Consider the following 461,373-nt stretch of genomic DNA (forward strand, 5'->3'; position numbering starts at 1 on the left):
TTATTTTCTATTCTGCTGTAATTACTACGCTCAAGATTCATTCTAGCAGCCATATCAATCTGTTTGATACCCTTTTGCCCTCTAATAGTCTTGATATTTTTTGTTATATCCATAACATGCTGATTTACAATGACAAAATAAGCCAACATGCGTGATAATGAAAAACGCAAATGTGTTGCACTTTAAAAAATAGTGTGATAAATATTGCACATTTATTTTCTGTATGCCATTATTGCAGCATCAAAAACGCAAATGCAATAAAATATGCACACACAAACACCAATCAGCCGCGCCGTCGAAGGCTTTGAAAAGCGTATAGGACTGTCCATTAAGTTCGATGGACGCTTCTATAACCGCACAGGTATCAACCAAAAACGCTGGGGTATGCTAATGGCTGGAAAGCTAAAGCCAAACTCCGATGAACTGAGAAATATCTCAGAAGTATTTCAAGTGCCAGTTGTTGACTTAATCTAACCCTTGACCCGTATCACTCGGTACGGGTTTACTATTAATCCCTTTTCTATGGCCTACCAGACCACTACAAAACAGCAACGAATCAAACCCTTTCGGGTAATCTGTTGGAGACGCAAACAAGCAGAAAACGCACAAGGGCTTGCACCTGTCATGTTTGAAATCAAATTCAATGGACAGACAAAAACCGTTCATTCCGGTATCTACTGCAAAGCGGATGAACTGATTACAAAGGAGTTTGCCGTATTAGGTAACAATCCGGCTACTCAGCTACTACAAAGCATGAAATCTGACTTTGAGAAAGCATTCTCGAAAGTAAGCCTGTCAGGTGAAATGATTGACTTAGGCCGTATTTCTGATATGGTCATGAAGCAAGCAGGCTACGTTGATAAAACCCCGCTCTTTCGTGAAGTCCTTGAACAACTTGTAACCCGCTATCGAGAGCAGACGGGCAAGATCACGACGAAAGGAACGCTCAAAGCCATTATTACGGCTCAGTATCGTTTGCATGACTATCTACGGGATTCGGGCAAATGGAACATTCGATTAGCTGAAATAAAGCCTGTATTCGTCAGCGACGTAATAACCTACATGCAGAGCAAGAAAGGTTATTCTAAGAACTACGCTAATAAAGTTATTCGGGTGGCTATGCAGGTTTTAAACCATGCCGAAGACGCGGAATGGATACCCCGTAACCCACTCCGAAACGTTCGCTTGAAGCATGAGCGGGTAAACATTGTCTATCTGGATGAGAAGGAAATAGAGCAGCTTAAAACGTATCATTTGCATAATGATACATTTGATTTAGTCCGTGATGGATTCCTCTTTCAAGTTTACACGGGACTCGCCTATACGGACATGACAAATGCTCTCATTGAGAATTTGACTACCATAGACGGTATGCCCTGTTTACGGGTTAAACGGGAAAAGACTAATACCCCTTGTTTGATACCACTATTGCCGCCAGCCCTGGCATTGATTGAGAAGTACAAAGATTGGCCGTTTTGCAAGCATTACGGTAGGCTAATACCCACAATAACAAACCAGAAAATGAATAATTATCTCAAGGAGATAGCTGGGATTTGTGGAATCAGTAAGCATTTGACCACGCACGTTGGCCGCAAATCGGCGGCTACATTTCTGGTCAATAACGGTGTTTCACCCGTCGTGATTCAATCCATTTTAGGTCATTCCTCATTCACTACTACCGCAAACCATTACGCCGTGACGATGGAGCAAACGATAGTACGAGAAATGAATGACTTAGCTAAACGTAAGTTCCCCACAATGAAAACATAAGGCTAAAAGAAAAGCCCGCTTACTATTACCAGTAGTAAGCGGGCTTGAATCGCAGTCACGGCATGACAACAATTCTAATCATTTTTTCTATGGCAAAGATAGACCAAAAAAAGTATGCTCCAAGTGAGCAGATACCAATTATTACCCGCATACAAGACTATCTATCAGAGCGGTATGCTTTTCGCCTTGATATTGTGGCCAACGTGCTACAGTATAAATCAGTTAGTTCGACTTGTTTCCGGGAAATGAATGAAAGCAACCTTCTCAAAGAGTTATATGAGATGGGTTTTAATCGGTTTAAAGATCAATTAAAAGCCTTATTAAAGTCTGATTTCATTCCTGAATACGACCCCTTCAAAGCCTATTTTGAGGGTTTACCTAGTTGGGATGAAACCCAGCCTGATTATATCGCTGAATTGCTTTCTTACGTCAAGGTAAAGGATGCCGACTGGTTTGCGATCATGTTCAAAAAAATGCTTGTTCGTAGCGTAGCCTGTGCAATCGGGGTAGCTAAGTTTAATAAGCAGTGCTTTGTTTTATACGGGCCGCAAGACGACGGTAAAACGTCATTTCTTCGTTTCCTCTGTCCGCCTGCTCTAAAGGATTATTACAAAGAGAACATTGATTTTGAGAATAAGGACGGGCGTATTGCTCTGGGTGAAAACTTTCTTATTAATCTTGATGAATTGTCTTCCCTGTCAAAATCAGATACCAACAAATTTAAAGCGTATTTGACAGAAGAGCGGGTAAAGGTTCGGCGGCCCTATGCCGAACGGGAAACGATCATAATTAGGCGAGCAAGCTTTTTGGGTAGTACTAACCAAAACGAGTTCCTGACAGATGTAACAGGAAACGTCCGTTGGCTAGTCTTTGAAACGAATAGCATAAACCATGACAAAGGAGGGCCAAAAGGATATTCGGCTAATGTTGATATAAACAATGTTTGGGCGCAAGCTTATTCGTTGTTAAAAAGCGGTTTTCAATATCAGTTAACTCGCGAAGAACTAGCCCGATCTGAAGGCAATAACCGCCAGCATCAGCGCACTACGGCTGAGATTGATTTGATTAACCATTATTTCCAACCAGCGGATAAAACAACGCCTAAAGCTGAATTTTTGACCGCTACGGAAATAGCACGCCGATTAACTATTCTAATTGAAGGAAAAGTGAGGGTAAATGATAATAACGTCGGTAAAGCCCTAACGCTATTAGGTTATCAGCAACTATCCGTCCGTCGTGCAACGGGTGCGTTTCCTGTCAAAGGCTATTGGGTAGTACAGGTACTTGCAGACACTAAATTCCAATAACTTTTGAACTAACCCTACTACATTACTACAAGTCATTATTTATTGATATAAGTATCTGATAATAAATGGCTTGTTGAGAAGTAGGGTTAGTTTTTGAATTCCCTACTACAAACTCCTTCCTTACTACAAATTTCTACTACTGCCTACTACAATCGCATAGACTACTACAAATAAAGGGACTGATTAACAGCGGGATAGGGCAATTGTAGTAGCGTAGTAACGTAGTAGGAGATTTTTCCAAAAGATTGACCGCTAAAAGAAAAGGACATGAAAAGCCCTGAAATCATCAAACAGGTTTTACAGATACCTATTACTAATTATTTGGCTAGTATTGGCATTACACCCGTAAATCAAGCAGGTCAACAGTTGTTTTATTGCTCTCCAAAAACAAACGAGAAAACCCCGTCTTTTGCCGTTAACCCGGTTAAGAACGTTTTTTATGATTGGAGTGGAGAAGGCAAAGGAGATATTCTTTCGTTGGTTCAATATCTCAATGGTTGTACGTTTTTAGAGGCCGTTCAGGTACTCGAAAACTACCAGCTAAACCCGCCCGAAATATCCTTTTCTTTTAGCGGTCAATCTTCTGTTTGCGACAGCACAGGCGTTGAAATTACCAACGTCAAACCCCTACAGCATCAGGCATTGATTCAGTATGTAGAAAAACGGGGTATATCCATGAAAATAGCTTCTCGCTATCTCAGAGAAGTTCACTATGAAACGAAAGGAAAGAGATACTTTGCCGCAGGCTTTCCAAACGATTCAGGTGGTTATGAGTTACGCAATCCCTATTTCAAAGGCTCCCTATCTCCCAAGGGCATTACGACGTATACAGTCAATAGTTCAAAATCTGTTTTACTGTTTGAAGGTTTCTTCGATTTCCTTTCAGCTTTGGAGTATTATAAACAACCTGTAATACCCGCTTCTGTTATCGTTCTAAACTCAATAACGAATCTACCTAAGATTTTACCAGAGCTTCAACGGTTTGGCAAGGTGAGCGCCTTTCTGGATACCGATGAACCGGGCCGAAAAGCATTAGCTAAAATCAAGTCGTCAGCAATCAATGTCGTTGACTTCTCAAAGACCTATAATGGCTTCAAAGACTTCAATGAGTATATGACTATGAACAGGACTTTTTGAGGACTTTATATAGGACTAGTGGCAGGACTTTTGAGGACTAGTCATATATAGCGTTTAGGCTTTTGGGTGGCTTTAAGGAGGCTTTAGGCAGGCTTTCGGGGAATTTGGGGTAGGCTTTTGGGTGGCTTTAAGGAGGCTTTCGGGTAGTTTTCAGATTTAAAACTTATACAAATAAGCCTTCGGCTATATTGGCTTTTATTATTAGCCTATCTTCCCTCGGTAAAAGCCATCGTTCTTGCCAGTATGCAAGTAATGATTCTTGTGTATACTCTATGTAAATGGGCTCTTCTGCTTTCATTGTTAAGAATTCACGCCAATTAATTGCCAAAGGGGCAATATAATATGCTCTTTTCCAACCAATTGATAAAATGTCTTCGTGATTTAAACCAATATTTTGCAAGCCAATGCGTAATACTCTAAGCTTCCAACTTGAACCTTGTCCATAGCCATGAGTCTCGAAATAATCTTTGGGGATAAATTCTCTTATTAATTCCCAAGTATTGCTAGTTATAATATGTGAATAGCTTTTTCCTTTAGTGTATCCTATGTAATTCCAATTTAATAATTTATTGTAAATGGAAGATTTTTGAAATGCTCCATATGTATCAATAAATACTAAATCTGGCTTTTTAATTTTTCCTGATATAATCGTTTTTTTATTACTATATTTTTCCTTGAAGGTTTCTCTAACTATAGGCATCATTGTGCATAAAGCTATCAATTTTGACCCAAGTAAATGATTATATGGTGGGACTGCCCCCAATACATAAGCAGTTAAGCAGCTATATAATCTTTCTAATCTTTGTTCTCTATTCCATCCTATGTAATTATCTCTCAGGTTAGAACTTATTAAGGGGTCACATAGACCAAAAATACCAATAATTTTATTGTTCTGTTTGTCAAGAACAATAAACCTTATTCTTCTACCGTAACCAGCACTAACGGGAACAGACCAAAAGGTAAGAGCATAAGACCATAATTTACTTGTAAAATTTCCTTCTTTTACTTCTATTAAAATGGGCTCGATTTTCTGAGGATTTATTTCACTAATTTTAGCAATATATTGTTTTATATTTAAATCAAATGTTTTATTTTTTCCGTTATTTAATAAAGCTAATTTTTTTTGCGTTTCTCTCGAATTATGCGCATTAAATTTTTTAAAATTCTCATCCCATGAAATTCCCAATGAAGATAGATTTGACAATATTTCATTCCGTATTTTGTATTTTTTTATTCCATTTAATAGTTCAAGTAAATTTCGAGAGAGCGGCTCAATCATTAGTACGAATATTGATTATAGTTTTTATTTTTTATTAAATGCTTTATAAAGCATTTGAGCCCCAAAAGTCACACAAATAAATGTAATCAAAATTAACAAAGATAAGATCCAATTATTAATATCTTTTATTGAAATTGTCCTAGCTAAATATGTCATCAGGCTTACTCCTGAGGCGACAAGTAACGAATAAAAACCAAATAAGAGTGTTTTGTAATATACTCTCTCAATTTTCACTCTTATAAAAAAATCATAAGCCTCTGTTGATGAATTATTATTTAATAGAAATTTTAAAGAAGTAAAGAGAGACTGAACGCTCAATGACTGAGTAGTAATGAGAAAATTTTGATCATCTTTAACTGCTCCTACAGCATATTTTTTATTTATATCAACTTCAATGTGATTTTTATTAGATTCTATTTCAAGTAAAACTTTATCTGCATCCTTAGATTCGCTTGTTTTGTTTTCCTCATAAACATCGAAAAAGGATATTTTTAATTGGTAAGTTGACTCATCTGACAGAGTAAAATAGTTATTGTTGTCTTTTGAGTCAAATATTGGACTTATAGTTTCATTTTTTTTGTTTTCAATTGATATATTTAAGAATAATTGATTGGGGAAAGAACTTTTTATTGCTGAAACCCTCTCATGCCATTGTTTATTTTTAATATCATTTATATTTAAATCAGACAAAAACTTATGTGGGGGCTTATTGATAGGGTTTTCTTTTTCAATAGAGCATTCTACAAACTCACCAAGTTGTAAATAATAATGAACAAGTCCTGTTTTATCGGATGTAGTACATTTTACAACTTTAGCCTTTCTAATTGATTTATGCTCAATTTGACGTTCTTCTTCCGCCTGTGCAAGATGATTATTTACACTAAAGAAAATTATCCCTTCTTGATTATGAGTATTTTCAATGCCTTTTTCATCTAAGTTAATCCATTGTTTGTCATATCTGAAATGCACTACATAACCTACAGGTAAGCTCATTACCTCAAATATATCTTCTTTATAAAGATGTCTTGAATCGGAGCTAAAGAAGGCTAACATGAGCTTTTTCGATATTAATTATTAAACTGTTTAATTTAAAAAGTACTGGTTCAAATTTCTCCATCATAACATATTCATGGTGGATGTAATAAAAAGTACTCAATCCACTTCACTCAAACTCTTATAACAACTTACAAAACACAGTCGCACAAGATAATGTAAGTTATTCTGTAAATCAAAAAAGCCTTAGTACGAACTGTACTAAGGCTTTTTTTTCTTTTCGTGGGAGTTGACGGGTTCGAACCGCCGACCCTCTGCTTGTAAGGCAGATGCTCTGAACCAGCTGAGCTAAACTCCCTTTGTTTCCCTTGCGTTGTTCCGTTTGGGAGTGCAAATATAAGCGGCTAAATGAGCTTTATGCAAGCCTTTGCTCCAAAAAAAATGAAAAAATTTGCAAGTGGCTGATAGCCAATGCGCAGTTTATTCAAAATTCAGATACAAGGTTACCGAATGGGTGGTCAGTTTTTTGATCCCAATGCCAGCTGCGTTGTTGCTGGGCTGCAACAGATTAACAAGCCCATGAGAGAAACGCAATTCAGGTGCAAATTTGAAAAACTCAAAAAATTGCTCCAACCCGACGCCATATTCAACGGCAAAGTCGATGGTGCCCGTACTCAGCTTGCTGGCCCCCTGAAGTTCCTTCCGACGCACATTACTCTCGATGCTGAATGTTCCACCAGCCAGTAAGTACATGCGTGTGTTGTTCCGGCGTTCAGATTTGTATTTGAGTAATAAAGGAAAGTCGATCCATGTCGATTCGCGCGTTTCGGTTTTTGAGGTGCCGCCTGGATAATCATACTGCACTTCGCGACTAAATAACGATACGGATGGCGTCAGCCGCAAATCGAACCGGTCGTTCAGATAGGCGTTGACCGACAGACCAACCCGGAACGCGGGCTTATTAGGCGAATAAATCCGGTAAGCCGAATCGGCAGAAAGGAACGTAGGGCTGTAGCTAACACTGAACCGGGTGACCGGTGCCGCAAAGAAAAAACCGTAATGTATGGTCTTGTCGTCGTAGCGTTCGAGGTGCTTTCGTACGTATTTATAGCTTGTCTGGGCCCGTGTCTCGGTATAAAAAAGACAACTAAGCAATACAATAAAACCAAGATGCGCCGATAATCGGGCAATAGCGTTTAGCATGGGTTGGCCTGGATAGGCTATGGCAGTTTGTGGCCTATGTAGATCGATGCAACGCCGAACGTGAGCGGTATCCATTTAGTGTTTGTAAAGCCGGCTGCTTCATAAATACGCAGAAAGTCGGGACCATCGGGAAACGCCTGCACCGATTCAGGCAGGTAGGTATAGGCCGAGGAGTCCTTGCTTACTACGCGCCCGATGAGCGGCAGAATGGTTCGGGAATAAAAACTGTAAAACTGTTTAAACGGAAACTGGCGCGGGTTCGAAAACTCCAGCACCACGCAAACACCACCAGGGCGAGTAACGCGGTACATATCGGTCAAGCCTTTTAACAGGGTTTCGAAGTTGCGCACACCAAATGCAACGATGACAGCGTCGAAATCATTGTCTGGCAGGGGCAATCCTTCTGAATCGCCCAGGCGCATTTCAATAATCTGATCGACGCCCCGCTTTTTCATCTTCTCGCGCCCAACGGATAACATGCCCTCCGAAATATCCATACCAACGATTTTCTCGGGCTTGAGGGCTAGTGCCTCCAACGCGAAGTCGCCGGTGCCGGTAGCGATGTCGAGAATGCGTTTAGGGGGCTTGGTGGCTGCCTTGCGGAGTTCACGAATGGCCCGTTTGCGCCAGAGAATATCAATGCCACCGCTTAGGACGTGATTTAACAAATCATATTTGGGCGAAATACTATCGAACATCTCCGCGACCTGTTCGCGTTTGGAGGTGTCTTTATCTTTATAAGGAACAACGGACATTTTTCAATGAGCGAATGAGTGAGCGAGTGAAAGAGCGGTTGGCGCACCAGCGATTTATTGGCTCAGTAGTTTTCACTCTTTAATATAATACAAAGGTAATGCCATAACGGTACGTTTCAGGTGAAAGTTTGTTAGTTCGGTGGGCAATGTGTAGTTTCGACTCAATGCTATTCTCTCATCTACAACTTGATTCGCTATGCCCTCTTTCTTTTTTTTAACCTTACTGGCGCTGAGTTCATTAGTGATTAGTAAGCCTGCTGAAGAAGACCCAATCACGAAAAAAGCTCAAAAAATTCACCAGCGCGTACTCACGCTCGATACCCATGCCGATGCGCCCATTATGATGCAGAAGCCGGGTTTTGATGTGGGTACCTCGCACGATACCAAACGGGATCAGTCGCAGATTGACTTTCCACGGATGAAGAAGGGTGGCATGGACGCTATGTTCTTTGCCGTCTATACCTCCCAAGGCCCCCGGACCGATTCGGGCCATGCCGAGGCCAAACGGAACGCCCTCAATCAATTCGATCTGATTCACCAGGCGCTGAAAAAATACCCCGATCAGGCCGAACTAGCGACCTCACCAGCCGATGCGTATCGGATTCAGAAGTTGGGTAAGCGGGCCGTTTTTATCGGTATGGAAAATGGCTATCCAGTTGGCAAAGATTTGTCGATGCTGAAAACATACTACGACCTTGGCTGCCGATACATCACCCTGACCCACTTTGCCAATAACCTCATCGGCGATTCATCGACCGACCCGGATGGCCCGATCTATGGTGGCTTGAGCGAATTTGGGAAACAGGTCGTATCGGAAATGAACCGTCTTGGTATCCTGATCGACGTGTCGCACGTGGCAGATAGTACGTTCTACGATGCATTGGCCCTCTCAAAAGCCCCCGTTATTGCCTCGCATTCCAATTGCCGCGCCATCTGCGATTTTCCGCGGAACATGACTGATGATATGATTAAGGCCATTGCCGCTAAAGGTGGTGTGGTGCAGGTGAATTTTGTGAGCGATTATCTCAAAAAACCATCTGCTGAGCACCGGGCGGCCAAAACCAAAATCAGGATGGCGGGCGTAGGTAAAGTACTCTCGGCAGATATGAAAGCACGTCTGGAGGCCCAGAGCGATTCGGTAGCCAAAGCGTACGCGTCGGAGCGGGCCAGTTTATCAGATATTGTGGATCACATTGATCATATTGTTAAACTGACGAGCATCGACCACGTAGGTATTGGTTCCGACTTCGATGGGGGCGGGGGCGTAAATGGTCTCGAAGACGTGAGCGAAATTGAGAACCTGACCGCCGAACTCGTTCGTCGGAAATACTCGGAAGCCGACATTGCCAAGATCTGGGGTGGTAATCTGCTACGGGTGCTGGGGCAGGCGAAGGTAGGGAATTAGTGGAATCGTGAAATAAGTGCAGTGGTTCATTTAGCGGAGCTGTTCCCTACTTCACTAATTTATTGACTCAACTAATTAACTACTCCACCAATAACCATGTCTCCCGAAGCTGTTTTTAGCCTGGCTAGTACGCTTGTTCTGCCACAGTGGTTGCTGATGATTTTTGCCCCGCGCTGGTTCGTGACGAAGTGGCTGATGAACTCATACCTGATTCCGGTATGTCTGGCTATCATCTACATTATTTATTTGTTTAGTGGCGGGCCGGTCGATTTTGCTGCTTTTGGTACGTTGGCGGGTGTTAAAGGGTTGTTTTCGAATGGGGGCGATGGCGTTATGCTGGCCGGATGGGTACATTACCTCGCCTTCGATTTAGTCGCTGGAACCGTTGTTGTGCGCGATTCGCAGGAGAAAGGCATCTCGCACTGGTTCATTGTGATTCCCTTGTGTTTCTGTTTTATGCTCGGGCCCATTGGCTTGCTCTTGTACTGGCTCATTCGGGTAATTCGTACACGGCAACTATCTGTATAGAATCCATCATTATGACAGCTGTCTTCTCTACGCTTCAGGTACGAAATATCATTCTGTATCAGCTAGGCTGGTGTTGCATGGCGGGGATGCTCGTTTGCGCCGTGCTGGCTCTCAGCACACAGACCCAGGTGCTGGGCATCAATGCGTATCTAAAACCTATGAAGTTTTTTGCTTCTACGGTTATTCTCTGCTGGACAATGGCCTGGTATCTTGCAGAGCTCCCCCAAAAAGGAAGTGTGCGCGTCTACTCCTGGATGTTCGTTATCGTTTTTGTTGTTGAATTGGGCATTATTATCTGGCAGGCCAGCCGAGGTAAGTTATCGCATTTTAATATTTCCACCCCAATAGATGGTCTTTTGTTTAGCCTGATGGGTGTGGCCATTACGGTATTTACTGGCTGGACAGCATACATCGGCTTCCTCTTTTTTCGGCTCGATACGACAACTAGTAGCCCAGCCTATTTGTGGGGTATCCGACTGGGCATTCTCCTCTTTGTCGTTTTTGCGTTCGAAGGATTTATGATGGCGGGCCGTCTGGCACACACGGTTGGCGCGCCTGATGGTGGGCCGGGTTTACCTGTACTCAATTGGAGTACCCGCTTTGGCGACCTACGAGTTGCCCACTTTTTTGGAATGCATGCCTTGCAGTTAATTCCCCTATTTAGCTATTACATTGCCCGGCAACCGATCCATGTTATCATCTTATCTGTTTTCTATTTTCTTTTGGTAACGTTCTTACTGATGCAGGCCTTAGCCAGTAAACCCTTACTGTCTACCCTGGGCAACTGACGGTAAAAAATCGACCTGCTCATCTTTACAGGGTAAAGGCCAATTCAGCGGCCTGTCAACGTCATACTCGATAACCTTGTTTCTCCGATGAACCGTACCGATTTCTTGAAAACGTCTGCTCTGGCTGGGGCTACACTCATCACCGATCCAATTCAAGTTAGAGCATTCATTACTCGCCAACCGGCCAAGAAGTATCGCACGGCATTGGTAGGAACGGGCTGGTGGGGCGGTAATATCCTCCTAAATGCGGTGCAGGCTGGCGAGTCGAAAATCGTTGCGCTCTGCGATGTGGATACGCGGCAGCTTCAAAAAACCAGCGATGCCCTAAGCAAACTAACGTCCGATAAACCCAAGCTTTACCGCGACTACCGCGAAATGCTGGCCACCGAAAAGCCAGAAATTGTCATTGTAGCCACCCCCGATCACTGGCACCCGCTTATTGCTATTGCGGCCATGCAGGCAGGAGCGCACGTATATGTAGAGAAACCAATCAGCCATACTATTAATGAAGGGAAGGCAATGGTGAAAACTGCCCGACAAACCGGGAAGATCTGCCAGGTAGGTATGCACCGGCGAGTGTCGCCCCACAATGTGTCGGGCCGGGAGTTTATACAATCCGGGAAGGTTGGGAAGATTGGTATGGCGCGGGCATTTGTGCATTATGCTGGTGGCGCCGGTCAGCCTACGCCCGATGGGGAAGCACCTAAAGAAATGGATTGGAACATGTGGTGTGGTCCTGCTCCACTGCGAGCCTACAATCCGGCTATGCACCCCCGGAGCTGGCGTAATTTTTTAGACTATGCCAATGGTACACTCGGCGATTGGGGTATTCACTGGATGGATCAGATTTTATGGGTAACGGAGCAAAATCACCCACGAAAAGTATACTCGACTGGTGGCCGGGCCATCAAGAAAGATAGTACCGATGCTCCCGACCATCAGGTGGCAACCTTCGAATTCGACGACTTTACGGCCGTTTGGGAGCACCGGACATTTGGTGGCAACATGGCTGAGAAAACACATCCACAGCAGGCCGTAGGCGTTTATTTCTACGGAACGGAAGGAACGTTCCACATGGGCTGGATGGACGGCTGGACGTTCTACCCATCAGATCCTAAAAAACCAGTCGTTCATCAGGACCCTCAACTGGATAAACCCGATGATCAGAATATCGCCTTACTCTGGGCCAATTTCCTAAGTAGCATCAAATCCAACAAACTGCCCGTTTGCGACATCGAAATTGGACAGCGATCAACAAACATGGCGCTGCTTGGTATGCTGTCGCTGAAACTTGGCCGTAGTGTTGAGTGGGATGGTACGCAGATTCCAAATGATCCTGAAGCCAATAAGCTCCTGAGTCGGGCGTACCGGGGTGAATGGCAGTATCCGGTTTAATACGGGCTTAGCTATCTTTGTACGCATCATTTGACAGTACCCAAACACAATCCCGTCAGCCTCGGCACATTGGATAAGATCTTGTCAGATGTTGCTGCTCATTTTGGTATAAGCCGCGAACAGGTAGTCAAACGTTTGTTTCGATGAAGGAGCGAACGGCACCTATACCAGGAAAGTGTGATCGGACATTCGACCTATTTACACTAACTCCAGCATGTAGCCCTTCCAGGCTGTTTTTTGCTCTGACTGTATATGGAAATCAATTCCCTGGTGAACCTCAGTTTGCTCTTCGGGGAGTTTGTGATGTCGTTTCCAATACGCATTTATGTACGCAATGGCGCTGGTAAACAGGCGTTGTGTATAAGCGGTCTTTTCATCGGTAGTCATAGTCCAGGCGTTATCAGAGCCGACTATATGGATTTTCTGACGTATCAGGGAGTCATGCGTTTTATAGTAAAACAACACATCGGTCCCGTTTTTATCGGAGTTAGTGGGTACTGCAGTCGTAAAGGTGAGTATAGGCATTAGACGCTACGGAACGTTGGGTATGCCGGCAAGGTAGGTGTTTATTCGACAATTTCCGCCTGGTATCAGCGCCAGGCAAGCCCGTAAATACCCAAGCCCGGCCATTTCGTGGCTGGGCTTTTTTGTTTGCCACCTATAATCAGGATAATGGCAAATCAAGAATTGAGCGTAGCGCGCTCAGCCGTAGTAGATAAGTCGGCCGATCAGGCGTTAATACGCTAACTCAAATAAATCTTCATCCGAAGTTGCTTCCGTTTGTCCCTGTTCTAGATTATCCAGAACAATTCGGGCAAAAGCCACTTTATCTGATTTTCGGTACTTATTGGGAGTCAACCTGCCCGAAGGCGCTTTAAAGTCTTGACTCACCTGTTGGCACATTGCCCACAACTTCGGATTCATTCTGATTTTGTATTGCCGAATCGGTGTGTCCTCGGCAAACCAAAGATCGATGACGTTCTTTATCGATAACTTTACTATAGCACCCATACTGTATGTATTGGTAAAAAAGGACAAATGTTTAATTATTTAATGATTAAATTAAATAATTAATGAAAATATAATGCAAAACTCGCGCCAAGCCCTAATTTCCTCTCTCTATTAGTAAGCGGTACAACCTTGATTTTGTTGTGTTTATGACAATTTCTATCCCCTCTGACTTTGCATTTTATTGTTGGTAACCAAAAAAAATATAGGTGTTAGTAAACGAGAACGCGATGCCAGTAGATACTGACATCGCGTTCTCGTTTACGTTTTATGGAATTACTTGTCAAGGTTACATTAGGCAATACTACAATCAGCACCCAGGCAGCTAATTATACGCATTGGTCCAAATGCCAGGCTTTTCGAAGATGACGAACTGTTTGTCCTAGTAAATCCAGCGTGATGGGTTTAGTCAGGAATTCATTAGCGCCTAGTTCATACGCATACAATCGATCCGTTGCTTCACTGGAGGTTGTTAGAATTACGATTGGAGTGTGCGCATACCGCGAGCTATGGCGTAATACCTGCAAGGCTTCAAATCCGTTGAGCCGAGGCATGTTCAAGTCCAGGATAATTAAACACGGCTCCGATTTTAGTTGTGCCAAGTCCTCTAATAGGGCCAGCCCATCCACCGCAAAGACCAATTGACATTCAGGACTGTGCTGGGCAAAGGCGTATTGTAATAGTAGGCGGTCATCTTCATCATCATCAGCAATAAAGACAGCGTGAGCCGGGTACGAATCCATTAGCTAGTTGTTACGGAGAATGCGAATATACAACAATCAACCGACTACTGCCAGCGTCAAGACAGGTCGATCAGTTTTATGGACTTAAACAATTGCTGGCTTATAGGTGTCTATACTTATTGCTTACAATCAGTTCAATAATGATAGATACACCTACACCCTGGATTGCGCTACTGGATGATGATGAAGACGATTTTATGTTTTGGCAATACGGATTTGACAATTGGGCCAAGACAATATCCCTAAAATGGTTTGTGTCTGCCGAATCATTTCTTGGGGAGGCCGCCAAGGCTGCCAATAGGCCAACCGCTATCGTTTTGGATGGGGTTGTCCCTACTGACGATCAGGAAGCCTGGTTAACAACTTTTCTGGGCCATGTGTGTTGCCAGAACATTCCTGTATTTATGTTGTCAGGCCAGTTCAATCAAGAGCAACAGCAACGTTTTCTGGCGCTAGGGGCCAGTGGCTATCTAGTGAAGCCAACCTCGTTCCAGGAACTTCAGGATATAATTCTGAAGGTAGTTGATAAGCAGGGGCCGCCAGTAGCCAGTCTCTGAGTGAATCCCAGTTTGATCGTAAAGCGATAAACTATCCACTCTGTGAGGCCGGTAAGCTGATAGGCATTTGGTGCGACTAATAGTAGCTTTGCTGGCTATAAACAGCAATGCCGCTTCATGAAGCGGCATTGTGAATAAGAGAGGGCCAGTTATTGGTTAGCTTAGCAAATGAGGTTTCGATTTATAGGTTTCCCATAAAAATTCACCGAACAGGGTATTAGCCCAGGCAAACCATTTGCGGGTGAAGTTTGCTGCATCGTTTTTATGGAAGGATTCATGCATAAAACCGGTGCCTGCATGGCAATTTTTTAGCAACGTAATGCACTCCCTTATCTCCTTTTCACTGGTACTGGTTAAGCCTCGGATAATAATACCTAACGGCCATATCATATCAATGCCCGCGTGTGGACCACCTATGCCTTCGCCAGCCTTGCCTTTAAAAAAGAAGGGGTTGTTTAACGATAGCAACATCTTCCGCGTAGTTTGATAAACAGGATCATTTACTGGCATAGCATCCAGATACGGTAGGGCTAACAGACTGGGTACATTGGCGTCGTCCATCAAATTATAACTCCCATACCCGTTCACTTCATAGGCATATATCTTACCGTAGTCGCTGTGGTTAATAATGGCATGCCGCTTTAAAGCCGTTTCTACTTCAAGTGCAAGCGCATTGAGCTCGTTGACAGTAGCTTTATCACTGGCTATCTTGTCAATCATTTTTGCCGCTTGCCGAAGGCTTGTTACCGCAAAGAAATTGGATGGGACCAAAAACGAATAGACTGTGGCATCGTCACTTGGCCGGAAAGAGGAGCAGATCAATCCAACTGGTTTTACTGGGTATCCGTACCCATTCATGGGCACCCCATCTGTAGCCCAGGATGTTTTACGCTGAAAATGGTACGGGCCGTTATTTTGCTTACGCTGCTGCTCTTTAAACGTTTTAAGCGTAAGCCCTATCGCCTGTTTCCATTGAGCGTCAAAGGGAGTGGTATCGCCCGTCAACTGCCAGTACCGATGAGCCAGCCGAATGGGGTAACACAAGGAATCTATCTCCCATTTACGCTCATGCAACCCCGGTTTCATATCGGTTTCATCGGTTTTCCACTCACCCGTTTTGGTTGGGTCATCGTAAAAGGCATTGGCGTATGGATCCCGTAAAATGCAGGCTGTCTGCCGGTTTATTACGCCCGCAATGAGGTGCTGTAAGTCCTTATCCTTTTTGATGAAATTCAGATACGGCCACACCTGTGCGGTGCTATCCCGAAGCCACATGGCATCAATGTCGCCGGTAATAACGTAGGTATCAGGCTTGCTCCCTTTCGTATACGTGACGGTGGTATCCAGAGTATTGGGAAAGCAGTTGCCAAAAAGCCAGCCTAGTTCTTTATCCTTCACGGCCGACTGAAACTCAAGGATCGTATCCTCTATAACCTTACTGCTGAACTTCCGCTGGTCTGGCGCAACGCGTACAACTGGAAGAGCAGGGTTGCCAAAGGTGGGTAGCTTGCTGAGCAGTAAGCCTGTACTTAGCACGGCTGATTTTTTTATAAAGGTACTTCTGTTCATAAACACGATTGCATTACTAAATGACACGGGTCTAACTCATTCAAAAGTATGTCAAAAAAGACCATTTCTAACCGAATTTTTGTAATCGAAGCCGCAAATTCCTACTTCATTTGCCACTAGCACGGAGTAGATTAGCCCGCAAACTGCCTACTAGGTCTGTATGGACTTGATACGCCTAAACCTTACTATGAAACTCAGCTCACAACTAGTAATCATTTTTCTGCTCGTCAGTTCATGGGTGGGCGCACAATCACAAAGCGATCGGTATAAATTGCCCGGAAAAGGCTTGAAACAGCACGATTTTTTATATGCTGGTGAGTGGGACATTCGCAAACCGACTGCACAATCTATGTTCCTTATACGGGGTGGGAAAGTGGTTTGGCAGTACTCTGTACCCATGCGTACGGCCACCGGAGCTGTTCAGGAATTCGACGATGCAACGCTGCTGTCCAATGGGAATATTGTTTATGCCTGCATGTCGGGAGCCGGGGTTATAACGCCTGAGAAAAACATTATCTGGCAATATGTATGCGCACCAGGTACTGAAACCCATTCTTGCCAGCCAATTGGCAAGGATAGTGTTCTGATGGTATTGAATGGTACGGTTGGTAAGGTGATGATTTTTAATACAGCTACCAATAAGTTGCTGAAAGAGTTGGTTATTCCAACGAAAGGTACCGGTTCACATTATCAATTTCGCCATGTGCGTATGACACCCGGCAAAAAGACTATCATGGTAGGTCTTCTGACCGAAAAGAAGGTGGTTGAGCTTGATTGGGATGGCAAAGAGGTCTGGTCGGTTAATGCTTCTTCAGCCTGGTCTGCTATTCGGCTTCATAACGGAAATACCCTGATTTCTGGCGATGGCGAGGGGTACACTCGCGAAGTGAATCCAAAGGGAGAAACTGTGTGGGAATTTACCAGGGCCGATGCCCCTTTTAAAGTGGGCAATACACAAACCGCTAATCGCCTGGCCAACGGAAATACGGTGATATGTAGCTGGATTGCAGGCAATAACAATACCGCAGAATGGGCCGGCACAGTTCAGGTTTTTGAAGTTACACCTGCTAAACAGATTGTCTGGGCGCTGTCGTCCTGGGAAAATCCGGATTTAGGTCCTGCTACGTCCATTCAATTACTGGACGAGCCCGGAAACCCGGACACAGGCGAGCAGCAACGATAATAACCGCGGCTTGGGATGACGCGCTTTAACGCCCTAAATTAGGGGCAATTTACTTATTCGTCGGCTACTCTTTTACCCTTCATGCACCGTATTCTTGTCGCAAGCCTTCACCGGGCTACCCATGTTATCAATCTATTAATGAACTACCTGCGTTCTGTTCGGGAAAAGCAATTTGAACGAAAACTAAAGCGTACGGTTGGGTTTAGCTTTACATCGGATTGGGCTAGCCACAATTATGTCAATTGGGAAAAGTGGTTTACTGGTTATGGGCATCAGCCAAATCTTCGGGTACTGGAAATCGGTAGCTTTGAAGGTCGTTCAACAGTTTGGTTTCTGGAAAATGTGTTGACGCACCCCAGTGCACAACTTGTTTGTGTTGACCCTATGCCCTGGCCAGTTAACCCGCCCCGCCCCCGGTTCATGCATAATATTCAGTTAACGGGCAAAGCCCAACAGGTGACCCTTATTCAGGAGCGCTCTGAAATTGCCCTCACCAAATTACCGCCTGCCAGTTTCGACATTATTTACATTGACGGGGCTCACGATGCTATCAACGTACTTGCTGATGGTATGTACAGTTGGGAATTACTCAAGGTTGGGGGGCTTATGCTGTTTGATGATTATCTGTGGGAACCGGATAAGCCTGAATACCATCGTTGCCAGCGGGCAATCGATTTACTGCTCAAACAGTTTGGCACCCGAAAAACACTGTTGCACCTGGATTACCAGGCTTTACTTCGAAAAGACGCCGATTAATGAGGCCTCAAGCCAAACTCATACCAATTCAACCCCGGCACCATTGAACTCGAACAGCGAATCGAGAATATTAACCGCAGGAACGCTAGGTGTATGGTGCTGAAGGGCTACGACAACGGCTCTGGCGTGGGCGTTCCCATTGCAACTTACGCATCGGCGGCCACCATGTATGAAGTCGGATTCAATCATTTTTTTTGACAGAAAACGCCGGAATACGGGGGATTTAGTTGCCATACAGCCTCATGCATCGCCGTATGCGCGGGCGTTTCTGGACGGCCGACGATCCGAAGAGAATCCACTGAATTTTCGCCGAGAGTTGCGGCCCGGAGGAGGCTTGCCATCGTATCCGTATCCTCGTTGTAGGCCGTGGTTCTGGCAGATTCCCTGTACATCAATGGCACTCACCGGCATGAGTGCCATTTACCAGGCTCGGTTCAGTAAATGCCTGATAAACCCGAGGAGACAAGTCCCGAAATTCAGTGCCTAAAACAACGTCGGGCAACGTTAGGCGGAAGCCTTCCGGCGCGTGAAGAAAACTGTTCGGCAATCATAACGCCTGAGCGGCATTCTTTGAAGAGTTTAAGTTGGGAACAGATGGACGAGCCGTGTCGACCACGATGGTATTAGTGAAAATTACTACCAAACTCCTCAAAGAACCGCTGGTTGGCAAATACATTCGGTCAATAAGCGGGTGTTGTTCAACGAGGTTAAAACGTTTGCCAATGCAAAAATCCAGCAGCTCACTAACGGAAAGCCTAGGCAACTGCGCCCCCGCTACCAGATTTTGGGAAATTTGGCCCGATTCGTCGGCAGGAAATGACGGGTACTGCCATTCGGCCAGTCGAAATATGGTGGTTTCAGCCAGTACCTTCCTCTTGTTACTGTAGTAAGCTTAGAAAGCCTTTAGACGCATAATAGGCTCATAGCTGGGATTAAATCAGTTGGGGATCGGGTAAACAAACCAGCGATCAGTCATTGCGCTTGCCCGCTGTTTATTGCCCATATCCTGATCAAGTACACTGATGGCACAACCCGCAGTGTGTATGGAGGTAAAGGTTACAAGGCTACCAAAGAACAACCCGGCTGAATGAATGCGGGTTTTAATGACGGCCGCTGGCAAACACCTTTAGTTGTGAAAGGCAGAGGATTTATCCCTATTCCCTCAAAGTAGCTTGACTTGCTAGGTTATTTGACTTTTCTGGCGATTATTGTCTGGAAAAGCGTCAGGAGAACCTATTCTTTTACTCAATCATACCAACCAGTGTATATGCAAGCGGATAAGCGTATTAAACGGAGAGACTTTTTAACCTATACAACTGGCATATTGGCAGGATTGCCTACCTTTAATATACTAGGCCAACCGAGCAGTTCTGATGTGCCTGCCGCTGGCTTTACCTTGCCGCTGGGCGTTTGTACCTCCTACGATAAAGCGGGTTTGTTGAAAAGGCTGGGGTATTCGTTTGTCGAGGAAAGCGTAGGCCGTTTTTTGATTCCTGATGAAGGAGGGGATGCCCAGTTTGAGAAGAACCGGTTGGCCCTTGCCGAAGAAACGTTTCCAGTGCGGTCATACATCTATTTTTTTCCGGGCAAGCTTAAGTCTGTAGGGCCAGACCTGCACCATGAGGCTATTTTGGCGCGGGCTGAGGTAGCGTTGAAACGGGCAAAAGAGTGCGGATCGAAAAATATCGTATTTGGCAGTGGGGGCTCTCGTGCTATTCCCGATGGGTTTGACCGGGCTACTGCCAAAGCGCAGCACATTGCCCTATGCCAGAAGATGGCCCCCCTTGCTGAAAAATATGGTGTCACCCTGGCAGTAGAGCCGCTTAACCGGAGCGAAACGAATTTTATCAATAGCCTGGCAGAGGGAGTAGAGATCATTCAGGCGGTTAATAACCCCTGGTTTAAACTTCAGTGCGACATTTACCATATGCTCAAAGACAACGAGAGCCCGGATGAGATTGTCAAGTATGGCCAGTACATAACCCACTGCCACATTGCCGAAAAACAAAAGCGGACAGCGCCCGGTGTAATGGGCGATGATTTCAGGCCCTATTTCCGCGCATTAAAAAAAATAAAGTATACCGGAGGCTTGTCGTTGGAGTGCGTCTGGACCGATTTTGACAGTGAAATTACACGAGGCATAGACGTCGTTAAAAAACAACTTAACGACGTTTGAGATGTCTTATATTCAGAACATTTTTTTCGGTGTAACCCTACGGAAAACGACTCAGCGGCCATTGACTAAAACTTCAGATTCTGGACCCGTACCGCATTTAGAATCGCCAGCATCGCTACACCCACATCGGCAAAAACGGCCTCCCACATCGTGGCCAGTCCGCCCGCTCCCAGTACCAGCACAATGCCTTTGACCACTAAGGATAAGGTAATGTTTTGCCAGACAATCCGGCGGGTAGCCCGGCCAATTGCTACGGACATGGCAATTTTGGCCGGTTCGTCATTCTGAATAATGACATCAGCCGTCTCAATGGTCGCGTCGGAACCGAGCCCTCCCATTGCTATTCCCACATCGGCCAGCGCTACTACGGGGGCATCGTTGACCCCATCGCCAACGAAGGCCAGTTTTGATTTCGGATTAACTGACAAATCCGCTTTGAGACGCTCGACCTGCGTCACTTTATCTTCGGGCAGTAAATCACCGTGCCATTCGTCCACACCGACTTGTTTAGCCACGGCTTCGACCACCGCCGACTTATCACCCGAGAGCATAACGGTATAGATACCATCTGCTTTTAGTCGTTTTACCGCTTCAGCCGCATCGGGCTTTACCTCATCGGCAATGGTGAAGTAACCCGAAAACTGGCCGTCCAGAGCCGCCATGACGATCGTGTAGGGTATCTGAGTCAACGCGTCATCAAACGAAACACTGAATTTCTGGAGCAGTTTGGCATTCCCTGCCAGCATCTCTTTCCCATCAACCCGACCTTTCAGGCCATGACCGGGAATTTCCTCTACGCCTTCGACTGAAATCGATTCATACCCTTTTTCCCCATCATGGACACGGCCGTTGTTGGCACGGGCATACGCCAGGAGTGCGGTGGCCACCGGATGGGTCGATTTACTTTCCAGGGCGGCAGTCAGCTGTGCTAGTTTATTGGCATCGATACCAACAGGTTTCACTTCCTGAACCGCAAAGACCCCTTTCGTTAACGTCCCGGTTTTATCCATCACAACGGTTTTGAGCTGGGTCACCAGATCCAAAAACACCGAGCCTTTAAACAAAATACCCTGCTTTGACCCCGCGCCTATGCCGCCAAAATACCCAAGCGGAATAGAGATGACCAGAGCACATGGGCAACCGATCACTAAGAAGACCAGCCCCCGATAAAGCCAGTCCCGAAACTGATAGTCAGCCACGAAAAAATAGGGCACCAGGGTAATTAGCAAAGCCAATCCGCAGATGGCAGGCGTATAGATCTTCGCAAATCGGGCAATGAATTCCTGCGTCTGCGCCTTACGACCCGTTGCCTGTTGTACGAGTTTAAGAATGCGGGACAGCTTGGAATCCTGGTAAGGCGTTGTTACATCCATTTCGACCAGCGATTGCCGGTTGATCATCCCCGCCAGCACCGATTCGCCTTTTGCAATTGTCCGGGGCACACTTTCGCCCGTCAGGGCTGCGGTGTCGAACGTGCCGCTTTCCGAACGCATTGTACCATCCAGACCCACTTTTTCGCCCGGCTTCACCTGCACCACAGCACCAACAGCAACGGTAGCGGCCTTCACCGTCTGGGGCTTTCCGTTTTGCATGACCGTAACTTCATCAGGACGAACATCGAGCAAGGCTTTGATGGACCGACGCGCCCGAAGGACGGCCGCATCCTGAAACAATTCACCGATGGTATAAAATAGCATCACCGCTACGCCCTCGGGATACTCCCGAATGCCAAAGGCCCCCAGTGTAGCCACGCCCATCAAAAAGAATTCCGTGAACACATTGCCACTCACGATCCCTTTCCAGGCCCGTTTCAACACCGGCCAGCCGACTGGAAGGTAAGCGGCTATATACCCGATAAGGCGGACGGGGTCTTTGAACCAATCTGCGTATTTGTCCAGCACGATACCCATCAGTAGCCCCACCAGACTGATGATGACGGGGGCATAGGTGCGTAACGTTTGTACGGGACCTGTTTTTCCTGGAGCAACGTCTGCAGCTGGAGTCGTCCCTTCTTCTAGTAGATCGACGTCGTCTTCGTGGTCATGGTCATGCCCGTCGTGCCGGTGCCGCTCCGGCGTACCGGCCGGACCGTTATGTTCATCTGCCATGTGTCTAGAGTTCAATAAAAAAAGTGAGAATGCCGAGACCAATCAAAATGCTCCCGGTAATGCGTTTTTCATAATGGTCGAGCCAGTGCCAATTTACACGGGCTAATCCCTGGTAGGAGAGGGCTGTCAACGCTACCATACAGGTAATTGTAACAAACGTGTACACGACAGCCAGCGTGGAGATGGCCCGCCAGCCAAGTGTACCGGCTGAGAAGAAGAATGTTTCAATTTCCAGGCAGGGCGAGAAGAGCATGGCCACCGATAAACTGGTGATAATGGTCGTTTTTGACCGTCCCTTTAATCCCTTTGGCACATGCTCATGTGGCGCATTGGCGTCGTGCATGGCAAAGTAGATCAGCCCCATAAAGATCAATAACAGGGAGGCAATCAGGCGGGTCTGTTCTTCCAATCGTTCAGATACTTTAACCCCAATCGCTCCGATCAGCACGCCTAAGACCACGGTGCTAAGCGTATGGAAAAAGCCACTCAGGGCCACCACCCCCAGCGTTTCCCGTTCAGACCAGCTTTCAGCGCGGCCAATCAGCACTACCGGCAGCCAGTGGTTAGGAATAGCCGCATGAACCGATCCGAGTAAAACGCTGCCGATTATTAAGTTCCAAAGCATCTGTTCGGGTTTATAGGCGCTCCTGCCTGCCTTATCAGACGGAAACAAATTGCCTCCAGTACTCGCCGAGAGGCTATCAAAGATACGATCCGATTCCGGGAGCTGTGCAACCATATGAATGTTAACCCAAATGCTACGCATAAGTTACGGACTACTCTTCTTCTGTAAACAGATTGAGGAAATAAGCCTTTGGTATGGTACTTTCTAAAACTGTCCACTAGTTGGGAAACGCCCTATCTTGCTTTTGAGCTTGTTTTACACCCGGTTAGCGTATAATTTTAGTCACCTTCATGTTAAAAATCACTTCACTAGACAAATGAAACTACTTATGGTGTTCTGGATTGCTATCCTGATCAATCTATCGGGATATGCCCAGGCAAAATTTCCTGCCGGTACCGAATCCGATTACGCAATCAAAAACTTCAAATTTGAAACCGGCGACGTTCTTCCCCAGCTCACTATTCATTACACAACCCTGGGGCAGCCGGTAAAAGACGCAACTGGAACGGTGACCAATGCCCTCTTAATTATGCATGGCACAACCGGCAATGGCCGTGGGTTTCTGAACGGTTTGTTTGCCGGGAATTTATTTGGCCCCGGCCAACTGCTGGATGCTACCAAATACTATATCATACTGCCCGATGCGGTAGGGCATGGTAAGTCGAGCAAGCCAAGCAATGGATTACACATGAAGTTCCCGCAATACACCTATGATGATATGGTTGCTGCCAATTATCAATTGCTCACCGAGCATTTAGGCGTCAATCATCTTCGCCTGATTTTAGGTACCTCGATGGGAGCCATGCAGGCCTGGGTGTGGGGCTATACGTACCCTGATTTTATGGATGCTCTGATGCCGCTGGCGAGCCTTCCCGTAGAAATTGCGGGCCGAAATCGGATGATCCGCAAAATGGCCATCGATCTGATCAAACTGGACCCGGACTGGAAACAGGGGGAGTATATGGCACAGCCGAAGGTAGGCTTAACGGGTGCCATATCGTCCCTGATTGTTATGACGAGCAGTCCGCTTCAAATGCAAAAAGGGTCACCTACCAAATCAAAGGCCGATTCTTCACTGGCGGTTCTGGAACAACGGTATTTTACTACCCTGGATGCGAATGATTTCATTTATCAGTTTGATGCCTCCCGAGATTATAACCCCGCTCCTTATCTGTCAAAAATAAAAGCGCCCGTATTTGCCATTAACTCCGCCGATGACCAGGTCAATCCGCCTGAACTCCAGCTCATGGAAAAGCACATCGGAAGCGTGAAACGGGGTCGCTACATTCTGCTTCCTATATCGGACAAAACAACCGGACATGGCACCCATTCCAACCCGACCATCTGGGGCGGTTATCTTCAGGAATTATTGGCGCTGACGGCTAACGAATAAGACATGCACACCCTTTTGCCTTTTCTGCTCGCCATGATAGCCGCCATCGTGCTGCTGAATATGTGGGCCAACAAACTAAAAATTGCGTATCCGATTCTGCTGGTTGTGGCTGGGTTGCTCGTTAGTTTTATTCCGGGACTGCCACAGGTACGAATCAATCCCGATCTTATCTTTTTTATTTTCCTGCCCCCACTCTTGTTTGAGGCTTCCTGGACGATCTCCTTCAAGGAGATGAAAAAATGGTGGCGTATCATTGGTAGTTTTGCCTTTCTGGTCGTGTTTTTTACCGCCTTGTCGGTCGCGGTAGTGGCTACCCAGTTCATTCCAGGCTTTACCATTGCGCTAGGTTTTTTATTGGGAGGAATCATCTCCCCGCCCGATGCGGTAAGTACAGGAGCCATCACCAAATTTGTCAAAATCCCCAAAGCTACGTCGGCTATTCTGGAAGGAGAAAGCCTGCTCAACGATGCATCCTCGCTAATCATTTTCCGGTTCGCCCTGATCGCTGTGGGTACCGGTCAGTTCATCTGGCAGCAGGCGGCTCTGAGTTTTGTCTGGATGGTGCTGGGGGGGGCGGGTATTGGCTTGCTGCTGGCCTGGATTTTTGTTCAGGCGCATAAACGCCTGCCTCTTGAGGCCCAATCAGCGATAGCCCTGACGCTCATTGAGCCCTATTTTATGTATTGGGTAGCCGAGCAGCTTCATTGCTCGGGCGTGCTGGCGGTAGTGAGTGGTGGCTTGTTTATGTCGACCAGGCGGCTGGTTTTTCTAAACAGTGCCAGCCGTATTCAGAGCTTTAGTGTTTGGGAAAGTTTTGTGTTCATCTTAAATGGTATTGTCTTTCTGATCATTGGTCTGGAGCTTCCCGAAATTGTGGAAGGGCTGCGCGCTAAAGGTATTCCGCTGGGAACCGCCATTGGCTATGGGGTATTGGCAACAGGGGTGTTAATTGCTGCCCGAATCATCAGTTCGTATGCGGCCTTACTGGCTACGTTTATCTTTCGCCCTGGCGTAATTCCTCGTGCCCGATCCAATAGACGGCGTTGGCTGATGCCCCTGCTGCTGGGTTGGACAGGTATGCGGGGTGTGGTGTCGCTGGCTGCGGCTTTAGCGATACCGATTACCTTAGAGAATGGTGTAGATTTTCCACAGAGGAACCTCATTCTGTTTATTACGTTTGTTGTGATCCTGCTTACTCTGCTGGTACAGGGACTTACGCTCCCTTATTTAATAGCAAGGTCGAAGTTGTTTGAGGGCATAATCGAAGAGGAGTCCGAAGAATTGACCAGGCAAAAAATGAAGCAGGGCTTGAAACAACACGTCTACCAGTTTCTGAAAAACAACTATGAAAGCGAGCTGACGGGCTACGCTGGCATGGAGAAATTCATCAAGCAATGGGAAGAGCGGGCCAAAGCCACCGACGATAGCTGGATGACCGAAAAGACAAAACTAATTTTTGTGGAAGTGCTGGAAAGCCAACGCCAATACCTAACCGAGCTCAATAAAGATCCGAAGATTGACGAAGATATTATCCGTCAACAGTTATATCAAATCGATCTGGAAGAAGAACGGTTGAAGATTATTTAATTCTCACAAAAAAATGGTGATTGCACAATTCAGCATTTTTTTGTGAGAATTTGACATCACGACAGACATCCCGTATCGGAGCGAAAAGCCAATCAAACACGTTAGGACCGTAAACGTACGCTATCAGCTAAATAAAGGTGGTTAAAAGATAGTCTTCGTTCGTGTCCAACGCTTACTCGCTTTCCTCCTGACTAGCCCGTTCCACCGTTTCTACAAACTCCTCCGTAGAAACGGTATGTATGTACGGATCGTCGACGTCTTCCTCCGAATCAGGTATATTCTCTGGATTAGCTAAACTCATGGAGCCGGAGTTAAAAGTCATAAGACAAGGGTGAAGGACTTGAACCGCTAGGCCTTACCAAATCAACTCGATTTACGGAAGTCCTATACTTTTCCAGTTATAGAACGAATATACGAGTCTGTAAATAGAAATGGTTTTTTGTTGTTAACTAACTGGTTGAGGAGCTGTTTTTGACAATTGCCAGGGTTCGTTGATCCGGTATGCCGTTAAAATACTTACCTAAGACCGCTTGAAAAACAGGATCTGTCTGATCCAGGAGGCTAAAAAGGGTCATACTGGAGTGTAATTTCAAATCGTCTGGATTGCCCAGAATTTGATTGGCCGATTTTCCCTCAATCTGAAGCATTGCGTTGGCTATTTCAACCAAACGGTTTCCTAGTATTGGATGCTCTAAGTAGTCGCGGGCTTCCTGAATGTCGTTAATGGCGTAGAATCGGGCGGTTTCACTAACGCCTAATCCGGCAATCTGGGGGAAAATATACCACATCCAGTGGGTCTGCTTTCGCCCGTTCCTGATTTCGGCTAAGGCTCTGGAATAGTTGGTATCCTGAGCGTCTAAAAAGCGCTTTAGGGAATGATCTGTTTTCATTGACGTTTGAGTCGGGAAACAAAGTAGCCTTCGTCCGAACATCCTCTTAACTGGCGAACGTGGCTAGTTGTTAGCTATCCCCTTCACTAATGAAGGGACATTCACTGGTTTAAGGTAGTTAAGAACCTTTCTGGATAGCGTGTCCCTGACACGACTCCGGCGGGCAGGATTGCTTCAATGGTTTGTAAGTCTTCCCCGGTGAGTTGCACGTTTTCGGATGCCATGTTTTCTTCTAGGTGATTGATGCGTTTGGAGCCGGGGATGGTAATTAGATCGTCGCCCTGGGCCAGCACCCACGCAATTGCTAACTGGGCTGGCGTACACCCTTTTTCGGCGGCCAGCGTTCTGACCTTTTCGACCAGCTCAAGATTTTTGTAAAAGTTCTCACCCTGGTAGCGTGGCATGTGTATACGGCTGTCTTTGAGATCGTCGGGCGTTCTGATTTCTCCGCTTAGAAAACCCCGGCTTAGCGGGGCATAGGCCACCAGACCGATACCCAATTCGCGAATGGTGGGAAGGACTTCCGCTTCGATATCGCGAGTCCAGAGTGAGTACTCTATCTGTAGTGCAGTGATAGGATGCACACCAGCCGCCTTGCGGATAGAAGCTGCGGATGCTTCAGAGAGACCAATGTAACGAATCACACCTTTTTCTACCAGATCATCCAGGGCACCAACCGTGTCTTCAATAGGCACATTGGCATCTACCCGTGCAGGGGTATATAGATCAATGTAATCCGTTTTAAGGCGTTGGAGACTGTAAAAAACAGCGTTGCGAAGGTAATCAGGACGGCCAGTTACCGAACCTGGACCCATGGATTTGTTAGGCCCGGCAGTAACCAACTGACCGGTTTTTACCGAGAGGAAGGCTTGATTACGTTTGCCTTTGATAGCCTGAGCAATTAGCTCTTCATTGTGGCCTGTACGGTAGTAATCGGCAGTATCTAAAAAGTTGTGTCCGAGTTCAAGAGCTCGTTCAATAGTGGCGATGGATTCTGTATCGTCGGATTGTCCGTAGGCACCCGACATGCCCATACAGCCTAAACCAATTGCCGATACCAGGGGCCCATTTGTTCCTAGTTTTCTGTTCATCATTTGTGTATTCAGTAGGAGAGCAAAGGTCTGGGGAACCGCAGAAAAGGAGCCGGATAAATCGTATTAGTTCCCGGACAAATCCTGAATGAAGGTGGCAATTGTTTGGCCAGTTACTTTTTTAAACAAACGTGAGAAGTAGTCAGGATCGTTGAAACCCAGGTCGTAGGCTAGCTCCTTGATAGAGCTTTCAGCATAGTAGAGACGACGTTTTGCTTCCAGTATGAGCCGGTTGGTGATGAATTCTTTAGGAGAAAGGCCGGAGTAGTGTTTAACTATGGAGTATAAACTGTTGGTGTTGAGGGCGAGTTTTTTTGCAATTTCATGGACGGTGGTATGATCGGTGAGGTTGTTTTCTACAAACAGTTTGAAACGAATGTACTGGGAAAGTTTGTCGTCTGCTGGACTTTTGGCCGTGGAAAAATAAGCGGTATTGATTTCGGTCAACAGGCTATTGAGGTGGGCCAGAATAAGCTCAGGATCGGTATCCACCGCGCTTAATAAGTCGAGCAGTATGTCAAAGATAGAGTTGAGCCGGGCAGCAGCCGATGACGTGAATTGTATTTTTTGATTGTTGAATGGATTAATGAGGAAGGGATACTGTTTGGGCAATAGAGCAAGACAATTTTCATCAAAACCCAGCTTGAAATAATCGGTGCCTTTATTGGTTACCGGGAGTCGGTGGATTTGGTGAGGCAGGATGAATAAGAGCTCGTTGTTATTTATATCGAATTGCTGGAGATCAACGCCATGCTGAGTGCGGCCTTCCCGCATAAAAAGGAAAAAGTAGTATGGTTTTCGTTGGGTAAGGCCGTATTGATCCGCGATTTCGGGAGGAAGATGGCCGAATGTAGGCGAGATAAGCCGGATAGAGAGCTTGTGGTTTTGTTTATAGAGATTAAAAAACGATTCGCTGGCTTGCATAGGGTAAAACTAGCGAAAATAGTAGCTGAGGATCGAGGAGCGATGAAGTCCGAATAACTCTTTTATGGCTTTAAAGGCCTTGAGCTGGCTTTGTGCGGTACACACTAAGGCAATTATGGGCCAAGCCAAGTTGTGTGCCGATATTGGGATATTTATCCAGAATGATGATAAAACGTGCAGGAGCAGGATTGTCGGGTTATTCGAACCTTCCAGTTTTTAGGTTGTTCTACTACTCGTTTGACACTTTTCCTGGTCGATTACTAGTTGTAGGGTTGGACTAAGAAGTGGCAGCTAACTCTCAAAATGTAGTACTATTAATTGAAAAAGCCGCTTACCATTTCTGCTAAGCGGCTGATTATCAATGTGGGCCAGGTAGGGCTCGAACCTACGACTTACTGATTATGAGTCAGGCACTCTAACCAACTGAGTTACAAGCCCGTTGCTGATTGATTGCTCAGATTCAGCGATGCAAATTTACGGATTTTTTTGACAGAATGGCAGAATTGACCGGATTTTTGGTCTATTATCTCATCAATTCATACCCATAATCCGGCTGTAATCCTATCTGAACTATCTTTGCTTGATGGCAACGCCGAACAAGAAGAAGATCCTGAATGACCCTGTTTATGGGTTTATTACCATACCAACTGAGTTGCTCTTCGATTTAGTCGAGCATCCCTACTTTCAGCGACTCCGTCGGATTAAGCAACTGGGTTTGTCGGAATACGTTTATCCAGGGGCGCTGCATACACGCTTTCACCATGCGCTGGGTGCTATGCACCTGATGGGGCAGGCAATGAGTACCCTCCAAAGCAAAGGTCATGCAATTACCAGCGAGGAATGCGAAGCGGCACAGATTGCTATTCTGTTGCATGACGTTGGGCATGGGCCATTTTCGCATGTATTGGAATGCTGTTTACTGGATAACGTGCCACACGAACAGATATCGCTGATGCTCATGCATGACCTTAATCGGCAATTTGGAGGAGCATTGTCGCTGGCTATCCAAATGTTTGAGGGAACGTACAAAAGGCCGTTTTTCCATCAGCTCATTTCGAGCCAGTTAGATATGGATCGGATGGATTACCTCAACCGCGACGGGTACTATACGGGGGTAGCTGAAGGGGCCATTGGAGCCGAGCGTATTATTAAAATGCTGGATTTGGTCGACGATCAGTTAGTTGTGGAGGCTAAAGGCATTCTGAGTGTCGAAAATTTCCTGAACGCCAGACGACTGATGTACTGGCAGGTTTATTTGCACAAGACCTCAATTTGCTGCGAGTCGATGCTGATTCAGATTTTGCGACGGGCACGCTTTCTAAGCCGTCAGGCGAGTGGCGAGCCAGTCTTTGCTTCCGATGCGTTCCGGATGTTTCTATGCGAGAGTATATCACTAACTGATTTTCAGACAAACCATATTTATCTTGATGCCTTCACCAAATTAGATGATTTCGACATTTGGACCTGTATTAAGGAGGGCGCTTCGCACTCGGACCCGGTGTTGTCCATGCTTTGCCAGATGTTACTTGATCGGAAGTTATTTAAAATCATGCTGTCGACGGAGCCGTTCGCGGGTGAGTTGTTAACCCAGCTCGAAAGTCAATTGCGACAGACAGGAATGCCCGATGACTGGCTTTCGTATTTTCTGGTGGAAGGCCAGGCAACAAATGCGGCTTACCTCCCCTCAGGCGATCGTATTGCTATTAAATTAAAATCAGGGAAAGTGATTGACATTGCCGATGCATCGGATCTGTCAAATATCCAGGTACTCACCAATATTGTTCGTCGATATTACGTTTGCTGGGCAAGGAATTTGGTTTTTAGTAAAGGAGTAAAGTAGGTGGAGTGAGTGAAGTAAGTGAAATGGGTGGAGTATATTAAGGGAGTAGCGTACATATTCTGGGGTTGACTCACTCAACCAACTCCACTTATTTCTCCAACTCCATTCACTCTACCTACTTCACTTGCAGAACAAATTGCGGAAAAGTGCAATTTGTTAGCTACCTTAGCGGCCTTATTTCCCGCTAATAATGGGTGTTTTGCGACGGCAGTCATAAAATATATGAAGTTTACAGTTAAGCAGATCGCTACACTGCTTGGGGGCGAAGTTGCCGGAAACGATGCGCTGACAATCACCGGATTAGCTAAAATTGAAGAGGGAAAGCCAGGCGATATATCGTTTCTGTCTAACCTCAAATATGAATCACATCTGTACACCACTCAGGTATCAGCTGTGATTGTTGATCGGTCGTTTGAACCTAAAAAGCCGGTTTCGCCTGCATTGATATTTGTAGAAAATTCCTACTCCGCTTTTACGCAACTGCTGGAAGAATACCATAAGCAATTAATTTTTGCCCGAGTTGGTATTGAACAACCATCGTATATCGGCGACGGTAGTCAGGTGGGTGAGCAGATTTATCGGGGTGCGTTTTCCTATATTGGCCGTAACTGCCAGATTGGAGAGAGTGTAAAAATATACCCTCACGCTTACATTGGCAACAATGTTCGTATTGGTGATAATACCATTATTCATCCGGGCGTGCGGATTCTGGATAACTGTATTATCGGCCAATACTGTGTTATCCACCCTAATGCGGTGATCGGTAGCGAAGGGTTTGGGTTTGCTCCACAGTCAGACGGTACCTACAAAACAATTCCGCAGTTGGGTAATGTTATTCTGGAAGATTATGTAAACATTGGCTCTGGAACTACAGTGGATTGTGCCACTATGGGTTCAACGATTATCCGGCGAGGAGCTAAACTGGATAATCTGATCCAGATTGGTCATAATGTTGAGATTGGTAAAAACACCGTTATTGCTGCTCAAACGGGCATATCAGGCTCTACCAAACTGGGTGATAATTGTGTTATTGCCGGTCAGGTTGGATTTGCCGGTCACCTCAGCATTGCCAATGGTACAAAAGTTGGCGCGCAGTCGGGAGTAGGGAAAAGTATTGACGAGGAGGGTACAGCCATTAATAGTTCGCCCGCTTTTGGTTTGAAAGAAAGTATGCGGTCATTGGCTGTGTTTCGGCGTTTACCAGAGCTGGATCAACGGATAACAAAGTTGGAGAAGAAAAACGAAAAATAGTTTACGGTTTACGATTTACGGTTTACGGTTGGCTGACGCGCCAGTTCTTCCCGCGTTAGCCAACCGTAAACTGAAAACTGAAAACTGTAAATCGCGCCGGCGATCCGGTGAAAACGAATGAATACCAAACAACAGACCATTCAGAAAGCCATTTCGGTATCGGGGGTAGGTCTCCATACGGGCGTTCAGGCAACGATGACGTTTTTGCCAGCGCCAACGAATCACGGATATAAATTCCAGCGAGTCGACCTGCCGGGGCAACCCATTGTGGATGCCGATGTAGACAACGTTGTGGATCTCTCCCGGGGAACAACCATTGAGCAAAGTGGTGCCCGGATTCATACGGTTGAACACACACTGGCCGCACTGGTTGGTTTGCAGTTAGACAACGTCCTGATTCAGTTAGATGGCCCTGAGCCTCCAATTATGGATGGTTCATCTATTCAGTTTATCGATGCCCTGCGCGATGCCGGTATTGAGGAACAGAATGCCACCCGGAATTACTTCGAGGTGAGCGAATACGTTCACTATCGCCTTCCTGAAAAAGATATCGAACTGGCTGCGTTGCCCTTGAACGATTACCGGATAACGGTGATGGTTGATTACAACTCGCGGGTTATTAGTAGTCAACACGCATATCTGAACGACATTAGTCAGTTTCCTGAACAGATCGCTAACTGTCGGACGTTCGTATTTCTGCATGAGCTGGAAGCGCTGTATAAGCAGAACCTCATTAAAGGGGGAGACCTTACCAATGCTATCGTTATTGTAGATCGCGATGTGCAGGATGGAGAGCTGGATTATCTGGCCGATTTGCTTCACAAGCCCAAGGTGAGTGTGAACAAACAGGAGGGTATTCTGAACAATATCAAGCTGCATTACCCAAATGAGATGGCCCGCCATAAACTGCTTGACGTAGTAGGTGATCTGGCGTTGATTGGTCGGCCTATCAAGGCGCAAATCCTGGCTGCCCGGCCTGGGCACGCGGCTAACGTAGCCTTTGCCAAAAAGATTAAGAAACTCATTCAAAAAAATGCGGCCAATCAGGTGCCGCAGTACGACCCGATGCAACCACCGGTACTGGATATAAATCGGATCTCGCAGTTACTGCCTCACCGCTATCCGTTTCAAATGATTGATAAAATCATTGCCCTGGACGAAAATAGCGTGGTGGGTATCAAGAATGTGACCATGAATGAGCCGTTTTTTCCGGGGCATTTCCCTGGCAATCCGGTTATGCCAGGTGTCATGCAGCTTGAAGCTATGGCACAAACGGGTGGAATTCTGGTACTTAGCACCGTGCCCGACCCTGAAAACTATTGGCCATTTTTGGTAGGCATTGAGAATTGCCGATTCCGGCGCAACGTTTTGCCTGGCGATACCGTAATATTTAGATGTGAGTTTACCTCCCCTATGAAGCGCGGTATCGTTAAAATGCAGGGCCGCGGCTACGTTGCGAACCAACTGGTATGCGAAGCTGATATGATTGCCAGTCTGGTTAAAAAGAAATAGTCACTAATGGGCATTTCTGTCATTCAGTTGCCATTCATCGTAGCAATAAATGACTATTAATGACTACTAATGACCATCAATGACGAAATTATAATGATTCAACCATTAGCCTATATTCACCCTGAAGCGAAAATTGCGCAGAATGTGGTGATCGAACCGTTTGCCATTATTCACAAAGACGTTGAGATTGCCGAAGGGTCATGGATTGGTTCGCATGCGGTTATTAATGAGGGTGCCCGCATTGGCCGAAACTGTAAGATTTATCCGGGTGCCGTTATTTCATCGACTCCGCAGGATTTAAAATTCAATAACGAATATACCCGGACGTATATCGGCGATAATACGACGATTCGTGAATATGCGACCATCAGCCGAGGTACGGAAGAACATTGGAAAACCGAAATCGGGTCGAACTGCCTGATTATGGCCTACGCCCACGTGGCCCACGATTGCCGAATCGGTAATCATTGCATCATTACCAACAATGTGCAAATGGCTGGTCACGTTCACATGGGTAACTGGGCTATTATTGGTGGATCAAGTTCGGTGCTTCAGTTCACGCGTATCGGTGCTCATGTCATGATTTCCGGTGGTTCATTAGTGCGTAAAGATGTGCCCCCCTTTACAAAAGCCGCCCGCGAACCTCTTTCCTATACGGGTATTAACTCGATTGGATTACGTCGGCGGGGATACGATAACGATAAGATCAATCAGATTCAGGAGATCTACCGCTATATCTACATGCGCGGTTTGAACAATGCCGATGCCCTAACACAAATTGAACTGGAATTACCACCGTCCGATGAACGGGACGAAATTGTCAATTTCATTCGCTCGTCGGAGCGTGGTATTATGAAAGGTCCGACTTCTCACGGAGAGCGGGAATAAAGGTGATGAAGGTTAATGGATAATGCATAATGGCTAATGAACAATGCCTACCTCGTGTAACATTATTCATTGGCCATTGTGCATTAGCCATTAATAGTTATCCATTTATGAACATAGTTGCTGAGCAGTTAGGCAAGAAATATCGGAAGGAGTGGATTTTTCGGCGCGTTAACCTGACGCTCACCGCCGGAACGAGTTATACGTTCGTAGGGCCGAATGGGAGCGGCAAGTCTACGCTCCTGCAACTACTGGCTGGGAGTTTACCTATTACAGAAGGCAAATTAACCTATCAACAACAGGGCGTTACTGTTGACCCCGATAACTGGTTCCGTCAGATCAGTATAGCCGCTCCGTACCTGGAACTGGTTGAGGAGTTAACGTTAAACGAATTGCTCACGTTTCACCAAACTTTTAAGCCATTTAAAGCGGGGTTAACGGCTAGCCTGATTGCCGATCAGCTTCTATTGACCCACGCCCGGCACAAAGAAATCAAGTACTTTTCGTCGGGAATGAAGCAGCGGGTTAAACTCGGTCTGGCGTTTTTTTCTGATTCTCCCATTGTCATCCTCGATGAACCTACATCCAATCTCGACCGACAAGGAACGGACTGGTATCAGGAGCAAATACAACAACTGATCAGTCCCTCTAATCAATCTCCCCAACTGCTGCTCATCGGCTCCAACCAACCCGAAGAATACGATTTCTGTTCCAACGTGATTGACATCACGCAATGGAAATGAACCAGCAATTATCCTTCTGCCCGCAATACGTCTAATGGCGGTCTTGTCAGCACTTCACGACTGTTGAATACGCCAATTAGAACGGTCAATGCGGTAACCACAAGTAGAACAACGAGCAAGGGGATGGCGTCTGGTCGATAGGGAACTTCGAACACAAATTGGGCTAATGTCCAAGTGCCAACAATTGACAGTAAAATACCCGACAAGGCTGATAATAGACCCAGCAAGCCATATTCGACAACGGTAATGCTCAAAATCTGCTCCCGGCTGGCCCCCAATGTTCGGAGTAGAACGCTTTCGCGCAGGCGCTGGTATTTACTGATAACAACCGAACTGGCCAGTACTAACAGGCCCGTCAGGATACTGAATAGGGCCATAAACTGGATCACAAACGAAATTTGCGCCAGGATTTCATCAACCGTTTTCAGGATCAAGCCAAGGTCGATTGCCGATACGTTTGGAAACCGACTGACCAGACCCCGCTGCAGTACAGCCGAGGTTTTGTTATCCGGTACCCGCGTCATCAGCACATGGAACTGCGGAGCCTGTTCCAACACCCCCGATGGAAAAACGACCAGAAAATTGGTCTGAACCCGGTTCCATTCCACCTCGCGCGTGCCGCCCACAATGGTTTGAATAGGGGCACCCTGGACATTAAAGTTGAGCGTGTCGCCGAGTTTGAGGTGCATCCGATCAAAGAAGTCTTTTTCCATGGATACGTAAACGTTGCCATCGGCCTGATATGGCGCTTTTCCGGATGTCAGCTTCTCCGAGGAAATTAGTGAATCACGGTAGGTAACCCGGTATTCACGGGTAAATGCCCACTTCGGCGTTTTTTGAGCGGTATCTTTCCGAATAACCTCGCCGGTTTTTCCATTGATGTCTGACAGGCGCATTGTTACAATGGGTGCTTCCTGTAAAATAGGTAGTTTTTGCCCGGTCACTAACGCACGTACGCCCTTAATTTGCTCATTCTGAATATCGAACAAGACCATATTGGGCTGCTTGCCACTCCCCGACAACTCAACCCGACCCAATAGTAAGCCCTGAGTGAGATAGAGGGTTGCAATCAGAAATGCCCCCAGACCTATAGACGTTACCAGGATCAACGTTTGATTATTAGGCCGATAGAGGTTCGCTAAACTCTGCCGCCATACGTAACTCCACGACGTTGGGAAGAACCGGCGCACCAGCCAGATTAGCGCTAAACCAAGGGCCGTCAGAATACCAAAGGCTACAGTCAGCCCGGCTGTAAAGCCAATGGCCAGCATTAGATTTCGCGTTTGTAAATAGGCAAACCCAACAATGAAACCGAGAACAAGTAAATAAACCAGCCATCGCAATGGGTCCCGACCACTTAGATCATCTTCGTAAGAGCTACGCAGTGTTCGTAATGGCGAAACATTCCGAATGGCTAATAAGGGCAGCAACGAGAACAGGACTGAAATCAGCAGACCTGTGCCAATACCTCCCAGAATGGCCGACCCCGATAAGGCTGTTTCGACCGTGATCGGGAGGAAATTGCCAAACACGCGAGGCAATACTAATTGGACCACAGACCCGACCAGAGCACCAATCGTAGCACCAATCAAACCCATGAGGGCGGTTTGAAGTAAATAGATCAGGAATGCCTGCCGCCCACTGGCGCCGAGCGTTCGCAGGATGGCTACCGACGTTACCTTTTCTTTCACATACAACTGCACGGCGCTGGCTACACCCACACACCCGAGTAACAAGGCAACAAAGGCGACCAGACTCAGATATTTTGTGAGGTCGGCAAAAGAGCGTCCAGTTTGTTTTTTGCGTCCGTCGACGGTATCGTAATTAACGCCTTCCTTATCCAGACGGGCCGAAATCGTTTTTATGAATTTCTCAACATCCGTTCCCGGCGTAAACTGGTAGTAGTATTTGTACGCTACCCGGCTGCCTCGCTGCAGCAGACCTGTATTAACCAGAAATTGGTTCGGGACAAAGACGGTGGGCGCTACCGTAGCAGCAATGGCGGCCTGCCCCGGTGTTTTGGTAACGCGTCCCGCAATCAGGAACGACAGGTTGCCTACTTTTATAGAGTCGCCGGGTTGAGCGCCTAGCTGTACCAAAAGTCCATCGTCAACTAAGGCAACGCGGCTGGCGGCTTGTCGGAAGGTTTGAATAGCGGACGTGGGTTGTACCTCCCAGGTTCCGTAATACGGAAAATTACCCTGCAATCCTTTCACCTGCGCCAGGCGGACACCCCCGGTTTTAGGGATGGATACCAGTGAGGCAAACGAAACCTCATAGGCTCGGTCGCGGCCGGTTGTTTTGAGTAACTGCTGTGTTTTAGGCGAAGGAGCACGCGACCACGAGAGAGTGAGGTCGGCTCCCAGAAGCTCGCGAGCCTGATCGTCGATGCTACGAGCGAGGTTATCACCAAACGAATTGATAGCAACCAATGCTGCAATGCCGAGCACAATGGCCGACATAAACAGAAGTAGGCGTTGACGACTCCGGCGACTATCGCGCCAAGCCATTCGGAAGAGCCAGGACATGCTTAAAGAGTGAAAGAGTGAATGTGCGAAAGAGTGAAAAGCGAAATGGAGAGTAATCACTCTTTCACTCTTTCACTCTTTCGCCCTTTCGCTCTTTGGTGTCTGAGATAACCGTACCACCCTTAATGCGAATAATGCGCTGGGTGCGGGCAGCTAATTCCATATCGTGGGTTACGAGAACGAGGGTAGTGCCCGCTTCTCGGTTGAGTTCAAAAAGCAGGTCCACAACCGTTGCGCTGGTATCAGCATCGAGGTTACCGGTTGGTTCATCGGCGAAGAGCAGTTTAGGGCGGTTAGCAAAAGCCCGCGCCAGCGAAACACGTTGCTGTTCACCCCCCGAAAGCTGGGTAGGGTAGTGGTGTCCGCGCTGACCTAATCCCACGCGCTCAAGCAGGGCCTGTGCAGCTTTAGCGGCTCCTTTTTCGCCCCGAAGCTCCAGTGGTACCATCACGTTTTCGAGTGCAGTAAGGGTAGGAAGCAACTGGAAGTTCTGGAAGATAAACCCAACATGCTGGTTTCGAATGGCCGCACGCTGGTCTTCATTGAGTGTATCCAGCCGGATATCGTTCAGATAGACACTGCCCGACGAAGCCCGGTCCAGACCCGCGCATAATCCCAGCAGGGTAGTCTTGCCACTGCCCGATGGTCCCACAATGGAGAAGGTATCGCCCGGTTCCAGGGTGAAGTTCACGCTATGCAGCACGGTTAGGTCGCGGCCCCCGCTTGAATAGGTTTTGGTGAGATTTTCGACGCGCAGAATACTCATGGAAAAATCGTTTTAACGCAAAGACGCAAGGGAAGGTAAGGTTCGCAAATTATTCTTAGCGTACTTTGCGTTCTTTGCGTTTAAGTTATCTAACCGATGCAAAACCAATGAAGTTCTGCCAGAATCGCCAAACGTTCTATTCTGTGATAAGCGGCCTATTGATGCTCCTAACGGTCTGGGGGTGTGGCTCATCCGATACGAAAACAAATTCATCCACTACCAATGCCCCGGCAACCCAACCGGATTCTAAATCAGCCACCGCATCTAAAAAACAAATCGTGCTGTTTTACGGCAATAGCCTGACGGCAGGCTACGGTGTGGAACCATCGCAGGCTTTTCCAGCCCTGGTAGGGCAGAAAATCGACTCCGCTGGATTGAACTATACCGTTGTCAATGCTGGCCTGAGTGGCGAAACGACAGCCGGTGGAAAAAGCCGGATTAGTTGGGTGATGCGCCAACCCGTTGCGGTATTTGTGTTGGAACTGGGCGGTAATGATGGCCTTCGGGGACTTCCGCTGGCTGCTACCCGGCAAAATCTGCAAGCCATTATAGATACGGTTCGACTGAAAAGCCCGCAGGCTACTATCGTGCTGGCCGGTATGCAGATTCCACCCAATATGGGGACGTCCTACACCAAAGAGTTTCGGGGATTATTCAAGGAGTTAGCAGATAAAAACAGAGCTGTTCTGATTCCGTTCCTGCTCGAAAACGTGGGCGGTATTCCTAAACTAAATCAGCCTGACGGCATCCACCCAACCCCCGCCGGGCATAAAATCGTAGCCAATACCGTGTGGGAAGTGCTGAGGCCTATTCTGAAATGAGTTTAAACACAGAGACACGGGGAACACAGAGAAAAGCAAAAAGCTCTGTGTTCCCCGTGTCTCTGTGTTTAAACTCAAAATGGATAGCCTACCCCAATATTGAATACCAGATTCTCTTTTCGCCATTGCTTGCTGCCAAAGGCCATTTTATCCACAATCCACTCACTGCCGTCGGTCTTGTAAGGTTTACGTAAGGGGGTTGCCAGATCGAGCCGGATCAGGAAATAGGATAGGTCGATACGGATACCGACGCCGGTACCAATGGCAATCTGTTTCAGGAAGTCGCTCGAAAATTTGGCTTCCGGCCCAAACGTATCGACGTCTGAATACGACCAGACGTTACCCGCATCAACGAAGATAGCGCCCTCAATAAATTTATTGAATTTCGCTCGAATTTCGGTGTTGGCTTCAAGCTTAACGTCGCCACCACCATCCTGAAACAAAGGCACATTCCGAATCGTATCGCGGGTGAACAAACCGGGGCCAATGGCGCGCGGACGGAATGCCCGAATACTATTGCTACCCCCAACAAAATACTGCTTGGTAAATGGTAATGACCTGCCTTGCGAATTGCCATAGGTGAAGCCAACCCCAGCAAACAGGCGGTTAGCCCAGGTTATGCTGGGTGCCAGTCGCCGATAATACCGCATATCGGCATCAATCCGAAAATACTGCGCATACGGCACGCCAAAAATGCCATTCCGGTCATCTGTCTCCAAGGGTTTGCGGAAAATTAAGCTGGCTAGATTACCTGCGATTTCAGCATTACCCGTAAAGCGGAAGGTGTTAGGTGAATTCGACCGGGCTGGTGAATTGTAACTAAACGTGTACAGGCTACTCAGAATAAGCTGATCGGATTTAAAAACAGTATTGGTGTATTGTCGCTTGACAATATCAGCTACTGCCGTGTCTGTTAAAATTTCATAGACCCGGTCAGTAACCTGGTTCAGCGGCACATACACGTAGTTGATATTGAATGGCTGAAAGACGTGTTCAACCTGCTGATTCTGTCGCCAGGCATACCCAAATGTTGTTTGCGCTGAATTGATTCGGTACAACCCGCCCCGCAGGATGGTTTGATAGCCGATCGTCGCGTTGGTTTTGGGCAATGCCTGCCGCTGGTCATATCGGAACCGGAAGGGAGCTACCAGCCGTGGGAAACTTAAGATCGCGTCGGTTCCGAAGCGGTAATTCGTTACGCCTTCGCCAACATCACCCACTTGAAATTCAATCCCTGCATTCGCATTAATGGTCAATAATTCCGCCCGTTTAAGGGCGTTGCGGTTGCGCCAGCTTACCACCACCTGCGTACCATTGAAGTTGTTGGAGCGAGAGGTACCATCTAATTCGACCCGCATGGATTTTTCGGGGTAGGGTGTCAGGTAGTAGCGTACATCCAGCACGGCGGAGTCGCCCTGTTGATCGGGTTCGAAGCGGTTACGAACAAACTTGAACGCGCCCACATTGATGAATCGGGAGAGCGTAAGATCCTGCATTCGGCTACTGTAGCGTTTACCCGGCAGTACCGTTACAATGTCGCGGAATAGTTTCGGATTGAACCGGCGTGTAGAATCGACAACCTGAAACTGATCTTCTGTTTCGTAGGCCTTTCGTTGATTCGTATCGTTTCGGGCCGTAGAGAGCGTGTAATTCGGGAAAATAAACACATTTCGAATCGAATACGGTATGCTGGCCGCATCGGGTATTTCGGGTTTGATTGCAAAAATGAGTTTCGTACGGTGAGCTACCGAATCATTATCGGCCAGTACGGCTATATAATCGGGCAGGAAGTAATAGAAGCCGCGCTGCTTGATGGATTGGCTGATTCGTTCCCGTTCTAATTTGATATTATCGAATAAGTATGGATCACCTTTCTTGATAACTGTTCGTCGTAATGAAGCACGAAGTGCCTTACGGACGGGAGTTGAGTCGACCAGAAATGCTACGGAGTCAATATAAAAGCGGGGTTTTACGTCAACATCATAAACGCCCCTCGCTTTGTAGCCCTCTTCCTTTAGCTTCCCCGTTGCATCCGATCCAAAATAGCCAGAATTCTGTAACGTAGCCTTGAAAATAGGGATGTTAGATGTGAGGGCCTTCGCACTGGCGAATACGGGTTCTTCGCCAAATTTCTTTCGAAACCAGGCCCGAAACCCATTCTTTTTGGGTTCGCCAAATAGATAGTATAAGCCAACTTTGTAGGGGTAACCAAAGAGCTGTTTAACTGGGCGAGGCCGACCTAATTCTGTTAGTTGCGTTTGTATTGATTTCTGATCGCTGGCCGAAATAGTTGAATCCGCATGGATAACTACGTCTGTACCCATGTACAAGCGTTCGTTAGCAGGCAGGTGTTTGGCAATGTTACAGGCGTTGAGTAAGCAGACGATCAGGCAGAGGGCAAGAGGCAGGGGGCGCGGAGCAAAGAGTAGAGTCGTTTTTCTGCCCTTTTGTAGCGAGGCAGAAGACGAGGTAAGCAAAGAAAAATGGCTTTTTAACAAATTCTTCATAACGGATCAATTCGCTGAGGGAGTACCGGGCGACCGGCGTAAAATGTCTGCCAGTGTGTTATAATCCACGGTAATAATAAACCCAACTCCTGTTTCAATAATGTATCCATCCAGTACTGCCTGATAGTCATTGCGCCGGTATGCTCTAAGCACATATCGACCGTCGCGCGTAACGTTGTAGTTAGCAGATACGTTGTCGAATACCTGGTTCTGACTGGGTGTGGCTGCGCTGGCCGAATTGTCCAGAATGAAGTTTTTGCCTACCGAAACCGTGACCCTGCCAGATAGAAAACTCCGGGATAGGCCCACGTTCAAGTCGGTACGGCTGCCGTTGGTGGTACCACCCGTATTGGCGCTACCTGCCTGCGACAAGAGATTAAAGTCTACATCAAACCCTTTTAGCACATTCGATGCCAGCCGCCCTAACTGATCAGACAGGAGTTTACTAACACTACCAAGGGCTATATTTTTCGCCTGGGTATCCAGCCCGCCATTGTCCGAACCCGAGAAGAAATCCGATGTGTTTTCGGGTAGGAAGCGGTTGAGAATCAAGAGTGCGAATACCTGTTTGTTGATTTGTGACTGATCCTGACGTAAGGTTTTTAACTTCGCTTCAATGTTGTTACCCAGTTCACTATTGGATGCATCTGAATTATTTTCGACTTCTGGCAAACGAATATCAAAGTCTAGTTTCGGAGCGGCTAAGTTGTTGCTTATACCTAAAGCTACTTCGAATGGCAGTTTGCGTTTAAGGCCTGCTGCGTCCGTGGTTGTCATCTCGCTACCGACTAAATCGCCGGGGGGGACCGAAACTTTGTAGATGGCGGTCATATTGATATCGGCTTTGAGGGGATCGCCCGTGAAGTTGATATAACCGCCCTTCTGGATCTCAAACTGCCGTTTCAATACCTGATAGGTCAGTGAATAAGAACCCTCAGTCACTTCGTAGCGGCCCAATACGGTCACCTGACCAGAGGCATTGACCCCCACATTAAGCTGTGCATTACCCCGTACCCGCAGGTTATCGCCATTAAGCTCATCCACGACGATGGTTAACTCCGATTTCTCATCCGCTTCGAGGTCGAGGGAAATCGTCGAATTGGTGAGTTGATCGAAGGCGAGTCTGGGTGTTTTTAAACTGTCTGGTTTCGGTTTGTATAGATACTTGGTCAGTACCAGTGAGTCCTTGTGATTGATAAACGTAACGATCTTGTTAGACTCATCCGCATTTAATGACTGGTCGGGCAGGACCATCGATATTTTGCTATCCTCATCAAGTCGAATGGTACCATTGACCGAAGGACTGCTTCCTGTTCCTTTGATCCGTAGATCCGAGGTAATCGAGGCCTGTCCGTAGGCATAGTCATTGTCTTTCCGAGCGGCATTCAACACCTGAAAATGATCCGCCCGAACGCGTAGATTATAGGCTACATCTGGTAAGTTTTTAAGAACAACGGTTCCATCAGTTGTGAGGATACGGCCCTTTTCATCTCGTAACTTAAATGAATTCAGCGTAATCGTCTGGCCCGAGAATGCGAGTTTCTCCTGATCAATATGGTAGGTTGCATTCAGTTGCTTGATGTTAAACGCCACCGAGTCGAAGGCCACGCTACCGTCCATGACGGGATTGTCAATCGCGCCCGCTACCGTGAAATCACCAACAAGCTGACCCTTTGCCTGGCGCAGTTCACCAAAGCTGAAGGCTTCAATGGTGCGGGCATCTAATCGGTTCAACTTAATAGCCAGATCAAGCGCTTGTTTGGCGTTCTCTGGGTTATAAAAACCTGTTACGGTTGCGTCATTGTAAGGTCCTGACAGGGCTGTGTTGACGTTGATTCGGCCATCCGAGCTATTATTAAAGCGGGCGGTTAGGTTACCGATAGGCTTACTCATCACCTTCAGGCTATCCACATAGATCGACCCGATGAAGGCGAGACTACTTGTCGTACTCATGTAATCGCGCACAACAATGGTACCGTTCAGTTGTCCGCTGGCCAGAGTCGTATCCTGATTGGCCAATCGTGCCAGATTAGCCAGCTCAATGGATCGGGCCGTTACCCGAATGGGTGCGTTGCCATACTGTTCTGTATTGTTTATTTCAAGTGATTGCTGACCTGTTGCAATGCGTATATTATTGATCAGTACGCCATCTTTACCATATTGGGCGAAGCCAGCAGTATCAGTTTGCCAGCGTTCGTAATTGGTAAGCAATCCATTGGGGGCAAATTTGAAGCGGTAGCTAGAGTCAACAACACTCAATGTGCCCGCAAGACCATGAAGATCCTGATTGATGGAGTCTTTATTGACAATGGCAAATCGGAACTGGTTATTGGCGGCTACCCCATTTAGATCCGTTTGCCGGATGTTCATGCCGTTATATAACACCCCATCAATTTGCCCATCAACTTTCAATTGATTGTTAGCTCCTCTCAGCGCAAATGTGCTCCCTTTTAACGTCGTAGTGTCGTACACAACAACACCTGTGCGCAAGGTAGCCGATAGGGTTGTATCGCGACTATTGTCCAGATAAGCGTCAAACCGGACGGTATCCAGACGGGTTAAATCAGGGACAAAGGCCTGAAATAATGGATTCTGATACGCTTTTAGCGATAGTGTAAAGGCGTGTGGTGGCGGAATTCTCTTGTAGGCCAACGAAGGCAAAGCGATATACTGACTGATTTCACCCGCAATGATGTCGTAGAGTTGTGCGTAATTAAACTGCCCGTTCAGTTTGAGCTGAGCACCTGGCAATCGGGCAACTACGTTTTTTGTGTTCCCATTCGCGGCTAATCGGGCGTAGAGCGAATCAATGGGATAGCTCTTCCCATTCAGACTCAACACGGCGTCACTCGCCGAAACGGTGCCGACGGGTTTGGCCGGATCGGTAGAAGCCATGTCGAGGATAATCTTTCCTTTGAGTGAGAGCGGGTCTTTATACAGTTTTAGTTTTTGCAGGTTTAATTCCTGAATAACCGTTTCGCCAACCACACTCGGAAATTCGCCTTTCAATCCGACTTTCGTATCAATCGTTAGGTTCGCATTGGGATCGTTAAGGGCACCGGTTAGGTTCAGTAACCCATTGGCTAATCGACCTTTTGCATCCAGATTCTGGTACGTATAGCCGTTCAAATCGGCTGATTGTATGGCTAGATCAAAATTAGTTGTCAGCGTTTTTACGTCGATACCGCGCCCATCAACGGTGGCCCGGCCGGTTATTTTACCAATGGTACCCGTTTGCTTGAGCCACTTGCCCGCATCGAACTCATTGAGCTTAAGCGTTCCTTTATAGGTTTGATTTTTACCCGAAACAAAGCCCGCCAATCGTCCATCGAAATCTGCTGTACCCCATTCGGTATTTACTTTCGTATTTAAAATAAGGTCATTCAACTGACCATTAATTTTTCCGGTCAGTTTTATAGAAGGTGGTAACGCAATGGATGAGGGAATGGACCCTTTGGGAGCCAGCTTGTTAATATCGGCCAGGCTGGTGGTTGCTTCCTGCACCGTCATGGCTACACCTAAATGGTCAGGATCGGTTACATTTGTCAGCTTACCACTGGCCCGGACTCTCGTGCCGGAGAGCATGGTCAGTTCAACACGCGGCAGATTCAGCGCAGCCAGTGTACCCACGACCTGAGCGTTGGCTTTGAACACGCCCCCTTTGTTCCCTGCAAAGGGGGGCGTATCGGCTAACGAAGGTGCCAGTTGAAGCACGTCATCTACCGATAGGCGACTGTCGCGAAGATTTACCCGAACGTTCACTCGCTTGGCAAAACGCGGGTTGCTCAACTGAGCGAGCGAATCGTAACGGAGTACCAACTGATCCCGAAGGAGGGTGGTTGGGGTTTGAATATAGAGCTTAGTCAGCGTAGTAGTCGTATCTGTGTAGAGCAGATTTCCGTCAAGTTGCTGAAGTACAAAGCCACTGGTTGCCCGGAAACGACCATTGCGGAGCTGTCCGCTAATGCGTTGGCCACGCTTGCCTAAATCCTGATAAACCAGAAAGCGCCCGTCGATACCCAGATTTCGTAAATCGAGGTGCCCATAATCCAGTCCCTGTTTCTGCCGAGGTGCTGTTTCGTCATCGTACCGAATGCGGTTGTTAGCAAACCGAACATTGGTGACTTTTGCTTGCCATCCTGGGGAAGCGGAAGTCGTAGCTGTTGGAGCCGTAACGGTTGGCTTTTTAGTCGGCTTAGTTAAAATGGCAGCAACATCTGCATTGGTAAGATTGAGGGATTTGATACCAATTTTTTCGCCCTCCAAGTATAAATAATCCGACTCCATGGCCAATTGCTCGGCACTACCCTGCGTTTTGAAATCGGCGGTTTCAACCCGAATGTCCCACTTGGCATGATTGATCTGCCATTTTCCAAGAGCAAGATCAAGTGTATCGCCGGGTTTACTGGGTGTACCTGGTGGCGTAGGCAAGCCTTCGTACAGGCGCGTATACACGTTCAGTCCGTTGGCTGTTACGTTCGATAAATGGTATTGGGATTTGTTTACGTCAGTCTTGTCGAATGTGGCCCGAAGGCTATCCAGGTAGGCGTTTACATCAGCTCCTGTTACATCATCTTTATACTTAATCCGAACATCCCGAAGCGCAATCCCCGTCAACTTAATGGCCATTGGCGTCGATACAGTGTCGGAGGGTTCGGGGGCGGTACCTGTATCAAACGCGTCGAGGATATACTGAAAGTTAAACGCAGTGTCGGGTAACGTTCGGGTGACGTTCAGGCGAATATGCTCCAGCTCAATCTGATTCAGGGCAACTCGGTTGTTCAGCAAGCCCCACATATCGAGGTCCACTCGCATGCGGCCACCATTTAAAAGTGTATCGCCCTTAGGTGTTTTAAAGAAAACATCTTCTAACTCAATCCAGTCGGGAATCGAGTATGTAACGCGACCGATGTGAAAGGGCGATTGAAGTTTTTTGGCGAGGTAGGAGTTCACCTGCTTCGTTACGAACTGCTGACCCCAGGGTGTAGTTGCCACAAGCACCACGAATCCCCCCAGCAGCAGAACGAGCGCAAGGATACCAAGAAGGACACGAACGATCAGTTTCGCCACAATAAATTAAGTTTTCCGGTTGGCTGGAAACCGGTTTAGCGTTGTATAGAGATAACAAGGTTTCCTTTCATAACTCGTCTGGAAGGAAATATGTTAAGCAGATAATGTCAAAGCTACTAAATGTCCAGAAACATCTACAATTTTTCAAATTGAGCAGCCTGGCTAACAAGTTTAAAAGCTCTTTAGTCTATACGCGCTTTGCCGTACTATTGTTGCTATACGCTAATCATTGGCATCAACCAATCGTCTAATCAGCTAACCTTTTGTAAGGTGCAAGGACTCTTTCTTGAACAAGTTGTTGCAGACACGGGGTGAAGGGGGTAATTTTGGGCTTCACTTCGGTTCAACCATGAGCAACCTCTTTACTGCTGAATCCATTATCAGTTTATTAACCCTGACATTTTTGGAAATTGTCCTGGGTATCGATAATATCATTTTTATTTCCATCGCGGCCAATAAGCTTGCCAGGAAAGACCAGCCTAAGGCCCGGAATATTGGTCTGGCTTTGGCCATGGCCTTTCGACTCGTACTCTTGCTGGGAATTTCGGTAGTTATATCACTCAGCAAACCGTTTACGCACATTGACGCTGGCTGGTTTAAAGCAGCCTTTACAGGGCAGAGCCTGATTTTGTTTGGTGGGGGATTATTCCTGCTCTACAAAGCCACCTCCGAAATTCACCACAAACTGGAAGGGGGCGACCATGAGGAAACGGGTAGTGTGAAAAGCAAAACGACCGTTTCGAGCGTGGTTACGCAAATTGCTATCACCAATATCGTTTTCTCGATCGACTCTATCCTGACGGCAATTGGCTTAACGCAGAACGTAGCCATTATGATGATTGCGGTAATCTTATCTATCCTAATCATGATGTTCTTTGCCGGGCCCGTCGGTAAATTCGTAAATGACCACCCCACGATTCAAATGCTTGGGCTGACGTTCCTGATTATGATTGGTTTTATGCTGGTAGCTGAGGGAGCCCACCTGTCGGAAGTTGTCATCTTCGACCAGGAAGTGGGTAGCGTACCCAAAGGTTATCTCTATTTTGCGATCGCGTTCTCACTCCTGGTCGAATTCCTGAACATTCGCCTGCGTAAAAAACAGAAACCTGTTAAGCTGCATTCCTACGAAGGCCAACCCGATCAGGATGGAATGATCTAATTTTGGCGATTCGTTGAGTGGGTGAAGTAAGTGCAGTCGGTTTTAGTGACCATACTTACTTTACCCACTTCCCCTAATCCACTACTTCACTCACTTCACGAATCCCTGATTTGTCCTTAACCGATCAATTACACGACATTATCAATAGCCTCGGCGGTTTTGGACCGGAGGTGTGGTTGTCGGCGTCTTTTTGTGTGCTGCTGGTAGCCGAACTGGTATTCGTTCGGGTCATGCCGATGCTCAGGGTTCGTAAATGGTTGGCTGGATTAAGTGTTGGGATCGTCTTGGTTGCTGGCGTTTGGGTTGTGCTAGCGCCTACGCGAGGGTACCTATTCATGCATCTGCTGTTTGTTGATAATCAGGCTATTTTTAGCCAGGTTGTTATTGCGTTGAGTGCAGCAGTTGTCCTGCTGTACGAAGCGTTCACACCATCGGAGCAACTGGGTAGCCGACCGAAATTGCCCCTGGAATGGTACTCATTACTCGTGGCTATGACGCTTGGTTTGTTTGTGATGACTCTATCAGTCAACATGCTAAGCATTTACCTGAGCATTGAGCTGGTTTCCATCTGTTCCTATCTACTAACAGCGCTCACCGCCGATCGTAAGGCATCTGAAGGCGGGATTAAGTATCTCCTGTTTGGGGCGATCAGTTCAGCGATCATGCTGTACGGTATGTCGTTACTCTATGGTATGACCGGCACGCTTGATCTTACCGCTGATGTGTTTGGTGCAGAACTCGCCCGGCAAGATACAGCTGTGGCTACAGTAGCTATTCTGCTAACGGGAGCCGGATTGTTTTTTAAGCTGGCTGGTGTTCCCTTCCACGTCTGGACCCCCGATGCGTACGAAGCCGCTCCAGTACCCGTGGCGGCCTTCTTTTCGATTGGGCCCAAAGCAGCTGCTGTACTAGTTCTGATGCGGATTGTAACGGCCCTGCCGCAGGAATCGTCTTTTGGTGGTGCTACGGCGAGTTCATTACAAACGCCATTGGCTATACTGGCGCTGGCTGGTATTTTGATTGGTAATCTGTCCGCCCTTCGTCAAACCGATGCGAAACGACTATTAGCTTACTCAACGATTGCCCATGCTGGCTTTTTGCTAGTGGGCGTTGTGGCCATGAATCAGGCTGGCTTTGAAGCCGTGTTGTTCTATGTTGGCACCTACCTGTTTATTTCGCTGGCCGCTTTCTTCCTGGTCGATTTGCTGGCTCGCAGTAATGGCAGCGATTTAACAATTAGCAGCTTTGCGGGATTGGGCACCAAACAGCCTTTATTGTCGGTAGCACTGACGGTAGTTATGCTTGCCCTAACGGGTTTACCGCCAACGGTTGGTTTCACCGCTAAACTCCTGTCATTCTCTGCGCTTTACGATGCTTATCAACATACAGGGAATGCCTGGTTACTGGCCTTGTTTGTGCTTGGCCTGCTGAATGCGTTGATTTCATTGGTCTATTATCTTAAAATTCCTTTCCTTCTCTTTTTTCGGCCGATGGCTTCCCGATCTGAGCCTCAGTTAGCTCTTCCAGTACCCAAAGTTGCTGCCTGGCTGGCTGTTGGATTAGTCATGCCCATAATCGCTTTATTTCTGAAACCAGAGCTTCTTTTACATTGGTTGGTGAACTGGTAACTAACCTCCATTAGATCAAATGAACCTGTCGACGTTCAGAAAAGGGTACTTTTTTCGTTTCTTTGCTCCTCAATACGTTTTCTGTGCCTATGAATCCGGTCCTGGATATGACCCTCGATGAACTGTTTGATCAGTTCGATAAACTCCGCGTTCTGATTATTGGGGATGTTATGCTCGACTCCTATGTATGGGGGCGCGTTGAGCGGATTTCGCCCGAAGCACCCGTTCCAGTCGTAACGGTTGATCGGCGGGAGTTGCGCTTGGGTGGCGCGGGTAACGTATTGCTAAATGTACAGGCACTCGGTGCTGAAGCAATTATTTGCTCAATTATCGGTACCGATGGGCCGGGTGATCAACTTCAACAGGAACTCTGCGACCGGGAGCTAAACTGCGATGGTCTGATCCGAAGTGCTGACCGAATTACAACGATCAAAGAGCGGATTATTGCCGGTTCGCAGCAGGTAGTACGTGTGGATACTGAAACCGACAAATATATCACGTCTGCCGAACGGGCGCAGTTAATTGCAAAGGCAAAAGAGCTGATTCCAACCTGCCACGTCGTTATTTTTGAAGACTATGACAAAGGTGTTCTGAGCAAAGAAGCCATTGCCGAAATCACCGACTTTGCCAATGAACAGGGCGTTCCAACCGTGGTTGATCCGAAGAAACGCAACTTCCTGTCTTATAAGAATACCACGCTTTTCAAGCCAAATTTGAAGGAGTTGCGTGAGGGGCTAAAAGTTGAATTCGACGTAGACAACGCTGATGAGTTTCAGGCAGTTGTTACGCAATTGAAGGAAACGCTAAATCTGAAAGGTGCGCTTATCACTCTCTCGGAACGTGGCGCTTTTATTGACTATAATGGCGAGGCACTGAAACTCCCGGCCCACGTTCGTAAGATTGCCGACGTATCGGGTGCGGGCGATACTGTCATTAGCATCGCTGCCTGCTGCGTTGCGCTGAAACAATCACCGAGCATTATTGCGGGCTTGTCGAATCTCGGCGGGGGGCTAGTGTGTGAATCGGTTGGCGTAGTGCCAATTGATAAGGCACTGCTAAAAGAAGAAGCGAAAGAGCATTTATAAGATGGTCGAACTGGTGGTGCTGCCTCCCTTATCTGTGGTGCCGGGTTCTAAAACCTGGCACGAGTAGGTTTCTCAAAACCTGCTCGTGCCAGTTACTTGTCAGCAATAGTTAGGTTTTGAGAAACCTAACGTGGCAGGTTTTAGAACCTGCCATCACGGAATCACGGAATGAGGGATTCGGAAGAGATTTGACCTCACAGAATTGAAAACTCCTTCACCGCATCCACAAAGCACCTTGCTTTGCCGGGGTCAGTATCGGGATAAATGCCGTGGCCAAGATTGGCAATATAATGCTGGTGGCCAAATGAACTGAGCATCTGCTTTACTTCTGCCCGAATCTGGGAAAAATCAGCGTAGAGAACGCAAGGGTCCAGGTTGCCCTGCAAGACCCGGTCTGGAATCAACTGTCGTGATTCGTGCGGGTCCATGTTCCAGTCAAGACCGACAACATCGCAGCTCAACTGCCCAATTTCGTGCCGGGCGAAGAAAGCACCTTTGGCAAAAACCGTTACGGGTACATCACTGATCAGATCGCATATTTGTTTGATATAGGGGAGCGAGAATGTACGGTATTGTTCTGGGGACAGTATACCGGCCCACGAATCGAACAACTGGATGAGATCGGCTCCGGCGCGTATCTGCGCCTGCAAATAGGCAATGGTACTATCCGTAATTTGCTGAAGCAGTGCATGGGCAAAATCAGGATCGGTGTAGAGTAGTTTCTTGGCTACCGAGAAGGTTTTTGAGCCTTTACCTTCGGTCATGTAGCAGAAAATGGTGAACGGCGCACCGGCAAACCCAATCAGGGGTACCCGGTTGTTCAGCTCTTTTTTAGTGAGCTTAATGGCGTCCAGTACATAACCCAGATCACTTTCGGCGTCGGCTACGCGCAGTCGGCTCAGGTCAGCCATGTTGCGAACCGTGGTTGGGAAAACCGGTCCACGACTTTCGATCATTTCATAGGGAAGCCCCATTGCTTCGGGTACTACCAGAATATCGGAGAAAATAATAGCGGCATCCACATCGAACGCATCGACGGGCTGAATAGTCACTTCAGCTGCTAATTCGGGCGTTTTTGCCAGGGTTATGAAACTGCCAGCCTGCTCCCGAACTGCCCGGTATTGGGGTAACACGCGTCCGGCCTGGCGCATCATCCACACAGGTACACGCTCGGTCAATTCGCCCCGTGCTGTGCGGAGCAGCAAATCATTTTGTAAAGTCATGGTGCAAAGATAGGCTTGAAAAGAAGATCTTAATTGCTCAGTTGTATTGATGATTGCTCTTTAAGATTAAATAGCTTAGATTTCACAATATTTCAAAATTTGGGAAATATTATGAAATAATATGGGAAAGATAGAGGTTCCACCCGCTAATAAACCATATGAGGTCTATTTTCAGAACTTTATAGAAAAAGGGTTATTGGGCCTACATGCTGATTTATATAAAAAAGGGATTATTCGAAAAATAAATGACGATTATTTGTATTGGAGTGAAGTAAAATATAGAGTACCTACAGAATATAAGGATGTGCTTACACCTATTGACTTATGGTCCGTTGTAAAAGAGAATCGTTCGCATGACCGACGCTACATTGAGCTGGCCAACCATGGGTTTTATTTTACAAAGACAGATTCACTTGAGCAACAGCTCCATGAGTTCGATTTACACTTGGCAGGAGCTCTTGGTGAACAGGAAACGGCGACTAGCGAAGTGGATAAGCACCACTATCTCATTGGTTCCATTATGGAAGAGTCTATCGCGTCGAGCCAGATTGAAGGTGCTGTTACATCGAGGTTAGTCGCTAAAGAAATGCTTCGGAAGAATCGTGCACCACGAAATACTTCGGAACGAATGATCGTCAATAATTACTCAACCATACAACACATTGTTAAAACAAAAAAGGAGCCTCTGACTGAAGCAGGTCTACTAAGATTACATCAGTTAATTACTGAAGATACTTTAGAGAAACCCAACGAATCAGGCCAATTGAGGCAAAACGACGACATTTATGTAGTTGATGCCATTAATGGGGATGTCGTTCATGCACCACCTACTCATAAGTCTCTGCCAGCATTTGTTGGCGAGTTATGCCACTTTTTTAATGATGAGACGCCCGATTTTTTTATCCATCCGGTTGTAAAAGCAAGCATTATCCATTTCCTGATTGGCTATTTTCATCCATTTTCCGATGGAAACGGACGAACGGCACGAGCCTTATTTTATTGGTATCTCCTGCGTAAGGGCTATTGGTTGACGGAGTATTTATCTATTTCCCGAATTATTATGCAGTCAAGAGCACAGTATTATAGGGCCTTCCAATATACTGAAGCCGATGAAAATGATCTAACTTACTTTGTTCTCTATCAGGTAAAAACGCTTAGCAGGGCGTACGATGAACTAAAGAAATATATTGACCAGAAAAACCAGGAAAAACGCCAATTACTAGCCTTACAGCGTACTGAAAAATTGCCGCCCCGTCAGGCGCAGATAGTGGAGTGGGTACGACAGAATCCAAGCGGTACGGTGTCTATTAAGGAAATTGAGACACGGCTCGGTATATCCAATCAAACCGCTCGAAATGATATCCGGGCTTTGGTAAAAGTGGGGTTTCTTGAGGAACTGCCCATTAATGGAAAAGAGAGACATTATATACAGGGCGAACGTTTGACCGGCAAATCGTAGTTTTGTGCTTTACACATAGCTATGCCTTCTCTCTTTATCGATGCCGAACGTTTACGTGATCTCAACAGTGGGTTAGGTCAGGTGTGTTTACATTTGGGGCACGAACTCGTTCGCCGGCGCCCTGACAGTCGCGACGGCGAACCCTGGAACCTTACGTTTCTGGTACCAAGAGGAAAATCAGGCGTTTTTGGCGATTCGGTATCCTATATTGAAGCATCCTGGCGACGTAAGATTTGGATTCCCGGCCAATATGACGTTTGGCACTGTTTACATCAGGACTCTGTTTATTTACCACGTCGGTCTCAGTCGGCAAAACTAATGCTGACGATTTATGACCTGAATTTCCTGGAACGGGCTGATTATTCAGAAGCTAAAAAAGCCCGACGAATTGCCCATCTTCAGCGGAAAATCAATCGTGCATCGTTGCTCACTGCTGGTTCAGCTTTTACGGCGTCGGTGGTTAAGGAACATCTGCATGTTCCTAAAACATTGCCTTTGAAGGTCGTTTATACGGGCGTAGCTGTCAACCCAAACAACACACCCGTCGATTTGCCTGCAGGCTCCCCGATTGCCCAATTCACTCAATCATCTTTCTTTCTCTTCGTCGGCGTTATTCATCCAAAGAAGAACGTGCATACGCTTCTTCCACTACTTGAAGCCTTTCCTGATTATCGGCTCGTTCTGGCCGGTCCCGACCGCCATTCGTATGCGCAACACATCCGCGAACAGGCCGAGAAACTCGGTGTGGCCGATCGGTTGTTGATGACTGGCGCAGTCGATGAAGCCACTAAATTGTGGCTCTACGCCCATTGTGAAGCATTTTTATTCCCATCATTGACGGAGGGGTTTGGACTACCCGTTGCCGAAGCTATGACATTCGGTAAACCCGTATTTACCTCGAAGCTAACGAGCCTGCCCGAAGTAGGTGGCAAAGAAGCCTATTATTTTGAAAATTTCGAGCCGGAGAGCATGGCTAAAATTGTGCACGATGGGCTACACGACTTTGGCCAAAACCCATTGCGTGAAGATCGCCTACGCCGACGAGCCGCCGGTTTCAGTTGGCCAAGTGTGGCGAAAGAGTACTGGAAATTGTATGAGGAGTTAATCGGATTATCCCCTATTTAGCGATATGACAACAGAATTTCAATGCCTACAGGTTTCAGAAACTGAACCGAAGCAATTTAACCTGGCGATTACCACAAAGCATATCGACGAATTACCTGCAGGCGATGTCCTGATTCGGATTTGGTATTCATCGCTCAATTATAAAGACGCGTTATCGGCTTCGGGGAACAGGGGTGTTACCCGGAATTATCCGCATACGCCGGGTATTGATGCCGCTGGCATTGTCGAAGAGTCGACAGATGAGCGCTGGAAAGCTGGTGATCAGGTGATTGTGACGGGTTTTGACCTGGGCATGAATACCAGTGGAGGCTTTTCGCAGTACATACGAGTTCCGGGCAACTGGATCGTGAAACTTCCGGATGGAATGACTCTCCGCGAAAGCATGATGTATGGAACGGCGGGCTTCACGGCTGGATTATCGGTACAGGCGCTGATCAAAAATGGGATTACGCCAGAGAAAGGCCCTATTGTGGTAACCGGCGCAACGGGTGGCGTCGGTTCGGTAGCCGTGGCAATTTTAGCGCAGTTAGGCTATGCTGTTAGCGCGGTGAGTTCAAAGGAATCTGCAAACGATTTTCTAACCGCATTAGGCGCAACCGAACTGATTCCGCGCTCCGATATGGAAGACCAAACGGGTAAAATACTGCTTAAACAACGCTTTGCCGGAGCAGTCGACACAGTGGGTGGTTTGGTGCTGGCAACGGTACTCAAAAGTCTGAACTATGGTGGCGTGGCCACCTGTTGCGGTATGGTCAACGGGGGCGAATTACCTACTACCGTATTTCCGTTTATTCTACGTGGCGTTCAGCTTGCAGGTATTGATTCGGTGGAGCATCCCATCGATCAGCGACCTTCACTCTGGGAATTGCTGGCCACCGACTGGAAGCCTGCTGGCCTGGAAAGCCTGGTTCACGAACTAAGTTTAGCTGAGGTTCCCGACGCCATTCAAACCATACTCCAGGGTAAAATGCAGGGTAGGGTAGTGATCAGGGTTGATTGATATGGCTTCTGAATGAATCGCGTCATGGTTAGGCTATATTTTTATGCGTTTTTTGCGACCGTTGAGCAGAAACTGCCGCAGTGCTATTGCAATGGCGATGTAGTAAATCAGGCAAAGTGTTTCTAATAATGTGTTTAAGAGTAAGATTGAATTGCTGGATAATCCCAAAGAATACGTTGGAAACAGGTACTTGTTTGCCAGTAGTAAGGATAAGCTAAGAATATAAGCACTGATGTATAAGGTGGAGTTTGGTTGTAAACTTGCAGCGTTGACCTCATTCCTATTCTGGTAGAAAAAGATAATACTCCTTAACAGATTGCCGAATACTGAACTTGTTACAAATAGAAATCCCGCTCCTAAGGCTGACTCGACGGTTTCCTGCTGCCCCAGGTAAATATTTAGGATAATCAAGACGATAAACGCCCCCAACCCTATAAACCAGCGCGAACCATACATAAATGATCGAATCAGTTGCCACTCCATCAAACTAAGTTGTAGTGCTTTCTGCCTCTGATATTCCTCCTCCATTTTCAACAATCCTTTCCTTCCACCAAATCCTGAATGGAGTTCCAGAATGGCTGTGTCGAAAGCCATTCCCTTATCAAGACGGTCTTCTATGCCTACTGCGTAATGGTCAGTTAGTTCCGCAATTAGGTCGTTGTTGAGCAGCCAGTTTTCCTTGCGCAGGTGGTTGTCTATGGCGGTAAGTTGGGCGGGAGTGAGCATGGTAGGTACTTGAATTATGAATGGCAAATTAGATTAAGCGTTAGCAAAACCTTGAGCAGACTGTTTATGATAAAGCTCAGCGTAAGTAAGCGTGTACATGATGGCAACAAACGCGAGGGCGGCAGATAAACCGGTATGCCACTCGAACAGATAAGGGTGATTCATTACGGAGTTTGCACCGTCAAAAAAGAATGACCCCACGAGTATAGGTAGTTGAATGACAACTAAATAAATGTAGTTGCCGTATCGGGCTTGCCGGTAAACGACTTCGCGACGAAGGGAAGTCAATAGGGTTTGTTTTCGTATTCGTTTATGCCAAAACAGACGTAGTTCGCTGGGGATAAATAACAGATAGGGTGCAAATACACATACGAAAAACACCGCAGACAGCATACCCGGCGATAATGCTTTGGCAGTTGAATAGGCCAACAGACCTACTAATAACGTCGTTATAAGTGTGGGCCAGCGAAAATAACAGCGTACGATGCCCCAGTGCTGAATCTGTAACTGATGAAGCAATAGTTTTTTATACCGTTCCTGAATGTGTAGAATGCCCGGCCCGCTTCCTAACTCAAGCCAGGCTTTTCGACTGGCTTCGGCAAAAGAATAATTCTCACCCATCCATTTTTCTGTCAGGCTTGCATAATGATCGAGTAATTCATCCATAACCTCACTATAGGTAATGTTGGCTAAATCCAGTAGATCGTGACGAAGTAGGCGAAGTTGGTCGAGGGTGAGCATGGGTTAGTTGGCTAAAGCCTTGGAGCGACGAGGCTGAATCAGAACAAAATCGATAATAACCGTCCAGACAAATAGATACACGAAAACAATGGTTGTTTGGTAAGGTATTGAATAGGTTGAAATTGCCCGGATAGTGGTGCTTCCCCAGAAAAAATTAAGTATGTTCAATAAATTGATCGCAAGAATATACCTGTAGAAAACATCCCAAAACGGTTTCATCGACTGCCTGTTTCCAGCTACGTATGAATAGCCATTTCGCATAAAGAAGGCAATTATGGGTAAGCTCGAAATACTCACCAAAGAAATGTTGACCCAATCCATCCAATCGTTGATGAGCCCTTCTGTTGTAGACCAATAGGCTGTGCCCAGCAGTAATAAGGTTAAACTCAACCGGGGAGGTCTAAAATAACTCCCAATTAATTGTCTTAACTGCCTGGCTATAATTGGGGTATGGTTTCTTTTTTTCTCCTCTTCCATATCAAGTAGTCCCGCACGCCCACCGAAATTTTGATGAATTTCACGCAGCGCAACATCAAAAGCCATCCCCTACGCTAGTTTCTCGTCAATGCTGTTGATGTAATGGTCGGTGAGTTCAGTAATCAGGTCTTCATTGAGCAACCAGTTTTCCTTTCGCAGGTGATTGTCTATGGCGGAGAGTTGGATGGGAGTGAGCATAATTAAATACTAGGTTTCAATTTCAATACCAGATTTAGATTCTCCAGAAACGAGGCTAATTCAGCGATGCGTCCGGCGGCTTCGGTATGGCCGGTTTTGGTAAGTGAGTAGTACTTGCGGGCGCGGCCATCCACAATTTGCGTTTCGGTGGAGAGTAAACCTTCGGCTTCGAGTTTGTGCAGCGCGGGGTAAAGGGCGCCTTCGGTAATAGCCATTTCGCCTGCTGTCAGGTCTTTCACTTTCTGCGTAATCTCGTAGCCGTACATCTTCTCACGGTCTTCGAGCAACCGCAAAATCATGACCGACAGGCTACCTTTCAGTAAAGAGGAGTTATTGGGTGCGTTCATACCTCAAACGTACAAAAGAAATCTACATACATACAAGTCTTAGGTATTAAATCTGAACCTGGATTTTTATGATTTATTTGATTGCCCTGATTTTGTTTACCTAGAAAGGTGAGTGATAAAAATCATAGTCAGTCAGACTAATCATAAAAATCCCGGTTCAGACTACCTTTGCAGAATAATGAAAACGTACCTTCGATTACTCTCGTTTGCCAAACCACTAGGACGATTTCTGACGCCGTTCGTACTGACGTCGTTACTGTCCAGCGTATTTGGCGTGTTGAATTTTACATTGCTCATTCCGCTGCTCAGTATCCTGTTCGATAAGGTCGATGCCAAACAAATGCAGGAATTTCTAAGCCAGCCAGCTCCTTCGTTGACGACCGGTCCTACCGAATTTTTTAGATACTATTTTGCACAAGTATTTCAGGAGTACGGTAAAGTAGGGGCGCTGCAGTTCGTTTGCTTCGTCATAATTCTGTCGGTACTTCTAAATAATTTATTTAAATACCTTTCCGTTAGGCAGTTAGAGTCTTTTAAAGCCCGGATGGTCGCGAAACTGCGTGAAGCCGTATTTGCAAAAACGCTCCAATTACACCTCGGTTTTTTCTCGAATGAGCGAAAAGGAAACCTGATTTCCCGTACCACCACCGATGTACAGGAAGTTGAAAACTCCATTGCCAATACACTCTCGGCAGCCTCCAAGGAGGTGTTTTTGTTGATTGGTTATATCATTGCGCTGCTCAGTATTTCGGCCAAACTGACCTTGTTCGCTATCCTGGTGATTCCGGTTTCGGGTGTGTTTATTGCCACCCTTGTTCGGCGAATGAAACGCGACGCGCAGGAGGGGCAACAACGATTAAGCGGCCTGGTGAGCCTGCTGGATGAAACCTTCGGTGGTATGCGTGTGGTGAAAGGATTCGTAGCCGAAGGCTTTATTTTGGATAAATTCCGTCGTGAGAATGAAGGGTATCGGGATGCCATTCGCTCGCTGGCCAACCGGCGGGAACTGGCATCTCCGTTCTCGGAAGTGGTAGGTGTAGCGGTTGTGGCTAGTATTTTATTCTACGGTGGATCGCTGGTATTAAGTGGACAGTCGGAGCTGACAGCGTCTGAATTCATTGCTTACATCGCTATTTTCTCCCAGGTAACACGTCCGGCAAAAGACATTTCCAATGCATTTAGCGGATCACAGCGGGGACTGGCTTCGGGAGAACGCGTACTGGAGTTGATTGACACGCCACCCGCCATTCAGGATAAGCCGAACGCGGTAACACTCGCCAGTTTCAGTGACCGGATTTCGGTGAAGAACGTATCCTTTGCCTACAATGCCGATACCCCCGTTTTGCGTGGCATCAGCTTTGATCTGCCCAAGGGAAAAACCATTGCGCTGGTGGGCTCGTCGGGTGGTGGTAAGTCGACAATCGCCGATCTGGTGCCTCGGTTTTATGACCCAACTTCTGGCCAACTCCTGATTGATGGTGTGGATTTGCGCGATTGTACCATGACTTCACTACGTTCGCAAATGGGTATTGTCACGCAGGAAAGTATTCTGTTCAACGATACGATTTTCAACAATATCGCCTTTGGCAGCGTAGCGACTGAAGCGCAGGTTATGGAAGCAGCCCGCATTGCCAATGCCCATGACTTTATTATAGCACAGTCGGATGGTTATCAGACCATTATTGGCGACCGAGGGGGAAAGCTGTCGGGCGGTCAACGGCAGCGGATCAGCATTGCCCGAGCTATTCTGAAAAATCCCCCGATTTTGATTCTGGATGAAGCCACATCGGCTCTCGATACGGAATCCGAAAAACTGGTTCAGGAAGCACTAACCCGCTTAATGGCTAATCGTACAACTCTCGTAATCGCCCACCGACTCAGCACGATTCAACATGCCGATGAGATTCTGGTCGTGAATCAGGGTCGTATTGTGGAACGCGGTCGGCACGATGAATTGCTGACGCTGGATGAAGGGTTCTACCGGAAATTGAGTACGATGCAAAGTGTTTAGTAGAGTTGGTAATAAGTTGACTGAGTGGAGTAAGGTCATTATATGAAGCTGGATTCTTCAATAACAACCTGGTTAAATCTGGCTTGACTCACTCCACCTATTTCACTGACTCCACTAGTTACTACTCACAACTATTGTCCATTCTGGCCCACTAAATACTTTATAGGTCTCCGAAAAACTGCCCTGATTAACCGCAACCGAAAAGTTCATCAGGCTATTGATATACGCCATATCCTCGCCGATGGCAACCTCGCCAAACGTATTTACCCAACGAACGGATTTGTCGTAGAGGAGCTTATCGTTTTGGTAAATCTGAACATGAAGGGGGGCTCCCGGTTTCACACCGAGTTGCTCAATCATAGCCTTAGGGATATTGCTCCAGACGTTCCCGTACTGAATATCGAGTATGGGGATATTCCCCTTTACAATTCTACCCTTGTATTCTGCTTTCTGGTACGGTAATCGAACCACTTCATTTGGCAACTTCGCGCCAACCTGTTCAAAGGTAATGGTGCGCGAAGCCAGTCGGGCTGCGGTGTAGGCATATACATCCCGTCCGTGGAAGGTATAGGATTCATTTGAGTTTTTTCGCCGATTAATCGCTTCGTTAATTTGCCGGACTTGACTGATACCTAGTTGCTCGGCTACTAACGTGAGGGTACCATTGTCGGGCGTAACGATGTAATGTCCGGATTTTGTGAGCAGTACAACCGAGTGACGATCTGTACCCACGCCCGGATCGCAAACTGATACAAAAACGGTTCCTTTTGGATAGTAAGGCGCTGTTTGGTAGAGCCTATAGGCCGCTTCCCAAATGTTGTAGGCCGGAATCTCGTGTGTGAGATCAAACAATTTGAGCGTTGGTGATACGCCCAGCGCTACGCCTTTCATCGCCGATACTGCCCCATCTTTCAGGCCAAAATCGGACTGAAAGACGACAATGCCATTCTGAGCCTGAACCAGTTGCTGAGTAGTTAAGAAAAAGAAGAGGATAAACCCGTAGATAATACGCATAAGGCCAGATTTTGGAAGTTGGAATGAAGGACTTACAAATTGATAGTCCACCGATTCATATTCACTAAATAAATAATCATTCCTATACCAATCAAACTCACTACGTCGGCAAGCGTAAACGCAAGGTGAATCCAGTTAAAATCAATAGGGGTAAGGCTCAGGAAATAGCCAATGAAATAAATTGCCCAGGCTCCCGCTATTATCTGGGCCGATAGTCGGAAAGCTGGATGCGCCTGTCCACCGAATTCTTTCCAGAGTCGGTTTAGTGTGAAGAGGATCGAGACATAGTCGATCAGGGCAATAAGTCCCCAGACTAATTTGGGTACAAGCTGAATTTCGTTGTCGAATGACAGCTGCTCGTGACCGATATAGCTGGCAAACACCATGAATAGCGTGGCCATCAGTAGACCCGCTATTTGTCGTTTGTGAGCGCTAACCTGAATGCGAAGTAAGTTGAGTAATTGAAATAGCAGTAAGGGCGTAGTAATAAACCAGGCCATGTAACGATACTGTCCAATAGCATTATACGACTCCCGAATAAGCGTCTGTCGATCATTCGGATCGCTCACAGTAGCTATTTCTGACAGTGTATTGTAGTAATAGGTCTGAATCAGGTAATAGGTAAGGCCTGCTACAGCGACACTAATAATAGTCAAACTAGAAATCGTGCTATAGACCGGGCTTTCCTGAGCTGGGCCAGTCATTCTTGGCGAAACCAGTGCGAAGATGAACATGCCTAAAAAGGCAAACATAGCTACGATCAGGAAAAAATACGTAACCATGGGTAAAAGACCAACAGTGCCTGCCGTTGGAATAAATGAATCGGCAACTTCCATAAAAACAGAAATGGTAGGCATGAATATACCTACCATTTTTAAACGCACCGCATAACCACTCGTTTATTTAGGCATTGCCTTAATTTGAGTCATTTCCACCTTCGATTTGTCAATCAACTGCTGGGCATAGGTCCGCAGCGTAGCGTTTTTTCCGTATTGCAGGTAGGTTGTAGCCAGGTCAATTGCATCCTGACGATGATCGAGCAATAAGGTTGAAAAGTTCTTATCCAGATTGCCCGTCAATTTATCGCTGGAACCTGTTTGCTGCAATTTCAGGCTCATGGCTTCAATATTGCGGCTTTGTTGCTGGGAAAAAGCCTGGACGGGGCGCGTTGGCTTGAGCTGACGGAGCGTTCCATCGAGCATAGTCACATCCGAATCGGTAGTTGTCAGCAGCGTTTTGGCCATTTTGGTTAGTGCTGTATCTTTCCCGCTCTGGATTTCCTGTTTCAGTAGATTCTGGGCACCTTGTGCATGAAGTTTAGCTTGAAAAGCATAATCAAAGTCCGGGTCGCCCGTTGGTACCAGCTTCTTTATTTGGGTAACCGTCTGCTGCAAAGGGACAAGAAGCGTTGTTTTAGCCGGATCGTTGGTAGTAGAAGTGGCTGCGGTTGTGCCGGTTGTTGCCTGGGCACAGGCCGCTAGCGAACCACTGGACAAGAGGGCGGCAATAGCCCAGATTGATAAATTGGATTGGAGCGTTTTCATTGTGTGTACTGAGTTCATGGAATACGTTTCGCCGGTAAAGTAACTGGCTTATACTCTAAAGACAAGAATTAGGCCAGAAGGTTTAGTGGATGTGGCTTAGTGGCAGAGAGATAAGCTGATTCTACCCAATAAAAGAAGGGACCGAATTTCGGTCCCTTCTGGAAGTATCATTGTTAGATCGTGATTATTCGGCAAGGCTTTGGGATAGGAGGGAGGAAATGATACGGGTGTTATCTGGGTCGTTAAATACAGTAGAAAGTGATTTTATAAATTCTTCCTCATTCTTAGCTTCCATAGGAATTCCCAAGGTGAAACTGTCGCCATCCTCTTCATTAAAAATCTCAATACCCGATACGACTGTGACCGGGTAGTAGCCGATAATCTTGTGCCTTACTGAAAAAAGCATATAGCGGTAATTGTTTATAGCAGGGGCTACTATATAAAAATGTTGTATTATTTGTTCATTGCCTGCCTGAACAGTTTCTACCTCCGCTGAAAGTACGTTATTGGTTTTTTTCATTAAATATCCGGCCTGCTCCTTCAAGATAGCTTTTGGGCTTTTCGTTTTATCAATGGTAAATTCAGGCCACAGGTTTTGCGTTTCCATATTTCTTAAAATTTCAGCGTAAAGAACAATGGCAAATGATCAGAGTAAGAATTCTGATCAGGTGTATTTCGTGTTGTTATCAGTGAAGTTACACCATCAGTCTGAATAATCTCTAAACTACCTTTTACAAAATTAGTCACCAGGCTAGGCCGTATCAATACCTGATCAAATACGTTCCATTCGTAACAAATGTGTTCAGCATGTTTGTAATAATACGTGCCGGAAACATCCTTATTCAGATCACCAAACAAACTCCAGGTTGGATTATAAAAGTAGGGGTATTCGCGTGTTTGTACGGTTCGGGAGCCACGGCTGGCTACTTCACTCGACATAGTACCGTGAAAGCCGTTGGCCTTAATCATCCCTGTCTCGAATGGATTCATGTTGAAATCACCAAGTACGATATGGCGGTCAATACGAGCTCTATTTTCTACCCTAAGAAGCTGATCCGCGGCTAATGATGCCGCTTCATTCTGGCTTTCTGACGTAAAATTTCCTTTATCAACTAAATGAAGGCCTGTTAGTAGAAAATCTTCACCAGTTGGCAGATGTACATGTCGGGTTGTACGTCGATGATCTTCTTCAATTGGTACAATCGAATCGTAATGAAACTTGGTAATGATTGTAATCTTTTTGCACTGAGATAAGGGATGATTATGAAAGTAATAAGGCCCATGTGTATTCAGTGCCTGAATAAGTCGAACGGAACTAGCTGGATTCTCAGCTAGTATCAGAATATCAACGGCTTTACTATGTGCGAGATTGGCAATCTGGGTAGTCAGATATTTCTTTTGAACATTCCAGAACAACACATTAAGTAATGACATACTCTAACGAAAAAAAGCCCGGTACATAAAAGTGCACCGGGCTCAAAAGTAATTGCTTTTTGGTTACAACCGAATAATCTCCGCGCCGATGGCATTCAACCGCGTATCGATGTGTTGGTAACCCCGGTCAATTTGCTCGATACTGTCGATAATGCTGGTTCCCTTGGCCGACATGGCTGCAATGAGCAACGCAACCCCTGCCCGAATATCCGGCGACGACATGCGGATTCCTTTTAGAGGAACCTGCCGGTTTAGACCGACTACGGTAGCGCGGTGTGGATCGCAGAGAATGATCTGAGCGCCCATGTCGATCAGTTTATCCACAAAGAATAGCCGACTTTCAAACATTTTCTGGTGGATAAGTAAGGTTCCCTGCGCCTGAATGGCGGTTACGAGAACAATGCTCAATAAATCGGGGGTGAAGCCGGGCCAGGGGGCATCCGCCACGGTCATCATGCCGCCATCCAGAAAACTCTCGATCTGGTAGTGCTCCTGAGCCGGAACATAAATATCATCACCCCGAAACTCCATCTGAATACCCAGCCGTTTGAACTGGTCAGGAATGAGACCCAATTCAGGAATCCGGCAGTTTTTAATCGTAATCTCCGACTGAGTCATGGCCGCTAAGCCAATGAACGAGCCAATTTCGATCATGTCGGGCAACATCGTATGCTCAGTCCCCTTCAATTCCGTAACGCCTTCGATCGTGAGCAGGTTAGAGCCTACTCCGGTGATTTTCGCACCCATCGAATTCAGCATTTTACTCAGCTGCTGAAGATAGGGTTCGCAGGCAGCGTTGTAAATTGTTGTGATCCCTTCAGCCATCACAGCCGCCATCAGTATATTAGCCGTGCCGGTTACTGATGCTTCGTCGAGGAGCATATAGGTACCACGCAAGTTGCTGGCGTCAACCTGGTAATAGCCCCCGTCATTAGCGTCATAATTGAACTGAGCACCCAGTTTCTCGAAGCCTAAAAAGTGCGTATCTAACCGCCGACGACCAATTTTATCACCACCGGGGCGAGGAATACGCCCTTTTTTGAATCGGGCCAGCATAGGGCCGAGTAACATAACCGATCCGCGAAGAGCGGCTGCCTTACGTTTATACGTGTCGGATTCCAAGTAGTCCAGATTAACATCGCTGGCCTGAAAACGATACGAACTTTCACCAATTTTGGTTACCCAAACGCCCAGGTCTCCCAGCAAATCAATAAGCTGGTTGACATCTCGGATGCCGGGAATATTATGAATGATAACAGGTTCTTTCGTGAGTAATACGGCGCAGAGGATTTGCAGCGCTTCGTTTTTTGCTCCCTGCGGAATGAGTTCGCCTTTGAGCTTGCGCCCACCTGTAATTTGAAAAGATGCCATTCGTAGAATTGTGAATGATGAATTATGACCGGGTCGCCGGTGCGATGATGAATGATGCTGATTACATCTGTGCTCATCATTTACAATCGCACCGGCGACCCGATCACCATTAAAAATTTATCGTCTCCGACGTGGGCCGTCTGATCCACCGTCGCGATCGTTCCGATTCCGGTCGTTGTTCCGATTTGGCCCGCCTGGTCCACCATTTCGGTTGCCGAAATTACGTTGACCTCCGTCACGCGATCCTCCATCGCGGTTTGGCCGCCCTCCCTGATTCGATCCCGATCCGCCATCGCGTGGTCCACCATCCCGGTTATTCCGATTACCGAAATTACTACGCTGCTGGCCACCATCGCGGTTTGGTCGTCCCTGGTTCGATCCTGATCCACCATCCCGGTTTCGATCGTTGCGGTAAGCATTACCTCCGATTCGCTGGGGTTGGTCGCCTGTACGTTCGCGGGGAGTAGCTTCAACCAAACCTTCTTCCCGAATAAGCTTGATATCATCGTAGAGCTTACCGTTCGAGAGTTCGATCAGGCTCTGGTAAATAGTTTCGTCTTCAACGGATTCTTTATTCCAGGCCTGATAAAACGTACGCATCAGGCGTGTCAGGTAAGAAACAAAGGCACGCCTTTCCTCAGGCTCTTCCAGCGAGACAGCCTTAGCGATCAATAAATCTACATTGCGGCCAAAATGTTTAAATTTCAGATGGTGCGTGTTGTAGGGAACCCGCTGGGGCTTTTTGCCTAGTGCTTCTTCGGATGGGGGCGGATATGGGCTATCAACATCCAGTGTGAAACCAGACATAATGTACAGGTCATCCCACAATTTATTGTAGTAATCCTGACCGTCTTTCATGTTGGGGTGAATTTGCCGCATCAATTCGATCAGGATATGCGCATAACGAGTGCGTTTTTCCCGATCTTCGATGTTGACCATGTTGTCAACCAACTTTTGGATACTACTGCCGTATTCTTTCAAGTCCTTATCGGATTCGTGTTATATAAAACAAAAGTACAAAGAAAGGAGCAAGGGGCAAGGAGCACGGAGTAGGCTACAGAGAGTTGTTAGGTAGATTATGTTATTTTTGCACCCTGCCCGTGCACCCTGCTCCATGCTAACGAACTTCCGCACCGAACTTTCCGATACCATTCGATTGAGCGTACCCATTATTATTGCTCAGTTAGGGGTGGTGCTGATGGGAGTTACCGATAACCTGTTTGTTGGCCGGCTGCTAGGCGCTGTTCCCTTAGGCGCTGCTGGTCTTGCCAACTCACTTTCCTTCCTGATGTCGAGTATTGGCGTCGGTGGCCTGACGGTAGTAGCAGCACTGGTTTCTAAAGCTTATCATCAGAACGATCCAGCTGGCGTCAATCGATTGTTTCGGGCGGGTCTTCGGGTAGCTATACTACTTAGTATTGTACTGGGCGGACTATCGGTAGTACTAGCGTTTAACTTTGGCTTATTTGGCCAAACAGCGGAAGTAACTCGACTGACACGCAATTTTATGTTTATCCTGAGCGCTTCTCTGCTACCACTCATGGTGTTCGTAGCAGCACGACAGCTCTGCGACGGGTTGCGTTATCCACGTGTGGCCATGGCCATTACGCTTTCTGCCCTGCTGATCAATGCTCTGTTTAATTATATACTTATTAAAGGAATAGGACCTTTCCCAGAACTGGGCCTTATGGGGTCGGCGTCGGCTACGTTGTTGTCCAGGATATTTATGGCGGGGGCTATGCTGCTGTACATCTACCGGGCGCCCCGGTTCAGTATCTACTTAACGGCTGCTTTTCGTTCATTACCGACGACCGATGAAGTCTGGCAAATTCTGCGATTGGGTATTCCTGGTGGCCTTACGTTTTTCTTCGAGGTCGCCACGTTTGCGCTGGCAGTCGTCATTGTTGGCTGGCTTGGCGAAGACCGCCTGGCGGCTCACCAGATTGCTATCAATATGGCGTCGGTTACATATATGATGGCAACAGGCATTTCATCGGCGGCTGCCATTCGGGTAAGTGCTGCGGTAGGGCGTGGGAGCCGCGAGGGTGCATGGCGGGCAGGTGTAGCGGCCTTTATGCTTTCGATTAGTTTTATGGGTGTAATGGCGTTAGTATTTCTAACCGCGAACGATTGGTTGGTAACGCTCTACATTCGGGACAACCCAGCTGTCATGAAGATTGCAGCCTCGTTAGTTATTGTAGCGGGTGTCTTTCAACTGTCCGATGGAGTACAGGTTGTTGCCTTGGGAAGTTTACGCGGTTTATCCGATGTAAATATTCCGACGCTGATCACCTTGTTCTCTTACTGGATCGTGGCTTTGCCCTTAAGCTATGTACTGGCTTTCCCGTTTGGGATGGATGCCATTGGGGTCTGGATTGGCTTACTGGCTGGCCTGACTATTGCCGCTGTTCTATCAACGTGGCGGTTTTTTCGGCGTGTTAGTCGGGCTGATTTATCGCTTACCAGTGTTCCGGAATCGCTGAGCCACTAGGTTTATTGTCTGGATACTGTTGCTCACGTTCTCGCTTGTCGGCTTACTTCATCCCCTCCAGCATGTCAGCGCGTGTTGGTCGGTCAGGCGCTAGTTCGTAGGCAATTCCTTCCCGGTCGAGGTAGTCCATGAACAGGGAATAGCTATCCTTCTCAACGGTAAATACATACCAGTTTTCGTACGGTTCGTTGAAGTGCTCAACTTCGGTTAGCGATGCACGTTTTTGCAACTCCTGATATTGGCTTCTTTCGAGACTACTTTGTTTGATAAGGAAATACCACACGTAATGATTTTTGATTTACGATTTAGTAGAAAACCCCGCGTAACAATTTGCTACACGGGGTTTTATGCCAATCAACTGTAGGCAGGGATTATTTATTCACGGCCAGAATATAATCTGCCAGCACGAGACCTGCTTCGTTTAGATAAAGGTCTTTTTTCTTCTTAGGCGCGTTTGGCGAGGGCGTCCCTGTTTCGTCAACCGGGGCCGATGCCTGCGATACTTTATTGGCAGCTGCCCGTTTCCGTTCGGCTTCCTCACGCTCTTTTCGCCGTTTCGACTCCTGCAAGGAAACAACCGTGTTCTCCTTAGCTTTCTTGAAGTCGGCCAAATCCTGCGCCAGTTGTTTCAGTTCAGGATCTGACTTAAGCCGTTGGTCGAAGCGATCCCGCAGACGACTCAGAATCTTATCGTCGAGCCCACGAGACTGTTCATAGCGAGTCGAATTGATCTGATCCCAGGGCAAGGCACTTGGCTGTGAGCTTTCGCCATACTCTTCGGCTGAGAAAGCCGACGGAAACTGAACATCCGGCGTTACGCCCTTATGCTGTGTGCTACTGCCATTGATGCGATAGAACTTCTGAATCGTCATTTTTACCTGACCAACTTTCTCCGGTTCTTTCGGTAACCATTGGTTAAGGTCGATCAAGGTTTGGACGGTTCCTTTCCCAAAGGTTTGACCACCAACGATAATGCCACGTTTGTAATCCTGAATAGCAGCGGCAAAGATCTCCGATGCCGATGCACTGAAGCGATTAACGAGAACAGCCAGCGGACCGTCGTAGGTTACAGATGGATCTGGATCGGTATATACTTCAGTTTCGCCAGTTGATTCGCGCACCTGAACAACAGGTCCTTTCGGAATAAACAGGCCTGTGAGGTTGATGGCCTCGGTCAGTGAGCCACCCCCATCATCACGAAGGTCAATAACAATACCAGCTACTTTTTCGGCTTTCAGGGAGTCAATGAATTTTTTTACATCACTCGTCGTGCTACTAAACCCTTCTTCGCGCTTACGGGCACCCTCAAAATCGCGATAGAACATCGGGATATTGATAACGCCAATTTTAAAGGTCTTGCCATTATCGGTCACTTCAATGACCTCTTTTTTAGCGCGTTGTTCTTCCAGTTTAATTTTCTCCCGCACTAACCGAATTTCTTTGGGGGGAGCGCCTGCCAGCGCATTGGGCGAAACAATCTGAATACGAACTACCGTGCCTTTAGGTCCTTTGATAAGCTTGACAACCTCATCAACCTGCCAGTTCATGGTGTTTACCATAGCGCCATTATCGCCCTGGGCAACTCCCGCAATTTTATCGTTTACCTTTATCAGGTTGCTTTTGAAAGCTGGTCCACCGGGTAACACACTCGTTATTTTAATGTATTCACCATCTTCCTGAAGCATTGCTCCAATACCCTCCAGCGACTGGCTCATTTCCTGATTGAACCGATCTGCATTCGTAGGCGAAAAATAATTGGTGTGCGGGTCAAGCGCTTCCGCAAATGAGTTCATGTAAATCTGAAACACATCGGCACTCTTGATCCGGCCATAAGCCTTATCGAGGTTTGCGTAGCGCTGTGTCATGGTAGCGGCAACGGCACTATCTTTCCGGTTACCCAGCTTAAGCTCCAGCGCCTGATTTTTCAGGATCTTACGCCACAGATCATTTTGCTCTTCTACGGTTTTAGGCCACGCAGCTTTCTCCCGATCGGTATTGAAACTTTCATCTTCAGTGAAGGTGAACGGCTTCTTGATCTGATCTTTAATAAATTCGCTGCGTTCCTGAAAGCGTTTACGGAAAACGTTGTACAGGTCATAAGCAGCCGTCAGGTCACCATTAACGAGTGCGTCGTCAATTTGGTAACGATACTTCTCAAAAGCCGCTACATCCGATGCGAGCAGATACGTTTTATTACCATCCACTTCTTTAAGGTAATTATCCCATACGACTGACGAGAGCGAATCGTTGAGTTTTACCTTACGGTAGTGATAAGTCGTCAGCAATTTAGCGACCAGCGTCTCTACTTTCTCCTGCGAGATAGAAGGTTTCAGGTCATCAATTGTGGACGACGTCGGCAATGTATGCAGCGACGAAACGTCGCCTGTAGCACCATTCGAGGGCGAATCCGGCTGAAAACTCAGCATCAGCACGGGCAATAGGGTTACCAGATACTTTTTCATCTATATTACCCAGGTTATGATTAGTCACTTGGTGAAGTAAGTGAAATAGGTAAAGTAAGTAGAACAGGTCAACTCACTTTCACTTACTACACTTAATTTACTCACTACACTTACTTCACCTAATTTACCTACTTCACTGCTTTACTATATCAAGCAACTCAACATCGAACACTAATGTTGAGCCAGGTTTAATATCGGCACCGGCAGCCCGGTCGCCATACGCTAAATCAGACGGGATGTACAGCTTCCATTTTGAGCCTACTGGCATCAGTTGGAGAGCTTCTGTCCAGCCTTTAATCACTTCTGTAACACCAAATTCAGCGGGTTGGCCACGTTCTACAGAACTATCAAATACTTTTCCGTCGATCAACCGACCTGTATAGTGTACCTTAACACGATCTGTGGCCGTTGGTTTGGCACCCGTGCCTTCTTTTTCAATAGAATACTGCAAACCACTGGCTGTAGTCACTACACCAGCCTTCGTTTTGTTTTCTGCCAGAAACGCACTGCCAATTTTCTTGTTTTCAGCAGATGCCTTCATGCCTTCGGCATTGCGGCTAGCCATTTGCTTCTGCATGAAATTGTTCATTACCTGGCCACACTGTGCCTGCGTCAGCTGGGTTGATTGGCCTGAAAGAGCATCTTCAAGACCGCGCATCAATAAGGCGTTGTTGAGATCAGATATGCCTTGTTGCTTTAGATTCTGGGCCATAAATACCCCGATACTATAGCTAACTGAATCTTGGGTAGAGACTATTTTGGTTCCCGATGTTGCGGGTTTAGCGGTTGTAGCTGGTTTAGCTGAAACAGACTTTTTAACAGCAGGCTTCTTAACTTGTGCAGTCGCGGAACCGGCGACAAAAACGGCCGACGCAATACCGGCCAGCATCCATTGATTAAACTTCATGCGAAAATGAAACGGGATGTATGTAAACAAAAGGTGATACTACTGAAACGTGAAGGAATAGGATAAAAGTTTAGTTATGGGTTGGTTAGCCTAAAAAATAATTAGTCAATCACTTCCTGATCCAATGCTAATTCTATTCCGGATTAAGGTATTAAAAGTAGTTGAAAATTTGGCTGATGTCAATTTTGATTGGGTAAAGTACCGTTAATTTGGATGAACGGTTTAGGTTGGTTACCCAATGGTTAATTAATTAAGCCTATTATATCGGAAAAGTCTAACATTCAGCTATTGATTCTGTGTTTCATCGCATTTTTATTAAATTTTAGTCGTACCTTTGCGCCCGAAAAATCAACATTAAAATCTCATTATACACATATGGAATCCGTAAGACCCGACGAGATATCAGCCATTCTGCGCCAGCAACTGGCCGGAACCCAAACCGAGGCTGAACTCGAAGAAGTCGGTACGGTGCTGCAAATCGGCGACGGCGTAGCGCGTATCTACGGCCTCTCGAAGGTGCAGGCCGGCGAATTGCTGTCGTTTGACAATGGGCTTCAGGCCATGGCGCTGAACCTAGAAGAAGATAATGTCGGAGCTGTATTGCTCGGCGATTATTCGGAAATCAAAGAAGGCGATACCGTTAAACGTACCGATCAGATTGCCTACGTAAACGTGGGTGATGGTATCCTTGGCCGTGTGGTAAACACGCTTGGCTTACCCATTGATGGTATGGGCCCTATTCAGGGCGAATTGTTCCAGATGCCACTGGAACGCAAAGCGCCAGGGGTAATTTTCCGCCAGCCGGTAAATGAACCACTGCAAACGGGTATTAAGGCTATTGACGCCATGATCCCCATCGGCCGTGGCCAGCGCGAATTAATTATCGGTGACCGTCAGACGGGTAAAACCGCTGTGGCTATTGATACGATCATTAACCAGAAAGAGTTTTACGATAAGGGGCAACCCGTATTTTGTATTTACGTAGCCTGCGGTCAGAAAGCTTCAACTGTGAAAATGGTGGAGCAGACACTGCGGAAAGCTGGTGCTATGGATTATACGGTAATCGTAGCAGCCAATGCATCTGATCCATCACCCATGCAGTTCTTTGCGCCATTTACGGGGGCTGCTATCGGCGAATTCTTCCGGGATACAGGTCGGCCTGCCCTGGTTGTTTATGACGATTTGTCGAAACAGGCTGTTGCGTACCGCGAAGTGTCGCTGTTGCTGCGTCGCCCACCAGGTCGTGAGGCTTACCCTGGAGATGTATTCTACCTGCACAGCCGTTTGTTAGAGCGGGCCGCCAAAATCAACCAGAATGATGACATCGCCAAAACGATGAATGACCTCCCACCAAGTCTGAAAGACAAAGTGAAGGGTGGTGGTTCATTGACAGCCTTGCCAATCATTGAAACCCAGGCTGGTGACGTATCGGCTTATATTCCGACAAACGTAATTTCGATTACGGATGGTCAGATCTTCCTGGAGTCGAACCTGTTTAACTCGGGTATTCGCCCAGCTATTAACGTGGGTATCTCGGTATCACGGGTGGGTGGTAACGCCCAAATCAAATCGATGAAGAAAGTAGCTGGTACGCTAAAACTCGATCAGGCCCAGTTCCGCGAGTTGGAAGCCTTCGCTAAGTTCGGTTCTGACCTTGATGCATCGACCAAATTGACGATCGAACGCGGTCGGCGTAACCAGGAGATGTTGAAACAGCCACAGTACTCGCCAGTTCCGGTTGAACAGCAAGTCGCTATTATCTATGCTTCGACCAACGGGTTACTTGACAAAGTGCCGGTTAACAAAGTGAAAGCATTTGAGAGTGAGTTCGGCATGGTACTGAGTGCGCAGTATCCAAACGTTCTGAACGACCTGCGCGCTGGTAAACTAACCGACGAAGCTACGGCAACGTTGAAGAAAGTAGCCGCTGACCTCTCAGCGCAATATTAAAAAGGTTTACAGTTTACGGTTTACAGTTGGCTGACGCAAGAACACAATGCGTCAGCCAACTGTAAACCGTAAACTGTAAACCGCAAACTATACTATGGCCAGTCTTAAAGAAGTACGCGCCCGGATTTCGTCGATTAACTCGACTCAGCAGATCACTAAAGCCATGAAAATGGTGGCCGCTGCCAAGTTGCGTCGGGCGCAGGATAATATAACGCAATTACGTCCCTACGCTCAAAAACTGAGCCAAATGCTCGGAACGGTTTCGGCGGGTGCAGAAACGGCTTCGGAGAGTCCTTACCAACAACAACGTTCTGTTGAGCGTGTATTGCTTATCGTTGTTACATCTGATCGGGGATTGTGTGGCGCCTTTAATACCAACGCGGTAAAAGGAGCGCTGGCACTCATTGACGAAAAGTATTCGTCACAGGCTCGTTCGGGTAACGTTGAAATTATGGCCATTGGTAAAAAAGGGGCGGAAGCGTTCCTGCGCCGGGGCTTTAAGGTCAATACCTCGCACCTTGACATCTTTGGCTCATTGAATTTTACTACGGTTCGTGCGGCTGCCGAAGAAGCGATGGAAGGATTTGCCAACGGGCGCTACGATGTGGTTGAAGTAATCTACAATGAGTTCAAGAACGCAGCAATGCAAATCGTTCGGGCAGAACAAATGCTACCCATTGTAGCTACAGCTCCACCAGCGGGTTCGTCGGCTTCGATCAACTACATCTTTGAGCCATCGGAAGTAGAAATCGTTACAGAGCTGATTCCGAAAACGATTAAGATACAATTGTATAAAGCGGTATTAGATTCCAATGCATCGGAACACGGTGCGCGGATGACCGCCATGGACAAAGCAACCGAAAACGCGGGCGAACTTCTGAAAGAGCTTCGTTTGGTGTACAACCGGACGCGTCAGGCGGCTATTACAACCGAGATTCTCGAAATCGTGGGCGGTGCGGAAGCATTGGCCAGCGCGTAAAGCCAATCTGATTTATTCTTACAACAAAAAGCCGCTAACCAATTCTGGTTAGCGGCTTTTTGTTGTAAGCTATTTTTTAAGAATGCATTGCAACGTTTCTCCCGTTTATGGCGTCATAGCTAATGAAGACATATCCGATTTTTCGCTAAGTTTGACTGGCTATCTAAAAGGTGATTTCTAACTCGAATAGGTTGAAAGCAGGCGTACAGAATTTGCGAAAATGAGACTATAAAAAGTGAGTAGGTTAAGAGGTCGTTAAAAATAGTTAAATAGAATTATTCACTTTGATAGTCAGAGGGTTATGGCTGTTGTTGTCTATGAATCACAAGTATAGAACCGGAACGAATATGACCCATTTTTAGTTATTTAAGTGTCACATACGAATGACCGTTTCCCGAACGTTTATTAATCGGTTTGACAACAATTAACGACTCAAAATACATGAAATTCAAAGGCATAATCACCAGTCTGTTCGTCGTCGGTACGCTGGCGTCCTGCGCTCCGGCCATTACGGTCAAGTACGACTACGATCCTAAAGTAAATGTTCGTCAGTTTTCAACCTATCGTATCGAAGCTGATCGTCAACGCAACGCCGACCCCATTGTTGGTAGCAACCTGAATCAACGCAGGATTGCCGACGCGCTCGACCAGTCGCTCAAAGCGCGGGGTTATAAACCTGTAACGCAGGGTGAAGCTGATTTGGTTGTTCGGTTCTTTATGGACTCGAAAGACAAACAGCAAATTCAGTCAAATAATATGTACTCGCCTTATTCGTGGTGGTACGGTGGTGGTATGGGTAATAACGTATACTCGCGCCAGTATGAAGAAAACCGGGTAGTGGTAAACGTATCCGATGCACGTACCAATGATATTATCTGGCAGGGTTGGGCAACCGGTCAGTTGAATGCACGTAATAAAGAACGTGACCGCGACCAGGCGTTCCGTGAGACGGTAACCAGCATCATGAAAAATTTCCCGGAGAGCGCTGGTCAGGATTATGGCGCGGCTCGCTAGTGGATAAATGACAAACCACAAACCTGCTATCTAACCGATGGCAGGTTTTTTTATGGGCATTGCTTTTTGTTAATTTGTGGCTTTCTGTTCTGTTATGCCAGTCGTAAGCCGAGGTGTTGTATATTCGCTTATAGCCGTAGTCTTTGTACTGCTGCTGGGCATTACGGCATTGCTCAGTGTGTCCTATCACCGACACCAGCGCCTTGAGGATGCAACGATTGACTTTCAACGTAATCTTACACAACAGGAAAGTAAAATAGTAGAACTACAGACAAAGCTTGCCAACTGCGATACGGCTCAGGCAGCACCCCCAACTGATACATCCTGGGGTACATCTGCATCCACTGATTCAGTGCAGGTTATCAAGAAGACTACGCCCCCTAAGTGGTAATTGCTTATTAGTTAATAAACTTTATGGATAGTTAATATCTATAGACCGATAGCCACCTTTACTTCAAAAATTTCTCGATGGTTTGGCGGATAAGCTGGCGGCTGGTGACTGTGTTATAGTCTGATTTTTGTGCTGTTGCCGCTAATTCATCTAATTCACGACTTAATACACTTCCTTTTACCTGTCCTTTTATAGCCACAGCATCACGGCTGGATAGTATCTCATTCCAAACAGCGCGCACATCAGCCCAATAAGCCCGATTATTAGCCCACCAATAGTTAGCCGCCTGGCATTTTTTATCGTCGGTGCGTTTATACGTGTTTACTCCTTTTTCGGAAACCAATAGTTGGTCTCCAGTCTCGCTACGAATGATTTTGTCGTTATCCTGTTCGTGTACGTAACCATCTGGACGAATCTCGTGGTGATTGGTCCGGCGCATGACATTGTAATCGGTACGTTTAGTGTATTCGCGACGGGGAAGAGGAGCGTCCACTGTACTTTCCCAATAATGACGCCCATCGACGTGAATCCATGTAGCCGACCCTTCGTAACGTGGGCTATCATCTACCTCAAACACTTTCTGAGTCCACTGCCCTTTAACTTGAGTTGTCGATAGGTTTTCGCGTTTCCAGGACGCGTTCTGATCGAATTTAAGTAGGCTGGTATTCTGATACAGCCAATCTTCACGCCAGTGTTTAATAACCATCGAATCACTAATAACCAGTAGATGCTGAATAACGATTTTGGTAGGCTGACCTGCCGGGCCAGATTCTTCTTCAACAAATACCCATTCGGTACCCTTAGCTGTGTATCGATCTTTAAATACATAGGCCTTTTCGGGAGCAAAGGTCTCGGCATACAGAAAGTTAACCTCATGGCAGCCACATTGCCCTTTGATAGCAGCTACATCTTCACTTCTTGGTGTCGTTTGAGCCAGTAGTTTCCCAATGAGTAACAGTAAGGCGGCCAATACTAGTGGTAAGCGCATACTAGATGGAGCGTTAGGTAAATTTTGGATTGCCAGTGTAAAGATATTTTTATTTAGATTCTTTATGAATAAATTTCAATATTGTTTGTAATGATTCTAGATAAGGCTTACGTTTGTCATGAAAAGTATGAAGTAATTGCGTCAGTTGCTTCTGGTAATTACTAGTTGTTGACGCTTATTACGCTACCACTGCCTACTGACGATTATAGTATAGATTCCTCAAAACTCTTTACGAATCAAATCAACGTTGACTGAAAACTTATGGACTGTACCTGTCGTATTTTATCTGATTCTGCGAGCGGACGTATCCTACTGTATGGTGATGTAGTCGCTGATAAAGCCGAAATGCCGGATCACTATAACATTGCTCTGCAATTCAACAACATTACGCAATGGTTATGTTACGAGGATTTTCTGGCTCTGGAGTGGAACGTACGTGCTATTGATACAACTGCCTATTTCGACGCGCACCCATATGAAGAACGCATTCATTTGAGCACTCCATCGCGTTTTCTAACCTTCAGTTTCCGGCTGCATGAACTGATTGAGTTGCGAAAAATGTTGAGCCGCGCAGTTGCACGGCTTCACTGGTTCGAGACGCTTCGTAAGACCCAGAATTAAAAGAGATTCAGAGAAGGCCCTGCTTAGGTGTAACTAGTGTAGCTCGTTATCCCATGTTTCGTTAGCACTGTCAGCCAGACAGGAGGCAGACATTGATATACGTGCCAAATGTGTTGTCAACTTCTTCAGTTAACGACAAAAAGGCACCCATTACGGATGCCTTTTACATTTTCATAGGTTGGTTATTAAAGCAGGATGCCAACGTGGGTAACGCTGGCGAATGGTCTAGCTGATCAATACGCCTGAGTTTTACCATCTCAATAACCTACATAATCGTATCAATGCCGTTTACGAACCAGAATACGTTATGATAAGGTGACGTTACGAAATTAGTTGTAGCAACAACTAATTGTCAAATATACAAGTCTGGCATTATTCCCATAGAAACTGCGAAAGATTTTAAGCAAGATTTAACGTGCAACGGCATTCGTTGGCTGAAGGGTGCCTACAGTCGAGGGTATCCAACCCGTTTGTCCACCAGTACTACGTACTAATTGAAAGGAGTTTGCTATTGCCAGTACATCGACGGACGAGCCTGTTGATAGGGCTTGAATAGCTGCTGCCTGCGAACTGGCATTTTCTAGCAAGCTACTGGGAGTTGAGACTGCGAATCGACGAAGTGGCCGATTAATGGATTCCGTAGTGTTACTAGACACGTAGCCTGTCGAGCCATCAGGTAGTTCCACTCGAAGCCAGGTTTCTGTGCCACCAATGATGGTTAGGGCAGATGCTTTAGGCAGTTCCCGTACTATGCTTGCGTCGCTATGAGGAGCTATTCTGACCACCGATTTGGTAGCTGAAACCCGTACCGAATCGCCTAATCGCGATGGTGCTAGTAAGGCTTGTTTGGCCGGGCCGCGTCCAAGCCGAATGAATGGTAGAGGATCGGTGGCACCATCAGTCATTCCATAAATACCAAAATGCAGGTGCGGCCCAGTTGTACGGGCATTGCCGGTATTTCCAACAAAACCAACGGTATCACCTGCTGAAACGCGCTGCCCATTGCTAACATTCCAGCGGTCGAGGTGGGCATAATAAAGGCGAATATTACGTTCGTTATCGGTCAGAAAAGCGACATTGCCACCCAGCGTGTTTGTGCCAACACCCGTAATGATACCAGCTACCGACGCCAGCGCTGGTGTTCCTTTGGGGGCGAAAATATCTACACCTTCGTGCCGCCTGCGGCCACCATCCCGAACAGCGCCAAAATAACTGCTAATCTGACGACTGTCACGACCTTTTACGGGAAAGGCCAACGCGGGTTCACGGGTAATGGCAATCGTGTAGTTACCGCTTCTCAGCAGCTCCGGCTGAATACGAATCAGATAAGATTGTGTTTTTCGAGGCTCCCATGTCAATACACTGTTATCAGCTTTCGAAGCTGTAATCAAATTGAGACGACTGCGGCCTTCCAGCGCAAATACATCAATAAATACCTGAGTTGTTTTCTGTCCCTGTGTTTCAACCTGTATCAGAAAACGGTCACCCCGTTGGGCATCGAGTCGATAACCGACAGCAAAGGCTTTGTTGGCTGAAAAATAGCCACTTTCGCGGTAGGGAACGGTAATTTTTAGTGAGTCACGAAGGGCACGTTCACCAGCAGCAAGCCAGTCAGTGCCTAAGGCCGTACGGTCAAGTTTGGCTTCCTTGAGCGACTGTCCATACTGCTCATGCGGTGACGATGGCCTGAATAGATTCGCTGTTGGGCCTATACCGGTACAGGCACTAAACCAACCCGCAAGCAATCCTACAGAAAGAAATCGGAGTGAATACGTTATTAGCATACTTTTACTATAGTATTAAACGACTTTGTCGCGATGATATTTCAGGCGAGATAAGTAAAAGACAACCGCCAGGGCCATCAAAATACTGATAGAAGGCAATACCATGGCTATTGCAGCCGCTAGTGCATATATACTAGTACTAATACGCAAGCTGCTGCGAACGGTTTGAATACGTACATCGGCAGCGGGCCGTTTCAGTAGCCGATAGTTTTCAGTTGCGTACGACCACATCATCAGTAGCGAACAGGATATACCCGCAAACAGCAACATATACAAAGCTGAGGAAAGCTGGTTGGCAGGGGTATTGATGTAATCGGCCAGTAGGGAGGTCGTGAAGGGAATAATACTGACCAGGAGTAACAGAAGACCGTTATAAAACATGAACCGGACGTCGCTTCGTTGAATGACGTTGTACATGCGATGGTGGTTTAGCCAGATAATGAAAATGGTTATGAAGCTAATAAAGTAAGCAATATAATCAGGCCATTGATGAAACAGAGCGAGCGCCAGACTGTGGTTTGAGGTGGCAGCTTTTAAACTTGGAGCCTTTAGTTGAAAAGTCAGAAGGGTAATGTCAATTGCAAAAACGCCATCGCTGAATGTTTCCATACGAAGGGTTTCGTTTCCCTGAAAGTCTGCCATTTGTTTGCAGTTGAATATCTGTCAGACAAACGGTTAGAGTAGTCAATAAGTTATGGGCTTCCCACTCTCTAAAAATGAGAATGCCCTAATCAGGCAATTAGGGCATCCCTATTTTATGAATAAGTAGGCTAGCAACCCACTGGTTCAATTTGTCTGCGAAAAACTAAACCAGTAGCCTGAGTCGTCTTTAAAAGTGGCTTTAGTGCCGTAAAATTCCACTTTAGGCGCTTTTGGAAATACGACGCCCTTGGTCTTCAGCTATTCGTAAGTCGCAAAAATGTCGGTCGTATTATATGGCGTTGAGGTTTATTTTCTCAGTAAAGTGCTGGTCGATGACTAGTTTATCCTGCACCAGTCGCCGGTAAAGATAGAGTTTTGGATAGTCGTTGGTTTGCATAGCAATGTCCTACGAAGCCTGCTGACTGCGTTTCGTCAGGAAGTAAACGGGTATACCCAACCCGGCAATCAGCAGACCCATACCGGTATTGAATGTTTTTGTATAGAGCAAAATCATACAAATGGTTAGAGCCGCAATGATATAGAGGGCTGGTACAATGGGATAGCCAAACGCTCGGTAAGGTCGTTCAGTGTCAGGCTCAGTACGCCGGAGCCGGAATAGACCGGCAATGGTGACTATGTAGAATACTAAAGAAGCAAAAGTGCAGTAATCGAGCAGATCACCGTATTTCCCAGACAGGCAAAGTAAGGATGCCCAGATACATTGTAACCACAACGCCCGGCCCGGAACCGCATTTTTATTCAGGTGTGATGCCTGCTTGATAAACAGGCCATCTTTGGCCATCGCATAATAAAGCCGCGCTCCGGCCAGAATCAGTCCGTTGTTACATCCAAAAGTCGAAATCATGATCAGAACCGCCATAACAGCTACGGCCACATTCCCGAAAACCGTTTCGACAGCAGCCGTGGCAACCCGATCGGCGGTGGCAAATTGAATGCCCCGGCTGATGATGTCTGTACCGGCTGGTGAACCTTTCAAGGGCAACAGCGATAAGTACGAAACGTTAGCCAGGAAGTAGATGGTTGTCACGATCAAGGTTCCAAAAAATAGGGCCAGCGGGATATTACGACGTGGATTTTTGATCTCACCGGCAATAAAGGTCACATTATTCCAGGCATCTGCCGAAAACAGCGAACCAATCATCGACGTACCAAACGCCAGTACCAGGGCAAACCCCGCCAGTGGCAGAATCTCACCCGTAGCGGTTGTTGTGCTGGCGGCCCAGGCATTGGTGAGGTTAGTCGACAGCAACCCACTGCTTAATCCGATGGTAATCCCGATCACAATTAGTCCGAGTAGTGCAATTAGTTTAGCTGATGTAAATACGTTCTGAATCAGCTTGCCACTCTGAACGCCCTGGCTGTTGAGCCAGGTTAGTAAAACTAAGCTTGAAATCGCGAATAGGGAGCCGAGTGTGATTTTAATTGGCCCGAGAGCCAGTAAAACGTTATCGGGGCCGAGGGCTGGAATAAATACAGCCGTATACTTGGTAAACGCTACTGCTACGGCGGCTATAGTTCCGGTCTGGATAACGGTAAAAACCGTCCAGCCATACACGAAACCCGTTAGATGGCCATATGCCCGTTGTATATAAATGTATTGCCCGCCTGCTTTGGGCATCATACCGGCCAATTCGCCATAGCTGAGTGCAGCCGCTACCGTTAGTACGCCCGTTAGCACCCAGAGCATGAGCAACCAGCCCGACGAGCCCAGGTTACGGGCCATGTCGGCAGTAACGATGAAAACCCCGGACCCAATCATGGAGCCGGAGACAATAAGCGTGGAGTCGAGCAGGCTTAGTGAGCGGTTGAATTCAGTAGGTTCTGTAGCCAGATCGGCAGACGGAACGGAGAGCGGTTGGTTTTCGGCCATGAGGAAGTTAGTCATACAGTTCGTTGGATGGTGTTGTGAGTTTAGAAGGCAATTCGAGTCACCTTAGCTGACCACTTCACCAATTACCAAAACTACGTACAAGAAGCGGGCAATTGCCCAAAAAAGCAAACCGCTCCGATAAATCCTGTTAGTATATCCTCACTTGATCAGAAACTAAATCTTGTATATCGCACTGATGGGCAAATAATATTTTGCAATTTGTGCGAAATTTTCTGCGCTCAAAGCCGGTTGCTACGTTGCTAGATAGCCAGCCTACGGCAAACGGTATGTGTGCAGAACGGATACAGAACAGAACAACAATTGAACGCCTTAGTTAGCAATGCAATTTAACGAACAGGAGTATCTGCAATCTAACCAGCTTGATAAATATTGTTTAGGATTGCTCAGCCCCGGCGAAGCTAAAGAAGTAGAGCGGTTGGCCGCTAAGTATCCATCTATTCGGGCCGAGCTAGATCGGCTTATGCAAGCAATGGCTGATTATGCGCTGGCTCGACCCGTTGCGCCCAGGCCTGAGTTGAAAAGCCGAATAATGCTGGCGTTGAGCCAGCTGGATCAGACGCCAGCTTTTGATTTAAACGAACTACCACTCATTAACGCCAACTCCAGCGCCAACCAGTGGCAACGGACAGTTGCGTCTATACAGCCTCCACCCACGTATCGAAACCTGTTCGCGCATGTTCTCCGGCAGGATGCGGAAATCGAGCAGTTTTTAATATGGGTAAAACAGTCAATTAATCCTGAAGTACATCACAACGAACAGGAGAGCTTTCTGATTCTGGAAGGGAGCTGTGAGTGTTCTTTTGGTGGTGAACTAGTGCAGTTAAGTGCAGGCGATTACATGGCTGTGCCGATTGATCTGGAGCACACTGTGCGGGTCAGTTCCGATACGCCTGTGAAAGCAATTATTCAGCGCTTGAAGCTACCTGCCTAGCATCAGGCGAGTTGTTTTTAATGAACGCCAGCCGAGGACTAATCCCTTGGCTGGCGTTTTGTTTTAAACCGCTTGTGTAGTCATCCCTACCGCTTCTAAAGTCAGGCCTGCTTGCTGTAGAGTCTCTCTGATAGTGCCCTGTCGGTTCTAGTAGTTTTGACATGTCAACGGAGGAAAGGGCAACCAACACACTCCTTTTGATCGGCTTGAGTGATGGTCACTCAGTTGAAAAATACCTTAGCTGATTCTACCAATTCATTTTAAAAACTTCTCTGTCAATCATGAAAATTGCTCAGTTTTTCTTCTTTATGGCTATTGCAGCCCTGCTTAGCTTAAGTTCCTGCAGCAAAAAATCGGACGACGGTGTTACGCCGACTACGACACAAGCGCAGGCCGGTTTTTCGGTGAAAATCGACGGGCAACCCTATGCACCTGACTTTGCGTACGCACTTGCCAGCTCGCCTGGAACCAGTAACTATTATGCCATTTATGGCCTCGATAGTAAAACCAGTGATATTGTGGCCATTGCTTTACCCAACACTGTTGCCGAAGGAACCTACGCCTTAAGCAATGTCAATTTTGCAACCATGACCATTGCTAAGGAAGATTTTTCGACGGTGAATGGCGGAACTGGAACCGTGACTATTAAGACCAAAACCGCAACCAATATAACGGGTACATTCAGCTTCACCGCTTATGATGTTACCGGTACCAAAAAGCGGGTGCTTACCGATGGTACCTTCAATGTTGCGATTCGCTAAAGGAAGATAGGTTAGGAAGTTAAATGGCCAGTTTCTGAGGAGACTGGTCATTTGTTTTCGTGCAGATAGCTGAGCAACGCTATTTCTTTAGCCGGAAACAAACATAGAAACCTGCTCTAAGCCATAGCCGGTCGGAATGCGATTCGTGCAACAGTAGGTTAGAGATCCTACTGTTTTCAACACGCCACTGATAGTCTGGACCGCCATAAATATCGACTGTAAAACGGTGGCTTTTATAAGGCTGAAAACCGAGAAGTACGCCCGTATATTTCTCATGTATTAGTTTACCTTCATCGTCTGGAGAAGCCTCATAGTCATACGATTGTAGACTGCCGTATCCTACAAACGGGCTTATATAATAACCACGGTTTTTCTGGCCTTCTGGATTTATGTAGTAGCGATAGGCTAGATAAGCTTTCGGGCCTTTGGTAAAACTCTCTCCCAGAGCCTTATCTACACGATAGACGCCATTGATTTGTATTGATGATTTAGGGGAGAGTCCTACTTCGATACCACCACCCAGCGAAATAGGAATATACTGGCCGATGTGAATGGGATTTAGTTGTAACTGAGCCGTAATAGCCTGCGCTGCGAGTTGAACAGGTAAGAGGGCTACTACGAAAAAAAGCTTTATGAAAGTCATTCTAGTTTCTAGAGTATAAATTGGCCAATGTTCTCACGCAATCTCCTCGGCCGCTGCCCGTCCTGCGGTGCGGCCCGAAAAGATACAGCCGCCTAGAAACGTTCCTTCCAGGGCTCGATAGCCATGCATACCACCCCCACCAAAGCCAGCCACCTCACCTGCTGCATACAGACCGGGAATGGGTTCGCCGTTGTGGCCCAATACACGGCTGGATAAGTCGGTTTGGAGGCCACCCAGGGTCTTGCGGGTGAGGATGTGGAGCCGGACGGCAATGAGTGGTCCGGCGGATGGGTCGAGTAGTTGATGTGGTTTGGCGGTGCGAATCAGTCGATCGCCGAGGTAGTGGCGCGCTCCTCGAATAGCCGTAATCTGTGAATCCTTGCAGAATGGGTTAAGAATTTGACGATCACGGGCAATAATCTCTCGTTCCAGCGATGCCAGGTCGATGCGGTTTTCGCCGGTTAGGGCGTTCATACCGGCTACTAGATCAGCCAGATTGTCTTTCACGATGAAATCGACTCCCTGACTTTTAAAGGCTTCGACCGGCGCAGGTGCCGATTTGCCAACCGCGCGACCCAGCACCTGTCGCCAGCTTTTGTTGGTTAAATCCGGGTTTTGCTCTGAGCCCGATAAGGCAAATTCCTTTCGGATAATGGTTTGATTCAAGACAAACCAACTGTAATCGTATCCTGTCTGGGTAATATGCCGGAGTGTGCCCAGCGTATCGAAACCTGGAAATAGGGGCACGGGCAGTCGATTCCCGCAAGCATCGAACCACATGGATGAGGGGCCGGGCAAAATACGAATACCGTGCTGATTCCAGATGGGAGCCCAATTCTGGATACCTTCGGTATAGTGCCACATCCGGTCGCGGTTGATCAGATTGGCCCCGGCGCTTTCGGAAATGGCTAACATACGCCCATCTACGTGTTCCGGTACCCCAGAGAGCATGTGCTTTGGTGGCTTGCCTAATCGTTCCGGCCAGTTTTGTCGAACCAGGTCATGATTGGCCCCAATTCCGCCCGACGTAACAATAACGGCCTGGGCTCGAAACGTAAATTCACCCACAACGACTCTAGAACTTTTCTCCCCGCGTCTCACCATACTGGGTTCCAGAATATCGCCATGAATACCAACAACGCACCCGTTTACTAGCGTCAGTTCATTAACCCGATGGCGGAATTTTAAGGTGATCAGCCCCCGTTTAACCGCTTCCCGAACACGGTATTCAAAGGGAGCCAGTACACCGGGGCCGGTGCCCCAGGTAACATGAAATCGAGGAACTGAATTGCCGTGACCAATAGCCCCGTAGCCACCCCGCTCCGCCCAGCCAACAACCGGGAAAAACCGGATGCCCTGCTGCCGCAGCCACGAGCGTTTCTCACCAGCCGCGAAGGCAACATAAGCTTCTGACCATTTTCGGGGCCAATGGTCTTCAGGCCGGTCAAAGTCGGCGCTGCCCAACCAGTCGGTTAAGGCCAGATCGTAGGAATCGCGGATCTTTAGCCGACGTTGTTCGGGCGAGTCCACCAGAAATAATCCACCAAACGACCAGAAGGCCTGGCCGCCCAGGTTCTGTTCGGGCTCCTGGTCAACGATTAGAACCCGTTTGCCCGCATCGGCCAGTTCGGCGGCTGCAACCAGTCCCGCTAGCCCAGCCCCAACAATGATAACATCTGTTTCCTCGTGCATAAAACCGCCTTGGCTCGGGGCCTGAATGACAGGCAATAACCTTCAGAAATAGGTAGAGCCTCAACGTCGAGCCAGAGTTGTAAGTAGAACCTATTTATTCGCCAATATACTCGTCTGTGGTCGCTCATCAACATTCCGTAATCTGACTATAACAAGTCGTAATAACATTGACACAATTTGAAAATAATTTCATCTTTACTGTGCTGATTATCGGTTGATTGTGTCAGTGGGATGAGCCCGATATCGCCAACCCTCATACACCATTCATGAAGAAAAAACTATTGGCTACCTGGCTGTTTCTGATAACAGCCGTTCAGGTCATGTCATGGCCATTGATTAGTGGCACCAGTCAACCGCTGAAAGTAGGTGATGTCGTGTTTGTTCATGCTCCGGCTGGACTTACGCTCCGTAAAACCAACTCCAGAGATGGAGCCAAAGTGGCCTTAGTCTCTTACGCGGCTGCACTCACAATACTGGCAATTCCTGATTCCAGTGCTCCATACAAGGCCGAGTCGATTGATTCGTTTGCGGTTAGCGGTGGCTGGGTGAAGGTAAAAACCCGCGATGGTCTGGAAGGCTATCTGTTTGACGGCTATTTACTGCGCTATCCGCCAGTCCTAAAAGAGCCACAAGATGGTGTTGATCTGATCGACTGGGCTTATCGTACACTATCTCCACCGAAAGGAAAACGAATCACCCTGCCCCAAATTGAGGGTAGTATGGAACGCTATAAGCAGGTTTTTGTCGATGGAGCCAGCTTTGAACTACAGGCGTATCCGGGTGGATCTACGCAGATACTGGACATATCTAAGAGTAAACTCACGATGCAGGACGCATTGATCTTTTTTCGGCCTGTATGGTTCCTGAAGGGAAAAACGACGGCTACCTATGATTCGGTAAAACAACGACTGGAGGTTAATGGGGAGGACGGTACCTCCCAGTTCACGATTCAGTCAAAAGGCACTCGATTGCTGTTACGTTTCGCAACGGCTGATTAATCGGGACGATTACCTCACCTCCAGTTCATCTATCATCAGTTTAGCAGCTTTGCCGGGGTAACGTAAACCTGCGGGTACCTGGCCAACGTTTCGGGCGATGATGCGTACATAGCGGGCAGTGGTGGCCTGAAAGTCGAAGGGGAGCCGAACAAAGGCACGCTTACCCCCTTCGGCAGTATTGGTTTTAGCGGTCAATGCCGGTATGAACGTTTTACCGTCCTCCGAAAGCGAAATCTCGACCTGTTTGGGCAAACAGATGTTCTTCGCGGTGTATTTCAGAAAGCCAACCCGAACGCTTTCAACTGATTCTGGCTTGCCGAGGTCAATAACCACGTTCAGATCATTTTTAAAGGCTACGACATTGGCAACTTCATAGCCACCCATGCCGCCTGTTACGCCATCGGTCAGGCTGTAATTGCGATCGGGTCTATCGCTGAGGGGTGCATTGAGGAACGTATAGGACTTACCGGTTGCCTTCGAAACGATATATTCCTTTTCCACCTTTGCCAGTTGGCTGAGGGGCTTCCCATTGACAAACGTCGCTGTTCGGATGGTTGCTGACTTGCTGAGGAGGATTGGTTTTTCGTACAAGGGAGATTCCCCGGATGGAATTCGGCCATCCAGCGTGTAGCGAATGTCAGCAGGCTGCTTTCCGGCTAAGAGAGTCACTTCTACATGACCATCTGGGGTGGATTTGCCTGAGGGAAGGGCGTCGTAGATAGTTCGGGCGAAGTTGACATCCAAGTTCGTTAATCGCTCGAAATGCGTTGTTAAACGACGGGTAAAATCATCGTAATTTTTCTGGGTTAGCGGGGTCCAGGCAACCTCAGCCATAGCGGCTGCACGGGGCCAGATCATGTATTCCGCCTGCTCGGGTGTTTGGATATACTCCGTCCAGATGTTACCCTGTGCCCCCAGAATATGGATTGCCTCTGTTGGCGACAGTCCGGCGGGCGTAGGATCATACGAATACACTTTCTCCAGGGGCAAAAAACTACCGAAAGCGGTAGGTTCCTGCGCCGGATCACCCTGATAATGATCGAAATAGCAAAACTGGCCGGGTGTCATAATCACATCGTGGTGTTGGCGGGCGGACTGTATGCCTCCTTTAACACTACGCCAGCTCATGACAGTTGCGTTCGGTGATATACCACCTTCCAGAATCTCATCCCAACCAATAATTCGACGACCTTTTGAGGTCACAAATTTATCGATGCGGGTGATGAAATAGCTCTGAAGTTGATTCTCATTTTTGAGCTTTTCCCGCTTCATAAGCTGCTGACAAAACGCACTTTTTCGCCAGGCGGCTTTCGGGCATTCATCTCCTCCGATATGAATGTATTTGCCTGGAAATAAATCCATTACTTCGGTGAGTACATCCTGTAAAAACGAAAATGTCTTTTCCGTTGGGCAGAACACATCCTCGAACACGCCCCATTTCGTAGCCACCTGATAAGGCCCTGGTGCACAAGCTAGTTCTGGGTAGGCGGCCAAAGCAGCCAGCGCATGACCAGGCATTTCAATTTCAGGCACTACATTGATATACTTCGTTGCTGCATAGCGAACTACCTCTCGGATTTCGTCCTGGGTATAAAAACCACCATAGGGCTTCCCGTCAAACTCCTGTGGGTCAAAGTCATCGTAATGGCCAAGTATCGTTTCGCTTCGTCGGGAACCGATCTGCGTTAGTTTTGGGTACTTTTTGATTTCGATACGCCACCCCTGATCATCCGTCAGATGCCAGTGGAAGTTGTTGAACTTATGGAGCGCCATTAGATCCAGATACTTTTTGATAAAGGCTACCGAAAAAAAATGTCGACCAACATCAAAACTCATCCCTCGATACCGGTAGCGAGGTTTGTCCTGAATCCGGCAGGCGGGAATGGGTAGAGCGTGGCGCAGGGGGCTTGGCGCAGGGACAATTAACGCCCCCCTGCTCCCTGCGCCATGCTCTACGCCAAAAACCACCGGTGGCAGGAGCTGATACAGCGTTTGAACCGCGTAGAAAAATCCTTTTGGACTGGCGGCTTCAATCGTTACGAGCTGAGGAGTTACGTCGAGGTGATAGCCTTCGTCGCCCATCGTTGTGTCGCGCAGGGGCAGAAACTGAATTAAGTTTGCGCCTGCATTCTGGCCCGACTGGGGTGTTTTGTCAAGGTTTCGAACAGTAAGAGTTAAGCCACTGCTGCCACTAATCCGTTGCGTAAACTGCTCGGCAATTGCTTTCACATCTGCCTGCGCAAACGGTACTATAACCGTTGTGCGCTGACTGACAATGAATTCGCCAGCGCGGGGTTCGAGTTGCGCCGGGCGAGGAATGATTGTATAGCGATCCGTAGATTGGCAAAGGCCGGGTACTAACTGCAAACTGAGTGCAGTGATGAGCAATAAGCGGGTAAGCATAGAAATTCTAAAGCTGGCTACTAACTTGCCAATTCAATCTATAAACGTACAAAAGGCGGTGGCTTGTTGTACATGGAAAAAACAACGCATTCGGGTACGTGAAGAAATCGCTAGCTGTATTAATTTTTTGTGTCTACTGGTCATGTTCACAGGCACAAACAACTACCGAGGCAGGCCCTGCCGAAACCCATCATTACGCCATTGACATTGCCGGTATTCGCGTGGGTACGATGACAGCCGTGCGACAGACAATGGCTAATGACCAAACCGTATATACGCTGATCAGCGATGTGAACGTGAATTTGCTGGTGTATACCGTGAAAATCTATTACAAGGTTATCAACCGATTTGAGGGTAAAAAAATGGTACTTTCGACGGTTGATGTACACACTAACCGGGGCGATTTTACGTCCCGAACCGAGTGGAAAGGAGATCACTATGATATCAATGCCGACCAGTATAAGTACAAGCGTCAGACTATTGAAAGTAAAAATATTGATTTTTCAAGTTCTCTTTTGTACTTTTACGAACCACTAGGACGAAATAAAGTCTATGCCGAGTATTTCGGCGATTATTTCACCCTAAACCGGACTGCTTCCGGAACCTACCACGCCACCATTGATGACCGGGCCGACGACTACATTTATCAGAATGGTCGTTTAGTAAAAGTGATTAAACATAATTCAGTGAAGAATTTCATAGTGCGGCTGCTGGATTAGTAACGTAGAGTCAGGACATAGTGAGAAGCCGCTGAGTATCGAGTGCCGTTTGGACTGAACGGCGTAGTAGCGTACCCACCGTAACCCACTACTGTTAATGACGAAACTATTCCTGATAGTATCGGCTGGAGTCGGCTGTATCACCCTCATCGCCCAATCGGCTGTTGCTCAAACCAGCCAGTTCCTCGCCCTAAACGTTGCTACACCTGTTAAGGCTCTAACGAATCGGTTAGCGTTTGCCAGCATCGAGGAAAGCCCCGTTCATTTCTGTGGAGAAAATATACCCACAAACCACCCGGCTATTGTTGAACGCTGGACGCGTACCCTCAATCATCAGGCAGCTTTAGCGGCAGACCTGACCGTATTGAAACGCCGGGCATCGGTAGTTTTCCCCATTATCGAGCCGATTCTAAAAAAATACCGGATTCCTTCCGACTTTAAATTTCTGCCTCTGCTCGAAAGTGCCGTTACCAACCGGGCTGTTTCCCGAAAAGGAGCGGCTGGTTTCTGGCAATTGATGCCGCAAACCGCTCAGTCGCTTGGGTTGAATGTATCCCACCGGCGCGATGAACGCTTCAATCTCTTGAAAGCAACTCATGCTGCCTGCCGATACATTAATGAACTATATGATCAATTAGGCTCCTGGATGCTCGTTGCAACGGCCTATAATGCTGGGCCTAACTACATTCAGCAGCTCAGCCGTCAGCATCCGGATATGCATCCTATGGCGTTGCCGTACCGCGCTGCCGAAACCAAAGCGTATCTGTTTCAAACAGTTGCAATTAAGGAGTTGCTGACTCGTCCACAGGCATATCGTGACCGTCTGAGTGCCCGGAATCTGGAAGCCCTGAGCGAGGGAGCTGACCCGGTTGCATCTGCCGAACGGGCGGTGATCCTGGCATCCTTCGATATGGATGAACGGGATGTGGCAAAGGCTACCCTAAACGGACTTGGCGTTGATGAACAGGCATTAGAGAAGGGAATAACATTTGTTACGGATTCGACAACAACGGTTGTGCTGTTGAACGACGATGAACCAGCAACCGAAGTCGTCCCGAAAAAATCGACACCTACAGACAATCAGGTTGCACCAGCTGAACCAGCATCTGCCCCGTCTGTTATGCGGTTGGTAACCCGTAGCCTGAGCGAAGGCCCATTAACCGAAGGGAAATTGTGTTTGTTTCAGGTGGTGCAACCCATTACCTTGAACGGCCGAACCTTTGCCGTTGGCGATATGATTCAGGCACACATCGAAGTTATTGATGCGGGATCGAACCGGGTTTTCCTGCGTACCGATCAACTGACGACCGCTCAGACCCAGGAAACCTTCGCTCTCAAATTAGTCGCCACAGAAGAACCCAGGCATCCGGGTGTTGCACTCCCCGCTCGGTTAGAAGGCTGGACGTTGAGTTGGGAGGTTCTATAGTTTTGAATTCTGTGGTGTCAGATGCTTACATCTGACACACAAGAGGTTTCTCAAAACCGATTGACGCATTAGGTTTTAAGAAACCTAACGTGTCGGTTAGAGTAACCGACATCACGTCACTCATTCAAAATTCATTCATTCAAAAGTACCTTCGGCCCCTGTTTATTAATTTCCGAAACGTAGGCTTCGCTAGTAATGCCGACAGACAAAAATGCCTGCTGCATGGCTGCACCAACCTGCTCAGCGGTTTGCGCATCACGGCTGAGGGCGAACATCGACGGTCCCGAGCCAGAAATACTGCATCCCAGAGCGCCATTATCTAGCGCGGCCTGTTTGGCTTCATTGAACTCCGGGATTAAAATAGAGCGCACCGGCTCAATAATTACATCGACCAGCGAGCGGCTAATAAGGTCATAATCCGGTGTCATTAACCCCGCAATCAGGCCTGCCACATTACCCATCTGGATAATGGTGTTCTTTAGCGAGACTTCATTTTTGAGAATAAACCGGGCATCTTTCGTATTCACCTCAATATCGGGATGAACAAGCGTACAGAACAGGTTAGCCGGCGTATCAATCCGAATAACATCCAACGGCTGGTAACTCCGAACCACCACAAAACCGCCTAACAAGGACGGGCCTACATTATCGGCATGGGCCGATCCGCAGGCAATTCGTTCGCCTTCCATAGCAAAAGGCAACAGCTTCAGGATGGGTAATGGTCGGCCAAGTAACTCATTGGCGGCAAACACACCGGCTACGGCACTAGCCGCGCTGGAACCTAAGCCGCTACCCAGGGGCATCTGCTTATGCAGTACAACATCAAGGCCCACATCGAGCCGATTGATGTGCTTCAGGAAAGTTTGAATGGCAATACTGGCCGTATTTCGACCTGCTTCACGCGGAAGCCGGCCTTCATCCCCAATAATATCCGTAATCCGAACACCGGGCTCATCGCTGGCAGTGAGGGTAATCTGATCGCCGGGATTATCAACAGCAAACCCAAAAATATCAAACCCACAGGCTACATTGGCAACAGTAGCGGGGGCAAACACACGAATAGAATCCACGATAGAAGAAGAGGCAACAAAACGCAAAGGTAATGATTTGGCTTGGAAATCAATTTTGTATCGAGCGTCTGTTGCCAATTCAGTTGATACTTGACCAATCTACTTTATTCGTAAAAAGCCCAGGTGGCACCCTTCAAAACAGGACTGGTACAGGCGAAGTGTATCACTACTTAGATAAACTTGTTCGGTATACTCACTGGCGCTGGGGATGAAGCGAATCCGGATCATCTGATTCAGACTATCAAGACGAAACCGGCTGAATGCCTGATAGGTCTTTAAGTTATCCCCCTGCGCCTGTAGATGACCATCAGCTGTAAACGTTACGTATTGCTCAGGTTTGGATGGAATCTTATCGATGATATAGCCAGCACCTGGTGAATAGCCTCGTTCAAACAGTTGCCATGTGCCGGGTAAGCCACTTCCCTGTATGGGTATTATGGAATCGTCGGAATGGCAATTAATAAGGGTAGCCAAGAGTGTGAGAATAATCAGCCAGCGGTTCATAGGTTACCTTTTTTCTATATAGGACTCTATTGACGACAAAAAGGTTGGAAGCGCCTAATTTTCGTATAAGGATTATTACTTACTTATTTAATTCATATTTGTCTTATTATCAGTAGGTTATATTTGAATATTAGTAGATTAAATTTTCATTGTTGCTGCCACGCTTTCTGGGCAAGTGGCGTATAGTCAGTTAACCCCTGAATAGGTTCCTATTTATTTACTTAACCGATAATCTAATGAAGAAACTGATTGTAGCTGGTTGTGTTGTAACAGCTTTGCTGGGCGGATACGCCTGTACGAAGAGTTCAGATCTGTCACCTGATGATACCAGTGCCGCGGCACGTACCTCATCTACACAGTCTGGCTCAGTCACTAGTCCTCACAGCGGTACGGATACACGACCACATAGTGGCACGGATGGTCACGGTGGACCTCACCTGGGAGGGCCACATAGTGGTACCAATACTCCTCCTCACAGCGGTACGGATACACCACCCCACAGTGGTACCGGTACCCCACCGCATAGTGGTACGGGCACTCCACCCCACAGCGGTACTGATACACCCCCTCATAGTGGTACGGGTGGCCCCGGAGGCCCTCCACGTGGCCCGAAACATGGCTAACCAGCACGTAAAAAAGCCAGCCCTTGTCAAAAGGGCTGGCTTTTTTACGCGACAAGAGCTATTCTATTGATTCTAAGAGATTCTACAGAGTTGACAATTCGGCCCAACAGAATCTAATTTGGTCAGTCATTAACTTACTCCCCGAACAAGCTGTTCCACATACCTTTAGCCTTTTCTTTAGCGACTTCGATCTGGAGGGCTGCTTCGGCTTTTAGTTCGTCTAATTTGACCTGTGCAGCTTCCAATTGGACAGCGGCTTCAGCCTTCATTTCATCAAATTTATCTTCGGCTACATCCGATAATTCATCAGCTTTCGCGGCAGCGGCAGCAAACGCTGTTTCGGCCTGAGCCTGTAAATTGGCCAGGTTTTCGGCTGTAGAAGCTTTAGCGGCTTCAAAATGCTCCGAGGCTTTCGCTTTTATACCGTCAATATCAATGTCTTTTCCAAGCTCCTGCGCCTGAGCAACCAGTTTGTCTTTCAATTCGTCAAGCTGAGTGGCGGCTGAGTCGAGGTGCTGACTTGCTTCTGCTTTAAAGGCTTCCAGTTTTTCGGCGGTTGTTGCTTTGGCTGCCTGAACGTCTTCGGCAGCTTTGGCTTTTTCGTTGTTTTCCATAGAATTCGTTTGTGGGATTTTGCGTAAAGTTGAGAAAATTGCGAAGAAAGCTACGTAGAATCGGATGAAAGGGAGGAAGGGGTAGTAAAGGGACGAAAAGAAGGATAAAAAAGAACATCAAGTTCCGTTCATTCCTCACGTCCTTTTCAACCAAGCCGTCTTATTATCAAACTATTAACTAGCTCAAAAAGGCCCGCTGGCTTGAGGGTACGCCAGTTGGCAATATCGAGCGTACCACCGAAATTGATGTAGTAATCGAGGTGGTATTTTTTCCATTCCCGTTCGATAAACTCGGGGGAGTGAATAGCCGCGATCCAGCCGTCTTCTACATCCTCGAACCATTCCTCATAATAACTATCGTCGGAGCCGTGGAAATTGAGAATGTTCTCGCTGATCAGAATGAAATATTTGATGCCTTCCTGAACGAGCGGATCAATAACCTGGCGCTTCAGATACATAATGTCGTTGTGAAGCGTGTCATTCCACTCGCCAAACAGTTCGATCACAACAAACTGGCGGTCGTAGTTAGCGAATAGAATCTTGCAATAGAGCGTTTCAGAACCTATTTCATCCCATAGCGGGTGAATGTAGTAGCCATAAATATCATTTTCATACTGCTGCATATTGTACTCCCGTTCGTGAAACGGTGACCGCTCATCTTCCGACGCGGTATAGTACTTCTCCCAGCCATAGAAGGGTTCAATATCTTGCATAAGTCAATGAGTGAATTGATGAATAAGTGACTGAGCGAATAGGTGAGCCGAAGTTATTCGCTCAGTCACTCATTTCCTCGTTCACTTATTATAAAAAGACATAACGTTAACGTACGCGCGATTGTTGACGTAGAGAATGGGTATGTTTACAGAATGAAATCCGTTCCCAAAACTATTCTAATTACCGGTGTCTCGACCGGTATCGGCTATGGTGCTGCAAAGCACTTTCTCCAGCGAGGCTATACCGTTTTTGGCAGCGTCCGGACACAAACGGATGCCGACCGGCTACAGGCCGAGTTTGGAGAAGCATTTACGCCCTTGCGATTTGATGTGACAGATGCCGATGCTGTAGCAAAAGCGGCCCATTACCTAACCGAACGACTGGCTGGGAGTGGTCTTGGCGGGTTGATCAACAACGCGGGCATTGCCATTGGCGGGCCATTGCAGGATCAGCCTATGGACGTGTTCCGAAAGCATTTCGACGTAAATGTAATTGGACTGGTTCAGGTTACGCAGGCCTTTTTGCCGTTGCTGGGGGCTCGTGAAAATCATCCTGTTCTGCCGGGGCGGATTCTAAATATCAGCTCGGTAAATGGACAGGTGGCTATTCCGTTTATGGGGGCGTATGTTGGATCGAAACATGCAGTAGAAGGACTATCACATAGCCTGCGTCGTGAACTAAGCTTATTGGGGATAAAGGTGGTTATCGTAGGGCCGGGCGCCGTTCAAACGCCGATCTGGGGGAAAGGAACGGACATGAGTCCATACGCCAATACACCTTATTACCCGGCTATGCAGCGGTTTCTGAAACAGGTCGCTGTATCGGAACGTAAAGGATTCTCCATCGATTACCTTGGCCAGCGTATTGTAGAAATTTATGAAACCGAAAAGCCCCGCATTCGCTATGCGCTGGTACCGGGTAAGTTGATGGGCTGGATTCTTCCCCGCCTGTTACCCGCGCGCGTGCTGGATTGGGTTCTGGAACGAATTTAGGAGTGCTAGCCGTGCCGGCGCATCCTCGGTCTGTGTCCTCACAGAACGCCTGTGGATAGCCTTCACTAAAAGCGTTCTGTGAGGACACAGACCGAGGATGCGCATTGATTTATCTTAAATACTAGTACATCACAATGCTATGCTGAAACCCGCTTTTCAAAAAGACGAAACGCTTCTGGCTGATATGGAAGCGGCCCGGAGCCAGCCTGGTGCCTTGCACAGTTGGTGGTTGGGTCAAAGTGGCTTTTTGCTTCAATACAACGGCAGGCAGCTATTATTTGATCCCTATCTCTCCGATTCCCTGAGTCGTAAATATGCGGATACGGATAAACCACACGTACGGCTGTCGGAGCTGGTAATCGATCCGGCCCGATTACCCAGGATCGATGTGGTTACATCGAGCCACAACCATACCGATCATTTGGATGCCGAAACACTATTGCCAATTAGATCAACCAACCCTGACATACAGTTTGTGATACCTGAGGCAAATCGAGCCTTCATTGCCGATCGACTGAAAATAAAACTGGATTGGCCCATTGGTTTGACTGATGGACAATCAGTAACGGTAGATGGCTTCGTGGTTCACGGGGTTCCTGCCGCACATAACGAGCTTGAACGTGACGCCGAGGGGCGTTGCAAATTCATGGGCTTTGTTGTAGAAGTGGGTCCTTACCGGGTGTACCATTCCGGGGATACGCTTTGGTACGATGGGATGGTGGATATCCTTCGGCCATTCAACGTAGATGTGGCCTTTCTGCCCATCAACGGCAACAAACCCGAACGGCGGGTAGCGGGGAATCTCAACCCCGACGAAGCCGCCAAACTTGGTCATGAAATTGGGGCCAAACTCGTCATTCCGCACCACTACGATCTGTTCGAATTCAACACTGCTGATCCAGCCGATTTCGTACACGCCTGCGAGCAATATGGCACGCCGTATCGGGTGATGCAGTTAGGTGAGCGAGTGAGTATAGGCCGGTAGAAGCAAGTTTCGGATCTCTTTGCTTTATAACAAAACCACTGCGATGAAAAACGCTTTATTCCTTTGCCTGCTAGCCGTTTCGCCATTGCTGGCCCAGCCCGACACCACCCAACAGGATGCTCTGAATTTCAAAATTCAGGTGGTCGATAACCAGATCAGTATTGGGTATGGTATGGCCATTGGCGATGTAGACGGCGACAAACAACCCGACATTCTACTGGCCGATCAGAAAGAAATTGTCTGGTATAAAAACCCTAACGCGAAAGATGGTCAGTGGAAACGGTACGTCATGGCGGCTAATCTAACGCCACAGGACAACGTGTGCATTGCCGCTCGCGATCTGGATGGCGATGGGCTTGTGGAGGTGGCCGTTGGCGCTGGCTGGAACCCTGCCGAAACAAGCGATAGTACGAAATCGGGGGCGGTGTTCTACCTCATTCGTCCGCAGGACCCAACCCAGCGCTGGGAATCTGTACGATTGCCGCATGAAGTTACCACACACCGAATGCGTTGGGCGAGAGTTGGTAAAGACAGTTACCAGCTTATTGTGGTGCCATTACACGGATTGGGAAACAAGAATGGGGAGGGGCGAGGTGTTCGAATTTGGGGTTATGAGTTTCCGAAAAATCCACGGGGTGCCTGGAAACGCCATTTGGTGGATTCGACCATGCACCTTACCCACAATTTCGAAATCTGGGAAGATGGTGATAATGGCTCGGCTACGGGACTGATTGTTGCCAGCAAAGAAGGGGGTAATATATTCCAGTGGCGAAAAAAGAAATGGCAACCGATGGACGAAGAATCGGCGAGTAATTCCCTGCCCTTGCTGACCAATGATGTAGCAGGTATTGGTGAAATCCGGCGATTGGACAATGGCAAACGCATTGCCACCATTCAGCCTATGCACGGAAATCTGCTACAGGTAGAAAGTGGATTTTATTCGCTTCGAAAACCCCGGAAACGATCTGATGACAAACAAATCGATGTGCTCAGCGACATGCTCAGTCAGGGGCATGCCTTGGTTTGCGGTGACTTCTTAGGAATAGGAAGCGATCAGATTGTAGCCGGTTGGCGTAATCCGAATGCCTACAAAAAAGTTGGCGTTCGGCTATTTAAACCGCAGGAAGTCAAGAACTGGAAAGGATATCCGCTCGACGATAGCGTGCGCATGGCTTGCGAAGACCTGCAGGCTGCCGACCTTGATAGCGACGGTGACCTGGACATCATAGCCTCGGGCCGGGCAACGCTTAATGTGTTGATTTACTGGAATCAACGAAAACCGTAATACGATTTTTGGTTTATCGTATTCGTTTAGTCGATGTGGTGTCGGTTACTTCTAACCGACAATTTAGGTTTCTCAAAACCTACAGTTTGCACCTACAGATTTTGAGAAACCTAAATTGTCAGATGTAAGCATCTGACAGCACGTTCAATGTTCCAGGTTGTGCAACATTGAACGTGAAACCTGAAACCTGTTTACGAGTTTCCCAACTGTCCGGCCAGCGATTGCAAGGCTGATGATACGGCTTCGAGCCGGGTTGCCATATCCCCTTCTGAACCCATAAACGTACTGAACTCGGCTGTTTGGGTAGCTAAGGTGTCGAGTAGCTGGATCAACTCGTTCGTATTAATTTCATCACTCTCCAACTGCGTTTTTACCTGCTCGAGAGTACTTGTGAGATCCTTTGCATTTTCGGCCTGACGGAGTTGAACCAGCCACTGGTCAATAACCCCCAGACCACTTTGCGGAGTTTCGGGCCCTCCTTCACTCTCCAGAACGTTCATCGTTGAGTCAAGGAGCTCAGAGGATTCTTCGTGAGTAAGCATATCATATCTGGTTAGTGAAATTCCGCAGCGCCGTTGATAACTGCTTAAGCTGACTTTCTGTTGTTGGGTCAACCGATGGTTCATGCGAGAGCGTCAGGGTATGACTGGCCATACTAAGCAGCCAGTGTCTAATTTTTTCGCCATCAGGCTGGCCTGTTTTGAGGTGATCGCGCAAGGCAGTTACTTCTGCCAGAATGCGTTCGGCACCCACATCGCCCGGTAGGGCATTTAACCAGCCTTCGAGTAGCAAAATGCCCTGTTCGGCCGAGAGTGTAGTTTGGCGTCCATCGCCGAGTGCGCCCAATGTATCGTTGAGCATCCGGTGCTCAAGTGTGGTTCCGGTTCCTTCCATGGTTTTATGTAGTGAATTGTCGTTTTGTTTTGTGGTCTGTTAGACGGCAAACTCAGCGCTACGTTATTATTTACTGCCGAAATCGCGTAGAATTTTTGATAAACTCTCTAACCCACCCGTCCAGGTGCCTTCCGAATTGGCGTCCTCGGCTACCGCCTGGGTTTTATCGGCCAGGCTCAGCAGCAGGTCTCGGATATACTGATCGTCGGGTGGAGTGGCCTGCAAAGCCGAGCGGAGTTCGCCAAGCTGGCCTTTAATCTGGTCGATATTAGGGTCGCCCTGTAACGCCTGAAGCCAGCTATCGAGCAACTTAATACCCTGTTCAGGCGAAATCTCGACTATATGTCCATGATGGCGAAACGCACTGAGTGTATTGGTGAGCGCCTGTTCTTCCAGATTATTTGATCCCATTGTCGCTAAATTTATCAGCCAGCTTGTTTGCTGTTCTTGAAATAACACAGTCGGGAATGGTTTGTTTGCCCGATGTTCGGGTTTGCCGATAAACAAAAAGGCAACCTGTGCCGGGAGAGTAGCCGATGGAAATCCATCAACTCGCCAGCACAGATTGCCTTTTAAGGGTTCGTTAGTATTGCGACCGCCCGCCCGATTGACTGGAATCTGCATCGCCAGTGCCGCCCGAAATACCCGGCCCATCGACCCGCGCTGTATCGCTTCGGGGTTTGTCTGCCGTTGATGAATGCGTGTAATCGTCGCCCTGTTCCTCGCTGGCCGTATCGGCTTCGCCCGAAAAGCGATCGTTGGTCGGGCCTCCGTTGCTGCCCGTTGTGTCGTCCATATCGACTGTTGGGTCGCTGTCTAATGGCTTGTCCTGTGTCATAGTTATCTGTGATTTTTGTTGTTAATCAATACGGCTGACCGCCTGGCGGTGCAAATTTTCGAGTACAGCAATCAATTGCGAAAGCTCAGTTTGTTCAGCACTGGCCTCAACTGTATCGGCTACGTTCCGGGTTTGCTCGATCAACTCTTGTAGGAGAGAGGCTATTTCCTGATTATCAGTCCGGTTGTAGCGAAGAGACGTGTCTAGTTCTGGGCGTAGCCGTTCAAGGGTTTCGGCAATATCGTCGGTGGCTTCATCGCCTGCTTCATCCAGCCTATTGAGCCATTTGTCAATGAGCGACAGGCCATCCGTTGCCGTTGTTTCATCAATAGCCCCATCGAAGGTATTCACCGTTTGATTGACGAGTGAAATCTGGGTTTGATCTCTTGATATCATGATTTAGTCTGTTGAGTAGGTGTCGGGCGTTTGGCTGTAGTGAGCCTTACCATTGAATCTGTTAGTTTTGACAAAAAACCGACTCCTGCCCTGATTGTTTGTAGGATAGCCAGGTTTTTCCAGACAAAAGAAAGTTGATCAAGTATGGATGCCACCCGTTTACAACCCGAATTACAATACCAGTTTGCCCGTAGTGGAGGGGCCGGTGGACAGAATGTGAATAAAGTAGCAACAAAGGCCGAACTGCGCTTCGATGTGCGCAACTCTACGGTACTCACCGATGACGAACGGGCTATTCTGGAAGAAAAATTAGCCAATAAACTAACGACCGAAGGCGAACTGGTACTGACGCATCAGACCGAACGGACACAACTGGCCAACAAAGAAAAGGTGACGAAGAAATTTTACCGGCTCATCGAAAAAGCCTTTGCTATACCGAAACCCCGAAAAGCCACAAAGCCCTCTAAAGCTTCTATTGAAGAGCGGATTACCCAGAAGAAACAGAAAGGCGATACGAAAGCCAATCGCAGAAAAGTAGACTACTAAAATCCATTATCTAACTCCACCGGGCTAAAACCCAGGAATCTAAAATAGGCCATCACGGCTACTTTGTGCGGATCGGCTTCCTCGCCTATACCAGCTCCGTAGCGACCCGATTTGTAGTTTATATAGACTTGGTCGTCATCACCAAACCATAATTCACCGCCTTGTAGAGCTGGAGCACCACCCGTAATATTCGTATGGCAAACTATCTGCCGGTCAGCATATGGATTAGGAGTTGATTCAGGGATTATTTTCAGTCCCTTTTCGTCAATAATCCACAGATATTTACCCTGAAAGGGGTGGTTCTCAAGTATATCGGCAACCACAACTGTTAATGGATTAAGGCTACTTTTAGTAGTGACCAGGTGAATGGCATCTGTAAAAATAATGTCTTCACCCTGTTCTATTTTTCGTTTAAACTGCGTACGCGCAAAAGGTAGAACCGGTGGCCCTAACTGCTGAATCCACTCGTCACTCAGTAAGGCCATTATAAACGAATATATTGTTTTTCCTTAGATTCCTCCATTCGTTTTAAACCATAACGCTGAAGTGTTTCAAGGGCAGTCAAAGGCTTTAATGGGCCGCCTTTTGATTCAGGCAATTTCGCGTAGTTGGAAAATAAATACCGTTCTGCCTGATCGATATAGAATTCATAGGGAGCCTGGGTAAAAAGATTTTCTATGAATTCGGCATTCAGAACGTGAGACTTACTCAGTTGATCTCTCACTATGTCTGAACCTAAAATTGATTCTAGCCGCCATATCTCCTCATAGCTTGAAAGATAGTCATTGGGTGAAAAACTAATAAGTATATTTTTCCAGACTATTTTCTGACTGCCTCCACGTTGGGGCTCTTTATCAGCATAACTTCTGTCCCTAAGTGGTACACCTAACAGTTCTTCGGTTCTTCGTTTAAAGGCTTCAGGGTCATTTGTTTCAACCACAGGTACATTACCTTTTCGTTCTTTGAGTGTAACATACACTCGTTGCTGATCTTCCAGAGATAGTTCATCAAACTCCTGAAGAACCTGATCGACTGTTGGTTTCATCTGCTGAAAACGTTGTTGTTCTTTTAGACCTAAGGTATTAATTTAATTGATCAATGACTAGTTCTCGGATAGGATTTAGTCTTTATACATGCTTCTAACGGGCCTAACCTGACAGATTTATGTGCGAAATTGTTGAGCGATAAATTACTGGTTTTGACTTTATTCCAGAAAAAGTTAAAACCAACTAAGGGGATTTTTTCGAAAAGTTGTCTTAGCTAGTAGATGATTGATTCTAACGAGATGAACTCGTTTACCAATAGGCTATGCAAGTACGTCAACTGATTGATCCCTTTAGCCAGCCTTTTTCGGCAAATTCTGTAGCCCAGCCTGTGCTTGGGGAAGCCGTTGAATCAATGGACGAAAAAACGGTTGGCAACGATTCGGAGCTATTCATTCGGCGGACGTTCAATGAGAGTCCACAGAAAGGCTGTGAACTGCTTTTCCGGCGGTATCATCAGGCTTTATGCAGTCATGCAGTTCGCTATGTGTATTCCAAAGAAACCGCCGAAGACCTGGTAAGCGACGTTTTCTGCAAATTCTGGAAAACGAAAGCCTACGAAAGTGTCACCTCATCGTATCGCTACTATTTGTTCCGCAGCGTTCGCAACGAAGCGTACAACTACCTCCGCCTGGAGTTTCAGCAACTGGACGATCTGGAAACGGCCAACGTTCAGGAAAGCGCATTCGGTCAGCGACCCGATCAGATCATTCAGTTTGAGGAAGTGCTGCATCGGGTGGAAGCAATGGTTGAATCGCTACCGCCCCAATGCCGGAAAGTATTCCTGCTCAGCCGCTTTGAAGGAAAAAAATACCAGGACATCGCTACTGAGCTGGGTTTGTCCATCAAAACCGTTGAGGTTCACATTGGTAAAGCACTGAGTACGGTTAGAAAGGGATTGAAAGACCATTGGCTGCTGGCGCTGCTACTCGCCTGCCGTTTGCTCCCTTTTTGACCAAAGCTGTCTCATCAATAAGCAAGACACACCATGGATTCGGAAATCACGAAAGAATTGATATTTAGCCACTTCGCCCGGAACATATCTCCACTCCAGCGCGAACGGATTGCGAACTGGCTTCGGGAGAAAGCCAATGAAGAGCAATATTATGAATGGCTTGAAGAATGGGAAACCCGCAACCCTCAGTATCGGACGCAAACAGAAACGGCAGCTCAGGCATACACCGCTTTTTTAACCGATAATCCACATACTGAAGCTGGCTGGTCAGCCGATGTGCCAGCCGTGTTAGCTGTATCCAGGCCCTGGAACCGACCTTTTTGGCTGGTCGCAGCCTCTGTAGTGCTAGTGGCCAGCGTGGCAGGTTTGGTATTTCGCCACCAGCTTCGCTATCAAACCTACACGACGACCTTTGGCGAAACCCAATCCATAAAACTGGTCGATGGAAGCCGGGTACGGTTGAACGCCAATTCCAGTTTACAGGTGCCACGTTGGGGGTTTGGCAGTACCACCCGCGAGGTCGTGCTGGCGGGTGAGGCCGATTTTTCGGTAACTCATACACCTGATGATCAGAAGTTTGTGGTAAAAACGGCAAAGAATTTCGAAGTGGTTGTATTGGGGACAGAGTTTACGGTTTTTGCCCGAAAACGGGGAGCCCGGGTGGTATTGAACAAAGGGAAAGTTCAGCTTCAGTATCAGGAAAACAAGATTGCGAAACAGGTGACCATGAAACCCGGCGATCTGGTAACGCTTGACCCTGAGAATCACATTGCCCTGAAAACCCTGAAGCAGTCGCAATTGCACCCCGCCGGAGAGCAGAATCGGTTTGTATTTGAGGAAACAACGTTGGAAGAAGTCGCGTATATGCTCCAGGAAAATTACGGGTTGCAGGTCGACATTAAAAATCGAGACCTGGCCGAGCGCGTCCTGATGGGTTCGTTTCAGGCGGACAACGTGGATCAACTCCTGCAATCCATCTCCGAACTGTTAGATATCAATGTGGTCCGGCAGGGAAATCGCGTTCAGATCATGGATAAATAATCAGCCATGCGTAACCTATTCAAACTCACGGGAATGCCTACTGAGTTGATCCAGACTACCCTAGAATAACCGTATTTCTCGATAGACTATTAGGTAAATGGTTGATAGTCAAATTTTTAAGTTTTTCTTGGAAAAGAAAGTTTGCCTATCAACCTTTGCCCATCAATTAACAATAGTACTTGCATTTTCTCAGATTTTGATACGCTCTGAACACGCTCCAAATGCCCAGCCAGATTCTGGAATGCGGGTCGCTCACGGTCAACCTCAATGAATTCCAACGAATAACCCAATCATGTCCAGAAATGGATAACCAATAATTAATTCCCTCACTCTTATGACAAATCATTTACGAGAAGCCTCTCATGCGGGTATTCTATTGCTCTTGTTGCTTGTTGGGTTTCAGCCCGGCTGGTCGCAATCGGTTGTACTGGCCAGCAATGTTCAGCAAAAGCGAACAGCCTCCGATCAGGTAGCCAGTCGGCAGCTCAAGGACGTACTCAATGACCTGAAAAGTCAGTACGGGGTAAACATTATGTTCGAGTTACGAACAGTAGATGGACTTTCGGTAACTCCGGAAAGTGTTAACACCAAATCGACCCTCGACAAAAATCTGGAGACTCTGTTACGCCCGCTGGGTTTACGCTACAAAAAAGTAAACAGTAATTCGTACCTGATCCTGAGCGACCGAAAAGCGAAGAAAATTGCGTTTAAGGATGGCCAGATTTCGGGGCCAACGCTCAATCAGGAAACCGATGCCCAAAACGAATCGACGGAAAAGCTACCAGCCGTAGCGCTTCTGGCTGTCACGAAAACAGCAACGCAGGCAGTAGCAGACCCGATTACGGGTACTGTAAAGAGCCAAACCGGCGAAACTCTACCCGGTATTAACGTGGTCATCAAGAACACAACCAAAGGTACCAGCACCGATGCCAATGGTAAGTTTACAATCGACGCACCCGCTAACGCCATCCTGGTTTTTTCGGGTATTGGGTTTGCCACTCAGGAAGTGCCCGTTGGTAGCCGGAGTCGGATTGATGTAGCCTTGGCGTCTGATAATAAGCAGCTTGACGAAGTGGTTGTGGTGGGCTATGGCACTCAGAAACGAAATAGCCTTACCAACTCCGTGTCGCAAATTGGCGCAGAAGAAGTGGCCCGCCGACCAGTGTCCAATATTTCGCAGGCCTTACAGGGGCAGCTGCCGGGGGTTACCGTATTAGATCAGGGTGGCTCGCCGGGTCGGTCCAATACCGCCATTCGGGTTCGGGGTATTACAACGTTTAACATCAATGGGATTGGCAACACGGCTGGTACCAACAATGGCTCCGGCGGCTACGATATGACTAAGAATGATGCGCTGGTGATTGTCGATGGTATCGAGCAGCGGTTGGCCGATATTAATCCGGACGATATCGAGACGATTTCTATTCTGAAAGATGCCTCATCAACGGCCATTTATGGATCAAGAGCCACCAATGGCGTTGTGCTGGTAACTACCAAACGGGCCAAGGGCAGCAAGGTAGTTGTTGATTATAATGGCTATTACGCCAGTCAGCAATCGATTAATACCCCCCACATGATGGGCATCGAAGACTACATGCGGATGCAGGTTGTGGCCTATACCAACGCAGGTTCGACATTGCCAGCCCGTTTCACCGAGCAGTCGATCCAGGCATACGTTACCGCCACCGACCGGGAGAAATACCCGCTGCCAAACACCTGGTTTCAAACCGTACTTCAGGCCGCTCCCCAGCAAAATCATACCTTATCTGTAGCGGGTGGCAGCGAAGCGATACGGACCCGGTTGAGCCTGCGCTATCAGGATCAGGGTGGTATTATTACGCATTACGCCAGTAAGATTGGGGAAATTCGGCTGAACTCCGACTATACAATTTCTCCCAAACTGCGGGTCAGTGCCGATGTCGATTACCGCTACAACTATTCGCAGGCACCTACCATCGATCCTATTAATTTCCTGCTGCACGGCTCACTCTGGGCGGTTCCGAAATATGCCGATGGTACCTATGGCCTAAGCACACAGGGAAACAACCCGTTGATGTACGCCGAAATCGGGGGAGATTCGAAACGATTCGCCGATTATCTGGTCGGTTCGGTCAAGGGTGAATGGGATATTGCCGAAGGACTGACATTCTCTACGCAACTGGCTGGTAGAGGCTATTTTACGCAGGAAAAAAACTATGCCAATTCGTATGTCAACGTCGATAAGAATACGAATATCACCAAAACAGTAGCGAACAATACGCTGACTGAGGTGCGGAATTCGCTTCGGGAATACACCCTTATCAGCTTGCTTACCTATCAGAAGAGCCTGAACAGTCACAATTTCAAGGGCCTGTTAGGCTATTCGCAGATTGGTAATACCCAAACGTTTTTGAGTGCCTATCGCGAGCGGTTTTATAACAACGACATCCAGTCAATCAGTCAGGGGGCTAATGATGGTACCAAGAGCAATTCAGGCAGCGATGCGGTGTATGGCTTACGGTCTTATTTTGCGCGGGTAAACTACGATTATGACGGCAAGTATCTGGTGGAGGTAAATGGTCGCTATGACGGTTCCTCCAAGTTCACCGGCCAGAAACAGTATAGCTTCTTCCCATCGTTCTCGGCTGGCTGGCGCATCTCGAAAGAAAACTTCTGGCAGGGCCTTCAAAAAACAGTAAATGACCTGAAGGTGCGGGGTTCGTGGGGAATAACCGGTAACCAGTCCGTAAACCTGTACAGTTATTATGCCTCACTGGCAGCGAGTGGGTACGACTTCAACGGTGCTGCGGTGCAGGGTTATCGCCAAACAACGCTGGCCAATACCGATCTGGGGTGGGAGTCGACAACCCAATTGGATTTGGGGCTGGATGCTTCCTTTTTTCGCGGGCGTATGAACCTAACGGTTGATTACTACCGGAAACTGACCAATGATATTCTGCTGAATCTGGACATCCCGGCCACACTTGGTCTGATCGCTCCTCCACAAAATGCGGGTTCGGTTGAGAATAAAGGCTGGGAGTTTAGCCTGAACTATCGGGGGGCTAAAAGTGCCTCCGGTTTTCAGTATAATTTGGGCGGTAACTTCAGCATAAACGAAAATAAGGTAGTGGATTTGAAAGGAACGGGCCCATACATTCTGGGTTCGGATATTGATCCTCGGTACATCATTGCGGTAGGTTTGCCCATCAACACCTTGTGGGGCTACAAGACAGATGGTCTTTTCCAGACGCAGGAGCAGATTACCAACTACAAAGCGACCTATGCGGCTAACACCAAACCCGGCGATGTTAAGTATATCGATTCGAATGGCGACGGGAAAATCGACGCCAACGATATGACGAATATTGGTAATTCATTCCCCAAATTCACCTTCGGTCTGACCTCGAACTTCTCGTACCGGAATTTCGAACTGAACCTATTGTTCCAGGGAGCGGCCAAGGTAGACACCCGCCTGGCAGGAGCCCTGGCCGAGATGGGAAACCAGGAAGGATTTACCCATTCGATCTATACCAATAACTACTGGACGCCGGAGCATCCGGATGCTCGTTTCCCGCGCCCCTTAAAGTTTGATCTGCGGAACGTGGCTACGTCGGACCGGCTCATTATTGATGGTTCGTATGTCCGCCTGAAGAACATCCAACTGGCTTACTCACTCCCAGTGGCACTGGCCAATAAAATACGGCTGAACCGGATTCGGGCCTATGTGTCGGCTACGAACATTTTTACCATTTCGAAACTGAACGAGTGGAATCTGGACCCAGAAGTTGGCTCGGGTCGGGCTGTGTATTATCCGCAAACATCGCTGTACACGCTTGGGCTAAACCTGAACTTCTAATCTCACCCTCTCCAACTGAACGATCATGAAATCAACTAGATATATCGCAGGGCTTGCCTTCCTGGCTGTGGCTACAGGCCTGACCCTCACCTCCTGCGACCGGGAGTTATTGGATACGGTACCTAACGACCGATTAGCCGAAAACCTTTTCTGGAAAACAGAAAATGACGCCCGGTTAGCTGCTAATTCGCTCTACACCGATCTGGATAGTACCAACATCATCACCTGGGATGCCATGACAGACATTGCTCATACCAACCAGCCGTTTGATGTGCAGGCGTATGTTGAACTGGGTCAGTATGATGCCACCAGTTCGAAGATTTATGGCGAATGGGCCAAGGCCTACAAGGGTATTCGGGCCTGCAATTACTTTTTGCAGAATGTCGATAAGGTTACGTCGACCAACACCACGCTGATCAATCAGTTTAAAGGCGAAGCGCGGGCCCTTCGGGCATATCAGTACATTAAACTGGCGAGTCTCTTTGGCGATGTGCCGCTGGTAACCACCGCTATTTCACTGGATGAAAGCCGGGCTTTATCTCGCACACCAATTGCGCAGGTCTGGGATTTTGTCGATAAAGAACTCACGGATGCTTCTGCGCTCTTACCAACCACCTATGCCGCTGCTGACAAAGGCCGCGTTACCAAAGGCGCTGTTCTAGGTTTACGGGCACGGGCCAATTTGCTGGCCGGTCGCTATCAGCAAGCCGCCGAAGCTGCCGATCAGGTCATGAAACTGGGTATTTACGGACTGAACGACAGTTACGAAAAGCTATTTTCATACGCAGCCGAAAACAACAAGGAAGTACTGCTGGATCGGCAGTTTATCAAAGATACCTACCCCGTTAATGTCTTTAATTACCTCGGACCTTACAGCCAGAAAAGTGCGAACAGTACGATTGTGCCCACGAAGGCGCTGGTGGATATGTACGAAACAACGGCGGGTAAACTCATTACGGATACTGGCAGTGGCTATGATCCGGCTTCTCCCTATGCCAATCGTGATCCCCGGCTTAAGTTTTCTGTTTTCCTGACAGGCGATGTTTTACCGAGTGGCATCATCTTCCGGCCTGAGCCAACCAGTGGTACGGCTGATGCCGTTGGAAATACGTACATTGCTTCCACGACAGGCTTCAATATCAAGAAATACATTAATGCTGATGACTACGCCAACCCAGCTAACAATGGGATCAATATCATCTTACTGCGCTATGCCGAAATTCTGCTGACCTATGCCGAAGCGAAGATTGAATTGAACCAACTGGATGCCAGTGTTCTAACGGCCATCAACACGGTTCGGAATGGACGAACGGATGTGAAGCAGCCGTCTATTAGCAGCACAGCTACGCAAGCCGATTTGCGGGCCATCGTTCGTCGGGAGCGGACTGTTGAGTTAGCCTTTGAAGGGCAGCATCTCTTCGACATTCGTCGGTGGAAAACAGCGGAAACCGTTGTGCCGGGGCCTATTTATGGGATTACTTATAAAGACGCTACGGGTGCTCTAGCCACGGTTCAGGTTGTTGGTATTAATCGGACCTTCGATAAAAGCCGTCATTACCTCTGGCCCATTCCGCAACGGGAACGCAACCTGACGCCAACGCTTTCACAGAATCCGGGCTGGTAAGGGGTTGATGGTTGGGTATTTGTTCAATGACAAAAACAACTTACTTACCGTAATGAAGTCAGGTTTAATTGTACTCAGCGTAGTAATTCTGATTGTGGTCGGATGGTTATTTTCTTCTTTTACCCCCCATCAGGCAGCTTCAGCCAACCGGAGTGCCGTATCACCCAACATCATCTACATTTATGCCGATGATATGGGGTATGCAGAATTGGGTTGTTATGGCCAGCAGAAAATTCGGACACCTAATCTGGATCAGCTTGCGCGTGAGGGTATCCGGTTTACGCAACACTACACGAGCATGCCGGTTTGTGCGCCCGCCCGCTGTATGCTCCTGACCGGCAAGCACAGTGGTCATTCCTACATTCGGGGAAACTACGAAATGGGTGGTTTTGCCGATTCGCTGGAGGGTGGGCAGATGCCGCTGTATCCTGGCGCGTTTACCCTTGGGCGGATGCTCCAGCAGTCGGGCTACAAAACGGCCTGCATTGGTAAATGGGGAATGGGTATGGCCAATACCACCGGCAATCCGAATGAGCAGGGTTTCGATTATTTCTACGGTTATCTGGATCAGAAGCAAGCCCATAACTTCTACCCGACGCATCTCTGGGAAAACGGTAAACCCGACCGCCTGAACAACCCGTTCATCGACGTACATCGCAAGCTCACCCCCGAAACAGCCACACCAGAAGCATTTGCCTATTATCGGGGTAAAGATTATGCGATTGATAAGATGGCGCAGAAAGCCCAGGCTTTTGTTCGGCAAAACAAGAATGCGCCTTTTTTTCTATACCTGCCATTCACGGTGCCGCACGTATCGTTGCAGGCACCCGAGGTAGCAGTAAAGGAATATATTGGCAAATTTGACGACAGACCCTATCTCGGTGGACAGGGATACGCGTCAACGCCTTATCCGCGTGCTACGTATGCGGGCATGATTACCTACATGGATAAACAGATCGGGCAGTTGATGCAGTTGCTGAAAGACTTGAAAATTGACGACAACACAATCGTTATGTTTTCGAGCGATAATGGAGCAACGTTCAATGGTGGGGTAGAAGCGGCTTATTTCAATAGTGTGGGTGGTTTGCGAGGTCTGAAAATGGACGTGTACGAAGGCGGCATCAGAGAGCCGATGCTCGCCCGCTGGCCGGGTAAAATAAAGGCAGGCCAAGTCACAGACCATGTATCGGTTCAATATGATCTGCTGGCAACTCTGGCCGAACTGGTTGGCTATAAACAGCCATTTACTACTGATGGGATTTCGTTTTTACCAACCTTATTAGGCCAGTCGACAGCCCAAAAACAACATCCCTTTCTCTATTGGGAATATCCCGAAAAAGGCGGCCAGTTAGCTGTAAGGATGGGCAATTGGAAAGCGGTGAAAACCAATGTGCGAAAAAATCGTACGGGTCCCTGGGAGCTGTATGACTTGGGTGGAGACGTTAGTGAACGTACCAATCTGGCCGCCCAGCACCCCGATCTGATTCAACAAGTGAATGCCATCGTTGCCCGTGAACATAGGCCTACACATGTAAACGAATGGGAAATTGTTACACCAAAAACAGCTGTTGTGGGTACGAATTGATCATGGCCCCGCACCGGCGGACCAGCTGATTGTTATGATTGGTAAGATACAGATATGATTTTTGTCGTGATGTCAGTTTCTTAAAACTGACACAAAGGTTTCTCAAAACCTATCGTGTCAGGTTAGGATGGTCACTACACTCGGTTTTAAGAAACCTCGCTTGTCAGTTTTAAGAAACTGACATCACACCATCACCACTCAACGAGCTTAATCTGACGGCTATGGTAAGGACAAAGACCCTTGAATACCCAAAAATAAACAGGACAGTATCTTTTAAAATCGCTTTTATGACCTTTATTCCTAAACGTTTATCTCGTCTCGTATTGAGTGCCTTTACCTTAATTGGCGTCGGCCTGCTCATCTCAGCCTGGGTTGAGAAACCCGCGCCAGTGCCCCCGCCCAACGTCGTCCTGTTTTTTATGGATGACATGGGCTACGGCGATTTGTCTGTAACGGGTGCGCTGGATTATACAACGCCCAATCTGGATCGTATGGCGGCTGAGGGTACACGCTTCACGAATTTTATGGCGGCTCAGGCCGTGTGTAGTGCCTCGCGAGCGGCTCTGCTCACGGGTTGCTACCCAAATCGACTGGGTATTTCGGGTGCATTAGGACCCAATTCATCTGTTGGCCTGAATCCAAATGAAGAAACGCTGGCCGAGCTACTAAAAGAACGCGGCTATGCAACGGGCATGTTTGGTAAATGGCATTTAGGCGATAACAAGAAATTTCTGCCAATGCAGCAGGGCTTCGATGAATATTATGGCGTACCTTATTCGCACGATATGTGGCCGTTGCATCCCGCTCAGGCACAGGCAAAATACCCACCTCTGCGCTGGATCGATGGGAATGAACCTGGTCCGGAAATCAAAGATTTAGAGGATGCTTCTAAAATTACCGGCACCGTTACGGAGAAGGCTGTTTCGTTTATTCGGAACCATAAGAAAAAGCCCTTCTTCCTGTACGTACCGCACCCACTACCACATGTACCACTGGCCGCTTCGGCCAGGTTTAAAGGCAAAAGCGCACGGGGTATTTTCGGTGATGTACTAACGGAACTGGATTGGTCGGTCGGGCAGATTTTAACTGAATTAAAACAGCAGGGGCTGGATAAAAATACCCTCGTTATTTTCACCAGCGACAATGGACCCTGGCTCAACTATGGCGATCATGCTGGCTCATCGGGCGGATTTCGGGAAGGCAAGGGCACCTCGTTTGAAGGCGGGCAACGGGTGCCCTGCCTGGTTCGCTGGCCGGGTGTGGTGCCTGCCGGGCGAGTGAGTAACAAGTTGCTGTCGACCCTTGATATTTTACCAACAGTGGCCAAACTCTGCGGTGCCCGTTTGCCTAAACAACGCATTGACGGCGTCGATTGGACTGCCTTACTTAAGGGCGATAACACGTCAACCCCTCGCGATAAATTTTACTATTACTACCGGAAAAACAGCCTCGAAGCCGTCCGGCAGGGCGATTGGAAACTGGTCTTTGCCCACCCCGGCCGCACCTATGAAGGGTTCCTTCCCGGCCAGAATGGAAAGCCTGGGCCAAGCACGGAAACGCACGAGTTTCCGGTAGCTCTGTATGACCTGCGTCGTGATCCGGGTGAGCGGTACGATGTTCGGGAGCAACACCCGGAGATTGTTGCCAAACTGGAACAGATTGCCGAAGAAGCCCGTACCGATCTGGGTGATGACATCCAGAAACGTACCGGAGCTAATGTTCGTGAGGTGGGGCGGGTGAGTCAGTAATATACGGCCATCAATCCTTGGCCTGATGTTAATGTCTATCATCAGGCCAAGGATTGATGGCCATAACCTCCGTCTTTCTGCGATAACGGGTAGGTCAAAGGCCATTTGTGCTTAGGGTAAGCAAAGGATTTCGGCTTATCCATGAGATACTTCCTGCTTTTCTGGGCAATCGGCTGGGCTTTCTTCCCAGCCTTCTCCCAGGCCATTACATCAGACGTCTACTCCTATACTCAGTTACCAGTTATCAATTATACGGGTTACGAGGAGCGAACCCTACTTGAAGGGGCTACCCGGGATTTTTCCCACTTACTCGTTCAAGCGATGACCTTACAGGCCAATCAGCCTGGTCAACCCACCCAACAACTCGAAGAAGAGGCTGTCCTAATCATCAAAGCGGGCGAATTAACGCTGACGCTTGGCGGTAAACGCAAAACCCTGGGACCTGGTAGCGTGGTTGTGATCATGCCCGGCGACGACTATCTGATAGAAAATAAAGCAGCCCAGTCTCTCACTTATTACTTCATACGATATACGTCTAACGAAGTGCCTGATCTGGATATTTTTCAGCTAATGGGTCACTCATACTGGATCGACTGGCAGCAGGTAGCCTTTACTGATGACAAACGCGGGCGCGACCGACGGATGGTGCCCTGTTTCTCCGTGATGAGCAGCCGATTTGCCTTGCAGGTCACCACACTCAACCCCGGTTCAGAGCGTTATCCACCCCACACCCACCGCGCAGCTGAACTCTCACTCATTCTTGACCATCCGGTTCAGGTGGAGATTGATGGGACAATGAAACGGGCGCAGGTGGGGGACCTCATTTTTGTGGAATCGGATATATCCCATAGCATTCAAAACAGTAGCCAGGAAGGCAGTACCTTCTTCTCGCTCCAATTTTAGACCTTAACTTCGGGCTATACGCTGATCATGGTTAAAAAGACATTCTTACTGGTAACCCTGCTTACCGTTCATCTGACCTCGGTTTTTTCGCAAAATCGAACCCCTGTGCTCAGACAGGATGTACCCCTAGATTCTATTCGCCTGAGCGACCCGTTTATTCTGGCGGATAAAAAAACAGCAACGTACTATATGACCGGTACAGGAGGCATGTTATGGAAAAGCAGCGACCTGAAAACATGGACTGGTCCTTTCTCCGTTGCCAGGACTGATCCTGAATCCTGGATGGGAAAGAACCCAATGATTTGGGCGGCAGAACTACACCCGTACAAGGATAAATACTACTATTTTGCCACCTTCACTAACCGGGAGGTGAAAATTGACACGGTCGGCGAGAACGTAATTGAGCGTCGGGCTTGTCATGTTTTAGTTAGTGATAAAGCCGAGGGGCCATATGTTCCCATGAAAGACCCTGTTTATCTGCCCGCTGACAAACCAACTTTAGATGGTACCCTGTGGGTAGATACGGATAATAAGCCTTATATGGTTTATTGCTACGAATGGCTGCAAAACCTGAATGGAACCATTGAAAAGATCGAATTGAAGCCCGATTTAAGCGGTTCAATAGGCGAGGGGAAACTACTGTTTCGGGCCAGCGACAGTCCCTGGAGTCGTGAGCAATCGAATGGGAAGGTTGGTCCGAATAAAGTGACAGATGGACCGTATGTATTCCGTACCGGAAGCGGTAAGCTTGGTATGATCTGGACCAGTTGGATCTATGATGTTTATACACAAGGCGTCGCTTACTCAAAAAGTGGCACGCTGGATGGTCCCTGGGTACAGGAGCCAGAGCCTATAACTCCGCCTAATTTCGGCCATGGTATGTTGTTTCGTACCCTAACAGGCAAGTGGTTAATGTCCGTTCATAGCCATAAAAAAAGTAACGGCCGTACGATACGTGTTCCCCATTTAGTTGAGGTGGACTTCTCTGGCGATAAGTTGGTGGTAGGGAAGCCTTATATACCTTGAGGTAATTGATAATGGGTAATGAATAATGTACAATGGATAATGAATAACCTGTTGATGATTATTCATTATCCATTGTACATTATTCATTAAACCAATGGCTATCTCCAGCCGCCACCCAATGCCCGGTACGTATTAACCTGGGCATTCAGTTGCTGCACTTTAGTTTCAATAAGCTCCATTCTGGCTTCCAGTACATCCCGCTGCGTCAGTAACACTTCCATATAATCGGCTCTGGCGGAGGTGAATAACTTGAGCGATATGCTGGTCGACTGCGTCAGTGCCTGCACTTGGTTATTCTTCTGAACGTACTTCTGCCCCAGGTTATCCATGTTTGATAGTTGATTGGCTACCTCGATATAGGCATTCAGTACCGTTTTCTCGTAATTGTAAACGGCCTGTATTTGCTTTGAATTAGCCGTTCTATACGTTGCTGTGATAGCAGTCTTATTCACCACCGGACCCGCTAAACCACCCAGGAGTGAAGCCACCAATGATTGTGGGGCGTTCAGCAGATAGAGTGGGTTGTAGGACATGAAACCCAGAAACGCTGTAATATTCAGCGATGGATAAAAGTTAGCTCTGGCTACGACTACGTCCAGTTTAGCTGCCTCCAGATTTAATTCAGCCTGTTTGATATCAGGCCGGTTCGCTAGTAACTGCGATGGAAGGCCCGCGTTAACCTTCGTAGGAGTTAACTCACCAAAGCCCTGAGAATTCCGTTGAACGTGTTGCGGAAATCGACCCACCAGGAAATTAATCCGGTTTTCCGTCTCTACAATCCGTTGCTGAATTTCGTACTGAAGGCTTTGCGTTTTGTATACTTCGGCCTCAAACCGGCGAACGGCCAGTTCGGTCACCTTAGCCGCTTCTTTTTCCTGCTTCGTAATCGATAGGGCGTTATTCAGGATCGTAATGTTATTCTGAATAATACTCAGCTGGTTATCATACGCCATCAGCTCATAATAATTGTTGGCGATTTCGGCAACCAGATTGGTAACCTGGAAATTTTTTCCTTCTATAGAAGCCAGGTAATTGTAAATGGCCGCTTTTTTGGAGTTCCGCAGCTTCCGCCAGATATCCACTTCCCAACTAACCGTTGGGCCAACGAAGAAATTAGGTAATACAGAAGGCGTTGGTACCCCCGGCCGTATCTCGGTGAATTCATCAGCAGCTCCCTGGCTGGTGTAACGCGACACTTTGTCGACGCCAGCTCCCCCGCCAAGCGTAACGAAGGGTCGGTAGGCTCCGCTTCTGGCTAAAACTTCGTTATTGGAAACCTGGATTTCCTGTAACGTAATATTTAACTCCTGGTTGTTATACAGCGCCGAATCAATCAGGGCTGTCAGGTTGGGGTCCGTAAAATACTGCCGCCAGCTTGTTTTTGCTGAGTTGGTAGAGTCCTGCGAGTTGTAAAAACTCGCAGGTACTGATTTATTCTCTGTTTTCTGAGTCAGACGCGGTACGCTACAGGCGGCATTGAACAGGACAATGAGCGTAATACCGGCCCAATTCGCAATTTGTTTATTAGTCATTGATTTCGCTTTCTTCAGGTTGTGGGAAAAGGTCAACAGAGTGAACAAGGTTTTCGGTCAACGAATCCTCTTCTTCATCTTTAATCATCTTCCGCCCATCGGCCAGACTACCAAATATGTAATATAAGCCAGGGATGATGATGACCCCGAAAATGGTTCCGAACAACATACCTCCCATGGCAGACGCACCAATGGTACGGTTACCGATAGCACCTGCGCCCGATGCACTAATCAACGGGATCAGACCGGCCACAAAGGCAAAGGAGGTCATTAAGATCGGGCGGAAACGAACCCGGGCTCCTTCAATAGCTGCGTTCAGAATCGTTTCGCCCTGCTGGCGTTTCTGAACCGCAAACTCCACGATCAGTACGGCGTTTTTACCTAAAAGCCCCACCAGCATGATCAGACCAATCTGGGCATAGATGTTGTTTTCCAGCCCCATGAGCTTTAGCAACAGGAATGAACCGAATATCCCAACCGGTAAGGAGAACACCACCGCCAATGGAATAATAAAGCTTTCGTACTGGGCGGCCAATACCATGTATACGAAGGCCAGTACGATCAGGAATACATACAGCGATTCGTTCCCCCGGATCGACTCGTCATACGAAAGGCCTTCAAATGCGATATCGTATCCTCTTGGCAAGGTCTTGGCAGAAACTTCCCGTATGGCCTGGATGGCGTCGGCCGTTGTATAGCCTTTAGCCGGAAGGCCCTGAATAGCCGCTGAATTGTACAAATTGAAGCGGGTGATTTCATTGGGTCCCTGTCCTTTTTTCAATCTCATGAAGGCTGAGTAAGGTACCATTTCGCCCGCATCGTTTTTGACAAAAAGCTTTAGAAGGTCGGTTGGAAGTCGTCTGAAACCGGGATCAGACTGCACGTACACTTTGAAGAACTGGTTATATTTAATAAACCCTTGTTCGTAGGTACTACCAATCATGATGTTCAGGTTGTCCATCGCTTTCCCGATAGACACACCTTTTTGCATGGCCAGATTATTGTCGATTTCCAGTTCGTACTGCGGATAATTGGCGGCAAAGAAGGTAAACAAGCCGGTTAGCTCTTTACGTTTGCCCAAATCCTCCATGAACTGCTTGTTGATTTTGTCGAACTCACGGTAGTCCGTATCGGTCGTTTTATCCAGCAAACGCATCGAGAAACCGCCTGATGTACCAAAGCCAGGAATAGCGGGTGGTTCGAAGAATTCGACTACGGCTCCAAGACCTCTCGTTTTACCTTCCAGTTCTTCCATTATTTCCTTCACGTTCTTGTCGCGATCTCCCCAGGGTTTCAGGTTGATCAGACAGGTACCGGCGTTGGATCCCCGTCCTTCGGTCATGATCTCGTAACCGGCCAGCGACGATACGGATTCGATCCCAGGAACTTCTTCGCAAATTTTCTGAAGCCGTCGGGATACCTCGTTAGTTTTTTCGAGCGTAGAACCTGGTGGCGTCTGGATAATGGCATAAATCGTACTCTGGTCTTCGTTCGGAATAAAGCCAGCTGGCAGGATTTTATTCACGAGTACGATTCCCGCACAGAAACCTATTAAGATGGCGAACGTAACGAAACGGCGGCTGACGATTAATTTTAACAGACCTACATACCAACCGGTCATTTTATCAAATCCCCGGTTGAAACTGTCGAGGGCCCGGGTTAGCGGATTTTTCTTGGGGGGATGTCCATGATGATTTCTTAGCAACATGGCGCACAAAACGGGGGTAAGCGTTAGGGCGATCAAAGCCGAAATCACAATAGAACTAGCCATAGTGATGGAGAACTGTCGGTAAAACGTACCAACCGGACCCGACATGAAAGAGATGGGCAGGAATACCGATACCATAACCAGGGTAATCGCGATAATGGCCCCACTGATCTCGCCAAGCACTTTTCGGACCGCACCAAAGGGTGTTATATGCGGTTCTTCTTCCATCTTGGCGTGCACGGCCTCCACCACCACAATGGCATCATCGACCACAATACCAATGGCCAGTACGAGCGCAAAGAGTGTAATTAAGTTGATGGAGAGCCCAAACGCCTGAATCACAAAAAACGCCCCGATCAGGGATACCGGAACCGCCAGAATCGGGATCAGGGTAGAGCGCCAGTCGCCCAGGAAGATAAATACAACCAGAGCAACCAGAATAAACGCATCTCGTAACGTATCAATTACCTGCTCGATAGAGGCATCCAGGAAGTTGGATACGTCATAGCTGATCTTATAATCGACCCCCGGAGGAAAGGAGGTTTTCATTACCTCCAGTTTCTTCTTCACTTCTTCAATGACGTCACTGGCATTACTACCATAGTTTTGCCGCAGTACAATAGCTGCCGACGCGTGACCATCCAGGTTGGAATAGATGTCAAAGAATTCACTTCCTAATTCAACCCGGGCTATATCGCGCAGGTGTATGCTCTCTCCTTCCGAATTAGCCCGTATAATGATCCCTTCGTACTCTTCCGGTTTATTATACCGGCCTTTGTACGTAAGCACGTATTCCAGCGACTGGGCGGCTATGCCGGAACTTTGACCAATCCGGCCCGGCCGACCAATAATACTTTGCTCGCCAATGGCCTTCATCACTTCCTCGGTAGAAATGTTATAGGCCCGCATGCGCTCTGGATTTAACCAAACGCGCATAGCATAGCGTCGACTACCTAATATTTGTGCTCTGGCTACCCCTTTGGTCCGTTGGATCTCGGGGATCATTTTAACCGTAGCGTAGTTGAATAGGAATTTTTCGTCAATACTCTTTTCCTTAGAATAGAGGTTAACGTACATCAACATACTGGGCTGAACAGGCGAAATAATAACCCCTTCCCGCTGAACCAGTTCGGGCAGGAGCGGCATAACCTGGTCCACCCTGGTTTTCACCCTGATAACAGCGGTATTGGGATCCGTACCCGGTTCAAAAATAATGCGGAGGGTAGCTTCACCAGCACTGGTGGCGTCGGTGGCGATATAGCGCATATCCTGAACACCGTTGATGGCCTGTTCCAGGGTGATCAGTGTGGATTTTACCAATACATCAGCACTGGATCCAGGATAGGCAATAAATATATTGACGGTTGTAGGCGCAATATCCGGGAATTGAGAAATGGGCAATTTCTCAATAGCCAGTATACCGATAAAGACGATCATGACCGATATCACAATAGCGAATACGGGTCTGCGTATGAATTTACTGAACATAACGTCTACTTTAAGGAATGTAAAATGAATAATGTAAAATGAATAATCGGGGCCGCCGTTCGGAATAATGATCTGATAATGAGACGATTTTCATTATACATTTTTCATTATTCATTATACATTTATTTATTCGGCATATAAACTTAGATTAGAGATGACTGAATCAGGTTTTACGAACTTGTAGTGTATTTTTTCATTTTCGCGTACCTGACGTAAGCCTTCCAGAAGGATCTTATCATCTTTAGTCAAACCAGTCCGAACAACAAAAATGTGGGGCATTTCTGCAGCTATGGTGATTTCCCGGGATCTAATTTTATTGTCTTTATCCACTATATACACATACTTCTTTTCAAGGACTTCGAACGTGGCTTTCTGTGGAATAATCAGAGCATTTTTAAGCGGTAAAGTCATTTGGATATTACCCGTTTCGCCATGACGTAACAGCCCGTTCGGGTTTGGGAAGGTAGCCCGAAACGCAATGTTTCCGGTTTCGTTGTTGAAGTCGGCTTCAATTGTTTGAACCACGCCCGGATGATCATACACTCGCTGATTGGCCATCAGTAGGTTTACACTAGTCAGATTTTCCTGCTGAGCGTGGGTTTTATAGTTCAGGTACTCGGCTTCGGGTACGTTGAAGTACACCCACATTTTGCTGTTATCGGAGAGTGTAGTCAGTAAATCACCCTCATTAACAAGGCTACCCAACCGTACCTGAAAGTGGTCCATGATACCATCGAAAGGCGCTCTTACCTCGGTAAATCCAAGGTGAATCTGCGCTACAGATACTTCAGCTTTCGCTTTGTCTAACTTGGCTTTGGCCAGAGCCAATTCATTTTTTGAAACAATATTACTATCCGCCAGTAGTTTTGTGTTTTTGTATTCGACGTCTACAAAATTGGCTTCAGCCTGTGCTTTCAGTAATTCAGCCTGGTATTGAATTGGCAGAATCTGAAACATGAGCTGCCCTTTTTTAACGTACTGGCCTTCGTCTACGAAGATTTTCTGTAAGTAACCCTTTTCCAGCGCTCTTATTTCGATGTGCTGGATCGAGTGGATTTGAGATACGTAATCATTTGTGATCGTCGTGTCTTTTTTCAGTGGACTGGTCACCAGATAGTTGACTTCTTCTTCCTTTTCTTCTTCTTTATGTGAACAGCTTGTAAAGCACCACAAGGCACACAAGCTCATGAGCATGAGCATTCTATTCATAACTATCTTATTTTTTACACGAAACGATTTTGACAATTTTCAATTAGTGTTCTTGAACTATAGGATCAACTATAAACGGGTTGTCGATGACTCCGGCAGCTGAAGAAGGGCTCGCTGATCACCCAAAAGCCAAAAGTGCCTGGTCGCCAATGGGCTTAGGATTGACGAATACAAAGGTATTTTACCCACAGGCGGCCAACATTAAAAAATACTTAAGGGGCGATTAGAAATTCTTTAAACAATTATATTAGTAGGACAATACCGGGAATTTTCCGTAGCTGGCTGGCTTTTATCTGATTTTAATTGTATTATTTCTATGATAAGTTGTCATTGAATCAGCCGGGTTCGGGCGGAGTTGACGATTTTATTAAACGTAGATTAAAAGGGAATTAGAAGTCTATTCAATGGGTTAGATTAAACGATCGAGCCTATATAAATTGGCAGTTGGTAAAGCGGTATTCTCATGCAAATATTACTCGTTGACGAAGACGCAAAACTGGCCTATTCCCTGAAGCGTAGTTTGAAGGAGCATGGCTTTAGGGTTTCAACAGCACTAGATGGCGCTACTGCCCGAAAGTTGATTGAGTTTGGGGGAATCAATCTGGTCATACTGGAAACTAGCCTGCCCGATGTAAGTGGGTATGAGCTATGTCGCGATATCCGCACCCAAAATGCTCACATCCCTATTATTATCCTTACGAACCAGGGAAGCATTGACTGTAAATTGGCCGGGTTCGATGCCGGGTCTGATGACTATATTGTTAAGCCCGTTGAGTTTAGTGAGCTGCTGGTCCGGATTAAGTCAAGCATAAAACGCAGTTATCAATCCTATGAGTCTGGATTAGGTGAGTCGACTCAGCTAACCATGGCCGACTTGACCCTGGATTTACGGGAAAAGACTGTAATCAGAGCTGGTAATAAACACATCAACGTGACACCTCGTGAGTTTGCCATCCTGGAGTATTTCTTACGAAACCAGGGAACGGTACTCAGCCGCGAAGAAATTACACAGAACGTATGGGACATGCCCGTTGGGGTAGGCACTAATCTACTCAACGTATATATCAACTCGCTACGAAAAAAAATTGATAAAGATTTCGAGACAAAACTGATTCACACCCGTAAAGGAATTGGTTTTGTGATGAAGGAATAGCATGCTGCTTAAATCGCGATGAATCAATCGTCGGGCTTATGCCATTGGCTGGCCAAGCCCAATCAACAAAATTAGTAAGCTTATAATTTTGAAGTATTTAAGGGTTTATTACAACTTTGCTTATAAATCCTGTATTGAATGTCCCTGCACTTGTTAACCGACAATGAGTTGTTGGCCCTGCTTCGAGAAGACGACGAGCAGGCGTTCAGGGAGTTATATGATCGATACTGGTATAAAATGTACGTAATTGCTCATCGTAAACTTCGGCGGAAAGAAGTGGCTGAAGAGTTGGCGCAGGAGCTTTTTGTAATGATCTGGCAGAAACGGGAATCCCTGCGGGTCATTAATTTACAGGCGTTTTTAGGGGTGTCGCTCAAGAATCTGATGATCGACTACATCCGCCGAAATATTCAGGAGGAGCATTACCTCGATCAACTTCAGCAGTTTTTCCCCGCCGAAACCTTTGCCACTATAGAGGCCGTACAGATGAATGAACTCTCCGAAGCGATTCAGAGTACATTGGCCAAACTTCCCGAAAAAACCCGGGAAATTTTCATTCTCAACCGGTTCGAACACCTTACCATTCGGGAAATTGCCCAGCGACTGAACCTGTCCGAAAAAACAATAGAATACCACCTTTCCCGGTCAACCACCTTTCTACGTCAGAATCTACGCGATTTCATGACCGTCTGGGTGCTGTTATTAATCTCCTGATTACATGAAATGAATAGAACCGCACCGGCGGATCGGCTGATTGTTATGATAGTTATGATCCTAATATGATTTAATTACGGTATTCTTCTGGAAAAATCATTGTTAATCTTAACGATCATAAAAATCCGCGTTCTATTCAAAGTGAAAAAAAATCTAAAAAAAGCCTGATTGGTCTTAGGGAATTTTTGGAGCTATTCGTCTATACCTTTTGTCGGCCCGCCGATGCGTCGGCCCGTCGATGCGAACGAATGACTCAACCCGATGGACAGCACCAACTACCAGGAATTACTTGCTAAATACCTCAGGGGCGATTGCACTGACGAAGAACGGGTACTACTCGATCAATGGTATTCGTCTTTGGATTCTGAAGTAGCACTACCGGCTACCGATGAGGAGAAGAAACAGCTACTCGCTAAAAACTGGCAGGTATTGGCCGTTCGAACCGTAAAAACGGCCCCCGTCAAACACTTCCAATTCAGACCATATTGGGCGGTTGCTGCAGCTGTTTTATTGATCAGCGGATTGAGCTGGTACTTCATCAGTCGGTCAACTCTGGAACTACCAGCACAACAGGAGCAAGTAACGGAAGCAAAATTGCCGTTTACCGAGCGAACTAATACATCTGCCGTACCTGAGCGGGTGGTGTTAAGCGATCGGAGCGTGGTTACGTTACAACCTGGCAGTAGCCTCCGCTATCCAATTGCATTCGCTGGCAACAAGCGGGAAGTAACCCTGGTAGGAGAAGCCTTTTTTGAGGTACAGAAGAATCCACACAAACCGTTTCTGGTCTATTCACACGACCTGATTACCAAAGTACTCGGAACCAGCTTTCGGATTAAAGCGTACCCAACCGATCGGAACGTGACGGTGGCCGTTCAAACGGGGCGTGTATCCGTCTATTCGCCCAAGCTGGCAACGCAGACTAAATCAAAATCGGACCCGGAAACCATCGGCGTCGTACTGACCCCAAATCAGCAGGTAACCTATCTGGGGCAGGAGCATCGGCTGGTAAAGACGCTGGTTGAGAAGCCCGTCGTGCTGATTCCGGAAGCGGAATTAGCCTCTTTCACGTTTCAGAATGCCCCGGTTTCCAAAATCATGGCGGCTATTGAGAAAACGTATGGCGTGGATGTGGTCTATGACGAAGAACTAATGGCTAACTGCTTTATAACGACGTCCTTAGATCAGGAAAATCTGTACGATAAACTGACGATTATCTGTAAACTATTAGGAGCTACGTACAAGGTCATTGATGCGCAGATCGTCATTACCGGATCTGGGTGTTAAGTGGTCATTGGTGGTCATGCAATGGTTATGTAAATGAAAACAACCAATGATTATAATATGACAAGGAATGACAACTAAATGACAAGCTCTTTACTTAACCCAACTGCTATGAAGTGAAGGTAACCTGACGTAAAAAAAGAAAGTCGGCGATGGGTCCAAGCATCGCCGACTGGATAAGCCCCAGTTCGGTTGGTATTCCGTTGCATCCTCGTCAGATGTGTAGGGGCTCGTTTGTCTTTGTCTAAATCCTGTAAACAAAAACGATCAAAGGTATGAAATTACCTCGACTCAGTCACGCCTACGCACGTACCCTTATGCGTATCACTATTGCCCAATTGCTTTGTACGGTTTTGTTCCTGAACATGACCTATGCCCGAACGGTCAAAGCCCAGGCCTTGCTGGAGCAGTCAATTACCTTATCCGTTGAGAATAAGGAGATTCGCGTTGTATTGTCGACCATTGAAAAGGCCGCGAAGGTTACCTTTTCCTATATACCACAACAGATTCAGGCCGATCGGAAGGTGTCCATAAACATCTCGAATCAACGCCTGTCTACGGTACTGGATCAGCTTTTCAGGAACCTGCCGATCACTTATGAAGTGGTGGGGAAAAAGCAGATTTTGCTCAGTGTGCGCCCCGTGGTTCAGCCAACGATTCCGACGCTACTGCCTAAGAACACTTCATTCGAGCCTAGCCCCACGGCCGACCGCCAACTCTCGGGAACCGTTAAAAGCGAAACTGGTGAAGGCTTACCGGGTGTGAGTGTGGTCGTTAAAAACACCACGCGTGGTACCACGACCGATGCCGAAGGGAGATACAAACTCACGATTCCCAACGATGGCCCGGCTGTCACGCTCGTTTTTTCCTTTGTGGGGTATCTGAATCAGGAAATTGCCATTGGAAACCGCACCACTATTGATCTGCAACTTGTGCCGAATGATAAGTCATTGGATGAAGTGGTGGTCGTAGGCTATGGTACCGTTAAGAAAAGTGACCTGACCGGCTCACTATCGCAGGTCAAAGCGAAGGAGATCAACTCCTACCCAGCTACGAACGTTTTGCAGGCCTTAACCGGTCGGGCGGCTGGCGTACAGGTATTGCAGAATACGGGCGCTCCTGGTGCCCCCGTCAGTGTGCGTATCCGGGGTACTAACTCTATTCAGGGCAGTAACGAGCCGCTGTATGTGGTGGATGGGTTTCCGCTATCGGGCACTAACCCCACGGTGCTGAACAACGCGGACATTGAAACCATGGAGATTTTGAAAGATGCGTCCGCTACGGCTATTTACGGCTCAAGGGGTGCGAATGGGGTGGTGTTAATTACAACGAAACACGGCAAAGCGGGCAAAACACGGGTCGATTTTGAGACCAGTTATAGCTCACAAACACTGAGGAAGAAACTTGACTTGATGAACGCCCAGGAATATGCGACGTTCTATAACGAACAGGCTGCTAATGACAAACTGAAGCCCTATTTTACCCAGGATCAGATTAATGCGTTCGGGCAGGGTTTCGATTGGCAGAACCTTGTTTTCCAGAAAGCGCCGATGAAAACCACTGCGCTGAATATCAGCGGTGGGAACGAAAAAACGCAGTTTTCGCTATCGGGAAGTGCGTTCAATCAGGACGGTATCGTTAAAGGAAGCGACTATAACCGGTATTCGTTGCGGGCCAATATCAATCATGCCGTTAGCAGCAAATTCAGCGTCAATTTTGGGGGGACATTAACCCGGCTGCAAACGGGCCGAAAAGATAGTAATGGAGGAAGCCGGGGAAATTCGATGATTGCGGGTGCTATTTCCGCGCCACCGACCCTGACACCCTATAATGATGATGGGACCTATCGGACATTGGCCATCGCCTATCCATTTGTAGCCACCGACCTGATAAATCCGCTCAACTTTATCAATGAACAAAACAACCAGACAAAAGCGAACGTCGCCCTGCTCAATGCATCGTTGATTTTTAAGCCGATTGAATCCATAACCATCAAAGTGTCGGGAGGGGTTGAAAATCGGGACGATCGAACCGACAACTATACCACCCGGAATTTTGTGAATTCCAGCGGTTCGGCTAGTGTTGGTACCAATCAATTCACCAGTCTGTTGAGTGAAAACACCATCAGTTACAACAAAACCTTCAATCAGAAGCATACCGTCTCGGCCGTAGCGGGGTTCACCTACCAGGATTTTGTGAACACGTCACTAGCTGCTAGTGGGGTTGGTTTTCTGAGCAATACTCCCGAAACCTATGATCTGGCGTCGGCGTCGACACCAGGGATACCGAGTTCCGGGTATACAAAATCGGTATTGTTATCGTATCTGGCTCGGGTCAATTACGCCTATAGCAGTAAGTACCTGGCAACGGTCAGTATACGCAGAGATGGTTCATCGAAATACAGCGAAGGCAATAAGTGGGGCTACTTCCCTTCGGCTGCATTGGCCTGGCGCGTATCTAATGAGGAGTTCATGAAAGACAACTCATTGATTTCAGATTTGAAAGTACGGGCCAGTTGGGGACTTACGGGTAGCCAGGCCATTAACGCCTATGCTACGCTGAATCAGCTGTATTCAGGAAAAACCGTTTTTGGCGATGCTCTGTATAACACCTATGGGCCGAGTACAACCTTGCCCGGTAATCTGAAATGGGAAACCACCGAGCAAAAGGATATAGGCGTTGATTTCGGGATTTTGAATAACCGAATCCTGTTCACGGCTGATTATTACATCAAGAACACCCGGGATCTACTGAATAATGTATCCTTGCCGTCTTCACTAGGGTATACCACGACGATTAAAAATGTGGGTGAAATCCAGAATAGCGGTCTTGAATTGGGTATTGACAGTCGGATTTTAACCGGTGCTTTCAAATGGGATGTCAACGCCAACATCTCGTTTAACCGAAATAAAGTCGTGAAACTATACGGCGGACAGGATATTCTGGGCGGTACCATTAGTGTGGTGGTCATTAATGATGTGACGAATATTCTGCGCGAGGGCCGCCCGTTGGGCCAGTTTTGGGGCTATGTGGAGGATGGGTACGACGATAAAGGGAAAATTAAGTACAAAGATACCGATGGCGATGGGAGCATCACGATCAAGGATAAAACCTATATCGGCAACCCGAATCCGAAGTACATTTTTGGGTTTAATTCAAACATGTCCTACAAAAACTTCGACTTAACGCTCTTCCTGCAAGGTGTTCAGGGGAATAATATCTTCAATGCCAGTGCCATGGGGAGTACAATCGACTATGGCTTTGGGCTGAACATGCCCCGCGAGGTGTATCTGAATCACTGGTCGACCACCAATCCGAATGCCAAGTACCCCATTATCAGTAACAGTGTGAATGCACGGGTTTCGGATCGGTATATAGAAGATGGATCGTTTGTGCGGCTCAAAAATATTCAGTTAGCCTATAATTTCCCGCTTCAGAACTGGGGCGTAAAGTGGGTAAGAACAATACAGTTATATGCCAGTGGACAAAATTTACTGACCCTCACCAATTACTCCTGGTGGGACCCCGAAGTGAACTCAAAAGGGGATGCTAACTCGACTACCCAGGGTGTTGACTCCTACAGTTATCCCGTTGCGAAAACGATTACGGCTGGTCTTCGTGTCGGTTTTTAAAGAGCGAAAGAGTGGATGAGCGAAATAACGCTCTGATAAGCAAATCAATCATTCACTCTTTCGCTCATTCACTCTTTAAAAATTAGTCCCATGAAAAAGATACTATTCCTACTTTCAATTATTGTCCTGACATCCTGTGAGAAATCGCTCATTGAAGAACCCAAATCATTGGTTGTCGAATCCTTTTTCAATACGGCCACCGAGGTGGAAACGGCCACTAATCTTATTTATTCCCCTTTACGGAATACCAATTATTCTGTGTACGAAGCAACGCTTGAATGTCAGTCCGATTATGCGAACGGCCGGGGAAGCTGGGCCCCGCTTCACGTTTTTCAGGGTTTAGATGATGCAAATATCACGCGGGTAGCTGGCTTGTGGAACAACTTTTATCTGAGCATTCGTAACGCGAATCTGGTGATAAAAAACGCCCCTACGGGTAAGGTAATCAGCAAAACGGATGTGGCCAAATACGTGGCCGAAGCCAAGTTTATGCGGGCGTTCAATTATTTTCAGTTGGTACGAAACTGGGCAGGCGTGCCGCTACGTACGGAAAGCACGATGGATGCCATCGACCTGAAACGCAGCAGTACGGATGAGGTGTATGCATTAATTGTTGCCGATCTTACCGAAGCCGAAACCAACCTGCCTGATAATCCGGCAGTGGCGGGCAGGCCCACTAAATGGTCTGCCAAAACGATGCTGGCCGATGTGTACCTACACCTGGGCAAGTTTGCTGAAGCACGGGATAAAGCCGACGAAGTTATTAAATCCAATAAATTCTCCTTAGTACCCATCACCACTAAAACCGATTTTCAGGCCAAGGTTTGGGGGCCTGATTTAGTGTCGACCAGCGAGGAGATTTTTTACTTGAAATACGCCCGTCAGGTTAATCAGGGTAATTACATGCTCTGGATCAGCAATCATCCGGATACGAAGCTGTTCAATTTCGGAGGAGCCTACGTTATCTATCTCGATGTCACGAGTACCTATTATAAATCCTGGAATTCAAGTGACCTTAGGAAAGGGCTTTGGGACTTGATCAATTTTGGCTTAGGGGCCAACACCCTGGTTAGTTCGAAGTTTGCCGACCAACTTGCTGTTTCTCAGAATGGTGCCGGGAATGATGATCCCGTTTATGGCTACTCGGATGTATTGCTGATCTATGCTGAAGCTTCGAGCAGAGCCGGTAACGGACCAACGGAAGCGGGTATGGAAGCGCTCAACAAGGTACATCGTCGGGCGTTTGGAAAGGCACCTTCGGTTGCTTCATCCATCGACTATACCCTTGCCGATTATAACGCGGCTACATTTCTTGATTTAGTATTAACCGAACGGAGCTACGAGTTTCAATTGGAAGGGAAACGCTGGCTGGATCTCAAGCGAACGGGCAAAGTCAAAGAGGCTGTCCTGGCGGCTACCGGTAAAACCGTTGCGGATAAACACCTCCTCTGGCCCATTCCGGTTTCAGAAATGAACTACAACAAAGGCCTTGATCCAACAAAAGATCAGAATCCGGGCTATTAACACCTGTCTAGCTTAGACCACTCAAACGAACTGTTATGGAAAGAAGGTCAGTTTTGGCAACGTTGGGCGCTATGTCGCTGGGCGCTGCCTCCCCCAAATTAGCAACTGGTGAAGTTCTAAATAAACCGTATAAACTCACGAAGCAAACCCTAAAAACGGATATCCTGGTTATTGGGGGCGGAACGGCGGGCGTGGTAGCGGCCATTCAGGCTGGTCGGGCCGGACGCAAAACTATTCTGGTTGAAAATGGAAGTCAGTTAGGTGGCACCACCACCACGGGCGGAGTGGCTTTCCCAGGTATATTTTTTGCCTGGGGGAAGCAGATAATCAGCGGAATCGGTTGGGAAATGGTGCAGGAAGCCGTAGCTCTCAATGATGATACGCTTCCTAATTTTTCGATTCCCCACGGCAAAAATCATCCCAAACATCAGGTTCGGCTGAATGGACAATTGTATGCAATGTTGCTGGAAGAGAAATGTGTGCAGGCAGGTGTTCAGATCCGTTTCTATGAAACACCTACGCAGATAACCTTTCAAAAAAACAACTGGGTCGTAGAAACGGTCGGTAAAGGCACCATGACCCAGATAACCTGTAACCAGTTGATCGACTGCACCGGAAATGCCTATGCTACGTCCATTGCCGGGTTCGATGTGTTGCGGGAGTCGGTTACCCAGCCGGGTACGCTGATGTTTAAACTGGGCGGATACGACTTTAATTCGCTGGATGTTAAACTGATACAGGCTCGGTATCAGGAAGCTATTCAGAAAGGAGAGTTAGTGAAAACCGATTTTCGAAACAACATAATTGGCTTGTTGCGAAGCGCTGGCGATAATATTCAGCACGTATTGGGTGCCGACTCCACGACCTCCGAGACCCATACCGTTGCGAATATAAAAGGGCGGGCTTCCTTATTGCAAACGCTACGGTTTCTGCGCACATTACCCGGCTGCGAAAAAACAAAACTCATTGATGTGCAAAACGAAACGGCGGTTCGGGAAACCTACCGCATTGATGGCCATTACAAAATTACGCAGGCCGATTACGTGACGGGGAAACTGTTCGATGATTCGGTTTCCTATTCCTATTACCCAATCGACGTTCACGACGAAAATGGCGTTGTTCCCGATCATCTGGCCGAAGGGATCGTTCCAACGGTTCCGCTTCGGGCGCTTATTCCCAAAAACAGCCGGAACTTCCTGGTGGCGGGCCGGTGCGTCAGTAGTGACCGACTGGCGAACTCGGCGCTTCGGGTACAGGCTTCCTGCATGGGAATGGGGCAGGCCGCTGGTGCCGCAGCTGTACTGGCTAATATGCAGAATAAAACGCCACTGGACGTGTCCATGAGCGACCTTCGAAAACTGCTGGAAGAACACGGCGGCATTGTACCCGGCAGCAGCTCAAAAGGCTAAAAACGAGTATGATAAGGGCCTACTTATAGAAACCTCTGTGTTCACTGTGGCTATTTTTTTTAGATAAGTGTGTATGCGTGTCCTGAAAATCAACACATTATTCGCTTTTGTTCTGGTGCCGCTACTCATATTGGCCTATACCAGCGTGGGGCAAATTCGGTATTTTCGTACGCCAGCTAGTACACTGAAACCTGATACGAAGCTGGCATTTATGGCCGTGTCTGAAGATTCCATTGCCAATGATACGTTGTTTCAGATTCGATCCAAAGAAGGCTACCCGATGGCTTATTTTCGGAAAATCAGGACTAGCGTATGCTTCGATAATAAGTGCCGGTTATTGAAAGTCAATCTGTATTGGACGAGTACAGGACGCTATTTAGGATTTGACCTCCCTAAAGGCGAGTTTTTGAGTAAAGCCGAGCACAAGCCATTTACACCGGCCGAATATGAGCGCATGAGTGACTTATTGGCCGATCCGCTTTCGCCACTGGCTACGCTATCCTATGCCGAACTGGCACCCCATGTAAAACTCCCCGACAAAGGAAATGAAGTGGATGGGGTGTCGTCGGCTACGGCGAAGAATGTGCTGGAGTATGTAGTTGAAGGGGCCGCGTATACTACTTATAAAATGTGGCATGTTGTGTATGGCTCAACGCAGGCGGATGTAACTCGTTTGACCGAAAAGTCATTGTCGCCCGACTTCATCCTGACGATTCTGGAGAGCCCGGATTTGACGGATAAAATCTGGGCTCTCAATCATATTCGTGGGTTTGTACCGCTCACACCAGCGCTGCAAAACTCGCTTTTGGGCTTTATCAGCCCGACAGATTACAATCTGGCCGAGCGGGCTATTCAGGCTTTTGGGGCAGGTGATTTACAATCCAATGCCATTCAGCAGGCATTATTCACGAAGTTCAACAAGTCTGGTTATGCGCTTAAAAAACTCATTGTTGGTAAGTTTAAGGAAGCACCAGTTCTTGATGAACAGGTGAAAAAAACCTTTGCTGAAAGCTTGACATCGTTGAATAGCGAACTGATAAGCAACGTATTGGATCTATTCAGAAAACACAAAGTTACAGACGCTGACACCTGCCGACTGGTAGCCCAACTCCTCACAAACCGGAACGAATTAATTGCCCAAAAAGCGTTTGCCTATTTAAACGCCACACCGGTCCGTGATACGTTGATCGAAATGCAGATGAAGGCGTACAAGTTGAAAAAGTGACTGACAGTATCCTGGATTTTAGTAGACAGTAAAGGTTAGTGGAAGAAGTAAGAAGTTTAGTTTAGATAGGTTGCTGTAAACTCCCGGCGGGTATCTGCCGGGAGTTTTTTGTATAAGCAATTGCCTGTTTTTCAATGGGAATAACCCTACTAAAGCACTATTTAAATAAATTTTGCACAATACTGAGTATTAGTTGAATTATCTCCCCTATTAACTCATGTATCCACTTCCGTCGCAACGTACCGGACTAGTTATTGAATCGCTCTTAATGAGGACGAGATTATGCTGAAACTCAACATAGGCCAGCAAGCACAAAATACGTGGGAGAAAACGGACGAAACGCTGCTCTGGCAGCAGTTCAGGGAAGGGCAGCAGGAAGCCTTTCAGGGATTGGTTCAGCACTTTTATCGCGAACTCCACTTCTACGGCGGTCGTTTCACCCGCGATTCTGATCTGCTGAAAGACTGTCTGCAAGACCTGTTTCTGGACTTATGGACGTATCGGCACAAGATTGTACAAACGCCCTACATCCGGCCTTACCTCTACAAATCGTTACGTCGAAAAATCCATCGGGAAGTGATGCGTCATTCGGCCGTTGTTAGCGAAGACAGCGTTCCGTTCGATGATGTAAGTTCGGAAGAGATTACCGCCGAACAGGCCCTGATCCGTACTGAATTGTCTGAATATCAGACGGCCCGTCTACATGCGCTCTTGGCAACCCTGTCTGATCGACAGCGGGAAGCCATCCACCTGAAGTTCTACGCCGAATTGTCGAATGATGAAATTGCTGATATACTGGCAGTTAACAAGCAATCGGTGGCAAATCTGTTGCATCGTGGCCTGAGCCGGTTACGAGAAAGCTGGCCGTCGTTGCTATCGTTGTTTGGCTGGTTGGTAAACGAGTCGTTTCCTAAATAACCTTGCGTACTGAGTATTGTCCCGAAAAACCACCCTATTAACAAACGAGATGGCTGACTCTCATACGCTATGAAAACGTATCAACACTATACCGTCGAGGATTTTCTAACCGATAACTGGTTTCTGGCCTGGGTGAAACATGACCAGCCCGAAGCACGCCAGTTCTGGGAGGAATGGCAACAACAGAATCCGGCCCAACGGCATACGCTACTGCTGGCCAAAGACATGGCCGAAGCGCTTAAAAACCGCCCGCATACATTGTCTGCTGAGCAGGAACTGCTGGAAGTTGACCGGATTGTTAAACTGACCCGCCACGTACCGACACCATCGCGCTGGCTTGTACTTAAGGCTTCACTGAATCAGTATCGCTGGTTAGCTGCTGCCTTGGTACTTGTGATTTTGGGCGCTGGTTGGTGGATTAGCCAACAGAAATCGCCGATAACACAACTGGCTAAAACGGAGCCTATTCCCGGACAGGAAAATCGCTCAACCGAACAGTGGTTCAATCAGGTCAATGGTACGTCTCAACCGGTAGTCCTGTCGCTGCCCGATGGGAGCCAGATGACACTGATGGCGCATAGTCAGGCGTCATATCCTCGCTCGTTCGATGTCGATAAACGGGAGGTTTATCTGAAAGGGGATGCGTTGTTTTCGGTTGTTCACGAAGGAAAACGGCCTTTTCTGGTGTATAGTGGCACTCTGGTCACCCGCGTACTGGGCACCCGATTCCGGGTTCAGGCCCGCCCCGGCGAAACCCATATGCGGGTGTCGGTCATATCCGGGAAAGTGTCGGTGATGGATCAGAAAGCGTGGATGGCTTCCCGAACGTCGAGCCGTAATCCTGTGGCGGGCGTGGTACTGACGGCCAATCAGCAGGTAACCTACAATCCGGGCCTGAATAGTTATCAGAAAGAATTGGTACCCAGGCCAATGGTTATCCCTACGGTAACGGAAAGCCCGGAAACCTTCAATTTCGACGATGCCCCAGCTACAAACGTTTTCGACCGACTAAAAAAAGCCTATGGTGTAGAAATCATCTATGATGCGTCGGCCTTGCGGCATTGCACCCTAACGGCCTCGCTGGCGGGTGTCTCACTGTATGATCAACTTCAGTTACTGTGTGCCTCCATTGGCGCATCATACGAAGTCGTCGATACGCGCATCATCATTACCAGCAAAGGCTGTTCGTAAGTGAATGAATAATGCATAATGAATAATTCATAATGTAAAATGTAAAATGAATAATGGGTAAGGGGTTGATTGTTAATAGTTTGCCTGTTGTTTGTTTTGCCGCATGGGCGGCCTCATTTACCCATTATTAATTATTCATTTTACACTATTCATTAAAAAAATCCCGCTATGCTGCGAACATAGCGGGGGTATTTGACCGATCGGGCGGCTATTTCGGGCCACCGCCGATCGGTGTAGCTACTCCTTTGCCCGGAATAACTAAACCTACCACAAGTTATGTACAAGTTTACAAACCACGAAACGATTCGGATGCTTATGCGAATTTCGCTACTCCAGTTGTTGCTTACGGTTGCGTTGATCAATGGGGTGCTGGCGGCTAAGGGGCAGGAGCTTCTGGAGCAACGAGTCAGCCTTCGACTGGACAATAACACGATCCGACAGGCACTGCTCACGCTGGAAAAAACAGCGCATGTCAAGTTCGTCTATAGCCGACAAATTGTCCAGATTGACCGGAAAGTGTCGTTGTCGGCTTCGGAGGAAAAACTGGCCGTTGTACTCGAACGGCTATTGAAGCCGCTCCAACTGCGGTATGTGGTTACGGGTAGCCAAATTGCTATTGTGCGCGGGCCCACATCCGACGATGTGGGCGATGCGGACCCCGCTCCCTATGCGGCATCAACTGAGTTCGCCGACCTAACCATCACCGGTACAGTTACCAGCGAAACGGGCGAAGGACTGCCGGGCGTAAGTGTCGTTCTCAAAAGCACCACGCGAGGCACCACCACCGATGCGGAGGGTAAATACAAGCTTGTTATTCCGGACGATCCGGCCAGCAAAGCCACGACGACCCTGGTCTTTTCGTTTGTTGGCTACAGTAATCAGGAGGTAGTGGTTGGTAACCGGACCACAGTTGATGTACAGCTTGCGCCCGACCAGAAATCGCTAAATGAAGTGGTGGTCGTGGGTTATGGTACGCAACAGAAAGAGGATATTACCGGGGCCATTGCCATTGCGTCGGCCAAAGAACTCAAAGATCCGCCCGTAGCCCAGGTGGCACAAATGCTACAGGGCAAGCTGGTGGGTGTGCGCATTGACCAGGTGAGCGGACGGCCTGGCGAGGGCATGAATATCAAAGTTCGGGGTTCGGTGTCAATTACCGCTGGGGCTAATCCATTGTATGTGGTCGATGGAATGCCCATTACCGGCGATATCAATACAATCAATCCGGCTGAAATTGAAAGCATCAGCGTGTTGAAAGACGCGGCTTCCTCGTCGCTCTACGGATCGCGGGCGGGCAATGGGGTGGTACTGATTCAAACGAAACAGGCGAAAGCGGGCAAAACGCAAATCGATTTCAACGCGTATTACGGCTTTGAAAAGATTCCCGACGCCCGGAAGCTGAAAATGATGAACGCCGAAGAGTACGCTCAGTTTCAGAAAGAAATTGCTGAATCGAACGGCAGAGCGGTGAATCCGGCTTTCCAGAATCCGGCACAATACGCCGGAAAAGGTACGAACTGGTTTGATGTCGTAACCCGAACCGGTGCGGTTCAGAGTTATAATCTTACCCTCCGTTCGGGCACTAAAAACTTCCTGACCTCCGTTACCGGTGGCTATTTTAAAGAGGATGGGGTCGTAATTGGAACAGGGTTTCAACGGCTTTCGCTTCGGATAAATACCCTGTTTACGCCCAGCGACAAAATCAAGGTTGGCTTCAATCTGGCACCTAATTATTCTTCCAACACCAATTTTGCGACCGATGGTGGCCCGTATGGTACTGAAAACATTATTTCCGGAGCGCTGGCAACGAGTCCACTGGCTAGTCCTTACAATGCCGATGGTAGTCTGGCGCTGACGGCTTCGGACCCGGCTTCCTTTGGTAACCCAAACTGGCTACGGGTAGCCCAAGAAAAAGTGTATAAGAACAAAACCCAGGCGTTGCTGTCTAACGTCTATGTTGAATACGAAATCATCAAGGGCTTAAAGGCCAAGACAACGGGCAATATCCAGCTGAGTAACAACAACATATTCCAGTTTAACCCGTCTACCATTGGCGTTTTGTTCACCCCGCCACCCCGCATTCCGAGCGGCTCCGATAATACGACCCGGATGTATAACTGGGTGAATGAAAACTCGCTGACCTATCAGAACGAATTTAACGGGCATAGCATCGACGCCCTGGTCGATTTCACGGCCCAGCAGTTCCGCAGCGAGAACAACCTGATTACGGCGACCAATTACACCGATGATAAAGTACAGGCCGTTAGTGCCGCCGGGCGGACCGTGGTTACCAGCGATGTGCAAAAATGGGCTTTACTGTCGTTTCTGGCCCGCCTGAATTACAACTATAAAAGTAAATACCTCTTCACGGCTTCGGTTCGTCGCGATGGGTCGTCGCGCTTTGGCCCCAACAATCGCTGGGGGAATTTCCCGTCGGCTTCGGTGGGCTGGATTGTGTCGAAAGAGGATTTCTGGCGCGTAACACCGATTTCATTTTTAAAACTACGGGCTAGCTACGGCATCACCGGCAACTTCGAAATCGGCAATTACTCCTTCCGATCAACGGTTGGCCCTGTTTATTACGACTTTGGCAATACGCTTTTCCAGGGTAGGGCGGCCAATAACCTGGGCGATAATAACCTGGGGTGGGAGCGAAAAAAACAGTTTAATATCGGTGCCGATGTCTACCTGCTGAATGATCGGATTCAGCTGACGTATAACTATTACCGTACAACCTCCAGTGACCTGCTCTATAACGTCTCCGTTCCCGTGTCGTCGGGGTTTAGTAGTATTCAAACCAACATTGGCGAGCTGAAATTCTGGGGGCACGAAATTGGCCTCAGTACGACTACGATTCGCAACAACCGGCTCACCTGGACAACGACCCTCAATCTGTCTTTCGACCGGAACCGGGTAGAAAAACTATCGACCGAAAAAACCAATGCAATCTACCAGGGCATGGTCAATTACGGGTTCTATAGTCATATCTCACAGGTGGGTTCGCCCGTTGGGTTGTTTTACGGAGCCGTTTGGGATGGCGTTTATAAGAATCAGCAGGATTTCGATAATTCGCCGAAATATTCTGATTCGCAAGTGGGAACCATCAAGTTCCGGGATTTTAATGGTGACGGAAAGATCACGTTCCCGGAAGATTATACTACAACTGGAACGCCCTGGCCTAAATATATCTTTGGCCTCACAAATCAGCTCAACTACCGAAATTTTGATCTGGGTCTGACAATTACAGGGAATTATGGAAACCAGATTCTGGCGCACTACGAGAACTGGCTAACCAATCTCGATGGCCCGTTTAACGTGCTGGAAGAAGTAAAAGACCGCTGGAAATCACCCACCGACCCCGGTGCTGGCAAATATGGCAGTGTGCAGCAGGGCACTACCTACCTGGAACGTGACCGCTGGAGTACCCGATACCTTAAAGACGGTAGCTTCCTGTCGTTCAAGAACATTACGCTGGGTTATACGCTTCCACTCAACGTAAAAACCATCCGGAGCCTGCGCGTATACAGTAGCATTCAGAACGCCTGGCTCATTACCAAGTATCCGGGAAATCCGGAAGTGAACACGCGGAATGCAGCCAGTGGCAGTTCGCCGGGTGTCGACGAAGGATCATATCCTGTTCCCCGCACGGTCAGTTTCGGCGTAAATATTGGTTTCTAAAAAAGGACTCGTCATGAAAATCAAACTCATCGCCCTAAGTATCCTGTTTTTTTCACTAAGTGCCTGCCATGAATTTCTGGATGTCATTCCGGAAACGACCTTAACGTCCGATAGTTTCTACAAGACGCAGGCCGACTTTGAACAAGCGGTCGGCGGTATTTATGCGCCATTGCAGGGACTTTATAATCAGGATTGGATTCTGAACGAAATGCGCTCCGACAACACCTATTTTATCTATAATGTTGCCCAACGTGGCGGAAAGCCGCAGGAAGATCCTGCAACGTTTACCCTTGAAACCAACAATACCTACACGTCGGGCAAATGGACGAACGATTACCTGATCATTTCTCGGGCTAATCAGGTATTAAAAACGATCGATGCGGCCAGTTTTGATGAATCCGTTAAATCCAATCTGAAAGGACAGGCGCTTTTTTTGAGAGCCTTTGCGTATTTCGATCTGGTAAAAAACTTCGGAGGTGTTCCGCTATTTCTGGACCCGGCCTCAGGCTACAAGGAAACCTTTAAAGCGAGAGCCGAGGCCACTGATGTTTATACGCAGATCAATATCGATGCCGCAGCAGCTGCCAAACTATTGCCCGCCAAAGCTTCGGCACCGGGACGGGCTACGTCGGGAGCCGCTTATACGCTGCTGGCCGACGCCTATATCAACCAGAAATCCTGGGCCGATGCCGAAACCGCCCTGAAGACGGTGACAACGCTGGGGTATAGCCTGCTACCCAACTATGCGGACATTTTTAAACCAACGAATAAAGGCAACAGTGAGCTTATTTTCGATGTGCAATATGCCGAGGGAACCTCGCAGGCAATCTATAACGCACTGCCTTACCTGTTCATCCCCATACTGGCCGACCCATCCATACTGACGGGGGTAAAGCCAGCCTCGCAGCAAAATTATGGCGGCTACAACGTACCGACGCCCGATTTGCTGAAGGCTTATGAAGATACGCTCAAAGACCAGCGGTTTTCGGCGTCCATCGGTTTCTATACAGGCCCATCGCCCCTAATCGGAATAACGTCGTATAACCGTACGCCCTACATCAAAAAATACCTGCATCCACACGCTGTTTATGGACAAACGGCCGACAATGGCCCGATCTACCGCTATGCCGAAGTACTGTTGATGCTGGCCGAAGCTACGAACGAGCAAGGTCGTCAGGTCGATGCCGTTGGCTATCTGAATCAGGTTCGGGCGCGGGCGGGACTGACCCCGTTGACTGCTGGTAGTCAGGTGGATATGCGAACGAGTATTTTGAACGAACGTCGGATTGAACTGGCTTTTGAAAATAAACGCTGGCACGATCTTGTCCGAAGCGGGTTAGCGGTTCAGGTGCTGTCTGCCAAAGGTGCCAAAATCAAGGACAATCCGCAGGCGTATTACTATCCGGCGGGTAGCGCGCCTATCTCCACGGCTTTTAACGTTACGGAACGCGATCTACTTTATCCGATTCCGGTGAGTGAAATTATTACTAATCCTGACCTGAAACAGAACCCAGGCTATTGATACGTCCTTTTGAATTTTTGACAGGGTAAATAGGATTTTTCGTTGTGATGTCAGTTTTGAGAAACTGACATCACAACAACAAGGTGTGGTACGGGTTCTGACCGTTTAGTTTATTTTTTCTTATGAAAACGTTTCTATTTATTTCTGCCATTATAACCCTGTTTCTGACCGGCTTTTTGCCCATACCTGCCCAAAAAACGGTTTCGCTTTTCGACGGCAAAACGTTCCGGGGCTGGGAGGGTGACACGGTCAACACCTGGCGAATCGAAAACGGTACCATTGCCGCCGGGCGACCCGATCAGATGGCCCCGCACAACGATTTCCTGTGTACGACCCGCAGCTATGCCAACTTTGTGATGCGGCTGAAAGTCAGGCTGACGGGCACGAAAGGATTTGTTAATGCGGGCATACAGTTCCGCAGCAAACGACTCACGAACCCGCCTTACGAGATGATTGGCTACCAAGCCGACTGGGGCCCTAAATATTGGGGAAGCTTGTACGACGAATCGCGCCGGAAAGTAACGCTGGTTCAACCCGACTCCGTCCAAATGGCGAAGTGGATAAAAGTCGCCGATTGGAATATGTACGAAATTCGAGCCGAAAATCGCCGGATTCGTTTGTATGTCAACGGCAATCAAACGGTCGAGTATACCGAATCGGATGAAAGTATTCCGCAATCAGGGTTGATCGGTCTGCAAATTCACGGGGCTGGCATAACCCAGGTTGCCTATAAAGACATTACGCTCGAAGAACTTCCCTGATTTTTTCTTTTCGACAGGATTTGTGGTGTCAGCGGGGCCGCCTGCGCGGTGCTTGATGTGGTGTCAGATGCTTACATCTGACCCATTTAGGTTTCTCAAAACCTACTATTCACACCAGTAGGTTTTGAGAAACCTAAATGGGTCGGTTTTTAGAAACCGACACCACAAAATCACAAATCCACAAATCATGTCGAAAATCTACTCCTACATCCTTGATCAATACCATGAAACGTAATTTCTGGATTGCTACTACTATTCTCCTACCAATCCTATGCCTTGCCGCTGCCCGGTATTCGGATGTTGTGAATACCATTGAGCAGGAAGACCCGTTCGAAACGCCCCGTACGGTTAGCCAGACGCCGTCTACGGTTCCGCTTTCACCTCAGGAAAGCATGAAAACGTTCCGACTGCCCAAAGGGTATCATCTTGAACTGGTCGCCAGCGAGCCGATGATTTCGGAACCGGTGGCCCTGGCCTGGGATGGTAACGCCCGCTTGTATGTGGCGCAAATGGAAACCTACATGCAAACCGTACTGGCTACGGGCCAAAGCCAGCCCCGAAGCCGGGTCATGCTCCTGGAAGACACCAATGGCGATGGCAAAATGGATAAGAGTTCGGTGTTTATCGACCATTTATTGATGCCCCGCGCCATCCTAACGGTTGGTCATGAACTCTTGGTCAACGAAACGGACTCCTACGACATTTTTGCCTATCGGGACACGAACGGTGATGGTAAAGCCGATAAAAAAAGGCCCGTGTTTCAAAGCAAACGAAAAGCGTTTGGTAATGTCGAACACCAGCGCAGCGGGCTCGACTGGAACCTGGACAACTGGATTTACGAAACCATCGATCCAATTCGCTATCGGTATAAAAATGGCGTTTTGAAAGCCGATACGCTGCCCAACGCAGCCGGTCAGTGGGGACTGACTCACGACGATTATGGGCGCGTATTTTTCAGTCGGGCGGCTGCCGGTATTGCGGCTTCTGGATTTCAGATCAATCCGGCCTATGGTCAGCTCGACTTCCCGGATGCGTTTGAAGAAGGCTTTAACCACGTCTGGTCGGCGATCAAAACGCCCGATGTGAACGGAGGGCCCAAAACATTGCGTCCAGACAGTACTATGGCCGATTTTACGTCTATTTGCGGTCAATCCGTTTTTCGGGGAGACCGATTGCCTGCCAGTATGTTCGGTGATTATATTGTATCTGAGCCCGTTGCCAGGGTGATCCGCCGGGCCAATATCCAGAACAAAGACGGGAAAGTTCTGCTGTCCAACGTGTACCATCAGGACGAGTTCATCTCATCGACCGACATGAATTTTCGGCCCATCAACACCTACACGGGGCCGGATGGCTGTCTGTATATCGTGGATATGTACCGGGGCATCATTCAGGAATCGACCTGGGCCCAGCCGGGTAGTTATCTCTATGACCAGATCAAGACGAAAGGGCTGGACAAGAACATACAGCGTGGCCGGATTTATCGTCTGGTCTACGACAGTATGAAGCCTGGTCCGGCCCCTAACCTATTAAGCGACCCAACCCGTAAATTGATCATCTACCTGGCGCATCCGAATGGCTGGTGGCGGGATAACGCCCAAAAGGAAATCATTGTCCGAAACGACAAATCCGTGGTGGCATCACTCAAACAAATTGCCCAGGGCGAGAAAGGGCTGTTAGCCGAAAAACCATCGATCCTTACTCAAATGCATGCGCTTTGGACGCTGGAAGGGCTGGATGCTATTGACAAACCAACCGTGCTGACCATGCTAAGCGACCCCAATCCAGAGGTGCGCAAAACGGCCGTCTGGCTCAGCGAACCCTGGCTCAAAAAGAATGATGCCCAACTGCTCGACAAGCTGGAATCGCTAAAAAACGACGATAGCTACGATGTACTTGCTCAACTGATATTATCCCTTTCGTACAGCAAAGCCGAGAAAGCAAAATCCATTGCGCAATCGATTCTGGCCGCTCATGCTGATCACGTCGTGCTAACGGGTATCGAGCGTACGTTGAAAAAAGCGGAAGAGATCCGAAAAATCGGTAGCAGCCGATTGGCAGCTTTGAACCCAGCCGATCGACAATTGGTGCGGGAAGGCGCTCAGATTTTCACCGCGCTATGTGCCACGTGTCACGGCTCGCAGGGGCAGGGGACACCCTCGAAAATTGCGCCCCACCTGGCCGGGAAATTCAAATTACTGGAAAATCGCGACGAGGTGATCAAGATCCTGCTTCAGGGCCTGACGGGTCCCGTCGACGGCGTTACTTACCATGAACTCATGCCACCTATGGGCACCAATAGCGATGAATGGATTGCCTCGGTGCTTACCTATGTCCGGCTGGAACTGGGCATGCAGAGCTTCCCAGAAATGTCGTCGGGCTATATGAACAACTTCGTTATTGTTAAACCCGAGCAGGTCAAAAAAGTCCGAGAACAAACGGCCAGCCGAACCAAACCCTGGACCTGGGACGAATTGATCAAGGAGCGGGATCTGTTGCGCCAGAGCAAGAAATGATGAAAATAGCACGCAGCTGCTTATGACCTTTATAATTTACACAGATAAAGGTCATAAGCAGCTGCGTGCTAGACCAACTCCCGCGTTGATTTACGAATCACCAATGCCGTATCCAGTTCATGCGTTTCGGGCATAAACTGTTGAGGAGCATTGATTTGCCGTAGCAGTAACTGAGCTGCTAATTCACCAATCTCGTGAATGGGCTGCACGACGGACGTCAATGGGGGTGTCACAAACGTACTGTGGGGCGCATTGGAAAAGCCAACTAGCGCAATGTCGTTCGGGATGGACAGACCGTTTTCCTGAATGCAGATAAGCGCTTCTACCGCCGTTGGATCGTTGACGGCAAACAACGCATCGGGCCGGTTGGGCATATCCAGCAGTACTTGTGTACAGCTTCGGGCGCGTCCTTCCACAAAATCGCAGTGCATAATCAGTGCTTCATCAATGGAGAATTGATGGGCTTTCAACGCATCGAGATAGCCATTTAGGCGGTTTCGGCCGATGGTCATATTTTCCGGGCCTGCCAGATGAGCAATTCGTCGGCAACCCGTTTGAATGAGGTGCTGAACGGCCATAAAGGCACCTTTATAATCATCTACCATGACTTTAGAGCCTTGCAGCTCATCGACAATCCGATTAAAAAACACGATCGGCAAGCCTTTTCGCTGGGCCGCTATAATGTGTTCGTAATCGTTCGTTTCCCGCGTAATGGCCAGAATCAGACCATCGACCCGGCTCGATACCATGGCTTGCAAATTATGCTTTTCAATGTCTAATGATTCGCTGGATTGCATAACCATTACTTTGTAGCCAGCCGCATTGGCCACTTCCTGAATACCCAGAATCACATTGGGAAAGTAAGCGTGAACAAATTCGGGTACCATCACGCCAATAATATCCGTCTTGTTCTTTCGTAGGCTGGCCGCAACGGTGTTCGGTTGGTAATCAAGTTGATGCGCCAGGTCCAGTACCGCTTTTTTTGTCTCAGGATTAATGTCGGGCGCATTGCGTAAGGCCCGGGAAACAGTCGATATAGAGACATTCAACTTAATGGCAATGTCCCAGATAGTGGGTTGTTTACTTCTCATAGCTCAACCAATCCGATCGATGCGTTTAGCCTGTTCATTATTGTATTTTTTAACGATAAGCTTTCTCCTGGGAAATGCCTTGAAAAAAGCCTGGACAGAAACGATGATAGCTCATCAATTGACGAACCATCATCGTTTCTTAAAATTTAGGTATACCAATTCTGTTTCCGATAACGTTTCCGGTAACGTTTTTTCACAAGAAAACCTCAGAAACAGCCAATTCTACTTGTTATCCAGCCACTAATTCCTATAAATTCGATAGTGGTTCAGCCAATGGATCTGCTATCTGGAGGCAGTATACAGCCATTCCTAATCACCTCTATCTGGTACGAAAGATCTGTACAATATAACTATTCCAATCCGTATATACTCATGAACGAATCTCTAAAACAAGTAGGATGGGTATTCCTCTGTTTATCCTTACTAACTGTCAGTACAACGCTGATGGCGCGTGGCAAAGACGGCATGGCTCCCAGGGCTATTCTCATTAAAGGGACCGTAACCACCGAAACCGGGGAGACTTTGCCGGGCGTGACAATTGCCGTGAAAGGCACCACCATTGGCACAACAACCAATGAGTCGGGTCAATACAGTTTTAGTGTTCCAGACGGAAACGCCATACTGGTATTCAGCTCGGTAGGTTATGAAAAACAGGAAGTAGCCATTGGTACTCGAACGACGATCGACGTCGTATTACAGCCCGATACCAAAGCGTTAAGTGAAGTGGTCGTGGTGGGTTACGGTACGCAAAACCGTCGGGACCTGACGGGATCGGTGGGGTCGGTAAAAGGGAAAGAACTGGAAAATCTACCCGTTCGGGGACCGCTCGAAGCCTTACAGGGGCGGGTGGCCGGGGTGCAGATTACGAACAACAGCGGATCGCCCGGTGCGGCTCCCAATGTTCGGATTCGGGGTGTTACGTCGCTGAACGCGGGCAACGATCCTCTGTACATAGTCGATGGTGTACCCATTACGGGCGATATCAGCGTCGTGAATCCAAATGATATTCAGTCGATGGAAGTGCTGAAAGATGCCTCGGCAACGGCGATTTACGGTGCCAGAGGTGCCAACGGCATTATTATCGTGACCACTAAACGTGGGAAATCGGGTAAAACATCAATTAGCCTGAGTACCTACACCGGTTTTATGGATGTCAGAAAAACCGTACCCATGCTGGATGCCTATCAGGAGCGTGATTATATCCTGAATGCCGTGGCCAACGCCGGGGTTCCCGAAGTACGACTGGGGCTGGACACGCTCTTCCGGAATGGCGTTGCCCTGTATAATACCAACTGGCAGAATGAGATTTATCAGCAGGGGGCCGTTTCCAATTACGAAGTGTCGCTGCGGGGCGGAAACGACAAAACAACCTATGCGGCCAGCCTGGGGTATTTTAACCAGAAAGGCGTTATCATCAGTTCGGGCTATGATACCTACCGGGGCCGTTTCAGCATTGACCACCAGGCTTCCGCCCGCTTTAAAACGGGGGCTAATATTCTGCTCTCTACCGCCAAACGCGACCGCGTTCCCGAAGGCGATGACATCAATGCCATTATACCGAATGCCATGCGGAATCTGCCTTTCTCACCGGTGTATAATCCTGATGGTTCGTATACCTTCCTTGACCAGATTCAGCGACCTAATCCGGTGGGTCTGGCGATGCTAACCTCCTGGTTTACTGTCAGCAACCGCCTGGTGGGTAATGTGTACGGCAACTACGATATCTGGAAAGGCCTGACCCTGCGCTCGACAATCAATGTCGATTATGCCGGCACCCGCGACGAGCGCTTTACGCCCAGTACCATTCAGGGTGGATCGGCCCGTCCGGGTACAGCCTCGTACGGCGACGTATTCACCTGGGTCAACGAAAACACGTTGAACTACACCTATACCCTTGGAAAACACAGCATGTCGGGTTTGCTGGGGTATAGTGTGCAACAATCCAAAAGTTTCAATCTGTCGGCGGCTGCCAGCCAGGGTGCCACCGATAACATTACTACGCTGAACGCAGCGGCCAGCCCAACGGGAGCTTCCAGCAGTAAATCGTCCTGGGGACTGGTCTCGTATTTTGCCCGCCTGAACTACAGCTATAACGATAAATACTTACTGGCGGCTACAGTGCGTCAGGATGGCTCGTCCCGGTTCGGGGCCGACAAGCGGTATGGGCTATTCCCGTCCGTTTCGGCGGGTTGGCGTATTTCGGAGGAGTCGTTTATGAAAAACAGTTCGTTTATCAGCGATCTGAAATTACGCGCCAGCGTGGGTGTTGTTGGCAATCAGTCGATCAGTGATTTTGGCGCACAGGGCTTGTACAGTACCGGCAGTAACTACCTCGGAAAAGCGGGTATCGCCCTGTCGGCTATTCCAAACCCGTCCCTGAGCTGGGAATCGACCACCCAATCGGATATTGGTCTGGATATTTCCTTCCTCCAGAACCGGATTAGTCTGACGGCCGATGCCTACTTGAAAAAGACAAACGCGCTGTTGTTATCGGTAAACTTACCCACCACAACGGGCTTTGGTTCGGCCCTGCAAAACGTGGGTAATACCCAGAATAAAGGGCTGGAATTCAGTGTTGCCAGTCAGAATATTGTAGGTGGTGCCGGGGGCTTTACCTGGAGCACCGCGTTCAATATTTCCTTCAACCGAAACAAGATCCTGAGCTTATCGAACAATAATGCCGACATCATTCAGACCAGTGCCGATGCCACCTTCTATGGCACGGCTCCGCAGGGGCTTGGTCGGGTAGGGGAGCCTATTGGCGTCCTGTTCGGGCAGGTTTATACGGGTCGGGTATATGCCACCTCCGAAGAAGCCAAAGCCGCTAACATGCGGGATGGCAGCGCGTCGGGGCCATTTTATGTAGCTGGCGATATGATCTATAAGGATTTAAATGGAGATGGGATCATCAACGACGCCGACCGGACAATCATCGGCAATGCGAACCCCAAACACATTGGTGGGTTGACGAATAATTTCTCCTACAAGGGATTCGATCTGTCGGTGTTTTTGCAATGGTCATACGGCAACGACATCTTCAACGAGACCCGCGAGGCTTCGAACCGGAGTTTCGTTTACAATGCCGCCACCACCGAAGTGCTACGGAGCTGGCGCAAAGAGGGTGACATTACGGATGTTCCCCGCGGTACGCCCAGCACCATCAGCCGGAACGGATTTGCCTCCAGTCGCTGGGTTGAAGATGGTTCCTATCTGCGCGTGAAAACCGCTACGCTGGGCTACACGTTTCCGGCGGCTTTGCTCAAGCGCGTAAAGATCGATAATCTACGGTTGTATGTTTCGGGACAGAATCTGTTCACTTTCACTAAGTATTCGGGCATGGACCCCGAAGTGAACTTCCGCAGCACCTTACCGCTGCTCCAGGGAATTGATCTGGGCACTTATCCGCTGGTACGTACCATCACCTTTGGCCTGAATCTGGGACTCTAAACCTGACTTTACTCATGAAAAAAATTAGCTATAGCACCCTGGCCATTACCCTGATTAGTCTGGCAACGGGCTGCACCGATGTGCTCAATCAGGTGCCGGTTAGTGCCCTGACCCAAAGTTCCTTTTTCCAGAATGCCGCCGATGCGGAAGCGGCTATCATTACCGGCTATGATGCCTTGCAGGGCGATGAAGTGCGGCAAATTGCCTGGGGGGATGCGCGGGCGGATAACCTCCGGGTGCCTGTGAATGAAATTGGGATTACCGATGGGGGCGTACTGGATTTTCAGAACGACAATATCAGTACCAGCAGTGGGTATGCTACCTGGAGTCGGTTCTATTCGGGGATTAACAAAGTCAACAACGTACTGGCCCAGGTGCCTGCTATCAAAAGCCCAACCATTACCAGCGTTCGGGACCGGATTATGGGCGAAGCGTACTTTCTGCGGGCGCTCAATTACTTCTACCTTGTACGGTTGTGGGGCGCAGTGCCGCTGGTGCTGGAACCAACACTTTCTCTGGATAAAGATTTGCAGCCTGCCCGAACCCCTGCCGATAAAGTACAGGAGCAGATTATTGCCGATCTGAAACAGGCCGAGAAATTACTGCCGCTTACCTACGCATCGGCAATTGAAACCCGGGGTCGGGCCACGCAGGGCGCTGCTCAGGCGCTGCTGTCTAAAGTGTATCTCTGGCGGAGTTCGTACAACCAGACCAATGAGTGGCAACTGGCAGCCGATTACGCGGCCAAGGTGATTGCCAATCCAACCTACAGTCTGGTGTCAGGAGCCAACTACAGCACCATTTTCAGAACGAAAAACACGAGCGAATCCATTTTCGAACTCCAGTACAATTACAACAATCAGGAAACGAATGGTCTGTCGCCCTATTTCCTGCCCCGTAGCAGTAAAGTGACCACGGGGGGCAACCAAACCGTGATTCCGACCCAGAAACTGGTCGATGCCTTCGAGCCGGGCGATGTTCGGAAAGCGGCCAGTATTTACTACAGTGACCCAGCCACCGATCAGTTTCCCAACCTGCCCACGGTGGCTAAATACCTGGGTACCGTGGTAGGCACCACCCGCTATAGCGACAGCAATTTTATCTTTCTGCGGCTGGCCGATGTAATTTTAATGCAGGCCGAAGCATTGGCGCAGTTAGGGCAGACAGCAGCTTCCATCGCGCTGGTTAACCGGATTCGGACCCGCGCCGGACTGGCTAATACCACCGCTACGTCGAAAGACGCTGTTTTGTTAGCCATTGAGCAGGAGCGTTTTGTGGAACTCTGTTTTGAAGGGCAGCGCTGGTACGACCTGCTTCGAACCGGGCGGGCGAAAGCCGTGCTAGGCGTCGATAAAAAAGCGTTGATGCCCGTTTATTTCACCGAAATTCAGTTGAATCCGAACCTGCTGCCTCAGAATCCAGGCTACTAATGTTCGGCAAAAGTAGATTCCCCGTCCTGGGAGAGGGACGGTCCGACGCTTCGGTTGGGGTGAGGGGAGTCATTAGAAGAGAGTAACTTTAACCTCACTCCGTTCTCGCTTGGCTTCGCCGAGTGAGGGCTATTAGTTCGAAGGCCTCTGGCCGTTGGATGTCGAATTAGGTCAGAAACGGGCCAGAGGCCCTTGAACTAATAGCCCTCACTCGGCGAAGCCAAGCGAGCACATGAGCCTGATTCCGTAGATTTTATCGTGAACGATCAATACATAGACTTTACTCCAAAAATTACAAACTTCATGCGCGTACTGTCAAGAATCGTATGTACCTGGCTGACGATTGTGGCTACCCAATTTTCTGGGACACTGTATGCTCAGGATAATCGGCACATCACAACCGGAACCATTATTCCCGATGAGACCTACAGCGACCAGCCGTATATCGTAAAAACCAACGATGGGGCGTGGCTGTGCGTGCTCACCACCGGAACGGGGCACGAGGGGGCAACAGGTCAGCATATTATTACACAACGAAGCCTCGATCAGGGTAAAACCTGGATCGACCGGCGCGATGTGGAACCCGGCGATGGGCCGGAAGCATCCTACGCCGTGCTACTCAAAGCGCTATCGGGTCGGATTTTCGTGTTTTATAACCACAATACCGATAATATCCGGGCTGTAAAAGGCGACAACCCGCCCTATCCCGATGGGCTGGTGAAACGAGTAGATAGCCAGGGCTATTTTGTCTTCAAATACTCCGACGACAACGGCAAAAGCTGGTCCGCCAAGCGCGTGACGATTCCCATTCGCAACTTCGAGATTGATCGAAAAAATCCTTATCAGGGCAAGATCCAGTATTTCTGGAATGTTGGGCGGGCTTTTGTCGACAAGGGAGCGGCTTTTGTGCCGGTTCATAAAGTAGGTGGTTTTGGCGTCGGTTTTTTTACGTCGAGCGAAGGGGCTTTGCTGCGAAGTGCCGATTTACTGACTGTAACGGACCCGGCAAAAGCCACCTGGAGTACCCTGCCCGATGGTGATATTGGTTTACGGACACCCCCAAACGTAGGCGGCCCAATTGCCGAAGAACAGAGTTTTTCGGTCCTGAGCGATGGCACCTTCTACTGCGTTTACCGAACCATCGACGGGCATCCGGTTTACACCTATAGTCGGGATGGCGGCCATACCTGGGATACACCGCAGTATTTGCGCTACGCCAACGGTCGACTGGTCAAGCATCCGAGAGCGGCCAATTTCGCCTGGAAATGCGAAAACGGGAAGTTCCTATACTGGTTTCACAATCACGGTGGGCACTTCATCCGCGATCATCCGAACCGCCGGAGTATGGCCTATGAAGACCGCAATCCGGCCTGGGTGATAGGTGGTATCGAAGCGGATTCGCCCAAAGGGAAAATCATTCGGTGGACACAGCCCGAAATTCTGTTGTATGACGATGACCCGTTGATTCGGATGAGCTATCCCGATCTGGTTGAAGACAAGGGGGCGTATTACATTACCGAAACGCAAAAGGATATCGCCCGCGTCCACAAAATCGACGAAAATCTGCTGACCAAACTTTGGGGTCAATTTGATAACCGGACCAAAGCGACTGACGGACTGGTCGTTAACTGGGTCTATCAGAAAGGCAGATTCCCCCAAACGGTTGACGCCCCAGCTTTGCCCGAGTTTTATAAACGGGACACGAAAAAACTGGAGCAACCTGGCATGAGTGTTCCCAACGGCTTTACCGTCGATCTGGCGTTTACCCTAAAAAAATTAACCGCCAATCAGATTCTGGCCGATACCCGCGACAGTACAGGCAAAGGCTGGTATGTGCAAACGACCGATAAAAAAACGATTGAACTGGTCATGAACGATGGCCGGACGCAATCGTCCTGGGCCTGCGACGAACGCTTGCTAACCGCGAATCAGCCGCATTACGTCAGTATCATTGTTGACGGAGGACCCAAAATCATTGCCTTTGTGGTCGATGGCGTCATGAACGATGGGGGCAATACCCGGCAGTTTGGCTGGGGTCGGTTTAGTCCCTACCTGAAATCGGTGGTGGGTGCCCGTCAATTGACAGTAGGCACTTTCCTCGATGGCCAAATCAGGCAGGTTTCGGTCTACAATCGAGCGTTGACTATTTCAGAAGCAATCGGCAACTACAACGCACAAAAAAAGTAAGCAAATCATTGAGTCCAAAGATCAGCAAAGTACCCTTTAGATAGGTTGGTATTTAGTAAAGCCCCATCCGCTTGTATGCCGGTTTTCTTAATTAAACTAATGAATAATGAATAATGAATAATGAATAATGAATAATGAATAATGAACTGATTTTCAGTACATTGTTGATTGTGCATTATACATTTTACATTGTCCATTAATTCACTTAACCTTCTCTCCAATTTGTTCAAATGCCCTTAACCCCGTCTGTAGACGAGGATAGGAATCGCTTTTTCTAAAAAAATCAAACACCACTAACCAATAAAGTTTATGCAGTTAAAACGATCCATTGTCAACGCCAGCATCAACACGGCGAAAACTGTTATTGCTCACTTCGGGATGCACCTGCCGCCTTTTGCCCATTGGTCCGTTGAACAGTGGCAGCAAGCCGGGCCCGACTATAACGAAATCCGGGATTGCATGCTGGGTTGGGATGTAACGGATTTTGGCAGTAAAGACTTTTACAACATTGGCCGGACGTTGTTCACCGTTCGTAACGGCCGGACGAATAATTCGGCTTATCCGAAGCAATACGCCGAAAAATGGCTGATCGACCCTGAGAATCAGCGGGCTCCGGCTCACTTTCACCTCTCGAAACGGGAAGATATCATTTGCCGGGCGGGCGGTAATGTGCTGGTTCAATTGACCAAAGCCGATGCCGAGGGCAATCCGTCAAACGAAACCTTCATCACCCAGGTCGACGGTTGTTCGCGTCGGTTAGGGCCGGGCGATATTGTCCGCTTACGACCGGGCGAAAGCCTGACGATTCATCCAAGAACGATTCACCAGTTCTGGGGCGAAGAAGGAACGGGCTGGCAGGTCGATGGGATCGGCTATACGCTGAGTGCCGAGATTTCGAGCGTTTGCGATGATTTGAACGACAACGTTTTTCTGGTCGATTACGGCGTTCGATTCCCGGAAATCGACGAAGATGAAGCCCGTATCTGTTACCTCTGTCATGAGTATCCACTAGCTCCTGCCGACCTTATTAACCACTAGTTCGCTTGCCTGACTCCTCATTCCTATGCGTTTCTCCTCAATTCTGTTGACACTGGCTAGCCTGCTACTGCTGGGTACGGGTGTACTCACGCTGGCAGGTAGCCCGTTTCCGGTAGGGCCACTGCTGGTGCTGGCCCTGGTTTTACTGGCCATTGCCTTTCGTGGCTTCTCGGCTCTGAAAGGGTTTTCGTATACGATCTGGATTCTGGCTGCGGTGAGCGTGGCCATGTTCTACCCGGCTTATTTCTTTACCGTCGGAGATTTTCAACTCAAGCGACTGATCGTCCCGTTTGTGCAATTGACCATGTTTGGCATGGGTGCCCATATGAGTTTCAATGATTTCAAAGGGGTGATTAAAATGCCAAAAGGCGTCTTTATCGGCATCGGCTGCCATTTCATTATTATGCCGCTGGTCGGGTTTTCGCTATCCCATCTATTCGACTTCCCTCCCGAAATTGCCGGAGGTGTTATTTTGATTGGTTGCGTGTCCAGTGCCATGGCATCTAACGTAATGTCTTATTTGTCAGGCGCTAACCTGGCGTTGGCCGTTACCATTGGCGCTTGCTCAACCATACTGTCGCCTTTTGTTACTCCGTTTCTAATGAAATGGCTTGGCGGGCAGTATGTCGAGATCGATATTGCCCACATGATGATCGACATCACGAACATGATCATCATCCCAATTGTGGCGGGTTTCATCTTTAACCTGTTCTACTACGGGCAGGAAACGCAACGGGCTAAAACCATTCAGCTCGTTGCGTTTGCCGGGATTATTGGCCTGACCAATGGGCTGCTTCAACTCATTGTCAACCAACCGATCGACAAGTTCCTAATGGCGCTGGGTACGTCATTTTTTTGGTTTTATGGGCTACCCATGCTGCTTGCCATTCTCCTCAAAAAGCGACCACAGATTAGCCGGGCGATGATCGAAAGCTGCCTTTCGTTTGCCGCCATGCTGGGTATTGTGATCAACACGGTGATCATTACTGCTTCCGGACGCGATAATCTGTTGCAGGTAGGGGGCTTGCTGATCATTACCTGTCTCTTACACAATATGATCGGTCTGAGTGTGGGTTATTTGACCGCTCTATTGGCTGGCCTACCCGAAAAAGACCGCCGAACCATTGCGTTTGAAGTGGGCATGCAGAATGGCGGAGTCGCCACGGGACTGGCGTTGCAAATGGGCAAAGTGGCTACTGTCGGGCTAGCGTCGGCGATTTTTGGCCCGCTGCAAAATGTAACGGGTTCGGCGCTGGCTAACTGGTTTCGGAAACGGCCGGTGGAGGAGGCCAAACAAACCGAACTACCGGTTCAACAACAACAGGGTCAGGAAAATTACCACAATATCCAGTAGCTTTACCCGGAGAACACGCAGGCATTTACTGATGTGAAATTCAATGGTTTTTTCGGCCAGCCCCAACAGTTCGGCAATTTCCTTATTGGCTAAACCACTCCGACTTAGTTCAAAAACCTGGCGGCTTTTTTCGGGCAGATTTCCCAGTTCCCGATTATACACTTCCTGTACCTCGTTAAGTTGGATCCAGTCCTGCACCGTATTGGCGGAGTGCGCAACCAGCAACTCCGAATCCAGCTCGTTCAGGGAAAAGGATTGGTGAATTAGCTGTTTCCGCAGATGGGAAATAATTCGGTTTTTAAGGGCCGAAAACAGATAGACCGCAACGGCTTTTTCGATCGAAATATGGTCTTTCTGCACCCAGAGCGATACGAATAAATCCTGCACCAAATCTTCAGCCGCTTCACGATTGCCCGTTTTACGGTAGGCCAGGGTATACAGTTTATCCGAAAAACGGCGATGCAACTCCGCAAAGGCGAGCGAGTCGGACTCTACCTTCACCAATTGCCACAACACCGTATCGTCAATATCGTCGTACTTGTTACTCATCGACTCGCCAACTCATGCAGTCGCAATACTACTAAACTTTCAAACAGCATTTATTATAAAATTTCTTCAAATCCCACTAGGGTTGTTGCCGTTTCGTGCGTCTTGTATCTATAAGCTGGTATTAATTGGGTATTTGACAGAACTAAATCATGAGCAAACATGCCATTTCGCCCGAATTGCTAAAACGGTATACGGAGGGAAACTGTACGGCGGAGGAGGTCTATCGGGTAGAAGAATGGTATGCATCACTGAATGAGGGAGAGGTTGACCAGTATGCGTTTGATCAGCCCCTGCATTTGAAAAAAGTGCAGGCTTTACTTGGCCAGAAAACCAATGGACAGCTACAACCCGTTGGCAAGATTCGCTCGCTTACAACAGTCTTTATTCGGTATGCGGCTGCCGCTATGGTGGTACTCGTAGCGAGTTTTGGCCTGTTCATGTATTTGAAGAAACCAAAAACGGAAGCCGTGTCCGTTGCGGGCGATGTCGTGATTGTAAATACCCAAAAACGCGTAACCAGGCATCAATTGCCGGACGGAAGTTTAGTCTGGTTAAACCCAGATACTGAACTTCGCTATACGGCTGGCGCATTCTCTAAAACATCGCGTGAAGTAAGCCTTGAAGGAGAAGCATTTTTTGACGTAACCAAAGACCCAACCCGCCCTTTTCTGGTGAAGAGCCATGCCTTGCTGGTAAAAGTGCTGGGAACGAGTTTTAATGTCAAATCGACACCTGATCAATCCCGCTTTGAAGTATCGGTTGTAACGGGTAAGGTATCTGTTTCGATTCCGGATCGTAAAGGTCAGGAAAAAGCCGTGCTGTTATTGCCCCGCCAGCAGGCCGTTTTTGAGGCTTCGTCCGGTCAGCTAACCTCAACCGAAATCCCGAAAACGCAGGAGCAGGTGAACACCTGGCAACCCGTATCGCTCACGTTTGACGATGAGCCGCTTAGTGAAGTCATGAAGCGGCTGGAAAAGAAGTACGGCGTAACAATCCAGCTAGCCAATCCTAATCTGGCCAATTGCCGCCTGAAAGCCTCGTTCGATAACAGTCGCCTGTCGGAGATTCTGGAAATAACGACCCAACTGGTGGAGGCTAGTTATCAGATGCAGGGAAATCGCATTGTGATCAATGGCGAAGGCTGTAGTAACGTAGAGTAAAAAATGAGAAACCCTTAAACCTGTACCATTCTATGAGACAAAGAACCCCCCCGATCATTACCCGCTTCTAAAAAAAGGTCGGCCAAAACGAGTGATTGCAGCACTCGCTTTGGCAGCTCGACCTGATTCCGAACGAAGCCCCCTGAAATGCCATCACTTCTGAGGTGATGGAAGGCTTCTTATTGTTCAATTTAATCAATCCAAACTTATGAAGTTTTTTACGAAAAGCAAGTTGGCCTGCTTCATTATGCGGTTATCTGTACTACAACTTTTGCTGATTTCGCTACTCACAGCTGTTGCCTACGCGGGCAAAACCGATGCGCAGGATATTCTGAAAAAGCCTGTTAATCTGCGGTTAGACCATGTGTCGCTGCAAAAAGCGCTGGCCGAAATCGAGGGCCAGACCGGCGTTCGGTTTGCGTATAGCCGGAACATGATTCCGGTAAATGAACCTGTGAGTGTTAGCGTGGCTAATGAATATCTGGCTACGGTTCTGGATAAATTACTGTCGCCACTACGCATCGACTATCGGTTTGTAAATGGCCAGATCATGCTCAAACGAAACCGTAAACCGGTCTCTAGTATAAGCCCCGACGAAGCCCAGAAAGTAGCTGCTGTTGTTCCTGTATTTTCGCCGGAACAGGCTGACCGACAACTTTCAGGAACCGTTAAAAGTGAAACAGGCGAAGGGCTGCCCGGTGTTAGTGTGGTGGTTAAAAATACCACGCGCGGCACAACAACAGACGTAGATGGGAAATACAAACTCAGTGTGCCCGACGACCGTAGCGACGGACCGGCCACCACGCTTGTCTTTTCCTTTGTGGGCTATCAGAATCAGGAAGTGGCGATTGGGAACCGTACCACTATTGATCTTCAGATGGTGCCGGATGATAAGTCGCTGGATGAAGTGGTTGTGGTCGGCTATGGCACCGTCAAGAAAAGTGATTTGACAGGTTCGCTGTCGCAGGTGAAGGCCAAAGAGCTTAACGCCTATCCATCCACCAACGTCTTACAGGCCTTATCGGGCCGGGCGGCTGGCGTGCAGGTGTTACAAAATACGGGCGCTCCCGGTGGCAGCGTCAGTGTTCGCATTCGGGGAACAAACTCCATTCAGGGAAGTAACGAGCCGCTGTATGTAGTGGATGGTTTTCCGACTTCGGGTAGTAATCCAACGGTGCTGAACAATGCGGATATTGAAAATATCGAGATACTGAAAGATGCCTCGGCCACCGCGATTTATGGCTCAAGGGGGGCGAATGGCGTGGTGTTGATTACCACCAAGCGGGGTAAAGCCGGAAAATCGACGGTTGATTTTGAAACCAGCTATAGCTCACAAACGCTGCGCAAAAAGCTGGACATGATGAACGCCAAAGAATATGCTACCTTCTACAATGAACAGGCGGCCAACGATGGACTGAAACCCTATTTCACCCAGGATCAGATCAATGCGTTCGGCGCGGGTACCGACTGGCAGGATCTGGTGTTTCAAACCGCACCCATGAAAACGGCTGTCCTGACCATTAACGGCGGCAGTGAACGAACACAGTTTTCACTATCCGGCAGTGTCTTTAGTCAGGATGGGATTATCCGTGGAAGTGACTATAATCGCTATTCGTTGCGGGCCAATATCAATCACTCGATCAGCAAAAAACTTACGTTCAATTTTGCGAGCACCTTAACCAAGATCACAACCAGCGCCCAGAATAGCCAGGGAGGGAATCGGGGGGCATCATTAATTGCGGGTGCCATCTCATCGCCCCCTGTATTGGGGCCTTATAAAGCCGACGGCTCTTACGAAGTATTCGGAACCACCTATGCGTTCGTAAACACCCAATTACGGAACCCTATTAATACCCTTAACGAACAAACTAACCTCACAAAAGGAAACCGGGTACTGACCAATGCTGCCTTTGTATACAATCCTATTCCGGCCTTGACGATCAAGATTTCGGGCGGTATTGAGAGTGCCGACGATCGCTCTGATTCCTATACGACAAACAATCTTTTTGGTTCAGTAGGTAATGCGGGTGTGAGTACCACCCAACTAACCAGCTTGCTGAACGAAAATACCATCAGTTACACCAAAACGATTCGGCAGAAACACAGCATTTCGGCTGTGGTCGGATTTACGTATCAGGATTTCCTGACAACAACACTGAGCGGCAGTGGCGCGGGATACATCAGTAACGCCAGCCAGACCTACGATTTAAGTGCGGCTGGTACACCGGGTATTCCTGGTTCCAGCTATTCTAAATCAGTGCTATTGTCCTATCTGGGACGTGTCAATTATGCTTTCGATAGTAAATACCTGGCCACCTTCAGTTTCCGAACCGATGGCTCCTCCAAGTATAGTGAAGGCAGTAAATGGGGCTATTTCCCATCGGGAGCGCTGGCCTGGCGGATCTCTAATGAAGAATTTCTGAAAAACAATAACACGATTTCCGATTTAAAACTGCGGGCCAGTTGGGGACTCACGGGTAGCCAGGCCATCAATGCCTACGCAACACTGAATCAATTGTATTCGGGGAAAACAATTTTCGGCGATGCGCTTTACACAGCCTACTCGCCCGGTACGAATCTGCCCGGTAATCTGAAATGGGAAACCACCGAACAAAAAGACATTGGTATCGACTTGGGCATTCTACAAAACCGGATTCTGATCACGGCCGATTACTACATCAAAAACACCCGCGATTTGCTGAATACAGTGCAATTGCCCTCTTCCCTAGGCTTCACAACCACCATCCAGAATGTGGGCGAAGTACAGAATAAAGGGCTTGAGTTGGGTGTCAATGCCAATATCCTGACGGGTGCTTTCAAATGGAATGTCAATACCAACATCGCCTTTAACCGGAATAAAGTCGTGAAATTGTACGGTGGGCAGGATATTCTGGGCGCTTTCGTGGATATATCAGCCATTACCGATACGCGGAACATTCTTCGGGAAGGTCAACCGATGGGAATGTTCTGGGGCTATCTCGAAGACGGCTACGACGATAAAGGCAAAATTAAATACAAGGATACGGACGGCGACGGCACCATTACTGTTCGGGATAAGACCTTCATTGGCAACCCAAATCCGAAGTTTATTTATGGGTTTAACTCCAGCATGTCGTATAAGAATTTTGACCTGACCATCTTTTTTCAGGGAACGCAGGGCAACGACATCTTCAATACCAGCGCCATCAACAATACCGTCGATTATGGCTATGGCCTGAATATGCCCCGCGAAGTGATGCTTAATCACTGGACACCAACCAACACGAATGCCAAATATCCCATTATCAGCAGCACAACGCGGGTTAATGTATCGAATCGGTTTGTGGAAGATGGCTCGTATCTGCGGCTGAAAAACATTCAGTTAGCCTATAATCTGCCCATTCAGACATGGAAGGTAAGCTGGATACGATCGGCGCAGGTGTACGCGAGCGGCCAGAATTTATTGACCCTGACCAAATATTCCTGGTGGGATCCAGAGGTCAATTCAAGCGGTGGGTCTAATTCCATCGCACAGGGTTTTGATCAGTACAGCTACCCCACTGCCAAGTCCATCACGTTTGGCATTCGCGCCGGGTTTTAATTCTGAATGATAGAATGAGTGAATGATAGACTAGCTTCTTTACCAATTCTACTCATTCAATGATTCTATCATTCAATAAATCAATCATTTAGAATCATGAAAAAGATACTATTTCTACTCTCGATTATTGTCCTGACATCCTGCGAGAATGTGCTCAAGGAAGAACCGAAGTCACTGGCTGTTGAGACGTATTACAATACGCCGGCCGAAGTACAGGCCGCTGTCAACGCCATTTACACACCCTTGCGCGACAGCAATACAAGCGGTATGGGCGTATATATCGCCGTGCTGGAAGGCCACATCGATTATGGGTACGGACGCGGAAGTTATGCGATCCTGAATAATTTCCAGGGACTGGATAACGTCAATATCAGTCGCGTGTCGGGGGCCTGGTCAGCTTTCTATCTGAGCATTCGGAACGCAAACCTGGTCATCAAAAATGCGCCCAATGGGAAAGCGATTAGTAAAGCGGATATTACTAAATCGGTAGCCGAAGCCAAATTTCTACGGGCCTTCAGTTATTTCCATTTAGTGCGAAACTGGGCGGGTGTTCCGGTTCGGACGGAGGCTAACATGACTGAAATTACAGCCAAACGGAATACCGTCGATGAGGTTTATTCGCTGATTCTGGCTGATTTACAGGAAGCCGAAGCGAATCTGCCTGATCAGGTTTCGGACATCGGCAGACCTACCAAATGGGCGGCCAAAACGATGCTGGCCGACGTGTATTTACAGTTGGGAAAGTTTGCTGAAGCAAGGGATAAAGCTGATGAAGTGATCAAAGCCAATAAGTTTGCGTTGGTTCAGGTGGCCACAACGGATGACTTTCAGAAAATCTTCGGGCCGGATGTAGTTACAACTACTGAAGAAATTTTCTCTCTGAAATTTTCGCATCAGCCTGGTCAGGGTAATCTGTTTCCAACCCTGACCAATCATCCGGGAACGAAATTGCTGGGCGGTGGCGGTGGTGTTTTCGGTCTCTATAATGACAACACTAACCCAACTTACATGAGCTGGGATAATGCGGATCTTCGGAAAGGGCTCTGGTATTCGTGGAATATCGGGATTGGTACTACTTCGCTCTTGAGCAAAAAATACATTGACCCGAATTCGCTCGAATTTGCCGGAGCTGCCAATGACGTATGCTGGTACCGTTACGCCGATTTGCTGATGATCTATGCTGAAGCGGCTGCCCGATTGGCAACCGGTCCAACAGCCGCTGCGATGGAAGCACTGAATCAAGTACACCGTCGGGCGTATGGTAAGCCCTCGGCCACCGCGTCAACTGTCGATTTCAAACTTGCCGATTATGCTACATCAGACGCCTTTCTGAATCTGGTCGTGAAAGAGTACGGCTACGAGTTTCAGTACGAAGGAAAGCGCTGGCTCGAACTAAAACGTACCGGCAAAGCCGCCGATATTATTCTGGCGGCCAAAGGAAAAACCATCGCCCAGAAACATTACCTGTGGCCTATTCCTGTTTCGGAAGTAAGCTACAACACGGCCATAGACGCCGTAAAAGACCAGAATCCGGGGTATTAATAACTAGTTCACGGTATTCGGTTTACGGTAAACTGACGCAAGAAACACGGATGCGTCAGCTTACCGTAAACCGAATACCGAAAACAAATCAATCCTTATGAAATCGTCTAAAAACCAAAATCGCCTTTCGGCCATGTTTAACCTGAATCGCCGGAAATTTATACAATCAGCCATTGCCGGAACGGGTGCTGCGGCTTTGCCAGCATTGGCATTAGGTGCCGATGCTCCGCCCAAAAGCAACAGCGAGTTTAAAGAACCTGCCCGCAATGTGCCGATAAAAGAAGAAGTCGACGTCGTAGTTTGTGGTGCTGGCCCAGCGGGCGTTTCGGCAGCCATTACAGCAGCTCGCGCTGGGGCGAAAACCCAACTCATTGAAATTCACGGCTGTCTGGGCGGTGTCTGGACTGCTGGCTTATTGACCTATATTTTCGATTTCAACAAGCCCGGTTTAACTAAGGAAATCAAGCAACGACTGGATCAACGCGACGCCCGGCGTAATCAGGTTGCCGATCAGTTTGTATATCATCCTGACGAAATGAAAGTCCTGCTGGAGGAAATGTGTGCCGAAGCGGGGGTGAAGTTTCGGCTGCATACGCGAGTAGCCGCAGCTTACAAAGACAAAAAACAACTCACCACAGTCGTTACCGATTCTAAGTCAGGCCGGGAAGCCTGGAAAGCAAAGGTGTTTATTGACGCCACGGGCGATGGCGATCTGGGCGCTCAGGCTGGCAATGGTTGGGAAATTGGTAAAGGGGGAGATACTTGCCCTTGTCAACCGCTTACCCTCAATACGTTGGCTGTTGTACGCGATGCGGCCGCCCTCAAACAATACATTTCGTTTTATAAAGATGACGGCGATAAAGCCAACATGAACTGGCACGTTCAGGCGGTTGAAGCGTTCAAAAAAGAGATCGCCAGGGCCGGTATTACCCCATCCTACGGAATGCCCACGCTCTTTCTGATTCGGGACAATCTGGTGATGGTGATGGTCAACCATGAGTACAACATTAAAGCGTTCGATGCCGACGAGATTACGGAGGCAACGGTGCGGGCCAGAGCTGAGGTGTACAATATTGTTCGGGGACTGAATAAGTTAGGTGGCCCCTGGGAAGGGATGCAGATCGTGGCAACTCCCGAACAAATCGGCATTCGGGATGGCCGACGGATACATGGTCGCTACACTGTTACCAAAGAGGATTTGGTCGTTGGTGTTCGCCATGAGGATGCCGTTGTGCGTCCTACGTTTGGCGTTGATATTCACGCATCAGACCGGAAGGCGAATGAAGTGGAAACCATTGGTCGTGGAGGAGTCAAAATGATTCCCTACGATATTCCGCTACGGGCACTAATTGCCAAAGATGTGGATGGCCTGATGATGGCAGGGCGTTGCATCAGTGGTGATTTTACGGCCCACGCCAGCTACCGCGTCACGGGCGATGCCGTCGCTATGGGCGAAGCTGCCGGTGCCGTTGCTTCTATTGCCGCCAAAACCAACAAGCTCCCGCATGAAGTGCCCTGGAGCGAAGCCGTGCAATTGCTGAACAAACTGGGTATGCGGGCGTAAGCTGAATTTATAGGCTATACATCGCTATTAAAGCTATTATGTATTCATTATAGTTTTTTGTCATCCCGACGCCAGGAGGGATCTCAAGCTTCGTATTAGTCAAGCTTGAGATCCCTCCTGGCGTCGGGATGACAAAAAAACATTCTAGTAAAACGTTAACCCATTGAAAATCTTACTCTTCTTTCTACTGGCATTGCCAGCCTGGGCCGAGGTTGTTTTGCCATCGATTCTGGCTTCGGATATGGTCTTGCAGCAAGAAACCGACGTAGCGATCTGGGGTTGGGCAACGCCTACGGAGAAAATAATGGTCATAGCCAGTTGGGATAGCCATCCCATCAGCGTTACCTGCGCTGAGGATGCTACCTGGAAAGTTCGTCTGCGAACGCCAAAGGCTGGAGGGCCGTATGCCCTCACGATCAAGGGTAGTAATACACTGTTGCTGAGTAATATTTTAATTGGCGAAGTCTGGCTTTGCTCAGGGCAGTCGAATATGGGATTAAGTGCGGCAGGGGGTGTTAAGGATGCACTGGCTGAGTTGCCACGGGCTTTCAATCCGACTATTCACCTGTTCAAGATGGATAAACGGTCGGCCGCTACTCCACAAAACGATGTCAGAGGAGCCTGGAGCGTATGTGATTCGGTAAGCCTGAAAAATTTCAGCGCGGTTGGTTATTTCTTCGGGAAAAAGCTCCAGGCAACGCTTCAAGTACCCATTGGTCTGATCGATATGTCGTGGGGCGCGTCGAAAATAGAAACCTGGATGCCTGAAGAATTAGTCAATCTGTACCCGGAGTTGCGCCATTCGGCTCAAAAAATGATAAAAACGCAGTGGGCTCCTACCAAGTCGGGTTGGTTATATAATGGGATGGTGGCGCCCATTACGTCCTACGCCATTGCTGGTGTCATCTGGTATCAGGGCGAATCAAATCGACATTATGCACCGGCTTACTATCAGTTAATGCACTTGCTGGTCGATAGCTGGCGAGGGCTTTGGCAGCGTGATTTCCCGTTTTATTACGTCCAACTGGCTCCCTATCAGTCTGGCGGAAAATACGAGACCGCGCTCGTTCGGGAAAACCAAACGAAGGCGATGGATATAGCGAAGTCGGGCATGATTATCACGACGGATCTAGCAGATAACATCAACGATGTGCATCCGATTTACAAAAAAGAAGTGGGTAATCGGCTGGCAAACTGGGCGTTGACGGAAACATACGGTCGACATGTAGGCAGTTATAAAAGCCCGCAGTACCGTTCCATGCAGGTGAATAGCAATACAATCCGACTCTCATTCGATAATGTGCCGAACGGATTGAGTACGACTGGAAAGGAACTTACTGATTTTGAGATTGCTGGTGTTGATCAGGTTTTCACCAAAGCGCAAGCCCGCATTAACGGCAAGGCAGTGGAGGTATGGGCACCAACAGTCAATAATCCAGTGGCCGTTCGTTTTGCGTTTCGCGATGCGCCCGAACCTAATTTGTTCAGTAAAGAAGGCTTGCCCGTCATCCCGTTCCGCACTGATTCCTGGGATTTGGGTTTGAAAGTAATAGAACGCTGATTTTTATGATATAACGGATTTGTTATGATGAAATATCAAACAGATTCCTTGCCTAATGTTATGTACTCGGCCCTATAGCTAATCATAACCTAATCATAACAATCATAAAAATCAGCGTTCTATTAATACAGGAAAGTACAGGATTCTTACTCGGTGATAAATACAGAAATTGCTGTGAATTAATAGAGACCCCATGACCCAACTGCCTTCGCTCAGAATTTTCTTCCTACTACTCGTTCTGTCGCTGCCATTTCGATCCTTTGCAGTACCTCCCTGCACACCCGTCGGCCTCCAATGTGAGCATTTAGTTGACCCACTTGGTATCGATGCCCCCACTCCCCGATTAGCATGGCGGCTGGACGATGCCCGACGCGGAGCGAAGCAAACAGCCTATCAAGTGTATGTTGGAACAGATTCGAAGGCGGTGAGTCAAGGGAAAGGCAGCAGCTGGCAAACAACTAAATTGCCGTCAGATAGTCAGCTTATTACCTATGCCGGGAAGCCGCTTCAGCCCTTCACCAAATACTACTGGAAGGTGGAGATTTGGGATAAGGATGGCAAACCGTCGGCTTCGTTGGTAGCGAGTTTTGAAACGGGTTTAATGCACAGCAAAAACTGGCAGGGTGCGTGGATTAGCGATGTCAGCGATGTGGATCTGAAACCGGCTCCCTATTTTCGGAAAGCGTTTGACACGAAAAAGAAAATCAAATCGGCACGGGCCTACATCGCAGCTGGCGGTCTGTTCGAGTTGTATTTGAATGGTCAGAAAATCGGGAACCACCGGCTCGATCCCATGTATACCCGATTTGATCGGCGGACGTTATACGTTACGTACGATGTGACGAAACAACTCCAAAGCGGCAGAAATGCCATTGGCGTTTTGCTCGGAAATGGCTGGTACAACCATCAATCGACGGCGGTCTGGTTTTTCGACAAAGCGCCCTGGCGGGCGCGTCCTACGTTCTGTCTGGATCTGCGCATTACCTATGACGATGGTTCTGTCGAAACAATTACCTCAGGAAAAGACTGGAAAACGGCCCTGAGCCCTATCATTTTCAACAGCATTTACACGGCAGAGCACTACGACGCCCGGCTGGAACAACCCGGCTGGAACATGGCGAATTTTGATGATTCGAAATGGAAGGATCCCATTATGCGGGATGCTCCATCAACAAACATCGTTGCGCAGGCCGTTCATCCAATCCGAAACGTGGAAACGATTCCTGCCAAAGGCATCGCCAAAATCAACGACACCACCTTCGTCTATGACTTAGGCCGGAACATTGCCGGCGTTTGTCAGTTTCGGGTGAAAGGTTCGGTAGGTACTACGTTACGGCTGAAACACGCCGAACGGTTGTATAAAGACGGTCACGTCGATCAATCGAATATCGACGCACACTATCGTCCAGTCGGTACCTCTGATCCGTTCCAGACCGATATTTTTATCCTGAGTGATAAAGGTGAAGAAACTTTCATCCCGCACTTCAATTACAAGGGCTTTCAGTATGTAGAGGTAACTAGTAGTAAGCCCATTGACCTGACTAAAGAAAACCTGACGGGCTATTTCATGCATAGCGACGTGCCGGTTGCGGGTCAGGTAAAATCGGCCAACCCAACGCTGGACAAAATCTGGTGGGCAACCAATAATTCCTATCTCTCAAACTTGTTTGGCTATCCAACGGATTGTCCACAACGGGAGAAAAACGGCTGGACGGGCGATGGGCAAATTGCGATTGAAACGGGCCTGTATAATTTCGATGGCATCACGATCTACGAAAAATGGCTGGCCGATCACCGCGACGAACAACAGCCGAATGGTGTGCTCCCGGCCATTATTCCAACCGGCGGCTGGGGCTACGAATGGGCCAATGGCCCCGACTGGACAAGCACTATCGCCATCATTCCCTGGAATATCTACCTGTTTTACGGCGACAAAAAAATACTGGCCGATAACTACGACAACATCAAACGGTACGTCGATCACATTAACGAGCAAAGCCCATCGGGCCTGACATCCTGGGGGTTAGGCGACTGGGTGCCCGTGAAATCGAAATCGCCGGTAGAGTTTACGTCGTCCATTTACTACTTCACAGATGCGTCGATTCTGGCGAAGACCGCGAAATTACTGGGCAAACAGAGCGACGCGGCTATATATTCGGCCTTGGCGAATAAAATCAAAAATGCGGTCAATACGAAGTACCTGAATAAGGAAACCGGAAGTTATGGCACAGGTTTACAAACCGAACTGAGCGTGCCTTTGCAGTGGGGCTTAGTGCCGGACGAGTTTAAACGCAAAGTAGCGGCCAATCTTGCCAAACGGGTCGAAGCCGATAATTCGCATATCGATGTTGGTCTTTTGGGAACGAAAGCGATTTTGAACGCTCTCAGCGAAAACGGTCATGCCGATCTGGCTTACAAAGTGGCTTCGCAGGAAACGTTTCCGTCCTGGGGTTGGTGGATTGCCAATGGCGCTACAACGCTTTACGAAAACTGGCCGATTGACGCCAAAAGTGATATTTCGATGAACCACATCATGTTTGGCGAAATCGGTGCCTGGTACTACAAAGCCCTTGGCGGGATCAAACCAGACCCCGTGCATCCGGGTTTCAAAAACGTACTGCTGGAACCCCATTTTGTAGCGGGTCTCGATCACTTCGACGCCACACACGATAGCCCGTATGGCACTATACGTTCATCGTGGAAACGGGTAGGGCAGGGGGTTACGTATTCCATAACGGTTCCACCCAACTCGACAGCTACGCTGAAATTGCCGGGTTCATCGGCTGCTCAACAATTACAGGCCGGGACGTATCAGTTTGAGGTGAAGTAATCACACTGTTTAAACCTATAAGGTCTCAAAGACCTTATAGGTTTGTAATCATCCTACTGGGAACTATCTGCAGGTGGTGGTACTCCGAATCGTTTTTGTGAACCTTTCAGTTCGCCGTGAGAATGGATAAGGAGAAATGTAAGCAACGCGAAAAACGCGAGTAGTCCACCAAAATTGATAGCCCATTTTTTAGGCGCAAGGGGCTTATGTGTAAAGATGGGGTGGGTTTTGCCGATCAGAAATGCGACCACCACCCAGTTGGCGATGTATAAGTACTGCTCAACTCGATAGCCACTCATAAAGGCACCCGTAAGCAACAAACTGAACATGATGTACAGCCCCCAATGGCCAAGAAAGAGAGCAAAAACATCATGTTGTGAATAAGAGACAGGGTTGGATTTGTTCTGGTAAAAACGGAACCAACACCAGCCTGTCATGGAGAGTACCATGCCAATTGAAACCAATTGTACAACCCAAAGAAGGGGACTTTCCGGAGAGATGTCGATTTTGTTGAAAATTCCCTGAAGGCGTTCTAAATCAAATGATTGCTGCCATACAATAGAAGGAATCACCAGCAAAACCATCAGTAAAGAAAACCAGACCCGGATTTTAGGCTGCGTAGTTTCGCTCGATTCCCATTCGGAGGTAAGGGTTCCGTAGGCCATACCCAGACCGCCAAAAAAGCCCAATGAATATTCCATAACGTTCCAAAAATTGAATTTGATTTCGGTCAGATGCCCCAGAACCTGGAGGAAATTACCGAAAGCAAAACCAAAGCCACCGCCTAAACCGGCAAACACGGCTACGCGTAAGGCCGAATCGTATCGGTGACGTACCAGATACCAGGTCAGCGCCACTGCCGCTCCGAAGCAAGCGGCCCACATTTCGGAACGGGGCGGGGTCATACGCCAGTCGAATTCTTCAATCATGAAAAAGTAGAACACCACCGCGCCTACAACCATTTCGACGATTACTTCAGACCACTTCACAGGTTTGACCGCCGAGTCGGTTAGGGCTAACCCAAATAATCCCCCGCCCAGAAAGCCATACAATCCGCCGATGACAAATAACATCGTTAGCCCGTAAAAGACATTGATAAACTCGGTGTCTCGACCATACCCTACGACAATGCCATAGCTTGCCAACCCGCCCAAGCCCCAACCAATAGCACCAGCCAGGGTGGCAGTAAAAACCCTGGCGTACCAATCGGCACGTTTGGCAACGAGTAAAACGCTCAGGGACCCAATGGCACCAGCCCAGGCCGCACCGTATTCATGGCCAAATTGCCCGCGAATGGCCCAGGCCGTTCCGAGCGATAAGCCCACCAGGAGCATGGCAAAGAAAAGGGACTTGTTTTTCATACAAGAAAACGGTGATTATGAGTTTAGTATCATCTTTTTGATATACCAGATTTGGTTGCGAACAGGCTATTTTGTACTAAAAAATGGCCCGTTTCCCTAACATTAAGCTAGGGAAACGGGCCGAGGATATGATGGCAACAAACAATGCGCTGGGTTCGTAGTCCTAAGTTTGTACTGATAGATTGTAAGAAGTCACCACAAAAAGGATAGAAGCGTAGAAGCAACAAGGCCACAGATTTGACTAAATCTGTGGCCTTGTTGCTTCTACGCTTCTACAACTCCCGAATCTGGATGTTCTTGTACCAGACGCGCTCTTTAGGACTGTGATTTTGCAGGGCGATTTTGCCTTTAGCGTGTGCCGTAGCATAGGGCCAGTTGGCAAATTTACTTTTGGCTACCAGGGCTTTCCAATTGTCGGAGCCGTATTCGTAATCGACCAGTTTTTTGCCGTTTAGGAAATGCTCAACGTGGTTTTTATTGACAACAATACGGCCTTTGTTCCACTCACCGGGTGCTTTAGCAACGCTAAAATCCGAGGGCGGGATCATGTCGTAGTTAGCACCGGTCATTTGGGTATCTTTCAATTTGTAAGGCTTGCCGTCTCCGTCCAGATAGCCTTTATCGTCGATTACCTGATACTCGGGGCCCGACATATAGGTCGATTTGATATCGGGGCTGTCGATGATTTTGTAGACCACGCCACTGTTACTGCCTTTGGGAATTTTGAACTCGAACTCCAGCTCAAAGTTTTCGTACTCTTTGTCGGTTACGAGGTCGCCACCGGTACCGTCGGGCGTGAGGGCACCATCTTCAATGGACCAGCCAACAACGCCATCTTTATGGTAACTGTGCCAGCCTTTTATGGTCTTGCCATCAAACAACGATGTCCATTTTGGGGGTGCTGTGAATGCGAACAGGCAATACACCAGCTCTAGCAAAAGTAGTTTTTTCATGGAGTTTAGAATTTTGAGTTAAAGGTATGTTTTAAACGCAAAGAGCGCAAAGGAGGAGCAAAGGTCGCAGAGAAAATCCTTAGCGAACTTTGCGCTTTCCTTTGCGCTCTTTGCGGTTTAAAGAACTATTAACTCGCCATTTCGCGGGCGGCTTCCGGATCATTATACTTCCGGTCGAGGCCTTCGGTTGATTTCTGATCGGAGCGATCTGGCCCCGACACCATGTCTTGTGCGGCTATACTACTTTCATCGGCCATTTCGCGGGGAAGTTTTTGGGCTTCTTTGGCTTCTTCAGGCCGCTCGCCGGGTTGATTGTCGGCAGTGTCTTTTGCGTTTACATCGTAAGGACGGGCTGAGTCGCCGGTGTCCGGCTTGTCTTCCATTCCTTCCTCGGTTCCAGGAACGGCTTTTGCGGCCTCTGGTAAACCTTCGTACTTCGTTTCGGCTACGTGTCCGTCTGGCTTTGGTCCATTTGTCGGTACAACGCCAGGGGCCGCCGAGGTGAAGGTGCTGAGGCCCTGCGCATTGATCTCATGTGAACGATCGGGTTCGCTGGGGTCCTGAACTTCCGGTACGTCGGGCTTGGGCGTTCCCGGCATTTCGGGGATTTCTGGCCCTGGTACAGGTGGTGTTGGTGGTGTTTCGGGAATGCCCGGCACCGGTTGAATTGGATTTGGCGAGCCGGGTGTCGACGGAATCATATCGCCAGATGGGTAGTTGCCAAAGCCATTGCTGCTTCCGATGACGTTCCAGCTACCAAACGAATTGGTCGGTGTAGTGGGTTCATCTTCCGACGATAACCCCGTGGCTACGGTCGAACCTGCATCAGGATTTCCAGTAATGTCGCCAACGGCAATTGGATCGTTTGGCAGGTTGTCTTCATCTACGCCAGTACCTACATGTAAAGAGGCATCTGAATTTTCGTAGGTTTTACCGCGTGATGCGTCTCCCTGCAACGTCCGCTCTTCATCGGAACTATATCGGTTAGCAAGTTGACCGTCTACTACGTCGTCTTCGGTATCGCCGATGGACGTTAGTTTACCGTCCACTAGTTTAACCATATTGGTTTCAGCCTGGTCGGCACCGAACATCGCTTCTGCGTTTTCGTTGGATACCAGATTGGCTTGTTGTGCTCCGTCACTAAGGGCTGAAGAATTTGAATTTTCCATGACTATTGGGAATGTTTTAGGTCTATGGAGAACCACTGAGAACGCAAAAGGTTTTTTGTAGCGTGGCCGCGTTACGTCAACGCATCAAACAAAATCTCGGCGGGGTGTTGGGCTTTACGGCCCGTTCCGTCTTTGATCTGATGGCGGCAACTGGTGCCTGCTGCTGAGATAATGGCGTTATCGGCCTTACGAACGGCTGGGAACAACACCAACTCGCCAATTTGCATGGACAAGTCGTAATGTTCGGTCTCGAAACCAAACGAACCCGCCATACCGCAGCAGCCTGATGGAATTAGCTGGACGTTATAGTTTTTGGGTAACGACAACACCTTCTTGACTGGAATCATTGACGACAACGCCTTTTGGTGGCAGTGGCCGTGAACCTTCACCAATTCAGTTTTAGTCGTGAACAAACTACGGTCAATTCGGCCAGCGTCGGCTTCACGAGCGAGCCATTCCTCAAACAGGAAGACGTTTTGGGCGATACGTAAGGCATCGGCTTTTAACTCAGCCGGAACGAGATCGGGGTATTCATCCCGGAAAGTCAGAATAGCCGACGGTTCCAGACCAATCAGGGGCGTTTCGTCGGTAACGATGTCTTTGAAGATCGTAACATTACGAATCGCCAGTTTCTTAGCTTCATCCACTAACCCTTTTGACAAATACGTCCGGCCACTTTCGTCATGGTTAGGGAGCGCTACTGTATAACCCAGACGCTCCAGCAACTGAATGGCTTTTTTGCCAACTTCTACGTCATTATAATTTGTGAACTCATCGGCAAAGAGCAGTACGGAACCGGGTTTTGGCTCCGATGCATCCGGTAGGCCTGATGGCGTGTAATTGTTTCGCTTCTCGCGGCCTATCCGTTCGTTTTCCTCTTTTTTCTGTTCCCACCACCACTTTCGTAAGGTCGTCTTTGCCATTTCGGGCATGGTCCGGTCGGGGTGGAAGCCAACGGCACGGTTCGCGATCCGACGTAGAGCCGATGTTTCATAGAACCCGTTGTAGGCCCAGGGTACGAGGCTGGCCATTTTCATCAGGCTGGTGAAATTGCCGATCAAACGCGCTCGTAGAGGAATTCCGCTTTCCCTGTATTTCTGCTGAGTGAACTCAGCTTTCATACGTGCCATGTCCACGCTCGATGGGCATTCGGCTTTGCAGGCTTTGCACGACAGACATAAATCCAGCACATCTTTTACGGCCTCGTAGTCATTTTCGGTTGGCGTAGATTGATTGCTGTAAAAATGCCGCAGGATATTGGCGCGTGCCCGTGTCGTATCGTGCTCACGCCGGGTAGCCATGTAGCTAGGGCACATCGTTCCACCCGAGATTTCGGTTTTTCGGCAATCGCCGGAACCCGAGCACTTCTCGGCCAGTTCGAGCATTCCCCCATCTTTCGAGAAGTCGAAAATGGTTTTTGGCTGGGGAATAACCACATCGGCCTCCGACCGCAGCGACTCGTTCATGGGGGGCGTATTCACCACTTTGCCCGGATTGAACGTATTGTGTGGGTCCCACAGGTCTTTGACATCCTTGCACAACTGGAAGTTTTCGGGCCCGAGCATAAAGGCAATGCACTCACCCCGAAGTCGACCGTCGCCGTGCTCACCAGAGAGCGAACCACCGTATTTTTTGACGAGTGCCGCCGTATCCAGGAGCAACGCCCGGAAGTTCGCCCGTCCTGTTGACGACTTAAGATTGATCAGCGGCAGAACGTGGATTTCTCCCGCCCCGGCATGGGCTGAGTATTCGAGTTTCAGACCGTGGTTCTCCCACGCCATTTTGTCCAGTTCATCGATATAATCGGGTAGGTCGTGAACATCGACGGCGGTGTCTTCAATGACGTTAGCTGGTTTCTCATCGCCGGGGATATTATACATAATGCTCAATCCCGCCTTTCGCAACGCCCACGGTTTTTTGGTGTCTTCGTCGAACAGAATAGGATACGTATAGCCCAGTTCTTTCAGCTTCAACTCATCTACAAACGCCTTCGCCTTTTTTCCAACGCCTTCTACGGTATCGTCAAAAAATTCAACCATCAGAATGGCCTTTGGATCACCTTCTACGAACGCCCGGTTTTTAAGCTGCTCGATGTTGGTTTTGGTCAGTTGCAGAATGTAATCATCCACCAGCTCCGAGGCTGAGCAGTTATGCGCCAACGCCACAAGGTTCGCTTCGAGCGATTGGCGAATGGTTTGAAAATGCGCGCAAACCAGCGCAGTTTCTTTCGGCGGCAGCGGGAGCAAATTGAGCTTTGCTTCGGTAATAAAGCAAAGTGTTCCTTCTGAGCCTGCGATGAGGTGGGAGAAGTTGAATTGGGGGGAGGAGAGGGAGGAAGGGGAGGAGAGGAAAGGGGCTGACCGATTAGGGCTCCTTTCCTCCCTCTCGTCCCCTTTCTCCCTCTCCTCCCAAAATTTTATCATCGCATCCAGTGCATAACCCGTATTTCGGCGGGTGACGGTTGGTTTGGGGTAGCCTTCGCGGATGTGTTGTTGAACCGCCGGTTTCGAGAGCCAGTCGCGGAATTGAACGTATAGGCGCTGTTCGAGGGGACTTACTATGTTTTCACCGTTACATTTCGCGTCGAACTGGTCCTGCGAGAGCGGCCCGAAGGTAACCTCGGCTCCGTCGCTCAATACCGCCCGAACTTCGAGCAGGTGGTCGCGGGTGGTGCCCCAGATAATGGAGTGTAGGCCACAGGAGTTATTGCCAATCATGCCGCCAATCATAGCCCGACTGGCTGTAGAGGTTTCGGGGCCGAACAGTAACCCGTGGGGTTTCAGAAAGGCATTCAGGTCGTCGCGGATAACGCCCGGCTGAACGCGCACCCATTTTTCGTCGGCATTGATTTCCTGGATTTTTCCAAAATACTTGGATATATCGACGACGATGCCGCTCCCAACTACCTGCCCGGCCAGTGACGTACCAGCCGCGCGGGGAATTAGCCCAATGTTATGCTGTTGGGCAAATCGGAGTAGCATCTTGATGTCGGCAACCGATTTAGGCAGCGCTACTGCTATCGGCATTTCCTGATATACCGACGCATCGGTTGCATACAGAATTCGTTGGGCCGTGTGTTCGGGCGATTCATCAAAATACAAGTCGCCCTCAAAGGAGGGAAGCAGGGTAGCAAAGGGAATTTTCTGGGTTATTAGGAACATAGCGAAGAGGCATCAAACGGGCTGTAAAGATACAAAAACCGAAACGCGTTTGTGGAAATAAGCCGTTTCAGCCATCAATCCGCTAAAGCACTTACTGCCATGACAACACGCCGAACGTACGCACCCGTCCGCCTTGATTTCGCTCCCTTTATAGGCGTAGCCTTATTGCTGATTGTATTTTTTGTATTCACCAAAGCAACTCAACGTCCAGTCATTATGGGCGTTACGGTACCCAACGGTTGCCGTAAATATGAGTCACCTACGTACCCTAAAAAGCTGGTCGCGTTAGTTCTTCTGGATAAGGATAGAATTGGTGTTATCCAGCATTGGCATGGGGATGACATTGTAGAATTACAGCAAACGTCTTTTGGGCCGGAAGGTATCCGTAATGTATTGGCGACTGTTGGGAACTCGGCCGCAGGCGATGTGGCGGCTGTTATCAAGCCTACTTCATCGGCTACCTTCGGGAATGTAGAAGCTATGCTGAGGGAGCTTAAACGGGCTGGTACGCTTCCTTACCTGACATTCTCGGAACTCAGTGCGGATGATCAGCTTATGCTGAATTATTACGAGAGTGTTCTCATGCGTAATCCATCGATACGAGATGCTGTGTTTTTGAAAGTGCCACCGTATTATCGGTAGGGTTCATTGGGAGGCTTGTGGTTTCCGAGGCTCCGTGGTGTCATGTCCTCAGACCTGATACGGCAAGGTTTCTCAAAACCGTCCGTAATCGTAATAAAGATATAAAGGAGGTTTTGAGAAACCTCGCTATGTCGGGTTGAAGAACCCGACATCACTGGAAGCTACTTATTCGAAACGGATAGCCTATAGGCCCTCACCAGGCTCATGAGCGTACTAATGAAGAATAGCGCTATAAAAAGAAAGGATGGCCAGAGACTAACCTGCTTCTGATGATAAGCGCTTGCCCAACTAATTTGACCAGCGATGCACAAAAATAATCCGGTTACTAAAACCCGGATTGTCGCGACTAATTGATCGAAATTTTGTCGTTGGCTGGCTATATGCTCAGGCGTCCGTGGACCAGGGAAATTCATTAGTTCGGTAGGCGTATAGCGAATTGCCCAGAGGATTCCGACCATACATAGGCAAAGAATAGGTAACAGTAGCAATGTGTCGGGGCTTCCGAAGTGATCGGCCTGCCCGTTTCCATTGAAATGGGTTGGTATTGGCCCGGTCAGCCAGATTGAGCCGGTAATAGATATACCTACTAACGTAAAGAGCAGGAGGATTGTCAGGCGGTTGGCGTTACGTTCGAACGAACTCATACGCGTAGAGTAGTGGGTCTTATGATTTGCTTCGCCCCGATTTGCTCCGGTCCAGAATCCGTTTGAGTCGTCCGCCAACAAAACTCCCCACAAACGACAGAATCATGGAGCCATAGAGCCCAAAGTTTTCGAGTTCAATGTGGAAATTATTCGTGGGATGCACCAGAAAAAACATGTAGACAATCCAGATCGTACCTGCCTGCACCAACGCCAGAAACCAGCCTTTGCGGGGCTCCAGAAAACCGAGGGTCGTTGCTAAAATAGTAGCTACTAAATAAGGAAGATGCGCGGCAATGGCGACCCGAATACAATACAATAGCAAAGCGCTACCGGGTAGCGTCAGAATAGTATTAATGATTAGTCGCCGGTCGAAAAACGAAGTGGACATAGAAAATGAAAAATGTAGAATGAGTAATGGATAATGCCAAGATGGTACATTATCCATTACTCATTCTACATTTTTCATTAATTACTGGTTCACATAAACGCTTCCACTGCTGGCCGTCAGGGTTACAGGGATACCACCGCCGTTCAACGTACCTCGAATACGATCTTTTTCGGTATCGCCATTGAAGTTGTTCAGCGGAATTTTAATGCTATTGCCGCTCAAATTCAGCGTAATTCCTTTGTCGAGGGGCATCCGTACACGAACACTACCAGCGCTGGTAGACAGCCGAACAGGGCCGGTCAGTTTCGTGATGCTCACATCAACGCCACCTGCGCTTGTACTGGCGTCGATGCTGCCAGCCACATTGGCAAGTCGTACCGATCCGCCCGATGTACTTGCTTTAATATCGCCCTCCAGGCTTTCTCCATTCACACTGCCACCGCTGGTTTGTGCATCAATGTCACCCTTCAGATCGGTAAGACGAATGCTGCCACCCGATGTGTGCAGGCGCATATTGCCCGTCGATGATTTACCTTCAATCGACCCACCCGACGTTTGTAGGTCAAGGCGGCCCGAGGTTCCAGCCTGACAGCCATCAAAGTGAATGGAACCACCCGAGGTTTGTCCGTTGATATCGCCATCTACATCACTCATGTGCAGGCTACCACCACTCGTGCGGAACTTCTGCGTACCACTGAGCGATGCCAGATGAATCGACCCACCCGACGTGCGCAGATCTGCGGCAACTTTACGGGGTGTGTAGAATTTGAAGCTAATGCTCAGGCTATTTTTCCAGTTGTTGAGGTTGTTGTGACGTTTGGCTGTGGCAACGATGGTGCCCCCTTCCTGGGAAATGGAGATGTCGTAGTCTTTCAGACGATCTTCGATTTCGGATTTGTCGAGGTTGCCGTTTCCGTTGTTGCCCCGTACATACATTTCCACCTTGGCGTTCATGTCGGTGCCACCTTCAATGGTCAGGCTACCGCCCGATGTTTCGGCACGCACGGCGTTGATATTACCCGAAAAGGTTTTGGTTTGGTAAGGTTGGTCATCATAACGGGTAGGGGCAGCGGCTAATGCTGTCAGCGAGAAGGTGGCTACGCCAAGAAGGGTTAGTAGAAACTGGTTGCGTTTCATAGTGATTGTTGGTTTATGCAGTAAAGATGCTGTTTGATAAACGAAGGTTGCATGATGCTGAATTTCTTCTGCTGTTAAGCAACTGACAAACGGGTAAGTATATAAGAGCAAGCGGCATGCCAGTCAGGTAAGGTGTTTTTAGTCAGTAGTTTAGCTGAAAAATCTTTAGTGGAGAATGTCCGTTGGCGGACATTGGATGTTCGGTGATGGACACGGGTAATTGACCCCACCCCAACCCCTGCCCTTGAAAAACAGGAGAGGGGTTGGGGTGGGGTCAATTACCCGTTCTCGCTTGGCTACGCCGAGTGAGGGGTATTTTTTCAACGGCCTCTGGCCGGAGAATAACACATTATGTTACATAGGGGCCAGAGGCCCTTAAACGAATAGCGCTCACTGGTACGCCAGCCCGGTCGGATAGCCAAGCGAGAACGCAGGCAGAGGGTACGCCCCTCTCCTGTTTTTCAGGAGAGGGGTTGGGGGTGAGGTATTTATTTCTTCTTCTTAGTCTTGACTGGCTCCTTCACACCTAAATGAGTCAGTGCGGCTTCCAGCACCGTATCCCGACCCGCCTGCCAGTCGGCGGCTGTGGGTTTAACGAGTACGGCGGGCTGGATGCCTTTGGCGTTCCATTCGGTGCCATCGGGATACATGTCTCGTTTGGTACAAACACGGGCCATTACGCCACCGGGTAATGAGAACGCCAAGGGTTGGCCGGTACTGCCCCCCGTGGGTTCGCCAATGATTGTGCCCCGTTTCATGGCGTCGAAGACCACGGCAAAATCTTCGGCGGCCGAAAACGTTCGTCCACTGGTTAGTACGACGACCGGCTTGGTGTAGAGTTTATCGCCGTTGGCAGGCCAGCCCCCATCGCCTGATTCAACGGGTTCGAAGACGACCGTTTCTCCCCGAGCCCGTCGTAATGGACTGTATATTCGCGATGAATAGGAGCCGGTTTGCATCGACTTATCGGTCAGATAGCCTAGTACGTTCCAGCCGTAGCCGCTATCTCCTCCACCGTTCTGCCGAACATCAAGGATTAATGCGTTGGTGGTGGCAATGGAGTCAAAAGCGGCTTTGAAGCCGTTGAGGGCCTGATCATTTTCGAAGTTGTTCAATTGCACATAAGCAACATTACCCGGTAAGATGCGGAAACTGAAGGCGGGTGAAGGCTTTAAATTGGAATAACCCGTTCGGGGTAGTAGTCGATTAAATGTTTTGCCAGATGGCTCCCGGAAGGTAATGGAAACGGGTTTGTCTTTCGGTCCTCTGAGCAACCGATACGTATACGTAGCCACATCGACGTTTTGTGGCGTAGATCCACTTTGGTAGGGCCGTACAAATCGATCGGCGTATTCGTGGACGGGCAGGCCGTCGATACTGACGATTTCGAGCATGGTCCGAATGCCCGTTTTTTCCAGGCTATCGGACCGAACTTCCTGCACCAGCACTTTTCCATCTACCAATACCGACCAGATTGGCGGCTGCCGGGATGTTGAATCGGCCAGTGTTGCGTCGCTTGCCCAAACGTCGGTATGTCCATCGTGGAGTTGCGCACAGAACGCTTGGAGGACACGCATGTACTCGACCGTAGAGCGGGTAGCCCGAATTTTTGGCAGGTAGTCGAGGTAGAGTTTATCCCAGTCTACATCAGGAATATGATCAAAGTAAGCAAAGTTGTATTTCGCTTCCGACCATAACTTCGAGAGTCCGGCCACTTTTTCATCCTCACTGATATTGGGTTTGTACGGTGTTTTGAGCGCATTGGAATTAAATAACCGTTCTGCGGCCTGTGCTTTGGCTAATAGAGGAACCAAAGCCGGGTTTTGCCGGACGGCGGTAAACTCCGGCAACTCATTGATGTAGCCTGCATAGGCTGGGGCAAATTTTCCGGTCAATGGGTAGAGCAGTGTTTGGGCAGCCGCTTCGTTATTGCCCAGCTTCGCCTGAATACGGGCCAGATCGAACGAAATATCACTTTTTCGGTAAAAGAGCGATTGGTCGCCTTTGGCCAGTTCCTGCACATCTGGCCGATGGTAATAGGTCAGCGCATCCTGTAAAATGCGCTCCGCTTTCTTCAGGCTGTCAACAGGTGGTTTATCGGTACCCTTCTGCACAGTCCGAGCGTGCGCCCGTTCATTTTGTAGATACTCGTAGGCCTGAGCGCTGGTTAACGTAGACTGGGCGTAGGCGATACTATTCAGACCTATCAAGATCGTCAGTAGTCGGAAAACAGGATTCATGAAAGTTGATTTAGGATTCCTAAAGATGCACCAAGTAGGATGAAATGTCAATATAACCTGATGATTTGTAGTCTTTTAATCTCAGGAGAAAACAAGGGCTGTTGGCTAAGTAATTCCTGAAGAGGCACAATCTGTATAATTCTATATTGATATATTCTTTAAATTTTGTAAATTTTAAAGAATATAAAATTAAATTTGACTATAAATATTTATAATAGAATATAATTGGTAATTAATTAATTTATTCAAAATATAGTGTTGCTATTGTTCATTTAATGGAATTATATTTGGATTAAAAATCTACCCGTCCTGTGCGTGTATTTTTTAATAATGGTCAGTTTTTAACTGGCCTGATCGTGTATCCGCAGCGAAGTCTCTGCTGCAAGCCTGCTCCGAGTTTTAATAGCGCTTATATAGATACGTACCTGTTGCTACAATAACTGACTAGTTGCTGTATTCACCTGTAATTTTTCCTTTTTATAAACCTAATCGTGAAGTGAGATGCGGAACAGAAGTTTACTACTCATGTTGTTTTTTGCCTTTTATGTCCCCTTACAGCTCTTCGCCCAGGGCCGGGTCATCAAAGGAATTGTTACATCCGGCGAAGACAATGGGGCAGTTCCCGGCGTAAACGTCGTTATCAAAGGCACGAATGTGGGGGCATCGACAAATGCTGAAGGTGCCTACTCGATTACCGTTCCCGAGAATCTACTGAAAAACGGGATTCTGGTTTACTCCTTCATCGGCATGAAAACTACTGAGGTGCCTATTGGCAATCAGAGTACCATTACAGTCAAATTGCAACACGACGAAACCTCGCTGGATGAGGTGATTGTGAGTGCATTAGGGTTCAAGGAGAACGCCGATAAGCGGGGAGCAACAGCCTCGAAAATCGAAGCCAAAGACATCGTTCGATCCGGCGAAACGGGCGTGATCAACGGGATGTCGGGTAAAGCTGCTGGCGTTCAGATTACGAAATCGGCCGGTGATCCTGGTGCTGGTTCGTATATCCAGATCCGTGGCCAAAATACCATTACGGGTACTACACAACCGCTGGTTATTGTGGATGGTATTCCTATCAGCAACTCGACCCTGGGCGATGGCGCAGCTGGCGTTACGCAACAATCCCGCCTGAATGACATCAACCCCGAAGACATTGCATCGATGCAAATCCTGAAAGGGGCCTCGGCAGCCGCGTTGTGGGGGTCGCGGGCGGCCAACGGTGTCATCGTTATTACGACCAAAAAAGGCGCTAATAGCGATAAGGTCAATATCTCGTATAGCACGACGGTTTCGTTCGATACGCCTAACCTGTTGCACCCGTTACAAACCAACTACGGTCAGGGATCAGACGGTGTGTATAACCCCACCGTTGCCAATTCCTGGGGCGATAAAATTGCCAACCGGGCTGGTGGCGATGATGTTGTGAACCTGACTGGCGCCCGCTTTGAGTCGTATAGTGGAAAGACGTACTACCCAATTCTTACCAAGAACTCGAAGGAAACCTACAATGACGCCCGTAAGGCGGCCGTCTTCCGGACGGGTACGTACATTGATAATAACCTCTCTGTCAGTGGTGGTAACGATAAAGGGAACTTCTATCTGAGCGTTGGTGATCTGCGTCAGAAGGGTATTATCAACGGGCAGAGCGATTACAACCGGACTACCCTCCGGTTCAACTCCGAGCGTCGGTTCAACGATATTATTAAAGCCTCGACCAACGCGACCTACGCCCGGACAACATCGAACCGGATTCAGCGCAGTAATAGTGTGAATGGACTGTACATTGGTTATCTCCGTTCGGCACCTGATTTCGACAGTCGCGATTACATCGGAAACTACTTCTCGTCGCCAACGGCCAGTGCCATTCCTAACCGGCAACGTTCGTATCGGAACTATCTGGGAGCGTTGGCCAACCCAATCTACAATGATCCGCTGTGGGCGATTAATCAGCTGACCAACTTTTCGGAAGTTGACCGCTTCATTTTGAGTTCAGAAATACTGATCACACCCGCAAGCTGGTTCGATATTACGGCCCGTGGAGGTATCGACGCCAACACCGATCACCGCATTACGAACTATCCGGTCAACTCGGCGGTCAATAGTGGTTTAGGGAGCTACGAGGAGGCTATCTATAAAGAATCGGAGATGAACGGTGACCTGATCGGTCGTGTTTTCAAGGATTTTGGCAAGAATATTACCAGCACCCTGATTGTAGGCTTTAACATTAATGATCGGAAATACCTCAACCTGGGTGGTACGATGAACACCTTCATCATTCCCGATGCGCCGGCCAACTTTGGTAACTCGCTGACCTCAAACGATGCCCCTTACCGAACTACCACGCACCGCCGGATGGCCCGTATGTATTCTACCCTGAATGTAGGCCTTTATAACCAGTTATTCTTGAACGCATCGGTGGCGGGTGAGTCGGGATCTACGTTTGGTAGCCAAACGAAATCGACCTTCTATTATCCATCCGCCGATCTGGCCTGGCAGTTTACGCAACTACCTGTTTTCCGCGACAATCCCGTGCTATCGTTTGGTAAACTGCGTGCGTCATATGGTACGGTGGGGGTACAACCAGATGCCTATAGAAATACTACAACCTACGTGAATGCATCTTTCAGCAGCTGGGCCAACTCGCTTAGTGGCTCAGGCTACGGCAATGGGGCGTATGTTCGTAATGCAACCCAGGGCGACCCGTTCCTGCAACCTGAACGGAAAACAGAATACGAAGTGGGTACTGATCTGCGCTTCCTGAACAACCGGTTAACGGCTGGCTTCACGTATTACTCCAACGAAATTACCAACCTGCTGCTGAACGTAGCTGCGGCTGGCTCGACGGGCTACACCTCTAAATACACCAACGCCGGTTCGATGACCAACAAAGGCTGGGAACTGGAACTGCATTACAATATCCTGAACAAGAAAGGATTTAACTGGAATGTATTTGGTAATGTGAGCCGGAACATCAACCGGGTAACCAACCTGGCCGGAACGGATATTATTACGTTGGGTGGTTTTAGCAGCACAGCGAGTACGGTGGCTAAAGTGGGCTACGCGATGTCGTCGCTCTACGGGGGTACCTATTTACGCACGGAGTCTGGTGCGCTGAATTTGAACGCCAATGGTTTCCCACAAGTGGCTCCCCAGTTTGGCGTTGTTGGCGATCCGAACCCAGACTATCGTGGTGGTTTTGGTACGAATTTATCGTACAAGAAACTCTCACTAAATGTTCTGTTCGAGACCTTCCAGGGCGGGGATTTCTACAATGGCACCAGAGGGACGCTCTATAACTTTGGTACCCATGCCGATGTGGGCAATGAAGTGACGCTGACGAAGGATCTGAAGAACTACGCCGGTAAAACCATTGCTGCCGGAAGCACCGTTCGGGGTAATATCCAGGATTTCGGTGCCGGTCCGGTATTGCTCGATCAGTCGTTCTATACCTCAATTGGGGGCGGCTTCAGCACCTTGGTTGAACAGTTTGTAACGGATGCCAGCTGGACCCGTATCCGCGAAATTTCGGTGGGGTACTCGATCAGTTCGCCCAAGTTTCGTCAGAAAACCAAGTTGCAGTCGATCGACGTAACGGTAACGGGCCGTAACCCGGTTCTGTGGACCAAAATGGTTGGTATTGACCCAGAAACGGCTCTTAATGGCGCCAGCAATTCACGCGGTCAGGACTATTTTAACAGCCCTAACACAAAGTCACTGCTGTTCAGCATAAAAATCAATTACTAATTAAATGGAGAATGGACAATTTCAAATGGGTAACGAATAATGAAAAATGTAAAATGAATAATGAAAAATGGGTAACGAGTAACACGCACTAACAGCCATCCCATTATCTATTGTGCATTATCCATTATCCATTTCACATTGTGCATTCTCCCGTATCCATATTAATCTTATGAAACGCATATATAGATCAGTTTTTGCTCTTTTGGTTGGTTTTCAGTTCTTCTCCTGTTCGTCTATTGTCGAAAACCTGAACGTTGATCCCAACAACCCGACTGCTTCAACAGGTAGCCTATTGCTTACCGGTACCGAAATTGCCAACATGGCTACCCAGGAGGGGATGGCCAGTCGTCTGACAACGATATGGTCTGGTTATGCAACTGGCGCTGACCGGCAATGGCTGGATTATTACAATTACAACGTAACAGCTGGCGTGTATGATGCTGACTGGAACCTGGTGTATCAGGCAACGAATGCCAATGCCCTGCTCACGATTGAGAAAGCAACCACGCTCGGAAATCGTAAAATGGCGGCCATTGCCAAAATTTTACGGGCCAACGCATTAGCCACGGGTACCGAACTCTGGGGCGATATCCCATTTGATCAGGCGGGTGATATTCTTAAATACCCCAGTCCGGCCTTTGAACCCCAGGCAACGGTATATACGAAGCTCCTCGCCTTACTGGATGATGCGATTGCCGATCTGAAATCGGGTGTGGGTACCGTTACTACCGAAGATATCCACTTTGGTGGCGATGCCACGAAATGGACGCAGGTTGCCTATACACTGAAAGCCCGCTTGCAGACCGACCTGAAGCAGTATGATGCTGCCTATACAACTGCCCAAACGGGGATTAGTGCCTATGCCAATTCGCTTTATGCACCACATGGCAATACGGCCAACGTAAACCAGAACGCTTATTTCTCCTTTCTGGCTAGCTCACGTACCGGCGATATAAACGCTGTGGGAGCGTATAACACAACGCTACTGAATCCGACGAGCGCTAAATACAGAGGGAACTCGAAAACTATTGAAACAGCTCGGTTTAAGTTTTACTACCTGGAAGTTGGTGTCAATAGCCCCGGTAAAATGGAGCCAAATACGACCGGTACGACGGGTTTCTTCGCCCAAACGGCTAGTTTTCCGCTTGTTACGTATCAGGAAAATATCCTGACGCTGGCCGAATCGGCCTTACGTTCGGGTAAGGGTTTTGCAACGGCGCTTGGCCATCTGAACGCGTATCGGGCCTGGTTGAATACGGGCGGCAACATCAATGCGGCTTATCTGACGGCGGGTTCCTACAAATATGAGCCTTATGTAGCGGCCGATTTTGAGGCTGGTGGTATCGAAAATGCCGCGGGGGGCATCACGGCCGATAACGCCCTGTTACGGGAAATTCTGGAAGAACGCTATGTGTCGTTCTATGGTCAGCACGTTGGCTGGGATGATGAGCGCCGGACACGTGCCGAGGCCTATGGTATCAAGTTGACGCCTAATAACGGTACGCAGCTTCCCTGGCGGTTCATTTACCCACAAAATGAATTGAACTCCAACGCCAATGCACCAAAGCCAGTACCCGCAACATTCGAGGCACCGGCTATCTACAAATAGTTAGATAATTTATTGTCCACAGAGGCACGGAGAACACAGAGTTATAACCTTTTTTTTATTTATAACTCTGTGTTCTCCGTGCCTCTGTGGACAATAGTTTTTGTAATTAAGGCTTTCCGCTTATTACACCTATCCAGCAACTGTATTATCGAATCGTAATCTCTACCCGTCGATTTTTACTTCGTTCACTTTCTGCTGCATTATCGGCAATGGGGCGCGTGCCGCCGTATCCTGTGGCGGTCAGGCGATTTTCGGCAATGCCGTGCCGGATTAAGTAAGCTACAACCACTTTTGCCCGATTTTCTGACAACGCCAGATTCAGTCTTGGATCACCCACATTATCGGTGTGGCCCGCTACATCGATGTACCAGAGTGGGTTTGCCTTTAGGGCAATTACGAGCTGATCCAGTTCAACCGATGATTCAGGTAACAATGCATAACTACTCTGTGCAAACTGAACCTGTCGCAACGCAAACGTCTCCCCCGGCTTATGGCCATCGAACGGCTTCGTTGTTGGCACTGATGGAGATACAACCGCTTTCGTAAGCGTATCTGCTGGGGGCTTAGGCCTTGCCACTGGTTTTAGTGCCAGCGGCAAGGGTAAGCGGGGGGTAGGTTTAGGCGTAATCGGTATAGACCGTTTGGGAACAACCCTGGCAACAGGTACTGGTTTGGGTTTCGGAGCAATGGGCTTGGTTGGTTCTTTGATCACAGTGACTCGCTCGGGAGCCGCTTTCTGAAAAAAATGCTGGGCGGTTATGGATTCGCCGGGGTTGCTGATACCATTAAAAATCGTTTTCGGTGCATTGGGCAGTACCCATAACAGGTCGATTTCGCCTTCCAGCATATCGTTGAAATAATCGACCCGTAAGTCGTAGAACTTTCCGGCTTCCAGAATCACCCGTCCACTGAAACGCTTCGAGTCATTTAATTGCCAGGCATCGATTACTTTTTTGTTGCCCACCCACACCCGAATACCATCATCTACTTTCGCATTGAAGGTGTAAGCGCCCGAAACAGGTGCCAGCAATTTACCCGTCCAGCGGATGGAGTAATAAGAGCGAGGAATACCCGGCCCCGGATTCCGTTTTAACCAACTGAAACTGATCGCAGGATCGATCCGGGTGAAAACTTTATGCTCGAAATTCGTTCCGGTATAGTACTCTCCTTTCAGGCCTTGCTGGGCCTGTGCCGATGGACTTAAAAGCCACAGGAATACGCTCCAAACTACCAGTATCGCTTTCAGTAGAGTTTTTATCAATTATCTGGCCCTCAGTAGCGTTCGTTGTTTGACTAAATCTTCTCGCTTAACAAATGTGATGGGTACAAACTCATCAGTCGGGGAGCCAATGTAATAAAGCGTCCAGTCGCGGTCATATTCGGCCAGTAGCTGGCGGATGCATTCTACCCGATCGAAAGTGGGCACCCGGCAGTCGCCCCAGTAAAATAGCTCGACACGATAGTGCAGCGCCTGCTTCTGACCGTTGATAGTCACGTCGATTTCGATGTCCTGTTTACCAGGCAACGAAGAGATGGGAATGGCGATGTATGACATAGTTTAAGGACAAGAATAAGTGATTGACTGTGTACGCGTTTACCGAATACCCTACAAACTGCCCAAATGTTATACCAGTAGTGTAATTGATTAATAATTAATTAGTTGCGCTAGAAAAATAAACGCAGCGTGTCCGATTTCGGACACGCTGCGTTCAGAAGCGGACAGGAAAAATTAGGGGTAAATTATAATTATTTTAGGTGGGTCAATTCGGAAGCACAACGGCCCGCTCGTCCAGAGCTTTGGCAATCTGATTCGTCAACGCCGTAATCCGGGAGGCTGTCTTGCGATCGCATTCGTTCGAGAGGACCACGATTCCCATGTTCAACTCGGGGAAGTTGACGCATAGACTGCTGTAGCCGGGAATATTGCCATCCTGCCAAATAGCCCGATAACCCGCTGACTTTAGCATTTGCCAGTTCAGGCCCGCCGAGTACCGGTCTATGTCGCCCCAGGTTGGCCGGTGGGTGAGTTTAGCCGCTTCGGTAGCCTCCGATACGTTCCACTGAATGTATTTCAGCATATCAGTCACAGTCGATTTTAGGGCACCCGCTCCCTGAAGTTGATCGGGTACCATTGGCATCTGTACACCCGTGCAATTGTAGCCTTTCGCAAAACTTGCCTGATCGGCAGGCGTCAGTTCAATCTTCGTATCGCTCATGGCCAGCGGCTGCGTTAGTTTCTGGCGGACAAGGTCCTCGAACGGTAGATTATATACCCGCTCTAAAATATAGCCCAGTAACTGAGCCCCTGCGTTGGAGTACTTGAACATATAGCCCGGCATGGCGTCCAGTTTCACTTTATGCAAATCTTCGTAGAAATCTGCCCGGGTATAGTTTTGCAGGAGTTCGGTGGCAATGGCTGAGGAGGGTATGGCGGTATTGGCAAACGCATCCGGTACATCGGGCAGCAGGAACGGCAAACCCGACCGGTGATTGAGCAGATGAAAGAGCCGGATCGGTTGCCCTTCGTATTCCAGATTGGGATAGTTGCCCGTCAGGTATTTACGGATATCATCAGCTAGTTTTACTCGTTTTTCAACAACAGCCTGAGCGAGTAAAGCACCTGTAAACGTCTTGCTGATGGATGCAATGGCATATTGGGTTTGATCGGTTGGGAGTTGTTGTTTACCTTTTTCGACCGTACCGTAGTTGTACACATACGTTTGCCCATCCTTAAAAATACCCAGCGAAAGCCCTACGGCTTCGGGGGCTGTCATGAATTCTTGCGCAGCCTGTTCAACAAGGGTATCGACCGATGTTTTCAGTGGATTATCTGTCAACGCCTTTATCGGAAGCGTGACGAGTGCAGAAGCGCGCTTCGGATAAATAAGCTCCGCTGGAAATAGCAGAAGAGCAGAGATGAGCCAGGCATTCATGGGAGTCGTCTGGTTTAGAGGCTTCTAAGAAGATGCAGGTTGTATCAGTAAGTTGCTGTTCCCGTGGCCGGTGAGGACACAGGCCACGGCGAAGTCTGACTGTTTTTAGAAAGATGCAGTTTTCCGCGTGCGGGTTGCTTGCTTTATTTCGCAACTGCAATTATTTCTGTTTTTAGCAGCTCTAGCTTCGGCACTAACTACTTTTCGGTAGACTCACCGACTTTTTTTAAGAACTCGATGGCGTTGGTATTCTGTGCATTTAAGGCCAGCGACCGCTTATAGTTCTCAATCGCCTGCTTGCGATTGCCGATGCGCTCATAGGTTTCGGCGAGACTGTCGTAGGTATTCCAGCCTTTAGGATACAAACTGACATTCAGCTTGAAAATTTCAAGGGCGTCCTGTAGTTTATTCTGCCCAGCCAGCGAATACCCCCAGCCATTCACGTAATTTTCGTTGAGGTAAAGTTCGGGATGTTTTTTCCTGACATCCTTTACCACGTTGATAACCTGTGCATAACCCCGCTTTTTCAGTTCTGTATTCAGCATCGTTACAGCGATTGGTTCGCCGTAGAAGGCGTCTATAATCTTCTTAGACAACTCGCCGAGTTGATACTGTGTTGACTGATCGGCGTCATTGGCCAGCAGCACCAGGCCTACGTTCTGATCGGGATACAGATCACAATAGCTGGCAAATCCGAACGTGCCACCCGAGTGTTCTACCTGACGCTTGCTGTCGATGGTTTTGTGCAGAAACCAGTTTAGGCCAAACGCCTGATTATCGACGTTGCCCCAGGTTAGCTGATGCGTCAATTGTACGGCTTTGTCACGCTCATTTAACTGATAGGCTGCGTATTTCAGCAGATCGGTGGCGCTGTAACGAAGGCCACCAGCCGCCTGCATGGCTTTCATGGTAAACGCAGGCATTGGATTGCCTTTGCCGTCGTAGCCTTTCGCAAACAGGTTAGGAGAAGCTGAGCCAAACGTGTTATGCATCTGGAGCGGTTCTTCGATTTTCGTTCTGATTAACTCTTCGTAAGGCATCTGGTAAATTTTCTCCAGAATGTAGCCTACTAACTGAGCCGCTACGTTGCAATGACGCGGATTCTGACCGGGAGCCGCCTTAAGCTTCACGGCGTGCAGATCATTGAAGAAATCCTGCTTTGTATAGCGGGTCAACTCACTCACTATCCTAAAGGGCACCGAATCGGGACTGACCTGCTTGAATCGATCGGGCTGATCGGGGAAATTATCCGGTAGCTCAGACGTCCAGTTGGTGAGATTTACCAGCCGGATGGGCTTGCCTTCGTAAGCCAGGTTCGGATAATCACCATCGAGGTACTGGCGGATGTCATCGTCCAGGCTGGCGCGTTTTTCGAGTACGGCTCTCGCTAGCAACAGACTCCCAAACGTTTTACTGATCGAGCCAATCTCGTAAATCGTATGCTGCGTGGGCACCTGATTTTTGCCTTTCTCCGTCGTGCCGAAGTTATAGAACGATGTCTTCCCGTTTCGGACAATACCAATCGACAAGCCTACGTGTGTTTTCTCCTGAACAAAGGCCGTCCCAAGTTGCTGGATGGTAGTTTCCGGGGAGGCTTTTGCCGTGGGGGGCGTTACTTGCCCCAACACTAGATCGGTTGTGAATGCGAAAAGACAGAGAGCAAGAATGAGATGCTGAGTACGCATGAATGTCGATTGGTATCATTGTCGAACCTGTTTTATACGGTTCTTTTATAGAAAATGATAAGCTATTTTTTGTCATTCCGACGCAGGAGGAATCTCAAGCTTGACTGATACGCGACGTTGAGATTCCTCCTGCGTCGGAATGACAAAACGCTCATTTGCAAAAAGCTTGAAGAGTAACGTCACTAGTTGCCGTGGTGTCAGTTTCTTAAAACTGACAAGCGAGGTTTCTCAAAACCTCGTTAAATTGACAGCCTATCCGATAGGTTTTGAGAAACCTATCGTGTCAGTTTTAAGAAACTGACACCACAACGAGCTTAACCTGATGGCTATGGTGAGGACACAGGCCGAGGATGCGAAAGCCACGTTACTTTATTTCGCTTTGCGGATGTAAATATTCCCGTTCATGTTCTTCATCATGACTTCCGGGCCACCGCCGTTGATTTTCCCGTACACCCAATCCTCAATCTTCACCTGATACATACCCGACTGGCTGGTGCGGTTCACTTTCGGTTGGTTTTTGTCGACATCGATGTCAAAGTCGCTGTAAATATCGCCCCGGTCGGATTTGAGTTTGCTGTTCGCTTTCACCGAAGAAGGAAAGGTTACGTCGACATTACCGTTCAGGGTAGAAAACGCCATCGGTGTATCCGAATCAATGGATTTGAAGCTGGCAATCACGTTGCCGTTAACGGTAGTGGCTACCGCTGAACCCGCAACATTGGTCAGGTGGATGTAGCCATTCACGTTATTGACTTCCAGGTTACCACTCACATTCTCGACCTCAATCGTACCATTATTAATAGTGCTGACCTTGAGCGAAAAACGCTGCGGTACTTTAATGGTCAGGTCGATGGTTTGTCTTGTGGTGTTGGCGTTCACGTTTACGGTATTGTTTTTCTCTTCGGCGCTAACGTCGAGGGGGAATCCCGTTGCAATCCGTTTCATGCCATTGGCTGTTCGGTCTGGGCGATCATCGTCGTCGTCGCGTCGTCCGCGCTTTGGGCTGGCCACAATGTCGATCACTACATCTTTGCCACTATAGCCAACTACGTGAATAGAGCCATTGATTAAGCCTACCCGCAAATTGCCGGGTTTGGACGCGTCGCTCAAGGGAACAACTAATTGTTCTTTCACTTCATTCTGAGCAGCTACCGGGCGAGCGAGGCTGAGAAAGCAAATGAATAATGAATAATGGATAATGGATAATGACTTGTTATTCGTTTTCATTAGGATTGTTTTTTAATGTAAATGCTTCCGTTAAATGTTTCAAACTTGAAGGTCTTCCCGCCACTGCCGATGCGAATGGCGGTGTTTTTGTTGAGTTTATAAACCGTTCCGTCGCCGGTTTTCTGGGTTGTTTTAATGGCCTGCACGGGCAAAACTTCAGTGTTGGGGAAATCGGTGTAGAACTTGCCCTGAAAGGTCTTGAACTGTAGATCGGCCGATAGATTGCTAGGATAACTCACGTTAATGTTGCCGTTGAGGGTATAATAAGACGAGTTTTCGGGCGGGTTAGCTACGTAATCGACATCGAGATTTCCGTTGATGGTGTGGGCGTCTGTCGTACCTTTTACGTTGGTGAGTGTGATCGCCCCATTTACATTACGCGCTTTGAGCGTTCCTTCCACATCCTTGACGGTCACGTTGCCCCGGTTAACGGTCGACACAACGAGATTCATCCGATTCGGGACTTTTACCGTGAAGTTGAGCGTGAAATCATAGTCAACATCCCGGTCATTGTTCCAGTTGTTCCGGTTTCTATTGCGCCGTGGACGTGAGTCGAAGGGCTCGGCGATGTAGGCCACAATACTGTCGCCCTGCTGATCGAACTGAAGCTGGAATTCTTTTTTGCCGATCTCCAGGTCGCCATTGTTTTTAGCCGTAATGGATTTATCCACCTCGATCACGACCTTATCGCCCGAGTAGCCTTCGACTTTGATAAAGCCGTTTATGTTGTAAATGGCTAGCGCACCAGTTGATGCCTTCGATACGGTGAATTCTTTGCTGACATGCTCTTTAAATTCCTGAGCAGTCGCTGGCGATTGGGCACAAGAAAGCACCAGCCCCGCCAGTACGGGGATCATAAACAGTTTCATAGTAGTTGTTTGGATTTAAGTTTTTCTTTTTGTCATCCCGACGCAGGAGGGATCTTCGGAATAGTACGCTTTAAGATCCCTCCTGCGTCGGGATGACAAAAAGAACATTAGGACAAGTCCCGGATACTCTGCTCGATTTTGCCTTTTACTAAGTGGTTCAGATTATCGTCGTGGAGCAGTTGCCGAAGCGGTTTAATGGATCGTTTCTCCTGTAGTTTTACCATTATATCGGCCAGTGCGGACTGGACCATTGGCGAATCCTGCTGACTAATTGACTGGACAAGCCCTTCCCGAACCTTTGCATTATCTGCCAGTTTAGCCAGGGCTTCCAGTGTAACCAGGCGCACATTCACATTGTCGTCGTTATTGAGCGTAGTCAATAAAGCTTCCACTACCTTCTCATCCACCTGGTTGATTTCTTCGGTATAACTCACCGCCCGGAGTCGTTCAGAAGCCGATGGATTTTCCAGCAAGGAGAGCATCATCATCTGGCGCATTTCCTGTACCTGCGTCGACAGCGTGTCAATTTGTTGTTTGTAGGCTACCGTTGGCGAATTGGCATGGTTTAACCAGTACCCACCCGCTAGTCCAACCGTTAACAGGGCCACACTATAGGCTAAACGAAGTGCATATTGTGGTGTCCAAAGCTGCCGAAGTTTTGCCAGTAGATTATCAAATACGCTTTCGGGCTCAGCGGCAACGGTATCTTTATACGTATTGAGCATTGCCTGAAACCGTACTCGTGCCATTGGGCTGGGTTCTGGCGTTGGCAGATTTCCCATCAATTGCCAAAGTTGCCGGGTCGACTCTGCTTCTGCCTGACAAGCGGGGCACTGCGCCAGATGGGCTTCCAGGCTTACCCGTTCAGCATCCGGCAATTGGTTGCTTAGCCAGTCGGTTAGCTGGTTGTTGGTCTGTTCACAGTTTATAGGCAGTTTTTCCATTCTCAATTGTCAGATAAATTTTCTTTAACTCGTTCATTGCCCGGTGTACCCGCACCTTTATCGCTCCCTCCGTCGTATTCAGCACCCGTGCAATTTCCTCGTATTTCAATTCCTGGAACCGGCTCAATACCAGTACTTCCCGATTCTCGGCACTTAGCTTCGCCATCGCCCGATGCAGCATGTCCAGTTCCTGTTCTTTCTGCATTGACTCATCGGCAGCTGGGCCACCCCCAACTTTGTCGGCCACATCGGCCAAATCATAGTTTTGTGCCGAGCGTTTGTTTTGCTTGCTGTAATCCACCAGTACATTTCTGGCCAGATGGTACATCCAACTTTTAAACTCGCCATCGCCCGTAAAGGTGTGGCGGTACTTGAGCATCCGGTAGAACACCGTTTGTACCATATCCTCGCTGGCTTCGCGCTGGTTTGTCATATGGAAAAGGAAGCCGAGTAAGGAACGATTGTACCGCTCGAAGAGCAGGCCCATCGTGTCCATATTGCCTGCCTTTACCTGCAGCATCAGTGCATTGTCTGTCAGAGAGCTCAACCGAATTGGTACCGGGTTTAATGGATTTTGGACTGGAAACCGTGCGAAGTTGGGAAGGTTACAGAAAAAGACGAAAATTTTTTCGATGGCACAAGGCCGGGCCACGTTGGCTCGGCCTTGTGCCTACTATTCTCCGGCCTCTGGCCGGTGTGAAAATATGTGTTGAAAAATAACCATTGCAATCCGGCCAGAGGCCGGGGAATAATAGACACAAGGCTAGAGCCAACGTGGCCCAGCCTTGCGCCATCGAAGTCATAAAAATCAATTCGCTACTTCAACCACTGCCCGAATCATCTGTCTATCAGTTAAATGATGTAGCATGAAATGGGCCAGATCGGCGCGACTAATCTGGAAACATTTATCTAAAAACGTATTGATGGCATAGCGATAATTTTCCGTTAGCGGCTTATTCGTTAGTCGGGGTGGGCGAACGGATGTCCAGTCGACATTGCTTTTTTTTAACGCTTGTTCCATCAACCTCGTGTCGGCGTAAACGTGTTTGAATATCCGCGCTAAAACGTATTTCGTGAGCATGCGCAATACCCAGGGCAGTTTTGGGCTGACCTCAATTGCTGATGAAGAAATGCACAGCAGTCGGCTCACATCTGTTCCCTGCATGGCTCTCAGGATGTTTGCTACACTGACAGAATATACGGTTGTGGGTTTTAACTTTTTAACCCCCAAACAGGAAACCACTGCATTATGGCCTTGCACTTGTGTTGAAAATGTCTCAAGCACCATCGCATCGCCTTTGACTACCCGCAGGTTTGGGTGTTGCTGGGCGAGCGCGGCTGGATTGCGCACAATAGCCGTAACCCGATGGCCTGCTTCTAACGCTAGTTTAACAAATTGGCTTCCCGTTCCACCCGTAGCGCCGAAAACCAGGATAGATAATTGCTTATGCGTTGGCGTATTCATCTTATTACTTCGGTTTCGTAATTGTTTGTGCAAATGTATAACGTTTACGAAATTAAAATATATCCGAAGCATTATTTTTATTTTTGCTACGAAAACGAACTAACTGTGAATAAAACCGTAGCCTTAGTCAATTTGTGGGGAGAATTTGAAGAGAAGCATCCGGAGGCCAGTATCGAGGATTTTTTTCGTTATCAGCTTGCCCATCAGCGCGAACGTGTTGCAGCAACCGATACGCCAATGGCGGGCGGCACGGCACCCATGCACCCAAATGGTCAGCTATTACGCCTGATTGGGCGAGTCAATAAATTGAACATGGTGTATGCCTATGCCGCTTTAGACGGTACGGGCGTCAATCAACTGGAAGAATTTGGGCTGCTGATGCACATTAGTCAGGCGAAAAACCCCCGAAAAACAGAAATTATTTACAGCAATCTGATGGAGCTGTCGAGCGGAACCGACATGCTGAATCGCCTGAAAAACCGAGGGTTTATCCGGGAGTATGACGATACCGAAGACCGACGCTCCAAACGAGTTGAATTAACCGAGGAGGGACTCGCCGTGATTGCAATTTGTCGGCAGCGAATCGGGAAACTCGCTGGTATGATGCTTCATAACATGGCCGACGATGATATACAGCTATGTATTAAGCTGCTGAAAGGCGTCGAACAGGAGTTTTCAGCCCGATTGCCCAACGATAAAGGAAAAGCGTTTGAGGAGGTTTTTAAAGAGGTGATGTAGAGACGCAATCCCTTGCGTCTCCTTACCCGGATGGCCTTCTCCCTGTAGCAGGGCGCTAATTGCTGGCGCATCAGGAGACGCAAGGGATTGCGTCTCTACTCACTTCGCAAACTCTTCACTGGATTCATTAGTGCGGCTTTTACGCTTTGCAGGCTCACCGTTAGCAGCGCAATGCCTACGGCCAAGAAACCCGCCAGGGCAAATACCCACCACTCAATGTCGATTTTGTAGGCGAATGCCTGAAGCCAGTTGTTCATGGCATACCAGGCAATAGGCGAGGCAATGACAATGGCAAGCAGAACCAGTTTCAAAAAATCTTTGGAGAGTAGGGTAACAATACTGCTAACCGATGCCCCCAGCACTTTCCGAACCCCAATTTCTTTGGTACGCTGTTCGGTTGTGAACGCGGCTAATCCGAATAAGCCCAGACAGGCAATGAAAATGGCCAGCGCTGAGGCTAAGGTAAACACCTGCCCATACTGCTGTTCGCTCTGGTATTGCTTGTTGTAGTTTTCGTCGGCAAAATAAAACTCGAACGGATTTGCTGGATAGCTTGCCTTGTAGATACGCTCCAATTCGGCTAGTTTATCCTGAATGCGGCCACCCTGATTGGCATCTGTAGTTAATTGAACCGTCAAGTCGCTCACCGACCGGCGGGGCATGAAAATGACCGGTTCAATAGCCTGCTGCAAGCCCTGATGGTGATAGTCTTTCACGACGCCAACAATCTCGTAAGGCTGCCCCCAGTTGATCAACTGCCCAACAGCTTTTTCGGCCGGAGAAAATCCCAGTTGCCGGGCACCTGTTTCATTCACGAGCAGTTTGGCACTTTTCTCATACCCCAATTCAGCTTCCTGGATCGTGAAATTTCGACCGGCAACTAATCCAATTTCATAGGTTTTCAGAAAACGATCGTCGATGATTCCCATTGAGTAGTTTCTCTTTTCATCACCAGGTCGCGGGTTCTGTTTGGTAATTCCATTGGCCGTGAAGTTGTAGAAATTACCCGGTACAATGCCTGTCTGGCAGAAACTCTTGACATAAGGCAACTGGCTTAAGTCGTGCTCAAGTGCAGCTGTTCCTGGCTTGAATGAACCATTTAGATTGATGGCGGGACCCTTAATGACTACACGTTGCGCCAGCTGAACCCCCAGGTCTTTATTCTGCATGTACTGCAACTGCTGGTAAAGGATCAGGGTAGCAATAACTAAAGCGACCGATGCACTAAACTGCGATACCACCAGTGCTTTGCGTAAAAAACCACCCTTCCCAGCCTGATAAGCACCTTTCAAGGTCTGGATTGGCTGGAACGAGGTAAGGGTGAACGCTACATAACCGCCCGATGCTACTGCACCAACCAGTAATAAAATCAGGCCAATAAGCCAGAACCCGTTTGCATTAAGTATGGTTAACGACAGCTCTTTCTGAACAAACTGGTTAAAAGCACCTTGTAGCGACATAACCAGCATCAGAGCAACTATGAAGCCCAGACTATTGAGCAGGAGTGACTCGCCCAGAAACTGCCCAATTAATTGGCCTGGCCCTGCACCAACTACTTTCCGAACGCCAACTTCTTTCGCACGTTTTAACGCGCCTGCCGTTGAGAGGTTTATATAATTGAACCAGGCAATCAATAGAATCAGACCCGCAATACCACTCAGAAGATACACAAACCCTAAACTGCCGCTTGTTCGATAGATGTCACTCAGGGATGCCGCCAGATGCATGTTCGTGGCGGGTTGCAACAAAAACAGACTTTCATCTTCGGGTGTTCTTTTCTTTTTATAGGCATTGAGCTTGGCTTCCAGCGCTTTGTAATCGGCCGATGCACTGGATTGCTGTGGGTCGGAAAGTTGCAGGAACGTAGTTAAATACGTGCCGTCAAAGCCATCTAATCGCGCCCAGCTATTGCCACCGAGGTTGGCTGGATTTGCCAGCGTCTGTAGTGAAAATACCGCGTCGAAAGACAGATCTGAATTGGTCGGCATGTCGGCATAAACGGCCGTAACGGTGTATAGCGTTTTGCCAAACTGATTATTAAGCGTCAGCGTTTGACCCAGGGGTTTGGCACTACCAAAATATTTTCGGGCCTGCGATTGCGATATGGCCACGGTGTTCGGCTGCGTTAGCGCTGTTGCGGCTACTCCCTGCACGAGCGGGAAGGTGAAAAGTGTAAAAAAACTGGCATCCGCGTAGGCCAGTTTACTTTCTCTAAATGACTGGATCGATCCGTTACCCTTTTCATTGGCGAGGCTTACAAGGCCGTTGGCTGAATGCTCACCCACGCGGCAAAAATCCCGCACTTCCGGAAATTCCTGTTTCGCTAGTGGGGCTACGGCCGGGGCCATATCTACCCAGATATCCCCTTCACGGGTTTGCGTTAGGAGCCGATAAAGCGATGGTAAGTTCTTATGAAATGTGTTGACGCTTCGTTCATAGGCAACGTACTCTAAAATCAGTACGAAAGCGGCAATGCCGAGGGCCAGACCTGCAATATTGATGAGCGAAAACACCCGGTTCTTTCGCAGGTTGCGAAAAGCGATTTTAATGTAGTTAAGAAGCATAGTTTAGGGGTTGAAGCGTGACACAACTCTTGAGATAGTTGGTGTTTAACCAAAGAGTTTTAATTCAGAGAATTTTAGGCGAATTCGTTGCTGCTTTTGGTCTGGCGATACCTACTCGTTTATATGGTTGGTATACTCAACAGCCATGCCACAAAGAGAAAAGGCCGTCTCCTGCTCAGAAACGACCTTTTAACGAAAAGCTTTGTCCGATACTGGACAGGTGCCTGTCCGAAAATAAGTTGAATGCTCTGCCCGTGCGGTTCATACCCGAACTAGCCTATACGTAGGTTACTGATTTCCCGTTTTAATACCGAAGCTGCGCTCTGTCTCTTTGATGATGGCCTGCTTTTCGCGCTCCGATTTGCCGAGCACATTGGCCGTACGTTCAATGATTAGTTCTTCACCATCTTTCTCGAAAGTGTACTGCATCCAAAGCCGCCCATTTTCCTTGTCTTCTTTAACCAAGACCGATGATGGCGCTACATCGCTGGGAGAGAGGGATGAATTGGAATTGGCTTCCATCCGCTCACGCGCCGATTCATCAGCACGAGAATAAGACGTCATCTGCACTTCGGTTTGTCTTTTTCTCGCCCGGGCTTCGTGTTTCCGATTAATGATCAGCTCATTCGATTGATTATCGACAAACCGATCCAGCGAATCGATAATGTGATTTTCCAGCGCTTTCACGTCGTCTTTATCCATGTCTTCGATATCGAACGAGCGGTTGTAATGGACGGAGCGTCCTTGCTGCTCAATGTCAACGCGAATACGAAGCTCCCGACCATCGGTCGTGACGTTTTTGCTGGACGACCGTTGGGCTACTGCCCCGAAACCAATCGAGAGTAGCAACAGGGTAAAGAGCGTTTTCATAGAACTGGCAGAAATTGCGTAGAATTTGAGGTAAGTAGAATTACTCCCTCTATCATCGTGCCAACTGCGTATCTGATTGTTTATCAATATGTTCTCTATATATGAAGAAATCGGTTGTCCGATAGCGGACACTTTTTCGTACGGCTGCGGACAGGGAGGAAGGGAGGAAGGGAGGAAGGGAGGAAGGGAGGAAGGGAGGAAGGGAGGAAGGGAGGAAGGGAGGAAGGGAGGAAGGGAGGAAGGGAGGAAGGGAGGAAGGGAGGAAAGGAATAAAAAAACAATGCCTTCCTTATTTTACCTCTCCTCCTCTCCTCCTTTCCTCCCCCTCCTCCCTTTCCTCCTTTCCTTCCCCTTTATTCCGAACGAAGTGATTTAACTGGATTCATCAACGCGGCTTTGATGCTTTGGAAACTTACCGTTATGAGCGCGATACCGACCGCCAGCACTCCGGCTAAAGCGAATACCCACCACGATAGGTCAGTTTTATACGCAAAACCCTGTAGCCATTGATTCATGACATACCAGGCAATGGGCGAAGAAATGACAATGGCAACCAGTACAAGCCTGACAAAATCTTTGGAGAGTAAGGTCACAATACTGGCTACCGATGCACCCAGCACTTTCCGAACCCCAATTTCCTTGGTGCGCTGCTCGGCCGTGAAAGCCGCCAGACCAAACAGACCCAGACAGGCAATAAAAATGGCCATGCAGGCAAAAAGGGTAGCCAGTGTGCCAACCACTGTTTCGCTTTTGTAAAGGTTCTGGTACTCGGCGTCCAGAAATGAATATGAAAAGGGAGTTTTGGGATTTAATTTCTGGCACAGTGCTTGGATACTAGCCAAAGCCTGTTTTGTCTGGCCGGGTTGGGTTCGTATCAGAATGTTGTTTGGCCACCAATGCTCACCCAGACGAATAATGAGTGGTCGGATGGGTACGTGTAATGAGTTGAAATGGAAATCTTCGATCAGTCCGACAATCTTTCCGGGCTTTTTGCCAAATGTAAGCGGTTGCCCGATTGGGTCTTTATACCCGATCCGTTTAGCGGCTGCCTGATTGATGAGATAATTGCTTGAATCGGTGCTAAAGCTTGGCGAAAAATCACGGCCACGAATCAGTTTTAGTTTAAATGTTTTGGTGTAATCGTATCCAACTACGGTGTTATTGAATTGAATGGCAAGGCTTGGATCTTTGCCCACCCAGCGCACACCATCGGTTGTATTTCCATTCTGTAACGGGTTCGTCATCATGTGGGTAACGGACTGAATACCCGCTATTCGCAACAATTCCTGTTTAAACGTTGAGTAGTTGCTGGCTAATTCACCTTCGCCGGGAATATTGATTATGTTCTCCCGATCATAGCCCAGATTCTTCGTTTGTATAAACTGGAGCTGACGATACACAACTACTGTACCCACAATCATCAGCATTGATAACACAAACTGAAAGACCACCAGACCACGCCGAAACAATAAAGCTCCTGCCCCAAAACGCATGGTTCCCTTGAGTACGCGTACCGGATTGAGCGACGACAGAAACAAGGCTGGATAACTACCCGCCAGGCAACTCGTCACGAGTAATAAACCGGCCAATAATGCCCAGAAAGAAGCCTGATGAATCGGAATAGCTAACTGCTTATCAGTTAATTGATTGAATACGGGCAGCACTAGGTTTACCAGCATAACGGCCAGACCAAGCGCCAGAATCGTGAGGAGTAAAGCCTCGCCCATAAATTGCCCAATCAGGGATGCCCGCTCCGCGCCAACTACTTTCCGAACGCCTACTTCCCGTGCTCGTTTCGTAGAGCGGGCGGTGGCTAAATTCATGAAATTGATCCCAGCAATGAGCAGCAGGAACACCGCGACAATGACGAACAACTGCACATACTCAATACGGCCACCATCGCGCTGACCGTTTTTAAAATTTGAATACAGATACGCGCCTGTTTCGGGTTGTAGAAATAATTGAATGTTGAACGTGGCACTAATGTCCTTGTTCCTGCCCTTCAGGAATGTTTTAAGCTTATCATTAACCTGACTGAGATTGGCATCAGGCCGGAGTTCGAGACGCGTATCGGGGCCGCCGTTCTCCCAGCCATTAAGCCAGGGATTAACTTTCAAATAGCGCTCCCAGTTAAGCAAAAAATCATACTTATCGAGCGAATTGGCTGGGAGATTCTCAAACACCGCCGTTACCTGAAAGTCGGTATTGTTGTCAAATCGAACAGATTTCCCCAGCGCAGCTTGCGGATTGCCGAAATAGATTTCGGCTAGTTTTCTGGAGATGGCCAGATTGTTGGGCGCGTTGAGAGCCGTTTGGGCCGTTCCGGCCAGCAAGGGAATCCGGTATAGCTTAAACCAGTCGGCCCCGGCATAGTGTCCGGTTTGGCGGGCTACTTTACGCCCGACCGTTAGTATATGCCCTTCTTTCGACGATAATCCTGCTGCATGAATAATCTCAGGAAACTGCCGCTTGAGTTCATCGGCCAAGAGTCCAGGAGTATCCTCATCCGTGACAATCCGACCATCGGCAATCTCATTTTCCATCACACGATAGAGATTGATTGCGTTTGGGTATTGCGTTCCTACGCTCAGCTCATCCTGTATCCAGAGGAAAATAAGCAGACTGGACGCCATGCCCAGCGCCAGCCCCACAATGTTAATGGTGGAGAACGTTCGGTTCCGAATCAGATTCCGAAAGGCTATTTTGAGATAGGAATGAAGCATAGAAGGGAGGAGGGGGAGGAAAGGAGGAGGGGGAGGAAAGGACGAGAGGAGGAAAGGAATAAAAAAACAATGCCTTCCTTATTTTACCTTTCCTCCACTCGTCCCTTTCCTCCTCTATTTTATTCCGAACGAAGTGATTTAACCGGATTCATCAAGGCGGCTTTGATGCTTTGGAAACTCACAGTTATGAGCGCGATGGCTACGGCTAGTATACCCGTCAGGACAAACATCCACCAGGCGATGTCGATTTTGTACGGGAAGTCGGACAGCCACTTGCTCATCACATAGCCGGCTATGGGCGACGCGATGACCAGCGCTACCAGGACCAGCTTAACAAAATCGACCGAGAAAAGGCCAAAAATATGAGTTGTCGATGCGCCCAATACTTTCCGAATACCTACCTCTTTGGTTCTTGATTCGGCCATAAACGCCACGACGCCGTAAAGCCCTAAACAGCCAATAAATATGGCAATACTCGCCAGCAACCGGAATAGCGAATACATGCGTTCTTCACTTTTGTAGAAGTTTGCCAGTCGCTGATCCAGAAACTCGTAGGTTAAGACAAAATCGGGGAAGGTGGCATTCCAGTTGGTTTCCACATCGTTAATCAACCGATTGATGGCTTCGGTACCGCTCTGCTGCGTTGATAGTTTAATGCCTAGTGTATGATACGCGTCGCGCCGGGTCGTCAGGATACAGGGGTTAGTTTCCTGATGCAGCGAGAATGTATTGAAATCCCTGACAACCCCTACAACCTGCTTTTTAGGATGCGTGGGGCCACCTACGATCATGTACTTACCAAGAATCTGCTGCGGGTTCCGAAGTCCTAATTTCTTCACCAGCGATTCATTCACAACCAGTTCCCGTGTCGTATCGGCGGGCTGATACATCCGCCCGGCAATCAGTTTCAGTCCATACGTGTTGAAATAGGCCGTGTCGGCGAACCGCATGACCACGCCAAAATCAGCGTCTTTCTCGGCATTCTCGTAGCGAAAACCCGTCCACCAGTTGCCATCCGACGATGGGATCGAAATGCCATAACTCAGCGATTTTACGTTAGGCAGGGCCGCCAATTTGGCCTGGAGTACTTCCAGTTGGCCCGGTTTATTCTCTGGTATGTTTACCGTCAGTACAGCGTCTTTATTATACCCCAGATCCGCCGTTCGGACGTACTTCATCTGGCTGTAGGCGATGATTGTACCGATGATGAGCATCTGCGAAATGGCAAACTGAAACACAATCAGGCCCCGGCGAAGGGTTAACTGACGGCTACCTGTCATCTTTATTTTTCCTCGCAGGGCCACTACCGGCTGATAACCCGACAACACCAGGGCAGGATAAAACCCAGCCAGTACCGTTGTCAGTATGGCTAGTAAAACCACAAAGCCAATTACCGCTGGGTCGAATAAAACCAGCGAGGCCGCCTTCATGTCGAGCAATTCGGCTACGTAGGACATCGATGTATTCGCCATCAGAAAAGCCAGTCCGACGGCTATGCCTGTGAGTAGGCCGGTTTCGCCCAGAAACTGTCGAACTAACTGGGCCCTTGAGCTGCCCAGAACCTTCCGCACGCCCACTTCTCGGGCCCGTTTTATGGCCTGGGCTGTAGCCAGATTGATGAAGTTCACGCAGGCTGTAACCAGAATAAACAAGCCGATCAGCGCCATGGCCCAAATCATTTGTTTGCTAACTGTCCGGCCCGCTGAGTTTTCTGTTTGGGGATCGAAGTGGATACTGGTCAGCGGCTGTAATTCGTAGTGCAGAAGTTTAGCCTGCTCTGGTTCCATGTATTTTTTTACAAACGGTGCCAGTCGCTGCTCTAGTTGGGCCGAGGCTACGTTCTCGGGCAAGGCCATGTAGATCTGAGCACCGCTGTAGGTAGAACCCCATTCATCCCAGCCGCCGTTGGCCCCGTATTGCTTCAGGGATGGAAAGGATAGCATGACCCCAAACGGCAGGCTACTTGTTGCGGGTGGGTCCTGCACAACGCCCGTCACAACGAAATCCATTTTATTCTCTACCCGAATCGATTTGCCTACCGGATCTTCGTCGCCAAAGTATTTATGCGCCATGCGCTCCGACAAGACAACCGTTTGTGGGTTCGTCACAGCCGTTTTCGGATTGCCTGATTTCCATTGATAATCAAACAGACGGAAGTATTCGGGCTCTACGAAAGCAACTTCGCCACCTTCTTCCTGAAACTTGCTGGCCTTCTTTGTATTCACTTTCACCATCGCCCCATACAGCCCGTAAACCATGCTTAGCTGGTGTTTCAATTCCGGAAAGTCGTTCCGAAGGGCCGCTAAAGCAGGCAGTGGAACGCCTACGCTACGATTATCACCTTCCGGTCCTTTAAAATGAGCAACAAGTCGATATGTATGATCGGCGTTGGCATTGTGCCTGTCGTAGCTCAATTCATAGCGAATGGCCAGAAACAGTACTAAACAACAAGCCAGACCCAGAGTAAGTCCGGCAATGTTGATGGTCGTATAATTCCAGTTGCGCTTCAGCGCACGGAGGGCGGTGGTGAAATAGCTTTGTAGCATAGGGCAGGGGGCGTGGAGCAGGGTGCTCGGGGCAGGGTGCTAGCCGCGACCCTTGCTCCCTGCTCCACGCAGTTATTATTCAGTCCGGCGGATGGTTACTTCGCCAATTACCAGGCCTTTGCGCAGGTTACCATCACCCGCATACTTGATGTTGGATTCACCGAATGCCATGACGCCGATCCGATTGGATGCGTACACCTTTAACTGACTATCACCATAGGAATGAACTGAAACCAGTTCACCGGTCAGTTTCTCGGTGTCAAGTGTATTGTCTCCGTAAATACGATAGTGTTGTCTGGCCACCTTGCCCGACCGGATCGTCACTTTATTTTCGCCGTATAGACTGACTTTGAGTTTATCCGCGGTCAGCCCCGCCAGATTAACCGTGGCTTGCCCGTACACCTTCAGTTTGAACGAATCACTTGTTAGCTCGCTCTGGCAGGTCGCTTCTTCTTCACCCCGGATTTGCAGGTTTTTCAGGCTTTTGTAGGTTACGTAAGCCGTTACTTTGACACTCTTATCGTAAATGGGTCTTGTAAATTCCATATCCCCATCTTTCCATTTCCGGTTCTTTACCGTGATCCGGGCATCGTCGAGGTAGATGCTCAGGGTTTTGTTTTCAACAACATAGTTGACTTTTTCTGGCTCGATATTCTGGTACTGCAACTGAATGTTTTCCTGGTCACCTGCTACCAACACAATACTGACGTGTGGGCTGGTAATGACTTTATCGAATGACGGCAATACTTTTGCCGGTGTCTGGGCGCGCACCAATAGGGCGGATAGTACGAAGAAAAGGGTTGTAGTAGTTTTGGTTAAATGGTTCATAATCAGAGTGTTGTGTGTTTGGATTCTTGGGCTATGATATTAAGTTGATAGTTGCCAATGGCTTAGTAATAAATCTGTTTAGAGCTACTTTATTCTAGTCCGTTTTACCCCTAAATCCCCTGAAGGGGACTTTATCCGCAAATGAGCAAAGTCCCCTTCAGGGGATTTAGGGGTAAAACGGACTGGCAAACTATAATGCCTCATTCACTTCGTAAACTCTTCACTGGATTCGTCAATGCAGCTTTTACACTTTGGAAACTCACCGTCAGGAGCGCGATAACGATGGCGATCAACCCTGACACGGCAAAAATCCACCACGTAATATCAGCTTTGTAAGCGAAGCCCTGTAACCACTGGTTCATGGCATACCAGGCCAGGGGCGAGGCAATGACGATGGAGATAAGGACCAGTTTTAAAAAGTCTTTGGAGAGCATGGTCACGATACTCATGACCGAAGCGCCCAGTACTTTCCGAACCCCAATTTCCTTGGTGCGCTGTTCAGCGGCAAAAGCGGCCAGACCGAACAAACCCAGGCAGGCAATCAGGACCGCCAGGAGTGTAAATGTCAGTAAGACTTCGCCCTGTTTTTGTTCGGCTTTGTACTGCTGCGAGAAGTTCTCGTCGAGGAAGTGAAAATCCAGGGTAGCAGTCGGATCAAACGTGCGGTATACCGATTGGATGTAGGCCAGAGCTTCGGTTACTTTCCCGGCCTGAACCCGAACATACATGTTGTCTTTATCCATCGGAGCGGGCATCTGTAACACCAGCGGCTCAATTTTGTGCTGAAGTGAGTACGTATGAAAATCCTTCACCACACCCACCACACGGGCTTCGGCAGTGTGTTTTTCCTGATCGATGTAGTATTTCACCCGTTTGCCGACAGCGTCTGTCCAGCCGAATTGTTTGGCAAGGGTTTCGTTGACAAGTACAGCACCCATCTGGTCGCTTTTAAACGAATCCGAGAAGTTGCGGCCACTGAGTAATTTGATTTGCAGTGTCTTAAGGTAGTCTGAGTCGATCTGGAATTTCTGGACAACCTGTGTACTGGACGAAAAGGCACCATTCTGCTCGAAGAACATCCCATTGCCACCGATATTATTGTTGCCAATTGGGTTGCTGGCTGCGGCTGCGCCTTCAACCAATGGACTTCGTTGCAGGGCTTCCTTTAGGGCATCTATTCGCTGACGGACGTCTTCACTGTTGACATGGAAGGTGAGCACCTGCTCTTTATTAAACCCTAAATCAGAATGCATCACAAACCGCATTTGCCGGTACACAATGCCCGAACAGGCAATGAGCGCGACCGTGGCCACAAACTGAAACACCACCAGCGACTGCTTGAAGAAAATACTTCCCGACTGATTGCCGAGTTGCCCTCTAAGAGCCGCTACAGGCCGGAAACCGGATAGGCGCAGGGCAGGATAGAGACCGCTGACGGCACCAAGGCACACAGACAGTACACTAACTATCAGCAAGGTAATAAGCGGGTTGCCCAATGACAGTGTTTTGTCGGCCATCTGATTGAAGTACGGTAAGGCCATGACAACCAGACTCGCGCTCACCAAACCCGCCAACAGCGTCATCAGGATCGACTCCGTCAGAAACTGCCCGATGAGCTGCCATTTATACGAGCCAATCGCCTTGCGGACCCCAACTTCGCGGGTTCGTTTGAGGGACCGGGCGGTGTATAAATTCACGTAGTTGATACAGGCGATCAGCAGAATAAGGGCGGCTACGGCGGCAAAAATGGATACCGTACGGGCGTTTCCGTTGGCGCCGATTTCATAGTCTAACTGCGAGTGAAGATGTATAGAGGTGAGGGGCTGGAGTTCCATTCGATAAACAACATTATTGCCCATTTCTTTTTTCAGGTACTTCTGATAAAAACCGGGGAGCTTGGCTTCCAGCGTTTTGTAGTTGCTGCCTTCAGTTAGAAGCAGGTAGGTGTAGAGTTCGAAACTCTGCCAGCCTGCCGTATAATTGTCTGGAAGCGAGCGTAAAGCGCCAAACTGAAAATGCGAATTGGTCGGAACATCTTCGATAACGCCCGTAACGGTATTCGGAAAGTGGTTGCTGAACTCAATAACCTTACCAACCGCTTTGCTGGCATCGCCGAACAGATTCTCGGCCACGCTTTTGGTCAGCACAATACTTTGTGGTTTGGTCAGTGCCGACGCCGGATCGCCATACAGAAACGGGAACGTAAACACATCAAACACCGAGGGATCGGTGAAGAAGATGTTGTTGACATCTATCTTTTTATCGTTGAACGTAATCTGTCCGCCCCCTTCCGTATTGATCCGAACGGCTTTTTCAACCTCTGGATAATCGTTTTTGAGGGCTGGGCCAAACGGCGCTGAGGTAGGGGCGAGTTTCAAATTTCCACCCGGCCATTGTGCATAATGCACTACCCGCACAATACGATCGGCCTTGGCATGAAAACGGTCATAGCTCAGTTCATTGGCCACATACAAAACCATTAACCAGACAGCCGCCATCCCAATGCCCAAACCAACGACATTAAGCCCGCTAAACAACTTGTTTTTCCAGAATGTCCGAACCGTAATCTTTATGTAATTGCCTAGCATATCCGTAGCCCGTTGACGTTAAGAAGAGAAAACGTACTGCCTGGTACGTCTTACTGGTTAAGCAAGCCCAAATGCTATGCCAAATGGATAATGAGCTGATTGTTAGTTGTTTGTGCTGAGGCTTGCAGCTGGAGTGTCCGCAAACGGACGTAAATCGTACAGTTGTGGACATTACTCACTCCGTAAACTTTTTACCGGGTCCAGCAACGCAGCCTTCACACTCTGGAAACTTACCGTGAGCAACGCAATGCCAATTGCCAGTACACCGGCCAGCGCGAACATCCACCACGCCAGATCAATTTTGTAGGCAAAGCCTTCCAGCCACTGAGTCATGGCATACCAGGCCAGGGGTGTAGCAATGACAATGGCAATCAGCACGAGTTTCAGGAAGTCCTGCGAGAGAAGGCCAATGATATTGCCTACCGATGCCCCCAGCACTTTCCGAACGCCAATTTCTTTGGTGCGCTGCTCAGCGGTGAAGGTGGCTAATCCGAAGAGCCCCAGGCAGGAAATGAAAATGGCGAGAGAGGCAAAGTAGTTGGCCAGACTACCCACTATCGACTCGCTTTTGTAAAGCTTCTGGTACTCGTCGTCGGCAAATTGATAGGAAAACGGAAACTTCGGATTCTGCTGTTTCCACAGTGCTTCGATACTCGCTACCGCCTGTTTTGTCTGGCCGGGTTGGGTACGAATCAGGTAGCGTTGCGAACTGGGTTCGGTACTTAGCCGAAGAATCAGTGGGGAAATGGCCGTGTGCATGGATTGGAAATGAAAGTTTTCCATGACACCAATTATTTTTCCGGGTTTGCCCCACATCGTTATTGGCTGCCCAACAGGATTTTTATAACCCGTTCGGGCAGCAGTGGCTTCATTGATGATGTAATTGGTTGTATCCATACTAAACTCCGGCGAGAAATCACGGCCAGCTACTAGCCTGGCTTTGAGCGTTTTCATTAAATCATAGCCAACGGCTGTCTGGGTAATTTCGATATTGACATTTGGGTCTTTACCCGTCCAGCTAACGCCCCCGGTACTGCTTCCAATATTGGTGGGAGCTTCGGTCATGGACGATACCGACTGAATACCTGGCATGCGTAGTAACTCATCTTTAAAGGTCTTGTATTTTAAGGGTGTGGCGAGTTCGCCCTCTACGGGCACATAGAGTAAATTCTCCCGATCATAGCCCAAATTTTCGGTCTGGATGTAGTTCACTTGCCGATACACGACGATGGTGCCTACAATGAGTAGCATGGAAAGTACAAACTGAAACACCACTAACCCCTGCCGAAATAAGCGTGCGCCCGAACCAAATGTAAGGCTACCCTTCAGCACCTTCACCGGCTGAAGTGACGATAGAAATAAGGCGGGATAACTCCCTGCAATGAGGCCGGTAACCAACGTTATACCAATCAACAATAACCAGAGTGAAGCATCTGTAACCTGTAGGCTAATGTCTTTGCCTGTCAAGGAATTAAAGGCGGGCAACGAGACTACCACCAGCGTTGTGGCCACCAGTAAAGCCAATACGGCAAATAGCAATGCTTCGCCAATAAATTGGGCAGCCAGTAAACTACGCAATGCGCCAATCACCTTCCGAACCCCCACTTCCCGCGCCCGTTTAACCGAGCGGGCCGTTGCCAGATTCATGAAATTAATGCAGGCAATCAGAAGCAGGAATACCGCAACCACGCCAAACAAGCGTACATACTCGATCCGGCCACCATCCTGAATCCCGTTTTTGAAATTTGAGTACAAATAGCCATCGGGATAAGGTTGTAAGAAAAGCTCGGCATCGAAGCTTTTGCCAATATCTTTATTGTACTTCCGCAAAAACGGCCTGAGTTTGGCATCCAGATTGGCTACGTTTCCATCTGAGCGCAGCATAATACACGTATGCGGACCGTTGTTCCCCCACTCCTTCATCCAGGGATTCCGGCTGAGGCAATCCTGCCAGTTTATCAGGAATTCGTAGTGATCTGATGAATGCGCGGGTAAGTTTTCAAACACGGCCGTTATCTGATAATCACGCTTATTGTCGATACGGATGCTCTTACCAAGGGCCGCTACCGGGTTGCCGAAATAAAATTCAGCTACTTTTCGGGAAATGGCCATGCTGGTTGGCGCATTGAGTGCAGTTTCGGGTGTACCGGCCAGTAGCGGAATACTAAACATCTTAAACCAGTCGGCTCCAGCCCAGTGTCCTGTTTCTTTGTTGATCTTATCACCAACGGCGAAGGTCATTTGCGCTTCCCAGCCCGTATAGCCAGCTGCGTACAAAATCTCCGGAAACTGTTTTTTCAATTCGTCGGGTAAAACGCCCGGTGTAAAACGACCTGCTTCTACTTTCCCATCGTATTTCTGACGCTGCATGACGTTATACAACTGTGGGCCATTGGCATGGTAGTTATCCACAGTGAGCTCATCCTTTATCCACAAAAAGATGAGTAAACTACAGGCCATGCCGAGCGCCAGCCCCAGAATGTTGATAGCCGAAAAAGCTTTGTTGCGAATAATGTTTCGCCAGGCGATTTTGAGGTAGTTCGTTAGCATAAGAAAGGGAGAGGAGGACAGAGACGAAGGAGTAAAAGGAGGACAGGGACAAAAGGGTGTTTCCATCCTCCCTCTCCTCCTTTTACTCCGAACGAAGTGATTTCACTGGATTCGTTAGGGCGGCTTTTACACTTTGGTAAATTACGGTTAACCAGCAGATTAGCAAAGTAAGGAGGCAGGCTGCTATAAAAACCCATATGCCAATGTCTGTTTTATACGGAAAGTTTTGCAACCATTTATACATGGAATACCAGGCCACGGGAACCGCGATAGGGAAAGAAAACAACACCAGTTTCGTGAAATCTCTGGATAGCAGCACCACCACGCTCGATACCGAAGCCCCAAGTACCTTCCGCACGCCAATTTCTTTGACTCGCTGCTCGGTAGTGAAGGTTGCCAGGCCAAATAGTCCCAGACAGGCAATCAGGATCGTTAGCGCTGAGAAGGTCGTGAAAATGCGGCCACGAAGTTCATCCGCCTGGTAAGCCGACTCAAAATCCTGATCTAAGAAACGGTATTCAAACAGACGGTCCGGATACAGTTCACGCCATTGCTGCCCAATGAACGCCACTGTTTTTTCAACATTCTGCGCCTGAATTTTGATATGAATGACTGGATTCGCCCGCCGACATAGCAAAATCATTGGCTCAATTGGATTGTACAGGGACTGCTGGTGAAAATCCTTTACAACACCAATAACTTGCGCTGTGGGTGGGGGTGGTCCCTGCTGACCAGGCTGAGGCTGGCTGCCCAGTATGACTTTTTTGCCCAGCGGCTCTTTCCAGCCCATGCGCTCCACCACGGCCTGATTGATGATGACTGAGTTGAGCGTATCTGCCGGAATTTTTTCAGAGAAATCACGGCCACGTACGATTTTCATTCCCATCGTTCTCAGGTAATCGTAGTCGATTCCCATAGGCTTGAATCCCATTTCTTTTAGTCCGGTGTTTGATTCTACCGTGAAAATAACCCGACCCCCAATGTTACTCGTAGGTGCTGAGGCTGAAGCTACTTGTCGGATATTCGGATTGGCGAGTAGACTATTTTTCAGCGTATTGAATTGCTCTCTGGGCTGGCGGCCCTGGTAATCAATTGTCAAGACCTGCTCCTGATCGTAGCCTAAGTCATGATTGCGCATGAAATTGAGTTGTTTATAAACAATCCAGGTGCAAATGAGCATGATCAGCGAAATGGCAAATTGGACTACCACCAGCGTTTTTCGGAAAAAACTCCCGCCTTTGGCGTTAAATGATCCTTTAAGTACGGCTGCTGGCTCAAACGAAGACAGGTAAAAGGCCGGATAACTGCCGCTTATGAAACCCGTGAATACAACAATGGTGAGGCCAATCAATAGAAACTCTGGTCGTAGCAATTCGCGGAACTGAATTTCCTTCCCCGAAACAGAATTGAAAAAAGGCAGTAGTACAACTACCAGAATCAAACTGGCTGCCAGTGCCAGAACTGTCATGAGTACTGACTCGGTTAGGAACTGCGCCATCAGCCGGCCCCGAACCGAACCCATTACTTTCCGAAGCCCAACTTCCTTAGCCCGCCTGGCTGAGCGGGCCGTTGCCAAGTTCATGTAGTTGATACTGGCCAGCAGTAGCATAAAAAACGCGACCGCGCTAAAGGTGTATACGTAGCCAATGTTGCCGTTAGATTCGCCTTCTAGATTGGAGTACAGGTGAATGTTAGCCAGTGGTTGCAACTCATAGGTGACCTTGATACCCATCCGCTTGAAAATCGGGCCTACGTATTTGTCGTATACCTGTGGAAACTTACTTTCCAGAATTTTGGTGTCAAAGTGTTCGGGCAATACCAGATAACTATAGATGTAAAAAGCACCCCAGTTTGTATCCTGACTTCGTTCGTTCTGGCCTGCCGAAATCAGGGCGTTGAAGGTAAAGTGTGAGTTCTTCGGAACATCTTCCAGAACACCCGTTACTTTATAAAACGTTGTATCATTCGTTTGCAGCGACTGCCCCAGCGCAGTTCGAGAACCGAAGAATTTCTGCGCTGCCTTGTGGGTCAATACTACGCTGCCAGGTTGCGCCAGCGCCGTTTTGGGATCACCTTCGATAAATTTGTAACTGAATACATCGAATACGGTAGAATCGGCGGCATAGATATCATCTTCATAAAATCGTTTCTCTCCCTGCCGAAACATCATCCGACCATACGGAAAGAACCGCACGTAATTTTTGACGAAGGGGTAATCCTGCTTCAGCGTTTTAACTAAAGGCGGTTGTGTGCTGCTCCAGCGGTTTACTTTGTCGGGCTCAGTAATATGCGAAACGATCCGGTAAATCTGGGACGCATTGGTGTGGTAGCGGTCGAAACTCAGTTCATCCGTCACGTACAGTAGTAACAACAGGCCACAGGTAACCCCAATGGTCAGTCCCAGAATGTTAATCAGGCTGTAAAATTTATCTTTCCGAAGATTCCGCCAGGCGATTTTGAGATAGTTAAGAAGCATAAGACAAGGAGTTTAGGGCATGGGGGATGGAAGGTAGAAAACGGTTTGACCTTGCTCCACGCTTCCTGCGTCTCTATTTCCCAGCTTTGGGCACGCCTATCGATTTTTCGATGTCTTCGATCAGTCGTTGCCGTTCCTGCTGTGATTTGTTCTGCACATCAATAGTGCGTTCGTAGGTAACATCATCGCCATCTTTTTGAAACTTGTAACGCAGGTATAATTGCCCAGCATCCGAATCATACTTGACCTCCTTGGTGTAGGGATGTTTCCCGCCCACAGCCATCGTCTGATTGTCTCCGTTAGTAAGCGATACCGTTTCCTGATCGCTGCTGATGATCGCGATTGACTCAGGACTTCTTGGGGCTCTGGGCGCTATAGGCGCTCTGGGTGGCATTGGAGCGTGTGGAGCCAGGGCTGCACGGGGTGCTCTAGGCGGCCTGGGCGGCGCAGGCATACTAACATTCAGCGAATCCAGAATGTGTTCACGTAGTGCATCGCGCTCATCTTTGTTTAGGTTAGATACATCGAACGTGCGATCATAATCAATCGGCTTATCATCAACCGTACCTTTAACCCGAATCGATAGTGTTTTGCCATCGTCGTTGATGTTGCGACTGATAGAGGTGCCGTGCTGGGCCATCGCCACCGAAGCAGATAGAGCCAGAAAGGCCGTTACAAGCGTTTTCATGTTGGTTGACTGTTAATGGTTTACATTGATTTGCAGGACGAATGCGCCCAATACCATACAGACACCAAATTTTTGCGTATGTTGCTTTGGGGGAGGGAAAAGAAGAAGGGGAGTAAAGGGAGAAAGGAAGGAAAGGAAATAAAAACAATACTTTCCTTATTTTCCCTCTCGTCCCTCTCCTCCTTCCTCCCTCTCCTCCGCAACGGCGGCCCGGCCTTTACTCCGTTTTTAAACTTTTCACCGGATTCATCAGAGCCGCTTTTATACTCTGGAAACTGATGGTCAGGAGGGCAATCACCACGGCCAGCAGACCCGCCACGGCGAACAGCCACCACTCGATGTCAATTTTATAGGCGAAGTCCTGTAACCATTTATCCACGCCCCACCAGGCTACAGGCGTAGCCATCAGGACCGCAATGAGTATGAGCACCAGAAAGTCTTTGGACAGCAGCGTAACAATACTGGCCACGGATGCGCCCAGTACTTTCCGAACCCCAATTTCCTTTGTTCGGCGTTGCGCTGTGAAGGTAACCAGCCCGAATAAGCCCAGGCAACTGATGAACACCGCAATGCCCGTGGCCAGGGTAACGAGCTTACCCAGGTTACGCTCCTTCCCGTAAAGATCAGCTACTGATTCATCGAAAAATTTGGCCTCAAAGGGTTCGTCCGGGTAAGTGGTTCCCCAAAGCGTTTTGATCTGCGCCAGCGTTTTGTCGAAGGAGTCAGCTCCGCTCCGCCGGAATTTTACATTGAAGACATGTAAGTTGTCTTTCTGGCTCATTAGTGCCGTGGGCTGAATGGTATTATGTAACGATCGGTGATTGAAGTCATGGACTACACCAACGATGGGTAGTGTGGCTAATACATGCCCAACGGCATCGGCTGGATGCTGGAAGCCGATTCGTTTCGCCAGGGTTTCGTTGATAATATATTCCCGTGCGGTGTCACTCGGAAGCAGGTTACGCCCTGCTACTAATTTCATACCGTATAAAGCCAGGTAGGCCGTATCGGCATCTTTGCGGTACACATTAATTTTTAACTTTCCCTTTTTGCCCGCGTAGTCCAGAGTAGAGGTAGACCAGCCACCCGCGATAGGCGTCTGATTGGCCATACTCACGCGTTCGACACCCGATAGCTTACGAATTTGATCGGCCAGCGTAAACCGGGCATTCTGACGGTCGCCGTTGAAAAAGCTGCTGGTCGGTGTATGGAAGGTCACGATGGCTTCGCGTTGAAAACCCAGGTCGGCGTTGATCAGGAACCGCAACTGCTGACCCACCAGCAACGCGCCAACAATAAACACCTGCGCTACAGCAAATTGTCCTACAATAAGAACTCTCCGAAGTCCCGCACTACCTGCCGTCTGGGTTGTCTGGTTACGCAGAGCGAGCACAGGTGAAAGTTTCGAAATAAGAATGCCGGGGTAAATACCGGCTAATAGGGCTGTTACCAGCGCAACCGTAAGCAGGAAAACGTATAATTGTGGTTTCGAGAAATCGAGGGCAATACCCTTGGGTACAATATCGCCGAGGTAGGCTAAAGCTCCCTGTGCCAGTCCTATCGCAATAGCCGTTGCCAGCAGCGTAAGCACAAAGGTTTCACCCAAAAACTGGAAGATTAACTGCTTGTTCGCGCTTCCCAGGGATTTTCGTACCCCAATTTCCTTAGCCCGCTGCGTTGACTGTGCCGTAGCCATATTGATGAAATTGATGCAGGCCAGCAGTAGCAAAAATCCGCCTACCAATCCGAGTACCAGCAGGGTAGGACGGTGGGCTACGTGAATTCCACCAGCATAGTCGGCGTTGAAATGCACATCGGCCAGCGGCTGAAGTTGCAACCAGCGATTCCCTTTCTCTTCGGTAGCGGGCAGATGACTCTCCACCATTTTCGTGATCTGCTCGCCAAAGCGTTTCGGATTGGTACCCGGCGCTACTATGAGCAGACACTGCGACGATGAATTGGTATTGTTCCACTCCGTGAACCCTAAATTCTCCCGGCGCTTTTTGTTGGTGGTGACGGTCGCAAGAGAAATGAAGGCCTGGAAATCAAAATTACTGGGCGCGTCGAGGTCTTTTATCAAGCCCGAAATGGTTAATGAGAGGGTATCCTGGTACTGCTTCCCAATAAGCCGTCGACCCACGACGGCAGGGCTGGCATCACCAAAATACAGGCGAGCCTGCCGCTCCGTCAGTACAAGCTGACCCGGTTTTGACAGCGACGAAGTAGGCGAACCCGCCAGCCATTGCCGGGGCATGATCGCAAAAAAAGCCCCATCGGTAGTGGCTATCCAATCGGACTCGTTCTTTGGGGCATGAAAACGGGCGGGGTCTGCACCTGAGCGAGGAATTTCAACAACCTGAAAACTGCTTGTATGAAAGGCAGCAACGGTTTTTGCGCCTGCCAGTTCAGTACGAACCGCTCCTGGGATTGGGGACGATAAGCCGGGGTTGTGGTAAAATTCATCGCCAAACTTGAACTTCGATACCAGCCGGTATATCTGCCCGGCATTCGGGTTGTTCTGATCGAAATTAAGCTCAAACTGAACGATCAGATAAATGACCAGACAGGCCGCTACACCTACCGATAAGCCCGCTACGTTGAGCGCCGTGGTCAGACGGTTTCGACCAAGGTTGCGAATCGCGATTTTGAGATAGCTTTTGAACATAGGAGGGAAAGGGAGTAAAGGGAGTAAAGGGAGAAAGGAGGAAAGGGAGGAGGGGGGTAAAGGGAGGTAGTGTTGCCCTTTCCTCCTTCCTCCCTTTACTCCCTTTCTCCGCGACGGCGGCCCGGCCTTTATTCCGATCTTAAACTTTTCACCGGATTCATCAAGGCGGCTTTCACACTCTGGAAACTTACGGTCAATAACGCAATGCCAAGCGCTAACAGGCCCGATAGGGCGAACATCCACCAGGCAATGTCAATTTTATAGGTGAAACCCTGTAGCCATTGATTCATGGCGTACCACGCGATGGGCGAGGCAATGACAATGGCAACCAGCGTGAGTCGAACAAACTCCTGCCCAAACAGCCAGAGAATGGAGGGTACACTGGCCCCCAGTACTTTCCGGACGCCGATTTCTTTGGTTTTCTGCGCCACCATGAACGAGACTAAGCCAAATAAACCCAGGCAGCCAATGAAAATAGCGATCAGGGCGAAGACACCAAGCAAGGTTAGCATCAGCTCGTCCAGCGCGTAGAAATTGGCGATCCGTTGATCCAGAAACTGGTACGAATAAATGAATTCCGGGAAGGTTGCCGTCCAGATTTTCTCCATCGCAGGCAATGACGTTCTGAGGGTACTCGTATTAAGTCGGATGGCACAAGCCTGATAGGCTCCCAAATTGGCCCGGATGCAGATGGGTGGGATCGACTGCCGGAACGAGCCGTTATGAAAATCCTTCATTACCCCTACAATCGGTCCTTTCCGTTTGCCTTTGCTGGTGTACATGATCGTGCCAATGGCTTCCTGCGGTGATTTCAGGTTTAGTGATTTCAGGGCCACTTCATTCAGCACATACTCATTGGTCGTATCGGAGTGAACAATGTTGCGACCGGCCAGCAGGGTAAGCCCAAACGTGGGTATGTACGCTTCGTCGGCGTCTTTGGTCACGATCAGAAACTTCTCGTCCTCCGCCCGCCCGGCGAGCCGGATCGTTGTGGCGTTAATGCCCAAATCGGCGGGGGCCTGGTAGCAGAACGACACCTTTTCGACGCCAGCGAGTTGCAGGAACTGGGATTTGAGCGTGCTCATTTTCGCGTTATCCTGAACCGGTAACGGCAGCATGACGACACCCTCTTTGGTGAATCCCATGTCGGCCTGACGAGCATACCGCATCTGATTGGTAATGACAATGGTACCAATAATCAGCAACTGCGACAGGGCTAATTGCCCCACCACCAGCACCCGGCGCAATGGAAAGCCACCAATATGGCGTTGTGCCAGTCGGCCGCTCAGAGCCAGAACGGGTCTGAAACCCGCTAGCACCAGGCCGGGGTAGGCTCCAGACAGGAACGTAACCAGTACTGTTGACAGGAGCAGGAACAGCGGAAGCCGGAAGTCGCTGAACAGATTGAGCGATAAGTTGATTTGCAATAGCTGGCTTAGTAAAGGCAGCGCCAAACCCGCCACACCAAGCGCCAGCAGCGTAGCCAGTACGCTGATCAGGCCTGTTTCGGCCATAAATTGCCAGAAGAGCTGCGCTGGCCGACTGCCCAATACCTTCCGAACACCAATCTCTTTGGCTCGTTTGAGCGCCTGCGCCGTGGCCAGATTAATGAAGTTCACACAGGCGACCACAATCAGCAGAAAGCCAATTAGTGACAGTACCCAAAGATTTGTTTTGTCGATGCGCCCGCTGTAATCGGTGTTGAGGTGCATATCGGCAATGGGCTGGAGCTTCAGGACGTTGTGCTTATTGCTCGCGTCGGTCACATATTTTTTCATGACGCTGGCCAGCGCAGCCTCTGCCGTGGCTACGGACGTAGTGGGTTTTAGCAGGGTAAAGACCTGAAGGCTAGCCGAGTAATTACCCCAGTTTTCTTCATTGAAATAGTCGTCGAATTGCTTAGCGTTGGCAAACGAGAGGTAGATCTCCTCCCGACGGTCGGTGTTGGCGGGAAGATCGCGCAGGACGCCCGTCACGGTAAAATCCATCCGGTTATCGAACCGAAACGTTTTGCCCATCGGGTTCGCCGTCCCGAAAAACTTCTGGGCCATCCGTTCTGTAAGAATCGCTGTGTTCGGAGCCGTAAGGGCCGTTCGGGCATCGCCCTGAAGCAAGGGAAAGTCGAGAATGGAAAACAGATCGCTTTCCGCAAACGCAACGTCCGGATGGTATTTGTCGATCTTCCCGGCTGTGGTTACCCCGATCACAGCCTCGCCAATCGATAGCACACGGGCCGTTTTTTCGGCAAACGTCTGTTCGTCACGAATGACCCGACCCAGGGGCGAATACACCCCTGATGAGTGGCTGATTCCCTCGTGGTTCGTTTCCATCACGACACGGTAAATGCGGTCGGCATTGGTGTGGAACCGATCAACGCCATAGTGGTAAGCCACCAGCGTAAAGATCAGGATTCCACAGGTCAGGCTTAGCGCCAGCCCCAGCACGTTGATGGATGCGTAAACCTTGTTACGAACCAGATTCCGCCAGGCGATTTTGATGTAGTTTGTTAGCATAGGTTGTAAAGGGAGGAGCGGGAGGAGAGGAGGAATGGGAGGAGAGGAAAAAGGATAAACGCATTATCTTCCCTCTCGTCCCTTTATCCCCCTCTTCCCTTTACTCCGATCTTAATGATTTCACTGGATTCATCATAGCAGCTTTAATACTCTGGAAGCTCACTGTGAGCAGCGCAACGCTAACTGCAAGGATACCCGCCAGGGCGAACATCCACCACTCGATGTCGATTTTGAACGCGAATTTCTGTAGCCATTGATTCATCACGTACCAGGCCAGGGGCGAACTCAGCACCAGGGCCACCAGCACGAGTTTGACGAAATCAAAGGAGAATAGACCGAAGATATTGGCCGTTGTTGCCCCCAGTGCTTTCCGAATGCCCACCTCTTTCGTTCGGGTTTCGGCCATGAACGCCACCACACCGTAAAGCCCCAGACAGCCAATGAAAATGGCGATAGCGGCCAGCAATTGGAACAGCGAGTACATCCGCTCTTCGCTTTTGTAGAAATTGGCGAGTCGCTGATCCAGAAATTCGTATTTAAACACAAAATCGGGGAAGGTCGCATTCCAAGCCGTTTCGACCTTGCCAATCAATTGACTGATGGCTTCCGTACTTTGTCCAGGTGTGAGTTTAACGCCTAAGCTTCGGTACTGGTCGCGATAGGAGGTCAGTATAATTGGTTCAATATGCTGGTGTAGCGAGAACGAATTGAAATCCTTGACGACGCCAACAATCGGCTTTTTCAATGTTTCACCATTCACCGTCATGAACTTACCGATAACCTGTTCCGGTTTCTGAAAGCCCAGGCGTTTCATGAAGGCTTCGTTGATGACAAACTCCCGCATGGTATCACCCGGTTGATACATTCGTCCTGCAATCAGGTGAAGGCCATACGTGCGAACATAAGCGGTATCGGCGGGACGCATGAGTATGCCATAGTCGGAATCTTTATCCGCGTTTCCGAAGCGAAAACCGGTTGACCAGTTACTGCTGGATGACGGTGTTGTCATGGCGAAACTAATCGACTGGATGCCTGGCAGACCTGTCAGTTTTGCTTTCAGACTTTCCAGTTGCCCAGGATTTTTCTCGGGTAGATTCACGGCTAGCACCGCATCCCGGCTGTAGCCTAAGTCGGCCGAGCGGAAATACTTCATCTGATAATACGCAATGATCGTTCCGATTATGAGCAACTGCGAAATGGCAAACTGCCCCACAATCAGCCCCCGGCGCAGCGTTAATTGATTAATACCACCTTGCCCCGATGACCGAATTTTGCCTTTCAGTGCCAGAATAGGTTGGTAACCGGATAGAACCAGCGCCGGGTAAAAGCCTGCCAGCGCAGTTGTGAGTACCCCTAGCGTAATTAAAAAGACAATCACCGTTGGGTCGAACAAGGTGGCCGCACCCGGCTTAATATTGAGCAACTCGCCTACGTAAGGCAACGCGGCCTGCGCAAGAAATAAACCAAATACCATTGCCATGCCTGTCAGTACACCGGTTTCGCCCAAAAACTGCCGCACCAATTGACTGCGTGAACTGCCCAACACTTTCCGGACGCCCACTTCTTTAGCCCGACGAATCGCCTGGGCCGTAGCCAGATTAATGAAGTTGACACAGGCCGTAATCAGAATAAACAGACCAATCAGACCCATCGCCCAGATCATTTCCATGCTAAGGGTTCGCTTGGCGTAGTTGTCGGTGCGGGTGTCAGTATGGATGCTGGTCAGGGGTTGTAGTGCGTAAACCAGATCGCGGGCGTCTTCGGGCTTTTGGTATTTGTTCACGAACGCTACCAACTGCTTGTCCATCTGCGCCGACTCAACTAACTGATCGTCTGCTGTGCCGGGGAGTTTTAAGTAAATCTGTGCGCCCCCGTAGGTTGACTGCCAGTCGTCCCAGTTGGTACTAGCCCCAAACTGCTTGAGCGAGGCAAACGACAGCAACACCTCAAAGGGCATACTCGTCGTGGCGGGTAGATTCTGCACAACGCCCGACACGACAAAATCCATCTTGTTCTCGACACGCAGGGTTTTCCCCATTGGATCGCCCGTGCCAAAATACTTTTGGGCCATTTGCTCACTGAGCACAACCGTATTCGGATTATTAAGCGACGTTTGGGGGCTTCCGTTTTTCCAGCCGAAATCGAACAACCGGAAATATTCGGGTTCAACAAAAGCGACCACCCCGTCACCCTCCTGAAACTTTTTAGCCGGTACACCCGATTTTTGGCCCACAGTTACGACTACATTGGCAATGCGGTTAACCATCGTGACATCGTGCTTCAGGTTCGGGAAATCGTTCCGAAGGGCGGCTAATGCAGGCAGTGGAATACCTACATTCCCACGATCCGTGTTGTTCTTTTTGTTAAACGAAACAAGCCGATATGTTTGGGCGGCATGTGCATTGTGCTTATCGAAGCTCAGTTCGTAGCGAATGGCCAGAAAGAGGAGCAGGCAGCAGGCCAGGCTAAGCGTTAATCCCAGCACATTAATGACCGAATAACTCCAGTTGCGCTTCAGGGCGCGGAGGGCGGTAGTTAGATAACTTTTAAGCATTGGTTTACTTATATTTGGCAAGCGGTGTTTTTATAAAATCAGACTGATATGGACTATCCAAATCGTATTCCTCAAAAATTCCTCGTCATGGAGGACGAGATGGGTGTAAATGCCCCAATTACTCACCAGCGCGTTATCTCCAAACTGCACGTCGAGCTGGGTGTATTGTACTATCATCGCAAAAGCATTGCCTATGAACCACTTCCTGAAACCATGCTCGGCGAAGGCATCTCTAGTCCTACACCCGATCTGATACTCTATGATGCCGAGACGGAACAAACCCGTGTCATCATTGAAGTATGCCATACAAGAGCCGTAAAAAGCGACCTCGATAAAGTTATCCGATTAATCGAGGGTGGGTTGTATGGTATTCTGGAAGGGTTTGTCTACAACTATAAAACCGCCGAGTGGTACCGGTATCGTCTTGGCAATGGTGGTCTGGTTGATTCATCTGCGCTGTCTGACATACTTAGTTTAGATTTGAGTAAGTTTTTAGACGTCAATTAACTAGTCGGAACGAAGTGATTTCACCGGATTCATGAGCGCGGTGGCAATCGTTTTGCTGCCAATGGAAACTAGTACCAGACACATGACCAGCAGGGCAGGCACCGCAAACAGCCACCAGCTTAGTTCAATTCGGGCTGCGTAATTGGCCAGCCAATTTTTGACTAAAAAGTAGGTGATGGGAATGCCGATGACGATAGAAATCAGGACCGTTCTAATAAAGTCTTTCGACAGCAAAATCATTAGGTTGGTAGTACTGGCCCCGATTACTTTACGAATCCCGATCTCCTTCGTGCGTTTGGCAACGGTAAACGTAGCCAGGCCGAATAGCCCTAAGCAGGAGATAAGGATGGCAAAACCGGTTAGCGCGCCAAACACCTGCTGAAAGCGCTCATCAGCCTTGTATTGCTTGTCGTACTCGCTGTCCATGAAGAAATAGCTAAATGGTGAATAGGGGAAATTGGCCTGGTACACCTTCTTCAGCATGGCGAGTTGCTCGCTGGCATTGCCGCCCGCAAACTTCACGCTGGCAAACGCATCGAATTTAGGTGAATACATATGGATGATCGGAATGTAGGCCGCCTTTGGCGATTCGTAGTGGTAATTGCTGATAACGCCCCGAATCGTTGCGGTATGCCCCCAGAAGTCTACCCGCTTGCCAATAGCCTCAGCGGGCGTAGGGATGCCCCAGAGCCGGATGGTTTCTTCGTTGACAATGAGTTGCCGGTTCGTGGTGTCCGAAAAACCGGGCCGGGTGGTTAGATCGAAGTTTTTGCCTGCCAGCAGCTTGATCCCCATCAGGCCGATAAACGACGTGTCGATCCGGGTCAGGTAAAAATTATACGAGGTTTTCTTCACAGCATCCGACAGATTGAGGCCCGTCGTTGACCCCATTTGGGTAGACCCTAGCCCTGGTACAGTACTCGAAAGCGATACCGCCTTTACCTGCGACTGGTTGAGCAGCATTTGCCGAAATGCCCCGTAGTCCTGCTGAACGTCGTTTCCCACGGGCGCTTTCACGACCAGCGTATGAGCCATGTTTACCCCTAAGTTTTGTTCCCGCAGAAAGTTGACCTGCCAATACACTGCGAACGTCTGCACCAGCAGAATCAGGGTAATCGTAAACTGAAAAACCACCAATGACTTACGCAGCAAGGTGCCTTTAGTGGAGCGCGAGAAATTACCTTTGAGTACCGTGACCGGATCAAAGGCAGACAGCACAAAGGCCGGGTAAAAGCCCGATAGTAAAATACTCAGCAACAGAAACGCGCCCAGGCTTTCCCAGAAAAATACGTCCCTGAATACGGTAAAGCCTTCGGGTAGTCCCGACACTTCAATAAATACCGGCAATAGGGTAGATACCAATCCTACGGCCAATACACCGGCAACTAGATTGATCAGAATGGTTTCCGTAAAAATCTGCGCTTTTATCTGCCCCTGGGTGGAGCCAACCACCTTTCTCATGCCAATTTCCCGCGCCCGATCAAGGGCCTTGGAGGTGGTCAGATTCACGTAGTTGACAAAGGCACTCAGCAGCACCAGAAACGCGACACCCAGCAGAAAGTACACCGACCGGGCTTCGCCATTTGGCTCAGTTTCAAAGGTTTTGTGGGAATACAGGTGGATGTCGCCAATTTTCTGGCCGATTACCCGATCATTTGTTATCTTCTTTTCGCGGATCAACCGGTCGCTGAAGGCCGCCAGCGATTTAGTGAAACCTTCATACCGGGCATTTTTGGTCAATTGTAGATAGGTGTACGTATTATTGTTGTTCCAGTTGTTTTCCCATTCGCCAAAGTCCGACAGCATGGTTGGGTAGGAGACCAGCATATCGAATTTCAGGTGCGTATTGGCCGGGCTATCGGGCACTACCCCAACTACTTCCAGCAGAACGCTGCTTGATGACTTCGGGATTTTCAGGGTTTTACCAACAACATCGAGCGTCTTGAAGTAGGTCAACGCCATTTTTTCGGTCAGCACAGCCTGGCGGGGTCTGGTAAAAAGACCATTTCGACTTCCCCGAACCAGCGGGTAATTGAACAGCGAGAAAAAGGAAGAATCGACCGCGTAAACTTTATCGACTACATAATACCGATCGCTAATCTGAACCGTCGTAGTTGGTTTCTGAAGGGCATAGACGCGGGTATAGTTGACCACCTCGTTCATTTCCTGTTTGGCTTTGGCACCAATTGGCGGAAAGGTTTCGGCATCCTGCGCATCTACCGTGCCACCGTTCATATAGTCTATGCTGAGCCGCACGAGCTGATTCGCCCGCGGATTTGACTGTTCGTAACTCAGCTCGAAGCGCACATACTGGATAATGAGCAGTGCCACCGCCAAGCCAGAGGCTAAGCCTACCACATTAATGAGGCTGAAAGTAGCATCCTTCCTGACAATTCGCAGGGCAATTTTGATGTAGTTTGATAGCATGGGAAGGAAGGAGGAAGGGGAGAAAGGAGGAGAGGGACGAGGGGTAACGTGTAAACGCATTAACTTCCCGCTCGTCCCTCTCCTCCTTCCTCCCTTTACTCCGAACGAAGTGATTTCACTGGATTCATTAACGCAGCTTTGATACTCTGGAAACTCACGGTTAATAGGGCAATGCCTACCGATAGGACAGCTGCCAGCGCGAATACCCACCACGAAATGTCAATTTTGTAGGCGAAGTCCTCCAGCCAGCGGCTCATGGTATACCAGGCTACGGGTACGGCAATCACGATGGCAATGGCTACCAGTTTCAAAAAGTCTTTCGAGAGTAAAGCCACAATGCTACCGACCGATGCGCCAAGTACTTTCCGAACGCCAATTTCTTTGGTACGTTGCTCAGCCGTGAACGTAGCCAGTCCGAACAGGCCCAGGCAGGCAACGAAAATGGTCAGGCCGGCAAAAATGCCGAGGATGCTGCCAATTTTCTGTTCTGCCCGATAGGTAGCCATAAAGCGCTCATCCAGAAACGAGTATGAAAAAGGGGCATCGGGCATAAGCTGACTCCACTGCTGTTTCATACTGGCGAGTAACCCCGCAATATCTTTGGTTTTCACTTTCACAATCACGGTTCCCGAATTAGGACTCAACACCATGATCAGGGGCGCAATGCGCTCATGCATCGATTTGAAGTGAAAATCTTTCACGATGCCGATGACGCGGTAGGCGGTTTTTTGTCCTTCGTTGTTGGCATTGGTAATGGTGTGCCCCAACGCTTTGTCGCCCCAGCCAAACGTCTTGGCGGCTGTTTCGTTCAGAATCACGCCCGACGAATCGGTACCATAGTGCTGAGAGAAATTTCGGCCCGCTGCCAGTTGCATACCCAGCGTCGGAATGTAATTGTAATCGACATCGTAGCGGAGGGTCTTTACCAGTTGGGTGGAATTGGTTTCGGGATAAACCGTGAAGTTGTTGTTATTGCTCGGGCCAGCGGGCAAATAGCCCGACGTACTCACATTTACGACGCGCGGGTCCTGCATGATCTGGCTACGGAATACATCTTCCTTTTTGCCCAGCAGCCAGGTTTCGGGTAATACCAGCACCTGGTCTTTGTTGTAGCCTAACTTTTTGTTCTGAATGTAGCTGAGTTGGCGATACACTACCGTAGCGCCCACCATGAGCGAGATCGAAATGAAGAATTGGAAAACAACCAACCCGCTGCGTAGTCCGATGCTGTTTCGGCTCGACGTGAATTTCCGGAATGCCGTACCACCTTTTAGTACCGCAATTGGCTTGAAGGATGACAGGAAAAAAGCCGGGTAGCTTCCGGCCAATACACCGACCAGTAAACCTAGCAGGAGCAGCGCTGGTAATAGCCAGGCATTTTCCGTAAAGTTTAAGGTCAATTCTTTGTCCGCTAGCTGGTTGAAAAATGGCAACGCCATGTACACCAGTCCAATGGCCAGGAGCAAGGCAATCGCCGTTAGTAGGAGCGATTCGATCAGGAATTGATTGGCCAGTGCCATTTTAACGGAGCCTAGCACCTTCCGAATGCCCACTTCTTTGGCCCGTTTCGAGGCTCCGGCTGTGGATAAGTTCATGAAATTGATGCAGGCAATGAGCAGCATAAACAGGGCGACGGCACCAAAAATATAGACGTAACGAATATCACTTCCCGCTTCCAGATTCATGGTCATATCCGAATGCAGATGAATATCGGTCAGCGGTTCCAGAAACAGGCCAATGTCGTTGCCTTTCTGACGGAATTGAGCCAGGGTCATTCCCATTGCCTGCTGCAACTGGGGAGCCATGTATTTCTCCACCACCTGCGGCATTTTGGCTTCTAATTGCCGGTAATCGTACCCTTTAGGCAAGACCAGATAGGTATGAAATTCGGATGTCATCCAGGAATTCGATTGAGCATCCGGGTGACTGGCCATTGAGATAAACAGGTCGAAATGGAAGTGCGAGTTCGTAGGCACTTTGTCTATAACGCCGGTAATTTGATAGGGCGTATTCCAGCCTTTAATGGTTATGACCTGGCCAACCGGATTGCCATTCCCGAAATATTTCCGGGCCATTGACTGCGTAATAATTGCGGTATTGGGCCGAATTAAAGCCGTTTTGGCATCGCCCTGAAGAAGCGGGAGTGTAAATACCTGGAAAAAATTAGAATCTACATACGCGATAGCGTTATCCTTGAAAGTTTTATCGCCAGCCGTAATCAAGGGAGCGCCACCCACCCGCAATCGAGTAGATTCCAGCACTTCTGGGTAATCGGCTTTGAGGGTTTTCGCAACGGGCGGCATCACGTGCGCTTCGTTCATTTTTCCGCCCTGTATCGAGCCCCGGAAAATAACGCGCACAATCCGATCGGCCTTTTCGTTGAAGCGGTCGTAGCTGAGTTCATCAAGCACGAACAGGCTAATGAGCATACAAGTCGCCAGCCCCAGCGCCAGTCCAATGATGTTGATGGCAGAAAACGCGCGGTTTCGGACCAGATTCCGCCAGGCGATTTTGATATAGTTTTGCAGCATGGGTACTCGATGTTAGACAACTAAGCTAAGAAGCTATAGACACATACCCAAATGACGTACCATGATTGTAATCTATTGACTTTGAGTATATTGTAATCCGATCAATGCTAAATTGTGTCCGCAAACGGACGGTTTTCGTTCAGTTGCGGACACTGTCAGAACCGGGATTTATGTGATTTTATTGACCGACTATGATTTTTATTATTCCCTCGGCAAAGCCGAAAACAAAATCATAGTCGGTCAATAAAATCACATAAATCCCGGCGGGGCCGCCCGCGCGGTCTGACTACTCCGATCGAAGGCTTTCTACCGGGTTTTCCAGGGCGGCCCGATAGGTTCGTATGCCGATGGTCAGACTGCCTAGCAGCAGTAAACTGCCGAAGCAAAGTGCGAACGTTTCAAAACCAATACTAACGTGATAGGCGAAGTTGCTCAGGAAGGCATAGCCTGCCAGATAGCCAAGTGGCATAGCAATCGCTGCCGCAATGAGCAGCAATCGCACAAAATCCCGTGAGAGTAGCCAGACAACCTGACTGACCTGGGCACCCAGCACTTTTCGGACGCCCACTTCCTTCACGCGGGTTTGCGTGGTGTAAGTAACCATACCCAGCAGACCCAGGCAGGCAATCGAAAACGATAACACCAGCAGCAGCGTCGTGAAATCCATGTCTTCGGGATGTGAATGGCGTTGTTCCAGAAAGTCTGTATACCACTGTCCGGCGAATGGCTCATAGGGACTCAATCGTTTCCAGATCTGTTTGGTATCGGCTAAGACGGCCTCTTCGGCACCAGCCGTCACGCTAACGGTCAGATAGCGAAATTGGTCGGGTTGGTTACGCAGAATCAGCGGTTTGATTGCCCAGGCAAACGACGTAAACCGGAAGTCTTTCAGCACCCCGGCAATTTGGATCTCGGTGCTATCGTTGAGCCACAGCGATTTACCCACCGCTTCCCGAAAATTGCCAAGTCGGAAGGCCTTAACGGCTTCTTCATTGACGAGTGCAAGCTGTGTAGTTGAGCTTCGGGTTACGGGGCTGTGCGCTGCTGCGCTTACTGATGCCAGAGAGTCTGCCGATGCCGCTGGCAAATTCTGGCCTGCCAGCAAGGTTAGATTCATGGTCGAGACAAATTGCGGATCAACGGACCACAGAAAGGCCATGGAGGAATCGGAACCGTTATGTTCCCGCTTCAGAGTACGGCTCTCACCAAACGAACCGAATAATTCGGATGTTGCCGACACCTGCTCAACGCCTGCCAATTGGTTTAATTCATTGGCCAGCCGCTGTGCCGGAACCGTATTAAGTGGGAGTGTCAGTACCCGATCACGTCGAAAACCATAATCAGCCGTGGCCATGTAGTTCATCTGCCGACTCATGGACAGCAGCCCGATCATGGCAATCAGGGAGATGGAGAACTGAGCGACGATCAGCGATTTGCGGAGTGAAATGCCCCGAATAACCCGAAGTCCTGTCTGGCTGCGCAACACCTGTGAAGGCTGAAAACCAGACAACACGCGGGCGGGTACAACGCCCGCCAGCAAACCGGCTACCACGCTGAACAACACAAAAATGGCTGTTAGCTGCCAGTTCCACTGAACACCCCCAATGAGCCACTGCTGCACGAAAGCCATAGGCTTGATGAATTCGAGCATAACATAGGCTAGTCCCAGCGCCAGTAGCGATAAAATAATCGACTCGGCCATGAATTGCCCAACCAGTTGCCAGCGAATGGCCCCAGCTACCTTCCGAATACCCACCTCACGGGCACGACTCAGCGACCGGGCCAGCGTCAGGTTTATGTAGTTGAACGCAGCCAGCAACAGCGTTAGTAACCCAACCCCCGCTTCCACTAAAAGTCCTCCAACTTGTGGTTCATGGGTAGCACGCATGAGTTCCTGGCGAGCGGGCGACAGTTTCGTGAATGGCTGAACGCGTAGAGTGTACCCTTTTTCGGTTTTAAAACGTAGCTTATTCGTTGCCCGCCCAACTACACCTGGCAGGACTTTTTCGAGTGCGTCGGCAGCCGTGCCGGGTTTCAGCAGAACATAGGTGTGGCAGGTCTGATAGTTGCGCCAGTCGGCAAACGAGGCGCGCTGTTGCGGATTCCAGGGCGTCTGCAACGAAAACAGCATATCAAAATCCAGATGTGATTTAACCGGCATATTGGCCAATACACCCGTAACTGTGAACTGGCCAAGCTCCGTATTTTGCAGAACCTGCCCGACCGGATTCGCGGTACCAAAAAACTTTTCGGCGGTTTTGCGCGTGAGCACAACCGTATTGGGCTCCGTTGCGGGTCGGCCTTTCGCCAATTTGTAGCCGAAAATGCGAAAGAAACCTGGGTCAACGGCATAGGATACCGTCGTAAATCGCTTGTGGGTGCTCGAAAATTCCCCGTATGTTTTAGCGGCACGGGTGGCTTCTTCCACAAACGGGTAATCACGTTTCAACACCTCCGCCAGCGGCATGGGCGATGTAGCGAAAGGCGTAACGTCGTTATCCTGCCCCACTACATCGGTCAGAATTCGGTACGTCCGGTCCCGATTGGGGTGGAAATTATCGTAATCAAACGACCCTTTGATGTGTGCGATGGACAGAAAACACACCACTAGCCCTGAGGCAAGGCCAAAGATGTTGATAAACGAAAACAGCTTATGTTTCCAGAGATTCCGCCAAGCAATCTTGATGTAGTTTTTTAGCATAGGGTAGGGACGTGGAGCAGGGGGCAGGGGGCAGGGGGCAGGGGCTGCTATTCCCGGCTCCGTGCTCCCTGCCCCGCGCAATTTATTCACTTCGTAAACTCTTTACCGGATTCGTCAGGGCCGCTTTCACGCTTTGGAAGCTCACGGTTAGTAAGGCAATGAGTACGGTGAGTCCACCAGCCAGTAGGAACACCCACCAGTGAATGTCGGTGCGGTAGGCGAAATCGTTGAGCCAGGTGTGCATAGCATACCAGGCCACGGGCGAAGCAATAAGCAGCGCCACAATCACCAGCTTCATAAAGTCTTTGGAGAACATGGCCACCAGGCTTACTTCCGACGCGCCCAGTACTTTGCGAATGCCGATTTCCTTGGTGCGCTGTTCGGCCATGAACATCGACAGACCAAACAAGCCCAGACACGAAATCAGAATGGCTACCCCGGCAAAGACGCTGAATAGCGTTTGCTGTGTTTGCTCACGAGCGTAAAGACGGTCGAATCGGGCATCCAGAAACTGGTAGTCGAACGGGCGTTCCGGGAAGAACTGTTTCCAGACGGTTTCAACACGCTGTAAAGCGGCTGGGACAGAGCCTTTCAGGGGAACCGACAGCCAATTGAGCTGACCGGGTCTCAGAATCATGGCAAGAGCGGCCATTTGCTGATGCAATGACTCAAAGTGAACGTCTTTCGTTACACCAATGATCTGTCCCTTAGCGGGGCCATACTGAAATGGTTTACCAATGGCTTGTTCGGGCGTCCAGCCTAATTGCCGAACAGCCGTTTCATTCAACACAACCATCGACGTATCGGTAGAATGGGAACGGGAGAAGTTTCGTCCGGCAGCCATACCAATCTGATACGCTGGAATGAAATCGTAATCGACACTCAGCCCACGCAGGTTAATCTTTACCGGCGCCATCGTGTCGCCTTTCATGGCCATAGCTCCATACGAATCCAGTAACCGACCCGATGGAATTCGGGATGAGCGGCCCATATCCCGTACAACGCCCGTCTGGATAAGCTGCTGTTTGAGGGTTTCGTAATTCGTTGTCGAATCGCCCACATCTGGTAGTAGCAGGACCTGATCTTTGGCATAACCCAGCCGATAGTCCTGAATGTACTTCATCTGGTTGTAAACAACCGCTGTGCTGATAATCAGGACAATGGCAATCGCGAACTGGGTTATAACCAGCACCTGACGCAGTTTGCCAGTGCGCATGGTGGAGGCAATCTGTCCTTTCAATACACCCAGTGGCCGGAAGGATGTGAGGAAGAACGCCGGATAGCTGCCCGCTACCAGGCCTGTCAACAGCGTAATACCAAGTACAATGCCCAGAAACCCTGGGTCGAGCAATTGCTTAAACACCAGTTGCTTATGCGTGAAGTCGTTGAGGGCTGGTAGAAAGAGAACCACCAGCAGGCTCGCGATGCCCAGGGCGATCGTTACCAGCACGACGGATTCGCTCAAGAACTGACCAATGAGCTGGGCGCGCAAAGCCCCTACAACCTTGCGCATCCCAACCTCTTTGGCCCGCCCTGCCGAACGGGCTGTTGCCAGATTCATGTAGTTGATGCAGGCGATCAACAGAATGAATAGTCCAATGGCCGAAAACAAATAGATATAACTGATATCGCCGGTTGGCTCCACTTCCGAATCCGTATGCGAACGCAGGTGGATATCGGTGAGTTTTTGCAGATTCAGTACTGACCAGAGTGACGCTTTACGCCCTTCTTCAGGCGGAACATGTTTGTCCTGAAAAGCCGGGAAAGCCGCTTCGATGCGCTTGGGGTCGGCACCGGGCCTTAACAGCATATAGGTATTGAAGGAGTTGTTGCTGTAACTGGTTCGCAGTTGTTCAGCCCCGTAAACCCGGTTATCGTTAAAGGTGGAGAGCGAAATTAAAATGGTGGGATGAAAATGCGACTGAGCGGGTAAGGGTTCATAAACACCCGTAACGGTCATGTCGAACTGGTTATTCAATCGAACGGTTTTCCCTATTGGATTCTCATTACCGAAGTACTTCTCCGCCATTGGTCGGGAGAACATAATGGAAAATGGATTGACCAGGGCAAGGTCGGGGTTTCCGCTGATTAGATTAAAATCGAATACCTTGAACAGATTCGATTCGGCAAAGTACATGTCCTCTTCGTTGAACGAGTGTTCGCCGTAGCGAACCAGCCCATCGTTACTGATTGTGCGCACGACTTGCTCTGCCTCCGGAAAATCCTGTTTAATCAGCGGGCCAAATGGCGGTGCAGCCTGCGCCAGTTTCAGCGAGGCAGTCCCATCCGATGAGAGGAAGGTTCGGGCAACGCGGTAGATACGGTCTGCCTTGGTGTTATAACGGTCGTAGCTCAGTTCATCCTTCACGTACAGGGCAATGAGCAGAAAACACGCCAGCCCTACAGCAACGCCGGTAATGTTGATAAACCCGAATGTCTTGTGTTTCCGCAAATTGCGAAAAGCGATCAGCAGATAATTGCGTAGCATGAGGAATACAGTAATTGGCGCCATAGAACGTTGCCCAAATGCTGTACCAAAAAATTAACTACTTGATTATCAGTATGTATTTTTGTTTTTGTAGAAAGCGTTGTCCGTAAACGGACGCCAGACGGACAGTTGCGGACAGTGTCAGAACCGGGATTTTTATGATTTTATTGACCGACTATGATTTCAAAATAAGGCTTTCAAAGAAAGCATAATAAAAAGGAATCATAGTCGGTCAATAAAATCATAAAAATCCCGGTTCTGACTACTCACTCCGCAAACTCTTCACCGGATTCATCAGGGCCGCTTTTACGCTTTGAAAACTTACCGTCAGGAGTGCGATTCCCGTGGCCAGCAATCCCGCCAGGGCGAATACCCACCAGGCGATGTCGATCTTGTAGGCGAAGCCCTGCAACCAGGTGCGCATGGCCCACCAGGCGATGGGCGAAGCCAGAACAATAGCGACCACGACCAGTTTTAGGAAATCTTTGGAGAGTAGACCGACGATACTGGCGACCGATGCACCCAGCACTTTACGGATACCGATTTCTTTGGTGCGTTGTTCCGTGGTAAAGGTGGCCAGTCCGAAAAGGCCCAGACAGGCAATGAAAATAATCAGAGCGGAAAACCAACTCAGGAGAATTTTTGCCTTTTCTTCCCGCTGGTACTGCTGGTTGACTAACGTATCGAGAAAGTTGGCTTCGAAGGGGTAGTTGGGAATGAGGCTTTCCCAAATGGATCGGACAGCGCCAACGTCTGCCGTTTTAACCCGAACCAGCACATTGGGCGGGCTATCGGTTTGATAGATCAGCATGATCGGTTCGATTTGATTGTGCAGGGAAGCAAAATGATAATCGGCAACCACACCTATGACGCGCCGGGGAGGGGCATCTCCACCCGACGACTTAATGATACGCCCTACGGCATTGGCCTGTGTCCAGCCCATCCACTTTATAAAGCGTTCATTCACAATCACCTCCCGTTTTTTGTCAGACGGAATCGTAGCGTCAAAGTTTTGTCCGGCTACTAGCCTAATTTTCAATAGAGTAAGAAAGCTGTCATCAATCCGTGCGGATAAAATAAGCCGATCCGCTTTCTGCCCATTTGATTCTTTCAGTATACTGGTTTTGGCATCGTACGTAATGGGGTTTATTCCAAGCGATACTCCATTAACCCGACTATCTTTTGCCAGAGCCGTTTTCAAGACCTGCATTTTCTGTCGAATGGATTCGTCAGCAGGTACATTTACCACCAGAACCTGCTCTTTCGTGAATCCTGGGTCTTTGCTTCGCAGGTAATCGGTTTGCTGGCTGACCACCAGTGTACTAACAATCAGGGTAATGGATAAGGTGAACTGAAAAACGACTAATGTCTTACGGACGTATTGCTTACCTGCCAAACCTGCTGAGCCTTTCAATACTAATGAGCTGCGACTACCAGCGAGGAAAATGGCGGGGTAAAGTCCTGCCAGCAAACCGACCAGCCCAACTATACCTACCCCAGCCGCTACAAACGACCAGCCGGGGAACCCCAGCGGAACAGCCGTCAGTTGCTCGAACATCGGTCGAATTGCTGCCATAACAACGAGCGAAAAACCAGCACTAAGGCTAATCAGGAGCAGGGCTTCACCCAGAAATTGACCGACTAACTGACGTCTCCCCGCGCCAACTACTTTTCGAACCCCCACTTCTTTCTGACGCTTAATGGATTGCGCCACGTACATATTTACGTAATTGATACAGGCTACAAGCAGAATAAACGCAGCTACGATTGCAAAAATGGTCAGATACGTTTTGCTTCCTTTGGGTGTGTCATCAAATAAGCCATCAATAAAATGTAAATCAGTAAGCGCCTGTAACTGGTGTTCAATCCGAAAATCGTATCCCAATGCTTTAATGCGGGGGGCAATCTGCGTCTGGTCGAATTGTGCCAGTTTCTTGCTGAGCTCCCCGGCCTTGGCCTGATCCTGAAGGAGCAGAAAGGTATAACAGGACGTGTCGAATAGATCTTCGGCGGTGGGGCTTACTTCCTTCCAGGTTAACAACGCGCTGAATTTAAGGTCTGTATTGATAGGCGGGTTTTGTAAAACACCAGTAACGAGGTAAGCCTGATTATTTATTCTCAGTAGTTTACCAACCGGTTCGGTGGTGCCGAAGTATTTCTGCGCCAGACGCTGTGTGAGCACAACGCTGTTGGGTTTATCTAACGCGGCCTTACTGCCAGAAAGTAGTCGATACGAGAATACAGTAAAGACGCTTTTGTCGACCTGATAAATATCCGCTTCGTTCACCAGTTTAGTGCCGCTCCGGATTGTAGCCACTGGCAACGCCTTAAATCGAACGGTTTCCGTTAGTTCGGGAATCGTTTGCCTGAGTTGAGGGGCAAGTTGGTGGCTTGACGAAGCCAGCCCATCATCGGAGTCTGCTGTTTTGAAGCGGGTGGTAATTCGGTAAATAGAATTAGCTCGTTCATGAAATCGGTCGTAGCTGAGTTCGTTCCAGACATACAGGGTAATCAGCAGACAGCAGGCCATACTGACCGATAGACCAATGACATTAATCCCACTATACAGTCGGTTGGCTAGTAGCGTACGTAGCGCAATTTTGAAATAATTTTGGAGCATAAGGAGGAGAGGAAAGAAGGAGTAAGGGGGAGGAAGGAGGAAAGGGAGGAGCGGGAAAAGTAGCGTGGCGCTCGGTCTGCCCGGCACCATGCTCCACGCTACTCACTCCGCAAACTCTTCACCGGATTCATCAGGGCCGCTTTCACGCTCTGAAAACTTACCGTCAGGAGTGCAATGCCGGTGGCGAATAGCCCTGCCAGCGCGAATACCCACCAGGCAATGTCGATCTTGTAGGCGAAGCCCTGCAACCAGGTGCGCATGGCCCACCAGGCGATGGGCGAAGCCAGAACAATGGCGACCACGACTAGCTTCAGAAAATCTTTGGAGAGCAGTCCAACGATGCTGGCGACCGACGCACCCAACACTTTGCGGATACCAATTTCTTTGGTGCGTTGCCCAACCGTGAATGCCACAAGCCCATACAGCCCAAGTCCGCAGATGACCATCGCCATTAGCGCGAATACATTGACGAGTTGTGAAATGGTCGTTTCGGTTTCGTAAAACTTCGCGAGTTGATCGTTCAGAAATTCATACTCAAATACATCCGTTGGATATAAGCGTTGCCAGACGCTCCGAATATGGGCCAGCGTCTGCGTTGATGACACGCCTGAAATTCGGATGCCCGCCTGCTGATACATGTTGGGAAACGACGCAATGAAGCAGGGTGCGATGGCTTCGTGCAGTGATTTCAGGTGGAAATCTTTAACGACACCGACAATGGGCAGCGGCACCGACGATAAATAATATTGCATCCGTTTGCCAAGAATATCCTGCGGATTACGAAAGCCGAGCTTATGGAGCAGTGTTTCGTTGATGACATACTCCCGAATCGAATCGCCTTCAACGATGTTACGACCCGCCACCAATTGTAAGTTGTAGGTTTTTAGATAATCCGCATCGGCGAGTCGCTCCCGGGCGGGGAAGTTGGTCCAGTCATTTTTGGGGCCGAATTTGAACGAGCCGCCGTTCATGACTTTAGCCGAGGGTGGTCGATATTGTAAGGTCACCGCCTTGATGTCTGGGTACTGGCTCAGTTCGCTTTTGAAAGCCTGCCATGATTTCTTTTCGGAAAAAGGAAGGTTGACAATCAATACATTATCCTGCTGAAAACCCAGGTCGGTTTGCCGGATAAACTGCATCTGTCGCATCACCACCAGCGCCCCGACCAGTAACGCCTGACAGACGACGAACTGTAGAATCACCAACCCCTGCCGCAGCGAGTATCCGCCGACCGATGTTGCCGTCAGTTTGCCCCGCAGACTCGCCCAGGGACTAAATCCTGACAACACAAAAGCCGGATAGCCACCCGCCAGAACGATAACCGTGACCATCAAAAGCCCGATGAACAGCAGCATCGATACATCGGTCGTGAAGGCAAGCGGGATATGAACCCAGTTGCTGAATAGCGGCAGACTCAGAAACGCCACCAATCCGGCCAGCATCGTAGCCATCACCACAATCATACTGGTTTCGAGCAGAAACTGCCATGCCAGTTGCGCGCGTGAACTACCCAGCGTTTTACGAACCCCCACCTCTTTACTACGCCGGAATGCCTGCGCTGTGGCCAGATTGACAAAATTGATGCAGGCCGTCAGAATCAAAAACAGGCCAATCAATCCCAACGACCAGATCAAGGATAGTCGAATAACACCACCCACTCGATTTACATCGAAATGTACATCGGCCAGCGGCTGTATGTGAAAATGGAACGCATTCGCGACGTCGCCAAAGTGCTTTTTCGACAGCGCCGGGAAGGTGGTTTCCAGTTTTTGGGCAGTAGCCGGCGTGTTGTCTTTCAGGGTGCAGTACAGCCGATAATTGCTGTTCAACTGCCCCCACTCATTCACATTAAACTCGGGGTCGAGTTGCCGAATGGTGGGCATGGAAATGAACAGACCAATGTTGGTATCGGTGGGTTTGGTCGGATCGGCGATAAGGCCCGTTACGGTCGCGTTGACTTTGTGATCCAACTCGATGACTTGGCCTATAGGATTGTTACTGCCGAAATAGCGTTTGGCCCATGACTCGGTCAGTACAACCGTATTGGGCGCACTGAGGGCCGTTTTTGGATCACCACCCAGCCACTGGTAGTCGAAAATCTGGAATAATTCTCCTTCAGCAAGGGCCGTGCCGTCGTGTTCCAGAAAGCGCGTGGGAGCCATCTGGCCGGGTTGGATTACGCTAACCGTCAATGACCGATTTACGCACAGAAAAGCGGCCTGTTCCACCTGCGGATAGTCGGTTCGCAGGGTTTTTGCCATGGGCAGTGGCGCTTCGGGATACTGTTCAACAGACCCATCATCAAGGTGAAGATCCAATACAATCCGGTACATACGATCGAATTTAGTGTGGTAGCGATCGGTGCTAAGATGGTGCCGGATAAATAGAAATAGGAGCAGCCCACCCGCCATGCCGATGGTGAGACCCACTACGTTTAGCGCCGTATACCCGCGTTGCGAACGCAGGTTGCGGAGGGCGATTTTGAGGTATGAGCGGAACATAACTTTTTTTGCTAAATTTGTTTACATACAGCAAGCACTATGTATAATCCAGGCACTATTGAATTTGCTCTTGTTAATGATGACATGAGCGTATATGGCCCCAAAGCGCATCAACGGGTCATTTCCAAACTAAACTCAGGGCTAGGGCCGCTCTTTTATCGCGAGCATGTCATCCAGCTTGAGCCATTGCCTGAAACAATGCTCGATGAAGGCCAGGCCTCGCCGGTTCCCGACTTAATTTTGTATGACAATGAAGCGCGAACAACACCCATCATCATAGAGGTTTGCCATTCTGACGGTCTTCGTAAAGACCTCAAAAAAGTAATTGCCTTGCTTGACGCCGACGATTATGGCATCAAAGAAGGATTTGTGTATGATTATGTCGCTGACCAATGGTATCGATACATCAAAGGGGATGGTGGCCTGACTCAGTCAACTTCTTTTTCGGAAATCCTGCAATTAGATATGAATCAATTCCTGTAGTACCGTACTGAAACGGTCGAAGCTACTCACTTCGCAAACTCTTCACCGGGTTCACCAGGGCCGCCCGGATGGCCTGGGCACTGACCACCGCTCCCGTCAACAGCGCTAGAATACACGCCACCAGCACAAAAGGCGACCAGGCCAAATCAGTTCGGTAGGCGAAATGAGCTAACCAATCGCTCAATAAATAATAAGCAAGCGGCCAGGCAATGACGTTGGCAATCAGCAGAATCAGCACAAATTCTTTCATGAATAAATTGACAATACTGATGGTTGAAGAGCCCAGTACTTTGCGAATGCCGATTTCTTTGGTGCGCCGGGTCACGTTCAACGATACCAGACCTAATACCCCTAACAGCACAATAATCAGCGCCAGCGTAGTGGCCAGTCGGGATGCTTTTTGGAGTTGTTTTTCGGTCTGGTAAAGCTTCTGGAGCGTATCGTCCATGAACGAATACTCGAACGGTGCATCCGGAAACAGTCGCGTCCATTCCTGATTAATTGCGGCTACAGTTTTCTGTAAATGCTCACCACTACCCGCCGAAAGTTTGAAGGAGAAATAGCGATAAATGGGGTTTGCCCGGACATGAAAAAAGATGAGTGGATTGATCGTTTGGTGTAACGATCCAAAGTGAAAATCTTTCAGCACCCCATCTACCCGACACGTAAAACTCCCGCCCTGCAACCGAACCAGTTGACCAATGGCCTTAGTGGGATTGCTCCAGCCCAGAGCCTTGGCTGCCGATTCGTTGATTACAACGCGTGTGGAATCATACCCTCCGCCGTTCGCGTGGAAAAACTGGCCTTCCTGTAATTGGAGCCCGTATGTTTGTGCAAAGTGTTCGTCGGTGGTTAGTATATCAACGGTTGTTGCCTGCGTACTGTCGCGGCCCTGCCGGAATAATTGGCCACTGCCGCTGCTTCGTCCATCGGGCACAACGAACGAAAAACTTACGTCGCTTACACCGGGAATACGTGCCAGTTGATCCCGAATACCTTCCATCCGTTGCACCCCATCTTTCGACCAGTCGCGCGGGACAGAGGCTACCGTCATGATCTGGTCTTTCTGATACCCTAAGTCTTTACTGAAAAAATAAGCGACCTGCCGACTGATCACCATGGCACCCACAAACACCAAAATAGCGACCGTAAACTGAAACACGATTAACGCCCGACGAAGCCCGATTCCTTTCTGTACCGATGCCGTTAACTTTCCCTTCAATGACTCGACAGACGGCATACTCGACAACACAAAGGCTGGATAACCACCCGCCAGTAGGGCAACTACTAATACGCCAACCATTAAGCCCACAAAGGCAACCGGCGACCAGCTAATCAGTGATGGGATTGGCCGCTCCAGCAAGTCGGCAAAGGTTGATCGGAACACTTCGTGGCATCCCAGAGCCAGTAACGTAGCAACAGTTGTTAACAAAAGCGCTTCGGCCAGGAATTGGCCAATCAGTTGTTTCTTCAGCCCACCCAGTGCTTTCCGAACGCCAATTTCCCGTAGCCGTGTTGCCGAGATGCCGATGGTGATATTCACAAAATTGACTACCGCCATTAACAGAATAAAAACCGCAATAATGGTCAGCGTAAGGACCATCTTTTCGACCAGACCCTTGTTGCCTTTCAGATAGAATGTTTCCAGTGGGCTAAGGGATACCTCCAGATTTTCCTTGAAACCCGGTGGGGCATAGGTCGCCAGAACGTTGGCAATCGGTTGGGTCAGTTGGTCGGCAGTGACGCCCGGTTGTAGTTCCAGAAAGTTCGGGATGTATTGGTTCTGCCAGGAGTTTATTCCGGCTTCCGGGGCAAAATAACTGACGTTGCGCATCGGAATAAAGACCTCGTCTTTTATGCCAACCAGATCTGTAACGCTATTCTTCGGCTGGTTCTGTAACACCCCCGTTACGGTAAATACTTGTTTGCCTCCTGCCGGTGTCTGTACGGTTAGCTGTTGCCGGAGCACATCGATTTTGCCGAAAAACTTCTGGGCAACAGCTGCTGTAATCACGATGGAGTTTGGGTCTCGGAGGGCGGTTTTGGGATCGCCGTAGGCCATGGGAAAACCAAACATCGGTAATAGCGTCGAGTCACCCACTTCAATGCTTTGCCGGAAATGCTTCTCGCCGTTTGAAATGATGGCTGTTATACCGTAGAACCGGTAATAGTTGGCAACCAGACCAGGATATAATCGCTTGAGCGTGGGTCCAATGGGCGACAGTGTCGTAATGTCCATACCCATCGTTGCTTCTTTCCAGTGGCTCCGCACCAGATACTGCTGACTGGCATTGCGAAGGGTTTTATTTACCGCCAGTTCGCCCTGAATGTAATTGCCAATCAATAGCAAAAAAGTAATGCCTACTGTCAGGCCAAGTAGTGTTACCAACGCATAGAACCGCCGTCGAAGGAGATTACGAACTGCGATTTTGATATAATTACGGAACATAAAGCGAACGATTTACGGGGTCGATACCTTCACGGCTAGCGAGAGCGTTTGTCGCCGTGAAGGTATTGACTAACACGGTTTGTTCAGCTTTTTCGTTGATTAGTAGGCTGTTAAAAAATGTTAAGCACGTTTTTTGCTGGCGTGGGTAACTGGTCCAACGGGTATTCTCAGCCATTGCCAGGGGAGCGGAGCGGGCAGAGGTCAGTATGGATAGCTGACACCAGTTTTTACTATAAAACGGCTAAACATGAAGATATATAATTAGTCGATCATCATACTTAGCTATATTTGTTTGCTTCACTTCGTGTTATGTAACAACAGATTGTGAGTTGCCAACTCATTCATTTTCATTATGAAATCCGTTTCTACCCCTACCCGCCTGTTACATAATACGGATGAGTTTTCACCAGCCAATGGCGTAGTGCTGTACCATGCGCAACGTGATCCCGATGGCCAGCTCATCGACTTCCGGCTGGTTATGCTGAATGATCCGGCATCGACCATGTGGGGGCGTCCTCAACTTGAACTGGTTGGCCGATCGCTCAGTCAGCTAGTTGCCGACAACGACGCTCAATATCTAATCCGGCAATTCAGCCTTGTTGTCGAGTTCGGGCGATCGGTTCGGTTCCGGATGGATGATTCGTGGAAACAGGCAGGTACGACTCGGCAGTATGACCTGCTGGTGGTTAAACTGGACGATGGTGTTTTAGTGACCTACGACGACCTTACGGCCAGTAAACAGGCTGACTTGCAGGCTCAGCGGGATAAACTCTACCAGAACTCGATCTATCAGCAGGTGATCGACAACACCCAGGCGGGGCTATTGCTGGCCCGGCCCATCCGGGATGAGCACAATCAAATCATCGACTTTCAGTACGTGCTGACGAACGAATACAATGCCCGCATCACGGGGAGGTCGGTGGCCGAGATGACAGGTGCGCTGGTTGGTGATTTATTCGCAGGCTGGCAGGAGTCGGACTTGTTCCGACGCTATGTAGACGCCGTTGAGACGAAACAACTCAGCCGGATTACGTTCTTCTACGAGAGTTACGGTATAAAAGGCTGGTTTGATGGCTCGTTTAGCTGTGTGGACGACTGCCTACTGTATACGTACATTGATGTAACCGCTTACAAAGAAGCTGAACTGGTGCAACAGCAAAATGCTGATTTACTGGAGCAGGTGATGAACATGACGCCCGCAGCCCTGGTGATGAACAAAAGTATCCGGAACGAAGCTGGCGAGATTATCGACCTGCGCATGATGAAACTGAATCAGATGGCTGCTGATATACTTCAAAATCCAATTGAAAAGATTCAGTACCGGCGTATTTCTAAGTACATGCCTGGTTCGCTGGAAACGCCCTTATTTGAGCAGTGTAAGCAGGTTATTGAAACAGGAATTCCCCGACGTGTGGAAGTTCCCTGGGCTGATCGCTGGTATGATTTCTCGGTAGCCCGCTTCGGCGATGGCATTGTATTAGCGGCTCAGGATAGTACGCCCATGCATCAATACCAGCATCAGCTCGAACGGGCTAATATCGAACTGAAACGATCCAATGAAAACCTCCAGTCATTTGCGTTCGTTGCGTCGCATGATTTGCAGGAGCCACTTCGTAAAATAATTTCCTTCTCCGATATTCTGGACACTCAGTATGCCAGCCAATTTGATACAGCCACAGCCGACATTGTTTCCCGAATTAACGCGTCGGCCATTCGGATGCGGCTGCTTATTCAGGACTTATTAGCCTACTCGCAGGTAGAAACCCATCAGGATTCATTTGTGCCTGTTACTATAGCCAGTTTGATTCAGGAGTTGCAGGAGCATGAACTCTGGGAAACGATACACCAGCGTAAGGCCCAGATACAACTCGGTAAACTGCCCGTTATTATGGCCGACCTGTTGCAGATGCGTCAGCTATTCCAGAATATTCTTTCCAATGCCATCAAATTTTGCCCGATCGACACGACACCCGTTATTACCGTAAGCAGCCGGTTGATTGAGCGATCCAATGTGCCATCTGGATTGCTGCTTCCTGCTAAATCGGAAAAAACTAAGCCTGCAAATTCCTGGTTCTCCGAAATTTCTATAACTGATAATGGCATCGGGTTCGATGAGAAATACCTTGATCGTATTTTTCAGGTCTTCCAGCGATTGAATGGTCGAAGTCAGTATGCAGGGTCAGGCATTGGACTTGCTATTAGTCAGAAGATTGTTGAACGCCACGGAGGAGCTATCACTGCCAATAGTCAGCCTGGCAGAGGGAGTACATTTCAGGTTTACCTGCCTGTGCAGAAAGAGGTATAGCACCATAAGCTATTGTGCTCTGTTGCGTGATTGCCGAAACGGCTTACGTATGAGGATAATTAATATGGTCATCAAAATGGACCGGTTCGCTGACAGCTTCCACTCCTTAATTCAGTTTATGATTCTAAAAAGGTTTTATGAGAAAGCCCTGATCATAAATAGATACCCCTGGATGAGCGTAAAATCTTGATACCTTAATTTCTGTTTTTTACTATAGCATTATTAACTGGCTTCCCACGTAATAACCTCGTCCTGCTCATACCAGGCGTTGATCAATGACTGGTAGCGTTTCTCGACCTCCTTGCGCTTGATTTTCAGGGTGGGTGTCATCAGGTTGTTGTCTACCGTCCAGGCGTCCTTAACGAGAATGATCTTCTTCAGGCGCTCATAGGCTGGTAGCTGGCTATTCAAGTTTGTTAGCGTATCGGTCAAGCTTTTGACTACATCGGTCGGGGGCGTCTTCTGGCCAATGTCCGAAAGTACCAGCAAGGCAATAGGCTGAGGCAACTGGGCACCTATTACGCAGATTTGATCGACGAGTTGATTCTCACTAAAGCCGAATTCCAGTTTTGTGGGATTAATGAATTCACCTTTTGGGCTCTTGTACAGGTCGTTGAGTCGGCCCGTAATTCGGAGATAACCGTCGGCGTCAAGTTCCCCGACGTCGCCCGTATGGAGCCAGTTATCGGCCGTCAGCGTTTTGGCGGTTAGCGCTGGATCGCGGTAGTATCCCCGCATATTCCAGGCACCCTGGGTGAGGATTTCGCCGGTAGCCGGATCAATCCGAACGTTCATCCCGTCGTTGACCCGCCCTACGGTTCCATCCTTGATCCGATCGGCTGGCATCATGGAAACGGCCCCCAGATTTTCCGTCATGCCGTAGTTTTCCTGAATACAGATCCCCAATTGCCGAAACCACCGAATCAGTGGAATCGGAGTAGGAGCGGCCCCGGTCAGAATCATGACGGTATCGTTAAGCCCCAATCGCTGACGGATTTTTCGCTTAACCAGGCTGGATACGACGGGTATACGAAGCAACCTGCTCAATCTGGATTGGGGCATACTGGCCAGAACACCCTGCTGAAATTTTGTCCAGATGCGGGGCACGGCCAGAAAATGAGTTGGACGGGCTGCCGCCAGATTTTTGCCAAAGGTGGCGAGCGATTCAACAAAGTAAATAGTACCCCCCGTGATCAGGCCAATGGCTTCGACAATGTTCCGTTCAGCCACATGGCAAAGGGGGAGGTACGAAAAAAAACGGGCATTTGGTAAATCCTGGAATGTTTTGGCTCGGGCTGATTCGGCAATGTGGGCAGCAGCCCGGTAGTCGAGCATAACCCCTTTGGGAGTGCCCGTTGTGCCAGAGGTATAAATAATCGTGAATAGGTCATCCAGCGTCGGTTTCGGACTGTCGACCATGGGCGGATAGGTGTCCAGAATCTCATTCCAGGAACGCAGGGCAAAATCGGGCTGGTTGTCGGGAAAAGCGATGCACAGCACATTAGCGGGTATACCCATCCGCATAGTATCCCAGTTGTCTACTTTTCCCACAAACAACACCGTACACTGGCTGTGTTCCAGTACCGACTGGAGTTGGTCGGCCGTTAAGGTGGGATAAAACGGAACGGAAATATGGCCGCTGATGAGAATCGCAATGTCGGCAATAAGCCAATGGGGACAGTTTTTAGAGACCAGCCCAATGGGACTTTGTGGGGGCAGATCGAGCGAACGCAGATAGCTGGCCATCGAGCGAGCCTGCCTGCCCACCTCCGCCCAGGTGTAGTCGATATAACTATCGCCAACGGGTTGCCGCAGATACACCTGATCGGCTTTCTCGCGCTCCCATTTGTAGAAGTAATCAATGAAAGGCCTGCTGCCGGGTTGCGTTGTGTTGCTGGTAGACATGAACGGGATGGAAAAAGGTGGGTACGTACTTACTGCCGATGAAGCCATCTATCGATCTGGCGAATTCGTTTAAATGGCGGCTCGGGGCGCTTTTGATCCGCTTTCGCATATATAAGTCCGAAATACTGGCAGAGGCTGGCCGCACACATTTTGCCCGACTCATTTGCCTGTTCCATGGTTGGGGTGCGATAGGATGTGTAGATAAACTCGCCCGCCAGAAAAAGATTAGGCAGGTGGGTTTCTACCGAGATAGGCGACTCGTTGGTGGCTTCCGGAATGAACAGCGTGGATTCGGTGAGCCAGCGATAGCCTAGCGCGTTGGGCGGAAAACTGTCCCAGCCCATAAACTCCGCTTTACGCTGTTGATAGTCTGTTTCGGGAATATAGGCCACCGTCTTGTCGAGCCGGGCTTCCACGATAAGGTCAGGATATGCAAACCCAATCTGGTGGAGCAGCTCGGCCTGTACTTCCTCGTCGGTACACTGATGCAGGGGTTTAGGAGTTAGTAGTCCCGGTGTGTTGACATTGGATAACGTGACCGACAGAATGGCCCGAACATCAGGCCGGAAGTCTACATTCGTCCAGAGGGGTTCGGCTTCAATCAGGTACACCAGCTTCCAGGGCGAATCCAGCACGAGCGTAAACGTCTGATTGATCCGTAAATCGGTCGGAATAGCCCGCAAATAGAACTGATAACTAAAACTCCACTCCCGATGGCGTTTCTGAGAAAGTTGCAGGTCAGGCACTAACCGACGGAGGTGCTGATAAGGAATCGCCAACACAAAAGCATCGGCTTTGTTGACCTCTGTTTTGTTGATCATAACCTGCGAAACCTGCCCCGCTTCAACGACAACGTCATCGAGCGAGCTATTCAGGTGAAACTGTACCCCCAGCATCGTTAAATGCGTTACCCAGGGATCGATGAACCGGTCATTCGTTGGCCCATTCATCACATTCATGGTCGATAAAAGTCCGGCTACCTTGTTGGGAAACATGATTTTGTTCATCAGTGATAAAATCACTTCAGCAGCGGCATAGGGCTTCGCGGCTACAATAATGTCGAGGAAAGCCGTCAGAAATTGTTGAAAAGGTTGTGAATATGTGGATAAACCTACATAGTCCGCAAAGCTTTTTCCGGCATAAACGGTGGCCCGGCGTTCCTCACTCTTGAGGGCATAATCCATAGATAAGCGAATGAACTGGATCGCTTCGTTCGCGTTGAGTTGCCAGCTCCGCAGAATACGTAAAAGCACCAGCAGCTTACGGAATTTTGGGGTAGCATAGGTGGTGGGCAGGAGACGATTCCGGGAAGGATCTTGCCGGGAGGTCATGAGCACACCCGGCAAGGCCGTCAGATTATCGAAAACAGTTTTTCCATCGCCAGCAGGAATCGCCTTCAATGTGTGAAATAAATGGTGATAGCCAGCGCCATAGGTCCGAATGGAATGCTCGATGTGCAGCCCATCCTCATTTTTCAGACCAAACGCCTTTCCGCCACAGTGACTCTTTCTTTCGTACACATGTACCTCGAACCCCTGCTGGATGCACTCATGGGCAACCGTCAGACCAGAAATACCTCCCCCAACAATCAACACCTTTTTCCTGGCCATGACTTTGCTTAAATGGATAATGAGTAATGGATAATTAATAATGGGTTCAGTGATGTCAGTTTCTTAAAACTGACAAGCGAGGTTTCTCAAAACCGAGTGTAGTAGCCAGCCTGACACAATAGGTTTTGAGAAACCTATTGTGTCAGTTTTAAGGAACTGACACCACACGCAACTGGCTGTTTCTCCCGTTTTTGGTCGGCAAAGCGAGAATGGAGAACAGGGTGAGATGAATTACGCCTGAACTGGCCGCGTTGCCCTCACCCCCGGCCCCTCTCCTGGTTTGGGAGAGGGGGGCTGGGAGCCGATACTCAACCGCTTGCCCAGCCACCGCCGACTCAGTTTCCAGACTGCTTTCAGTAGTTGACTACGTGACGACCGACCGAGTACGAGCAGGTAATTATCTGTCAGGTACTGCCGACCGTCTTCCTGAACGATCAGCTTTAGATCAAACGCTAACTGGTTGAACGACTCCTGCGATGCCCGATAAAACAACGGCCATTGGTCGGTGATTTCGGTTGGCGTACGTTCTTCATCCGGTGTCAGCACCACTAGCCGATCATCGATCGTATACCGGATACCCCGCTCTTTTCGGACAAACTCCCTGGCAAACCGAATCAGGGTTTGGGTAAGCTCGTTACTGGTTGGTAGGTAGAGTTTGTGCTGTAACCCCATAATTTGCATCAACTTAGGGTTGGGCGTTCGGAGCATGAACGCATACGAACGAAGGGGCCAAAAGGGGCCAAAGGTGTGCCGCATGTAGCTAACCGATAGTTGATGGGCAATACCGCGCCCAACTGCTGTGGTGTCCTGAAAAGCCAGTCCCCCGTATAATACGGGCATTGCCCGGCGTCGAAATGGGGTCTTGCACCGGTACAACGAATACGATTGCAAGCCCACCAACCGCCCGTTTTGATGAGCCAGTACCATCTTGGGATTGTGCGTCAGATGTGCCGATTCCAGATAGCCGGGCTCAAAGAAAAATCCGGTTCGGGCCACCAGCGAATAGCAATCGGCGATCTCATCGGCTGTAAGATCAGTAGCGGGTTTAAGCGTGATAACCGTAGAGGAAGACATGTTTTTTGGCGTTAATGGCTGGAGGAGCCGTTGACTGAGTTGGCGCGGGTGGTCGATGTGGCGTCCAGGCAAACCGCTACGCAACAACCTCGGTAGTCGGTTTGGTAGAAGGGGAAGGGGCCGTGTGGCGCGCTGAGTTTCCAGTGTTGATTTTCCAGGTGAAACGAAATCTCGTCCAGTTTCCAGCGCATATCCGTGGCTTTCAAAAACGCTTCTTTGGTCGTGAAGAGCCGGAAAAAGGCAGCCGAACGCTGGGCCTGAGGGAGTAGGTCTAATTGCCGAAACTCATCGGTCGACAGAAAAGGCTGGACCTGATGAAGCTCGATGGGCCGGGGAGCCTCAATATCGACGCCAATCGGGAACCGGGATAAGCCAACCAGATAATGCCCGTCTGAATGAGACAGGTTGAAATAGGGGAATCGCGTCTCGGCCAGCGCGGGTAAGTACGGTTTTCCGGTATCGGTTACGGAGAGCGAAATGGCGGTGGGGGCGAGTCCTAAACAGTCCGCCAGCATCTGTTTCAGAAACGTTCGGCCCGTCAGAAATTCCAGTTGTTTCTGCGGGCGGAGTAGCCGCTGGTAGCGGGCCAGTTCAGTTGTATCGAGCAGGCTTAAATCGGGTATGATTTCATACTGCTCTTTCATGACGATCTGATAATCCATCTGAAGTATAGGAGTCTTCGGCGATTAGGAAACGAATGAGGGCCTTGCTGAAGTCGGCTGAACGTGTACAGTTCGATAGCTGGCATCCAATTGAACACCCAGCATGCTTAGATACTGAATTCGGTTCAGGTAGGCGGCCCCGTGCAGGAGTTGATGGGCAACATCGGCCACGCGCCGGTTTTCCCAGACTTCCAGTCGGGTTCCTTTCACCCACTGATTGAATGAACCCATAGCCGGTCCGCACCAGATCTGGTAATCCAGCTCGCGCCCGGTCACGCCCCGATTAGCCCAAACCGACGACAGGCCCAGATACCAGCGGAAGACCAGTGCCATTTTGCGTTTGGGGTTATCATTGGCCAGCGTGATCTGTTCGGGGTCCCGCTCCATAAAGAAGGTGAGGCATTGCGCCCAGACCGAGTCGAACGATTCGCCTAGTATATTCTTTTCCAGCGTAGCCCGCTCTTTTTCCGGAATGGCTTCCCAGCCTGGATAGGCGCTGTACAACTCGTAGAGCTTCTGCGCCCGAAGGCCAAACAGTGTTCCCGTTTTAGCCACCTGAAGCTTCACTCCCATCTCGAACATATCGGCTGCGGGGGCCATCATCACATCGGTCATGCTGACGCGCGCCAGTACCGCCCGGACATGATCGGAGGTTCCGGCCTCACGGCAACTCTGGTTGATTGACCCCGTTACCACGTAGGCAGCGCCCATCGCGAAGGAACCTGCAATGGATTCCGGCGTACTTAAACCGCCAGCCGCGCCAATCCGCACGGGGTACGCATCGTTTTGTTCGGCCTGAATCTGATCGCGTAAACTCAGAACGGCGGGTAACAGACAAACCAGTGAGCGTTTATCCGTATGCCCACCCGAATCGGCTTCAACGGTGATATCGTCGGCCATGGGTATCATCGATGCCAGCTGAGCCTGCTCTGGACTGATGCTGCCCGCAGCGACCAATTTTTGTAGGATGCTGGCTGGGGCAGGTTTCAGAAAAAGGGTAGCCACTTCGAGCCGCGAGACCTTGGCAATGACGCGATTAGCCGCATGAATGGTGCCGTCGGAACGGCGCTGAAGTCCGGCGGCCCGGTAGCGCACGACGTGCTCGGTCAGGCTTAAAAAAGCGGAGGCTTCAATAACGGTAACGCCTTTGGCAAGATAGAGTTCGACGGCTTTCCGTTCGAGGGATTCTTCGCTGGGGCTATGGATCAGGTTGAACGCATAGGGTCCGTTGGGAAGCGCCTGCTGAATGGTGTCGATCGCCTGCTCGATACGGGCCGGAACCAGCCCCCCGGCCCCGAACGACGCCAGCATACCGGCTTTGCCCAACGCAATAACTAGCTCCTCCGAGGCAATGCCATTGGCCATCGCGCCCGCCATATAGGCATAGTGGGTCCCATACGCTTGCTGGAACGAAGGGTCGCCGAGTTGGTCAGGCTGGTAGGCCGGGAGCGTGGCCAGCAATTCCATCGAACAAAGCTGGTCTGGATCGCTGGTGCCAAAGCTCATCGTCACGCCAATTCGCCCCTGTGCATCACGCACCCAGTAGCTGGTTTCGCCGAGGGTTTCGAGGAATTGGCGAATACCCGGTTGATCGAACCGAACCGTGCGCGGATCACCGAACCATTTGGCGGTTACGGGTGTCTGACGGTAACTGATGCCGTTTGATTTAGGTGAGGCTATGGATGGGAAAGTCGCAGTCATGGGAAATGAGTTTTTAACTAACAAGCAGAGCCAGATCTGTTACGGCATAAATACGGAGCGGGCCTTTCCATAGGCTGGCGTCGGCAGTTAGTCGCAGCGACTGGTTGGTTCGCTCAATCGTTTTGATATGGATTTCCAGATTCATGTCGGGATCAGTGCTCAAAATCTGGCCCCGGTACTTCCAGACGGTTTTGTGTGGTGCGGCCTGTCGAAACGAAACGCCCGACAACCCATCGGCCAGCCCCTGTTGAAGCACAAATACCTGCATGGCCTGTAAAATGGATTCCAGACCCAGGGAGCCGGGCATCACCGGATCGGTGTAGAAATGGCAGGTGAAAAACCAGTTATGGGGCTGAATCGACTTCTGGGCAAACACGTAGCCATTCCCATAATTACCGCCTTCTTTCACCACCATCACCGTATCGAGCAGATTGAGCTGATCGCTGGCCAGATGCAAGTGGGGCGACGCGGGATTGACCGGGCGAAACAACTTCATCCGGCCAAACAGCGAATCAAGCTTAAACGACAGACTCTTCAACTGGTCGGCGGGTTGGGTGGCGTACCAGGGCGCTACGTGTTCACCCCGATCCAGCCCAACCTGATTCGACAGTTCATCTTTGGTGAAACAACCGAACGACGCATTGCCTCGGTAAAATGGCGATCCATCGACAGATAACTCAAAGGTGTATCGTTGCAGGATGGTGCCGTTCAGGGATGTATGACTCACCAGACAAACCCGGTTGGTGAGCGTTTTGCCCCGTAAATCGACGGGGCGTAGTAAATCGCCATCCCCGTCGAGGTTGCGCAGGAAAAGATCTTTGTCGGGCACAATCAGCGTGCTGCCCAGATAAGCACCCAGGAAACCGCAGGGTTGCAGAGCAATCTCCATCAGAATCGAATACGGCATCTCCGGAGCCGCATTCTGCCGGTAGAACCACGCATCGGCGGGTACGTCATACTCGCTCACCATCACGGGCTTGTTGGCAAACACATGCCGCCGGCCCGTCGACGATACGATCCGGGAAATCAGTTGCAGATCCGTGTTGGGCTGCCGCGACAACGCCCGCCCGTCGAATACCCTATACTCCTCGCCAAAACACTTGGTAACTGGCCCCAGTGCCAGTTGGGTGATATGGAACTCGTTCAGGAGAACAGGGTAATCGACCGATTTTACGTAAATGCCTTCCTGGCGCGGTAGGGTGTTTTTCAGGTACGAGGGCTGATCTTTTTCCTGTAGCCGCAGCCCCAGATTCTCGAAAAACACGGCCACCTGTCCTTCGTACAGAATCGTTAGATCGGCAATGACGTAAGGCCCCGGTACCAGACCAATTTCCTTAACCTCCAGTTGGTAGATGAGTTTTCCGGCTTTGGCAGGTACTTCTTTGCGGCACCGGACTTTCTGGGGCAAATCGAGGATGGGCTGAAAACGGGCATCTTTGGTCAACCGTTGCATCCCCAGCAGCAGCAGGTAAAAGCGCAGAAGCTGACCACCGCCTTCGGCCTGAAGCGAGCCTGCCAGTACTTCATCATCGCGAAAATGGCAGGGGAAATACCAATCGTCGGGCTGTAGGTCTTTCTCGGCTTCAATGAACCCCAGTCCTGCGCTGCCCCCTTGCCGATCAACATGCGTAATCCGATCCAGCATCCGGATTTCGTTCGGTGGCAACCGGAGCGACGGATTACGCCCGTTCGGGAAATAGCTGTCGCCAAAACAACTGACCAGATCCCCGCGCACCAGGGCCAGTAGATCGTCGGTTGAAAAAGACGATTTGGCGCAGTCGAGCAGGGACGTAAAATGCTGCCGGGACCGGTTGGCGCGCTGGCTGAGTTCCTGCGGACTAAAGACAACCCCTTGCCCCAGTGCCAGGTCTTCGTTGCTAAAAAAACCGGCACAGCCGCCGTCCATTTTCAGTACCAGCCGATCTTCGACGTAGCAGCGGTAGTGGAAAAAGAAGAGCAGGTTATTCCCGTTCCGCACAAAACGGTCAATCGAAATATCGTAGCGTAAGGTCTGTCCTTCAAACGGAAGATCATCGGTGAAGGTGAGGGTGCAATCCAGGAGTCGGTAGACATACTCGCCTTTGTTCTGGAAATCAATGCCGAGGTAGCTGATCAATAACAAATCGCATTGGCCCGATTCGACCGCGACCGCCCAGGGTATTTGCCCATCGGTGGCAAAAGCCGACTGGTACGGAATGTCATACTCGGTTGTCAGGCGGGATGGCTTATAGTCGTGTAGGGTGGCATCCAGTTTGGTTACCCGGCTCACCAGCAGATAGGGCGGCATGGGCAGCATCACCCGTCGGCGATAGGTGTCGATCGGCGCGTATTCGGGCCCAAACACATCCTGGATTCTGCCACTGGCGAACGTCAGTAGATCGGCCTCGTTCCAGATACTAGTCTTGTCATTCAGTCGGTTCGGATCGGTATAATCCTGTAGAACGAGCCCATTCTCTGCCAACGGGCGTGGTTTCGGCCTCACTTCATCGGCTATCGGTTCGGCTAGTAGTTGTACCAATGTACTCGTCAGGCTATCCGCAACCTGGGTGTATGTGGTTGGTAAAATGGGATCAGTAGTAACCAGCATGGGCTTGGTTCGTGTCAGGTATTGGGCGAAGAAGGCTCGTTTCTCGGGCGTTAGCAGCAACGATTCGAAACGAGGCCCGCCGGTATGTAAGGTTTTTAGCAAGGCTTTGCGCGCGGGTTTTTCGGTCGACTCTTGTTCGAAAAAAGGCGTCAGGTTGACCGGTACGCCATGTGCCAGCAGTCTGGCTACCAGTCCGGTCAGATTCCGCAGCACACTCGACCCCTTGCGATCCATCGGCAAAACAGCATGGTCCTGATCGGCGAGAATGGTCGAAATCCAGCGGGAGCAGGTCGCATTAGCGCCTACCTCAATGAACAGTTGGTGGCCGTCTGCCGCCAGTTTCTGAACAATACGCGGCCATTCTACCGGTTGGCAACAAACCGCCAGCGCATTGGTGGCCAGCGCATCGCTCTCGATGGGGAGCGGTTGAGCCGTTACGCTGGAATAGAACGTTTTAGCCGATGCCTGTTGAATAGGCAGGTGGTGCATCTCGATCAGGTCGTTGGCTACCCGGTGGCAAAAATCGTGATGCACCACATTGTTGATAGTCAAAGGCACCCCGGCCAACTGGTGCGTAGCCAGCACGCGATCCAGATCGAACGCATCGCCAGACAGAATGATTTCGGTATCGGTATTGATGAAGGTCAGAAACACCCGGCCTTCAACGGGAGCCACCGCCTGCCGGAACCAGTCAGCCAGCGATGGATACCCCGTTATCCCCGCTGGTAGATGAATCAGCCGGGAACGCCAGCGCGCTCGGGCTTCGGCTTCCGGTAGTTGCCAGAGTTCGGCGAGGAGTGTCATTCGTCCGCCCACTTTTTCCCGGAACAGCGGTGCCTGCACAAAGTTCGTATCGACGGCGGCTGTGCTCCAGATGTCCTGGCTATACCACATGGCACTGGTTTCGCCCATGCTATATCCCAGCACGGAGTCGGCCTGAACCGCCAGATACTCCTCAAGTACCTTCGTAAACAGACCGGAGAACGTACAGCCTGCCAGCATCATCGCTGATGCATTGGCTTGAAACTGCCGTTCCTTCTCCTGTTTCTGCGTCGGGCTTAAAGCGAAAAGGCTTCGTGGGTATAGGTCGGCGCTGAGGGCATCGGCCGGGTCGTAGCCCTGCTGGTTCAGCCGGTCATATAATTCAGGGAATGCCTGAAAAATGGTGGTTCCCATACCCACATAGGCGCTGCCCGAACCGGGGTAGACCAGCGCCAGTTTACCCGTATCCCCCAACGGAGCTGGGGTATAATAACTGCCCGACGGTGTTTGAAGCGGTTCCGCTGCCGATGGTTGCTGACTAAGTGTAGCCTGAAAAAAACGGACCTCCCGCCGTAAGTCTTCATCGGACGACGCCACCAGTACCAGCGTTTGGTCGGGCGTAGACGTTGCCCTGACCGCAGCGCAAAGCTGATCGGAAAGTTGCCGGAACGATTTCGTGAGCAGGCGGTTTTCGATGTCGGTTAAGCGCATGAGCAGTTCGTCGGTACTAGCGCTTTGTATGGGAAAGAGTCGTTCGCCAGCCCGCAGTAAATACGAAGAAGGTTGGTTGGCTTGTGGGTGATCCACTTCCGATAGAAGCAGGTGCGCACTGGTGCCGTCGCTGGCCAGCCCACTGATGGCGGCCCGAAGCATAGATTGGCCTTTTTGGGGAATCCAGGGCCGCGACACATCGGGCACGTAAAATGGGCAGGTGGCAAAGGGGGCTGCCCAGGCCGGGCCTTCCCAATGTGGCACGCCCGGTAAAAAACGATGGTATAAAGACAGCGCCGTTTTAATGATCGATGCGATTCCCGATGCCGCAAAGGTGTGGCCGATATGGGCTTTGCTACTCCCCAGGGCGCAGGTTAATGCCGACTTATTTCCGCCGTAAGCCTGCGTAAGCCCCTTTATCTCCGCGCCATCTTCTTCGGTAATGCCACTGCCCGACACTTCCAGATACCCAATGTCGGACGGACTCAGTTGCTGCCGACTCAGTACCTGCCGGGCGGCTTCGTCGACGGCTTTGGCACTGGCGGTTCCCCGCAGGCTGGCGCAGTCCGACTGCACAATGGCCAGATCATCGATCCGGGCATATACCCGATCCGTCGTGGCATCATCGGCACGTTTCAGAACAATGGCTCCGGCACCTTCGCCGATTGTCCAGCCGATTGTACTATGGTTCCAGCTCATGGACACCGCTCCGGTATGAACCGGGTGAGCCGCCTGTCGTGCCAGCACACTTTCGAAGCCACCCCCCAGATCGACCGCCCCAAGCACAACGGCATCTACCTCGCGACTGGCCAGTAGGTTATGGGCAATGTTCAGGGCTTTATACATGCTGTTCTCGTTGGACGAAACCGTGAACGCCGGGCCCGTAAAATCCATTAATGACGAAATTCGGCTGGCGGTAATGTTGCCAATGAATCCGGTATGCTCGCTCAACGAATGCCCTTCGTAGTCTGAAAAAATCGCGTTTTTGATGCCATCGGTCAGGGTATCCAGGGCTGATTCCGTGACGGTCAGTCCTGCGTCCTGAACCGCCTGCCGAACCTGCCAGCCCATATGCCAGCGTCCTGCCCGGTGGTGAATTTCCAGCTCGGTTTCCATCGCGATAATAACGGCAACGTTGGCCCCCTTCCCTTCCAGCTTGTCCAGGCCCGCATCCCGAATGGCCCGGTCGGCTACGTTCAGCATCAGAATTTGCTGATGGGTAGTGCGTTCGGCTTCGTTGGGCTGGATCTTAAAGCGCAGCAGGTCAATGTCGAATGCCTCGATCCAGGCACCCCGCAACTCGCTGATGGGCGGTAATCCGGCTTCGTTCCGTGTTTTTTGCAGAGCATCCATGCCTTTCCAGCGCTCGGCGGGTAAAGCCCGGAAATGCTGCCGACCCAGGAGCAATGACAGGTAAAAGTCGTCCAGATTCTCGCAGTCGCCCATGTGCAGATCCATCCCGACGATGGCCAGAGGTATGGGTGGCAACGGGCTTGACATCGCTTCAGGTTGCGCACTGGGTGACGGAACCGCCAGAACCATATGGGCATTGGTACCCCCGAAACCAAAGGCATTGATGCCCGCGCGGGGAACATCGCCGTTGCGGGGCCAGCGTCTGTTTTCACGTACCAGTTGACTGGCACCAATCTGCCCATCGGCCGATGAGAGCGGGTTTTCGATGCCGATGGTGGCTGGAATCACCTCCCGTTGCATCGCCAGAATTACCTTGAACATACTGGCCATACCAGCCGCTGTCAGCACATGCCCCAGATTGGACTTGACCGACCCAATAAGCGGAGCCGATGAGCCGAAAAAATCGCTGATGCTATTCAACTCGATTTTGTCGCCCAGCCGGGTTCCGGTAGCGTGGCATTCCAGATAATCGATCGCTTCCGGCCCGAAGGTGGTTTGGCTGTAGGCTCGTTCCAGCGCCAGCCGCTGCCCTTTGGGGTTGGGGGCCAATAAAAACTCCCCTTTTCCATCGTTGGATAAGCTAATGCCGTCGATAACCGCATGGATCGTATCGCCATCCCGTTGCGCATCCGACAGTCGTTTCAGAACAACCATACCGGCCCCCTCGGCGGAGGTCAGCCCATTCGAGTACTGATCCAATGGAGCCGACAATTCAGACGCTTGGGCATAAGCGTGGAAATACGAAAACCCAACATGAATAAGTAGTGGATCGGCCCCACTAACGGCCCCGGCCAGCATCAGATCGGCTTTGCCCGCCCGTAGCTCGTCGCAGGCCAGTTTTACAGCGTACAAGCTGGAAGCACAGGCAGCATCCAGCGAGTAATGTGGCCCCTGAAGCCCTGCGGCCTGAGCGATCAATGCCGAAGGTGTACTAATGAGTAAGGCGTTTTGTAAATCAGTTGAGTGAGGTGCGTACGGCCTTGGTACCGGTATGGATTCGCCCGTCAGGGTTTCCAGCGTCTGTTGGGCTACATCGGCATAAACAGCGGATAAAATTTGCCGCGACTGGCGGGTGGGGAAGGATAGATTACCCATGATAACCCCGCAGCGGTTCAGGCTTTCGTGTTGCCAGTAGCCGCTGTTTCGTAGTGCTTCGCGGGCAACGTACAGGCACCAGTGCGCCTGTTGATCCTGATCGAGCAATGTCTGTGCATCCAGTGCGTACCCCTGCGGATCGAACTGAAAATCCCGGATGAAACCACCACGCAACGAATAACAGCTATCCAGTTTGCCTTTTGCTTCGTTAAAAAATAACTGTGGATCAGCCCCGAAATCGGCGGTAGTGGCCTCGCTGATCAGGGATTTGTTCGCCAGTAAATTAGCCCAGAACTCGTCTGGCGAGGTGGCACCGGGAAACAATGCACCCAGGCCAACGATCGCTATTTTTTCGGCTGTCTGATCTGGTTTCATAGAATTAGCTGGCTACTTCTTCTGGCAGTGTCCATTGCAGGGTGCGACTGATGGTGACGCTGGCTCGTTGCGTTTTCAGGAAAACCACACCCGTAACGGCATCGAACGCGGTGAGATCGGCCGACATGCTGAACTCCGTGGACTGGACCACCCGAAGCGAGACGTAGAACGGTCGGCCAAAGGGAAGTTCCTGCGTCATTTCTACCCAGCCGGTTGTAAGGGGCAGACAAGCGCAGTTGTGAAACCGTCGTACCCAGATCAACAACCCCTGATACATACTATCGGTCAGAAAACCGTTGATGGACGAGGACGGGAACTGGCCCTGTCGCTCCCAGGACAGACCAGGGTGTTCGCACAGCAATAAAGCGCCGGTTTCATCCAGAGAAAGCACTTGCTTAACGCCCTGAAAATCGGGGCCGTGAAAGAGCGTGCCATCCCGATACAGCACTGATCCATCGGCAATGACGGGCACCATGTTTCGAATATCCGGCAGAGGTTCAATAGGTGGCTTTGGCCGTTGACTCACCAGTACGATCTCGCTCTGGTAGTGGGGCATGGGCAATTTGCCACCCCGTTGACTCCTGACAGAAATCAGTACATGAACCCGTTCCGCGCTCTTTTCGAGTTCCTGCACAACGATCTGGAAATCGGTGGGTTGGTTGCCGTCAAAGACGATGCCCTTAAACAATTTCACATTATCTTCCCGATACAATTTGAAACCGGGATACAGCATATCCGCCGTTTGTGCCATCCAGACATTGGCGATGTTGATCGGCAATACGGGGTGTTCCTGAATGTGGTGATGGGCTAGAAATGGATTGGCGTCCAGCGTCAGAGTCCGGTTAATCGTATACGTTCGTAGGGGGGCATCGGTCACGGCTTTGGCAACGGGTAGCGTTCCACCCAATAGGATCTGCACCTGATCCTGCGCCTGAATGCTCAGCTGATCGACCAGAGCAAGCGGCCCCTCCTGAGAAGGTACAAACTCAACCTGATGCGCCAGGAGCATCTTTTTGAGTTCAGGACTCACCATGCCCGAGTCCCAGGCACCCCAGTTGATGGATACCACCTGTGACTTCGGGTAGTTTTTGCGAAATAGATACGCAAAACGATTGAGCACCTCGTTGGCCATGGCGTAGTCGGTTTGGCCAACATTGCCATAAAATCCGGCCACTGACGAGAACAAAACCACGTGCTGAAGATCGGCCAGCGACAGGGCCTGCATGACCGAGGCCAGTCCCAGCACTTTAACATCAAAGACGGCATCGAAATCGGCTTCGGTTTTATGCTCGATGAGCTTGTCGGCCAGCCGACCCGCGCCGTGAATCAGGCCGGTAACGGGTCCCGTTTGGGGCTGTAACTCGTCAAGAACCGCTTTAATGGCTTCGGGATCTGTGACATCCACGGATCGGTAAAATGCGGTGGCTCCCTGTGTTTTCAGGTACTCCAGATTTGCACGAATTTCCCGTTGAGCGAGTACCTCGTTCACCAGGCGCTCCACAAGGCGGGGCAGTGGTTTTGCGCCCGATGCGTTCAGGAATTCCATGGCCTGACGTTTTAGATCGGTGGACTCGCTTCGGTTTTTTGCCCAGTCGGGCTCGGCATGCTGGAGGGCGGTGCGGCCTAGCAAAATAAAGGTGCAGCGAAAGGTAATGGCCAGTTGATTGACGCAACTGGCCGTGATGCCCCGGCCACCTCCGGTTACCAGAAATACGCTACGCTCATTGATTCGGGCGTTTAGCAATGGCTCTTTTGTTGGGTCCACGGGTTCGGCTACCAGCGTGAATCGCTTGCCTACTGCGTTATAAGCGGTTTGCGTTAGGCAGATGTTTGAATCATATAACTCCTGCCGGATTTTTTCGGCGGCTTCGGTTGCCGTTAGCTCCGGCGACAGATCGACCGACCGACAGAAGACGCCCGGCCATTCTAAATTCAGTGATTTGGTCAGGCCCGTTACCCCACCGCCTAAAATTGCATCCTGCCCGGAATTGGCCGTGCCCAGCGCACCGTCCTGCTGCGTAACCGTAAGGAAAGCTGGCCGTGTTTGCCAGGTGTCAGCGTTCAGCGACGGCTTTAGGTATTTGGCAAACAGGAACGCTGTTTTCAGATCGTCTTTTTCCGATGCCTGCGCAAACGTCTGCACATCCACTCGGGCAAGACGAGGATGTACATAAATAAACTGACTGACCGGGGCTGTAAGTTGGCCCAAGGCCTGTTGCATCGTTTCCGCCTGTCTGTCCGGAAGTTGCTGCTCTACAACACCCGCCGGGAATGACTGGCGCAACGTACTACTTCCGATGGGAAATGTCAGCACAACGACCTGATGGCCATTCCCAACTAATTCGGCGCAGAGCGCGGTCGTTACAGCCGATCCGTCATTGATAACCAGCGTAATGCCTTCCTGCGGCATCGTCAGGGCATCTGGCGCGGGAAGGTACCGCAACATGGCTACCGAGCGGGGCACATTGGGGTAGTTTCCCGGCGCGTAGCTAGTCAGGCTGACAGGATCGGCGACTACTTTTTTTCGACAGCGACCTCCCGACCTGTTGTCATTTTCGCGACCAGATAATCAACAATCTGTTGCAGCGTGCGCAGCTCAGCCAGTTCCTGCTGCTTCACCCCCTGTACGGATGGATGGGCTTCGGTCATGGTGCCGAAGATTTCTACCCGCTTGATCGAGTCGATGCCCAGATCGGCTTCCATATCCATGCTCAGTTCAAGCATTTCGGCAGGATAACCGGTTTTTTCGGCTACGACGGCCAGTAAACTTGTTTCAATCAGTTTGGGATCAACGGCGGGTCTTGCCGGAATCGGAATTCCCGGTGCCGACGGAACCGGCAGGGTAGATTGGGGTTGATCTGACTGCCCGTTTTGATGGACTGGATTGGTTGATGGATTGGATAGTGGAGCGGAAAGCCCTTTACTAAATTCGATGGTCTGCCCGGTTGTCATCTTGGCAACCAGGTAATCGACAATTTGCTGGAGTGTGCGCAGCTCGGCCAGTTCCTGCTGCTTCACCCCCTGCACAGATGGGTGCGCTTCGGTCATGGTGCCAAAAATTTCCACCCGTTTAATGGAGTCGATGCCCAGATCGGCCTCCATATCCATACTTAATTCAAGCATTTCGGCGGGATAACCGGTTTTTTCGGCAACCACCGTCAGGAGGCTGGTTTCGATAAGTTTGGGATCAATGGCGGGTTTTGGTGTATCAACGACGACAGGCGCTGCCTGCATCACCTGCACAGGCAAAGGTTCTACGGTCGCTCCATTGATGTAGCCGTTTTTTGAGCCATTAACCCCATTGAGGGACGATGAAGAATAGCCATTTACCGCTGGCAGGTCTGAGGTAACCGATACGGGTATCGCTTTGGCGTTCAGTTGGCTGGCAGAGAGGGTATTGGTATGCATCAGGGCTTTTAACATAGCCTCAATTCGACCTTGTTGTTCCAGTAGCGAGGCCAGGTCAGCCTGCATTTGGGTGAGGGTTGGGTTCATGGCTTCGTCTTCGTTTATACTAGAGAGGGACTGTGTCTCAATAGGGGGGAGGCAGAGCGCGTGCTCGTAGCGTTTTTTTGTGGCTTCCGAAACGTGGTTGTAGCCACTGATTTTAATCGTTAGTTTGGGTTTGGCCGCCGGTTCGACGTAGGGTTGCTCGAACGGATCGAATCCCTGAAGTGCCTGCCCCAGCACCGTGAGCTGAACAATAGCTTCCCGTAGCTGTTTATCGCTGTCTTTTTTCGGGTTGGCATTCAAGGCAATCACCTTGTGGGGTTTCCCCGCCAGAATCTCCGTTACCAGATTACTCAGCGTGTTTTTCGGCCCGAACTCAACAAACACCCGACCACCCTGCGCGTAGATAGCTTCGATCTGTTCCTGAAAACGGACTGGCTTTCCGATATGCCCGGCCAGTGTTTCTTTAATCTGTTCCGGATCGGTTGGGTAGGTTTGTCCGGTTGTATTCGAGAACACTCGACCGGTTGGGGTAGCTATAGAAATTCGTCGTATGGCGTCGGCAAAGGGTTGTTGGGCGTGGCTGACGAGTGGGGTGTGAAAAGCGGCCGATACCGGAAGCAGGGTGGCCTGGAATCCCCGCGCTTTGGCTTCGTCCTGTACCGCCAACAGTGCATCCGTCTGCCCACCCAACACCAACTGTGAGGGCGAGTTCAGATTACATACCCATACGCCAGGGCGGTTGGTGATGAGTTGCTCAATGGCTTCGCGATTTCCCTTCACGGCCAGCATCGTCCCCGAATCGCCGGTTGGGGTAGCCGCCATAACTTCACCGCGAATCTTGGATAGACCATAAAAGGCATCATCGTCCAGAACCCCGGCTGCCCAGAGTGCGGTCAATTCACCATAACTATGACCCGCAAAGAAATCAGCTGTAAATCCCGCATCGGCCAGTAGCTGATACATGCCTGCGCTCAGGGCACCGATGGCGGGCTGGGCCATCTGGGTTTGCCGGAGAGCATCCTGTTGCCGTTGTCGATCGTCATCCGAGAAAACCGGAATCGGGAACACAACATCCGTTAGGGGCTTCTGTCCTTTGGCCTCAAAAAAGCGGTTGGCCTGGTTGAATGCAGTCCGAACGGTTGGGTAAGCGCAGGCTAGCTCCGTTCCCATAGTCACGTATTGCGATCCCTGCCCGGCAAACAGAGCCACGACAGATTGGGCCGTATCCAGCGCCGATTGCCGATACCAGATGCCGTCGATCGGGTGCTGCCATTCCGGCTGGCCCGTGTTCCGATCTAAAAACTCAATGAACCGGGTTAACTTCTGACGAGCTTCGGCTACGGACGAGGCAACAAAGCCCATCCGGGCATAATTGGCCGGGATTTTTTCTGTTTTAGACTGGTGTGCCAGCCGATTCAGGTGCTGCGTGGCCTCGTCTGATTGTAGCAATGCCAACTGCTTACGGCACGCATCCAGCAATAAGGAATCGTTGGGCTGGTGTACCAGTAGGATGCGGTGAAGCGTATGCTGCCGGTAGTTTTTCGGTGGTTCGTTGCCCACTTCTTCTAAAGTCGTGTGCAGATTGACGCCCCCAAAGCCAAAGGCACTAACCGCGGCCCGCCGGGGTATATGGGCGGCTTTGCGAAACCAGGGCCGGGTTGTCGTATTGATATAGAGCGCCGAGTTTTCGATACCTAGCTCAGGATTCGGCTGGTTGACGTTAAGGGTTCCCGGCAGTACTTTATGGTGCAGAGCCAGCGCGGCTTTGATCAACCCGGCAATCCCCGCAGCGGCTTTCGTATGCCCAATCTGCGATTTCACACTGCCGATGGCGATATGGTTGGGCGTCAGGTTCGATTTTCCGAAAACGGCTTTTGTCGAGGTAATTTCGGCCAGATCGCCCGCTACGGTGCCGGTGCCGTGGGCTTCGATCAGGCCAACGGTTGAGGCATCATAACCCGCTTCGTCGTAGGCGCGTTGCATGGCGATGGCCTGTCCGTGAGGGCGAGGTGCGTAAATACTTTTGAACCGGCCATCGCTCGAACTGCCCATGCCCTGGATGACTGCATATACCCGGTCGCCATCCCGGATGGCATCGTCCAGCCGCTTGCAGACAATGATACCCAGTCCTTCGCCCACCAGCATCCCATCCGAATCCTGATCGAAGGGACGAATGCTGCCTTTCAGCGAAAAAGCAGGTGTTTTACTGAAATTCATGTACATGAAGGGCGAGTTGTTGGTATCCACGCCACCCGTCAGCATCATGTCGCAGCGACCTTCGATCAACTCACTCAGGGCCATTTTTACCGCACTCAACGAAGCTGCACAAGCCGCATCGACGGTCGAGTTAATGCCGCCCAGGTCGAAGCGGTTGGCAATCCGGCCTGCCACCACGTTGCCCAGCAAACCGGGGAACGCATCTTCTGACCAGGGGATGTAAGCCGCTTTTATTTTTTCGATCACCTGCTCGATCTGCGCAGCTGGCATCCCCGCCGACTCCATTGCCCGGCGCCATACCGGCGACTCCAGCCGGGTGCTGAGGGGCAGAATTAAATTTTGCCCCCCACCCACGCCCAGGATCACGCCCGTTCGTTCGCGGAGTTGGGCATCCAGTTTGGTCGACCCCAGCCCGTATCCAGCATCCAGCAGGGCATCCCGTGCTACGGCTAAACTCAGGAGCTGAGCCGTATCGGTGGCTTCCAGTAGCGTTGGGGGTAAGCCAAATTCCAATGGATTGAAGTCGATTTCGGGAATGAAGCCTCCCACTTTGCAATAGGTTTTATCGGGCGTAGTGGGGTTTGGATCGTAATAATCGCTGATTTTCCAGCGGTTTTCGGGCACTTCGGTAATACTATCTACTCCCTGAATAATATTTTCCCAATACGTTTTTAGGTTCTCTGCATCCGCAAAAATCGACGCCATCCCCACAATCGCAACCGGTGTTCTCCGTAACAGCGTATTTGTATGATCCATGACTTACAGCACGTTTTGAGTAGTTGAACCAATCAAAAATAGTGTACGTCTACAGGGGGATTTGGGTAAAGTTGTGGGTGACCTCGTGGTGTAGGTAAACTACAGAAGTTAGTTGGTGAATGAGAATTGACCACTCATATTGTTTGTTTGCCAAGACCTTTCGGGGATATGCAGCCGACAGAGGGTTCCGTTTTGTTGTAGTACTTCATACTGGCCATCCAGCTGTTCTATGAGGGAGTTGATGAGCCGTTCCCCCAATGCATTTCGCTCGCTAAGTTATTGCCAATGGGCTGGATTGATGCCTATGGTAGCTAGTAAGAAGCCCAGCCATACTGTGTATAGTACTTTCATGGGAGTAAATCGTGAAAGAACAGAACACTTGATCAAGGTGACGTCCATAGGCTGCATGGGCTAGACTTTAAAGTTGGTAAAACACGGGTTCATGCTGGCTATTTACATGGCATACAAAATCTGGTAACTCACTACACCAGAGCTGTAACTCACCGACAATAGGGAATTTGCTGGTTCTGCACCCTCTAGTTTAGCGGACCGAATTCCTTACCTCTTTAGCCTTAATCATGATACCATACGTTTACGCAGTACAGCTAGCCCGTACCAGTTTGTTGGCGGGACTGATATTTCTTCTGCTGCCGACCATTACGTTCGGCAAATCAACGGAAGCCTTTGCGACGGCTGACGTTCCGATTATTACAGCTATCTCAATTTCTCATGGGCCCACAGGTACTTCTATGGAGTTAGCAGGGGTGGGCCTAGGAACCAGTGGCACTGTAACGATTGGTGGCCTGAATGTTAAGGTGGTTGACGACGGATGGACCAATACCCGGATTGTATGTATGCTCTCGTCAGATCAGGTGACCAACCTGCCGGTGATTGTTACCCGATCGGATGGGCAGGTCAGCAGTAGTGTACAGGTTAGCTATGACCCGCCTTTCATTACCAGCATCAGCCCCGCCAGTGGACCAACTACAGGAGGTACTCCAGTCACGCTGACAGGCCTTAACTTTGGTAACACATCTGCGCTTGTTACCATCGGTGGACGGCCATCGTCGGTCAGTTCACAGTCGCCTACTCAGTTGGTGGTCACTAGACCGGCAGGTCAGGTGGGTGCTCAGCCAATTGTGGTAACAGCAGGTGGACAGATTTCCAATAGCCTGAGTTTTACCTATGTGGCGGAAGCGCCCAAGCTGACCAGTATTACGCCCAATCATGGGTCTACCAGTGGTGGTACGTCGTTAACACTAACAGGTACGGGGCTGAGTGCAAGTGGGGTCGTATCGATTGGTGGGGTAATGGCCTCTATAACAGGTTCATATTCGGATACAGCCATTACGGTGAACGTACCTTCCGGCGAAGGGATCAAGCGGGAGGTAACCGTTACCGTGGGTGGTCAGTTTAGTAATGCGCTAGAATTTGACTACGATGCGCCCACGATTACCAGCATCAGTCCCAATCATGGTTCCACCAGTGGTGGTACATCATTGACAGTGCTTGGCACTAGCTTTGGCACTAGTGGCTTTGTGACGATTGGCGGGATAACGGCCCCTGTAACCGGTTCTTATTCCCACACTGCCGTCGTGGTTAATTTACCTGCTGGCCAGGGTACGAATCTGCCGGTGCAGATGACTGTATCGGGGCAATCGTCAACTAGCTCCGTCACGTTCAACTACGACGCACCCGCTCTCATTAGCGTCAGCCCAGCTACTGGAACTAGTGGTAATACAGTAGAGCTGATTGGTACGAGTCTGGGTGCTAGTGGTACAGTGACGGTAGGAGGTGTATCGGCTACCGTTGTTAGTGGCGGCTGGGGGCATACCCACGTTTCTTTCCTGCTGCCATCAGGTCAGGGTACAAACCAGCCTGTTGTTGTCACTCGTACCGACGGTCAGGTGAGTAATTCATTATTGTTCAGTTATAACCCACCTACTATCACAGTAATTACCCCAGCCAGTGGCCCTACGACCGGTGGCATAACCCTGACCCTGATGGGAACTAACTTTGGCGTACAGTCAGCCAGCGTCAGCATTGGCGGGCAGGCTGCTAGCGTCAGTGCTCAGTCGTCTACTCAACTGGTAGTTACCAGTCCTGCCGGACAGGCGGGTGCTCAGCCCGTTGTGGTAACGGTGGGAGGACAGGTGTCAAATAGCGTGAGTTTTAGCTACGTAGCCGTTGCCCCCACGCTGACCAGCCTTATTCCCAATCATGGCTCGACTAGTGGGGGCACATCACTGACACTGACAGGGACTAACCTGGGAAGTAATAGCCAGGTCAGTATTAGTGGCGTTACGGCTCCTGTTACGGCCTCTTATTCCACAACTGCGGTTGTGGTTATCTCACCGGCTGGCCAGGGGCTTGATCAGACTGTTGTGCTTACCAGTGGTGGTCAATTCTCCAATTCGCTCTCGTTTGACTATGATGCACCCACCATCACCAGCATCACCCCTAATCATGGTTCTACCAGCGGAGGTACCTCGCTGACGTTAGTTGGAACTAGCTTTGGATTCACCGGCTCGGTAACGATTGGTGGGAATGTCGCTACGACTAGCGCCCGTTCCCACACCTCTATTGTGGTTACACTGCCTGCGGGCCAGGGCACTAATCTGCCTGTGTTCATTACGGTAGCCGGGCAAGCATCATCAAGTTCGGTCTTTTTCAATTACCATGCCCCCATGTTGACTGCCATCAGCCCTATCAACGGGCCAACCAGTGGTAGCAGCGTGATTAGCCTGAGTGGGACTAACCTGGGTCGGAGTGGGGTTGTGACGATTGGCGGTGTGACGGCTACGGCTATTGCAGGCAAGTGGACGGACACCGGGATTGAGTGTATCCTGCCTGCGGGCATGGGTACCAACCTACCAGTGGTGGTCACCGTTGCTGGTCAGGTGAGTAATAGTCTGACGTTTAGCTACGATGCCCCAACCCTATTGAGTATCAGTCCAGCTACTGGAACCAGTGGAGGATCAATGACTCTGATGGGGACAAGCCTGGGGACCAGTGGCACGGTGACAATTGGGGGCGTAGCGGCTCCGCTGACGAGCTGGAGCCACACCCAGATTCAGTGCCTGATCCCAGCGGGCGTGGGCGTGAATCTTCCGGTGATTGTCACCCGGGCGGATGGGCAAGTCAGCAGCCCGCTCCTGTTCAGCTATGGGGCACCGGTGATCAGTAATATCACCCCAGCCAGTGGCCTTACAACGGGCGGTACCTCCCTGATGCTGATGGGTAGCAATTTTGGTGTACAGTCAGCCAGTGTCAGCATTGGTGGGCAGGCCGCTAGTGTGAGTTCTCAGACGCCCACTCAACTGGTGGTTACCACGCCCGCTGGTCAGGCCGGTGCTCAACCTGTCATCGTAACAGTAGGTGGTCAGATTTCTAATAGCGTGAGTTTTAGTTATGTGGCAGTCGCGCCTATGCTGACCAGTATTATGCCAAATCATGGCTCGACCAGTGGTGGTACCTCACTGACCCTGACAGGGGCTAACCTGGGGAGTGGCGGTCAGGTGAGCATTGGTGGCGTCGCGGCACCCATTACTCAATCGTATGCCACGACTGCGGTTGTGGTTACCTCACCAGCTGGCCAGGGTACTAATCTTCCCGTATTTATTTCGCTGAATGGACAGATATCCAATTCGCTCACGTTCAATTACGATGGTCCTACACTAGCTAGTATCAGTCCGGCCAATGGACCCACACAAGGGAACATCGAGATTCATTTAACGGGTAGCAGCTTTGGGCGCGGTGGTATTGTTACAATTGGTGGACTAACTGCCACACTTGTAAAGTGGACCGACACGCAGATTGATTGCATCCTGCCTGCGGGGGAAGGTCTCAACAAACAGGTGTCTGTTTTTGTGGGGAGTACGCCCAGTAATAGCCTTAATTTCAGTTACGATGCCCCAAGTATAACCAGCATTACGCCTAATCATGGCTCGACCAGTGGCGGTACTTCATTGATAGTACTAGGTTCTAATTTTGGGCTTACGGGCTCGGTAACGATTGGTGGGGTTTCCGCTCTGACTAAAGTCCGTTCTCACACGTCCATTGAGGTTACCCTGCCTGAAGGCCAGGGCGCTAATCTGCCCGTAGTCGTCACGGTTTTAGAGCGGCCCAGTAATGGGGTGAACTTTAGCTACGATGCCCCTGTGCTAACGAGTATGAGTCCGGCCAATGGCCCTACCCGTGGCGGTCAGGTGATTAGCCTGATCGGAGCTAATTTTGGTCGCAGCGGCACTGTGACCATTGGTGATGCTCCTGTCAGTCTTACTGGCGTTGACTGGACCGCTACCCGGATTGACTTTGTCCTGCCTGAGGGAATAGGAACAAATTTGCCGGTGGTTGTTACGGTTTCAGGGCAAGTAAGTAATAGCCTGACGTTTAGCTACGATGCTCCGACCCTGTTGAGTATCAGTCCAGCTACTGGAACGAGTGGGAGTTCAATGACGCTGATGGGGACAAGCCTAGGAACCAGTGGCACCGTGACTATCGGCGGTGTGCCCGCTCAGTTGGTCAGTGGTCAGTGGCTTCACTCGCAGGTAGAGTGCCTTATACCACCGGGTCAGGGTATGAATCTCCCTGTCGTGCTCATTCGTGCTGATGGGAAAACGACGAACAGCCTGAATTTTAGTTACACCCCCCCTACTATCACCGTGATCACTCCAGCCAGCGGCCCTACGACTGGCGGCACAACCCTGACGCTGATGGGGAGCAACTTTGGCCTCCAGGCGGCCAGTGTCACCGTTGGTGGACAGGCTGCTGTCGTGACTTCGCAGTCACCCACTCAACTGGTGGTTACCACGCCCGCTGGTCAGGCAGGTGCCCAACCCGTTGTGGTAACGGTAGGAGGGCAGGTGTCTAATAGCGTGAGTTTTACCTATGTGGCCGTTGCCCCCACGCTGACCAGTACCAACCCCAATCATGGCGCTACCAGTGGGGGCACCTCGCTCACCCTGATAGGGACTAACCTGGACCGTACTGGTGTTGTTACCATTGGTGGGGTCATGGCTCCCATCACTCAATCCTATTCCACAACTGCGGTTGTGGTTAGCTCACCGGCTGGCCAGGGGATCGATCGGCAAGTGATGATCACAATAGGGGCCAGCCAGTCTAATTTGCTCTTGTTTAATTATGATACTCCTGTCATTATCAACGTCAGCCCCAATCACGGCTCGACTTCTGGGGGCAACTCGCTGACGTTAACAGGGACTAACTTTGGCACTAGTGGCTCAGTAACCATTGGTGGGCTAGCTGCCCCCACAACAGGCGTTTATTCCCATACCTCTATTGTAGTTACCCTGCCTTCGGGTCAGGGCACCGATCTGCCGGTGGTTGTCACAGTAGCCGGACAAGTTTCATCAAGTTCGGTCCTATTTAGCTACGATGCACCTGCGCTGACGGCTATGACCCCGGTCAATGGGCCAACCAGCGGAAGTAGCGTGATTAGCCTGATTGGGACTAGTTTAGGGCGGAGTGGTGTGGTTACCATTGGCGGAGTGGCGGCTACGCCTGTGGCGGGGAGGTGGACTGACACCCGGATTGAGTGTATCCTGCCTGCGGGCATGGGCACTAACCTGCCGGTGGTGGTCACGGTTGCTGGTCAGCAGAGCAACAGCCTGGCGTTTAGTTATGATGCCCCCGCGCTGATCAGTATGACACCCGCCAATGGCTCTATTGGTGGATCAATGACTTTGTTGGGAACGAGTCTGGGTACCAGTGGTAGGGTGACGGTTGGGGGTGTTTCTATGTCCATTGTAAGTTGGAGCCATACACAGATTCAGTGCCTAATTCCACCAGGCGAAGGGGTAAACCTGCCTGTAGTGATCACCCGAGCAGATGGGCAGACCAGTAACCAGATACTATTTAGTTATAACCCGCCTGCTATCACGACGATCAATCCAGCCAGTGGCCCTACGACGGGTGGTACATCGCTAACCATAACGGGGGCTGATTTTGGGGCCAATCCAGCTAAGGTCAGCATAGGTGGGCAGGCTGCTACTGTGAATTCTCAGTCGCTTACTCAACTGGTTGTTACCACCCCAGCCGGACAGGCGGGCGCTCAACCCGTTGTGGTAACGGCGAGTGGACAGGTGTCCAATAGCGTGAGTTTTAGTTATATCGCACCTGCTGGTCGTGTTTCGGTAAGCGTTCAATCCCTGGATGGGGATAATGGACAAACTTCCAACAACTCGATCAATCCAACACTTCGGTTGGTCAACACGGGAACAACAGCGGTGCCGTATTCTGAGCTGACAGTGCGGTACTGGTTTACTGCGGAAAACTTTGCGGGCATAAACACCTGGGTCGATTATGCGCAACTGGGCTCGAATCGGGTCAAAATGAACTATGTTCGGTTCAATAAACCCTATCAGGGAGCCGATGGGTATATTGAATACAGTTTTGATGCCTCGGCAGGTAATCTAAGCGCTACTACAAACTCAGGGCCAATTCAGTCACGGCTGGCGAATCAAAACTGGGCTTTCTTTAATGAATTGGATGATTATTCCTATCAATCAGGAACGGCCTATGCCGACAATAACCGCATTACGGTATACCGGACAATTGCTGGTGGACAGCCGCAACTGATTTGGGGTACAGAGCCTACAGTTGCCACATTGGTTATGAAATTTGCCGTTCTGTCGGAGAATAGAAACACGAACACCAGTAGCAATCAAATCAGTACGAATGTGAAGGTAAATAATGTGGGTAATGTACCCGTCAATTATAGCGACCTAACCATGCGCTACTGGTTTACCGCCGATGGGAAATCCAGTTTAAGCTACTGGATTGATTATGCCGAAATGGGATCAGGTAAGCTAGGTGCGCAGTTTAAATCACTGACTCCGGTTCTTAATGGGGCCGATACCTACCTGGAGCTTAGCTTTAAGAATAACGCCGGAACCTTTGCCGCGTCGGGCACTACGGGAATCATTCAATTTCGGGCCGCCAAAGCGGACTGGTCCAGCTTCGATGAAACAAATGATTACTCATTCAAAACCAGTGCTCCCATAGCGGAGAACAACCACATTGCCTTGTACTACAAGGGTCAGTTGGTCTATGGAACCGAACCCCTCTCATCGGCTCGATTGATGGCTCCATCTACTGGCGATACCGCGCCTTTACAGATTCGTATTATTGGTAATCCGGCTGAAGGAAATCAAGCACAGATTGAGATTCGCAATGTACTCAACCAGATGGTCGATTTAGTCTTGTTCGATTCGAAGGGGGTGGAGGTCAGTCGCCAAACGGTGTATCAGGATTCCCTGATCAAACAGTATACACTGGGACTCGATGGTGTAGGATCAGGACTTTATTTGCTAAAAGCGACAACATCGCGCGAGTCAATAACGACTAAACTGATCCGACGATAAATCCTCACCCCAACCCCTCTCCCAAAACGGGAGAGGGGCTAAAAAATGGCAACCTTATACGTTTATGTTGTACCCCTTTCCCAAACAGTAAAGGGGCCAGTAGTGAGGGTAAAGCGATTAGGTAAATGCCCTGTCGTGCTTTCGTAGGTAGGCATTGTCAAGCCCATTCTAAACCTCGATACTCGTATGAAAACTTCACGCAGGATTTTTTTGCGGAACTCCGCTCTGACCGCTACCGGAGCGGGATTGATTAGCTTACCTAGTCTGGAAGCCATTGCCAGTCAGCGCAAAACGATTTCCCCGAACGATAAACTTCAGGTTGGGTTGATTGGCTGCAATGGCATGGGCTGGTCGGACCTGCGCTCGCATTTGTTGATGAGCGATGTGGAGTGCGTAGCCCTGGCCGATGTGGATCAGAGTGTACTGGACAAGCGCGCTGCCGATGTGCAGACCATGCAGAAAAATAAGCCGCTACTCTTCAAAGACTATCGGAAACTGCTGGAGAATAAAGATATAGATGCCGTCATCATTGGTACACCAGACCACTGGCACTGCATGGCCATGATCGACTCGGTATCGGCGGGAAAGCATGTGTATGTGGAGAAACCGTTGGCCAACAGTATTGAAGAATGTAATCTGATGCTGGCGGCTGCCAAGAAGTACAACAAGATTGTGCAGGTAGGGCAGTGGCAACGCAGTGGATCGCACTATGAAAAAGCCATTGAGTACATTCGGTCAGGGAAACTGGGCAATATCCGTTTGGTAAAAGTATGGGCGTATCAGGGCTGGATGAACCCCGTTCCGGTTCGACCCGATAGTGCGCCCCCCGCTGGCGTCGATTACGATATGTGGCTGGGGCCAGCGCCCAAACGGCCATTCAATCCCAACCGCTTTCACTTCAATTTCCGCTGGTTCTGGGATTATGCGGGTGGATTGATGACCGACTGGGGCGTTCACGAAATTGACATTGCTTTGTATGCCATGAATGCAAAAGCACCCAAATCAGTGATGGCATCGGGTGGCAAACTCGCCTATCCCGATGATGCTTCCGAAACGCCTGACACCCTGCAAGCCGTGTATGAATACGATGGCTTCAACATGCTCTGGGAACATGCAACGGGCATCGACGGTGGTAACTACGGCCGTACCGAGGGTATCGCTTTTATTGGCAACAACGCAACGCTCGTGCTGAACCGCGATGGCTGGTCGTTACTGCCCGAAACCCAAACCAAGAACGGGATCAAGGTCTATAAAGTGGACGACATCCCCGATCAGGCCCGTAACGGCGACTACCTGAACGAGCACACGAAAAACTTTGTCCAGGCCATTAAGGCAAACGATCCCGGATTACTGAAGTGCGGCATTGAAACCGGCAGTATTGCCGCCATAAACGCCCATATGGGCAACATTGCGTACAAAACGGGCCGCAAAGTGTACTGGGACGCTGCCGCTAAAGGCTTCAAAAATGACACGCAGGCCAATGCCTTGCTGGCCGCTCATTACCACAATGGCTGGAAATTACCGGTTGTTTAGGGGATTTTATCCCACCCTAACCCCTTCCCTGAAAAGGTGAGTTTTACCCATAAGTCGGAGGTTTAGGTGGTAAGTGTTCGTTCTTTGATATATTGTATCCATCTGCAAACGATCTGGAAATGCAGATAGCCTTTCCAGATCGTTTGCCATCCCGGTGGACTGCTATGGTGTACGCCCTGATGACCCACCAATCGAGCCAGGAGTTGCCAAAACCAGCCTACGCTGTTGACCACTAAATCGCCCTGCCCATGCGTACTCAGATACGGACGACTTAATACACTGGCCACTCGTTGCCCACCAGCATCCTGCCAGTCCATACCCTGGCTGGCCGTCGAGGGCTGACTCTGATGGCGCAACCGCAACAACCGGATGGCCTCAGACTTAACAAACGGATACTGTTAGGGAGGCCACCACCTAATCGAAGTCGCGGCTTTCAATGCCACAGCCCGTTTTGAGACACTTGTGGAAGTCTTCGCAGGTGCGCCAGCGATGGGTATAAATGTCCACTGGCTCCACCCCATCAGCCAGCGTACTAACCCTAACATTGGTGACCAGACACCAACGAGTAGGGGACTCATCAGCCACCGCATCTGGTGGAGCTAAGTCGACCAGCCAACGGGCCTTCTCAATCTGATGGAGCTCTAGGTTGGCCCACTTAAGGGCACATAACCGCTGGTGAAGTTGCCCCTTGCTGTCGCCGATGGGCCGGTAAAGCTGGTGTCGGCGGGTTGCTGGGCCAACTAAGCCGATACACTCATAGACGTGTCGGCTAGTTGGGGCTGGGAGCCCCCGGTCACCACAACCGCCTGATGATGGCTGAGCGCATAGTGGTACCAGGCTATGGCACACTCCGAATCGGCCACCTACAGGATGTGAAAGCCTGTCCGACGCTCAAAATGGCGGGCGAAGTCCAGGGCTTCGATCCACTTGTAACTTTCTTTTCCGCGAAGGGGGGCTGTTTACGGGCGTGGTGTTTGCCAAACTCGGTTCGATCTCGCTGAATCACTTGCTCAACGGGCAGTCCCAGGGGCACAAACTCGCCATGGGTCAGTAAGCCCTGATGAAGCAAAAGCCCGTTGTCATCGGCGTTTTGCATCAAGCTTACACCCATGAAAGCGGGCCACTGTGGTATCCTGAAACAGCTAGTGCTCTTTAGCGGTTTTTGGCTGTCGGCTGGCCCAGTCGACTACTCCATCCGGGTAGGCTTTGCTCATGGCTTTGGGGGTAAGTTTAGGGCTGTTGACCAACCAATAGAAGGCTTTGAGTTGGGCGCTTTGCTTGAAAAGCCGAGGCAATGACTGCCCGCAATCGCGGTGCATCAACTGAGTCTGCAGTTGTTGGCAGCGTCGGTCGAGCCGTTTATCCCCTACTTTATAGTGCTGCATCTGGCAGGCAAGGCCGTCCTCAAGTTGCCTCCACGAGCTAGATACAATATATCAAAGAACGGATAGTTTATGCCCAAAAGCCCCGACTTGTGGGTAAAACTCACCGCTCAAGGGGAGGGGTTGGGTAAAACGCCACGGATCTGTAAATATCCCTACATTCTCACGTTCTCGCTTGGCTTTGTCGACCGAGAACGTGAGATGAGTGATTAGGATATGATGGATCAAGTTGGCTAACTGCCTCTATGTTACCGATAGTAAATTATTCTCAAATAACGCTCCTGCCTGAGACGAAGATACATTCATTTAGCTTCGTCTCAGGCAGGAGCGTTTTTAATAGACGCATTTTCTTACTATCCAGCCAACACTAGCTGAAGTATTCCCCCACAGATTTACAGCAGTTGCCTACCGTTGAGCAGAGCGATTAATTCGCTCATGCGTTCGATCTGTCCATAGCCATTACCGGCCACAGCGATCTGCTCGTGCAATGCAGTCGTATAAAAGGGTACGTAAATGGCGTTCGCACCGATATTCACGACCGGCAGCACATCGGACTTAAGCGAATTGCCGATCATTAGAAACTCGGCTGGCTGCAATCTGTAGCGTTTGAGTAGCTGTTGGTAAGTCAGCTCATTTTTTTCGCTAACAATCTCGACATGGTCGAAATAATGCCCGATACCCGAACGGGCCAGCTTGCTTTCCTGATCCAGCAGATCACCTTTGGTCAGTACCATCAATGGATAGGCTCCGCTGAGTTGGCGCAGGGTTTCCTCGACCCCATCGAGTAGATCAATCCGGTACTGGAGCAAATACTTGCCCTGGTCAATGAGCTGCTGAATTTCCCGGCCCAGCACCTGTCCCTCCGTTAGCAGAATGGCTACTTCGATCATCGATAAGATGAATCCTTTGGCTCCGTAGCCCATCAGGGCAATGTTTTGGCTCTGTACGGCAATTAGGGCTGCATCGAGCTGATCGGGGGTGCCGTATTGAGCTAAAAACGTTCGCAGGTCTCGCTCAACGTCGTCGAACAGAGGCTGATTGGCCCACAGTGTATCGTCAGCATCGAAGGCAATCAGTTTAAGGTTTTCTTTAGCTATGTTCATAGTTTGGGCTTATTGGGCCGGTATCTGTTGGGGCGCCAACGCGTGGTATCGCTTTTGCAGTTGAAACAGTAGGTCCTGCTTTAATTGATTGGGGATAAAGGCCGCTAGCAGGGCCTGGCGATTGGTCGCGTAAAAATCAGCAATGTCCCAGCCAAACGTTTGTTGCATCTTTTGATACTCTTCACTCAAGCTAACGTTGACGATGGTTCGAGCATCGGTATTGAGGTTAAGTGCCACACCCGCCCGGTAGAGTTTGTCCACCGGATGCTGGGCATACGTATCGTACAGGTCGATCTGCACATTACAGGTTGGACAAACTTCGAGGTGAATCTGGTGCTTCTTCAGGTGCGCCACTAACTGGGGATCTTCGATGCTACGGACGCCATGGCCGATCCGGCTGGGGCCAAAATATGCCAACGTTTCCCAGACACTCGACGGCCCTTTCGCTTCCCCCGCGTGAGCCGTGCAGAAAAGACCGTGCTGTCTGGCATACTCAAATGCGTTCACATGCGCGGCAATAGGGAAGCCCGCTTCGTCGGCGGCAATGTCGAAGCCTGTTACGTGCGTGTCCTTAAACTGCTCGACCAGTCGCACCGTTTCCATACTTTGGGCTTCGGTATAGTGACGCAGGGTACAGAGTATCAGTCGGGCTTCGATGCCCGTTTCCCGCACGGCCTGCGCCGTAGCCGCTTCCGTATAATGAACCACCTCTTCCGGAGTAAGGCCTTTCTCCAGATGTTGAAGGGGGGCAAAGCGCAGTTCAGCATAGAGCACATGATCGGCCGCTAATTGCTTAAATAAATCCCGCACCACCAATTTCAGTTGCTCGGGTGTTTGCATCAACTCAATGCCCTTGGGAGCCCGTGTCAGAAAATCGGCCAAATTGTGGCACTTAGCCGGGGCAATGAACTCCTCCTGATATTGGGCTTCGGTAATGGTTGGGTCAATAGCATTAACCACGTTGTAGCTTAGGGAGCAATCCAGATGCAGATGCAGTTCAACTTTAGGTAAGGCTTTAATGTCCATTTAAATTAAGAGATAAGTAGTGGCATATACTTCGTTACGGTATCAATCAAAAAATAGCGCATTGGGTCAGCCGGTAAAGCGGTGATTCGGTTTAGAGGATCTAGTCCCCAAGGATTATCTTTACCTTTGTTGTCCACAATATAAGGGCCTGTCAAGGACATTTGACCCGTTGTAACTGGCGTGATAATTAAATACAATCCGGATTTACTGACTTACCTCAATCGGCTAGTTGCCGCCGATACGCATTCGTCATCGATTAGTCGGCGAACATTTACCCAGGGCCAGTCGCTGATTAATCAGGGCGATTGTCCGCAGTGGGTTTACCTGCTCACCGGAGGGATCGTTAAGTGTTTCATCACCGAAGAAAACGGCCGAAGTTATGTGCTGGAATTTTTAGGCGAAGGCGAAATGCTGGGTGAACTGGAGCTTTTGACCGGGACGGACAATCTGTCTACCGTTGAAGCACTGACGGATGTTACGGCCTACCAGATTAGTCAGGACTTGTTTCACTCGTATTTGCTGGAGGAGCCCCATTTTAATCGGCTCCTGCTCCAGGAACTGGCCCTGCGGCTAAGCCGTACAGCCCAACGAGCGTCCTACCAGCAAATTTTTCCAGTAGAGTATGCTATCCTGAAAGTACTTTTTCTGTTTACTGAGAGTCAGCCTTCCGTATCCAAACAAAATCTGGCAGACTACTTAGCGATTCCGGTCCGGAGCCTAAACCGAATACTAGCCCGCCTGAGTGCACAGAACCTGTTTACTGCTACGACCAAAACCGCCTTGACCGTCTCCAGGGAGAGGCTGACTGAACTTATCATAGCGTATCATTGAAACCGTATACGACAGATTGAATCAGACAGATCGTAAAAATGACGGTCTCTTTTAACGCTCCTTTTCATAAGAATGACAATAGTCCTCACTGGTGCGCCAGCCCGGTGGTACGCCAGCCCGATCGGCGAAGTCAGACGAGAACGTGCGTATCTTTACAACCTATGGAAACCTTACCCATTTTTCGTTTTTTACTAGTTCTATCTCTAGTCCTAAACAGTGGACTACTCTTGGCGCAGCCCAGAAAACAACCAGTGAAAAACTCCTCAGAACAAGCGGGTTTGTGGAAAGATACCGATGGGCATTTCATCAATGCACACGGTGGGGGGATGCTTCAGCATAAGGGAACGTACTACTGGTTTGGGGAAATCAAAAAAGGGAAAACATGGCTCGTTCCCGGCCAGAGTTGGGAATGTTATCGGGTTCCGGCGGGGGGCATTTCCTGCTATTCATCAAAAGACCTGAAAGCCTGGAAATACGAAGGTGTTGTGCTGTCGGCAACGACGAATAATCGCCGGAGTGATTTAGATACCAGCAACGTCATCGAGCGACCCAAGGTGGTTTATAACCAGAAAACAGGGCAGTTTGTTATGTGGATGCACATCGACCACAAAGACTACAGCTATGCACATGCGGGCGTTGCCGTAAGCAACAAACCGACCGGGCCGTATCGCTATTTGGGTAGCCTGAAACCCAATGGACACGATTCGCGGGATATGACTGTCTTTCAGGATGATGACGGAAAAGCCTACCTGATTCACTCGTCCGAAAACAACAATACGCTGCACATTAACCTGTTATCGGACGATTACCTGAAGCCAACCAATTGGTACATCCGCTTGCTGGAAGGCAAACGACGGGAAGCACCAGCACTGGTTAAACAGGCCGGAAAATACTATTTAATTACGTCGGACTGCACGGGCTGGAGTCCTAATCCAGCCTCGGTTGCCGTTGCCGATTCGCCGTTGGGGAAGTGGACAACTCAGGCGAATCCCTGCGTAGGCCCGAATGCTGAAACGACCTTCCAATCGCAAAGCACCTACATCGTTCCACTCGACCCGAAGCAAGGCAAGTTCCTGTTCATGGCCGATCGCTGGAACAAAACGAATCTTGAGGATTCTCGATATGTATGGTTACCGCTGGACATCAAGGCCGGAAAAGTAACAATACCCTGGCAAGCCAATAGGCTGTAGGTTGGCGTGGGGCCGGGAGCCGGGAGCACGGAGTCAGAAACCCCGCCCGTCTCCGTGCCCCCCGCTCCAAGCTCCACGCTATTCAGAGCGCAAACTTTTCACCGGATTCATCAACGCGGCTTTGATACTCTGGAAACTCACCGTTAATAGGGCAATCAGCACGGTCAGTATGCCCGCCAGCGCGAATACCCACCAGCTAATCGTAATTTTGTACGCAAAGCCTGCCAGCCATTTGGTCATGGCCCACCACGCCAGGGGCGAGGCAATGACCAGCGCCACCAGCACCAGGATAACGAAGTCTTTCGATAACAGGCCAACCAGGCTGGATACCGATGCGCCCAGTACTTTCCGAATGCCGATTTCCTTCGTTTTTTGCTGCGTTACCAGCGATACCAATCCGTATAAACCCAGGCAGGAAATCAGGATGGCCAATCCGGCAAAGTAGCCGATGAGCTTGCTTAACCGCTGTTCACGCTCGTAGAGTTGGGCAAGGCGTTCATCGAGAAACTGATAGCTAAAGCCTTTTTCGGGAAAGTATTTATCCCATTCCTGCTGAATGAATTTCAGGGTTTTCGCTTTATCCTGCGCTTGTATTTTAATGGAGAAGAGCGATAAGCGGGGTTGATCAACGGAGAATAATGTGCCTTCAATAGGATCCAGCAACGACTGATTGTGAAAATCCTTCAGGACCCCCACAATTTTGCCCTCTTTCCCTTCCAGATTCACCGATTTGCCCAGCGCTGCCGACGACGACTTCCAGCCCAGTTGCTTGACGCCCGTTTCATTGATCAGAAATGCCGCCGTTTTATCCGTCGGGTAGGCTTCCGAAAAATCCCGGCCCGCCACAAATGTCAGCCCGTACGTCTGGGCGAAATTATGGTCGATGCCGACAGAGCCAATAAACATGTTCTCATCAGGCCTATGCCCTTCGGGAATTACATTCCGTCGGATGGAGCCGTCGCCCATGGGTCGGTTAGAGAGCGTAACCTGCTGAATATGCGGGTTGTTGAGCAGGATTTCCTTGAATGTTTTTAGGCGTAGGTACGTACTGTCGTTTCGGTTTGCGAATACATTGGTGATTTTATCACTACGCGTATTGGCCATGATCATAAACGATTTGTCGAATCCTAGTGGCCGATTCTGCATATAATCGAGTTGCTGAAACGATACCAGCGTTCCGATAATCAGGGCAATAGACGCTACGAACTGCACCCCCAGCAACACCTGCCGAACGACCCCTCCTTTAGCCTTACCGCTCACAAAACTGCCTTTCAGGGTGGCAATAGGCTGGAAGCCGGAGACGAAAAAGGCCGGGTAACTACCCGATAATATACCCGTTAGCAAAGCGACGCCAATGAAAAGCACAATTAACCCGATGTCGGATAAAAAATAGTTCATGCTGATCGACTTGCCCGTCAGGTTATTCAGGACGGGCAAGAGCGCGCCAATAAGCAGGAACGAGAAGACTAACGCAATGAGGCTTAATAGGATCGACTCGCCCAGGAACTGCGCAATCAGTTGTTGTTTATCACTGCCTAACACTTTTCGGATACCGACTTCCTTTGCCCGTTTTAGTGATCGTGCCGTTGACAGGTTCACAAAGTTGATGCAGGCAATTAAGAGTGTCATCAAGGCAATGCCAATGAAAACATAGAGATACGTCATACTGCCCGACGGCTCTGGCGTAGCCTGCGCTTCAGACCGAAGATGGATATCCCGAAGTGGTTCCAGTTTGTACACTATGTCTTTGGCAAACTGCTTGTTGGCATAGGTCAGCAGAAACTTCGGGAAGCGGGCATTAACCGTTTCGGGCGAACGTCCGGGCCGAAGCAACACATAGGTATACCCATGCGAGATTACCCAGTTCTGGGGGAGATTCTGGCGGGCGGCCTCACTTTCAGTCGCATACATCGTCTCATAATTCGCCAGCAAGTCGAGGTGAATGTGCGAGTTGTCGGGAAGCCGATCCACCACACCCGTTACCCGCAACGGATACTTGCCTTCGTATAGCAGCGTTTTACCCAGTGGATTCTGCCTGCCGAAATACTTGGCGGCTATCTCATCGGTAATTACCACGGTAAACTTGTCACGCAGGGCCGTACTCGGATTGCCTTGCCGAAAATGAAAGCTGAAAATGTTGAGCAGGGTGGAATCGCCGAAGAAGAACCGTTCCTCATCGTACTTGATAGGGTGCTCCTGGCGCTGGCTGAGTACTTCAATCGTGGCATTGCTCCGATATAAGCGAGCCGACGTTTCGATTTCTGAAAAGTTAGCGGGCAGTAAGGGCGATGCGGGCGGAGGAGTCAGCGCCAGCGGTTGTTCCAAACCCGCAAACTTGGGCAGGTACGTGAGCCGATAAATTCGGTCGTATTTCTGCTGGAAGGTGTCGTAGCTGAGTTCGTGCCGAACAAACAGCAGAATCAGAAAGCAACAGGTCAACCCAACCGTTAACCCGACGATGTTGATCAGCGAAAACCCCTTCTGCCGAAGCAGGTTTCGATAGGCGATTTTGAGGTAGTTGAAAAACATGGTTTAAGAAATAGTCATTAATTGTCATTACTAGTCAGTTATCGTCATTAGTTGACATTTACGGCATGTGATGACGATAACTGACTAGTAATGACAGCTATACTTAGTCGTTGTTTTTAAGGACGTTTGATAGCTGAACATTTGCCATTTTCCAGCTCTGCGTGCCTACGGCGATGGCTGCCGTGATGAAAACGACCGTATTGGCCAGAAAGAACCACCCGATACCCGGCTGGAATGAACCCGTAAATTCCTGGGTGTTCTGGAGCAATAACTTGATGCCCAAAAAGCAAAGCACATTGGCCAGGAGTCCGGCAATCGACAATAAAAGCAGGAATTCACGGTTGACCAGCAAAACGATCTGGGCAATTGTCGCCCCCAGCATTTTTCGTACGCCCACCTCTTTCATCCGTCTGGAAAAATGCTGAGCCGCTAATCCATACAGCCCCATGCAGGCAATCAGCAACGCCAGTCCGGCCAGATAGCCAAAACCGTTGGACAGGTTTTGAAACGTGGTGTTAAAGCCATCGAACACATCTTTCTGGTAAAAATGAGAAGCCGTCGTGTTTGGGAATTTAGCCTGCCAGATTTGTTCCAGATTGGCTACTACCTTGGGGCCGCTTCCCGGATCGAATCGGGCAACTAAGTAGCTAAACATAGGCGGCTGGGCAGCGAAAAAAATGGCCGGGCGTGCTGCGCCAGAACCCATTAATTTGAAATCCTTGACGACTCCGGCAATCGTAACTAACTTCTTATCTACCCGTATCGACTTACCAACGGCGGCATCTTTCCAGTTGTGCTTCTGTACAAACGACTCATTGACAATGACCGATTCGGTGTTTTCGGCGACACGGTTGTTTTCGAAGAAATGGCCCGACGCCAGGTTGAGCCCCATTGCGTCAAAATAATCGGGGCCAACGTTGTACTGAAGCACGTTTTCCTGCATATCGCCCAGGTAGATTGTTGCCCGGCCTACTGATTCGCCAACGTGGTTTTCGGCACCCGCAATCGTCCTGACGGATGGGTTTCGGGCCAGCTCATTTTTGACGATGGTAAACTGGGTGCTATCGGTCAGGCGAAGGACCAGCGTTTGATCGGGATTGTAGCCCCAATCGAGGTTTTTCCACTGCACACCGGCACTCGTCAGGACAACCCCCAGAATAACCGACATAAATGCCAGCACAAATTGCGCAACCAACAGCGCCCGGCTGAACGTGTTTTTGGTGCCAAACTTCAGCTTCCCCGCCAGGACAGCAATGGGCCTGAAGGCGGAAACATACAAGGCCGGATACGCCCCCGACGCAATGGCCGTAAACGCTAACAGGCCAGCCAGAAAACCCCACAAAGGCAAGTTTTGACCAAAGGAGATCGATATGCTCATGACCATCAGGTCATTAAACAGGGGAACCAGAAATGCGGTGGTGATAACCAATGCCAGCAACAGAGCCACAAAACAAAGCAGCAGATTTTCGGTCATGAACTGGGCAATCAATTGCTGGCGCGTACCACCCATCACCTTGCGTACACCAATTTCTTTTAATCGCTGGGTTGCCGCTCCCAGCGAGATATTGACGTAGTTGAAACACGACAAGCCCATCATGATCAGGGCGATAGCCGAAAACAGGACCGTCGTGATTGGGTGGTTGGCTTCGGCCGGACGGCGGTTCACCTCGTAGGCATTCGGGGCCGGATCGCGGAGATTATCGAAGATGAACGATTTAATGGGATTCTCCCGGTTCCTGGAATTATACAACGCCACATACCGACCCATTTGCCCAGCCAGCGACTTTACATCGGTTTTTTCCTTAAGCTCAATGAACACGCCATAGATGTGAGAGGACCAATCCTGATTCTTCAGCGACGCGTGAACGGGATGATAGCCGGTCAGCAGGTCGAAGGCAAAGCCGGTATTGTTCGGGAATTTCTCGGCCACGCCCTGCACGATGAACTGGTTTTGTTCCCGCTCACCCGTAACGATGGCAAAGGATTGCCCGATTGGAATCTGGTTCGGGAAGTACTTCTCCGCCATTTCGCTGCTGAGAATGATAGCATTCGGATCGGCCAGCGCTGCCGGGTTTCCGTACTTCAGCGGGAACGTGAACAGTTGGAAAAAGTTGGCATCCGCATAGGTAATCGTTTCGTCGAACAGATTTTCCTTACGAACCACTTGTACCCCTTCCCGCTGGACGCGAACCGCCCGTTTCACCTGAGGAAAGTCAGTAGCCAAAGCGGCAGCAATGGGAGCCGGGGCATTGCCGTATACCTGCGTTTCCTTATTGACTTCCATCGTGTATTCTACCATGAAAATCCGATCGCCGTTGACATGGAAATTATCCAGCGTCCAGAAGTTTTTCAGAATTAAAAAAACGGCGATGCTACACGCAACCGCAATAGATAATCCAACAATGTTGATAAACGACGTTACCCGGTTAGTAACCAGATTCCGCCAGGCGAGAATGATATAGTTTTTTAGCATAGTAAGGGGGAGAAAAGGGAGGAAGGAGGAGGGGAGGAAAGGCGGGCCGCCATCGCGGAAGAGTAGGATAAAAAGTGAACGTTCTAGTTCCTTCCTCCCTCTCCTCCTTCCTCCCTTTTCTCCCTCTTTATTCCGTTTTTAAACTCTTCACTGGATTCATCAACGCGGCTTTGATACTCTGGAAACTCACCGTTAACAACGCTACACCCACGGCCAGCAGGCCCGCCAGGGCGAACATCCACCATTCGATGTCGATTTTATAGGCGAAGTCCTGCAACCACTGATTCATGCCATACCAGGCGAGGGGTGAGGCAATCAGGATTGCGACGAATACAAGTTTCAGGAAGTCTTTGGAGAGCAGGCCCACAATGCTGAATACCGAAGCCCCCAGCACTTTCCGAACGCCGATTTCTTTGGTCCGTTGTTCGGCCGTGAAGGCGGCTAAGCCAAACAAGCCCAAACAGGCAATCAGGATGGCCAGGGCCGAGAACACGAATACGACCTGGGCGGTACGTTGCTCAGATCTGTATAGCGTGTTCAGGAAATCATCCAGGAAGGTGAATTCAAAGGCCGAATCGGACATGTCTTTCTGGAAAACGCCTTCCAGTTGCCGCATGGTTTCGGGCAAATGAGCCGTCTTGGTTTTGACAAGCAGATAGGGTCGCGACTCCGTATCGGCATTGTGGAATGCGTAGGCACCAATGGGCATGTGGAGCGATTCGAAATGGAAATCCTCAACAACTCCCACAATCTCGGCCCGGTCCCACCCGAACAGATTATGCGCTTTCTGCCCAATCGCTTTTTGGGGTGTGTAGCCTAAATACTGAACCGCCGTTTTGTTCAGTACCACCTGTACCGTTGTGTCTTTAGGATCTTTTACGTCAGAAAAAGCGCGGCCTGCCAGCAGTTTTAAGCCCAGCACATTAATAAAGTCACTCCCGACCCGGTTCGTCCGAATGGCCATGCCATCGCTTGCGTTGTTGCTGTTCTTGTCTGATTTAGTGATCGTTCGGCCACTGCCCCCATAGCCGGGGAAAGCCTGCGCCCGGCAAACATCAACAACATTACTCAGGCTTCGATAGTCGTTCATCAGGGCATCGATCTGCGTTTTGTCCTTTGCCGCCGAGGTCATGATGGCCAGCACCTGCGTGGGTTCATAGCCCAATTTCTGCGACTGAATAAACTGCAACTGCTGGTAGAAAATGAACGTACTCACCATCAGCACGACCGAGGCCGTGAACTGAATAACCACCAGCGACCGCCGGAATAAACCCGCCCCCGACTGGTTTCGGAAGGTGGTGCTGAGCAGGTATTTGGGCGAAAATGACGACAGGTAAAAGGCTGGATAAGAGCCTGCAATAAGGGTAATGAGTAACCCAATGAGCAGCAGGCCACCCACTACTTCGGGCGATATTAGGGCCTGAAAGGGTAATTGCTTGCCGGTTAGCTGGTTGAATAAGGGTAAACTAAGCGACACTAAGACGATGGCCAGTACCAGCGCGATCGACATCATTAACCCTGTTTCGAGGTAGAAACGGCTGATCAGTTGCTGCATCGTTGCGCCGACGGTTTTAATAACGCCCACCTCGCGAAAACGAATCTGCGCCTTGGCCGTGGCTAGATTCATGTAGTTGATGGACGCAATCAGCAGGATGACGATGGCCAGAATCAGGAGAATTTTAACCTGCTGAAAATCGCCGATGCGGGTGGTATTGGCATTGGTAATATCCGCCGAATGCAGGTGAATGTCGGTGAGGGGTTGGAGGCCGAGCGTGAAATATTGATTGTCTTTGGGTACGTTTTTATTTAGAACGACCGCCATTTGCTGTTCCACCTGAGCGTGGTTAGCCTGCGGAGTGAGCAGCAGATAGGTTTCAAAACTGGCGTTGTCCCAGGTTGGATTCTTTGCCCAGCGTACACTACTGAACGACCCGATCATGTCGGCATCCAGCGTCGAGGTACCTGGAAAATTCGCGTAAACACCCGTCACTTCCAGCGTATCCTTGTTGTCGACATTCAGGATTTTGCCGATTGGATTTTCGGTGCCAAAATAGCGGTCGGCGGCTGCCTGACTGAGCACAACCTTACGTGGTCCATCGAGCGCTGTTTTGGGGTTTCCTTTCAATAAACCAATATCGAACACATCGAACAGGCTATTGTCGGCCCAGTAGAAGTTCTTCTCAGCAAATTTCTTCTCGCCTGAGTTCACGAAAGCGGTCTGCCCGTAATTATGGCGGAGTAGCCGTACCTGCTGCGCTACAGTCGGGATGTCGGCTTTCAGCGCCGGTCCAACGGCATTGGGCGAGTTGGCCCATTTCATGGTTTTTCCATCGAAGGAAACCGTTGCTTTGACCCGATAAATCCGGTCGGCATTCGTATGGTATTTGTCGAACTGAAGTTCGTCTTTTACATACAACATCAGCAGCAGGGCCACGGCTAGGCCCGTTGCCAGGCCAACTAAATTCAGGAACGTAAACAGGCGGTTTTTCAGAAGCCCCCGCCAGGCGATTTTGAGGTAGTTTGTTAACATAAGAATTAGGGAAGAAGGAGGAGAGGGAGTAAAGGGAGGAGGGGGAGGAAAGGGGGAAAATAAGCTTTTGTTGTTTTTCCTTTTCTCCCTTTCTTCCCTCTCCTCCCTTTACTCCGAACGAAGTGATTTAACTGGATTCATCAAGGCTGCTTTTACGGACTGGAACGAGACGGTTAGGAGTGTGATCAGGGCGGCCAGGACAATTGTTAGCCCGAACATCCAGCCCTGAATCTGGATGCGGTAGACATAATCCCGTAGCCAGGCATTCATGAGCCACCACCCGAGGGGAGCAGCGAGCAGAAAACCCAATAGAACCAATCGGCCAAATTCCCAGCCAAACAGCCAGAGAACCTGAAAGGCACTAGCGCCCAAGACCTTGCGTACACCAATTTCTTTGCTCTTGGTCTCGACCATAAACGAGACTAAGCCATACATACCCAGGCAACCAATCAGAATGGCGATTAGCGAAAACACCTGCGTTAGGGCGAGCATAATCCGGTCGCCCCGGTAAAATTCGTCCAGAATAGTGTCGACAAACTGGTAGCTAAAGACCTTTTCCGGGAAGAAATCGTTGTACGTGGCTTCGACTGTTTTCAGCGTTTTAGGTAAGTCGGTTGCGCTTACTTTCAGCGCAATCATATGGCTTTGGGCCAAGTCGTTGACGATGACAACGGGTTTTACACTGTTTCGCAACGAATTGGTGTAAAAGTCATTGACCACGCCCACAATCGTTTTGTCAGTATCAAAAATGCGAAACCGCTTGCCCAGTACATCGCTGGGTGCCAGTTTGCCCAATCGCTTAACGACCGTTTCGTTCACGATCACCTCCTGAGAAGTGCTATCGGTTGGACGGAAATTGCGACCGGCCAACAGTTTCATGCCAAATAGGGGCAGGTAATTAGGATCGCCGATTTTCGACTGGACATCAAATCCTTCGGGTTTCGTTCGGGTGTCATACACGAATGGAAACTGATTGATATTGCCCGAGGCTGGCGGTTGATTGCCCAGGGCCACTGCCTGAACGCCCGAAATCTGAAGTAGTTGTTGCCGGAACGTTTCCTGTTTGAGCGGGTCGTTCTGGGCTGATTTGGCGTTTGGTAAATCGACCAGCACAATGCCGTTGCTCACGAAACCAAGATCGGCCTGCCGGATGTGGCGCAGTTGGGTCATTACCACAACAACGCCAATAGTGAATAACTGGGTCATGAAAAACTGAACCACCACCAGGCCTCTGCGTACCGAAAACCCACCAACGGCCTGCGTCGTTAGTCGACCCCGCAGGGCGGTGATTGGATTGAAGCCCGCCATCATCAGCGCCGGATAAAAACCAGCCAGCAGAATAACGAACACCACGCCCAGAATCATCATGGCCAGCGGTTTCGGATTCAACAAATCCGTCAGTACCATCGTGGCGTTGAATACTGACATGGCCTTGTTCATGGCCGGAAGGCCCAGATTGGAAAAAAACAGCGCGACGACCACAGCGACCAGCGTAATGATAGCCGTTTCGGTCATAAACTGACTAAACAACTGCCAGCGGGAACTGCCCATCACTTTCCGGACACCCACTTCTTTGGATCGTTTCAGCGCATGGGCCGTGGCCATATTGATGAAGTTGATACAGGCTGATATTACCAGAAACAACCCAACCAGCGTCATGGCGAACAAAATCGTTTTGTTCATCCGACCACCATATTGTGTGTTGAAATGAACATCGCTGAGTGGTTGAAGGGTAAAGTCGTAAACCTTCTGATCATCGGCCTGATAATACTTTTTTCGGATAGCCGGGAACGCGCTGGCTAATCGGTCGGCGGGCATATCGGGTGGTAAAACGACGTAACACATCGCTTCACTGTTCACGTCGTTCCAGGCCTGTAATGACTCCTTCGTGTTGGCTAGACTGGCAATGGTGCTGTAGGAAATAAAAGCTTCATAGGTGAGGTTCGTATTGCCAGGATGATCTTTCAAGACACCCGTTACCGTCAGATCTGCCTGGTTATCGAAGCGCAGCGTTTTGCCAATTGGGTTGGCTGTGCCGAAATATTTATGCGCATATTTCTCCGTCAGCACCACAGAATTAGGAGTCGATAACGCCGACTGTGGATCACCGATCAACCAGTCATAATCGAACACGCTGAACAACTGCGGCTCGGCGAAACAGAAGGTCTTGCTTTCATTGAATTTTTTCAGAAAACCACCTTTGGGATTGGGGACGCTAACAATCCGCCCATGCAGGCGTTCCACTCGGGCCACCTGTTCCAGAAACGGATAATCCCGGCGTAACACCTCACCCAGCGGTTTAGGCGTTCCGCGAGAGAACCGTACATCGTCATGCTTGATCTGTGTGACAACGCGGTAAGTTCGCTCGGCTTTCGCGTGATAGGTGTCGAAGCTGAGGTGAAACTGTGTGGTCAGGTAAATCAGAATCCCACAGGTCAACCCAACCGATAACCCCAGGATGTTGAGCAGGCTATAGGTTCGATACCGAACCAGATTCCGCCAGGCGATTTTAACGTAGTTTGTTAGCATAGAAGAAAGGGAGGAGGGGGAGTAAAGGGAGTAAAGGGAGGAAGGGGAGTAAAGGGAAGAGAGGGCGGTATACAAGGAGTTGCTATCGTTTTCCCTTTCGTCCGCAACGGCGGCCCGGCCTCTCCTCCTTCCTCCCTTTTCTCCCTCTTTACTCCGATTTTAAACTTTTCACCGGATTCATCAAGGCGGCTTTGATACTTTGAAAACTCACGGTCAACAGCGCAATGCTCACTGCCAGCAGACCGGCTACGGCGAACATCCACCATTCCATGTCAATCTTGTAGGCAAAATCCTGTAACCATTGGCTCATGATGTACCAGGCGATTGGAGCGGCAATGACAATAGCGATTAAGACCAGTTTCAGGAAGTCTTTCGAGAGCAGCGCCACCAGACTTGGAATGGATGCCCCCAGCACTTTTCGAACACCGATTTCCTTGGTACGCAGTCGAATAACATATATGGCCAGTCCCAGCAAGCCCATGCAGGCAATGAAAATGGCCAGCATCGCAAACAGACCAAAGATTCGCTGGGCTACCTGTTCCGATTTGTATAAATCACTCCAGTCGGTGGCGAGGTAAGAATAGTGAAAGGGCTGGTCGGGGAGGTAACGTTTCCAGAGGCTCTCCATCTGGCCGACTATGGCTTCTGGTTCATCGGTACGTACCCGCACTACGAGTTGATTATCTACTTTTTTGAATAGACGGTCGTTCAGGACAAATAGGGGGCTAATGCGCTGGTGTAATGAGCCAAAGTGAAAATTACGAACGATGCCCACTACCGTGTACGTAACGGGTTGACCATTGTTCTGCACAAAGTTGTCTGGGCTAGTTATCTGCTTCCCGATGGGGTCCGTCAGGCCAATCTGCCGGGCGGCTTCCTCGTTTAAAATAACCGACAGCGAATCATCGAACTGGCGACTAAATGGACGTCCGGCCAGCATGCTCATTTGCATCGTTTGCAGGTATTGCTCATCCACCACACAGCCTTTTCCCGTAACGGTTTCGTTCTCGCCATTTTTGCGGAACGTAATGCCGAAAAAGCCATCTTCGCCGGGCGTATTCGTGGTGCCCCCCACGCCGGTTACGCCCGATAATTTAGCCACTTCCGCCTTAAAGGCTTCGGTGTTGTTGCCCAGAAAAAAAGCACCTTTGAGCTTCACAACCGATTCTTTCGTGAAGCCCAGTTCTTTTTGCTGAATGAAATTCAACTGACTGAATACGACGATGGTACTGACAATCAGGAGCACCGATATGGCAAACTGAAACACCACCAGGCCGTTTCGTAACAGATGCCCCTGTCGGGTCGAGCTGAACTTGCCTTTTAGCACTTTGATCGGTTCGAAGGCCGATAACACGCCCGCCGGATAGCTACCTGCAAGCAAGCCTACAGCAATAGCTCCGCCTACCAATAGCGGCAGCGTTTCCCACCGGACCAGCGAGGTTAACGTAAGCGATTTACTGGCTAATGTATTGAATGGGGTGAGTAAACTAGCTACCAAAAAAGCAGCCACGCCTAAACTGAACAGGCTCAGCAAGACCGATTCGGTCAGGAATTGAGCGGCCAGCTGCTGCGTCGTCGAGCCGAGCGATTTTCGGATGCCCACTTCACGCGCTCGCTCCGACGACCGGGCGGTGGCTAAGTTCATGAAGTTGATGCAGGCAATCAGCAAGACGAAACCTGCGATGATGGAAAAAATAGAGACCAGCGACCGGCTCCCATTGGGTTGAAGTTCGGCTTCGAGATGTGAGTCGAGGTGAATGCTGGGAAGGGGTTGCAGGAAATAGAAATACCCATTTCCGGCCTTAAGGTAATCACGGTAAGACACCCCAAAGCTCCGCTCTACCTCTCCAGACGCGTATTTTTCTACCACGGCTGGGAGCTTGGCTTCGACCGTTTCGGGCTGTGTGTTCGGGCGTAAAAGCAGGTATGTATAGGCCGAAAACCCAATGTGATTGACTTGCTCGGCTTGCGGAAACCCTCGCGTAGACGACAGGAAGTTATAGGTAAAGTGAGCATTGTGCGACGGATCGGCGCAGATGCCCGTTACTTCCAGTTTCGGCCCCTGCACAATCTCCAGCATCTTGCCAATGGGATTTGTCTGGCCGAACAACCGTTTGGCCGTGCTTTCGGTCAGGACAACCGTATTCGGACGACTCAGCACCTGATTGGGATTCCCGCGCCGAAGGGGTGTCTGAAACACCTGAAAAAAGGTTGAGTCGACCACCATAAAGTCCTTCTCTTCAACCGTTCGGCCATTCAGTTTAACGAGTACTGGCGCATTGGTGCCCGCAGAAAAAATGCGTGTTACCTGCTCTATCTCCGGTATTTCCTTCTTAACCGATTGGGCATACGACGGCGGAATGAGCGCGTACTTAGTGCTACGGCCGGGGTATTTCCGCTCAAGCGCCATCCGATACACACGCGCTCCGTTTGTCCAATGCTGGTCATAACTCAACTCATCGGAAACGTACATCACAATGAGCAGGCAACACGCCATACCAATGGCTAACCCGGCCACGTTAATGCCCGTATTAACCTTGTGTTTCGCCAGATTCCGCAGGGCGATTTTGAGATAGTTTCGTAGCATTTTGTAACGTTTTTTCTATATTTGATTTCTACTCGGCCAAAAAATACGATCGGTTATGGAAGCAACTATCGAGCAAGTATCTGCTTACGAATTGGAACGCGGAAAACCTATGCCCACTTTAAATCATGCGTACGTGCAGAAAAATCTGCTAGTTAGTTTAGACTATCGGTATCGAAAAACGCTCACCGTTTTGTCAGAGTTAAACTTAAGCATGCCCGAACGACCCGATGCTGTACCTGATATTGCTATCTACCCAAAGCTCCAGATCGACTTTCTGCACGATGTTACATCCATGACCCAAATGCCGCTAACGGCCATCGAAATTGTGTCGCCCTCACAGTCAGATGCTGAAATTCTGGCCAAATTTGAGCGATACTTCAACGCTGGCGTTCAATCCTGCTGGTTGGTTATGCCCAGCTTTCAGGCTATTTCAGTGTATTCTGCTTTTGGTAAATACCGCTTCTTCTCCGAGAATGATACACTTACTGATGCGTTAACAGGAATTGAATTGAACTTAAGCGAAATTTTCTCTTAGGTGCCGGGAGCACGGTTTTATCCCTTTCCTCCCTCTCCTCCTTCCTCCGCAACGGCGGCCCGGCCTTTACTCCGATCTTAGTGATTTAACAGGATTCATCAACGCGGCTCGCACACTCTGGAAACTCACCGTTACCAGCGCAATGAGAATCGCCAGCGAGCCCGCCAGCGCAAATACCCACCACTCAATATCAATTTTGTAAGCGAAATCGGATAGCCATTTATCCATAGCGTACCAGGCAATGGGCGAGGCAATGACAATGGCAGCTACAACCAATTTCAGGAAGTCTTTGGAAAGTAAGGCCACAATGCTCGGAACGCTGGCGCCCAACACCTTCCGAACACCGATTTCCTTCGTCCGCTGCTGAATCGCGATCAGGGCAATGGAAAACAGACCCATGCACGATAGTAAAATGGCAATGCCAGCCGCCGACGAGAATATAGTGGATAAGCGCTGCTCTTTTTTGTACCAGCGTTCGGTGTTTGCATCCAGAAACGACCCAATGAATTCCTGCTTCGGCGCAATCGTTTTCCAGACGCTTTTAACCGTTTCCATAGCACCCGTCAGGTTTTGCGGATTCACCCGAACCAGAATATAGCTTATTGGCCAATTCGACTGCATTTGCAGCGTAATGGGTTTGGCTTCCTGATGCAATGAATACAGGTTAAAATCCGATACAACGCCCACGATCTGGTATTCTTTGTTGTCGGGTTTGATGAACTTGCCCACCGGATTGGCTTCTCCAAGTGCTTTGGCCATGCTTTGCGTAATCAGTACGGATGAACTTGAATCCGTACTGAACGCTGGGCTGAAGTCGCGGCCTTGCAGGAGTTTGATGCCCATCGTTTTCAGATAGTCCGTATCTATTCGCAGCCAATCGCAGGTAATGTCGCGTTTGCCATACTGGAAGCCGAACATCATCCGCGACGAACTGCCGTCTAACCCAGCACCGATGTTAACACCTGAACCCGATACGGCTGTGATGTTAGGTTGGTTTGCCAGTCGGTCGCGCATGGCTTTCAGCGCTTCCGTTCCATTCAACTCATTACCGACCGGGATACTGATTACCTGTTCCTTGTCCAGTCCCATCGGTTTCTGTTGCAGGTAACTAATCTGCTGGCGCACAATCATCGTGCACACAATAAGCAGGCAGGCAATAGTAAACTGCGTGACGATGAGAGAATTGCGTAATAAACCCGGACGGCTCATCTTCACTTTTCCTTTCAGCACTTCCACGGCGTTGAAGCGCGTCACGAACCAGGATGGATAACCACCTGCCACCAGCGTAATGAGCAGAAAGCCCAGCGCCGTCACCAGGAGAACAACAGGCTTCATGAAGTCGGATAAGGCCAGATAGCTTCGGAACAGGCGATTGAACGTAGGCAATGTTAGGTAGGCGAGACCCAGGCCGATGAGCAGTGCGACAAAACACAGTAGCAGCGTTTCGCCCCAGATTTGACCGAATAACTGGGCCCGTTTCGCGCCCAGCGATTTTCGGACACCCACTTCCCGCGCCCGCGAGAGCGACTGCGCAATGGTCAAGTTGATGAAATTGATGCAGGCAATCGCCAGAATAAACAAACCAACGAGTAACAGCGTGTACACGTAGGCCCGACTGATACCTCCGCCATGCGTGGTAACCGTATCGAAATGCACATCGCGCAGGGGCTCCAGAAGCAGGCTTCGCTGGAAGCCCAGTTCATTTTTAGGATAGCCCTGTTCCTGCCGTTCTTTGATGTCCTTCGCGAAATATTTATTCATGAACGCCTGTGTCCGCCGTTGGAGCGTTTGCGGGTCTGTACCGGCTTTCACCTTTACATACACATCGTGGTTGCCATGATCCCAGCGGGTTTTAAACTCCTGATAATCGCCAGCATTTTCACTACGGATCAGCGCATCAAAATCAATGGATGAGTTTTTAGGCGCATTACTCACCACGCCCGTCACGGTAAATGCCTGCCAGGCATCGCCCATGCGGAGTTGGAGTGGCTTTCCAATTGGGTCTTCCTTCCCAAAAATATCCTTGGCCATGTTCTCGCTGATGACAATATCGCTCAGGCTGTTCATGGCCGTGTTTGCGTTGCCTTTTTGGAGCGGGAAGCTGAACATGTTCAGAAAGTCAGCATCGGCCATGCGGACATCCTTGTTGTAGGTCTGGTTATTCCGCCGAACACTCGCGCTCCGGTCGAACCAGCGCGTAACGCCTTCGATCTCCGGGAATTCGGCTTTGAGCGAAGGTGATATTGGGTAAGGCATGGTGGCTCCTTTATCCGTAGTTCCGTCGCGGTTGGTGGAGAGGAAGTTGAGCCGGAAAATACGGTCGGCGTTGGTGTGGAAGTTATCGTATGATAATTCGAACGTGGCTGTCAGAAATAACAGCACACAGGTGCCGAAGGCGACCGACAATCCCACGATGTTAATCAGCGTGTGTGTACGGTTTTTCCAGAGCGTTCGGAAGGCGATTTTCAGGTAGTTGCGAAGCATGATATTTTAGTTACTTTTGGTCAAAATCAGAGTTTTAAAAGCATGAGTTACACAAATCCAGTTTCACTTAAAAACCTTGTTCTGGAAGATGAGATGGGAGTTAACGCCCCCATTATTCATCAAAGCGTTATTGCTCGGCTGACGGCAGGGCTGTATCCACTCTACCGGTCAGGACAGATTTCATTTGAACCTCTTCCGGAGACCATGCTTACGGAAGGTTATAGTACACCCGTTCCTGATTTACTCCTCTATGATCATTCATCTGAGCAGGCAAAAGTTATTGTTGAAGTTTGCCAAAATACGGGTCTGAAACACGACATTGGTAAAATCATTCGGCTGATTGACAGTGCTGAGTTCGGCATCCAGGAAGGATTCGTCTTCAACTATAAAACCCAACAATGGTACAGGTATCGCTTTGGCGATGGTGGCCTGACGACCGAATCCTCCTTTTCTGACATTCTACAACTGGATTTAAATACATTTTTATGATTTTACGTACCTACGGGCTTATTGATTTGAACTAATTAACCGCCGTTTTGCTAGTCTTCAGAACCCCCAACCCCCTGAAGGGGGCTTAGTTCGCTGGGGAGAAAAGCCCCCTTCAGGGGGTTGGGGGTTTGAAAGCCCCAAAAGGATAAGTTTTATTTAGGCGGTTATTTAATACAAATCAAATTAGCCCGTGTTTTATTTCAAATTTCAAAGCAAACCGGGCTAAAGCCCGTAGGTACGTAAAATGGCTTGCTCGCTGAAGGCGCTAGGCCACCAGCGAGCAGAGAAAAGCAAAAGCTACTTCATCCCGTTTAAGATCATTTATTCACTTTTTAAACTCGTTACCGGATTCACCATAGCCGCTTTAATGCTCTGATAACTGACGGTTAAAAAGGCAATGGTGATGGCTAATACTCCTGCCACCGCAAAAATCCACCACGCCAAATCGGTTTGATACGCGAACGTGCCGAGCCATTTGCTGACCGCCCACCAGGCCAGCGGAGAGGCCAGGATAATAGCAATCAGGACAAGCTTCAAAAAATCGGTCGAGAGTAGGCCAATGATGTTTGGTATGCTGGCCCCCAGTACTTTTCGAACCCCAATTTCCTTAGTACGCTGCTCGGCGGTGAAGGCAGCCAGCGCAAACAAGCCCAGGCACGAAATCAGAATGGCAAGTATCCCGAAGTAATTGACGAGCGTATTCACCTGCTGCTCACTGCGGTACATTTTCTCGTATTCTTCATCCATGAAATGGTACGTGAAGGGGTAGTTTGGATTGAACTCCTTCGACAACTGCTCCAGATCGGCAATGGCCTGCTGAGTTTGTCCAGGGCGGGTTTTTACCAGTAAGTAACTCGTATTGGCTGAGTTGAAAACCAGAATGAGTGGGCTGATGGCCTGATGGAGTGAGTTCAGATGGAAATCTTTCATGAGCCCGATAATCTGACCTTTACCCATCCAGAATTCCACTTCTTTACCAACCGGATCTTTCATGCCCATCAGTTTAGCCGCGCTTTCATTGATAAGATACCGGGCCGAGTCAGCCGGACTATCCATCCGGAAATCACGCCCTGCCACCAGTTTGATATTCATGGTTCGGGTGAAGTCGCTCCCTACGGCCATCACGGAAACACTCGTGCCCAGGTTAGGATCTTTACCCGGCCATTTTAAATCGCCGGATGTGCTCTGAATATTGACCGGTAACGACATGGTTGTTGTGGCCGACGCAATGGAAGGCTTCCGCATCACTTCCTGCCGAAAGACGTCTACTTTTTTGGGTTGGGCAATCTCTCCTTCCAGCGGTACATACACCACATCCTCCCGGTCGAGACCGAGATTTTTGGTGCGCAGGTAGTTCATCTGCTTGCCTACCACCAGCATGCCCACAATCAGGAAAATCGAGAGCGAAAACTGAAACACCACCAAGGTTCGCCGGAACAAAGCAGGGCCTGAACCGAATTGCAGGCGACCTTTCAGGATTTTAATCGGTTGAAGCGAGGATAGGAACAAGGCCGGATAGCTGCCCGACAAGAAACCAGTAACCAGCACCAAAACCAGAATGATAGCCCACAGCATTGGCTCAGCCAGGTTGAGCATTAATTGTTTCCCGAATACCTCATTGAAGGTGGGCAGTACAGACCAAACCAGTCCTAAAGCCAGTACAACAGCCACCAGACTCGTCAACACCGATTCGCTCAAAAACTGACCAATCAACGATGAACGTAGTGCCCCAACCACTTTCCGGACGCCAACTTCCTTGGCCCGATTCGCTGAACGAGCCGTGGCCAGGTTCATAAAATTGATACAGGCAATCAGCAGGATAAACAGTGCGACGATGGAGAATATTCGTACGTATTCGATGCGTCCGCCAACGCTTTTTCCATTTTTGTATTCAGCATACAGATGCAGGTCGGTAATGGGTTGTAGTGTTGGTAAGCCCGTCTCGAAGTTTTTACCCGCAAAGCGCGGATAAATGTGTTTCATGGCGGCCTCAGCCTGCGCTACGGTTGTATTCGGCTTTAGGCGGACATACGTATAGAAGCCATTATTTCCCCAGGTTTTCATCCAGTCCTGCTCTTGTACTTTCCAGTTTACGAGCCAGTCGAATTGCAGGCTGGAGTTGTTGGGTAAGTCTTCAATAACGGCCCCAACCACGTAGAATTTGTCGTTGTCGAGTTGTATGGTTTTGCCCATAGCTAACCCGGCCGGAAAATATTTTTCCGCTATTTTTCGGGTAATGACAATCTGGTTCGTTTGGGCCAGCGCAGTTTTTGGGTTGCCGTAAATGGCGGGTAGGTCGAATACGCCAAAGAAGTCATCGGTAGCATAATGCCCTTTTTCTTTAGCTGCTTTTTCGCCTGTTGTCTGATTGCCAACGGGTTTGATCAACAACTCAGGGCCGTAGTTGATTTTGGTGACAGCAGCTACTGCCGGTACATCTTTCGCAATGGCCTCCTGCAACGGGCCGGGCGTAACGGAGTTGGTGACTAGCTCGCCATTGTAAGGAAAGTTGACCCGAACGTACATAATGCGCTCGGCATCGGGCAGAAACCGGTCGTAGCTTAGTTCATCTTTTACCCATAAGCCAATTAGTAAACTGCACGCCATGCCCAGCGCTAAGCCAAGCACATTGATACTTGAATAGAGTTTGTTCTTCAGCAAACTCCGAACCGCGATTTTGAGATAGTTTCGTAACATAGGAAAAGGAGGAGTAAAAGGAGGAGGAAGGGGAGTAGAGGGAGAAAGGAGGAATAACGCTCATATCGTTTTTTCTTCTCTTCCCCCTCCTCCCTTTCCTCCTTCCTCCCCTCATTCAGTTTTTAAGCTTTTTACCGGATTCATTAACGCTGCTTTTATACTCTGGTAGCTTACGGTTAGGAAAGCAATCAGCAGAGCTAGTGCACCTGCCAGACCGAAAATCCACCAGCTCAGTTCGGTTTGGTAGGCGAACGTGCCCAGCCATTTGTTGACCGCCCACCACGCTAGGGGCGATGCGAGCACCAAGGCAATCAACACTAGTCGCAGGAAGTCGGTCGATAGCAGGGTAACAATACTGGCGACCGATGCACCTAAGACTTTCCGAACGCCAATTTCTTTCGTTCGCTGCTCAGCTGTAAAGGCGGCCAATGCAAATAAGCCCAGACACGAAATCAGGATAGCCAATATGCCGAAATAATTGACAAGTGTGCTGATTTGCTGTTCGGCCTTGTACAGTTTCTCGAAGGCTTCGTCCAAGAAATGATAGGTGAACGGGTAGGTCGGATTGAACTGTTTGCTAACCTGCTCCAGATCGGCAATGGCCTGTTGGGTTTTGCCAGCCTGCGTTTTCACAAGCAGGTATCTTGTATTTTCTGGATAGAAAACCACGACTAAGGGTGTAATCGCCTGGTGCAGTGAGCTTAAATGGAAATCCTTCATCAGACCCACTATCTGCCCTTTACCCCGCCAAAACGTAATTTCTTTACCAACTGGGGCTTTTAGCCCCATTAGTTTAGCGGCTGTTTCGTTGATCAGGTAATTCGAGGAGTCGGCTAAACTGCCTGCTCGAAAATCTCGTCCACCGAGCAGTTTGATATTCGTTGTTCGAATAAAATCGCTCCCTACCGACATGGCCGATACACTAACCAGACGCTTGGGGTCTTTGCCGGGCCAACTCAAATCCGTTGAATTACTTCGCACATCGATGGGTAGCCGATTCGTCAAGGTTGCCGAGGCCACAGATGGATTGCGTAAAATCGCCTGCCGATAGGGTTCCATTGTTTGTGGCTGGGCCAGCGCTCCTTCCAACGGTATATACACCACATTTTCCCGGTCGAGGCCGAGGTTTTTAGTGCGGAGATAATTCATCTGCTTACCCACCACCAGCATGCCCACAATCAGGAAAATCGAGAGCGAAAACTGAAACACCACCAACGTCCGCCGGAACAAAGCAGGGCCAGCACCAAACTGCAACCGTGACGACGGACCGCTACCTTTCAGGATTTTAATGGGTTGTAGCGCCGACAGAAACAGCGCTGGATAGCTCCCCGATAAAAAGCCGGTTATCAGCACCAGGCCAGCAATGATAAACCAAAGAGTTGAGTTGGTTAGGTCAAGTGTCAACTGCCTTTCAAACAGCGCATTGAATGTTGGTAAGATGGCGGAGACAAAACTCAGTGCCAGCACTACGGCTAATAGACTCGTGAGGATCGACTCGCTTAGAAACTGCCCAATCAGCGACGAACGTCCTGCACCAACTACTTTCCGAACCCCCACTTCCTTTGCCCGAACCGACGAACGTGCCGTAGCTAAGTTCATGAAATTGATGCAGGCAATCAGCAGAATAAACAGCGCGACGATGGAGAATATCCGGACGTACTCAATCTGACCGCCAACCACTTTCCCGTTTTTATACTCCGAATAGAGGTGCATGTCTGCCATGGGATGCAGAATGGGAGCCTCGTGATTATTGAACTTGGCGTAGCGTGGGAAAATGCCTTTCAGAAGTGCCTCGGTTTGAGCCACGGTTATGCCAGACTTCAGGCGTGCGTAGATGAGCACGGAGTTTGTGCCCCACTCATTCATCCATGCCTCCTCATAGTTCTTGAAGTTGGTCAGCCAGTCGAATTGAAGCGTCGAGTTGCTGGGTAAATTTTCAAGGACAGCCCCAACGGTGTAGTTTTTCTGGTTGTCGAGCTGGAGCGTTTTGCCCAGGGCAACTTCGTTTGGAAAATACTTCTCGGCCAGTCGGCGCGAGATAATGATCTGGTTAAGCTGGCCTAACGCGACTTTGGGATTGCCATAAAGTGCAGGCAAGTCAAATACATCAAAGAAATCGGACGACGCATATTCTCCCTGTTCTTTCGCCGATTTCTCGGTGCTGGAACCATTAACTGCTTTTACCAGAATTGGCCCACTATCATTGAGTTTGGTTATGGCTGCTATACCCGGTACATCGCGTGAAATGGCCTCTTTCAGCGGGCCGGGTGTATACATAGCCGTTTCGACCGGGCCACCGTTGAACGCATAATTGACCCGTACGTTATAAATGTTTTCAACGCCGGGCAGGAAACGATCATAACTCAGTTCATCGTGTACCCACAACCCGACGAGTAACGCACACGCCATGCCCAGCGCCAGACCAAAGACGTTGATTGACGAATAGAATTTGTTCTTCAACAAACTCCGAATAGCGATTTTGGCGTAGTTGGTTAGCATAGGAGGGAGGAGGGGGAGTAAAGGGAAGAGAGGGAAGAGAGGGGAAATAACGCTCATGTTGTTTTTTCCTTTCCTCCTTCCTCCCCTTATTCAGTTTTTAAACTTGTTACCGGATTCATTAACGCGGCTTTAATGCTTTGGTAACTTACGGTTAGTAGGGCAATGCCTACTGCCAATAATCCGGCCAGGACAAACATCCACCATTCCATATCAATTTTGTAGGCAAAATCCTGTAGCCATTGACTCATCAGCCACCAGGCAACGGGTGTGGCAACCAATATGCCGATCAGAACTAACTTCAGAAAATCTGTTGAGAGTAGTGTGATAATGCCAGCAATGGATGCGCCTAGAACTTTTCGCACCCCAATTTCTTTGGTGCGCTGCTCGGCCGTGAAGGCAGCTAAGCCAAATAGACCCAGACAGCATACGATAATAGCGACTCCAGCAAAGAAACTAAATAACTGGCCGGTGCGCTGCTCGGTGCGGTACATCCGGTTATAGGTTTCATCCAGAAAAGTGTATTCAAATACATTGTCGGGAGAGTCTTTTTTCCAGAGCCGTTCGGCAGCCGCAATGGCCTGAGGTGCCTGTTGACCTGTTGTTTTGACGTGCATGATGCCATTGTCGCCTGGAATGCTGAACAGCAACATGGGCTGGATTTGGGAGCGGATCGATGCCGTCGTAAAATCTTTTACAACACCAATAATATGACCTTCTGTCTGGTGAAACTTGAAGCGCTTGCCAATCGGATTGGTGATGCCTGCCTGCTTTACCGCTGTTTCGTTCAGGATGAAACTTGTTGAGTCGGCTTTAGTGCCCGTAAAATTTTTGCCCAGACTTAGTTTGATGCCATAGGCTGGAATGAAATCGTGGCTGATACCGAGCTGATTAACAATGAATGAGCGATCTGGTGCTTTGCCATCCCAATCGGTATCGCCGGTGCTGCCACCACCACCAACCAGTCCTCCAGTAGCCGTAACTACAGCACGGATGCTACTCTCTTTTTCGAGTTCGCGTTTGTATTGCTGAGCCTTGTTACCCGCATAAAACACGAAGGTATGTTCCTTGTTAAAGCCCGGATCTCGTTCCCGTATATAGCGCAACTGTTCGCCAATGACCAGCGTGCCTACGATGAGGCCAGTTGCCAGCGCAAATTGGGTAACGACGAGTACTTTGCGTAATCCTGCCTGCCCTGTTTGGGCACCTCGTCCGCGCAACGAACGAAGTGGATTAAAGGACGACATCATGATGGCCGGATACAACCCCGCCAAGCCTACCGTAAGTGTCAATGTGCCAATCAGCAAGCCCCATACTTCGGGGTTAAGCAACGAGAAACCGAGCGTTTTTCCTGTCAGATCGAGGTAATACGGCATCATCAGTTGGATCAACACGATAGCGGCCAGCAACGCAATGCCCATCGTCAGTAACGATTCAACGAGCAACTGAACTAACAACTGCTGCGATTCGGCCCCGATCACTTTCCGGACACCTACTTCGCGCGCGCGCTTGGTTGCCCGGGCGGTGGTCAGATTGATGTAATTGATACAGCCAATACTCAGCAACAGCAAGGCAATTAACCCCAGCATCCGAACCTGCTGCATGCCGGTATCCTTGCCGTTAGGTTCGTAAAAGTGGGTTTTCGTAAATGCCTGAAGCTGGTAATCAGATGAGGAGTCGCCCGGTTTGGTATTACGGGCTATAGCCTGAAGCGCGATTAATTTTTTGCCGATGGCGGTAGGCTCAATTGTGGGGCTCAGTTTCAGGAATGTCTGAAAATAGTAATTGCCCCAGTCATCGTCCAGGCGCTTCCAGTCACCATTCCCACCGAAAGTCCGTTTTTTCAGACTCATCGGAAAGAATACCTTGGCTCGAATCGATGAGTTGTCGGGCATATTGGCCAATACGGCGCTCACCGTAAAGACCCGGTTACTATCCAGAACCGTTAGCTTTTTTCCAACGGCTTCTGGCGTACCAAAGAATTTTTCCGCCATTTCCTCGGTCATAACTACCGAGTTTGGCGATGGGAACGGTTTTGTAACGTCTCCGCTCCGTACGGCAAAACCCGTAAACAGATTCAGGAAATTTTCGTCAACGTAAGCCAGATCATCGTACTGCTCCGAAAACGTTTTGACCCGCGCGCGCTCGTTAACCCGAAATGTACGAAAGTCGTAGAGGGTTGCTACGCGAACAACTTGTTCAACGCCAGGAACTTTGTTGGCGGCTGCTACGGCAATCGGAGCGGGCGTGCCCGACCAGAAGTTTTCGTCGGCACCTTTCCCAAAATGAGCATTGACCCGATAAATCCGGTCCGCATCAGCATGGAATCGGTCGAAGCTCAGTTCGTCTTTCACCCACCAGAACAGCAATACGCTCACCGCCAGCACAACCGCCAGACCACCGATGTTTAAAACGGAATAGCCGCCACCTGAACGGATGTTTCGCCAGGCTATTTTGAGATAGTTACTGAACATGGTTGAGGAAGGAGGAGAGGGAGAAAAGGGACGAAGGGGAGGAAAGGGCGAAAATAAGCTTTTGTTGTTTTTCCTCTCCTCCTTCCTCCCTTTCCTCCCTGATTTTACACGTGGAAGTTCTCCGTTACTACTTTACCATCGAATAGGTTCACAATACGGTGCGCGAAACCAGCATCGTAGGGTGAGTGAGTTACCATGATGATGGTAGTGCCTTCGTCGTTTAGTTCGCCGAGGAGTTTCATGACTTCCTCGCCGTTTTTCGAATCGAGGTTACCGGTCGGTTCATCGGCCAGGATCAGCTTTGGTTTGGCAACAACCGCCCGGGCAATGGCCGTCCGTTGCTGCTGACCACCCGACAGTTGCTGTGGGAAGTGATTCCGACGGTGCATGATGCTCATCCGCTCCAGGGCTTCCTCTACGCGCTTTTTACGCTCATCGGGCGGAGTTTTCAGATACAGCAAAGGCAGCTCGACGTTTTCATAAACGGTTAGTTCGTCGATCAGGTTAAAGCTCTGGAATACGAATCCGATAGAGCCTTTACGCAGTTGTGCCCGTTGACGCTCAGTCATTTTGGCCACTTCGGTGCCGTAGAAATTATATTGCCCGTCGCTGGGATTATCGAGCAGGCCCAGTATGTTGAGCAGTGTCGACTTACCACAGCCCGATGGGCCCATGATAGCTACAAATTCCCCGTCTTTCACATCCATATTGATGCCATTGAGAGCGGTGGTTTCTACTTCTTCGGTTGCGAAGAGTTTCTGAAGGTCAATTGTTTGGATCATTGTTGTAGGGGAGAAAAGGGAGGAAGGCAGGAAAGGAGGAAAGAAATTTCTACTTTGTCTCCCAAACCACCGTTTATTACCTCATATTTTATGGCTAAAATTGAAAAATTCGAAGATATGATTGTTTGGCAGGAAGGACTTGCTCAGGCTGTAAATGTGTATAAATTATTAGCTAATTGCACCGACTACAGCTTAAGGGATCAAATGAGACGTTGTTCTGTATCAGTTCCCTCAAATATTGCAGAAGGCTATGAGCGCCATACAAATAAAGAGTTTGTGCGTTATTTGCGCATAGCAAAGGGGTCTAATGGTGAACTCCGAACACAAATCCACTTGGCTGTTGCAGTCGATATCATTGATGCTGAAACTGGACAAATGCTTCTGGGTAAAAGCCGGCTTATCTCTTCCATGCTTCAAAACTTGATTAAAGTTAGATTGGAAAAATTTACATGATGGAAAAAGGAGGAAAGGAATAAAGGACCATACTGTTTTTTAGTCCTTTCCTCCCCTTCGTCCCTCTCCTCCTTCCTCCCTAAAATTCCAACACTTCGTTATCACCAAAATTTTCGTAAGAACTCGTAATAACTTGCTCGCCGGGTTCCAGTCCGGTCAGGACTTCGTAGAACTCAGGGTTTTTGCGGCCAAGTGTGATCGGACGTTTCACAGCGCGTTTGCCTGATTTATCCACTACGTATACCCAGTTACCGCCGGTGTCGGAGAAGAAACCACCTACGGGCAGCAGCGTCGCTTTGGCGGCCTTACCTAACTCCAACTGAATCGGCGATGACTGACCCCGCTTGATCCCTTCGGGCGTTCCCTTCGGAAAGATCATGTCCACTTCAAACCGACCACTTTTTACTTCAGGATAGACCCGGCTGATTTCCAGATCGTGCATTTTTCCGTTGAATTCAAAAGAGCCTTTCAGTCCTGAAAACACCCGGCTGATGTAGTGTTCATCGATACCGACGCGCATTTTGAAACCATTCAGGTCATCAATCTGGCCGATGTTCTGGCCCCGGTTGATGTTTGAGCCAACTTCCACATCAATGCTGGACAACTGACCCGAAACGGGGGCTTTAACAACCAGGTTATCCAGTGTCTGTTGCCAAAGAGCCACATTTTTCTGTGTACGTTGCAAGGTGCCTTCCAATTGTTTGATCTGGAACTTTGCATTCTCCTCCTGGTACTTCTGGGTTTCGATCTCAATGGTACGCTGACCAGTTAGCCGTTCATAAGCGCGTTTGGCTTTCAGATAATCTTCTTCCGAAACGACTTTGTCCTTGTACAGCTTAGCCTGCCGATCGTAGGAGTCCTTTGCCTGATCGATCTGAGCATCGAGGTCGGCTAACGTTTTTCGGAGGGTAAAGCGCTCTACCTGAAGGCGTTGGCGGGTGGTTTGTAGGTCGTTGACAAGTCGGTTAGCTTCGGTTTCTGACTGGAGGAAGCTTAGTTTCAGGCTCTGGTTTTCGAGTTTCAGGAGTACTTCTCCTTTCTTAACCATGTTACCCCCTTCAATTAGTTTCTGCGTTACATAACCCCCTTCAATAGCATCGAGCCGGATCGTTTTCAGCGGTTGTACAACACCGGTTACGGCAATAAAATCTTCGAAAGGCCCCGTTGATACAGCGGAGACGGTTATTTTATCTTTTTCAACGTTCAACTTCGACCGACGGTCGGCAAAGAAGAGGGTGTAAGCTAATAAGCCTAGAACCACCGCACCGCCCCCGAAGATAGCTAGGCGTTGGACAGTCCAAAATCGTTTAGGTAAGACGCGATCCATTTAAGTTAAAGAGTGAATGAGGGAAAGTGTGAAAGACCGGGCTGGCGTTCCAGCGAATACCGGCCCGGACCTCATTCGTTATAATGACCTGTGCCAATGTCATGCCAGTTGAGGCCTGTTGCTGATTATCAAGTATTTAATCGGCTGGTATTGTAAAGTGCTGTCCGCTTTCGGACGCAATTTGTCCGCTTTTGAGGTTTGGCGTAATGGTGGAGTACGTGTAGTAGGTGAAATGGGCGGAGTGAGTGAATGGAGTATAGTAGATGTAGTAGAACTTACTGCACTTACTTTCACCTACTTCACTCACTCCACTACTTCCCCTTTTTCACCACGACGAGTACATAAGGCAGCAGCGTTTGCGAGCGGGTTGCCGGATTGAGGAAATCATACGTCAACTGGCTGACGTGGAAATACGGGAAGATGGCCAGCCGATGAACACTAAAGCCGTGCGTCGTGAGCGAATCAACATATTCTGCGGTTGTAAACACCGTTTTTGGCCCCGATTGTACCAGTGTTCTCAATGTAGAATCGGTACGTGCGTACACCGTAGGCCCTTTTGCGTAAAATTCATACGACCAAAAACTGCCCCCACCCACGCCCGTTCCGGGTTCATACAATATCGTCGGGCGGTTGGCTAGGGCTGGTTGTGTATTGGCATAGTCGGCCGTTGCCATGCCCGCCTGATAGCGCAAAAAAGTTGGGTACAAAAACAGATTCAGCGAACCCGCTACAACAAACATCACGCCCACCATTCGGCCCATCAGCGACAGCATATCGTTCTGCCGAAAAAGTACGAACAGGAGAACCGTAAGCGTCAATAGCCAGCCCAGTGCTGTGCCCAGTCCAGCGGGTTGGACGAGCCATAAAAGAGCAGCCATGACCATAATTAGCAGGAAGCCGATAATCGATTGTGCAATTGTCCATTTGCGTAGGTTAATGGCTTGAATATCCGCTAAAAACTGTGCTGTCAGCACTGCGTAGAATGGGAAAACGATATTCAGGTAGTGCGGTAATTGAAAGCCGGAGAATGAAAACAAAAGGAACGTAGCCAACCCGGAACCAAGCGACATGTATTCGGGCTGGAACGCTGGCCCAATCCAGCGCTTAACCAAATCGATCAGTCGCTTGCCGATGCTTACATAGAGAGGTAACGACCAGGGGATAAAGGCCCAAAGCAGCGTGTGCACGAAGAAAAACTTGTCGCCTTCGCCTTTGATTGGCCCTGTGTTGAAGAAGCGCCCGAACTGGCTGTCCCAAAAGAAAAATCGAATTCCCGAGACACCCGTTTGCCCAAAGATCACCTTCTCTGGATGTAGGTCAAATTGCTGGTATAGGCAATAGATTTCAGGAATTGTGAAAGCGAAGGATAGTACAATAGCTACATACCAGCGTAGTTTGAGAAGCTCCCGCCAATGGCCGGTCAACAACCAGTGTAGCACTAAACCAGCCCCAATTGGAATAAGCACAAAAACGCCCTTGGTCATGAGCGCACAGCCTGTCAGGAAGGAGCCAATTAGCAGATGTACCCAATTTTTAGATATGCCATTTCTTGAAGAAATGGCATATCCGTCACCTAGAAAAACCCGGTAAAAATGATAAACTGGGCCAATAATGAGTGGCATCAAATAAGGTTCGGCCCGTACATCGCTATTGGACAGAACGCCGTGAAATGCCGTGAGCAGTACCAGAGAAGCTACCTGAGCGGTTAGTTTTGAATAGGTCAGCCTGGTGAAGTGATACGTATACGCCACGCTGCCTAAGAAAAACAGCAAGGCTGGAAACTTATAGGCAAACGTATTGATACCGAAAATTCGGTAACTTAGTGCAATGACCCAGAATGGGAAATGAGGCTTATCGAGCCAATCGGTATCAACGGCGTAGAGGTTTACAAAATCGCCGGTTTGCGCCATTTGTTTGGCAATACAGGCATACAAGGCACCGTCGAGCTCCATTACGGGTGGAAACAGGCCGGTCGCATTCAGAAATACGCCAACGGCCACGAGGGCATAAAACCAGCGGTCGGTAAGAGGAGAAGGAGTGTCAGTCATTAGGTGGTCATTGGGTGTCATGGGTCGTCAGGTATTGCCACTAACTTGTTGTGCACTGGTCGACAACAACGAATGACCACCCAATGACAACAATGACCATCTAATGACAATAAATGACCGTTCAACGACTTTTATTGGGTCAAAGTACGTAAGAAAACCGTAATTCGTTGTTGAATCGAGCGTAGCGTGCAACAAATCGTCTAACTCGTTATCTTTAGTGTATGCAAGATGCAAAACTCTTACTCGTCGACGATGATCCCGACGTACTGCTGGCAGCCCGGTTGCTGCTCAAGCGTCACGTTGCTTCGGTAGATATCGAAAAGAATCCTGAAAAACTGCCGTTCCTGCTTAACAATAATCGATACGATGCCATTGTGCTGGATATGAATTTTCAGCGCGATGTGAGTAGCGGCCGTGAGGGCTTTGCCTGGCTCGACCGTATTTTAGACATTGATCCCAAGGCGCGAGTCGTATTGTTTACTGCCTATGGCGATGTTGAAATGGCCGTACGGGCTATTAAAGCGGGGGCCGTTGACTTCGTCCTGAAACCCTGGCAGAATGACAAATTCCTGGAAACCATTCGCGGGGCCATCAGTAAAGCGGGTGGGAGCCAGCAGGCAGAGGATGCCGGTAAGGCAGACAGTTCATCATCGCCCACCAAGAAAGCAACCAAACAAACGAATATCATTGGGTCTGCCATGCGGCCCGTTCTGGATACCGTAGAACAAGTAGCCCCAACGGATGCCAATGTATTGATTCTGGGCGAAAATGGTACGGGTAAAGACCTGGTTGCGCGTGCTATTCATGACCAGTCGCACCGGCGCGATAAGCCCTTTGTCAGCGTTGATGTAGGCGCTTTAACCGAAAGCTTATTTGAGAGTGAAGTATTTGGCCACGTAAAAGGCGCCTTTACCGATGCCCGCGACGACCGGGCTGGTCGGTTTGAAGAAGCGAACGGCGGTACGATTTTCCTGGATGAAATTGGTAACCTCAGTCCTGCTCAACAGGCTCGTTTACTGACGGTTCTGCAACAGCGGCAGGTAACCCGTGTTGGCTCGAATAAAGCCCGTCCCATTGATGTGCGGCTCATTTGCGCCACCAACGCCGACTTAAACGAGCGGGTGGCCGAACGAGCGTTCCGGCAGGATTTGCTGTATAGAATCAATACGATTGAATTGCATCTGCCCGCCTTGCGTGAGCGTCCGTCTGATATTGGGCCACTGGCCGAGCATTTCCTGAAAAAATACGCGAAGCAATATAACCGCTCAATTTCGGGCCTGAGTCCCGCTTTATTGGCTGAAATGAAACAGTATCGGTGGCCGGGCAATGTTCGGGAGTTGCAGCACGCTGTTGAACGGGCTGTTATTCTGTCTCGGCCTGATGTGCCGGGAGCCACTCAAGGGACTTTGTTGGAACCGACGAATTTTATCTTCAAAAACGGGTCGGCGTCGGTATCGCCTGTGAACGAAACATTGCAACTGGAAGACATGGAGCGGCAATTGATTCAACAGGCTATGCAAAAGCATCGGGGCAGCATTACCGATGTTGCCAGAGAGCTGGGCTTATCAAGGCAGGCGTTGTATAGAAGACTGGAGAAATTTGGGTTGTAATTTTGCTGTCTATTTAATACGATCTAGCAGAAGAGTCAAGATTTGCTGTTGAGTTTGGGATACTTGCTCAAATTTTTGATTCACCTGTAAGAAGCCTTCTCTCATTTCTGTTCGTAGATCATCGATTTGATTTTGCTGTTGGTCGAAGCGTTGATCCATCTGGATTTGTTGTTGTTCAAATCGTTGGTCAATTTGAATTTGCTGTTGATCAAACCGTTCATCAATCCGTACAAATCGATGGTCGACTTGATCAAATCGTTCGTCGACCCGCACAAATCGACGGTCAACTTGCTCAAAGCGTTGACGCATTTCAATGGTCAAATCAGCGACTCCTCGAGCCGCTATTTGGGCATTAGCATCTGCACGAGTAGCTATTACGAGAATCTGCCCATTTGATTCGATCAAACGGTCAGTTTTCTGAGCTACATCAGCTAATACAGGTTCAATTTGATCGAGTCCGGTCCGGCGTTCCGGTTTATCAGGGGGCATTCGACAATCCGTTTTTGTAAATAAACGAATATTCTTTTAATACTTACAAAAAGGGGGGCAAATTCTATTCAAATTTAAATGTGGCCTAACTCGCTGGCGATGGCTGCACGAGATTGCTGAACAACCTCATCGGGTGTTCGCCCGGCAGGTTCTATTCCGGGAAGTACTTGCCACGACATTTTTGAAAACGAGGTGAGTGGGAACAAGCCTTTGGGATTGAAATGTCCCGTTCCCCGAATGGCAATGGGTACCACAAGCGCATTGGGTGCTCGTTTTAACAATGTTGCTACACCACCTGTTACAAAAGGACGCATCTCACCGGTTGCAGATCGTGTTCGTGTGCCTTCCGGGAAAATCATTGCCGATAAATTGTGCTGCTGAATGAGTTTACCTAATCGGGCAATCTCGACAATGGCCTGTTTGGGGTCTTTACGGTCAATGAGGGCAGCTCCGCTTTTCCGTAGGTTATACGACACTCCCGGTATGCCATGCGCCAGTTCGACTTTAGACACAAAGGTGGGTGTATGCCGACGCAGAAACCAGATAATGGGCGAAATATCGAACATACTCTGGTGGTTCGCCACGAAAATAATTGGCCGGTCGGTGGGCAGGTTGGGTTGCTGATGAAAACGAATGGTGCTGCCTGTTAAGTACCAGCCGTAAGCGATACTCGCGTTCATCCAGTCAACGGTTTTTTTGTGGGCAGGTCGGCCAAATAAATTAAAGGCAACGACCTGAGCCACATGGAAAATACATAATACGAACCCAAAATAAAGCAGGTAAACGCAGCTTAAGAGGTAATCAAGAAGTTTTTTCATACAGGCGACACGTGTCAGCGCAGCAACTTGTTTACCCCAAAATTAAGCATGAGTCGCGTATAGTCGGGAAGAAAAACGAATGTGAACCTAAAACATCGACTCTTTTAGCCGAACTTTGTAGTTATAAGGTAAATTGAACCGTTTCGTTGTTACTTGTTATATGATTTTATCTGGCACACGTTTGGATGTTATGCGATTCGTCGGCGAAAAAATCGACGCTTCTGTTGATGAATTTCTTAAACCTATCGAGACCAATTGGCAACCGTCCGATTTGCTGCCCGATTCGACTAAAGAGTCATTTCTGGACGATATAAAACTGCTTCGCGAAAGCACCCGCGAGCTTTCATACGATTACGTAGCGGTACTGGTTGGCGATACCATTACCGAAGAAGCCCTGCCCACCTATGAATCATGGCTGATGGATATGGAAGGGATTGAGCAGGGGAATCCGGCCGGTTGGACGCGCTGGATTCGGAGCTGGACGGCCGAAGAAAACCGCCACGGCGACTTACTCAACAAATTCCTCTACCTATCGGGACGAGTCAACATGCGGGCGATGGAAGTATCTACGCAGTACCTCATTGCCGATGGGTTCGACATTGGAACGGGTAAAGATCCGTACCGGAACTTCATTTACACCTCGTTTCAGGAATTGGCGACCAACGTATCGCACCGCCGGACGGCCACGCTGGCTAAACAGGCCGGCTGCAACCAGTTGTCGAAAATTTGCGGAGTAATCGCTTCCGACGAAATGCGCCACGCCAAAGCCTACAAAGACTTTGTCCGGCAGATTTTCGAGGTCGATCCTTCCGAAATGATGCTGGCGTTTGAGGATATGATGCGGAAGAAGATTGTGATGCCCGCTCACTTCCTGCGTGAGTCGGGGGTGAAAATTGGCCAGACATTCAGCCATTTTTCGGATGCGGCTCAGCGTCTGGGCGTTTATACGACCTACGACTATATCGAGATTGCCGAATCCCTGCTGGTCGACTGGAAGATCGATACAATTACTGATCTGAACGATGCCGGTCAGCGCGCCCGCGATTATGTGATGGCCTTGCCTGGTCGGTTGCGTCGGATAGCGGAACGGACTAAAGTGCCTACGCTGGAGTACCCGTTTAGCTGGATTTCGGCTTAGTATGAACCGATTCGTTCTTGGCATAGGTTGGCGCATCCTCGGCATTGTTGTCCTGACTAGTGCCATAACGTACTTTCGGTTACAGGAAGTAAATGGCTTAATGCTGTTTCCATTAGCCATTTTACATATAGTTCTAACGGTCAATCTGTATCGCTACGTCACCAGCCTGAATCGTAAACTGACCCGGTTTCTGGAATCGGTTCGTTATTCGGATTTTGCCGTATCGTTTCGGGCCGATAACAATCTGGGGCCTTCCTTTTACGAACTGAATGACCAGTTCAACGAAGTGTTGGATGCGTTCCGGCAGGCGCGGGCCGAGAAAGAAGCTAACCTGCATTATGTCAACACGATTGTTCAGCACGTCAGCGTTGGCCTGCTGACATTCGATGTTGCCGGGCAGGTGGAGTTAGTGAACCAGTCGGCGTTGCGGTTGCTGGGTATTTACCGGCTGCGGACGCTCAACGACCTGAACGCAACAAACCCTGAATTGAGCGAATTGCTGATGTCGGCCAAATCATCGCCCACGCCGGTTTCGTATCAGACCGGTACCGATGGGGAGCTATCGGTACGTTGTACGGCCGTACGGCTGCGGGGGCGGCTGGTAACGGTGGTGTCGCTGCAAAACATCCGCTCGGAGCTGCAACAGCGGGAACTCGATGCCTGGCAAAACCTGACGAAGGTGCTCCGGCATGAGATCATGAACTCCATCACCCCAATTGTTTCTCTGGCGGGTACGATGCGCGATATTGTCGAGACCGATTTGTTGCCCTTTGCCTTACCAAGTGACAATGAGTTCAACGCTATACCCTCTGTCGTCGGTGAATCCATCAATGACCTGCGCGATGCCCTGACAACCATCGAGCAACGGGGCGCGGGTATCATGCAATTTGTTGACGCCTACCGGAATTTCACCACCATTCCACAGCCGATTTTTGCCGATGTGCCCGTTGAGCCGCTGTTGCGAACGGTTGTGCAGTTGGCTCAGGCGAATGCCCCCCAGTGTCAGATTGCCTGCACGGTTGGGTCACCCAATCTGGCCATTCGTGCCGATGCCTCCCAAATTGAAATGGTGCTCCTGAACTTAGTAAAAAACGCAGTCGAGAGCGTCGAAAAAGGGATTACGCCTGTAATTGGCATTCACGCGGAAGCGCTAGGGCCGCACGTAGTTATTCGCGTGACTGACAACGGACCGGGTATTGAACCGGAAGCATTAGAGCAGATTTTTATCCCCTTCTACACGACCAAGAAAACCGGCTCCGGCATTGGCCTGAGTTTATCCCGCCAAATCATGCAGCTCCACAACGGCCAACTCACCGCCGATTCCCACCCCGGCGCAGGCAGCACGTTTAACCTGATATTCTGATAATTTTCGTTATTCTGGCAGAAATGTAAAGCGCGACATTCATGATGTTTACGTTTACTTTACGCCTTACTTCCTAAACGATAAAATGTATGAAAAAAGGACTAAACCTGAGGATAGCGCTATTACTTCTGCTTCTGATCAACGCGCTGAATGTGGTTGTTGCCCAATCAACTCCACCGGCTTCGCTTTCGGTGGGGGCGGCCAAAGTAGACATAACCCCTGCCCTGAACGACCTGAAAAAACCGTATTTCGGTATCAACGACAACATCTACTCCCGGGCGGTTGTCGTCAACAATGGCAACACGACTGTGGCGCTCGTTTCGGTGGATATTGGGGGCATCAACGACGAAATGGCCGATCGTATCCTGGCTAAAATTACGGCCACATCAGGCATTCCTACCCGAAACATACTGATAACCGCCACGCACACCCATAGTGTGCCGTTTGGGATCAGTGGAGAGGCCTTTGAGTCGAAGATTGCCAGCGCTGTCAAACAGGCGAAAGACAAGCTACAGCCCGCCCGTGTCGGCTACGGCGAAGGGGTATCCTACATCAACGTGAACCGCAATATCATCGACCCCGACACCCGCCGGTGGTGGGAAGGCCCGAATTACGATGGCCCATCCGACAAAACCGTGGCTGTGGTCACCTTCGAATCGCTGGCCGGTAAACCCATTGCCATCTATTACAACTATGCCATGCACGGGGTTATTTCCGGCATGTTCGATCAGGTGAGCGGGGATGTGCCGGGAGCGGCTTCGCGCTATCTGGAAAACAACTTCGACGATGAAGCCGTGGCCCTCTGGTCGACCGGTGCCTGTGGTGATCAGAACCCCATTTACTATCAGCAAACCTACGATTTGCGCGAAATCCGCGTTAAAGAGTACGCCAAACGGGGCATCGACATCAGCAACAAAATGCCTCCCGGTGGCGAAGGACTGGATCGGAAAGACCCGAAGGTGATCAAATTGATGGAGCAGCAAAAGCAGATGCTGCTGTCGATGGGGCAACTGTTGGGCGAGGAGGTGCTTCACGTGATGCGAAACACCAAACGGAAGGTAAGCAACCCGATTATTCAGGCCGATCAACGCATTATCACCTGCCCCGGACGCAAACGGCTGGATGAGGGCCGCGCGGGTTATGCCGGTACGTATGCCGATGCCGACTCGATTCCCCTCCGGCTGGGGTTAATCCGATTGGGCGACATTGCCTTTACGGCTGTCAATGGTGAAGTATTTAACCCTATTTCCACCCGTCTGAAAAAAGAATCGCCCTTTGCCAACACCCTGATGACTACGCTGACCAATGGTTATGCCCGCTCGGGTTATATTCCCCACGATGCCGCGTTTGGTACCTACACCTTCGAAGTGGTTTCGTCGCGACTCAAACCGGGTTTTGCCGAAAACGCAATTGTCAATGGCCTGCTCGACATGATGTACGCCAGCCTTCAGCTAAAGCCGTAATGGGGTGGGTTAGGGATTGAGGGGTATACAATGTAGACTTAATTTCGGTGGCTTCTGTCGTGCTAGCGTTGCAGTTTGTGGTGGGAGATATGTAGGCGTAAGAATTGAGGGGTTAAGTGCAGACGGTTTCCAAATGTTGGCCAGTGCCGTAAAGATTTTCTTTCAGCCGATGGATTGTACTGTATTCAATGCGTATAGACATTTGCTAGCTAGGCAAAAGTAAAACAATGCTGATAATTGAATTGACTTATCTAACGGGTGAAGAGTAACTGTTGTTTAAATTGCTCAAATAGGGTGGCTGGCTGGCACATGAAGTAGGAGCAGAATAGGTAGCGAATGGAATGTGTTGGCATTGACGAGTTCTTGTGAATAGCCTTATGCCAATATATTATGTATGTTTGCCTGATTGCAGATTACGTAATTATGAAGTAGACAAAAGTAGCTACTGTACGTAAATAGTATTTGCAAACTCACATCTCTATCTACCCAATGAACCCTATCCACAAAGGAGCAGATTATCGTAAAGCAGACTTACAATTACATTCTCCACGGGATCGAAATTGGGAAGGAGTTCATCCCGAACAGAAACTAAGCAATGCATCATTAGAGGATATAAAAGCAGTACGTCGGAAATGGGCTAGTGAGTTTATCGATAATTGCTTAGAAAAAGGAGTACAAGTTGCCGCCCTTACTGATCATCATGAGGGAGTATACTGTTGGCATGTTATTGAAGAATTGAAATTCAGAAACGCTAGTTTTTCTGAAGATATCGATCTTTGGTTTATGCCTGGTATGGAATTGACTTGTAAAGATTCTGCTCAAGCATTAATTCTTTTCGATGCGGATATTACCAAGCCACTATTTGAAAAAGCACGAAATTTATTGCGTTTGCCAACCGAGTGTTATGATGATCAGCTTCAAGGTATTGAGGTAACTCTACTCGATTTTAATATAGATGAAATTCAAGGCGTGCTGGAGCATGACTCTGAATTACGTGACCGGTTTATAATTCTTCCAAATGTTACACCCGGAGGACATAAAACGGTACTTCGGACGGGTTTTCATAAACGTTTTAAGGAACTACCATACGTAGGAGGTTATTTAGATAAAGTATATCCCTCTGACTTGAAAGATGGTGATCAGCGAATTCTGGATGGCCAGATACCTGCTTGGACAAGCGAAAAGCGAGGGATAATTAGCACTTCAGATGCAAGAAGCTCTGACTTTTCAGCCTTGGGCACTTTTGCGACTTGGGTTAAGCTTGCTGAACCTACGGCTGAGTCATTAAGGCAAGCTATGTTAGCTGCTGATTCACGAATACTATATGAAAGCCCCAATAGGCCAACTCTCTTGGTCAAATCTATTTCTGTTTCAGGGGCTGAATTTTTATCATTACCTGAACCATTAAGTTTTAGCCATCAATTCACTTCTATAATTGGTGGACGGGGGTCTGGTAAATCTACGTTACTAGAATTTATTCGTTTTGCAGTCGGTCAATCTGCGCTTGACGTTGGAGATTCTAAATGGGATCCTACGCATGACCGTCGAAAAAATATATTAAAGTACGCGCTTAATGAATCTGAAGGAGTGGTGGAAGTTTTGATTGAGAAGGATGGGGCTATAATAGAACTTATCCGATCAAGGTCAACGCAAGACAGAATTATAATGCGCGTTCAAAATCTTGAACAAGCTATCAGTCCATCAGATGCGAGAAAATTATTTCCAATTCAAGCATATAGTCAAGGGGAGCTGTCGCATTTAGGAGATGAGAAGGCTGAAAAACGACTTTTTGACCTTATTACTGAACCGCAGAGAGAAGCTCTTAACCAGGTAGAAAAAAACAGACTTAACGTAGCAAGTGAACTGCGTGAACACTTAGAGCAGGCAATAAAAAATTGGCAATACGAAAAGGAGTACCGGAAACTTAATGCGCAACTCATCACTTTAAAGGCTGGTCTGGACAATACTATGGTGAAACTTCAGGCAATTCCATCAGAAACGCAGGGAGTAATGGAACGCTATAATATTGAAATACAGACAACTAGATGGCTTGAGCAGATAATACAGGAGCACCAACAATCCTATGATTTATTATTTGGAGCATTCCAAAACCACTTGAAGTTAACAGAAGAACGCCTTGTTGCGGGTAAAATTCCAACAGCGAAAGTTGCTCAAGATCTTTCTATTTTATTATTGCATCAAATGGAAACTGCTAACGATGCATTACGCCAATTAGTGACAGAAAATCAACAGTATGAGCAGCAGCAAACAGAATTAATCATCAACTGGAATAAAGGACAAGTAGACAGTAAGAGCCAATATGAGTTAGCGATGAGCCAATTATCTCAGCATAAGGTTGAACTGGATCAACTTAAAAGGCTTGAGCGAGAGATTAATGAAGCACAACGAAGCGTAGATGATTTAGAACAAAAAATACAACATACTAAAGGAGCTTATATTTTACTCACCGAGAAAAGTGGTCAGTATATGGCTCTTCAACGTGAACTGCAACGTTTAGCACGAAAAGGAATAAGTGTCCTTGCCGAACTTACCGATAATTTAGCTCGTGCAGAATTATCAGAGAAGGCTGATCTTGCAGAATTAGAGCAGGCTATTAAAGATCTCTTTGCAAGTAGTGGAGTTCGTGCGGATCGGCTAGATAAATTACTTGATCATGTTGCTACGAAGGATCCTATTGTAGGATGGTGGGATTTAATGAAGGAAGTTTTCTTTATACTCAAATGGAATACAACTGGCCTTCGAGAGACTGAAAAAAGACCAACTCTAGACTTATTAGATAATATTATCGATCCTGGTGGACTTGAAAAATTCTGTGAACGCTTAGATATAGAACGGGTAAGTCGAGCGATTACTGCAATAGTGAGACCTCGTGTACGGCTATTACAAAAAAGAGGGATAAATGAAATTGAATTTAGCCGTGCATCTCAAGGTGAAAAAGCAACAATACTTTTAAACGTCTTGATGCGTCAAGAGGGCGGGCCTCTTTTACTTGATCAGCCAGAAGAAGATCTGGATAATCGTATTATAGGTGATATTGTATCAGCAACAAGACAAGCTAAAATTAAAAAACAGTTACTTTTTGCTACTCACAATGCTAATCTGGTAGTAAATGGTGACGCAGAATTAGTGATAGATTTAACTGCCGGTAGTATAAGTCAAATTGGAGCTATAGATGTAGAGTCGCTTCGTGTTTCAATTACTGACACGATGGAAGGGGGAAAGGATGCATTTGAACTTCGAAGAAAGAAATACAATTTTTAATACTAGAGATTATGTGAATTTGATTTATTGAGTAGAAACCAGTCCAGAACGCAGACAGCCTATGTTTGATACACTTGATTTCGCACAGGATATTTTGACGCAGGAAATCAACCCGGCTCTGTCTGCTGAAGCTTTGGGCCTGCTGTCGTCAAACCGTCAGCATTTAACGGCCATCGTTGCCTATCAGCATCTTACTGATAATTGGGACGAGGATGGTGCCATTGCCCCTGTACATCAAACGGTGCTGGCAGCTCTCAATCTCGCCTTGTTACTTACTGTAACGGAACAATTGATTTATCACACATCGCCCGGCCCAGTTGGTGAAATTATGATTAATCTCCGCAATGGCGATAAGTCAGCTGAGTTACTAGTTTATCCAAACGGCCGGAACAAGTTAGTGCGTATTGGTCATAGCGAGACTCCTCAACAAGGTCTATTAACGCCGGAGTCGTTGCGGGAAACGTTACAGTGGCTTAACTAATGAGGAGCAACAAACCCGCTTTGTTGACTGTTATAACTATACCGTTTCGTCAACCAGCATAGGTAAAACCAAAACTGGTATTACTTTTGCCTTATAATCTGTGAATTCTCCTTGCCGTATGATACCCTTCGCCCAATCGACTGAACACCAATTAAATGACCAGATGCGGGCATGGTTTGATAGTTTCATGAACCACCTCCAGGTGGATCACATGTCACTCGAAACCAATACAGCTACCACCGAGAAACAAGATTTCTACCAGCGCATGGCAACCGCCAACGCGACGGATTTAGCCTTTACCTCGCGCATTCAAAGCTCGCGGCACTTTCTTGGACAGTTGATCTTAAGCTATATTGATGAACTAAGGCAACGGCATGTGGAACCGCGCCAGCTAGCAATGGATTTTTCGGATGCGAGCGTATTGGTTTGGGCTGAAATTGATGATGATAACGAATTGATGGAAGATCAGCTTCGATTGGCGCAGGCTAAAATTAATGCCCAGTATAGTCAGTATGGCTTTTACTTATCCTCAACTATCGTAGAGCAAAGCGATTGCCTGGCCATTCCTTCTCATTATCAATCCATTCTTAAGTAGGTGTTAGCGTGGCGAGTTTTCAAGATCACATTGCTCAGGCTAACCGAAATTTAGACTTTTTGGAGCAATCAAATAAGTCCATTACTACTTTTTGGGATTGGCAGGTAACAGCAGCTTTCTATGTTGGCGTTCACCTGATCAATGCACATCTGGCTCAGAAATCGGGTCTAAGCTTTCGATCTCACCAGCAGGTTGATGAGGCCATAAATCCATTCAATCAGCTGTCCATAACACGTTTGTCGGAAACGAATTATCTGGCATACGATAAGTTACAGGGATTGGCTCGTCGTGCTCGCTATTTATGTAACGAAGACCGACTAAATAAAGCAACAACCGTTCACTTCACCTACGATAAGCACTTCGCCCGTGCTGTGCGTAATTTGGATACGCTAATTAGTTTTATGGAGAGTGAATACGGTGTCACATTAAAGAAGATTTCAGTTAAGTGTATTGAACTGAAAAAAGGAAGCCTACAGAATATCGCTATTGCTTAATTCTATTGAGCTTACATAGCCACTCTTATCACCTGCGGCTGATTTATTGGTAACCCTCTCACTACGTAGCGCTCCATAACGGCCAGATTGATTTCTGCTGCTGAAGTTTCTACAACATCGTAGAAGGATACGCGTGGATTGGCGTTATTTTTGACTTAACCCCCTAGTCCATTCGACGATGAAAAACATAGTCCTGCTGCTGTTAGTAACCCAATCGGTATGTGCTCAGTCGACAAAACCCGATAATCGGAAGGAGTTTGTTATCGACAACTTCCAAACCGAAACCGGGGTTACGCTACCCAAAGCGCGTATTATTTATGGCACCTATGGGCAGCTGAATCAGGCGCGTGATAATGCCATTCTCCTCCCATCGCACTACATGGCTACGTATCGGGGCTATGAGTGGCTGATCGGCCCCGGCAAGGCGCTGGATACGACCAAATACTTCCTGGTGGCTACCGAACTATTCGGGAATGGACGCTCCTCCTCGCCCAGTAATACGGCTGAACCCTTTCACGGCCCCCGATTTCCGATCCTGACGATTCGGGATAATGTGAAGGCCGTCCATCAATTACTGACCAATCAGTTAAAGATATCGCACCTGACTGCCATTGTGGGTTTCTCAATGGGTGCCCAGCAAGCGTTCCAGTGGGCAGTGAGTTATCCCAGTTTTGCCAATCGTATTGTCGCGACGTCGGGAACGGCAAAAACCTATCCGCATGGTGTGGTTCGTCTGGAAGGCCAGATCGCTGCACTGACCGCCGATGAGGCTTTTAAAAATGGCGATTACACAAGTCCGCCCACCAAAGGGCTTCAGGCATTCGCTGTTGTCTGGACTGGGTGGCTCTACTCGCAGGAGTGGTGGCGACGGGAGTTATGGCGTGCCCGTGCCAAGCCCGGCACCACGTTTGAACAAGTGCTCGAAAACTACCGAACGCACTTCATTGAGGGAGCAGATGCCAATGATCTGATCCTGCAAATGCGTACCTGGGAGCGGCATGATGTGGGAGCAACCGAGGGATTTACGGGAAATGTCGAATCGGCGCTACGATCCATTCAGGTGCCGATCTTGTATATGCCCTCCGCCACCGACTTATATTTCCCGCTGGGCGATGCCCAATATGAAGCGGCCTTTATACCGGGTGTGCAATTACTGCCGATTCCGTCCTTGTGGGGCCATACGGCGGGTGCTGCCAGTAACCCCGCCGATGCTACCTTTCTCAATGAACACATCCGCAATTTTCTCTTCGATAATGCACCGACATCCCGATAGCCTAAATCGTATTCTCTACCAACTGGAGACCTTGAATCCGATAGTAAGGAAAGTTACGGTCTGCGCTGATCATAATCAGTTTTTCAGCGATCGCCTGGCAGATTAGTAGATGGTCAAACGGGTCTTTATGATTGGCAGGCGTTTCTAAAGTGTAGAGTTGCTTCAGGTGTTTTGGCTTAACTGTCAATAGGCGAATGCCAAGCTCATCCTGCAATTCAAAGAGCAGTAAATCAATATCAGCAGGTAATGTTAATTTTCCCGTTTTCGCCTTTAGAATCATTTCTCGGACACTCTCTGTGCTAAAGAAGAACTCATTGGTTTCGTCAGCGAGAATGACTTTACTAGTAGAACTGAGTTTAGGATTATCGGTAAGAAGCCAGATAAGAATATGAGTATCCAATAAATACTTCATCAATCAGGGATGGTCTTTTTTAGGTCTTCATCCCAACAACCATCCTTTTCCACAATGATGCTTTTGTATTTACCCAAAGCCGCTTTTAAATTCGATTTGGGCTTTTTATCTGACGAGGTTTTGCTGGGTTTCGTTGCAGTTTTCATCATGATATACGTTCGATGTGCTAAGATAACGGTTTAAGATTATATCTGGTTGCGTTGCCCAAGAGAGCCTGGATATCTATAAAGGTTAGCTATTCGGAATCAACGATCCCACAAACCCCGGCCGCTCCCGCTTCTTGGATGCCTGCTCATACGCATAGCCCATTGCCAGTAACGGGCCTTCCTGATACGCTCCGGCGATGAGCGAAAAGCCGACGGGTAATCCATGAACGGTACCCATCGGGATGGTCAGGTGGGGGTAGCCAGCCATAGCGGCTGGTGGGCAGAAGTAAAAACCGGTGTCGTAGTCGCCGTTGATCAGGTCGATGCAACCCGCAAAACCGATGCTTGTGCCGCCAATGGCATCGAGTTTGTTGGCCGCCATGAGTTTGTCAATCCGTTGACGCCAGCTTCGTGTTTTGGCGAGCGCTTCGGTGTATTCTTTGCTCGATAGATCCCCTTTCGCTTCACTGCTTTCCAGCGTTTCCTGCTTAAAGAAAGGCATGGCTTTGGCCGGGTTTTTCTGATTAAAGGCGATCACGTCAGCAAGGGTCTTGACGGAGGCATTGGCTTTGGACAGGTACCGATTTACACCATCTTTGAACTCATATTGCAGTACGGTAAATTCGGCACTGCCCGTTTCCTGAAGCTCCTTCATCAACTCCACTTCCACGATGGTAGCGCCCTGTTTTTTCAGTACCTCAATCGCTTCTTGGTACAAACCAACAACGCCTTCATGCCCTTTCAGGAACGATTTCTCAATTCCAATGCGCTTGCCCGATAAACTGGCTGTTTTTAAAAATTGCGTGTAGTCCGTCACACTCTTGCCACGGCTTTCGCCGGTAACGGCATCGTCTGGGTCGACACCTACCAGCGCACCCAGCAAAATGGCGGCATCGGTTACAGTTCGGGCCATTGGTCCGGCGGTATCCTGCGTTTTCGAGATGGGAATTATGCCACTGCGGCTAACCAGACCAACCGTCGGCTTTAGACCGACGAGGCCGCAATGAGAGGATGGGGCAATGATGGAACCGTCCGTTTCGGTACCCACGGCCACCGCGCACAGATTAGCCGATGCCGCCGAGCCGGAACCTGAACTGGAGCCGCTCGGATTTCGATCCAGTACGTAGGGGTTTCGGGTTTGACCACCCCGGCTACTCCAGCCACTGCTGGATCGGGTTGATCGGAAGTTAGCCCACTCGCTCAGGTTGGTTTTACCTAGTATGACCGCGCCAGCCTTCCGCAACTGGGCAACAACAAAGGCATCTTTGGTCGCTTTGTGGCCTTCCAGGGCTAACGAACCGGCGGTGGTCATCATCTGGTCGCCGGTGTCGATGTTATCCTTGATAAGTACCGGAATGCCGTGCATTGGACCCCGAAGTTTCCCATCTTTTCGCTCCTGATCCATTGATTTGGCTATCGTCAGCGCGTCGGGGTTGAGTTCAATGACGGCATTCAGGCGAGGCCCTTTTTTGTCGATGGCCTGAATCCGGTCCAGATAGAGCTGGGTAATAGTTTCGGCCGTGTATTCTCCCGACTGCATTTTCTGTTGTAGCTCATTGATGGTTAGTTCGTTGAGTGCAAACTCATCAACAAACGGAGCGGAATCGGTTTCCGGACTTTCTGATTTGGGTGTTGAGCAGCCTGCCAACGCAGATGCCGAGACAGAAAGGACTGAACTGGCTTTAACAAAACTCCGTCTGTTCATAAAGAGAGGGAAAATGGTTGTCTGGCTGAAGCGCACAAATTAGCATATTTGCACGACAAATTTTTTTGACAGGATTTACAGGATGAACAGGATTTTTATAGATAGCGCTAATCCTGTTCATCCTGTAAATCCTGTCAAAGAAAACACTTCACCGAAACCGTAACACCTGCTTCATGAACCGACACACCACCGATCGGGCTAGGGGCTGGTAGGTCCAGCAGACCAGGCTGGATTGGTAAATCAATGAGCCGAGTAGATTCAGGTGGAGCCAATAGAGATGGCGACACACTATAACGCCCTGTTGTATCATTCGGATCGGTTTCTGTAATGTCCAGCAAGGCATCATGATGTTGCTCCATAGTGCCGAAGTATGTCCTCAATACGGTCTCTTTGGGTGGGCAACAAGCTTGCCTGATGCGCTAACCAGTGCAACGTTTCTGGTTCAATGGCAGCCCCCGCCTTTAGTAATAGCTCGATGATGGGCGCGTAGTCAAGCCCGGAATTTCCAGTAGCGACGCACCACAGCGCTTGCCCTAACGCGGTTCCGCCATAAACGTTTCGGACGTCGAGTGCGGCATTTCGTTCCAGAAGCCACTTCACCAGGGGGAGTTGGCCGCCTAGTACGGCACAGTGCAAACCAGTTTGGCCATCCTTGCCCTGTGCATTCGGGTCAACGCCCCGACTTACTAGGAAATCGACAACGTCGATGTGGCCGTAGGTGCAGGCGTAGAAAAAGGCGGTTTCTAACTGAGCCGCTGGCTCGTCAGGTAGTCCCCAAGTCGTATCAGACTCGTTGGTTTTGACATGACCCTCTTCGGTAAAGAAACTCTGAACCAGTTTGAGCCGCCCTAATCCGGCGGCAGCAACGACACTGTCTACACGCGCCCCATTTCGTCTGAGTAGTTCGGCGGCTTCGGGGCATCCGTTGGCCAGGGCTGCCATCAACGGTGGCCATCCGGTTGGTGTGCAATCAATGTTGGCACCGTAATTCAGCAGCGTGTCAATCAATGGAATTTGTACGCCAGCCCGCTTTGGGTGGATGCTGGTAGCCACTAAGCCTAGCGTTGTGCCTTTGCCGTACGTGTCGGCGAGGGCATCGACTTCGGCACCCGCTTTGAGTAATAGTCGGGCTATGTCAACGACATTATCGGGCGATTTCTGGCGATAGTTCTCAACGCCATTCGCGCCGACGTAATGAAGAAGCATAGCCCGATGCACCCGCATTGAACGCATTCGAATCAGGTTTGGATTGGCGATTAGCAGGGAGTCAAGCATGGCTATATTGCCCGTAACAACCGCATCTACTGCCGATTCGAATTGCCAGACCGCTGAATTGGCCAGCGTTGCTTTCTCGACATAACTTGTCAGCTTGTCCCAATTTTCAAATCCATACACGCGGGCAATGAGTTGCTGAGCATCGGTCAGCAGGCATTCTGTGTCCTGACTGGTTAATTCTGGCCAGTGTCGGAAATTCAGGTCGTTTTCTTGTATCTGTTGAATCTGCTGAGGGCCTTCTGATTGATAATTCGTGAGAAGCTCGTCAGCTTGTTTTTCGTACTGGGCAAGGGGGGCGTCGAATGGTAAAGGTTGTATAGGTGGTGGCATATGCGCGACTGAGTAGGAAGGTTAGCTTAGCGTGATAAAGTAGAAAAACTCGCAGGAGTGATTACCCCCACGAGTTCATGATGTACGCAACTTGCGTTGTGTTTAGGCCAGCGCCCTGGAAAACAAACCTACCCGCTCCCGGAGCAGATAGCTGCTGATATCGGTGCGGAGGTTACCGTTGAGGGTAAAGGCCCGCAACTCGGGCGACAGGTTGGCGTATTTGTCCAGCGCCTTGAACCAGGCGCTCCGATCCAAGTAAGGGGCTAACAAGATACGCGCCTGGCTCAGGGCACGGTGCTGGCGTGGCGACCAGATAGGGCGCTGCCGATAAATGTATCCCTGACCATTCAGCAGATCGGGCAGCGATTGTGGCGGTGCCATAGGAACCAACTCGGCCAGCAGGTACAAGCCTAATTCAACGTTTAACAATCGATTCGCCACCATTCCCGGTAATGCATGCCGAAACCGAATTCGGGTAGCCAGCGGCTCCTGCCAGCGCAACAGACTGGCAAGGGCCGGGCGGGCAACAGGAGCGGTGGTGAGGAGCGTGTTCATTTGTATGTTTGTTTATTGTTCTATACAAATATCACCCTACTAGAACGTAATCTTTTTACGTTGTTCTTTATTTTTGATATTATTTTTCGAATAGAACGCTGATTTTTATGATGGTTATGATAAATATGATTTTTAGCTGAATCATAACCTTATCATATTGATCATAAAAATCAGTGTTCTATTGGTTAATTATTGATTGGCAGCGGAAGCGCTGTCTTTGGAAAGGAATAAATCCGGTGCTTTCCGTTGTCTTTAACGGCCCAGCTTTCCCAGAAACAAATCACCAGAAGCCATTGCGACACATCGTCCTGCCGGGCTTCGTAGCCGCGTCGGCGTAGTGACTTTTTGACGTCCAGCGTCGTGGTGCTGCCATTCGCCAGAATGAGTGCCGTGGCAATAAATCGAATCGCCAACGGGTCCAGTTTTTTACGTTGTGTCTCCATCTTATAACTGGTTAAAAATTACTTCTTTACAAGTCTGAAAATACCCCCAGCCCCCTGAAGGGGGCTAGGCCCGTATTTGAGATAAGCCCCCTTATTGATTTGTATTAATTAACCGCCTAAATAAAACTTGTCCTTTTTGGGCTTTCAAAACCCCCACCCCCCTGAAGGGGGCTTTTCTCCCCAGCGAACTAAGCCCCCTTCAGGGGGGTGGGGGTTTTGAAGACTAGCCAAACGGCGGTTAATTTCTTCAAGTCAATCAGGGGGTTGGGGGTATTTGGGCCGTCAATTTTATTACGATTTGATTCTGACGATGTACCGAACCGTACATTGCGCCTGGTTGTAAACAATAAATTCGTTCTTTTGCAGACTAACTCCCTGACGGGCAAACACCGAATCGTAGCGCGTATCCAGTTGCTTTAGCGCTTCACCGTTCAGGCGCATGTGATGCGGTTCGTGTTGGGCCAGCTCCAGTTGCTCACCAACGTGTACTTCATAAATAGCCAGATAAGCTTCGCTCTGCCGACCATTGGCCCAGACCGAACCATTCAGCGAGGTGTAGTTAAGCGATTTGCTGAACTGGTCGGCGAAATAGATCCCATAACCGAACATTTTGCCCGTAATAACCGCGTTGGCTGGACGTAGCACCAGGCCATCTTTCAGGATCGATAGCCAGTTTTCGCTACGGCTTCCGTGCCAGAGAGCCAGCGTTTTACGGTTTGTCTGTTTGCTTACATAGGCGTTAAAAGCAGCATCGGTAGCGGCATGACGCACACTGAAAGCCGCGTCGAATTTGTTGGCATCATCACCCATCATTTTCTTGATGAGTTTTAGGACGTGGTTGTCTGTTTCAGGCTCGATAACCAGATTCATGCTTTCGAGCAACGTTGGCGGTGCCTGATTTGATGCTCTCGGTGCGGGAGCCAGTTCAACCTGACCGCGCATGACGTCGAGGGTAGATTGCTCGTCGGCGAGGTGATCGCGGAGGGGTTGCAGATCATCGGCTGATTGGGGCGTTTCGCCTGCCAGATGCTGGCCTACGTGGGCCATCCGACGCGGAATTACTTTAAATAGCTCAAGTAGTTTGGTGTTGTACGCACCCGTATCCATGCCCACTTTTAATTGCGCAGCCAGATCGTCGAGCAATTGCTGGGCTGATTCGACCTGTTTGCGCGTAACCTGCTGGGCCGTAACGACATAGTTTTGAAAAATAGACAGATTAGCCAATTCCAACAACCGACTCATCAGGCTACGCACCGTTGGTTCGGCAATAGTGCTGGCGTCTGTAGCGGGTGCCGATTCAGCAAAAAGGTGCGTCTGGTTGGTATAGCCTTTCGACGTTTTTTCGCGGAGTTTTTGATTCCATTGCGCTATTGGATGGGTGGCCTTATTGCGAAAGCCACCCACCCGACCGTAGAAAACGTCGAATGTACCGTTCTCATTTTCACGCATTTCATAGTATTTGTTGTTGTTTTCAGCCGTCACCATAATCAGCTTCACCGTCCGAAGATTCGGGTTGGGTGAATCGGCTGGTGACGGCTTGTCCTGTTCAGCAGAGGAAAGGGCCAGTGTAGTTGGGTGCGGACGAACTGTGGTATCGATAACGGATGGAGCAGAACGATTCCATACCCGTTGTAGCAACTGGTTGAGCATACGAATAGTCAGATAGGGTTTTATTGATTGTCATTAGTAGTCATTGGCGGGGCGTCATTCGTTGTCAGTACTGGTTATTAATTGCTTAGGCAACCAATGACCATTCATGGCAATCAATGACCACCAATGACTATGAATCAAGCCAGCATTTTGCGTAAGACACCGAGCCGGTTGCGGGAGAAACCGACGGTTTTTTCGGAAAAATGACTGCAATCAGGACTAAGGTCATACGCTAACCGATGGCCGGGCGCAGAGGCATAGGCGGCTAGCAGATCCTGCCAGTGAAGATTATAGGCAAAGTGAGACAGCAATAGTCGTCCCCGGTTCAGGTATTTTTTCTGTTTGGGTGTCAGGTCAGACCAACTCGTATCGTCGGGCCGGAGTAGATCGGGTAGCGCCGTTGCCGGAGCGTCGGGGTGTAGTTGCTGAAGCAAAAACAGACCCAGTTCAAGGTCAACTAATTGCCGGGTCGAAAGCGACGGGCGGGGCGTGTAAGCCGGGGTATTTGTGCGAGGACGTGAGGTATGAGTCATGATAAGTCTAAGTAATTGTCCGATTCAAAAGTATAACCCTCAAAACGTAATCTATTTACGGCCTTCTTTTTTTGTTAAAATTATTTTTCTCTTCTTTGTCATCGCTAATCGTATCTGTTGTACGTGTGTATATATTTCATGTGCAATATATAATATAAATATAGTATTCCATGCCAATCACGCGTTCTGCCTTTCAACGGTATCGACTTATTGATGAAATTATCAGCCGATACCCACGCCGATACTCCAAGCAGAAACTCTTTGAACTGTGTCAGGACAAGTGTGGAATTCGGTCTATTTCATCGCTCGAAAAAGACATTCAGCGAATGCGTGAGGATCACGATGCGCCTATTGAATACGACAAACGGGCCAACGGCTATTATTACAGCAATCCACAGTTCAGGCTCCTGAACTTAATGCTGACTCCCGACGACATGGAAGCGTTGGAACAGGCGCGGGAAGTATTGGCCGCTACGCAGGGGGCATCGGTAGCCGACGAACTGGATAACGCCCTGCAACGTGTGCGGCAGAGTCTCGACATTATTCGGGAGGTAAAAACCGATGCGCCTACGCGACGGGTGGTGTATGTCGAGGAGAAAATTCTGGGAGGTAATCGCCAGTACGTTCCTGTGTTAATTCGGGCGGTGAACCAGAACCGGCAGGTGGCGTTTCGCTACCTCAAGCACGAGGATGCCGTGTCGATGAATGGTAGTATGGCCGTACGAAAAGCCAAAGCCCGGACCGTTGACCCAAGCCTAATAACACCTGAACGACCCAAGCTGCGTATTCTGCACCCGATTTTATTGCGGGAAGTGGCGGATAGCTGGTACGTCATTGGTTATGATGCGGCCAGTGGTGGCGAACGAACCTTCGCCCTCGATCGTATGAGCGAACTCGAACTGCTGGACGATCCCTGCGACGTACCACCCGCCATCTTGACCAACGTGAGTGAGTTATTCGAGCACATCTTCGGTATAACCGATAGCCACGGCCCGGTCGAAGAGATTGTGCTATCGTTCAGCCCGTTGTTTGGTCGCTATGTAACGACGAAACCCATTCACCAAACGCAGGAAGTCTTGAGCGACACAGACACCGAGTGCGTCATACGCCTTCGACTGGCACCCAACCGCGATCTGCTCATGCACCTCCGCAGCTACGGCGAACACCTGACGGTATTGAAACCGGCTAGCCTAGTGCAGGAGATGAAAACGTCGTTAGAAGCAACGCTGGCGCGGTATTAGGGGTGTATTTCAGTGATGGCGGTTATAAGTAACCGACACCACAGCGTATCTGAACGTTAGCTGACAAATAATGTATGCCCTCATTTACAACGACCCTACCGTTCACCATTCTCGCTTGGCTACGCCGAGTGATTTAACGGCCTCTGGCCGGAGTAACACGTCAAAAACGGGCCAGAGGCCCTTTAATAACCCTCACTCGGCGTAGCCAAGCGAGAACGTGAGAATCGCAACGGCGAACCGTCCTAAAATGTTGGTTATAAGTAACTGCCATCACTGCACCCCGATTAAAGAATAGTCTATGCCCACATTTACAACAATCCTTCAAAAGTTTGGCGAGAAAGGTGATAAAACCCGGTGGACGTACATCGAAATTCCACTTGCCATCAGCGACGAGCTGAAACCCGGTCAGAAAAAGGCGTTTCGGGTGAAGGGTACGCTGGATAATCACCCGATCAAACTCGTGTCCCTGTTGCCGATGGGGCGCTCCCTGAATCCGGACGGCGGCTTTATGATGCCTATTAACGCGGGTATGCGCCGTGGGATGGGCAAAGAAGAAGAGGGAACACAAATCACGGTTACCCTTGAGCTGGACACGGACCCCTTGCCGCAATCTGCCGACCTGCTCGACTGCCTGGAGGATGACCCGGCCGCATTGGCCCATTTCCGGAAACTAAGCCCGAGTCACCAGAATTACTTCAGCAACTGGATTGAAGACGCCAAAACGATCGAAACCAAAACCAAACGACTGACGCAGGCCGTCACGGGCTTGTCTATGGGCATGGATTTTGGTCAGATGATCCGGCACTCTAAGAAGAAGGAGTAATGGGTTTGAAGATTGAGGTCTGAAGTCTGAAGTTGCTGACGCATCAATAGTCCGTCAACCAACTTCAGACTTCAGACCTCGAACTTCAAACTCATCAATTAAACGGCAGAATCAACTTCAAACAAACATTCCGGCCCACGCCGAACATACCCAGGTGCCCATTGGGCGACTGCGTGAAATACTCGAAATACTTCAACCGGCTCAGGTTCGATTGGTAGGCTACATCGAACAGATTATTAACCTGGAACACCACGTGCCAGGTGGGCTTGTTCTGGCTCACGCGAATCGACGCATCTGCACCGGCATTGACCAGCGTATACGCCCCGGTAGCGGTTTCAGTATTGTTCAGACCCAGGTAGCGGTCTTGCCGGGCGTTGTAATCGACATCGGCTTTGATCGTAACGTCCGTCAGCCATTTAGACTTGGTCGGAAGCAGTTGACTCACGCCCGTCGAAATGCGCAGGGGGGGGATAAACGGCAGATATTGGCCCTGAACACCCGCATCCGTGAACCGTTGTCCCCGATTATAACCATACACGACAGCTATGCTATTGTCGAACGTAAAGCCCCGCCAGGTGGTTGGGTGCAGACTAAACTGCGTTTCGAACCCGTAAAGCTGGGCAGACGCTTGTTGGTACTGATAGGTTTTGTTGCCCTGAACAATGATAATCGGCTCGCCTTTCTCATCGACCAGTTGCGAGAGCGAGATATAATTCTGAATGAAATTATTGAACACGCTTACGCCAAAGTTGACATCGGGAAACGTAGCTGTCAGGCCAATGTCTTCCTGCAAACTGAACTCGGGATTGAAATTGCGATTCCCGATATACACGATGTGCGCACCGGGATCAAGCCCGTTAGAGGCAATTTCGGTGATACTCGGTGCCCGATAACCTCGGGCAATATTGGCTTTGAGGGCCAGTTTTTCTGAGAATTCGTAAGTCGCTCCCAGACTCATCGAAATACCCGTAAACGACTGGTGAAGGGCGGGGAATTGTAAGGTTGCTCCGGCGGTATCGGGCAGAGTCGCGTGTTGCTCGAAGCCCGTTCGTGGATTGGTTCGGATGTAAAAATCATCACCCGTCAATCGCCGACGGTCGTAGCGTAAACCTCCGCTCAGGGTTAGTTTTTCGGCCTGCCATTTCAGGAAAACGAATGTGCCCACATCGAAGAGATTATAATCCGGGATGGGGAAAGCGGTACCGTTTTTATTTTTATTGGACTGATACATCCCATTGACACCCACCGTTGTTGCCAGCTTGCCAATGTTGGGCAGGTTGTACCGCAGCCCATAATTAAAAGTGTTCAGGCGAACGAATAAACCGGCCTGATCGGGCTGCGTAGGGTGATTGTATTCCCGACGGACGTTTTGCTGAAAGGCCAGCAGTATATCGATCTCGCCGTTGCCAATCTGGTAGTGGTTGTTGGTATGGAGTCGATAGTGCTGAATGTGCTGATGGAGCGGGCTAAGCGTATACGATGTCAACTCACTGGCGGGCACGATCGGTCGATTTCGAATGTCGTCCAGCTCCGCTTCGGCAACCTGTTTGGTAAACTGGCGGGTTAGCGAATCACGGCTTCCGTCAGGAATTCCCTGCAAATTGTCATATAACGAAGCGCCAAAACGGGAGTAGCCCTGATGACCAGAGTACCCAAGCATGGCTGTTAACGTCCGCTCCGAAAACCCCGTATTATAAACCCGCCCGTCAATCTTGTTCTTGTAGTTGGTAGCGGCTCGTATAGAACCTCGCAAATTCCACGCCCAGCGCGACCCACCCGATGCCAGACTAAGCGACTCGCCCAGTAGCCTATTATTCGACTGGTATTCGGTTACAAAGCCGACCTTGAGCTTGCCTTCGGTATCTTTTGGATAATTCGGCATCATGCTGACTACGCCCGCCAGGGCATCGGAACCATACATCAAACTGGCCGGACCTTTGATTACTTCGGCCCGGTTGATGTTGTAATTATCGACCTCAACGCCGTGTTCATCGCCCCACTGCTGCCCTTCCTGCCGAACACCATCATAGAGAGTCAGCACGCGGTTGTAGCCAAGACCGCGGATGAAGGGTTTGGAAATATTAGGACCCGTTTTAACCGCGTTCAGACCTGGTGCGTTCTTTACCAGTACGTCAATGATATTGCTACTGCTTGAACTCTCGATGGATCGTGCAGAAATAGCCAGAATGGCTACGGGGTTCTGGCGCAGGAGGGTACCCCGCGTTACCCCCGTGACAACAACCTCGTTAAGGGCGTTTACAACGGGGAGTAAAACTGCGTTGTACTGGTCTGTTTTAGCGCTAACCTCAAGTGTATCGGATTTGTAGCCGACGCAGGAAATAATCAGCTCATGGGCTAACGTATCTGCTTTGATGGACAGAGAAAACTGCCCTCGGGCGTCGGTAATGGCCCCTTTATTCTGGCCAATCAGGCTTATGTTGCCAAATGGAATGGGTTTGTGGCTATCGGCATCGGTCACCGATCCACGGATTAGTCGGGTGGGAGATGGCTGCGCATACAGCAACCCTTCGCTTAGTCCAAGGCCATGCAGCCCGAGACTAATCAGCAGGAAAAAATTCTTCATTCAGGATGAAATCGTTTGGTGGAGTACTCCAGGAAATACAGCACAAGGCATCGACCCGGAGACCGATGTGTGCCAATCAGGAAATTACCAAACGACGGGTGGACCCCGGTGAGAGAAGCAGCGAAATCGGAAATGAGACTGAAAGGAGCGGTTCCTGAACAGGAAAACCGACTGCAAACGCTCCCGCAGCAGAAATAGAAATGCAAAAAAACTACCAACAACAACGGGTAGGTTAGCTGCCAGATCGAGCAGCAGAATTTCCTGAGCTGTGTGGTTATTGGGGAGAATCGGGCCTTTCCCAAAAGGCCAGTAGGGGTGGGCGTGAACAATTAGTTTGCCACTCGGCAAGCGGTGCGCATGGCGAAACACCACACCGTTGAGCCACATAGCCAGAAACAGGCCAAGCAGCAAACGGGCTACGCGCAACCGATGTATGTGGAGCAAACCGATCATTAACTCGCGGGAATCACTCTATCAAAGCTGTACCAAAGATACGCAGGCGTTCTATAATTGGTTTTAGACTCGTCTAAAAAATATTATCCATTGATTAAATGGCCTGTTTACGATAAAGCCTGTAAGCCCACAGAAAACTTCTTTGTGAACTTTGCGCTATCCTTTGCGACCTTTGCGTTTAAAAAATCCTATGACCGTAGAAAACAAAACCATCATTATTTCCGGTGCCTCACGAGGTATTGGTCGGGCAACCGCCTTGCTGTTAGCCGAACACGGCGCCAACGTAGTCGTAACGGCCCGCAACGCCGAAGAGCTACAACAACTCGAAAAACAAGCCGCTGAAGGCCATACGCGCGGTAAAATTGTAGCCGTACCCGGCGACGTTACCAGCGAATCGGACATGGAAGCCGTAGTAAAAACCGCGCTCGATCAGTTCAAACACATCGATGTGGTAATCAACAACGCGGGTTACGGCATCTTCAAAAACGTAGACGAAATCAGCGTCAGTGAATGGGACGATCTAATGGCGACCAACGTAAAAGGCACCTTCATTCTAACCAAAGCCGCTTTGCCAAGCCTGAAAGCACAGGGTTTGGGCCACATTGTGGTAGTCGCATCGGACGTAGCGAAGCGCACGTTTGCGGGTGGGTCGCTGTATACCGCCAGCAAGTATGCGCAGGAAGCGTTCACTGGTGCGTTGCGGAAGGAAGTCCGGTCGTTTGGCATCAAAGTAACGGGCGTGTATTCTGGTCTGGTAGACTCAAATTTCCACGCGAAAGGCCATCGCGAGGATTCACGAGGCAGTTGGCTCCAAAACGAAGACATGGCCGAGTCGATGCTGTTCATCGTCAGCCGCCCAGCTCATGTGGTCATTGATGAATTCATGGTACATCCGTTGTCGCAGGAGTATTAATTTGGGGAGAAAAGGAGGAGGGAGGAACGGGAGAAGGCAGGGAAGGCAGGGAAGGCTGGCGCGGGTATTTACCCGTGCCTTCTCATGTAGCCAGTATTCACTGGCGTTTCGGCTAGCTATGTAGGCGTCAGCAAACGCTGACTATATGAAAAGGCACAGGTAAATACCCGCGCCAGAACGCGTACTTTGAAATACGAGATGAAATCATCGTACGATGATTTCATCTTAAGATAATTTTATCTTTAAATGAAGTCCACTCTTCTTGCATCTCTGTTCGCCCTTTCCAGTTTTCAGCTACTTGCGCAGTCGAACGTAAAGTCTAACTCAAAACGGTATTTCGGCCTGCATTTTGATTTTCATGCAGTTGCGACAGACTCATTAATAGGCCGAAACCTGTCTGAAAAAAGCCTTGATTCATTGCTCACAGCCGTTAAACCTGATTTTATTCAGATAGATTGCAAGGGGCATCCGGGTGTGTCGAGTTACCCGTCTAAGGTGGCGAATGCAACGGTGGCTCCGCATATCGTCAATGACCCATTAGCATTCTATCGGTCCGTTACGCGAAAACACAGTGTGGACTTGTACCTGCATTATTCCGGCGTGTACGACGATGCTATCCTGGCGAAACACCCGAACTGGGCGGTTCAAAAAGCAGATGGCAGTATCAACGCATCGAAAACCTCCGTGCATGGTCCCTACGTTGATTCGCTGCTGATTCCGCAATTGAACGAACTGGCTGATTATGGTGCCGATGGCGTTTGGGTTGATGGAGAGTGCTGGGCAACGGTGCTGGATTACTCGCCAACGGCACTGGCGAAGTTTCGGGCCGAGACGGGTATTCAAACTGTGCCGCGTTCAGAGAAAGACGCGGGCTTTGGCGCATTTAAAGCCTTCGCTCGTCGGTCGTTTATTCAGTACATGGGGCATTATGTTGATGCCGTTCACCGCCACCGACCCGCCTTCCGAATTGCGTCGAACTGGGCCTATTCGTCCATGATGCCGGAACCCATCAACACCAATGTCGACTTTCTGTCGGGCGATCTGACGCCCAGTAATAGTGTGAACTCGGCGGCACTGGAAGGGCGAATTATGGCTGCCCAAGGCCAGCTTTACCGCAAACCCTGGGATTTGATGTCGTGGAGTTTCTGGTATGAATTCAGCCCGGTGCACCGACAGGGTGATCAGAAATCGGCGGTTCACCTGATGCAGGAAGCGGCCGAAATTATTTCGCTCGGGGGCGGATTTCAGGCGTACTACCAACAGAGTCACGATGCGTCTATTGGGTTACGCGAACTGCCGGTTATGGCCGGGTTAAGTCGATTTGTGCGAGATAGACAACCGTTCTGCGAGGGCAGTGTACCGGTGCCACAAATCGCCGTTCTCTATGCAAATTCGACGGTTAGCGCATTTAATCAGTCGCTGTTTGGCAACGGGCAAACGCAGCGGATTGGCGGGGTACTGACCGCTCTTTTAGATGCCCAGTTGCCCGTCGAGGTACTGTCGGAACAGCACCTTCGGGGCCGATTGAATCAGTATCCCGTTATCGTCGTATCGCAGCAGGACTCCCTCGATCCGGCATTTCGTCAGGAGCTTCTCGACTATGCTAAACAGGGTGGCCATTTGCTACTTGTGGGTGCCCAAACTACCCGATCGTTTGCGCACGAACTAGGTGTTGCACCCGCAGAAAAATTGGCGACTGGCCCTAAATGGGTACTGCATAACGGCGCATCGGTGGTGTTGACCGGTCCATTCCAGCCCGTTCGTATTACGGGTAAAGACACAAAACCCGTCGATCAATTCCTTAAATCGGAGGCCGACGGACCAGCACCGGGGGTAATTTCGACAGAAACGTCAGTTGGTCAGGGTCGATTAACGGCTGTGTATGCCGACCTGAGCCTCGATTATCAGAAACATCAATCGGCCAAACTGCGTGACTTTATCGCATTCTTAACTCGGTCATTACTACCGAAGCCGGTGGTCGAGGTAAGTGGTTCGCATCTTGTGCATGTTGTCCTGAATCGACAACAAAATCGACTGGCGGTAAACCTGATCAATACGGGTGGTCGCCACGCCGATTCGCAGGTCTTTACCTACGACGACGTTCCCGCGCTGACTAACCTGACTGTTCGGCTTCGTACCGATAAAAAGCCAAAGCGTATCGTGCAGCAACCCGAGAATCGAAATTTGCCGATTCGCTATGCAAATGGCATTGCGACTGTAACAGTACCGCAATTGGCATTGCACTCGGTGCTGGTGGTGGAGTGAAGATGTATGATGTAGGATACATCCTATATCATACATCTCTATAACGTGTATTTCAACGCTACGTTCACAATCCGGCCTTCGAGCGGTGCCCAGATGGGTCGGAAGGTAGGCTGTACCGTTGGGTTGGTACCGAGTACGACAGTTTCGTAGTTCGCCTGTTTGATGTTGAACATATTTTCGGCGTTTGCGACCAGGCGCCAGTGGTCGTTGTAATGGTATTCGGCGGCTCCGGCAAAGAACCAGTAATTCGCTACTTTCTGGTTGTTATAAAGGTATTGCGTGCCGACGTAGCTGGTTTCGATACCAAACCGGAAATGGTCGTTTTCCCAGGCTACGGTCGTAGAGAATTTGTCCTGTGGTGCCAGTGGTAAATACGTATTATCGGTTGGCCCGTCGCGCCGGGCGAGGGTGTGATTGTAGCCGAAATACAGTTCGTAAGCCTTGTATTCTAACCGAACGTAGGTGTCGGTTCCCAGGCTTAGAATGTTGTAAGGCGCGTTGATCAGTTGTGTATAAGCGCCCAGATTACTCGATGTGCTGGCAAAGGCCGATACCACCGGCGAATTGACGTAGGTGTAATACAACGCCTGATCGACCTGAACAGAAAAGCCACTTTCGAACGATTTGGCATACGCAATATCGATGTTGGCCCCAACGGACTTTTCCGCTTTCACTGTGTTCACATCAATGGGTAGCAAACGTGGAAAAATCAGGCTGACGTTTAACGCACCGGGCGTTTGGTTTACGAATAAATTGGGCGTTTTATAACCCGTTCCAACGCTCAAACGTACGGTCCAGGGTTCGGCAGGTTTCAGCTTAACCGACAGCCGCGGCAACAGGAAACTGCCAAACGTATTATGGTGATCCAGACGTAACCCAGCCTGTATGGCTACCTTTTCGCCCACTTGCCAATCATCCTGTACAAACCCACCGATGGTTTGGTAGGTATAATCGACAAGGCGAGTGCTATCTGGGTTCTTGCGGAACGCTTCAACAGTCAGGTTAGCGCCAACAATAAGCTTATGCTTCCCGAATTGGGCAATATCATTGCCTTCCAGGTAAATCGACGACTGCCGTCCATCCGATAGTTTCTGGTAATCGGTATTCTGCCGATGGAACGTACTGACGGCTCCTTTCAGCGTCAGCGTATTTTGTTCCGACGTACTATGACTCGCATCAAAATCAACGGTGTGGCGTTGTAGGTCGGTGATGTTCTGGTAGCCGTTCGGTTGAGCGCCTTCCAGAACAGGTAGGTAGCCACCTTCCCGGTGTTCCTTGATGAAGGCGTAGCCAAGGTTAAGTTTTGTCCGATCGGATGGAGTATAGAAAAACTTGGGATGGAAATTAAACTGCTTAATCTGCGGACTATCCGTAAACCCATCACCCGTTACATCAACAGCCTGTTGATTTGTATAGCCTGTAAACAGCGTCAAGCCCGTTTTTCCGTAGCGCTGCGAATAATAGGCATTGAGATTCGTTTCTTTCAGATTCGACCGGTTGAGCAGGGCCGTAAATTCGGGTTTCTCGGAGGTGGGTGATTTAGAGACGATGTTGATCATACCCCCAATTGCCCCTCCACCGTAGAGCGTTGATACAGAGCCTTTAAAAACTTCGATCTGCTTCAGGTCGAGGGGTGGAATCTGCAGGACGCCAAGATTTCCCGAAAATCCTTCGTAAAGGGGCAGACCATCCCGTAAAATCTGCGTGTATTTGGGGTCAAGTCCCTGCATTCGAATGGCCTGATTACCATTAACGGCCGATGTTCGCTGAACGTGAATGATCGAAATGTCGCCCAGAATACTACTCACGTTTCCGGGCACTACCGCGCTTTCCTCATCCATGTCTTCCTGCCCCAGTACTTCCACTTTAATGGGTAAATCCTCGATGCGGGAGTTGGTGCGTGTTCCTGTTACAGTCACTTCGTCGATGGCTTCAACGACCGCTTTCAGCCGAAACACAAGCGTATCGGTCCCAACCGGTATCGAAAATTGTTCTGTTTCATAACCCACAGCGCTCACGGTTAGGTTTTTAACATCGGCGGGTAAGTTGGTCATACGGGCAATGCCTGTAACGTCCGTAACGGCACCAATCACTGACTTCGTAAGGGTACGAACCGTAGCGGCACTAACGGGTTCATGAGTTAGGCTGTCTTCGACCCGAACAATACGGCTGGTCTGGCCGAAAGCTGGCGCAATGGCCACTATGAATAGCGTAAAAAGAAGGATGACTTTCATCAATTGCAGAATTTATCGGCAAGTACGTGATGAAATTTGAAGAGAATTTGAAGAACGGCGTTAAAGTCCAGACAGAAAACGTCTTTGGTAGACGTTATCCATACAGGTTTTCAGCAACCCAAATAATTAGATAGGCGAATGGGGCCAGTAAAAACTGAGCTAGAATTGTGCCTAATACTCGGGCGAACAAAATCAGGATAATATAGCGCCGGAAATAGCCTTCACTGTATCGACCGGCTCCTACCTCATCAGCAAGCAGGGCGATAGTCGGATCAATAAAAAGTACGAGCATAAGCGTCGCAATTCCATTAATTAGTCCCGACATCGACGCGGCTGTTGAGCGTAGGCTTGGATTCAGATAGCCAGCATAAAGTGTTGCCAACACACTTATTGTGATAATAGCGTTGGCCAGTACATTGAGTACAAAAATAGAAAAAGGTACATTTCTATTTTTGCTAACAGTCTGCCAGTTAGCCTGATCAGGCCATTTCAAATACATTGGAATAGAGTGCATGACTCGGGGCGAAACGCTTCGAACGATCAACTTTCCGATCGAACGGTGATGGTAGTAGCTATCGACCGCTCGAGTCATAAGGCGCTGAAACGAGGGGAAAAATACCCCAGCCACTAGTGTAGCGAGTGTAGCAAAGCCAATAATCCACCGAAAATCTGCGATTTCATCAAAACGGCCCGCCCGAATATTTGTTTCAACAGTTTTGGCCAGTAATGGAGCCTGTAAGGTGTTTGCTAAGCGCGATACGAGCACCATAACATTGAAGAGTGCGAAGGAGACGGCCCAACGCAACGTTCGTAGGCCAACAATCCGCACACCGAGAGACAGGCTCGCTATTAGATGAATGACAAACGTAAGCAATGCCACCAGGGCAATCTGAGTACTCATCAATTAATAGGGTAAATCACGTTTGGGCCAGTCGAGCCGGAACCGTATCTGATCATACATCCAGTGACTTATTGGAGGAACAGGTTTCCCTTTTCTAAATAACTGATAGGCCAACTGATTTCTCTTTAAGCCGCGAATCACTTTGCTAACCAGATTCGATGATTTTTTTCGCACTAAAGTAAAGTACGACTTTTCAACGCTGCTCAGCGGCATCTTTTCTAATCGCTCATGCACATCAGCAGGCAAAGCCAGCTGAAATTCAGCCTGTAATAGGCGCAGCGATTGCCGAATTGGATAGGTAAGCTGAAACCATTCTGCCATATCCAGCAATGCATGCCAGTTGATCGTACTATCGGGTTTTGTATAAATGACATAACTATCGGCTATCCAGCGTATAGGGGGTGGTAAACTTGTATTCCAGCCAAACCCGTGAACGAAATTGTGAAATAACTGATGGGTTGGCGACAGCGTATTTGTGAACAGGCTGTTCGTTAGAGCTAGTGGCTGTTTTGATGCCCAGAATAAGGTATCTGCTCCCATGTAAGCGTGCTGAGATAAAACATTCCAGTGTAAATCAACATCGACTTTTCGAGTATCCCACAAATGCATGGCATGGTGTAGATGGCGGTATGTATACTCGAACTTGCTTGATTGTAGATCAAGAGGAGCTGCCAGCAGCGCTTGTAAAGCCTGATCTGCCTCGGTAGTTGGTACTAACACGTCCAGGTCATACATCAGCCGAACACCCATATCCTTGTAATACAGGAGTGAAAGCGGTATTCCCTTCAGCACAATCGTATCAATTTTGGCCTGATGCAATGTATTAATCACCTGCTTCATTTTCTCCAAAAAACGCTGGTTGGTCATCCAGGTGTACCGGTAAATACCTCGCAGGTGCGGAATCAGTGGATCACCGGACTTCTCCAGATTGCGGTACACTAGAGGCATCAACCGTTGCGAATCGCCATCGAGTGGGTCGAAAATACTGGGTAGCAGGTTCTCATGGGTGGCTATGGATTGGTCCAGCCGTCGGGCTTTTTTCCAGAGTTGCCAGCAAGAAAGTGCTTCGTTTGCTGGAAATAGGGCCGCTTTTAGTAAAAGAACCTGTTCGGGATGGATGTCGAATTGGGTAAAGCTGCGGGTCATAAGGAATTAGTGAATGGTGCGTCGATCAAGAGCGGCTTTCAAAATATGGGCAAACTCTTTCTGGTATTGTACCTGCGAGGCCAGGCCATTACGATGTAGGCGCCGGAGGGCTACTGTGCTGGGGAGCATATGGTATTGTAGGCCAGCTTCTTTAGCACGAATAAACCAGTCAATAAAGTCACCGGTATGGTAGGCCGTATTGAACCGACCTGTTTTGTCAAACACCGACCGCCGGATCATCATTGTTTGCTTTAACCAGCCGGGTTGTGGTTGTGGCGGGCAGCTAATGCCAGCCTGCACATCAGCTGGTAAGTCGGGACTGATAAATTGCCGGACATGCCCAAAACAAGCATCGACTGCAGGCTGACTTTGTAAATAAGCGATCTGCTGACGCAGCTTATCCGGAACCCAGACATCGTCGGCGTCCAGAAATGTAACCAGATCGCCCGAGGCCAGATCTATCGCTTCATTTAAGGTATACGCAACGCCCCGGTTTTCGCGCGTGTGTAATTGTATCAGAGAATTTTGGGCATAGGACGCTAGTTTTTCAAGCGATAGATCGGTTGACCCATCGTTGATCACAATGATTTCATCGGCTTGACGAGTCTGTGCCAGAACAGACTCGATACATTCCACAACGTAGGGTGCCGCATTATACACCGGAATTACAACACTGATGGATAAACTCATTGGGTATCGGAATTTGGCGATTGTCGGAAATCAGCGAATTTGGGCAGGGTACGAACTCCCGCATCACTACGTCGTCTGTCGAGCGAGTATTTAATTGCTTTCAGTAGTGTGCTTTTAACAAGGTCCTGATCGCGGGTGTAATTGGTATCATGATGGCGATAGAGCAGCATAACATCGTCTGTTGTTTGAATGTGTACACCCTGTTCTTTGGCCCGGTTATACCAATCCAGGTCTTCCCCAATTTTTAGCTCTTCGTTGAATAAGCCAATTCGGTGAAATACGTCAGTACGGAAGAGCCCTGCACCTAACAGAATATTCCAGACCGTTTGCGTTTGATCCGGGAAATGAAACCGTTCGGGATTGGAGCCATCCAGAAATACATACCGGGTTTTTCCAAATACGACTTCCAGCGATGGATCGGCCTCAAAAAGAGCTAGTTGGCGTGTTAATTTATAGGCCGGAAATAAGTCATCATTATCCAGAAACGTGACAAACTGCCCCCTGACGAAAGAAAAGGCGTTGTTACGGGCAGCAGCTGGTCCCTGGTTTTCCTGGCGATAGTATCGTACTACGGGTCCGAATGACTGCACAATAGCTGCTGACTGATCGGTTGAACCGTCGTCTACGCAAATGATTTCAACAGACTCGATTCCCTGATTCAGGACACTGGCAATTGCCTCCGCCACGAAACGCTCGGCATTATAAACTGGCATAATAACGCTAACGAGTGGCTGGTTCATGAGTTGACAGGGATTGTAACGTATTGAGAATTTGTTCCGGAATCTGGGCCAGATCAGTACCTGTCTCTAGCCAGAAAAGCGGCAGCTTGTGAACCAGTTGACTCATTTTCTGGAAGGTACGCTGATCGGCACGCAGGAGAGCAAGGGTGGAGGGGGCCAGCGCTTTAAGGGCTTCGGCGGGCGTTGCTGATCGAATTGTAGTGGTTGTCGTGCCCGAGAAACGAGGGAGCATAATGGCTTTCAGCGGAAAACCCGCCGTGACAGCCTCCGGATAGTGTTGATGCAGATAGACCTGAAATTTCTGATCCAATGCTGCATCTGGATTAGCTACCAGTGGCTGAAAATGTGGGAAACGATGCAGGTTATCCACATTAAGCTTGGCAACATTGTACAAACTGTGTACAAACAAGGCCTCCAGGTCAATCATCACAAAATCATCACCAGCGTAGTGAAGAGCTGTGTTGACACAGGCCAGTGTACTGGTCGATTTCCCGGCACCACCGGCACCTGTCAGCAAAACCCCACCGGATACTGTGCCAACCGCCCCTGCGTGAACCAGCACATACCGACTCGTACGTTCATGCCATTTGTGCAGTACATAACGAAACGGAAAACTTCGTTCCCACTCGGGCAATGTTGTCAAGTCGGTTCCCCACACAATGGCGATCTGTTCTGCATATGCTACCCAGGTAAATACGCCGGTATCCTGCTGGAAATAACCCGCGTAGCCATCCGTTAAGCCGTGAATCGTTCCATGCCCATCTGCCTGCTGCCAGTCCCAGCAGGGAGGGGGCAACATGATGGTCGACGTTTTATAGTCTATGACAAAAACGGTCAGATCTGCCGGGCTGGAAGGGATTTCCCGATGAGCAATGGCATTGGTGAAAAAATCAGCATGATTTGTTCCGATAAAAGCCACGTTTAGTGTTGTGCTTCCAAAATGGAATGAGCGGGCAGCGGGTTGCTGTCGATTTGACAAACAACGATCCAGAAGCTGTTGCGTAAACGCCTGAGCAGTTGGGAGGGCCGCTAGAGTTTGCATGGCTGTTATTTCTTAATGGGCCATCCTTCAACTGGGCTAACATCGTGGATTGGGTCAAGGGCCAGCAAATCAGCCATATCGGTATAAACCTCTAGAGTAGGGGGCGTAAACGGTTGTGGGTTCAGGGATATTGATGGGCTGTTAACGTTAACAGGGATGCCCTCAAGAATTAAGCCTTCTGCTTCGAGTTGGTTCAGGAAATGGCTAATGGGCTGGCGGAGCGTTTCGGTATCAACTCCATATATACTAGTCAGATGAGCGAGTAGGGCTTCTGGTGAAAGACCCGATTCGAGCCCTTGCCAAACATGAAAGGAAGAATCGCGGAGGCTATAATAATGTCCCCGGCTCATGTTGACAATAATTACCTCGTTATCGAAATTTTCACTAACAATAGCAGGAGATACGATGTATTGGTTGACTATCATAACAAGTCGATATAGTAGGGATACGGTAGGATTGTCAAAGGTAAGGAAGGAACAATTTAGTTAATGTGTCCAATTGTAAGATTTTATTGAAAACGAAGTCTCCGCTCAATAATGCACCTTACTCGATTATGAGAGTTACTTATGTATCTATTGATTAACCTCTAGGTTTGCATTATGAGTTACCAAGTTAATATAAATAAATGGGTGTTTTTAGCAGTATGATACTTATATTGTAGTTGTAAGCCGTAACGGTCTGCAATCTGTTTCACTAAAGCCAGTCCTAAGCCTGTCGAGTCGGGCCGGGCTGGGTTTTTAGCAAATCGATTGAAGAGTTGACTCTCAGGGAAAGGGAGTGGATCGCCCGTATTACGAATCGTTAGCTCATTTGTGGTTAAGTCAATATGAATGAAGCCACCAGCCGAGCCATGCCGTGCCGCATTTTTAAGCAGGTTAGTAACGAGCACACTCGCTAACTGCCGGTTTACATGTAGCAGTACACCAGGAGCGATTGACCGGTCAACTACCATGCTTTTGTGCTCGAAGAAGGGTTCATACTCATTAATGTGTTGAGTTACTAATGCGCTCAAATCCAGTGGCTCATCGGCCGAAAACTGATCATTCTCAACCTGTGCGAGCAGTAGGAGCGAACGGTTCAACTGACTTAGTCGGCTGAGTGCATCGGTGGTCCGTTGCAGGTGGGCGTGGTCAACTTCATTGAGCCGTTCCGACTGCATCAGGAAATCTAATTCTGCCGAGGCTACGGCCAGCGGTGTTTGCAGTTCGTGTGATGCGTTTTCGGTAAACTGTTTCTGCAACGAGAACTGTCGGCGTAGTTTCTGGGTGAGTTCGCTGAGTGACTGACTGAGCAAACTAAACTCCTGAACCCGACTTTCGGGAAAAGGCTGGTCGATAGCTTGATCGAGCCGGAAACTGCCGAGCTGATCAATCGTGGCATAAAATGGGCTCCACAATCGGCGGGATAGCCCCAAACCTACGGGAACCGACAACGCCATAAGGATCAGTAAGCCAAGAATGATACCTACTGACATCTCGCGTGCTAGTTCATTGAACTCATAGTAAGGCTGCCGGACGGTTATCAGGTAGGTCTGTCCCTTTGCCGACACCGTTTGCCTGAGCTGGCGCATCTGAATCGGTTCATTATGATCTAACGAATCGAGCAGAACAATATCCGTAAATTCAGGACAGATCGATGTTCGAGTGCGCTCAATGTGTGGGTTATCATCCCAATCAGAAAACTGATCAAAGGATTGATGCTGGAGCCGTTGCCTGGCTTGTTTTACTTCTGCCGTTAGAATCTCATCGACTTCGTGTCGGATTTTTCGGTGGATAAGCGCGTAAAATCCCACCGACCCAATCAGCGCAATAGCCAGTGCTGTTAGCAGCAGATAACGGGCGGTTTGATTAAGCAGACTCATGGCGTTCGGATCGAGAAAACGTAGCCTGCACCGTAGCGTGTCTGGATATAATCGGGACAACCCGCGTTAATCAATTTCCGACGCAGATTTTTGACGTGTGTGTACAGAAACTCATGCGAGTCGGCAGCATCCATAGCATCGCCCCAAACGTGTTCGGCAATCGCCGATTTTGATAAGAGTCGCTCGGCATTCGTGACTAAAAACAACAGGAGCTCATACTCTTTGCCCGTTAATTTTAGATCGGTATCGTGGATGCTCACCCGCTGCTGGTCGGGCCAGAGCGTAATATCCCCTGCTTGTACCTGCGCCTGCCCACCAAACAGTCGTCGGCGAAGTACAGATCGTAGCCGGGCGTTTAATTCGGGCAGGTGAAAGGGTTTGGTCAGGTAATCATCTGCCCCAGCATCGAGACCCGTGAGTTTGTCGGCCAGAGCATCTTTGGCTGTTACGACAATAATGCCTGCCGTTGACTGCCGCCGTTTCAGCGCCCGAACCAGATCGAGGCCGTTTCCGCCGGGCAGCATCAAATCGACCACAACACAGTCGTAGTCATAGTCGTGAGCTTTTTCAGTAGCCTGCTGGTATGTGTCGGCCGTAGTGACTGTATACCCTTCACTTTCCAGGTACTGGCTCACGGCTTTCTGTAAATCAGGCTCGTCTTCGACTAAAAGGATTTTCATTCCGAAAAGTAGAATGGGTAATGTAGAATGGGTAATGAATAATGTAGAATGAACAATGAATTCATTACCCATTCTACATTATTCATTACCCATTCTACATTATTACTGGCTCCATTCGGTAGGGGTACGATCCCAACGGTGACCTTTCAATTCACGTAATAATTCAGGCGATAAACCAGCTCCATCACTCGCTGCGGTATTAGCCTCTACATTTCGAATCTGGCGCATACCGGGAATGGTCGTATGCACATCAGGATTGCTCAGGATGAACCGCAGCGCCATTTCGGGCATGGTCATACCGGCCGGGATAAGGGGCTTAAGGGCATCGGCATGGTCGACGCTGCTGTTCAGGTTCTCGGGCACGAAATAAGTCGAACGCCAGTCGCTGGCCGGAAACGTAGTCTCTTTCGTGAACGTGCCGGTAAGGGTGCCCTCATCGAACGGGACACGGGCAATGACGCCGATGTTCATTTCGCGGCAAAGTGGAAACAGATTATCTTCCGGATTCTGGTCGAAGATGTTGTAAATGACCTGCACCGCATCAATGAGCCCTGTGCGGATCGTGTTCAGGCAATTGTCTGGTTCCCAGCGATTCACCGAAACACCCCACGCCCGAACTTTACCCTGCTGGGTGAGCTTCGTGACGGCTTCCTGCCATTCGTCGTAGTTGGCCCAACTGTCTTCCCAGACGTGAAACTGCTGCAAATCAATCGTTTCGACGCCAAGATTCTTCAGACTTTTTTCGGTGTATTCTACAATGTAATCGGCCGGGAAGACATCGTCCAGTTTAAAGTCCGGCTTCGATGGCCAGATACGATTTTTGGGTGGAATCTTGGTGGCGGCATACAACTGCTTGTCGGTGTTGTTTTTCAGCAGTTGATTAAGGATTTCTTCGCTAACGCCATCGGCGTAGGCCCAGGCGGTGTCGAAAAAATTGCAGCCCAGTTCAACGGAGCGTTGGAGGGCACGTAGCACTTCCTGTTTGTCGGAGCCAGTCCAGCCAGCGAGGCCCCACATACCATAGCCAATTTCAGAAACTTGCCAGCCCGTTCGGCCAAAGGTTCGGTAATTCATGAAGTAAGGGTTTTGTTTAAACACAGAGGCACAAAGAACACAGAGTTTTCTGTGAACTCCTTGCCTTTACAAACAATCTATTATTACTTGTTGAGTTTTCCATTGATTTTTCGATGAATGCCATCTCGCAGGAGTTCGACATTGAAATTAATGAGAAGACCTAGTTTCATCTGAGCCATCCGAAGATAAGTTAACGTCTGTATGTGATTGAGGGGAGTTAGCTCTTGCACGGCTTTCAATTCGATGACAATCATTTCCTCAACTACAATATCCATGAAGAATGTTTTGTTCAACAAGTGGCCTTTATAAACTACGGGTAATTCAACTTGCCGTTCAACGTGAAGCCCCAGCGCTTCTAATTCAAATGCTAGACATTCTTCATATACGCTTTCAAGCAATCCTGGTCCCAATTCGCGATGTACTTCAATGCAGGCACCTATAATCTTGTGATTTAAGGTGTTGTAAATACGTTCATTCATAGCGGTTACGGTTTATTGAACAAATATGAAATAATGTTTTTATTGGGCAATAGAAGAATAGGCTCCGCTTAAAGGCGATTCCACTGCTCAGAGACTGACTAGCGCATAAGCAAAACTCTGTGTTCTCTGTGCCTCTGTGGTTAATCATTTTTTAGTCAATGCATTTTTTAACCACAGAGGCACAGAGAACACAGAGAAAAGTACATGGATACGGATTCTGCGTTCTTAGTGTCGTCATAACTCAACTTTATTTTGTCTTTAAATAGCTTTAAATCAATGAAAACTATGCTGGTTCGTATTGTTCGTATGACGTTTCAGGAAGGTAAGCTCGCTGACTTTCAGACCATTTTTGATGCTTCCAAACAGCACATTCGCTCTTTTCCCGGCAACTGTCATCTGGAGCTTCTACGCGACCCCGACCAACCCAACGTTCGGATGACCTATAGCCTGTGGTCATCGGCCGAAGCGCTCGAAGCATACCGCCAAAGTGAGCTGTTCCGAACGACCTGGGCAGCAACAAAGGCCTTGTTTGCCGAGCGGGCAGTGGCCTTTTCGGGCGAGAAACTGGAAGAGATAATCCCTTTTGGTCGTATGAGTAAAATCACTTAGTGAACGTCTTCTTCATACCGACAAACTAACTGTTAACTTCTCATGAGTCGCTGGCTATCTGTCGTTTATCTGACTATCTGCCTGCTGAATGGGCTGGCCCCACAGGCGTTTGCCCAAACTGCCACGACTACACTAACGGGCTCCGTAGCCGATGCCACTACCGGCAAACCAATGTCCTTCGCCAACGTATATCTGAACGGGAGTACGCGCGGCACATTGACCAATGAACAAGGCTATTACTCGCTTACGGGTATACCATTGGGTACCGTAGAGATTGTGGCTTCTTTTGTTGGCTACCAACCCCAACGGGCCTCTTTACGCTTAACAACTGGCCAGGAGAACAGAGCTAATTTTCGCCTGAAACCAAGCGATCAGACCCTGCTTACCGTAACCGTTCGTGGCAATCAGAAGAAATGGGAACGGCACCTCAGGCAGTTTAAACGACAATTGCTCGGGGAACCCTTTGGGAGCCAATGCCTGATTCTGAATAGCGATGTGCTTAGTTTCAACGAAGAAGATGGTCATCTGAAAGCAACGGCTACTGAGCCAATTCTAATTGAAAACCAGGCATTAGGGTATAAATTAAGGTATGAGCTCCTGTATTTCGATGGGTCGTTCAAACGAGTGTTCTATGCAGGTACGGTACATTTTGACGAGATGAAAGCTGCTGATGAACGGCAGGCAAAACGCTTCCGACGGAACAGACTATTTGCCTACAAAGGCTCAACCCGGCATTTAATGGCCAGTTTAGTTGATGGTAACTACGAACGGGAAGGCTTTATGGTGTATCAGGAAAATCCGGACGTATTGCCGATGAGAACAATCTCCAACCGTATCGTTTTGGCTGGTTCTATTGCTACAGATACGACGAAAGGCCATCTGAAACCCCTAAAAGTAAAGGAATTAATACAGCCGGGGCGCTTGCCGTTTGAGCGACGATTACTATCGGATAAAACACTGATCGTTTTTTATACAAATGCAACCTCGTTCTATTCGCCCTATTCAGATGCACGCTATGCCTATTCAGAAATTAAACTACCTACTGGCGAAATACAACTGACAACAGATGGGACCATTACAATGCCGAATGGTATGGTTGCATCGGGATCATTATCCGACGACCGCCTATCCACAATGTTGCCTGCCGATTGGCAACCACCGAAACCAGATGCTGGTCCGACAACCAGCACAACTGCTACAGTCGCGCAGGTGACTCAGGGGAAATTTCTGCTGCCCGACGCCCGACAAAAGCGAATTGCAACGGCATTTAATGAACGGTTCCAGGCATTGGCACCGATTCTGTTTGTACACAACGATAAACCATTTTATGCCACTGGCGACCGGATGTGGTTAAGTGCTTATCTGCTCGATGCCGCCACAAACCGCCGTCCCCTGGGTGAAACTGCTATCCATGTTGACTTGCTGACACCCAGTGGGAAACTGGTACAACATCAGTGGCTACGGGTAGCCGATGGCCGTGCCGCAGGCAATTTTCGGCTATCAGATTCTTTGGTCTCTGGTACGTATCGGTTGAGGGCCTATACCGATGAAGACGATGGGCAGCGTCGACCTGCTTTTGAACGCACGATTGCCATTACTAATCTGTTTCAGAGCACCCCTCCCAAAGGAGTTGACTCCGAGTCCAAACCGCTGGATGTGCAGGTACTGCCCGAAGGTGGACGATGGATAACCGGACTGCCAGCCCGATTAGGCATTAAAGTCACAGATTCGGAAGGCCATGGAATACCAGCCTCAGGGGTGGTTGTGACAAATGAGGGTAAAGAGGTTTGCCGCCTGAACATCAACCCGTATGGAATGGGTAGTTTTAGTATGACGCCCGAAGCTGGTAAAAAGTATTATGCTGATGTAGTCTATAATAATCAACATCAGGTTGTTCTGCTCCCTCCGGCTGAATCCGAAGGCCTCGTACTGTCAGCTGATGCTGTTAGCGATACTAATCTACTGGCTTTAACGATTACGGGTACCAATAGGCCGTCAATTGATTCCGTTTACGTGTTGTTTCAGCAACAGGGGCGCTTGTTCGACCAACGGAAAATCCTGTTGCAAAACGGACTGGCGCGCGTTACTTTACCAACGGAGCCCTTTCCCCCCGGTCTTGTTCAGATTACATTGTTCGACGCAGCGGCCCACCCGCAGGCTGAACGCTTGGTATTTATAAGCGAGCAGTTGTCGCCTGTTCGGGTACTCATCGAGTTAAATAAACCGCACTATCAACCCCGGGAACGGGCAATTCTGAGTATCAACCTGAATGACGAGGGATTACCTGCTATGGCTGCCCTGTCGGCGTCCATTACCGATGCTGGACAAGTCCCTGAGGATACCGCTGCGGCTACGATTAAAACACACATATTGCTGACGGGCGAACTACGTGGACGCGTCGAATTTCCTAATTTTTACGTGAAAGACAACTCAATCGAAACACGCCGGGCCACCGATGATCTGCTGCTAACGCAGGGTTGGCGCCGAGTGAGTGGTACGCCCGCTACTGAACTGATGGGCGGAGTATCGTTGATGGGACGAGTGCTGAACGCAAAAAATCAACCTATTTCGGGAGCACAGGTCATGGTAGCGTCTACGGTGGCAGAACATTCATTCGTGCGGTCAGCAGGAACGAATGATAAGGGGCGGTTTCGGCTGGCCGGTCTGGAGATTGCCGATACCATACAGTTGATGACCCAACTCGCGGATCACCAACTGAAAAACTTTGCGGATAAAGATGCGCATCTGATTCTGGAGGGACCGTGGGTATCGTGGCAAGTCGATACCGTGAATGTGCATTCCAATTGGGCTATGTTGCATGCCCAGTTAGAGGCTGCCCGGCGTCGCCAGGAAAATGATAGCGATCTATATCGGGATAAAACGGCCAAGCTGTTGAAGGCCGTAACCGTGCGGGCAAGAAAACTGGATGACCGGCCTGGCGATATTCAGCGGTCGAGCTTACACAGTGAAGCCGACGCTACCCTTACGTTTGATGAAACATCCCCCCGATTCGCCAATCTCTATGAAATGATGCGGGGGAGAGTGGCGGGAGTAAACATTACACAACAACCTTTAACCGGTAGCTATCAAGTCGTTATTCGGGGTGTTGGTACACTGAAGAGTGGCTCCCAACCCCTGTACCTACTCGATGGTATGACTATTCAGGATAACGATGGTACGGCACTACTTTCGTTCAATCCGGGTGATATTGAGCGCATTGAAGTATTGAAAAATGGTGGTACTGCGGGTATCTATGGCGTTCGGGGTGGTAATGGCGTCATTGCTTTTTACACGAAACGATTCCGGCCTGATCAACAAAAAAGCGCAGCAAAAGGGGGAATGAAACCCTTGCAACTTATTGGCTACGCGTCGGTTCAGCGGGAGTTTTATTTGCCAAAATATGCTACCGAAACGCAGCCGGGTACGTTATCGGATCGGATTGATCGCCGGGATGTACTCTACTGGAAACCTCTGATGCAAACGGATAGCCAGGGACACAGTCAGTTGATATTTCCGTTGTCGGATGTTGTTCGCACGGTACGCGTGACCCTACAGGGGATCACGGACACGGGCCGACCGATAGCCGTTACCAAACTGATCCAGGTGCAATGAGCAACTGTTACTTTCCCCAGACTGGCGTAGGGGTTGCAAGCTCAAATAGTTCGTTGATATAATAATCCCGACGGTCGCGTTTATCGCATTCATCGCCCCCAATCGGATAGCGGCAAGTCGCATACACGGCCACATTGTCGGGATTCATCAGACTGACATACAGGCCATTTGTAAACTTCTCCGTTTTGTGTGCCCGATTGAGCAGGCAATGGCCAAGTTCATGAAATACCAGGCACTCCCGTTCATTGGTACTGGCTGTTTTCCAACAGAAATCGTCGGCATTAAGAATAATTCGAGGTGTTTTGCCATTTTCCAGAATGCATTGTCCGCAAACGTCTTCGGTTAGTACCGTCCCGAATGTAACGATCAGATTCGCCGTTGAAACGACCTTATTTCGTTTAGCGGCTTCATCCCGAAATGATTTTAGATACGGTTCAACCTCCGCTGGCACGCTATACTGCACTGGCTCGGGTTGCGAATTTGACTGACAACCCGTTAATCCGGCGAGAATTACGAAGATGACGAACGAAAATGGACGCATAGAAACAGCTTAAAGCTACTTAAGAGTCGCTGGCACGAGTATTTACTTGTGCCAGTGCCCCTAAAACATCATTACATAATACTGACACAAAAATGTTTGCCCAAATTCATGAATCTGACGCTGGTAGGTGGGTTGAAAGCCGTAGCGTTCGTAAAACTGCATCAGTTTAGGGCGGGTGGCGTCGGTTTCGAGTTGCAGGATTTTAATGCCTCGCTGAAGACACTCCGTCCGGCAAAAATCAATGATGGCGGCAAATAGATTCTGACCGCCAAACGCTCGCCGAATGGCTAATTTGTGAATAAAGCCTGAGGTGTTGGCGGGCACATCGGGCCAGTAAAGCGGGTCTTCCCATTGCAGAATAAACACGCCGGCAGGTTCTGGTTCAGCACCATCGTCACGGTTGGCGTACAGCACATAGAGATTGCCCGTTGTGTACTCATCCAGCAGGTTTTCGGGCGTAAGTGTGTCGATCTGCCAGAGTTCCTGGCCACTGTCGACGAGCCATTGGCCTACTTCGCGGAGTACGTTAAAGGCTAGCTCAGGCTGGTCGTTTCGGAAAGAGAATTGCATCAAAAAACAGGTTGTTGGAGGGTTGTCACAGTTCGCCCGGCGTTCAGGTATACCAAAAGCGTTATGCAGATGCCTAACATTTCGACTGGCTCACAAGTTAAGCACGTATGACAAAGCTAAACAAGAAAATCCTGCAATCGTTGGGTAGTGGTTTGGTTGGTGCCTGCGCGCTGACAGTACTCCACGAAACGGCCCGCCAATTCATTGATGAGGCTCCTCGGGCCGACATCCTGGGCATGCGAGCCATCAAAAAAGTGATGGGCACCGTTGATGCTGAACCACCGGCCGATGAGGAACTTCACGACTGGGCGCTAGGCGGGGACCTCGTATCGAACATGCTTTATTACAGTCTGATTGGACTAGCCAAACCAAAAGATGCGTTGCTGGCGGGCACTGCACTGGGTGCTGTGGCGGGCGTAGGGGCAGTAGGTTTGCCTGGGCCGTTGGGCTTGGGAACAGCACCCAGTAGCCGAACACCAGCTACGGCAGCTATGACTATTGGCTGGTATCTGGTTGGTGGCCTGGCAACGGCTGCTGCGTATAGATGGCTAAAGCGTAAATGAAATCATTCGGTTACCTGAATGCCCTCGTCTTTTAGGTAGCGACCAATGTTAAAGGTCTGGTCATCCAGTAGTTCCAAATCGCGGTTCCAATCCATTGTGAGCCAGGCGTCAGCATTCTTTTCGGTCACCATCGTTCCGTTCCTCATTACTTTATACGAAAGTCCATATTTTGATGTAGTCTACGTATTTATTCGATAGAGACTATTCTTAAATTTAAATAAATATAGAGTTAAAGATTTGGCCAAATAATTGCTTTATTTATCAAGAGTTCTGCCAAGTCCTTCCTCTATCCATGAACGTTCATTACCTGATTAGTTTGCTGATAAGCTATGCCTTATCCTGCCTGTCGGTGTATGCCGATTGCCAGATTCCCCAAGGTTCGTATATCTATAATTTGACGTATCAGTCGGCTTCATTAAGCTGGTCGTATTATGGGAGCAATTCTCCTACTTATCAACTGCAATGGCGTATATCGGGCAATGCAACCTGGACAACCAACCCAGTACTGACAACACCAGGTACTTCGCTAACAGGACTAACAAACAACACGACTTACGAATGGCACGTGCGATCCATATGTGCCGCAGGTGATACATCGGCCTATACGAGTACGCAGACGTTTCAGACGAAATGTGATCTGCCGTACGCACTCCAGATAGCTAATGTCACTCATCAATCGGCCCAACTTGCCTGGTATGCACCAGTTAGTGGGGCCACTTATGAAGTACAATGGCGATCGGTTGGGGCTGCTACCTGGACAATCGTGCCTGGATTGACCGCCAACTATCTGAATCTAGCGAGCCTACCAGAAGACACTTCGTTTGAATGGAAAGTCAGGACAATATGCTCTACTACGGAAACGTCTGATTTTAGTACTGGACCCTCCTTTCGAACAATTTGTCTTCCGCCGTCGAATGTTCGTGTTACGCTGATTAACCCTGAAGCCGTTGAGCTTAAATGGGATAGCCCTGTAGCCAATGCACGTTTTGATCTACAATGGCGTCAGGCTGGCACAACCGCCTGGACATTATTAGAGGGAATCACGTTGGCCGAATACACTCTGACTGGCTTAACGAATAATACGTCCTATGAATGGCAGGTTCGAACTGCCTGTTCGGCTACGTCAAAATCAACATTCTCGGCTATTCAGCCGTTTCAGACCAGTTGCCCTTTACCCATTAATCTGGTCAGCAACTTTGTAACGTTTAATTCTGCGCTACTCCAATGGACATCTCTGGCTACAGATCTACAATGGCGAGCTTCCGGAACTGCTGACTGGCTAACTGTACCGAATGCCATATCGCCTTATTCGCTAACCGGTTTGACAAATAATACCGTCTATGAATGGCGGGTGCGTACGGTTTGCTCATCAACAGTAGCGTCGGCCTATACGTCGACGCAATTGCTAACCACTCAGTGCCTGGCACCTAACAGTACATACAGTAATGCGGACGATTTTGGTGGGTTTCGACTGAACTGGTATTCACCAGAGAGTGGGACATTTGAGTTGCAGTGGCGGGTATCGGGTACCGACAGTTGGTCGGTAACAACGGGAATTGTAGGAACCACGTATAATCTGACAGGGCTGTCACCCGGAACGACCTACGAATGGCGGGTTCGTAAAACATGCTCCACCACAGAATATTCTGGTTTTTCAACCCCTCAATCCATCACAACAGGCTGTAGTATACCCACATACCCTCGAAGCGAAAGTGCAACTAGTACGAAAATTGATCTGGTCTGGAGTTCAGCCGAGCCAGGCGGAAGCTATGAAGTACAATGGCGAATTGTTAATACACCAAACTGGACAACAGTCGTTGACATTACGGCAAAGCGATATACCTTAACCGGCTTGCAGGTAAATATGCATTATGAATGGCGGGTTCGTAAAGTATGTACAGCTACGGTTGCAACCGCATTTACGGATAGCCAAACGTTTACCCTCACTTGTGCGCAGCCCACATCGTTCAGCACCCGTAGTATAAATTTTTCCTCGGCTACGATAAGCTGGTCCGGCGCCAACAGCTATTCACCCTATGAGATTCAATATCGTCAGGCGGGGGCTAACGACTGGATATCCGTAGCTGACCTAAGTTCAAGTCAGTATTCAGTAAGTGGCCTCAATAATAACACAACCTATGAGTGGCGGGTACGGTCGTCATGCCCTGCGGTTGGGTTACCGGATTTTTCGGCAGTGCAAACGTTTCAAACGCAATGCAGTGGTCAGTTTTCTAATCTGTATGCCGGGAGTGTTGCTTACAACTCCGCAAACTCCGCCGTTTTATACTGGCAAATTGATGGTAACGCCCGACTGTATGAGATTCAATACCGGGAAACAGGCAGCGCAGACTGGATCATACTACGGCCTGAGGCTACTGAGGCTGATCCTTACTTTGGTGAGACGGCGTATAATTATGTCGGGAAGCAGTATACACTCTACAACCTTACGCCTGGCAAAACGTACGAATGGCGGATACGAGCGTTATGTACGCCCTCGATTTATTCTGATTTTGTTAATGGGCCGACATTTACAAGTGCTTGCCTGATCCCGCAGGACGTATCCGGTTTTCAGCAAAGCAACACAACGCTGGCAATATCCTGGTATGTACCACCATACGTAACCCATTACGACTTACAATGGCGACTGGTTGGTGCTTCTGACTGGAATACCGTAAGTGGGTTGACTGGTGCATCGTATACATTGACGAATCTGACGGCTGGCAGTACCTATGAATATCGGGTTCGACGGCAATGTTCGCCTGGTATCGTCAGCGAATTTTCGGCACCCGTTGCCAGAACAATGCAGTGTACCATGCCCAATTCGCTTATGACCGAGACCATGTCAGGTTCGTCGGCACGGCTGACCTGGTCTTATTATAACGACGGTATTGACGGGGCGACTCATAGCAATGACCTGCAATACCGGGTTTTGGGTTCATCTACATGGACAACCGTGACGGGTGTTGTTGGGACTACCTACTCATTAACAGGAATAACAACAGGTGTGCGCTATGAATGGCGGGTCAGGGCTGTTTGCTCGCCCGGAATAACGTCTGACTTTTCTGCTCCCTCCACATTCGGACTAAATTGCTATCCACCTTCTGTAAATAGCTACTATACCCAGATTGGGACTACGTCGGCCTTTTTATCCTGGAATAGTGGCTCCCCATGGACTAAGTCCTATTTACTTCAGTGGAGGACCCTGGGGACCACCGACTGGACGAGCGTACCCATAGCGTATAGTAGCAACAGTAGTAGCTTATCAAGCTATTACCTAACGGGGCTAACCAATAATACCAGCTATGAATGGCGGGTTGCTACGAACTGTGGTGATGGTTATTTGTCTGACTTCTCCTATACACAATCGTTTCATACTGCCTGTCCATCCGTTCAGGATCTGGTAGTTAATTCGGTGGGGTCTACGAGTGCTCAGCTCAGTTGGAGTGGTGCGAATTTGTTGCCACAATCGAGCTATCTCCTTCAGTATCGGGTTCGCGGAACAGTAGTCTGGACTGAAGTAAGTGGCATCACGAGCCCAACCATACAACTTGTGGATCTGGCCCTTAATACAACCTACGAATGGCGGGTTCGTGTTGAATGCGAATCGGGTGTTGCCCTTAAATTTTCGCCCAGTAGCGCGTTTGCAACACAATGTCCTACGCCGGGCAATCTGTATGCGTATGATGTAACAACAAAGTCGGCTCTGCTTACCTGGGGTACGAATGCTGAAAATAGTGCCGTTAATCTGCAATGGCGACAGGCCTATTCAAACAGTGTATGGAATGAGGCAAAGCAGTTGACCGGATCGGCCTATGTGGTAACGGGGCTTAAATCGGCTACTCGTTATGAATACCATATTCAAGGCGTCTGCAATGCTACCGATCAGGCCGTTTCCCCATCCCGGACCAGTGGCGAATTTATAACATCATCGCCTTATGCATCTTCTCTTTCCATTTACCCTGACGAGATATCGGCTCAGGCTGTTCGCCTGCAGTGGGTAGGTGGCCCGGATAAGACAACTTATATCCTCCAGTGGCGCGTACGCAATGCCGGCTGGACTACAACCGGCCCGCTGTCGGCAACGGGTTATTTACTGACGGGCTTAACGCCGAATACCACCTACGATGTTCGACTTAGCTATGTAGAGAATGGCGTGACGTATGAGGCTAGCAATAGTTTTACAACGCCTTGTACCCGGATGAATTTATTGAGCGCTGTTGATATTACGGCAACAACGGCCAAACTAACCTGGGCTGCTGTGGGCTTTCCGGCGTCGACACCATGGCAAGTGTCCCTCCAGTGGCGTATGGTCGGTTCTACAATCTGGAATACAGTAACAGGCATAACCGGTAATTCGTATACCCTGACTGGTTTAAGCGATAACGTAACCTACGAGTGGCGTGTTCAGAACCTGTGTTCTGCCGATGTAACGAACGTTAGCTATCCGGCGTCGTTCCAGACAATTTGCCAGATTCCAACGTCCACCGCTACGCAGAAGGTAACTACGGAATCAGCACTACTAAGCTGGAATGGATTTGGGCCAACCTATTCCGTGCACTATCGCGTCATGGGAACAACTGCCTGGACTACTGTGACCGGGTTGACGTCCACTACTTTTGTGTTGACCGGATTGGCGAATGATACCAATTATGAGTGGGCCGTTGCTACTGTTTGTACACCAGGTAGTAGCTCCGTATACACACCTCCACTACCGTTCAAGACCCAATGTCGGCTTCCAACGTCGCTCAGTGTAAACCTTCTGACTACCAGTCAGGTACAATTGGTATGGGATAGCCCTGAGTCGGCCTATGAACTTCAATGGCGAGTTGTAGGAAGTGCGACCTGGTCTACTAGTTCGGGTATTACCTCCCCATACACGCTAACGGGACTAATCACCGGGACAACCTACGAGTGGCGCGTTCGGGCTGCATGCGCTGTAGCGGCTAACGGGCCGTTTGCATCCGGCAATTCATTTACGCCCCAATGTCCTTCTTATTACAATGTGTATAAAAATACGGTTGATATAACAGCCAATAGGGCCCAATTGACCTGGTCTGCCAACGCTGCATTGGCGTACGGCTTGCGCTGGCGATCCGCAAGTAGCAGTACCTGGATAGATGTACCCGGAAACGTGACGCCACCTTATACACTAACGGGTTTAATCAATAATACAGCCTACGAATGGCAACTTCTCACCGACTGCCAACCTGCAGATGGCTCGTCGGCGTTTTTTCAGACGCATTGCAATGCGCCATTCCGTTTGCAAACGGAGGATCTAACAACAACATCGGCGCGGTTAAACTGGAACGATTCAAGAGATGGAATGGGGTATGAAGTTCAATGGCGTTTAGCTGGTACGTCCAGTTGGAACGTTATTTCCGGTATTACAAGTACTAGTTGTCTACTGTCTGGCCTGACGAATTATACCGATTACGAATGGCAGGTACGTTCCCAATGTGAGAACGAAGTTCCATTTCAATTAACAGCGTTGTTTAAAACAGTCAATGCATGTTCATCGGAACTACTCTATACCATCCGCGACGGCTCCTGGGATGATCCAACTATATGGTCCTGCAATCGAGTTCCAACGAGTACTGACAAGGTGAAACTGAATCACAAGCTCGTCATTCCAAACGCCTACGTAGCTAAAGCATTGACTATTTACTACGAAACGGGTGCCAGGCTCACGTTTGGAATAGGAGCAAGCGTAAACGTGGGGAAATGAGCTGACACGTTTGCTTACTACTACGTGAGGGATTAGCCTGATCACGTAGTGATCGCATGATTATAGAAAAATAAATTGACTACGTACTCCGCATGCCGTAGGTATGCTACAGTACTGGGCTTGTTGCATACCTACGGCATGCCTCTGCGGATTTACATTTCTTCTTTCTATAAACATTTGATGCCTAACGGCATCGTAAAAGGGGGCAATTAGCCACAATTCACTTTATATATGAACCAGGGGTTTTTTATAAAAATGCCGAAGGCATGAAATGATTATAGAAGAAGTTCGACAAGTCTTTTCATACCTCCGAAGGAGTGACATAGTAGGCTTATTGTGTCACTCCTTCGGAGGTATGAAAAGGATAAACAATAAAAATGACACGGCACCGGCCGCCCGGCCTTTCAGGGTTGAACGTTTTTATAACAAAGCCCTGAATATATGAACAGAGCTTAGCAAATCTTAGTCGCGCAGTCATCTTCGGCAACGATCTCCGTCTCGAGTGTCGCGTGGCTTATCTTTTGATGTTCGAGCCGATGGCGGGCGTCGTGCTTCAGGGAAACGATCTGTGAATCAGATAGGCCCGGTTGCAGAACAAGGTGAGCCGTAAGGGCATTTTCGGTCGTGCTCATGGCCCAGATATGTACATGGTGCACATCTTTTACACCCGCTACCGCGCGTAGGTCGGCCAGTACGGCTGCGAGGTCGATGCCCGCCGGTATACCGTCCATAGACAGGCGCAAGCTATCCGTCAGTAATCGCCAGGTGGAGCCCATAATGATAATGGCCACAAGGATACCGATAACCGGGTCGAGCCAGGTCCAGCCCGTGTAGTTGATCAGCACGCCAGCCACTACTACGCCCAGTGAAACCAGCGCGTCAATGGCTAAATGCAGGTAAGCGCCTTTGGCGTTCAGGTCGTGCTCTTTGTTGCGAAAAAAGAGCAGGGCTGACACCGTATTAACAACAATGCCGACCGCTGCCACCCACGCCACGGACCCGCCGGCCACGGGTTCGGGATGGCGGAACCGCTGAATGCTTTCCCAGAATATAGCCCCAATAGTAATCAATAAAATGACCGCATTGGTCAGTGAGGCCAGCACCGTGCTTTTGCGATATCCATATGTAAAACTCGGCGTTTGCCGAACACGCGCCAGCCGAAACGCCAGCAGCGACAATAACAAACTTGCTACATCACTGAGGTTATGGCCCGCATCGGCAATGAGTGCCAGGGAGTTGTAGTAAAATCCCAGGGCAAATTCAACCACCACATATCCCGCGTTCAAAATGGCCCCGATGATTAACGCCCGGTTTATGGATGTTAGAACGGTAGGGCCGTGACTGTGTCCCGCGTGGTCATGGTGATCGTGCGCCATATATAGTTGTGTAGCGCGGACGGAAGTCCGCGCTACTTATCAAAGTTTAAGTTTAATTCCCCCATTAATAATACGGCCATCAGTAGGGGCATAGATGTCCGTGACAAAATTAGGCTGCGTTATTGTACCATTTACCAAGGGTTCGAAGCGCGACTGCCGTACATCAAAGAAATTCTCGAAGTTAATAAAAATGCTACCCTTTGTGTTGTGGCCAAATGACCATTTTCGCTCAATCATATAACCAAACGTCCAATAGGCGGGTGTGCTGGTACCATTTGTCCGCTGCTGAGTGCCAGAATAAAAAGCTTCGAAACCGGTTTTCAGCTTCTCCGTTTCATATAGGGTTGTAAAATAAAGCCTGTGCTTTGCGGTCAGCGGAAGCATGCCTGTCAGGTTATCGTACTGCCGTTTTGTATCAATAAACGAGTAGCCCAAAAAACCATGAATATCGTGATAAACCAGGCGCACGTTCGTTTCAAAACCGCGTGTCGACAGGTGCCCGTTGGCCGTACGGAATGCCGCAAGACCACTTGTCGACAAAACCGTCAGGCGATTTAACTGGGTGTAAAAAAACAGCTGATTAATTGACAGTGTGGTTTTATCGCCCAGCTCGGTTCGGTAGTTAATGTCCCAGTTCAATCCCATCGACGATTCGGTTTGATCATTGCTGATTGACCGTAGATTCACATTCTGGAAAGACATCCGTTCGGCATCTTCGGTGAAAATAGTTGGAGCTTTGTAGCCCAGTCCACCACCCAATCGGCTTGTCCAATGGGCAGATGCGTGATACAGCAGCGAAAAACGAGGCAGCAAAAACAACTTCGGACGAGAGGAGGCCGCCCCGCTAACCGTTGTAGTCACAGCGTCGGCACGAAGGCCCGTTTCCAGGCTGAACTGGTCGGAGAGTGTGAGTGTGTTCTGAAGAAAAACGCCCACAATAGCTTGGTGATAGATAGAGCTTATCCCCAATATGGTGGGTGGAATTTCTATCTGGAAAGCATCTGTCCAGACATTCAGGCCAGCAATCCAATCGGTTTTTTTCTGGTGTTTAAAATAACTGACTTCCGAAAAAGACGATTGCTGTAGGCCATCAAACCGGTAATTGGGTAAGACAATAGCGCGTTTGAAACGACTATAGCTATTCTTGATTGTCAATAGGGCATCGTTACTAAACCGTTTTTCCAGCCGAAACTGAGTAGCTAGCCGTCGGGAGTCATTGGCTTCGGTATACCCAGTTGTGGGTTCACTCCGAATGGATGGCAGATAACCACCTATCCGATGTTCATTCACCCAGATTATGCCTGCCGAAACCGTTGTGGTAGCGTTTGGATACCAGAAGAATTTAGGCTGGATGGTTGTACGAGCCGTTTGCGGGAGGTCCGAAAACTGATCGTTGTTGACATCGTACACGCGCTGCAGATTACGGGTGGCGTAAAACGTGAGCCCTACTTTTTCGTTGCGCTGGGCATAATAGGCGTTCAGGTCAAGACCAAAGGCAGTCGTGCCGTTAATCAGAAAGGACAGGTCGCGCTCGCGGGTAGGTTCTTTCGTGACTAGATTGACTAATCCAGCAATAGCACCACTACCGTATAAGGTTGATTGACAGCCTTTCACAAGTTCAACCTGTTTCAAATTCAGGGGTGGCACCTGCATCAGGCTCAGGCCGCTCGAAAATCCACTATAAAGTGGCAACCCGTCCTGCAGCAATTGCGTGTACCGCCCATCCAGCCCCTGGATCCGAAACGTAGCATTGGCTGATGTGACGGATGTTTGTTGCACTTGAATTCCCGGACTTTCGCGCAAAATAACCGCAATATTTGCGGGCTGCATATTCGCCTTTTCGTCCAGCTCCTCGCCGTCGATCACTTCAACACGTGTTGGTTCGTCGGCAACACTTCGCCCGCTTCGGGTAGAGGAAACCGTAATTTCCTCCAGCGCTTCTACGGAGGGATCGAGTAGAGCCTGAAGGGTATCCGTACCAGGACTTGCGATGGTATGATGGATGGATTGAAAGCCAACGGCCGAAATTCGTAACCGATAAGGGCCGGATGGCGGTAGTTTCATCTGTGTGAAACCAGCGGTATCGGTAGCTGCGCCGATTGAGGTGCCAACCAATAGAATTGTAGCACCGGGAATAGCTTGTTTGGTGAGGGCGTGACGGACAGAAATCCGTAGGGTATCTTGTGGAAGTGCCGTACTACCACCCAAAGCAATGTAAGAAAAGAATAGAAATAGAATAACGTTTTTCATCCTGTAGGGAGAATAAATGGAACATGCCGACTGATGGATGACCAGCCGGGAGAAAATCCATGAAAAACGGTTATACTTTAGGCGGCTGCCAGATGGCGAGCGCTACATCGGAATGGCTAGGCGACTGATAAACAAAGGCCTGCTCGTCAGGAGCAGTTGAATTTGGAACCAGCGAAAGCATGTAGCTGAACGAACGGGGAATTGAAAAGCCGAGACAAATGGTGCAATGACAGAATGGACTACAGGGTGCTTTATGTCCGTGGTCGTCGGTTGAGTGCGAAGTGGATGTGCTGGCTGTCTGGTCCGGTTGCGCATGGCAATCTGCATCCGGGCAGGGTAGGCCGGTCAGCAGCAAGAGCCAGAACGAAAAAAGACACACGATCGCTTTCATGCCAGCAAAGGTAGCGGGCGGGCGAATGCAACAGGTAGTCAAAAAGGGATGAACGCTTGTTTTTGCCACCACAATGCGGTTAGTTTGTCCTAACGTTCTTTGTTTTCCGTCAAACAAGCTAATGGTTTTCCTGAGAGGTTCAGGAAATGAAAAAGGAATCGTGTGAAATTCACGAGCAGACGTTGCTACTGTCAGTGACCATTTAGAAAAGGGTTTGCCCTCGATGTCCATTGTCCCGAAACGGTTCGCCGATGGGATGAGAAGGACGGCAAATACCGTCACAAGCCAGGAGACTTGCCCTTAGCTTTGCTGATTACGCCCACACGAAATTGGGTTTATCAAGATTGACCATCTCGTTCTTTTCCCGCCCTCTCCCCGAGGACGGAAGCGGTGTGTCGTGTTGATAATTCTCTGATGTAGTGGTAGGCGTATGGAGTTCGGCATCGAACGCGATCAACCATTTTATCTAGTAACAACATGATCGCACACAATCTCGGCTATCCACGAATCGGTAGCCACCGCGAACTCAAACGGGCCTGTGAACAATTCTGGGCCAACAAAATCACCACTGAGCAGCTTCAGGACGCCGGTCGACGCATTCGACAGGATAACTGGCTGACCCAACAGCAGGCTGGCATTACGCTGGTTCCCTGCAACGACTTTTCGTTCTACGATCAGGTACTCGATATGTCCCTGACCGTTGGCGCGATACCGAAGCGGTTTCGGCCGCTGCTCGATCAGTCGCATCAGGCTGATGCTGATCTACTAACGCTGTACTTCGCTATGGCGCGGGGGTACCAGCAGAACGGGCTGGACCTGAAAGCGATGGAAATGACCAAGTGGTTCGATACCAATTATCATTACATCGTGCCGGAGTTTACTGCCGATCAGGCGTTTACGCTGCTCTCTGAGAAACTTTTCGACGAATTCGAAGAAGCGAGACAAACACTGAGCACCACGCCCAAACCCGTATTGCTGGGGCCGGTTTCGTACCTGTTACTTGGCAAAGAGAAAGAGCCTGGCTTTGATCGGCTCGATTTGCTCGATCGGTTATTGCCAGTCTACGAGGTCATCCTGAGCCGCCTACAGGAGCAGGGTGCCGACTGGATTCAGCTCGATGAACCTACACTCTCACTGGATCTGACGGATGATCAACGGGCGGCTTTTGCCAAAACCTACAACCGGCTTCGGCTTCAATTTCCGAAACTCAAGCTGCTGTTGGCTTCGTATTTCGAGTGCTACGGAGCCAATCTGAATCTGGTTAGTCAATTACCGGTCGATGCGTTGCATCTGGATCTGGTCCGTTGCCCAAATCAGCTGGACGATATTTTGCAAACCGATTTTGTCCATAAACAAACACGCCTGTCGCTGGGTGTGGTTGATGGCCGTAACATCTGGATCAATAACCTGGAAACCTCGCGGGCAACGATTCAACGAGCTGTCGAAAAAATTGGACAGAACCGAATTCTCATTGCGCCGTCGTGTTCGCTGGTACACGTTCCCTGCGATTTAAATTCAGAAACGAACGAGCAGGGGCTAACGCCCGAAATCAAGCAGTGGATGGCCTTCGCCCGGCAGAAACTGGATGAAGTAGCAACCCTGGTGACGCTGTTCCGGGAGCCGACGAACGCGCAGGCAACCGCAACATTGGCAACTAACCAAACGGCCCTAATCGCCCGCTGGCAATCGACGCTGATAAACCGCCCGGCTGTGCAGGCACGTCTGAGTCAACTGACGGAGAAAGATGCGCAGCGTCAGGACTCGTTTGCCCAACGGCAACCACTGCAACAGGAGCGACTGCAATTGCCACTGTTTCCAACAACAACAATTGGTTCATTTCCCCAAACGGAATCCGTTCGAGCCAACCGCGCGAAGTTTAAAAAAGGCGAATTAACCCTGGAGCAGTACGAAGATTTCATTCGAACCGAAACCGAACAGGCCATTCGCTGGCAGGAAGAGGTTGGGCTGGACGTACTGGTTCATGGCGAGTTTGAGCGCAACGATATGGTCGAATATTTCGGCGAATTGCTCGACGGCTTTGCCTTCAGCGAAAACGGCTGGGTGCAGAGTTACGGCTCCCGCTGCGTGAAACCGCCCATCATTTACGGAGACATCTATCGACCCGAACCCATGACGGTACGTTGGGCCCAGTTTGCGCAGTCATTGACCAGCAAACCTGTTAAAGGAATGCTGACCGGCCCCGTTACCATTCTGCAATGGTCATTTGTTCGCGACGATCAGCCCCGCCGGGACACCTGCCTGCAAATTGCGCTGGCTATTCACGATGAAGTTGTTGACCTGGAAGCGGCTGGCATTCGGGTTATTCAGATTGATGAACCTGCCATTCGGGAAGGGCTTCCGCTGCGGAAAGAGAACTGGAAAACCTACCTGGAGTGGGCCGTACGGGCATTCCGGATTTCGGCCTCGGGTGTGCAGAATGAGACCCAGATTCACACGCATATGTGTTATTCGGAATTTAACGACATGATTGATGCAATTGCCAATATGGATGCTGATGTGATCACGATCGAAACATCGCGGTCGCAAATGGAACTGCTGGATGCATTTGTCAATTTTAATTACCCAAACGAAATTGGACCGGGGGTTTATGATATTCATAGCCCACGTGTGCCAACGGTAGCTGAGATGGTCGATCTGCTCCAGAAAGCGACAAATGTGCTGCCCATTCGTAACTTATGGGTAAATCCGGATTGTGGCCTGAAAACACGCCGGTGGCCGGAAACCGCCGAATCACTAAAAAATATGGTGCAAGCTGCCCAAACAGCCCGCGAATTAGTTATTGAGTCAGTATAATCACAAATGGTCTTCGGTCAGCTAGCTGACCGAAGACTTTACCTTATTCTTCTATGGATTTCTGCGGACCTTACGATCAATACCTTGCTGAACGGGATAAGCCTTTTCTGCATGCCCCGTTATTGGCGGGCTGGGAATTCAGGCAAAAAACGCCCCTGGTGACCGAAAAAGGTGGGTGGATGTCGTTAGCCAAAGCGCAGGACTGGGTATTGCCCGCATCAATGCGTCAGGATTTGCTAAGCGATGCCTGGGCAGTTATCATTACAGATACCGACCAGCTTATTCGATACGTGAACCCCCATTTTGAAGCAATGACGGGTTATACCAGCCAGGAAACCCTGGGACGCCGACCAAATTTTTTGCAGGGCGAAGGCACATCTCTACGCACCCGGCAACATATCAGACAAGCTATTGATCGGCAGAAATCAGTACGTGGACGGTTGCTGAATTATCGGAAAGACCGAACGCCTTACTGGTGCCAGGTGGTAATTCGACCGATCGTAAACCGGCAGAAACAGGTAGTCAATTATATCGCCTTTGAACAGGAAGTCGAAGCCAATGGAACGCCAATTGTCCGGTAAACATGAACATACCGCCTGCCCGCGCTGCCACCAATTATTCGAGTGCCGCGTGGGGAGCATTAACTTGTGTCAATGCCAGTCAGTCCAACTAACTGACGAGCAACGACAGTATGTCAGATCGGCTTATCAGGGTTGTTTATGTGCCGACTGCCTGGTGGCCGTCCGAACGGAGTATAACCACCTGACTCACCAAACTACACTAACCGATTTATTACGTGGGCATTAACGAAACGCCAGAACTAGAAGCCCGAATTGCAGCGGCAGAAACCCGAATCTTCAAAGCTGTTTTTCCCAGTACAACCAATCATTACGATACGCTTTTTGGGGGAACGGCCCTGCAATTGATGGATGAAGTGGCTTTTATTGCCGCCACCCGGTTTTCACGGAAACGCATGGTCACGGTATCGTCCGATAAAATCAATTTTACCAAGTCGATTCCGGCGGGTACTATCATTGAACTGGTTGGCCGGGTTGAGCATGTGGGAAACACTAGTATTCGGATTGCCGTCGAGATTTATGTCGAAGAAATGTATTCGATGGAGCGGCACAAAGCCATCCATGGAACATTCACGTTCGTAGCGCTTGATGAGGATAAAAAACCAATCCGTATTGTTTAACAGAACGATTTAATTTTTCTGACAGGATTTACAAGATTAGCAGGATTGGTTCTCGCCCGTCAAAATCTTGTAAATCCTGTTAATCCTGTCAGAGAAAATCATACTCCGGCCACCGGAAACCATGAATTATAAACTGACAACGACGCTAAAAAAAGCAGATACCGAAGGCCGAATTCCGGCCTATACCCTGGACCAGTACATTCGTCAGGAGCTATCGCAGCAATTAATTGCCAGGCTGACACCCCATTTGCCAATTGACCGAAGTACAGAGCTTTTGCCTACAAATCAGGAATCCGTTGATTTTACAACTGAGCTTATTTTCCTGAAACCTCATCAATGGCAACAAATAAAACAGGCCTTAACTGGAACGCTCGAATCGCTGCCGCCCGAGCAGCAATGTTCGGTTCAGCAATTGATTAGTGAGGTGGACCAAAGTTGATATAAGGTAGATGTAGCCTATTAATCAAGGGTAAATTTTCTTTTTGCAACATTGTTGCAAAAAGAAAATTTACCCTTACTTTTGCTTCATGGCAAGTCAAACTAGAGCTTACCTCATACACTTATGACATCAGCTCAACCAGACTACGAAATTATTATTGTTGGCGGTAGTTATGCAGGTTTAAGTGCTGCTTTGGTGTTAGGTAGGTCATTGCGTCGGGTACTGGTTTTGGATAGCGGACAGCCAGCCAATCGCCAAACTCCGCATTCGCACAGTTTCCTGACGCGCGATGGGGCAACACCGGCCGAGTTAGCAACCATTGCCCGCCAACAGGCACTGGCGTACTCAACGGTAACGATTAAAACAGCCACTGTTACAAGGGCAATCAAGCAGGATACTGGATTTATCGTCTCAACCGACGCCGGTGATTCCTATTCGGCCGGTCGATTGCTGCTGGCGACGGGGCTAACCGACCAGATGTTACCCATTCCTGGTTTCGCGGAGTGCTGGGGCATTTCGGTATTGCATTGTCCGTATTGTCACGGCTATGAAGTGCACGGGCAGGCGCTGGGCGTACTGGCAAACGGCGATGCAGGTTTCGAGATGGGCCGACTGATTCACCACTGGAGCGCTAATCTTACGCTGTTTACAAATGGCCCGTCTACGTTATCGCCGGAGCAGACAGCCGCTTTGAAACGCCATCAAATCACAATTATAGAGACGCCAATTTCGGTCATCCCTCATCAGGACGGCCAGTTAAGCGGATTGTTGCTAGCCAATCAAACACATTACCCATTGGCCGCCTTGTTTGCACGACCTCCCATGCATCAGGCGTCTACGCTTGGCTGGCAATTAGGCTGTTTGCATGACGACATGGGTTTTGTGCAAGTTGATGACTTTGGCCGAACCACTATTCCGGGCGTATTTGCCGCAGGCGACACGCACACAATGATGCGTCAGGTAACGGTAGCTGCCACCAATGGTATGCGGGCAGCCGTGACACTCAACAAAGAGATGCTTGAGGAAACCTTTTAAGTTGAGGAAATTATTCCCGTCGGGTTTTAACCTGGCGAGAATAAAAATACGCTACGCTGCCGTACCTTTGTGGCAGATGAAAATCGCACTGGTCTATATCCTCCTGATTGCAACATTGCTGCCGACGGTCAGCCAGTGGGGGACCATTGCGTATTATCATGCCAACAAAGACTACATTGCCCGCGTCCTCTGCGAAAACCGCGATAAACCGCAGTTGCACTGCGACGGTAAATGTTATCTGGCTAAACAGCTGAAGGCCCAGCAGGAACGGCAGGACAAAGACATGACTGCCCGTTTGCAGGATTTGCCGATCATTACCTTATTCTGCTCCGATATTAGTACGTTTTTGATGATGCCGCCATCTATGCGCTTATTGGTGAATCAGTTACCGGTTTATCAACTGCCAGACTATCGTGCGCCCCTGGTCTCGCTGTTTCAGCCACCCCAATTATAGCCTCTTCCCATCTTGCTCTTGTGTGACCCCGACGGGGTCACACAAAATGTACTTCAATTCCAATTTGATTGATTGCTTACTTTTAAATCGATTGCAGAGGAATACTTGTTATATTACTCAATATCCTGATATCTAGTTGATTAGTCAAGGTCGTTCTGGTTAATTTTTTGCTCTCTGTAGTGGGAATCCCCTTTATGCGGACACTCGTACTTTATAGTTTACTGGTTGCGACAATGCTACCGACGGTCAGTCCGTGGGGAGTCATCGCGCATTACCAGCTTAATAAAGAGTACATTGCCCGTGTTCTTTGCGAAAACCGCGATAAGCCTCAACTACACTGTAATGGTCAGTGCTACTTAGCCAAACGACTAAAAGCACAACAGGATAAACAGGATAAAGAAACAACCGAACGAGTGCAGAATATACCTGTTATTCAGTTGTTTTGTGAAGCGGCTCTTCCCTTTCAGTTCGTTCCCATCTGGCAACTGCTTCAGTCCGTTGGGTTTTCAGATTACCGTTTTCCCGTCTATATAGCCCCCTTGATGGGTTTGTTTCGCCCTCCACGCGTTTAAGTCAGGCCTAAACCTATACCATAGGTTTTTCTAAAATGACTGCTCCAGTGCTAAAAAATAAGCATGGGCCAGTCAATTCGTTTGACTTAAACTAAAATTTCGTGAAAATTTATAAATATCTCATAGCCTGTTGGTTATGTATGTTAGTTGCGTTCAATTCCTTTGCCCAGAACGAACAGAAAGGGCTTGTTTTTGACGCGCAAACCAAAGAGCCTTTACCCGGCGTAACCATTTCCTGGGCCGATGGTAAATCCGGTGCCGTTACCGATGCAAACGGCCATTTTTCGGTTGCGTCGAGTACCACAAAAGTCGTTGTATCGGCAGTGGGCTATCGGCGGCAGGAAGTTACGCTGGTAGCTGGTCAGTCGTTACGCATTGAACTGGAACCAGCTGCTGAAGATCTCCAAACGGTGGTAGTGACCGGGAATCGCGAGGCTGCGCTACGGACCGAAACGCCCATTGCGATTTCCAAACTCTCGGCCAAACTGATCAACGAAACCAAGCCGACGAGCATCTACGAAGTCATCAATAAAACGCCGGGTGTGCTCATGGTGAACCTCAATAACGAGCAGCACATGATGGCCATCCGGCAGCCAATGACGACCAACGCCTATTTCCTGTACATGGAAGATGGCGTACCTATTCGGCCAATGGGTGTGTTTAATCATAACGCCCTGCTCGAAATGAATCAGTTTACGGTCAGCTCCATTGAGGTAGTTAAGGGCCCGGTATCGTCGATTTACGGTCCTGAAGCCGTGGGTGGCGCGGTGAATTTCATTACGCAACGGCCAACGGCGGTTCCAACTGCCCGCGTGGGTATTCAGTTCGACCAATGGGGGTATAAGCGGCTCCAGTTTGGTGCTGGTGCCCGGCAGGGTAAGTTTGGGATTTATCTGGGCGGTTTCGTATCAAAGCAGCGTGATTCATGGATGGCCAGTTCTGACTATGACAAGTCATCGTATTTCGCCCGACTCGAATATGCCTTTACGCCCAGAACTCGCCTGACGGGTACGTTGTCGTATAATGATTACAATTCGCAAACCAGCGGGAGTGTAGACAGTACGGCCTTTTTTGCCCGGCAATACGTGAGCACCACCGATTTTACGTACCGCAAAACGTTCTCGTTACGAAGCCGATTGACTTTAGAGCATGACTGGAAGGGCGGCTCTCAGTCGTTCATTACGGCTTTTGTACGGAACAACAGCGTGGGTCAGAATCCGGCCTATTCCATTCGGTGGACAACGGGTGCGGCAACGGCTACGGGGCAGATCAATAGCAATGATTTCAAGAGTTATGGTTTCATTGCCCAGCATACGCAGAAGCTGAATTTCCTGAACAGCAAGCTGATTGTAGGAACCACGCTCGACCTATCGCCGAATACGTATTACGCCTACCAGACCGACCTGACAACGGAACTCCGGGCCGACAAAAAATCGGTGATCAAGTACACGCAGGTGAAAGAGCGACCCGATATTCAACTGGCGAATTACCAGGCCGATATTCATAATGTAGCGGCTTATGTGCAGTATGATTTCGAGCCACTGCCCAAACTGCGCCTGTCGGCAGGATTGCGTTACGATCGCATGGCGTTTGATTATACGAATGCGCTCGACAAGAGTACGGGCAGTAAGGATTACAGCCAGGCAACGCCCAAAATCGGTGCAACCTATGATCTGGGCAATGGCAAAGGGCTATATGCCAACTATGCCAAAGGTTTTTCGCCACCAGCCCTCACGTCGATTTTCCTGAAACGAACCACGCCCACGGCTTCCGGCGATTTATTCTACTACAACCTGCAACCCACCAAATTCGACAACATGGAAATCGGGGGCTGGGCTTCGTTGCTGAACAACAAGGTGTACGTCGATGCTGCGCTTTACCAGATGAATGGCACGAACGAGCTACTCAGCATCCGTCAGCCTGATAACTCAACCGACTACCAATCCGCAGGAAAGACATTGCATCGGGGTGTTGAGTTAGGCGTTACCTATCGCCCGTCGAAGCAGGTGTTTTTCCGTTTTGGGGGAACACATGCGGTACACCAGTTTGTCGAATTTACGCTGAGCCAACGGGCTTCCGATGTCATTCAGAACGTAAACGGAAAGGACATGCCATCGGCTCCACGAACGCTCTGGAATACCGAAATCAGCTATTATCCAGTCTGGCTGAAGAATTTCCGGACATCGGTTGAGTGGCAGCATGTCGCAAGCTGGTATCAGAATCAGACCAGTACGGTCAATTATGGCGGGTATGATTTCGCGAATGTCCGGGTGGGTTACCAATGGAAAGGCATCGAGGTGTTTTCGAATATCCTGAACGTAACCAACGCACTCTTCGCCACTAACGCCACGCGCGGAAACAACGCCACCGACCGAACAACCTACACGCCTGCGGCTCCACGCACGTTTGTGGTTGGCGTTCAGTACAATTTTGCGGGTAAACGCTAAACGAAGTCAACCAATTAAACCCAGCTATGATGAATACGCTAACTGGATTAGCCTTTGGACTCACGCTGTTGGCTAGTGGCTGTCAGTCAACATCGAGTGAACATCACCACCCCGATTCGCAGCATAAATCAATAATCGAAGGACCCGTCGCTGAACTGGAAAAGCAGGTGCTGGCTACCCACGATAGTTTGATGCCGCAGATGAGTGAACTGATCCGACTCAAAAAAGCTGTAACGCTCCATCTTGAGAAGACCACCGACGCAACAGACGCAAAACGAGGCATTGCGGTGACGGCTCAATTGGATAGTGCCGATCACTTAATGACCGATTGGATGCACGAGTACAATGGCGATACACTTAAACAGCTTGACCAGACCAGGGCGCTTGCTTATCTAAAGGCCGAACAGACGAAAGTTAATGCGCTACGCGATAAAATGCGAAAAAGCATTGCTGAAGCAACAAGCTATCTGGATTGACATAAAAGTTAATGGATAATGAATAATGTAAAATGGATAATGTAAAATGAATGGTGGGTAATGTTTTGATTTTCAGGGATTTGGTTGCCAATTATTCATTATCCATTTTACATTATCCATTAGTTTAAATAACCTAAAATGATGACCTACTCATTTCTATTTTCGATTCTCGGCTGGCTATTGAGCTGGCTACCAGCTACCGAAACAGCCGTATCTAACCCCCAATTCGTGGGTGCCGTTCCCCGATTAACGACCGATGCCTCGGGCAATCCACTGCTCAGTTGGGCCGAAAAAGAGGGCGATAAAGGGAGCGCATTTTATTTCGCCCTATCGACTGATGGTGGGCAAACCTTCGGTCAGAAAGTTCGGGTAAAGGCCCCGGCCAATCTCTCGACTCATGCGGAAGGTATGCCAAAGATTGCAGCTAAAGAAGACGGTACATTGGTGGCTGTTTTTGAAGTGCCGAATCCCACGCCATCGTCACGCTTTGCCGGTGATTTGCTCTATGTTATGTCGTCCGATAAAGGCCAGACCTGGACTGAACCCAAGCCCGTTCATCAGGATGTGCGGCCCGGAACGAGCCATTCGTTCAGTGACATTACACGCCTGCCCAATGGCGAAATCGGTGTGGTTTTCCTGGACGAAAAGCTGCCGGGGCAGGAGGGGCGTCCCGTTGTGTTTGCCCAGACGACGAAAGGAAAAGGATTTGGTGCCGCTGTGCTCGTCGATAATAATGCCTGTCAATGCTGCCGGACAAATGTATTTGTAGATGCAAAGAAACAGATTCATCTGACCTATCGCGATTTGTTACCCGCGACCAAAACTGGTGAAATCGCTTCCCGTGATATGAGCACCGCTGTTTCGACGGATGGCGGTAAAACATTCAGCAAACCACAAGTTGTGTTTGCCGATCATTGGCAGGTCAACGCGTGTCCGCATGCAGGGCCTGTCGTCGCGCAGGTGGGTAATGACATTCTGGCGACCTGGTTTTCGGGTAAGGAAGATGCTGCTGGATTACGGCTTGCCCGTTTCGGTTCTGACAAACTGGTGGGCAGTGTGTTATCAAATCGGGCGAAACACCCTCAGGTAGCGACCGTTGGTGGACGACTGGTGTGGGTTTGGGACGAGTCGATTTCCAAAGATGGTTCCAACGAAATGGGCTCGTTCGTGCAGCGAATTGGCATGCGGACCGTTGCTGGGGGAGCGGTTAGTCCAACTGTGTACCTTACGCCAGAATCGGTTGATGCTACCTACCCGGCTGTGTTGGGCACCAAAAATGGAACCCTGGTTGCTTATGAGCAGACGGTGAACAAGCAGAATTCGGTTATTGTAGTACGGCTGATAGAGGCACTTTGATGGGTTAATACTGATCATCCCGGTCGGGTGAGTAGCGTCTTCCTACACGCCCGACCGGGACGATCAGTACTACAAACAAAAATAGATAAAACCAAAACTCTCTAAAAAGGCTTTTTACCTAAAGCCGTACAGAATTCCGTCGGCTACTGAACGAACGGATGGAATCATCGACACTGGAACCACATAAAGCCCGGCGGGGCGAAAAGACAACCCTTATTGGTATTGGTATCAATATTGGCCTGGTGCTGGTGAAAGGAATTGCCGGTTGGCTGGGTCATTCCTATGCCTTAATTGCCGACGCTATCGAGTCAGCCACAGATATTGTGACCTCCCTTTTTGTTTGGGCGGGGCTACGGACGGCCTCAAAAGCCCCCGATCAAAACCATCCATACGGTCACGGCAAAGCCGAGCCCTTAGCGACTATTGTGGTTTCACTGGCACTGGTGGGAGCCGCTATTTTGATTGCGGTGCAAAGCATCCAGAAAATTCAGGTACCCCACGCTATTCCGGCACCGTTTACACTGGTCGTACTGGCGGGTGTGGTCATTGTGAAAGAGGTCTTGTTTAGACGTATAGAGAAAGTCGGTAATGAAGTGGAAAGCAGTGCGGTTAAAGCCGACGCCTGGCACCATCGCAGCGATGCCATCACCTCGCTAACGGCCTTTATCGGCATCAGTATTGCGCTCATTGGCGGCCCCGGTTACGAAAGTGCCGACGACTGGGCTGCACTGGTGGCTTCGTGCTTTATCCTGTATAACGCCTATCATATTTTCCGCCCGTCGTTTGGTGAGCTGATGGACGAAACACCAGTGGGTGACTGGCAACAGGAACTGGAAACCATTGCCCTGACCGTGCCGAAAGTAACCGGCATTGATAAATACCGGGTTCGGAAAGCGGGCTTTGAGTATTTTATCGACTTACACGTAAAAGTACCGGGCCACTTAACCGTTAGTCAGGGGCACGAGATTGCCCACGCTGTGAAAGCGGCCATCCTGGAAGCCCGTCCTGCTGTTTATGATGTACTTGTACATATTGAACCGGCCTAGCTACAAAGGCCACTTAGCTTAGTCTAATCCAAATTCATGTTACTTTCGCTTTTGTTTTGAAGAGCCGCTATGCGAATTTTAATCGTTGAAGATGAGTGGGAGGTTGCTTCACTCATTAAAATTGGTTTGGAGGAGTACGATTTTGAGGCTGATATTGCGGGCAATGCAATGGAAGCGCAGAAGCAACTCGCTGAGCGCGACTACGACAGTGTAATACTGGACGTGAATCTGCCGGTAATCAATGGGTTTGACCTGTGTCGAATGATTCGGAATCGGTTTGAAACCCTGCCGATTCTGATGTTGACCGCTTTTGGCAGCACCGATAGTAAGGTGAATGGCTTTGAAGCCGGAGCCGATGATTATCTGGTAAAACCATTCGAGTTTCGTGAACTGGTAGCGCGTTTACGGGCCCTAAACCGGCGCAGTAATGCAGCTACACCTGCCGAGGTAACGGTACTTAAACTAGCGGATCTGGAATTCAATTTGCACAGTAAGACCGTAAAACGGGGAAATCAGAAACTTACTCTAACGGCTCGTGAATTAGCTTTGCTTGAGTTTTTTATGAAAAATCAGGGCCGGGCCCTTACCCGAAACGAAATTACGGAGCACGTTTGGGATATAAATTTCGATACCGGGACCAACCTGGTAGATGTGTACGTCAACTACCTGCGCAAAAAAATAGACCGGGATTTTTCGCTTAAACTGATTCATACCATTAGCGGTATCGGCTATATTATGCGGGCTTCTGATGATTAACCAATGAAAATACGAGCTCGTCTTTCGCTTACGTTCGTGGGGGTGGTAGCAGCTATTTTGGTGCTGTTTTCGTTTGTTGTGTACGCTACATCCGAGTATTTTCGGCAACAGGATTTTTACCTCCAGTTAAGCGACAAAGCAAAAAACGTGGCCCGACTCCTGCTGGATGAAGATGAGATCAATACCCGCCTGCTTCGGATTATTGAACGAAATAACATCACGGCTCTGCCTGAAGAACAGATCAATGTCTATGATCAGAACAATCAGATACTGTATTCAACCCGCGATAGTTCGATCGTAAAACCCGAGGTATTAACGCTTATCCGTGAGAAAAAAGAGGTGTTTTTTCGAAAGCCTCAGGCCGAAATTGTTGGGTTTACGCACCAGCATCAGAACCAGGAATATGTACTGGTGGCCTCGGCTTACGATCAATATGGAATAGAAAAAATCGGCCATTTACGGACCATTATGATCGTGGGTCTGGTTTGTAGCCTGGCGTTAGTGGGTGCAGTTGGGTGGGCCTATGCAGGTCGGTCACTTCGGCCGATTTCCGATGTTGTTCGGCAGGTCGATCAGATTACCGCGTCGAACCTAAATCAGCGCGTAACCGCCGGTAATGACCATGATGAACTGGCTCAACTGGCTCACACGTTCAACCTAATGCTCGACCGGGTACAGGAGGCCTTCGAAGTGCAGCGAAACTTTGTCGCGAATGCGTCGCACGAACTGCGCACACCACTCACCATTATTACGGGGCAAATTGAAGTGACGTTGCTGAAACGACGAACGGTTGAAGAACACGAAGCCAAGTGGGCCGCAGCCCTGGAGGTCATCCAGCGGATGAATAAACTGACCAACAATCTGCTCGACTTGACGCTGGTGAGTTTTGGGGCTACTCCGTTGAAATTCAGTGAAGTATCTATCGACGAAATTATTTATCAGGCCGCTCAGATGCTCATGAACCGGCAGCCTGATTACTCAGTCGTTTTCTCGTTTGATGGCGATATGGATAATGTTCAACCCTCGTTAACACTGGAGGGAAACAAGTCGCTGTTGTACTCGGCTTTTTTTAACCTGATGGAAAATGGCTGTAAGTTTTCGGAGAAAAAACGGGTAGACGTTATTCTCGGTGCCAATGAACGCTGGGTAACAGTGGCGTTTAAAGATGAGGGGGTTGGTATTTTAGAGTCGGACATAAAAAGTATTTACGAACCGTTCTTTCGGGCCGAAAACGTCAAACGGGTGCACGGGCATGGCGTTGGCTTGCCGTTAACCTATCGAATTATTCAATTGCACCGGGGCCAAATTCATGTAGAGTCATCCGTTGGCAAGGGCACTACGTTCCTTGTTCGTCTGCCCAAGACGTTCTAATCGGTTTCTAATCAACTTCTAATGGGTCTCTCATTATCTTCTAACAGACCCTTAATTAAGCCTGTATAAATAGATACGAACTTTGTTGCGTGGAATTTCGAGTGGTGATCTAATCCGTTTCGAGTCATGAACAACAACGTCAACGTTACTACTAAATCCAGCAAGCTTATTAACTGGCTAACCGTCTGGGGCTTTATTTTTTCCGTTATCGCCTATAACCTCTACGTGGATAATCGCCTGAACCGAGACTGGTATCGTACTCAGTATAAGGCCGAAAGCCAGCGGGCCGACTCGTTATATACCGAGAAAGTTCGGTTAGAGAAACGGTTACGTCAAATTGAGGAAGCCAGAGAGGAAGGCATATCGGCACGGTAGAGCCCAATAGACTTCATCTATAGATGGAATCTTGGGTGTTAATTGATATACAACCAGAAATTGATAATGAGTAACAGACAATCTATTTTTCAACCAATTGACTTCAGCAACCTCCAGGGCGACGTTCGGGGTGGTGCGATTTCATTTCTGGTAGCCGTTCCCTTGTGTCTGGGTATTGCGCTGGCATCAGGTGCGCCACTGTTCGCCGGTATTATTGCGGGTATTGTCGGCGGCCTTGTCGTTGGTATTGTTAGCCGATCGTCACTCAGTATTTCGGGGCCGGAAGCGGGACTGATTGTGGTTACCCTGAGTGCTATTGAAACACTGGGGTCGTTCCCCGCTTTTTTGCTGGCTACCTGTATAGCGGGACTTATGCAGGTTGGTTTAGGCTTTGCGCGGGCCGGTATTGTGAGCAATTTTTTTCCATCGTCGGTTATTAAGGGAATGCTCGCCGGTATCGGTATTATTCTCATTGTGAAGCAATTACCGCATCTGGTGGGTTATGATGCCGATGCTGCCGAAGGATTTGCGCTTTTCCAGCCCGGCGGTTTCAACATCATTGAGCAGCTGAATATGGCCCTGGGGCAATTTAGTGGGGTCGCTATTCTGATTGCGCTGGCATCGTTATCCGTGTTTTATTTGTGGGAGCGTCCTGCTTTTCGTAAACTATCCTTTACCAAAAATATACCGGCTGCGTTAGTCGTCGTGTTGTTGGGCATCGGTATCAATGAGCTCGTTCGTGTGGCGTTTCCGCAATGGGCACTGCGAGGTAATCATTTAGTGCAATTACCGGTTCCAGAAAGTCCACAGGCGTTTTTCCAACTATTTACTTTACCCGATTTTTCTCAGTGGACAAATCCATTGGTGTATACATCGGCAGTAGCTATTGCGCTGGTGGCAAGTCTGGAGGCACTATTAGCCATTGAAGCCAGCGATGAACTGGACCCTCTCAAACGAAAAACCCCGGCCAATCATGAATTAAAAGCGCAGGGCATTGGTAATCTGGTTAGCGGTCTGATTGGCGGTATTCCCCTTACATCGGTTATTGTGCGGAGTTCCGTTAGTATCAACGCGGGTGCGCGGACTAAACTAGCCGCACTGATTCATGGGACCTTATTGCTGGTGTGTGTCGTAACACTACCTACGTTGCTAAACAAAATTCCATGGGCTAGCCTGGCCGCTATTCTGCTGGTAACGGGCTACAAACTGGCTCGAATAGAGATCGTTAAGGCTATGTATGCCGAGGGAGTATCTAAATTCATTCCCTTTATCGTGACCATTATCGCTATTCTACTGACCGATTTGCTGACCGGTATTGGTATCGGCATGGTTACGGGAATTGTCTTTATCCTGCATGAGCATTATCAAAATACCCACCGCGTCCGGACTGAGTGGGATAATAACGTGACGCGAATTCACGTGAGCTTAGGAGACCACGTGTCATTTTTGAGCAAGGCTAAACTGCTGAAATTACTGAAGAACGTTCCCGATAACTCGATTGTAGAAATTGATGGAACCGGCTCTTCCTATATTGATAGCGACGTGATTACAGCGATCGAAAACTTCGCTACGGCCGCCCGTCAGCGGAATATCCAGCTTGTTTTTTTATCGGGTCGTGTAGCTGATTCGTCGTTTGTCAGGCTATCAAAGGAGTTCACTAATCACTACCGGACTACCGGTTCACAGTTTCACTTACAACCTTAGGTATCATAACTTCACCTGCACCGTCAGGTAAAACCCGCGGCCATCGGAGGGTAAAATGCCGGGGCCAGGATAACCCGTTGCCCGGCGGGTGAAGTAGGCCGTATTCGCCAGGTTGTTCAGGCTACCCTCTAACCGGAACCGACTGAACTGGTACGAAAGGCTGGCATCCAGGATGGTATAGGCCGGAATAAGCCCGAGCACTGCCGATACACCGCCTTCGGTTGCGTTGGTCGCGTCAGAAAACTGGTTGGACAGGTGTGTATACTGAAACGAGGCTTTCAGGTTTTTATAGCCTATCCGAATGCCACTTTTCAAGTTTACGTTTGGAACAAACTCCACCTGATTGCCCACGACTCCGGCAATTTCGCTGGCTTTGTAGGTTGAATGGATCAGGGCTACGTTGGCAAATAAAACCCCGCTCAGGTTTGGATTCGATGGATTCACTAGCCGAAGAAAATCACCTTCCGCGTAGGATTCAATCCCCATGATAACTGCCTGGCCAATATTGCCCCGGCGACGGAGAACACGGTCGTTGGCATCGTAGAACTGGACTTCGCCAATCCGGTTATTGTAATTCAGATAAAACGCACTGACGTCGAAATTGTATAAGGTAGTCTGCGTGCTGCGGATACCGGCATCGAGCGAATACCCTTTTTCGTCCTGCATGTTAGGGTCAATCACCGACGATGGATTGGAAATACGCATATCAGTGAAGGTGATGGACCGGTAATTCTGAGAAAGATTCCCGTAAATGTCCAACTGGGCAACGGGTTTGTAGCTGATACCGATGCCACCGAGCAGAAACTGACGCCCGTTAGTGCGTAATTCAGTTGTACTGACCGAGTTGATGATATTCCCCGCCAAATCGCGGGTTATCGTGCCATAAAAACCATCGGCTGTGGTTTTAATGTACTCGAATCGAACACCCGGCGTAATAGACAGCTTATCGCCGATGTAGAAAATGTTTTCGGCAAAGGCGGAGACGTTTCGGTTCGGGAATTGGTAGTCGTACGAAATGGCGTTGGCATCGCTGATGAAGTTGAAATCGGCGTCTTTGCCCGTACTGCCTAATCCCTGTACGCTATGGTTATAGCCATGATAATAGCGGCTACCCACCAGCAGTACCGCCTGTTGCTTCGCTACGGAATACCGCTTTAAATACCGGGCTTCGGCGCCATAATTCTGAAAGTCGCCTTTGATCAAATCACGCTCGCTGTTGTCATCGACGCTGGCCACCCGGTTGGGCCGGAACCCTAGTGAATAGCGGTACGCATACAAACCAAACACCCGCAGGTTAAACTCGTTATTCGCGTTGAACTTATGATCGAAATGCAGGGCGGGCATTGTCCAGTTCACCTTAAACCAGTTACGCTCCCGATTGCTTTGCCGTGGATCTTCGCGAAACATAGCATCCGTGAGGCCACCCGGTTGCTGGGCCAGGTAACTCATCTGAGTCAGATCGAAACCCAAGGTTGTTTTCTCCGAAAAATGGTAGTCGATATCGGCGAAGGCGGTGTAGTTGGTGAAGTGCGAATTGGGCCGCCAGCCATCGCCTTTTTTGTATTGAAAGAAGGTGTAGTAACTCAGTTTGCCAACCGTACCGCTGGCGCTGGTAAAGGCATTGTAAAACCCAAACGAGCCAATGGTTTGCCGAGCCGTTAACTCAAACTTGCGATCGGCTACGGGCTTTTTCATGACAAAATTGAGCAAGCCACCAAACTGCGTGCCGTATTGAAGTGAAGCGGCTCCCCGGACGATCTGAATCCGGCCAACGGCTTCGATAGGGGGAGTGTAGTAGCTTTCGGGGTAACCTAATGCATCGGCACTGATATCGTAGCCATTCTGACGCACGTTAAAGTTAGAGCTTCGGTTGGGGTCCAGACCACGTCCGCCCACGCTGAGTTGCAGGCCTGCTCCTTCGTTTTCCCAGATGTTCAGCCCGGCCACGCGGGCGTAAATCTGGCGGGCATTGTTCGTCGAGAGATTTGCGACTAGCTGTTCCGGGATAATCACTTCCGATTTCTTACCCTCGTAGATGCCCATGCTTTCCACACTTCGCATCCGGGTAAAGCCAAAATCCGACTGTTTATCGGTTACGGTCACTTCAGCCAGCGTTTCCTGCCGACTAGCTAGAAAAATGTTTACTGACTGATCGCGCCCAGCCAGGGTAATGGTCAACGTGGTGGCCTTGAAATCAGGCGAACTGGTATTGAGTACGTATTGGCCGTTAGCCAAATTTGTAAAACTAAATCGACCCAGACTGTCCGTTACAGCCTGCCGTTTTCCATCGTTTAGGTAGATGATACAGCCTTTCACGGCCACACTATCTTGTTTCCCCTTCACCGTTCCTGATAGCTGGTACTGGGCGAAGGTGGAGGTGGTTGTAAAGAAAAAAAGTAGCGTTAATGCATTTGAGATAATGGGTTTACGTGCCGTAGGTACGACATATTTGTAGAAAAAGTTAATATCTGATTCTGTTGCGTACCTACGGCACGCGGTTAACGCCACCAAACACTTTTCTACAAACATTTGACCGCTACGCGGCCTTACAACACTACCACTACTAAAAACCGTAAATCGTATCATTGAAAGAAGTAATCCACTCTTTATTGCTAAATGAGTCTTGTTTGTTAGCGAGATTGATGGTGGGCTCCACGAGTGGTTTGCCTAACCGTCCATTAAGCGCCACATAGGAATCCACATAGACCTCAGGGTTTTGAAAACCTTGCCGGGTATAATAATCCCGGAGTATATGAGCGTATTGCAGGAGCATGTCGGGCTGTGTCGACATCATTTTTTCCTGCAAAGGGGTCAGAAAATTCGAGTTGTTAACAATGGTTTGGTGCCCCAAATGATCTTTGACTGTGAACTGCGCATAGCCTGCTTTTTCCATTAGCATCACCCGCCATGAAAATCGATAGCCTTGCTCGGTCCAGAACAGTTCGCCCGGATACAGCAGGTAACGGAACGGAAACGCTAGTTGAATCGCAAAGAAAATCGCAAGAAGACCTAGCAACACATTCGCTACAATTGGCTGATACACATAGAGTCGTTGTGGTCGTAGAAACGAGTAGGGGATGGCTAACCATAATCCTAATTGCTGACTAATTTTCTGGTGAAAACTGGCGGAGAAAAAGATCAGTGCCGTTACAATCATGATATACGGAAACATGCCAATAGGAAACAGCAGGGCCGTTAATCCATGAAAAACGACTACAGCTGCGTACGCCCAGGGGCGCGTTGGTCGGTTCCAGAGCAGCATGGGAATAAGCAGGTCGTACAGGCAACCGAACAGGCTGAACACGTAAGGAACCCAGGGGTAATTAAATAAAAAACCGATAAGCGGAAGGTCATTATGGGCGGGTAGCCAAATACGTAGGGGTTGAGCGTTTATTAACCAATCGCTGTTCACTTTCGCCAGTCCGGCAAAAAAATACAATAGGGCAACAAACAGCCGTAAGGAATCGAGACACCAGGCTGGAATCTGGTCGGCCAGTAAATCGCGACGTCGGTAGGCATCGACTGAAAAGTACGCGTGGGCGGGTAAAAAAATCAGCAGGAAACAAACCATACTGGTAAAATAGTAATGGTTCAGGTACGTGCTTTTGTCAATCAGTTCGATGTAGGTAAAGCTCAGAAACAGGATCACAATGGCCACCCGGTACATTAATCCGATAGCCACCAGTAACGCCGACAGGCCGCAAATTGCGAAGAGAACGTAGGTATAAGGTCCTAGTGGCTTAACATACTCGAACCCATAGAATGGAAAATAATAATGTGGGTTGATATAGAGTTCGGCAATCCAGCCCTTACTCCAGAAACGAACAATGCTCCCGAAGAGCATCAGTCCGAACAGAAGCCTAAAAACGGCCAAAGGGGCCGCTGAGGTGGTTTTGCGTAAATAGTGCTGCATCTTAATGCATGTCATTTAATAGTCATTCTTTGTCATTACTAGTCATGAATGGTAATCAACAGTTGTGGATAAGGAAACATGGACAACTGAATGACCATTCATGACTACCGAATGACAACGTATCTAGTCTCCGTCGTTATCGGTGTATGTAATCGTGATGCTCATTGCCGATGTCATATCTACTTTCAACATCCGAACGGCCTTCTGCATTTCGGTATAGACCGCAACGACAGCCGCATCATTCGTTTTGACCTCATCGGATAGGTTTGCTTTGAGCAGTGCAAGTTTCTGATTCACCAATTCGAATTGGGTATTTACTATATCGACCAGCGATTTGCCGGTTTGACTGTCTTTGGCGCCAATACCGTTGAGGTAGGTTTTAAGGCTTGGACCTTCCTGCCCAGTTTTCACGCTTTTGCCATTAAAGAAGTCGATAGAGGCCTGATGGGCCGTTTTTGCCAGCGCGAGTGATAGGTCCTTCTTATAGTAAGCCTCCACTTTATCGGGAGAGACAGTACCATTGGTCATGGCCCCTGATGGAATCCCAACTTTCCCCGACCGGATGTATCGCTCATAGTTCAGTACGTAGCCATTGATCAGTTTTGAGGTTGAGCAACTGGCGTTCAGGGCGGTACAGTTGATGAATGTATCCCGGTAGCCACCCGTGGTCCAGGCGGTATAAACCGTTGTAAACTGTGCATTCATCTGGGTCGTGAGCCGTTTTAGATAGGCAATTCGCTTAGCGGCATCGGATGCCGTTGTATACCGGGCTACAAGAGCGTCGTCAGTTGTCTCCAGGCCATTGATGAGATAATCTAAAGCTGGAAACCCCTGTTTGGGGTACGATGCTGGTACATCAAACGTACCTGAACCAGCCGCTACATATTCTTCGATACCGCTAACGCTGGTTGGGTAGATATTGAAAAAGTTTCGGAGCGTGTACTGCTCTGCCGGACCAACGTCAAACAGTTCAACCTTCTGCCATTCGGTATACGCATCGACCCAGGCTTGCCGAAAATCGGTCAGGGAAGCTTTATCAGGCTTGGCCGCAAACGCATCCGATTTGGTAACCATCGCATCGAATTTTGTTTTGAAGTTTGCGTAGCTGGGCACGATAATGTTGTCCGCTATATTTGTCAGCATTGCTTTACGATCACTGCTGGCCTGATCGGTTGGTGTTGTGGGAGTAGGCGTGGGATCATTGCTACTACCACCTGAGCAGGCCCAAAGCACAGCGACAAACGTGCAGGCAAACCCAATTTGTTTCCACTTAACTTGTTCCATGAGGTAAAATAAGGACAGAGTGGTACGTCAAGTACCACTCTGTGCGTTGAATTAGATTCTAATGATTCTGTTGAAATGTGGGGCAATAAATTGATACCAAAAGAGACCCTGGAATCAACAGAACCAGCCCTAAGTCAGTTTATGGTAAATTGAATTTCGTTTTAATCGCGCTAGAAGCCGCGTCAATCTTGGCATTTGTTAATCCCCAAAATCCGTTTGGTGCTGAGTAGATCAGGTTGGTCAAAATACCATCAGAGAAGGCTGCATCGGCATTGTTTAGTTTAGCATACCGCAAGCTATAGATAAAACCAAGCCCCTCGCCCATGGCGTGTGCCCGAGCGGCATCCGTAGTGCCCGACTTCCATTTACTCAGATAGCCTAAGGCAGCCCCAGAAATAGCTTTTTCCATGGCTTTGTGAATGAATGTTGCCTGCTCTTTCAGGGTTTTTAGATCATTATTCACAATAGCCGCCCGGCCTGTCAGCAATGCTTTATGAATCTTCGGAAAATCCTCCTGGTTGTATTCCCACAGATATGAACCAATAAAGCTTTCGCCCGATGAGGTCGTTGTCGCTTTGCCGCCGTAGACTGGGTTTGCGGTGATGATACCGAAAATTTCATCCCAGTTTTGTTCGAGCAGCGTATAATTTTTACCCGCTACCAGGGTGCTATTATCGAGCGCGAGATTCTTGTCGCTCAGCAGGACGTTTCCGATGTAATCGACCTGAAACGCACCAATAAGACCCTTTTGGATAATCTGGCCATATTCAATGCCTTTTTCATCAACCAGATACGTACCTAGTTTACCTGCTTTCCCTTCCGAAGCTGTAGCTGATACGGATTTGCTGGCTGTAGCAATAGCTGTAAACCCTGATTCAATGGTTTGCCGTTCTTTTTCGGCATCGGCTGCTGCCAGTGATGATGCCGTTACGTTGCGTAATTGAATTCCCGACGAGTTGAGTGCTGTGTTAGCTGTACCTGAAAATGGGCTGCTCGTGTTCGAAAACATATTTTTCAAAACTGTAGCGTCCAGCGTTGCCCCTGTTCCCACTGCGGTACCATTGTAGGTATTGATCGCCCGAAACATGGCCAGCCGCGTACTTCCTGTTGTTAGGTCAACTGTTTTAGCCCCATTATTATCGACAAAGAAGTTAGCGTAGGTCGTGGTATCGGTCAGTTTGGCGTAGTCAATGGTTTTGCGAAGTTGAGGAGTAACCGTTGTAGGGTTCTCTTCGTCCTTACAGGCGGATAAACTGGCTACCAGTAAAACAAAAGGCGTGAGCCGAACTAGTAAACTTGAGGTAAGCATATATAAGCTGGTTTGTTCGAGGCATTTATCGGCCACAAAGGTAAAGCCTATTTAGACTAATTATAAAACTATTCTTAAGATTTGTTCTAAATAATATTTTAAGTATCTGATTGATAGGGAATTATTTAGGGAGAAATTTAGTTTGTATACATCACTGGATTAGTAAATAACGGATTATTTATATCGTATACTTGAAATTTTTACGACAAAAAATCGTTAAAAAAATGTTAAATTGATTGACCTATATTGGTTGGTTACGTGATAAATCAGTAAATTTATCTCCTGCTAATCTCCACAGTATTCTGGTTTCTTCGCTTACTCAACTGATATAAAAGGCAGCCATTCCAACGGTTTTAGTAGATACCGGGTCTCTAGTTTATCCCATAGTACACCGTAGTCAGTCGGTGCCAATGCTTTTTCTTTATCCGCCGTTAACCTTAATAAATGCTGAATTGTCATGGCTTTTCATCCCATAAATGACTTCAGGTTACCGTTATCGACTCCTCCTACTGTTTGGATCGTTGATGACGACGAAGATGATCAACTATTTATCCGTTCTGCCTTTAAAGAGACCCATAAGCCTATCCGGGTGCATGCGCTAACGGATGGCGATCAACTGCTCCCGCAACTAACTGACTGTGAGGAGTTGCCTTCACTGATTTTGTTAGACATCAATATGAATCGTCAGGATGGATTTGAGACATTAAATCAAATTCGGAATACGCCCGGTTTTGCTCATTTGCCGGTTGTCATGTTGACCACCTCGACGGATGCTTCCGACTGTCGGCGGAGTTTGGCCTTAGGGGCTAATCAATGCCTGACCAAACCCACCAGCTACAGGCAACTGGTTAGCCTGGTTAAGGAATTAACCAGCGATTGGGAATTGGCGTGATTGCATCACCCTAAATTTTTCATACCTCGTCTGAACCAACTTCACCCGGTATCAGATTCTGTAGGTATGTCTTCACTACTACGTTTAGAACTCAACACACCCATTAGTGACGATCGCCCGGTATTTGTATCGGGCAATTTTTGCGATTGGCTACCCGACTTGCCTCAGTTTCAGATGCAGGCTATCGGGTCAGGTCAGTTTGTGTATGAATTTCCGAAGGGCATGGCGCTGCCAAAAACGCTGGAATACAAATACACCCGTGGCGGATGGGATCATGTTGAGTTAAGTGCATCGGGGGAGTCGGTTGGAAACCGGACGGTATCGCGGTCGGTGAACTCAAAACGCGAGTATGTACCGCATTGGCGTTGGTTCGGGATGCCATTCAATCCGGCATTTCTGCCCAAAATCGAACTGCTTGGTGATACATTTAAGGTCCCTAAACTCGTTCAGACCCGCCGGGTTCATGTGCTTCTCCCACATGATTATGATCAGACCAGGCCGGGTGAGGCACCCAAACGGTATCCCGTATTGTATTTGCACGATGGCCAGAATCTGTTTGGTGGGGGTGTGGGCTACGGCAGTTGGGAAATAGACCAGAAAATGGCCTTGCTGGCCTCCCGAAACCACCATGAAGTCATCCTGGTGTCTATTGATCACGGGCACGACGAACGCATTCGGGAGTTTACGTTTCACCGGACCCGCGCCGGTACCGGCAGGGGCCAGTACTACCTGGAATTTATTCACCAGACCCTTAAACCCATTGTTGATCGAAGTTTTCGGACGCTACCCGATGCGGCTCATACGGGTATTGGCGGGAGTTCGCTGGGTGGGTTAATCAGTATTTACGCCGGTCTCCTGCATCCCGAAGTGTTTGGTCGACTGATGGTCTTTTCGCCCTCGCTCTGGATCTCGCCCAAAATTTATTTTGATGCCATTCGTTTTGAGGCACCCGTGCCCATGAAAATCTACGTATATGGCGGGGAGCAGGAGTCGCGCTACATGGTTCCTAATATTCAGCGTTTTAACGAGTCATTGTCCCGCCAGCAGTACGGTGGTAATCCAATTGATATTCACCTCTCTGTTGACCCAACCGGAACACACCAGGAAACCCACTGGGGCCGTGAATTCCCGAAAGCGGTGGAGTGGCTGTTTTATTGATATTCATGCGTTTGATGTTCGGAGTTTGTAGTTTGATGTGTAATGCACTGCAATAAACATCAAACTACAAACTCCGAACATCAAACTGCTTTTAAACATGTTTTATGAACATTATCCTAACTACACAACCCGCCACCACTGGCGATTTAATTATTCCGGTTGAACAAACCGCCGAGCTTACTGATCAATTAGCCAGTCTTGCCCAAAAACTGGCTCTGCCTGCTGCTGTTCTACAACGCGATTTTAAGGCCGATGCCAAAGAAGTATTGGTTCTGTACAGACAGGACGGGAGTAAAATATATCTTCTTGGGATAGGGGATAAGCCACAGGAAATGGACTGGTTGCGGGCGTTTCGAAAATTGATTTTCGATCATAAAACCAAACTGCCGGAGCAACTTAGCATTGATCTGTCCGCAGTTTATGCTGATGTCGTTGAGGCTGTGGTACTTGGGGTTCGATGGGGTGGGTATGATCTCAAGCTCTACCAGACCGATAAACCTGCTCCCCCTGTCTTCTTCTCCGAGGCTGGCCAGTTGACACTGTTCATAAATCCTAATCAGCAGACTGTTGCGCAGGAAGCACTAACTCGTGCTGAAGCCATTGCCCAAACTCAGCGGCAAATCCTGGACTTGATGAATGCGCCTGCCAACTATAAAATTCCCCAAACGCTGGCCGATTGGGCTGTTTTATCCGGAAAGGAAAACGACTATGCTGTAACGATACTCGATAAAGCCGAGCTGGAAAAGCAGAAACTGGGGGCCTTACTGAGTGTGAGCCAGGGAAGTGATGTGCCACCCGTACTGATTGTGACTGAGTATAAACCCAAAGGCGTTACGAATGCAATAAAAGTGGGTTTAGTAGGCAAAGGCGTGACCTTCGATACGGGGGGCGTGTCCATTAAAACATCGGCTAGTATGCACCTCATGAAAAGCGACATGGGTGGCGCTGCGGCCGTGTTAGGTACGGTAGAAGTAGCGGCTAAACTGAAACTGCCCATTCACGTAATCGGTATTGTTCCGGCAACCGAAAACTCCACCGATGGCCGTTCAACCAAACCCGGCGATGTGGTGACGGCCTATAACGGGAAAACCATTGAAATCATTGATACCGATGCCGAAGGGCGCGTTATCCTAGCCGATGGTTTGGGCTATATGGTGAAGAACTTCCAACCCGATATACTGATTGATCTGGCCACCCTGACAGGTAACGTTATTGCGGCTTTGGGCTACCACGCGGCTGGCTTATTTACGCAGAATGATGAGTTAGCTAATAAACTAACCGAAGCCTCGAATCAAACAGGGGAGCGACTTTGGCGGTTACCTGTTTGGGATGTGTACCGCGAGGATATAAAGTCGGATGTGGCCGATCTGAAAAATTATAGCGGAAAGCCGGTCGCGGGCGCTATTAGTGCGGCTAAGTTTCTGGAAGTATTTACGGAAAACCATCCCGCCTGGGCGCACCTCGATATTGCTGGAATGGCCTTTGCCGATACTGAATTTGGTTCGCAGAAAAATGCAACAGGATTTGGTATTCGGCTATTAATAGCGTATTTACGGGCATTAATTTTAGAAACTCGGTAAGAAAAATTCGTCGTTTGGTCTTTTGGCCGTATATTTTTCGTCAACATTAACGAGTACGTCGTATGAGCCAGTTGTCTTTTTTGTGCATTGCCACCTTCCTGAAGGGGCACGATTTCATGAAGGCCTGCAAAGAGTTGGGCAATACCGTCTATCTGCTAACAGATCAGAAACTTGCCAACGAATCCTGGCCGCGCGAGGCTATCGACGAATTCTTCTTTTTACCCTCACCCAGCAACGCTCCCGAGGATCTGGAACAGATGATTGTGGGGTTGGCTCATGCCATGCGCTCGCGTAAGATTGATCGCGTGGTGGCGCTGGATGACTTTGATGTAGAGAAAGGCGCACTCATTCGGGAGACGTTCCGTATTGACGGCATGGGACAGACAACGGCTCGCTACTTCCGTGATAAGCTGGCCATGCGAACACGGGCGTTTGCGGCTGGAATTCGCGTACCGGCTTTTAGTTCTCTTTTTCATGACGAAACGGTAACCGCTTTTTTGCAAACAACCGAATCGCCCTGGCTGATTAAACCGCGTTCTGAAGCATCAGCAACGGGTATTCGGAAAGTGCATTCGCTGGAAGAAGCCTGGTCGGCTATTCATTTGCTGGGCGACAAACGGCACCATTATCTGATCGAAGAATTTAAGCCAGGTAAGGTTTACCATGTAGACGCATTGTCGGTCGATGGCAAGGCGGTTTTTACGCGAGTAAGTCAATATCTGGCAACGCCTATGGAAGTTGCGCATGGGGGAGGGGTGTTCCGTACCGGAACACTACCGCTTGGTACGCCCGAATCAGCGGCTCTACAACAGATAAATGACCAGGTGTTAGAGGCCTTTGGCATGCGATACAGTGCGTCGCACTCGGAGTATATTCGGGGTGATCACGATGGGGAATTATATTTTCTGGAAACGGCCTCTCGGGTGGGTGGTGCCCATATTGCCGAAATGGTGGAAGCTGCCTCGGGCGTAAACCTTTGGCGTGAGTGGGCCAAACTGGAAGTGGCCGTTGCGCACAAAGAACATTATATACCGCCCGTTGATACAGGTAATTACGCCGGATTGATTGTATCGCTCGCCCGTCAGCAATGGCCTGACTTATCGGTCTTTACCGAGCCTGAAATCTTCTGGCGGATCAACCGGGAATACCACGTTGGGTTAATCGTAAACTCCGAAAGCCGGGAGCGTGTCCTGACCCTGCTGGACGAGTATATGCACCGGATCTATGCCGAGTTTCACGCATCTGCCCCACTTCCTGATAAACCAACCAGTTGAATGTAACGTGGACATCTTGTCCACATAGCCGAAGGCTAAAAATGGCAATTAAAACTTAGCATTCAGCTATGCTGACAAAATGTCCACATTACTAATTTCTCAACGTATCCTTTTTGGCTTTTCCAACCGGTACGGATACACCAAACGCCCGTGGGTCGCTGGGGGGAAGGGTCTTTCGTTTTTTATTGTTCTGAACGGGTGGCAATGGATTTGTTGGCGTTTGCGCCGTCATACCACCACCCGATATCGGTGTGTCGACACCCGGAATGGCGACCTGCTTTTGTACAGGTTCCTGAGTAACGGTTTTAGTCGAATCGTTTTGGGCGAAACAAAGAGAGCCAGTCAAGCTGGCAGCGAAGAAAAACAGGAGTGTGCGCATACGAAAAGATCAGTTGTTGAGTAAGTAGATCCCAGCTAAATCATTGGTAATCTGGTATCCTATCAACTCTCGTTCATGCGTAAAGTTTTGAGGTAATCCTACAATTCATCAACCCGCACAAACTGATAGCCTTTCTGGCGGAGTTGAGTCAGAAACTCGTCCAGATGATCATAAAGTTTATCCGTTCGGCTGGAGGCTGTACCGATGTGCATCAGTAACATAAATCCGTTCAGGCCAGCCCTGTTTTTCATTTCATAGCCTCGAACTGACTGTAGAATTGTCTCACTGGTTCGGTAGTTTCGGTCTTCGGGCGTTGTGTAATCAGCATGACTCAGTGTCCCGGGGGTGTAATTGATCAATTGAATTCCTTCGGCCTTCGTCCAGAGCGCAATGCTATCATTATACCATTCGTAAGGTGGCAAAAACAGGCGGATGCGCTCAGTAGTGAAATGAGCCAGAGCCGCGTAGTTTGCCCGCAGGTCTGTCACAAACTGCTCCTGACTAACGAGCAGGCTGTCGCGCTTCCGCCAGTCGCAGTATAACAGATGCTGATCGGAGTGAGGACCGATGTAATGGCCTTCCCGGGCTAATTGCTGGATTAACTGCCTAAACGCCGGATTTCGCAGAAAACGGCCCGTCAGAAAAAACGAAGCCCGAACGCCGTGCTTCCGCAACGTTCGGGCTATTGTTGATCCGCCATCGGCAAACTCATCGCCGGTAAAAACTAGAGCCAGTCGCTTGAGAGCTGTATCGCCCCGAATTTTAGCGCCTTTGAAATAGGTTGACTTTGAGTCGATTACCTGGGCCTGACTGGGCTTTTTAAGTGGCTTGCGTGCTTGTTTAGGTATCGTGACTTTGCCGGAGGAATTTCGGTTTTCGGCTTGTTTGGCGGCTAGTAGATAAATGAGAGTTGCGGTACCATCCATGGTGGGCTCATTCGTGCTGTAGTCGCCGTAATCGTCGTGATAAACGGCTACTCTGCTTTGGAAGGCCGCGTACTCATCGGGCTGATACAAGGTAATGCCAATCAGGTTTCCATAAATGCTGCTCCGTACAGGCCCATCTACCAGACCGCCGTCAATAGGATATTGCTTAAGGTGTGTAAAGGCCGAATGTGGGTCTGAGGGAGTATCGGCGTTGGCAGGTAGACCATAGACGAAACTCGTTCCCCAGGGATTACAACCGAATAACCAATCGAAATTAGCCTGTTCGAGGGCTTCATATTGCCTGTCGCGGGTGAGTTGCCGATACCAGAAGCATTGCGTAGCAAATGAGGTTGTGAGGTTATTGCTGCACCAGGTAAAGGGAACACCCCGGTAAAATGCATTCTGTTTTGCCCGTTGCCAGATGATATCGATGCCTCGTTTGTAGAAATCCGTAACCGTTTTTCGCTGGTTGGTGGGTAGTTTTTTTGCCAGCTCTGCATGACCGACGTTCACAAACGGATACCACTGATAATGGCGGGCCGTATCGTTTAAAATCCAGGGTGTAACCGGTTCCTGCCGCGCAAAATCCAATGCTGTTGTTTGCCATTTTGTAGCTAGCTTGCCCGTTGCCCCGGCTGCATTGAGTTGCTCAACGGTGGCCAGTTCCATATCGTCCGTGTAATTGTCTTCTTCATAGAAATATGGTGCCCGGCCGGGAGCTGTCTGACAGTTTCCCGGTTTATCCAGCCCGAGTTTATAGGCCGATTGCGACCGTTGCCAGAGTTTCCTGGCATAGTCAGGCTGGCTGTTTCGTAACAGCTGAAACCCTAAGGCCATGGCGCTGCTCACTTTCCCAGCCGTAGAAGCCACGCCCGTTGCCCGGTTTTTGTATCTGAACATGCCCTGTGGCTGACCCGAAGCGAAGTAAACCGGGCGTTCGAGACCTTTCCCGTAAAAATTATCCGCTTTTGGGATGCGCATCCCTGCATGGTCACGGTCGTCGCCGAGCTGATTGAAGAGCCAATCTTCTCTGGGGTGCATTTTTAGTAACCAATCCAGACCCCATTGCGCTTCGTCCAGCACATCGGGCTGCCCATTGGCTCCAATTAATCCATTTGCCTGATGCTGATCGGTAAAGGCTGTTGGGAAGTCGCGCTGAGCTGCGAGCAAATGGTAGGTGGCATTAGCAGAGGTTGTTACGTACTGCAAATAATCCGATGCATCATGCCAGCCGCCCGATACATCGACATGCGTACTATCAGGCATGGGGCCGTAGAGGGAATAACCGTCATGAGTATGGCAGGAGTCTTTCAAATAGGGATTGTACCCACTTCGCTGCTGACGCATATACCGCAAACAGAAGTCAGCCGCCCCATCATACACCTGTTCATCAATTCGAAAACTGGGTGACCGGGTACCATCCTCCGTTTGAAGGTAATAGCGACCAGGTTTTCGGATGGTCGAAAAATCGAGCCGGTAAGTTTGCTGAAAGGGTCCATACTCACCAAACGCCTTACCTGCCGGTAACTGCTGGATTTTTTGATTCGTCTGTTCATCAACGAGTTGAAACTGTGCAAGTTGTTTATCGGTCAGACTAGCCCAGACGGCTATTTTAGGGCTGCCTGGCCGGTAGCCAAGCAGGTTAATCCGAATAACGGCTGGTGGTTCTTCGGTGTGGCTGATAAATGCCGCCAGACAGATGGCTAAACTGATGAATATAGATAAGCGAATAGGCATGAGTTATGGAATACTGTAAAGCTAAGTCTACTTATCTTTATTCATTTTTTGCTGGGCAATCTGAATGGCCTTATGCAGCTTTTCCTGTAAGAGTTTTTCTGGAGGAAGGGCTGTTAAATAGTCAGCTACTCGGATATTACTTTTGTCTAATTGCATCAGTTCAATGTGCTCTTCATTCTTACCCGTGCACAGAATCAACCCAATTGGTGTATTTTCGCCTTCTATCTGTTCATACTTTTCCAAGTACCGCAGGTACAGTTCCATTTGCCCTTTGTATCCTGCCTCAAACTCGCCAATTTTTAAGTCGATAGCGATTAAACATTTCAACCGGCGATGGTAAAAAAGCAGATCGATGTAGTAGTCGCGGTTGTCAATCGTGATACGTTTCTGACGGGCCATAAAAGCAAAGTCGCTACCCATTTCAATAATGAAACGTTGTAGCTCTACGATGATAGATGTTTCCAGATCTTTTTCAGAATAGAAGTCCGATAAGCCCAGAAAATCCAGGAAATAAGGATCTTTGAATACAAGATCTGGGCTGAGCTTTTGCTCATTGCGGAGTAGCGCTAGGTCATTTTGAATAGTTTGTTCTGGCTTTTTACTGATGGCTGTGCGCTCGTAGAGCATAGACTGAATGCGCTCCTGCAATTGCCTTGACGACCATTTCTCTAAACGACACATTTCGAAGTAGAAATTTCGTTTTAGTTCGTTTTCTATCGGAATAAGCAGCCGTATATGTGTCCATGTCAATTGTGTACGCATTGCGTGCACAATGTCAATTTGAGGAAAGACCTCGGCCATGCGCTTGCAATGGTGTAATTGTCGTTTGCTCCATCCTTCGCCATAAAGCGCAGTTAGCTGTTCAGACAACATGGCTACTATCTGCTGACCATACGCGGCTCGGCTATTGTTCAGGAGTTCTTCGTTGATGCGTTTGCCAATACGCCAATATAGGAGGGTAAGGCTGGCGTTAACAGCGATGGCGACGTCGTTCCTACTCTGCTCAATGAGTTGCTGTACGTCAGCAACAACAAGTTGCTCAGTACTAAGATCTTTATTCATATTTCTGAGGCTGCCACTTACTTAACCTGATAATTTTTGCCAGCAAAAGCTGTATTATCTCCAGTTTTAGCATTTTTTACCTATATCTTTTTCAATAAACCCATCATCATTTCCTCAAAATAGGCACCATTATAGGGGCCAAACCAGTTCATGTCGCGGGTTTCATAGGTTGATCGATTGTAATAGGCATCGGGGGTGACATAGCCGATGTAGCCACCATCGAAACTGGTAATCATTAAGTTAACGCCTTTTTGAGTTGCCAGCGGGTTGAAGTCGGCCACGAACTCACCCGAAAAATCGCAGGGGGTGCCCAGTAGTACAGTTTGGCCAATACGCAAGGCTTTCAGGTCGGATGGATAATCGCCGTAGATGGCGTAGAACAGCCAGGGTCGTACCCGCCAATTGCCAATGACACGCGGGTGCGGTTCGCGCAGACCCAGCGGCAGGGTGAGAATGGATAAAGTACTATCAGTTTTTGTCTGGATTTGGGGCACGGCTCGTTCGATACGCAGGGCCAGATCACCTGCATAATTTCTGATTTCCTGGAAGTCGGTTTTACCCCGTGCCTGTGGACCTGTGCTGCCAACGGCTCCCGCCATAAAGACGGCAAAATCGGCCGATTTCTTCTCTAACCGATCGACCAGCGAGCCCGGATAATCGCGGCTGAGGTAGTTCCACATAGCGTCCTCATAGAGGGTGGCATGACCGGCAAATGTGCAGAGCAAGGCCGATTCGCCTGAGTTTTTCTTTAGCTTCAATAGCCGGATCATCCCGTCGAGCGGTCGTGTTGGGCCCGAGTTCCCAATCCGGTTGTAGATGTGATCAGTGGCATCCGTCTGGCCAAAGCCAACCTCCACGGGAGCCATATTCGTTTGTGCATCCCGAATGGCTTGTAGAATGCCGTCGGTAATACGGGGCACTATTTTCTCATCGTACCCTCCCGCAATTAACTGACCGACTAAACCGGGGGCCCATCCACCGATGCTATTGTGCGAGTGAATGGCTCCGGTATACACATTCTCCCAACGAAGCCCAACTTCCGGCAGCCGTTTCCTGAGCGCTTCCACTACCGTTGGGGGGGTAATGAGTAAGTCTAAACCAATCATAGCGACTTTGGTACTGCCATTATCCAGTACAATGGCTCGTGCAAAAATGGAATCAGCAACTATGTGCCAATGTTTACCACGCCGGGCTCCATAGCCACCCGTGGGCGTACTGTAAGGGGGCGTAATATTGGCTTTGGCCCAGCCAGCCCGTAGTGGTGCTTTCCCTTTTACTGGAGAGGGAAGTTGTTCCAACCGTTGCTTGGTTTGGGTATAATAAGGCATTTGCCGGTAGGGCGTTTCATCGACCGGGGCCAGACTAACTGCCAGAAACAGCACGATAAATACGACAAGCCCTAACAGGACTTTGAGAAGAATACGGATGAATTTCATATAGGGTCGCCTTTGGGTGCGAATTCAACCGCAAGCAACAAAAAAAGAGACGGATGAGAAAGGGGGAATTGGTAGAAGTAGTCAAATGGTTCTCTCCCGGCCGGTACTACACGCAATGACTACTCTGACAAAAAAAGGCACCGGAGAAAATCCCCGATGCCTTCCGTCACCCTACCGGTTTCCCGGCCTCCCTATATTATATGTTTATTACAGGAATGGAGCTGCAATAGCTAATACCTGCGCTTTGGTCAATGGTTCATCAAACGCTCCGCGTAAGTTGTCTTCTGAAATAGCGGATACATTTGGAAGCGTTTTTAAATTAACGGTTCCCTGCATGAACGTAGTGTTCGTGGTGTCAGAAACCCAGCCTTTCAGACCCAGCATCCGACGAACTTCCGACGCGTGCCGGGCTTCAACGGAGTGAATTTGTAAGGCTACTGCCAAAATAGATTTATCGTTAATAAGTACAGGAGCCTGTCCTTTATACGCCTGAACCCCCGTATCTTCCAGGGCACGTGCTGTAGCTAAAAATGTAGGATAGCTTGTAAATGTTCCAGCCGGAAACTTAAAGGTTGGTTTGGCTATCGCAAGTGCGCCTAAGGCACTTTTCAACAGCGCTACGTGCGCTGTTTCATGTTTGCTAATCTGCGAAATAACGGTTGTATCAGTAGAAGGTATCAGGCCAGATGTAGCCAGGCCGGTACGATAAAACTCGTCTTCCAGGTATTCCAGTGTCAGCGCAAAATTAGCCACCTCGATAGCCGCTTGCGAAGGAGGTGTCGTTGTCTGAGCCAGTGCTTTATTCAACGTACCAGCCACAATAGCTGGTATGCCCGCTGCAATCAGATTGGAGCTAAATTTGAGTAGGTTTCGGCGCGAATAAAAGCTGTGCCGATCACTAAATTCGGGATCAACCTGCTCAATATCAGAGATTAACTTGAATAAATTCATAGCGTTGTGTCAGGTTTATTTGGGCAGATTGGTGGCAGTGATGGTCGTTTTTACGTACTTCTGAGCGATGGGTAATACCGTTGCCGGTGGATTAGACACATCAAGACCCGTAGCCGGAGCTACCACATCATCGCCAGCAAAATCAGCCGACTTCGGATTGAGCAGATCCCGGATAGCGGCTGCATGACGGGCTTCAACCGATACAATCTTCCCGGCAACTGCCAGGTAGTCTGGATTTGTAATCAGTGGGCCAGCACCATTATAGGCGGATACCCCCAGATCTTCAAATGCTTTCGCCGTGTTCAAAACACTGGATCGATCCGTGAACGTGATCGAAGCAAAGTTGGGCGTTAGGCCTGCAATGGCATTGGTGCCTAAGGCTGCTTTCAGGAATTCGCGGTGAACAATTTCATGATCGCGGATATCCGTTAAGAGGGTTTTCTCCGCATCAGTCATGCCACTGTAGGGAGTTGCAATTACCTGTGTATAAAAAGCGGCTTCTAGTTGTTCCAGCGCGTAAGCGTAGTTCAAAATCCCAATGTCGCCCGTGCCTAAATCCACAGGAGCCATTACTGTAGTTGGGTTTTCTTCGCCCTCTTTACACGAGGCCAAAATCGCTCCCCCGGCGGCAAAAGCTCCAGCATAACGCAAAAATAACCGTCGGCCTACCCGAACCGGCTCTAATTGGCCTGGTAACATAGTCAGACCTGATTCATTTTGTTGCTCTTTCATAACGGACTAATTAATTGTAGCAAATGCTTCCCATTTTTCAGGGGACTCGATACACTTACGACTACAAATGAAATTTGGATTTTAGTAGTAATAAAAACCGCGCTCAGCGTATAAAACCGGCTATTATTGTTAGTTAACAGATCGTAGCCAAGTTTGTTGGAATGAAGACGCGATTCGCTGATCTGTTCGAGAGCAGACGAGTAAAAAAGGCTTCCTGAGCTAAATACACTTGAGCGTAAATAGAGATAAAATCAGTTGCTGGTCGTAATTTCGTTAACGACTTCCCCAACAGAATACATATAATCGAAGCAGCCTACGAATTACTATGAATATTACGCAAGTGCGCGAACACCTCCATCGACTCATTGATGAAGTCGACGATCTATACGTGCTGAATGGTTTATATCGCACGCTGACTGCTGATAAGCGCCAGCGGGAAGCCTATGAAAAAGAGCAGCAGCGGACCGACGCTCGGGAAAAGGCAAAAAAACAGACAGGAAACCGACAGACCAGCTAACTTATTTCGATAGGCCGCTAATAGTTAGAGCAATAATAATAGCGTTGAAACCGAATGATAAGACGCCGTGGGCCAGAGCTGTCCGGCGCATGGCTTTTGATCCAATGGTTACATCAGACACCTGACTGGTCATGCCAATAACGAACGAGAAATAGGCAAAGTCGAGGTAATCCGGTTCGGGTTCATGCGGGAAATCCAACCCACCTGGGCGCTTCTTTGGGTTGATGTCATTGCCGTAGTACAGATGTGCATAGCGGAGGGTAAAAACGGTATGAACTAACGTCCATGCGCTCCAAACGGCCAATATAGGGAGTAGAATGTGTTCTCTGCGATTCTTATCCATCGAGTTGAGCAAGGCCACAACAGCAAATAAACCGACCAATGCCGCTACCACCACAAATATTAACAGGAATAGCCTACTCGAATCCTGAATGCGCGACAGTTTGGGCAAATCTCGCGGGTGAGATACCAGCATCGATGTCCACGCTAAGACTAACACGGTCATCGCAAAAGCTACATAGACGGTTGTAATTTGAGCCGGAATAGTGAAATAGTCAGGAACATAGAAGTAAGCAACCCCTGCCGCTAATGCTGCAATAATAAACCGATGGTGAGAATCAAATCGGGAGATGTACTCCAGTAATTTAGTAATCATGTAGTTACCAGAAAAGCAGGCCGAATACGAAGTAAATCATTCGCCAAATGCTGCCCAAATGTACACGTATCCACTATAGCAAAAGTTAAAATAAGTACACACGTATGTCTCAGCAGACGAAGCATCTTGTTGTCCAGATTGGTACCCGGAAAGACAAGGCGGTTCTTTCCAAATCGCAAAAGGAATTTAATCGGCTGATACGGAAAATCGAAACACTAACGAGCGAACTGACCAATTTGCGCGAAGCTACTCTGCATATTCAGCAGCGGGTACAAACGGATTATCGGCCTTTACTTGAGCAGTACAGCCAATTTCGGGCCGATTTAGTGCGTTTGTTCGACCGGGCTTATCAGCATAAAGACTGTTCGAAAACGGAGAAGAAGAAACTCGCTGATCTTATTCGGAACATCGCCTTTGAGTTGATCGACACGTACGGAATAGCTGATCTCAAACCCATCTATGATAAATACGATGCGGATGGATTCGACAATACAAACGCTGAGTCGGATCAACTAACGGCCGAGTTGATGAAGGAGATGATGGCAACGATGTTCGGCATCGAGATAGACCCGGATGCCGATGTCAGCGATCCGCAGAAGATGAATGCCTATGTTCAGGAGAAGATAGCGCAACGGGAAGCCGCTGAGGCCGAACGTCGGCAGCAAACGGCCACTAAAAAACCGAAATCGGCAAAACAGCAGGAACGGGAAGCTAAAAAACAAGTCGAAGCCCGGAACATCACCAAGGCTGTTCGAACACTGTATATGGACCTGGTAAAAGCCTTTCACCCCGACCGGGAGCCCGACGAAGCCGAAAAGCAGCGTAAAACCGAAATCATGCACCGCGTAACGGCAGCCTATGAAAAAAGCGATTTACTAGCGCTTTTGCAGTTACAACTCGAATTTGAACACATCGATCAGGCACATCTGGAATCCCTCGCCGAAGACCAACTCAAGTATTACAACAAAATTCTGAAGCAGCAGGCGGACGAATTAGACAACGAATTCTTCGGACTTCAAAACGAACTGGCCGCTATGACTGGGAAACCGGCTTTCGCCGTTAGTTCACCCATAGCACTGGAGTTCAGTCTGAATAGCGACATTGCCCAATTGAAGCGGGATATAAAACACATTAAAGCCGATTTGAAAGCCCTTGCTGATACGAGCCAACTCAAGCAGTGGCTGAAAACCTACCGGATTGAGAAGCCCGACGATTTTACGTTTTTTTGATATAACGTGAATCTAACTACTACTAGAATCAGAACTTAAAAAGCCGTTTGAGCCAACATCAATCCCTTATATAGTTCATATAAAGGATGGTTGATGTTTTTTCTGACTTCTGCAATATTCCCGGAAAAATCTGTTTTTTCCAATGATTATACGGTACAGGAGGGCTTTTTCAAAATTTTCAACCATCTTGCCCTGTTATTTTACGCGCTTATAGCCAGAAGTCGTTTCGTTGAAATCTATGAAAGAGTACATCCGACCCATCAAACGTCTGCTTGTCGCCAACCGGGGCGAAATCGCCATCCGCATCATGCGGGCAGCTACCGAATTGGGCATCACCACCGTTGCCGTATACACCTATGAAGATCGCTACTCGCTACACCGCTATAAGGCCGATGAAGCCTACCAGATCGGTCGGGACGAAGACGCGCTGAAACCCTATCTGGATGTTGAAGGCATTATTCTACTGGCTAAGCGTCATAAAATTGACGCCATTCATCCTGGTTACGGATTTCTGTCGGAGAACGTAAAACTGGCCCGGCGGTGCCGTGAGGAAGGCATTATATTTATTGGCCCCTCACCCGAAGCAATGGACGCCCTGGGTGATAAAGTGCGCGCTAAAAATCTGGCCACCAAAGCGGGTGTACCCCTCATTCCCGATTCGCGGGAAGAGAACATGAGCCCCGAATTTGCCCTGACCGAAGCCCAGCGGATTGGTTTTCCGATCATGGTGAAAGCCGCTGCCGGTGGCGGTGGTCGTGGTATGCGTGTAGTTCGGGAAGCGCAAGAGTTTGAAAAGGCTTTTGCTGAGGCTAAAAATGAAGCACGTAACGCATTCGGTGATGATACGATCTTTCTGGAAAAATTCATCGAGGAACCTAAGCACATTGAGGTACAATTGCTCGGCGACCAGCATGGGAACATCGTTCACTTGTATGAGCGTGACTGCTCGGTGCAACGCCGGTTTCAGAAAGTGGTTGAAGTGGCTCCATCGTTCGGTCTGAAGCAGGAAACGAAGGATAAACTTTATGCCTATGCCCTACAGTTAGGTCGGGCTGTGGAGTATTCCAACGCGGGAACGGTCGAGTTCCTGGTTGATAAAGAAGAGAATATCTATTTCATTGAGGTTAACCCCCGAATTCAGGTTGAGCATACCATAACGGAAGAAATAACCGGTATCGACATTGTCAGGACGCAGATTCTGATTGCAATGGGCTACCAGCTGTCCGATAATGGTATTTATATCAATCGGCAGGAAGATATTCCACTGAATGGCTACGCGATTCAGTGTCGGATCACAACGGAAGATCCATCGAACGGCTTTAAGCCCGACTTCGGTACCATCACAGCCTATCGAAATGCAGCTGGATTTGGTATCCGTTTAGATGAGGGAAGTAGCTACGCGGGCATGAAAATATCGCCCTACTTCGACTCGATGATTGTGAAAGTTTCGGCGCGGGGCCGCACGCTTAAAGGCGCTACCCAACGCCTGACGCGAGCGTTACTGGAGTTCCGGATTCGGGGCGTTAAAACCAATATCAGCTTTTTGCTGAACGTGATTAGCCACCCGATTTTCCAGCGGGGCGAAGCACGGGTTTCGTTTATTGAGACGCACCCCGAACTGTTCGATCTGCGCAAGCCGCAGGACCGGTCGACGCGGGTACTTAATTACCTCGCCGATGTGATTGTAAACGGCAATCCCGAAGTAAAGAAGAAAGACGATAGTAAGATTTTTAGAACCCCCGTGGTTCCTGCCTTCGACACCTACGGCCCTTATCCAACCGGCAACCGGGATCGACTGAAGGAATTAGGCCGCGAGCAATTTACGCAATGGGTGAAAGATCAGAAGTGTGTTCTTTACACAGATACTACTTTTCGCGATGGCCACCAATCGTTGCTGGCCACTCGGGTCCGAACGCAGGATTTACAGAAGGTAGCCGAAGGATTCGCCAAAAATCATCCTGAACTCTTTTCGATGGAAGTCTGGGGTGGAGCCACCTTCGACGTGGCCATGCGGTTCCTCTATGAAAGTCCCTGGAAGCGCCTGGAGGCACTGCGTGAAGCCATGCCGAACATGCTGCTGCAAATGCTGTTTCGGGGCTCCAACGCGGTTGGCTATTCGGCCTATCCCGACAATCTGATTGAAAAATTCGTTGAGAAATCCTGGGAAACGGGTATTGATGTGTTCCGGATTTTCGATTCCCTCAACTGGGTTGAGGCCATGAAAGTAAGTATTCGTGCCGTTCGTGAGCGCACCGATGCTCTTTGCGAAGCCGCTATTTGTTACACGGGCGATGTGCTCTCGCCCAATCAACATAAATATACGCTCCAGTACTACCTCGACATGGCCCGCCAGCTCGAAGATGAGGGCGCACATTTACTGGCCATTAAAGATATGGCCGGGTTGCTGAAACCCCTCTCGGCTGAGGTATTGGTGCGTGAATTGAAAAAGGCTGTAAGCATCCCAATTCACCTGCACACGCACGATACGGCGGGTATTCAGGCGGCTACCTATCTGAAAGCTATTGACTCGGGTGTGGATATTGTTGACTGTGCCTTAGGTGCCTTATCGGGCCTGACGTCGCAACCGAACTTCAACTCGGTGGTGGCCATGATGCAGGGCCATGAGCGGGAGTGCGATATGAATTTGTCGTCACTAAATGCCTATTCCAACTATTGGGAAGATGTTCGGGAGTATTATTACCCGTTTGAGTCGGGCATGAAAGCGAGCAGCGCAGAGGTTTATGAGAACGAAATTCCGGGTGGACAGTATTCCAATCTGAAACCGCAGGCTATAGCAACGGGCCTGGGTGATAAGTTCGAGACGCTGAAGAAGAACTACTCGGTGGCGAACCAGTTATTTGGTGATATTGTGAAAGTGACACCTTCGTCGAAAGTAGTTGGCGATATGGCCATCTTCATGACCGCCAATAACCTCACTGCCGATGATGTACTGACACGGGGCGAATCGCTGTCCTTTCCTGAATCGGTAAAGGAGCTCATGAAGGGTATTCTGGGCCAGCCCGTTGGTGGTTTCCCGGAGGCTATTCAGCGCGTTGTACTCAAAGGGGAAGAGCCTATTACAGATCGTCCGAACAGTCACCTAAAACCAATTGACTTCGACGCTGATTTTAAGGCTTTCCAGGAAAAATACCCCCTTTGCGATGGTTTCGTAGATTATCTGTCGTATCAGATGTATCCAAAGGTATACGATGAATACTACAAGGCTAATGAGCAATACGGGAACGTCAGCATCATTCCAACGCCGGCCTTCTTTTACGGACTAAAAGAGAACGAGGAAATCCTGATTAACATTGAGGAGGGTAAAAATATCCTTGTCCGTCTGCTGTTCCGATCAGAGCCCGATGAGTTTGGTATGCGAACGATCACTTTTGAACTGAATGGACAGAGCCGTCAGGTTAAGGTTCGCGACAAATCCTCAAAAGTTGAGAAATTCCAGCACGCTAAAGTGAGTAAAGCAGGCGACATTGGCTCGCCTTTACAGGGTCGACTGACGCGTATTCTGGTAAAAGAAGGGGATACCGTCAAGAAAAACCAGCCTTTGTTCGTCATCGAAGCCATGAAAATGGAAAGTATTGTGGCAGCACAGAAAGAAGGCAAAGTCGGCAAAGTTGTACTGAAAGAAGGTACCGTTGTTGAACAGGACGATTGTGTTGTAGAGCTTGCCTAACGCGTAAATAAGGACTTAGGGTTTTTGCCTGAAGCTGTTACAAAAGCTGCTTTAAGAAAATCCTGAGTCCTATTTTTTTTTACTAAATCAGTCGGTCAACATGAGCCTTAAGAAACTAATCCTATTCGCTGGACTACTATTGCCAGGATTTATCAGCCTTGCACAGACAAAGCCAAAAGATGGTTTCTGGCGAGGAGTTTTTACAATGGCTGGTGGTCAGCAAGCGCCTTTTAATTTTGAGTTGAAAGGCAAAACGGCCTACCTGATTAATGGGACAGAGCGATTTGAATTGCCCGGCGTTCACCAACGCGCCGATTCTTTGTTTATTCCGGTCGATGTCTACAACAGATTACTGGCCGCTAAGATCGAAAACGATGGAACATTGTCGGGAACGTTCAACTATCTGGATACCTCAACACCCGTCAAACCAATACCCTTTCGGGCAGAGCACGGCAAAAAATATCGGTTTTTCGAGAAGCCAGCTGCCGCTACGGTTAGTTTGCAGGGGAAATGGGACGTGGTCATTAACGGCCAAACCAAGCTGATCGGTGTATTTGAACAGCATGCCAATCGCCTGACGGGTACGTTCCTGAGTACTGGTGGTGACCTGCGTTTCTACGAAGGCGTAGTACAAGCGGATAGTTTCGCGCTGTCGGCGTTTGACGGGTCGAGTCCACAACTGTTCAAAGGGAAAGTTAGTGGAAATGAACTAAGGGGTGAACAGGTCAGTGCCCGGAGTGTGAATCCCATTACCGGCACCCGAAATGCCCAGGCTGTCCTGCCCGATGCCTACAGCCTGACAACGATGAAGAAAGGCGTTCCTTTCACGTTTACATTCCCTGATGCATTTACGGGTAAACCCGTATCACTACATGATCCAAAGTATAGGGACAAAGTAGTCATTGTGACACTTATGGGAAGCTGGTGCCACAACTGTATGGACGAAGCGGCTCTTCTAGCGCCCTGGTACGAGGCTAATAAGAAGCGGGGTGTTGAAATTATTGGTCTGGCGTTCGAGTATAAAAATGATCCAGCTTTTGCTAAAGCCCGACTCGAACCCATGAAAAAGCGCTATCAAATCGGGTATGATATTTTGTTTGCCGGTATTGTCGATGCGAAACATCCGTCAGAAGCCTTGCCCGCTTTGAGCGAAGTGTCAGTTTATCCTACAACGATTTTTGTTCGGCGGAATGGTGACGTGGCTAAAGTGCATACGGGTTACTCAGGTCCAGCAACCGGTCAGTATTACGAAGAGTTTATAAAAGAGTTTAATTCGGAAATGGATCAATTACTGAAGGAGTCAGTTCCTGAGAACGGTCACCAGAAATCATCTAAATAAGTACGTATTAATCTATTTTTTCAAGGTCACTTCTTCAACAGTGACCTTTTTTTATTGGCTGCTGGTTAGTCCAGATGCAAATCTTTGAACATAGTATGCTGTCGATTTATAGAGATAGAGTTGTATCAATCAATGTTTTATCGCAATTTACTTGCTTAACCAAATCGCCAGCCTGCTATGGAAAATCAGCCGCCAACTTCTCCATTGTCACCCGCTCCTTCTTCCTTAAGCGAATCCGACGCCCGGCTTTGGGCTATGCTTGCTCATCTGAGTGCATTACCCGGTTCATTTTTCCTGATTGGCAGCGTTTTGGCTCCACTCATTATCTGGCAGATTCAGAAAGACAAATCGGCATTTGTCGATTATCACGGTAAGGAAGCCCTTAATTTTCAGATTACAATAGCACTGGCGACAGCTGTATCACTTCTGCTCATGTTTGTCCTGATTGGGTTTGTGTTAATCTGGGTGGTAGGTATCGTTTGGCTCATTTTCACTATCATTGCTGGTATTAAGGCCAATAATGGAGAGTGCTACCGCTATCCAATAACGATCCGGTTTATTAAATAACGGGCTATTAAGTAAATGGATAATGTAAAATTGATGATGCATAATGAATAATAAGCTGATTATTGTCCATTTCACATTGCCCATTGTTCATTATACATTTACTTACTAATGGCTGATAGAGTGATTGACAACAATTTTAGCAATATGAATGCTCCCCAACAAAACCCAGAAGGTGCCATTGATGTCGAATTAAGTGAAGAAATTGCCGAAGGTGTTTATGCCAATCTGGCAATGATTGCTCACTCAAATAGTGAATTTATTCTGGATTTTATTCGCCTGATGCCGGGTGTTCCTAAGGCAAAAGTAAAAGCGCGTATCATTCTGACCCCCGAACACGCCAAACGCTTGCTTGAGGCATTGCGTGAGAACATCAGCCGCTTTGAAGAAGCTTACGGCGGAATTAATGAACCCAACGATGCATTTCGATTCCCAACAGGAGGATTTGGTGGTCCGGTAGGCCAAGCGTAATTGATTTACGGGGTATGATTTACGAAGTACGATTTACGTTGGCGTCAGCAATAAATCATACTTCGTATCTCGTAATTCGCAAATGTTTTTGTACCTTTGCACCTCAAATTTCGGGAAGACTGTTTTTTCGTAAACAAAATCAAGAATGCCTACTATACAACAATTAGTGCGTAAAGGCCGCGAAAAGCTGATCGACAAGTCAAAGTCGCCAGCTTTAGATGCCTGCCCACAACGTCGGGGTGTGTGTACACGGGTGTACACGACCACGCCGAAGAAGCCAAACTCGGCTCTTCGTAAAGTTGCCCGCGTTCGTCTGACGAACGGTCGGGAGGTTAACGCTTACATTCCTGGCGAAGGCCATAACTTACAGGAACACTCAATCGTACTGATTCGTGGTGGTCGTGTAAAAGATCTTCCAGGTGTTCGTTACCACATCGTTCGGGGTGCTCTGGATACGGCTGGCGTAAGCGGTCGTCTGCAAAGCCGGTCGAAATACGGTGCCAAACGTCCAAAACCAGGTCAGGCTCCGGTAAAAGGTGGCAAAGGTGCACCACCAGCAAAAAAGAAAAAGTAAGTTAGTGTAATGAGTTAATTCGTGTAGTAAGTGAGGTGAGTTGTAAACCTTACTCCACCGCTCCACTCAATTAACTAATTACTAAAAAATGACTGGACGCTGGAAAGACTACGTTCAGAGTAAGATCAAAAATCTGAAGCTATCATGAGAAAGGCGAAACCGCCCAAGCGTTACGTATTACCCGATCCTAAATACAAGGAGGTTCTCGTAACTAAATTTGTAAACAATCTGATGTACGAAGGCAAAAAGAGCCTGGCGTACTCCATCTTCTATGATGCCCTTGACGTGGTTGCAAAACGCACCAGCGAAAGTGGCCTCGATACATGGAAAAAGGCATTAAACAATGTAATGCCATCAGTTGAAGTTAAAAGTCGTCGCGTCGGTGGAGCTACCTTCCAGGTGCCAACCGAAGTACGGGCAGACCGAAAAGTCGCGGTAGGCATGAAATGGCTTATTAAGTATGCTCGTTCGCGGGGTGAAAAAACCATGGTAGACCGGTTAGCAGCCGAAATCGTCGCAGCCGCAAAAGGTGAAGGCGCAGCTGTTAAAAAGAAGGACGATACGCACCGTATGGCAGAAGCCAACAAGGCGTTCTCTCACTTCCGGTTCTAAACCGATCCAACGCGCCAAAGTCCCGATGGCCGTCGAATGTACAAAAGCTCCTCAACATTGGGGGGCTTTTGTTATTTTTGGCCCTATGACAACTTTAGAGAATGATCATCTCCGCGTCTCAATACGGCCAAAAGGGGCCGAACTGACTTCTATTTTTCACAAGCCATCGGGTATTGAACACCTCTGGCAGGCCGACGCTATGGTGTGGGGATGGCATGCGCCAAACCTGTTTCCGGTAGTGGGCGGATGTCTGAACAATCAGTTGCTGATTGATGGAAAGACGTATCCAATTGAACGGCACGGCTTTACCCGGCAGTCGTTGTTTGAAACAACAGAATCAACGTTAACACACGCCGTTTTTTCGCTCTGGTCCAGCGATGCTACACGCATTCATTTTCCCTACGAATTTGAGTTTCAAATCATCTATGAGCTGGATGGCCCTCGCCTGACCATAACCTATCGGGTTGTTAATGAGGATGAGAAACCCATTTTCTTCTCGGTTGGTGCCCACCCGGCTTTTGCCGTACCGTTTACTACTGGCGAAGCTTACGAGGATTATTTCATCGAATTTGAACAGCCCGAATCGTTGGAGACGCATATGCTTTCGGCAGCCGGTTATTTTACGGGGGAAACAAAACCAGTTCCGACTGATGGACGTCGACTACTACTAACCAAGCACTTATTTGACGAAGATGCCTTGGTATTCAAAAATCTAGTCTCCCGGCGTGTGGTGCTCCGAAGCGATAAACACGATCATTCGATAGCCGTCGGTTTTCCCGAATTTCCTTATCTGGGCTTGTGGGCCAAGCCCGGTGCTTCATTCGTGTGTATTGAGCCCTGGCTGGGTTGCGCCGATAGTGAAGGTCAACCGAAGCCGATTGAGCAGAAGGAAGCTATTCAGCAGGTGGCCGAAGGAAAAGTCTTTGAAGCTGCTTTTACAATAGAGGTAAGATAGAGGTTTACGGTATTCGGTTTACTGTTGCGCGAAGCAGTCTTGCCGTACTGGTGGGCCGGTCAGCCTCACCGTAAACCATAAACCAAATACCGTAAACCGTTATTGCGTTTCTTCCAGGGGCGAAAAATCTTTGAACGTACGCTTGAGCGCCTTGTCGGTAGCTTCTTTTTTGCTTTGCCAGTTGGCGTCCAGTTCCAGCGCTACGAGGCCGCTTAAACTCATTGAGTTGCGAAAATCGTCCAGCTTTTTTACAAATTCGCCATTGCGTCGAGTCGATTTCAAGGCAAACTCACGGGCAAATACATCCCCTTTATTTTGTAATTCACTCCGCTTGCCCAGTACGTAGTTATATCGGTCCAGCAAGTCCTTCATCGACTTACCGATTACTTCGGTTGCTTCCAGCGTACCCATTGTTAGAACGGCAGTGCCACCCACTGCCGAAATAATGCGTCCATTGCTTTGCGCGGCTGCACTGGTACTTGCGCCCGTGACGGCTGGTGTTACACCCGTAACGGCTCCCAGTGAGGCATTAGCTACGGAGCGATTACGCTTGCCTCCTTTCGCTTTTTTGTAGTCATCCTTAAGCTGCCCCTCTTTATCGCTTAACTGCTCAATTAGCCCCCATGCCTGCACCAGTACCTGACGATATTGATTGTAATAGTAACGGTCTTTTTCTGCCTCATTCACCGTGTTGAGCACGGTGAATGTTATTCGCTGTTCTGACCGGTTTTGTGCTTTATCCAACACATAAAATGTTACCTGAACATTCAGCGAATCGTAAGGGTCTTTTACAAAGTCATAACCTGGCTGCCAGATGAACTCATACTGGTTCTCCGTATTTTTCACCAACGACGTTTTTGGAATCTGCTGGTTATCCGATAAAAAGCCAAAAGTCGATACATCATCTTCACCGTTGGGATCAGATAAGTAAAATTTGAGATTTACCGTTGCATTCTCGCGCAATTTATAATGCGTTTCTTTCGGAATAACGGCTATATCGGGCGGGAGATCCATAGCCGTAACCTCAACTTTCAATCGACCTTTTGTGCGCATTTTAGCGGGCTGGTCTTCGACCCAGAACTCAATATATTGGGGTGCCTGCTTCAGTCGGTTAAACTGATTAAGCGAGAGTGTCCAGGTTAGTTCACCCTGCGAGGATAGTTTGCTACCTTCGGGCATTTGGTCGGCAATGGGAATAAATACGATTGGGTCGCCGTCATCATCCCGTACTACTTGTGGATCAATCTTATAGGTATTCTGCGTGCGGTAGCGCACATAAAAAGGCTGTAGATCTCCTACGATGGGCGGGCGATTTACGTGTACCACTTTAAAGTCGATGGTTTGCGAAGCAGTTTGGCCCCGTTTCGAGCGAACGTCAAACGTTACGGGGAAGACTTTCATCGTCTGAATCCGGTCGGCCAGGCCATAGCTGGGTATCCAGTTAAAATGACCTAACGAATCAAGATACATACCATCCGGTACTTCATTTCCAAACGCAAATGAGAGCGTATCACCAGGAAGGCCGCCAACCGCTTTCAGGTCAAATCGAACAGGATTTCCTTCTGTTACGAGGTTCCAATTGGTTTGGGAGGGAAATACGAGTTGTAATGGTTTGGAATCCTGCGCATAGGTACTAACGACCGTAGTGATCAGTAATAGCCAAGCAATTATACCGGCAGTTCGGTTCATATAGAGAGTTGGAGGTGGTCTGTGTTAAAAAACGTAAAAATAAGGCTAAGATTTCGTCTACCCTGAATGTATCTGTCAGTTTTGAGACTTTTCTTATCTATTCTGGCCTTTTTCTTTATTATAATTATATTTTTCCAAGAGAAAGTAATAGGCCTGCACCTTGACTAACCACAAGGTTACAAACTATCGCGTAAATGTTTAGGTATGTCTGTAAATGAAAACAGTCGCCACCTGAGGTCAGATGGCGACTGGTTAGAACAGGCAGAACCCTGTAACAATTACTTAGTTTTTCTTAGGTGCCGTAGCTGTACCCGATGCCGGGGCTGTTGGTTTTGCCGCAGCTGGCTGGCTTCCGCCGGTTGTAGCTGGCTTAGCAGCCGCAGCGGCTTTGGCTGGATCAATACCCATTTTCTTCAATACCAACTCTGTAATGTTGTTTTCTTCTGGTGCAACCAGTAAGATAGGAATGGTATTGGCACCTGCATCGAGGTTGAATACGTATTGAAAGCCATTCTCTTTGGCAACGGCATCAATTGCTTTCTGAATTTTCTGAACAACCGGATTTACCAACGATTGGTATTTGCCTTGCAACGATTGCTCAGCAGTCCGGCCGAACTCCTGAATCCGAGCCTGGAGGCCCTGTAATTCGGTTTCGCGATCCTTCTTGATAACGTCCGACATTTGCGCGGCCCCTTTTTCGTAGGCTGCATATTTGTCTTCCAATTCTTTCTGCATGCGCTTCAGTTCGTTTTCTGATTGCGTCCGCTGAATGGTTAACTGGTTTTGAATATCTTTTGCTTCGGGCGTTTGCGACAGAACGAAATCAATGTTCGTATAGCCTAACTTCAGCGGTCCGGCTGCGGTAGTCGTAGCAGGCGTTGCGGTTGGGGCTTGTGCCTGAGCGTTTAAACCACCCAATAGAAGGGCTGCAGCAAACGCCATGACGAGGTTTTTCTTCATTTCGAATTGATTGTTTGTATTACTTAGGTTTTGTGGTTGTTTTATTTGTTGGATTACTATTGGTAGCAGTTGGTTTAGTATCTAGTCCCAATTCTTCCATAACATAATCCGAATAGTCATGCCGGGGGTTGGTATAAAGCATGACAAAATCAGATGCTTTGTCGAAGATAAAATCCAGTTTCTTCTGAATGCATATCTTTTCAACCGCCCGGTTTATCAACTCCATCGGAGCCTTCATTAACTCTTTTTTCTTCTCAAATAACAAGCCCTGATAACCGAATACCTTGTTGTTATAGTCTCTGGCTTCACGTTCCTTATCGCTGATGATTCGTTGCCGTTCGCGCTTCATATCTTCTGTCAGCAGGATTTCTTCTGCCTGATAGGCTTTCTGTAGCTTCTCGATGTCAACGTATTTGTCCTGAATATCCTTCGACCATTTATCAGCGAACTTGTCAATTTCGCTAAGGGCTTTCTGGTATTCGGGCATCTTGCCAAAGATATACTCCGTATCGATGTATCCGAATTTCTGAGCCTGAGCAGGAATAGTTACCCAAACAGAACACAAAAGTACAAAAAATAGGGCTTTTTTCATTAGGAGCCAGTCAATTTTTGCAGGAAGTGATTGATTTTCAAGGATAGTTTCTGGAAAACCTGTAAGCCCACAGGAACGTACAGGTTTTAGTTAAAACGGCTGACCTTCTCAAATCTTATCTGAACTGCTGCCCAATCGTAAAGTGGAACTGACCTGATGCTTTGTCTTTCACGCCCGGAATTTTGTCGAAACCATATCCGTAGTCGATCCCGATTAACCCAAAGGCAGGCATAAAGATACGGGCACCAAAGCCCATGGACCGCTTCAGATCGAATGGATTATACTGTTTATAACTGGCCCAGTTATTACCGGCTTCCAGGAATGTCAGGACAAATATGGTAGCTGATGGGTTCAATGAAACAGGATAACGAAGTTCAGCAACGAATTTGTTGTAAACTACACCACCCTGACTGCGAGACGTTTGATCGACAGCGCGGTCGTAATCAGCCGTGTACACGCTACGGTCGTCATAACCACGCAGACCAATAATATCCTGTGCCAGCGCGAACTGTCCCTGGCCCGCCAGACCTGAGCCACCCAATACAAATCGTTCAAATGGTCCGATTGTCGTACGCTTGTTGTAGCTGCCCAAAAAGCCTAAGTGAGCACGGGTGTTCAATACCAGTTTGCCAAATACTGTCTGGAACCAGCTGGCGTCGAACATCCATTTGTGGTATTCCACAAACTTATATTTATCCTTTGGAGCCTCTGTTGCCGTTGTCGTACGCCAAGCCGAATACGGAGGGGTAAACGAACCACTCAAGGTAAACGATGAGCCATTACGGGGGAACTGCGGGTTATCGATGCTGTTCCGTGAGAGCGTCGTGTTAAACGTAATGTTGTTCGAGATACCGTCCTTGTAACCGATGTAGAATAAGTCAAGGTTGTTGAGGTCATAGCGCTGATACGAAATTGAGTTACTCAGCGAGAAGTAATCATCCGGTATTTTCAACTGACGACCTAACCCGATTGTAATAGCCGTGTTTGTATACGATCCAGTTGGTTTACGACCCTGTAGACTTTGGTAAATACTATACGGGTTGGTTGGATCATAGAATGTCCGATACACAGTGTGGCTGGCACTAACCGACAGGGCATTTGGCTTGCGACCGCCCAGCCAGGGCTCCGTAAATGACAGGGAATATACCTGATACTGACTACCGTTGGCCTGGAAGCGTAACTGTACCCGTTGGCCATCGCCAGCCGGTAGGGGTTTCCAGGCGCTGAAGTTAGGGATGTTGCGGGCCGAGAAGTTATTGAACGTCAGACCGAGCGTTCCTACAAAGCCGACATAACCGCCCCAACCTCCAGACAATTCGATCTGATCGGATGGTTTTTCTTCAACGGTGTATTCAATGTCAACTGTACCATCACTCTGTGGAATTGGGTTGATACCAATTTTTTCCGGATCGAAGTAGCCAAGTGTCGATAATTCGCGTTGGGTACGGATCAGGTTCGTTTTTGAGAATTTCTGGCCAGGCAGCGTCCGAATCGTACGCATGACCACGTGATCGCTGGTTTTGGTGTTACCATTCAGAATCACTTTGTTAATGGTGGCCTGCTTGCCTTCGAAAATCCGGATTTCAAGGTCGATCGAGTCACCATCGATGGATTTCTCAATAGGCTGAGCGTTGTAATACAGATAACCCAGGTCCATGTATTGCGAACTTAAATCCTGACCCGGATTACCGTTCATACGCTTATCCAGATCCTCCGGGTTATACACATCCCCTTTATTTACGCCCAGCACCTGACGAAGTTGAGCTGCGGTGTAGAGGTAGTTGCCCGAAAAATCAATGTTGCGGTAAAAATACTGATGACCTTCATTCAGCTTCATGTTGATGCTGATGGTATTGCCACCCTTGTGTACTACGGTATCATGCTCGATGGTTGCATCGCGGTAGCCGAGTTTGTTGTAATACTCAAGCACCTTCTTTTTGTCTTCTTCGTATTTCTTAGGGACGAATTTCGATGGGGTGAATACACGTCCGAACCGTTGTTCTTTCGTGCTTTTCATCTTCATCCGCACGGCATTCTCATCCAGTTCGTTAAGTCCCTCGAAGTTAATTTTAGAAATTTTAACTTTTTGACCCTTATCGACCAATACACGCATGGTCGCATTATTACGGGTACTATCTGGAACGGTGGTGATTTTGACCTTTGTATTGAGGAAGCCTTTGTCGACGAAGTACTTACGCACGGCCATCTGGGTGTTTTTCGTAATCGTATTCGTCACGATTTTACCCAGGTTGAGTTTGATTTTATCTTTAAGGTTGTCCTGTTCTCCTTTTTTGACGCCCAGAAAACTAACCCGATACAGGCGGGGGCGTTCCTGCACCCGAAACATTAGGGATACTTTATTTTCATTGACGTTTGTGGCAAACAACTCAACGTTATCCAGCAAACCCGATTCCATCAATTTACGGACTGATGAGCCAATGATTTCACCTGGAATTCGAATTTTATCGCCAACCTTCAGGCCTGCCAGCGATACAAGTGAGTTAGGATCAAGGTAGCGAGTGCCCGTTACGGTTAATCCGGCAATTTCATATTCTTTCGGACTGGCGTAGTTAAGCAAGTCGTTTGTTTCTACTGGAGCAGTACTGGGTACCCCCACGCCCACGCGCACTTGCGCCCGAACCTGAGCAGGCAATAGGCCGATGCCGATAAGCAGGTAAACGGCTCCCAATAGGACTTTTATACGGTGTTCCAAGTTGTAATGCGTGTTAATTGATTGGTTATCTGGATTCAATTTGGGCGAATAAGGTTGCAATTCACACAACTTATTTCTCACACAACAGAGCCTTGCGCTCGAATCCAATTTATTTAACTAATTGTTCGCTGATTTTGCCAAACCGACGTTCACGTTGCTGATAGTTAACAATAGCTTCGTACAGGTGAGCTTTTCGGAAGTCGGGCCAGAGTACATCGGGCATGTATAATTCCGCGTAAGCCAGTTGCCAAAGCATAAAATTACTAATACGCATTTCGCCACTGGTACGGATCATCAGTTCCGGGTCTGGAATACCGCCGGTTGACAGATACTGACTGAAGACCGTATCGTCAATCTGATCAGGATTTAGGTTACCATCACGGACATCAGTCGCCAGCTTCCGGGCTGCTTCCACAATATCCCAACGCCCACTGTAACTGAGCGCCAAAATGAGCGTTAGCCCCGTATTCTGGCTGGTTTCGCGCATGGCTTCGGTTAACTCGCGCTGACAGTCGGTAGGTAAACTGTCAACATGACCGATGGTAGCCAACCGTACATTGTTGTCCATTAGTGTTTTAATTTCCCCCCGAATGGTATGAACCAGCAGCGTCATGAGCGCATCTACTTCAAATTTCGGGCGATTCCAGTTTTCAGTGGAAAAGGCGTAGAGCGTCAGGTATTTCACGCCTAATTCAGCGCATCCTTCCGTTACTTCGCGTACAGCCTTAATGGCATTGCGGTGGCCAAACACCCGGGCAGCTCCCTGACGCTTAGCCCAGCGACCGTTTCCGTCCATGATAACGGCGATGTGCTGGGGCAGATTGCTCGAGTCAATGTGTTCCTTCATCCCAGGGGAGGAGTTTTAACAAGAATTAACAAGGCCGCGAAGATACGGAATTTTAGTCAGTTATGGGGAAGATAATGAGTGAAAGAGTGAAAGACCGAAAGACCGAAAGGCTGTGGATGGCTTCAGTCTTTCGGTCTTTCACTCTTTCGCTCATTGTTAGGTATCTTTGCCGGAGGAAAACATAAATAGGGTCGGTACGTTTTTTTGATACGAACCTGTTATTTCACTAACCACTCTAAATGACTACCTCGTTTTCGTTATTTCTGAGCCGAATGTCGGTGCTTATGTTGCTGTTAGTAGCAATGGGTTGTCAAACACGGGATGATGCCGTGGCCACCCCGCAAACAATTTCCGACCGTATTCTGGAAGATAGTCAATTCAGTTTATTCCGGCTCGCTATGGGGTATGCGGGTGTTGGGGACGCTTTAAAATCAGGTAATCTAACGTTGTTTGCGCCAACAGATGCCGCTTTTCAGGCAGCGGGCTTAGCCACCGAAGAGGCTATACGGGCAACTCCTCGGGATCAGTTACGGACTATGTTAATGTACCACGTGCTCTATGGACGGTCGGCGTCATCGGCTATTCCGGCCGGACAAAATTCTGTGATAACTGCTAATAAAGCGGCTGCTTTTGTTACGAAAACAACGGATGGGTCCATTTATATAAATAGCGCTAAGCTAACCCAAACAGACATTGCAGTTGCCAACGGGTACATTCATGTGATTGATCGGGTGCTGATTCCTGGAACCGGAAATCTGCTGACAACGATTCAGACTAACCCGAACCTGACGTTTTTGGCAGCGGCTATTAAACGAGTTGGTTCGAGTAACCCGACTTTACTGGCTACGCTGGATAATGTCTCGGCAACTAACCCAGTAACTGTGTTTGCGCCGAACGATGCCGCATTTAAAGCCGACAAAGTCTATAATACACTGGCTGCTATTGAGTCGGCCAATGTACAAACACTAACCAATACGCTCCTGTATCATGTTCTGTCGGGGGTAAAGTTTTCCACTCAATTTCAGTCAGGTAGCGTTGCCACCTTGCTCAGCGGGAATACGGTTACGTTGACGGTAGCCCCGAATCAGCTTACGGTTAAAGGCAATAAAAATTCAACTTCGGCATTTGTGAAGCAGGCCGATCTGACCGCAACCAATGGGGTCATTCATATCATTGATCAGGTCTTACAGCCGTAGGCCACAGGACTAGTTTCTAACTTAATTAGCAGAAATTTTAATCGACTTACCAACGCATTGCCACAATCAGGGGTCATTTAGCGTACAAGGTATGTTTGTTCAGTCATTTTCATGAGTAAACTTCAGCTATTAATTTTCAGTGTATTGTTACTGGGTGGGTTGGCATCCTGCACATCAGAGGATGTAAGTGCAGATACTACCAAAGCCGCTACCTATAAGTCTAATATTGCAGATATAGACACCTATATTGCGTCTCAGACCTGGACGGTAAAACCTACATCAGTGACTTCGAACTCGGGTCTTTATTTTGCGCTGACCAAACCAAGCACATCGACGGTGAGCCCACAGGAAGGACAGGAGCTTGAGTTTACCTATACGCTTTCTATACTGACTAGTACTACTGCTACTAGCTCAAGTGCTACAAGTACAACGGTTGTAAGTGCCAAAATTGTCGATACGGTCTATGCGAAAAATCCAATCTTTATTCCGTATAAGAAAGGTATACTAAAAGCGGGTTTGGAGGAAGGGCTATTAAAGATGCACGAAGGAGAACAAGCTGTTTTATTGATGCCCTCACTAATTGGGTATGGTGATGTACTTAGTTCAGATGGCCTGGTGCCTGCGAATTCGCCTTTACGGTTCGATGTAACCTTGAATCGAACCCGGACTGAAGACCAGCAAATGGATGAATATGCTGCTTCCAATAGTTTAAACCTTACCCAAAAGACCTCAACTGGTCTACGCTTTTTTCTGACAACACCCAGCACATCAGTAGATTCGGTTAAAACGGCATTAGGCAAATCGCAGACAGTGACTATACGGTATGCTGCTAAACAGCTTCATGCTAAAACAGTGGTAAGATTTGATACGGTCAGTAGCGCTAGTTTAACGTCAACCAATCTGACTAACCTTGTGACTGGCTTTGCAGAAGGAATAGTGAAATTAAAAGTGGGCGACAAAGCAACATTTCTGATGCCATCCTCACTTGGGTATAAGGATGCCGGTGTGGTTGATAAAAGCACTACCCCTGCTGTGTATAAAGTTTCGCCCTATGCACCTCTTCGGTATGATGTTGAAGTGCTTTCGGTCAAATAAATCAGTAATTTTCAATTAGTTAGTTCTCTATTTTCATGCGTAATCTACCTGTATTCATGTTCAGCCTCCTGCTAGTCGGTGGGTTGTCCTCTTGCCAAAAAGAAGATGTTGGTCTTACCGACGATCAAATTCTGGAAACCAATAAAGCCGATATTCTTTCTTATGCTGCGGCTAAAGGCCTGACGGGGTCTATTTCGTCTACCGGGGTCTATTACGCGCTGAGTAAACCCAGTGGCTCTGGCGTAACGCCAGCGTATGGTCAGGAAGCGGAGTTTAGTTATAAACTATCAGTTCTGACTCGGAATAGTGCTAACGCCGTGATCGATACGTTTGTTGATTCGACCTATGCAACCAAGTCTAGCTATGTTTACCTTGTTGCAAATACGCCGGGCTTAACAGAAGGCATACTGAAAATGAGTGAGGGCGATCAATCAGTCATTTTGTTGCCATCCGTTTATGCCTTTGGCCGAACAGGAGCTGGTAATGGTATAATTCCTGCCAATGCACCTGTTCGGTTGGATATGAAACTGAAACGGACCCGGACTGAAGATCAACAGATTGACGAATATCTAACAGCAAATAAACTGACGCCAACGGAGGTAACGCCGAGTGGATTACGGTTTATAAAAACGCTGGCTAACTCGACTGGGGCTCCTACAACGCCTACGCAAACGCTTACCATTAAGTACAGAGGTCAGTTGCTGAGAGCAACGTCGGCTTTTGACAGCACCGGTACAGGAACCTATTCGGCGGTAGCCAGTCAGTTTGTTCCTGGATTTGCAGAGGGGTTAGCTAAACTTAAAGTGGGTGAAAAGGCAACGATCGTTTTCCCTTCGAAAATAGGGTATGGATCTACGGGTTATCAAGTAATTCCTGCCTATGCACCACTGCGGTTCGATATAGAACTGGTTTCGGCACAGTAAGCTAAACAAGACGTTTTTTAGAGCGACCTACGGATTCCGTAGGTCGCTTTTTTATGGCATTTATGAAGCCATTTGTAGACGTCGTTACTTCGGAGCCATCCGAATAGCGCCATCGAGTCGGATCACTTCGCCGTTTAGCATCGGATTTTCGAGGATACTTTTAGCCAGCATGGCGTATTCCGATGGACGTCCAAGTCGCGAAGGGAACGGTACCTGCTGCCCTAATGATAGTCGGGCTTCTTCGGGAAGGGCAGCTAGTAAGGGTGTCTCAAACAGACCGGGGGCAATGGTCATGACCCGGATTCCAGACCGGGCTAAATCGCGGGCGATGGGTAGCGTCATGCCCACGATACCTCCCTTTGAGGCTGCATAAGCCGCCTGGCCGATTTGGCCGTCGTAAGCGGCTACGGAAGCCGTGTTGATAATAACACCCCGCTCACCTTCACTAGTAGGGGTATTGTGTTCCATGGCTAGTGCCGCCAGCCGAATAACGTTGAAGGTTCCGATGAGGTTAATGGAAATGACTTTTTGGAAAGCCGCCAGCGAGTGCGCGCCATACACCCCATCAACTTTGCCAACTGTTTTGCGCGCTTCGGCAACGCCCGCGCAATTGATGTTAATGTCCAAACGGCCAAACGTGCCAATGGCCATATTGACGGCTGTTTGTACATCGGCTTCATCGGTAACGTTCGTCTTGGCAAAGCGAACGGTTGCCCCTAGTTCTTCGGCAAGTGCATTGCCTCGCTCGTCGTTCAGGTCCAGAATAACAACATTGGCCCCGTTGGCTACCAGCATTCGGGTGGTGGCTTCGCCCAGGCCAGAAGCACCTCCGGAAACGATGGCGGTTGATGAGTTTAGTTCCATACGATTTACTTGGTTAATTGCTGGCTTTGTGCCTGAATGAGCCGTTGAAGTTTGGGAACGTCGATATCCTGTATGGCTTTCTTGTCATCAATGGCCAGGCAGGAAGCCTGCGCGGCCGACTGCGCCAGTACCATAAAAACGGGTTCCATTCGGATAGAGCCATACGCAATATGACTGGCCGATAAGCAAACCGGTACCAACAGGTTTTGTACACTGCCTTTCTTCGGAATAATGGCCCGGAAACTAACGGGATAAGGCGGAAACCCACCGACCTGCACATCGCCCTCGTTCCGAACCATCGGTATGCCATTGCGGTCGTTCACAATGAATCGCTGGCAATTGTGCGAGTCCATCGTGTAAGCCGCCATACCAACCGCATCCGGTACAACGACTTTACCCTCGCAATTGGCCTGGGTCATTACGTATTCGCCGATGAGCCGCCGACCTTCGCGGATGTATAGCTGGGGCGAAAAGTTATTGTTGTCCTGGTATTCATCTTTGGGATAACCCCACTGAAGCATTTCGTCCCGCAGGTGCTTCGGCATACGCGGATCGTGCCCGATGAAGTAAAAGAGCCCTTTGGTATACTGTTCGTGCTCCCGAATGATCTGGTCACGTCGGGCGTAGTCAGCGTCGGGGTAGTCGTAATTGGCCCCGATCATATCCGTTGAAAAGCCACCGCAGTTGTTGATGTCGGTTTTATGATTGGGCATCATCACAAAGTGCATCAGATTCCAGGTCAACTCCTTCGGTATCTTTTGGGCGATTTGCCGTAGCAGTAATTCGTATTTGGTGGAATCGTATCCATCCGGACGGGTAATCGGAATGCGATTGGCCGGGTCGTCGGTCAGGCACAGGCGGAAGTTGTAGGCTTGTACCGTTCGGTCGGCAGTGCCGTTGGGTGCCAGTGAGGCCGGGCCAATGCCCCACACTATTCCACTTTCGGGCTTGCCGGGCTGGTTGTAGGGATCTACGCCATCGGGAAACTGGTGCTTGTCCCGGAACTGCACGCCGTTGAGGGGTTCATTATACTGGCTGGACGCTTCCCGCCCAACCGTATAGGCTACGCCTGCTCTGGCCATCAGATCGCCTTCGTAAGAGCAGTCAATAAATTGTTTAGCCTCAATCGTTTGCGTTTCAGGACTAGGTACACTGTTCGATTGCTGGTCTTTTGTATACCACTGTGCCAGAACCCGTTCGAGTTTAATCCGCTTTATCTTGTTCGCTATGACTTCGGCAGATGTGATTCTGTAGGCATATAAAGGGGCAACGCCAGCTTCCTGTAGGTACTGCTTGAAAATTGTTTCGGCAACGTGCGGTTCAAATGTCCACTGTTCCGGCTTGCCATAATGCCGACCCACGCGCCGATAAAAATCTCTGGACAAACCCGTGATTGCCTGCTTGTTGCCAATATCGGTTGCTCCCAAACCACCCGATGACATACCGCCGAGATGAAGACCCGGTTCAATCAGCACAACCGACTTACCCGCTTTTTTGGCCGAATAAGCCGCAATCACGCCTGCTGACGTGCCTCCATACACACACACATCGACGACGTGTACTGGCTGTGCGTACAAGAGAGACGAAAATTGGGATAACAGGATGACCCCTGCAAAAGCGGATCGACTGATTGACGAAGCAAAAACAAACCCATTCATAGTAAATTTAGGATTAGTCTACAAAATTGCCAGTAGTTCCTTCCAGTGTTTGATATCGTACGTAGGCTTGTCGTCAACGACTTTGCCTTGTGGATTATAAAATACGGTGTCTAAGCCAACGCTCTTGGCACCCAGAATATCCGCTTCGTAATTGTCGCCGATCATCAAACTCTCACCAGCCGTCGTGCCGCTAATGTCCATAGCGTACTGAAACACCAGCGGGTCTGGTTTTTTTGCACTGGCGGTTTCGCTGGTAACCACATGCGTAAAATAATGGGCAATCTCTGAGCTACTCATCTTCGTGGCCTGAATATCAGCAAAGCCATTCGTGATGATGTGCATGGTGTAGCGCCCGTTCAGGTAATCCAGGATTTCCCGTGCAGACTCCAGCAGATGAGTTTTGTGAGGGAGTAGTTTCAGGTACTCGGCGTTAAGATCGGCCTGAACGGCTGATTCGTCGATACCCAGTGCTTGGTATACCATCGGGAAACGATGTTGCCGAATATATCCATGCTCGATCAGATTCTTGTCGTAATCGGCCCAGAGCTGATGATTGATGGCAATGAAGTGACGGCTGAACTCCTCCGCCGACGGAATCCCTGCATCCGCCAGCCGGAACGTATCGAAGAGTTCGGCAATGCATTCCGCCGAGTTTCGATCAAAGTCCCATAAGGTGTGGTCAAGGTCAAAAAAGAGGTGTTTATACATGGGGATGGGTTTACTGTATTTGGTTTATGGTATTCGGTGGCTGACGCGGAAGATTGCTGGTGCCAGCCCACCGAATACCAAATACCGTAAACCAAATACCCAGCTACCGTAATCACTAAAAATCCAATTTCAGTCGCTCAACGGGCTGATTATTCACGAGGTGACTATCAACGATTTCGGCAACGTCTGACAGTTGTACATTACCGTAATACGTGCCTTCTGGGTAAACGACCAGGGTGGGACCGAAGGCACAGGCATCGAGGCAACCCGTTCGTTGCGCCCGCATTTCTTTTAACAGGCCCCGCTCAGCAAGCGCTGCTTTGAAGGCGTCGACTAGTTCGTTGCCGTGTGCTTCACCACAGGATTTTTTTGGCGCGGCTTTCTGATTGTTACAGATGAAAACGTGCTTTTGATATTTCATAGATCTGATTGAATTCGTTCTCAAAGGTACGAATGAACCCGATGCCAGCGTCATATTCTTTAGTACACTCAATGTCAGCAGATGTGCCTACTGTACCGGTAAAAAAATAATTAAACCTCAAGGCTAACATTTTGTTATGGATTAGATGTCTTGGCGAGTTTGTGTTTGCTAACCTGCTGACTATGTGTGTATTCTTATTGTAGTTGTATCATGAATCGCCCGCCTGCTTCGTTTCTGGAACTGGAATTAGTAAGCAACCTGAAGGCTAACAACCAACTGGCTTTTTCTAAATTGTATGATCAATATGCCGCCATATTGTTGGGCGTTATCACGAAAATAATTACTGACAAAACGGAAGCAGTTGTCCTGCTCGAAACAACCTTTAGGCGTATCCGTTTGCAACTGGATCAGTTCCGGCCAGATAAACAGCCATTGTTTCTGTGGCTGTTACAAATTGCACGAACTACGGCTTTAGATGCGCTTAAAGAACGACAACAGGTTAAGGCCGCTGTGTTGCAACTCGCTGAAACCGGAAAAGTAGTAAGCCCGGTCTGGCAAAAAACTACCTCGACGTCGTCAATAGATAACCATACGGATTCCGTTGATCCTCAGTTGAAAGCATTGCTTGATGCTATTCTTTTTAAGAATTGCACGCCCGAAGAGGCCGCTGCTTCGTTAGGCCTGCCCGTTGAAACGGTTCGGCAACAGTTGCGGGTTGCTATGCAGCAATTGCGTACAATTTCCAGGACTTAAGCACAGGTAAAAAGCCTTATCGACCTCGTTGAACGGCCTGATGGAAGGAACTCCAGGCCTGATTTAACTCATCTTCAATGTGCTGCCAATCGGCTTCGGTAGCTCCGCCTGGTTTCTGTCGTACATCATCGCATAAGCGCATGGCGTCGGCTCGTAAACGCCCGTATGTACCAAAGGATGCGGGAGGTTGATTATACAGAGCAGCCGACGTTTGGACTAAAGCGTTCGCTAAATCTGAATAGCTATAACGCTCGCGCTGGCGGTGAACAATCCACCACTCCAGCTCCAGTTTGGCTACGTTCGGTACATTAAATTGTTCGGTGCTAAGTGCCTGAATGGATTCATAATACGAAATCAGATCGGGTAAGGTTTTCTGGTACTCCATTCTTGATTTTCCTTTCTTAAAATCGAAAGCTGCTTTAGACGCTTGAAAACCTAATATGAACGACCGCCAGAAAGGTGCATGAAATTGCTGCCGTAGTCCACCCGCCAATTGCCAAAACAGAAGCACCGGTTTCTTCTGATAGTAGGACCGCCACATGGCTGTTTCCAGTCGGGCTACTTCGTTTGGGTTGAATTCACGCAGGCTGTTCTTTCTGGGCACATACAAATCCACTGCAACCCAAAGGACTAGTGCGAGTAGTGCCCCCCATAATAGCAAGCGAATTGGGTTTGGAGTGTGAGTAGGGATGGAGTTTGTTTTGGTTGATATAGAAGCTCCCATGACCTTTGATGAAGTAACTGATCGAATTTATGCAAGTGAGTGGTTTGTCATTCCGACCTCAGGAGGAATCTCAAGCTTGATTAATCAGGAACTCGAGATTCCTCCTGAGGTCGGAATGACAAAAAATATGCCTTTTAGCTAGAAAATGGACTTTTAACCGCTCCAGCCTGAGTTGGGCAACTGATGAGATATATACTATACCAAACGATCATTTGGTTTTGTGGATATGCAAACCCCCATCAGATTGCCTGCTTGATGCAGATCAGTCCAATGGGGGTTTAACTCATCTCTGGCAACTATGATTATTTCTTCGCCACTGCCTTTGCCGAAGCGGTGGCCGATTTTTTCTTATGGGTTGCCGACGGAGCCGTTGGATTTTGCTGCGTCATGGTAACGGGGTCCCAATACACTACCTTTTGCTCGAAGTAGCTTTCGTTAGACGCCAGTACGGGAGCGGCTGCCCGGAACCCGAATACAGGATCTTCAACGGTGCCCTGACTACCTTTGCGGACGTTTTCGAAGAAGTTGCCGAAATGCTTGGCGTGTGCATCGTCATCTTTCGGTGCTTCGAATTTGACTTCTTTTACCGGTTCTGCCTTACGGGTTTCGGGTGGGTATTTGGCATCGTACTGTTTCACAAATTCCTGCTGAACCGGTTCTGTAAAGGTAAAGAAGCTGTCGTAGTTGCCGTAACCTGGTGCAATGGGCAGTTTCTTTTTGGTCATAATGAGGTTATCTTCCGAAAACTCGATCTGGCCCTCGTTGCCAATAATACGCGTTACGTTGCTGATCTTACCGGCGTTGGCAAAATTGACTCGCAACACCATCTGGAAGGCCTCATGTTTGTCGGTTTTCGGGTAATCCATTAGGCTCGTCATCACATCGGGCACATCACGACCTTCTTTCCAGTAGGCAAGGTTACCTGACGAGAAAATTCGCGTTGGTCCCAGAGTATTCGTGACAAAGTGGACACCCGTAATGAGGTGAATAAACAAATCGCCCGCGACACCCGTGCCGTAGTCGCGGTAGTTGCGCCAGCGGAAAAACCGATTCGCATCGAAGGGGCGCTTGGGCGCATCACCTAGAAACCGGTCCCAGTCTACGGTTTGTGGCGAGGCATCGGGTGGGACGGAGTAGTTCCAGGCACCAATGGCGTTGAAACGGTCGTTGTTGGATTCAATGTAATTGATTGCGCCAATATCACCCGCTTCAACCAGTCGTTTCGCTTCCTGAAAGGCAGCACTACTGATGCGCTGACTGCCTACCTGCATAGTTTTGCCCGATTTTTTCCAGGCGTCGATAACGGCTTTACCTTCGTTCAGGTGCTGTACCATCGGTTTCTCGCAATACACATGTTTACCTGCTTTGAGCGCTGCAATGGTAATATGATCGTGCCAGTGATCGGGGGTAACAACCAGCACAGCGTCGATATCCGGGCGAGTCAGGATTTCGCGGTAATCGCGGGTTGTAAAGAGGTCTTTGTCTTTACCAAAAGCCGTTTTTGCGTGCTCAAGCCGACCCGTGTACAAATCAGCTGCGGCAACGAGTTCGACATCTGGATTCCGAAGGGCAGCCATGGTATCGTAATTGCCCTGAATGCCCATGCCAATCGTCGCAAAGCGGATTTTGTCGTTGGGACTTACCTTTATTAAATTCGGAATGTAGGCTGGAAAACCGAATGGTTTGGCAAGCCCCTCGCTGGCAACGAGCGCTGAAGCTGCCGATAAGCTTTTTATGAATTTGCGTCTGTTAGCCTGCATAGAGATGAGGGTTTTTAGTATACCAGATAAAGCGACTTCTCGGTATAATTTACCCTTAAAAATTTATTGTCCACAGAGGCACAGAGAACACTGAGTTATAGAGTATCTCCCTTTATTCTGTGTCCTCTGTGCCTCTGTGGACAATAAATTTAGAATCTCAGAACCAGTCCGAACCTATTTCTTTTCAAACTGCACGGATACCCACTGGCGGTCGGTTGGGACTTTGTGGGTGGCGTTCCAGACAAACATTGCCTGGTCAAGCGCTACGTTTAATTGCTGTTTGGTTTGTCGGCGAGCCAGGTTCAGTTTGCGGGCTACGGTTTCTTCGTAAATCAGTTTTTGCTCATTCGTATAAAATCGAACGATGCTTTGGTCGCTTTTTGGGGCGGTTTCAACCACCCAGAATCCATCTTTAGCAACGGGTTGCTCTTTTGTTGTTTGTGCCTGTGCGGCAAATGAACTAGTAGTGAATACGAGGGCCATAAAGGCCAGGCGGAGTTGTGAGCTAGTGTTCATGGTGTTTGTGTGTTTACGTTTAGTTATTAACTGACCCAAAAGTAAACACACGGCTAATTGCCCGCTCAGAATTTCGCCCGGTGACCACGGCTGGGTACTATACGGCATGATCTGGTCTGCTAACGTCGTTTGGCGCTACATTTCGTTGTTCGGCGACGGTAGTTCGTCGTCTGTCGATAAATGGATTCGGCTGTAGGCAAAACCACTCCGTTTGTCTATCTTCGATTAGCTAACTGGCTGACTTATGCAACGTTTGACCCAGGAATTTGTCTTCTCCAATCAACCGCGCCAACGGCTGGCACGGCATGGTTTATTCTGGTTGGCATGGGCGTTGTTCTTTACGCTCACCTACGGTTTTTTGCCCGCTAATTACCTGATCCACGAAGGCGTCGCCTGGCCGTTAGCGCTTCTGAAAGGCTTCTTCATTTCGGGTATTGATTCGGTGCTGTTTATGCCAGCCCATATGTTCCTGACCTATGCTCTGCTGTACTGGGTAATCCCGCGTTATCTGCTTACCAACCGATATATCTTGGCATTCATTAGCATTGTTGGGTTAATAATTGCCACGGCCTTTCTTTCGGCGGTATTAGCCAAATTCATTGTTTATCCTGTGCGCATGGCCTTGCATGGGCGGTATTCAGGCAATACGTTCTTTTTTGCCATGATGGCGGGTATGCGAGGAGCAACGACCATTGGTGGGTTTGCAGCCGCTATTAAACTGGTAAAAATCTGGTATCTGAAGCAACAGGCTTACGAGCAAATAGACCGGGAGAAATTACAGGCCGAATTACAACTGCTTAAATCGCAGGTGCACCCGCATTTTCTGTTCAATACGCTGAATAACCTCTATGCGCTCACACTCCACAAATCCGATCAGTCGCCAGCCGTGGTGCTGAAGTTGTCGGAATTGCTGAGTTACATGTTATACGAATGCAATGCGTCGGAAGTGCCGCTACAGAAAGAGATTGCGTTTATGCGTAACTATATTGGGCTGGAGCAGCTTCGCTATGGCGATCGGCTGGATATGTCGGTGACTATTTCTGGCGATTACCAGCATAAACTAATTGCACCGTTGCTACTGATTCCATTCCTGGAAAATGCCTTTAAACACGGCACCAGTGAACAGGTTGAGCAGGCCTGGATGCACATCGATCTGTCGGTTCAGGGAAACCAGCTGAAATTTAAAGTCATAAACAGCCGGGAGTCAACGTTGGAGGAGGGTGTGCACAGCGGTGGTATCGGTTTGCAGAACGTGCAAAAACGATTGAAACTACTATATCCTAACCGTCATGAGTTACGAATTGTGGCCGAAGAGGAAACGTTTATGGTTACGTTATCGCTGGAATTAGGGCCGACACTAATCGCGGATTTTCAACCGGTCAACCAACTCGCCGAAACAACCTGATCTAGTACCACTATGGCCCCAATACGTTGTCTGCTCGTTGATGATGAACCACCTGCATTGGCTGTCATTGAGTCGCACATCAACATGATCGATGGTCTGGAAATCGTGAGCAAATGTCACAACGCCATTCAGGCGTTTGGCGTGTTGCAAACCACACCCGTTGACCTGATGTTTCTGGACATTAAAATGCCAAAACTGCTGGGTACCGATTTCGTTCGTAGTCTTCGCCAGCCACCCAAAATCATTTTTACGACTGCCTACCGCGATTATGCCCTGGACGGTTTCGACCTGGATGTGGTCGACTATTTACTCAAGCCTATTTCGTTCGAGCGATTCCTGCGGGCAGTTTCCAAGGTAATGCGGGTTGAAACGAGTTTACTCAACGTTGGGCAAACCGAAGCCTTGCCTGTTCATTCTATTGAGAAACAAACGGTAGCGCCGTCGGAGAATACGTTTCTGTACTTTCGGGCCGATCGCAAAATGGTAAAGGTATTTATCCGCGATATTCTATACGTAGAGAGCCTGAAAGATTACGTCAAAATTATCACGACCTCGGCTAAGCCCTTGGTGGTCAAACAGAGTATTAGTTCACTGGAAGATATGCTTCCCGAAGCTGGTTTTCTACGCATTCACCGCTCGTTTGTTGTGGCCGTAGATAAGATAACGGCCTACACACCTACTCAGGTCGATGTGGCTGGACAGGAGTTGCCCATTGGGCGGTTGTACCATAAAGAAGTGGGACGGGTGTTGAAGATGGAATAGAGTGCGGTAGTATGTCCTTTCGTTTTCTAGCTTTAGCAAGCAGGATTTACTAGCCATCCAATGTCTCTACTCAATAAAAGAACGATCCAACTACTTGTCGTTTTCCTGCTTTGTATGGCAGGCACGCTTCACGCGCAAACGAAGAAGCCAAAATTCAAAGTCATTGCCTTTTACACCGCTCAGAACGATAAAGCGCATATTAGCTACGTGCATGAGGCTAACCGGTGGTTTCCGAAGGCGGCTGCAAAATACAATTTCAGTTATGATTCAACCGATAACTGGAATAACCTGAACACCGAATTCCTGTCGAATTATCAGGTCGTACTGTTTTTCGATACCCGGCCCGAGGAGCCTGCCCAACGGGAAGCCTTCGAAAAGTACATGAAAAATGGGGGCGGGTGGATGGGTTTTCACTTCGCCGGATTTGCCCTGACACCTTCCAAATACCCACAAAACTGGGATTGGTATCACAACGAGTTTATAGGTGCGGGTTCCTACAAAAGCAATACCTGGCGGCCTACATCGGCTATACTGCGCGTTGAAGATCGGAAACACCCTGCCACGAAGCACTTGCCCAAAACCTTCAAAACGGCTCCGAATGAATGGTACCGCTGGACGAATGATTTAACAAAGAATCCAGATATTGACATTCTCATGGCCATCGACTCAGCCAGCTTTCCACTGGGTACGGGCCCCAAACCGCATGAGATCTGGCATAGCGGTTATTACCCAGTTGTCTGGACAAACAGGAAATACAATATGATCTATTCGAACATGGGCCACAATGACATTGATTATGAGAACAAAACGAACAAAGAATTGTCGTTTACTTTCTCAAATGAAACGCAGAATAAATTTCTGATCGACGCTCTTTTGTGGTTAGGAAGCGGCAAAAAATAACTTACCTATACAACCACAGTGTTGTTAAGTTCTGAGTGCGTTTACCCCCCAGCCCCCTGAAGGGGGAGAATGTCCACTTAGTAGTACTCCCCCTTCAGGGGGCTGGGGGGTAAACGCAACCCTTAAAAAGCACTTAATTGGCTAGTCAGCAAACGTAACTCCCTATCTACAACCTTATGAAACACATTTCGCGCCGTAATTTTCTGCAATCGTCGGCCATTCTGGCTGGTAGTTCAATCGTAAATCCACATTTCCCGGCATCACAAACAGCCCAAAAGCCATTGCGATTGGGAGGGCCAATTTTTCTGAAAAGTCAGGACCCCGACGAGCTGGCGCGTGAGCATCGGCGGTTGCAATACAGCTCAGCTTATGTTCCTGCGGTTGAGTTGAAAGACACCACGAAGATTGAGGCCATCCAGAAAGCGTTTGCGGGGCAGAATGTGATTCTGGCCGAAGTTGGGGCCTGGGTCAATATGCTGGATCAGGATGCTGAAAAACGCCGTAAAAATCTGGAGTACGTTACTGAAAGGCTGGCCTTAGCCGAAGCCGTTGGAGCAAGAACCTGTGTCAATATTGCGGGCTCTTATAACCCTACTCGCTGGGATGGACCCGATGCCCGTGACCTGACGAAAGACTATTTTGATGCGACGGTCGAGAATTGCCGAAAGGTAATTGATGCCGTAAAACCCAAACGGGCCAAATTCGCGCTCGAAATGATGGGCTGGAGTTTGCCCGACGGTCCAGACTCGTATCTGAAATTTATCAAAGCCATTGATCGGCCGGCCTTTGGGGCTCACGTCGATATGGCGAACATCATCAATAGTCCGGCGCGGTACTACAACAACACAGCCTTAATGAACGAAACCTTTCAGAAATTGGGGCGTTGGATTGTGTCGGTCCATGCGAAAGATATTGCTCCGAAAGATGGCCATTTTATGGAGACCATGCCGGGACGAGGAAGCCTGGATTACGTTACCTACATCCGAAACGTGACGTCCTTACCGCAGGAAGTGCCCCTATTACTGGAACATCTGCGCACAGCAGATGAGTACGACGAAGCCCGGCAATTCGTGATCAGTCAGGCAGTGAAGGCACAGGTTGAATTGGCGTAAATAAGGTTTATTAACCACAGAGTGGTACGCCATTGCGACACGGAGAATACAGAGTTTTTAATTTATTTTATACTCTGTGTTCTCCGTGTCGCAATGGCGCACCACTCTGTGTTCATAAAAATCGTGATCTTATAAATCCGGGATGTCTTTAATCCGAACTTTCATAACCGGGCGTTCGCCCTTGGGGACAATGGCAATAAACGTATTGCTTACTGTTTCGCCATTTCGGAGCATAAAACCGGCCTGCACATTGGTGGTGCTGGTTACCTCTTTCCCTTCCGAATTTTTTATCCGTTGCTGATAAGGCACCGTGAACGGTCGGGCTACGACTGTACCGCTTTTTGAGGTCAATCGTTTTCCGGTGGCATTCAGGCAATCGAATACCGCCAGTTGATTGGGTTCATCGCCACTTAAAAAGGTTGGTTTCGGAAACATCAATTTGGTGCAGTTGCTCCGGTTGGTGGCGTAAATCGCAACTTCGTAACGCATGAAGTTCTCCCCGCTAATTTCCATTTGACGTTCATTGCGGATCTCGAAACCATAGTCAATGCCATTCAATTGAGCGGGTTTCCCAGCCTCGACATCATAGGCTTGCTGGGCAAAAATAGGAGAGGAGAGGGTTGTTAAGAACAGGGAATAACGTAAAAATCGATTCATTGAAATAAGGACTAGGTTAAAGTTGTACACTACGGATTATGTATGCTTATCAAGCTGAAAGCCCCAAAAATAACTATCATTTGAGATATTTTCACGTTCTGCCTCATTGCCTTACGCATCCTGACTCAGGCTTTATCAAACGGTCAACTACCTGGAAATGGCCAACCAGCGCAGTTCAGTGGTCTCACTAAAAAATGAGTGGTTTAGGTAACTCCCGCACGCACCTGATCGGGTAGTTTATTCGCGGTTAGAACTTATTAAGCAACTGCGCAAATTGACGATCGAAAATCAATTTTCGTACTCCTAAACAGCCTTCAACTTTTCGTTACTTATGATTTGGTTACCAACCTCTACTAGGCATGTTCGTCACTTGCTGGGAGTCGCCGGGGCTACTATAGCCCTATACGCGTGTATGAACACCCAGAAAAATGCTACTCATACCGGAATGACGACCACTGTATCTGAGTCAGTTATCGGCACTGCCCCCGCACCAACTGCTCCGAAGCGTGCCAATCCCCCCCGGATTCTGGTTTTTTCAAAGACAAAAGGCTGGAAACATACCTCCATTCCGTTTGGTATTGCCGCCTTCCAGAAACTCGGACGAGAGAATAATTTCAGGGTTGATACCACCAAAAATGCGGCTTATTTTAACGACGATAGCCTCCGGAATTACCAGGCCGTCGTCTGGCTTAGTACCACAGGGAACGTATTGAACCAGGTCCAACAGGCTGCTTTTGAGCGGTACATTCAGGCCGGTGGCGGCTATCTGGGTATTCACGCGGCTGCCGATACCGAATATGACTGGCCCTGGTACAACAAACTCGCGGGTGGCTATTTTGCCAGTCACCCCAGTCAATCCAATGTTCGTAAAGCAACGGTTGACGTAACGGACAAGAACCACTCGTCGACCAGCATGCTGCCCGATCATTGGGAGCGAACCGATGAATGGTACAACTACCGTTCACTCTATTCCGACTTGCACGTATTGGCCAGTCTGGACGAGAGTACCTACGAAGGGGGGATTAATGGAAGCAATCACCCCATTGCCTGGTATCACGAATTCGATGGCGGGCGAGCGTATTATACCGGCGGAGGGCACGAAGATTCCAGTTTCAGTGAGCCGCTGTTTGTACAACACCTGCTGGGCGCGCTGAACTGGGTGATGGGAACTGGTAAGGCGCTGGACTACAGTAAAGCACATGCCGTGGTAATGCCCGAAGAAAACCGTTTTGTGAAAACCGTATTGGTCAATGACCTGAACGAGCCAATGGAACTGGCCGTTGCCGACGATGGTCGGGTATTCTTCACCGAGCGGAGCGGCAATTTGTGGGTGTATAACAACCGAACAAATACCTACAAAGTAATCCATCGGTTTGCGGTAACTACCAAGCAGGGCTTTGGTGTACAGGGCATTACGCTCGATCCGAAGTTTTCGACAAATCACTGGCTGTATGTGTATTACTCGCCCAATACCGACAAAGACCCGACTTACCATCTGTCGCGCTTTGTGGTCAAGGCCGATAATTCGCTCGATCTGACTTCCGAAAAAGTACTGCTCAAACTACCGGGCGAATTTGAAGCCAGCGCTCACCACGGCGGGTCGCTGGCCTGGGATAAAGAAGGCAATCTGTTCCTCTCGACGGGCGACAATACCAACCCCTTCCCATCGAATGGCTACTCACCCATTGATGAGCGCCCTGATCATCTGACACTCGATGCGCAACGTACAGCGGCCAATACCAACGATCTGCGCGGTAAAGTCTTACGAATTCACCCCCAGGCCGACGGAACATACACCATTCCCGACGGCAACTTATTCCCGAAAGGCACGGCTCAAACACGGCCAGAGATTTACACGATGGGTTTGCGCAACCCGTATAGGATTGCCGTAAATCCTAAATCATCGGTATTGTACTGGGGCGAAATTGGCCCGGATGCCGGGAAGGATAGTACGATTGGGCCAAGAGGATATGATGAGTTCAATCAGGCCAAAAAACCGGGTAATTATGGCTGGCCATTGTTTATCGGCAACAGTCAGCCATACCCAAAGCTTGACTTTGCAACCAATGCACTCGGACCCAAATTTGACCCGAAAGCACCAGTCAATAACTCGGTCAACAATACGGGCCTGAAGAACCTGCCTCCCACTAATTCGGCGATGATCTGGTATCCATACGCGGCCTCTAAAGAGTTTCCCGAATTGGCGCAGGGTGGACGTAGTGCCATGGCGGGTGCGTTTTATACCTACGACAAGAATTCGTCCTCCAAAACAAAATTCCCGGAATACTACGATGGTGCCTTGTTCGTCTTCGACTGGATGCGCAACTGGGTGCTGGCCGTTCGGGTCGATAAGGACGATAACTATAGTCGGAATGAGCCATTTATGGCTGCAAACGGCGATTTTCGGCGACCTATCGATCTGGCTTTCAGTAAAGATGGCGTCATGTATATGCTGGAATACGGCTCGGTCTATGGAGCCGATAACGACGATGCCCGTTTAGTGAAAATTGAATACAATACTGGCAATCGTCCACCAACGGTTAAGGCCAATGTGGTTGATTCGGTGGCGATGGCGATCCATAACTCACGCTCGTATCTAACCTCCGATGGACAAAATGCGCCTGTGCAGCACGAAGCTGCCGGGCCCGCTCCGCTGCGTGTGAAATTCAGTGGGCGCGGTACTGATCTTGACGATGACGATGCCATTACCTATGAATGGCTATTTGATGGTAAAACGGTTGGCGCCCAGCGCCCGATGGCGACCTACACATACACGCAGCCTGGTGTATATAATGCCATTCTGAGAGCAACGGATCAGAAAGGTTTAGTCGGTACAGATACGATCGTGGTGAAGGTTGGTAATGCCAAACCGGAAGTTGTCATTGAGACGCCTGATAACAAATCGTTTTTCTGGGAAAATAAGCCGTTTACGTACACGGTAAACGTGACGGACAAAGAAGATGGGAAAGTTGATCCCAAGCGGATCAAGGTGTATTCCGAATACAGCGCTCAACCCCGAACTGCCTCACCTGCGGTGGTGCAACAAGGGCATCAGGACCTGGCCTCTATCGGAAACGGGTCGATTGGAAAGATGCTCATGGCAAGCAGCGACTGTAAAGCCTGTCATACGATTGATAAACCATCTGTTGGGCCAACGTTTCTGGCCGTGGCCGACCGCTATAAAGGGCAGGCCGGAAGTGTGGACAAGCTGGCGAAAAAGATCATCGAAGGCGGGGGCGGCAACTGGAGCAAAGACCACCTCATGAGTGCGCACCCACAGATTCCGCCACAGGACGCGCAGGAAATGGTGAAGTACATTTTCTCGCTGACCGACGCCCGTAAGCAGAAAGTGGCACCGTTGCAGGGTAGCCTCGCACTAAACGAGCATAAACCAGAAGATACCCGAGGTCAGTATACACTCATGGCTTCCTATACCGATAAAGGCGCATCCACGCCGGGCGGAAAGGTTGTAGGACCACTTACGAGTAGCGAAGTAGTTACGCTGCGAAGTGCGAACGTGAAAACGATAAACGCCGATGCGTATGTGGGCTTCCCAAGGTTTGGAAATCGCTTAAATGCGGGTAGTCACAAAGCGTATGTCCTCCTGAAAGGGATTGACATGACCACCATCAAATCGCTGACGTACGATTATTCGTCGCTCAATAAAGATGGCGATATTGAAGTTCGGCTGGATTCGTACGCCGGTCCCGTCGTTAGTCGAGCACCCTACAAAGCTACCGGCGACTGGAAAACCACGAATAAGGTGACGGGCACCTTCGATAAGGCGTTCACGGGGAAACATGATGTGTATGTGATCGTGATGAAGCGCGACAAACCCAACGATAACATCATTCAGTTGAACAGCATCCAGTTTAATCAATAGGAGCGTCATTAATGCAATGAGCCGTGCTACAGTTGTAACTGTGGCACGGCTCATTGCATTAATGACGCTTTTAATATTCAATAATCTCCAACCGCCATTCAGTGAGATTTTTTTGTATTTTATTTTCTATACAAACAGCTGACGTTTTCGCTTGGCTACGCCGAGCGAGGACTATCTCTTCAAGGGCCTCTGGCCCGTTTTTAATATAGACTTTGCTATTCTCCGGCCAGAGGCCGTTAAAGAAATAGTCCTCACTCGGCGTAGCCAAGCGAAAACACTACAAGCTAATAAGCAATAATCTCTTTCTTCGTAGACTCTAGTTTCCGATACGGATTATTGAGGAACGATTGCATGAAGCGGGTCATATCTTCTCCGCCAACCATATGTGCTTTATTGGTAAACAGCAGTCGTTGACTGTTAGGCATGTAGTGGTGAATCCGATCGATATAAATTGGCCGACAGGCGTTGTCCATTTCGCCATCTGCTAACAAGGCCGGTTTGCTGGAGTAGAAAGGCTGTTTGGTTTCCGGTTTTATGGGTGGCACCTTCCAGCAATCACATAATTCTTTATAGACATCATTAATGTGATAGCCCTTCAAATAGGGGTATGTTTCATAGAGTTGCTGAAGTACTTTTTCGCTGTGATAGGCAGTTTGGTCAGCGCAGTACACCGAGATTCGCATGCCTGACGGGGCAGTGTTGTGTTCGAAAATAGCATCCAGCGTTTGTTTGATGTAGCTATAATGATTCCCCTTGATCATGTCGGTAATTACGTAGGGGATGTGCTTCATTTGCGTGTTAACGAGGATGCCCAATAACTCGCGTCGGGTGTATTGAATTCGTAGCGTGTCGGTAGTGCCTTTTTCCAGATAGGGAGTGGTAAATATTTTGCCATTAATGGAAGAGAAATAGCGCTGGAATTTCTCTTGTAGGTTGCCGTAAACCGCTTTGTTTGTTGAGTCTTTTTCAACGTGATTGAACAGGATGTTCAGCGATTCGTTGAAGTTGGCGGGTTCATCTTCGTCAATGGGAACGAACGTCGGGAGGGGCGAATCCAGCACTAACGATCTGATCCGGGTAGGGTCTTTCTGAAGAACGGCTAGCATAAGCCCCCCACTGTACGACCCTCCTAACAGATTAACCGAATCAACCCGTAAAGTGGCCAATAGGTCGTGAATGTCCGCTACTGTTTCGTCGGTATTGTAGCCGGACAGGTCAATTCCCTTTGCTTCCAGGGCTTTTTTGTAGCGCTTGACCCCCACAACCGCCATGCTGTCTTTATTCAGATTTTTGCGGTACGACTCTCTAATAGCATCATCCAGTTCTTCGCTCCACAGGTTGGGGACGGCATAATGAGTACCTCTTTGTTCGAACGCAATGCAATCCCGGTCCTTGATGAGAGGGCTTCCAGAAGCTCCCCTTGCCCAACCTAGCGAACTGCCACCCGGTCCGCCCGCCGTGAACAAAAGTGGATCTTTCTTCTTGTTGGGATTTTTGCTTTCTACCAGAATAAAGGGAAGCTTTATCGTTTTTCCATTCTTCTTTTTCCTGTTTTCGGGCACGATCAAATAAGCGCAACGCGTGTGGAAACTGCTGTCTATCTGAACTGGACAGGCACAGGGCTCAAGGGTACGAACAACGCCCGGCTGGCCCTGGGCATAAACTACGGAGAGCAGGAAAATCAAAAGTAAGTAGGTTCGTGTCGAAGCTGTATTCATACTGATTATGAACTAATTTTCGGCAAAACTAAAGCGGGGCTAAGCTGAATTTTAGTAAAAACTGGACATCTTCAGCCAACGCTTTCGATTAATTTCTTTCCAGTGAATCGGATAACGTCTTTATAAAAATGGCTCATATCGTAATAGCCATAGTCATAGGGTGAGAAGAGTTTTTTATTAGTGACGTAGGCCGATAAGGCCGCTCTGGCCCGAACCGTCGAGAAGTATTGTTTTGGTGTGGTGCCAATCACTCTCGTAAAATAGCGGTATATCGTTTTGTTGGTCGTATACAGCTCGTTTGCCAGTTGGCTGCTCGTAAAGTCAGGATTGTTAGCACTGTAGATGCCAATGGCTTTCTGTACGACATCGATATAATAAGCGCTGGCATTCTTCTTTTTGTATTGGCTTAAGAAGAAATTCTGGAGCAACTCGACACGCTCGCCAAAATCAGGCAGATGCTTTAACCGCTGAATCAGGGTTGCAGGCAAAACGTTCTCTAATTTCACCACCTGATCAGAAAATTGAGCCTGATTTATACCTAAGATCGCTTCCAGTCCGCCCGGAAAAAACTTGATGGTGAGAATGTGGTCCGTTGGTAAATTATGCCGCTCAACGATGTTGTTTCGTAAAATGAGCACGTCCGTACTCTGTTGAATCTGGTATTGGGTTGTACCAACAGATAGCTGATAGGGTTGCCCTAAATTTATGTAGCAGGTGGGTGTCCAACTCGGAAACATCTTGATGGCAAACCGATTATCGCCCGCATATTGATAAGTTTCCTCTGCCGATGATTCTGAGAAAAACTCAATATACTCAGCCAGTTCAGGACAGGGCGTCGCGAATTGATAGAGTTTTCGAATATTATCGAAAATCTCCGTCATCCGATGCTGACATCCGTTTACTGGCTTCTCCATTGACGCATTAGTCTTTTTATAAAACGGCATGACGTGGTGTCGGTTTCTCAAAACCGACACAGCGAGGTTTCTTAAAACCTTGTCAAGAACTACGGATGAGGTTTTAAGAAACCTCGCTGTGTCAGATGTAAGCATCTGACACCACAAGAATGGCTCGTTTGTTCCAATTGTTGTAGACGGTTGAACCTGCCAAACCGCTACTTCTCCACTACGTCATAGTCTGTGACTAAGCCATCGGAAGTCAGGTGGACGATCACGTAATGGGGCGTGTTATTAGTCGTGATTTTGTAGTTCAAAATCTGATCCACCTTGCCCGCGTGCCGTTCAATACCACGCCCTTTCACATCCTCAGTGCTGATAAATGTCATGGATTTGAGGTCAGAGAGTACACCGGCACCCTGCATGAAGTCCTTTCGGGCACCCGGCGTAATGCCCGGCGCTTCTTCCACCGCTTTACCCCCTTTGGCCAGTGCCATCAACGCAACTTCGATTTTTTTTGTACGCGCGGGGTCGGGATCTGGTGCCGATTTTGGCGCGTTGAAGAGTGGCCCAATACGTGGTATTTTTCGTTCTTCTGTGCCATTTTTCCACACTAATTCGGTCACCTCACCCCTGGCGTTAGGGCTGAATGTGACGTACGCATCCCGATCCGCTGAGACAAAACGCGTTGCTGTTTCGGGCACGAATTCTTCATCATCAAACCCATCGGTCAGCGTAAACAGCCGATCTTTGGTGGCTATAAAGGTGATCATCCGGTTGTTGTAAAGTTCGTAGCGTCCTTCATAAGCCGTGAGGGTTTTTGCCGTGACAGGAACCGCTATGCGTTTGGCGGGCGACGATGACTTATAACCCGCCCAATGGTATTGCCTGGCAACTTCATCTACAATATGCCCCATCATCCGGGAGTTGTCGTTGGCATTGATCATGATCGCTACACCCTGACCTGTTTCAGCGCCAGCCGTGAGCAAGGCATCGAACCCTTCATCCCGCCCGTTGTGTCCGAAACGCATCGTTGGGCCGTCTCCCTCCAGAAAAATGCCCAAGCCATCCTTGTCCTTTTGGTCGGTCAGCATCTGCTGGGTCATTTCCTTCGACAATACAGACCCGGCTTTCCCCGCGAACGCATTTTGAATGCCCATGGCAAATCGGGCCAGATCGGAAGATGTTGTCCACAGTCCGGCGGCTGCCATTTCGGGGTAAATATGCCAGCGTCCTTTTACGAGACTCCGGTCGCCGTAATGGCCCGTCGCCGTGAGTTTGGCTTTATCGGCCGGAAGAGGTTGCTGGTAGGTGCTCTCGTTCATGTTCATCGGCCCCAATACCGTTTCCTGCATAAACTCTGGGAAGGGTTTGCCTGTCACGTCGAGCATGAGTTGCTGCATGACTGTGTAGCCACCACCCGAATAACGCCAGCGGGTACCCGGTACAAAATCCGCCCGAACCGCAGGTGTGTTGGCAGGAGGGGAGCCATCGAGAATCTGTACCACTGATGGAATGGGTTTGCCTACCTCGTAACCAGGGAAACCGTGTACGGTTAGCCCCGTTGTGTGGCTGAGTAATCCCCGCAGGGTCACTTTCTTATCCTTCGTGAGTTCATTCTCCGGGACTTTCCAGGTCTTTAATTTGACGTTTACATCCTCATCGAGCGCCAACTTGCCTTTTTCGGTCAGGTACAAAGCCCCGGCAGCCGCCACCGACTTACTAATGGAACCGGCCTGAAACAGGGTAGATGCTGTGATGGGTGTAGTACTGTTCTTGTCAATGGTGCCGTACCCTTTCGCTTTCACGATCTTGCCGTCCTGGATGATGGCGATGGACAGACCGGGTACGTGCCGTTTTTGCATTTGCTTCTTAATGAACTCATCGAGATCGTCGGCACGGCTTTCGGAAGCTAGGGACAACAGCGAAAGGACAACGAGGGACTGGAGTAATTGACGCATAGGCATGACAGTGAGGGGAATAGTCAACCTAAAGATGCGTAAAAAACGGCTTTCGTTGCCTGATAAGGTTTTTTCGACAGGATTAACAGGATAAAACAGGATTATAAAGCCTAAAATCCTGTTTTGTCCTGTTAATCCTGTCAGAAAAAAACACTCCTGCCGAATCGAATTAAAAATGGCCTGTACCGTTTCGTAGCAGGTTAGGTAAAGGCTTACTGTTTTCGGGTTTTAAAAATGCCCGCTTTCAGATCGTAGCCCGCCGATTGGGGCAGTAGATTCAGGTAATCTGGTGGCAACCCATTGGTTTTTACCTCGCTCAACAGAATCGTGCCCGTTTTTTTGACTCCCTGTTCGATCTGGTTCGTTTCATTGGCCTCAATAGCGCCTTTGGAACCGTAAAAGCCCATGTAATGCGCATTCCCCGCGATGACCGAATTGCTGAACGTGTACTTAGGCGTTGTATCCGGGGCCCTGAGCCAGACGTATTCGCAATTGGTAACAATGTTGTTGCGAAACAGGAAGTCGGATTCGTACGGACCGAACCACACCGCAGCTTCGTAAGACCCGGAAATAATCGAGTTGGTCAGCGCGAAATCGGTAATCGACTTGAAAAGCAGGAGCGCATTCTTACACCCATAAAAAATAGTGTGATCAACATGGGTTCCGCCACCGTGCGCCCAGATCGCACCCTGAATAGGCGAAGAATTCTTCTCACCGATGAAATAACACTGACTTACGCTGAGCCCCTGTAAGGTTTCATCTTCCCGCGTGATGGGGTAATAATAACGTACGGCAGGATTGGCATTTCCGACAAACTTGAGCCCCTTAAAACTCACGTTGTTTTTGGCAACCAGAAACCCGATTGTATGCGCAAACTGCTTAGTGGAATTGTCGGCCGACACCGATTGGATAACAGGCATTTTCGTAGGTTGCCAATCGAGATCGTCGGGCATCGTAACGGCTTCCAGACTATACCGGACTGTGTCTGCCGATGAACTACGGGTTTTGATTTCCAGCACCTGCCGAAGCACGTACAGACCGGGGTAGATTTTAATCGTTACGGACTCTGTTCCTGTAAAATCGCGGGCCAGGGCTACGGCTTTGTCTAAACTGGCAACTGGATCAGTAGCGGTGCCGTTGGCTTCATCTTTACCTCGTGTGGCATCGACATACAGGGTTTGGGCGCTTGTGGGCAGAAGGAAACTTACCCATAAACTAATGCTTAAAAAGAGTAACTTGCTCATGTTGTTTATCTGAATTTAACGATTCGTTCATAAACCTACCATCACCGCTTACTAGCCTGCAAGTCAAGTGCCTGTCAAGATTTTTCAAGTTTTATCATATTGATTTACAATGGTTTCCGATTCGACCGATTTGCTCCGATGCAAACAGCTTATTGAACGAAAACTCGACTGGGGAGCGAGTGAATCCTGGACAAGTGTCGATTTTGAGAACCTTCAGCAACGGATTCTGGACGAGACCGGCGTTTCATTGAGCGCCAGTACGCTACGGCGAATCTGGGGACGGGTCGACTACCAGCATTTGCCCAGCACTACGACCCTGAATACACTGGCTCAATTTGCGGGTTATGCCGATTGGCGAACATTTCTTAAGGCGCAGTTGGTGGCCGATTTGCCGCCAGAATCTGTTGAACATCTGCCTGTAAAACCAGCCAAATCAGCCATCAATTGGGTAACGCTTAGCTGGATGGCGGGCCTTGTTGTCGTAATTGGCCTGATCGGCCTTGTTGCGTTCGACCAAAAGTCAGCCCAACTGGATGTAAGCCAATACAGGTTTAGCAGCAAACCGCTAGTTCGAGGCCTTCCCAACTCGGTTATTTTTACCTATGATGCGTCGGCGTCGCCTACCGATTCGGTGTCTATTCAACAATCGTGGAACCCGCGCTTACGAACGTTGGTGGATAAAGACGGCAAAACGTACACATCCATTTATTATGAACCGGGGTATTATCGGGCGAAGTTGCTTGTTGGTAAGCAGATCGTTCAGGAGCATCCTCTACTGATTCCGACCGATGGCTGGCTTGGTACGATTGCCACGAAACCCGTGCCCGTTTATCTGAAACGGTCCGAGTTTATCGAATCGGGTAGGATGCAGTTGCCTGTTGCAACAATCCAGCAGAAAAACGTGGCTTTACAGCCTGAAGTCCCGCTGGTGAAATACTTCAATGTCGGTAATTTCGACCCCGTTCCCCTGACCGATTTCGCGTTTAGCTGTGAGGTGAAAAACGAGTATGGCGAGGGTGCCGCTGCCTGCCAGCAAACCTGGATCGAACTGATCACGGACGATATGCCCATTACAATACCCCTTTCAACCAAGGGTTGTGTATCGGAACTGACACTGCTCGATGGTACGCGGATGGTTTCGGGTAAAAAGACCGATTTATCCAGGCTTGGGGTTGATTTTGCAAAATGGGTACACGTATCCTGCAAAAGTGACGGGCAACAACTCCACTATTACGTTAACGGTGAATTGGCCTACGAAGCGGCTCTTCCCAAAAAGAAGGTATCTATCGTAGGAATTGCCTACGGTTTTCGGGGTACGGGGGCTGTGAGGAGGGTTAATCTGCAAGCGAGTGGTAAAGAGGTGTTTCATGCTTTTTGATAAGGAAACTGCTTTTTTGTCATTCCGACCTTAGGAGGAATCTTAAGCTTGACTAATACAGAAGCTTGAGATTCCTCCTAAGGTCGGAATGACAAAAAAAGATCCCAATAGTCTCTACAAGTGGGAAGCTGAAAACAGAAAAGGCCCAGGCAAAACCAAAGAAATAAGGGCTCGCGGCCTTTTAATTACGTTCCCTAAATCCTGACGCTCAAGACCTTTTCAGATGAATAAATCACGTCGACAATTTCTCCAGAATTCAACCCAGTTAGCCGCCAGTGCGGGCTTGACTACGTTGCTCCCAAACGAAGTTATGGTGGCTTCACAACCTCGTTTGTTTTCCGCTGCCGATACCGTATCGGTTGGCTTGATTGGCTGTAACAGTATGGGCTGGGCCGATCTGACGTCAATGCTCAAGAATCCGGGCGTACGTTGTATCGCCTTGTGCGATGTAGATCAAAACGTGCTCAACAAACGCGCGGCCGATCTGGCAAAACTGCCTTCGGTGATGGCGTCGGGGCAGAAAGCGACGCTCTATTCTGATTTTCGCAAGCTACTGGAGAATAAAGATATCGATGCCGTAATCGTCGGAACACCCGATCACTGGCACTGTTTACCTACGGTATATGCCTGTCAGGCGGGGAAAGATGTGTACGTCGAAAAGCCATTGGCCAATAGCATTGAAGAGTGCGATTTAATGATAGCAGCCGCCCGCAAGCACAAGCGAATTACACAGGTAGGCCAATGGCAGCGGAGCGGCTTGCATTGGAAAGCCGCCCTCGATTATGTGCAGTCGGGCAAGATTGGCACCATTCGAACCGTGAAAACTTGGGCTTATATGCCCTATGGCAAAACGTTTCCGGTGGTTGCTAACAGCCCCGTTCCCGAAGGCGTCGACTACGATATGTGGCTCGGTCCCGCGCCGAAACGGCCCTTCAATCGGAATCGATTCCACGGTACATTTCGGTATTTCTGGGATTACGCCGGTGGTCTGATGACCGACTGGGGCGCCCATATGGTTGATATTGGCTTATGGGGCATGAAGGTATCCACGCCCAAGTCGGTGATGTCGATGGGTGGTCGATTTGCTTACCCGGATCAGGATGGTGAAACCCCCGATACCATGCAAGTGCTCTACGACTATGGGAATTTCACCCTGTCATGGGATCACGCCATTGGTATTGGTCGCGGCCCCTACGACCGCGATCATGGCGTGGCGTTTATTGGTACCCAGGGCACCGTGGTCATTGATCGGAGCAAGTGGGAAGTACTGCCCGAAGTTGAAGGCGGAAAATACCTGACGCCCGCCATGCCAACGCAATACGGCGATGGCAAAGACCTCGACCGACATACGCTGAATTTCGTTGAATGTATCCGAAGTCGCCAGCAAACGAACTGCCCCGTTGAGGTAGGGCGAAACGTAGCGGTGAATGCTCAATTGGGGAATATGGCGCATCGATTGGGCCAAAAGTTATATTGGGACGATGCCAAAAGCACGGTCACCAGCGATTCGAAAGCCAATGAGTTGGTGAAAGCGCATTACCGTAAGCCGTGGAGCTTGCCAGTAGTTTGAGAAATTGTACCCACGGGCTTATTGATTTGCATTAAATAACCGCCTACATAAAACTTGTCCTTTTTGGGCTTTCAAAACCCCCAACCCCCTGAAGGGGGCTTAGTTCGCTGGGGAGAAAAGCCCCCTTCAGGGGGTTGGGGGTTTTGAAGACTAGCCAAACGGCGGTTAATTTCTTCAAATCAATTAGCCCGTATTTTTACGAATCATTCACGGGCTAAAGCCCGTGGGTACATAAATACAGAACATGCAAAACACTTCAGGAAGACGAAAATTTGTTGTGAACCTCACCAAAGCGGTAGGTACGACTATGCTCATCAATACCCCTGGCCTGATTCAGGCTGAGCAACTCTGGGCGAATCAGGAGTCGATTACGGTTGGCCAGGTGATGGATATGATCCTTAAAACGATCCCGAATGCGCCCTTCCCCAAAACGGTCGATACGTTGAAATCGGGCAATGCCTCGCAGAACGTGACGGGCATCGTGTCGACGATGTTTGCGACCATCGAGGTGATCGAAAAAACGATTGGTGCGGGGGCGAACTTCATCATTGCCCACGAGCCAACGTTTTACAACCATTTGGATGAGACCGATTGGCTACAAAATGACCCCGTCTTTCGCCACAAGCAGGAGTTGCTAACTAAAAATGGCATTGCCCTTTGGCGGTTTCACGACTACTGGCATTCGCACCGCCCCGACGGCATTCAGACCGGTATGTTAACGGCTTTAGGTTGGGAGAAATATGCCGATGCGCAGGACGCTCATATCATTACCTTACCCGCTACCCCGCTGAAGCAACTCATCACTCATGTAAAAGGGAAACTGGGTATCAAACAGGTGCGGGTCGTTGGCGATGTGACGCAACGTTGTCAGCGCGTTCTGCTCATGCCGGGTGCTGCGGGCGGTCGAAGCCAGATAGCGGCCATCGAAAAAGTAAAACCAGATGTGATTTTCTGTGGAGAATCCAGCGAATGGGAAACGCCGGAATATGTTCGGGATGCCCGACGGCAGGGGCAGAACGTATCGCTTGTTATCATGGGCCACATCATGAGTGAAGCCGCCGGTATGGAATGGCTCGTACCCTGGCTGAAGCCGAAACTGCCGGGATTGAAAATTACGTATATTCCGTCGGAGAATGCGTTTACGTATGAGTGAAAAGTTTGTTGACAGGGTTAACAGGATTTTTCTCACCTATGCTCCTGTTAATCCTGTCAAAAAATACACATTGTCAGCCCGCCCAATTCTCCCGATCCAGACTTCGGTATTGAATGGCTTCGGCGAGGTGTTCAATCTTGATTTCGTCGGAGCCTGCTAGGTCGGCAATCGTGCGGGACACTTTCAGGATACGGTCGTACGCACGGGCAGAGAGTCCCAATCGTTCCATCGCTGTCCGGAGTAAGGCTCGACCCGCATCGCTGATCACGCACACCTCTTTCACCATCTGCGAAGGCATCATGGCGTTGCTGTAAATACCCTCCTGGCCTACGAAGCGTGTGGTTTGTCGTTCACGCGCCTTGATGACTCGCTCGCGGATCACCTCGCTGGGCTCGGCCGGTCGGTTGCCCGTCATCTGATCGAAGGAAACAGGAGTAACTTCAACGTGCAGATCAATCCGGTCGAGGAGTGGGCCGCTGATTTTGGCCAGGTATTTCTGAACGACACCTGCGCCACAGACGCACTCTTTTTCGGGGTGATTGTAGTAGCCGCAGGGACAGGGGTTCATGCTGGCAATGAGCATAAAACTGGCAGGGAACTCAACGGCCCATTTCGCCCGTGAGATACTCACTTTTCGATCTTCGAGCGGCTGGCGCATAACCTCCAGCGCGGAGCGTTTAAACTCGGGTAATTCGTCTAAGAATAACACCCCGTTGTGCGCTAATGAGATCTCGCCCGGTTGCGGGAAACTACCTCCACCAACTAATGCGGCATCTGAAATCGTGTGATGGGGACTTCGGTACGGTCGGGTTGCAATCAGGGTAGCGCGGGCTCCGAGCTTACCGGCTACCGAATGGATCTTGGTTGTCTCCAGTGCTTCCTGTAAAGATAAGGGCGGCAAAATAGTTGGCAATCGTTTGGCTAACATGGTTTTACCTGCCCCCGGTGGCCCAATCATAATCACATTATGGCCACCCGCAGCCGCAATTTCCATCGCCCGCTTAATATTCTCCTGACCCTGCACATGCGAGAAATCGACTTCGTAGGCGTTAATCTGGCTCATGAACAGGTCGCGGGTATCGCTAACCAATGGTTCGATGTCTTTCTTGCCTTCGAAAAACTCGATGGCATCCTGCATGGTTTTTACGCCAATAACATCCAGATTATTGACAATAGCCGCTTCCTGAGCGTTTTCGACAGGGAGGACAAAACCCTTATATCCTTGTTTACGCGCTTCGATGGCAATGGGTAATACGCCTTTGATTGGCCGCAGTGTACCATCGAGAGCCAGCTCACCCATAATGACGTACTCTTCCAGACTACGGGTAGTTGTGATTTGTTCGGAGGCTTGCAGAACGCAAAGCCCAATTGGCAGATCGTAGGCGGACCCTTCTTTCCGAATGTCGGCAGGAGCGAGGTTAACCACCACTTTCTGGCGGGGCATTCGGTAACCGAAGAACTTCAATGAGGCTTCAACGCGCTGCTCGCTTTCTTTTACGGCACTGTCGGGCAGGCCGACCAAATGAAAATGCAGACCCTGAGCAACAACGACTTCAATGGTGATCAAACTGGCATTAACACCATAAACGGCTCCACCAAAAGTTTTGGCTAACATAAGCGTAAATAAGTAAACGAATCCGGGTAATGGGTTTCAAAACTACTGAGTCGGTAGCCAATAAAAAAATGCCTGCTTAAATCTTCTCGGCAATGCGCAGTTTGGCACTTCGGGCGCGGGGGTTTCGGGCAATTTCCTCGGGCGTGGCTTCAACAGGTTTGCGGGTTAAGGATTGCAACGGTTTGAGGTCGTTCCCAAACAAATCCTTCTCGACTTCACCCTGAAATTTACCCTTATTAATGAAATTCTTCACCAACCGATCTTCGAGTGAGTGATACGACATAACGACCAGTCGTCCGCCTGGTTTCAGAATGTCTGGCACCTGTTCTAAAAACTCTTCCAGCGCCTGTAATTCTTCGTTTACCTCAATCCGCAGGGCCTGAAATACCTGCGCGAAGTACTTGTTCTCTTTGCCACGTGGTGCATACCGTTGCAGCGCTGCCTTTAGGTCGTTCACCGTTTTAAGTGGCCGATTCGAACGGGCGGATACAAGGGCGGCTGCAGCCGTTCGGGCGTTGGTAATCTCACCATACATGCCCAGAATTCGATGCAGCTCCGGTTCCGAATACTCATTGACAACCTGCCGGGCGGTGCGGTCGGCGTTTTGGTTCATACGCATGTCGAGGTCGGCGTCGAAGCGGGTCGAAAATCCTCGCTCGGGCGTGTCGATCTGGTGCGACGAAATGCCCAGATCGGCCAGAATACCATCCACTTGCTCCGCTTTATAGAGTCGCAGATAGCGTTTGATATTCCGAAAATTCGAGGCAACAAATGTTAATCGGGGATCGCCAATGGCCTGGGCGTTGGCGCGGGCATCGGCATCCTGGTCGAAGCCGAATAATTTTCCGCCTTCCAACTGGTTAAGAATTTCGCGACTATGCCCTCCGCCACCAAACGTAATATCAACGTAAGTGCCGCCGGGTTGCAAATTCAGCCCATCAATGCAGGCTTGTAATAAAACAGGTTCGTGGTATTGAGTCATTTAGAAACTAACCTTCTTTAGTAGTCGTTAATTTGGGCATTGATGCACTGCTATCATGTACAACCTGAATTCAGTCTTAATCATAAAAAAATGAAGAACCTTCTTCCTCTTGTTGTCAGTACGCTCTTATCGATGCCTGTTGTTTGTTCCGGTCAATCGCCGGTTCCGTTTAAGCCTGGCCAATACCGGGCTGTTCTGAAAACCCGCGGGGGCGACTTACCGTTCGGGCTGGATATTAAGCCAGCAGCGAATAGCCCCAGGACCTACACCGTGTTTGCGCTCAATGGCAACGAACGACTTCCGATGGACCCCGCCACCATTGAGGGCGACTCGTTACGGATACCGATGGCCCTGTTTGAATCGGAATTAGTTGCAAAGATAGACGGTAATACGCTCCGGGGTGTATATCGTAGACGGCGAGTTGCTTTGCCGCCCCAAACGTTGCCCTTTGAAGCCCAATATGGTGTAAGTTATCGCTTTACACCTAAAGAAGAAGCTGCTACTTCGGCAACGACCAACCTAACCGGCAAATGGGCCACTGATTTTGGTAGCAAAACTGGCAAAGTCGATACGGTCAACGCGGTGGGGGTATTTGATCAGAAAGGTAGCCGCCTGAGTGGTACGTTCCTGACGCCCACCGGCGATTATCGCTATCTGTCGGGAAGTGTTATTGGCGACAGCCTGTTTTTATCCTGTTTCGATGGCTCGCACGTCTATTTATTTAAAGCCAAACATGACCCGGCTACCAAAACCCTCAAAGGTGGTTTATGGGCTGGTATTGCCGGTTACGAAGCCTGGGTAGCTCACTTCGATCCGAAGGCTGAATTGCCTGATCCGGCTAAGCTTACCTATCTGAAACCGGGTTCAAAAACGCTCAATGCCTCATTTCCTGAACCAAACGGAAACATTGTTTCCCTATCCGATGCCCGTTTCAAAAACAAAGTGACCATTGTGCAGATCATGGGTTCCTGGTGCCCGAACTGCATGGACGAGACTAATTTCATGAGTCCGTGGTATAAAAAGAACAAGAGTCGGGGCGTAGAACTCGTCGGCTTGTCGTTCGAGCGGTCGCCGGAAATGAGCATCTCGGGGCCAAAAATCGAGCGGATGAAACAACGCTTCAAGATTGATTACCCAGTCGTGCTGGCTGGAACGAACGACAAAGCACAGGCCTCCAAAGCATTACCCGATCTAAATGCGGTTGTCGCTTTCCCCACCACTATTTTCATCGACAAAAAAGGACAGGTGCGCCACATTCACACGGGTTTCTCCGGCCCCGGCACCGGTAAATACTACGACCAATACATAGAAGAATTCAACCGGCTGGTGGATAAGCTGGTGGCGGAGTAAGTCAGAACCGGGATTTTTATGATTTTATTGACTGACTATGATTTTATTAGTCCATTCGACCTTGCCGAAATACAAAATCACAGTCGGTCAGTGAAATCACAAAAATCCCGGTTCAGATAATTGGTATGCACGCATACTATTTTTTGTGAAAAAGTGGTAGATTTACGTCCTGATGAGAACAGGACGACATCGATCATGAAAAAGGAGAAAACGGTTGATTTTCACATAAAATGGGGTTGGCATGCCATTTCGCGCATGTATAACGCCTATGCAGCCCGCTTCGACATCACGATGGCGATCGGCTATGTGCTGCTTAATATTGATCTGGAAGAAGGAACCCCGGCCACCAAAATTGGGCCGCTACTGGGAATGGAGCCCCGTTCGTTGGTCAGAATGCTGAAAAATCTGGAAGAGCGCGGCCTGATTCGGCGGGAAGTTGACGGGAACGACAAGCGCTTTGTTCGGATCTACCTGACCGAAGAAGGACGTGCCAAACGCGAGATGGCCCGCGATGGCGTTATTCAATTCAACAACATGATTCGGGAGCGAATTCCGCTCGATAAACTGGTTGTCTTTCTGGACGTAATGAAAGAGATAAACCGGATGGTTGAAGAAGAAAACGCCCGCATCAAAGCCACTGAACCAGAAGAGCTGCCACTAGATTAATTCAAATAAATTGGACTACAACTGTCCAGTTGTATCATCCATCTTCCAATTACCGAGTCAAACTAAACCATGGAAGCTACCTTAGAAAAACCCAGATCGGATGGGCGCCCCCCTCAAACCAAAAACCGTACGATTCGGCGCGTGGCTGTGCTGGGGTCAGGCATTATGGGTTCGCGTATTGCGGCTCACTTCGCCAACATCGGTGTCGATGTACTCTTGTTAGACATCGTACCGAGAGAACCCAACGAGCTCGAACAGGCTAAAGGCTTAACAACGGCTAGTCCGCTGGTTCGAAATCGGATTGTTACGGATGCGTTCCAGACGATGCTGAAAGCCAGTCCAGCTTCACTGTACAGCCCTAAATTCGCCGACCGTATTAAACTGGGGAATTTCGATGATAACCTGAAAGACATTGCCACTTTCGACTGGATAATTGAGGTTGTGGTCGAACGCTTGGATATAAAACGGTCTGTTTACGAGCGTGTTGAGCAGTTTCGTAAGCCTGGTACGCTGATCACCTCAAATACATCAGGTATACCCATGCACCTGCTGGCTGAAGGGCGTAGCGAAGACTTCCGTCGGAATTTCTGCGGAACGCACTTCTTCAATCCGCCACGTTACCTGCGTTTACTTGAAATCATTCCCGGCCCCGATACCGATCCTGCCGTTATTGATTTCCTGATGAACTACGGCGATTTGTACCTGGGCAAAACGACCGTTTTGTGCAAAGACACGCCCGGTTTCATTGCTAACCGACTCGGTATTCAGTCGCTGATCCAAACCATCCGGGTGGCCGAAAATCTGGGATTGACCGTAGAAGAAGTAGACAAACTTACGGGTCCTGTCGTGGGCCGTCCGAAGTCGGGAACGTTCCGATTGTCGGATGTGGTGGGCTTGGATACGACGGCCAATGTGGCGGGGAATCTGGTTAAAATGGAGCACGACGAGTCCCGTGCCTCGTTTGAGTTGCCCGCTTCGGTGCAGAAGTTGATGGAAAACAAATGGCTCGGCGATAAAACCGGCCAGGGTTATTACAAGAAGACAAAGGACGAGAAAGGCCAAACCCAGATTCTGGCGCTCGACCTGAAAACCTACGAATACAAGCCTTCTGGAAAGGGAACGGGGGCGGCCATCCGCTTTGCGACGCTGGAAAGTACGAAGGCCATAGATAACCTCAAAAAGCGTTTTCCGGTATTGATCGCTGGTAAAGACAAAGCAGGTGAGTTTTATCGACAAACCTTTGCCGATGGGTTCCGGTATGCCACTTATCGTATTCCCGAAATTTCGGACGAGCTCTATCGGATCGATGCGGCCATTACCGCTGGTTTCGGCTGGCAATTGGGCTTATTTGAAACCTGGGATGCCATTGGCGTTAAGAAAGGAGTTGAACTGATTGAATCGTTCGGCCAGAAACCCGCGCAGTGGGTGTACGACATGCTCGACGCGGGCTTCGATCAATTCTATAAAGTTGAAAACGGCAAACGTAAATATTACGATATTCCAACGAAAAGCTACAAGGTTATTCCGGGTGTGGAAACGTTTACCATTCTGGAAAACCTCAGCAATAATATCGTCTGGAAAAATTCGGGTGCCAATATCGTTGACCTCGGCGATGGTATCCTGAACGTGGAATTTCGGAGCAAAATGAACACTTTCGGACAGGAAGTTTCCGAAGCCTTGAACAAAGGTATTGCATTGGCAGAGAAGGACTTCCGGGGACTGGTTGTGGGTAATGACTCAACCGAAGCGTTCTCAGCCGGTGCCAATCTGGCCATGCTGTTCATGTTTGCCGTTGAGCAGGAGTTCGACGAAGTGAACCTGATGATTGCGCAGTTCCAGAAACTGATTGCGCGTATTCGATACTCATCTGTTCCCGTTATCGTAGCTCCGCATACCCTAACACTCGGTGGTGGTTGCGAAGCCGTTCTTCATGCCGACCGTGTTGTTGCCCATGCCGAAAGCTATATTGGATTAGTGGAAGTAGGCGTTGGTCTGATTCCGGCTGGTGGCGGTACAAAAGAAATGGCCGCTCGTGCATCGGATCTGTACCAAACCGGCGATCCCGAGTTGAATATCCTGCAAAACGTGTTCATGAATATCGCTACAGCGAAGGTGTCAACGTCGGCACAGGAAGCCCGCGAAATGAACTACCTCCGCGCAACCGACCAGATTGTACTGAACCGTAGCCGCCTGCTCGCCGAAGCTAAACAAGCGGCTATCGAACTGGCCGACAATGGTTACACGCAACCCAAGCCACGCACCGATATTAAAGTGCAGGGTAAAACGGGTATTGCGTTGTTCCGGGCGGGTGTTACGGCCATGCATATGGGCCGCTACATTTCAGATCACGACCGAAAAATTGCCGATAAATTGGCCTACGTTATTTGCGGTGGCGATTTAAGCAGTCCACAAAATGTCTCGGAGCAATACCTGCTCGATCTGGAACGGGAGGCCTTCCTGTCCCTGACCGGCGAAAAGAAAACGCTGGAGCGGATTCAGAGCCTGCTGACAGGCGGTAAGGCATTGCGGAATTAAACTTTTTTAGTTAACCACAGAGGCACAGAGAACACAGAGTTTTTAAATCATTTCTCTGTGCCTCTGTAGTTACACAAAAGACTACATTAGCAGATACGGAATTTGCTGGTGTAGTCTTTTGTGTAAGTTGTTCGTCGTAAATCACGCAATACCATGACATCAGCACAGGCTTCTGATCTACTGCGGAATAACTATATAGAGACAGGAAGTAAAACGAGTTGGGCTGATTTGGGAGCTGGTAGTGGTACCTTTACACTTGCTCTGGCGGGTTTGCTACAGCCTGGCAGTACGATCTATGCCATTGATACCAACAAAGATGCCCTAAAGGCTATTCCGGCTGTGTACAATCAGGTAAAGATTGAAACGCATGTGGTTAATTTTCTGGATGATGAACTCCCATTTCAGCAAATCAATGGATTCCTAATGGCTAACTCACTCCATTATGTTTTAAACCAGACGGCCTTTCTGGAAAAAATGAGTCAGTATGTAACAAAAACGAGTTATTTACTGATTGTCGAGTATGACACCGATCGCCCTCAAGTACCCTGGGTTCCCTATCCACTCAGCTATAATTCCCTCCGCAATCTGGTTGAACGCCTTGGTTATCAGAGTTTCTTTAAGCTACAGGAACAACCGTCTAGGTATGGGCAAGCGAACCTATATTCTGCTCTCGCAGTCCGAAACTCGGTCGGCTAAAATTGGATTCATTTCATATAACCCCTTTAATGGAACTGGCTTTATAATGCATAAAATATAACTATTCTTCTTTTGCAATTAGATTAACCACCGCTTAATATATTTTCAGGGGCTTAAGTAGCTGAGTAGGGAGCATTCTATGTAACTTTTCAGTTAAAATACCTAACCCAGGGGTGTTAATCTAAACTATTATGACTGATTCAATAAGCGATGAGGAGATGATTCGTCAGTACCTTTCTGGTCAGCCCAGTCACTGTTTCGAGACGCTTTACAATCGCTACGTTAATAAGGTTTATCGTCGATGTCTATCGATGACGAAAGACCCGTTGAAAGCTGAAGATTTTACGCATGACATTTTTTTAAAGGTATTTAACCGATTAGAGGCTTTTCAGGAACGGTCAAGTTTTTCGACCTGGTTATATGCCATTTCCTATAACTACTGCTCTGATCAGATTCGCGTAGCCAAACGCACTAATTTTATCCCGATTGAGGAGGAACTTAATCAGAGTATTCCTGAGCCTGAAGAGACCCAGCTACATGAAGAAACACTTCAATTGATTAACCATATACTGGCAAAACTTGCTCCTAATGAACGGGCTCTTTTACAGCTTAAGTATGAAGAGGAGTTAAGTATTAATGAAATTGCCGAACGCTATAATCTCAACCCAAGTACGGTTAAAATGAGGCTGAAACGAAGTCGAGATAAAATACAGCGCCTATATTCGCAACTATACAACCGGTAAGGATTTACAACTAAATAAGGTCCATCTAACTCAATAGGTGGACCTTATTTAGTTCCGCTGTTGGAAGTGCTGAAATCAACTTACTTAATGAACTCGGCAAATTGCGTTAAGGCAGCTGGATTACGAAGCGTATCCTTGCTGGTTGCCAATGATATATCCATACCTGCCAGAATTTTTCTGACGGATGATTCAAGCTTCTTCCCGCTAATTGTATAGGGTACTTCCGAAATGGCATAAACAGCGTCGGGTACGTGATGGGCGCTCAATTGGGTTTGTAGGGTATGTTTAATACGAGTAACCAGCTCGTCGGTCAGTGAGAAGCCAGTTTGCATAACTACAAACAGGGGCATAAAATATGACCCGCCCGGTTGCTCCAACCCTACCACTAAGCTATCTGCAATTTCGGTCAGACCTTCAACCGCATTATAAATTTCACTGGTGCCAATGCGCAAGCCGGTACGATCCAGCGTTGCACCAGAACGCCCATGAATAACAATGCCGTTCCGCTCTGTAATTCGTATGTAATCGCCAGACCACCAAAAGCCGGGGTATTCATCAAAATAACTCTTGCGGTATTGCGTGTTTGAAGGATCGTTCCAGAAATAAACAGGCATAGAGGGAATGGGCTCCAGAACAACCATTTCACCTAATTTTCCCCGTACCGGTTTTGCCTCTTCATCAAACGCTTCGACTTTGCAGCCCAACCATCGGCACTGGATTTCGCCTTCGTAAACAGGCAGGAGTGGATTGCTTCCAACAAAACTGCTGCAAATATCAGTAGCTCCACTGAGTGCCGTGAGCCAGACCGTTGGTTTGACCGACTCATAAATCCATTGAAAACCCTCTGGCGGTAGAGACGACTCAGTTGAGCTGATAGTTCGGAGATGAGTCAGTTTGGCTGTATCGATAGGTTTCAATCCGGCTCGCAGACAAGCCATATAATAAGCTGCTCCGTTGCCAAAATGATTGATTCGGGCGTCGTCGGCTAGTTTCCAGAGCGCATTCAAATCCGGATAACCAGCTGCGCCATCGTAGAGAACGGGGGTAGCGCCAACCAGCATAGCACCAACGGCAAAATTCCACATCATCCAGCTTGTATTGGAATGCCAGAAATAGCGATCGCCCATGCGTACATCCTGATGCAGCGCCAGCGCTTTCAGATGCTCAAGCAGACAACCGCCTACACTATGGGTAATGGCTTTAGGCTTGCCCGTTGTACCCGATGAATACAGAACCCAGATTGGATGATGAAAAGGAACGGGTTCAAATAGTAATTCGTCTGGTGTTTCTAGGGTTAGAATATCAGCCCAGAGACTGGTTTTAACCGGTTTTTTCTCGACAAATTTACCATCAGGATTTAAGTAGGGTACCCAAATTAGGTGCTGAAGGGTAGGTAAACGACTACATAATTCACTGATCGTGCCCGTTTTGTCAATGTCGAAGCCATTATGAACATACCCATCAGCGGCTAGCAAGACTTTTGGCGATAGTTGACGGAACCGGTCTAAGGCCCCATCTGTACTAAAATCAGGGGAGCAGCTTGACCAGACGGCGCCGATGCTGGTTGTCGCCAGAAAGGCAACAACGGCTTCCGGAATGTTCGGTAACATAGCCACCACCCTGTCGCCCACACCAATACCCTGTTGCCGAAAGTACGTTGCCAGAGCCAAAACCTGCTGTTCCAGACTCTCCCAGGATACTGCTAGTAGTGGCTGCCGTTCCGAAGCAAACAGTAAGGCAGGAGATTTGTCGCCACGGCCCTGGGTGGGTTTGTGCCGGAAAATGTGTTCGGCATAATTGAGTGTAGCACCCGAGAACCATTCCGTGCCAATCATATCTTCCCGATTAGGCCTGAAAATTACCTGACCATAAGGCGTATGACTTTGTACATCGAAAAATTGCCAGATACTTTCCCAGAAATCTTCCAGGTCTGTTACCGACCAATCCCACAGGTCGTCATAATCCCGGAAATACAAACCTTTCTTTATAAATAGCCAGTCCATATACCGTTTCATAAGAGACTGTGCAGTAGTCCGGCGGTCGGGTGCATAAAGCGGTGTTCGTGTTGGATGGGACATAAAGGAAGAAGTCAATAATCCATAGTCGATAGTGAGCTGTTTTCAAACTGCGACTTTACGTATTGACTAACGTCCGACAACGATCATGGATTGTTTTTCCGATAAAAAGCGTTTGGAGAAAACGGGGTATAGCCGGGTTATCTTGAAAACCCCTACCTTTGTAGCCCATTTTGCACTTGCCCCAATAAGGATGCTGATTGTCAGCATTATTTATACATACAAACAGACGATTTACTGTACTTTTCCATGAATCAGGATTCAGAGCAGAACGAACCGCGCCGTGATGGTGAGCCACGTTCTTTTGGCCGTCGGGATGATGGCCGCGACCGCAACGGCACAGGTGCCGGACAACCACGTTTTAACCGTAGCCGTACAGACGATTCGGCTAAACCAAAGGACACTAAATTCGAACGCCGGGATCGCGATGACCGCCCATCTGGCGCTCCCCGTTTCAATAGAGAATCAAACGATCGCCGAAGTCAAGATGAGCGTCCGGCTGGACCACCTCGCTTTGGCCGGGATAACGACTCTCGGAATAGTGATTCCCGGAACGGAAGTTCCCCGAACGGAAGTTCCCGTCCGAATGATCGTAACACGGGCGACCGTCGCCGGGAAACGGGCGGGGCTGGCTCAAGGCCAGAGCGTTTCGACCGACCGTCAAACGACCGTCCTCGTTTCAATAAAGACAGTAACTCAAGAGATACGAACCGTTCCGATGAACGCCCTCGCTTTGATCGGGAACGGACTGATAATCGGTTCAGTCGGGACGAACGCCCTTCCAGACCCGCTCGTTCCGATGAGGAGCGGAGTCGCCCTACCAGCCGCCCTGGCGATGATACACCCCGCCGACCTACGAATCGGGATGAAGAAGGCCGTAGAACACGTTCCAACCGTGAAGAACGCCCGCGATTTGAACGTACAGGCACCGAACGACCTGAGCGCGGTCGGCCCACGCGCGACAACAATCGCCCGGACGGCGCTCCCCGTTTTAATCGGGAGGGTGGACCCCGCGATAATGCCCGAAAAGGCCAGTTTGACAAACCATCCCGTTTCTCACGAGATGGCGGATCCTCTAAACCAACCTTCAAACGGGTAGGTGGTTTTAACCGGGAAGCCGATGAACGCAATCGCTTTGGCAACGACGATCAGCGCGGCAGTGATCGCCGGGACCGTGGTTCCCGCGAGGACGACCGGCCAGCGGGAGAATCTCGTTTTTCGGGTCAGCAACGTAAAGATTCCAGTGACCGCCGGACCGGAAATTTCACCAAAGCCCCAAACTATAATCTGGAACAGGCTCGTGAAAATGCCTATCCCCGTCGGGAACGTACGGATGAACGCCGTGGAGAACGCAAAGGTGAGAATGGCACAACTAAGCGCGGAGCATCCAACGACCGTAATGAAGGACCCCGCAATGACACACCGCGTAATGAAGGGCCTCGTCATGAGGGTACTCGTAACGATGGCCTGACGCGCTTAAACCGATACATTGCCAATTCGGGTGTTTGCTCCCGTAGGGAAGCGGATGAACTTATTGCACAAGGCGATATTTCGGTAAACGGCAAAATCGTGACCGAGATGGGCTATAAAGTCAAAGAGGGCGATACGGTTAAGTACGGCACCAAAGTGCTGAATCCAGAGCGCTTTGTGTACGTTCTGCTGAATAAGCCGAAGGACTACATCACCACGACCGAAGATCCCGAAGAACGCAAAACGGTTATGGAACTGGTTGCCGATGCAGGTAATTTCCGCATGTATCCGGTAGGCCGTTTAGACCGTAACACAACGGGTCTGTTGCTCCTGACCAACGACGGCGAACTGGCTGATAAACTAACGCACCCATCTAACAACATTCGTAAAATCTATCAGGTAGAGCTGGACAAGCCGATTACAGACGAACACTTCGAAGCCATTAAAAAAGGCATTGAACTCGAAGATGGCCCTATCAAGCCGGATGCACTCAGCATTGTTACACCCGATGCATATGTAGTTGGCATTGAAATCCACTCCGGCCGAAATCGCATTGTGCGCCGGATGTTTGAGAATTTCGGTTACGAGGTTACCAAGCTGGACCGTACCACCTTTGCCGGTTTGACGAAGAAGGAGTTGCCCCGCGGTAAATGGCGCTTCCTCGATCCTAAGGAAGTGATCAAGCTGAAGTATTTTAACTCTTAAATTTAAAGAGCGAAAGAATAAATGAGTGAAAGAGTGAATAAACCTTGCAATGGCAATTCACTCTTTCACTCATTCGTTCTTTCGCTCTTTTGATTTCTATGAATCACCTCTTCCCCTACATCGAGCGAACGTTGTTGCACCCTGGCGTGACGCTCAATGAGCAGTATGAAGCGCTCGATGAGGTGACACAGTTAGGAATGGCTGGCCTGACCGTAGCGCCGTTTTGGGTGAAGAAATTTCGGCGCGAATTGGGCGATACCCACCCGGCTGTTCTCGCTACGGTGATAGGTTATCCGTTTGGCTACCAGCGTACCGAAGCCAAACAAACCGAAATAGAGTGGGCCTTAAAAGACGGAGCCAGCGAAATTGAAGTTGTCCTGAACACATCGGCTTTGTTTTCACCCATTTCTGTCTGGCTGAAAATTGAACTGGCCAAACTCGTTGCGCTGGTTCATGCGCAGGAAAAATTCTTTACCGTCATTCTGGAAACTGCCCTGCTCGATCCCGAACAGGCGAAGAAAATGATCAAACTTGCGGCTGATACCGGAGCTGATTTTATCAAAAATGCCACCGGGTTTGTTCCCGATTTATCTGGCCAACTTTACAACCATAGTCAATCTCTTCTATTTCGGGAATTCGTGCCCCGCTCAGTCGGTGTTAAACTCGTGGTCGATGGGGCCACGGAGCAGCAGATGGAAGAACTGGTAGCCGCTGGTGTGGAGCGGTTGTCATTAGGCTTGGATTTGCTATAAAAACAGCCTCTGCTTTGTCATAGAACAAATCGTTTTCATAATTTAGGGCCGATCTCACATCGTATTCCCGTTATGAAAACCTGGCTTCTATCTATTCTTCTTCTCGGTTACACATCAGTTATTGCTCAACAGAATGTCTATCAATCGTTTGAGGTTGATAGCGCAGCTGAACCACGTGGAGGTATAACGACCTTTAATACATTTCTTCAGGCAAATTTACGAAAGCCTATACAAGCCGAAGCTGAGGGTAAGGGCGGTGTAATTGTACTTAGTGGTGTTGTGGAGCCAGATGGTCACGTGTCGAACTTGACAACCATAAAAAGCCTTCGTCCCGACTGCGATCGGGAGGCTATGCGAGTCGTTAATTTATTCAGAGTTTGGAAGCCAGCCCAGAAAGGCGGGCAAATTGTTCGGCAGCAGGTGAGTATTCCAGTCGTTTTCAAGCCGAATACACCGTTTATCTATCAGAAAGGTACTATGGTTGCCTATTTTGATGCCAATAAACAGCCGGTTCCTGTTGGGAGCGACCTGATAGTCTACAGGCAAATCATGCCTTTGGATACTAACGGGTTACCTACTGATGATCTAGTGCTTTATAAAAAAGATGGTAAGGTTTGGGATGAATCGTATCGTGATCCCTTTGTGCGTGAAAAGAAAGGCCAGCCTAGTTCTTCCGGGCGACCTGTTTATTCGATTGGGTATCAAAGTGCAGTTCGAAACTGGAACGGCTATGTTTATACCGTTAATCAGACAGGTAAGCTTATGCAGGAAGCGCACTATACGGATGGTAAACTGAGTGGGGAGCAGGTTGTGTATTATACTAGTGGAATGGTGGCCGAAAAGCAGGAATATGCGGATACCAAAAAAACGATGACATCCTGGTACCCGAATGGTCAGATAAAACAAGTTCAGCAAACAAACACACGTGTACTGTCAAATGCACTTGTTTCTGATTTTATGACCGGGCTTTGGGATAGCACTGGCCGCCAGATGGTTAAAGAGGGTAATGGTTGGGCCAGCCTTACACAACGTGTAAAATCGAACAGCGACACAATTCGCCAGACTTCGTATGTAGAGCAGGGAGCCTACCAAAATGGTACTAAGCAAGGAATGTGGACTGGCCGCTACGGGGATGGGTCTTACTTTTATGAAGAACACTACAATAAGGGTATTTTTCAGACTGGTAAAGCCTATTCAGCAGGAGCAGATACGGTACGCTATGACGAGTTAGAGCAACAGCCAAAATTTTCAGGGGGAATGCCAGGACTGAGCGAGTTTCTGCAAAAAACGTTAGGTTATCCGGCAGATGCCCAGCGAAGTGGAGCGCAGGGTAAGGTGTTTGTAAGCTTCGTAGTTTGTGCCGATGGAACACTCTGTGATTATGAAGTCTTTAAGAGCGTCCACCCTTCCCTGGACCGGGAAGCGGTTCGGGTTGTTCAGAAAATGAGTGGGTACTGGACACCAGGGATGCAGCGGGGGCGTAGAGTCCCGGTTAAATACAATATGCCAATTAATTTTACGCTCTACTAAGATAAATAATTCTGAACCAGTGCTTTGACTGTCTCTGTAGATGGAGAATTGGCTGCCATCGGGTTACCGTTTCCTATAAACTCCTTTTCGGTTTTGACTTCACTACAGATAGTTCATATATTTCAAACGATTCATCTATCCATTCGTTATGAAACTTTGGCCGATCTTATTTCTTCTTTTTGCTGTATCCTTTGCAAACGCCCAGTCCACTATTTATCAGGAATTTGAGACTGATAGCGCAGCAGAACCTCGGGGTGGTATGCCTTACATGGCCACATTTCTTCAGGCAAATCTTCGAAAGCCCCTAGCTGCGGAAGCGAAAGGCATTGGTGGCCGAGTGATCGTAAATGGGATCGTGGAGCCGGATGGTACCATATCCAATGTGAAAATTATTAATTCATTCCGACCGGACTGCGATCGTGAAGCTGCGCGTGTATTCAGTCTGTTCAATGCCTGGAAACCTGCCTATAAAGGTGGTAAACCTGTTCGACAGCAGGTTAATATTCCGATTACCTTCAAACCCAATCCACCATTTATGTATGAGAATGGTGCCCGGATCAGTTACTTCGATTCGGAGGATAAACTGCTCACTGACAGTACGAAGGCACGTTACAAGCAAATCATGCCAATTGATTCGGCAGGAATACCCACCGGTGATATTGTGCTTTACAAAGCCAAAGGAAATGCCTGGAAAGAAGAACGACGGATACCGCTTGTCCAGAAACCGAATAGCATTCCGGGAGCATCAGGAAAAACAGGGTATCTGATTGGTTATCAGAATGGTATTATTCAATGGGATGGATTATTGATTAGTGTAGATGATAAAGGCGCTTTACTTCGGCAGGCGTATTTTCAGAACGGCAGGCGTTCCGGTACCGAATTAAATTACCACCCGAATGGGGCTGTATCCGAAAAGATTGAAGAATACGAGGAGAAATATGTGGCTACCGCCTGGTATTCCAACGGGCAGGTCCAACAAATTAGAGCCATCGCCAAGCCAAAACCTACGGAATCTCTCACGCCTGATCATGTTTTGTCTTTTTGGGACAGTACAGGGCATCAGCTTGTAAAAGATGGAAATGGCCGGGCTATCTATCGACGTGATACACGATCGTATGCAGATACTACCAAACGCACAACCTATATTGAACAGGGAAGCTACGTAAATGGCTTCAAGCAAGGTGTCTGGCAGGGTCGCTATGCAGATGGGTCCTATTCCTACGAAGAAGAGTATGATAAAGGTATTTCCCGAAGTGGTAAAGCCTTATCGGCGGAGGGGAACGTACTGTATTATACGGTTGTGGAGAAGCAGCCCGAATTTAAGGGCGGCATGCAGGCCCTGGGCCAGTTTTTAAGTAGTACGTTGCACTATCCGCCCGATGCTCAGCGAGCCAAAGTGCAGGGAAGGGTATTTATAAGTTTCGTTATCGATACCGATGGCAGCGTTGTAGATGCCCAGGTGTTGAAAGGTATTGGATTCGGTACCGATCAGGAAGCCCTGCGAGTGGTAAAAGCTACAAGTGGAAAATGGAACCCGGGTATGCAACGGGGGCAGGCTGTTCGCGTCAAGTATAATCTGCCAATTAATTTTACGCTTAATTAGCTTAGTTTGGAGTTAATTGAACTAGATAACTATGTTCGTGAACCTGTCCCGGAGCGAATGTAATTAAAATCTATTTGAGCTGAGTGTCTCCCATTAAAGGACGTGCTTCAATAAAATGCCATTGAATTTGTCATCAAATTAGGCCTTTTTGTATCTTACCGACAATTGCATAAAAACAACTTGTCATGAGATTTTGGCTTCTACTTCCGTTTCTCTTTTTCTTTTCGTCTGTAATTGCCCAACAAACGGCTTATCAACAATTTGAGGTTGATACTGTTGCTGAACCGCGTGGTGGCATCTCCTTTCTGAAGACATTTATTCAGACAAATTTTCGAAAACCTGTCCTGGCCGAAGCTAAAGGTATTGGTGGGCGTATTATTATTAGTGCCATTGTTGAAATCAATGGTAGTGTTTCTGATGTGAAATTGATGAATAGTATCCGGCCTGATTGTGACCGGGAGGCTGCACGTGTATTTGGTTTGTTCAACGCGTGGAAACCGGCTCAAAAAGATGGGCACGCCGTTCGGCAGCAAGTTACGTTTCCAGTTACATTCAAGCCGAATACACCGTTTGCCTATATGGGTGGCGCTAGAATTGACTATTTTGGGAGTGATGGTAAACCAGTTTTAGAAGACAGTAGTCGGGCTGCTTTCAAACGAGTGACGCCTATGGATACAAATGGTATTCCTAGTGGAGATGTGTCCGTCTATGAAATGAAAAACAAGAATTGGAAAGAATACTTTCGATTGTTATTGATTCGCAAAAAGAGCGGTAAGCATAATATATCTAACAAACAACTTTATGCAATTGGTACTCAAAACTACAATCAATTTTGGGAAGGAGAAGTGTTTGTACTAGATGAAATGCAAAAGCTTGTGAGTCTAGCTTATTATGAAAATGGTAAACGGGCGGGCTCCGAATTAAACTTTCATTTAAATGGAGCAGTTGCTGAGAAAAATGAGGAGATGGATGGGAAATCGACGAATACAACATGGTATACGAATGGGCAAATCAAACAAATAAAAACAGTTGGTGAAATTAAGGCGTTGGTGCAGAACGAGCCAGAACAAGTTACTGCTTATTGGGATAGCACTGGTCATCAGAAAGTCAAAGACGGAAATGGGTACGCTATCTATCAAACACGCGTTAGATCGAAAAGCGATACAGTTAGACATACGCTTTTTATTGAGCAAGGAGCCTATAAAAATGGATTTAAGCATGGAAACTGGACGGGGCGCTATATTGATAATTCCTATTTCTTTGAAGAGCAGTATGATAAGGGTGTCTGTCAATTTGGAAAGGCACGGGTTGGCGAAGGAGATACAGTTCGTTATAGTGTGCTAGAAAAACAACCTGAATTTCCAGGCGGCTTGCAGGGACTGGGGGAGTTTTTATCAAATAATCTTCAGTATCCACGTAAGGCGCAACAAGCTGGTGCAGAAGGTAAAGTATTTGTTAGCTTCGTGGTATGTACAGATGGTACGCTGTGCGATTACGAAGTGTTGAAAAGTGTTCATCCTGATTTAGATAAGGAAGCTGTACGTGTTGTACAGAAAATGAGTGGTCGATGGAAACCAGGTTTTCAGCGTGGGCAGAAAGTACGGGTCAAGTATAATCTGCCCATCAATTTTTCTCTGTACTGAGGCTAATATGAGCGAGCAGCGGTTAAAACCGTAATCTGTTTGTAAATTTGTCGGCTAACCCCTAAATACATATCGCTTACACGGATGCATTAATATTTATTGACTTTGTAAGATTCGGATAATTATTAATCTAAATGAATAGTTTTAGTTGATACTCTCAAGGAGAAGCGTAACCCAAAAAGCACCGTAAAACATGGTAATTAAATACCCATTAATAGTATTGATGGAACATACGCATCGATAAGTAAGATTGTTTACTACCTCTCCAACCACCCGATTGGAACTGGTTGGCGAAACGGCGGATGTCAGCGGCTTATGGTTCTCCAATCTAACGAATTCCAGCCCAACAATATACTTAAACGATCAGTTCTTAACAGTCAATGAGAAAGGCGGTGTGGTTAAGGCACGGTACCAACTGAGAATTAATAACCCATCCGAATGGAGCGATAAGGTGTGTTTGCTGCAGGCTATAACCTGCGCTCGCTCTCAGAGGTAAAGAAGTATATCGAATTGGATCAGCACTTGCCGAAGATTCCCTAAACAGAGCAGGTCGGTAATCAGAGGGTGTATCTGGTCCAGATGAATGCTAAACTGCTGGAGATAGTGGAGAAGTTGACGCTGTATTTGATCGAGCAACAAAAGGCCAACATGGAGCTAAGGGCTGAAATTGATAAACTGAAGGTACTGATCAAAAAATAAGACAACAGTAAAAATTTGCCCAAGGGCATTCGTTCTTAAAACCAATCAAGGTTATGAATCCATTTATCAACTTAAAACGATCATCCCAGTACGGCGGTGTCGATTCCTATTATGTCAATGTGCATCACATTGTCCGAGTTGTCCAGTCCCCTACGGGTAGCCAGGTCTATACCATAGGAGGGGACTTTTACTGTGATGAAAAGCCCAATGTAGTTGCCATGTTGATTAATCGGGTATACGAGTAGTGTACATCGGTTTACCGTTTTTTTAGCCTAAACTTTATTATTTCTTAACTACATCCTAATGAAATCTCCCATATATAAAACAACACATTCTAATGAGCCTATTTATTTTTTTTGCGGTGGTACTGGCCATTATTGGCTTCCAAATTTTCGCTGCACAGCGTGAATACGCCCGTAAGCAACAACAGGAGGAGAATAAACTAAACAAAACGTCTGTACCCAGTCAGACTATATCAAAGCTCGAAAAAGGCCACTATGCCATTACGCCTGGTGAGTCACTGGCTCCCCAATTAAAACCTAAACACTTCAAACAAACTAAACCTGTTAACCAATCATGAATCGTTTTTCTACAAACCGACCCCTCATCATTTTGGCTATTCTTGTCGCAATAGCTATTGTTTATTCCATTTTTGTCGGGATTTGAGGAAGATAATGATTCACGAAGTCGCTACTGCTTCGGGCGATTTTTAAACATCATTTGCGCAGGATGAATCCCAAATCACAGCGTATCAATATGCGGTTGATACGCTGGTGAACCGAAAAAAGTTAAGAGGTAAATCAGCTTCGTAACGCTCTTCAGGCTAAACAATGGTAACTCGACATAATCCAGAAGACGTATCCCAACTATGCTATTTGAGCTGATTAGCCAAGGATTTTGACTTATCAGCGGAATGGTTACTAACGGATAATAGACCCTATTCGCTAAACAGGTTACGCCCATCTATAGGTAAAAAATTAGCAATAAGCTTTATCCACATATACAGAGGGTTATTCACAATCATAATAAATTCTTTACATACTTCTCAGTCTACTCACCCTCAAAGCTCTCCCTGATAACCCTGTGATGTTTTCAGGCTGGTATATAGCCCGGAGACTGGTATATATAGGACACCAGCGCTTCTGAATAGAGTAGAATCCTCACTATGAATCCCCAGTTCCTGAGCTATCCGAATCAGCTACTTATTAGTCTGATTAGTGAGTTGTTTAAGTACCGCCCGCTTTTCTCTGACGCTCATGGATTCAATTATATGAAAAGTCACCACGGCGCTGGTCGCACTGAAAAGTAAGGCGTAGTTTCAGCGACACTAGATTTGTCGTAGTTTTGTCAAACTATAGCGTAATAGTGGCTTGATAAGTAATTGTGGCAAGAGTAGGAGATGGCTTACAAAATCGCCTACAAAATGCTAGTCTTACTGCAAACCACTGCCATATAGTAGGTTGATAACGTGCTGATTTATTGAGTCATTAACAACTAAACGACACTACTCTACTTCCCCTGCAATGTCTGAACACACGACGCTTAAGCAAGTTCCTCTCCATCACATCCATCAGCAGTTAGGTGCTAAAATTGTGCCGTTTGCGGGCTTTGAGATGCCCGTTCGTTACTCATCCGACCTCGACGAACATAATACCGTCCGTAACGCGGTGGGTATTTTCGATGTCTCGCACATGGGCGAATTCATCCTCAAAGGCGAAGGGGCACTGGGCCTTATTCAGCGCGTGTCGGCCAATGATGCCAGCATTTTGTATGATGGCAAAGTGCAATATAGCTACCTGCCGAACGGCCGGGGTGGTATTGTTGATGACCTGCTGGTATATCGGATCAGTGAGCTTGAATATATGCTCGTGGTCAATGCCTCTAACATCGAAAAAGACTGGAACTGGATTAGCCAGTATGTATCGGACTACGATCGTGATGGCGCACCACTATCCATGGTAAATGTCTCCGATGATATGTGCCTGTTTGCTGTGCAGGGGCCATTGGCTGCCAAGGCCTTACAGTCGCTCACCAAGGCCGACCTTGATTCGATGGAGTATTATACCTTCGAAAAAACCGATTTTGCCGGTTGTGCCAATGTAATTGTATCAGCCACTGGCTATACGGGTGCGGGTGGTTTTGAGATCTATGTGTCCAATCACCAGGCTGAAGAGGTTTGGAATGCCATCGTAAAGGCTGGTGAGCCGTACGGCTTAAAACCTATTGGTCTGGGTGCACGCGATACATTACGCCTTGAAATGGGCTATAATCTGTATGGCAATGACATTACTGACGAAACCTCGCCCATTGAAGCGGGCCTGGGCTGGGTCACTAAATTCACCCACGATTTCATTGATGCCGATCTATTAAAAGCCCAAAAAACGCAGGGTGTTCCCCGCAAATTGGTTGGCTTTGAATTAGTAGACCGGGGCGTTCCCCGCGGGCATTATGAATTAACGGATGCTCATGGAAACCAAATTGGCGAAGTAACGTCGGGAACTCAATCGCCTACGCTGGGCAAAGGCGTTGGTCTGGGTTACGTTCAAACGGCCTTCAGCAAACCCGGTTCCGAAATCTTTGTCAAAGTCCGCGACCGGCTCTTAAAAGCCGTTGTTGTTAAACCTCCCTTCGTTAAAAAATAATGGGTTTTTGTGGTGTCGGTTTCTCAAAACTGACACCTTCTATTATAAGTGTGTCGGTTTTGAGCGGTCCGTCGTTACGGAAACCGACACCACATTCAACCAAAATGAAACAAATTGACGTTTGCTTTACCCCCGATTTATTACACCTGCACACCGTTGAAAATACCATTGTTGTGGTGGCCGACGTATTCCGGGCGACTTCGTGTATGGTAACTGCTTTTGCCTATGGCGTAAACAGTATTATTCCCGTTGCTACCGTAGAAGAATGCCGGGATTGGCAGGAGCGAGGCTATCTAGCCGCTGCCGAACGAAATGCCCGTAAAGTGGATGGATTTGAGTTAGATAACTCGCCGTTTACCTACATGGACGAGCGCATTCGGGGTGCAAACGTAGCTATGACCACTACAAATGGAACCCTGGCCATTACCAAATCAAGAGCTGCTGTAAAAGTATTGGTAGGGTCTTTCCTGAATTTAGATGCGATTGTTCGCTTCCTCAAAACGGACGGGTACGACGTGATGGTGCTTTGCGCAGGTTGGAAAGGACGTGTCAATCTGGAAGATACGCTCTTTGCGGGTGCCCTGGTGGATCGCCTAAAAGACAGTTATGCTATGGCTGAAGACAGTGCCATTATGGCCTGGCGGCTCTACGTACAGGGCAAAGATAATCTAATTGGCTACATGGCGAATGCGTCACACATCCGACGCTTACAACGGCTGGGTATTCAGAAAGACATTGCTTATTGTCTGCAACATGATCTTTACGACGTAATTCCAGTCCTGAGGGGCAATGCGTTGGTAAATATGAGTGTATAACAAAAAAGTCCCGAAATCAGCTTTCGGGACTTTTTTTAGTTTAAACCACGGCCTGTTCTGCTTCCAGATAATCCAGAACACCTTTCATGGTTGTCAGTTTTTCATAATCTTCGTCGGGAATTCGAATTCCGAATGCCTGTTCAAGTTGCATAATCAGATCAACCGTATCGAGGCTATCCATACCCAAATCGCGCGAGAAATGAGTTTGGTCAGTGATGGCAGTTTCCTGTATGCCAAAGTCTTTCAGAATCTCAATAACTCGCTCTTTCATAATACGATCGTTGTTTTGCAACCTGTTGTCTGTATGTATAGAAGCCATTTTTTGCGCGATTTAGTATGTCTCTGACCGATTTCTTAACAATTTTTAGGGAACGGTTTACGTAAATGGGCAATATAAAATGAACGAAGCATAATGACTACTGCTTAAAAATCAGGCCATTCATCGTTATCAATTACACATTATTCATTATTCATTCATTTACGAACACTGGGAAGTTGGTATCAAAACAAAGGCTCCCCCAGCAACCGCTTCAGTTCTAACTGATTTAACATCAGTTGATATTGGAAATTCAATCGACCCAGCTCGGCTTCTTCTACGCCTGTTTCGGCACTTTGTAACTCAACATTCGTGATGACTCCATT

Annotated in this window: 348 protein-coding genes, 2 tRNA genes, 1 pseudogene and 1 riboswitch (2 of these 352 running past the window's edge); of the genes and pseudogenes, 164 read left to right on the plus strand and 187 right to left on the minus strand. The window is 49.0% G+C overall.

Going from position 1 to position 461,373, the window contains the following annotated elements; genetic code table 11:
- Nucleotides 1-113, minus strand: the 5' portion of a protein-coding gene (locus tag EXU85_RS03840) for a helix-turn-helix domain-containing protein (RefSeq protein WP_168207735.1). The gene continues 325 nt to the left of window position 1, outside the view; the window shows 113 of its 438 coding nt (coding positions 1-113); its start codon is at nt 111-113; the stop codon falls past the left edge of the window.
- Between the two features lie 151 nt (nt 114-264).
- Between EXU85_RS03840 and EXU85_RS03845 the strand changes: the two genes are divergently transcribed.
- From EXU85_RS03845 to EXU85_RS03860, 4 genes are all read left to right on the plus strand, one after another.
- Complete coding sequence (locus tag EXU85_RS03845) at nt 265-474, plus strand: hypothetical protein (protein WP_142770805.1); 210 nt, start codon at nt 265-267, stop codon at nt 472-474.
- Nucleotides 475-522: 48 nt separating this feature from the next.
- Nucleotides 523-1,770 carry a site-specific integrase gene (locus EXU85_RS03850; protein WP_142770806.1) on the plus strand — a complete coding sequence of 416 codons (1,248 nt, stop codon included), beginning with the start codon at nt 523-525 and terminating at the stop codon, nt 1,768-1,770.
- 89 nt (nt 1,771-1,859) lie between these two features.
- Nucleotides 1,860-3,077, plus strand: coding sequence for a VapE domain-containing protein (locus tag EXU85_RS03855; RefSeq protein ID WP_168207736.1), 1,218 nt, complete (start codon nt 1,860-1,862; stop codon nt 3,075-3,077).
- A 267-nt stretch (nt 3,078-3,344) separates the two neighbouring features.
- A complete protein-coding gene (locus EXU85_RS03860) occupies nt 3,345-4,214 on the plus strand; it encodes a toprim domain-containing protein (RefSeq protein WP_142770808.1) in 870 nt (289 codons plus the stop codon).
- Between the two features lie 163 nt (nt 4,215-4,377).
- On the opposite strand, the gene EXU85_RS03865 is transcribed toward EXU85_RS03860, so the two are convergent.
- The 5 genes from EXU85_RS03865 to ubiE form a co-directional block, all read right to left on the minus strand.
- Nucleotides 4,378-5,493 (minus strand): Druantia anti-phage system protein DruA, encoded by a 1,116-nt coding sequence (locus EXU85_RS03865; RefSeq protein ID WP_210422436.1) that lies wholly within the window; start codon nt 5,491-5,493, stop codon nt 4,378-4,380.
- A 24-nt stretch (nt 5,494-5,517) separates the two neighbouring features.
- Nucleotides 5,518-6,546 (minus strand): hypothetical protein, encoded by a 1,029-nt coding sequence (locus tag EXU85_RS03870; RefSeq protein WP_142770809.1) that lies wholly within the window; start codon nt 6,544-6,546, stop codon nt 5,518-5,520.
- Between the two features lie 223 nt (nt 6,547-6,769).
- Nucleotides 6,770-6,844 (minus strand) — tRNA-Val (locus EXU85_RS03875).
- 122 nt (nt 6,845-6,966) lie between these two features.
- Nucleotides 6,967-7,689, minus strand: coding sequence for a porin family protein (locus EXU85_RS03880; RefSeq protein ID WP_142770810.1), 723 nt, complete (start codon nt 7,687-7,689; stop codon nt 6,967-6,969).
- A 17-nt stretch (nt 7,690-7,706) separates the two neighbouring features.
- Nucleotides 7,707-8,444: a bifunctional demethylmenaquinone methyltransferase/2-methoxy-6-polyprenyl-1,4-benzoquinol methylase UbiE gene (gene ubiE, locus EXU85_RS03885; protein WP_142770811.1), complete on the minus strand. Its 738-nt coding sequence runs from the start codon at nt 8,442-8,444 to the stop codon at nt 7,707-7,709.
- Between the two features lie 196 nt (nt 8,445-8,640).
- On the opposite strand from ubiE, the gene EXU85_RS03890 reads away from it, so the two are divergent.
- The 4 genes from EXU85_RS03890 to EXU85_RS03905 all read left to right on the plus strand — a co-directional run bounded on the left by EXU85_RS03890 (nt 8,641) and on the right by EXU85_RS03905 (nt 12,560).
- On the plus strand, nt 8,641-9,849 hold the full coding sequence (locus EXU85_RS03890) for a dipeptidase (RefSeq protein ID WP_142770812.1): 1,209 nt from the start codon (nt 8,641-8,643) through the stop codon (nt 9,847-9,849).
- A 96-nt stretch (nt 9,850-9,945) separates the two neighbouring features.
- Nucleotides 9,946-10,377, plus strand: a complete 432-nt coding sequence (locus tag EXU85_RS03895; RefSeq protein ID WP_142770813.1) for an ABA4-like family protein — start codon at nt 9,946-9,948, stop codon at nt 10,375-10,377.
- 11 nt (nt 10,378-10,388) lie between these two features.
- Nucleotides 10,389-11,165 carry a hypothetical protein gene (locus EXU85_RS03900; RefSeq protein ID WP_142770814.1) on the plus strand — a complete coding sequence of 259 codons (777 nt, stop codon included), beginning with the start codon at nt 10,389-10,391 and terminating at the stop codon, nt 11,163-11,165.
- Nucleotides 11,166-11,252: 87 nt separating this feature from the next.
- Nucleotides 11,253-12,560, plus strand: coding sequence for a Gfo/Idh/MocA family protein (locus EXU85_RS03905; RefSeq protein ID WP_142770815.1), 1,308 nt, complete (start codon nt 11,253-11,255; stop codon nt 12,558-12,560).
- Nucleotides 12,561-12,758: 198 nt separating this feature from the next.
- Here EXU85_RS03905 and EXU85_RS03910 read toward each other — a convergent pair whose 3' ends face one another.
- From EXU85_RS03910 to EXU85_RS03920, 3 genes are all read right to left on the minus strand, one after another.
- Nucleotides 12,759-13,085 carry a hypothetical protein gene (locus tag EXU85_RS03910; protein WP_142770816.1) on the minus strand — a complete coding sequence of 109 codons (327 nt, stop codon included), beginning with the start codon at nt 13,083-13,085 and terminating at the stop codon, nt 12,759-12,761.
- Between the two features lie 210 nt (nt 13,086-13,295).
- Nucleotides 13,296-13,571: a hypothetical protein gene (locus tag EXU85_RS03915; protein ID WP_142770817.1), complete on the minus strand. Its 276-nt coding sequence runs from the start codon at nt 13,569-13,571 to the stop codon at nt 13,296-13,298.
- 326 nt (nt 13,572-13,897) lie between these two features.
- Nucleotides 13,898-14,311 carry a response regulator gene (locus EXU85_RS03920; RefSeq protein WP_142770818.1) on the minus strand — a complete coding sequence of 138 codons (414 nt, stop codon included), beginning with the start codon at nt 14,309-14,311 and terminating at the stop codon, nt 13,898-13,900.
- A gap of 140 nt (nt 14,312-14,451) precedes the next feature.
- On the opposite strand from EXU85_RS03920, the gene EXU85_RS03925 reads away from it, so the two are divergent.
- On the plus strand, nt 14,452-14,868 hold the full coding sequence (locus EXU85_RS03925; protein WP_142770819.1) for a two-component system response regulator: 417 nt from the start codon (nt 14,452-14,454) through the stop codon (nt 14,866-14,868).
- Nucleotides 14,869-15,024: 156 nt separating this feature from the next.
- On the opposite strand, the gene EXU85_RS03930 is transcribed toward EXU85_RS03925, so the two are convergent.
- Complete coding sequence (locus tag EXU85_RS03930) at nt 15,025-16,437, minus strand: glycoside hydrolase family 125 protein (RefSeq protein ID WP_142770820.1); 1,413 nt, start codon at nt 16,435-16,437, stop codon at nt 15,025-15,027.
- A 187-nt stretch (nt 16,438-16,624) separates the two neighbouring features.
- On the opposite strand from EXU85_RS03930, the gene EXU85_RS03935 reads away from it, so the two are divergent.
- Both EXU85_RS03935 and EXU85_RS03940 read left to right on the plus strand, forming a co-directional pair.
- Nucleotides 16,625-17,620 (plus strand): hypothetical protein, encoded by a 996-nt coding sequence (locus EXU85_RS03935; RefSeq protein WP_142770821.1) that lies wholly within the window; start codon nt 16,625-16,627, stop codon nt 17,618-17,620.
- Nucleotides 17,621-17,701: 81 nt separating this feature from the next.
- Nucleotides 17,702-18,376 carry a class I SAM-dependent methyltransferase gene (locus EXU85_RS03940; RefSeq protein ID WP_142770822.1) on the plus strand — a complete coding sequence of 225 codons (675 nt, stop codon included), beginning with the start codon at nt 17,702-17,704 and terminating at the stop codon, nt 18,374-18,376.
- 18 nt (nt 18,377-18,394) lie between these two features.
- Here the strand turns inward: EXU85_RS03940 and EXU85_RS03945 are convergent, their stop codons facing one another.
- Together EXU85_RS03945 and EXU85_RS03950 are read right to left on the minus strand one after the other, a co-directional pair.
- Nucleotides 18,395-18,610 (minus strand): hypothetical protein, encoded by a 216-nt coding sequence (locus EXU85_RS03945; protein WP_142770823.1) that lies wholly within the window; start codon nt 18,608-18,610, stop codon nt 18,395-18,397.
- 6 nt (nt 18,611-18,616) lie between these two features.
- A complete protein-coding gene (locus EXU85_RS03950) occupies nt 18,617-18,796 on the minus strand; it encodes a hypothetical protein (RefSeq protein ID WP_142770824.1) in 180 nt (59 codons plus the stop codon).
- Between the two features lie 847 nt (nt 18,797-19,643).
- Between EXU85_RS03950 and EXU85_RS03955 the strand changes: the two genes are divergently transcribed.
- Nucleotides 19,644-20,552 carry a sugar phosphate isomerase/epimerase gene (locus tag EXU85_RS03955; protein ID WP_142770825.1) on the plus strand — a complete coding sequence of 303 codons (909 nt, stop codon included), beginning with the start codon at nt 19,644-19,646 and terminating at the stop codon, nt 20,550-20,552.
- Nucleotides 20,553-20,617: 65 nt separating this feature from the next.
- On the opposite strand, the gene EXU85_RS03960 is transcribed toward EXU85_RS03955, so the two are convergent.
- A complete protein-coding gene (locus EXU85_RS03960; RefSeq protein WP_142770826.1) occupies nt 20,618-22,660 on the minus strand; it encodes a heavy metal translocating P-type ATPase in 2,043 nt (680 codons plus the stop codon).
- Between the two features lie 4 nt (nt 22,661-22,664).
- Nucleotides 22,665-23,426, minus strand: coding sequence for a hypothetical protein (locus EXU85_RS03965; protein WP_246859421.1), 762 nt, complete (start codon nt 23,424-23,426; stop codon nt 22,665-22,667).
- 175 nt (nt 23,427-23,601) lie between these two features.
- Between EXU85_RS03965 and EXU85_RS03970 the strand changes: the two genes are divergently transcribed.
- Both EXU85_RS03970 and EXU85_RS03975 read left to right on the plus strand, forming a co-directional pair.
- Nucleotides 23,602-24,678 carry an alpha/beta fold hydrolase gene (locus EXU85_RS03970; protein WP_210422438.1) on the plus strand — a complete coding sequence of 359 codons (1,077 nt, stop codon included), beginning with the start codon at nt 23,602-23,604 and terminating at the stop codon, nt 24,676-24,678.
- Nucleotides 24,679-24,681: 3 nt separating this feature from the next.
- Complete coding sequence (locus EXU85_RS03975; RefSeq protein WP_142770827.1) at nt 24,682-26,265, plus strand: Na+/H+ antiporter; 1,584 nt, start codon at nt 24,682-24,684, stop codon at nt 26,263-26,265.
- Between the two features lie 172 nt (nt 26,266-26,437).
- Here EXU85_RS03975 and EXU85_RS35255 read toward each other — a convergent pair whose 3' ends face one another.
- The 5 genes from EXU85_RS35255 to EXU85_RS03995 form a co-directional block, all read right to left on the minus strand.
- Entirely contained in the window at nt 26,438-26,587 is a 150-nt protein-coding gene (locus tag EXU85_RS35255) for a hypothetical protein (protein WP_168207711.1), read from the minus strand.
- 127 nt (nt 26,588-26,714) lie between these two features.
- Nucleotides 26,715-27,155: a DUF1810 domain-containing protein gene (locus tag EXU85_RS03980; RefSeq protein ID WP_142770828.1), complete on the minus strand. Its 441-nt coding sequence runs from the start codon at nt 27,153-27,155 to the stop codon at nt 26,715-26,717.
- A 101-nt stretch (nt 27,156-27,256) separates the two neighbouring features.
- The gene (locus EXU85_RS03985) at nt 27,257-28,249 is read right to left on the minus strand and encodes an aldo/keto reductase (RefSeq protein WP_142770829.1); all 993 of its coding nucleotides are present in this window, start codon (nt 28,247-28,249) and stop codon (nt 27,257-27,259) included.
- 63 nt (nt 28,250-28,312) lie between these two features.
- Nucleotides 28,313-29,170 carry an AraC family transcriptional regulator gene (locus tag EXU85_RS03990; protein WP_142770830.1) on the minus strand — a complete coding sequence of 286 codons (858 nt, stop codon included), beginning with the start codon at nt 29,168-29,170 and terminating at the stop codon, nt 28,313-28,315.
- Nucleotides 29,171-29,534: 364 nt separating this feature from the next.
- A tRNA-Ile gene (locus EXU85_RS03995) sits at nt 29,535-29,608 on the minus strand.
- A gap of 145 nt (nt 29,609-29,753) precedes the next feature.
- Here EXU85_RS03995 and EXU85_RS04000 point away from each other — a divergent pair.
- The 5 genes from EXU85_RS04000 (at nt 29,754) to EXU85_RS04020 (ending at nt 35,401) form a co-directional block, all read left to right on the plus strand.
- Nucleotides 29,754-31,010 carry an HD domain-containing protein gene (locus EXU85_RS04000; RefSeq protein ID WP_142770831.1) on the plus strand — a complete coding sequence of 419 codons (1,257 nt, stop codon included), beginning with the start codon at nt 29,754-29,756 and terminating at the stop codon, nt 31,008-31,010.
- A gap of 222 nt (nt 31,011-31,232) precedes the next feature.
- Entirely contained in the window at nt 31,233-32,261 is a 1,029-nt protein-coding gene (gene lpxD / locus EXU85_RS04005) for a UDP-3-O-(3-hydroxymyristoyl)glucosamine N-acyltransferase (RefSeq protein WP_142770832.1), read from the plus strand.
- 117 nt (nt 32,262-32,378) lie between these two features.
- Nucleotides 32,379-33,773 carry a bifunctional UDP-3-O-[3-hydroxymyristoyl] N-acetylglucosamine deacetylase/3-hydroxyacyl-ACP dehydratase gene (locus EXU85_RS04010; RefSeq protein ID WP_142770833.1) on the plus strand — a complete coding sequence of 465 codons (1,395 nt, stop codon included), beginning with the start codon at nt 32,379-32,381 and terminating at the stop codon, nt 33,771-33,773.
- 93 nt (nt 33,774-33,866) lie between these two features.
- A complete protein-coding gene (gene lpxA, locus EXU85_RS04015) occupies nt 33,867-34,661 on the plus strand; it encodes an acyl-ACP--UDP-N-acetylglucosamine O-acyltransferase (protein ID WP_142770834.1) in 795 nt (264 codons plus the stop codon).
- Between the two features lie 107 nt (nt 34,662-34,768).
- On the plus strand, nt 34,769-35,401 hold the full coding sequence (locus EXU85_RS04020) for an ABC transporter ATP-binding protein (protein ID WP_142770835.1): 633 nt from the start codon (nt 34,769-34,771) through the stop codon (nt 35,399-35,401).
- Between the two features lie 8 nt (nt 35,402-35,409).
- Here the strand turns inward: EXU85_RS04020 and EXU85_RS04025 are convergent, their stop codons facing one another.
- Nucleotides 35,410-37,911 (minus strand): ABC transporter permease, encoded by a 2,502-nt coding sequence (locus EXU85_RS04025; RefSeq protein ID WP_142776605.1) that lies wholly within the window; start codon nt 37,909-37,911, stop codon nt 35,410-35,412.
- A gap of 82 nt (nt 37,912-37,993) precedes the next feature.
- On the minus strand, nt 37,994-38,695 hold the full coding sequence (locus EXU85_RS04030) for an ABC transporter ATP-binding protein (RefSeq protein ID WP_142770836.1): 702 nt from the start codon (nt 38,693-38,695) through the stop codon (nt 37,994-37,996).
- A gap of 107 nt (nt 38,696-38,802) precedes the next feature.
- Between EXU85_RS04030 and EXU85_RS04035 the strand changes: the two genes are divergently transcribed.
- On the plus strand, nt 38,803-39,516 hold the full coding sequence (locus tag EXU85_RS04035; protein ID WP_142770837.1) for an arylesterase: 714 nt from the start codon (nt 38,803-38,805) through the stop codon (nt 39,514-39,516).
- A 74-nt stretch (nt 39,517-39,590) separates the two neighbouring features.
- On the opposite strand, the gene EXU85_RS04040 is transcribed toward EXU85_RS04035, so the two are convergent.
- Together EXU85_RS04040 and EXU85_RS04045 are read right to left on the minus strand one after the other, a co-directional pair.
- Nucleotides 39,591-42,023 carry a BamA/TamA family outer membrane protein gene (locus EXU85_RS04040; protein WP_142770838.1) on the minus strand — a complete coding sequence of 811 codons (2,433 nt, stop codon included), beginning with the start codon at nt 42,021-42,023 and terminating at the stop codon, nt 39,591-39,593.
- 6 nt (nt 42,024-42,029) lie between these two features.
- Nucleotides 42,030-47,093 (minus strand): translocation/assembly module TamB domain-containing protein, encoded by a 5,064-nt coding sequence (locus EXU85_RS04045; protein WP_142770839.1) that lies wholly within the window; start codon nt 47,091-47,093, stop codon nt 42,030-42,032.
- Between the two features lie 349 nt (nt 47,094-47,442).
- Between EXU85_RS04045 and EXU85_RS04050 the strand changes: the two genes are divergently transcribed.
- The 3 genes from EXU85_RS04050 to EXU85_RS04060 all read left to right on the plus strand — a co-directional run bounded on the left by EXU85_RS04050 (nt 47,443) and on the right by EXU85_RS04060 (nt 50,965).
- Nucleotides 47,443-48,252: a TerC family protein gene (locus tag EXU85_RS04050; RefSeq protein ID WP_142770840.1), complete on the plus strand. Its 810-nt coding sequence runs from the start codon at nt 47,443-47,445 to the stop codon at nt 48,250-48,252.
- A gap of 110 nt (nt 48,253-48,362) precedes the next feature.
- Nucleotides 48,363-49,880 carry an NADH-quinone oxidoreductase subunit N gene (locus EXU85_RS04055; RefSeq protein ID WP_142770841.1) on the plus strand — a complete coding sequence of 506 codons (1,518 nt, stop codon included), beginning with the start codon at nt 48,363-48,365 and terminating at the stop codon, nt 49,878-49,880.
- 89 nt (nt 49,881-49,969) lie between these two features.
- The gene (locus EXU85_RS04060) at nt 49,970-50,965 is read left to right on the plus strand and encodes a bifunctional heptose 7-phosphate kinase/heptose 1-phosphate adenyltransferase (RefSeq protein ID WP_142770842.1); all 996 of its coding nucleotides are present in this window, start codon (nt 49,970-49,972) and stop codon (nt 50,963-50,965) included.
- A gap of 194 nt (nt 50,966-51,159) precedes the next feature.
- On the opposite strand, the gene hemE is transcribed toward EXU85_RS04060, so the two are convergent.
- Nucleotides 51,160-52,188 (minus strand): uroporphyrinogen decarboxylase, encoded by a 1,029-nt coding sequence (gene hemE, locus EXU85_RS04065; protein WP_142770843.1) that lies wholly within the window; start codon nt 52,186-52,188, stop codon nt 51,160-51,162.
- Between the two features lie 121 nt (nt 52,189-52,309).
- On the opposite strand from hemE, the gene EXU85_RS04070 reads away from it, so the two are divergent.
- Genes EXU85_RS04070 through EXU85_RS04080 form a run of 3 tightly spaced genes read left to right on the plus strand, consistent with a single transcriptional unit; the run spans nt 52,310 to nt 55,772 of the window.
- A complete protein-coding gene (locus EXU85_RS04070; protein ID WP_142770844.1) occupies nt 52,310-53,647 on the plus strand; it encodes a Fic family protein in 1,338 nt (445 codons plus the stop codon).
- Between the two features lie 21 nt (nt 53,648-53,668).
- Nucleotides 53,669-54,772: a glycosyltransferase family 1 protein gene (locus EXU85_RS04075; RefSeq protein WP_142770845.1), complete on the plus strand. Its 1,104-nt coding sequence runs from the start codon at nt 53,669-53,671 to the stop codon at nt 54,770-54,772.
- Between the two features lie 4 nt (nt 54,773-54,776).
- On the plus strand, nt 54,777-55,772 hold the full coding sequence (locus EXU85_RS04080) for a YhdH/YhfP family quinone oxidoreductase (protein WP_142770846.1): 996 nt from the start codon (nt 54,777-54,779) through the stop codon (nt 55,770-55,772).
- Between the two features lie 33 nt (nt 55,773-55,805).
- Here EXU85_RS04080 and EXU85_RS04085 read toward each other — a convergent pair whose 3' ends face one another.
- Genes EXU85_RS04085 through EXU85_RS04100 form a run of 5 tightly spaced genes read right to left on the minus strand, consistent with a single transcriptional unit; the run spans nt 55,806 to nt 58,261 of the window.
- Nucleotides 55,806-56,498 (minus strand): hypothetical protein, encoded by a 693-nt coding sequence (locus tag EXU85_RS04085; protein WP_142770847.1) that lies wholly within the window; start codon nt 56,496-56,498, stop codon nt 55,806-55,808.
- Between the two features lie 33 nt (nt 56,499-56,531).
- Nucleotides 56,532-57,239: a hypothetical protein gene (locus EXU85_RS04090; RefSeq protein WP_142770848.1), complete on the minus strand. Its 708-nt coding sequence runs from the start codon at nt 57,237-57,239 to the stop codon at nt 56,532-56,534.
- Nucleotides 57,240-57,242: 3 nt separating this feature from the next.
- On the minus strand, nt 57,243-57,782 hold the full coding sequence (locus EXU85_RS04095) for a hypothetical protein (RefSeq protein ID WP_142770849.1): 540 nt from the start codon (nt 57,780-57,782) through the stop codon (nt 57,243-57,245).
- Between the two features lie 3 nt (nt 57,783-57,785).
- Nucleotides 57,786-57,914: a hypothetical protein gene (locus tag EXU85_RS35945; RefSeq protein ID WP_256366029.1), complete on the minus strand. Its 129-nt coding sequence runs from the start codon at nt 57,912-57,914 to the stop codon at nt 57,786-57,788.
- Nucleotides 57,915-57,916: 2 nt separating this feature from the next.
- Nucleotides 57,917-58,261: a PadR family transcriptional regulator gene (locus tag EXU85_RS04100; protein ID WP_142770850.1), complete on the minus strand. Its 345-nt coding sequence runs from the start codon at nt 58,259-58,261 to the stop codon at nt 57,917-57,919.
- Nucleotides 58,262-58,439: 178 nt separating this feature from the next.
- Between EXU85_RS04100 and EXU85_RS04105 the strand changes: the two genes are divergently transcribed.
- The gene (locus tag EXU85_RS04105; RefSeq protein ID WP_142770851.1) at nt 58,440-60,272 is read left to right on the plus strand and encodes an ABC transporter ATP-binding protein; all 1,833 of its coding nucleotides are present in this window, start codon (nt 58,440-58,442) and stop codon (nt 60,270-60,272) included.
- Between the two features lie 114 nt (nt 60,273-60,386).
- Here EXU85_RS04105 and EXU85_RS04110 read toward each other — a convergent pair whose 3' ends face one another.
- The 7 genes from EXU85_RS04110 to EXU85_RS04140 all read right to left on the minus strand — a co-directional run bounded on the left by EXU85_RS04110 (nt 60,387) and on the right by EXU85_RS04140 (nt 66,574).
- Complete coding sequence (locus EXU85_RS04110) at nt 60,387-61,286, minus strand: S-adenosyl-l-methionine hydroxide adenosyltransferase family protein (protein WP_142770852.1); 900 nt, start codon at nt 61,284-61,286, stop codon at nt 60,387-60,389.
- Between the two features lie 32 nt (nt 61,287-61,318).
- Nucleotides 61,319-62,143 (minus strand): bacteriorhodopsin, encoded by an 825-nt coding sequence (locus EXU85_RS04115; RefSeq protein ID WP_246859422.1) that lies wholly within the window; start codon nt 62,141-62,143, stop codon nt 61,319-61,321.
- 42 nt (nt 62,144-62,185) lie between these two features.
- The gene (locus EXU85_RS04120) at nt 62,186-62,830 is read right to left on the minus strand and encodes a DUF305 domain-containing protein (protein WP_142770853.1); all 645 of its coding nucleotides are present in this window, start codon (nt 62,828-62,830) and stop codon (nt 62,186-62,188) included.
- 184 nt (nt 62,831-63,014) lie between these two features.
- The gene (locus tag EXU85_RS04125) at nt 63,015-63,437 is read right to left on the minus strand and encodes a hypothetical protein (protein ID WP_142770854.1); all 423 of its coding nucleotides are present in this window, start codon (nt 63,435-63,437) and stop codon (nt 63,015-63,017) included.
- Nucleotides 63,438-63,442: 5 nt separating this feature from the next.
- On the minus strand, nt 63,443-64,264 hold the full coding sequence (locus EXU85_RS35595; protein WP_142770855.1) for an endonuclease/exonuclease/phosphatase family protein: 822 nt from the start codon (nt 64,262-64,264) through the stop codon (nt 63,443-63,445).
- Between the two features lie 63 nt (nt 64,265-64,327).
- The gene (murA, locus tag EXU85_RS04135; protein ID WP_142770856.1) at nt 64,328-65,635 is read right to left on the minus strand and encodes a UDP-N-acetylglucosamine 1-carboxyvinyltransferase; all 1,308 of its coding nucleotides are present in this window, start codon (nt 65,633-65,635) and stop codon (nt 64,328-64,330) included.
- A gap of 117 nt (nt 65,636-65,752) precedes the next feature.
- Nucleotides 65,753-66,574 (minus strand): DUF4290 domain-containing protein, encoded by an 822-nt coding sequence (locus tag EXU85_RS04140; protein ID WP_246859423.1) that lies wholly within the window; start codon nt 66,572-66,574, stop codon nt 65,753-65,755.
- Nucleotides 66,575-66,749: 175 nt separating this feature from the next.
- On the opposite strand from EXU85_RS04140, the gene EXU85_RS04145 reads away from it, so the two are divergent.
- Entirely contained in the window at nt 66,750-68,126 is a 1,377-nt protein-coding gene (locus tag EXU85_RS04145; RefSeq protein ID WP_142770858.1) for an MATE family efflux transporter, read from the plus strand.
- Between the two features lie 43 nt (nt 68,127-68,169).
- Here EXU85_RS04145 and EXU85_RS04150 read toward each other — a convergent pair whose 3' ends face one another.
- The 3 genes from EXU85_RS04150 to EXU85_RS04160 all read right to left on the minus strand — a co-directional run bounded on the left by EXU85_RS04150 (nt 68,170) and on the right by EXU85_RS04160 (nt 71,495).
- On the minus strand, nt 68,170-68,355 hold the full coding sequence (locus tag EXU85_RS04150; RefSeq protein ID WP_371731987.1) for a hypothetical protein: 186 nt from the start codon (nt 68,353-68,355) through the stop codon (nt 68,170-68,172).
- A gap of 142 nt (nt 68,356-68,497) precedes the next feature.
- Nucleotides 68,498-70,588 (minus strand): carboxy terminal-processing peptidase, encoded by a 2,091-nt coding sequence (locus EXU85_RS04155; RefSeq protein ID WP_142770860.1) that lies wholly within the window; start codon nt 70,586-70,588, stop codon nt 68,498-68,500.
- Nucleotides 70,589-70,721: 133 nt separating this feature from the next.
- A complete protein-coding gene (locus EXU85_RS04160; protein ID WP_305851950.1) occupies nt 70,722-71,495 on the minus strand; it encodes an FKBP-type peptidyl-prolyl cis-trans isomerase in 774 nt (257 codons plus the stop codon).
- A 375-nt stretch (nt 71,496-71,870) separates the two neighbouring features.
- Between EXU85_RS04160 and atpA the strand changes: the two genes are divergently transcribed.
- From atpA to EXU85_RS04180, 4 genes are all read left to right on the plus strand, one after another.
- On the plus strand, nt 71,871-73,445 hold the full coding sequence (atpA, locus tag EXU85_RS04165; protein ID WP_142770861.1) for a F0F1 ATP synthase subunit alpha: 1,575 nt from the start codon (nt 71,871-71,873) through the stop codon (nt 73,443-73,445).
- Between the two features lie 94 nt (nt 73,446-73,539).
- Nucleotides 73,540-74,424, plus strand: coding sequence for an ATP synthase F1 subunit gamma (gene atpG / locus EXU85_RS04170; protein ID WP_142770862.1), 885 nt, complete (start codon nt 73,540-73,542; stop codon nt 74,422-74,424).
- Between the two features lie 441 nt (nt 74,425-74,865).
- Nucleotides 74,866-75,438, plus strand: coding sequence for a DUF4136 domain-containing protein (locus tag EXU85_RS04175; RefSeq protein WP_142770863.1), 573 nt, complete (start codon nt 74,866-74,868; stop codon nt 75,436-75,438).
- 94 nt (nt 75,439-75,532) lie between these two features.
- Complete coding sequence (locus EXU85_RS04180) at nt 75,533-75,829, plus strand: hypothetical protein (protein ID WP_142770864.1); 297 nt, start codon at nt 75,533-75,535, stop codon at nt 75,827-75,829.
- 58 nt (nt 75,830-75,887) lie between these two features.
- On the opposite strand, the gene EXU85_RS04185 is transcribed toward EXU85_RS04180, so the two are convergent.
- Nucleotides 75,888-76,817: a DUF6607 family protein gene (locus EXU85_RS04185; protein WP_142770865.1), complete on the minus strand. Its 930-nt coding sequence runs from the start codon at nt 76,815-76,817 to the stop codon at nt 75,888-75,890.
- 261 nt (nt 76,818-77,078) lie between these two features.
- Between EXU85_RS04185 and EXU85_RS04190 the strand changes: the two genes are divergently transcribed.
- Nucleotides 77,079-77,438 (plus strand): hypothetical protein, encoded by a 360-nt coding sequence (locus tag EXU85_RS04190; protein ID WP_142770866.1) that lies wholly within the window; start codon nt 77,079-77,081, stop codon nt 77,436-77,438.
- Nucleotides 77,439-77,848: 410 nt separating this feature from the next.
- Here the strand turns inward: EXU85_RS04190 and EXU85_RS04195 are convergent, their stop codons facing one another.
- From EXU85_RS04195 to EXU85_RS04210, 3 genes are all read right to left on the minus strand, one after another.
- Entirely contained in the window at nt 77,849-79,222 is a 1,374-nt protein-coding gene (locus EXU85_RS04195; RefSeq protein WP_142770867.1) for a peptidoglycan DD-metalloendopeptidase family protein, read from the minus strand.
- 15 nt (nt 79,223-79,237) lie between these two features.
- Nucleotides 79,238-79,864, minus strand: a complete 627-nt coding sequence (locus EXU85_RS04200) for a TMEM175 family protein (protein WP_142770868.1) — start codon at nt 79,862-79,864, stop codon at nt 79,238-79,240.
- A 406-nt stretch (nt 79,865-80,270) separates the two neighbouring features.
- Nucleotides 80,271-81,755, minus strand: coding sequence for an APC family permease (locus EXU85_RS04210; RefSeq protein WP_142776608.1), 1,485 nt, complete (start codon nt 81,753-81,755; stop codon nt 80,271-80,273).
- 340 nt (nt 81,756-82,095) lie between these two features.
- Here EXU85_RS04210 and EXU85_RS04215 point away from each other — a divergent pair, with 340 nt between their 5' ends.
- Nucleotides 82,096-82,707 (plus strand): cupin domain-containing protein, encoded by a 612-nt coding sequence (locus tag EXU85_RS04215; protein ID WP_142770869.1) that lies wholly within the window; start codon nt 82,096-82,098, stop codon nt 82,705-82,707.
- Between the two features lie 281 nt (nt 82,708-82,988).
- Nucleotides 82,989-83,468: a DUF6252 family protein gene (locus tag EXU85_RS04220; RefSeq protein ID WP_142770870.1), complete on the plus strand. Its 480-nt coding sequence runs from the start codon at nt 82,989-82,991 to the stop codon at nt 83,466-83,468.
- Between the two features lie 79 nt (nt 83,469-83,547).
- On the opposite strand, the gene EXU85_RS04225 is transcribed toward EXU85_RS04220, so the two are convergent.
- Both EXU85_RS04225 and EXU85_RS04230 read right to left on the minus strand, forming a co-directional pair.
- Entirely contained in the window at nt 83,548-84,111 is a 564-nt protein-coding gene (locus EXU85_RS04225) for a hypothetical protein (protein ID WP_142770871.1), read from the minus strand.
- 33 nt (nt 84,112-84,144) lie between these two features.
- Nucleotides 84,145-85,803 carry an FAD-binding dehydrogenase gene (locus EXU85_RS04230; protein WP_142770872.1) on the minus strand — a complete coding sequence of 553 codons (1,659 nt, stop codon included), beginning with the start codon at nt 85,801-85,803 and terminating at the stop codon, nt 84,145-84,147.
- 266 nt (nt 85,804-86,069) lie between these two features.
- Here EXU85_RS04230 and EXU85_RS04235 point away from each other — a divergent pair, with 266 nt between their 5' ends.
- Nucleotides 86,070-86,801, plus strand: a complete 732-nt coding sequence (locus tag EXU85_RS04235) for an SH3 domain-containing protein (protein ID WP_142770873.1) — start codon at nt 86,070-86,072, stop codon at nt 86,799-86,801.
- Nucleotides 86,802-86,810: 9 nt separating this feature from the next.
- On the opposite strand, the gene EXU85_RS04240 is transcribed toward EXU85_RS04235, so the two are convergent.
- Nucleotides 86,811-89,204 carry a glycoside hydrolase family 20 protein gene (locus EXU85_RS04240; protein ID WP_142770874.1) on the minus strand — a complete coding sequence of 798 codons (2,394 nt, stop codon included), beginning with the start codon at nt 89,202-89,204 and terminating at the stop codon, nt 86,811-86,813.
- A gap of 98 nt (nt 89,205-89,302) precedes the next feature.
- Between EXU85_RS04240 and EXU85_RS04245 the strand changes: the two genes are divergently transcribed.
- Together EXU85_RS04245 and EXU85_RS04250 are read left to right on the plus strand one after the other, a co-directional pair.
- The gene (locus EXU85_RS04245) at nt 89,303-89,923 is read left to right on the plus strand and encodes a DUF6134 family protein (protein WP_246859424.1); all 621 of its coding nucleotides are present in this window, start codon (nt 89,303-89,305) and stop codon (nt 89,921-89,923) included.
- A gap of 97 nt (nt 89,924-90,020) precedes the next feature.
- Nucleotides 90,021-91,349, plus strand: a complete 1,329-nt coding sequence (locus EXU85_RS04250) for a lytic transglycosylase domain-containing protein (protein ID WP_142770875.1) — start codon at nt 90,021-90,023, stop codon at nt 91,347-91,349.
- Between the two features lie 131 nt (nt 91,350-91,480).
- Here the strand turns inward: EXU85_RS04250 and EXU85_RS04255 are convergent, their stop codons facing one another.
- Nucleotides 91,481-92,419 carry a homoserine kinase gene (locus EXU85_RS04255; RefSeq protein WP_142770876.1) on the minus strand — a complete coding sequence of 313 codons (939 nt, stop codon included), beginning with the start codon at nt 92,417-92,419 and terminating at the stop codon, nt 91,481-91,483.
- Nucleotides 92,420-92,518: 99 nt separating this feature from the next.
- Nucleotides 92,519-92,923: a hypothetical protein gene (locus tag EXU85_RS04260; protein WP_142770877.1), complete on the minus strand. Its 405-nt coding sequence runs from the start codon at nt 92,921-92,923 to the stop codon at nt 92,519-92,521.
- A gap of 236 nt (nt 92,924-93,159) precedes the next feature.
- On the opposite strand from EXU85_RS04260, the gene EXU85_RS04265 reads away from it, so the two are divergent.
- A complete protein-coding gene (locus EXU85_RS04265) occupies nt 93,160-93,546 on the plus strand; it encodes a hypothetical protein (RefSeq protein ID WP_142770878.1) in 387 nt (128 codons plus the stop codon).
- 134 nt (nt 93,547-93,680) lie between these two features.
- Here EXU85_RS04265 and EXU85_RS04270 read toward each other — a convergent pair whose 3' ends face one another.
- The gene (locus tag EXU85_RS04270) at nt 93,681-94,160 is read right to left on the minus strand and encodes a hypothetical protein (RefSeq protein WP_142770879.1); all 480 of its coding nucleotides are present in this window, start codon (nt 94,158-94,160) and stop codon (nt 93,681-93,683) included.
- Between the two features lie 146 nt (nt 94,161-94,306).
- Nucleotides 94,307-94,873, minus strand: a complete 567-nt coding sequence (locus tag EXU85_RS04275; protein ID WP_142770880.1) for a hypothetical protein — start codon at nt 94,871-94,873, stop codon at nt 94,307-94,309.
- A 153-nt stretch (nt 94,874-95,026) separates the two neighbouring features.
- Between EXU85_RS04275 and EXU85_RS04280 the strand changes: the two genes are divergently transcribed.
- The 3 genes from EXU85_RS04280 (at nt 95,027) to EXU85_RS04290 (ending at nt 98,136) form a co-directional block, all read left to right on the plus strand.
- Complete coding sequence (locus tag EXU85_RS04280; protein ID WP_142770881.1) at nt 95,027-95,866, plus strand: SDR family NAD(P)-dependent oxidoreductase; 840 nt, start codon at nt 95,027-95,029, stop codon at nt 95,864-95,866.
- A gap of 139 nt (nt 95,867-96,005) precedes the next feature.
- On the plus strand, nt 96,006-96,851 hold the full coding sequence (locus EXU85_RS04285) for an MBL fold metallo-hydrolase (protein WP_142770882.1): 846 nt from the start codon (nt 96,006-96,008) through the stop codon (nt 96,849-96,851).
- A 43-nt stretch (nt 96,852-96,894) separates the two neighbouring features.
- Nucleotides 96,895-98,136 (plus strand): VCBS repeat-containing protein, encoded by a 1,242-nt coding sequence (locus EXU85_RS04290; RefSeq protein ID WP_142770883.1) that lies wholly within the window; start codon nt 96,895-96,897, stop codon nt 98,134-98,136.
- Between the two features lie 191 nt (nt 98,137-98,327).
- On the opposite strand, the gene EXU85_RS04295 is transcribed toward EXU85_RS04290, so the two are convergent.
- From EXU85_RS04295 to EXU85_RS04315, 5 genes are all read right to left on the minus strand, one after another.
- Nucleotides 98,328-98,678, minus strand: coding sequence for a hypothetical protein (locus EXU85_RS04295; protein WP_142770884.1), 351 nt, complete (start codon nt 98,676-98,678; stop codon nt 98,328-98,330).
- A 1-nt stretch (nt 98,679) separates the two neighbouring features.
- On the minus strand, nt 98,680-99,030 hold the full coding sequence (locus tag EXU85_RS04300) for a hypothetical protein (protein ID WP_142770885.1): 351 nt from the start codon (nt 99,028-99,030) through the stop codon (nt 98,680-98,682).
- Between the two features lie 66 nt (nt 99,031-99,096).
- On the minus strand, nt 99,097-99,684 hold the full coding sequence (locus tag EXU85_RS35735) for a hypothetical protein (RefSeq protein WP_246859425.1): 588 nt from the start codon (nt 99,682-99,684) through the stop codon (nt 99,097-99,099).
- A complete protein-coding gene (locus tag EXU85_RS04310; protein WP_142770886.1) occupies nt 99,614-99,868 on the minus strand; it encodes a hypothetical protein in 255 nt (84 codons plus the stop codon). Before EXU85_RS04310 ends, EXU85_RS35735 begins: the two co-directional genes overlap by 71 nt.
- A gap of 21 nt (nt 99,869-99,889) precedes the next feature.
- Nucleotides 99,890-100,264 (minus strand): hypothetical protein, encoded by a 375-nt coding sequence (locus tag EXU85_RS04315; RefSeq protein ID WP_142770887.1) that lies wholly within the window; start codon nt 100,262-100,264, stop codon nt 99,890-99,892.
- A 144-nt stretch (nt 100,265-100,408) separates the two neighbouring features.
- Between EXU85_RS04315 and arfB the strand changes: the two genes are divergently transcribed.
- Nucleotides 100,409-100,810: an alternative ribosome rescue aminoacyl-tRNA hydrolase ArfB gene (gene arfB, locus EXU85_RS04320; protein ID WP_142770888.1), complete on the plus strand. Its 402-nt coding sequence runs from the start codon at nt 100,409-100,411 to the stop codon at nt 100,808-100,810.
- Here arfB and EXU85_RS04325 read toward each other — a convergent pair.
- Together EXU85_RS04325 and EXU85_RS04330 are read right to left on the minus strand one after the other, a co-directional pair.
- Entirely contained in the window at nt 100,807-101,295 is a 489-nt protein-coding gene (locus EXU85_RS04325; RefSeq protein ID WP_142770889.1) for a hypothetical protein, read from the minus strand. The two genes, arfB and EXU85_RS04325, sit on opposite strands and share 4 nt — an antisense overlap.
- Nucleotides 101,295-101,855, minus strand: coding sequence for a hypothetical protein (locus tag EXU85_RS04330; RefSeq protein ID WP_142770890.1), 561 nt, complete (start codon nt 101,853-101,855; stop codon nt 101,295-101,297). Before EXU85_RS04330 ends, EXU85_RS04325 begins: the two co-directional genes overlap by 1 nt.
- 263 nt (nt 101,856-102,118) lie before the next feature.
- Here EXU85_RS04330 and EXU85_RS04335 point away from each other — a divergent pair, with 263 nt between their 5' ends.
- From EXU85_RS04335 to EXU85_RS04370, 8 genes are all read left to right on the plus strand, one after another.
- Nucleotides 102,119-102,808, plus strand: a complete 690-nt coding sequence (locus tag EXU85_RS04335; RefSeq protein WP_246859426.1) for an RNA polymerase sigma-70 factor — start codon at nt 102,119-102,121, stop codon at nt 102,806-102,808.
- A 33-nt stretch (nt 102,809-102,841) separates the two neighbouring features.
- Nucleotides 102,842-103,849 carry a FecR family protein gene (locus EXU85_RS04340; RefSeq protein WP_142770891.1) on the plus strand — a complete coding sequence of 336 codons (1,008 nt, stop codon included), beginning with the start codon at nt 102,842-102,844 and terminating at the stop codon, nt 103,847-103,849.
- A gap of 334 nt (nt 103,850-104,183) precedes the next feature.
- A complete protein-coding gene (locus EXU85_RS04345; protein WP_142770892.1) occupies nt 104,184-107,684 on the plus strand; it encodes a TonB-dependent receptor in 3,501 nt (1,166 codons plus the stop codon).
- A 25-nt stretch (nt 107,685-107,709) separates the two neighbouring features.
- Nucleotides 107,710-109,308, plus strand: coding sequence for a RagB/SusD family nutrient uptake outer membrane protein (locus tag EXU85_RS04350; RefSeq protein WP_142770893.1), 1,599 nt, complete (start codon nt 107,710-107,712; stop codon nt 109,306-109,308).
- Between the two features lie 52 nt (nt 109,309-109,360).
- Entirely contained in the window at nt 109,361-110,893 is a 1,533-nt protein-coding gene (locus EXU85_RS04355; protein WP_142770894.1) for an arylsulfatase, read from the plus strand.
- 287 nt (nt 110,894-111,180) lie between these two features.
- A complete protein-coding gene (locus tag EXU85_RS04360; protein WP_142770895.1) occupies nt 111,181-112,641 on the plus strand; it encodes a sulfatase in 1,461 nt (486 codons plus the stop codon).
- A 141-nt stretch (nt 112,642-112,782) separates the two neighbouring features.
- Nucleotides 112,783-113,544 (plus strand): cupin domain-containing protein, encoded by a 762-nt coding sequence (locus EXU85_RS04365; RefSeq protein WP_142770896.1) that lies wholly within the window; start codon nt 112,783-112,785, stop codon nt 113,542-113,544.
- Between the two features lie 27 nt (nt 113,545-113,571).
- Nucleotides 113,572-114,570: a glycoside hydrolase family 43 protein gene (locus tag EXU85_RS04370; RefSeq protein WP_142770897.1), complete on the plus strand. Its 999-nt coding sequence runs from the start codon at nt 113,572-113,574 to the stop codon at nt 114,568-114,570.
- A gap of 98 nt (nt 114,571-114,668) precedes the next feature.
- Here EXU85_RS04370 and EXU85_RS04375 read toward each other — a convergent pair whose 3' ends face one another.
- The 3 genes from EXU85_RS04375 to EXU85_RS04385 all read right to left on the minus strand — a co-directional run bounded on the left by EXU85_RS04375 (nt 114,669) and on the right by EXU85_RS04385 (nt 120,507).
- Nucleotides 114,669-116,102, minus strand: coding sequence for a TolC family protein (locus EXU85_RS04375; protein ID WP_142770898.1), 1,434 nt, complete (start codon nt 116,100-116,102; stop codon nt 114,669-114,671).
- Complete coding sequence (locus tag EXU85_RS04380; protein ID WP_142770899.1) at nt 116,095-119,298, minus strand: efflux RND transporter permease subunit; 3,204 nt, start codon at nt 119,296-119,298, stop codon at nt 116,095-116,097. The genes EXU85_RS04375 and EXU85_RS04380 overlap by 8 nt, the downstream gene beginning before the upstream one ends.
- 126 nt (nt 119,299-119,424) lie before the next feature.
- A complete protein-coding gene (locus EXU85_RS04385; protein ID WP_142770900.1) occupies nt 119,425-120,507 on the minus strand; it encodes an efflux RND transporter periplasmic adaptor subunit in 1,083 nt (360 codons plus the stop codon).
- A gap of 86 nt (nt 120,508-120,593) precedes the next feature.
- Here EXU85_RS04385 and EXU85_RS35265 point away from each other — a divergent pair, with 86 nt between their 5' ends.
- The 14 genes from EXU85_RS35265 (at nt 120,594) to EXU85_RS04450 (ending at nt 142,034) form a co-directional block, all read left to right on the plus strand.
- A complete protein-coding gene (locus EXU85_RS35265; protein WP_168207737.1) occupies nt 120,594-120,734 on the plus strand; it encodes a hypothetical protein in 141 nt (46 codons plus the stop codon).
- Nucleotides 120,735-120,970: 236 nt separating this feature from the next.
- The gene (locus EXU85_RS04390; protein WP_142770901.1) at nt 120,971-121,660 is read left to right on the plus strand and encodes a response regulator transcription factor; all 690 of its coding nucleotides are present in this window, start codon (nt 120,971-120,973) and stop codon (nt 121,658-121,660) included.
- 138 nt (nt 121,661-121,798) lie between these two features.
- Nucleotides 121,799-122,374, plus strand: coding sequence for an RNA polymerase sigma factor (locus EXU85_RS04395; protein ID WP_142770902.1), 576 nt, complete (start codon nt 121,799-121,801; stop codon nt 122,372-122,374).
- 261 nt (nt 122,375-122,635) lie between these two features.
- On the plus strand, nt 122,636-123,661 hold the full coding sequence (locus EXU85_RS04400; protein WP_142770903.1) for a FecR family protein: 1,026 nt from the start codon (nt 122,636-122,638) through the stop codon (nt 123,659-123,661).
- Nucleotides 123,662-123,933: 272 nt separating this feature from the next.
- Nucleotides 123,934-127,290, plus strand: coding sequence for a TonB-dependent receptor (locus EXU85_RS04405; protein WP_246859427.1), 3,357 nt, complete (start codon nt 123,934-123,936; stop codon nt 127,288-127,290).
- A 90-nt stretch (nt 127,291-127,380) separates the two neighbouring features.
- A complete protein-coding gene (locus EXU85_RS04410) occupies nt 127,381-128,814 on the plus strand; it encodes a RagB/SusD family nutrient uptake outer membrane protein (protein WP_142770904.1) in 1,434 nt (477 codons plus the stop codon).
- A gap of 35 nt (nt 128,815-128,849) precedes the next feature.
- Nucleotides 128,850-130,223 (plus strand): FAD-dependent oxidoreductase, encoded by a 1,374-nt coding sequence (locus tag EXU85_RS04415; protein ID WP_142770905.1) that lies wholly within the window; start codon nt 128,850-128,852, stop codon nt 130,221-130,223.
- A gap of 73 nt (nt 130,224-130,296) precedes the next feature.
- The gene (locus tag EXU85_RS04420; protein WP_142770906.1) at nt 130,297-131,448 is read left to right on the plus strand and encodes a hypothetical protein; all 1,152 of its coding nucleotides are present in this window, start codon (nt 130,297-130,299) and stop codon (nt 131,446-131,448) included.
- A gap of 282 nt (nt 131,449-131,730) precedes the next feature.
- Nucleotides 131,731-132,366 (plus strand): RNA polymerase sigma factor, encoded by a 636-nt coding sequence (locus EXU85_RS04425; protein WP_142770907.1) that lies wholly within the window; start codon nt 131,731-131,733, stop codon nt 132,364-132,366.
- 69 nt (nt 132,367-132,435) lie between these two features.
- Nucleotides 132,436-133,557 (plus strand): FecR family protein, encoded by a 1,122-nt coding sequence (locus tag EXU85_RS04430; protein WP_142770908.1) that lies wholly within the window; start codon nt 132,436-132,438, stop codon nt 133,555-133,557.
- A gap of 276 nt (nt 133,558-133,833) precedes the next feature.
- Nucleotides 133,834-137,235: a TonB-dependent receptor gene (locus EXU85_RS04435; protein ID WP_246859429.1), complete on the plus strand. Its 3,402-nt coding sequence runs from the start codon at nt 133,834-133,836 to the stop codon at nt 137,233-137,235.
- Between the two features lie 13 nt (nt 137,236-137,248).
- Entirely contained in the window at nt 137,249-138,757 is a 1,509-nt protein-coding gene (locus tag EXU85_RS04440) for a RagB/SusD family nutrient uptake outer membrane protein (RefSeq protein WP_142770909.1), read from the plus strand.
- Nucleotides 138,758-138,879: 122 nt separating this feature from the next.
- A complete protein-coding gene (locus EXU85_RS04445) occupies nt 138,880-139,518 on the plus strand; it encodes a DUF1080 domain-containing protein (protein ID WP_142770910.1) in 639 nt (212 codons plus the stop codon).
- A 224-nt stretch (nt 139,519-139,742) separates the two neighbouring features.
- Nucleotides 139,743-142,034, plus strand: a complete 2,292-nt coding sequence (locus EXU85_RS04450; protein ID WP_168207738.1) for a c-type cytochrome — start codon at nt 139,743-139,745, stop codon at nt 142,032-142,034.
- A 68-nt stretch (nt 142,035-142,102) separates the two neighbouring features.
- On the opposite strand, the gene EXU85_RS04455 is transcribed toward EXU85_RS04450, so the two are convergent.
- Nucleotides 142,103-143,125, minus strand: a complete 1,023-nt coding sequence (locus EXU85_RS04455) for a LacI family DNA-binding transcriptional regulator (protein WP_142770912.1) — start codon at nt 143,123-143,125, stop codon at nt 142,103-142,105.
- 372 nt (nt 143,126-143,497) lie between these two features.
- Between EXU85_RS04455 and EXU85_RS04460 the strand changes: the two genes are divergently transcribed.
- From EXU85_RS04460 to EXU85_RS04480, 5 genes are all read left to right on the plus strand, one after another.
- A complete protein-coding gene (locus EXU85_RS04460; RefSeq protein ID WP_168207739.1) occupies nt 143,498-146,572 on the plus strand; it encodes a TonB-dependent receptor in 3,075 nt (1,024 codons plus the stop codon).
- Between the two features lie 14 nt (nt 146,573-146,586).
- The gene (locus tag EXU85_RS04465; protein ID WP_142770914.1) at nt 146,587-148,002 is read left to right on the plus strand and encodes a RagB/SusD family nutrient uptake outer membrane protein; all 1,416 of its coding nucleotides are present in this window, start codon (nt 146,587-146,589) and stop codon (nt 148,000-148,002) included.
- A 303-nt stretch (nt 148,003-148,305) separates the two neighbouring features.
- The gene (locus EXU85_RS04470; RefSeq protein WP_246859430.1) at nt 148,306-150,189 is read left to right on the plus strand and encodes an exo-alpha-sialidase; all 1,884 of its coding nucleotides are present in this window, start codon (nt 148,306-148,308) and stop codon (nt 150,187-150,189) included.
- Between the two features lie 309 nt (nt 150,190-150,498).
- Nucleotides 150,499-151,227: a D-lyxose/D-mannose family sugar isomerase gene (locus EXU85_RS04475; protein ID WP_142770916.1), complete on the plus strand. Its 729-nt coding sequence runs from the start codon at nt 150,499-150,501 to the stop codon at nt 151,225-151,227.
- Nucleotides 151,228-151,252: 25 nt separating this feature from the next.
- Complete coding sequence (locus EXU85_RS04480; protein ID WP_142770917.1) at nt 151,253-152,581, plus strand: bile acid:sodium symporter family protein; 1,329 nt, start codon at nt 151,253-151,255, stop codon at nt 152,579-152,581.
- Here EXU85_RS04480 and EXU85_RS04485 read toward each other — a convergent pair.
- Nucleotides 152,531-153,130, minus strand: coding sequence for an RNA polymerase sigma-70 factor (locus EXU85_RS04485; protein WP_142770918.1), 600 nt, complete (start codon nt 153,128-153,130; stop codon nt 152,531-152,533). The two genes, EXU85_RS04480 and EXU85_RS04485, sit on opposite strands and share 51 nt — an antisense overlap.
- A 149-nt stretch (nt 153,131-153,279) precedes the next feature.
- Between EXU85_RS04485 and EXU85_RS04490 the strand changes: the two genes are divergently transcribed.
- From EXU85_RS04490 to EXU85_RS04515, 6 genes are all read left to right on the plus strand, one after another.
- Entirely contained in the window at nt 153,280-154,290 is a 1,011-nt protein-coding gene (locus EXU85_RS04490) for a FecR family protein (protein WP_142770919.1), read from the plus strand.
- A 208-nt stretch (nt 154,291-154,498) separates the two neighbouring features.
- Nucleotides 154,499-157,870: a TonB-dependent receptor gene (locus tag EXU85_RS04495; protein WP_142770920.1), complete on the plus strand. Its 3,372-nt coding sequence runs from the start codon at nt 154,499-154,501 to the stop codon at nt 157,868-157,870.
- A gap of 96 nt (nt 157,871-157,966) precedes the next feature.
- Nucleotides 157,967-159,412 (plus strand): RagB/SusD family nutrient uptake outer membrane protein, encoded by a 1,446-nt coding sequence (locus EXU85_RS04500; RefSeq protein ID WP_142770921.1) that lies wholly within the window; start codon nt 157,967-157,969, stop codon nt 159,410-159,412.
- 97 nt (nt 159,413-159,509) lie between these two features.
- Entirely contained in the window at nt 159,510-160,976 is a 1,467-nt protein-coding gene (locus EXU85_RS04505; RefSeq protein WP_142770922.1) for an FAD-dependent oxidoreductase, read from the plus strand.
- 163 nt (nt 160,977-161,139) lie between these two features.
- A complete protein-coding gene (locus EXU85_RS04510; protein ID WP_142770923.1) occupies nt 161,140-162,537 on the plus strand; it encodes a sialate O-acetylesterase in 1,398 nt (465 codons plus the stop codon).
- A 193-nt stretch (nt 162,538-162,730) separates the two neighbouring features.
- Nucleotides 162,731-165,367, plus strand: coding sequence for a glycoside hydrolase family 78 protein (locus EXU85_RS04515; protein ID WP_142770924.1), 2,637 nt, complete (start codon nt 162,731-162,733; stop codon nt 165,365-165,367).
- A 53-nt stretch (nt 165,368-165,420) separates the two neighbouring features.
- Here EXU85_RS04515 and EXU85_RS04520 read toward each other — a convergent pair whose 3' ends face one another.
- From EXU85_RS04520 to EXU85_RS04535, 4 genes are all read right to left on the minus strand, one after another.
- Nucleotides 165,421-166,728, minus strand: coding sequence for a hypothetical protein (locus EXU85_RS04520; protein ID WP_168207740.1), 1,308 nt, complete (start codon nt 166,726-166,728; stop codon nt 165,421-165,423).
- Nucleotides 166,729-167,000: 272 nt separating this feature from the next.
- Nucleotides 167,001-167,681, minus strand: coding sequence for a DUF1080 domain-containing protein (locus tag EXU85_RS04525; RefSeq protein ID WP_142770925.1), 681 nt, complete (start codon nt 167,679-167,681; stop codon nt 167,001-167,003).
- Between the two features lie 128 nt (nt 167,682-167,809).
- A complete protein-coding gene (locus EXU85_RS04530) occupies nt 167,810-168,850 on the minus strand; it encodes a hypothetical protein (RefSeq protein WP_142770926.1) in 1,041 nt (346 codons plus the stop codon).
- Nucleotides 168,851-168,921: 71 nt separating this feature from the next.
- Nucleotides 168,922-172,011: an FAD-binding and (Fe-S)-binding domain-containing protein gene (locus EXU85_RS04535; protein WP_142770927.1), complete on the minus strand. Its 3,090-nt coding sequence runs from the start codon at nt 172,009-172,011 to the stop codon at nt 168,922-168,924.
- A gap of 99 nt (nt 172,012-172,110) precedes the next feature.
- Between EXU85_RS04535 and EXU85_RS04540 the strand changes: the two genes are divergently transcribed.
- A complete protein-coding gene (locus tag EXU85_RS04540; protein WP_142770928.1) occupies nt 172,111-172,653 on the plus strand; it encodes a biopolymer transporter ExbD in 543 nt (180 codons plus the stop codon).
- 161 nt (nt 172,654-172,814) lie between these two features.
- Here EXU85_RS04540 and EXU85_RS04545 read toward each other — a convergent pair whose 3' ends face one another.
- The 4 genes from EXU85_RS04545 to EXU85_RS04560 form a co-directional block, all read right to left on the minus strand.
- Nucleotides 172,815-173,297, minus strand: coding sequence for a DUF1648 domain-containing protein (locus EXU85_RS04545; protein ID WP_142770929.1), 483 nt, complete (start codon nt 173,295-173,297; stop codon nt 172,815-172,817).
- A 19-nt stretch (nt 173,298-173,316) separates the two neighbouring features.
- Nucleotides 173,317-173,685: a hypothetical protein gene (locus EXU85_RS04550; protein WP_142770930.1), complete on the minus strand. Its 369-nt coding sequence runs from the start codon at nt 173,683-173,685 to the stop codon at nt 173,317-173,319.
- 81 nt (nt 173,686-173,766) lie between these two features.
- Nucleotides 173,767-174,822 (minus strand): DUF4097 family beta strand repeat-containing protein, encoded by a 1,056-nt coding sequence (locus EXU85_RS04555; protein ID WP_142770931.1) that lies wholly within the window; start codon nt 174,820-174,822, stop codon nt 173,767-173,769.
- 488 nt (nt 174,823-175,310) lie between these two features.
- Nucleotides 175,311-177,062, minus strand: a complete 1,752-nt coding sequence (locus tag EXU85_RS04560) for a S41 family peptidase (protein ID WP_142770932.1) — start codon at nt 177,060-177,062, stop codon at nt 175,311-175,313.
- Between the two features lie 501 nt (nt 177,063-177,563).
- On the opposite strand from EXU85_RS04560, the gene EXU85_RS04565 reads away from it, so the two are divergent.
- Nucleotides 177,564-180,809, plus strand: a complete 3,246-nt coding sequence (locus EXU85_RS04565) for a SusC/RagA family TonB-linked outer membrane protein (protein WP_142770933.1) — start codon at nt 177,564-177,566, stop codon at nt 180,807-180,809.
- A gap of 169 nt (nt 180,810-180,978) precedes the next feature.
- A complete protein-coding gene (locus EXU85_RS04570; RefSeq protein ID WP_142770934.1) occupies nt 180,979-182,418 on the plus strand; it encodes a SusD/RagB family nutrient-binding outer membrane lipoprotein in 1,440 nt (479 codons plus the stop codon).
- Between the two features lie 145 nt (nt 182,419-182,563).
- Here the strand turns inward: EXU85_RS04570 and EXU85_RS04575 are convergent, their stop codons facing one another.
- The 9 genes from EXU85_RS04575 to EXU85_RS04615 form a co-directional block, all read right to left on the minus strand.
- Nucleotides 182,564-183,679 (minus strand): PA14 domain-containing protein, encoded by a 1,116-nt coding sequence (locus EXU85_RS04575; RefSeq protein WP_246859431.1) that lies wholly within the window; start codon nt 183,677-183,679, stop codon nt 182,564-182,566.
- Complete coding sequence (locus EXU85_RS04580) at nt 183,680-183,973, minus strand: hypothetical protein (protein WP_142770935.1); 294 nt, start codon at nt 183,971-183,973, stop codon at nt 183,680-183,682.
- A 205-nt stretch (nt 183,974-184,178) separates the two neighbouring features.
- Nucleotides 184,179-185,351 carry a serine hydrolase gene (locus tag EXU85_RS04585; protein WP_142770936.1) on the minus strand — a complete coding sequence of 391 codons (1,173 nt, stop codon included), beginning with the start codon at nt 185,349-185,351 and terminating at the stop codon, nt 184,179-184,181.
- A gap of 197 nt (nt 185,352-185,548) precedes the next feature.
- Nucleotides 185,549-187,036: a serine hydrolase gene (locus tag EXU85_RS04590; protein WP_142770937.1), complete on the minus strand. Its 1,488-nt coding sequence runs from the start codon at nt 187,034-187,036 to the stop codon at nt 185,549-185,551.
- 369 nt (nt 187,037-187,405) lie between these two features.
- The gene (locus EXU85_RS04595) at nt 187,406-188,263 is read right to left on the minus strand and encodes a DUF4097 family beta strand repeat-containing protein (protein ID WP_142770938.1); all 858 of its coding nucleotides are present in this window, start codon (nt 188,261-188,263) and stop codon (nt 187,406-187,408) included.
- Entirely contained in the window at nt 188,263-189,132 is an 870-nt protein-coding gene (locus tag EXU85_RS04600; RefSeq protein WP_142770939.1) for a DUF4097 family beta strand repeat-containing protein, read from the minus strand. Before EXU85_RS04600 ends, EXU85_RS04595 begins: the two co-directional genes overlap by 1 nt.
- 107 nt (nt 189,133-189,239) lie before the next feature.
- Nucleotides 189,240-190,076: a HEAT repeat domain-containing protein gene (locus tag EXU85_RS04605; protein ID WP_142770940.1), complete on the minus strand. Its 837-nt coding sequence runs from the start codon at nt 190,074-190,076 to the stop codon at nt 189,240-189,242.
- The gene (locus EXU85_RS04610) at nt 190,051-190,596 is read right to left on the minus strand and encodes an RNA polymerase sigma factor (RefSeq protein ID WP_142776616.1); all 546 of its coding nucleotides are present in this window, start codon (nt 190,594-190,596) and stop codon (nt 190,051-190,053) included. Before EXU85_RS04610 ends, EXU85_RS04605 begins: the two co-directional genes overlap by 26 nt.
- 288 nt (nt 190,597-190,884) lie before the next feature.
- A complete protein-coding gene (locus EXU85_RS04615; protein ID WP_168207741.1) occupies nt 190,885-191,541 on the minus strand; it encodes an NAD(P)-dependent oxidoreductase in 657 nt (218 codons plus the stop codon).
- Between the two features lie 105 nt (nt 191,542-191,646).
- Between EXU85_RS04615 and EXU85_RS04620 the strand changes: the two genes are divergently transcribed.
- The gene (locus tag EXU85_RS04620; RefSeq protein WP_168207742.1) at nt 191,647-192,279 is read left to right on the plus strand and encodes a MarR family winged helix-turn-helix transcriptional regulator; all 633 of its coding nucleotides are present in this window, start codon (nt 191,647-191,649) and stop codon (nt 192,277-192,279) included.
- 95 nt (nt 192,280-192,374) lie between these two features.
- Here EXU85_RS04620 and EXU85_RS04625 read toward each other — a convergent pair whose 3' ends face one another.
- Entirely contained in the window at nt 192,375-194,843 is a 2,469-nt protein-coding gene (locus EXU85_RS04625) for an ABC transporter permease (protein WP_142770943.1), read from the minus strand.
- Nucleotides 194,844-195,131: 288 nt separating this feature from the next.
- Nucleotides 195,132-195,713 (minus strand): hypothetical protein, encoded by a 582-nt coding sequence (locus EXU85_RS04630; RefSeq protein ID WP_142770944.1) that lies wholly within the window; start codon nt 195,711-195,713, stop codon nt 195,132-195,134.
- Nucleotides 195,714-195,801: 88 nt separating this feature from the next.
- Between EXU85_RS04630 and EXU85_RS04635 the strand changes: the two genes are divergently transcribed.
- Complete coding sequence (locus EXU85_RS04635) at nt 195,802-196,089, plus strand: hypothetical protein (RefSeq protein ID WP_142770945.1); 288 nt, start codon at nt 195,802-195,804, stop codon at nt 196,087-196,089.
- Here the strand turns inward: EXU85_RS04635 and EXU85_RS04640 are convergent.
- The 4 genes from EXU85_RS04640 to EXU85_RS04655 form a co-directional block, all read right to left on the minus strand.
- A complete protein-coding gene (locus EXU85_RS04640; RefSeq protein WP_142770946.1) occupies nt 196,067-198,436 on the minus strand; it encodes an ABC transporter permease in 2,370 nt (789 codons plus the stop codon). The two genes, EXU85_RS04635 and EXU85_RS04640, sit on opposite strands and share 23 nt — an antisense overlap.
- Nucleotides 198,437-198,555: 119 nt before the next feature.
- Complete coding sequence (locus EXU85_RS04645; protein WP_142770947.1) at nt 198,556-200,982, minus strand: ABC transporter permease; 2,427 nt, start codon at nt 200,980-200,982, stop codon at nt 198,556-198,558.
- 75 nt (nt 200,983-201,057) lie between these two features.
- On the minus strand, nt 201,058-201,810 hold the full coding sequence (locus tag EXU85_RS04650) for a GIN domain-containing protein (protein ID WP_142770948.1): 753 nt from the start codon (nt 201,808-201,810) through the stop codon (nt 201,058-201,060).
- Nucleotides 201,811-202,010: 200 nt separating this feature from the next.
- Complete coding sequence (locus EXU85_RS04655) at nt 202,011-204,398, minus strand: ABC transporter permease (RefSeq protein WP_142770949.1); 2,388 nt, start codon at nt 204,396-204,398, stop codon at nt 202,011-202,013.
- Between the two features lie 164 nt (nt 204,399-204,562).
- Here EXU85_RS04655 and EXU85_RS36105 point away from each other — a divergent pair, with 164 nt between their 5' ends.
- Nucleotides 204,563-204,637: a CRISPR-associated DxTHG motif protein gene (locus tag EXU85_RS36105; protein ID WP_371732038.1), complete on the plus strand. Its 75-nt coding sequence runs from the start codon at nt 204,563-204,565 to the stop codon at nt 204,635-204,637.
- 31 nt (nt 204,638-204,668) lie between these two features.
- Here the strand turns inward: EXU85_RS36105 and EXU85_RS04660 are convergent.
- The 6 genes and pseudogenes from EXU85_RS04660 to EXU85_RS04685 form a co-directional block, all read right to left on the minus strand.
- Nucleotides 204,669-207,014 (minus strand): annotated as a pseudogene (locus EXU85_RS04660) (ABC transporter permease); the annotation flags it as partial.
- 16 nt (nt 207,015-207,030) lie between these two features.
- The gene (locus tag EXU85_RS04665) at nt 207,031-209,424 is read right to left on the minus strand and encodes an ABC transporter permease (RefSeq protein WP_142770951.1); all 2,394 of its coding nucleotides are present in this window, start codon (nt 209,422-209,424) and stop codon (nt 207,031-207,033) included.
- A gap of 73 nt (nt 209,425-209,497) precedes the next feature.
- Nucleotides 209,498-210,112, minus strand: coding sequence for a hypothetical protein (locus tag EXU85_RS04670; RefSeq protein WP_142770952.1), 615 nt, complete (start codon nt 210,110-210,112; stop codon nt 209,498-209,500).
- A gap of 217 nt (nt 210,113-210,329) precedes the next feature.
- Nucleotides 210,330-212,777 (minus strand): FtsX-like permease family protein, encoded by a 2,448-nt coding sequence (locus EXU85_RS04675; protein WP_142770953.1) that lies wholly within the window; start codon nt 212,775-212,777, stop codon nt 210,330-210,332.
- Between the two features lie 128 nt (nt 212,778-212,905).
- Complete coding sequence (locus tag EXU85_RS04680) at nt 212,906-215,290, minus strand: FtsX-like permease family protein (protein ID WP_142770954.1); 2,385 nt, start codon at nt 215,288-215,290, stop codon at nt 212,906-212,908.
- Nucleotides 215,291-215,390: 100 nt separating this feature from the next.
- A complete protein-coding gene (locus EXU85_RS04685) occupies nt 215,391-217,844 on the minus strand; it encodes an ABC transporter permease (protein WP_142770955.1) in 2,454 nt (817 codons plus the stop codon).
- 48 nt (nt 217,845-217,892) lie between these two features.
- Here EXU85_RS04685 and EXU85_RS04690 point away from each other — a divergent pair, with 48 nt between their 5' ends.
- Nucleotides 217,893-218,351, plus strand: coding sequence for a hypothetical protein (locus EXU85_RS04690; RefSeq protein ID WP_142770956.1), 459 nt, complete (start codon nt 217,893-217,895; stop codon nt 218,349-218,351).
- Here the strand turns inward: EXU85_RS04690 and EXU85_RS04695 are convergent, their stop codons facing one another.
- The 6 genes from EXU85_RS04695 to EXU85_RS04720 form a co-directional block, all read right to left on the minus strand.
- Nucleotides 218,352-220,838, minus strand: a complete 2,487-nt coding sequence (locus tag EXU85_RS04695) for an ABC transporter permease (RefSeq protein WP_246859432.1) — start codon at nt 220,836-220,838, stop codon at nt 218,352-218,354.
- Nucleotides 220,839-220,873: 35 nt separating this feature from the next.
- Nucleotides 220,874-223,309: an ABC transporter permease gene (locus tag EXU85_RS04700; RefSeq protein ID WP_142770958.1), complete on the minus strand. Its 2,436-nt coding sequence runs from the start codon at nt 223,307-223,309 to the stop codon at nt 220,874-220,876.
- A 286-nt stretch (nt 223,310-223,595) separates the two neighbouring features.
- Nucleotides 223,596-226,010 carry an ABC transporter permease gene (locus tag EXU85_RS04705; RefSeq protein WP_142770959.1) on the minus strand — a complete coding sequence of 805 codons (2,415 nt, stop codon included), beginning with the start codon at nt 226,008-226,010 and terminating at the stop codon, nt 223,596-223,598.
- Between the two features lie 82 nt (nt 226,011-226,092).
- Nucleotides 226,093-228,498 carry an ABC transporter permease gene (locus EXU85_RS04710; RefSeq protein ID WP_142770960.1) on the minus strand — a complete coding sequence of 802 codons (2,406 nt, stop codon included), beginning with the start codon at nt 228,496-228,498 and terminating at the stop codon, nt 226,093-226,095.
- A 262-nt stretch (nt 228,499-228,760) separates the two neighbouring features.
- The gene (locus EXU85_RS04715) at nt 228,761-231,118 is read right to left on the minus strand and encodes an ABC transporter permease (protein WP_142770961.1); all 2,358 of its coding nucleotides are present in this window, start codon (nt 231,116-231,118) and stop codon (nt 228,761-228,763) included.
- Between the two features lie 98 nt (nt 231,119-231,216).
- On the minus strand, nt 231,217-233,619 hold the full coding sequence (locus EXU85_RS04720; protein WP_142770962.1) for an ABC transporter permease: 2,403 nt from the start codon (nt 233,617-233,619) through the stop codon (nt 231,217-231,219).
- Nucleotides 233,620-233,658: 39 nt separating this feature from the next.
- Here EXU85_RS04720 and EXU85_RS04725 point away from each other — a divergent pair, with 39 nt between their 5' ends.
- A complete protein-coding gene (locus EXU85_RS04725) occupies nt 233,659-234,102 on the plus strand; it encodes a hypothetical protein (protein WP_142770963.1) in 444 nt (147 codons plus the stop codon).
- Nucleotides 234,103-234,124: 22 nt separating this feature from the next.
- On the opposite strand, the gene EXU85_RS04730 is transcribed toward EXU85_RS04725, so the two are convergent.
- Nucleotides 234,125-236,551, minus strand: a complete 2,427-nt coding sequence (locus EXU85_RS04730; protein ID WP_142770964.1) for an ABC transporter permease — start codon at nt 236,549-236,551, stop codon at nt 234,125-234,127.
- 352 nt (nt 236,552-236,903) lie between these two features.
- Between EXU85_RS04730 and EXU85_RS04735 the strand changes: the two genes are divergently transcribed.
- Nucleotides 236,904-238,856 carry an ATP-binding protein gene (locus EXU85_RS04735; RefSeq protein WP_142770965.1) on the plus strand — a complete coding sequence of 651 codons (1,953 nt, stop codon included), beginning with the start codon at nt 236,904-236,906 and terminating at the stop codon, nt 238,854-238,856.
- A gap of 222 nt (nt 238,857-239,078) precedes the next feature.
- Here the strand turns inward: EXU85_RS04735 and EXU85_RS04740 are convergent, their stop codons facing one another.
- From EXU85_RS04740 to EXU85_RS04775, 8 genes are all read right to left on the minus strand, one after another.
- Nucleotides 239,079-240,761 carry an AMP-binding protein gene (locus EXU85_RS04740; protein ID WP_142770966.1) on the minus strand — a complete coding sequence of 561 codons (1,683 nt, stop codon included), beginning with the start codon at nt 240,759-240,761 and terminating at the stop codon, nt 239,079-239,081.
- Between the two features lie 29 nt (nt 240,762-240,790).
- Nucleotides 240,791-242,371 carry an oleate hydratase gene (locus tag EXU85_RS04745; protein ID WP_142770967.1) on the minus strand — a complete coding sequence of 527 codons (1,581 nt, stop codon included), beginning with the start codon at nt 242,369-242,371 and terminating at the stop codon, nt 240,791-240,793.
- A 231-nt stretch (nt 242,372-242,602) separates the two neighbouring features.
- Complete coding sequence (locus tag EXU85_RS04750; RefSeq protein ID WP_142770968.1) at nt 242,603-243,445, minus strand: hypothetical protein; 843 nt, start codon at nt 243,443-243,445, stop codon at nt 242,603-242,605.
- Nucleotides 243,446-243,456: 11 nt separating this feature from the next.
- The gene (locus EXU85_RS04755) at nt 243,457-244,107 is read right to left on the minus strand and encodes a 4'-phosphopantetheinyl transferase superfamily protein (protein WP_142770969.1); all 651 of its coding nucleotides are present in this window, start codon (nt 244,105-244,107) and stop codon (nt 243,457-243,459) included.
- A gap of 24 nt (nt 244,108-244,131) precedes the next feature.
- Nucleotides 244,132-245,808: a PfaD family polyunsaturated fatty acid/polyketide biosynthesis protein gene (locus EXU85_RS04760; protein WP_142770970.1), complete on the minus strand. Its 1,677-nt coding sequence runs from the start codon at nt 245,806-245,808 to the stop codon at nt 244,132-244,134.
- 13 nt (nt 245,809-245,821) lie between these two features.
- Nucleotides 245,822-252,751: a beta-ketoacyl synthase N-terminal-like domain-containing protein gene (locus EXU85_RS04765; RefSeq protein WP_142770971.1), complete on the minus strand. Its 6,930-nt coding sequence runs from the start codon at nt 252,749-252,751 to the stop codon at nt 245,822-245,824.
- A gap of 4 nt (nt 252,752-252,755) precedes the next feature.
- The gene (locus EXU85_RS04770; RefSeq protein ID WP_142770972.1) at nt 252,756-255,197 is read right to left on the minus strand and encodes an SDR family NAD(P)-dependent oxidoreductase; all 2,442 of its coding nucleotides are present in this window, start codon (nt 255,195-255,197) and stop codon (nt 252,756-252,758) included.
- Nucleotides 255,198-255,265: 68 nt separating this feature from the next.
- Entirely contained in the window at nt 255,266-259,177 is a 3,912-nt protein-coding gene (locus EXU85_RS04775; RefSeq protein WP_142770973.1) for a type I polyketide synthase, read from the minus strand.
- 578 nt (nt 259,178-259,755) lie between these two features.
- Between EXU85_RS04775 and EXU85_RS04780 the strand changes: the two genes are divergently transcribed.
- Together EXU85_RS04780 and EXU85_RS04785 are read left to right on the plus strand one after the other, a co-directional pair.
- Entirely contained in the window at nt 259,756-266,559 is a 6,804-nt protein-coding gene (locus EXU85_RS04780; RefSeq protein ID WP_142770974.1) for an IPT/TIG domain-containing protein, read from the plus strand.
- Between the two features lie 186 nt (nt 266,560-266,745).
- The gene (locus tag EXU85_RS04785) at nt 266,746-268,092 is read left to right on the plus strand and encodes a Gfo/Idh/MocA family protein (protein WP_142770975.1); all 1,347 of its coding nucleotides are present in this window, start codon (nt 266,746-266,748) and stop codon (nt 268,090-268,092) included.
- Between the two features lie 62 nt (nt 268,093-268,154).
- On the opposite strand, the gene EXU85_RS04790 is transcribed toward EXU85_RS04785, so the two are convergent.
- The 6 genes from EXU85_RS04790 to add form a co-directional block, all read right to left on the minus strand.
- On the minus strand, nt 268,155-268,448 hold the full coding sequence (locus EXU85_RS04790; protein WP_142770976.1) for a hypothetical protein: 294 nt from the start codon (nt 268,446-268,448) through the stop codon (nt 268,155-268,157).
- 58 nt (nt 268,449-268,506) lie between these two features.
- Nucleotides 268,507-268,941: a hypothetical protein gene (locus EXU85_RS04795; RefSeq protein ID WP_142770977.1), complete on the minus strand. Its 435-nt coding sequence runs from the start codon at nt 268,939-268,941 to the stop codon at nt 268,507-268,509.
- The gene (locus tag EXU85_RS04800) at nt 268,931-269,188 is read right to left on the minus strand and encodes a hypothetical protein (RefSeq protein WP_142770978.1); all 258 of its coding nucleotides are present in this window, start codon (nt 269,186-269,188) and stop codon (nt 268,931-268,933) included. Before EXU85_RS04800 ends, EXU85_RS04795 begins: the two co-directional genes overlap by 11 nt.
- A gap of 46 nt (nt 269,189-269,234) precedes the next feature.
- A complete protein-coding gene (locus EXU85_RS04805) occupies nt 269,235-269,477 on the minus strand; it encodes a transposase DNA-binding-containing protein (RefSeq protein ID WP_142770979.1) in 243 nt (80 codons plus the stop codon).
- 389 nt (nt 269,478-269,866) lie between these two features.
- Nucleotides 269,867-270,577, minus strand: coding sequence for an HAD family hydrolase (locus tag EXU85_RS04810; protein WP_142770980.1), 711 nt, complete (start codon nt 270,575-270,577; stop codon nt 269,867-269,869).
- A 9-nt stretch (nt 270,578-270,586) separates the two neighbouring features.
- Nucleotides 270,587-271,603, minus strand: a complete 1,017-nt coding sequence (add, locus tag EXU85_RS04815) for an adenosine deaminase (protein WP_168207743.1) — start codon at nt 271,601-271,603, stop codon at nt 270,587-270,589.
- A gap of 180 nt (nt 271,604-271,783) precedes the next feature.
- On the opposite strand from add, the gene EXU85_RS04820 reads away from it, so the two are divergent.
- Nucleotides 271,784-272,434 (plus strand): Crp/Fnr family transcriptional regulator, encoded by a 651-nt coding sequence (locus EXU85_RS04820; RefSeq protein ID WP_142770981.1) that lies wholly within the window; start codon nt 271,784-271,786, stop codon nt 272,432-272,434.
- A gap of 251 nt (nt 272,435-272,685) precedes the next feature.
- Nucleotides 272,686-273,624: a glycoside hydrolase family 43 protein gene (locus tag EXU85_RS04825; RefSeq protein ID WP_210422439.1), complete on the plus strand. Its 939-nt coding sequence runs from the start codon at nt 272,686-272,688 to the stop codon at nt 273,622-273,624.
- A gap of 78 nt (nt 273,625-273,702) precedes the next feature.
- Here EXU85_RS04825 and EXU85_RS04830 read toward each other — a convergent pair whose 3' ends face one another.
- The 5 genes from EXU85_RS04830 to EXU85_RS04850 form a co-directional block, all read right to left on the minus strand.
- Nucleotides 273,703-276,153, minus strand: coding sequence for an ABC transporter permease (locus EXU85_RS04830; protein WP_142770982.1), 2,451 nt, complete (start codon nt 276,151-276,153; stop codon nt 273,703-273,705).
- A gap of 103 nt (nt 276,154-276,256) precedes the next feature.
- Nucleotides 276,257-278,626 carry an ABC transporter permease gene (locus tag EXU85_RS04835; RefSeq protein WP_142770983.1) on the minus strand — a complete coding sequence of 790 codons (2,370 nt, stop codon included), beginning with the start codon at nt 278,624-278,626 and terminating at the stop codon, nt 276,257-276,259.
- 127 nt (nt 278,627-278,753) lie between these two features.
- On the minus strand, nt 278,754-281,156 hold the full coding sequence (locus EXU85_RS04840; RefSeq protein ID WP_142770984.1) for an ABC transporter permease: 2,403 nt from the start codon (nt 281,154-281,156) through the stop codon (nt 278,754-278,756).
- A gap of 108 nt (nt 281,157-281,264) precedes the next feature.
- A complete protein-coding gene (locus tag EXU85_RS04845; protein WP_142770985.1) occupies nt 281,265-283,685 on the minus strand; it encodes an ABC transporter permease in 2,421 nt (806 codons plus the stop codon).
- Between the two features lie 148 nt (nt 283,686-283,833).
- The gene (locus EXU85_RS04850; protein WP_142770986.1) at nt 283,834-286,272 is read right to left on the minus strand and encodes an ABC transporter permease; all 2,439 of its coding nucleotides are present in this window, start codon (nt 286,270-286,272) and stop codon (nt 283,834-283,836) included.
- Between the two features lie 55 nt (nt 286,273-286,327).
- Here EXU85_RS04850 and EXU85_RS04855 point away from each other — a divergent pair, with 55 nt between their 5' ends.
- Nucleotides 286,328-286,807: a Uma2 family endonuclease gene (locus tag EXU85_RS04855; RefSeq protein WP_142770987.1), complete on the plus strand. Its 480-nt coding sequence runs from the start codon at nt 286,328-286,330 to the stop codon at nt 286,805-286,807.
- 66 nt (nt 286,808-286,873) lie between these two features.
- On the opposite strand, the gene EXU85_RS04860 is transcribed toward EXU85_RS04855, so the two are convergent.
- On the minus strand, nt 286,874-289,291 hold the full coding sequence (locus EXU85_RS04860) for an ABC transporter permease (protein ID WP_142770988.1): 2,418 nt from the start codon (nt 289,289-289,291) through the stop codon (nt 286,874-286,876).
- A 42-nt stretch (nt 289,292-289,333) separates the two neighbouring features.
- Here EXU85_RS04860 and EXU85_RS04865 point away from each other — a divergent pair, with 42 nt between their 5' ends.
- Nucleotides 289,334-289,780 (plus strand): hypothetical protein, encoded by a 447-nt coding sequence (locus tag EXU85_RS04865; RefSeq protein WP_142770989.1) that lies wholly within the window; start codon nt 289,334-289,336, stop codon nt 289,778-289,780.
- Nucleotides 289,781-290,101: 321 nt separating this feature from the next.
- Here EXU85_RS04865 and EXU85_RS04870 read toward each other — a convergent pair whose 3' ends face one another.
- The 4 genes from EXU85_RS04870 to EXU85_RS04885 all read right to left on the minus strand — a co-directional run bounded on the left by EXU85_RS04870 (nt 290,102) and on the right by EXU85_RS04885 (nt 298,229).
- A complete protein-coding gene (locus EXU85_RS04870; protein ID WP_142770990.1) occupies nt 290,102-292,477 on the minus strand; it encodes an ABC transporter permease in 2,376 nt (791 codons plus the stop codon).
- 111 nt (nt 292,478-292,588) lie between these two features.
- Entirely contained in the window at nt 292,589-294,976 is a 2,388-nt protein-coding gene (locus EXU85_RS04875) for an ABC transporter permease (RefSeq protein WP_142770991.1), read from the minus strand.
- 86 nt (nt 294,977-295,062) lie between these two features.
- Entirely contained in the window at nt 295,063-297,447 is a 2,385-nt protein-coding gene (locus EXU85_RS04880) for an ABC transporter permease (RefSeq protein ID WP_142770992.1), read from the minus strand.
- A gap of 104 nt (nt 297,448-297,551) precedes the next feature.
- A complete protein-coding gene (locus EXU85_RS04885; protein ID WP_111343606.1) occupies nt 297,552-298,229 on the minus strand; it encodes an ABC transporter ATP-binding protein in 678 nt (225 codons plus the stop codon).
- Between the two features lie 90 nt (nt 298,230-298,319).
- On the opposite strand from EXU85_RS04885, the gene EXU85_RS04890 reads away from it, so the two are divergent.
- The gene (locus EXU85_RS04890; RefSeq protein ID WP_142770993.1) at nt 298,320-298,682 is read left to right on the plus strand and encodes a four helix bundle protein; all 363 of its coding nucleotides are present in this window, start codon (nt 298,320-298,322) and stop codon (nt 298,680-298,682) included.
- A 79-nt stretch (nt 298,683-298,761) separates the two neighbouring features.
- Here the strand turns inward: EXU85_RS04890 and EXU85_RS04895 are convergent, their stop codons facing one another.
- Complete coding sequence (locus EXU85_RS04895) at nt 298,762-300,009, minus strand: efflux RND transporter periplasmic adaptor subunit (RefSeq protein ID WP_142770994.1); 1,248 nt, start codon at nt 300,007-300,009, stop codon at nt 298,762-298,764.
- Nucleotides 300,010-300,320: 311 nt separating this feature from the next.
- A complete protein-coding gene (locus tag EXU85_RS04900; protein ID WP_246859433.1) occupies nt 300,321-302,078 on the minus strand; it encodes a glycosyltransferase family 39 protein in 1,758 nt (585 codons plus the stop codon).
- Between the two features lie 200 nt (nt 302,079-302,278).
- Here EXU85_RS04900 and EXU85_RS04905 point away from each other — a divergent pair, with 200 nt between their 5' ends.
- A complete protein-coding gene (locus EXU85_RS04905) occupies nt 302,279-303,667 on the plus strand; it encodes a sigma-54 dependent transcriptional regulator (RefSeq protein ID WP_142770996.1) in 1,389 nt (462 codons plus the stop codon).
- Between the two features lie 9 nt (nt 303,668-303,676).
- Here EXU85_RS04905 and EXU85_RS35600 read toward each other — a convergent pair whose 3' ends face one another.
- Both EXU85_RS35600 and EXU85_RS04915 read right to left on the minus strand, forming a co-directional pair.
- Nucleotides 303,677-304,156, minus strand: a complete 480-nt coding sequence (locus EXU85_RS35600) for a hypothetical protein (protein WP_210422440.1) — start codon at nt 304,154-304,156, stop codon at nt 303,677-303,679.
- Nucleotides 304,157-304,230: 74 nt separating this feature from the next.
- Nucleotides 304,231-304,974, minus strand: coding sequence for a 1-acyl-sn-glycerol-3-phosphate acyltransferase (locus tag EXU85_RS04915; RefSeq protein ID WP_142770997.1), 744 nt, complete (start codon nt 304,972-304,974; stop codon nt 304,231-304,233).
- A 190-nt stretch (nt 304,975-305,164) separates the two neighbouring features.
- Here EXU85_RS04915 and EXU85_RS04920 point away from each other — a divergent pair, with 190 nt between their 5' ends.
- The 8 genes from EXU85_RS04920 to EXU85_RS04955 all read left to right on the plus strand — a co-directional run bounded on the left by EXU85_RS04920 (nt 305,165) and on the right by EXU85_RS04955 (nt 315,063).
- On the plus strand, nt 305,165-306,112 hold the full coding sequence (locus EXU85_RS04920) for an acyl-ACP desaturase (RefSeq protein WP_142770998.1): 948 nt from the start codon (nt 305,165-305,167) through the stop codon (nt 306,110-306,112).
- A gap of 1 nt (nt 306,113) precedes the next feature.
- A complete protein-coding gene (locus tag EXU85_RS04925) occupies nt 306,114-307,475 on the plus strand; it encodes a PAS domain-containing sensor histidine kinase (protein WP_142770999.1) in 1,362 nt (453 codons plus the stop codon).
- An 89-nt stretch (nt 307,476-307,564) separates the two neighbouring features.
- Complete coding sequence (locus EXU85_RS04930; RefSeq protein ID WP_142771000.1) at nt 307,565-308,938, plus strand: neutral/alkaline non-lysosomal ceramidase N-terminal domain-containing protein; 1,374 nt, start codon at nt 307,565-307,567, stop codon at nt 308,936-308,938.
- A 489-nt stretch (nt 308,939-309,427) separates the two neighbouring features.
- Nucleotides 309,428-312,220 carry a TrlF family AAA-like ATPase gene (locus tag EXU85_RS04935; RefSeq protein ID WP_142771001.1) on the plus strand — a complete coding sequence of 931 codons (2,793 nt, stop codon included), beginning with the start codon at nt 309,428-309,430 and terminating at the stop codon, nt 312,218-312,220.
- A gap of 61 nt (nt 312,221-312,281) precedes the next feature.
- Nucleotides 312,282-312,701 (plus strand): hypothetical protein, encoded by a 420-nt coding sequence (locus tag EXU85_RS04940; protein WP_142771002.1) that lies wholly within the window; start codon nt 312,282-312,284, stop codon nt 312,699-312,701.
- A 118-nt stretch (nt 312,702-312,819) separates the two neighbouring features.
- Complete coding sequence (locus EXU85_RS04945) at nt 312,820-313,296, plus strand: hypothetical protein (protein WP_142771003.1); 477 nt, start codon at nt 312,820-312,822, stop codon at nt 313,294-313,296.
- An 8-nt stretch (nt 313,297-313,304) separates the two neighbouring features.
- Nucleotides 313,305-313,790 (plus strand): hypothetical protein, encoded by a 486-nt coding sequence (locus EXU85_RS04950; protein ID WP_142771004.1) that lies wholly within the window; start codon nt 313,305-313,307, stop codon nt 313,788-313,790.
- Between the two features lie 178 nt (nt 313,791-313,968).
- Nucleotides 313,969-315,063: an alpha/beta fold hydrolase gene (locus EXU85_RS04955; protein WP_142771005.1), complete on the plus strand. Its 1,095-nt coding sequence runs from the start codon at nt 313,969-313,971 to the stop codon at nt 315,061-315,063.
- A 1-nt stretch (nt 315,064) separates the two neighbouring features.
- On the opposite strand, the gene EXU85_RS04960 is transcribed toward EXU85_RS04955, so the two are convergent.
- From EXU85_RS04960 to EXU85_RS04995, 9 genes are all read right to left on the minus strand, one after another.
- Nucleotides 315,065-315,475 carry a type II toxin-antitoxin system VapC family toxin gene (locus EXU85_RS04960; protein ID WP_142771006.1) on the minus strand — a complete coding sequence of 137 codons (411 nt, stop codon included), beginning with the start codon at nt 315,473-315,475 and terminating at the stop codon, nt 315,065-315,067.
- Nucleotides 315,475-315,624: a hypothetical protein gene (locus EXU85_RS35270; RefSeq protein WP_168207744.1), complete on the minus strand. Its 150-nt coding sequence runs from the start codon at nt 315,622-315,624 to the stop codon at nt 315,475-315,477. The genes EXU85_RS04960 and EXU85_RS35270 overlap by 1 nt, the downstream gene beginning before the upstream one ends.
- An 82-nt stretch (nt 315,625-315,706) precedes the next feature.
- A complete protein-coding gene (locus tag EXU85_RS04965) occupies nt 315,707-317,326 on the minus strand; it encodes an amidase (RefSeq protein WP_142771007.1) in 1,620 nt (539 codons plus the stop codon).
- A 134-nt stretch (nt 317,327-317,460) separates the two neighbouring features.
- A complete protein-coding gene (locus EXU85_RS04970; protein ID WP_142771008.1) occupies nt 317,461-317,685 on the minus strand; it encodes a hypothetical protein in 225 nt (74 codons plus the stop codon).
- Nucleotides 317,669-318,931, minus strand: coding sequence for an ankyrin repeat domain-containing protein (locus tag EXU85_RS04975; protein WP_142771009.1), 1,263 nt, complete (start codon nt 318,929-318,931; stop codon nt 317,669-317,671). The genes EXU85_RS04970 and EXU85_RS04975 overlap by 17 nt, the downstream gene beginning before the upstream one ends.
- 102 nt (nt 318,932-319,033) lie before the next feature.
- A complete protein-coding gene (locus tag EXU85_RS04980) occupies nt 319,034-319,486 on the minus strand; it encodes a hypothetical protein (protein WP_142771010.1) in 453 nt (150 codons plus the stop codon).
- Between the two features lie 185 nt (nt 319,487-319,671).
- Nucleotides 319,672-319,929: a hypothetical protein gene (locus EXU85_RS04985; protein ID WP_142771011.1), complete on the minus strand. Its 258-nt coding sequence runs from the start codon at nt 319,927-319,929 to the stop codon at nt 319,672-319,674.
- Between the two features lie 291 nt (nt 319,930-320,220).
- A complete protein-coding gene (locus EXU85_RS04990; RefSeq protein ID WP_142771012.1) occupies nt 320,221-321,579 on the minus strand; it encodes an ADP-ribose polymerase in 1,359 nt (452 codons plus the stop codon).
- A gap of 137 nt (nt 321,580-321,716) precedes the next feature.
- Nucleotides 321,717-322,112 carry a hypothetical protein gene (locus EXU85_RS04995; RefSeq protein ID WP_142771013.1) on the minus strand — a complete coding sequence of 132 codons (396 nt, stop codon included), beginning with the start codon at nt 322,110-322,112 and terminating at the stop codon, nt 321,717-321,719.
- A 170-nt stretch (nt 322,113-322,282) separates the two neighbouring features.
- Between EXU85_RS04995 and EXU85_RS05000 the strand changes: the two genes are divergently transcribed.
- Both EXU85_RS05000 and EXU85_RS05005 read left to right on the plus strand, forming a co-directional pair.
- Nucleotides 322,283-323,353, plus strand: coding sequence for a YafY family protein (locus EXU85_RS05000; protein WP_142771014.1), 1,071 nt, complete (start codon nt 322,283-322,285; stop codon nt 323,351-323,353).
- Between the two features lie 298 nt (nt 323,354-323,651).
- Complete coding sequence (locus tag EXU85_RS05005; RefSeq protein ID WP_142771015.1) at nt 323,652-324,176, plus strand: YdeI/OmpD-associated family protein; 525 nt, start codon at nt 323,652-323,654, stop codon at nt 324,174-324,176.
- Nucleotides 324,177-324,270: 94 nt separating this feature from the next.
- On the opposite strand, the gene EXU85_RS05010 is transcribed toward EXU85_RS05005, so the two are convergent.
- Both EXU85_RS05010 and EXU85_RS05015 read right to left on the minus strand, forming a co-directional pair.
- The gene (locus EXU85_RS05010; RefSeq protein ID WP_142771016.1) at nt 324,271-326,760 is read right to left on the minus strand and encodes a TonB-dependent receptor; all 2,490 of its coding nucleotides are present in this window, start codon (nt 326,758-326,760) and stop codon (nt 324,271-324,273) included.
- Between the two features lie 84 nt (nt 326,761-326,844).
- Nucleotides 326,845-327,213 (minus strand): hypothetical protein, encoded by a 369-nt coding sequence (locus EXU85_RS05015; protein WP_142771017.1) that lies wholly within the window; start codon nt 327,211-327,213, stop codon nt 326,845-326,847.
- Between the two features lie 190 nt (nt 327,214-327,403).
- On the opposite strand from EXU85_RS05015, the gene EXU85_RS05020 reads away from it, so the two are divergent.
- Nucleotides 327,404-328,126 (plus strand): SDR family oxidoreductase, encoded by a 723-nt coding sequence (locus tag EXU85_RS05020; RefSeq protein ID WP_142771018.1) that lies wholly within the window; start codon nt 327,404-327,406, stop codon nt 328,124-328,126.
- Nucleotides 328,127-328,372: 246 nt separating this feature from the next.
- A complete protein-coding gene (locus EXU85_RS05025; RefSeq protein ID WP_246859434.1) occupies nt 328,373-330,391 on the plus strand; it encodes a hypothetical protein in 2,019 nt (672 codons plus the stop codon).
- A gap of 38 nt (nt 330,392-330,429) precedes the next feature.
- Here the strand turns inward: EXU85_RS05025 and EXU85_RS05030 are convergent, their stop codons facing one another.
- From EXU85_RS05030 to EXU85_RS05080, 11 genes are all read right to left on the minus strand, one after another.
- Nucleotides 330,430-332,625, minus strand: coding sequence for a TonB-dependent receptor domain-containing protein (locus EXU85_RS05030; RefSeq protein ID WP_142771019.1), 2,196 nt, complete (start codon nt 332,623-332,625; stop codon nt 330,430-330,432).
- 94 nt (nt 332,626-332,719) lie between these two features.
- Nucleotides 332,720-333,526, minus strand: a complete 807-nt coding sequence (locus EXU85_RS05035) for a lipid II flippase family protein (protein WP_142771020.1) — start codon at nt 333,524-333,526, stop codon at nt 332,720-332,722.
- 3 nt (nt 333,527-333,529) lie between these two features.
- Nucleotides 333,530-334,672: a nucleotidyltransferase family protein gene (locus tag EXU85_RS05040; protein WP_142771021.1), complete on the minus strand. Its 1,143-nt coding sequence runs from the start codon at nt 334,670-334,672 to the stop codon at nt 333,530-333,532.
- A gap of 6 nt (nt 334,673-334,678) precedes the next feature.
- Nucleotides 334,679-335,362 (minus strand): glycosyltransferase family A protein, encoded by a 684-nt coding sequence (locus EXU85_RS05045; protein WP_142771022.1) that lies wholly within the window; start codon nt 335,360-335,362, stop codon nt 334,679-334,681.
- Nucleotides 335,359-336,102: a glycosyltransferase family A protein gene (locus tag EXU85_RS05050; RefSeq protein ID WP_142771023.1), complete on the minus strand. Its 744-nt coding sequence runs from the start codon at nt 336,100-336,102 to the stop codon at nt 335,359-335,361. Before EXU85_RS05050 ends, EXU85_RS05045 begins: the two co-directional genes overlap by 4 nt.
- Nucleotides 336,083-337,144 (minus strand): hypothetical protein, encoded by a 1,062-nt coding sequence (locus EXU85_RS05055; protein ID WP_142771024.1) that lies wholly within the window; start codon nt 337,142-337,144, stop codon nt 336,083-336,085. The genes EXU85_RS05050 and EXU85_RS05055 overlap by 20 nt, the downstream gene beginning before the upstream one ends.
- Before the next feature lie 5 nt (nt 337,145-337,149).
- Nucleotides 337,150-337,569: a PqqD family protein gene (locus EXU85_RS05060; protein WP_142771025.1), complete on the minus strand. Its 420-nt coding sequence runs from the start codon at nt 337,567-337,569 to the stop codon at nt 337,150-337,152.
- 179 nt (nt 337,570-337,748) lie between these two features.
- Complete coding sequence (locus tag EXU85_RS05065; RefSeq protein WP_142771026.1) at nt 337,749-339,005, minus strand: HAMP domain-containing sensor histidine kinase; 1,257 nt, start codon at nt 339,003-339,005, stop codon at nt 337,749-337,751.
- The gene (locus EXU85_RS05070) at nt 339,002-339,685 is read right to left on the minus strand and encodes a response regulator transcription factor (RefSeq protein ID WP_142771027.1); all 684 of its coding nucleotides are present in this window, start codon (nt 339,683-339,685) and stop codon (nt 339,002-339,004) included. Before EXU85_RS05070 ends, EXU85_RS05065 begins: the two co-directional genes overlap by 4 nt.
- Before the next feature lie 102 nt (nt 339,686-339,787).
- The gene (locus EXU85_RS05075; protein WP_142771028.1) at nt 339,788-340,759 is read right to left on the minus strand and encodes an aldo/keto reductase; all 972 of its coding nucleotides are present in this window, start codon (nt 340,757-340,759) and stop codon (nt 339,788-339,790) included.
- A gap of 83 nt (nt 340,760-340,842) precedes the next feature.
- On the minus strand, nt 340,843-341,238 hold the full coding sequence (locus tag EXU85_RS05080; protein ID WP_142771029.1) for a GxxExxY protein: 396 nt from the start codon (nt 341,236-341,238) through the stop codon (nt 340,843-340,845).
- Nucleotides 341,239-341,523: 285 nt separating this feature from the next.
- Here EXU85_RS05080 and EXU85_RS05085 point away from each other — a divergent pair, with 285 nt between their 5' ends.
- Both EXU85_RS05085 and EXU85_RS05090 read left to right on the plus strand, forming a co-directional pair.
- The gene (locus tag EXU85_RS05085) at nt 341,524-341,847 is read left to right on the plus strand and encodes a putative quinol monooxygenase (RefSeq protein WP_142776618.1); all 324 of its coding nucleotides are present in this window, start codon (nt 341,524-341,526) and stop codon (nt 341,845-341,847) included.
- A 42-nt stretch (nt 341,848-341,889) separates the two neighbouring features.
- Nucleotides 341,890-345,459: a carboxypeptidase regulatory-like domain-containing protein gene (locus EXU85_RS05090; protein WP_142771030.1), complete on the plus strand. Its 3,570-nt coding sequence runs from the start codon at nt 341,890-341,892 to the stop codon at nt 345,457-345,459.
- Nucleotides 345,460-345,466: 7 nt separating this feature from the next.
- On the opposite strand, the gene EXU85_RS05095 is transcribed toward EXU85_RS05090, so the two are convergent.
- Nucleotides 345,467-346,000: a hypothetical protein gene (locus tag EXU85_RS05095; protein ID WP_142771031.1), complete on the minus strand. Its 534-nt coding sequence runs from the start codon at nt 345,998-346,000 to the stop codon at nt 345,467-345,469.
- 60 nt (nt 346,001-346,060) lie between these two features.
- Nucleotides 346,061-346,570 (minus strand): N-acetyltransferase, encoded by a 510-nt coding sequence (locus EXU85_RS05100; RefSeq protein ID WP_142771032.1) that lies wholly within the window; start codon nt 346,568-346,570, stop codon nt 346,061-346,063.
- A 107-nt stretch (nt 346,571-346,677) separates the two neighbouring features.
- Here EXU85_RS05100 and EXU85_RS05105 point away from each other — a divergent pair, with 107 nt between their 5' ends.
- A complete protein-coding gene (locus EXU85_RS05105) occupies nt 346,678-347,133 on the plus strand; it encodes a hypothetical protein (protein WP_142771033.1) in 456 nt (151 codons plus the stop codon).
- Between the two features lie 2 nt (nt 347,134-347,135).
- Here EXU85_RS05105 and EXU85_RS05110 read toward each other — a convergent pair whose 3' ends face one another.
- A complete protein-coding gene (locus EXU85_RS05110) occupies nt 347,136-347,279 on the minus strand; it encodes a hypothetical protein (RefSeq protein WP_210422442.1) in 144 nt (47 codons plus the stop codon).
- A gap of 146 nt (nt 347,280-347,425) precedes the next feature.
- On the opposite strand from EXU85_RS05110, the gene EXU85_RS05115 reads away from it, so the two are divergent.
- Nucleotides 347,426-352,858: a fibronectin type III domain-containing protein gene (locus EXU85_RS05115; RefSeq protein ID WP_142771034.1), complete on the plus strand. Its 5,433-nt coding sequence runs from the start codon at nt 347,426-347,428 to the stop codon at nt 352,856-352,858.
- Between the two features lie 452 nt (nt 352,859-353,310).
- Here EXU85_RS05115 and EXU85_RS05120 read toward each other — a convergent pair whose 3' ends face one another.
- From EXU85_RS05120 to EXU85_RS05130, 3 genes are all read right to left on the minus strand, one after another.
- Nucleotides 353,311-354,234 (minus strand): cation diffusion facilitator family transporter, encoded by a 924-nt coding sequence (locus tag EXU85_RS05120; RefSeq protein ID WP_142771035.1) that lies wholly within the window; start codon nt 354,232-354,234, stop codon nt 353,311-353,313.
- Nucleotides 354,235-354,273: 39 nt separating this feature from the next.
- Nucleotides 354,274-356,484, minus strand: coding sequence for a TonB-dependent receptor (locus tag EXU85_RS05125; protein WP_142771036.1), 2,211 nt, complete (start codon nt 356,482-356,484; stop codon nt 354,274-354,276).
- A 70-nt stretch (nt 356,485-356,554) separates the two neighbouring features.
- Nucleotides 356,555-356,944 carry a DUF6660 family protein gene (locus EXU85_RS05130; RefSeq protein ID WP_142771037.1) on the minus strand — a complete coding sequence of 130 codons (390 nt, stop codon included), beginning with the start codon at nt 356,942-356,944 and terminating at the stop codon, nt 356,555-356,557.
- Between the two features lie 36 nt (nt 356,945-356,980).
- Nucleotides 356,981-357,192, plus strand: a riboswitch (cobalamin riboswitch).
- 160 nt (nt 357,193-357,352) lie between these two features.
- Between EXU85_RS05130 and metE the strand changes: the two genes are divergently transcribed.
- The 16 genes from metE (at nt 357,353) to EXU85_RS05210 (ending at nt 372,918) form a co-directional block, all read left to right on the plus strand.
- Nucleotides 357,353-359,689 carry a 5-methyltetrahydropteroyltriglutamate--homocysteine S-methyltransferase gene (gene metE, locus EXU85_RS05135; RefSeq protein WP_142771038.1) on the plus strand — a complete coding sequence of 779 codons (2,337 nt, stop codon included), beginning with the start codon at nt 357,353-357,355 and terminating at the stop codon, nt 359,687-359,689.
- Between the two features lie 53 nt (nt 359,690-359,742).
- Nucleotides 359,743-360,270 carry a PAS domain-containing protein gene (locus EXU85_RS05140; RefSeq protein ID WP_142771039.1) on the plus strand — a complete coding sequence of 176 codons (528 nt, stop codon included), beginning with the start codon at nt 359,743-359,745 and terminating at the stop codon, nt 360,268-360,270.
- On the plus strand, nt 360,248-360,496 hold the full coding sequence (locus EXU85_RS05145) for a cysteine-rich CWC family protein (RefSeq protein ID WP_142771040.1): 249 nt from the start codon (nt 360,248-360,250) through the stop codon (nt 360,494-360,496). The genes EXU85_RS05140 and EXU85_RS05145 overlap by 23 nt, the downstream gene beginning before the upstream one ends.
- A complete protein-coding gene (locus tag EXU85_RS05150) occupies nt 360,486-360,887 on the plus strand; it encodes an acyl-CoA thioesterase (protein ID WP_246859435.1) in 402 nt (133 codons plus the stop codon). Before EXU85_RS05145 ends, EXU85_RS05150 begins: the two co-directional genes overlap by 11 nt.
- Nucleotides 360,888-361,008: 121 nt before the next feature.
- A complete protein-coding gene (locus EXU85_RS05155) occupies nt 361,009-361,326 on the plus strand; it encodes a hypothetical protein (RefSeq protein WP_142771041.1) in 318 nt (105 codons plus the stop codon).
- Between the two features lie 123 nt (nt 361,327-361,449).
- Nucleotides 361,450-362,361, plus strand: a complete 912-nt coding sequence (locus EXU85_RS05160) for an NAD(P)/FAD-dependent oxidoreductase (protein ID WP_142771042.1) — start codon at nt 361,450-361,452, stop codon at nt 362,359-362,361.
- Between the two features lie 76 nt (nt 362,362-362,437).
- Nucleotides 362,438-362,815 carry a hypothetical protein gene (locus EXU85_RS05165; protein ID WP_142771043.1) on the plus strand — a complete coding sequence of 126 codons (378 nt, stop codon included), beginning with the start codon at nt 362,438-362,440 and terminating at the stop codon, nt 362,813-362,815.
- A gap of 194 nt (nt 362,816-363,009) precedes the next feature.
- Nucleotides 363,010-363,387 carry a hypothetical protein gene (locus tag EXU85_RS05170; protein WP_142771044.1) on the plus strand — a complete coding sequence of 126 codons (378 nt, stop codon included), beginning with the start codon at nt 363,010-363,012 and terminating at the stop codon, nt 363,385-363,387.
- A 140-nt stretch (nt 363,388-363,527) separates the two neighbouring features.
- On the plus strand, nt 363,528-365,834 hold the full coding sequence (locus tag EXU85_RS05175) for a TonB-dependent receptor (protein WP_142771045.1): 2,307 nt from the start codon (nt 363,528-363,530) through the stop codon (nt 365,832-365,834).
- Between the two features lie 26 nt (nt 365,835-365,860).
- Nucleotides 365,861-366,310 (plus strand): hypothetical protein, encoded by a 450-nt coding sequence (locus EXU85_RS05180; protein ID WP_142771046.1) that lies wholly within the window; start codon nt 365,861-365,863, stop codon nt 366,308-366,310.
- A 138-nt stretch (nt 366,311-366,448) separates the two neighbouring features.
- Nucleotides 366,449-367,666, plus strand: a complete 1,218-nt coding sequence (locus tag EXU85_RS05185) for a sialidase family protein (RefSeq protein ID WP_142771047.1) — start codon at nt 366,449-366,451, stop codon at nt 367,664-367,666.
- A gap of 158 nt (nt 367,667-367,824) precedes the next feature.
- Nucleotides 367,825-368,712 (plus strand): cation diffusion facilitator family transporter, encoded by an 888-nt coding sequence (locus EXU85_RS05190; protein ID WP_142771048.1) that lies wholly within the window; start codon nt 367,825-367,827, stop codon nt 368,710-368,712.
- Nucleotides 368,713-368,781: 69 nt separating this feature from the next.
- Nucleotides 368,782-369,468, plus strand: coding sequence for a response regulator transcription factor (locus EXU85_RS05195; protein ID WP_142771049.1), 687 nt, complete (start codon nt 368,782-368,784; stop codon nt 369,466-369,468).
- A 3-nt stretch (nt 369,469-369,471) separates the two neighbouring features.
- Nucleotides 369,472-370,839 (plus strand): ATP-binding protein, encoded by a 1,368-nt coding sequence (locus EXU85_RS05200; protein WP_142771050.1) that lies wholly within the window; start codon nt 369,472-369,474, stop codon nt 370,837-370,839.
- Nucleotides 370,840-370,965: 126 nt separating this feature from the next.
- Nucleotides 370,966-371,214: a hypothetical protein gene (locus tag EXU85_RS05205; protein WP_142771051.1), complete on the plus strand. Its 249-nt coding sequence runs from the start codon at nt 370,966-370,968 to the stop codon at nt 371,212-371,214.
- A 66-nt stretch (nt 371,215-371,280) separates the two neighbouring features.
- A complete protein-coding gene (locus EXU85_RS05210; protein WP_142771052.1) occupies nt 371,281-372,918 on the plus strand; it encodes a SulP family inorganic anion transporter in 1,638 nt (545 codons plus the stop codon).
- A 3-nt stretch (nt 372,919-372,921) separates the two neighbouring features.
- On the opposite strand, the gene EXU85_RS05215 is transcribed toward EXU85_RS05210, so the two are convergent.
- The 4 genes from EXU85_RS05215 to EXU85_RS05230 all read right to left on the minus strand — a co-directional run bounded on the left by EXU85_RS05215 (nt 372,922) and on the right by EXU85_RS05230 (nt 379,424).
- A complete protein-coding gene (locus tag EXU85_RS05215; protein WP_142771053.1) occupies nt 372,922-375,447 on the minus strand; it encodes a TonB-dependent receptor domain-containing protein in 2,526 nt (841 codons plus the stop codon).
- Between the two features lie 34 nt (nt 375,448-375,481).
- Nucleotides 375,482-376,831: an HTTM domain-containing protein gene (locus tag EXU85_RS05220; protein ID WP_142771054.1), complete on the minus strand. Its 1,350-nt coding sequence runs from the start codon at nt 376,829-376,831 to the stop codon at nt 375,482-375,484.
- Nucleotides 376,832-376,954: 123 nt separating this feature from the next.
- Nucleotides 376,955-378,115 carry an imelysin family protein gene (locus EXU85_RS05225; RefSeq protein ID WP_142771055.1) on the minus strand — a complete coding sequence of 387 codons (1,161 nt, stop codon included), beginning with the start codon at nt 378,113-378,115 and terminating at the stop codon, nt 376,955-376,957.
- A 139-nt stretch (nt 378,116-378,254) separates the two neighbouring features.
- On the minus strand, nt 378,255-379,424 hold the full coding sequence (locus tag EXU85_RS05230) for a DUF4856 domain-containing protein (RefSeq protein ID WP_142771056.1): 1,170 nt from the start codon (nt 379,422-379,424) through the stop codon (nt 378,255-378,257).
- A gap of 457 nt (nt 379,425-379,881) precedes the next feature.
- Here EXU85_RS05230 and EXU85_RS05235 point away from each other — a divergent pair, with 457 nt between their 5' ends.
- The 4 genes from EXU85_RS05235 to EXU85_RS05250 all read left to right on the plus strand — a co-directional run bounded on the left by EXU85_RS05235 (nt 379,882) and on the right by EXU85_RS05250 (nt 384,328).
- On the plus strand, nt 379,882-380,316 hold the full coding sequence (locus EXU85_RS05235) for a response regulator (protein ID WP_142771057.1): 435 nt from the start codon (nt 379,882-379,884) through the stop codon (nt 380,314-380,316).
- Nucleotides 380,317-380,382: 66 nt separating this feature from the next.
- Nucleotides 380,383-381,474: an alpha/beta hydrolase gene (locus tag EXU85_RS05240; RefSeq protein WP_142771058.1), complete on the plus strand. Its 1,092-nt coding sequence runs from the start codon at nt 380,383-380,385 to the stop codon at nt 381,472-381,474.
- Nucleotides 381,475-381,578: 104 nt separating this feature from the next.
- On the plus strand, nt 381,579-383,054 hold the full coding sequence (locus tag EXU85_RS05245) for a M17 family metallopeptidase (RefSeq protein ID WP_142771059.1): 1,476 nt from the start codon (nt 381,579-381,581) through the stop codon (nt 383,052-383,054).
- Nucleotides 383,055-383,116: 62 nt separating this feature from the next.
- Nucleotides 383,117-384,328, plus strand: coding sequence for an acetyl-CoA carboxylase biotin carboxylase subunit family protein (locus EXU85_RS05250; protein WP_142771060.1), 1,212 nt, complete (start codon nt 383,117-383,119; stop codon nt 384,326-384,328).
- 91 nt (nt 384,329-384,419) lie between these two features.
- Here the strand turns inward: EXU85_RS05250 and EXU85_RS05255 are convergent, their stop codons facing one another.
- The 6 genes from EXU85_RS05255 to EXU85_RS05280 form a co-directional block, all read right to left on the minus strand.
- Nucleotides 384,420-384,707, minus strand: coding sequence for a hypothetical protein (locus EXU85_RS05255; RefSeq protein WP_142771061.1), 288 nt, complete (start codon nt 384,705-384,707; stop codon nt 384,420-384,422).
- A gap of 98 nt (nt 384,708-384,805) precedes the next feature.
- Complete coding sequence (locus EXU85_RS05260) at nt 384,806-387,370, minus strand: glycoside hydrolase family 9 protein (protein ID WP_142771062.1); 2,565 nt, start codon at nt 387,368-387,370, stop codon at nt 384,806-384,808.
- Between the two features lie 27 nt (nt 387,371-387,397).
- Entirely contained in the window at nt 387,398-388,432 is a 1,035-nt protein-coding gene (locus EXU85_RS05265; RefSeq protein WP_142771063.1) for a YhcG family protein, read from the minus strand.
- 80 nt (nt 388,433-388,512) lie between these two features.
- Complete coding sequence (locus EXU85_RS05270; RefSeq protein ID WP_142771064.1) at nt 388,513-389,868, minus strand: neutral/alkaline non-lysosomal ceramidase N-terminal domain-containing protein; 1,356 nt, start codon at nt 389,866-389,868, stop codon at nt 388,513-388,515.
- Nucleotides 389,869-390,075: 207 nt separating this feature from the next.
- Nucleotides 390,076-390,819 (minus strand): ferritin-like domain-containing protein, encoded by a 744-nt coding sequence (locus EXU85_RS05275; RefSeq protein WP_142771065.1) that lies wholly within the window; start codon nt 390,817-390,819, stop codon nt 390,076-390,078.
- A gap of 15 nt (nt 390,820-390,834) precedes the next feature.
- Nucleotides 390,835-391,551 (minus strand): ferritin-like domain-containing protein, encoded by a 717-nt coding sequence (locus tag EXU85_RS05280; protein ID WP_142771066.1) that lies wholly within the window; start codon nt 391,549-391,551, stop codon nt 390,835-390,837.
- Between the two features lie 325 nt (nt 391,552-391,876).
- On the opposite strand from EXU85_RS05280, the gene EXU85_RS05285 reads away from it, so the two are divergent.
- Entirely contained in the window at nt 391,877-392,068 is a 192-nt protein-coding gene (locus tag EXU85_RS05285; protein ID WP_142771067.1) for a hypothetical protein, read from the plus strand.
- A gap of 1 nt (nt 392,069) precedes the next feature.
- Here EXU85_RS05285 and EXU85_RS05290 read toward each other — a convergent pair whose 3' ends face one another.
- Nucleotides 392,070-392,723 (minus strand): DUF1345 domain-containing protein, encoded by a 654-nt coding sequence (locus EXU85_RS05290; protein WP_142771068.1) that lies wholly within the window; start codon nt 392,721-392,723, stop codon nt 392,070-392,072.
- 104 nt (nt 392,724-392,827) lie between these two features.
- Here EXU85_RS05290 and EXU85_RS05295 point away from each other — a divergent pair, with 104 nt between their 5' ends.
- The 8 genes from EXU85_RS05295 to EXU85_RS05330 all read left to right on the plus strand — a co-directional run bounded on the left by EXU85_RS05295 (nt 392,828) and on the right by EXU85_RS05330 (nt 402,155).
- On the plus strand, nt 392,828-393,952 hold the full coding sequence (locus EXU85_RS05295; protein ID WP_142771069.1) for a hypothetical protein: 1,125 nt from the start codon (nt 392,828-392,830) through the stop codon (nt 393,950-393,952).
- Between the two features lie 238 nt (nt 393,953-394,190).
- Nucleotides 394,191-397,640 carry a pyruvate carboxylase gene (locus tag EXU85_RS05300; protein WP_142771070.1) on the plus strand — a complete coding sequence of 1,150 codons (3,450 nt, stop codon included), beginning with the start codon at nt 394,191-394,193 and terminating at the stop codon, nt 397,638-397,640.
- Between the two features lie 100 nt (nt 397,641-397,740).
- A complete protein-coding gene (locus tag EXU85_RS05305) occupies nt 397,741-398,979 on the plus strand; it encodes a TlpA disulfide reductase family protein (RefSeq protein WP_142771071.1) in 1,239 nt (412 codons plus the stop codon).
- 177 nt (nt 398,980-399,156) lie between these two features.
- Complete coding sequence (locus tag EXU85_RS05310; protein WP_142771072.1) at nt 399,157-399,546, plus strand: DUF4870 domain-containing protein; 390 nt, start codon at nt 399,157-399,159, stop codon at nt 399,544-399,546.
- Between the two features lie 144 nt (nt 399,547-399,690).
- Nucleotides 399,691-400,014 (plus strand): DUF3467 domain-containing protein, encoded by a 324-nt coding sequence (locus tag EXU85_RS05315; RefSeq protein WP_142771073.1) that lies wholly within the window; start codon nt 399,691-399,693, stop codon nt 400,012-400,014.
- Nucleotides 400,015-400,159: 145 nt separating this feature from the next.
- Nucleotides 400,160-400,588: a 30S ribosomal protein S12 gene (rpsL, locus tag EXU85_RS05320; protein ID WP_111347395.1), complete on the plus strand. Its 429-nt coding sequence runs from the start codon at nt 400,160-400,162 to the stop codon at nt 400,586-400,588.
- A gap of 144 nt (nt 400,589-400,732) precedes the next feature.
- A complete protein-coding gene (gene rpsG, locus EXU85_RS05325) occupies nt 400,733-401,200 on the plus strand; it encodes a 30S ribosomal protein S7 (RefSeq protein WP_012928933.1) in 468 nt (155 codons plus the stop codon).
- Between the two features lie 85 nt (nt 401,201-401,285).
- Nucleotides 401,286-402,155 (plus strand): aldose 1-epimerase family protein, encoded by an 870-nt coding sequence (locus tag EXU85_RS05330; RefSeq protein ID WP_142771074.1) that lies wholly within the window; start codon nt 401,286-401,288, stop codon nt 402,153-402,155.
- A gap of 99 nt (nt 402,156-402,254) precedes the next feature.
- Here EXU85_RS05330 and EXU85_RS05335 read toward each other — a convergent pair whose 3' ends face one another.
- The 5 genes from EXU85_RS05335 to EXU85_RS05355 form a co-directional block, all read right to left on the minus strand.
- Nucleotides 402,255-403,844, minus strand: a complete 1,590-nt coding sequence (locus tag EXU85_RS05335) for a hypothetical protein (protein ID WP_142771075.1) — start codon at nt 403,842-403,844, stop codon at nt 402,255-402,257.
- Between the two features lie 282 nt (nt 403,845-404,126).
- Nucleotides 404,127-404,804: an OmpH family outer membrane protein gene (locus tag EXU85_RS05340; protein WP_142771076.1), complete on the minus strand. Its 678-nt coding sequence runs from the start codon at nt 404,802-404,804 to the stop codon at nt 404,127-404,129.
- Between the two features lie 19 nt (nt 404,805-404,823).
- Nucleotides 404,824-405,396: an OmpH family outer membrane protein gene (locus tag EXU85_RS05345; RefSeq protein WP_142771077.1), complete on the minus strand. Its 573-nt coding sequence runs from the start codon at nt 405,394-405,396 to the stop codon at nt 404,824-404,826.
- 115 nt (nt 405,397-405,511) lie between these two features.
- Nucleotides 405,512-408,109, minus strand: coding sequence for an outer membrane protein assembly factor BamA (gene bamA / locus EXU85_RS05350; protein ID WP_142771078.1), 2,598 nt, complete (start codon nt 408,107-408,109; stop codon nt 405,512-405,514).
- Nucleotides 408,110-408,218: 109 nt separating this feature from the next.
- Nucleotides 408,219-408,956, minus strand: coding sequence for an isoprenyl transferase (locus tag EXU85_RS05355; protein ID WP_142771079.1), 738 nt, complete (start codon nt 408,954-408,956; stop codon nt 408,219-408,221).
- Nucleotides 408,957-409,195: 239 nt separating this feature from the next.
- Here EXU85_RS05355 and EXU85_RS05360 point away from each other — a divergent pair, with 239 nt between their 5' ends.
- From EXU85_RS05360 to EXU85_RS05370, 3 genes are all read left to right on the plus strand, one after another.
- Complete coding sequence (locus EXU85_RS05360) at nt 409,196-410,152, plus strand: fasciclin domain-containing protein (protein ID WP_142771080.1); 957 nt, start codon at nt 409,196-409,198, stop codon at nt 410,150-410,152.
- Nucleotides 410,153-410,263: 111 nt separating this feature from the next.
- Nucleotides 410,264-411,247 carry an FKBP-type peptidyl-prolyl cis-trans isomerase gene (locus EXU85_RS05365; RefSeq protein WP_142771081.1) on the plus strand — a complete coding sequence of 328 codons (984 nt, stop codon included), beginning with the start codon at nt 410,264-410,266 and terminating at the stop codon, nt 411,245-411,247.
- A gap of 35 nt (nt 411,248-411,282) precedes the next feature.
- On the plus strand, nt 411,283-412,170 hold the full coding sequence (locus EXU85_RS05370) for an FKBP-type peptidyl-prolyl cis-trans isomerase (protein ID WP_142771082.1): 888 nt from the start codon (nt 411,283-411,285) through the stop codon (nt 412,168-412,170).
- 84 nt (nt 412,171-412,254) lie between these two features.
- Here EXU85_RS05370 and EXU85_RS05375 read toward each other — a convergent pair whose 3' ends face one another.
- From EXU85_RS05375 to EXU85_RS05390, 4 genes are all read right to left on the minus strand, one after another.
- Nucleotides 412,255-413,034 carry a 3-hydroxyacyl-CoA dehydrogenase gene (locus EXU85_RS05375; protein WP_142771083.1) on the minus strand — a complete coding sequence of 260 codons (780 nt, stop codon included), beginning with the start codon at nt 413,032-413,034 and terminating at the stop codon, nt 412,255-412,257.
- 5 nt (nt 413,035-413,039) lie between these two features.
- A complete protein-coding gene (locus EXU85_RS05380; protein ID WP_142771084.1) occupies nt 413,040-414,692 on the minus strand; it encodes an FAD-dependent oxidoreductase in 1,653 nt (550 codons plus the stop codon).
- Between the two features lie 18 nt (nt 414,693-414,710).
- The gene (locus EXU85_RS05385) at nt 414,711-415,400 is read right to left on the minus strand and encodes a YjjG family noncanonical pyrimidine nucleotidase (protein ID WP_142771085.1); all 690 of its coding nucleotides are present in this window, start codon (nt 415,398-415,400) and stop codon (nt 414,711-414,713) included.
- 115 nt (nt 415,401-415,515) lie between these two features.
- Nucleotides 415,516-415,821 carry a ferredoxin gene (locus tag EXU85_RS05390; RefSeq protein ID WP_142771086.1) on the minus strand — a complete coding sequence of 102 codons (306 nt, stop codon included), beginning with the start codon at nt 415,819-415,821 and terminating at the stop codon, nt 415,516-415,518.
- Between the two features lie 210 nt (nt 415,822-416,031).
- Between EXU85_RS05390 and EXU85_RS05395 the strand changes: the two genes are divergently transcribed.
- A complete protein-coding gene (locus tag EXU85_RS05395; RefSeq protein WP_142771087.1) occupies nt 416,032-416,574 on the plus strand; it encodes an RNA polymerase sigma factor in 543 nt (180 codons plus the stop codon).
- A 16-nt stretch (nt 416,575-416,590) separates the two neighbouring features.
- On the opposite strand, the gene EXU85_RS05400 is transcribed toward EXU85_RS05395, so the two are convergent.
- From EXU85_RS05400 to EXU85_RS05410, 3 genes are all read right to left on the minus strand, one after another.
- Nucleotides 416,591-417,298 carry a hypothetical protein gene (locus tag EXU85_RS05400; protein WP_142771088.1) on the minus strand — a complete coding sequence of 236 codons (708 nt, stop codon included), beginning with the start codon at nt 417,296-417,298 and terminating at the stop codon, nt 416,591-416,593.
- 302 nt (nt 417,299-417,600) lie between these two features.
- Nucleotides 417,601-419,058 carry a Gfo/Idh/MocA family protein gene (locus EXU85_RS05405; protein WP_142771089.1) on the minus strand — a complete coding sequence of 486 codons (1,458 nt, stop codon included), beginning with the start codon at nt 419,056-419,058 and terminating at the stop codon, nt 417,601-417,603.
- Between the two features lie 174 nt (nt 419,059-419,232).
- Nucleotides 419,233-419,574 (minus strand): hypothetical protein, encoded by a 342-nt coding sequence (locus tag EXU85_RS05410; RefSeq protein ID WP_142771090.1) that lies wholly within the window; start codon nt 419,572-419,574, stop codon nt 419,233-419,235.
- A 244-nt stretch (nt 419,575-419,818) separates the two neighbouring features.
- Between EXU85_RS05410 and EXU85_RS05415 the strand changes: the two genes are divergently transcribed.
- From EXU85_RS05415 to EXU85_RS05430, 4 genes are all read left to right on the plus strand, one after another.
- Entirely contained in the window at nt 419,819-420,979 is a 1,161-nt protein-coding gene (locus EXU85_RS05415) for a sensor histidine kinase (protein WP_142771091.1), read from the plus strand.
- A gap of 12 nt (nt 420,980-420,991) precedes the next feature.
- The gene (locus tag EXU85_RS05420) at nt 420,992-421,741 is read left to right on the plus strand and encodes a LytTR family DNA-binding domain-containing protein (RefSeq protein WP_142771092.1); all 750 of its coding nucleotides are present in this window, start codon (nt 420,992-420,994) and stop codon (nt 421,739-421,741) included.
- Nucleotides 421,742-421,801: 60 nt separating this feature from the next.
- Complete coding sequence (locus EXU85_RS05425; protein ID WP_142771093.1) at nt 421,802-422,641, plus strand: ThuA domain-containing protein; 840 nt, start codon at nt 421,802-421,804, stop codon at nt 422,639-422,641.
- A 176-nt stretch (nt 422,642-422,817) separates the two neighbouring features.
- Nucleotides 422,818-423,753: a sugar phosphate isomerase/epimerase gene (locus EXU85_RS05430; RefSeq protein ID WP_142771094.1), complete on the plus strand. Its 936-nt coding sequence runs from the start codon at nt 422,818-422,820 to the stop codon at nt 423,751-423,753.
- Between the two features lie 129 nt (nt 423,754-423,882).
- On the opposite strand, the gene EXU85_RS05435 is transcribed toward EXU85_RS05430, so the two are convergent.
- Nucleotides 423,883-424,410, minus strand: coding sequence for an ABC transporter permease (locus EXU85_RS05435; RefSeq protein WP_142771095.1), 528 nt, complete (start codon nt 424,408-424,410; stop codon nt 423,883-423,885).
- A gap of 412 nt (nt 424,411-424,822) precedes the next feature.
- Here EXU85_RS05435 and EXU85_RS05440 point away from each other — a divergent pair, with 412 nt between their 5' ends.
- Nucleotides 424,823-428,293 carry a ThuA domain-containing protein gene (locus tag EXU85_RS05440; protein ID WP_246859437.1) on the plus strand — a complete coding sequence of 1,157 codons (3,471 nt, stop codon included), beginning with the start codon at nt 424,823-424,825 and terminating at the stop codon, nt 428,291-428,293.
- A gap of 284 nt (nt 428,294-428,577) precedes the next feature.
- Here the strand turns inward: EXU85_RS05440 and EXU85_RS05445 are convergent, their stop codons facing one another.
- From EXU85_RS05445 to EXU85_RS05460, 4 genes are all read right to left on the minus strand, one after another.
- Nucleotides 428,578-430,011 (minus strand): alpha/beta fold hydrolase, encoded by a 1,434-nt coding sequence (locus EXU85_RS05445; RefSeq protein WP_142771097.1) that lies wholly within the window; start codon nt 430,009-430,011, stop codon nt 428,578-428,580.
- Between the two features lie 71 nt (nt 430,012-430,082).
- Nucleotides 430,083-430,925 carry a helix-turn-helix domain-containing protein gene (locus tag EXU85_RS05450; protein WP_246859438.1) on the minus strand — a complete coding sequence of 281 codons (843 nt, stop codon included), beginning with the start codon at nt 430,923-430,925 and terminating at the stop codon, nt 430,083-430,085.
- 197 nt (nt 430,926-431,122) lie between these two features.
- Nucleotides 431,123-432,865 carry a serine hydrolase gene (locus EXU85_RS05455; RefSeq protein WP_168207745.1) on the minus strand — a complete coding sequence of 581 codons (1,743 nt, stop codon included), beginning with the start codon at nt 432,863-432,865 and terminating at the stop codon, nt 431,123-431,125.
- Nucleotides 432,866-433,077: 212 nt separating this feature from the next.
- Nucleotides 433,078-434,109: a right-handed parallel beta-helix repeat-containing protein gene (locus EXU85_RS05460; protein WP_142771099.1), complete on the minus strand. Its 1,032-nt coding sequence runs from the start codon at nt 434,107-434,109 to the stop codon at nt 433,078-433,080.
- A gap of 109 nt (nt 434,110-434,218) precedes the next feature.
- Here EXU85_RS05460 and EXU85_RS05465 point away from each other — a divergent pair, with 109 nt between their 5' ends.
- From EXU85_RS05465 to EXU85_RS05475, 3 genes are all read left to right on the plus strand, one after another.
- On the plus strand, nt 434,219-435,487 hold the full coding sequence (locus tag EXU85_RS05465) for a hypothetical protein (RefSeq protein ID WP_142771100.1): 1,269 nt from the start codon (nt 434,219-434,221) through the stop codon (nt 435,485-435,487).
- A gap of 223 nt (nt 435,488-435,710) precedes the next feature.
- The gene (locus EXU85_RS05470; RefSeq protein WP_142771101.1) at nt 435,711-437,057 is read left to right on the plus strand and encodes a Gfo/Idh/MocA family protein; all 1,347 of its coding nucleotides are present in this window, start codon (nt 435,711-435,713) and stop codon (nt 437,055-437,057) included.
- Between the two features lie 244 nt (nt 437,058-437,301).
- On the plus strand, nt 437,302-438,210 hold the full coding sequence (locus tag EXU85_RS05475) for a Nif3-like dinuclear metal center hexameric protein (RefSeq protein ID WP_142771102.1): 909 nt from the start codon (nt 437,302-437,304) through the stop codon (nt 438,208-438,210).
- A gap of 73 nt (nt 438,211-438,283) precedes the next feature.
- On the opposite strand, the gene EXU85_RS05480 is transcribed toward EXU85_RS05475, so the two are convergent.
- Both EXU85_RS05480 and rsmH read right to left on the minus strand, forming a co-directional pair.
- On the minus strand, nt 438,284-439,825 hold the full coding sequence (locus EXU85_RS05480; RefSeq protein WP_142771103.1) for a YifB family Mg chelatase-like AAA ATPase: 1,542 nt from the start codon (nt 439,823-439,825) through the stop codon (nt 438,284-438,286).
- A 76-nt stretch (nt 439,826-439,901) separates the two neighbouring features.
- Entirely contained in the window at nt 439,902-440,807 is a 906-nt protein-coding gene (rsmH, locus tag EXU85_RS05485; RefSeq protein ID WP_142771104.1) for a 16S rRNA (cytosine(1402)-N(4))-methyltransferase RsmH, read from the minus strand.
- A gap of 90 nt (nt 440,808-440,897) precedes the next feature.
- On the opposite strand from rsmH, the gene EXU85_RS05490 reads away from it, so the two are divergent.
- The 5 genes from EXU85_RS05490 to EXU85_RS05510 all read left to right on the plus strand — a co-directional run bounded on the left by EXU85_RS05490 (nt 440,898) and on the right by EXU85_RS05510 (nt 446,797).
- Entirely contained in the window at nt 440,898-442,157 is a 1,260-nt protein-coding gene (locus EXU85_RS05490) for a TlpA disulfide reductase family protein (protein WP_210422443.1), read from the plus strand.
- A gap of 195 nt (nt 442,158-442,352) precedes the next feature.
- A complete protein-coding gene (locus EXU85_RS05495) occupies nt 442,353-442,823 on the plus strand; it encodes a MarR family winged helix-turn-helix transcriptional regulator (RefSeq protein WP_142771105.1) in 471 nt (156 codons plus the stop codon).
- Nucleotides 442,824-442,892: 69 nt separating this feature from the next.
- The gene (locus tag EXU85_RS05500) at nt 442,893-445,358 is read left to right on the plus strand and encodes a 3-hydroxyacyl-CoA dehydrogenase/enoyl-CoA hydratase family protein (protein ID WP_142771106.1); all 2,466 of its coding nucleotides are present in this window, start codon (nt 442,893-442,895) and stop codon (nt 445,356-445,358) included.
- A 153-nt stretch (nt 445,359-445,511) separates the two neighbouring features.
- Nucleotides 445,512-446,054: a class I SAM-dependent methyltransferase gene (locus EXU85_RS05505; RefSeq protein WP_142771107.1), complete on the plus strand. Its 543-nt coding sequence runs from the start codon at nt 445,512-445,514 to the stop codon at nt 446,052-446,054.
- 191 nt (nt 446,055-446,245) lie between these two features.
- Entirely contained in the window at nt 446,246-446,797 is a 552-nt protein-coding gene (locus EXU85_RS05510) for an RNA polymerase sigma factor (RefSeq protein WP_142771108.1), read from the plus strand.
- A gap of 80 nt (nt 446,798-446,877) precedes the next feature.
- Here the strand turns inward: EXU85_RS05510 and EXU85_RS05515 are convergent, their stop codons facing one another.
- Nucleotides 446,878-448,875: an acetoacetate--CoA ligase gene (locus EXU85_RS05515; RefSeq protein WP_142771109.1), complete on the minus strand. Its 1,998-nt coding sequence runs from the start codon at nt 448,873-448,875 to the stop codon at nt 446,878-446,880.
- Between the two features lie 246 nt (nt 448,876-449,121).
- Here EXU85_RS05515 and EXU85_RS05520 point away from each other — a divergent pair, with 246 nt between their 5' ends.
- The 9 genes from EXU85_RS05520 to EXU85_RS05560 all read left to right on the plus strand — a co-directional run bounded on the left by EXU85_RS05520 (nt 449,122) and on the right by EXU85_RS05560 (nt 460,731).
- Entirely contained in the window at nt 449,122-451,047 is a 1,926-nt protein-coding gene (locus tag EXU85_RS05520) for a pseudouridine synthase (protein ID WP_142771110.1), read from the plus strand.
- Between the two features lie 98 nt (nt 451,048-451,145).
- A complete protein-coding gene (locus EXU85_RS05525) occupies nt 451,146-451,799 on the plus strand; it encodes a deoxyribose-phosphate aldolase (RefSeq protein ID WP_142771111.1) in 654 nt (217 codons plus the stop codon).
- 72 nt (nt 451,800-451,871) lie between these two features.
- Nucleotides 451,872-453,329 (plus strand): energy transducer TonB, encoded by a 1,458-nt coding sequence (locus EXU85_RS05530; RefSeq protein ID WP_142771112.1) that lies wholly within the window; start codon nt 451,872-451,874, stop codon nt 453,327-453,329.
- Nucleotides 453,330-453,477: 148 nt separating this feature from the next.
- Nucleotides 453,478-454,932 (plus strand): TonB family protein, encoded by a 1,455-nt coding sequence (locus EXU85_RS05535; RefSeq protein WP_142771113.1) that lies wholly within the window; start codon nt 453,478-453,480, stop codon nt 454,930-454,932.
- A gap of 185 nt (nt 454,933-455,117) precedes the next feature.
- Nucleotides 455,118-456,575 carry a TonB family protein gene (locus tag EXU85_RS05540; RefSeq protein WP_142771114.1) on the plus strand — a complete coding sequence of 486 codons (1,458 nt, stop codon included), beginning with the start codon at nt 455,118-455,120 and terminating at the stop codon, nt 456,573-456,575.
- Nucleotides 456,576-457,327: 752 nt separating this feature from the next.
- Nucleotides 457,328-457,519, plus strand: coding sequence for a hypothetical protein (locus EXU85_RS05545; RefSeq protein WP_142771115.1), 192 nt, complete (start codon nt 457,328-457,330; stop codon nt 457,517-457,519).
- A gap of 92 nt (nt 457,520-457,611) precedes the next feature.
- Nucleotides 457,612-457,854 carry a hypothetical protein gene (locus EXU85_RS05550; protein ID WP_142771116.1) on the plus strand — a complete coding sequence of 81 codons (243 nt, stop codon included), beginning with the start codon at nt 457,612-457,614 and terminating at the stop codon, nt 457,852-457,854.
- Nucleotides 457,855-458,797: 943 nt separating this feature from the next.
- Nucleotides 458,798-459,916: a glycine cleavage system aminomethyltransferase GcvT gene (gcvT, locus tag EXU85_RS05555; protein ID WP_142771117.1), complete on the plus strand. Its 1,119-nt coding sequence runs from the start codon at nt 458,798-458,800 to the stop codon at nt 459,914-459,916.
- Nucleotides 459,917-460,020: 104 nt separating this feature from the next.
- A complete protein-coding gene (locus EXU85_RS05560) occupies nt 460,021-460,731 on the plus strand; it encodes a 2-phosphosulfolactate phosphatase (RefSeq protein ID WP_142771118.1) in 711 nt (236 codons plus the stop codon).
- Nucleotides 460,732-460,771: 40 nt separating this feature from the next.
- Here the strand turns inward: EXU85_RS05560 and acpP are convergent, their stop codons facing one another.
- Together acpP and EXU85_RS05570 are read right to left on the minus strand one after the other, a co-directional pair.
- Nucleotides 460,772-461,002: an acyl carrier protein gene (gene acpP / locus EXU85_RS05565; protein WP_142771119.1), complete on the minus strand. Its 231-nt coding sequence runs from the start codon at nt 461,000-461,002 to the stop codon at nt 460,772-460,774.
- Nucleotides 461,003-461,232: 230 nt separating this feature from the next.
- A protein-coding gene (locus EXU85_RS05570) for a TolC family protein (RefSeq protein WP_142771120.1) crosses the window boundary here: on the minus strand, nt 461,233-461,373 show its end. The gene runs 1,194 nt beyond the window's last position; 141 of the gene's 1,335 nt are visible here — the last part of the coding sequence; the start codon falls outside the window, past its right edge; the stop codon is at nt 461,233-461,235.

Source organism: Spirosoma sp. KCTC 42546 (assembly GCF_006965485.1).
Classification (GTDB): domain Bacteria; phylum Bacteroidota; class Bacteroidia; order Cytophagales; family Spirosomataceae; genus Spirosoma.

Bases quoted from the DNA above. Each gene is read 5' to 3' on its own strand.
- EXU85_RS04410 (WP_142770904.1), top strand. From the start codon at position 127,381: ATGAAAAAGATACTATTCCTACTTTCAATTATTGTCCTGACATCCTGT.
- EXU85_RS04680 (WP_142770954.1), bottom strand. From the start codon at position 215,290: ATGCTAACAAACTACATCAAAATCGCCTGGCGGAATCTGGTTCGTAAC.
- EXU85_RS04485 (WP_142770918.1), bottom strand. From the start codon at position 153,130: ATGAGTAACAAGTACGACGATATTGACGATACGGTGTTGTGGCAATTG.
- EXU85_RS05070 (WP_142771027.1), bottom strand. From the start codon at position 339,685: ATGAAAATCCTTTTAGTCGAAGACGAGCCTGATTTACAGAAAGCCGTG.
- EXU85_RS04675 (WP_142770953.1), bottom strand. From the start codon at position 212,777: ATGTTCAAAAGCTATCTCAAAATCGCGATTCGCAACCTTGGTCGAAAC.
- EXU85_RS05105 (WP_142771033.1), top strand. From the start codon at position 346,678: ATGACAAAGCTAAACAAGAAAATCCTGCAATCGTTGGGTAGTGGTTTG.
- EXU85_RS04965 (WP_142771007.1), bottom strand. From the start codon at position 317,326: ATGAACAGACGGAGTTTTGTTAAAGCCAGTTCAGTCCTTTCTGTCTCG.
- EXU85_RS04390 (WP_142770901.1), top strand. From the start codon at position 120,971: ATGCAAATATTACTCGTTGACGAAGACGCAAAACTGGCCTATTCCCTG.
- metE (WP_142771038.1), top strand. From the start codon at position 357,353: ATGATCGCACACAATCTCGGCTATCCACGAATCGGTAGCCACCGCGAA.
- EXU85_RS05020 (WP_142771018.1), top strand. From the start codon at position 327,404: ATGACCGTAGAAAACAAAACCATCATTATTTCCGGTGCCTCACGAGGT.
- EXU85_RS04525 (WP_142770925.1), bottom strand. From the start codon at position 167,681: ATGAAAAAACTACTTTTGCTAGAGCTGGTGTATTGCCTGTTCGCATTC.
- EXU85_RS04465 (WP_142770914.1), top strand. From the start codon at position 146,587: ATGAAAAAAATTAGCTATAGCACCCTGGCCATTACCCTGATTAGTCTG.
- EXU85_RS04725 (WP_142770963.1), top strand. From the start codon at position 233,659: ATGTATAATCCAGGCACTATTGAATTTGCTCTTGTTAATGATGACATG.
- EXU85_RS05185 (WP_142771047.1), top strand. From the start codon at position 366,449: ATGATGACCTACTCATTTCTATTTTCGATTCTCGGCTGGCTATTGAGC.
- EXU85_RS04870 (WP_142770990.1), bottom strand. From the start codon at position 292,477: ATGTTACGAAACTATCTCAAAATCGCGGTTCGGAGTTTGCTGAAGAAC.
- EXU85_RS05095 (WP_142771031.1), bottom strand. From the start codon at position 346,000: ATGCGTCCATTTTCGTTCGTCATCTTCGTAATTCTCGCCGGATTAACG.
- EXU85_RS05385 (WP_142771085.1), bottom strand. From the start codon at position 415,400: ATGTATAAACACCTCTTTTTTGACCTTGACCACACCTTATGGGACTTT.
- EXU85_RS04100 (WP_142770850.1), bottom strand. From the start codon at position 58,261: ATGAACGCACCCAATAACTCCTCTTTACTGAAAGGTAGCCTGTCGGTC.
- EXU85_RS04890 (WP_142770993.1), top strand. From the start codon at position 298,320: ATGGCTAAAATTGAAAAATTCGAAGATATGATTGTTTGGCAGGAAGGA.
- EXU85_RS04650 (WP_142770948.1), bottom strand. From the start codon at position 201,810: ATGAACCATTTAACCAAAACTACTACAACCCTTTTCTTCGTACTATCC.
- EXU85_RS04300 (WP_142770885.1), bottom strand. From the start codon at position 99,030: ATGGAAGGAACCGGAACCACACTTGAGCACCGGATGCTCAACGATACA.
- EXU85_RS04335 (WP_246859426.1), top strand. From the start codon at position 102,119: ATGCAAGTACGTCAACTGATTGATCCCTTTAGCCAGCCTTTTTCGGCA.
- add (WP_168207743.1), bottom strand. From the start codon at position 271,603: ATGGACATTAAAGCCTTACCTAAAGTTGAACTGCATCTGCATCTGGAT.
- rsmH (WP_142771104.1), bottom strand. From the start codon at position 440,807: ATGACTCAATACCACGAACCTGTTTTATTACAAGCCTGCATTGATGGG.
- EXU85_RS05525 (WP_142771111.1), top strand. From the start codon at position 451,146: ATGAATCACCTCTTCCCCTACATCGAGCGAACGTTGTTGCACCCTGGC.
- EXU85_RS05280 (WP_142771066.1), bottom strand. From the start codon at position 391,551: ATGAAAGAGCAACAAAATGAATCAGGTCTGACTATGTTACCAGGCCAA.
- EXU85_RS05510 (WP_142771108.1), top strand. From the start codon at position 446,246: ATGACTGATTCAATAAGCGATGAGGAGATGATTCGTCAGTACCTTTCT.
- EXU85_RS05310 (WP_142771072.1), top strand. From the start codon at position 399,157: ATGGAAAATCAGCCGCCAACTTCTCCATTGTCACCCGCTCCTTCTTCC.
- EXU85_RS35595 (WP_142770855.1), bottom strand. From the start codon at position 64,264: ATGTCATTACTTAATGTGTTGTTCTGGAATGTTCAAAAGAAATATCTG.
- EXU85_RS05010 (WP_142771016.1), bottom strand. From the start codon at position 326,760: ATGAAGAATTTTTTCCTGCTGATTAGTCTCGGGCTGCATGGCCTTGGA.
- EXU85_RS03905 (WP_142770815.1), top strand. From the start codon at position 11,253: ATGAACCGTACCGATTTCTTGAAAACGTCTGCTCTGGCTGGGGCTACA.
- EXU85_RS04360 (WP_142770895.1), top strand. From the start codon at position 111,181: ATGACCTTTATTCCTAAACGTTTATCTCGTCTCGTATTGAGTGCCTTT.
- EXU85_RS04945 (WP_142771003.1), top strand. From the start codon at position 312,820: ATGATACCCTTCGCCCAATCGACTGAACACCAATTAAATGACCAGATG.
- EXU85_RS04715 (WP_142770961.1), bottom strand. From the start codon at position 231,118: ATGCTCCAAAATTATTTCAAAATTGCGCTACGTACGCTACTAGCCAAC.
- EXU85_RS05345 (WP_142771077.1), bottom strand. From the start codon at position 405,396: ATGAAAAAAGCCCTATTTTTTGTACTTTTGTGTTCTGTTTGGGTAACT.
- EXU85_RS04845 (WP_142770985.1), bottom strand. From the start codon at position 283,685: ATGCTAACAAACTACGTTAAAATCGCCTGGCGGAATCTGGTTCGGTAT.
- EXU85_RS05225 (WP_142771055.1), bottom strand. From the start codon at position 378,115: ATGGAACAAGTTAAGTGGAAACAAATTGGGTTTGCCTGCACGTTTGTC.
- EXU85_RS04500 (WP_142770921.1), top strand. From the start codon at position 157,967: ATGAAAAAGATACTATTTCTACTCTCGATTATTGTCCTGACATCCTGC.
- EXU85_RS04935 (WP_142771001.1), top strand. From the start codon at position 309,428: ATGAACCCTATCCACAAAGGAGCAGATTATCGTAAAGCAGACTTACAA.
- EXU85_RS05315 (WP_142771073.1), top strand. From the start codon at position 399,691: ATGAATGCTCCCCAACAAAACCCAGAAGGTGCCATTGATGTCGAATTA.
- EXU85_RS04555 (WP_142770931.1), bottom strand. From the start codon at position 174,822: ATGAAACGCAACCAGTTTCTACTAACCCTTCTTGGCGTAGCCACCTTC.
- EXU85_RS05260 (WP_142771062.1), bottom strand. From the start codon at position 387,370: ATGCCTATTCGCTTATCTATATTCATCAGTTTAGCCATCTGTCTGGCG.
- EXU85_RS04545 (WP_142770929.1), bottom strand. From the start codon at position 173,297: ATGAGTTCGTTCGAACGTAACGCCAACCGCCTGACAATCCTCCTGCTC.
- EXU85_RS04640 (WP_142770946.1), bottom strand. From the start codon at position 198,436: ATGCTTCATTCCTATCTCAAAATAGCCTTTCGGAATCTGATTCGGAAC.
- EXU85_RS05230 (WP_142771056.1), bottom strand. From the start codon at position 379,424: ATGCTTACCTCAAGTTTACTAGTTCGGCTCACGCCTTTTGTTTTACTG.
- EXU85_RS04315 (WP_142770887.1), bottom strand. From the start codon at position 100,264: ATGATATCAAGAGATCAAACCCAGATTTCACTCGTCAATCAAACGGTG.
- EXU85_RS04380 (WP_142770899.1), bottom strand. From the start codon at position 119,298: ATGTTCAGTAAATTCATACGCAGACCCGTATTCGCTATTGTGATATCG.
- EXU85_RS05080 (WP_142771029.1), bottom strand. From the start codon at position 341,238: ATGAATGAACGTATTTACAACACCTTAAATCACAAGATTATAGGTGCC.
- EXU85_RS04240 (WP_142770874.1), bottom strand. From the start codon at position 89,204: ATGCTTACCCGCTTATTGCTCATCACTGCACTCAGTTTGCAGTTAGTA.
- EXU85_RS05190 (WP_142771048.1), top strand. From the start codon at position 367,825: ATGGAATCATCGACACTGGAACCACATAAAGCCCGGCGGGGCGAAAAG.
- lpxD (WP_142770832.1), top strand. From the start codon at position 31,233: ATGAAGTTTACAGTTAAGCAGATCGCTACACTGCTTGGGGGCGAAGTT.
- EXU85_RS05355 (WP_142771079.1), bottom strand. From the start codon at position 408,956: ATGAAGGAACACATTGACTCGAGCAATCTGCCCCAGCACATCGCCGTT.
- EXU85_RS04000 (WP_142770831.1), top strand. From the start codon at position 29,754: ATGGCAACGCCGAACAAGAAGAAGATCCTGAATGACCCTGTTTATGGG.
- EXU85_RS05400 (WP_142771088.1), bottom strand. From the start codon at position 417,298: ATGGGAGCTTCTATATCAACCAAAACAAACTCCATCCCTACTCACACT.
- EXU85_RS05290 (WP_142771068.1), bottom strand. From the start codon at position 392,723: ATGATTACTAAATTACTGGAGTACATCTCCCGATTTGATTCTCACCAT.
- EXU85_RS04385 (WP_142770900.1), bottom strand. From the start codon at position 120,507: ATGAATAGAATGCTCATGCTCATGAGCTTGTGTGCCTTGTGGTGCTTT.
- EXU85_RS35600 (WP_210422440.1), bottom strand. From the start codon at position 304,156: ATGCCCCCTGATAAACCGGAACGCCGGACCGGACTCGATCAAATTGAA.
- EXU85_RS04225 (WP_142770871.1), bottom strand. From the start codon at position 84,111: ATGACTTTCATAAAGCTTTTTTTCGTAGTAGCCCTCTTACCTGTTCAA.
- EXU85_RS04260 (WP_142770877.1), bottom strand. From the start codon at position 92,923: ATGAACCGCTGGCTGATTATTCTCACACTCTTGGCTACCCTTATTAAT.
- EXU85_RS04060 (WP_142770842.1), top strand. From the start codon at position 49,970: ATGAATCCGGTCCTGGATATGACCCTCGATGAACTGTTTGATCAGTTC.
- EXU85_RS05195 (WP_142771049.1), top strand. From the start codon at position 368,782: ATGCGAATTTTAATCGTTGAAGATGAGTGGGAGGTTGCTTCACTCATT.
- EXU85_RS05155 (WP_142771041.1), top strand. From the start codon at position 361,009: ATGAATTATAAACTGACAACGACGCTAAAAAAAGCAGATACCGAAGGC.
- EXU85_RS03910 (WP_142770816.1), bottom strand. From the start codon at position 13,085: ATGCCTATACTCACCTTTACGACTGCAGTACCCACTAACTCCGATAAA.
- EXU85_RS04075 (WP_142770845.1), top strand. From the start codon at position 53,669: ATGCCTTCTCTCTTTATCGATGCCGAACGTTTACGTGATCTCAACAGT.
- EXU85_RS05210 (WP_142771052.1), top strand. From the start codon at position 371,281: ATGAGTAACAGACAATCTATTTTTCAACCAATTGACTTCAGCAACCTC.
- EXU85_RS04540 (WP_142770928.1), top strand. From the start codon at position 172,111: ATGACAACACGCCGAACGTACGCACCCGTCCGCCTTGATTTCGCTCCC.
- EXU85_RS04430 (WP_142770908.1), top strand. From the start codon at position 132,436: ATGAAAACGTATCAACACTATACCGTCGAGGATTTTCTAACCGATAAC.
- EXU85_RS04940 (WP_142771002.1), top strand. From the start codon at position 312,282: ATGTTTGATACACTTGATTTCGCACAGGATATTTTGACGCAGGAAATC.
- EXU85_RS04905 (WP_142770996.1), top strand. From the start codon at position 302,279: ATGCAAGATGCAAAACTCTTACTCGTCGACGATGATCCCGACGTACTG.
- EXU85_RS05165 (WP_142771043.1), top strand. From the start codon at position 362,438: ATGAAAATCGCACTGGTCTATATCCTCCTGATTGCAACATTGCTGCCG.
- EXU85_RS05465 (WP_142771100.1), top strand. From the start codon at position 434,219: ATGGTTTCCGATTCGACCGATTTGCTCCGATGCAAACAGCTTATTGAA.
- EXU85_RS04700 (WP_142770958.1), bottom strand. From the start codon at position 223,309: ATGCTGCAAAACTATATCAAAATCGCCTGGCGGAATCTGGTCCGAAAC.
- atpA (WP_142770861.1), top strand. From the start codon at position 71,871: ATGGAATCCGTAAGACCCGACGAGATATCAGCCATTCTGCGCCAGCAA.
- EXU85_RS05250 (WP_142771060.1), top strand. From the start codon at position 383,117: ATGAGCCAGTTGTCTTTTTTGTGCATTGCCACCTTCCTGAAGGGGCAC.
- EXU85_RS04395 (WP_142770902.1), top strand. From the start codon at position 121,799: ATGTCCCTGCACTTGTTAACCGACAATGAGTTGTTGGCCCTGCTTCGA.
- EXU85_RS04970 (WP_142771008.1), bottom strand. From the start codon at position 317,685: ATGGAGCAACATCATGATGCCTTGCTGGACATTACAGAAACCGATCCG.
- EXU85_RS04125 (WP_142770854.1), bottom strand. From the start codon at position 63,437: ATGGAAACGCAAAACCTGTGGCCTGAATTTACCATTGATAAAACGAAA.
- EXU85_RS35735 (WP_246859425.1), bottom strand. From the start codon at position 99,684: ATGGGCCGGGTATTTCGGGCGGCACTGGCGATGCAGATTCCAGTCAAT.
- EXU85_RS04080 (WP_142770846.1), top strand. From the start codon at position 54,777: ATGACAACAGAATTTCAATGCCTACAGGTTTCAGAAACTGAACCGAAG.
- EXU85_RS04490 (WP_142770919.1), top strand. From the start codon at position 153,280: ATGAGCAAACATGCCATTTCGCCCGAATTGCTAAAACGGTATACGGAG.
- EXU85_RS03985 (WP_142770829.1), bottom strand. From the start codon at position 28,249: ATGATGAACAGAAAACTAGGAACAAATGGGCCCCTGGTATCGGCAATT.
- EXU85_RS04645 (WP_142770947.1), bottom strand. From the start codon at position 200,982: ATGCTACAAAGCTATTTCACCACCGCCCTCCGTGCGCTGAAGCGCAAC.
- EXU85_RS03975 (WP_142770827.1), top strand. From the start codon at position 24,682: ATGCACACCCTTTTGCCTTTTCTGCTCGCCATGATAGCCGCCATCGTG.
- EXU85_RS04350 (WP_142770893.1), top strand. From the start codon at position 107,710: ATGAAATCAACTAGATATATCGCAGGGCTTGCCTTCCTGGCTGTGGCT.
- EXU85_RS05490 (WP_210422443.1), top strand. From the start codon at position 440,898: ATGAAGAACCTTCTTCCTCTTGTTGTCAGTACGCTCTTATCGATGCCT.
- EXU85_RS04265 (WP_142770878.1), top strand. From the start codon at position 93,160: ATGAAGAAACTGATTGTAGCTGGTTGTGTTGTAACAGCTTTGCTGGGC.
- EXU85_RS05530 (WP_142771112.1), top strand. From the start codon at position 451,872: ATGAAAACCTGGCTTCTATCTATTCTTCTTCTCGGTTACACATCAGTT.
- EXU85_RS03950 (WP_142770824.1), bottom strand. From the start codon at position 18,796: ATGGCACTCATGCCGGTGAGTGCCATTGATGTACAGGGAATCTGCCAG.
- EXU85_RS05220 (WP_142771054.1), bottom strand. From the start codon at position 376,831: ATGCAGCACTATTTACGCAAAACCACCTCAGCGGCCCCTTTGGCCGTT.
- EXU85_RS04160 (WP_305851950.1), bottom strand. From the start codon at position 71,495: ATGAAGTTTAATCAATGGATGCTGGCCGGTATTGCGTCGGCCGTTTTT.
- EXU85_RS04750 (WP_142770968.1), bottom strand. From the start codon at position 243,445: ATGTCTTCCTCTACGGTTATCACGCTTAAACCCGCTACTGATCTTACA.
- EXU85_RS05445 (WP_142771097.1), bottom strand. From the start codon at position 430,011: ATGAATACAGCTTCGACACGAACCTACTTACTTTTGATTTTCCTGCTC.
- EXU85_RS04565 (WP_142770933.1), top strand. From the start codon at position 177,564: ATGCGGAACAGAAGTTTACTACTCATGTTGTTTTTTGCCTTTTATGTC.
- EXU85_RS04140 (WP_246859423.1), bottom strand. From the start codon at position 66,574: ATGGTCAACATCGAAGATCGGGAAAAACGCACTCGTTATGCGCATATC.
- EXU85_RS05030 (WP_142771019.1), bottom strand. From the start codon at position 332,625: ATGAAAGTCATCCTTCTTTTTACGCTATTCATAGTGGCCATTGCGCCA.
- EXU85_RS05395 (WP_142771087.1), top strand. From the start codon at position 416,032: ATGAATCGCCCGCCTGCTTCGTTTCTGGAACTGGAATTAGTAAGCAAC.
- EXU85_RS05285 (WP_142771067.1), top strand. From the start codon at position 391,877: ATGAATATTACGCAAGTGCGCGAACACCTCCATCGACTCATTGATGAA.
- EXU85_RS05000 (WP_142771014.1), top strand. From the start codon at position 322,283: ATGCCAATCACGCGTTCTGCCTTTCAACGGTATCGACTTATTGATGAA.
- EXU85_RS04295 (WP_142770884.1), bottom strand. From the start codon at position 98,678: ATGCTTACTCACGAAGAATCCTCTGAGCTCCTTGACTCAACGATGAAC.
- EXU85_RS04520 (WP_168207740.1), bottom strand. From the start codon at position 166,728: ATGAAAAACAAGTCCCTTTTCTTTGCCATGCTCCTGGTGGGCTTATCG.
- EXU85_RS03945 (WP_142770823.1), bottom strand. From the start codon at position 18,610: ATGGCAACTAAATCCCCCGTATTCCGGCGTTTTCTGTCAAAAAAAATG.
- EXU85_RS05500 (WP_142771106.1), top strand. From the start codon at position 442,893: ATGGAAGCTACCTTAGAAAAACCCAGATCGGATGGGCGCCCCCCTCAA.
- EXU85_RS35270 (WP_168207744.1), bottom strand. From the start codon at position 315,624: ATGATGAAAACTGCAACGAAACCCAGCAAAACCTCGTCAGATAAAAAG.
- acpP (WP_142771119.1), bottom strand. From the start codon at position 461,002: ATGAAAGAGCGAGTTATTGAGATTCTGAAAGACTTTGGCATACAGGAA.
- EXU85_RS04810 (WP_142770980.1), bottom strand. From the start codon at position 270,577: ATGAACATAGCTAAAGAAAACCTTAAACTGATTGCCTTCGATGCTGAC.
- EXU85_RS05015 (WP_142771017.1), bottom strand. From the start codon at position 327,213: ATGATCGGTTTGCTCCACATACATCGGTTGCGCGTAGCCCGTTTGCTG.
- EXU85_RS03915 (WP_142770817.1), bottom strand. From the start codon at position 13,571: ATGGGTGCTATAGTAAAGTTATCGATAAAGAACGTCATCGATCTTTGG.
- EXU85_RS05305 (WP_142771071.1), top strand. From the start codon at position 397,741: ATGAGCCTTAAGAAACTAATCCTATTCGCTGGACTACTATTGCCAGGA.
- EXU85_RS05075 (WP_142771028.1), bottom strand. From the start codon at position 340,759: ATGAATTACCGAACCTTTGGCCGAACGGGCTGGCAAGTTTCTGAAATT.
- EXU85_RS03925 (WP_142770819.1), top strand. From the start codon at position 14,452: ATGATAGATACACCTACACCCTGGATTGCGCTACTGGATGATGATGAA.
- EXU85_RS05340 (WP_142771076.1), bottom strand. From the start codon at position 404,804: ATGAAGAAAAACCTCGTCATGGCGTTTGCTGCAGCCCTTCTATTGGGT.
- EXU85_RS04600 (WP_142770939.1), bottom strand. From the start codon at position 189,132: ATGAAACTGTTTATGATCCCCGTACTGGCGGGGCTGGTGCTTTCTTGT.
- EXU85_RS04885 (WP_111343606.1), bottom strand. From the start codon at position 298,229: ATGATCCAAACAATTGACCTTCAGAAACTCTTCGCAACCGAAGAAGTA.
- EXU85_RS04720 (WP_142770962.1), bottom strand. From the start codon at position 233,619: ATGTTCCGCTCATACCTCAAAATCGCCCTCCGCAACCTGCGTTCGCAA.
- EXU85_RS04110 (WP_142770852.1), bottom strand. From the start codon at position 61,286: ATGCGTATTATCTACGGGTTTATCCTCTTCTTTTTCTTAACTACTCAG.
- EXU85_RS05380 (WP_142771084.1), bottom strand. From the start codon at position 414,692: ATGAATGGGTTTGTTTTTGCTTCGTCAATCAGTCGATCCGCTTTTGCA.
- EXU85_RS04070 (WP_142770844.1), top strand. From the start codon at position 52,310: ATGGGAAAGATAGAGGTTCCACCCGCTAATAAACCATATGAGGTCTAT.
- EXU85_RS04495 (WP_142770920.1), top strand. From the start codon at position 154,499: ATGAAGTTTTTTACGAAAAGCAAGTTGGCCTGCTTCATTATGCGGTTA.
- EXU85_RS05515 (WP_142771109.1), bottom strand. From the start codon at position 448,875: ATGTCCCATCCAACACGAACACCGCTTTATGCACCCGACCGCCGGACT.
- EXU85_RS04175 (WP_142770863.1), top strand. From the start codon at position 74,866: ATGAAATTCAAAGGCATAATCACCAGTCTGTTCGTCGTCGGTACGCTG.
- EXU85_RS05450 (WP_246859438.1), bottom strand. From the start codon at position 430,925: ATGGAGAAGCCAGTAAACGGATGTCAGCATCGGATGACGGAGATTTTC.
- EXU85_RS05215 (WP_142771053.1), bottom strand. From the start codon at position 375,447: ATGTTTGTAGAAAAGTGTTTGGTGGCGTTAACCGCGTGCCGTAGGTAC.
- EXU85_RS05235 (WP_142771057.1), top strand. From the start codon at position 379,882: ATGGCTTTTCATCCCATAAATGACTTCAGGTTACCGTTATCGACTCCT.
- EXU85_RS04655 (WP_142770949.1), bottom strand. From the start codon at position 204,398: ATGCTAGGCAATTACATAAAGATTACGGTTCGGACATTCTGGAAAAAC.
- EXU85_RS05265 (WP_142771063.1), bottom strand. From the start codon at position 388,432: ATGAATAAAGATCTTAGTACTGAGCAACTTGTTGTTGCTGACGTACAG.
- EXU85_RS35255 (WP_168207711.1), bottom strand. From the start codon at position 26,587: ATGACTTTTAACTCCGGCTCCATGAGTTTAGCTAATCCAGAGAATATA.
- EXU85_RS04220 (WP_142770870.1), top strand. From the start codon at position 82,989: ATGAAAATTGCTCAGTTTTTCTTCTTTATGGCTATTGCAGCCCTGCTT.
- EXU85_RS05025 (WP_246859434.1), top strand. From the start codon at position 328,373: ATGAAGTCCACTCTTCTTGCATCTCTGTTCGCCCTTTCCAGTTTTCAG.
- EXU85_RS04340 (WP_142770891.1), top strand. From the start codon at position 102,842: ATGGATTCGGAAATCACGAAAGAATTGATATTTAGCCACTTCGCCCGG.
- EXU85_RS04020 (WP_142770835.1), top strand. From the start codon at position 34,769: ATGAACATAGTTGCTGAGCAGTTAGGCAAGAAATATCGGAAGGAGTGG.
- EXU85_RS05175 (WP_142771045.1), top strand. From the start codon at position 363,528: ATGTTAGTTGCGTTCAATTCCTTTGCCCAGAACGAACAGAAAGGGCTT.
- EXU85_RS05035 (WP_142771020.1), bottom strand. From the start codon at position 333,526: ATGAGTACTCAGATTGCCCTGGTGGCATTGCTTACGTTTGTCATTCAT.
- EXU85_RS04505 (WP_142770922.1), top strand. From the start codon at position 159,510: ATGAAATCGTCTAAAAACCAAAATCGCCTTTCGGCCATGTTTAACCTG.
- EXU85_RS04585 (WP_142770936.1), bottom strand. From the start codon at position 185,351: ATGAATGCCTGGCTCATCTCTGCTCTTCTGCTATTTCCAGCGGAGCTT.
- EXU85_RS04280 (WP_142770881.1), top strand. From the start codon at position 95,027: ATGAAATCCGTTCCCAAAACTATTCTAATTACCGGTGTCTCGACCGGT.
- EXU85_RS03865 (WP_210422436.1), bottom strand. From the start codon at position 5,493: ATGATTGAGCCGCTCTCTCGAAATTTACTTGAACTATTAAATGGAATA.
- EXU85_RS04040 (WP_142770838.1), bottom strand. From the start codon at position 42,023: ATGAAGAATTTGTTAAAAAGCCATTTTTCTTTGCTTACCTCGTCTTCT.
- EXU85_RS04570 (WP_142770934.1), top strand. From the start codon at position 180,979: ATGAAACGCATATATAGATCAGTTTTTGCTCTTTTGGTTGGTTTTCAG.
- EXU85_RS04480 (WP_142770917.1), top strand. From the start codon at position 151,253: ATGCGTTTCTCCTCAATTCTGTTGACACTGGCTAGCCTGCTACTGCTG.
- EXU85_RS03850 (WP_142770806.1), top strand. From the start codon at position 523: ATGGCCTACCAGACCACTACAAAACAGCAACGAATCAAACCCTTTCGG.
- EXU85_RS04920 (WP_142770998.1), top strand. From the start codon at position 305,165: ATGCGATTCGTCGGCGAAAAAATCGACGCTTCTGTTGATGAATTTCTT.
- EXU85_RS05060 (WP_142771025.1), bottom strand. From the start codon at position 337,569: ATGATAGTCAACCAATACATCGTATCTCCTGCTATTGTTAGTGAAAAT.
- EXU85_RS04425 (WP_142770907.1), top strand. From the start codon at position 131,731: ATGCTGAAACTCAACATAGGCCAGCAAGCACAAAATACGTGGGAGAAA.
- EXU85_RS03920 (WP_142770818.1), bottom strand. From the start codon at position 14,311: ATGGATTCGTACCCGGCTCACGCTGTCTTTATTGCTGATGATGATGAA.
- EXU85_RS03940 (WP_142770822.1), top strand. From the start codon at position 17,702: ATGCACCGTATTCTTGTCGCAAGCCTTCACCGGGCTACCCATGTTATC.
- EXU85_RS04865 (WP_142770989.1), top strand. From the start codon at position 289,334: ATGAGTTACACAAATCCAGTTTCACTTAAAAACCTTGTTCTGGAAGAT.
- rpsL (WP_111347395.1), top strand. From the start codon at position 400,160: ATGCCTACTATACAACAATTAGTGCGTAAAGGCCGCGAAAAGCTGATC.
- EXU85_RS05240 (WP_142771058.1), top strand. From the start codon at position 380,383: ATGTCTTCACTACTACGTTTAGAACTCAACACACCCATTAGTGACGAT.
- EXU85_RS03990 (WP_142770830.1), bottom strand. From the start codon at position 29,170: ATGCAAGCCAGCGAATCGTTTTTTAATCTCTATAAACAAAACCACAAG.
- EXU85_RS04325 (WP_142770889.1), bottom strand. From the start codon at position 101,295: ATGGCCTTACTGAGTGACGAGTGGATTCAGCAGTTAGGGCCACCGGTT.
- EXU85_RS05495 (WP_142771105.1), top strand. From the start codon at position 442,353: ATGAAAAAGGAGAAAACGGTTGATTTTCACATAAAATGGGGTTGGCAT.
- EXU85_RS03935 (WP_142770821.1), top strand. From the start codon at position 16,625: ATGAAACTCAGCTCACAACTAGTAATCATTTTTCTGCTCGTCAGTTCA.
- EXU85_RS03900 (WP_142770814.1), top strand. From the start codon at position 10,389: ATGACAGCTGTCTTCTCTACGCTTCAGGTACGAAATATCATTCTGTAT.
- EXU85_RS04780 (WP_142770974.1), top strand. From the start codon at position 259,756: ATGATACCATACGTTTACGCAGTACAGCTAGCCCGTACCAGTTTGTTG.
- EXU85_RS04200 (WP_142770868.1), bottom strand. From the start codon at position 79,864: ATGGCAGACTTTCAGGGAAACGAAACCCTTCGTATGGAAACATTCAGC.
- EXU85_RS05205 (WP_142771051.1), top strand. From the start codon at position 370,966: ATGAACAACAACGTCAACGTTACTACTAAATCCAGCAAGCTTATTAAC.
- EXU85_RS03845 (WP_142770805.1), top strand. From the start codon at position 265: ATGCACACACAAACACCAATCAGCCGCGCCGTCGAAGGCTTTGAAAAG.
- EXU85_RS04990 (WP_142771012.1), bottom strand. From the start codon at position 321,579: ATGCTCAACCAGTTGCTACAACGGGTATGGAATCGTTCTGCTCCATCC.
- EXU85_RS04530 (WP_142770926.1), bottom strand. From the start codon at position 168,850: ATGGAAAATTCAAATTCTTCAGCCCTTAGTGACGGAGCACAACAAGCC.
- EXU85_RS05480 (WP_142771103.1), bottom strand. From the start codon at position 439,825: ATGTTAGCCAAAACTTTTGGTGGAGCCGTTTATGGTGTTAATGCCAGT.
- EXU85_RS04705 (WP_142770959.1), bottom strand. From the start codon at position 226,010: ATGCTAAAAAACTACATCAAGATTGCTTGGCGGAATCTCTGGAAACAT.
- arfB (WP_142770888.1), top strand. From the start codon at position 100,409: ATGGATGCCACCCGTTTACAACCCGAATTACAATACCAGTTTGCCCGT.
- EXU85_RS04765 (WP_142770971.1), bottom strand. From the start codon at position 252,751: ATGAAACCAGATCAGACAGCCGAAAAAATAGCGATCGTTGGCCTGGGT.
- EXU85_RS04605 (WP_142770940.1), bottom strand. From the start codon at position 190,076: ATGGAAAAACTGCCTATAAACTGTGAACAGACCAACAACCAGCTAACC.
- EXU85_RS04115 (WP_246859422.1), bottom strand. From the start codon at position 62,143: ATGCCTACCATTTCTGTTTTTATGGAAGTTGCCGATTCATTTATTCCA.
- rpsG (WP_012928933.1), top strand. From the start codon at position 400,733: ATGAGAAAGGCGAAACCGCCCAAGCGTTACGTATTACCCGATCCTAAA.
- EXU85_RS04595 (WP_142770938.1), bottom strand. From the start codon at position 188,263: ATGAAAACGAATAACAAGTCATTATCCATTATCCATTATTCATTATTC.
- EXU85_RS05405 (WP_142771089.1), bottom strand. From the start codon at position 419,058: ATGCAGGCTAACAGACGCAAATTCATAAAAAGCTTATCGGCAGCTTCA.
- EXU85_RS04370 (WP_142770897.1), top strand. From the start codon at position 113,572: ATGGTTAAAAAGACATTCTTACTGGTAACCCTGCTTACCGTTCATCTG.
- EXU85_RS03960 (WP_142770826.1), bottom strand. From the start codon at position 22,660: ATGGCAGATGAACATAACGGTCCGGCCGGTACGCCGGAGCGGCACCGG.
- EXU85_RS04695 (WP_246859432.1), bottom strand. From the start codon at position 220,838: ATGCGTTTACACGTTACCCCTCGTCCCTCTCCTCCTTTCTCCCCTTCC.
- EXU85_RS05295 (WP_142771069.1), top strand. From the start codon at position 392,828: ATGTCTCAGCAGACGAAGCATCTTGTTGTCCAGATTGGTACCCGGAAA.
- EXU85_RS04710 (WP_142770960.1), bottom strand. From the start codon at position 228,498: ATGCTACGCAATTATCTGCTGATCGCTTTTCGCAATTTGCGGAAACAC.
- EXU85_RS05200 (WP_142771050.1), top strand. From the start codon at position 369,472: ATGAAAATACGAGCTCGTCTTTCGCTTACGTTCGTGGGGGTGGTAGCA.
- EXU85_RS04755 (WP_142770969.1), bottom strand. From the start codon at position 244,107: ATGGATTATCAGATCGTCATGAAAGAGCAGTATGAAATCATACCCGAT.
- EXU85_RS04455 (WP_142770912.1), bottom strand. From the start codon at position 143,125: ATGAGAAGTAAACAACCCACTATCTGGGACATTGCCATTAAGTTGAAT.
- EXU85_RS04850 (WP_142770986.1), bottom strand. From the start codon at position 286,272: ATGCTACGAAACTATCTCAAAATCGCCCTGCGGAATCTGGCGAAACAC.
- EXU85_RS05470 (WP_142771101.1), top strand. From the start codon at position 435,711: ATGAATAAATCACGTCGACAATTTCTCCAGAATTCAACCCAGTTAGCC.
- EXU85_RS04860 (WP_142770988.1), bottom strand. From the start codon at position 289,291: ATGCTTCGCAACTACCTGAAAATCGCCTTCCGAACGCTCTGGAAAAAC.
- EXU85_RS04145 (WP_142770858.1), top strand. From the start codon at position 66,750: ATGCTAACGAACTTCCGCACCGAACTTTCCGATACCATTCGATTGAGC.
- atpG (WP_142770862.1), top strand. From the start codon at position 73,540: ATGGCCAGTCTTAAAGAAGTACGCGCCCGGATTTCGTCGATTAACTCG.
- EXU85_RS04830 (WP_142770982.1), bottom strand. From the start codon at position 276,153: ATGTTTTTCAACTACCTCAAAATCGCCTATCGAAACCTGCTTCGGCAG.
- EXU85_RS04580 (WP_142770935.1), bottom strand. From the start codon at position 183,973: ATGTCATACATCGCCATTCCCATCTCTTCGTTGCCTGGTAAACAGGAC.
- EXU85_RS04745 (WP_142770967.1), bottom strand. From the start codon at position 242,371: ATGGCCAGGAAAAAGGTGTTGATTGTTGGGGGAGGTATTTCTGGTCTG.
- EXU85_RS04730 (WP_142770964.1), bottom strand. From the start codon at position 236,551: ATGTTCCGTAATTATATCAAAATCGCAGTTCGTAATCTCCTTCGACGG.
- EXU85_RS05330 (WP_142771074.1), top strand. From the start codon at position 401,286: ATGACAACTTTAGAGAATGATCATCTCCGCGTCTCAATACGGCCAAAA.
- EXU85_RS03965 (WP_246859421.1), bottom strand. From the start codon at position 23,426: ATGCGTAGCATTTGGGTTAACATTCATATGGTTGCACAGCTCCCGGAA.
- EXU85_RS04230 (WP_142770872.1), bottom strand. From the start codon at position 85,803: ATGCACGAGGAAACAGATGTTATCATTGTTGGGGCTGGGCTAGCGGGA.
- lpxA (WP_142770834.1), top strand. From the start codon at position 33,867: ATGATTCAACCATTAGCCTATATTCACCCTGAAGCGAAAATTGCGCAG.
- EXU85_RS04365 (WP_142770896.1), top strand. From the start codon at position 112,783: ATGAGATACTTCCTGCTTTTCTGGGCAATCGGCTGGGCTTTCTTCCCA.
- EXU85_RS04770 (WP_142770972.1), bottom strand. From the start codon at position 255,197: ATGTTGCGGTACCTTCCCGCGCCAGATGCCCTGACGATGCCGCAGGAA.
- EXU85_RS05255 (WP_142771061.1), bottom strand. From the start codon at position 384,707: ATGCGCACACTCCTGTTTTTCTTCGCTGCCAGCTTGACTGGCTCTCTT.
- EXU85_RS04625 (WP_142770943.1), bottom strand. From the start codon at position 194,843: ATGCTTCTTAACTACATTAAAATCGCTTTTCGCAACCTGCGAAAGAAC.
- gcvT (WP_142771117.1), top strand. From the start codon at position 458,798: ATGTCTGAACACACGACGCTTAAGCAAGTTCCTCTCCATCACATCCAT.
- EXU85_RS04995 (WP_142771013.1), bottom strand. From the start codon at position 322,112: ATGACTCATACCTCACGTCCTCGCACAAATACCCCGGCTTACACGCCC.
- EXU85_RS04085 (WP_142770847.1), bottom strand. From the start codon at position 56,498: ATGCTCACTCCCGCCCAACTTACCGCCATAGACAACCACCTGCGCAAG.
- EXU85_RS05455 (WP_168207745.1), bottom strand. From the start codon at position 432,865: ATGCGTCAATTACTCCAGTCCCTCGTTGTCCTTTCGCTGTTGTCCCTA.
- EXU85_RS04275 (WP_142770880.1), bottom strand. From the start codon at position 94,873: ATGCAAGATATTGAACCCTTCTATGGCTGGGAGAAGTACTATACCGCG.
- EXU85_RS04775 (WP_142770973.1), bottom strand. From the start codon at position 259,177: ATGGATCATACAAATACGCTGTTACGGAGAACACCGGTTGCGATTGTG.
- EXU85_RS04345 (WP_142770892.1), top strand. From the start codon at position 104,184: ATGACAAATCATTTACGAGAAGCCTCTCATGCGGGTATTCTATTGCTC.
- EXU85_RS04960 (WP_142771006.1), bottom strand. From the start codon at position 315,475: ATGAAGTATTTATTGGATACTCATATTCTTATCTGGCTTCTTACCGAT.
- EXU85_RS04025 (WP_142776605.1), bottom strand. From the start codon at position 37,911: ATGGCTTGGCGCGATAGTCGCCGGAGTCGTCAACGCCTACTTCTGTTT.
- EXU85_RS04270 (WP_142770879.1), bottom strand. From the start codon at position 94,160: ATGGAAAACAACGAAAAAGCCAAAGCTGCCGAAGACGTTCAGGCAGCC.
- EXU85_RS05520 (WP_142771110.1), top strand. From the start codon at position 449,122: ATGAATCAGGATTCAGAGCAGAACGAACCGCGCCGTGATGGTGAGCCA.
- EXU85_RS05045 (WP_142771022.1), bottom strand. From the start codon at position 335,362: ATGAGTTTATCCATCAGTGTTGTAATTCCGGTGTATAATGCGGCACCC.
- EXU85_RS04685 (WP_142770955.1), bottom strand. From the start codon at position 217,844: ATGCTTAAAAGTTATCTAACTACCGCCCTCCGCGCCCTGAAGCGCAAC.
- EXU85_RS05420 (WP_142771092.1), top strand. From the start codon at position 420,992: ATGGCCCCAATACGTTGTCTGCTCGTTGATGATGAACCACCTGCATTG.
- EXU85_RS04460 (WP_168207739.1), top strand. From the start codon at position 143,498: ATGAACGAATCTCTAAAACAAGTAGGATGGGTATTCCTCTGTTTATCC.
- EXU85_RS05270 (WP_142771064.1), bottom strand. From the start codon at position 389,868: ATGAAATTCATCCGTATTCTTCTCAAAGTCCTGTTAGGGCTTGTCGTA.
- EXU85_RS04535 (WP_142770927.1), bottom strand. From the start codon at position 172,011: ATGTTCCTAATAACCCAGAAAATTCCCTTTGCTACCCTGCTTCCCTCC.
- EXU85_RS05100 (WP_142771032.1), bottom strand. From the start codon at position 346,570: ATGCAATTCTCTTTCCGAAACGACCAGCCTGAGCTAGCCTTTAACGTA.
- EXU85_RS04840 (WP_142770984.1), bottom strand. From the start codon at position 281,156: ATGTTAACAAACTACCTCAAAATCGCCTGGCGGGGGCTTCTGAAAAAC.
- EXU85_RS04690 (WP_142770956.1), top strand. From the start codon at position 217,893: ATGGACTATCCAAATCGTATTCCTCAAAAATTCCTCGTCATGGAGGAC.
- hemE (WP_142770843.1), bottom strand. From the start codon at position 52,188: ATGACTTTACAAAATGATTTGCTGCTCCGCACAGCACGGGGCGAATTG.
- EXU85_RS05005 (WP_142771015.1), top strand. From the start codon at position 323,652: ATGCCCACATTTACAACAATCCTTCAAAAGTTTGGCGAGAAAGGTGAT.
- EXU85_RS05475 (WP_142771102.1), top strand. From the start codon at position 437,302: ATGCAAAACACTTCAGGAAGACGAAAATTTGTTGTGAACCTCACCAAA.
- EXU85_RS03895 (WP_142770813.1), top strand. From the start codon at position 9,946: ATGTCTCCCGAAGCTGTTTTTAGCCTGGCTAGTACGCTTGTTCTGCCA.
- EXU85_RS04925 (WP_142770999.1), top strand. From the start codon at position 306,114: ATGAACCGATTCGTTCTTGGCATAGGTTGGCGCATCCTCGGCATTGTT.
- EXU85_RS05505 (WP_142771107.1), top strand. From the start codon at position 445,512: ATGACATCAGCACAGGCTTCTGATCTACTGCGGAATAACTATATAGAG.
- EXU85_RS04975 (WP_142771009.1), bottom strand. From the start codon at position 318,931: ATGCCACCACCTATACAACCTTTACCATTCGACGCCCCCCTTGCCCAG.
- EXU85_RS04785 (WP_142770975.1), top strand. From the start codon at position 266,746: ATGAAAACTTCACGCAGGATTTTTTTGCGGAACTCCGCTCTGACCGCT.
- EXU85_RS05275 (WP_142771065.1), bottom strand. From the start codon at position 390,819: ATGAATTTATTCAAGTTAATCTCTGATATTGAGCAGGTTGATCCCGAA.
- EXU85_RS05360 (WP_142771080.1), top strand. From the start codon at position 409,196: ATGACTACCTCGTTTTCGTTATTTCTGAGCCGAATGTCGGTGCTTATG.
- EXU85_RS04355 (WP_142770894.1), top strand. From the start codon at position 109,361: ATGAAGTCAGGTTTAATTGTACTCAGCGTAGTAATTCTGATTGTGGTC.
- EXU85_RS04235 (WP_142770873.1), top strand. From the start codon at position 86,070: ATGAAGAAAAAACTATTGGCTACCTGGCTGTTTCTGATAACAGCCGTT.
- EXU85_RS05300 (WP_142771070.1), top strand. From the start codon at position 394,191: ATGAAAGAGTACATCCGACCCATCAAACGTCTGCTTGTCGCCAACCGG.
- EXU85_RS04180 (WP_142770864.1), top strand. From the start codon at position 75,533: ATGCCAGTCGTAAGCCGAGGTGTTGTATATTCGCTTATAGCCGTAGTC.
- EXU85_RS05365 (WP_142771081.1), top strand. From the start codon at position 410,264: ATGAGTAAACTTCAGCTATTAATTTTCAGTGTATTGTTACTGGGTGGG.
- EXU85_RS04475 (WP_142770916.1), top strand. From the start codon at position 150,499: ATGCAGTTAAAACGATCCATTGTCAACGCCAGCATCAACACGGCGAAA.
- EXU85_RS04915 (WP_142770997.1), bottom strand. From the start codon at position 304,974: ATGAAAAAACTTCTTGATTACCTCTTAAGCTGCGTTTACCTGCTTTAT.
- EXU85_RS04610 (WP_142776616.1), bottom strand. From the start codon at position 190,596: ATGCTGCAGGTAAAGGCAGGCAATATGGACACGATGGGCCTGCTCTTC.
- EXU85_RS04805 (WP_142770979.1), bottom strand. From the start codon at position 269,477: ATGCAGCACTATAAAGTAGGGGATAAACGGCTCGACCGACGCTGCCAA.
- EXU85_RS03980 (WP_142770828.1), bottom strand. From the start codon at position 27,155: ATGAAAACAGATCATTCCCTAAAGCGCTTTTTAGACGCTCAGGATACC.
- EXU85_RS04615 (WP_168207741.1), bottom strand. From the start codon at position 191,541: ATGAATACGCCAACGCATAAGCAATTATCTATCCTGGTTTTCGGCGCT.
- EXU85_RS04190 (WP_142770866.1), top strand. From the start codon at position 77,079: ATGGACTGTACCTGTCGTATTTTATCTGATTCTGCGAGCGGACGTATC.
- EXU85_RS05180 (WP_142771046.1), top strand. From the start codon at position 365,861: ATGATGAATACGCTAACTGGATTAGCCTTTGGACTCACGCTGTTGGCT.
- EXU85_RS05375 (WP_142771083.1), bottom strand. From the start codon at position 413,034: ATGGAACTAAACTCATCAACCGCCATCGTTTCCGGAGGTGCTTCTGGC.
- EXU85_RS05050 (WP_142771023.1), bottom strand. From the start codon at position 336,102: ATGAACCAGCCACTCGTTAGCGTTATTATGCCAGTTTATAATGCCGAG.
- EXU85_RS04310 (WP_142770886.1), bottom strand. From the start codon at position 99,868: ATGACACAGGACAAGCCATTAGACAGCGACCCAACAGTCGATATGGAC.
- EXU85_RS04760 (WP_142770970.1), bottom strand. From the start codon at position 245,808: ATGACTGCGACTTTCCCATCCATAGCCTCACCTAAATCAAACGGCATC.
- EXU85_RS04030 (WP_142770836.1), bottom strand. From the start codon at position 38,695: ATGAGTATTCTGCGCGTCGAAAATCTCACCAAAACCTATTCAAGCGGG.
- EXU85_RS04210 (WP_142776608.1), bottom strand. From the start codon at position 81,755: ATGGCCGAAAACCAACCGCTCTCCGTTCCGTCTGCCGATCTGGCTACA.
- EXU85_RS05535 (WP_142771113.1), top strand. From the start codon at position 453,478: ATGAAACTTTGGCCGATCTTATTTCTTCTTTTTGCTGTATCCTTTGCA.
- EXU85_RS04740 (WP_142770966.1), bottom strand. From the start codon at position 240,761: ATGTCTACCAGCAACACAACGCAACCCGGCAGCAGGCCTTTCATTGAT.
- EXU85_RS04560 (WP_142770932.1), bottom strand. From the start codon at position 177,062: ATGAATCCTGTTTTCCGACTACTGACGATCTTGATAGGTCTGAATAGT.
- EXU85_RS04550 (WP_142770930.1), bottom strand. From the start codon at position 173,685: ATGTCCACTTCGTTTTTCGACCGGCGACTAATCATTAATACTATTCTG.
- EXU85_RS04895 (WP_142770994.1), bottom strand. From the start codon at position 300,009: ATGGATCGCGTCTTACCTAAACGATTTTGGACTGTCCAACGCCTAGCT.
- EXU85_RS04330 (WP_142770890.1), bottom strand. From the start codon at position 101,855: ATGAAACCAACAGTCGATCAGGTTCTTCAGGAGTTTGATGAACTATCT.
- EXU85_RS04050 (WP_142770840.1), top strand. From the start codon at position 47,443: ATGAGCAACCTCTTTACTGCTGAATCCATTATCAGTTTATTAACCCTG.
- EXU85_RS05540 (WP_142771114.1), top strand. From the start codon at position 455,118: ATGAGATTTTGGCTTCTACTTCCGTTTCTCTTTTTCTTTTCGTCTGTA.
- EXU85_RS03880 (WP_142770810.1), bottom strand. From the start codon at position 7,689: ATGCTAAACGCTATTGCCCGATTATCGGCGCATCTTGGTTTTATTGTA.
- EXU85_RS04415 (WP_142770905.1), top strand. From the start codon at position 128,850: ATGGAAAGAAGGTCAGTTTTGGCAACGTTGGGCGCTATGTCGCTGGGC.
- EXU85_RS04420 (WP_142770906.1), top strand. From the start codon at position 130,297: ATGCGTGTCCTGAAAATCAACACATTATTCGCTTTTGTTCTGGTGCCG.
- EXU85_RS04515 (WP_142770924.1), top strand. From the start codon at position 162,731: ATGACCCAACTGCCTTCGCTCAGAATTTTCTTCCTACTACTCGTTCTG.
- EXU85_RS04800 (WP_142770978.1), bottom strand. From the start codon at position 269,188: ATGCAAAACGCCGATGACAACGGGCTTTTGCTTCATCAGGGCTTACTG.
- EXU85_RS04590 (WP_142770937.1), bottom strand. From the start codon at position 187,036: ATGCGTACTCAGCATCTCATTCTTGCTCTCTGTCTTTTCGCATTCACA.
- EXU85_RS04035 (WP_142770837.1), top strand. From the start codon at position 38,803: ATGAAGTTCTGCCAGAATCGCCAAACGTTCTATTCTGTGATAAGCGGC.
- EXU85_RS03870 (WP_142770809.1), bottom strand. From the start codon at position 6,546: ATGTTAGCCTTCTTTAGCTCCGATTCAAGACATCTTTATAAAGAAGAT.
- EXU85_RS35265 (WP_168207737.1), top strand. From the start codon at position 120,594: ATGACTCCGGCAGCTGAAGAAGGGCTCGCTGATCACCCAAAAGCCAAA.
- EXU85_RS05110 (WP_210422442.1), bottom strand. From the start codon at position 347,279: ATGAGGAACGGAACGATGGTGACCGAAAAGAATGCTGACGCCTGGCTC.
- EXU85_RS05550 (WP_142771116.1), top strand. From the start codon at position 457,612: ATGAGCCTATTTATTTTTTTTGCGGTGGTACTGGCCATTATTGGCTTC.
- EXU85_RS05140 (WP_142771039.1), top strand. From the start codon at position 359,743: ATGGATTTCTGCGGACCTTACGATCAATACCTTGCTGAACGGGATAAG.
- EXU85_RS04215 (WP_142770869.1), top strand. From the start codon at position 82,096: ATGCAATTTAACGAACAGGAGTATCTGCAATCTAACCAGCTTGATAAA.
- EXU85_RS04195 (WP_142770867.1), bottom strand. From the start codon at position 79,222: ATGCTAATAACGTATTCACTCCGATTTCTTTCTGTAGGATTGCTTGCG.
- EXU85_RS04290 (WP_142770883.1), top strand. From the start codon at position 96,895: ATGAAAAACGCTTTATTCCTTTGCCTGCTAGCCGTTTCGCCATTGCTG.
- EXU85_RS05370 (WP_142771082.1), top strand. From the start codon at position 411,283: ATGCGTAATCTACCTGTATTCATGTTCAGCCTCCTGCTAGTCGGTGGG.
- EXU85_RS04095 (WP_142770849.1), bottom strand. From the start codon at position 57,782: ATGGCTTTTGATGTTGCGCTGCGTGAAATTCATCAAAATTTCGGTGGG.
- EXU85_RS05065 (WP_142771026.1), bottom strand. From the start codon at position 339,005: ATGAGTCTGCTTAATCAAACCGCCCGTTATCTGCTGCTAACAGCACTG.
- EXU85_RS04470 (WP_246859430.1), top strand. From the start codon at position 148,306: ATGCGCGTACTGTCAAGAATCGTATGTACCTGGCTGACGATTGTGGCT.
- EXU85_RS04630 (WP_142770944.1), bottom strand. From the start codon at position 195,713: ATGAAAACGCTCTTTACCCTGTTGCTACTCTCGATTGGTTTCGGGGCA.
- EXU85_RS04375 (WP_142770898.1), bottom strand. From the start codon at position 116,102: ATGACTAATAAACAAATTGCGAATTGGGCCGGTATTACGCTCATTGTC.
- EXU85_RS04670 (WP_142770952.1), bottom strand. From the start codon at position 210,112: ATGAAAACGCTTGTAACGGCCTTTCTGGCTCTATCTGCTTCGGTGGCG.
- EXU85_RS04955 (WP_142771005.1), top strand. From the start codon at position 313,969: ATGAAAAACATAGTCCTGCTGCTGTTAGTAACCCAATCGGTATGTGCT.
- EXU85_RS04400 (WP_142770903.1), top strand. From the start codon at position 122,636: ATGGACAGCACCAACTACCAGGAATTACTTGCTAAATACCTCAGGGGC.
- EXU85_RS05055 (WP_142771024.1), bottom strand. From the start codon at position 337,144: ATGCAAACTCTAGCGGCCCTCCCAACTGCTCAGGCGTTTACGCAACAG.
- EXU85_RS04985 (WP_142771011.1), bottom strand. From the start codon at position 319,929: ATGGAGACACAACGTAAAAAACTGGACCCGTTGGCGATTCGATTTATT.
- EXU85_RS05120 (WP_142771035.1), bottom strand. From the start codon at position 354,234: ATGGCGCACGATCACCATGACCACGCGGGACACAGTCACGGCCCTACC.
- EXU85_RS04835 (WP_142770983.1), bottom strand. From the start codon at position 278,626: ATGCTAAAAAACTATATCATTCTCGCCTGGCGGAATCTGGTTACTAAC.
- EXU85_RS04875 (WP_142770991.1), bottom strand. From the start codon at position 294,976: ATGCTAACCAACTACGCCAAAATCGCTATTCGGAGTTTGTTGAAGAAC.
- EXU85_RS05460 (WP_142771099.1), bottom strand. From the start codon at position 434,109: ATGAGCAAGTTACTCTTTTTAAGCATTAGTTTATGGGTAAGTTTCCTT.
- EXU85_RS04285 (WP_142770882.1), top strand. From the start codon at position 96,006: ATGCTGAAACCCGCTTTTCAAAAAGACGAAACGCTTCTGGCTGATATG.
- EXU85_RS04450 (WP_168207738.1), top strand. From the start codon at position 139,743: ATGAAACGTAATTTCTGGATTGCTACTACTATTCTCCTACCAATCCTA.
- EXU85_RS04930 (WP_142771000.1), top strand. From the start codon at position 307,565: ATGAAAAAAGGACTAAACCTGAGGATAGCGCTATTACTTCTGCTTCTG.
- EXU85_RS05085 (WP_142776618.1), top strand. From the start codon at position 341,524: ATGCTGGTTCGTATTGTTCGTATGACGTTTCAGGAAGGTAAGCTCGCT.
- EXU85_RS05390 (WP_142771086.1), bottom strand. From the start codon at position 415,821: ATGAAATATCAAAAGCACGTTTTCATCTGTAACAATCAGAAAGCCGCG.
- murA (WP_142770856.1), bottom strand. From the start codon at position 65,635: ATGGCATCTTTTCAAATTACAGGTGGGCGCAAGCTCAAAGGCGAACTC.
- EXU85_RS04010 (WP_142770833.1), top strand. From the start codon at position 32,379: ATGAATACCAAACAACAGACCATTCAGAAAGCCATTTCGGTATCGGGG.
- EXU85_RS05440 (WP_246859437.1), top strand. From the start codon at position 424,823: ATGAACACCCAGAAAAATGCTACTCATACCGGAATGACGACCACTGTA.
- EXU85_RS05425 (WP_142771093.1), top strand. From the start codon at position 421,802: ATGTCTCTACTCAATAAAAGAACGATCCAACTACTTGTCGTTTTCCTG.
- EXU85_RS05335 (WP_142771075.1), bottom strand. From the start codon at position 403,844: ATGAACCGAACTGCCGGTATAATTGCTTGGCTATTACTGATCACTACG.
- EXU85_RS05435 (WP_142771095.1), bottom strand. From the start codon at position 424,410: ATGAATCGATTTTTACGTTATTCCCTGTTCTTAACAACCCTCTCCTCT.
- EXU85_RS05040 (WP_142771021.1), bottom strand. From the start codon at position 334,672: ATGACCCGCAGCTTTACCCAATTCGACATCCATCCCGAACAGGTTCTT.
- EXU85_RS05160 (WP_142771042.1), top strand. From the start codon at position 361,450: ATGACATCAGCTCAACCAGACTACGAAATTATTATTGTTGGCGGTAGT.
- EXU85_RS05410 (WP_142771090.1), bottom strand. From the start codon at position 419,574: ATGAACACTAGCTCACAACTCCGCCTGGCCTTTATGGCCCTCGTATTC.
- EXU85_RS04155 (WP_142770860.1), bottom strand. From the start codon at position 70,588: ATGAAAAAGTATCTGGTAACCCTATTGCCCGTGCTGATGCTGAGTTTT.
- EXU85_RS04435 (WP_246859429.1), top strand. From the start codon at position 133,834: ATGTACAAGTTTACAAACCACGAAACGATTCGGATGCTTATGCGAATT.
- EXU85_RS04980 (WP_142771010.1), bottom strand. From the start codon at position 319,486: ATGAACACGCTCCTCACCACCGCTCCTGTTGCCCGCCCGGCCCTTGCC.
- EXU85_RS05560 (WP_142771118.1), top strand. From the start codon at position 460,021: ATGAAACAAATTGACGTTTGCTTTACCCCCGATTTATTACACCTGCAC.
- EXU85_RS05545 (WP_142771115.1), top strand. From the start codon at position 457,328: ATGAATCCATTTATCAACTTAAAACGATCATCCCAGTACGGCGGTGTC.
- EXU85_RS05415 (WP_142771091.1), top strand. From the start codon at position 419,819: ATGCAACGTTTGACCCAGGAATTTGTCTTCTCCAATCAACCGCGCCAA.
- EXU85_RS03970 (WP_210422438.1), top strand. From the start codon at position 23,602: ATGAAACTACTTATGGTGTTCTGGATTGCTATCCTGATCAATCTATCG.
- EXU85_RS04405 (WP_246859427.1), top strand. From the start codon at position 123,934: ATGAAATTACCTCGACTCAGTCACGCCTACGCACGTACCCTTATGCGT.
- EXU85_RS04440 (WP_142770909.1), top strand. From the start codon at position 137,249: ATGAAAATCAAACTCATCGCCCTAAGTATCCTGTTTTTTTCACTAAGT.
- EXU85_RS04120 (WP_142770853.1), bottom strand. From the start codon at position 62,830: ATGAAAACGCTCCAATCCAATTTATCAATCTGGGCTATTGCCGCCCTC.
- EXU85_RS05115 (WP_142771034.1), top strand. From the start codon at position 347,426: ATGAACGTTCATTACCTGATTAGTTTGCTGATAAGCTATGCCTTATCC.
- EXU85_RS04880 (WP_142770992.1), bottom strand. From the start codon at position 297,447: ATGTTCAGTAACTATCTCAAAATAGCCTGGCGAAACATCCGTTCAGGT.
- EXU85_RS04445 (WP_142770910.1), top strand. From the start codon at position 138,880: ATGAAAACGTTTCTATTTATTTCTGCCATTATAACCCTGTTTCTGACC.
- EXU85_RS05125 (WP_142771036.1), bottom strand. From the start codon at position 356,484: ATGAAAAACGTTATTCTATTTCTATTCTTTTCTTACATTGCTTTGGGT.
- EXU85_RS04105 (WP_142770851.1), top strand. From the start codon at position 58,440: ATGAAAACGTACCTTCGATTACTCTCGTTTGCCAAACCACTAGGACGA.
- EXU85_RS05170 (WP_142771044.1), top strand. From the start codon at position 363,010: ATGCGGACACTCGTACTTTATAGTTTACTGGTTGCGACAATGCTACCG.
- EXU85_RS05245 (WP_142771059.1), top strand. From the start codon at position 381,579: ATGAACATTATCCTAACTACACAACCCGCCACCACTGGCGATTTAATT.
- EXU85_RS04855 (WP_142770987.1), top strand. From the start codon at position 286,328: ATGGAAGCAACTATCGAGCAAGTATCTGCTTACGAATTGGAACGCGGA.
- EXU85_RS04900 (WP_246859433.1), bottom strand. From the start codon at position 302,078: ATGACACCCAATGACCACCTAATGACTGACACTCCTTCTCCTCTTACC.
- EXU85_RS04665 (WP_142770951.1), bottom strand. From the start codon at position 209,424: ATGCTTCTTAACTATCTCAAAATCGCCTGGCGGAATCTTCGGAAAGAT.
- EXU85_RS05090 (WP_142771030.1), top strand. From the start codon at position 341,890: ATGAGTCGCTGGCTATCTGTCGTTTATCTGACTATCTGCCTGCTGAAT.
- EXU85_RS05145 (WP_142771040.1), top strand. From the start codon at position 360,248: ATGGAACGCCAATTGTCCGGTAAACATGAACATACCGCCTGCCCGCGC.
- EXU85_RS03955 (WP_142770825.1), top strand. From the start codon at position 19,644: ATGCAAGCGGATAAGCGTATTAAACGGAGAGACTTTTTAACCTATACA.
- EXU85_RS05430 (WP_142771094.1), top strand. From the start codon at position 422,818: ATGAAACACATTTCGCGCCGTAATTTTCTGCAATCGTCGGCCATTCTG.
- EXU85_RS04250 (WP_142770875.1), top strand. From the start codon at position 90,021: ATGACGAAACTATTCCTGATAGTATCGGCTGGAGTCGGCTGTATCACC.
- EXU85_RS35945 (WP_256366029.1), bottom strand. From the start codon at position 57,914: ATGCTCACTCCCATCCAACTCTCCGCCATAGACAATCACCTGCGAAAG.
- EXU85_RS04635 (WP_142770945.1), top strand. From the start codon at position 195,802: ATGTTCTCTATATATGAAGAAATCGGTTGTCCGATAGCGGACACTTTT.
- EXU85_RS04185 (WP_142770865.1), bottom strand. From the start codon at position 76,817: ATGCGCTTACCACTAGTATTGGCCGCCTTACTGTTACTCATTGGGAAA.
- EXU85_RS03855 (WP_168207736.1), top strand. From the start codon at position 1,860: ATGGCAAAGATAGACCAAAAAAAGTATGCTCCAAGTGAGCAGATACCA.
- EXU85_RS03860 (WP_142770808.1), top strand. From the start codon at position 3,345: ATGAAAAGCCCTGAAATCATCAAACAGGTTTTACAGATACCTATTACT.
- ubiE (WP_142770811.1), bottom strand. From the start codon at position 8,444: ATGTCCGTTGTTCCTTATAAAGATAAAGACACCTCCAAACGCGAACAG.
- EXU85_RS03890 (WP_142770812.1), top strand. From the start codon at position 8,641: ATGCCCTCTTTCTTTTTTTTAACCTTACTGGCGCTGAGTTCATTAGTG.
- EXU85_RS04090 (WP_142770848.1), bottom strand. From the start codon at position 57,239: ATGCTCACCCTCGACCAACTTCGCCTACTTCGTCACGATCTACTGGAT.
- EXU85_RS04735 (WP_142770965.1), top strand. From the start codon at position 236,904: ATGAAATCCGTTTCTACCCCTACCCGCCTGTTACATAATACGGATGAG.
- EXU85_RS03930 (WP_142770820.1), bottom strand. From the start codon at position 16,437: ATGAACAGAAGTACCTTTATAAAAAAATCAGCCGTGCTAAGTACAGGC.